General features: G+C 73.1%; 384 protein-coding genes, 1 tRNA gene, 14 pseudogenes and 1 riboswitch. Of the genes and pseudogenes, 213 read left to right on the top strand and 186 right to left on the bottom strand.

The features are described from left to right. Nucleotides 1-146: 146 nt before the first annotated feature. Nucleotides 147-977, bottom strand: a complete 831-nt coding sequence (locus ACFY7E_RS13585; protein ID WP_383446718.1) for a DUF1206 domain-containing protein — start codon at nucleotides 975-977, stop codon at nucleotides 147-149. 183 nt (nucleotides 978-1,160) lie between these two features. Here ACFY7E_RS13585 and ACFY7E_RS13580 point away from each other — a divergent pair, with 183 nt between their 5' ends. Together ACFY7E_RS13580 and ACFY7E_RS13575 are read left to right on the top strand one after the other, a co-directional pair. Then, nucleotides 1,161-1,970, top strand: a complete 810-nt coding sequence (locus tag ACFY7E_RS13580) for an alpha/beta fold hydrolase (protein WP_389484185.1) — start codon at nucleotides 1,161-1,163, stop codon at nucleotides 1,968-1,970. A 40-nt stretch (nucleotides 1,971-2,010) separates the two neighbouring features. Beyond that, nucleotides 2,011-3,003 carry a glutathione S-transferase family protein gene (locus ACFY7E_RS13575; RefSeq protein WP_389484183.1) on the top strand — a complete coding sequence of 331 codons (993 nt, stop codon included), beginning with the start codon at nucleotides 2,011-2,013 and terminating at the stop codon, nucleotides 3,001-3,003. 437 nt (nucleotides 3,004-3,440) lie between these two features. Here the strand turns inward: ACFY7E_RS13575 and ACFY7E_RS13570 are convergent, their stop codons facing one another. Next, a complete protein-coding gene (locus ACFY7E_RS13570; RefSeq protein WP_389484180.1) occupies nucleotides 3,441-4,661 on the bottom strand; it encodes a PP2C family protein-serine/threonine phosphatase in 1,221 nt (406 codons plus the stop codon). Nucleotides 4,662-4,910: 249 nt separating this feature from the next. Between ACFY7E_RS13570 and ACFY7E_RS13565 the strand changes: the two genes are divergently transcribed. From ACFY7E_RS13565 to ACFY7E_RS13540, 6 genes are all read left to right on the top strand, one after another. After that, nucleotides 4,911-5,432: a DUF6328 family protein gene (locus ACFY7E_RS13565; protein WP_389484178.1), complete on the top strand. Its 522-nt coding sequence runs from the start codon at nucleotides 4,911-4,913 to the stop codon at nucleotides 5,430-5,432. Nucleotides 5,433-5,560: 128 nt separating this feature from the next. Next, a complete protein-coding gene (locus ACFY7E_RS13560) occupies nucleotides 5,561-6,349 on the top strand; it encodes a PepSY domain-containing protein (RefSeq protein WP_389484175.1) in 789 nt (262 codons plus the stop codon). 223 nt (nucleotides 6,350-6,572) lie between these two features. After that, nucleotides 6,573-7,109, top strand: a complete 537-nt coding sequence (locus ACFY7E_RS13555) for an EF-hand domain-containing protein (RefSeq protein WP_389484173.1) — start codon at nucleotides 6,573-6,575, stop codon at nucleotides 7,107-7,109. After that, nucleotides 7,106-8,296 carry an isocitrate/isopropylmalate family dehydrogenase gene (locus tag ACFY7E_RS13550; RefSeq protein WP_389484171.1) on the top strand — a complete coding sequence of 397 codons (1,191 nt, stop codon included), beginning with the start codon at nucleotides 7,106-7,108 and terminating at the stop codon, nucleotides 8,294-8,296. Before ACFY7E_RS13555 ends, ACFY7E_RS13550 begins: the two co-directional genes overlap by 4 nt. Next, a complete protein-coding gene (locus ACFY7E_RS13545) occupies nucleotides 8,293-8,952 on the top strand; it encodes a cysteine hydrolase family protein (protein ID WP_389484168.1) in 660 nt (219 codons plus the stop codon). Before ACFY7E_RS13550 ends, ACFY7E_RS13545 begins: the two co-directional genes overlap by 4 nt. After that, nucleotides 8,919-9,836: an SAM-dependent methyltransferase gene (locus tag ACFY7E_RS13540; RefSeq protein WP_389484166.1), complete on the top strand. Its 918-nt coding sequence runs from the start codon at nucleotides 8,919-8,921 to the stop codon at nucleotides 9,834-9,836. Before ACFY7E_RS13545 ends, ACFY7E_RS13540 begins: the two co-directional genes overlap by 34 nt. A gap of 53 nt (nucleotides 9,837-9,889) precedes the next feature. On the opposite strand, the gene ACFY7E_RS13535 is transcribed toward ACFY7E_RS13540, so the two are convergent. The 8 genes from ACFY7E_RS13535 to ACFY7E_RS13500 all read right to left on the bottom strand — a co-directional run bounded on the left by ACFY7E_RS13535 (nucleotide 9,890) and on the right by ACFY7E_RS13500 (nucleotide 13,806). Then, nucleotides 9,890-10,324 carry a gas vesicle protein K gene (locus ACFY7E_RS13535; RefSeq protein ID WP_389484163.1) on the bottom strand — a complete coding sequence of 145 codons (435 nt, stop codon included), beginning with the start codon at nucleotides 10,322-10,324 and terminating at the stop codon, nucleotides 9,890-9,892. Further along, nucleotides 10,321-10,536, bottom strand: coding sequence for a gas vesicle protein (locus tag ACFY7E_RS13530; protein WP_383446902.1), 216 nt, complete (start codon nucleotides 10,534-10,536; stop codon nucleotides 10,321-10,323). The genes ACFY7E_RS13535 and ACFY7E_RS13530 overlap by 4 nt, the downstream gene beginning before the upstream one ends. Then, on the bottom strand, nucleotides 10,533-11,387 hold the full coding sequence (locus tag ACFY7E_RS13525) for a GvpL/GvpF family gas vesicle protein (RefSeq protein WP_389484161.1): 855 nt from the start codon (nucleotides 11,385-11,387) through the stop codon (nucleotides 10,533-10,535). The genes ACFY7E_RS13530 and ACFY7E_RS13525 overlap by 4 nt, the downstream gene beginning before the upstream one ends. Next, on the bottom strand, nucleotides 11,384-11,851 hold the full coding sequence (locus ACFY7E_RS13520; protein WP_389484160.1) for a gas vesicle protein: 468 nt from the start codon (nucleotides 11,849-11,851) through the stop codon (nucleotides 11,384-11,386). The genes ACFY7E_RS13525 and ACFY7E_RS13520 overlap by 4 nt, the downstream gene beginning before the upstream one ends. Before the next feature lie 18 nt (nucleotides 11,852-11,869). Continuing rightward, on the bottom strand, nucleotides 11,870-12,118 hold the full coding sequence (locus ACFY7E_RS13515) for a gas vesicle protein GvpG (RefSeq protein WP_389484158.1): 249 nt from the start codon (nucleotides 12,116-12,118) through the stop codon (nucleotides 11,870-11,872). Between the two features lie 103 nt (nucleotides 12,119-12,221). Further along, nucleotides 12,222-12,938 (bottom strand): GvpL/GvpF family gas vesicle protein, encoded by a 717-nt coding sequence (locus ACFY7E_RS13510; protein WP_389484156.1) that lies wholly within the window; start codon nucleotides 12,936-12,938, stop codon nucleotides 12,222-12,224. Between the two features lie 3 nt (nucleotides 12,939-12,941). Next, a complete protein-coding gene (locus tag ACFY7E_RS13505; RefSeq protein ID WP_383446915.1) occupies nucleotides 12,942-13,409 on the bottom strand; it encodes a gas vesicle structural protein GvpA in 468 nt (155 codons plus the stop codon). A 28-nt stretch (nucleotides 13,410-13,437) separates the two neighbouring features. After that, nucleotides 13,438-13,806, bottom strand: coding sequence for a gas vesicle protein (locus ACFY7E_RS13500; RefSeq protein WP_389484153.1), 369 nt, complete (start codon nucleotides 13,804-13,806; stop codon nucleotides 13,438-13,440). Between the two features lie 204 nt (nucleotides 13,807-14,010). On the opposite strand from ACFY7E_RS13500, the gene ACFY7E_RS13495 reads away from it, so the two are divergent. Next, nucleotides 14,011-14,949: a histone protein gene (locus ACFY7E_RS13495; protein WP_389484151.1), complete on the top strand. Its 939-nt coding sequence runs from the start codon at nucleotides 14,011-14,013 to the stop codon at nucleotides 14,947-14,949. A 3-nt stretch (nucleotides 14,950-14,952) separates the two neighbouring features. After that, nucleotides 14,953-16,077, top strand: a complete 1,125-nt coding sequence (locus tag ACFY7E_RS13490; RefSeq protein WP_389484148.1) for an SRPBCC family protein — start codon at nucleotides 14,953-14,955, stop codon at nucleotides 16,075-16,077. A 74-nt stretch (nucleotides 16,078-16,151) separates the two neighbouring features. Here ACFY7E_RS13490 and ACFY7E_RS13485 read toward each other — a convergent pair whose 3' ends face one another. Together ACFY7E_RS13485 and ACFY7E_RS13480 are read right to left on the bottom strand one after the other, a co-directional pair. Beyond that, nucleotides 16,152-17,363: a S8 family peptidase gene (locus ACFY7E_RS13485; protein ID WP_389484146.1), complete on the bottom strand. Its 1,212-nt coding sequence runs from the start codon at nucleotides 17,361-17,363 to the stop codon at nucleotides 16,152-16,154. A 328-nt stretch (nucleotides 17,364-17,691) separates the two neighbouring features. Continuing rightward, nucleotides 17,692-19,965, bottom strand: a complete 2,274-nt coding sequence (locus ACFY7E_RS13480) for a catalase (RefSeq protein WP_389484143.1) — start codon at nucleotides 19,963-19,965, stop codon at nucleotides 17,692-17,694. A gap of 132 nt (nucleotides 19,966-20,097) precedes the next feature. Between ACFY7E_RS13480 and ACFY7E_RS13475 the strand changes: the two are divergent. From ACFY7E_RS13475 to ACFY7E_RS13420, 12 genes and pseudogenes are all read left to right on the top strand, one after another. After that, nucleotides 20,098-20,817 (top strand): annotated as a pseudogene (locus ACFY7E_RS13475) (NUDIX domain-containing protein); the annotation flags it as partial. Nucleotides 20,818-21,045: 228 nt separating this feature from the next. Further along, nucleotides 21,046-21,216, top strand: coding sequence for a thiazolylpeptide-type bacteriocin (locus ACFY7E_RS13470; protein ID WP_389484242.1), 171 nt, complete (start codon nucleotides 21,046-21,048; stop codon nucleotides 21,214-21,216). A 465-nt stretch (nucleotides 21,217-21,681) separates the two neighbouring features. Then, nucleotides 21,682-23,634: a BTAD domain-containing putative transcriptional regulator gene (locus ACFY7E_RS13465; RefSeq protein ID WP_389484141.1), complete on the top strand. Its 1,953-nt coding sequence runs from the start codon at nucleotides 21,682-21,684 to the stop codon at nucleotides 23,632-23,634. Nucleotides 23,635-23,768: 134 nt separating this feature from the next. Beyond that, a complete protein-coding gene (locus tag ACFY7E_RS13460; RefSeq protein ID WP_389484138.1) occupies nucleotides 23,769-26,081 on the top strand; it encodes a TOMM precursor leader peptide-binding protein in 2,313 nt (770 codons plus the stop codon). Then, on the top strand, nucleotides 26,071-28,023 hold the full coding sequence (locus ACFY7E_RS13455) for a TOMM precursor leader peptide-binding protein (protein WP_389484136.1): 1,953 nt from the start codon (nucleotides 26,071-26,073) through the stop codon (nucleotides 28,021-28,023). The genes ACFY7E_RS13460 and ACFY7E_RS13455 overlap by 11 nt, the downstream gene beginning before the upstream one ends. 75 nt (nucleotides 28,024-28,098) lie before the next feature. Next, nucleotides 28,099-29,733, top strand: a complete 1,635-nt coding sequence (locus ACFY7E_RS13450; protein ID WP_389484134.1) for a nitroreductase family protein — start codon at nucleotides 28,099-28,101, stop codon at nucleotides 29,731-29,733. A 19-nt stretch (nucleotides 29,734-29,752) separates the two neighbouring features. Next, complete coding sequence (locus ACFY7E_RS13445) at nucleotides 29,753-32,590, top strand: lantibiotic dehydratase (protein ID WP_389484132.1); 2,838 nt, start codon at nucleotides 29,753-29,755, stop codon at nucleotides 32,588-32,590. Then, the gene (locus tag ACFY7E_RS13440) at nucleotides 32,578-33,711 is read left to right on the top strand and encodes a lantibiotic dehydratase C-terminal domain-containing protein (RefSeq protein WP_389484130.1); all 1,134 of its coding nucleotides are present in this window, start codon (nucleotides 32,578-32,580) and stop codon (nucleotides 33,709-33,711) included. The genes ACFY7E_RS13445 and ACFY7E_RS13440 overlap by 13 nt, the downstream gene beginning before the upstream one ends. Then, nucleotides 33,708-34,868 carry a metalloprotease gene (locus tag ACFY7E_RS13435; protein ID WP_389484127.1) on the top strand — a complete coding sequence of 387 codons (1,161 nt, stop codon included), beginning with the start codon at nucleotides 33,708-33,710 and terminating at the stop codon, nucleotides 34,866-34,868. Before ACFY7E_RS13440 ends, ACFY7E_RS13435 begins: the two co-directional genes overlap by 4 nt. A 66-nt stretch (nucleotides 34,869-34,934) precedes the next feature. After that, nucleotides 34,935-35,897, top strand: a complete 963-nt coding sequence (locus tag ACFY7E_RS13430; protein WP_389484124.1) for an ATP-binding cassette domain-containing protein — start codon at nucleotides 34,935-34,937, stop codon at nucleotides 35,895-35,897. Then, nucleotides 35,894-36,649 (top strand): ABC transporter permease, encoded by a 756-nt coding sequence (locus tag ACFY7E_RS13425; RefSeq protein ID WP_389484121.1) that lies wholly within the window; start codon nucleotides 35,894-35,896, stop codon nucleotides 36,647-36,649. Before ACFY7E_RS13430 ends, ACFY7E_RS13425 begins: the two co-directional genes overlap by 4 nt. Further along, entirely contained in the window at nucleotides 36,646-38,586 is a 1,941-nt protein-coding gene (locus ACFY7E_RS13420; protein WP_389484119.1) for a TOMM precursor leader peptide-binding protein, read from the top strand. Before ACFY7E_RS13425 ends, ACFY7E_RS13420 begins: the two co-directional genes overlap by 4 nt. A 314-nt stretch (nucleotides 38,587-38,900) precedes the next feature. Here the strand turns inward: ACFY7E_RS13420 and ACFY7E_RS13415 are convergent, their stop codons facing one another. Continuing rightward, the gene (locus ACFY7E_RS13415; protein ID WP_389484117.1) at nucleotides 38,901-40,010 is read right to left on the bottom strand and encodes a hypothetical protein; all 1,110 of its coding nucleotides are present in this window, start codon (nucleotides 40,008-40,010) and stop codon (nucleotides 38,901-38,903) included. A 197-nt stretch (nucleotides 40,011-40,207) separates the two neighbouring features. Here ACFY7E_RS13415 and ACFY7E_RS13410 point away from each other — a divergent pair, with 197 nt between their 5' ends. The 5 genes from ACFY7E_RS13410 (at nucleotide 40,208) to crcB (ending at nucleotide 44,215) form a co-directional block, all read left to right on the top strand. Continuing rightward, the gene (locus ACFY7E_RS13410) at nucleotides 40,208-40,624 is read left to right on the top strand and encodes a CBS domain-containing protein (RefSeq protein ID WP_389484114.1); all 417 of its coding nucleotides are present in this window, start codon (nucleotides 40,208-40,210) and stop codon (nucleotides 40,622-40,624) included. A 167-nt stretch (nucleotides 40,625-40,791) separates the two neighbouring features. Continuing rightward, the gene (locus ACFY7E_RS13405) at nucleotides 40,792-41,538 is read left to right on the top strand and encodes an SDR family oxidoreductase (RefSeq protein WP_389484111.1); all 747 of its coding nucleotides are present in this window, start codon (nucleotides 40,792-40,794) and stop codon (nucleotides 41,536-41,538) included. A gap of 300 nt (nucleotides 41,539-41,838) precedes the next feature. Then, nucleotides 41,839-42,990, top strand: coding sequence for a S1 family peptidase (locus ACFY7E_RS13400; RefSeq protein ID WP_389484108.1), 1,152 nt, complete (start codon nucleotides 41,839-41,841; stop codon nucleotides 42,988-42,990). A gap of 252 nt (nucleotides 42,991-43,242) precedes the next feature. Next, complete coding sequence (locus ACFY7E_RS13395; protein ID WP_389484106.1) at nucleotides 43,243-43,773, top strand: fluoride efflux transporter FluC; 531 nt, start codon at nucleotides 43,243-43,245, stop codon at nucleotides 43,771-43,773. A 64-nt stretch (nucleotides 43,774-43,837) separates the two neighbouring features. After that, nucleotides 43,838-44,215, top strand: a complete 378-nt coding sequence (crcB, locus tag ACFY7E_RS13390; protein ID WP_389484104.1) for a fluoride efflux transporter CrcB — start codon at nucleotides 43,838-43,840, stop codon at nucleotides 44,213-44,215. Nucleotides 44,216-44,267: 52 nt separating this feature from the next. Here the strand turns inward: crcB and ACFY7E_RS13385 are convergent, their stop codons facing one another. Further along, nucleotides 44,268-45,374, bottom strand: a complete 1,107-nt coding sequence (locus ACFY7E_RS13385) for a chitinase (RefSeq protein ID WP_389484102.1) — start codon at nucleotides 45,372-45,374, stop codon at nucleotides 44,268-44,270. 308 nt (nucleotides 45,375-45,682) lie between these two features. Here ACFY7E_RS13385 and ACFY7E_RS13380 point away from each other — a divergent pair, with 308 nt between their 5' ends. The 15 genes from ACFY7E_RS13380 (at nucleotide 45,683) to ACFY7E_RS13310 (ending at nucleotide 64,904) form a co-directional block, all read left to right on the top strand. Then, nucleotides 45,683-47,911 carry an alpha-N-acetylglucosaminidase gene (locus ACFY7E_RS13380; protein WP_389484100.1) on the top strand — a complete coding sequence of 743 codons (2,229 nt, stop codon included), beginning with the start codon at nucleotides 45,683-45,685 and terminating at the stop codon, nucleotides 47,909-47,911. A gap of 79 nt (nucleotides 47,912-47,990) precedes the next feature. After that, a complete protein-coding gene (locus tag ACFY7E_RS13375; protein ID WP_389484098.1) occupies nucleotides 47,991-50,096 on the top strand; it encodes a DUF4139 domain-containing protein in 2,106 nt (701 codons plus the stop codon). 8 nt (nucleotides 50,097-50,104) lie between these two features. Continuing rightward, nucleotides 50,105-51,667: a DUF4139 domain-containing protein gene (locus tag ACFY7E_RS13370; protein ID WP_389484096.1), complete on the top strand. Its 1,563-nt coding sequence runs from the start codon at nucleotides 50,105-50,107 to the stop codon at nucleotides 51,665-51,667. A 201-nt stretch (nucleotides 51,668-51,868) separates the two neighbouring features. Next, nucleotides 51,869-53,680, top strand: a complete 1,812-nt coding sequence (locus ACFY7E_RS13365; protein ID WP_389484094.1) for a SpoIIE family protein phosphatase — start codon at nucleotides 51,869-51,871, stop codon at nucleotides 53,678-53,680. A gap of 177 nt (nucleotides 53,681-53,857) precedes the next feature. After that, the gene (locus tag ACFY7E_RS13360) at nucleotides 53,858-55,000 is read left to right on the top strand and encodes a nitric oxide synthase oxygenase (protein ID WP_389484240.1); all 1,143 of its coding nucleotides are present in this window, start codon (nucleotides 53,858-53,860) and stop codon (nucleotides 54,998-55,000) included. A gap of 61 nt (nucleotides 55,001-55,061) precedes the next feature. Beyond that, a complete protein-coding gene (locus ACFY7E_RS13355; protein ID WP_389484091.1) occupies nucleotides 55,062-55,730 on the top strand; it encodes a hypothetical protein in 669 nt (222 codons plus the stop codon). A 214-nt stretch (nucleotides 55,731-55,944) separates the two neighbouring features. Further along, nucleotides 55,945-57,630, top strand: coding sequence for a sensor histidine kinase (locus tag ACFY7E_RS13350; protein ID WP_389484088.1), 1,686 nt, complete (start codon nucleotides 55,945-55,947; stop codon nucleotides 57,628-57,630). Beyond that, entirely contained in the window at nucleotides 57,631-58,032 is a 402-nt protein-coding gene (locus ACFY7E_RS13345; protein ID WP_030690508.1) for a roadblock/LC7 domain-containing protein, read from the top strand. It abuts the gene before it with no gap. Next, nucleotides 58,029-58,382 carry a DUF742 domain-containing protein gene (locus tag ACFY7E_RS13340; protein WP_125660232.1) on the top strand — a complete coding sequence of 118 codons (354 nt, stop codon included), beginning with the start codon at nucleotides 58,029-58,031 and terminating at the stop codon, nucleotides 58,380-58,382. Before ACFY7E_RS13345 ends, ACFY7E_RS13340 begins: the two co-directional genes overlap by 4 nt. Beyond that, nucleotides 58,363-58,986 (top strand): ATP/GTP-binding protein, encoded by a 624-nt coding sequence (locus ACFY7E_RS13335; protein ID WP_389484084.1) that lies wholly within the window; start codon nucleotides 58,363-58,365, stop codon nucleotides 58,984-58,986. The genes ACFY7E_RS13340 and ACFY7E_RS13335 overlap by 20 nt, the downstream gene beginning before the upstream one ends. Next, nucleotides 58,983-60,224 (top strand): cytochrome P450, encoded by a 1,242-nt coding sequence (locus tag ACFY7E_RS13330; RefSeq protein WP_389484082.1) that lies wholly within the window; start codon nucleotides 58,983-58,985, stop codon nucleotides 60,222-60,224. The genes ACFY7E_RS13335 and ACFY7E_RS13330 overlap by 4 nt, the downstream gene beginning before the upstream one ends. Beyond that, complete coding sequence (locus tag ACFY7E_RS13325; RefSeq protein WP_389484079.1) at nucleotides 60,221-61,465, top strand: cytochrome P450; 1,245 nt, start codon at nucleotides 60,221-60,223, stop codon at nucleotides 61,463-61,465. The genes ACFY7E_RS13330 and ACFY7E_RS13325 overlap by 4 nt, the downstream gene beginning before the upstream one ends. A gap of 229 nt (nucleotides 61,466-61,694) precedes the next feature. Next, on the top strand, nucleotides 61,695-62,777 hold the full coding sequence (locus ACFY7E_RS13320) for a sugar ABC transporter substrate-binding protein (protein ID WP_383440499.1): 1,083 nt from the start codon (nucleotides 61,695-61,697) through the stop codon (nucleotides 62,775-62,777). A 70-nt stretch (nucleotides 62,778-62,847) separates the two neighbouring features. After that, nucleotides 62,848-63,624: an ATP-binding cassette domain-containing protein gene (locus ACFY7E_RS13315; RefSeq protein ID WP_383440502.1), complete on the top strand. Its 777-nt coding sequence runs from the start codon at nucleotides 62,848-62,850 to the stop codon at nucleotides 63,622-63,624. Next, nucleotides 63,621-64,904: a sugar ABC transporter permease gene (locus tag ACFY7E_RS13310; RefSeq protein ID WP_389484076.1), complete on the top strand. Its 1,284-nt coding sequence runs from the start codon at nucleotides 63,621-63,623 to the stop codon at nucleotides 64,902-64,904. Before ACFY7E_RS13315 ends, ACFY7E_RS13310 begins: the two co-directional genes overlap by 4 nt. Nucleotides 64,905-64,954: 50 nt before the next feature. Here ACFY7E_RS13310 and ACFY7E_RS13305 read toward each other — a convergent pair whose 3' ends face one another. Continuing rightward, nucleotides 64,955-66,715 (bottom strand): BCCT family transporter, encoded by a 1,761-nt coding sequence (locus tag ACFY7E_RS13305; RefSeq protein WP_389484074.1) that lies wholly within the window; start codon nucleotides 66,713-66,715, stop codon nucleotides 64,955-64,957. Nucleotides 66,716-66,859: 144 nt separating this feature from the next. Then, nucleotides 66,860-67,234 carry a VOC family protein gene (locus ACFY7E_RS13300; RefSeq protein WP_389484072.1) on the bottom strand — a complete coding sequence of 125 codons (375 nt, stop codon included), beginning with the start codon at nucleotides 67,232-67,234 and terminating at the stop codon, nucleotides 66,860-66,862. Nucleotides 67,235-67,786: 552 nt separating this feature from the next. Between ACFY7E_RS13300 and ACFY7E_RS13295 the strand changes: the two genes are divergently transcribed. Next, entirely contained in the window at nucleotides 67,787-68,458 is a 672-nt protein-coding gene (locus ACFY7E_RS13295; protein WP_383440526.1) for a beta-glucanase, read from the top strand. Between the two features lie 162 nt (nucleotides 68,459-68,620). Next, nucleotides 68,621-69,352 (top strand): hypothetical protein, encoded by a 732-nt coding sequence (locus ACFY7E_RS13290; RefSeq protein ID WP_389484070.1) that lies wholly within the window; start codon nucleotides 68,621-68,623, stop codon nucleotides 69,350-69,352. Nucleotides 69,353-69,394: 42 nt separating this feature from the next. On the opposite strand, the gene ACFY7E_RS13285 is transcribed toward ACFY7E_RS13290, so the two are convergent. Next, complete coding sequence (locus ACFY7E_RS13285) at nucleotides 69,395-71,383, bottom strand: SpoIIE family protein phosphatase (RefSeq protein WP_389484068.1); 1,989 nt, start codon at nucleotides 71,381-71,383, stop codon at nucleotides 69,395-69,397. 385 nt (nucleotides 71,384-71,768) lie between these two features. On the opposite strand from ACFY7E_RS13285, the gene ACFY7E_RS13280 reads away from it, so the two are divergent. From ACFY7E_RS13280 to ACFY7E_RS13270, 3 genes are read left to right on the top strand one after another with little or no spacing between them, the layout of a single operon-like run. Continuing rightward, a complete protein-coding gene (locus ACFY7E_RS13280; protein WP_389484066.1) occupies nucleotides 71,769-72,821 on the top strand; it encodes an iron-siderophore ABC transporter substrate-binding protein in 1,053 nt (350 codons plus the stop codon). Between the two features lie 13 nt (nucleotides 72,822-72,834). After that, a complete protein-coding gene (locus ACFY7E_RS13275; RefSeq protein ID WP_383440521.1) occupies nucleotides 72,835-73,869 on the top strand; it encodes a FecCD family ABC transporter permease in 1,035 nt (344 codons plus the stop codon). Then, complete coding sequence (locus ACFY7E_RS13270) at nucleotides 73,866-74,957, top strand: FecCD family ABC transporter permease (RefSeq protein ID WP_389484063.1); 1,092 nt, start codon at nucleotides 73,866-73,868, stop codon at nucleotides 74,955-74,957. Before ACFY7E_RS13275 ends, ACFY7E_RS13270 begins: the two co-directional genes overlap by 4 nt. 58 nt (nucleotides 74,958-75,015) lie before the next feature. Here ACFY7E_RS13270 and ACFY7E_RS13265 read toward each other — a convergent pair whose 3' ends face one another. Continuing rightward, complete coding sequence (locus tag ACFY7E_RS13265; RefSeq protein WP_389484061.1) at nucleotides 75,016-75,585, bottom strand: histidine phosphatase family protein; 570 nt, start codon at nucleotides 75,583-75,585, stop codon at nucleotides 75,016-75,018. Nucleotides 75,586-75,709: 124 nt separating this feature from the next. Continuing rightward, nucleotides 75,710-75,872, top strand: a riboswitch (cobalamin riboswitch). Between the two features lie 39 nt (nucleotides 75,873-75,911). Here ACFY7E_RS13265 and ACFY7E_RS13260 point away from each other — a divergent pair. Both ACFY7E_RS13260 and ACFY7E_RS13255 read left to right on the top strand, forming a co-directional pair. Next, nucleotides 75,912-76,139 carry a CbtB-domain containing protein gene (locus tag ACFY7E_RS13260; RefSeq protein WP_041132733.1) on the top strand — a complete coding sequence of 76 codons (228 nt, stop codon included), beginning with the start codon at nucleotides 75,912-75,914 and terminating at the stop codon, nucleotides 76,137-76,139. A gap of 14 nt (nucleotides 76,140-76,153) precedes the next feature. Next, nucleotides 76,154-76,972, top strand: coding sequence for a CbtA family protein (locus tag ACFY7E_RS13255; protein ID WP_389484059.1), 819 nt, complete (start codon nucleotides 76,154-76,156; stop codon nucleotides 76,970-76,972). Between the two features lie 56 nt (nucleotides 76,973-77,028). Here ACFY7E_RS13255 and ACFY7E_RS13250 read toward each other — a convergent pair whose 3' ends face one another. The 3 genes from ACFY7E_RS13250 to ACFY7E_RS13240 form a co-directional block, all read right to left on the bottom strand. Continuing rightward, nucleotides 77,029-77,322 carry a hypothetical protein gene (locus tag ACFY7E_RS13250; RefSeq protein WP_389484057.1) on the bottom strand — a complete coding sequence of 98 codons (294 nt, stop codon included), beginning with the start codon at nucleotides 77,320-77,322 and terminating at the stop codon, nucleotides 77,029-77,031. An 18-nt stretch (nucleotides 77,323-77,340) separates the two neighbouring features. Continuing rightward, nucleotides 77,341-79,674: a hypothetical protein gene (locus ACFY7E_RS13245; RefSeq protein ID WP_389484055.1), complete on the bottom strand. Its 2,334-nt coding sequence runs from the start codon at nucleotides 79,672-79,674 to the stop codon at nucleotides 77,341-77,343. A gap of 3 nt (nucleotides 79,675-79,677) precedes the next feature. Continuing rightward, a tRNA-Pro gene (locus ACFY7E_RS13240) sits at nucleotides 79,678-79,749 on the bottom strand. A 231-nt stretch (nucleotides 79,750-79,980) separates the two neighbouring features. On the opposite strand from ACFY7E_RS13240, the gene ACFY7E_RS13235 reads away from it, so the two are divergent. Further along, nucleotides 79,981-81,006: a LacI family DNA-binding transcriptional regulator gene (locus ACFY7E_RS13235; protein ID WP_389484053.1), complete on the top strand. Its 1,026-nt coding sequence runs from the start codon at nucleotides 79,981-79,983 to the stop codon at nucleotides 81,004-81,006. 89 nt (nucleotides 81,007-81,095) lie between these two features. Here the strand turns inward: ACFY7E_RS13235 and ACFY7E_RS13230 are convergent, their stop codons facing one another. Then, nucleotides 81,096-83,873: a glycosyl hydrolase gene (locus ACFY7E_RS13230; RefSeq protein ID WP_389484051.1), complete on the bottom strand. Its 2,778-nt coding sequence runs from the start codon at nucleotides 83,871-83,873 to the stop codon at nucleotides 81,096-81,098. 394 nt (nucleotides 83,874-84,267) lie between these two features. Between ACFY7E_RS13230 and ACFY7E_RS13225 the strand changes: the two genes are divergently transcribed. The 4 genes from ACFY7E_RS13225 (at nucleotide 84,268) to ACFY7E_RS13210 (ending at nucleotide 89,023) form a co-directional block, all read left to right on the top strand. Then, nucleotides 84,268-85,572 carry an ABC transporter substrate-binding protein gene (locus ACFY7E_RS13225; protein WP_389484048.1) on the top strand — a complete coding sequence of 435 codons (1,305 nt, stop codon included), beginning with the start codon at nucleotides 84,268-84,270 and terminating at the stop codon, nucleotides 85,570-85,572. A gap of 87 nt (nucleotides 85,573-85,659) precedes the next feature. Further along, nucleotides 85,660-86,640 (top strand): carbohydrate ABC transporter permease, encoded by a 981-nt coding sequence (locus ACFY7E_RS13220; protein ID WP_389484046.1) that lies wholly within the window; start codon nucleotides 85,660-85,662, stop codon nucleotides 86,638-86,640. Beyond that, complete coding sequence (locus ACFY7E_RS13215) at nucleotides 86,637-87,557, top strand: carbohydrate ABC transporter permease (protein WP_389484044.1); 921 nt, start codon at nucleotides 86,637-86,639, stop codon at nucleotides 87,555-87,557. The genes ACFY7E_RS13220 and ACFY7E_RS13215 overlap by 4 nt, the downstream gene beginning before the upstream one ends. Nucleotides 87,558-87,619: 62 nt before the next feature. Then, nucleotides 87,620-89,023, top strand: a complete 1,404-nt coding sequence (locus ACFY7E_RS13210; RefSeq protein WP_389484042.1) for a GH1 family beta-glucosidase — start codon at nucleotides 87,620-87,622, stop codon at nucleotides 89,021-89,023. An 84-nt stretch (nucleotides 89,024-89,107) separates the two neighbouring features. Here ACFY7E_RS13210 and ACFY7E_RS13205 read toward each other — a convergent pair whose 3' ends face one another. Further along, nucleotides 89,108-90,478: a carbohydrate-binding protein gene (locus ACFY7E_RS13205; RefSeq protein WP_383434242.1), complete on the bottom strand. Its 1,371-nt coding sequence runs from the start codon at nucleotides 90,476-90,478 to the stop codon at nucleotides 89,108-89,110. A gap of 212 nt (nucleotides 90,479-90,690) precedes the next feature. Next, on the bottom strand, nucleotides 90,691-91,638 hold the full coding sequence (locus ACFY7E_RS13200) for a LysR family transcriptional regulator (protein WP_389484040.1): 948 nt from the start codon (nucleotides 91,636-91,638) through the stop codon (nucleotides 90,691-90,693). A gap of 154 nt (nucleotides 91,639-91,792) precedes the next feature. Between ACFY7E_RS13200 and ACFY7E_RS13195 the strand changes: the two genes are divergently transcribed. Beyond that, on the top strand, nucleotides 91,793-92,458 hold the full coding sequence (locus ACFY7E_RS13195; protein ID WP_389484038.1) for a GPP34 family phosphoprotein: 666 nt from the start codon (nucleotides 91,793-91,795) through the stop codon (nucleotides 92,456-92,458). Between the two features lie 64 nt (nucleotides 92,459-92,522). Here ACFY7E_RS13195 and ACFY7E_RS13190 read toward each other — a convergent pair whose 3' ends face one another. Next, nucleotides 92,523-93,713 carry an aromatic acid exporter family protein gene (locus ACFY7E_RS13190; protein ID WP_389484036.1) on the bottom strand — a complete coding sequence of 397 codons (1,191 nt, stop codon included), beginning with the start codon at nucleotides 93,711-93,713 and terminating at the stop codon, nucleotides 92,523-92,525. 171 nt (nucleotides 93,714-93,884) lie between these two features. Here ACFY7E_RS13190 and ACFY7E_RS13185 point away from each other — a divergent pair, with 171 nt between their 5' ends. Further along, the gene (locus ACFY7E_RS13185; RefSeq protein WP_389484034.1) at nucleotides 93,885-95,138 is read left to right on the top strand and encodes an amidohydrolase; all 1,254 of its coding nucleotides are present in this window, start codon (nucleotides 93,885-93,887) and stop codon (nucleotides 95,136-95,138) included. 41 nt (nucleotides 95,139-95,179) lie between these two features. Here the strand turns inward: ACFY7E_RS13185 and ACFY7E_RS13180 are convergent, their stop codons facing one another. Then, nucleotides 95,180-96,646, bottom strand: coding sequence for an aminotransferase class I/II-fold pyridoxal phosphate-dependent enzyme (locus tag ACFY7E_RS13180; protein ID WP_389484032.1), 1,467 nt, complete (start codon nucleotides 96,644-96,646; stop codon nucleotides 95,180-95,182). Nucleotides 96,647-96,917: 271 nt separating this feature from the next. Between ACFY7E_RS13180 and ACFY7E_RS13175 the strand changes: the two genes are divergently transcribed. The 3 genes from ACFY7E_RS13175 (at nucleotide 96,918) to ACFY7E_RS13165 (ending at nucleotide 102,091) form a co-directional block, all read left to right on the top strand. After that, on the top strand, nucleotides 96,918-98,702 hold the full coding sequence (locus ACFY7E_RS13175; protein WP_389484030.1) for an N-acetylglutaminylglutamine amidotransferase: 1,785 nt from the start codon (nucleotides 96,918-96,920) through the stop codon (nucleotides 98,700-98,702). Further along, nucleotides 98,675-100,882 carry a S9 family peptidase gene (locus ACFY7E_RS13170; RefSeq protein WP_389484027.1) on the top strand — a complete coding sequence of 736 codons (2,208 nt, stop codon included), beginning with the start codon at nucleotides 98,675-98,677 and terminating at the stop codon, nucleotides 100,880-100,882. Before ACFY7E_RS13175 ends, ACFY7E_RS13170 begins: the two co-directional genes overlap by 28 nt. A gap of 114 nt (nucleotides 100,883-100,996) precedes the next feature. Then, complete coding sequence (locus tag ACFY7E_RS13165; RefSeq protein ID WP_389484025.1) at nucleotides 100,997-102,091, top strand: glutamate--cysteine ligase; 1,095 nt, start codon at nucleotides 100,997-100,999, stop codon at nucleotides 102,089-102,091. A 37-nt stretch (nucleotides 102,092-102,128) separates the two neighbouring features. Here the strand turns inward: ACFY7E_RS13165 and ACFY7E_RS13160 are convergent, their stop codons facing one another. Both ACFY7E_RS13160 and ACFY7E_RS13155 read right to left on the bottom strand, forming a co-directional pair. Next, nucleotides 102,129-102,278: a hypothetical protein gene (locus ACFY7E_RS13160; protein WP_389484023.1), complete on the bottom strand. Its 150-nt coding sequence runs from the start codon at nucleotides 102,276-102,278 to the stop codon at nucleotides 102,129-102,131. A 57-nt stretch (nucleotides 102,279-102,335) separates the two neighbouring features. Then, nucleotides 102,336-103,820 carry an alpha/beta hydrolase gene (locus ACFY7E_RS13155; RefSeq protein WP_389484020.1) on the bottom strand — a complete coding sequence of 495 codons (1,485 nt, stop codon included), beginning with the start codon at nucleotides 103,818-103,820 and terminating at the stop codon, nucleotides 102,336-102,338. 213 nt (nucleotides 103,821-104,033) lie between these two features. On the opposite strand from ACFY7E_RS13155, the gene ACFY7E_RS13150 reads away from it, so the two are divergent. From ACFY7E_RS13150 to ACFY7E_RS13115, 8 genes are all read left to right on the top strand, one after another. Beyond that, complete coding sequence (locus ACFY7E_RS13150) at nucleotides 104,034-104,945, top strand: MerR family transcriptional regulator (RefSeq protein WP_389484018.1); 912 nt, start codon at nucleotides 104,034-104,036, stop codon at nucleotides 104,943-104,945. Between the two features lie 190 nt (nucleotides 104,946-105,135). Beyond that, a complete protein-coding gene (locus tag ACFY7E_RS13145; RefSeq protein WP_389484016.1) occupies nucleotides 105,136-105,903 on the top strand; it encodes a GntR family transcriptional regulator in 768 nt (255 codons plus the stop codon). Nucleotides 105,904-105,946: 43 nt separating this feature from the next. Next, the gene (locus tag ACFY7E_RS13140) at nucleotides 105,947-106,174 is read left to right on the top strand and encodes a ferredoxin family protein (protein ID WP_030313017.1); all 228 of its coding nucleotides are present in this window, start codon (nucleotides 105,947-105,949) and stop codon (nucleotides 106,172-106,174) included. Between the two features lie 14 nt (nucleotides 106,175-106,188). Continuing rightward, nucleotides 106,189-107,535: an ABC transporter substrate-binding protein gene (locus tag ACFY7E_RS13135; protein ID WP_389484014.1), complete on the top strand. Its 1,347-nt coding sequence runs from the start codon at nucleotides 106,189-106,191 to the stop codon at nucleotides 107,533-107,535. Between the two features lie 56 nt (nucleotides 107,536-107,591). Further along, nucleotides 107,592-108,458: an ABC transporter permease gene (locus ACFY7E_RS13130; RefSeq protein WP_389484238.1), complete on the top strand. Its 867-nt coding sequence runs from the start codon at nucleotides 107,592-107,594 to the stop codon at nucleotides 108,456-108,458. Next, the gene (locus ACFY7E_RS13125; RefSeq protein ID WP_389484011.1) at nucleotides 108,455-109,201 is read left to right on the top strand and encodes an ABC transporter ATP-binding protein; all 747 of its coding nucleotides are present in this window, start codon (nucleotides 108,455-108,457) and stop codon (nucleotides 109,199-109,201) included. Before ACFY7E_RS13130 ends, ACFY7E_RS13125 begins: the two co-directional genes overlap by 4 nt. A gap of 49 nt (nucleotides 109,202-109,250) precedes the next feature. After that, nucleotides 109,251-111,989, top strand: a complete 2,739-nt coding sequence (locus ACFY7E_RS13120; RefSeq protein ID WP_389484009.1) for a fumarate reductase/succinate dehydrogenase flavoprotein subunit — start codon at nucleotides 109,251-109,253, stop codon at nucleotides 111,987-111,989. A 186-nt stretch (nucleotides 111,990-112,175) separates the two neighbouring features. Beyond that, nucleotides 112,176-112,952 (top strand): VOC family protein, encoded by a 777-nt coding sequence (locus ACFY7E_RS13115; RefSeq protein ID WP_383434192.1) that lies wholly within the window; start codon nucleotides 112,176-112,178, stop codon nucleotides 112,950-112,952. A 221-nt stretch (nucleotides 112,953-113,173) separates the two neighbouring features. On the opposite strand, the gene ACFY7E_RS13110 is transcribed toward ACFY7E_RS13115, so the two are convergent. Then, nucleotides 113,174-114,655: an MFS transporter gene (locus ACFY7E_RS13110; protein ID WP_389484235.1), complete on the bottom strand. Its 1,482-nt coding sequence runs from the start codon at nucleotides 114,653-114,655 to the stop codon at nucleotides 113,174-113,176. 193 nt (nucleotides 114,656-114,848) lie between these two features. Here ACFY7E_RS13110 and ACFY7E_RS13105 point away from each other — a divergent pair, with 193 nt between their 5' ends. The 4 genes from ACFY7E_RS13105 (at nucleotide 114,849) to ACFY7E_RS13090 (ending at nucleotide 120,301) form a co-directional block, all read left to right on the top strand. Next, the gene (locus tag ACFY7E_RS13105) at nucleotides 114,849-115,304 is read left to right on the top strand and encodes a MarR family winged helix-turn-helix transcriptional regulator (RefSeq protein WP_383434255.1); all 456 of its coding nucleotides are present in this window, start codon (nucleotides 114,849-114,851) and stop codon (nucleotides 115,302-115,304) included. 303 nt (nucleotides 115,305-115,607) lie between these two features. Next, the gene (locus ACFY7E_RS13100; protein ID WP_389484006.1) at nucleotides 115,608-117,440 is read left to right on the top strand and encodes a S8 family serine peptidase; all 1,833 of its coding nucleotides are present in this window, start codon (nucleotides 115,608-115,610) and stop codon (nucleotides 117,438-117,440) included. A gap of 220 nt (nucleotides 117,441-117,660) precedes the next feature. Next, nucleotides 117,661-118,590 carry a diiron oxygenase gene (locus tag ACFY7E_RS13095; protein ID WP_389484004.1) on the top strand — a complete coding sequence of 310 codons (930 nt, stop codon included), beginning with the start codon at nucleotides 117,661-117,663 and terminating at the stop codon, nucleotides 118,588-118,590. A gap of 52 nt (nucleotides 118,591-118,642) precedes the next feature. Continuing rightward, the gene (locus tag ACFY7E_RS13090; protein WP_389484002.1) at nucleotides 118,643-120,301 is read left to right on the top strand and encodes an FAD-dependent oxidoreductase; all 1,659 of its coding nucleotides are present in this window, start codon (nucleotides 118,643-118,645) and stop codon (nucleotides 120,299-120,301) included. A 95-nt stretch (nucleotides 120,302-120,396) separates the two neighbouring features. Here ACFY7E_RS13090 and ACFY7E_RS13085 read toward each other — a convergent pair whose 3' ends face one another. Both ACFY7E_RS13085 and ACFY7E_RS13080 read right to left on the bottom strand, forming a co-directional pair. After that, on the bottom strand, nucleotides 120,397-120,975 hold the full coding sequence (locus ACFY7E_RS13085; protein WP_389484000.1) for a Type-2Aa cytolytic delta-endotoxin: 579 nt from the start codon (nucleotides 120,973-120,975) through the stop codon (nucleotides 120,397-120,399). Nucleotides 120,976-121,082: 107 nt separating this feature from the next. Beyond that, the gene (locus tag ACFY7E_RS13080) at nucleotides 121,083-121,913 is read right to left on the bottom strand and encodes a LysR family substrate-binding domain-containing protein (RefSeq protein ID WP_389483998.1); all 831 of its coding nucleotides are present in this window, start codon (nucleotides 121,911-121,913) and stop codon (nucleotides 121,083-121,085) included. Nucleotides 121,914-122,012: 99 nt separating this feature from the next. On the opposite strand from ACFY7E_RS13080, the gene ACFY7E_RS13075 reads away from it, so the two are divergent. From ACFY7E_RS13075 to ACFY7E_RS13065, 3 genes are all read left to right on the top strand, one after another. Next, entirely contained in the window at nucleotides 122,013-122,411 is a 399-nt protein-coding gene (locus tag ACFY7E_RS13075) for a DUF5997 family protein (protein ID WP_389483995.1), read from the top strand. 107 nt (nucleotides 122,412-122,518) lie between these two features. After that, complete coding sequence (locus ACFY7E_RS13070) at nucleotides 122,519-123,460, top strand: universal stress protein (protein WP_389483993.1); 942 nt, start codon at nucleotides 122,519-122,521, stop codon at nucleotides 123,458-123,460. A 24-nt stretch (nucleotides 123,461-123,484) separates the two neighbouring features. Next, complete coding sequence (locus ACFY7E_RS13065) at nucleotides 123,485-123,985, top strand: NUDIX hydrolase (protein WP_389483991.1); 501 nt, start codon at nucleotides 123,485-123,487, stop codon at nucleotides 123,983-123,985. Between the two features lie 32 nt (nucleotides 123,986-124,017). Here ACFY7E_RS13065 and ACFY7E_RS13060 read toward each other — a convergent pair. Next, nucleotides 124,018-124,711 (bottom strand): annotated as a pseudogene (locus ACFY7E_RS13060) (formylglycine-generating enzyme family protein). A gap of 103 nt (nucleotides 124,712-124,814) precedes the next feature. Between ACFY7E_RS13060 and ACFY7E_RS13055 the strand changes: the two are divergent. Further along, on the top strand, nucleotides 124,815-125,612 hold the full coding sequence (locus ACFY7E_RS13055) for a VOC family protein (RefSeq protein WP_389483989.1): 798 nt from the start codon (nucleotides 124,815-124,817) through the stop codon (nucleotides 125,610-125,612). Between the two features lie 19 nt (nucleotides 125,613-125,631). Here ACFY7E_RS13055 and ACFY7E_RS13050 read toward each other — a convergent pair whose 3' ends face one another. The 10 genes from ACFY7E_RS13050 to ACFY7E_RS13005 all read right to left on the bottom strand — a co-directional run bounded on the left by ACFY7E_RS13050 (nucleotide 125,632) and on the right by ACFY7E_RS13005 (nucleotide 135,194). Next, nucleotides 125,632-125,826 carry a hypothetical protein gene (locus tag ACFY7E_RS13050; protein WP_389483987.1) on the bottom strand — a complete coding sequence of 65 codons (195 nt, stop codon included), beginning with the start codon at nucleotides 125,824-125,826 and terminating at the stop codon, nucleotides 125,632-125,634. Between the two features lie 133 nt (nucleotides 125,827-125,959). Then, nucleotides 125,960-126,625, bottom strand: a complete 666-nt coding sequence (locus ACFY7E_RS13045; protein WP_389483985.1) for an ABC transporter ATP-binding protein — start codon at nucleotides 126,623-126,625, stop codon at nucleotides 125,960-125,962. Next, complete coding sequence (locus tag ACFY7E_RS13040; RefSeq protein WP_389484232.1) at nucleotides 126,618-127,646, bottom strand: ABC transporter ATP-binding protein; 1,029 nt, start codon at nucleotides 127,644-127,646, stop codon at nucleotides 126,618-126,620. The genes ACFY7E_RS13045 and ACFY7E_RS13040 overlap by 8 nt, the downstream gene beginning before the upstream one ends. Nucleotides 127,647-127,702: 56 nt before the next feature. Then, nucleotides 127,703-128,539 carry an ABC transporter permease gene (locus ACFY7E_RS13035; RefSeq protein ID WP_389483983.1) on the bottom strand — a complete coding sequence of 279 codons (837 nt, stop codon included), beginning with the start codon at nucleotides 128,537-128,539 and terminating at the stop codon, nucleotides 127,703-127,705. Further along, nucleotides 128,532-129,524 carry an ABC transporter permease gene (locus ACFY7E_RS13030; RefSeq protein ID WP_389483981.1) on the bottom strand — a complete coding sequence of 331 codons (993 nt, stop codon included), beginning with the start codon at nucleotides 129,522-129,524 and terminating at the stop codon, nucleotides 128,532-128,534. The genes ACFY7E_RS13035 and ACFY7E_RS13030 overlap by 8 nt, the downstream gene beginning before the upstream one ends. Then, nucleotides 129,521-131,137 carry an ABC transporter substrate-binding protein gene (locus ACFY7E_RS13025; RefSeq protein WP_389483979.1) on the bottom strand — a complete coding sequence of 539 codons (1,617 nt, stop codon included), beginning with the start codon at nucleotides 131,135-131,137 and terminating at the stop codon, nucleotides 129,521-129,523. Before ACFY7E_RS13025 ends, ACFY7E_RS13030 begins: the two co-directional genes overlap by 4 nt. Before the next feature lie 152 nt (nucleotides 131,138-131,289). Continuing rightward, the gene (locus ACFY7E_RS13020) at nucleotides 131,290-132,375 is read right to left on the bottom strand and encodes an acyl-CoA dehydrogenase family protein (RefSeq protein WP_389483977.1); all 1,086 of its coding nucleotides are present in this window, start codon (nucleotides 132,373-132,375) and stop codon (nucleotides 131,290-131,292) included. Next, entirely contained in the window at nucleotides 132,372-133,574 is a 1,203-nt protein-coding gene (locus tag ACFY7E_RS13015; RefSeq protein WP_389483975.1) for an acyl-CoA dehydrogenase family protein, read from the bottom strand. The genes ACFY7E_RS13020 and ACFY7E_RS13015 overlap by 4 nt, the downstream gene beginning before the upstream one ends. Beyond that, nucleotides 133,571-134,539, bottom strand: coding sequence for an NADPH:quinone oxidoreductase family protein (locus ACFY7E_RS13010; protein ID WP_389483973.1), 969 nt, complete (start codon nucleotides 134,537-134,539; stop codon nucleotides 133,571-133,573). The genes ACFY7E_RS13015 and ACFY7E_RS13010 overlap by 4 nt, the downstream gene beginning before the upstream one ends. A 67-nt stretch (nucleotides 134,540-134,606) precedes the next feature. Further along, complete coding sequence (locus tag ACFY7E_RS13005; RefSeq protein WP_389483971.1) at nucleotides 134,607-135,194, bottom strand: helix-turn-helix domain-containing protein; 588 nt, start codon at nucleotides 135,192-135,194, stop codon at nucleotides 134,607-134,609. A gap of 67 nt (nucleotides 135,195-135,261) precedes the next feature. Here ACFY7E_RS13005 and ACFY7E_RS13000 point away from each other — a divergent pair, with 67 nt between their 5' ends. Then, nucleotides 135,262-136,221 carry an NAD(P)/FAD-dependent oxidoreductase gene (locus ACFY7E_RS13000; protein WP_389483968.1) on the top strand — a complete coding sequence of 320 codons (960 nt, stop codon included), beginning with the start codon at nucleotides 135,262-135,264 and terminating at the stop codon, nucleotides 136,219-136,221. A 178-nt stretch (nucleotides 136,222-136,399) separates the two neighbouring features. On the opposite strand, the gene nadE is transcribed toward ACFY7E_RS13000, so the two are convergent. From nadE to sigJ, 4 genes are all read right to left on the bottom strand, one after another. Beyond that, nucleotides 136,400-137,230 carry an ammonia-dependent NAD(+) synthetase gene (gene nadE, locus ACFY7E_RS12995; protein ID WP_389483966.1) on the bottom strand — a complete coding sequence of 277 codons (831 nt, stop codon included), beginning with the start codon at nucleotides 137,228-137,230 and terminating at the stop codon, nucleotides 136,400-136,402. A gap of 333 nt (nucleotides 137,231-137,563) precedes the next feature. Further along, nucleotides 137,564-139,711 (bottom strand): ATP-binding protein, encoded by a 2,148-nt coding sequence (locus ACFY7E_RS12990; RefSeq protein ID WP_389483963.1) that lies wholly within the window; start codon nucleotides 139,709-139,711, stop codon nucleotides 137,564-137,566. A gap of 57 nt (nucleotides 139,712-139,768) precedes the next feature. Next, a complete protein-coding gene (locus ACFY7E_RS12985) occupies nucleotides 139,769-141,415 on the bottom strand; it encodes a molybdopterin-dependent oxidoreductase (RefSeq protein ID WP_389483961.1) in 1,647 nt (548 codons plus the stop codon). An 89-nt stretch (nucleotides 141,416-141,504) separates the two neighbouring features. Then, nucleotides 141,505-142,458, bottom strand: a complete 954-nt coding sequence (gene sigJ / locus ACFY7E_RS12980) for an RNA polymerase sigma factor SigJ (protein ID WP_389483959.1) — start codon at nucleotides 142,456-142,458, stop codon at nucleotides 141,505-141,507. A gap of 135 nt (nucleotides 142,459-142,593) precedes the next feature. Here sigJ and ACFY7E_RS12975 point away from each other — a divergent pair, with 135 nt between their 5' ends. Next, nucleotides 142,594-142,977, top strand: coding sequence for a hypothetical protein (locus ACFY7E_RS12975; RefSeq protein WP_389483957.1), 384 nt, complete (start codon nucleotides 142,594-142,596; stop codon nucleotides 142,975-142,977). Here ACFY7E_RS12975 and ACFY7E_RS12970 read toward each other — a convergent pair. From ACFY7E_RS12970 to ACFY7E_RS12960, 3 genes are read right to left on the bottom strand one after another with little or no spacing between them, the layout of a single operon-like run. Then, the gene (locus ACFY7E_RS12970; RefSeq protein WP_389483954.1) at nucleotides 142,974-143,933 is read right to left on the bottom strand and encodes an amino acid ABC transporter permease; all 960 of its coding nucleotides are present in this window, start codon (nucleotides 143,931-143,933) and stop codon (nucleotides 142,974-142,976) included. The genes ACFY7E_RS12975 and ACFY7E_RS12970 overlap by 4 nt on opposite strands. Then, nucleotides 143,930-144,595, bottom strand: coding sequence for an amino acid ABC transporter permease (locus tag ACFY7E_RS12965; protein ID WP_389483952.1), 666 nt, complete (start codon nucleotides 144,593-144,595; stop codon nucleotides 143,930-143,932). Before ACFY7E_RS12965 ends, ACFY7E_RS12970 begins: the two co-directional genes overlap by 4 nt. Before the next feature lie 10 nt (nucleotides 144,596-144,605). After that, entirely contained in the window at nucleotides 144,606-145,445 is an 840-nt protein-coding gene (locus tag ACFY7E_RS12960) for a glutamate ABC transporter substrate-binding protein (protein WP_389483950.1), read from the bottom strand. Nucleotides 145,446-145,706: 261 nt separating this feature from the next. Between ACFY7E_RS12960 and ACFY7E_RS12955 the strand changes: the two genes are divergently transcribed. The 5 genes from ACFY7E_RS12955 (at nucleotide 145,707) to ACFY7E_RS12935 (ending at nucleotide 149,920) form a co-directional block, all read left to right on the top strand. After that, the gene (locus tag ACFY7E_RS12955; RefSeq protein WP_383434111.1) at nucleotides 145,707-146,165 is read left to right on the top strand and encodes a Crp/Fnr family transcriptional regulator; all 459 of its coding nucleotides are present in this window, start codon (nucleotides 145,707-145,709) and stop codon (nucleotides 146,163-146,165) included. Nucleotides 146,166-146,269: 104 nt separating this feature from the next. Continuing rightward, a complete protein-coding gene (locus ACFY7E_RS12950; RefSeq protein WP_389483948.1) occupies nucleotides 146,270-147,643 on the top strand; it encodes a carboxyl transferase domain-containing protein in 1,374 nt (457 codons plus the stop codon). 82 nt (nucleotides 147,644-147,725) lie between these two features. Then, on the top strand, nucleotides 147,726-147,881 hold the full coding sequence (locus ACFY7E_RS12945) for a hydrophobic protein (protein ID WP_383434105.1): 156 nt from the start codon (nucleotides 147,726-147,728) through the stop codon (nucleotides 147,879-147,881). A gap of 309 nt (nucleotides 147,882-148,190) precedes the next feature. After that, a complete protein-coding gene (locus ACFY7E_RS12940; RefSeq protein ID WP_389483946.1) occupies nucleotides 148,191-149,108 on the top strand; it encodes a SigB/SigF/SigG family RNA polymerase sigma factor in 918 nt (305 codons plus the stop codon). A 221-nt stretch (nucleotides 149,109-149,329) separates the two neighbouring features. Beyond that, on the top strand, nucleotides 149,330-149,920 hold the full coding sequence (locus ACFY7E_RS12935; protein WP_389483944.1) for an isochorismatase family protein: 591 nt from the start codon (nucleotides 149,330-149,332) through the stop codon (nucleotides 149,918-149,920). 48 nt (nucleotides 149,921-149,968) lie between these two features. Here ACFY7E_RS12935 and ACFY7E_RS12930 read toward each other — a convergent pair whose 3' ends face one another. Together ACFY7E_RS12930 and ACFY7E_RS12925 are read right to left on the bottom strand one after the other, a co-directional pair. After that, nucleotides 149,969-151,168 (bottom strand): serine hydrolase domain-containing protein, encoded by a 1,200-nt coding sequence (locus ACFY7E_RS12930; RefSeq protein ID WP_389483942.1) that lies wholly within the window; start codon nucleotides 151,166-151,168, stop codon nucleotides 149,969-149,971. A 288-nt stretch (nucleotides 151,169-151,456) separates the two neighbouring features. Beyond that, on the bottom strand, nucleotides 151,457-151,816 hold the full coding sequence (locus ACFY7E_RS12925) for a hypothetical protein (RefSeq protein ID WP_389483940.1): 360 nt from the start codon (nucleotides 151,814-151,816) through the stop codon (nucleotides 151,457-151,459). Nucleotides 151,817-151,947: 131 nt separating this feature from the next. Here ACFY7E_RS12925 and ACFY7E_RS12920 point away from each other — a divergent pair, with 131 nt between their 5' ends. Continuing rightward, the gene (locus tag ACFY7E_RS12920) at nucleotides 151,948-153,648 is read left to right on the top strand and encodes an FAD-dependent monooxygenase (RefSeq protein ID WP_389483937.1); all 1,701 of its coding nucleotides are present in this window, start codon (nucleotides 151,948-151,950) and stop codon (nucleotides 153,646-153,648) included. 30 nt (nucleotides 153,649-153,678) lie between these two features. Here the strand turns inward: ACFY7E_RS12920 and ACFY7E_RS12915 are convergent, their stop codons facing one another. The 4 genes from ACFY7E_RS12915 to ACFY7E_RS12900 form a co-directional block, all read right to left on the bottom strand. Further along, nucleotides 153,679-155,328 carry a glycosyl hydrolase family 8 gene (locus ACFY7E_RS12915; protein ID WP_389483935.1) on the bottom strand — a complete coding sequence of 550 codons (1,650 nt, stop codon included), beginning with the start codon at nucleotides 155,326-155,328 and terminating at the stop codon, nucleotides 153,679-153,681. Between the two features lie 117 nt (nucleotides 155,329-155,445). Then, the gene (locus ACFY7E_RS12910; RefSeq protein ID WP_389483932.1) at nucleotides 155,446-156,093 is read right to left on the bottom strand and encodes a 4'-phosphopantetheinyl transferase family protein; all 648 of its coding nucleotides are present in this window, start codon (nucleotides 156,091-156,093) and stop codon (nucleotides 155,446-155,448) included. Between the two features lie 19 nt (nucleotides 156,094-156,112). Further along, nucleotides 156,113-156,343 carry an acyl carrier protein gene (locus ACFY7E_RS12905; protein ID WP_389483930.1) on the bottom strand — a complete coding sequence of 77 codons (231 nt, stop codon included), beginning with the start codon at nucleotides 156,341-156,343 and terminating at the stop codon, nucleotides 156,113-156,115. 89 nt (nucleotides 156,344-156,432) lie between these two features. Then, nucleotides 156,433-157,290: a hypothetical protein gene (locus tag ACFY7E_RS12900; RefSeq protein ID WP_389483927.1), complete on the bottom strand. Its 858-nt coding sequence runs from the start codon at nucleotides 157,288-157,290 to the stop codon at nucleotides 156,433-156,435. A 477-nt stretch (nucleotides 157,291-157,767) separates the two neighbouring features. Between ACFY7E_RS12900 and ACFY7E_RS12895 the strand changes: the two genes are divergently transcribed. The 7 genes from ACFY7E_RS12895 to ACFY7E_RS12865 all read left to right on the top strand — a co-directional run bounded on the left by ACFY7E_RS12895 (nucleotide 157,768) and on the right by ACFY7E_RS12865 (nucleotide 169,433). Continuing rightward, nucleotides 157,768-158,856, top strand: coding sequence for a phytanoyl-CoA dioxygenase family protein (locus tag ACFY7E_RS12895; RefSeq protein WP_389483925.1), 1,089 nt, complete (start codon nucleotides 157,768-157,770; stop codon nucleotides 158,854-158,856). Then, nucleotides 158,838-160,262, top strand: a complete 1,425-nt coding sequence (locus ACFY7E_RS12890) for a DUF6271 family protein (RefSeq protein WP_389483923.1) — start codon at nucleotides 158,838-158,840, stop codon at nucleotides 160,260-160,262. Before ACFY7E_RS12895 ends, ACFY7E_RS12890 begins: the two co-directional genes overlap by 19 nt. A 61-nt stretch (nucleotides 160,263-160,323) precedes the next feature. Beyond that, complete coding sequence (locus tag ACFY7E_RS12885) at nucleotides 160,324-162,057, top strand: condensation domain-containing protein (protein WP_389483921.1); 1,734 nt, start codon at nucleotides 160,324-160,326, stop codon at nucleotides 162,055-162,057. An 11-nt stretch (nucleotides 162,058-162,068) separates the two neighbouring features. Beyond that, the gene (locus ACFY7E_RS12880) at nucleotides 162,069-163,343 is read left to right on the top strand and encodes an MFS transporter (protein ID WP_389484230.1); all 1,275 of its coding nucleotides are present in this window, start codon (nucleotides 162,069-162,071) and stop codon (nucleotides 163,341-163,343) included. A 127-nt stretch (nucleotides 163,344-163,470) separates the two neighbouring features. Then, nucleotides 163,471-164,448, top strand: a complete 978-nt coding sequence (locus ACFY7E_RS12875) for a hypothetical protein (protein WP_389483919.1) — start codon at nucleotides 163,471-163,473, stop codon at nucleotides 164,446-164,448. 137 nt (nucleotides 164,449-164,585) lie between these two features. After that, a complete protein-coding gene (locus tag ACFY7E_RS12870; RefSeq protein WP_389483917.1) occupies nucleotides 164,586-166,448 on the top strand; it encodes an HSP90 family protein in 1,863 nt (620 codons plus the stop codon). After that, the gene (locus ACFY7E_RS12865) at nucleotides 166,449-169,433 is read left to right on the top strand and encodes a hypothetical protein (RefSeq protein ID WP_389483914.1); all 2,985 of its coding nucleotides are present in this window, start codon (nucleotides 166,449-166,451) and stop codon (nucleotides 169,431-169,433) included. A gap of 104 nt (nucleotides 169,434-169,537) precedes the next feature. Here the strand turns inward: ACFY7E_RS12865 and ACFY7E_RS12860 are convergent, their stop codons facing one another. Next, on the bottom strand, nucleotides 169,538-170,824 hold the full coding sequence (locus ACFY7E_RS12860) for a ricin-type beta-trefoil lectin domain protein (protein WP_389483912.1): 1,287 nt from the start codon (nucleotides 170,822-170,824) through the stop codon (nucleotides 169,538-169,540). A 213-nt stretch (nucleotides 170,825-171,037) separates the two neighbouring features. On the opposite strand from ACFY7E_RS12860, the gene tpx reads away from it, so the two are divergent. Continuing rightward, the gene (gene tpx / locus ACFY7E_RS12855; protein ID WP_389483909.1) at nucleotides 171,038-171,538 is read left to right on the top strand and encodes a thiol peroxidase; all 501 of its coding nucleotides are present in this window, start codon (nucleotides 171,038-171,040) and stop codon (nucleotides 171,536-171,538) included. A gap of 87 nt (nucleotides 171,539-171,625) precedes the next feature. Here the strand turns inward: tpx and ACFY7E_RS12850 are convergent, their stop codons facing one another. Then, a complete protein-coding gene (locus ACFY7E_RS12850) occupies nucleotides 171,626-172,042 on the bottom strand; it encodes a Fur family transcriptional regulator (protein ID WP_389483907.1) in 417 nt (138 codons plus the stop codon). Nucleotides 172,043-172,296: 254 nt separating this feature from the next. Here ACFY7E_RS12850 and katG point away from each other — a divergent pair, with 254 nt between their 5' ends. The 4 genes from katG (at nucleotide 172,297) to ACFY7E_RS12830 (ending at nucleotide 179,213) form a co-directional block, all read left to right on the top strand. Further along, on the top strand, nucleotides 172,297-174,549 hold the full coding sequence (gene katG, locus ACFY7E_RS12845; protein ID WP_389483905.1) for a catalase/peroxidase HPI: 2,253 nt from the start codon (nucleotides 172,297-172,299) through the stop codon (nucleotides 174,547-174,549). Between the two features lie 242 nt (nucleotides 174,550-174,791). Beyond that, the gene (locus ACFY7E_RS12840; protein ID WP_389483903.1) at nucleotides 174,792-177,608 is read left to right on the top strand and encodes a hypothetical protein; all 2,817 of its coding nucleotides are present in this window, start codon (nucleotides 174,792-174,794) and stop codon (nucleotides 177,606-177,608) included. A gap of 161 nt (nucleotides 177,609-177,769) precedes the next feature. Continuing rightward, a complete protein-coding gene (locus tag ACFY7E_RS12835; RefSeq protein ID WP_389483900.1) occupies nucleotides 177,770-178,180 on the top strand; it encodes an amphi-Trp domain-containing protein in 411 nt (136 codons plus the stop codon). 202 nt (nucleotides 178,181-178,382) lie between these two features. Next, the gene (locus tag ACFY7E_RS12830; protein ID WP_389483898.1) at nucleotides 178,383-179,213 is read left to right on the top strand and encodes a class II glutamine amidotransferase; all 831 of its coding nucleotides are present in this window, start codon (nucleotides 178,383-178,385) and stop codon (nucleotides 179,211-179,213) included. Between the two features lie 40 nt (nucleotides 179,214-179,253). Here the strand turns inward: ACFY7E_RS12830 and ACFY7E_RS12825 are convergent. From ACFY7E_RS12825 to ACFY7E_RS12780, 10 genes and pseudogenes are all read right to left on the bottom strand, one after another. After that, nucleotides 179,254-179,415 (bottom strand): annotated as a pseudogene (locus ACFY7E_RS12825) (pirin family protein); the annotation flags it as partial. A gap of 28 nt (nucleotides 179,416-179,443) precedes the next feature. After that, the gene (locus tag ACFY7E_RS12820) at nucleotides 179,444-179,626 is read right to left on the bottom strand and encodes a hypothetical protein (RefSeq protein WP_389483895.1); all 183 of its coding nucleotides are present in this window, start codon (nucleotides 179,624-179,626) and stop codon (nucleotides 179,444-179,446) included. A gap of 99 nt (nucleotides 179,627-179,725) precedes the next feature. Then, nucleotides 179,726-179,956 (bottom strand): transposase, encoded by a 231-nt coding sequence (locus ACFY7E_RS12815; protein WP_389484228.1) that lies wholly within the window; start codon nucleotides 179,954-179,956, stop codon nucleotides 179,726-179,728. A gap of 100 nt (nucleotides 179,957-180,056) precedes the next feature. Then, the gene (locus ACFY7E_RS12810) at nucleotides 180,057-180,995 is read right to left on the bottom strand and encodes an NAD-dependent epimerase/dehydratase family protein (RefSeq protein ID WP_389483892.1); all 939 of its coding nucleotides are present in this window, start codon (nucleotides 180,993-180,995) and stop codon (nucleotides 180,057-180,059) included. Between the two features lie 22 nt (nucleotides 180,996-181,017). Then, on the bottom strand, nucleotides 181,018-182,598 hold the full coding sequence (locus ACFY7E_RS12805) for a succinic semialdehyde dehydrogenase (protein ID WP_389483890.1): 1,581 nt from the start codon (nucleotides 182,596-182,598) through the stop codon (nucleotides 181,018-181,020). Between the two features lie 27 nt (nucleotides 182,599-182,625). Next, nucleotides 182,626-183,075, bottom strand: a complete 450-nt coding sequence (locus ACFY7E_RS12800; RefSeq protein ID WP_389483887.1) for an SRPBCC family protein — start codon at nucleotides 183,073-183,075, stop codon at nucleotides 182,626-182,628. 67 nt (nucleotides 183,076-183,142) lie between these two features. Beyond that, nucleotides 183,143-184,063, bottom strand: coding sequence for an acetoacetate decarboxylase family protein (locus ACFY7E_RS12795; RefSeq protein ID WP_389483885.1), 921 nt, complete (start codon nucleotides 184,061-184,063; stop codon nucleotides 183,143-183,145). Nucleotides 184,064-185,018: 955 nt separating this feature from the next. Beyond that, a pseudogene (locus ACFY7E_RS12790) lies at nucleotides 185,019-185,980 on the bottom strand (NAD(P)H-quinone oxidoreductase). 100 nt (nucleotides 185,981-186,080) lie between these two features. Continuing rightward, the gene (locus tag ACFY7E_RS12785; protein WP_389483883.1) at nucleotides 186,081-186,302 is read right to left on the bottom strand and encodes a TetR family transcriptional regulator; all 222 of its coding nucleotides are present in this window, start codon (nucleotides 186,300-186,302) and stop codon (nucleotides 186,081-186,083) included. Nucleotides 186,303-186,491: 189 nt separating this feature from the next. Then, a complete protein-coding gene (locus ACFY7E_RS12780) occupies nucleotides 186,492-187,979 on the bottom strand; it encodes a long-chain fatty acid--CoA ligase (RefSeq protein ID WP_389483880.1) in 1,488 nt (495 codons plus the stop codon). A gap of 147 nt (nucleotides 187,980-188,126) precedes the next feature. On the opposite strand from ACFY7E_RS12780, the gene ACFY7E_RS12775 reads away from it, so the two are divergent. Beyond that, nucleotides 188,127-189,314, top strand: coding sequence for a PucR family transcriptional regulator (locus tag ACFY7E_RS12775; protein WP_389484226.1), 1,188 nt, complete (start codon nucleotides 188,127-188,129; stop codon nucleotides 189,312-189,314). A 111-nt stretch (nucleotides 189,315-189,425) separates the two neighbouring features. On the opposite strand, the gene ACFY7E_RS12770 is transcribed toward ACFY7E_RS12775, so the two are convergent. Further along, complete coding sequence (locus tag ACFY7E_RS12770; RefSeq protein WP_389483878.1) at nucleotides 189,426-191,645, bottom strand: MMPL family transporter; 2,220 nt, start codon at nucleotides 191,643-191,645, stop codon at nucleotides 189,426-189,428. 154 nt (nucleotides 191,646-191,799) lie between these two features. Between ACFY7E_RS12770 and ACFY7E_RS12765 the strand changes: the two genes are divergently transcribed. Next, nucleotides 191,800-192,369: a TetR/AcrR family transcriptional regulator gene (locus ACFY7E_RS12765; RefSeq protein ID WP_389483876.1), complete on the top strand. Its 570-nt coding sequence runs from the start codon at nucleotides 191,800-191,802 to the stop codon at nucleotides 192,367-192,369. A gap of 41 nt (nucleotides 192,370-192,410) precedes the next feature. On the opposite strand, the gene ACFY7E_RS12760 is transcribed toward ACFY7E_RS12765, so the two are convergent. Both ACFY7E_RS12760 and ACFY7E_RS12755 read right to left on the bottom strand, forming a co-directional pair. Further along, nucleotides 192,411-192,653: a hypothetical protein gene (locus tag ACFY7E_RS12760; protein WP_389483873.1), complete on the bottom strand. Its 243-nt coding sequence runs from the start codon at nucleotides 192,651-192,653 to the stop codon at nucleotides 192,411-192,413. A gap of 38 nt (nucleotides 192,654-192,691) precedes the next feature. Then, the gene (locus tag ACFY7E_RS12755) at nucleotides 192,692-193,318 is read right to left on the bottom strand and encodes a TetR/AcrR family transcriptional regulator (RefSeq protein WP_389483870.1); all 627 of its coding nucleotides are present in this window, start codon (nucleotides 193,316-193,318) and stop codon (nucleotides 192,692-192,694) included. Between the two features lie 211 nt (nucleotides 193,319-193,529). Between ACFY7E_RS12755 and ACFY7E_RS12750 the strand changes: the two genes are divergently transcribed. The 5 genes from ACFY7E_RS12750 to ACFY7E_RS12730 all read left to right on the top strand — a co-directional run bounded on the left by ACFY7E_RS12750 (nucleotide 193,530) and on the right by ACFY7E_RS12730 (nucleotide 199,784). Further along, complete coding sequence (locus ACFY7E_RS12750; protein WP_389483867.1) at nucleotides 193,530-195,203, top strand: class I adenylate-forming enzyme family protein; 1,674 nt, start codon at nucleotides 193,530-193,532, stop codon at nucleotides 195,201-195,203. 4 nt (nucleotides 195,204-195,207) lie between these two features. Further along, a complete protein-coding gene (locus ACFY7E_RS12745) occupies nucleotides 195,208-195,990 on the top strand; it encodes an SDR family oxidoreductase (protein WP_389483864.1) in 783 nt (260 codons plus the stop codon). Nucleotides 195,991-196,037: 47 nt separating this feature from the next. Then, nucleotides 196,038-197,276: an acyl-CoA dehydrogenase family protein gene (locus ACFY7E_RS12740; RefSeq protein WP_389483861.1), complete on the top strand. Its 1,239-nt coding sequence runs from the start codon at nucleotides 196,038-196,040 to the stop codon at nucleotides 197,274-197,276. Continuing rightward, nucleotides 197,276-198,376 carry a phosphotransferase family protein gene (locus ACFY7E_RS12735; protein ID WP_389484224.1) on the top strand — a complete coding sequence of 367 codons (1,101 nt, stop codon included), beginning with the start codon at nucleotides 197,276-197,278 and terminating at the stop codon, nucleotides 198,374-198,376. Before ACFY7E_RS12740 ends, ACFY7E_RS12735 begins: the two co-directional genes overlap by 1 nt. Nucleotides 198,377-198,458: 82 nt before the next feature. Continuing rightward, entirely contained in the window at nucleotides 198,459-199,784 is a 1,326-nt protein-coding gene (locus tag ACFY7E_RS12730; RefSeq protein ID WP_389483858.1) for an MFS transporter, read from the top strand. Between the two features lie 6 nt (nucleotides 199,785-199,790). Here ACFY7E_RS12730 and ACFY7E_RS12725 read toward each other — a convergent pair whose 3' ends face one another. From ACFY7E_RS12725 to ACFY7E_RS12695, 7 genes are all read right to left on the bottom strand, one after another. Beyond that, nucleotides 199,791-200,075, bottom strand: a complete 285-nt coding sequence (locus tag ACFY7E_RS12725; protein WP_389483856.1) for a DUF6510 family protein — start codon at nucleotides 200,073-200,075, stop codon at nucleotides 199,791-199,793. Nucleotides 200,076-200,106: 31 nt separating this feature from the next. Further along, complete coding sequence (locus ACFY7E_RS12720; protein ID WP_389483853.1) at nucleotides 200,107-200,817, bottom strand: ferredoxin reductase; 711 nt, start codon at nucleotides 200,815-200,817, stop codon at nucleotides 200,107-200,109. Beyond that, entirely contained in the window at nucleotides 200,817-201,416 is a 600-nt protein-coding gene (locus ACFY7E_RS12715; RefSeq protein WP_389483851.1) for a sulfite oxidase-like oxidoreductase, read from the bottom strand. Before ACFY7E_RS12715 ends, ACFY7E_RS12720 begins: the two co-directional genes overlap by 1 nt. Nucleotides 201,417-201,420: 4 nt before the next feature. Further along, a complete protein-coding gene (locus ACFY7E_RS12710; protein ID WP_389483849.1) occupies nucleotides 201,421-201,588 on the bottom strand; it encodes a hypothetical protein in 168 nt (55 codons plus the stop codon). Between the two features lie 394 nt (nucleotides 201,589-201,982). After that, nucleotides 201,983-202,795: a saccharopine dehydrogenase NADP-binding domain-containing protein gene (locus ACFY7E_RS12705; RefSeq protein ID WP_389483847.1), complete on the bottom strand. Its 813-nt coding sequence runs from the start codon at nucleotides 202,793-202,795 to the stop codon at nucleotides 201,983-201,985. Beyond that, nucleotides 202,792-204,225 carry an aldehyde dehydrogenase family protein gene (locus tag ACFY7E_RS12700; protein WP_389483844.1) on the bottom strand — a complete coding sequence of 478 codons (1,434 nt, stop codon included), beginning with the start codon at nucleotides 204,223-204,225 and terminating at the stop codon, nucleotides 202,792-202,794. The genes ACFY7E_RS12705 and ACFY7E_RS12700 overlap by 4 nt, the downstream gene beginning before the upstream one ends. Nucleotides 204,226-204,299: 74 nt before the next feature. Next, on the bottom strand, nucleotides 204,300-205,013 hold the full coding sequence (locus ACFY7E_RS12695; protein ID WP_389483841.1) for a type 1 glutamine amidotransferase domain-containing protein: 714 nt from the start codon (nucleotides 205,011-205,013) through the stop codon (nucleotides 204,300-204,302). 207 nt (nucleotides 205,014-205,220) lie between these two features. Here ACFY7E_RS12695 and ACFY7E_RS12690 point away from each other — a divergent pair, with 207 nt between their 5' ends. The 5 genes from ACFY7E_RS12690 (at nucleotide 205,221) to ACFY7E_RS12670 (ending at nucleotide 211,373) form a co-directional block, all read left to right on the top strand. Continuing rightward, nucleotides 205,221-205,841 (top strand): TetR family transcriptional regulator, encoded by a 621-nt coding sequence (locus tag ACFY7E_RS12690; RefSeq protein ID WP_389483839.1) that lies wholly within the window; start codon nucleotides 205,221-205,223, stop codon nucleotides 205,839-205,841. A 243-nt stretch (nucleotides 205,842-206,084) separates the two neighbouring features. Further along, nucleotides 206,085-207,056 carry an alpha/beta hydrolase gene (locus ACFY7E_RS12685; protein ID WP_389483836.1) on the top strand — a complete coding sequence of 324 codons (972 nt, stop codon included), beginning with the start codon at nucleotides 206,085-206,087 and terminating at the stop codon, nucleotides 207,054-207,056. Between the two features lie 153 nt (nucleotides 207,057-207,209). Next, a complete protein-coding gene (locus ACFY7E_RS12680) occupies nucleotides 207,210-208,454 on the top strand; it encodes an NADH:flavin oxidoreductase/NADH oxidase family protein (protein ID WP_389483833.1) in 1,245 nt (414 codons plus the stop codon). Nucleotides 208,455-208,841: 387 nt separating this feature from the next. After that, the gene (locus ACFY7E_RS12675) at nucleotides 208,842-209,762 is read left to right on the top strand and encodes an acetoacetate decarboxylase family protein (RefSeq protein WP_389483830.1); all 921 of its coding nucleotides are present in this window, start codon (nucleotides 208,842-208,844) and stop codon (nucleotides 209,760-209,762) included. A gap of 15 nt (nucleotides 209,763-209,777) precedes the next feature. Then, entirely contained in the window at nucleotides 209,778-211,373 is a 1,596-nt protein-coding gene (locus tag ACFY7E_RS12670) for a succinic semialdehyde dehydrogenase (protein WP_389483828.1), read from the top strand. Between the two features lie 74 nt (nucleotides 211,374-211,447). Here ACFY7E_RS12670 and ACFY7E_RS12665 read toward each other — a convergent pair whose 3' ends face one another. Next, nucleotides 211,448-212,698 (bottom strand): NADH:flavin oxidoreductase/NADH oxidase family protein, encoded by a 1,251-nt coding sequence (locus ACFY7E_RS12665; RefSeq protein WP_389483826.1) that lies wholly within the window; start codon nucleotides 212,696-212,698, stop codon nucleotides 211,448-211,450. Between the two features lie 97 nt (nucleotides 212,699-212,795). Between ACFY7E_RS12665 and ACFY7E_RS12660 the strand changes: the two genes are divergently transcribed. Continuing rightward, nucleotides 212,796-213,401, top strand: coding sequence for a TetR/AcrR family transcriptional regulator (locus ACFY7E_RS12660; protein ID WP_389483824.1), 606 nt, complete (start codon nucleotides 212,796-212,798; stop codon nucleotides 213,399-213,401). A 44-nt stretch (nucleotides 213,402-213,445) separates the two neighbouring features. Here the strand turns inward: ACFY7E_RS12660 and ACFY7E_RS12655 are convergent, their stop codons facing one another. From ACFY7E_RS12655 to ACFY7E_RS12630, 6 genes are all read right to left on the bottom strand, one after another. Beyond that, nucleotides 213,446-214,093: a histidine phosphatase family protein gene (locus ACFY7E_RS12655; protein WP_389483821.1), complete on the bottom strand. Its 648-nt coding sequence runs from the start codon at nucleotides 214,091-214,093 to the stop codon at nucleotides 213,446-213,448. Between the two features lie 17 nt (nucleotides 214,094-214,110). Next, nucleotides 214,111-215,181, bottom strand: coding sequence for a phosphotransferase family protein (locus tag ACFY7E_RS12650; protein WP_389483819.1), 1,071 nt, complete (start codon nucleotides 215,179-215,181; stop codon nucleotides 214,111-214,113). 37 nt (nucleotides 215,182-215,218) lie between these two features. Beyond that, complete coding sequence (locus ACFY7E_RS12645) at nucleotides 215,219-216,034, bottom strand: SDR family NAD(P)-dependent oxidoreductase (protein ID WP_389483817.1); 816 nt, start codon at nucleotides 216,032-216,034, stop codon at nucleotides 215,219-215,221. After that, nucleotides 216,031-217,254, bottom strand: a complete 1,224-nt coding sequence (locus tag ACFY7E_RS12640; protein ID WP_389483815.1) for an acyl-CoA dehydrogenase family protein — start codon at nucleotides 217,252-217,254, stop codon at nucleotides 216,031-216,033. Before ACFY7E_RS12640 ends, ACFY7E_RS12645 begins: the two co-directional genes overlap by 4 nt. A gap of 1,042 nt (nucleotides 217,255-218,296) precedes the next feature. Then, a complete protein-coding gene (locus ACFY7E_RS12635; protein WP_389483813.1) occupies nucleotides 218,297-218,902 on the bottom strand; it encodes a TetR/AcrR family transcriptional regulator in 606 nt (201 codons plus the stop codon). A gap of 715 nt (nucleotides 218,903-219,617) precedes the next feature. Then, nucleotides 219,618-220,583 carry a pirin family protein gene (locus ACFY7E_RS12630; protein WP_389483811.1) on the bottom strand — a complete coding sequence of 322 codons (966 nt, stop codon included), beginning with the start codon at nucleotides 220,581-220,583 and terminating at the stop codon, nucleotides 219,618-219,620. 169 nt (nucleotides 220,584-220,752) lie between these two features. On the opposite strand from ACFY7E_RS12630, the gene ACFY7E_RS12625 reads away from it, so the two are divergent. The 3 genes from ACFY7E_RS12625 to ACFY7E_RS12615 all read left to right on the top strand — a co-directional run bounded on the left by ACFY7E_RS12625 (nucleotide 220,753) and on the right by ACFY7E_RS12615 (nucleotide 222,347). Beyond that, nucleotides 220,753-221,097 carry a tetratricopeptide repeat protein gene (locus ACFY7E_RS12625; RefSeq protein ID WP_383442478.1) on the top strand — a complete coding sequence of 115 codons (345 nt, stop codon included), beginning with the start codon at nucleotides 220,753-220,755 and terminating at the stop codon, nucleotides 221,095-221,097. 52 nt (nucleotides 221,098-221,149) lie between these two features. Further along, nucleotides 221,150-221,548 carry a DUF6153 family protein gene (locus ACFY7E_RS12620; protein WP_389483809.1) on the top strand — a complete coding sequence of 133 codons (399 nt, stop codon included), beginning with the start codon at nucleotides 221,150-221,152 and terminating at the stop codon, nucleotides 221,546-221,548. Nucleotides 221,549-221,660: 112 nt separating this feature from the next. Beyond that, the gene (locus ACFY7E_RS12615) at nucleotides 221,661-222,347 is read left to right on the top strand and encodes a DUF305 domain-containing protein (protein WP_389484222.1); all 687 of its coding nucleotides are present in this window, start codon (nucleotides 221,661-221,663) and stop codon (nucleotides 222,345-222,347) included. Between the two features lie 27 nt (nucleotides 222,348-222,374). Here the strand turns inward: ACFY7E_RS12615 and ACFY7E_RS12610 are convergent, their stop codons facing one another. The 3 genes from ACFY7E_RS12610 to ACFY7E_RS12600 form a co-directional block, all read right to left on the bottom strand. Then, a complete protein-coding gene (locus ACFY7E_RS12610; RefSeq protein WP_389484219.1) occupies nucleotides 222,375-223,979 on the bottom strand; it encodes a TROVE domain-containing protein in 1,605 nt (534 codons plus the stop codon). 290 nt (nucleotides 223,980-224,269) lie between these two features. Further along, nucleotides 224,270-225,961 (bottom strand): amidohydrolase, encoded by a 1,692-nt coding sequence (locus ACFY7E_RS12605; protein WP_389483806.1) that lies wholly within the window; start codon nucleotides 225,959-225,961, stop codon nucleotides 224,270-224,272. A 54-nt stretch (nucleotides 225,962-226,015) separates the two neighbouring features. Continuing rightward, nucleotides 226,016-227,422: a purine-cytosine permease family protein gene (locus tag ACFY7E_RS12600; protein WP_389483803.1), complete on the bottom strand. Its 1,407-nt coding sequence runs from the start codon at nucleotides 227,420-227,422 to the stop codon at nucleotides 226,016-226,018. 145 nt (nucleotides 227,423-227,567) lie between these two features. Between ACFY7E_RS12600 and ACFY7E_RS12595 the strand changes: the two genes are divergently transcribed. After that, nucleotides 227,568-228,176: a TetR/AcrR family transcriptional regulator gene (locus ACFY7E_RS12595; RefSeq protein ID WP_389483800.1), complete on the top strand. Its 609-nt coding sequence runs from the start codon at nucleotides 227,568-227,570 to the stop codon at nucleotides 228,174-228,176. Between the two features lie 46 nt (nucleotides 228,177-228,222). Here the strand turns inward: ACFY7E_RS12595 and ACFY7E_RS12590 are convergent, their stop codons facing one another. Continuing rightward, entirely contained in the window at nucleotides 228,223-229,662 is a 1,440-nt protein-coding gene (locus ACFY7E_RS12590; protein WP_389483797.1) for a dihydrolipoyl dehydrogenase family protein, read from the bottom strand. Between the two features lie 115 nt (nucleotides 229,663-229,777). Between ACFY7E_RS12590 and trxA the strand changes: the two genes are divergently transcribed. Further along, nucleotides 229,778-230,158, top strand: a complete 381-nt coding sequence (gene trxA / locus ACFY7E_RS12585) for a thioredoxin (protein WP_389483794.1) — start codon at nucleotides 229,778-229,780, stop codon at nucleotides 230,156-230,158. Nucleotides 230,159-230,243: 85 nt separating this feature from the next. Here the strand turns inward: trxA and ACFY7E_RS12580 are convergent, their stop codons facing one another. Both ACFY7E_RS12580 and ACFY7E_RS12575 read right to left on the bottom strand, forming a co-directional pair. After that, entirely contained in the window at nucleotides 230,244-231,431 is a 1,188-nt protein-coding gene (locus tag ACFY7E_RS12580) for a thiolase family protein (RefSeq protein WP_389483791.1), read from the bottom strand. Nucleotides 231,432-231,602: 171 nt separating this feature from the next. Further along, on the bottom strand, nucleotides 231,603-231,866 hold the full coding sequence (locus ACFY7E_RS12575) for a hypothetical protein (protein ID WP_389483788.1): 264 nt from the start codon (nucleotides 231,864-231,866) through the stop codon (nucleotides 231,603-231,605). Between the two features lie 142 nt (nucleotides 231,867-232,008). Between ACFY7E_RS12575 and ACFY7E_RS12570 the strand changes: the two genes are divergently transcribed. From ACFY7E_RS12570 to ACFY7E_RS12560, 3 genes are all read left to right on the top strand, one after another. Beyond that, nucleotides 232,009-232,716, top strand: coding sequence for an alpha/beta fold hydrolase (locus ACFY7E_RS12570; protein WP_389483786.1), 708 nt, complete (start codon nucleotides 232,009-232,011; stop codon nucleotides 232,714-232,716). Nucleotides 232,717-232,730: 14 nt separating this feature from the next. Beyond that, nucleotides 232,731-232,961 (top strand): hypothetical protein, encoded by a 231-nt coding sequence (locus ACFY7E_RS12565; RefSeq protein WP_389483783.1) that lies wholly within the window; start codon nucleotides 232,731-232,733, stop codon nucleotides 232,959-232,961. Between the two features lie 83 nt (nucleotides 232,962-233,044). Beyond that, nucleotides 233,045-234,505, top strand: coding sequence for an SPFH domain-containing protein (locus ACFY7E_RS12560; RefSeq protein ID WP_389483780.1), 1,461 nt, complete (start codon nucleotides 233,045-233,047; stop codon nucleotides 234,503-234,505). A gap of 302 nt (nucleotides 234,506-234,807) precedes the next feature. On the opposite strand, the gene ACFY7E_RS12555 is transcribed toward ACFY7E_RS12560, so the two are convergent. Beyond that, the gene (locus ACFY7E_RS12555; protein ID WP_389483777.1) at nucleotides 234,808-234,975 is read right to left on the bottom strand and encodes a hypothetical protein; all 168 of its coding nucleotides are present in this window, start codon (nucleotides 234,973-234,975) and stop codon (nucleotides 234,808-234,810) included. Nucleotides 234,976-235,052: 77 nt separating this feature from the next. Next, on the bottom strand, nucleotides 235,053-235,883 hold the full coding sequence (locus ACFY7E_RS12550; RefSeq protein WP_389483775.1) for a TIGR02452 family protein: 831 nt from the start codon (nucleotides 235,881-235,883) through the stop codon (nucleotides 235,053-235,055). A 287-nt stretch (nucleotides 235,884-236,170) separates the two neighbouring features. On the opposite strand from ACFY7E_RS12550, the gene egtA reads away from it, so the two are divergent. From egtA to egtD, 4 genes are read left to right on the top strand one after another with little or no spacing between them, the layout of a single operon-like run. After that, nucleotides 236,171-237,448, top strand: a complete 1,278-nt coding sequence (gene egtA / locus ACFY7E_RS12545) for an ergothioneine biosynthesis glutamate--cysteine ligase EgtA (RefSeq protein WP_389483772.1) — start codon at nucleotides 236,171-236,173, stop codon at nucleotides 237,446-237,448. Next, the gene (gene egtB, locus ACFY7E_RS12540; RefSeq protein ID WP_389483770.1) at nucleotides 237,445-238,809 is read left to right on the top strand and encodes an ergothioneine biosynthesis protein EgtB; all 1,365 of its coding nucleotides are present in this window, start codon (nucleotides 237,445-237,447) and stop codon (nucleotides 238,807-238,809) included. The genes egtA and egtB overlap by 4 nt, the downstream gene beginning before the upstream one ends. Then, on the top strand, nucleotides 238,809-239,561 hold the full coding sequence (gene egtC / locus ACFY7E_RS12535; RefSeq protein ID WP_389483767.1) for an ergothioneine biosynthesis protein EgtC: 753 nt from the start codon (nucleotides 238,809-238,811) through the stop codon (nucleotides 239,559-239,561). The genes egtB and egtC overlap by 1 nt, the downstream gene beginning before the upstream one ends. After that, nucleotides 239,558-240,523 (top strand): L-histidine N(alpha)-methyltransferase, encoded by a 966-nt coding sequence (gene egtD, locus ACFY7E_RS12530; RefSeq protein ID WP_389483765.1) that lies wholly within the window; start codon nucleotides 239,558-239,560, stop codon nucleotides 240,521-240,523. Before egtC ends, egtD begins: the two co-directional genes overlap by 4 nt. Here egtD and ACFY7E_RS12525 read toward each other — a convergent pair. The 3 genes from ACFY7E_RS12525 to ACFY7E_RS12515 all read right to left on the bottom strand — a co-directional run bounded on the left by ACFY7E_RS12525 (nucleotide 240,418) and on the right by ACFY7E_RS12515 (nucleotide 243,557). Next, entirely contained in the window at nucleotides 240,418-241,380 is a 963-nt protein-coding gene (locus ACFY7E_RS12525; protein ID WP_389483763.1) for a lysophospholipid acyltransferase family protein, read from the bottom strand. The two genes, egtD and ACFY7E_RS12525, sit on opposite strands and share 106 nt — an antisense overlap. Beyond that, nucleotides 241,377-242,171: a GNAT family N-acetyltransferase gene (locus tag ACFY7E_RS12520; protein ID WP_389483760.1), complete on the bottom strand. Its 795-nt coding sequence runs from the start codon at nucleotides 242,169-242,171 to the stop codon at nucleotides 241,377-241,379. Before ACFY7E_RS12520 ends, ACFY7E_RS12525 begins: the two co-directional genes overlap by 4 nt. 138 nt (nucleotides 242,172-242,309) lie before the next feature. Next, on the bottom strand, nucleotides 242,310-243,557 hold the full coding sequence (locus tag ACFY7E_RS12515; protein WP_383444823.1) for an extracellular solute-binding protein: 1,248 nt from the start codon (nucleotides 243,555-243,557) through the stop codon (nucleotides 242,310-242,312). A 277-nt stretch (nucleotides 243,558-243,834) separates the two neighbouring features. On the opposite strand from ACFY7E_RS12515, the gene ACFY7E_RS12510 reads away from it, so the two are divergent. Further along, nucleotides 243,835-244,050: a dodecin gene (locus ACFY7E_RS12510; protein WP_062759802.1), complete on the top strand. Its 216-nt coding sequence runs from the start codon at nucleotides 243,835-243,837 to the stop codon at nucleotides 244,048-244,050. A gap of 90 nt (nucleotides 244,051-244,140) precedes the next feature. On the opposite strand, the gene ACFY7E_RS12505 is transcribed toward ACFY7E_RS12510, so the two are convergent. Next, nucleotides 244,141-244,629: a hypothetical protein gene (locus tag ACFY7E_RS12505; RefSeq protein ID WP_389483756.1), complete on the bottom strand. Its 489-nt coding sequence runs from the start codon at nucleotides 244,627-244,629 to the stop codon at nucleotides 244,141-244,143. 92 nt (nucleotides 244,630-244,721) lie between these two features. Here ACFY7E_RS12505 and ACFY7E_RS12500 point away from each other — a divergent pair, with 92 nt between their 5' ends. After that, entirely contained in the window at nucleotides 244,722-245,762 is a 1,041-nt protein-coding gene (locus ACFY7E_RS12500; protein WP_389483753.1) for an MsnO8 family LLM class oxidoreductase, read from the top strand. A gap of 23 nt (nucleotides 245,763-245,785) precedes the next feature. Beyond that, nucleotides 245,786-248,170: an ATP-binding cassette domain-containing protein gene (locus tag ACFY7E_RS12495; protein WP_389483750.1), complete on the top strand. Its 2,385-nt coding sequence runs from the start codon at nucleotides 245,786-245,788 to the stop codon at nucleotides 248,168-248,170. 140 nt (nucleotides 248,171-248,310) lie between these two features. Here ACFY7E_RS12495 and ACFY7E_RS12490 read toward each other — a convergent pair whose 3' ends face one another. The 8 genes from ACFY7E_RS12490 to ACFY7E_RS12455 all read right to left on the bottom strand — a co-directional run bounded on the left by ACFY7E_RS12490 (nucleotide 248,311) and on the right by ACFY7E_RS12455 (nucleotide 256,094). Further along, nucleotides 248,311-248,484 carry a CsbD family protein gene (locus ACFY7E_RS12490; protein ID WP_389483747.1) on the bottom strand — a complete coding sequence of 58 codons (174 nt, stop codon included), beginning with the start codon at nucleotides 248,482-248,484 and terminating at the stop codon, nucleotides 248,311-248,313. Nucleotides 248,485-248,576: 92 nt separating this feature from the next. After that, nucleotides 248,577-249,164: a hypothetical protein gene (locus ACFY7E_RS12485; protein ID WP_389483744.1), complete on the bottom strand. Its 588-nt coding sequence runs from the start codon at nucleotides 249,162-249,164 to the stop codon at nucleotides 248,577-248,579. A 279-nt stretch (nucleotides 249,165-249,443) separates the two neighbouring features. Continuing rightward, a complete protein-coding gene (locus ACFY7E_RS12480; RefSeq protein ID WP_389483741.1) occupies nucleotides 249,444-250,934 on the bottom strand; it encodes an MFS transporter in 1,491 nt (496 codons plus the stop codon). Between the two features lie 198 nt (nucleotides 250,935-251,132). Beyond that, nucleotides 251,133-251,960, bottom strand: a complete 828-nt coding sequence (locus ACFY7E_RS12475; RefSeq protein ID WP_389483738.1) for a tyrosinase family protein — start codon at nucleotides 251,958-251,960, stop codon at nucleotides 251,133-251,135. 23 nt (nucleotides 251,961-251,983) lie between these two features. Further along, on the bottom strand, nucleotides 251,984-252,382 hold the full coding sequence (locus tag ACFY7E_RS12470) for a tyrosinase cofactor (protein WP_389483735.1): 399 nt from the start codon (nucleotides 252,380-252,382) through the stop codon (nucleotides 251,984-251,986). A 294-nt stretch (nucleotides 252,383-252,676) separates the two neighbouring features. Further along, entirely contained in the window at nucleotides 252,677-253,426 is a 750-nt protein-coding gene (locus tag ACFY7E_RS12465; RefSeq protein ID WP_389483732.1) for a succinate dehydrogenase/fumarate reductase iron-sulfur subunit, read from the bottom strand. Next, on the bottom strand, nucleotides 253,423-255,366 hold the full coding sequence (locus ACFY7E_RS12460) for a fumarate reductase/succinate dehydrogenase flavoprotein subunit (protein ID WP_389483729.1): 1,944 nt from the start codon (nucleotides 255,364-255,366) through the stop codon (nucleotides 253,423-253,425). Before ACFY7E_RS12460 ends, ACFY7E_RS12465 begins: the two co-directional genes overlap by 4 nt. 2 nt (nucleotides 255,367-255,368) lie before the next feature. After that, the gene (locus tag ACFY7E_RS12455; RefSeq protein ID WP_389483726.1) at nucleotides 255,369-256,094 is read right to left on the bottom strand and encodes a succinate dehydrogenase; all 726 of its coding nucleotides are present in this window, start codon (nucleotides 256,092-256,094) and stop codon (nucleotides 255,369-255,371) included. A gap of 96 nt (nucleotides 256,095-256,190) precedes the next feature. On the opposite strand from ACFY7E_RS12455, the gene ACFY7E_RS12450 reads away from it, so the two are divergent. Further along, nucleotides 256,191-257,096 carry a LysR family transcriptional regulator gene (locus tag ACFY7E_RS12450; protein WP_389483724.1) on the top strand — a complete coding sequence of 302 codons (906 nt, stop codon included), beginning with the start codon at nucleotides 256,191-256,193 and terminating at the stop codon, nucleotides 257,094-257,096. A 94-nt stretch (nucleotides 257,097-257,190) separates the two neighbouring features. Here ACFY7E_RS12450 and ACFY7E_RS12445 read toward each other — a convergent pair whose 3' ends face one another. Together ACFY7E_RS12445 and ACFY7E_RS12440 are read right to left on the bottom strand one after the other, a co-directional pair. Beyond that, a complete protein-coding gene (locus ACFY7E_RS12445) occupies nucleotides 257,191-259,356 on the bottom strand; it encodes a putative bifunctional diguanylate cyclase/phosphodiesterase (RefSeq protein ID WP_389483722.1) in 2,166 nt (721 codons plus the stop codon). Further along, a complete protein-coding gene (locus tag ACFY7E_RS12440) occupies nucleotides 259,353-260,165 on the bottom strand; it encodes an SAM-dependent methyltransferase (protein WP_389483720.1) in 813 nt (270 codons plus the stop codon). The genes ACFY7E_RS12445 and ACFY7E_RS12440 overlap by 4 nt, the downstream gene beginning before the upstream one ends. A 530-nt stretch (nucleotides 260,166-260,695) precedes the next feature. Here ACFY7E_RS12440 and ACFY7E_RS12435 point away from each other — a divergent pair. The 3 genes from ACFY7E_RS12435 to ACFY7E_RS12425 all read left to right on the top strand — a co-directional run bounded on the left by ACFY7E_RS12435 (nucleotide 260,696) and on the right by ACFY7E_RS12425 (nucleotide 263,043). Continuing rightward, nucleotides 260,696-261,454, top strand: coding sequence for a hypothetical protein (locus ACFY7E_RS12435; RefSeq protein WP_389483718.1), 759 nt, complete (start codon nucleotides 260,696-260,698; stop codon nucleotides 261,452-261,454). A gap of 91 nt (nucleotides 261,455-261,545) precedes the next feature. After that, nucleotides 261,546-262,310, top strand: a complete 765-nt coding sequence (locus ACFY7E_RS12430) for a hypothetical protein (RefSeq protein ID WP_389483716.1) — start codon at nucleotides 261,546-261,548, stop codon at nucleotides 262,308-262,310. A 166-nt stretch (nucleotides 262,311-262,476) separates the two neighbouring features. Further along, the gene (locus ACFY7E_RS12425) at nucleotides 262,477-263,043 is read left to right on the top strand and encodes a hypothetical protein (protein WP_389483714.1); all 567 of its coding nucleotides are present in this window, start codon (nucleotides 262,477-262,479) and stop codon (nucleotides 263,041-263,043) included. Between the two features lie 104 nt (nucleotides 263,044-263,147). On the opposite strand, the gene ACFY7E_RS12420 is transcribed toward ACFY7E_RS12425, so the two are convergent. After that, nucleotides 263,148-263,750 (bottom strand): hypothetical protein, encoded by a 603-nt coding sequence (locus tag ACFY7E_RS12420; RefSeq protein ID WP_389483712.1) that lies wholly within the window; start codon nucleotides 263,748-263,750, stop codon nucleotides 263,148-263,150. A gap of 390 nt (nucleotides 263,751-264,140) precedes the next feature. Between ACFY7E_RS12420 and ACFY7E_RS12415 the strand changes: the two genes are divergently transcribed. Further along, nucleotides 264,141-264,803 carry a class F sortase gene (locus ACFY7E_RS12415; protein ID WP_389483710.1) on the top strand — a complete coding sequence of 221 codons (663 nt, stop codon included), beginning with the start codon at nucleotides 264,141-264,143 and terminating at the stop codon, nucleotides 264,801-264,803. 66 nt (nucleotides 264,804-264,869) lie between these two features. Here the strand turns inward: ACFY7E_RS12415 and ACFY7E_RS12410 are convergent, their stop codons facing one another. Beyond that, nucleotides 264,870-265,760 (bottom strand): polysaccharide deacetylase family protein, encoded by an 891-nt coding sequence (locus tag ACFY7E_RS12410; protein WP_389483708.1) that lies wholly within the window; start codon nucleotides 265,758-265,760, stop codon nucleotides 264,870-264,872. Between the two features lie 105 nt (nucleotides 265,761-265,865). On the opposite strand from ACFY7E_RS12410, the gene ACFY7E_RS12405 reads away from it, so the two are divergent. Next, nucleotides 265,866-266,327 carry a universal stress protein gene (locus ACFY7E_RS12405; protein ID WP_389483706.1) on the top strand — a complete coding sequence of 154 codons (462 nt, stop codon included), beginning with the start codon at nucleotides 265,866-265,868 and terminating at the stop codon, nucleotides 266,325-266,327. A gap of 41 nt (nucleotides 266,328-266,368) precedes the next feature. Here the strand turns inward: ACFY7E_RS12405 and ACFY7E_RS12400 are convergent, their stop codons facing one another. Continuing rightward, entirely contained in the window at nucleotides 266,369-267,601 is a 1,233-nt protein-coding gene (locus tag ACFY7E_RS12400; protein ID WP_389483703.1) for a CapA family protein, read from the bottom strand. Nucleotides 267,602-267,860: 259 nt separating this feature from the next. Between ACFY7E_RS12400 and ACFY7E_RS12395 the strand changes: the two genes are divergently transcribed. Further along, entirely contained in the window at nucleotides 267,861-268,406 is a 546-nt protein-coding gene (locus ACFY7E_RS12395) for a sigma-70 family RNA polymerase sigma factor (RefSeq protein WP_389483701.1), read from the top strand. Between the two features lie 234 nt (nucleotides 268,407-268,640). Next, nucleotides 268,641-269,132, top strand: coding sequence for a hypothetical protein (locus ACFY7E_RS12390; protein ID WP_389483699.1), 492 nt, complete (start codon nucleotides 268,641-268,643; stop codon nucleotides 269,130-269,132). 20 nt (nucleotides 269,133-269,152) lie between these two features. On the opposite strand, the gene ACFY7E_RS12385 is transcribed toward ACFY7E_RS12390, so the two are convergent. From ACFY7E_RS12385 to ACFY7E_RS12355, 7 genes are all read right to left on the bottom strand, one after another. Next, nucleotides 269,153-270,361 (bottom strand): histidine kinase, encoded by a 1,209-nt coding sequence (locus ACFY7E_RS12385; protein ID WP_389483697.1) that lies wholly within the window; start codon nucleotides 270,359-270,361, stop codon nucleotides 269,153-269,155. After that, nucleotides 270,358-272,163 (bottom strand): cation acetate symporter, encoded by a 1,806-nt coding sequence (locus ACFY7E_RS12380; RefSeq protein WP_389483695.1) that lies wholly within the window; start codon nucleotides 272,161-272,163, stop codon nucleotides 270,358-270,360. The genes ACFY7E_RS12385 and ACFY7E_RS12380 overlap by 4 nt, the downstream gene beginning before the upstream one ends. Before the next feature lie 22 nt (nucleotides 272,164-272,185). Further along, nucleotides 272,186-272,572 carry a hypothetical protein gene (locus ACFY7E_RS12375; RefSeq protein WP_383435477.1) on the bottom strand — a complete coding sequence of 129 codons (387 nt, stop codon included), beginning with the start codon at nucleotides 272,570-272,572 and terminating at the stop codon, nucleotides 272,186-272,188. A gap of 149 nt (nucleotides 272,573-272,721) precedes the next feature. Then, nucleotides 272,722-273,474: a LytR/AlgR family response regulator transcription factor gene (locus ACFY7E_RS12370; RefSeq protein WP_389483693.1), complete on the bottom strand. Its 753-nt coding sequence runs from the start codon at nucleotides 273,472-273,474 to the stop codon at nucleotides 272,722-272,724. Between the two features lie 10 nt (nucleotides 273,475-273,484). After that, nucleotides 273,485-274,885 carry a wax ester/triacylglycerol synthase family O-acyltransferase gene (locus ACFY7E_RS12365; RefSeq protein WP_389483691.1) on the bottom strand — a complete coding sequence of 467 codons (1,401 nt, stop codon included), beginning with the start codon at nucleotides 274,883-274,885 and terminating at the stop codon, nucleotides 273,485-273,487. A 159-nt stretch (nucleotides 274,886-275,044) separates the two neighbouring features. Further along, nucleotides 275,045-277,039, bottom strand: coding sequence for a SpoIIE family protein phosphatase (locus ACFY7E_RS12360; protein WP_389484216.1), 1,995 nt, complete (start codon nucleotides 277,037-277,039; stop codon nucleotides 275,045-275,047). A gap of 188 nt (nucleotides 277,040-277,227) precedes the next feature. Continuing rightward, on the bottom strand, nucleotides 277,228-278,382 hold the full coding sequence (locus tag ACFY7E_RS12355; RefSeq protein WP_389483689.1) for a DUF6777 domain-containing protein: 1,155 nt from the start codon (nucleotides 278,380-278,382) through the stop codon (nucleotides 277,228-277,230). A gap of 344 nt (nucleotides 278,383-278,726) precedes the next feature. Here ACFY7E_RS12355 and ACFY7E_RS12350 point away from each other — a divergent pair, with 344 nt between their 5' ends. From ACFY7E_RS12350 to ACFY7E_RS12340, 3 genes are read left to right on the top strand one after another with little or no spacing between them, the layout of a single operon-like run. Next, nucleotides 278,727-279,605 (top strand): YndJ family protein, encoded by an 879-nt coding sequence (locus ACFY7E_RS12350; protein WP_389484214.1) that lies wholly within the window; start codon nucleotides 278,727-278,729, stop codon nucleotides 279,603-279,605. Further along, on the top strand, nucleotides 279,602-280,153 hold the full coding sequence (locus ACFY7E_RS12345; RefSeq protein WP_389483686.1) for a DUF1990 family protein: 552 nt from the start codon (nucleotides 279,602-279,604) through the stop codon (nucleotides 280,151-280,153). The genes ACFY7E_RS12350 and ACFY7E_RS12345 overlap by 4 nt, the downstream gene beginning before the upstream one ends. Nucleotides 280,154-280,175: 22 nt before the next feature. Next, a complete protein-coding gene (locus tag ACFY7E_RS12340) occupies nucleotides 280,176-281,600 on the top strand; it encodes a lipase maturation factor family protein (protein WP_389483684.1) in 1,425 nt (474 codons plus the stop codon). A gap of 73 nt (nucleotides 281,601-281,673) precedes the next feature. On the opposite strand, the gene ACFY7E_RS12335 is transcribed toward ACFY7E_RS12340, so the two are convergent. From ACFY7E_RS12335 to ACFY7E_RS12325, 3 genes are all read right to left on the bottom strand, one after another. Continuing rightward, nucleotides 281,674-281,844: a hypothetical protein gene (locus tag ACFY7E_RS12335; protein WP_389483682.1), complete on the bottom strand. Its 171-nt coding sequence runs from the start codon at nucleotides 281,842-281,844 to the stop codon at nucleotides 281,674-281,676. Nucleotides 281,845-282,144: 300 nt separating this feature from the next. Further along, on the bottom strand, nucleotides 282,145-283,620 hold the full coding sequence (locus ACFY7E_RS12330; RefSeq protein ID WP_389483679.1) for an SDR family NAD(P)-dependent oxidoreductase: 1,476 nt from the start codon (nucleotides 283,618-283,620) through the stop codon (nucleotides 282,145-282,147). A 94-nt stretch (nucleotides 283,621-283,714) separates the two neighbouring features. Further along, complete coding sequence (locus tag ACFY7E_RS12325; RefSeq protein ID WP_383435499.1) at nucleotides 283,715-284,428, bottom strand: (2Fe-2S)-binding protein; 714 nt, start codon at nucleotides 284,426-284,428, stop codon at nucleotides 283,715-283,717. A gap of 228 nt (nucleotides 284,429-284,656) precedes the next feature. On the opposite strand from ACFY7E_RS12325, the gene ACFY7E_RS12320 reads away from it, so the two are divergent. Continuing rightward, a complete protein-coding gene (locus tag ACFY7E_RS12320) occupies nucleotides 284,657-285,655 on the top strand; it encodes a DMT family transporter (RefSeq protein WP_389483675.1) in 999 nt (332 codons plus the stop codon). Here the strand turns inward: ACFY7E_RS12320 and ACFY7E_RS12315 are convergent. From ACFY7E_RS12315 to panD, 3 genes are all read right to left on the bottom strand, one after another. Beyond that, on the bottom strand, nucleotides 285,536-286,945 hold the full coding sequence (locus ACFY7E_RS12315; RefSeq protein WP_389483673.1) for a transglycosylase family protein: 1,410 nt from the start codon (nucleotides 286,943-286,945) through the stop codon (nucleotides 285,536-285,538). The two genes, ACFY7E_RS12320 and ACFY7E_RS12315, sit on opposite strands and share 120 nt — an antisense overlap. Before the next feature lie 406 nt (nucleotides 286,946-287,351). Continuing rightward, on the bottom strand, nucleotides 287,352-287,696 hold the full coding sequence (locus ACFY7E_RS12310) for a GNAT family N-acetyltransferase (RefSeq protein WP_389483670.1): 345 nt from the start codon (nucleotides 287,694-287,696) through the stop codon (nucleotides 287,352-287,354). A gap of 47 nt (nucleotides 287,697-287,743) precedes the next feature. Next, nucleotides 287,744-288,169 (bottom strand): aspartate 1-decarboxylase, encoded by a 426-nt coding sequence (gene panD, locus ACFY7E_RS12305; protein ID WP_389483668.1) that lies wholly within the window; start codon nucleotides 288,167-288,169, stop codon nucleotides 287,744-287,746. Nucleotides 288,170-288,836: 667 nt separating this feature from the next. Here panD and ACFY7E_RS12300 point away from each other — a divergent pair. The 11 genes and pseudogenes from ACFY7E_RS12300 to ACFY7E_RS12250 all read left to right on the top strand — a co-directional run bounded on the left by ACFY7E_RS12300 (nucleotide 288,837) and on the right by ACFY7E_RS12250 (nucleotide 303,385). Then, nucleotides 288,837-290,015 carry an ROK family transcriptional regulator gene (locus ACFY7E_RS12300; protein ID WP_389483666.1) on the top strand — a complete coding sequence of 393 codons (1,179 nt, stop codon included), beginning with the start codon at nucleotides 288,837-288,839 and terminating at the stop codon, nucleotides 290,013-290,015. Between the two features lie 563 nt (nucleotides 290,016-290,578). After that, entirely contained in the window at nucleotides 290,579-291,529 is a 951-nt protein-coding gene (locus tag ACFY7E_RS12295) for a TauD/TfdA dioxygenase family protein (protein WP_389483663.1), read from the top strand. Nucleotides 291,530-291,690: 161 nt separating this feature from the next. Then, nucleotides 291,691-292,743, top strand: coding sequence for an ABC transporter substrate-binding protein (locus ACFY7E_RS12290; protein WP_362220497.1), 1,053 nt, complete (start codon nucleotides 291,691-291,693; stop codon nucleotides 292,741-292,743). Nucleotide 292,744: 1 nt separating this feature from the next. Beyond that, the gene (locus ACFY7E_RS12285) at nucleotides 292,745-293,875 is read left to right on the top strand and encodes an LLM class flavin-dependent oxidoreductase (RefSeq protein WP_389483661.1); all 1,131 of its coding nucleotides are present in this window, start codon (nucleotides 292,745-292,747) and stop codon (nucleotides 293,873-293,875) included. Further along, a pseudogene (locus ACFY7E_RS12280) lies at nucleotides 293,872-294,374 on the top strand (flavin reductase family protein). Before ACFY7E_RS12285 ends, ACFY7E_RS12280 begins: the two are co-directional and overlap by 4 nt. Next, complete coding sequence (locus ACFY7E_RS12275; RefSeq protein WP_389483659.1) at nucleotides 294,371-295,306, top strand: ABC transporter permease; 936 nt, start codon at nucleotides 294,371-294,373, stop codon at nucleotides 295,304-295,306. The pseudogene ACFY7E_RS12280 and the gene ACFY7E_RS12275 overlap by 4 nt, the downstream one beginning before the upstream one ends. Next, nucleotides 295,282-296,070: an ABC transporter ATP-binding protein gene (locus tag ACFY7E_RS12270; RefSeq protein WP_389483657.1), complete on the top strand. Its 789-nt coding sequence runs from the start codon at nucleotides 295,282-295,284 to the stop codon at nucleotides 296,068-296,070. Before ACFY7E_RS12275 ends, ACFY7E_RS12270 begins: the two co-directional genes overlap by 25 nt. Continuing rightward, on the top strand, nucleotides 296,067-297,419 hold the full coding sequence (locus ACFY7E_RS12265) for an LLM class flavin-dependent oxidoreductase (RefSeq protein WP_389483655.1): 1,353 nt from the start codon (nucleotides 296,067-296,069) through the stop codon (nucleotides 297,417-297,419). The genes ACFY7E_RS12270 and ACFY7E_RS12265 overlap by 4 nt, the downstream gene beginning before the upstream one ends. Next, nucleotides 297,416-301,351, top strand: a complete 3,936-nt coding sequence (locus tag ACFY7E_RS12260; RefSeq protein ID WP_389483652.1) for an ABC transporter ATP-binding protein — start codon at nucleotides 297,416-297,418, stop codon at nucleotides 301,349-301,351. Before ACFY7E_RS12265 ends, ACFY7E_RS12260 begins: the two co-directional genes overlap by 4 nt. Further along, on the top strand, nucleotides 301,348-302,385 hold the full coding sequence (locus ACFY7E_RS12255; RefSeq protein ID WP_389483650.1) for an aldo/keto reductase: 1,038 nt from the start codon (nucleotides 301,348-301,350) through the stop codon (nucleotides 302,383-302,385). Before ACFY7E_RS12260 ends, ACFY7E_RS12255 begins: the two co-directional genes overlap by 4 nt. A 760-nt stretch (nucleotides 302,386-303,145) precedes the next feature. Continuing rightward, the gene (locus tag ACFY7E_RS12250; RefSeq protein ID WP_389483647.1) at nucleotides 303,146-303,385 is read left to right on the top strand and encodes a helix-turn-helix domain-containing protein; all 240 of its coding nucleotides are present in this window, start codon (nucleotides 303,146-303,148) and stop codon (nucleotides 303,383-303,385) included. 9 nt (nucleotides 303,386-303,394) lie between these two features. Here the strand turns inward: ACFY7E_RS12250 and ACFY7E_RS12245 are convergent. Together ACFY7E_RS12245 and ACFY7E_RS12240 are read right to left on the bottom strand one after the other, a co-directional pair. After that, nucleotides 303,395-304,197, bottom strand: a protein-coding gene (locus tag ACFY7E_RS12245; protein WP_389484211.1) for an IS5 family transposase whose coding sequence is annotated in 2 segments (ribosomal slippage) — nucleotides 303,395-303,858 and nucleotides 303,858-304,197 — 804 coding nt in all. Because the reading frame shifts where the segments join, the coding sequence is not laid out codon by codon here. Nucleotides 304,198-304,973: 776 nt separating this feature from the next. Next, a complete protein-coding gene (locus ACFY7E_RS12240; protein ID WP_389483644.1) occupies nucleotides 304,974-305,540 on the bottom strand; it encodes a TetR/AcrR family transcriptional regulator in 567 nt (188 codons plus the stop codon). A 146-nt stretch (nucleotides 305,541-305,686) separates the two neighbouring features. On the opposite strand from ACFY7E_RS12240, the gene ACFY7E_RS12235 reads away from it, so the two are divergent. After that, the gene (locus ACFY7E_RS12235) at nucleotides 305,687-306,460 is read left to right on the top strand and encodes an MBL fold metallo-hydrolase (RefSeq protein WP_389483642.1); all 774 of its coding nucleotides are present in this window, start codon (nucleotides 305,687-305,689) and stop codon (nucleotides 306,458-306,460) included. Nucleotides 306,461-306,778: 318 nt separating this feature from the next. Further along, nucleotides 306,779-307,087, top strand: a complete 309-nt coding sequence (locus ACFY7E_RS12230) for a hypothetical protein (RefSeq protein WP_389483640.1) — start codon at nucleotides 306,779-306,781, stop codon at nucleotides 307,085-307,087. Nucleotides 307,088-307,773: 686 nt separating this feature from the next. Here ACFY7E_RS12230 and ACFY7E_RS12225 read toward each other — a convergent pair. Both ACFY7E_RS12225 and ACFY7E_RS12220 read right to left on the bottom strand, forming a co-directional pair. Further along, a complete protein-coding gene (locus ACFY7E_RS12225; RefSeq protein WP_389484209.1) occupies nucleotides 307,774-308,196 on the bottom strand; it encodes a nuclear transport factor 2 family protein in 423 nt (140 codons plus the stop codon). A 24-nt stretch (nucleotides 308,197-308,220) separates the two neighbouring features. Next, nucleotides 308,221-308,649, bottom strand: a pseudogene (locus ACFY7E_RS12220) (DUF4158 domain-containing protein); the annotation flags it as partial. Nucleotides 308,650-308,997: 348 nt separating this feature from the next. Between ACFY7E_RS12220 and ACFY7E_RS12215 the strand changes: the two are divergent. Continuing rightward, entirely contained in the window at nucleotides 308,998-309,759 is a 762-nt protein-coding gene (locus ACFY7E_RS12215) for an SDR family oxidoreductase (protein WP_389483638.1), read from the top strand. 90 nt (nucleotides 309,760-309,849) lie between these two features. Here the strand turns inward: ACFY7E_RS12215 and ACFY7E_RS12210 are convergent, their stop codons facing one another. Then, on the bottom strand, nucleotides 309,850-310,407 hold the full coding sequence (locus tag ACFY7E_RS12210) for a TetR/AcrR family transcriptional regulator (protein ID WP_389483636.1): 558 nt from the start codon (nucleotides 310,405-310,407) through the stop codon (nucleotides 309,850-309,852). Nucleotides 310,408-310,429: 22 nt separating this feature from the next. Next, the gene (locus ACFY7E_RS12205; protein ID WP_389483634.1) at nucleotides 310,430-311,011 is read right to left on the bottom strand and encodes a sugar O-acetyltransferase; all 582 of its coding nucleotides are present in this window, start codon (nucleotides 311,009-311,011) and stop codon (nucleotides 310,430-310,432) included. Nucleotides 311,012-311,272: 261 nt separating this feature from the next. Between ACFY7E_RS12205 and ACFY7E_RS12200 the strand changes: the two genes are divergently transcribed. Both ACFY7E_RS12200 and ACFY7E_RS12195 read left to right on the top strand, forming a co-directional pair. Then, nucleotides 311,273-313,996, top strand: a complete 2,724-nt coding sequence (locus tag ACFY7E_RS12200) for an RICIN domain-containing protein (protein ID WP_389483632.1) — start codon at nucleotides 311,273-311,275, stop codon at nucleotides 313,994-313,996. Between the two features lie 184 nt (nucleotides 313,997-314,180). Next, a complete protein-coding gene (locus tag ACFY7E_RS12195; RefSeq protein WP_389484206.1) occupies nucleotides 314,181-316,457 on the top strand; it encodes an AbfB domain-containing protein in 2,277 nt (758 codons plus the stop codon). A gap of 110 nt (nucleotides 316,458-316,567) precedes the next feature. Here ACFY7E_RS12195 and ACFY7E_RS12190 read toward each other — a convergent pair. After that, nucleotides 316,568-317,092 (bottom strand): annotated as a pseudogene (locus ACFY7E_RS12190) (transposase); the annotation flags it as partial. Between the two features lie 41 nt (nucleotides 317,093-317,133). Here ACFY7E_RS12190 and ACFY7E_RS12185 point away from each other — a divergent pair. Beyond that, nucleotides 317,134-317,978, top strand: a pseudogene (locus tag ACFY7E_RS12185) (IS5 family transposase). 295 nt (nucleotides 317,979-318,273) lie between these two features. On the opposite strand, the gene ACFY7E_RS12180 reads toward ACFY7E_RS12185, so the two are convergent. Continuing rightward, on the bottom strand, nucleotides 318,274-318,771 hold the full coding sequence (locus ACFY7E_RS12180; protein WP_389483629.1) for a hypothetical protein: 498 nt from the start codon (nucleotides 318,769-318,771) through the stop codon (nucleotides 318,274-318,276). A gap of 235 nt (nucleotides 318,772-319,006) precedes the next feature. After that, a pseudogene (locus ACFY7E_RS12175) lies at nucleotides 319,007-319,478 on the bottom strand (winged helix-turn-helix domain-containing protein); the annotation flags it as partial. 268 nt (nucleotides 319,479-319,746) lie between these two features. Here ACFY7E_RS12175 and ACFY7E_RS12170 point away from each other — a divergent pair. Beyond that, nucleotides 319,747-320,563, top strand: a pseudogene (locus tag ACFY7E_RS12170) (IS5 family transposase). Nucleotides 320,564-321,334: 771 nt separating this feature from the next. Here ACFY7E_RS12170 and ACFY7E_RS12165 read toward each other — a convergent pair. Then, complete coding sequence (locus tag ACFY7E_RS12165; RefSeq protein ID WP_389483627.1) at nucleotides 321,335-322,312, bottom strand: helix-turn-helix domain-containing protein; 978 nt, start codon at nucleotides 322,310-322,312, stop codon at nucleotides 321,335-321,337. Nucleotides 322,313-323,208: 896 nt separating this feature from the next. On the opposite strand from ACFY7E_RS12165, the gene ACFY7E_RS12160 reads away from it, so the two are divergent. Both ACFY7E_RS12160 and ACFY7E_RS12155 read left to right on the top strand, forming a co-directional pair. Beyond that, nucleotides 323,209-323,613, top strand: a complete 405-nt coding sequence (locus ACFY7E_RS12160; protein WP_389483624.1) for a helix-turn-helix transcriptional regulator — start codon at nucleotides 323,209-323,211, stop codon at nucleotides 323,611-323,613. A gap of 66 nt (nucleotides 323,614-323,679) precedes the next feature. Beyond that, the gene (locus tag ACFY7E_RS12155; protein ID WP_389484203.1) at nucleotides 323,680-326,421 is read left to right on the top strand and encodes an ATP-binding protein; all 2,742 of its coding nucleotides are present in this window, start codon (nucleotides 323,680-323,682) and stop codon (nucleotides 326,419-326,421) included. An 82-nt stretch (nucleotides 326,422-326,503) separates the two neighbouring features. Here the strand turns inward: ACFY7E_RS12155 and ACFY7E_RS12150 are convergent, their stop codons facing one another. Then, nucleotides 326,504-327,550, bottom strand: a complete 1,047-nt coding sequence (locus ACFY7E_RS12150) for a helix-turn-helix transcriptional regulator (protein WP_389483622.1) — start codon at nucleotides 327,548-327,550, stop codon at nucleotides 326,504-326,506. Continuing rightward, entirely contained in the window at nucleotides 327,522-328,535 is a 1,014-nt protein-coding gene (locus ACFY7E_RS12145; protein ID WP_389483619.1) for a helix-turn-helix domain-containing protein, read from the bottom strand. Before ACFY7E_RS12145 ends, ACFY7E_RS12150 begins: the two co-directional genes overlap by 29 nt. A gap of 421 nt (nucleotides 328,536-328,956) precedes the next feature. On the opposite strand from ACFY7E_RS12145, the gene ACFY7E_RS12140 reads away from it, so the two are divergent. The 11 genes from ACFY7E_RS12140 (at nucleotide 328,957) to ACFY7E_RS12090 (ending at nucleotide 341,405) form a co-directional block, all read left to right on the top strand. Next, nucleotides 328,957-329,925 (top strand): alpha/beta hydrolase, encoded by a 969-nt coding sequence (locus ACFY7E_RS12140; RefSeq protein ID WP_389483616.1) that lies wholly within the window; start codon nucleotides 328,957-328,959, stop codon nucleotides 329,923-329,925. A gap of 168 nt (nucleotides 329,926-330,093) precedes the next feature. Continuing rightward, complete coding sequence (locus tag ACFY7E_RS12135) at nucleotides 330,094-331,062, top strand: alpha/beta hydrolase (protein ID WP_389483615.1); 969 nt, start codon at nucleotides 330,094-330,096, stop codon at nucleotides 331,060-331,062. A gap of 85 nt (nucleotides 331,063-331,147) precedes the next feature. Next, nucleotides 331,148-331,855, top strand: a complete 708-nt coding sequence (locus tag ACFY7E_RS12130; protein ID WP_389483612.1) for a GPR1/FUN34/YaaH family transporter — start codon at nucleotides 331,148-331,150, stop codon at nucleotides 331,853-331,855. An 82-nt stretch (nucleotides 331,856-331,937) separates the two neighbouring features. Next, complete coding sequence (locus ACFY7E_RS12125; RefSeq protein WP_389483609.1) at nucleotides 331,938-332,348, top strand: SsgA family sporulation/cell division regulator; 411 nt, start codon at nucleotides 331,938-331,940, stop codon at nucleotides 332,346-332,348. 51 nt (nucleotides 332,349-332,399) lie between these two features. Next, the gene (locus tag ACFY7E_RS12120; RefSeq protein ID WP_389483607.1) at nucleotides 332,400-334,298 is read left to right on the top strand and encodes an amidohydrolase; all 1,899 of its coding nucleotides are present in this window, start codon (nucleotides 332,400-332,402) and stop codon (nucleotides 334,296-334,298) included. A gap of 281 nt (nucleotides 334,299-334,579) precedes the next feature. Next, nucleotides 334,580-335,242 carry a hydrolase gene (locus ACFY7E_RS12115; RefSeq protein WP_389483605.1) on the top strand — a complete coding sequence of 221 codons (663 nt, stop codon included), beginning with the start codon at nucleotides 334,580-334,582 and terminating at the stop codon, nucleotides 335,240-335,242. A 37-nt stretch (nucleotides 335,243-335,279) separates the two neighbouring features. Next, nucleotides 335,280-335,822, top strand: a complete 543-nt coding sequence (locus ACFY7E_RS12110; RefSeq protein ID WP_389483602.1) for a DoxX family protein — start codon at nucleotides 335,280-335,282, stop codon at nucleotides 335,820-335,822. Next, complete coding sequence (locus ACFY7E_RS12105; RefSeq protein ID WP_389483600.1) at nucleotides 335,819-336,391, top strand: Dps family protein; 573 nt, start codon at nucleotides 335,819-335,821, stop codon at nucleotides 336,389-336,391. The genes ACFY7E_RS12110 and ACFY7E_RS12105 overlap by 4 nt, the downstream gene beginning before the upstream one ends. Nucleotides 336,392-336,555: 164 nt before the next feature. After that, on the top strand, nucleotides 336,556-337,401 hold the full coding sequence (locus ACFY7E_RS12100; RefSeq protein ID WP_389483597.1) for an alpha/beta fold hydrolase: 846 nt from the start codon (nucleotides 336,556-336,558) through the stop codon (nucleotides 337,399-337,401). Between the two features lie 29 nt (nucleotides 337,402-337,430). Then, nucleotides 337,431-338,330 carry an alpha/beta hydrolase gene (locus tag ACFY7E_RS12095; protein WP_389483594.1) on the top strand — a complete coding sequence of 300 codons (900 nt, stop codon included), beginning with the start codon at nucleotides 337,431-337,433 and terminating at the stop codon, nucleotides 338,328-338,330. Nucleotides 338,331-338,639: 309 nt separating this feature from the next. Continuing rightward, on the top strand, nucleotides 338,640-341,405 hold the full coding sequence (locus ACFY7E_RS12090; RefSeq protein WP_389483592.1) for an AAA family ATPase: 2,766 nt from the start codon (nucleotides 338,640-338,642) through the stop codon (nucleotides 341,403-341,405). Nucleotides 341,406-341,630: 225 nt separating this feature from the next. Here ACFY7E_RS12090 and ACFY7E_RS12085 read toward each other — a convergent pair whose 3' ends face one another. Beyond that, on the bottom strand, nucleotides 341,631-341,894 hold the full coding sequence (locus ACFY7E_RS12085) for a DUF5709 domain-containing protein (protein ID WP_389483590.1): 264 nt from the start codon (nucleotides 341,892-341,894) through the stop codon (nucleotides 341,631-341,633). A 321-nt stretch (nucleotides 341,895-342,215) separates the two neighbouring features. Beyond that, nucleotides 342,216-343,412: a PP2C family protein-serine/threonine phosphatase gene (locus ACFY7E_RS12080; RefSeq protein WP_389483588.1), complete on the bottom strand. Its 1,197-nt coding sequence runs from the start codon at nucleotides 343,410-343,412 to the stop codon at nucleotides 342,216-342,218. A 598-nt stretch (nucleotides 343,413-344,010) separates the two neighbouring features. Between ACFY7E_RS12080 and ACFY7E_RS12075 the strand changes: the two genes are divergently transcribed. Together ACFY7E_RS12075 and ACFY7E_RS12070 are read left to right on the top strand one after the other, a co-directional pair. Beyond that, a complete protein-coding gene (locus ACFY7E_RS12075) occupies nucleotides 344,011-344,475 on the top strand; it encodes a DUF4383 domain-containing protein (RefSeq protein WP_389483585.1) in 465 nt (154 codons plus the stop codon). A gap of 776 nt (nucleotides 344,476-345,251) precedes the next feature. Then, complete coding sequence (locus ACFY7E_RS12070; protein WP_389484200.1) at nucleotides 345,252-347,204, top strand: flavin monoamine oxidase family protein; 1,953 nt, start codon at nucleotides 345,252-345,254, stop codon at nucleotides 347,202-347,204. A gap of 66 nt (nucleotides 347,205-347,270) precedes the next feature. Here the strand turns inward: ACFY7E_RS12070 and ACFY7E_RS12065 are convergent, their stop codons facing one another. Together ACFY7E_RS12065 and ACFY7E_RS12060 are read right to left on the bottom strand one after the other, a co-directional pair. Next, the gene (locus tag ACFY7E_RS12065) at nucleotides 347,271-349,184 is read right to left on the bottom strand and encodes an NAD-binding lipoprotein (protein ID WP_389483583.1); all 1,914 of its coding nucleotides are present in this window, start codon (nucleotides 349,182-349,184) and stop codon (nucleotides 347,271-347,273) included. A gap of 307 nt (nucleotides 349,185-349,491) precedes the next feature. Continuing rightward, a complete protein-coding gene (locus tag ACFY7E_RS12060; RefSeq protein WP_389483581.1) occupies nucleotides 349,492-349,857 on the bottom strand; it encodes a helix-turn-helix transcriptional regulator in 366 nt (121 codons plus the stop codon). 105 nt (nucleotides 349,858-349,962) lie between these two features. On the opposite strand from ACFY7E_RS12060, the gene ACFY7E_RS12055 reads away from it, so the two are divergent. The 7 genes from ACFY7E_RS12055 to ACFY7E_RS12025 all read left to right on the top strand — a co-directional run bounded on the left by ACFY7E_RS12055 (nucleotide 349,963) and on the right by ACFY7E_RS12025 (nucleotide 355,748). Then, entirely contained in the window at nucleotides 349,963-350,388 is a 426-nt protein-coding gene (locus ACFY7E_RS12055; protein WP_389483579.1) for an STAS domain-containing protein, read from the top strand. A 283-nt stretch (nucleotides 350,389-350,671) separates the two neighbouring features. Continuing rightward, nucleotides 350,672-351,475: an alpha/beta fold hydrolase gene (locus tag ACFY7E_RS12050; protein WP_389483576.1), complete on the top strand. Its 804-nt coding sequence runs from the start codon at nucleotides 350,672-350,674 to the stop codon at nucleotides 351,473-351,475. Further along, a complete protein-coding gene (locus ACFY7E_RS12045) occupies nucleotides 351,475-352,779 on the top strand; it encodes a PP2C family protein-serine/threonine phosphatase (RefSeq protein ID WP_389484197.1) in 1,305 nt (434 codons plus the stop codon). The genes ACFY7E_RS12050 and ACFY7E_RS12045 overlap by 1 nt, the downstream gene beginning before the upstream one ends. Further along, nucleotides 352,776-353,114, top strand: coding sequence for an STAS domain-containing protein (locus tag ACFY7E_RS12040; protein WP_389483573.1), 339 nt, complete (start codon nucleotides 352,776-352,778; stop codon nucleotides 353,112-353,114). Before ACFY7E_RS12045 ends, ACFY7E_RS12040 begins: the two co-directional genes overlap by 4 nt. A 124-nt stretch (nucleotides 353,115-353,238) precedes the next feature. After that, on the top strand, nucleotides 353,239-353,451 hold the full coding sequence (locus ACFY7E_RS12035; RefSeq protein WP_389483570.1) for a hypothetical protein: 213 nt from the start codon (nucleotides 353,239-353,241) through the stop codon (nucleotides 353,449-353,451). Nucleotides 353,452-353,941: 490 nt separating this feature from the next. Further along, nucleotides 353,942-354,361: a molybdopterin-binding protein gene (locus ACFY7E_RS12030; protein WP_389483567.1), complete on the top strand. Its 420-nt coding sequence runs from the start codon at nucleotides 353,942-353,944 to the stop codon at nucleotides 354,359-354,361. Nucleotides 354,362-354,524: 163 nt separating this feature from the next. After that, nucleotides 354,525-355,748 (top strand): molybdopterin molybdotransferase MoeA, encoded by a 1,224-nt coding sequence (locus ACFY7E_RS12025; protein ID WP_389483564.1) that lies wholly within the window; start codon nucleotides 354,525-354,527, stop codon nucleotides 355,746-355,748. A gap of 15 nt (nucleotides 355,749-355,763) precedes the next feature. Here the strand turns inward: ACFY7E_RS12025 and ACFY7E_RS12020 are convergent, their stop codons facing one another. From ACFY7E_RS12020 to ACFY7E_RS11995, 6 genes and pseudogenes are all read right to left on the bottom strand, one after another. After that, nucleotides 355,764-355,922 (bottom strand): pyridoxine 5'-phosphate oxidase C-terminal domain-containing protein, encoded by a 159-nt coding sequence (locus ACFY7E_RS12020; RefSeq protein ID WP_389483561.1) that lies wholly within the window; start codon nucleotides 355,920-355,922, stop codon nucleotides 355,764-355,766. A gap of 31 nt (nucleotides 355,923-355,953) precedes the next feature. Then, nucleotides 355,954-356,340, bottom strand: coding sequence for a molybdopterin-binding protein (locus ACFY7E_RS12015; protein ID WP_389483558.1), 387 nt, complete (start codon nucleotides 356,338-356,340; stop codon nucleotides 355,954-355,956). A 176-nt stretch (nucleotides 356,341-356,516) separates the two neighbouring features. After that, entirely contained in the window at nucleotides 356,517-356,915 is a 399-nt protein-coding gene (locus tag ACFY7E_RS12010; RefSeq protein ID WP_389483555.1) for a molybdopterin-binding protein, read from the bottom strand. 746 nt (nucleotides 356,916-357,661) lie between these two features. Continuing rightward, nucleotides 357,662-358,012 carry a hypothetical protein gene (locus tag ACFY7E_RS12005; protein ID WP_389483553.1) on the bottom strand — a complete coding sequence of 117 codons (351 nt, stop codon included), beginning with the start codon at nucleotides 358,010-358,012 and terminating at the stop codon, nucleotides 357,662-357,664. A 488-nt stretch (nucleotides 358,013-358,500) separates the two neighbouring features. After that, nucleotides 358,501-358,974: pseudogene (locus ACFY7E_RS12000) on the bottom strand (response regulator transcription factor). After that, a pseudogene (locus ACFY7E_RS11995) lies at nucleotides 358,971-359,764 on the bottom strand (sensor histidine kinase). Before ACFY7E_RS11995 ends, ACFY7E_RS12000 begins: the two co-directional pseudogenes overlap by 4 nt. Before the next feature lie 450 nt (nucleotides 359,765-360,214). On the opposite strand from ACFY7E_RS11995, the gene ACFY7E_RS11990 reads away from it, so the two are divergent. Further along, nucleotides 360,215-360,316 (top strand): hypothetical protein, encoded by a 102-nt coding sequence (locus tag ACFY7E_RS11990; RefSeq protein WP_389484194.1) that lies wholly within the window; start codon nucleotides 360,215-360,217, stop codon nucleotides 360,314-360,316. Nucleotides 360,317-360,355: 39 nt separating this feature from the next. On the opposite strand, the gene ACFY7E_RS11985 is transcribed toward ACFY7E_RS11990, so the two are convergent. The 8 genes from ACFY7E_RS11985 to ACFY7E_RS11950 all read right to left on the bottom strand — a co-directional run bounded on the left by ACFY7E_RS11985 (nucleotide 360,356) and on the right by ACFY7E_RS11950 (nucleotide 372,804). Next, a complete protein-coding gene (locus ACFY7E_RS11985) occupies nucleotides 360,356-361,630 on the bottom strand; it encodes an APC family permease (RefSeq protein WP_389483551.1) in 1,275 nt (424 codons plus the stop codon). A gap of 213 nt (nucleotides 361,631-361,843) precedes the next feature. Continuing rightward, nucleotides 361,844-363,334: a SulP family inorganic anion transporter gene (locus ACFY7E_RS11980; RefSeq protein ID WP_389484192.1), complete on the bottom strand. Its 1,491-nt coding sequence runs from the start codon at nucleotides 363,332-363,334 to the stop codon at nucleotides 361,844-361,846. 256 nt (nucleotides 363,335-363,590) lie between these two features. Continuing rightward, nucleotides 363,591-365,825: a SpoIIE family protein phosphatase gene (locus tag ACFY7E_RS11975; protein WP_389483549.1), complete on the bottom strand. Its 2,235-nt coding sequence runs from the start codon at nucleotides 365,823-365,825 to the stop codon at nucleotides 363,591-363,593. After that, nucleotides 365,822-366,232: an STAS domain-containing protein gene (locus ACFY7E_RS11970; protein ID WP_389483547.1), complete on the bottom strand. Its 411-nt coding sequence runs from the start codon at nucleotides 366,230-366,232 to the stop codon at nucleotides 365,822-365,824. The genes ACFY7E_RS11975 and ACFY7E_RS11970 overlap by 4 nt, the downstream gene beginning before the upstream one ends. 275 nt (nucleotides 366,233-366,507) lie before the next feature. After that, entirely contained in the window at nucleotides 366,508-366,792 is a 285-nt protein-coding gene (locus tag ACFY7E_RS11965; protein ID WP_389483544.1) for an STAS domain-containing protein, read from the bottom strand. After that, entirely contained in the window at nucleotides 366,792-370,994 is a 4,203-nt protein-coding gene (locus ACFY7E_RS11960) for a SpoIIE family protein phosphatase (protein WP_389483541.1), read from the bottom strand. Before ACFY7E_RS11960 ends, ACFY7E_RS11965 begins: the two co-directional genes overlap by 1 nt. Nucleotides 370,995-371,266: 272 nt before the next feature. Then, on the bottom strand, nucleotides 371,267-372,178 hold the full coding sequence (gene opcA, locus ACFY7E_RS11955) for a glucose-6-phosphate dehydrogenase assembly protein OpcA (RefSeq protein WP_389483538.1): 912 nt from the start codon (nucleotides 372,176-372,178) through the stop codon (nucleotides 371,267-371,269). 80 nt (nucleotides 372,179-372,258) lie between these two features. Next, entirely contained in the window at nucleotides 372,259-372,804 is a 546-nt protein-coding gene (locus tag ACFY7E_RS11950) for a DoxX family protein (protein WP_389483536.1), read from the bottom strand. Between the two features lie 252 nt (nucleotides 372,805-373,056). On the opposite strand from ACFY7E_RS11950, the gene ACFY7E_RS11945 reads away from it, so the two are divergent. Both ACFY7E_RS11945 and ACFY7E_RS11940 read left to right on the top strand, forming a co-directional pair. Next, nucleotides 373,057-373,671, top strand: a complete 615-nt coding sequence (locus ACFY7E_RS11945; protein ID WP_389483534.1) for an HdeD family acid-resistance protein — start codon at nucleotides 373,057-373,059, stop codon at nucleotides 373,669-373,671. A gap of 146 nt (nucleotides 373,672-373,817) precedes the next feature. Next, entirely contained in the window at nucleotides 373,818-374,240 is a 423-nt protein-coding gene (locus ACFY7E_RS11940) for a DUF350 domain-containing protein (RefSeq protein WP_383435150.1), read from the top strand. Nucleotides 374,241-374,250: 10 nt separating this feature from the next. Here ACFY7E_RS11940 and ACFY7E_RS11935 read toward each other — a convergent pair whose 3' ends face one another. From ACFY7E_RS11935 to ACFY7E_RS11925, 3 genes are read right to left on the bottom strand one after another with little or no spacing between them, the layout of a single operon-like run. Further along, the gene (locus ACFY7E_RS11935; protein WP_389483531.1) at nucleotides 374,251-374,724 is read right to left on the bottom strand and encodes a hypothetical protein; all 474 of its coding nucleotides are present in this window, start codon (nucleotides 374,722-374,724) and stop codon (nucleotides 374,251-374,253) included. Next, entirely contained in the window at nucleotides 374,721-376,154 is a 1,434-nt protein-coding gene (locus tag ACFY7E_RS11930; protein WP_389483529.1) for a WGR domain-containing protein, read from the bottom strand. The genes ACFY7E_RS11935 and ACFY7E_RS11930 overlap by 4 nt, the downstream gene beginning before the upstream one ends. 10 nt (nucleotides 376,155-376,164) lie before the next feature. After that, entirely contained in the window at nucleotides 376,165-377,433 is a 1,269-nt protein-coding gene (locus ACFY7E_RS11925) for an ROK family protein (protein WP_389483527.1), read from the bottom strand. 268 nt (nucleotides 377,434-377,701) lie between these two features. Between ACFY7E_RS11925 and ACFY7E_RS11920 the strand changes: the two genes are divergently transcribed. After that, on the top strand, nucleotides 377,702-378,757 hold the full coding sequence (locus ACFY7E_RS11920; protein WP_389483525.1) for a hypothetical protein: 1,056 nt from the start codon (nucleotides 377,702-377,704) through the stop codon (nucleotides 378,755-378,757). A gap of 112 nt (nucleotides 378,758-378,869) precedes the next feature. Here the strand turns inward: ACFY7E_RS11920 and ACFY7E_RS11915 are convergent, their stop codons facing one another. Next, a complete protein-coding gene (locus ACFY7E_RS11915) occupies nucleotides 378,870-379,103 on the bottom strand; it encodes a hypothetical protein (RefSeq protein WP_389483522.1) in 234 nt (77 codons plus the stop codon). 102 nt (nucleotides 379,104-379,205) lie between these two features. Further along, on the bottom strand, nucleotides 379,206-380,690 hold the full coding sequence (gene xylB / locus ACFY7E_RS11910) for a xylulokinase (RefSeq protein WP_389483519.1): 1,485 nt from the start codon (nucleotides 380,688-380,690) through the stop codon (nucleotides 379,206-379,208). 167 nt (nucleotides 380,691-380,857) lie between these two features. Between xylB and xylA the strand changes: the two genes are divergently transcribed. The 5 genes from xylA to ACFY7E_RS11885 all read left to right on the top strand — a co-directional run bounded on the left by xylA (nucleotide 380,858) and on the right by ACFY7E_RS11885 (nucleotide 385,330). Next, the gene (xylA, locus tag ACFY7E_RS11905) at nucleotides 380,858-382,030 is read left to right on the top strand and encodes a xylose isomerase (RefSeq protein WP_389483516.1); all 1,173 of its coding nucleotides are present in this window, start codon (nucleotides 380,858-380,860) and stop codon (nucleotides 382,028-382,030) included. 105 nt (nucleotides 382,031-382,135) lie between these two features. After that, entirely contained in the window at nucleotides 382,136-382,861 is a 726-nt protein-coding gene (locus ACFY7E_RS11900) for a (Fe-S)-binding protein (protein WP_389483514.1), read from the top strand. Between the two features lie 47 nt (nucleotides 382,862-382,908). Continuing rightward, on the top strand, nucleotides 382,909-384,306 hold the full coding sequence (locus ACFY7E_RS11895) for a lactate utilization protein B (RefSeq protein WP_389484190.1): 1,398 nt from the start codon (nucleotides 382,909-382,911) through the stop codon (nucleotides 384,304-384,306). Further along, nucleotides 384,303-384,938, top strand: a complete 636-nt coding sequence (locus ACFY7E_RS11890) for a lactate utilization protein C (RefSeq protein ID WP_389483511.1) — start codon at nucleotides 384,303-384,305, stop codon at nucleotides 384,936-384,938. The genes ACFY7E_RS11895 and ACFY7E_RS11890 overlap by 4 nt, the downstream gene beginning before the upstream one ends. A gap of 134 nt (nucleotides 384,939-385,072) precedes the next feature. Then, nucleotides 385,073-385,330: a hypothetical protein gene (locus ACFY7E_RS11885; RefSeq protein ID WP_389483508.1), complete on the top strand. Its 258-nt coding sequence runs from the start codon at nucleotides 385,073-385,075 to the stop codon at nucleotides 385,328-385,330. Nucleotides 385,331-385,464: 134 nt separating this feature from the next. Here the strand turns inward: ACFY7E_RS11885 and ACFY7E_RS11880 are convergent, their stop codons facing one another. After that, the gene (locus tag ACFY7E_RS11880) at nucleotides 385,465-387,426 is read right to left on the bottom strand and encodes an acyl-CoA dehydrogenase (protein WP_389483506.1); all 1,962 of its coding nucleotides are present in this window, start codon (nucleotides 387,424-387,426) and stop codon (nucleotides 385,465-385,467) included. An 84-nt stretch (nucleotides 387,427-387,510) separates the two neighbouring features. After that, nucleotides 387,511-387,993, bottom strand: a complete 483-nt coding sequence (locus ACFY7E_RS11875; protein WP_389483503.1) for a DedA family protein — start codon at nucleotides 387,991-387,993, stop codon at nucleotides 387,511-387,513. Nucleotides 387,994-388,474: 481 nt separating this feature from the next. Here ACFY7E_RS11875 and ACFY7E_RS11870 point away from each other — a divergent pair, with 481 nt between their 5' ends. Then, entirely contained in the window at nucleotides 388,475-389,653 is a 1,179-nt protein-coding gene (locus ACFY7E_RS11870; RefSeq protein WP_389483500.1) for a glutamate--cysteine ligase, read from the top strand. 133 nt (nucleotides 389,654-389,786) lie between these two features. Here the strand turns inward: ACFY7E_RS11870 and ACFY7E_RS11865 are convergent, their stop codons facing one another. Beyond that, on the bottom strand, nucleotides 389,787-390,434 hold the full coding sequence (locus ACFY7E_RS11865) for a pyridoxamine 5'-phosphate oxidase family protein (RefSeq protein ID WP_389483499.1): 648 nt from the start codon (nucleotides 390,432-390,434) through the stop codon (nucleotides 389,787-389,789). A gap of 9 nt (nucleotides 390,435-390,443) precedes the next feature. Further along, nucleotides 390,444-390,980, bottom strand: coding sequence for an HPP family protein (locus ACFY7E_RS11860; RefSeq protein ID WP_389483496.1), 537 nt, complete (start codon nucleotides 390,978-390,980; stop codon nucleotides 390,444-390,446). A gap of 102 nt (nucleotides 390,981-391,082) precedes the next feature. Between ACFY7E_RS11860 and ACFY7E_RS11855 the strand changes: the two genes are divergently transcribed. After that, the gene (locus ACFY7E_RS11855; protein WP_389483494.1) at nucleotides 391,083-391,742 is read left to right on the top strand and encodes a CGNR zinc finger domain-containing protein; all 660 of its coding nucleotides are present in this window, start codon (nucleotides 391,083-391,085) and stop codon (nucleotides 391,740-391,742) included. A gap of 38 nt (nucleotides 391,743-391,780) precedes the next feature. Here ACFY7E_RS11855 and ACFY7E_RS11850 read toward each other — a convergent pair whose 3' ends face one another. Continuing rightward, entirely contained in the window at nucleotides 391,781-393,193 is a 1,413-nt protein-coding gene (locus ACFY7E_RS11850) for a vanadium-dependent haloperoxidase (protein WP_389483492.1), read from the bottom strand. A gap of 221 nt (nucleotides 393,194-393,414) precedes the next feature. Next, a complete protein-coding gene (locus tag ACFY7E_RS11845; RefSeq protein ID WP_389483490.1) occupies nucleotides 393,415-394,041 on the bottom strand; it encodes a CGNR zinc finger domain-containing protein in 627 nt (208 codons plus the stop codon). Between the two features lie 264 nt (nucleotides 394,042-394,305). Here ACFY7E_RS11845 and ACFY7E_RS11840 point away from each other — a divergent pair. The 7 genes and pseudogenes from ACFY7E_RS11840 to ACFY7E_RS11810 form a co-directional block, all read left to right on the top strand. After that, a pseudogene (locus ACFY7E_RS11840) lies at nucleotides 394,306-394,491 on the top strand (LysR family transcriptional regulator); the annotation flags it as partial. Between the two features lie 45 nt (nucleotides 394,492-394,536). Continuing rightward, nucleotides 394,537-395,223: a substrate-binding domain-containing protein gene (locus ACFY7E_RS11835; protein WP_389484188.1), complete on the top strand. Its 687-nt coding sequence runs from the start codon at nucleotides 394,537-394,539 to the stop codon at nucleotides 395,221-395,223. A gap of 264 nt (nucleotides 395,224-395,487) precedes the next feature. Beyond that, the gene (locus ACFY7E_RS11830) at nucleotides 395,488-395,904 is read left to right on the top strand and encodes a cupin domain-containing protein (RefSeq protein ID WP_383445931.1); all 417 of its coding nucleotides are present in this window, start codon (nucleotides 395,488-395,490) and stop codon (nucleotides 395,902-395,904) included. 140 nt (nucleotides 395,905-396,044) lie between these two features. Next, nucleotides 396,045-396,569 carry a cobalamin B12-binding domain-containing protein gene (locus ACFY7E_RS11825; RefSeq protein ID WP_383445934.1) on the top strand — a complete coding sequence of 175 codons (525 nt, stop codon included), beginning with the start codon at nucleotides 396,045-396,047 and terminating at the stop codon, nucleotides 396,567-396,569. Beyond that, nucleotides 396,566-397,858, top strand: a complete 1,293-nt coding sequence (locus tag ACFY7E_RS11820) for a methylaspartate mutase (protein WP_389483487.1) — start codon at nucleotides 396,566-396,568, stop codon at nucleotides 397,856-397,858. The genes ACFY7E_RS11825 and ACFY7E_RS11820 overlap by 4 nt, the downstream gene beginning before the upstream one ends. 138 nt (nucleotides 397,859-397,996) lie before the next feature. Continuing rightward, entirely contained in the window at nucleotides 397,997-400,024 is a 2,028-nt protein-coding gene (locus tag ACFY7E_RS11815) for an FAD/NAD(P)-binding protein (protein ID WP_389483484.1), read from the top strand. Continuing rightward, nucleotides 400,021-401,724, top strand: coding sequence for an AMP-binding protein (locus tag ACFY7E_RS11810; protein ID WP_389483481.1), 1,704 nt, complete (start codon nucleotides 400,021-400,023; stop codon nucleotides 401,722-401,724). The genes ACFY7E_RS11815 and ACFY7E_RS11810 overlap by 4 nt, the downstream gene beginning before the upstream one ends. A gap of 48 nt (nucleotides 401,725-401,772) precedes the next feature. Here ACFY7E_RS11810 and ACFY7E_RS11805 read toward each other — a convergent pair whose 3' ends face one another. After that, a complete protein-coding gene (locus ACFY7E_RS11805) occupies nucleotides 401,773-402,345 on the bottom strand; it encodes a CGNR zinc finger domain-containing protein (protein ID WP_389483479.1) in 573 nt (190 codons plus the stop codon). Between the two features lie 160 nt (nucleotides 402,346-402,505). Between ACFY7E_RS11805 and ACFY7E_RS11800 the strand changes: the two genes are divergently transcribed. From ACFY7E_RS11800 to ACFY7E_RS11785, 4 genes are all read left to right on the top strand, one after another. Next, nucleotides 402,506-402,961, top strand: a complete 456-nt coding sequence (locus ACFY7E_RS11800; protein ID WP_383445948.1) for a VOC family protein — start codon at nucleotides 402,506-402,508, stop codon at nucleotides 402,959-402,961. A gap of 94 nt (nucleotides 402,962-403,055) precedes the next feature. Beyond that, the gene (locus ACFY7E_RS11795; protein WP_389483477.1) at nucleotides 403,056-403,973 is read left to right on the top strand and encodes a pyridoxamine 5'-phosphate oxidase family protein; all 918 of its coding nucleotides are present in this window, start codon (nucleotides 403,056-403,058) and stop codon (nucleotides 403,971-403,973) included. Between the two features lie 55 nt (nucleotides 403,974-404,028). After that, nucleotides 404,029-404,226, top strand: coding sequence for a ferredoxin (locus tag ACFY7E_RS11790; protein ID WP_383445954.1), 198 nt, complete (start codon nucleotides 404,029-404,031; stop codon nucleotides 404,224-404,226). Beyond that, nucleotides 404,223-405,473 (top strand): NAD(P)/FAD-dependent oxidoreductase, encoded by a 1,251-nt coding sequence (locus tag ACFY7E_RS11785; RefSeq protein WP_389483474.1) that lies wholly within the window; start codon nucleotides 404,223-404,225, stop codon nucleotides 405,471-405,473. Before ACFY7E_RS11790 ends, ACFY7E_RS11785 begins: the two co-directional genes overlap by 4 nt. A gap of 268 nt (nucleotides 405,474-405,741) precedes the next feature. Here the strand turns inward: ACFY7E_RS11785 and ACFY7E_RS11780 are convergent, their stop codons facing one another. The 12 genes from ACFY7E_RS11780 to ACFY7E_RS11725 all read right to left on the bottom strand — a co-directional run bounded on the left by ACFY7E_RS11780 (nucleotide 405,742) and on the right by ACFY7E_RS11725 (nucleotide 419,882). Then, nucleotides 405,742-406,209: a cupin domain-containing protein gene (locus ACFY7E_RS11780; RefSeq protein ID WP_389483471.1), complete on the bottom strand. Its 468-nt coding sequence runs from the start codon at nucleotides 406,207-406,209 to the stop codon at nucleotides 405,742-405,744. A 155-nt stretch (nucleotides 406,210-406,364) separates the two neighbouring features. Continuing rightward, on the bottom strand, nucleotides 406,365-407,480 hold the full coding sequence (locus ACFY7E_RS11775; protein WP_389483469.1) for a prephenate dehydrogenase: 1,116 nt from the start codon (nucleotides 407,478-407,480) through the stop codon (nucleotides 406,365-406,367). Next, on the bottom strand, nucleotides 407,480-408,301 hold the full coding sequence (locus tag ACFY7E_RS11770) for a class II aldolase/adducin family protein (protein ID WP_383445624.1): 822 nt from the start codon (nucleotides 408,299-408,301) through the stop codon (nucleotides 407,480-407,482). Before ACFY7E_RS11770 ends, ACFY7E_RS11775 begins: the two co-directional genes overlap by 1 nt. Nucleotides 408,302-408,326: 25 nt before the next feature. Continuing rightward, entirely contained in the window at nucleotides 408,327-409,868 is a 1,542-nt protein-coding gene (locus ACFY7E_RS11765) for an FAD/NAD(P)-binding protein (RefSeq protein ID WP_389483467.1), read from the bottom strand. 3 nt (nucleotides 409,869-409,871) lie between these two features. Then, nucleotides 409,872-410,378, bottom strand: a complete 507-nt coding sequence (locus ACFY7E_RS11760) for a flavin reductase family protein (protein WP_389483465.1) — start codon at nucleotides 410,376-410,378, stop codon at nucleotides 409,872-409,874. A 260-nt stretch (nucleotides 410,379-410,638) separates the two neighbouring features. Continuing rightward, nucleotides 410,639-412,111 (bottom strand): MFS transporter, encoded by a 1,473-nt coding sequence (locus ACFY7E_RS11755; protein WP_389483463.1) that lies wholly within the window; start codon nucleotides 412,109-412,111, stop codon nucleotides 410,639-410,641. A gap of 58 nt (nucleotides 412,112-412,169) precedes the next feature. Continuing rightward, nucleotides 412,170-413,381, bottom strand: a complete 1,212-nt coding sequence (locus ACFY7E_RS11750; protein ID WP_389483461.1) for an acyl-CoA dehydrogenase family protein — start codon at nucleotides 413,379-413,381, stop codon at nucleotides 412,170-412,172. A 295-nt stretch (nucleotides 413,382-413,676) separates the two neighbouring features. Next, nucleotides 413,677-415,437 (bottom strand): AMP-binding protein, encoded by a 1,761-nt coding sequence (locus ACFY7E_RS11745; protein WP_389483459.1) that lies wholly within the window; start codon nucleotides 415,435-415,437, stop codon nucleotides 413,677-413,679. Beyond that, entirely contained in the window at nucleotides 415,434-416,189 is a 756-nt protein-coding gene (locus ACFY7E_RS11740) for a class I SAM-dependent methyltransferase (RefSeq protein WP_389483457.1), read from the bottom strand. The genes ACFY7E_RS11745 and ACFY7E_RS11740 overlap by 4 nt, the downstream gene beginning before the upstream one ends. A 71-nt stretch (nucleotides 416,190-416,260) precedes the next feature. Beyond that, complete coding sequence (locus ACFY7E_RS11735) at nucleotides 416,261-417,154, bottom strand: helix-turn-helix domain-containing protein (RefSeq protein WP_389483455.1); 894 nt, start codon at nucleotides 417,152-417,154, stop codon at nucleotides 416,261-416,263. 713 nt (nucleotides 417,155-417,867) lie between these two features. Next, nucleotides 417,868-418,545, bottom strand: a complete 678-nt coding sequence (locus tag ACFY7E_RS11730; RefSeq protein ID WP_389483453.1) for a response regulator — start codon at nucleotides 418,543-418,545, stop codon at nucleotides 417,868-417,870. Next, nucleotides 418,542-419,882, bottom strand: coding sequence for a sensor histidine kinase (locus ACFY7E_RS11725; protein ID WP_389483451.1), 1,341 nt, complete (start codon nucleotides 419,880-419,882; stop codon nucleotides 418,542-418,544). The genes ACFY7E_RS11730 and ACFY7E_RS11725 overlap by 4 nt, the downstream gene beginning before the upstream one ends. A 327-nt stretch (nucleotides 419,883-420,209) precedes the next feature. On the opposite strand from ACFY7E_RS11725, the gene ACFY7E_RS11720 reads away from it, so the two are divergent. The 6 genes from ACFY7E_RS11720 (at nucleotide 420,210) to ACFY7E_RS11695 (ending at nucleotide 426,670) form a co-directional block, all read left to right on the top strand. Further along, nucleotides 420,210-422,387 carry an MMPL family transporter gene (locus ACFY7E_RS11720; protein ID WP_389483449.1) on the top strand — a complete coding sequence of 726 codons (2,178 nt, stop codon included), beginning with the start codon at nucleotides 420,210-420,212 and terminating at the stop codon, nucleotides 422,385-422,387. A 210-nt stretch (nucleotides 422,388-422,597) separates the two neighbouring features. Further along, entirely contained in the window at nucleotides 422,598-422,753 is a 156-nt protein-coding gene (locus ACFY7E_RS11715) for a DUF6131 family protein (RefSeq protein WP_383434070.1), read from the top strand. 144 nt (nucleotides 422,754-422,897) lie between these two features. Beyond that, nucleotides 422,898-423,875, top strand: coding sequence for a GlxA family transcriptional regulator (locus ACFY7E_RS11710; RefSeq protein WP_389483447.1), 978 nt, complete (start codon nucleotides 422,898-422,900; stop codon nucleotides 423,873-423,875). A 70-nt stretch (nucleotides 423,876-423,945) separates the two neighbouring features. Beyond that, nucleotides 423,946-424,707, top strand: a complete 762-nt coding sequence (locus tag ACFY7E_RS11705) for an MBL fold metallo-hydrolase (RefSeq protein ID WP_389483445.1) — start codon at nucleotides 423,946-423,948, stop codon at nucleotides 424,705-424,707. A 137-nt stretch (nucleotides 424,708-424,844) separates the two neighbouring features. Next, nucleotides 424,845-425,720 carry an MEDS domain-containing protein gene (locus ACFY7E_RS11700; RefSeq protein WP_389483443.1) on the top strand — a complete coding sequence of 292 codons (876 nt, stop codon included), beginning with the start codon at nucleotides 424,845-424,847 and terminating at the stop codon, nucleotides 425,718-425,720. Then, on the top strand, nucleotides 425,717-426,670 hold the full coding sequence (locus ACFY7E_RS11695) for an anti-sigma factor RsbA family regulatory protein (RefSeq protein ID WP_389483441.1): 954 nt from the start codon (nucleotides 425,717-425,719) through the stop codon (nucleotides 426,668-426,670). Before ACFY7E_RS11700 ends, ACFY7E_RS11695 begins: the two co-directional genes overlap by 4 nt. Before the next feature lie 383 nt (nucleotides 426,671-427,053). Here the strand turns inward: ACFY7E_RS11695 and ACFY7E_RS11690 are convergent, their stop codons facing one another. After that, a complete protein-coding gene (locus ACFY7E_RS11690) occupies nucleotides 427,054-427,476 on the bottom strand; it encodes a secondary thiamine-phosphate synthase enzyme YjbQ (protein WP_389483439.1) in 423 nt (140 codons plus the stop codon). Nucleotides 427,477-428,350: 874 nt separating this feature from the next. On the opposite strand from ACFY7E_RS11690, the gene ACFY7E_RS11685 reads away from it, so the two are divergent. After that, nucleotides 428,351-430,096 carry a glycoside hydrolase family 6 protein gene (locus tag ACFY7E_RS11685; RefSeq protein WP_389483437.1) on the top strand — a complete coding sequence of 582 codons (1,746 nt, stop codon included), beginning with the start codon at nucleotides 428,351-428,353 and terminating at the stop codon, nucleotides 430,094-430,096. 59 nt (nucleotides 430,097-430,155) lie between these two features. On the opposite strand, the gene ACFY7E_RS11680 is transcribed toward ACFY7E_RS11685, so the two are convergent. Next, entirely contained in the window at nucleotides 430,156-431,211 is a 1,056-nt protein-coding gene (locus tag ACFY7E_RS11680; protein WP_389483435.1) for a LacI family DNA-binding transcriptional regulator, read from the bottom strand. Between the two features lie 368 nt (nucleotides 431,212-431,579). Between ACFY7E_RS11680 and ACFY7E_RS11675 the strand changes: the two genes are divergently transcribed. The 4 genes from ACFY7E_RS11675 (at nucleotide 431,580) to ACFY7E_RS11660 (ending at nucleotide 436,433) form a co-directional block, all read left to right on the top strand. Beyond that, a complete protein-coding gene (locus ACFY7E_RS11675) occupies nucleotides 431,580-432,914 on the top strand; it encodes an ABC transporter substrate-binding protein (protein WP_389483433.1) in 1,335 nt (444 codons plus the stop codon). Between the two features lie 91 nt (nucleotides 432,915-433,005). Then, nucleotides 433,006-434,010, top strand: coding sequence for a carbohydrate ABC transporter permease (locus ACFY7E_RS11670; RefSeq protein WP_383441861.1), 1,005 nt, complete (start codon nucleotides 433,006-433,008; stop codon nucleotides 434,008-434,010). 4 nt (nucleotides 434,011-434,014) lie between these two features. Next, nucleotides 434,015-434,926, top strand: coding sequence for a carbohydrate ABC transporter permease (locus tag ACFY7E_RS11665; protein ID WP_389483431.1), 912 nt, complete (start codon nucleotides 434,015-434,017; stop codon nucleotides 434,924-434,926). Between the two features lie 58 nt (nucleotides 434,927-434,984). Then, entirely contained in the window at nucleotides 434,985-436,433 is a 1,449-nt protein-coding gene (locus ACFY7E_RS11660; RefSeq protein WP_389483429.1) for a GH1 family beta-glucosidase, read from the top strand. 85 nt (nucleotides 436,434-436,518) lie between these two features. Here ACFY7E_RS11660 and ACFY7E_RS11655 read toward each other — a convergent pair whose 3' ends face one another. Together ACFY7E_RS11655 and ACFY7E_RS11650 are read right to left on the bottom strand one after the other, a co-directional pair. After that, on the bottom strand, nucleotides 436,519-436,989 hold the full coding sequence (locus ACFY7E_RS11655) for a hypothetical protein (RefSeq protein ID WP_383441867.1): 471 nt from the start codon (nucleotides 436,987-436,989) through the stop codon (nucleotides 436,519-436,521). A 165-nt stretch (nucleotides 436,990-437,154) separates the two neighbouring features. Further along, nucleotides 437,155-437,892, bottom strand: a complete 738-nt coding sequence (locus ACFY7E_RS11650; RefSeq protein ID WP_389483427.1) for a helix-turn-helix domain-containing protein — start codon at nucleotides 437,890-437,892, stop codon at nucleotides 437,155-437,157. Nucleotides 437,893-438,056: 164 nt separating this feature from the next. Here ACFY7E_RS11650 and ACFY7E_RS11645 point away from each other — a divergent pair, with 164 nt between their 5' ends. Continuing rightward, nucleotides 438,057-439,058, top strand: a complete 1,002-nt coding sequence (locus ACFY7E_RS11645) for a glycerophosphodiester phosphodiesterase (protein WP_389483425.1) — start codon at nucleotides 438,057-438,059, stop codon at nucleotides 439,056-439,058. A gap of 378 nt (nucleotides 439,059-439,436) precedes the next feature. Here ACFY7E_RS11645 and ACFY7E_RS11640 read toward each other — a convergent pair whose 3' ends face one another. Then, nucleotides 439,437-441,629: a SpoIIE family protein phosphatase gene (locus ACFY7E_RS11640; protein WP_389483423.1), complete on the bottom strand. Its 2,193-nt coding sequence runs from the start codon at nucleotides 441,627-441,629 to the stop codon at nucleotides 439,437-439,439. 522 nt (nucleotides 441,630-442,151) lie between these two features. Here ACFY7E_RS11640 and ACFY7E_RS11635 point away from each other — a divergent pair. Together ACFY7E_RS11635 and ACFY7E_RS11630 are read left to right on the top strand one after the other, a co-directional pair. Beyond that, the gene (locus ACFY7E_RS11635; protein WP_389483421.1) at nucleotides 442,152-442,775 is read left to right on the top strand and encodes a hypothetical protein; all 624 of its coding nucleotides are present in this window, start codon (nucleotides 442,152-442,154) and stop codon (nucleotides 442,773-442,775) included. Nucleotides 442,776-443,100: 325 nt separating this feature from the next. Further along, nucleotides 443,101-443,234 (top strand): annotated as a pseudogene (locus tag ACFY7E_RS11630) (IS5/IS1182 family transposase); the annotation flags it as partial. Between the two features lie 39 nt (nucleotides 443,235-443,273). Here the strand turns inward: ACFY7E_RS11630 and ACFY7E_RS11625 are convergent. The 4 genes from ACFY7E_RS11625 to ACFY7E_RS11610 form a co-directional block, all read right to left on the bottom strand. Continuing rightward, on the bottom strand, nucleotides 443,274-445,031 hold the full coding sequence (locus ACFY7E_RS11625; RefSeq protein ID WP_389483419.1) for a PP2C family protein-serine/threonine phosphatase: 1,758 nt from the start codon (nucleotides 445,029-445,031) through the stop codon (nucleotides 443,274-443,276). Next, a complete protein-coding gene (locus tag ACFY7E_RS11620; RefSeq protein WP_389483417.1) occupies nucleotides 445,028-445,684 on the bottom strand; it encodes a hypothetical protein in 657 nt (218 codons plus the stop codon). Before ACFY7E_RS11620 ends, ACFY7E_RS11625 begins: the two co-directional genes overlap by 4 nt. 428 nt (nucleotides 445,685-446,112) lie before the next feature. Continuing rightward, nucleotides 446,113-446,499 (bottom strand): STAS domain-containing protein, encoded by a 387-nt coding sequence (locus ACFY7E_RS11615; protein ID WP_389483415.1) that lies wholly within the window; start codon nucleotides 446,497-446,499, stop codon nucleotides 446,113-446,115. Continuing rightward, nucleotides 446,499-447,389 carry an STAS domain-containing protein gene (locus ACFY7E_RS11610; RefSeq protein WP_389483412.1) on the bottom strand — a complete coding sequence of 297 codons (891 nt, stop codon included), beginning with the start codon at nucleotides 447,387-447,389 and terminating at the stop codon, nucleotides 446,499-446,501. Before ACFY7E_RS11610 ends, ACFY7E_RS11615 begins: the two co-directional genes overlap by 1 nt. Nucleotides 447,390-447,685: 296 nt before the next feature. On the opposite strand from ACFY7E_RS11610, the gene ACFY7E_RS11605 reads away from it, so the two are divergent. Then, complete coding sequence (locus ACFY7E_RS11605; protein WP_389483410.1) at nucleotides 447,686-448,132, top strand: MarR family winged helix-turn-helix transcriptional regulator; 447 nt, start codon at nucleotides 447,686-447,688, stop codon at nucleotides 448,130-448,132. Nucleotides 448,133-448,394: 262 nt separating this feature from the next. Continuing rightward, the gene (locus tag ACFY7E_RS11600) at nucleotides 448,395-448,853 is read left to right on the top strand and encodes a MarR family transcriptional regulator (RefSeq protein WP_389483408.1); all 459 of its coding nucleotides are present in this window, start codon (nucleotides 448,395-448,397) and stop codon (nucleotides 448,851-448,853) included. A 294-nt stretch (nucleotides 448,854-449,147) separates the two neighbouring features. Here the strand turns inward: ACFY7E_RS11600 and ACFY7E_RS11595 are convergent, their stop codons facing one another. Next, nucleotides 449,148-449,657, bottom strand: a complete 510-nt coding sequence (locus tag ACFY7E_RS11595; protein ID WP_389483406.1) for a MarR family transcriptional regulator — start codon at nucleotides 449,655-449,657, stop codon at nucleotides 449,148-449,150. Nucleotides 449,658-449,801: the final 144 nt, after the last annotated feature.

Here is a 449,801-nt window from a genome sequence, read left to right as displayed (position 1 = left end):
CCGGGGCGGCGCCCCCCGGTTCCTCCCCCGCCCCCCCCCCTTCCCCCCCCGCCCCCCCCCGGGGGGGGGCCCCCCCCCCCCCCCCCGCGCGGGGGGGGCCCCCCCCGGGGCGGGGGGGGGCCACCCCTCAGTCGCGGGGCGACGGATCAGACGTCGCGCCACTTCGCCTGGCCGAAGGAGAAGATCCCGAAGAGGACGAGTCCGACGGCCACGGCGACCAGCAGCCACGGTCCGGCGGGGGTCTGCGCGAACGAGCGGATCGCGTCGTCCATGCCCTTGGCCTCGTCCGGGTCGAACTGGATCGCCGCCTTCAGGCCGAAGAAGCCGATCGCGGCGAAGACCAGCCCTCGTCCGACGCCTCCCACGATGCCGGTCACGTCCATGAAGCGCCGCTGGTTCGCGGACATCGTGGCCCATGTCAGATGCTTGCGGTACTTCCGCATCACGGCCCGGACGCCCATCCACAGGCCCGCGCCCAGGAAGCCCAGGGCCGCGGCGCCGACCAGCCACTGACCGGCCGGCAGGCCGAGGAGACGGCCGGTGATGTCGTGGCTCTGCCGGTCGGTCGCACCGGCGCCGCTGTCCCGGTTCCCCGCCGCGAAGGACAGGACGAAGAAGGCCGAGACGGCGTAGAAGACGCACCGGGCGCCGGACGTGATCCGCTTGGTCGGCTTGTCGCCCTTCGGGCCGGCGCTGCCGAACAGGGCCTCCGAAAGCCGCCACAGCGCCATGCCGACGAGTCCGATGCCGAGGGCCCAGAGGATCACGGCTCCGAACGGCGTTCCGGCGACCTGCGCGAGGGCGCCGCCCTTGTCGGCCTGTTCACCCGTGCCCGTGAGGCCGATGCGTACGGCCAGGACCCCGATGAGCAGGTACAGAGCCCCCCGCGCGACGAAGCCCGCACGGGCACCCGCTCGTACCACGTCCCCACGGGCCGCTCTTCTCGCGACGGCCGTGGTCGACCCCCCTGCGCTCATGCCCATTCACCCCTCTCGGATCGGAATGACCGGGTGCCCCGTCTTCTCCGTTCGAATCTCCATGGCGCGTTCGGGCACCGGCCGGTACGGCGCCCGGGGCGGTACGGGTCACCGTTTGCGGCCTTCCGGGGCCCGGCGGAGACTGGGCGGGACAGGGGGCCGATCCGGAGAGGGCGTGGACCGATGGGCGCGTACGCCGACCTCCCCGGGGTCAGGACCTGGTACGAGACCGAGGGCGAGGGCGACCCGCTGGTCCTGCTGCACGGCGGCTTCTGCACCAATGGGACGTGGGGCGCCCAGCGTCCCGACCTCGCCGGCGAGTACCGCCTCTTCCTGCCCGAGCGGCGCGCCCACGGGCACACCCCCGACGTGCCGGGACCGCTGTCGTATCAGGACATGGCCGATGACACGGTGGCGTTCCTGGAGCGGGTGGTCGGGGGCCCGGCGCACTTGGTCGGGTGGAGCGACGGCGGTGTCGTCGCGCTGCTCGTCGCCGCCGCCCGGCCCGATCTGGTCCGCGGGGTCGTGGCGATCGGGGCGAACTTCCGCCCCGGCCCCGAGTGCTTCGTCGATCCGTCGATGCTCGACGCGATGACGCCCGACAGCCCGGACATGGAGTTCTTCCGCGAGATGTACGCGGCGGTCACGCCGGACGGCGCGGACCACTGGCCGGTGGTGGCGGCCAAGGTGATCGACATGTGGCGGACCCAGCCGGTGCTCACCCCCGAGGACCTGGGGCGCGTGCGGGCGCCCACCCTGGTCGTGGTCGGCGACGACGACATGATGACGCTCGAACACACCGCCGCCCTCTACCGGGCGATCCCGGGGGCCCTGCTGGCCGTGGTGCCCGGGGCGTCCCACCTGGTGCCGCTGGAACAGCCGGCCCGGGTCAACCGGATGATCCTCGACCACCTGGCGCGGGACGCCGCCGTCGAGACGATGATGCCGGTCCTGCGCGCGGCGTCCGGGGCCCCGGGCGGTGCTTCCGGCTGATCCCGGGCGGAACCGTGCGCGGCGGGCTACGCTCGTGGCCATGGCTGGCGACGGTGGGTACGAACGCGACCGGAACTACATCACGACGCGGATCACGGCCGACGGCCGGGACGGCTATCCGGTGGAACCGAGGCGGTACCGGCTGGTCGTCGCGCGCGCGTGCCCGTGGGCGAACCGGGCCGCGATCGTCCGGCGCCTCATGGGCCTGGAGGACGCCCTGTCGATGGGCATCGCCGGGCCCGTGCACGACGAGCGCAGCTGGTCCTTCCACCTGGACCCGGACGGCAGGGACCCGGTCCTCGGGATCGAGCGGCTCCAGGAGGCCTTCTTCCGGCGGGATCCCGCGTACGCGCGCGGCATCACCGTGCCCGCGATCGTCGACGTCCCCACCGGCGCGGTCGTCACCAACGACTTCGCGCGGATGACGCTCGACCTGGGCAGCCAGTGGACGGCCCATCAGCGGGACGGCGCGCCGGAGCTGTACCCGGAGAAGTGGCGCGACGAGATCGACGACGTGGCCGAGAAGGTGTACCGGGACGTCAACAACGGTGTCTACAAGTGCGGTTTCGCGAGCGACCAAGAGGCGTACGACAAGGCGTACGGCAGACTGTGGGACCGGCTGGATTGGCTGGAGGAGCGGCTCGGCGACCGGCGCTATCTGGTCGGGGACACCATCACGGAGGCCGACGTCCGTCTCTTCACGACCCTCGTGCGGTTCGACGCCGTCTACCACGGCCACTTCAAGTGCAACCGGCGGAAGCTGACCGAACTCCCGGCGCTGTGGGGCTACGCGCGGGACCTGTTCCAGACGCCCGGTTTCGGCGACACCATCGACTTCGAGCAGATCAAGACGCACTACTACGTCGTCCACCGCGACATCAATCCGACCGGGATCGTTCCCCTGGGCCCGGACCCCCGCGGCTGGCTCTCGGCGCACGGACGGGAGGAGCTCGGCGGGCGTCCGTTCGGCGACGGCACGCCGCCCGGCCCGCCGCCCTCGTCCGAGCGGGTGCCGCCGCTCGGCCACGGCTGAGCCGGACGCGCCTCGTACACGCGTCGGCCCCCGCCCTGTTCACGGGCGGGGGCCGAGGTGCGGAACGCTCAGGTCAGCGGTTCCGGAGCGGGTCCCGGCGGGGGCAGCGGGCCCGGCTGCGGGAAGGGGTCCGGAGGCGGGGTCGGGGCCGGCGGGTCCGGCTCCGGCCGGGGCGGCGCGGGCGGAACGGGGTCCGGGCCGCCGGGCCCGGGAACCGGCCCGGGCAGCGGTCCCGGACCGGGAGCCGGGCCGGGCCCCGGCGGGGGCGTGGGGCTCGGAGGGACGGGATCGTTCGGGGGCGTGCTCATGAACCCTCCTGACGGTTCGACGCGATCTCGACGGTTCGTCGTGATCTCGTTGTCGAACCCGCGCCTACCCGCGTCCGGAGCGGTCACTCACCCCGGCACCCGGGGCCCGGTCGTGCCTCCGGCGGTCTCTCACCCCTCACGGCCGCTCGCCCCCGGATCCGGGGCGCGTCCCCCGCCGCGGCCGCTCGGGTGCCACTCGGTGAGCAGGATGGTGGCGTCGTCGCGCAGCTTGTGGCCCTGGTGCTGCCGCAGGCCCTGGACCAGGCGCCGGAGGGCCTCGGGGGCGGGGGCGCCGGCCGCCGTGGCGCGGATGACGGTGTCGGCCAGCCGTTCCTCGCCGTAGAAGTCGCCTCCGGGCGAGCGCGCCTCGGTGACGCCGTCGCTGTAGAGGAGGATCCGGTCGCCGGGCTGGAGCCGCTCGGTGTGCTCGGTGGGCGGCGACTCCTGGAGGAAACCCCAGCCGAGGGGCAGGTCGGGCTCCCGGTCGAGGACCTGCGGGAGGATCCTTCCGTGACGGATCAGCAGGGGCGGCGGATGGCCGCAGTTGATCCAGGTCAGCCGTCCGTCGGAGGTGTCCAGATGGGCCACGACGGCGGTCATGAGGCGGTCGGTGAACCAGGTGTCGAGGATCTGGTCGATCGAGGTGACGATGTCGCTCAGCGAGCCGCCGGAGCGGCGGGCCGCCCGGCAGGCGGCGAGGCCGGCCGCGCTGGCCCCGCCGGAGGCGAGGTCGTGGCCCATGGAGTCGATGACGGTCAGGTGCAGGCCGCTGTCGTCCAGGGTGTGGTCGAAGGTGTCGCCGCCGATGTCGTACGCGGGTTCGAGGACCGCCGAGGAGGTGACCTCCGACGTGCCGATGGTCCGCGGTGGCAGGAAGGCCCACAGCAGCTCGGCCTGCACCGTCATCGCCCGCGCGCGTTCCGTCTCGGCCAGCAGGTCGCTGTGGGAGGACTTCGAGACCACGAGCAGCGCGGCGACCCCGGCGAGCGCCTCGCCGCGCCCGAGCAGGGCGTCGTCCAGGTCGTGCGCCGTCACCATCAGGACGCCGATGCGTTCGACCCCGTCGATCATCGGCAGCCAGGCGGTGGCGCCGTCCCTCGACCGCTGCACCTGCTGCGTGCGGTAGGCCAGGCCAGCCAGCGAGGTGTCGACGTCGAGCGTCGGCTGGTCGACGGCGTCCGCCTGGGGCAGCGCGACGAGCCGGATCTGCTGGAGGTCGGTGACGTACATGGCCGTCCCCCGGAGCCCCATGCGACGGCCCGCGTCCTGGACGAGTCCCGCGAGCTCCCGCACGGACCGCAGGTGGGAGCGGGCCAGCAGATCGCCCAGGACATGCTCGTACGTCGACACACGACCTCCGCGGCTCTTCCCCGGCGTCTTGCGGCGGCGTGGAGCGGCCCGTCCTCCTCCCAGGTGCCCCTGGGGTGGAACCCAGGCTACGCAGGCCTTCCGGTGATCGCACCCTCCTCGCGGGTTCGTGTTCGCGGCCCCGGCCCGCGCCGGGCGCTCCCCACCGGGCCGGGACGGAGGACGGCGCGCACCCTGGGAAAAGGAACGCTCGCGGCGGATGGGATCCCGACCCGTGGGAAAGAGGACGCCATGGCTGAGGATGTGACGCCCGACCAGGGCGAACGAACCAGAAGAAACGAAACTCCCGAGGAACGCGCGGACCGGCGCTGGACCGAACTCATCCAGGAGATCAGGGTCGCCCAGACCGGTGTGCAGATCCTCCTGGGCTTCCTGCTCACCGTGGTGTTCACACCGCACTTCCAGAACCTGGAGCAGACCGACAAGACGATCTACATCGTCACCGTCGTGCTCGGTTCGCTGGCGACCGGCGCCCTGATAGGGCCCGTGGCCTTCCACCGCATCGTGTCGGGACGCCGCATCAAGCCCCAGGCGGTCGCCTGGGCGTCCCGGCTGATGTTCACCGGCCTCATCCTGCTCCTCGCCACGCTGACCTCGGCGCTCTTCCTGGTCCTGCGCGTGGCCACGCACGACGGCTACGTGCCGTGGCTGGTGTCCGGAGTCCTCGCCTGGTACCTGGTCTGCTGGTTCGGCCTGCCGCTGTGGGCGCGGATCCGCTACACGAACGGGGACGCCTCGCCGTCCGACCGGTGAGGCCGCGTCCGCGGCGGACGGGGGGGCGCCGGGCCGCTTCCCCCGTCCGGACCGGAGGAGGGCCGCGATCGGGTGGTTGCGCGGGCCGGTGCGTCACGGAGCGCAGGGCCCGGGTCAGGAATAGGCCCATGAGTACCTCTCCGCGACATCGACTGCGCGGCCCTGCCGTCGCCTGCCTCGCCGCGTCCTGCGCCCTTCTGCTCGCCGCCTGCGGCTCCGAGCAGAAGGAGACCACCACCACGTCCGGCCGCATCGCGCCGACCCCGACCGGGAGCACCGACGGCCCGACGGCCTCCGCCTCCCCCTCGGCATCCCCCTCTCCCTCCGCCTCGCCGCGGCTCACCGACGACCAGGCCGAGCGCCGGAAGCTCGTCCCGGCCACGAAGGTCACCTGGGACAAGGCCACGCAGACCGCCGTGGCCACCGTCCCCCAGGGCAAGCTGGTCGAGACGGAGCTCACCTGGGCGCCGCCGAACGCCACCGCGAGCGGGAGCACCTCCGCTTCTCCCGGCGCCTCCGCCTCCGCGTCTGCCTCCGCTTCCGCTTCCGCGAGCCCGTCGGCGAGCGCGGGCGCGCGGACCCCGGCGTGGCACACGAGCGTCGCCGCGTCGGACGGCACCCTCCACGACATCTGGGTCGACGGCGTCAGCGGCAAGGTCATCGGCGACGAACCGGACGCGGGCCAGGACGCCGAGGACAAGCAGGAGTTGGCCGACCGGTTGAAGCGGACCACCGTCACTCCGGAGCAGGCGGTCCAGACGGCCACCCAGGACGACAAGGGCACCGTCACGGCCGTGGAACTGGACGACGACTCCTGGTCGGTGGACGTCGTCGACACCGGGAACTGGAACAAGACGACGTACGAGGTCTCCACGACCGAGCGGCGGGTCCTCCGCAAGGAAGTCGACCGCGACTGACCCCTCTTTCCGGCCCTCTCCCTCCCCGCCCGTTCCGGTCCGCCGACCGGAACGGGCATCGCTTTCCAGCCTCCCGGCGTGTCATGCACCGCCCGGCGAATTGCCTCCGATCGTGTACGAGAGAGCGGTTTTGTACACCGAAAGCAGTTCGGCGCCCCGATAGTGGACCAGCGGCCGGGCGCGTGACCCGGCGTCATCCCCACCGAAAGCCGGGTGCATCCTCATGCCCACCACCGAGGCCACCGACCGTGTGCAGCTCGTGTTCTCGCTCTTCGACGCCGACGGGAACGGCTTCCTGGAGCCCGCCGACTTCGAGCTGATGGGGAAGCGGACCGTCACGGCGCTGCCGGCGGCCGACGAGAAGGCCGGGGCGAGGCTCCTCGCCGCCTTCCGCCGGTACGGGGAGACGCTCCTGGCCGAGCTGGACGCCGACGGCGACGGGCGGATCAGCCCCGAGGAGTTCACCGCCGTCGTGCTCGACCCGCAGCGGTTCGACGCCGCGGTCGACGAGTTCGCCGGGGCGCTGTCCGCGATGGGCGACGTGAACGGCGACGGCTTCGTCGCCCGTCCCGACTTCCTCGCCCTCATGACCGCCATCGGCTTCGACCGGCCCAACATCGAGGCGCTGTTCGAGGCCTTCGGCCCGGTGGACGGCGACCGCGTCCCGGTGGACGTCTGGGCCGACGGGATCCGTGACTACTACCGCCCGGAGAAGGCCGGCATCGCCGGCGACCGCCTCGTCCCCGGCGCCGCCCGATGACCGGGGAGACCGGACGGGAGCCCGCGGGGACCTCACCTCCGGGCGGTGTCCGGCCCGTGATCGGGCTGGCCGTGGGCCGTGGCACGGGCCCCGAGCTGGCGGACGTCTTCGAGCGCGTCCTGAGCACCCTCGCCTCGCGCCGCCCGGACAGCACGGGCGGCCCCGGCGGCATGGGCGATGCGGCCGGTACGGGCGGCACGGGTGTGGAGGTCGTCCGCTCGCCGCGCCTCTACCACTCCTACGTGTCGCTCCGCCGGGGCCACGACGTCGCCGCCGTGCAGCGGCTGACCGCCGAGGACGCCGACCACTACGAGGCGTGGTGCCGGGACCTGGCCGAGCGCGGCACCACGGCGGTCTTCCGCACCGCGATCAACGCCCAGTCGCTGTACCTCGTCCGGCAGCGGCTGCGCGCCGTGAAGGTCGACCTGCTGACGGACGGCGGACGGTCGCTGCTGCTGGTCCGCGACCAGGCCCAGGGCTTCTACACCGGCGAGAACACGCACACCGCGGGCGAGGTCACCCGAACCCTCACCTTCAGCCGTGAGGTCACCGGAGCGGTCGTCGAGCACGCCCTGGAGCGGGCCCGGCGCGCCTGGCCGGACGGGCGGATCGGCCGGATCGTCATGGCGTACAAGTTCCATCTGCTCGACGGGGCCTTCGACGCGTGGGTGGCCGACCTGTCCGAGCGGCTCGGGGTGCGGATCGAGGTGTTCCAGCCGGACACGGTCAACCGCAACCTGCTCGCCCACGGACTGCCCGACCGCACTCTGCTGATCGCCGGGAACGAGTGGGCCGACATCATGCACGTCGTCCTCCTCGACCGGTACGGCGCCGACCGGCAGGAGAACCGCTGCACGGAGAACGTCTGCCTCGACCCGGCGCTGCGGGGCCTGGTGGAGTACCAGACGATCCACGGCTCGGCCGACGACCTGGCGGGCCGGGACCAGGTCAACCCGGTCGCCACGGTCCGGGCCGCCGCGCTCGTCGCCGAGCACCACGCCGGGTGCCCCGGTGCCGTGGCGGCCGTGGAGGCCGCCCTCGCGGCCCTCGACGAGCGGGGCGTGCGCACCCCCGACCTCGGCGGCCGGCACTCCACGAGCGACGTGGTCGACGCTTTGGTCGACGCGCTCGGCGTCACCGGACCGGACACCGTGCCGTGTGATCCGGTCCTGGTGGGCGGCCCGTGACCACGACGGGACGCACGGCCCTGGTCGTGGTGGACCTGCAGAACGACTTCTGCGCGAGCCCCCTGGCCAGGGCCCGGTTCCGGGGCGCCCCCGCCGTGCTGGACGCCGTCGTCTCCTCGGCCGCCGGAGCGGCCGAGGAGGCCCGGCGCCGGGGCGTGGAGGTGGTCTTCGTCCGGTTCACCGGCGACCCCGACCGGCAGGGGGCGAGCTGGCGGCTGCGGGACCGGGCCCGGGGCAGGCCGCCGAAGTGTCTGGAGGGCACCTGGGGCGCGGAGTTCCACGGTGTCCTGCCCGCCGCCGGCGAGGCCGTCTTCACCAAGCGGGCCTGCTTCGACGCCTTCCTCGCGGCGGGCTTCGAGGAGCACCTGCGCGCCCGGGGCGTCGAGCACCTGGTGTTCGCGGGCCTGTTCGCGGACGTGTGCGTGGACTCCACCGCCCGGACCGCGTTCCAGAAGGGCTTCCACATCACCGTACTGGCGGACTGCACCACGGCCCTGCACCTGCCGTACGAGGGGGTCCTCGCGTTCATGCGCGTCCTCTACGGCGCCCGTACCCCCGCCTCGGACGACCCGTCCGCGTGGGACGCCCCCGCGGTGGGGCCGGAGGAGGAAGAGGAGGAGAAATGCGCGGCGCGGCCGGTCCGTCTCCGGGGGTGACGGCGGGCGTGGGCCGCACCGCCCTGCTGGTGGCCGCCGCCCGCGCCGTCGAGACCCACCGTCCCGACGCCCTCGCCCGCGATCCGTTCGCCGCCGCCTTCGTCCGCGCGGCGCCGGACGCCGCCGGCTGGCCGCTCCATCCCGACGAGGTCCCCGGCGGCGCCTCGGACCCGCTGTGGGGCAGGCTCGGCCGTTACTTCGGGCTGAGGACCCGCGTCCTGGACGACCACCTGCTGGCGTCCGCCCGGGCGGGGGTGCGCCAGGTGGTGCTGCTCGGCGCGGGGCTCGACTCCCGGGCCTTCCGGCTCGACTGGCCCGCCGGGACCGTCGTCCACGAGATCGACTCGGCCGACGTGCTGGCCTTCAAGCAGTCGGTGCTCGACGACACCGGGGCGGAACCCGTCGCCGAGCGCCGCCCGCGCGCCGCCGACCTGCGGCACGACTGGACGGAGGCCCTGTTCGGTTCCGGGGACGGCTCCGGTTCCGGATTCGGCCCGGCCGCCCCGACCGCCTGGCTCGCCGAGGGGCTGCTGCTCTACCTCCCCGCCGAGGCCGAGCGGCGGCTGATCGACGACGTGGACCGGCTCAGCGCCGCCGGAAGCACCCTGGCGTACGAGATCAAGGAGGTGACCGCCGAGTCACCGCGCGTGCGCGGCGGCCCCGTCTACACGTCGGCGCGCGAGCGGACCGGCATCGACCTGCCGGGCCTCTTCGCCGCGGGGCCGCGCCCCGACTCGGCCGGGACCCTCGCCGGCCGTGGCTGGCGGGTGGCCGTGCACCGCCCGTACGACTTCACCACGCTCCACGGCCGGGGCCCGCGCCCGGAACCCGACGACGCCCTGGCGGCCAACCGCTGGGTCTTCGCGACGGCCGACCGTTCCTGATCCGTCCGCTTCATCCGCTCCGCCGGGCGGGGCCCGGGCCGGAGCGGTGGCGCTCAGTCCTCCCGCGGCAGCAGGGGGCCGAGCGGGCCGAGGTCGAGGTTGAGGTCCTGGAGCGTGTAGCCGTGCTCGGCGCAGAGATCGGACAGGGCGTCGTGCAGGGCCATCAGGGTGGCCCCCAGCTCCTCCTCCTGGTCGTCGGTGAGGTCGCCCGCGTCGACGCGCCGCAGCGCCTGCCTCTCGATGAGCTGGCGCAGGAGTTCCACGACGGTGAGGACGAGCTTGAGGAGGTCCTCCTCGACCGACTCGTGGTCGGTCCGGAGCCGGCGCGCGGGGCGCGGGGGCTCGTCGGCCGGGGTGGGCGGGGCCTGGAGGAGGCGGAAGGCGTCGTTCAGCGCGGTGCCCACCCCGCTCAGGGGCGGCGGGGACTCCGGGGGCGGCCCGGGAAGGCCGCTCCGCTCCCCCGGTGCCGGATCCGTCTCGTCGTTCACGCCCGCTCCCGGTCCACCGGTGCCAGCGGGTCCGCCTCCGAGTCGACGGACACTATCAGGGCGCGGAGCGAGATGCGGACGAGGTCGATGTCCGCGATCGACAGCACGATGTCGCCGGAGAGGACCACTCCCCCGCTGAGCAGCCTGTCGAGCAGGTCGACCAGGGCGACCTGTCGGCCGGGCAGCGACTCGGTGGGCCGGGAGACGGTCATGGCACCCGCTCCTCCCCGGCGGTCCCGGGTTCGGGCGGCGGCGTGGCGAAGGAGTACGGGGCCCACGGCCCGGTCACCTCGGCGCGTACGCCGTCGAGGCCCTCCATCGCGGCGGCGAGCACCGTGCGGAACTCTTCGGCGCGGTCGTGCGGGACGAGATAGGCGTCGTTGAGGACGTTCTCCTCCGGACCCGCCAGGGCGCCGCGCTGGGCGGGGTGGCGCACGCGCTGCGTGCTGAACCGGGAGGCCAGTGCCTCGACGCGTTCGGCGGCCTCCTGGGCGTGCCGGTAGCGGACCTCCTGGGCGCTGTGCTGCGCCCGGCGGCGGCGCAGATAGGCCTTTCCGGGGCTGAGGGAGGCGTCGGCGGCGTCCTCCCGGGACTCCGGAGAGCCGGTGGGGTCGGCAGCAGGGCTGGTGGAGCCGGTGGGGTGGACGTACAGCTTGACGCCGAACTCGCTGCGGCCGCGGAGGAGCGCGATCCGCTCGGCGAAGGCGTGGTGCTGGGCGGCGAGGGCGCGGCGGGCGCGGTCGTCGTCCTGGTAGACGGTCGCCAGGCGCAGCGGAAGGACGGTGTCGTGGCGGGCGACGGTCTGGACGACCTCGTGGTGGGCGCGGGCGACGCCCTCCAGCCACTCCAGGTCCTCGAAGCGGGCCTTCAGGGTCCGCTCGTCGAACTCGTCCGGCGCGACCCGGCTGACGACGAACGCGACGGGGTCCGGTCCGGCCGCCGGGAGGGGCAGGAGGGACACGGGAGCGCCCGACACCCCCCGGAGGCCCTGGAGGGACGCGCGTACCTCCCGCGTGTCCGGAGCCGCGGCGTACACGTAGGTGAGGTCTCCGTCGGTGTTCATCTACCGCGCTTCCGTGGCGTCCCGCCCCTCGTGGCACGGCGAGGGGTCGCCCCGTCGTCCGGTCCCACGTCCTCGGAGACCTCGGCGTCCTCGTAGGCCTCCGGATCCGGCGGCTCTGCCGTTCCGAGCCTCTCGCGCCGCAGTGCCTCCAGCTCCGCGCGGAGTCTGCGGTTCTCCTCCGCCAGGGGGCCGCCGGTGTGCTTCGAGGAGAGCGAGGGGTCGTGCTCCCACCAGTCGATGCCCATCTCCTTCGCCTTGTCGACGGAGGCCACCAGGATCCGCAGTTTGATCGTCAGCAGCTCGATGTCGAGCAGGTTGATGCGGATGTCCCCGGCGATGACGATGCCCTTGTCGAGCACCCGCTCCAGGATGTCCGCGAGGTTGGCGGAGGAGCTCGGTCCGTACGGCACCGGCGCCGCCCGGGAGGGGGCGGATCCGAACCGGTCGGGCAGGGGGTCAGACACGGTGGCCTCGCTTCCGGGTCATCGCAGCCCCCGTCGGTGGGCGTCGATCTCGTCCAGCCGGTCGAGCAGCTCGTCCTCGCGCCGGTCGAAGGCCTCCTGGTCGATCTCTCCCCGTACGAGCCGGCTCTCCAGTTCCCGCAGCTCACGCCATACGGGGGCCGGGTCGTAGTACTCGTCCTCGGCCTGCTCCACGACCCGCTGGGCGACCCAGACGGCGCCGCGCACCGGGGCGACGGGAAGCATGAGCAGCTGTGTCAGCAGTCCCATCCTGTCTCTCCTTCTCCCTCCTCGCCCGTTCTCCGCCGTCGGATTCCGCCACCGGATTTCCGCCGTCGGATTTCCGCCGTCGGATTTCCGGCATCGGATTCCGCTACCGGACGAAGCTGTACGGCGGCAGGGGTCCGCTCAGCCGGAGCTCCACTCCCTCCCCGAGCTGCCGGACCAGGCCCGAGTGCGCCGAGAGGAGTTCCTCCCTCCGGTCGTCGGAGACCAGCAGCGAGAGGTTGAGGAAGTCGTCGCCGGACGCCGGCCGGGCGTTGTGCTCCTCGGCGTACGGGACGAGGGCGTCGGCCAGTCCGGCCGCGAGCGCGTCCTGCCGTTCCTGTACCTGCGCGGCGACCATCCGACCGAGGGTGAGCGGGAGCTGGGGATCCGGGTCCCCGGCGCGGATCCGCTCGTTGAGCTCCCGGGTCTCGGGGTTCTCCCGCATGATCTGCCGCAGGAGCTCCTCCTCGTCCTGCGAGGCCCTCACGTGGTACTCGGCGCGGCCGTCGAGCCGTTCCAGATTGGCGAGGTAGCCTTCGGCGTCCCTGCGGAGCGCCTGCTCGACCGTCGCCTCGTCGGCGGCGGTGTAGCCGAACTGGAGGGGCAGGACGGGGCCGCCCCCCATGAGGCGCTCCTGCACCTCCTGGTGGATCAGCAGGTCGCGCCGTTTGGGCCTGATCTCCTCGGAGACGTCGCTGACCACGGCGTACAGCGGCCCGCAGGCGAGGGCGCGCACCGGGGACGGCTCGGCGCCGACGCCGGTCATGTCCTCGACGGCGAGGGGGTGGTCCTCGCCCGTGATCGCGTAGACGTAGAGGGCCATCGGTCACTCCTTCTCCCGGCGCGCCGTGCGTCGGGCGGGAGGCCGCCGGCGTCGGGGCGCGGGCTCCTCCTCCGCCTCCTCCTCGTCCGGCTCCTCGTCGTCCCGGGACTTCCCGGTCAGGGTCTCGGTGACGGCGTCGACCGCCCCGCTGAGGGCTCCCTTGGACTTGCCGTGGGCTCCACCCTCCATCATGCCGCCGACGACCTCGGGAAGCTGTGCCGGGGCCTTGCGGCCGGATTCGAGGTCGAGCCTGTTGCAGGCCTCGGCGAAGCGCAGGTAGGTGTCCACGCTGGCCACCACGATCCGGGCGTCGATCTTGAGGATCTCGATGCCCACCAGCGAGACCCGGACGAAGACGTCGATCACCAGGCCCCGGTCCAGGATGAGCTCCAGGACGTCGTAGAGGGTGCCCGAGGAGCCTCCGCCCCTGCCGGCGGCGCTTCCGCCGCCGCCCTGCGGCACCATCGTCATGGTGCCTCCCTTCACGGCCGAACCGTTCTCAGAACGGCCGATCGATCATCCCGCGGCTGTAGCGGCGGGTGCGTTCGAAGGAGATCAGCGCGCCTTCCTCGTCGAGTGAGACCTTGTAACTGGCCAGCACGCTGGTCGTGTCGGGGATGCGCTCCAGCTCCACCACTTCCACCTGCGCCTCCCACCCCGAATCGGTGGGTTTGAGCGAGGAGACGGATTCGGGCGGTCGGCCGAGCAGCTTCGCCAGTTGCTCGGCGGCCGAGCTCATCGCCGAGCCGGCGTCGACGGCTTTCGCCCTGCGCGGCGCGGGTCTGCGCCGGGTGGGGGCCCGCTCCCGCTCTTCGTCGTCGGCGCGGGGGACGGCCCTCCGGGGGCGTTCCGAATCTGCTGAGGCCATGTGCACTTCCAGGAGACGTACGGCCAGTTATGGCTAGAATTTCACGATATAAGGGCAAATGCCACGTCCGGGAGAGCAGGCTCGCTTTCCACCGCCCGAGCGGGACGCCCTCCGCAGGCGCATGCACGGAGGCGCGACCCGGTACGGAGGGTTCCGTACGAGGTGGCGGCGAGGCCGCGAACGCCCGGTGAAGGGACAGAGGCCATGGATGACACGTCCAAGATCGCCCTGGCGGCCGCAGTGGCCGGGGGGTACGTGTTGGGACGGACGAAGAAGGGGCGGCTCGCGTTCACCGCGGCGACCTATCTGGCGGGGCGGCGCTTCGGCCTCGAACCGAGGCAGCTCATGACGGAAGGTCTGGGCAAGCTCAAGGACATACCGCAGGTCGCGGAGATGGGGGACCAGTTGAAGGGCGAGGCCCTGAACGCCGGTCGCCAGGCGCTCAAGGCGGCGGCCAACCGCAAGCTCACCGACCTCGCCGACTCGCTCCACGAGCGGACGCTGGCGCTCGGCAGCGGTGGCGACGGCGGTGACGGCGGTGACGGCGAGGAGGACGAGGAAGGGCGTTACGAGGACGAGGCCCAAGAGGGCTACGAGGACGAGGAGTCGGAGCCCGAGCAGTACGACGAGGACGAGGAGGACGAGGAAGAGGAAGAGGAGGAAGAGGAGGGCCAGGAACCGGACGAGGACGAGGAAGAGCAGGACGAGGAGGAACCGGAGGAGGACGAGGAACCCGAGGAATCGGAGGAGCCCGAAGAGCCGGAGGAAGAACCCGAGGAGGAGGAACCCGAGGAGCCGAAGCCGCCCCGGACCTCGCGTACGTCGTCCCGTGCGCGCAAGACCTCCCGGGCACGCGGCACGGCGGCCACGGCCGAGAAGTCCGCTCCCGCAAAGAAGACGGCGGCGAAGAAGACCGCCCCCGCCAGGAAGAGCGCCCCCGCGAAGAAGAGCGCGGCGGCCAAGAAGTCCGCGCCCGCGAAGAAGAGCGCTCCCGCCAAGAGGACGGCGGCACGCAAGGCGTCGGCCGAGAAGTCCGCTCCCGCCGGGAAGACCGCGGCGAAGAAGACCCCGGCACGCAAGCCGGCGGCGAAGAAGACCGCAGCGAAGAAGACGGCCGCGCGCAAGCCGTCGGCGCGGAGGTAGGTCATGGCATCCGAAAACCGCACCTCCGGCAAGGAGTCGGGTTCCGGGCTGGACCGGCTGTTCGGCGAACTCGGCGGCTACCTCTCCGCGCAGACCGGGCAACTGGCCGAGAAGGCCACGGACAAGCTCGGGGACGTCACCGGCAAGCTCCAGGACGTGGCCGACAACGGCGGCAGCCTCGCGGACATCGGCGGGCGCATGCTCCAGGGGGACTCCCCCGTCAAGGCGATGGTGGGCCATTCGGTCGGCGGCCTGAAGGACAAGGTCACCGACGCCGCGTCGAACCTGTTCGGCAAGGGGAAGGGCAAACGCAAGAGCGGCACCCAGAAGATCACCAGCATCGTCGAGACGGTCGACGTCGGTGCCCCGCTCCGGAGGGTGTACGACCACTGGTCCCAGTACGAGGACTTCAGCGGCTTCACGAAGGGCGTGCGCGACGTCTCCCAGGGCGACGAGACCACCAGTGACTGGAAGGTCAAGGTGGGTCCCTCCACCCGCAGTTGGAAGGCGACGGTCCAGGAGCAGGTGCCGGACGACCACATCATCTGGACCTCGGACGGCGCCAAGGGGTCGACCCGGGGCTGCGTCAGCTTCCACGAGCTGGGCCCGTCGCTCACCCGGGTCCTGGTCACGGTCGAGTACTACCCCTCCGGCTTCTTCGAGAAGACGGGCAACGTCTGGCGCGCCCAGGGCCGTCGGCTCCGCCTCGATCTGAAGCACTTCCGCCGTCACGTCACCCTCACCGACGACGAGCCCGAGGGCTGGCGCGGTGAGATCCGCGACGGCGAGGTGGTCCGCACGCACGAGGAGGCCATGGAGGAGGAGCAGGAAGAGGGCCGGGGAGACGAGGAACAGCAGGAGGCGGACGGATACGACGAGGAGGACGGAGGAGGGGGCCCCGAGGACGAGTACGAGGACGAGGACGGGGAGTACGGGCCCGAGGACGAAGAGGACGAGGGAGAAGACGGAGAAGGAGGAGAGGAGGGAGAAGAAGGGGACGAGGAGGAGTACGAGGACGAGGACCTCGGACCCGAGGAGGAGTACGACGAGGGCTACGAGGACGAGGACGAGGAAGGCGGCGAGGAGGAGGACGACGAGACCGCGGGTCGCGGGCGGCGCGGGCGCTGATCCCCGCCGCACCGGAACGGGTCCGCCGCACCCTCGTGGAAGAGGGTGCGGCGGACCCGTTCGTACGGTTCGGGCTACTCCACGATCTTCAGGAGCTTGTTGGCGGTGCCGGGAGAGGCGTTGCCGATCTTGTCGGCGGTCGCGCCGCCGGTCAGCGCCTCGGTGACCTGGGCCGGGGTGGCGTCGGGGTGGCCGGCGAGGTAGACGGCGGCGGCGCCGACGACGTGCGGGGTGGCCATGGACGTGCCGGAGATGGTCTTGGTCCCGGTGTCGCTGTCGTTCCAGGCGGAGGTGATGTCCGAGCCGGGGGCGTAGATGTCCACGACGGAGCCGAAGTTGGAGAAGCTGGACTGCTGGTCGTCCTTGGTGGAGGAGGCGACGGTGATCGCCTCGGGCACGCGGGACGGGGAGCCCTGGCCGGCGTCGGCGGACTCGTTGCCGGCGGCGACGCCGAAGGTGACGCCGGAGGCTATGGCCTTCCTGACCGCTTCGTCGAGGGCCGGGTCGGCGCTGCCGCCGAGGCTCATATTGGCGACGGACGGGCCCTTGTGGTTCTGGGTGACCCAGTCGATGCCGGCGATGACCTGCTCGGTGGTGCCCGAGCCGTTGTCGTCGAGGACGCGGACGGCCACGATCTTCGCCTTCTTGGCGACGCCGTGGGTGGTTCCGGCGATGGTGCCGGCGACGTGGGTGCCGTGGCCGTTGCCGTCCTGGGCGGTGTCGTCGTTGTCGATGGCGTCGAAGCCGTCGGAGGCGCGACCGCCGAAGTCGCCGTGGCTGACGCGGACGCCGGTGTCGATGACGTACGCGGTGACGCCCTCGCCCGCGGCGTCGGGGTAGGTGTACTTCCGGTCGCCGGCGGTGTCCGCCTGGTCGACCCGGTCCAGGCCCCAGGAAGGCGGGTTCTCCTGGGTCTCGTTGATGGTGAAGGTGCGGTTCTGGACGACCTTCGCGACGGCCGGGTCGGCGGCGAGGCGCTTGGCCTCGGTCTCGGTGAGGTCGTTGACGGAGAATCCGTTGACGCGGGAGTCGTAGCTGCGGCGCAGGGTGCCGCCGTACTCCTTCGCCAGCTCGGTCTTGCCGGCCTTGTCGGCCTTCTCGCCGAGCAGTACGACGTAGCTGCCCGCGACGGCGTTCTCGGCGCCGAGGCCGTAGACGGTCCCCTCGGCGGGAGCGGGGGCCGCGCCGGCGAACGGTCCGGCGGCGACGGTCACTCCGGCCGCCGCGGCGATCGCGGTCGCGACGGCGACGATCCTGAACTTGCGGGCACGCTTGTGAGTTGCCATGAAAGAAGGCTCTCCTCGTCAGGATTTGTGGGGGGTTGGGCCTCCGGAAGGAAACTCTCCGGCGGCTCGCTCGAAACCCTGACCGATTGACGAGTGCAAATCAACGGGCCTTCACAGAGCTATGACTTTCTCAACAAGGTTTCTTAAAAAGTGAAGGGACAAGTCACCCCAACTCGACCACCGATCTGGCAACTTGAGTGACGCCGGAGGGGCAGGGCGCCGTGGACCGGTCGCCGAGGGCCTGTCACCCGGGGTGGAGAAACCGCAAACAGGTGTGCCCGCCGTACGTGCGTACGGCGGGCACACCCGTGGTGTGGGACGAGGAGCGTCAGAGCGCGGTCGGGAACCGGTCCCAAACCCGGTGCTTGGCCAGGAGCGGGGTCAGGCCCGACAGGACCGCCTCGCCGCTGTCCGCGAGGACGACGCCCGGGGCGCCGGTGGGCACCGAGGCCGCCTCCAGGACGCTCTCCGCGCCCGCCCAGCCGCCGATGGCCTTGGCGTGCCGGAACGCCTCGGAGAGGAGCAGGGCCAGGCGCGGGTCGACGGCCGCCCCGCCCTGACCCGGTTCGCCCGCCTTGGCGTCGCGGGCCCCCTGGGCGTCGGCACCCGGGACAGGGGTGCCGGCGACGACGAGGGCGTCGAACTCGATCGAGCGCGCGGTGGCGAAGGTCCGCTGGACGGTGATCGGGTCGGCGTCGCCGCCGATCGTCCCGCCCGCGGGCGCGATGACCAGCGGGACCATGCCCGCGTCCAGGACCGCCTGGCGCAGGGTGCGCACGCCGTCGGCGTCGGCGGAACCGTCGGCGACGATGCCGATGATCCGTCCGTCGGCGGGCCACTCCCCGCCGATCTGCGAGAGCGCGGGGCTGGGCGGGGAGTCCGGCGCCGGCTCGGTGGCCGTCGGGACGGACATGCCGAGGCCGGTGGCGACCTGGGCGCACAGCTCGGAGTCGATGTTGGCCAGCGCCCGGAGCTGGCGCTCCTTGATGGCGTTGTCCCAGCACTTGCCGAGTTCGAAGGTGTAGGCCGCGATGATGTGCTCGCGCTCGACCGGGGTCATGCTCAGCCAGAAGAGGCGCACCTGGCTGAAGTGGTCGCCGTACGAGGCGGGCGCCTCGCGGACCTTGCGTCCGGCCGGGACCTCGACGGGGACCTCGACGAAGGCACCGGTGTCGGCGCCCGCGAAGAACGGGCAGCCGCCGTCCAGCGAGTTCGGCTTGTAGGGCGCGACGCCGGTGTGCACGGCCTGCTGGTGGAAGCCGTCGCGGAGCATGTCGTTGACGGGGGCGTGCGGCCGGTTGATCGGGATCTGGTTGAAGTTGGGTCCGGCCAGACGGGTGATCTGGGTGTCCAGGTAGGAGAAGAGGCGTCCGGCGAGCAGCGGGTCGTCGGTGACGTCGATGCCGGGTACCAGGTGGCCGACGTGGAAGGCGACCTGCTCGGTCTCGGCGAAGTAGTTGCTCGGGTTGCGGTTGAGGGTGAGCAGGCCGATCGGCTGGACCGGGGCGAGCTCCTCGGGGACGATCTTCGTGGAGTCGAGCAGGTCGATGCCCTCGAAGGTCTGGTCGGGGGTGTCGGGGAAGGTCTGGATGCCCAGCTCCCACTGCGGGTACGCGCCCGCCTCGATGGCGTCGGCGAGGTCCCGGCGGTGGAAGTCGGGGTCCACGCCGCCCGCGATCTGCGCCTCCTCCCAGACCAGCGAGTGCACGCCCAGCTTGGGCTTCCAGTGGAACTTCACCAGCGTCGTGGCGCCCTCGGCGTTGACGAGGCGGAAGGTGTGGACGCCGAACCCCTCCATCGTCCGGTAGGAGCGGGGGATGCCCCGGTCGGACATGTTCCACATGGCGTGGTGCTGGGCCTCGGTGTGGAGCGACACGAAGTCCCAGAAGGTGTCGTGGGCGCTCTGGGCCTGCGGGATCTCCCGGTCCGGGTGGGGCTTGCCCGCGTGGATGACGTCGGGGAACTTGATGGCGTCCTGGATGAAGAAGACCGGGATGTTGTTCCCGACGAGGTCGAAGACGCCCTCCTCGGTGTAGAACTTCGTCGCGAAGCCCCGGGTGTCGCGGACCGTGTCGGCCGAGCCGCGCGAGCCGAGCACGGTCGAGAACCGGACGAAGACCGGGGTCTCGGCGTCGGCGGCGAGGAAGGCCGCCTTCGTCACGCCCGTCGCCGTGCCGTACGACTGGAAGACGCCGTGCGCGCCGGCGCCGCGGGCGTGGACCACGCGCTCCGGGATCCGCTCGTGGTCGAAGTGCATGATCTTCTCGCGCAGGTGGTGGTCCTGGAGCAGGACCGGCCCGCGGGGGCCCGCCTTGAGCGAGTGGTCGGTGTCGTACAGCCGGGTGCCCTGCGCGGTGGTCAGGTACGAGCCGCTCTGCGCGACCCGGGCCTGGTCCGCGCCGGTCGGCTGGCCGGTGGGGCTGACCGTCTCCGGGCCGGTCTGGTCCGGCTTGGGCGGCAGCGGGCCGCGCGGTTCGGTGGGTTCCTCGACCGGTACGGGCTCCGGGGAGGGTGCCCCGGGGACGCCCTCGGCAGGGCCGGTCTCCCGGAAGGGCTCGGTCAGCTTCTCGACGGCTGCCTTGAGGGGGTTCTCGTGGGACATCGTCTCTCCGTGGTCGGGGGCAGGGGACTACGTAGCCATGACCGGTCACCGGGGCGCCGTAACGGATGCGCCGCCGATCTCCGCCCAACGGCACAGCACCGGCCGCGCCGGCGTACCGGAGGGGCCGCTTCGATGCGGCCCCTCCGGTACGCCGGACACGGGCGGACCCGTCGGGTGCGGGCGGCGGCCCCGGTGCCGTCACCTGCGGGGAAGGGGCCGTGGGTGACGGTTTCGTACGGGCGCCGCTCGCTCACCCGCCGCCTGCCCCTTCGTCCGCACCCCACACCTGCTTTTCCCGGCCCGTACTCGAAGTTCTCCGGCGGGGACATCGTTCTCCCGGTCGTGTGCACGGTGAGGGAGGGCCTTCGGGCCGTAGGGTTCGGCGCGTCCGGCACGAGCACCCGTCCGCCCGCCCGCGCAGTGCGCATCCCGTCCTCCCCGTCCCCGAACTCCGCGAGCTTCCGACGTGACGCCTTCCTCTCCGGGAGCGTGCCGCACGTCGTCGGGGTCCGTCTCCGGCTGGAACACGGCGGAAAGGTGCTGCCGGATCTTCGGCACCCCGACCCGGCGTACGCGGGGAACCCGTGGCACTTCCTCGCCGGGCACCGCGAGGCGGAGTCGGCGACCGCGGGTCTCGTCCGCGAGGCGTACGAGGAGGCCGGGCTCGTGACCGGCCCGGCCGGCCTCGACCTCGCGCACGTCGTCCACCCGCCGCACCGGCCCGGGGTTCCGCCACGCGTCCATCCGTTCTTCCGCGTCCACCGCCGGGAGGGCGTCCCGGAACTGCGCGAGCCCGACAGGTGCGCGGCCCAGCGGTGGTGGGACCCCGAGGACCTTCCCGACGACCTCGTCCCCCACGACCGCGCGGCGAGCGAGGGCGTCGGGGCCGGACGGCCGCGCGCGGGGACGGGGTGGCAGTGCCGAGGGGTCGTGCCGTGGTCGGCGGCGCGCCAGCGATTCGTCAGCGGTGTGCCAGCGGGAGACGTGTCCCGCGGTGAGCGGAGGGCGGTGGAATGGTTCCGTACCGGTACCCACGAGGTCACCGGACCGGCGATCCGCCCTGACTCACCGGGAGGCACCATGAGCAAGGACCTGAGCACCCTCGCGGACGACATCCTCGAGCTCGAGGCCGAGACCTTCGAGATCTCGGACTACTCGGACGCCAGCGAGGTCGTGCTGGCCGGTTGCACCAGCACCAGCTCCACCTCGACCTCCAGCTCCACCTGCAGCACCACCTCCTGCTCCGCCTGACCCGTCGTCGGGCTCGGAGCGCCCACCGGCCCGCGGCCGGTGCGGACCGCGCCCGGTCGGCGCCCCTCCTCGTGGAGGGGTGCCGGCCGGGCGTTCCGCATGCCGTCGCACCGCCCCCTCCGGGACGCGCGTGAATACCTCCGCAACACCCGGAAAACTTCTCACGGACGTCAAGTCGCTTACGGATAAGGCGAGTTCACCGGACGGGTGACGAGAACGCCTCCACCAGTGACGCTGTCGTCGCACGCTCAGCCCCAGTCTCCCCGCGTACCTCTCCGGCATTTCGCGGACCCCCTTGACCGTGCGATCTACGCAGGTAGACACTCACCACTGCCACACGGCCGAACCGCGCGTGAAGAGGGCTCCACGGGTGCTCCTTCCTGTCCGCGGCCGTGGGACGCGTCTTCCGGGAGCGCCGTGGCGGCCCGGTCCGGCAGGGGTTCAACCGTCAACGGAGGGAACTCGGTGCGCTTCCAGTTGCTCGGTCCGCTCAGCATCACCGACGGGCGTGACGTGGTGGTCCTCCCACCGGCCAAACCGACGTCGCTCCTCGCGGCGCTCCTGGTGCGCCCCGGCGAAGTGGTCCCGACGTCCCGTCTCCGGCAGGCGGTCTGGGGCGAGGAGCAGCCGGCGACGGCGAAGGCGGCCCTGCAGAGCTGTGTCCTGCGACTGCGCCGCCTCTTCGCCAAGTACGGCATAGAGGACCGGGCGGTGGTCGCGGTCGCCGGCGGTTACCTCCTCCCCGCCGACGGCGACACCCTCGACCTGCTGCACTTCCGCCGGCTGACCGCCGAGGCCAAGGGGGCCGGGGAGGCCGAACTCCCCCTGTTACGCAGGGCCCTCGACCTGTGGCGGGGCCCCCTCCTCACGAACGTCCCCTCCGAACTCCTGCACCGCGACGAGGTGCCCCGGCTGGTCGAGGAGCGGTTACGGGTCCTGGAACGCGTTTGCGAGATCCAGCTCGCCCGGGGTCGATGTCGCGACGTCCTGGTGGACCTGTGGGAGGCCACCCGGGCCCGCCCCCAGCACGAGGGGCTCGCCGCCCAGCTGATGCGGGCGCTCTACCGGGTGGGACGGCAGAACGAGGCACTGGCCGAGTACCGGCGGATCAGGGCCCACCTCCGGGACGAGCTGGGCGTCGATCCGGGCACGGAACTGCAAGAACTGGAACTGGCCATTCTGCGCGGCGACGAACCCCGGGGGCCTGTTTCGGACACCGCGGCACTCGCGCCCGCGTCGGCCCCGTCGTCCGCCCCGCCCCCGTTCTCGTCCCCCGCCCCGCTCCCGTCGCCCGCGCTCTCCTCACCCCCGTCGCCCGCGTCCCCGGCACCCGGATCCGCGCCGCTCACGCCTCACCGCCCACCCGACGGGCCGGGGGCCCCGGCCGGAGCCCGTTCCGCCGCGGGCGGCCGTCCGGGGCCGCGCCTGCCCCACGTCCCCGGTTTCACCGGCCGCACCCACGAGACCGCCGCCCTGGTGAGCCACCTCGGCGAGGGCGGGCGGAACGGCTCCGTCCCGGTGCTCGCGGTGGTCTCGGGCGGTCCGGGCATGGGCAAGACCGCACTGGCCCTGCACGCCGCGCACCTGGTGGCCGACCGGTACCCGGCGGGCGCCGTACTGCTGTCGCCGAGCGGACCCGACGGCACGCCCCGGCCCGTCGACGAGGCCGCCGCGGAGCTGCGCGCGCTCCTCCCCTCCGGCGCCCCGCCCGGCTCCTCCCTGGCCATCCTCGACGACGTCGTCCACCCGGACCAGGTACGGCGGTTCCTCGACTCGACCGGCTGCGGCGCCGTCGTCGTCACCAGCCGCATGGGTCTGGCCGCCCTGGTCGCCACCCACGGACCCGCGGTGTTCCAGCTCGGCGCCCTGTCGCCGCAGGAGTCCCGCGCGCTCCTGACCGCCGTCCTGGGACGGGAGCGGGTGGCGGCCGAGACCGGGTCCGTGCACGCCCTCACGGAGGCCTGCGGACGCGTACCGCTGGCCCTGCGGATCGTCGCGGCCCGGCTGCTCACCCGGCCGAGGACACGTCTGGCCGACCACACCGCGTGGCTGCTGCGGGACCTGCCCGCCCGACTCGCGCTCCCCGACGATCCCCGGATGTCCGTGCCGCTCGCCCTCGACGCGGCCCTGCGCCGCCTGCCCGCCGCGCTCGCCGACGCGCACCTGCGACTCGCGCGCCTCGAGGGAAGGATCACCGCGCCGGACGCGGCCGATGTCCTCTCCCTCTCCGAGGCGGACGCCGAGGAGGTGCTCGAACGGCTCCTCGACACCGGGCTCGTCGAGGAGGACCAGCCCGGAGCCCTCCGCATGAACCCGCTCTTCCGCGCCCACGCGCTGCACCGCTCCGCCCGCGCCGACGTCGTCCCCCGGTCCCTCGTCGCCACGGTCCGGCACGCGTTGCCGTCCGGGGCCACCTGACGCCCGGCGCCCCCCGTTCCCGCTCCGCCCCTGCCACGGGGAACGGCCGACCGGCCCGTGCTCCGCGACCCCGCAGTCCCGCCTTTCAGTTCCTCGCGGCCCACGAGGCCCCGACCCGGAGGTGCGTTCCCCGCATGCCCACGACGCCGTACGAGGAGACCGCCGGCACCCGGCCCAGGGTGCGCCGCGACGTGCTGTTCACCGAGACGCCCCAGGGCGTGATCTTCCACAACGCCGACGGCGGCTTCCGGCTCAGTTCCCCGTCCGCCTACCGCTTCGCCACCCTCCTCGTCCCCCATCTGGACGGCAGCCGGACGGTGGCCGAGATCTGCGAGGGCTTCGGGGAACCGCAGAAGGCGATGGTGGGCGGCCTGGTGAAGGCGCTGTACGCCCGTGGCTTCGCCCGGTCCGTACCGGATCCGGCCGAGGGGGACGCGTCCGTGGAACCGGCGGTCGCCGCCCGTTTCGCGCAGCAGATCGCGTACGTCGACCACTACGCCGACGGCGCCGAGGGCCGGTTCGCCGCCTTCCGGAACACCCGGGTCGCCGTGCTCGGAGACGGCCAGGCCGCCCGCTGGTGCGCGCTCTCCCTGATCCGCAACGGCTGCGCCTCCGTCGGCGTCGAGGCCGCCCTGGCCGAGGGGCCCGCCACGGCGGCGGAGTTCGGCGCGCTCCGGGCGGAGGCGGAGGAGCTCACCGCCGGAGGCAGCCCCGTGGAGGTGACCGTGCTGCCGGACGCCGGTTCCGGCGGGGCCGGCGGCTGGGAGGCGTACGCGGGGTACGACGTGGTGGTGGCCGCCGCCGGGCGCGACGCGTTCGGGACCTCGGTGGCCCTCCTCGAGAGGGGCGTTCCGGAGGGGCGCCTCCTGCTCCCCGCCTGGACGTTCGGCGGGCGGGTGGTGGTCGGACCGCTCGGCACGCCGGACTCCGAGGGCTGTGTGGCCTGCGCGGCCCTGCGGCTCGGCGCCACGGGGGACGCGGCGGTGGCGGCCGACCTGTGGAGCGGTCTCGCCCTGAACGGACGCGAGGGCCGGGAGCGTCACGGAACCACGCCGCGCGGACCACTCGCCGCGATGCTCGGGAACCTGCTCGGGTACGAGGTGTTCCGGCTGGTCACGGAGGCGCTGCCGTCCGAGACGCGGGGGCAGGTGCTGCTCCAGGACACGGCCTCCTTCGACGTACTGGCGGAGCGGCTGCTGCCCCATCCGCGCTGTCCGTTCTGCCGGACGCCGGCCGTCCCGGCCGGACCCGTCGACCTCGCGGAGGCCGCGGGGCGGCCCGCCTTCCGGCCGGTGGTCGCCACCGCTCCCGAGGACGGGGCGACCGAGGGGCCGCTCGCGGACCTCGGCCGGCGCTCGCTCGCGGTCCGGCCCTCCGTCGGGGTCTTCCGCCGGTACGCGGACGAACCGGTCGTCCAGACCCCGCTGAAGGTCGGCGCCGTGGAGGTCGGCCTCGGCGCGGCCGGGACTCGGACCGTCGTCGCCTTCGACGTCCAGCACACGGCGGGCGCCCGGCTGCGCGCCCTCGACGCCGCCGCCGTGGTGTACGCCGAACACGTCGTCCCCGCCGTCCTCGCCCCGTCCGGCCCGGGAACCGGCTCCCCCGCGGGCCACGGGAAGGCTCCGCACCGGGTGGATCCGGAGAAGCTGACCACGGTCACCGGTGCCGGCGGCGACCCGGTGGCCTCCTGGGCCCCGGCCACGTCGCTCCTGACCAAGGAGCCGGCCCTGGTGCCGGCCGGCGCCGTCCGCCCCTTCGGGCCCGACAACCAGGACCGCCGCTTCGAGCCGTCCCGTGCCGGAGCGGGCGCGGGGACCGGTCTGCCGGAGGCCGCGGCGGCCGGTCTGCTGTCCGCGCTCGCCCACGACGCGCTGCGGCGGTCCGTACGGGGAGCGGGGCGTACGGCGACGATCCCCCCGGCCGTGTTCGACGAGGTCCCCGAGACCCGCTTCCTGCTGCGTTCCGCCGGACACCTGGGCCTGGACGTCGAACTCCTCGACCTCGGGGAGGGGGAGCGCACGGGGGTGTCCGTCGTCCTCGCCAGGACCCGGCCGACGGGACCGGACGGGAAGGAGGAACGCCCGGGGCCGGGCGAACCGGGCCGCTGGGCCGTCGGTGCCGCCCTGGACCGGGCCGACGCGACCACCGACGCCCTGCGCGACCTGCTCGGCACGGCCCAGCTCGCCGCGGAGGGGGCGCTCGGCGCCGAGGGCACGCCCGACACCGGCGACCCGTTCCTCGCGGACCTCGATGCGGCCCTGGTCCCGGTGACGGCCGACGGCCCCGCGCCCACGTTCTCCGCCGTGACCTGGGGGGACGTCCTGGAACGCCTCGCCGCCGCCGGCCGGGACGCCCTCGTCGTGCCCACGCACGCCGCCGATCTGCCCGCCGCCGGCATCCGCACCGTCCGGGTCCTGCTCACCAGGGCGGCCGGCGATGACCGCTGACCTCGTCGGGGCCCGGGCCGACGGAGCCGGGGAGCCCCGGAGCGAGGCGTGCCGCCTCTTCGCCGAGGACCTCCGCCGCGCCCTGACGGAGCTGCCGTCGGCGCCCGACCGCCCGGTCCCGGACGTCATGGTCTCGGCGCTGGGCGTACGGGACGCCTTCCGGGTGCGGCGGGAGGACGCCGCCCCGCGCTCCACGCTCCCCGTCCACCTGTACGGCGGGCACGTCCTGGTCGGTCCCGGGCCCGTGGCGGACCGGCCCGGCTGCGGCGTCTGCCTGGAGCGCCGCTGGCAGAGCGTGCGGTCGGTGGGACTGCGGGAAGGCCTCGAACTGCGCGGCGGCACCCGGGAGGCGGGCTCCTGGCCCCACCGGACGCCGTTCGCCGCACGGGCCGTCGCCGCGCTGGTCGCCGGACTCACCGCCGCTCCCCCGGACGGCCGGGGTCCTTTCCCCGACGTGTGGCTCGTGGATCTGGAGCGGCTGACCGTACGGCACCATCCGCTGGTGCCGGATCCGGACTGTCCCGGCTGCGGCGTCCCGGAGCCGGTGACGGCGGAGTCGGCCGCCCTCGTGCTGCGGTCCGCGCCCCCGTACCGGCCGGGCGCCGGACGGGTGCGGCCGGTGGAGGCGTACGGCCTGCCGGTGGACGCGTTCGCCAACCCGCACTGGGGGGCGGTGGGTTCGTCGGTGGTGTGCGACGTCACCTCGCCGACCACCTCCGCCACCGTCGGCTGCTTCTCCAGCCGCTCCGGGGAGTACCTGCGGGAGACGTTCTGGGGCGGTCACGCCGACACGTACCGCGCCAGCACCCTGATCGGGGTGCTGGAAGGTCTGGAGCGCTTCGCGGGGATGCGGGCCCGGGGCCGCGCCGTCACCCCGACCGCGTCCCTGGACGAGCTGGGGCCGACCGCCGTCGACCCCCGGGAGACCGGCCTGTACGCGGAGGAGTTCCACCGGGCCAACCCGTGGGTGCCGCCCTTCGCCCCGGACCGTTCCGTCCCGTGGGTGTGGGGCTGGTCGCTGCGGGACGGGATGCCCCGCGCCGTGCCCGAGGTGCTCGCGTACTACCACAAGCCGGGGATCGAGCACCGGTTCGTCCAGGAGAGCTCCAACGGCTGCTCCTCCGGGGGGAGTCTGGAGGAGGCCGTGCTCGGCGGCCTGATGGAGGTCCTGGAGCGGGACGCCTTCCTGCTGGCCTGGCACGGCAGGCAGCCGCTCCCCGAGATCGACCCGGCGACCAGTAGCGACCCGCGCACCCGGGTCATGGTGGAGCGGATGGCCCTGTACGGGTACCGGGCCAGGTTCTTCGACACCCGGATCACCTTCCCGGTGCCCGTGGTCACCGGCGTGGCCGAGCGGTTCGACGGGGGTCCGGCCCGGATGTGCTTCGGGGCGGGAGCGTCCCTCGACCCGGAGGCGGCGCTCGCCGCGGCGCTGTGCGAGATCGCCACCGACTCGGTGCAGCTCCTCCAGCGGTTCGAACGGAACGAGGCCGGGTACCGGGCCATGGCCGAGGACTTCGGACGGATCACCAGCCTGCACGACCACCCGCTGGTGTACGCGGTGCCGGAGATGGGCCGCCACGCCGACTTCCTGCTCCGCGGAGCCGCGCCGCCCGGGCCCGTGTCCGTGTCCGACCTGCGTCCGCCCGGGTTCGACGCCCTCGGGACGGACGTGCGGGACGACCTGCTCGTGGCGGTGGAGGCCGTGACGTCCGCCGGGTTCGACGTGGTCGTCGTCGATCAGACCGCTCCCGAGCAGCGGGCCCTGGGGCTGCACACCGTGAAGGTGCTCGTGCCCGGTCTGCTGCCGCTCGACTTCGGCTGGACGCGGCAGCGCGCCCGGCACATGCCTCGCACGCGGACCGCGCTGCGCGAGGCGGGGCTGCGGCCGGACGACCTGACCGTGGCCGACCTCAACCCCGGCCCCCACCCCTTCCCGTGACGCCCCGCCGGGCAAGGCCATCCGACCGGGCGAGTGCGCCCGACGCCCCGGGAGACCGGGAGAAAGGGGGATCCCGTGGGATACGCCCATGAGTACGCGCACGCCGTGCTGCACCGCGGCCGGGTTCCGATGGAGCCCACCGACCACGTCGTGGACTGGGCCGACGGCCCACGCCGGGGCAAGTACTACCCGCGCGCCGACGCGTTCGCGCTGCCGGAGACCGAGGACCTGCCGGACGTGCCGATCGCGCCCGGTCTGCTGCCCGGCACCGGCGAGGAGCCCGCGCCCGGCGGCCACCCCGGGTTCGGCCTCCCGCTGCTGTCGGCGATGCTGAAGGACTCGTACGGGCTGATCGGCCGCCGTCTCGGGGTCCAGGCCAACACCGACCTGGCCGGGCTGCCCTACTACCACCACGCCAACTGGTCGCGCGGCACGGCGGGCGGCGGCGGGCTCTACCCGGTGGGCGTCCACTGGGCGTCCGGCCCCTCCGGCCCGCTCACCCCGGGCCTCCACTACTACGACGTCCACCGGCACGCCCTGCAACGGCTGCTGACCGGCGACGTCACGGGCCGGGTCCGCGAGGCGCTCGGCCCGGACGCGCCCGACGGGGCCCTCGACACCGACCAGTACCTGATCCTCGGCGTCAAGTACTGGCAGAACTCCTTCAAGTACAACAGCTTCTGCTTCCACGTGGTCTGCACCGACCTCGGCACCCTCGTGCAGACCTGGCGGATCTGGGCCGCCGCCCGGGGGCTGCGGCTCGCGCCCGCGCTGTGGTTCGACGAGCCCGCCCTGAACGGGCTGCTCGGGGTGCCGGGCGAGGAGGAGGCCGTGTTCGCGGTCGTGCCCCTGCGCTGGGACGCCCCCCGGGCGGGGGACGCCGAGGCCCCGCACACGGATCCGCGCCACCGGCCCGCCGTCCGGCACCGGGACGCCGAGCGCTCCCGTACCCTCCTCGTCTTCCCCCAGGTGCGCGCGATGCACCGGGCGACCCTGGAGGGCGCCGCCGCCCGGCCCGCCCCGGGCGCGCTGGCCGCCGCGGCCGCCCTCGCCGACCCGGCCGACCCGGCCGGCGCGGGGATGCGCGTCCCCCTGCCCGGACCGGACCTCCCGGACACCGGAGTGCGCCGGGCCCTGCGGGAGCGCCGTTCCAGCTTCGGGCGGTTCGACGCGCGCCGGGAGGTGTCCGCCGGGCACCTGTCGTCGGTCCTGGCGGCCTGCGCCGGGACCCGGCTGGCCGGTGACACCGATCCGTCCGGGGAGCACCGGCTCGCCCGGCTCCACGTCTTCGTCAACCACGTGGCGGGGATCGGGCCGGGCGCGTACGCGTACGACCCCGACCGGGGCGACCTGCGCGCGGTCGTCACGGGGCCGCAGGGCCCGTTCCTCCAGGAGAACTACTTCCTGGCCAATTACAACCTGGAGCAGGCCGGGGCGGTCCTGGTGCCCACCGTGCGGACCACCGCCGTCCTGGACGCCGTCGGCGACCGGGGCTACCGGCTCGCCGTCGCCACCGCCGGGGCCGTCGCCCAGAGCTTCTACCTGGCGGCCTCGGCCCTGGGTCTGGGCGCGGGCGTGGCGCTGGGCTTCGACAACGTCTCGTACGCCGAGCGGCTCGGGCTCACGGACGGCGACGAGGCCCCGCTGCTCATCATGGCCCTCGGTCACGAACGGCCCGGGCCCGCCGACTTCCGCCACGAGATCGCCTGAGGGCCCCGGAGGATTCCCCATGACACTGACAGAGTCCGGCGTCACGGACGTCCGTGACGGAGCGGCGGCCGACTGGGAGCCCGGCAGGCGCTTCGTGCTCCGCGTGGCCGGCCTCCCGGTCGAGACGGTCCACGGGCTGCGCTGCCCGGGCACGCGCCGCTGGGCCGACGCCGTGCTGGACGAGGAGGAGCGCCTCGCCGCCGAGGGGGCACTGCTCAGCGACCTCCTGCACGCCCTGGTCGGATCGACCGCCGCGCCCGCGGACGGTGACGGGGACGCCGGAGTGCGCCGCGCGCTCCTCGACCTGCGGCGGCGGATCTTCAACAACCGGCTTCCGGCCGACCCGGACGCCGCCGTGCGCCTGGTGGCGGGACTCGACCGGGAGGCCGGCGAGCGGACCGCGCGGTGGCTGCGGGACCGGGTGCGGCTCGCGGAGCTGACGGCCGAAGGAGCGGAGCTGCTCGACGGCGAACTCCGCCGGAGCCGGGGCGCTTTGCGCCGTGCGCTCGCCGAGGACCGGTTGCGCCACGGTCTGCTGCTCGCCTCGCCCGCTCTCGACGCGCGCCTCGACGCCTATCTGCGCGACACGAGTCCGCAGCCGGGCAGCCGGATGCGCAAGATCGAGCGTTCCGCGCTCACCTACCTCTACCGCACGGCCTGCAAGACCAGCCCCTTCAGCACCTTCACCGGCGTCGCGCTCGCCTCCTTCGCGGCCGCTCCGGCGGACGACGGCGCCGATCTGCGCGTCGGCGGGAAGTGGGTGAGCCGCGTACGGCTCAACGTCGTCGTGCTGACCCGGCTGACCGAGCTGATCACCGGCGACCCGGAGCGCCGCCGGGACCTGCCGGTGGTCCTCTCGCAGGGCTGGGAGCGGGACGCCGACCGCATCCGGTACGTGCGCCACGTGACGACGGCGGGCGACGACGGGGCCGCCGTCACCTTCGACGCGGTCCGCGACCGGCTGTTCTTCCTGCGCGGCGGCGGCACCCTGGACCGGCTCCTGGAGTGGCTCGGCGGCCGGGACGGGAAGGTGCGCCACCGCGATCTGGTGGACTGGCTGGACGGCGAGCACGGAGCCGGCCGCGAGGCGTGCGAACGGTACGCGTCGGCCCTCCTCGACGTCGGCATGGTGCAGGTGCCGGCGCTCCGCACGGACGTGCACGGCGGGGATCCGCTGCGCTCCTACCAGGACGCCCTGCGCTCCCTCGGCGTGCCGTGGGCCGACCGGCTCGCGGACCTCCTGGACGGCCCGGCCGACTGCCTCGCCCGCTACCCGGGGGCGGACACCGGCGAGCGGCGCGCCCTGCTGGGCACGCTGCGGAACCGGCTCCAGGAGATCCAGGCCGAGTCGGGGGCCGCCGAGCCGTCCCTGCCGCAGACGCTGGTGTACGAGGACGTCAGTGCGGGCGACGGTCTGGTCTGCGGGCCCGGCGTTCTGGGCGGGGAGACGGGCCGGGCGCTGCGGGCCGTCGAGGGGGTGCTGCCGCTGTTCGACCTGACGCTCCCCCAGCGGATCACCCTGCTCGGCTTCTTCGTCGCCCGGTACGGGCGCGGCGGCCGCTGCGACGACCTGCTCGGCCTGGTCCACGACTTCCACGAGGACTTCTTCGACCAGTACGTCTCCTTCACCTCCCGGCGGGTCCCCTTCGACGAGGGCGGGACGTACCGGCCGGAGGAGAACTGGCTCGGGCAGGAGGAGATGCGGACCCTCGACCGGGCCCGCCGCCGCTTCCACGACGGCATGCGCGTCCTGTGGGAGCGGGAGGTGGGCCCGGAGACGGAGGAGGTCGAGCTGCCGGGCGCCCTGCTCGCGGAGACGGCCGGCGAACTCTCGCCGCTCTCCGGGCGCTTCGTCCCGCAGAGCCACCACCTCCAGCTCTCCAGGCCCCCCGGGGGACGGCCGCTCGTCGTGCTCAACAAGTCGTACGGCGGCCTCGCCTTCCCCTTCAGCCGGTTCACCCACCTGTACGACGGTGCCGGGGCGGCGGGCTCCGGTCTCTCCGAGGCCCTGCGCGCGGAGACGGCGGCGCGGCGGCCTGAGGGGGCGGTTTTCGCGGAGGTCACCGGAGGACCGGTCAGCAGCAACCTGAACCTGCACGGACGGCTGACCTACCACCAGATCGTCTGTCCGGGCGAGACCAGCACCGTGCCCGAGGAGTTCCGGATCCACCTCGACGACCTGTACGTCGAGCACGACGAGACGGCCGGGCGGCTGGTGCTCCGCTCCCGGCGCCTCGGCCGTGAGGTCGTGCCGGTCTACCTCGGCTACCTCGTGCCGATCGCGCTCCCCGACATCCCCCGCACCCTGCTCCTGCTCTCCCCCAGCACCATGGCCCCCCTCGACGTGTGGGCGGGGGTGCCGGAGGGCGCGGCCGTGGACGGGGTCGCCCGCAGGCCCCGGATCCGGCACGGGGACGTGGTGGTCGGGCGGCGGAGCTGGACCGCGCCCGCGGAGGTCCTGCCGGTCCGCCGCCCGGGGACGGGCGAGGAGGAGCACTACCTGGACTGGCAGCGGTGGCGGCGGGCCCACGGCCTGCCCGACCGCTGCTTCGCCACGGTCTCCCGGGCGGACCGGGGGCCGGTCGGGGCCAAGCCTGCCCACGTCGACTTCGACAGCCCGCTGTCCCTGGCCGCGTTCGACGCGCTGGTGGAGCGGAAGCCCGGTGTCCGGGTGGCGTTCCAGGAGATGCTGCCCGCCGAGGACGGGCTCCACGTCACCTCGGAGCGCGGCCGGCACGTGGCCGAACTCGCGGTGGAGACCTTCACCACCCGCCGGGCCGCCGCACACCGTCCCGTTCCGCAGTCCCGCCCCGTCCCGTCGTCCGGCCCGGAGGTCGCCCCGTCATGCCCGAACTGACCGAGCCCGCGGCCTTCCGCCCCGCCCCGGAGGGGGCCGGCGCCTCCCCCTGGCTGGCGTTGCACGTCTTCTACGCCGCCAACCCCCGCCCCCTCCTGGTCGACTGCGTCCGCCCGCTGGTCGACGGGCTCACCGAGGACGGCCTGCTGGCCGGGCACTTCTTCATCACCTACTGGCTGGAGGGGCCGCACGTGCGGCTGCGGCTCCGCCCGAGCGCTCCCGGCGCCGAGGCCGAGGTGCGCCGGCGCGCCGAGGAGGCGATCCGGGGCTTCCTGAAGTCCCGCCCAGCCCTCTACGAGGTCGACTCGGGCTTCCTCAAGGACTTCTACAACTCGCTCTTCGACATCGAGTTCCCGGGCGAGGACCGCGCCCGGTACATGGGCCCGGACGGACGGATGAGCCTGCGGCCGAACAACTCCTTCTCGTACGAGGTGTACGCCCCCGAGTACGCCAAGTACGGCGGTCCCGCCGGGGTGGAGCTCGCCGAGTGGCACTTCCGGCACTCCAGCGACCTGGTCCTGGAGGCGTACCGGAGCATGAACCTGCACCTGCGGACGGTGCTGCTCGGGACGTCCGCCCAGCTCATGATGGTGATGGCGAGCTGCTTCCTCCCTGAGGAGGAACGGCTCGCGGACTACCTCGACTCCTACTACGCCTTCTGGCACCGGCTGTTCCCGGGGACGGGGTTCATCGGATCCACCGAGTACGAGCGCACGTACGAGCGGATGGCTCCCTCCCTCGGGGCCCGGTTCGCGCGGATCCGGGAGGCCGTGGTGGGCGGCGGACCGTCGGGGCTGCCGGTGTTCCTGCGCCGCTGGGCCGAGCACTGCCTGGAGCTGCGGGAGCGGGTGGTGGGCCTCACCGAGCGGGGCGACCTCGCCTTCCCCTCCTGGGAGGGGCCGGCCCGCGAGGACACCGGTCAGGAGCGAGCCGAGGATCCGGACGCGGCTCCCCTCGTACCCGTCACGCACGTGCCCGCGGTGCTGCCCCGGCTCCTCTCGCCGTACATGCACATGACGAACAACCGGCTGCACGTGACGATCCGGGACGAGGCGTACCTGTCGTTCGTCCTGGGCAGGGTCCTGCGGGAGCCCGGCCACGGGAAGCGGGACGTCTCTTGAGCGCCGTCGACCGGACGAACGACGATCCTTCCACCGAAGGCCGTTCCGCCGGGAGCCGGTCCGTCGCCGCCGCTCGCGCCTACCGGCCCGTGATGCGGCCGGGCGTGCTGATCGGTCCGCCGGTGCTGCGCGGCCCCCGGACCGTCCACCTCGTCAAGCACCCGGTGAGCGGCGCCGCGTTCGAGGTGGGGCCCAAGGAGCGTTTCGTCATGGGTCTGCTGGACGGCACGCGGGACGTGGACGACGTCGTGGCCGCGTACGCCGGACGTTTCCGGCTCCGCCTCCCCGAGGCGCAGTGGACCAGGCTGCTCGGGCTGCTCGGGGCCCGGGGACTGCTCGCCGGGGCGCCGGACCCGGCACCGCCCGAGCCGCCGCCCGCCCGCACCGGCACCTTCTGGAAGGGCAGCCGGCGGACGGTCGCGGACGCGCACGCGACCGCCGGGCGGCTCCACCGGCTGCTGTCGCCGCTGCTGAACCCCTGGGTCCAACTCCCCCTCGTGGTCGCGTACGCGGTGATGGCCGTCGCCGTCCTCGCGCGTCCGGCGGCCCTGCTCGACGGGCTCGCGGCCCTCCTCGCCCGTCCCCCGGTCCTGGTCCCGTTCGCCGTCCTCCTCTGGTTCAGCGTCTGCCTGCACGAGCTGGCGCACGGCGTCGCGGCCCGGCACTACGGCGGGGTGGTCACCGAGATCGGGCTGCGCTGGCGGTTCCCGGCGATGATGATGTACTGCACGGTCGACAACTACCCCTTCCTGCCCGGGCGTCGGGCGAAACTGGTGGTCGCGGCGGCCGGCGCCCACGTCAACCTGCTCCTCCTGCTGCCCGTCGGGCTCTGGTGGGCGCTCCTGGACGCGGCGGACCCGGCGCGGCCGCCGCTCACCGGGATGCTCTTCGCGGGGATCGTGCAGGCGCTGGGCAATCTGGTCCCGCTGCCGCCGCTCGACGGGTACCGGATCCTGAGCCACCTCCTGGGCACCACGCACCTCGCCCCGGAGACCCGTACCTATCTGGCGCTTCGCCGGCACGGGCGGGAGGCGGTCACCGCCTATCCGCCGCGTGCTCGCCGCCTCTACGCGTCCTACGCGGTCGCGTCGGCCGCCCTGGTGCTGCTCGCCGCCGGCGGCACCTGCGCGGTCGTCGTCCTGCTGCTGACGCGATGACCCGCCCTCGTCCACCGCACGCCCGCGTCTGCGGGAGACCACGCGATCCACGAATGAGGTATTCGGATGAGCTCCTCCCCCACCACCGGCCCCGCCGGGGCTCCCCCGGCCGTCGAGGTCACCGAGGTGACCAAGAGCTACGACGGCCGGAGGGCCGTCGACGGGGTGTCCCTGAGCATCCGGCGCGGTGAGTTCTTCGGGCTGCTCGGACCCAACGGGGCGGGCAAGTCCACCCTGGTGGAGATCATGGAAGGGCTGCGCAGGACCGACTCCGGCACGGTCTCGGTGTTCGGCGAGTCGCCCTGGCCGCGCAACACCGCGCTGCTGCCGCGCATGGGCGTGCAGACCCAGTCCTCGGCGTTCTTCGTGCGGCAGACCGTCCACGAGCACCTGCGGACCGTCGCCGCGCTGTTCGGGGCGGACCGCGCGGCCGTCGACGCCACCCTGGAGTCCGTGGGGCTCGGCGGGCGGCACGGCGTCCGGGTGGACGACCTCTCCGGCGGGCAGCGGCAGCGGCTCGCCATCGCCTCGGCGCTGGTCCACGACCCCGAGCTGATCTTCCTGGACGAGCCGACGGCCGCGCTCGACCCGGAGGGCCGGCGCGACCTGTGGGAGGTGCTGCGGGGCCTCAAGGCGGCGGGCCGGACCATCGTGTACACCACGCACCACCTGGACGAGGCGGAGGCGCTCTGCGACCGCGTCGGCATCCTGGTGGCCGGCCGGCTCGTCGTCACCGACGCGCCGCAGCACCTGATCGGCACCTTCGGCGCGAGCAGCCGGCTGCTCGTCCCGCTCGGACGGATCGACGAGGAGCGGGCCCGGTCCCTGCCCGGCGTGGACGGCGTCGCCGTGCAGGGCGGGCACCTCGTCCTGGAGACCCGCTCCACCGGCAGGGTGCTCTCCGCCCTCGACGCCGCGACGGGCCTCGACGGCGTGCAGACCCGTACGCCCAGCCTCGAGGACGTCTACCTCGAACTCACCGCCCGGCGGGACCCCCTCGCCCCGAACACCCAGGAGCAGCAGGCATGAGCGCCTACTCCGCGCTGACCGCGGCGGGCTACCGCGCGCAGGTCAGGGACAGGACGACGGTCTTCTTCACGTTCGCCTTCCCGCTCCTCTTCCTCGTCGTCTTCGGGCTCGTGTTCCGGGGGAAGGCCGTCGAGGAGAGCGGCTTCTCGTACCTGTCGTACACCGCCTCCGGGGTGCTGTCCTGGGGCGTCGCGAACGCCGCCGTGTTCGGCATCGCGTTCACGCTGATGCAGTGGCGCGCGGACGACATCCTGCGGATGATCCGGATGTCGCCCGCGCCGCTGTCCTCCGTCATCGGGTCCCGGTACGTCCTCGCGCTCGGCGTGGGGCTCGTGCAGTCGGTGCTGTTCGTGGGGGTGGCGATGCTCCCGGGGTTCGGACTCGTGCCCGCCTCGCGGTGGCCGCTGCTCGTCCCGGTCCTGGTCCTGGGCATCACGACCTTCCTGCTGCTCGGGGTGATCATCGGCAGCATCGCCGACACCCCGGAGTCGGTCGCCGGCATCGCCAACTTCCTGATCCTGCCCATGGCGTTCCTCTCCGGCTCCTTCTTCCCGCTGGACTCCATGCCGGAGTGGCTGCAGCACGTCTCCCGGGTCCTGCCGCTGCGCTACCTCAACGACGCGGTGTCGGCCGCCCTGACGGGCCGCGGCGGCCTCTCCGACATCGGGGTGGGGTGTGCGGGGCTCGTGGTGTTCGGCGTGCTCTTCGGGGCGGTCGCGGCGCGCTTCTTCCGCTGGACGAAGAGCTCATGACCGACGCCGTGCTCCCGCAGCCGCTGGCGGAGGCCCGTGACGCCCTCCAAGCCGTCCTGGACGGCCGGTTCGGCGCCGGCGCGCCCCGGGTCGTGCCCGTCGGGGCCGGGGGCGGCCGGGCCCCGGACCCGTGGGCCGCCGACCGGCCGTCGGCCCTGGTCCACCTGAGTGCGTCGGCGGTCCTGCTCGGGCCCTGGGGCGGTGACGGGAGTGCGACCGCCTGCGGCCACTGCCTGGCCCTGCGGTGGCAGCGGCTGCGCAGCCGGAGTGAGCGGGACGCGCTGGAGACCGGCGGCCCGGACGGGCCCCGGCCCGCCGCCGCCTGGCCGCCGCTCACCGGGCACGTCCACGACACGGTGGCCGCGCTGTGCGAGGCGCTGCTGCGCGGGCCGCGTCCGGCGCCGCCCGCCGCGCACCCGGCGGACCGCGCGCTGCCGCAGGTGACCCGGGTGGACCTGGCGACCCTGCTCGTCAGGACGTACCCGCTGCTCCCGGACCCGCTCTGCCCGGACTGCGGGCCGGAAGGGCGGGACCCGGCGGAGGACGGCGGCGCCCCGCCGCTCGCCCTCGTCCCGCGCCCCAAACCGGACCCGGACGGCTACCGGCTGCGGTCGGCCTTCTCGTACCCGCTCCCGGTCGACGCCCTGGCCAACCCGGTCTGCGGCGCGCTCGGGGCCGGGACCTGGACGGACGTCACCTCGTCCACGACCGCCCCGGTGGCCGGGAGCGCGTTCGTCCGGGGGTACGCGGGGCTTCACGACGTGACCTGGAGCGGACAGGAGAACTCCTTCGCCACCAGTCGGCGGCTGGCGTTCCTGGAGGGGCTGGAGCGGTACGCGGGCACACGCCGGCGCACCGGACGGGCACCGGTCGTCGCCCCGTACGACGCTCTGGGGGACGAGGCGGTCGACCCGGCGGCGTGCGGTCTGTACGCCCCGGAGACGTACCGGGACGACCCCATGGTCAGGCCCTTCGACCCGTCCCGGCCCATCCCCTGGGAGCGGGGCCGGTCGCTGCGGGACGGACGTCCCGTCCTGGTGCCGTCGCGGCTGGTCCACTACAGCGTCCCGACGGCCGACGACGACTTCGTCTTCGAGTGCTCCAACGGCTGTGCCATCGGCGGCTGCCTGGAGGAGGCGGTCCTGGGCGGCCTGCTCGAACTGGTGGAGCGGGACTCCTTCCTGAACGGCTGGTACGGGGCGGCCCGGCTGCCCCGGATCGACCTGGCGACGGTCGGCGGCCCCACGGCCGCCGCCATGGTGGAGCGGGCCGCGCTCCAGGGCTACGACGTGCACGCCTTCGACAACCGGATCGATCTCGCGATCCCCGCCGTCACGGTGGTCGGCGTGCGCCGGGACGGCGGTCCCGGCACGCTGTCCTTCGCGGCGGCGGCCTCGCTGGATCCGAGGGCGGCCGTCGAGGGCGCCCTGTCGGAGGTGCTGAGCTACATCCCGCACCTGGCGCGCCAGACGGCCGAACGCCGGGCCGAACTGGAAGCGATGGCGGACGACTTCTCCCTCGTACGCCACCTCAAGGACCATCCGCAGCTGTACGGGCTGCCCCGGATGGCGGCGTACGCGCGCGCGTACCTGGAGCACTCGGAGGCCCGCCCGTTCGGCGAGGTGTACGGGGAGTGGGAGAGCGGCGGCCGGCCCCGTACCGGGGACCTGCGGGACGACGTGTCCGTGGTCGTGGACGAGCTGGTCGAGGCCGGTCACGACGTGGTCGTCGTCGACCAGACCACGCCCGAGCAGGAGCGGGCGGGACTGCGGACGGTCGCCACGGTGGTGCCGGGGCTGCTGCCGATCGACTTCGGCTGGAACCGGCAACGGGCCCTGCTGATGCCGCGGCTGCGTACGGCGCTCCGTCGGGGCGGCCACCGTTCCCGCGACCTCACGGAGGCGGAACTCCTGCGGGCCCCGCACCCCTTCCCCTGACCCGGCCGCCGCTCCGGCCCCCGGCGCGGCGTCCGCCGGGGGCCGGGGCGCCCGTTGCTTCACGGTGGCGGTGCCGACCACCCGCGCTCACGGCCGTCCGGCCGCCCTTGGCCCACGTGTCGAGCTGCTCCTGACGGCTGTCGGTCGCTTCGGCTCGTCGGTGTCCGACGCCATCGCGACGTGCGTCGTGCAGAAGCGGGTGTTCGCGCCGGCGAGGAGCGGCGTGCGGAGCGTGTTCCGCTTCTCGACGGTGCCGTCGTCCGGCAGCTCGATCCGGTCGGCAGCCTCTCAGCGGGGCGGATGCCCGACAGGCTCTAGCGGCCCGTCCCGCGGGACCCGACCGTCGGGGTGGCGGGGGTGCGGGACAGCTTCACCGCCGTGCCCCGGGCGGTCTCGAAGGTCCTCATCGGGGCTCCGTCCTTGCGCCAGGGTTCGGCGCCGCACCACGGGCCGATGAGGCGGAACTGCTCCAGGGCGGGTCCGTACATCCTCGACCGGAGCATGTGGTACGCGAGGAGGTGGCGCAGGACGGGCAGGCGCTCGTCGTCGGGGGCGACCTCGGCGAACGAGGCCGCGATCCGCTTCAGGCGCCCCCTCACCAGGGGCGTGAAGGAGGCCGCGGCGGCCGGACGACCGGCCAGCTCCTCCAGGGCGTGCAGGTACATGCCGGTGAGCGGGCTGCCCTTCGGGGCCTTGCGGACCGCCTTACCGACGAAGCGCATCATCAGCCGGTCGCTGCCGAACCACTTGGCGCACCAGTACTGGAGGGCCTGCCAGTGCCCCTCGTAGTGGTGGGGCGCCCGGGCGACGAGGCCGTCCCAGAGCGGCCGGAACCGAGCACGGCCGTACTGGGCGCCCCGGGCGGCGGTGACCATGACGACCCAGGGGCCCGGGTTCGCGGGGTCGAGCAGCGCGGCCCGCTCCGCTTCCTCGATCGCGGCCGGGAGCAGGGCGCGGAAGCGGTTCATCCGGTCCGGCGAAACCTCGTGGGCGAAGCCGCTGCCCCGGATCCGCCAGGCCTCCTGGACCATGATCCGGGCACGGAGGGTCGCCGCGTCGCAGTTCCCGGGCTCGGCCGCGCGCCACGCGTCCAGCCAGGCGTCGTCCTCGCGGGCGACCTCCTGGAGGAGTTCGGTCCGGGCCCAGCGCTCGTCCCAGTCGTCGCCCGCCGCCCGGACGTAGGCCTCGGCGGCCCGCCAGTTCCCCTTCCACGCCGCGTCGGCGACGGCCTGCCTCTCCTGGATCCGGTGCGCCGGCGGGGGCGGGCCGGGGCGGCGCGAGTCGAGCTGTTCGCGGGGAGCCAGACCGTAGTCGGACGCCACGAAGTGCTTGTGGACCCAGCGATCGGCCCGGTCGGGAACGATGACACGGGAGTGGAGCACGCAGAGGAGCACGCCGACCACGACGGCGAGAAAGATCGTCACGGCCGGGATCATCTCCCCATCCGGTCACTCTCCGCAACGATCGAGGCCAAAGATGCGGCGGGGGTGGAGACGGCGCGCGGAAGGACCGGCGCCCCGCCCCCGGCCCCGTGTTTTCCTCCCGGGTCGTCGGGCAGGCGCGTTCGTGTCCGTAGTTCATTTCTGCACGTACGCCCACGGAACGGATGCAGGCGATGGCCATGACGACAGCACGCGAGATGATGACGCCGGACGCGACCTGCGTGAAGGCGAGCGAGACCGTGCGCGACGCCGCGCGGAAGATGGCCGAACTCGGAGTCGGCGCCCTGCCGATCTGCGGCGCCGACGAGAAGCTCAAGGGCATGCTGACGGACCGCGACATCGTCCTGAAGGTGGTGGCCGAGGGCATCGACCCGGCGGAGTGCCGGGTGAGCGATCTCGCCCAGGACGAGGTCGTCTACGTCCGGGCGGACGCCGAGGCCGACGAGGTCCTCGACGTCATGGGCGAACACCGGATCCGGCGCGTGCCCGTCATCGACAGTCACGTCCTCGTCGGCATCATCGCCCAGGCCGACGTGGCCCGCGCCCTGCCCGACCGCAAGGTCGGCGACCTGGTCGAGGCGGTCTCCGCCGACTGACCGGACGGCCTTCCGGCCCGAGTGGCCCGGCGACCCCCCGGAACGGGGCCGCCGGGCCGCTCCCTGCCGGAGCGCCGCCGCGGCGCCGGGGGCACTTCTCGCCGTAGCCTCCTTCGACGGGCGTTCCGCCGTGGAGCGCGCACCTTGCCGCGGAGGGAAGACGCACGATGACCACGATCCTGGTGACCGGGGGTACGGGAACGCTCGGGCGGCTCGTCGCCGAGCGGCTGCGCGCGGACGGCGCCGAGGTGCGGGTGCTGAGCCGCCACGCGCAGCCGTACGCGGTGGACCTGCGCGAGGGCACGGGACTGGACGCGGCCGTCGAGGGCGTGGACACGGTGGTGCACTGCGCGAGCACGCCGCGCGGGGGTGACGACCGGGCGGCGCGCCACCTGATCGATGCCTCGCGCCGGGTCGGCGTGCGGCACCTGGTCTTCGTCTCGATCGTCGGCGTCGACCGCGTGCCGCTCGGCTACTACCGGACCAAGCTCGCCGTCGAGAAGATGATCGAGGGGTCCGGGCTCGGGTGGACCGTGCTGCGGGCCACGCAGTTCCACGACCTGGTGGTGGAGGTCCTGCGCAACGCGGCCCGGCTGCCGGTCATGCCGCTGCCCGCCGGTGTCGCGGACCAGCCGATCGAGGTGGCGGAGGTCGCCGCGCGCCTCGCCGAACTCGCCACGGGGGAGCCCGCGGGCCGGGTGCCGGACATGGGCGGCCCCGAGGTGCTCCCGTTCACGGAGCTGGCCCGCATCTACCTGCGCGCGATCGGCCAGCACCGCCGTCTGCTGAACGTCCCCCTGACCGGAAAGGCCTACCGGGGGTTCCGGGCGGGTGGGCACCTGACGCCGGAGCGGGCCGTCGGCAGGGTGACGTTCGAGGAGTTCCTCGCGAAGCGCCTGCCCCCGCGCGCCTGACGCGCACGCCGACCGGCCCCGATCCACCGGGCTCCGGTCGTACGACTCCGAGGGAACGGGCCGCCGGACGACCGGCGGCCCGTTCGGCTGTCCGGCCGCCCGGGCGTCCGGCCGCCGACGGTCCGGCTGTCCGACGGTCCGGATGTCCGGATGTCCGGGGATGGCCACGCCGGACGTCACGAGCCGATTCCCTCTCATCGCGTTTTTGGTATGGACCTGCCAAGTCAATGCCGCTAGCGTAACGGCCGGCGCTCGTTGAGAGCGCTCTCAAGCGTTCGATCCCCCACACCAGGAGGCTTCGTGAAACGCACCACCCCCCTGGGTGCCGCCGTCGCGGCCCTGTTGCTGACGCTCGGTCTCGGCGCCGCCCACGCCGGAGCCGCGAACGCCGCCCCGCTCCCCGAGCCGCCCGCCTCCCCCTCCGCCTCGGCCGGGCTGCTCGACGCCCTGCGGCAGGACCTCGGCCTGACCCCGGCGCAGGCCGAGGAGCGGCTGCGCGCCGAGAAGGCCGCGACCGAGGTCGAGAAGGCCGCCCGGCAGACCGCCGGAGGCGCGTACGGAGGCTCGTGGTTCGACCCCTCCTCGGGGCGGCTCGTCGTCGCCCTCACCGACCGCGCCGAGGAGGCCGGGGTGCGGGCGCTCGGCGCCGACACCCGGGTGGTCCGCCACAGCGCCACCGCCCTCGACCGGGCCAAGGCCCGCCTCGACGGGCTCTCCGCGCCGAAGGGCGTGGCCGGCTGGCACGTCGACCCGAAGGCGAACAGCGTCGTCGTCACGGTCGTACGGGCCGAGCGGGACGCCCCCGCCGTGCGCGCCTTCGTCGAGAAGGCGCGGGCGAAGGGGCCCGTCACCGTCGCCGAGGCGGCCACCGCCCCCCGTACGTACGCGGCGGGAACCGTCGGCGGCGACCCGTACTACACCGGCAACGTGCGCTGTTCGATCGGCTTCTCCGTGCACGGCGGGTTCGTGACCGCCGGTCACTGCGGTCAGGCCGGGGCGGCGGTGCGCGGCTGGGACGGCTCCGCCATGGGCACCTTCCAGGGTTCCTCGTTCCCCGGCAACGACTACGCGTACGTGAGCATCCACAGCGGCTGGTGGACCGTGCCGGTCGTCCTCGGCTGGGGCGTCACGTCCGACCGGCTGGTGCGCGGCTCCGCCGAGGCGCCCGTGGGCGCGTCGATCTGCCGCTCGGGCTCCACGACGAAGTGGCACTGCGGGACCGTCCTCGCCAAGAACGAGACGGTCAACTACAGCCAGGGCGCCGTCCAGCAGATGACGAAGACCAGCGTCTGCGCGGAGGGCGGCGACTCCGGCGGCGCGTTCATCAGCGGCGACCAGGCCCAGGGCGTCACCTCCGGCGGCTGGGGCAACTGCTCCTCCGGCGGCGAGACGTGGTTCCAGCCCGTCAACGAGATCCTCGGCCGCTACGGCCTCACCCTGCACACCGCCTGACGGGGGCCGGTACGCGGCCGTTCCCGGCGGCCGCGCACCGGCGCTCCCGTACGCCGCCTCCACACGCCCCGATCCGGACGGCGGTGTTCCGGCGCCGCCCGTTATCCTGGGAGCACGGCCGTCCCCGGACCGTCGCGCGGCGGTGGGGCCCGCCGTACCCGAACCGCGGCACGCGTTGTCGCCAACGGTCCCTACCCGTGACCCGTCCCCGCCCGCATCCGCGCGAGCGGGAGACCACGCGCAGGGAGAGGCGTGCGTTCCGAAGAACCCCCGCGGGCCGAGGACCCCGAAGCGGTCGAACCGGACGAAGCGGCCGAGTCGGCCGAGCCGATCGACCCCGACGTCGGTCCTGCGGACGTTCGCGGGCTCCGGGAGCCGTGGCGTTCGCGCCACGGCGTCCTCGTGGTGATCGCGGCGGGCGGCTCGCTCGGCGCCCTGGCCCGTTTCGGGGCGTCGCTGCTGTGGTCCGCGCCCGCGGGCGCCTTCCCCTGGACGACACTGACGGTGAACGCCGTCGGCTGTCTGCTGATCGGCGTCCTCCTCGTCGCCGTCACCGAGGTCTTCACGGCCCACCCCCTCCTGCACCCGTTCCTCGGGACCGGGTTCCTGGGCGGGTTCACCACCTTCTCCACGTACTGCGTGGACATCGAACGCCTCGTCGACGCGGGTCGCCCCGCCATCGGACTCCTCTACCTCGCGGCGACCGTCGTGGCCGCGATGGCGGCGGTGGCCGTCGGCGCGTTCGGCACGCGTCGCCTCCTGTCGCACCGGAGCGCGTCATGACCTTCCGTACGAGAACGGCCGTCCGGCCGGCCTCGCGCCCCGACGGCGCCCGGGAGGAGCGGTGGTGAACGACTTCCTGCTGGTGGCCGCCGGCGGCGCCGTCGGCGCGCCCCTGCGCCATCTGACCGACCGCGCCGTCCAGGCCCGCCACGACACCGTCTTCCCGTGGGGCACCTTCACCGTGAACGTCGTGGGGTCCCTGATCCTCGGCCTGGTCACGGGCGCCGCGCTGTCCGGTGCGGCCGGGCACACCGTGCACCTGCTGCTCGGGACCGGGCTGTGCGGCGCGCTGACGACGTACTCGACGTTCTCCTACGAGACGCTGCGCCTCGCCGAGTCCGGCGCGCGGTTCTTCGCCGTGGTGAACGTCGTCGCCTCCGTGGTGGCCGGGCTCGGCGCCGTCTTCGTCGGTCTCTCCCTCGCCCGGGCCCTCTTCCCCTGAGCCGGCCGCCGGGGCCGGTGCGGGAGGAGGGTCCGGGTCCGGGGTCGGCGGACTAGCGGCCCTGGAGGGCCTTGACGTTGTCGCCGAAGGTCCAGCCCTTCGAGCCGTCCCAGTTGGCCGACCAGGTCATCAGGCCCTTGAGGGCGCCGTTGTAGTGCTTCCACGCCTGGGCCACGGTCGACGGGGCCATGTGGCCGCCGCCCGCGCCCGGCTGGGCGGGCAGGCCGGGGACCTGCTTGTCGTACGGGACCTTGATCGTGGTGCCCTGGATCACCAGGCCCTTGTTCAGGCAGTCGGTCTGCGCGACGAACCCGGCGACGGTGCCGGCGGAGTAGGAGTCGCCCGAGCAGCCGTACATGCTGCCGTTGTAGTACTGCATGTTGAGCCACCACAGGCGCCCGTTGTCGGCGTACTTCTTGATGACCGGCAGGTAGGCGCCCCAGATCGAGCCGTAGACCACGCTGCCGCCGGTGACGTACGCGGTCTCCGGGGCCATCGTCAGGCCGAAGCCGGCGGGCATGCGGGCGAGGACGCCGTCGATGATGCGGATCAGGTTGGCCTGGGAGGTGGAGAGGGTGGTGATGGAGCCGCTGCCGACCAGGCCGGTCTCGATGTCGATGTCGATGCCGTCGAAGTTGTACTTCTTGAGGATCGGGACGATCGTGTCGACGAACCGGTCGGCGACGGCGGTGGAGTTCAGGTCGATGCCCGCCGTGGCGCCGCCGATCGACATCAGGATGGTCGCCCCGGCCGCCTTGGCACGGCACATCTCGGCGGGGGTGGCGACGCGGACGGTGCTGTCCATGCCGTCCTCCCACAGCACCGTCCCGTCGGAACGGATCACGGGGAAGGCGGCGTTGATGACGTTGTAGCCGTGGGCGGCGAAGCGCGGGTCGTCGATGGGGGCCCAGCCGAAGGGCGGGTGGACGCCGTTGGCCGCGCCGTCCCAGTTCTCCCAGTACCCCTGGAGGACCTTTCCGGCGGGCTTCGGCTTGAGGGCGCAGGTGTCGGCGGTCTCTCCGGTTCCGGAGGCGGGGGCGGACACGGCGGTCCGCGCGGGCTTCGCGCCTTCGGCGGCGGCGGGCGCGGCGAGGGCGGCGGCCGCGAGCAGGGCGGTGAGACCCGCTCCGAGGACGCGGGTGATCCGGGGGCCTGGCATGCGTGCTCCTGGGGACGTGGGGGGGATGGTCCTGGGCATGGCGCGCGCTCCAGCAGACCGTAGGTTGGTCCAGACCATTCGTCAACCACCTTCGCGGGGAGGGAAGTTGTTCTCCGTCGCCGCCCGGGGCCTCCGCCCCGGAGGGAGGAACCGGCGTCGTGGCACCCCGGCCGGGCCCCGGTCGCGTACGCCCGCAAGGATGAGACGCCGCAGGTCCCCGTCCCGTCTGCGCCCTCCGGGAGGGAGGCCGTAGCAGAGTGGGCGGACGATCCGCCGGACTCTTTCGAGCAGGAAACCGAGGGAACCAGATGGGCCGTCGCCCGATGCTCCGCTGTCGTCACCTCCTCGTCCTCGTGGCGCTCGTCGCCGCGACGGCGGTCACGCCCGAGGCGCTGTCCCCCCGGGGCGGGACCGTCTCCGCCGCCGCGCCCGCCTTCGACACGGCGCCCGCGCGGGCGAGCCTGGAGCGCCTGCTGTCCTCGCGGGCCCGGCAGTTCTCCCTGGTCCCCGTCGAGAGGCCGGAGTCCGGCGACTGGTTCGCGGTCTCCGGCGAGGCGGGCCGGATCCAGGTGCGGGGCACCTCGCCGGCCACGCTGCTCGCCGGAGCGGGCTGGTACCTGGAGCGGGTCGCCGGGGTCGACATCGGCTGGCCCGGCGACAGCCTCGGCCGGCTGCCCGCCGTCCTCCCGGCGGTCCCCGGGACCCTCACCCGGTCGGCGAACGTCCCCCACCGCTACGCCCTGAACGACACCGACGAGGGGTACTCGGGCGCCTACCGGGACTTCGACGCGTACCGCCGCGACATCGACCTGATGGCGCTGCACGGCGTGAACGAGGTCTTCGTGCCGACGGGGGCCGAGTACCCGTACTACCGGGCGTTCCAGGAGTTCGGCTACGACGCCGCCGAGCTGCGGAGCTGGATCCCCGCCCCCGCCCACCAGGCCTGGTGGCTGCTGCAGAACATGTCGGGCTTCGGCGGCCCGGTCTCCGAGCAGCTCATCGAGGCCCGCGCGACGCTCGGCGGCCGGATCGCGCGGCAGCTGCGCTCGCTCGGTATGAGCCCCGTCCTCCCGGGCTACTTCGGCACCGTGCCGCCGGGGTTCGCCGCGCGGAACCCGGGGGCGGTCACCGTCCCGCAGGGCACGTGGGTCGGGTTCGACCGGCCCGACTGGCTGGACCCGACCGGCCCGGTCTTCGACCGCCTCGCCGCCGCCTACTACCGGGCCCAGCGGGAGCGGTTCGGCGACAGCGGCATGTTCAAGATGGACCTGCTGCACGAGGGTGGCACCCCGGGCCCGGTCGACGTCGCCGCGGCCGCCGGGGCCGTCCAGCGGGCCCTGGACACCGCGCGCCCCGGTGCCACCTGGGTCATGCTCGGCTGGCAGAAGAACCCGTCCGCCACGCTCCTGAGCGGGGTGGACCGCGACCGGGTCCTGATCGTCGACGGCCTCTCCGACCGCTACGACGGCCTCGACCGCGAGGCCGAGTGGGGCGGCACGCCCTACGCCTTCGGCTCGATCGCCAACTTCGGCGGCCACACCAGCATCGGCGCCAACACCGGCGTGTGGGGCGGTCGCTTCCACGCGTGGCTGACCAGGCCGGGCTCCGCGCTGCGCGGCATCGCCTACCTGCCGGAGGCCACCGGCGGGAACCCCGCCGGATTCGATCTGTTCACCGAACTCGCCTGGGAGCCGGGCCCCGTCGACCAGCGGGCCTGGTTCGCCGGTTACGCCGCCCGCCGCTACGGCGGGGCCGACGCGCACGCGGCCGCCGCCTGGGAGGAGCTGCGCACGGGCCCGTACGGCATGGCGCCGGGGACGTGGAGCGAGCCGCAGGACAGCCTCTTCACCGCGCGGCCGAGCCTCACGGCGACCAGGGCCGCACGCTGGAGCCCGGCCTCCTCCCGGTACGACGCCGCCACGGTGGAGCGGGCGCTGACGGAGCTGCTGCGGGTCGCGCCCGCGCTGCGGACCACCGACGCGTACCGCCACGACCTCGTGGACGTGGCGCGCCAGGCGCTCACCAACCGCGGCCGGGTGCTGCTGCCCCGGATCAGGGCCGCGTACGAGGCGAAGGACCTGGAGCGGTTCCGGACGCCGGTGCGCGAGTGGAACGCCGCCACGGAGCTGCTCGGGCGCCTCGTCGGCTCCGACCGGCGGTTCCTGCTCGGCCCGTGGCTGGAGGACGCCCGCTCCTGGGGCGCCGACCCGGCCGAACGCGACCGCCTGGAGTACGACGCCCGCTCGATCCTGACCACCTGGGGCGGCCGGGGACCGAGCGAGGCGGGGCTGCGCGACTACGCCAACCGCGAGTGGGACGGGCTCGTCCGGGACCTCTACGCGCCGCGCTGGGCCGCGTACTTCGCGAGCCTCGACACCACCCTGACGACCGGTGCGGCGCCCGTCGCCGTCGACTGGTTCGCGCGGGACGACGCCTGGGCCCGTGAACACCGGAGCTACCCGACGGCGCCGGCCGGCGACCCCTACGCGCTGGCGGAGGAGGTGCGGGCCGTCCTGGACGCGGCGTCCACGGCCTGAGGGACGGCTTCCGGCCCCGGAGCGCGGCCCGTCCGCGTAGGCTTCGGCCCGTACGACGGACGGGCAGGGGGCGAGGCGCATGTCGGAGGAGACGGCCCGGAGGTGGGCGTCGGTCCTCGATTCGGTCGTGGTGTACGCGCAGGGCGCGGTCTGCCGCCGCCTGGCCCGGGGCGCCGTGCCCCGGGACGGCCGGGTGCGGGTCGCGGGACTGCCCCGCACCCTGGACCCGGGCTCGCTGCGGGCCCGCGTCCTGGGCCCCGCCGGCGTCCGGGTCACCGAGGCCCGGGTGGAGGTCGCGTCCGCGCCGCTCGACGGAGGCGCGCCCGACGCGCTGCGGCGCGAGGTCGAGCGGCTGCGCGACGCGTACGCGGCGGCCGAGGGGCGCCGGGACCGGCAGCGGACCCTGATCGAGGAGGTCGAGGGACTGCACCCGGTGCCCCCGGCCCGCAAGCGCGAGGACCCGCACCGGCGCACCGCGGTCGACGCCTGGCTGGAACTCGCCGACTTCGTCGACGGGCGGCTGGCCCGGCTGCACGCACGCCTCGTCGGCCTGGAGGAGGAGCTGCGCCGCGCCGAGCACGCCCTCTCCGTCGCCGTCGACCGGCTCGCCCGGGCCTCCACCGACGCCCCCTCCGCGCACGTCGAGACCACCGTCTCCGCCGTCCTGACCCTCGACGGCGCGGCCGGCGGGGAGGCTCCGGCGGAAGTGGAGCTGGAGCTGGAGTACGGCGTGCCGGGCGCCGTCTGGGTGCCGGCCTACCGCCTCTCGCACCGCCGGGGCGACGACGGGGGGCGGCTGGTGCTGCGCGCCTCGGTCGCCCAGCGGACCGGCGAGGACTGGACCGGGGTGCGCCTCGCCCTGGCCACCGCCGACCTGCGGCGCCGCACCGATCTGCCGCGGCTGCGTTCCGTACGGATCGGGCGGCGGCAGACGGCCCCCGCGCCGTCCGGCTGGCGCGAGCCCCCGGCCGGTCTCGCCGACCTCTTCGCCGGGTACGAGGCGGCGGGGCCCCGGCCGGTTCCGGCCCCCGACTTCGGCGGGGCCGTGGCGGGCGTCGCGGCCGTGCCGGTCGCGGTCCCTCCGGTCCCGCCGCCCCCGGCGCCGCCGGCCTTCGCCGGACCGCCGCCCCTCACCGGAGCACCCCCGCCGCCCGGCGCCGTGTACGGCTTCTCCCCCGAGGCCCCCGGCGGGGCGCCCGGATCCGCGCCGCAGGGCTACGGCGGGGCACCGGCACCGCAGGCGTACGGCGGCGCGCCGAAGTCCGCGCCGCGGGCCGCCCGGCGCGCCATGGCGCCCGCGGTCCCCTCGGCTCCCGGCTCGGCCGCGCCCGTCCCGCCGCCGGCGCCCTCCGGCCCGCCGCGGCCGAGCGGCGACGAGCTGGACTACGCCTCCCTCGTCCTGGCCGGCCCCGACGACCGGGGGCCGCGCCGGGGACGTCTGTTCCCCGACGCCTCCTTCGACGCCGTGGCGAGCGAGTACCGCCGCCGCGCCGAGGGGGTGGCCGCGCTGCCGCTCCCCCGGCACGCCGTGCGCCCCCGCGAGTCTGCGGGGTCGTTCGACCACCGCTTCGACGCCGCCGCCCGCGCCGACGTCCCCTCGGACGGCACCTGGCACACCGTCACCGTCGGCGAGATCCCGGTCGGTCTGCGCACCGAGTACCTCTGCGTGCCGTCCGTGGAGGAGACCGTGTACACGACGCTCGTGGTCTCCAACGCCACCGGGCAGGCCCTCCTCGCCGGTCCGGTGGAGGTCACCGTCGACGACGAGTTCCTGCTGACGGCCGCGCTCCCGACGCTCGCCCCCGGCGGTGTCCGGAGGGTGGGCCTGGGCCCGGCCGAGGCGATCCGCGCGACCCGCCGCACGCACCTGCGGGAGTCGACCGCGGGCCTGCGCAACAACGTCACCGTGCTCGACCACCGGATCCACGTGGAGCTGGCGAACCGGCTCGCGGCGCCCGTCGTCGTGGAGGTGCGCGAGCGGGTGCCGGTCACCTCCGAACCGGACGTGCGGATCGAGGAGCGGGCCGGCTGGGCGGCGCCCGAGGACGGACCCGAGGAGCACGCGCCGGGCACCCGCGTCCGGCGGGTCGAACTCCCCGCCGGCGGCACCGCCGTCCTCGAGGGCGGCTACGAGATCCGCATCCCGGCCGGCAAGGCCCTGGTCGACGGCAACCGCAGGAGCTGACCCCCACCATGACCACGGAACCCCGTCCGATCGCCCTTCCCGTCACCGCCGTCACCTGCCTGGAGGACCGCGCCCACGTCGAGCGGACCGCCGACCTCGACCTGGCGGCCGGCGTCCAGCGGCTGCGCCTCGGCCCGATCGGCGCACTGGCCGTCGACCGCACCCTCCACACCGAGCTGGCCTCCGACCGCCCGGCGACCGTGCTCGGCGCGCGGATCGTCCGCACCTGGACCCCGCGCGGCCCGGTCCCCTCCCCCGGGGACGACTCCGCCCTCCGTCTGCGTGCGCACGCCCTCGAAGAGGAGCGCCGCACCGTGGAGCAGGAGCGCGACCGGCTGCGCGTCCGGCTCGACCTGCTGGGCCGGCTCGCCGCCGACCTGCTGCGGGAGATCCGCGAGGGCGTCGGCTCCGGGGAGAGCGAGGGGGAGCGCTGGTCCCGGGAACTGGACCGCGTGGACGCCGAGCGCGACGCGTACGCCGAACGGCTCCGTGCCGTCGAGGTCCGGCTGACCGACCTCGGCGCCGAGGAGGACGCGGCCCTGCGGGCCCTGGACGAGGCCGAGCAGGAGCCGCCCGAGCTCGTCGCCCACGTGGAGCTGACCGTGGAGGCCGCGGAGGCCGGTCCCGCCCGGCTGCGGCTCGGCCACCTCACCCCGTGCGCGCTGTGGCGGCCCGCCTACCGGGCCGTGCTCGACGGCGGCTCCCTCACCCTGGAGACCGAGGCCGTGGTCTGGCAGCGCACCGGCGAGGACTGGTCGGACGTCCGGCTGACGCTGTCGACGGCCCGCTCGGCGCTCGCCACCGAGCCGCCGCGCCTGGTCGAGGACCGGCTGACGCTCAGGGACCGCTCGGCCGCCGAGCGCCGCACGGTCGACGTCGAGGTGCGCGAGGAGCTGATCGGGGACCTCGGGCCGGCGCCGGTGCTCGGTCTGCCGGGGGTCGACGACGGCGGCGAGGCGCGCGTCCTGAACGCCCCCGCGCCGGTCTCCGTCCCGGGCGGCGGCCGCGCGCACCGGGTGCCGCTCTCCGCCTTCACGACGGACGCGGGCGACGAGTACGCCTGCGCCCCCGAGCTGTCCCCGCTGGTCACGCGGGTGGTGCGGTTCGACAACCGGTCCGGGCACGCGCTGCTCGCGGGGCCGGTGGACCTGGTGCGCGGTACCGGCTTCGTCGGGCGCGGCACGCTGGACTTCACCGCTCCCGGCGCCCCCGCGGAGCTCGCCTACGGCAGCCGCGACGACATCCGGGTCGTCCGGTACGCCGAGGAGGCGCACGACACCGCCGGGCTCACCCAGCGGAGCGTGACCACCCGTACGGTCCGGCTGCACCTGTCCCGCTTCTCCGCCCCCGGCGAGGACGGCGACCGGGTGGTGGTCCTGCGGGAGCGGATCCCCGTCTCCGAGGTCTCGGCGGTGGAGGTGCGCCTGCGCGAGGAGTCCTGCTCCCCCGTGCCGGCCTCGGTCGACGCGGAGGGCGTCGTCCGCTGGGACGTCTCCCTGCCCCCGGGCGGCCGCCGGACGGTCACCCTGGTGTACGAGGTGTCGGCGGCCGCCAGGGTCACGGGGCTCTGAGGGCGCGGGGTTTCCGGGGCGGGCGGCCCGCTCCGGCGGTCCCGCGCGCCGGTTCCGCGTCGCGGACGGTCGCCCCCGGGTGACTCCTCGTGGCCGTGGACGTACTTGTGCGTGTTGCTTCCGCATGCCTGATGCACTGTGGCCTCTTCCGGTGCAGACTGTGCAACAGATGGCGTCACTTCCTGTCTGGAGGCCGAAAGAGTGAACGGCGGGAGCGACAGGCGGCGCCTGACCAGCCGCGCCTCGGCCGGGAGCAATCCGTCGGCCCACCACCCGGCCGGCGCGGGTGCCAGGTTCCGCAGGAGCAGGGGGCTGCTGCCGCCCGACCGGTTCACCACCCGCAGTCAGCTGGCCTGGCTGAATTCCGCCACCTCCAGGATCGGTACGACCCTGGATCTGGAGCGCACCGCGCAGGAGCTGGCCGAGTTCACCGTGCCCCGGTTCGCCGACGGCGCCGCCGTGGACGTCCTGGAGAGCGTCCTGCGCGGCGAGGAGGGGGCGCGGTGGACCGGTGCGGGCGTCCCTCCGCTGCGGGCCACGGCGCTGTGCGCCATCGAGGAGCTCTCCTCCCTGGAGCCGACCCCGGTGGGCGAGACCTACGTCCAGTCGGAGGAGTGGCACGAGACGCTGCTGCACCGGTACTGCCTCCGGCAGGGCAAGCCGGTCCTGCTGAGCCGGATGCGGGGCGACGACTTCGTCCGGGTCGCGCCGACGGCGAGCGCGGCGGCGCAGATGCGGGCCGCCGGGGTGCACAGTTATCTGGCGGTGCCGCTGATCGCACGCGGACTGCTGCTCGGGAGCGCCGACTTCGTGCGCGGCCCCGGGACGCCGCCGTTCTCCTCCACCGACCTCGCGCTCGCGGAGCAGCTCGCCTCGAAGGCCGCCGTCTTCATCGACAACGCCCGGCTGTACGGGCGCGAGCGCGAGCACGTGGTCTCGTTGCAGCGCAGTCTGCTGCCGCGCGCGACCCCGGTGACGCCGGGGCTGCGGCTGCACTCGGAGTACGCGCCCTCGGCGGCCGGCCACGGGGTGGGCGGGGACTGGTACGACGTGATGGCGCTGCCGGGCGGGCGGACGGCCCTGGTGGTGGGGGACGTGATGGGGCACGGGCTGCCCGCCGCCGCCACGATGGGGCGGCTGCGGGCGGTCGCCCGCACGCTGATGACCCTGGACATGGCCCCCGAGCGGGTTCTGGCGCGGCTCGACCTGGCCACCCGCGACCTGGAGGACGAGCAGGTCGCCACGTGTCTGTGCGCGGTCTACGACCCGGCGGACTCCAGCTACACGCTGGCCAGCGCCGGGCACCTGCCGCCGCTGCTGCTCGACGGGCGGGGCGCGGCCGACTTCGTGGACGTGCCGGCCGGCGCGCCGCTGGGGGCGGGGGTGATCCCGTACGACCCGATCCGGCTGAAGGTCCCGGACGGCGGTCGTCTGGTGATGTACACGGACGGGCTCGTCAAGACCCGGACCGAGGACCTGGACGAGCAGCTGGCCCTGCTGCGGTCGGCCGCGCTCGGCCTCACCCCCGGGGCCCTGGAGGCGGGCGGTCTGGTGGAGCGCGCTCCGGCGGGGGCCGAGCGGTTCGACGAGGCGGTGCTCCTGGTCGCGACGGACTCCCCGTCCCCGCGCGGCGACCTGCGGGTGTGGGAGCTGCCGAAGGACGGGAGGGCGGCCTCCGCCGCACGGAAGCTGGTCACGGACCAGCTCTCCGCGTGGGGTCTCGCGGAACTCGCGGACGTCTGCGAGCTGGTGGTCTCCGAACTCGTGGGCAACGCGCTGCGGTACGGCAACGGGCCGGGCGAGCTGCGGCTGTGGCACGGCGAGCGGCTGGTCGTGGAGGTCTCGGACACGGGCCCCGACCTGCCGCAGATCCAGCACGCGGACCTCAGCGACGAGGGCGGGCGGGGGCTCCAGCTCATCAACATGCTCTGCCGCCGCTGGGGTTCCTGTCGGACCGTCACCGGCAAGGTGGTCTGGGCCGAGCAGAACGTGCCGGGCGCCCAGCAGTCGTAGCGGGGGCGGGGCACGGTACCAGCGCGGCGTCGTTCCCGTACGGAGTACGCGTACTCTCCACACGCGCGTGAACACATGGGGTAGTCATGGAGGCCGGGAGGGAACACCTTGGTCTTCAGTCTGCGTCGCCGACGGAAGTCGGCCCCCGTCGGCGTCCGTCCGTTCACGTCCGGCGTCATCCCCGGCCCCGAGGGGCCCCCGCGACCGCCGGAGGCGGCGCACGTCACCGACCGGCGGGAGGCGGAGAGCTTCGTCCGGCAGTTCCACCGGGAGGAGGGGCGGGCGGACGACGTGGAGCTCCGGGTCCGCGAGGTCCTCGCCGAGATCGACCGGACCGGCACGTACGCGCACACCCCGGACGAGCTGGCCTTCGGCGCCCGGGTCGCGTGGCGCAACGCGGCCCGCTGCATCGGCAGGCTCTACTGGCGCGGTCTCGTGGTGCGCGACCTGCGGCACGTCGCCTCGGCCGGCGGGGTGGCCGAGGCCTGCTTCGAGCATCTGCGCCTGGCCGGCAACGGCGGCCGGATCCGGCCGGTGATCTCGGTCTTCGCACCGGACCGGCCCGGCCGTCCCGGGCCCCGGATCGTCAACGACCAGCTGGTGGGCTACGCGGGACACCGCACCCCGGAGGGGCGCCGGGTCGGCGACCCGCGCGGGGCGGAGGCGACCGCGCTCGCCCGCGAGCTGGGGTGGAAGCGGTCCGACGACCCCTTCCAGGTGCTGCCGTTGATGGTGCGGGAGCGTCCGGACGCGCGGCCGGAGTGGTACGGGCTGCCGGACGGCTGCGTGACGGAGGTGCCGCTGCGGCATCCGGACCACCCGTGGTTCGCGGAGCTGGGACTCCGCTGGTACGCGGTGCCGGCGATCAGCGGCATGCCGCTGGAGATCGGCGGGGTGCGCTATCCGGCGGCGCCGTTCAACGGCTGGTACATGGGGGTGGAGATCGGCGCCCGGAACCTGGCCGACACCGACCGCTACGACCTGCTGCCGGTGGTCGCCGGCCGCCTGGGCCTCGACCGCTCGTCGGAGCGGACGCTGTGGCGGGACCGGGCTCTGGTCGAGCTGAACGTGGCGGTGCTGCACTCCTTCCGGGAGGCCGGGGTGACGATGGCGGACCACCACACCGAGTCCGGGCGCTTCCTCCGCCACATCGACCGGGAGGCCCGTCACGGCAGGCCGACCCCCGCCGACTGGAGCTGGATCGTCCCGCCCGTCTCCGGCTCGGCCACCCCGGTCTTCCACCGCTACTACGACCCGGTCGACGACTCCCTGCGTCCGGCGTTCGTCGCGCGCGAGCGGCAGGCCGGCGCCGGCCTTTGACCGGAGGGCCGGACCCCATGACTCCGCTTAAAGTGTGGCGACGGCGGGCCGAAGGGGAGACGTGGAACAGCGGGTGCGCGTGGACAAGGCGCGACGGGGCGGGTACGAGGTCCGGGTGGTGCGGTCGGACCCCGGGCCGGACGCGACGGGTCTGGCACTGCGTGACGACGGGTACCGGCTGTCGATGTACGCCGACCGGGAGGGCGCCGACCGGCTCGCCGCCCTGTGGGCCCTCGCGGCCAGGTCCTCCCGGTCGCTGGTCCACCTGCCGATCCGGGAGAACCCGGCGCCCCACGACGGTGCCGGTGACGCCGTGCCCGTCGCGCTCGACCTGGTGCTGGTCCACCACAGCCTGCGGTTCCCGACCTCGTCGTGGAAGGAGGTCCGGGCGCGGCTCGGCGCCGGCACGCCCCACACCGTGACCCTGCCGGACGACGACCTCCCGGACGGGGACGCCGTCGACCACGAGCGGCGGCACCACCGGACGTACCGCGACCACCTCGGTTTCGACATCGCCGCGCACACCCTGTTCGTCGTCGGCAGTTCCACCGCGTTCCGCGAAGAGGGGGCGGCGCTGCGGGACTTCGCCGACCGGGCCGCCTCCCACCGGCGGCGGTACCCGGCTTCCGCGCACTTCTGCGTGGAGGTCTCCCCCGGCCCGTGGGGACGGGGGCGGACGCGCCGGCACGTGCCCGGCTCTCTGCACATCGAGTACCACGACCGCTGGTGACCGGCGGCCTGAGCACCCGCCAGGGACCGGACGCGGACCGGTACTTCGGTGAACCCTGAGTAAATTCGATCACTCCTGATCGCATAAATGGGGCAGTTAACCCTTCACCTGGGTACCGATCCGATCAAGCCAGTTCCTAACTGATCAACAACGCCTCTATAGTGCCGTCGTTGCGACTCCCTTCCCCGCGTGCCCGTTCTCGAGAGTCTGGTTGATGTCGGCGCCGTCCACCCCCTTCCGCCCTGCCCTGCTCGCCTCGTTGCTGACAGCCGCCGCAGGTGGTGCGCTCGCCGCGGCGGCGACCGCCGCGGCGCCGGCCGGGGTCCGTCCCGCGCTCGCCTGGTTCGCCGTCTGCTGCGTCCTGCTGCTCGCCGCCTCGGCCTTCGCCGTCACCTGGTACGGGCGCACCTCGCGCACGCTGGGCCGCCGGGTCGAGACGCTCACCGCCGAACTCTCCTCCCGTGAGGCGTACGCCTCCGCGGCCGCCGCCTCCGCCGAGCGGGAGACCGCGGCCCTGAAGGAGCGGTACGCGGCGGACACCGCCGCCGCCGAGGCGGCCCGTGCGGCGCGGACCGGTGAACTGGTGCGCGCCCACGCGGCCGAGACGGCGGAGCTGACCCGGGCCCGGGCCGCCGACGTGGCGCGCCTGGAGGAGAGGCTGCGCCGCGCCGAGTCGGGACGGTCCGCCGCCATGGCCGCCGCCGCCAACGCGGCCGGGCGCATGCAGGCGCTCGCCACGAGCATGCTGGCCGACCTGCGGGAGATGGAGCACCGGCACGCCGACGAGGACGTCCTGACCGACCTCCTCCACCTCGACCACCGCACCGCCCAGGCGGGCCGGCTCGCCGACTCCGTCGCCGTGCTGACCGGAGCGCGGTCCGGCCGCCGCTGGGCCCGCCCGATCGTGATGGAGTCGATCCTGCGCGGCGCCATGGGCCGGATCGGCGGCTACCAGCGGGTGCGGCTGCACTCCAGCAGCGACGCGGCCGTGGCGGGCCACGCCGCCGAGGGTGTCATGCACGCCCTGGCCGAACTCATGGACAACGCCGCCAACTTCTCGCCGCCCACGGCCGAGGTGCACGTCTACGTGGAGGAGGTCCCCGCCGGCGTCATCATCGCGGTGGAGGACAGCGGCCTGGTGATGAGCGACGTCCAGCTGCGCCGCGCCGAGGCCGCCGTCAGCGCGGAGAACCAGGACCTGGCCGGTCTGTCCGGCACCCGGCTCGGCCTGGCCGTCGTCGGCCGGCTGGCGCGCAAGCACGGTCTGACCGTGTCGTTCCGCCCCTCGGCGCGCGGAGGCACCGGCGCCCTGCTGATGCTCCCCCAGGAACTGATCAGCCACGTGCCCGCGGAGACGCCGACCGCGCCCGCCGCCGTACTGCCCCCGGTGGCCGGCCGCGGTCTGTCCGCGCCCGCGCCCGACCGGGCACCGGCCGCGCCCGCGTCGCCCGCCCCCGCCGGGGCGCGGGCCGAGGAGCCCGAGGCCGTGCACGAGTCCGGCACCGCCGGGGACGCCACCGGTGAGGGCACCGGCGAGCACCCGCAGTTCGGCGAGAGCGGCCTGCCGCGCCGCCGTCGCGGCCGGGCGCTCGCCGCCGCCCACCCGGAGGGGCCCGACGCCGCCCCGAAGCCCCGCGCGGCGGCCCCGCGCAGCGGCGCGGCGGCCGGGGCGGCCTCCCGCTTCGGCTCCTTCCGCCGGGCGGTCCGCGACGCCGCCGACCGGCCCGACACGGCCGACACGGCCGACGCGGCCGACCGGCCCGCCGCCGGCACCGACACCTCCCCGGCGGCGAACGGCTCCCCCGCCGTCCCGCCCGCCCCGTCCGACCAGGCCGGCCGGGCGTCCACCCCCCGGACGTCACCGTCCTCGAACTCCCCGCACCCGGAAGGCACCCCGTAAATGACCGGCACCACCACCGACGAGAAGCTCAGCTGGCTCCTGGAGGGCCTGCTGGAACGCACCCCGGGCACCCGGCACGCCCTGGTGCTCTCCCGTGACGGCCTCAAGCTCTGCCGTACCCCCGAGCTCTCCGTCGACCAGGCGGACCAGCTCGCCGCGATCGCCGCCGGCATCCAGAGCCTGTCGCACGGTGCCTCCGTGGAGTTCGGAGACGGCACGGGCGGCGTCCGTTCCGCGATGGCCGAGTTCTACGGCGGCATCCTGTTCATCGTGGAGGCCGGCGAGGGCGCCCACCTCGCGCTCGTCGCCGACGAGGACGCCGACGCGGGGCTCGTCGGCCACAACATGTCCGAGCTGGTCGAGCAGCTGGGCGAGTACCTGGTCGCGAGGCCCCGGGGATGAGCCGGACCAGGCCGGGCAGGGACGACTCCCCCGACCGGCTCTACACCCTGACCGGCGGCCGCAGCCGTGCCGGGTCCGACGCCTTCGACCTGGTGACCCTCGTGGTCGCCGAGAGCGACCCGGCCCCCGGCATGCAGTCCGAGCACGCCGCGATCCTGCGCATGTGCCGCTTCCCCACGGCGGTGGTCGAGGTGGCGGCCGGACTCGGTCTGCCGGTGTCGATCACCCGGATCCTGCTGGCCGACCTCCACGACACCGGCCGGATCAGCGCACGGCACCCCCGCGCGTCGTACCGCCTTCCCGATCACGACATCCTGGAGCAGGTGCTCGTTGGACTCCGTAACCTCTGAACAGCGCCCGGCCCTGCACAGCACCGCCGACAACGGACTGAAGATCGTCGTCGTCGGCGGTTTCGGCGTCGGCAAGACCACCCTGGTGCGCTCGGTCAGCGAGATCCGTCCGCTGAACACCGAGGAGACCATGACGCAGGCGGGCGAGGACGTCGACGACACCGTCGGCGTCGCCGCGAAGACGGCCACCACCGTGGCCTTCGACTTCGGCCGGATCTCGCTGGACGCCCACAACATCCTCTACCTGTTCGGGGCGCCCGGCCAGGAGCGGTTCTGGTTCCTCTGGGACCGGCTGTTCTCCGGGACGCTCGGCGCGGTCGTGCTCGTCGACACGCGCCGGCTCGCCGACTCCTGGTACGCGATCGACCGCCTGGAGCACCACGGCACGCCGTTCGTCGTCGCCTGCAACGACTTCGGCGGCCCCGCCCACACCGCCGGGCAGATCCGCGAGGCCCTCGACCTCTCCGACGGGGTCCCGCTGGTCTTCTGCGACGCCCGGTCGCGCGAGTCCAGCAAGCGGGTCCTGATCACGCTCGTCGAGCACCTGCAGTCCGTCGTCGCCCAGGCCCCGACCCCGCAGCCCATTCCGGAGCCCGCCCCGTGACCTGCCCCGTGCCCCACTCCGAGCCCCGGCCCGTCCCGCTGGGCGGGCCCCGGTTCCAGACCGATCCCACCGAGCTGTACCGGCAGATGCGCCGCGAGCACGGGGCGGTCGCCCCGGTCGTCCTGGACGGGGACGTCCCCGCCTGGCTGGTCCTCGGCTACCGCGAACTGCACCAGGTCACCAGCGACCCGGTGCTCTTCTCGCGCGACTCCGACCTGTGGAACCAGTGGGACCGCATCCCGGCGGACTGGCCCCTGCTGCCCATGATCGGGCGCAAGCAGCCGTCCATCCTCTACACCGTCGGCGAGCGGCACCGCGAGCGCGCGGACGTCGTCTCGGGCGCGCTGGAGGCGATCGACCCGTTCGTCCTGAGGGCGCGCGCCGAGCGGTTCGCCGACGAGCTGATCGACGCGCTGTGCGGCAAGGGCTCCTGCGACATCATCGCCGAGTACGCGATGCTGCTGCCGGTCCGGGTCCTCGCCAGCGTCTACGGCTTCGCCGACGAGCAGGGCCCCGGGCTCGTCAAGGCCCTGAACGACATGATCAACGGCCAGGAGGGCGCCCTGGAGGGCCAGCGCCACCTGGGCGAGTCCATGGCCGGGCTGCTCGCCGCCAAGGCGGAGGCGCCGGGCGACGACGTCGCCTCGCGGATGCTGGCCAACACGGCCGGCTTCACGGTCGAGGAGGTCGCCCAGGACCTCATGGTGATGCTGGCCGCCGGCCACCAGCCCACCGCCGACTGGATCGGCAACTCGCTGCGCCTGATGCTCACCGACGACCGGTTCGCGGCCTCGCTGTCCGGCGGCCGGCACAGCGTCGGCGAGGCGATGAACGAGGTCCTGTGGGAGGACACCCCCACCCAGAACGTCGCCGGACGGTGGGCCTCGCGCGACACCCACCTCGGCGGGCGCCGGATCGGAGGCGGCGACCTGCTGCTGCTCGGTCTGGCCGCCGCCAACTCCGATCCGCACGTACGGGCCGACTCCGGCGCGCTCACCGGCGGCAACAACGCCTACCTGTCCTTCGGGCACGGCGAGCACCGCTGCCCGTTCCCCGCGCAGGAGGTCGCCGAGACCATCGCCCGGACGGGCATCGAGGTGCTGCTCGACCGGCTGCCGGACGTGGACCTCGCGGTGGCCCCGCGGGACCTCGCCCGCCGCCCCTCCCCCTGGCTGCGCGGCCTGACCGCGCTTCCCGTGACCTACACCCCGACCCCCGCCCTTGGAGCCCTCGGATGAGCTGCCCGTACGACCACACCGCCGCGTCCGGCACCGACGTCATCGAGCTGGACCCGTTCGTCACCGACCTCGACGGCGAGAGTGCCCGGCTGCGCGCCGCCGGTCCGCTCGCCCGGGTCGTCCTGCCGGGCGGGGTGCCCTGCTTCGCCGTCACCCACCACGCGGAGGCCCGGAAGCTGCTCACGGACCCGCGCCTGGTCAAGGACATCGATGTCTGGGGTGCCTGGCAGCGCGGTGAGATACCCCTGGACTGGCCGCTGATCGGGCTGGCCAACCCCGGGAAGTCGATGCTGACCGCGGACGGCGAGGAGCACCGGCGGCTGCGCGGTCTGGTCGCGCAGGCGCTGACCGCGCGCCGGGTGGAGCGGCTGCGCGCCGGCATCGAGGCCCTGACCGCGGAGATGCTGGACCGGCTCGCAGAGCGCCCGGCGGGCGAGGCGGTGGACCTGAAGGCGGAGTTCGCGTACCCGCTGCCGATGAACGTGGTCTGCGAGCTGATGGGCGTGGACCGGGCCGACCAGCCGCGGATGAAGGAGCTGTTCGACAAGTTCTTCTCGACGCAGACCCCGCCCGAGGAGGTGCCGCGGATGATGGCGGACCTGGGCGCCCTGTTCTCGGGGATCGTGGCGGGCAAGAAGGAGACGCCCGGCGACGACCTCACGAGCGCGCTGATCGAGGCGTCGGAGGACGGCGACCGGCTCACCACGGAGGAGATCACCAACACCCTCCAGCTGATGGTGGCCGCCGGGCACGAGACGACCATCAGCCTGATCGTGAACGCCGTGGTCGCCCTGAGCACCCATCCCGACCAGCGCGACCTGGTGCTCAAGGGCGAGGTGCCGTGGGAGAACGTGATCGAGGAGACCCTGCGCTGGTCGACGCCCACCTCGCACGTCCTGATCCGGTTCGCCACCGAGGACATCGAGGTAGGCGACCGGATCCTGCCCAAGGGCGAGGGCCTGATCGTGTCGTTCGGCGCGCTCGGCCGGGACGAGGCGCAGTTCGGGCCGACGGCGGGCGGCTTCGACGTGACCCGCACGCCGAACCGGCACATCTCCTTCGGCCACGGTCCGCACGTCTGCCCGGGTGCGGCGCTGTCCCGGCTGGAGGCGTCGGTGGCGCTGCCCGCGCTGTACGCGCGCTTCCCCGAGCTGCGCCTGGCGGTGCCGCGCGAGGAGCTGCGCAACAAGCCGGTCGTCACCCAGAACGACCTGTTCGAGCTGCCGGTCGTCCTGGCCTGACCGGTCCGGCGCACGCCCCGAGGGCCGTTCGGCGAACGGCCCTCTTCGCGTTCTCCGGCTCCCGGGTCCCGCCGATCCGGGCATCCGGGCGCCGGCGCTCACGCCGGGGTCGGTTCACCCGCTTGCCGGTCTCCTGGTTGCGACTAATGTCGGTATATAGGCCATGTGTGCCCCCGCGGACCCGCGCTCACGAGAGACGGGGAGCGGGGGCGTACGAAAGGAGCCTTCCATGAGCCGTACATTGCGGGGCGCGATCGCACTCGCCGGAGCCGCGGCCCTCTCCCTGGGCGCGGTGGCGACGACCGGAGCGGCGCAGCCGGCCGCGGCACAGGGCGAGGTCAGGATCGGTCTGCTGCTGCCGGAGAGCAAGACCACCCGGTACGAGAAGTTCGACCGGCCCTACATCGAGGCGAAGATCAAGGAGCTGGCGCCCGACGCGCAGATCGACTACTACAACGCCGCCGAGAGCGCCACCACCCAGCAGCAGCAGGTGAACACCGCGCTCGCCAAGGGCGACAAGGTCCTCATCCTGGACGCCGTGGACGCCAAGTCGATCCAGTCCTCCGTGCAGAAGGCCCGTGACGCGGGCGTCAAGGTCGTGGCGTACGACCGCCTCGCGCAGGGCCCGGTCGACGCGTACGTCTCGTACGACAACCGCAAGGTGGGCGAACTCCAGGGCCGGGCGCTCCTCGACGCGCTCGGCGACAAGGCGGGCAGCGGCGAGATCGTGATGCACAACGGGTCGCCGACGGACCCGAACGCCGCCGAGTTCAAGGCCGGCGCGCACGCGGTCCTGGACGGCAAGGTGAAGATCGGCAAGGAGTACGACACGCCGAACTGGGACCCGAACAACGCCAACCAGCAGATGTCCGGCGCGATCAGCTCGCTGGGCAAGGACCGGATCGTCGGGGTCTACTCGGCCAACGACGGGCTGGCCGCGGGCATCGCCACCGCCCTGAAGGCGGCGGGCATGAACGTGCCGCTGACCGGCCAGGACGCGCAGCTCGACGCCATCCAGCGGATCCTGCTCGGCACGCAGACCATCACGGTCGAGAAGCCGTACAAGCCGGAGGCGGACATCGCCGCCACCATGGCCGTCAACCTGGCGGAGGGCAAGCCGATCCCGTCCGACCTGACCCCCACCACCGTCACCAGCGGCAGTGGCCAGAAGGTCCCCGCCTCGCTGCTGACCCCGGTCGTGGTCGACAAGTCCAACATCAAGGACACCGTCGTCAAGGACGGGCTCTACACGGTCCAGGAGATCTGCACCCCGGCCTACGCGGCCGCCTGCGAGGAGACCGGTCTCCAGTAGGCGCGAGTCGTTCCGTACCGTTCGGGCGGGCGGGCGTCCCCCGGGCGGACGGACGGAGGAGGCGGTTCCCTTGCCGGAGTCACCCGTGCTCACCCTGCGGGGGGTCTCCAAGCGGTTCGGCGCGGTCCAGGCCCTGAAGGGCTTCGACCTGGAGGTCCACCCGGGCGAGGTCGTGGCGCTCGTCGGCGACAACGGTGCCGGCAAGTCCACCGCCGTCAAGGCGATCGCCGGGGTGAACCCGCCCGACGAGGGCGTCATCGCGTGGGAGGGGCGGCCGGTCTCCATCGCCCGGCCCCACGACGCCCAGAACCTCGGGATCGCGACCGTCTACCAGGACCTCGCCCTGTGTGACAACCTCGACGTGGTCGCCAACCTGTTCCTCGGCCGGGAGCTGCGCAGGTTCGGGATCCTCGACGAGGTCCGCATGGACCAGCGGGCGCGCGAGCTGCTCGACACCCTGTCGATCCGCATCCCGAGCGTCCGCATCCCCGTGGCGTCCCTCTCCGGCGGGCAGCGTCAGACGGTGGCGATCGCCCGTTCGCTGATCGGCGACCCGAAGGTCGTGATCCTGGACGAGCCCACCGCCGCCCTGGGCGTGGAGCAGACCGCCGAGGTCCTCGACCTGGTGGAGCGGCTGCGCGACCGGGGTCTCGGGACGATCCTGATCAGCCACAACATGGTGGACGTGATGGCGGTGGCCGACCGGATCGCGGTGATGCGCCTCGGCCGGAACAACGGCTTCTTCGACAGGCGCGCGACGACCACCGAGGAGATCATCTCCGCCATCACGGGGGCCACCGACAGCGCCGTCACCCGGCGCCGGGCCCGCAGGGGGGAGGAGTCGTGAAACGGGACCGTCTCTCCAAGGACGCCGACGGGGCCGCGCAGGAACCGGCCTCCGGCGCCGTGCCCGCCGTGGACACCCGGCTCCTCGTCCGCGAGGAGGGCGTCAGGGGGTACGTCGGGGAGTTCCGGCGCAAGCTGCGCAGCGGGGAGCTGGGGTCCCTGCCCGTCGTCCTCGCCGTGATCGTCATCTGGACGGTGTTCGGCAGTCTGGACAGCACGTTCCTCTCCGCCCAGAACCTCTCCGACCTCAGCCAGCAGATCGTCGGCACCGGCATGATCGCGGTCGGGATCGTGTTCGTGCTGCTGCTCGGCGAGATCGACCTGTCGGTCGGTTCCGTGAGCGGTCTGTGCGCCGCGATCTTCGCCGTGCTCAACGTCCTGCACGGCATGAACGAGTGGTCGGCGCTCCTGGTCGCCGTGGCGGGCGGTGCGGTCGTCGGGCTGATCCACGGGTTCTTCTTCGCCAAGGTGGGCGTGCCGGCCTTCGTCGTCACCCTGGCGGGCAACCTGGCCTGGAACGGGCTGATGCTCCAGGTGCTCGGCACGAGCGGCACGGTCAACATCCCGGCCGAGAGCATCGTCGCCGAGCTGTACTCGACCGTCTTCCACAGCCCGGTCGCCGCCTACGCGACCGCGGCCGTCGGCGTCGGGCTCTTCCTGGCGGCCTCGCTCCTGGACGCCCGGCGGCGGCGCGCGGCCGGGGTGCCGTCCCGGCCGGTCGCCGAGATCGTGCTGCGCACGCTCGTCGTCGCGGCGCTCGCGTTCGTCACCGCGTACATCCTCAACCGGTACCAGGGGCTGCCGCTGGCGCTCCTGATCTTCCTGGTCCTGCTGGTGGTCCTGGACTTCGTGCTGCGGCGCACCACGTACGGGCGGCGGATCTTCGCGGTGGGCGGCAACATCGAGGGCGCGCGCCGGGCGGGCATCAGCGTGCCGTTCGTCCGGATGACGGTCTTCTCGATCGCCGGGACCATGGCGGCGATCGGCGGTCTCTTCCTCGCCGGGCAGATCCAGTCCGCGAGCCAGACCTCCGGCGGCGGCAATCTGCTGATGAACGTGATCGCGGCGGCCGTCATCGGCGGTACGAGCCTGTTCGGCGGGCGCGGCTCGGTCTGGTCGGCGCTGCTCGGGGCCCTGGTGATCGGGTCGATCCAGTCGGGCATGAACATCATGGGCGTCAGCAACGCCGTCCAGTTCATGATCACGGGTTCGGTGCTGCTGGCGGCCGTGGTCGTCGACTCGCTGTCCCGCAGGAGCCAGAAGGCGGCGGGCCGCGCCTGACCGGCCGCCTCCCGGTCCTTTCCTCCCGGCTCCCGCTTCTCCGTCGGGGGTCAGGAGCCGGGACCGTCCTGGCCCGGCTCGCCGGGGCCGATCCGCAGCTCGAAGTCCCCGGAGTACTTCTCGTGGCCGGCGATCACCGCGAGTTCGACGGCCTCCTCCCCCATCTCGCCGCGGACGATGAGCGGATCCCTGCGCAGGTCCCGCATGAGCGCCACGCACATCCCGATCATGACGAGCACGAACGGCGCCGCCACCAGGATGGTGAGGTTCTGCAGGCCCGCGAGCGCGTCGCCCTCGCCGTCGCCGATGAGGAGCATGATCGCGGCGACCGCGCCGGTCACCACGCCCCAGAAGACGACCACGGGCCGGGTGGGTTCGAAGGAGCCGCGCTGCGAGAGCGTCCCCATGACGATGGAGGCGGCGTCCGCCCCGGACACGAAGAAGATCCCGACGAGGACCATCACGAGGAGGCTCATGGCGCCGGCGATCGGGAACTCCTTGAGGACGCCGAAGAGCTGTCCCTCGGGGGTGCTCTCCTCGGCCAGTTCGCCCCGCTCGCTGAGCCTCATCGCCGTTCCGCCGAAGATGGCGAACCAGATCAGGCTGACGGTGCTGGGGACCAGGATGACCCCGCCGACGAACTGCCGGATGGTCCGGCCCCGGCTGATGCGGGCGATGAACATGCCGACGAAGGGCGTCCAGGAGATCCACCAGGCCCAGTAGAAGACGGTCCAGCTGCCCAGCCAGTCGTGGATGTTCTCGCCGCTGGTCGCCTCGGTGCGCCCGGCCAGCTGCGGCAGGTCGCCGATGTAGGCGGCGATCGAGGTGGGCAGCAGGTCGAGCACGATGATGGTGGGGCCCGCCACGAAGACGAAGACGGCGAGGACCGCCGCGAGCACCATGTTGATGTTGGAGAGCCACTGGATGCCCTTCTCCACGCCGGAGACGGCGGAGAGGACGAAGGCCACGGTGAGGACCGCGATGATGGCGACGAGCAGTCCGGTGCCGGTCTTCTCCATCCAGTCCAGCTCCTCGAAGCCGCTGCCGATCTGGAGCGCGCCGAGGCCGAGGGAGGCGGCGGAGCCGAAGAGGGTGGCGAAGATGGCCAGGATGTCGATGACCCGGCCGGGACCGCCGTACGCCCGCTTCTCGCCCATCAGCGGGACGAAGACGGCGCTGATGGTCTGGCGGCGTCCGCGCCGGAAGCTGGAGTAGGCGATGGCGAGGCCGACGACGGCGTAGATCGCCCACGGGTGGAGCGTCCAGTGGAAGAGCGTGGTGGCCATGGCGGTCTGCATCCGCTCGGCCGAGTCGACGGGGTGGGTGCCGGGCGGCGGGGTGCCGTAGTGGGCGAGCGGTTCGCTCACGCCGTAGAACATCAGGCCGATGCCCATGCCGGCGCTGAACATCATGGCGATCCACGACACGGTCCGGAACTCGGGCCCCTCCTCCTCCCGGCCGAGGGTGATCCGGCCGTAGCGGCTGACGGCGAGCCACAGCGCGAAGACGACGAATCCGGAGGCGGCGAGCATGAACGCCCAGCCGCCGTCGCGGATCAGCCCTTCGAGGAGGGTGCTGGAGACGTCCTCCAGGCTCTCGGTGGCCGTGGCCCCCCAGACGACGAAGGCCAGGGTGAGGACGGCGGTGACCCCGAACACGATCCGGTCGGTACGGGCGTGGTGGCGGCGGTCGGAGCGGGTGAGGAGGGTCGGCAGCACCGGCAGTCCCCGGCTCCTGGCCCGTGCGGCGCCTTTCCGGCGGCCTTCCGGCCTCTCTTCTTCCTGCGACACGGGCGGCACCTTTCGCGGCATTACGGGACAAACATCACGATGTCTCCGTAAGGCAGTACCACAGGCTCGGCCCGTTCCGGCGGACCAACAGGCCCTCGCGCCTCCTCCGCCCCCGTGCGTCCGGACGGGGGCGGAGGTCACGGGTCCCGCCCGTGCCGGGCGGGGTTACAGGTACGGGCGGGTGATCAGCTCCATGGCGTGACCCGCGGGGTCCTTGAAGTAGACGCCGCGGCCGCCGTGTTCGGTGTTCGTCTCGCCGGGCCGCCGCATCTGCGGGTCGGCCCAGTGCTCGATCCCCTGCGCGCACAGGCGCCCGTACGCCCGCTCGAACAGTTCGTCGTCGACGAGGAACGCGTAGTGCTGCATCTGGATCTCCACCGGGGGCTCGGCGAACTGGATCAGGACGCCGTCGGGGAGCCGGACGTTGACGAACGGGCCCCAGGAGGGTGCTTCGGGGAGCTCCAGGAGCTCCCGGAAGAACCGTGCCGACTCGTGCCGGTCCTCGGCCGCGACGATGGTGTGGTTGAAGGTGACTGACATGGGGACGACCTCGCTCTTGTTCGACGGGAAAGGGACGCGCGGTGCTCGTGCACCGGGTGGTCCCCGCGTCGAACGGAGGGGGCGCGCTCTCCGCGCCCGCCGAGCCGTCAGTCGTCCACCGGGTCGCCCGTCCGTGTGTGGCGTATAGCCGGTCCGGTGTTCACGTCGCAGGACGTTACGTGATCGACACGGGTCGCAGCAAGGCTGTTCGAGGGGATCGGACAGACGCACCCACAGAGGCCTGGTAGGTGCGCCCGTCCTCCGCCACCCCGGCCGATGTCCCGCCGGGACGTTCGGAGCCCTTCCTCCCCACCTGCCGGGACGCGGTGAAACGCGACGGCGTGAAGTGACCACTTGTCGCCAACTCGTCACCCTCCGTGGTTGATGCTGGTGAGAGCGGGGCACATCGTCTCTGGGCCGATGGGCCCCGCACGAGAGGAGCGAGCCGTGCTGACCGATTTCTTCGACCGATTGCTGCGCCGCGGCGCGGGATCCGGTTCCGGCCCGGGGCAGGCCCCGGGCGCCGGGACGGAGACGGGCACGGGGGCGGGGGTGCCCGGTCAGGCGCGGCCTCTCCGGAACCTCGTCCTCGACGCCGACTTCTCCTCCGCCGAGCAGTGGGTCGCCGGCCGTTCCTGGGCCTATCCCCACGGCGGTCCGATCAACCCGGGCGACAACAAGCTCGACCACCTCACGGACGATCCCGCGTACAGCCGGAGCGGGGTCTTCCGGGCGACCCCCCGGCCCGACGGCCGCTGGACGGCGGGGCTGCTCACCACCGAGGGCAGCGCCGAGGGGTTCCTCGTGCGCACCGGCGACGTCCTGGAGGCCCGGGTGCGGCTGCCGGTGGAGATCGGCGCCTGGCCCGCGATCTGGACCTGGCGCGACGGCGGGCAGGAGATCGACGTCTTCGAGTACCACCCCGACAACCCGGACCTCCTCGAACTGTCGAACCGGGTCCGGGGGCGCCACCACTACTTCCGGGACCCGGCCGTCCGCCCGGGGGCGTGGATCGACTTCCGGGTCGAGTTCGGCGCGCGCTCGGTGGTGTGGTGGGTGAACGGCGCGCGGGCCTTCGACGACCGCCGCGGGGTGGGCCGTTCCTGGCGCGCCCACCTCATCGTGAACCTCTCGGTGTGCGCGGGCCGCTACCATCCGGCGCCCGAGGCCGGCACGGCGGAGATGTCGTACGAGGTGACGGAGCTGCGCGTGTACCGCGGCTGAACCGGGGCCGTGCGCTCCCCCCGGACGGAAGGGAGGCGCGGGGGCCGGTGCCGACGCGCGCGACGGTAGGGGAAACGTCCTCGGGGCAAAGGGTGTTGCGTAGGCTCGAACAGAGCATTCCGCGCACCCGCACCGCGCCGCCCGTACGACGAGGAGGACCCCATGACCACCGCCGAAGAGGGACGGCAGCGGCTCGACGCGGCCAGCGTGCTCAACGCGAAGAGGACGCTCCTCCAGCTCCTCGCCCGGGCCGGCGTCTGGTCCGGCGACGCGGAGGAGATGATCGGGTTCGTCGAGGCGGGCGCCCTGGCCCTCGCGTACGAGGAGATCGGCGGAGCCGGGCGGAGCGCCCCGGACGGGAAGGGCGGGGCCTACGCCGCCGGCTGGCTGGACGGTGCCCGTGCCGTGACCGACGAACTCGGCGGCGTCGCCGAACGGGCCCTGCGGCGGGCCCTCGCCGCCGACCCCACGGCCGAGTCCCCCGACGACCGCCCTCCCGTGGGACGCACGGAGATGGAGCGGACCAAGGTGGCGGTCACTCCGATCTACCTCTCGTTCACCGACGTCTCCGACCTCGACCCGGAGGTCACCGAGCAGGTGCTCGGCGCCGTCCTGCGCACGATGAGCTCCCGTCAGCGCTCCCGGTACGCGGGGCGGTTGGCGGAGTTCGCCACGACCCACCGGGAGCGGCTGGAGCGGCTGTACGCGGAGTACGGGCCGGGCAGCGCCATCGCGATCCACGGTCGCCACACCCTCGTCCACTCCCCCACCAGCGTCGCCGTCCTGGAGCGGCTCGCGGCGGCGCCCTCCGCCCTGTACGAGGAGTGGGACGCCGCCGAGCTGCCGCCCGCGTGGCTGGACGGTCTGACGAAGGCCTGGGGCGCACCGGCCTGACCCCCTTCCCGCCCGTCGCTCCCGCAGGCGCTTCGGTGGGCGTCAGCCGGCCGGTTCCGCGCGGAAGGCGATCATGGCGGTGTCGTCGCGGTGGTCGGAGAGGTCCTGGAGGAGGCGGAGCAGCCCGGGCAGGTCCTCGTCGCGGTGGAGCGCGGCCGCCCGCAGGAGGCGGTGCTGCCCGGTGTCGAGGGAGGTGCCGGGGGTCTCGATGAGCCCGTCGGTGTACTGCAGGAGGGTGTCGCCGGGGGCGAGGCCGTACGCGTGGGTGGTCCGGACGGAGTCGGGTGCCACGCCGAGCGGCGGGTCCTCGCCGCTGCCGTCGAGGAAGCGGGGCTCGCCCCGGGCGGGGATCAGCAGGGGCGGCGGATGTCCGGCGTTGGACCAGGTCATCCGCCAGGTGCCGTCGGGGCGCCGGCGCAGATGGGTGTGGACGACGGTGGTGAAGACGCCGACGTCGAGGCCGTCGGCGGCGTCGTCGAGCATGGCGAGGACGGCCCCGGGCGTGCAGTCGGGGCCCTTGTTCCAGGCGAGGCCGCGGAGCATGCTGCGCATCTGGCCCATGACGGTGGCGGCGCCGAGGTCGTGGCCGGCGACGTCCCCGATGTCGAGGACGAGGGTGCCGTCGGGGAGCGTGATGGCGTCGTACCAGTCGCCGCCGATCTCGTTGGCCGGGCTGGCCGGCTGGTAGCGGGCTGCCAGGCTCGCCCCCGGCACCGCGGGCGGGCGGGTGAGCTGGGCGCGCTGGAGGCGCAGCGCGGTGCGGCGGGCCTGCTGGAGGTCGAGGACCTTGCGGATGGGTCGCTGCGCGTGGTGCAGGACCTCGCGCAGCAGTTCGACGTCGGCGGGTTCGGGGGCGGGGGTGTCCCCGCTGGTGGCGGCGGTGGCGTAACCGAGGACGATGTCGTCGACGACCAGGGGGACGAGGGTCATGCTCGTGGCGCCGGACGCCGTGAGCCACCGCTCGGTGACCTCCGGCACCAGACCGGGCGGGACCCGGCCGTCCGGGGGCAGCCGGAAGGTCCTCGGCTCGCGGCTCTCCAGCACCTCCCGCATGACCGGGGTGACCGTGACGCTCTGCCCCATCGGCGCGGGCGCGGGCGGGAGTCCGGGACGGGTGGCGGAGGCGACCCGCCGGGCCGTGACCGTCGCGTGCTCCGGCAGCGGCCACTCCTCGTGGGAGAGGAGCAGGATCACACAGGCGTCGGCGAGGTCGGGGACGACCGAGTCCGCCACCGCGGCGAACGCGGCGTCCAGGCCGCCGCCCGACGTCTGCGCCACCCGGGCGAGGAGGTGTTCGCGCAGCTCCGTGTTCCAGGCGTCCTCGACGTCGACGGTGGCGGCGATCCACTCCTCGGCGTGTCCGTCACGCACGATGGGGACGCACCGCGTGGCCATGTGGCGGTAGGAGCCGTCGGCCGTCCGGAGCCGGAAGGTGTTCTGGTAGATCTCGGGAGGACGCCGGGCGAGCGCCCCGTGCCAGGCGTCGACGAGCGCCTCCCGGTCCCGGGGGTGGATGTGGGCGTACATGTCCTCCCCCTCCCGGTCCGGCAGGGGGACTCCGGTCAGCTTCTCCCAGCCGGGGACGATCTCCTCGACGCGGCCGTCGGCGCGCACCACCCACACCATCTGGGAGACGGCCGTCACCAGGGCCTCGAAGCGCTGGAGCGCGCGGGTCTCGGCGGTGGTCTCCAGGGTCACGACCAGGACCCCGTCGCCGACCGGGGTGGCGACGGGGGTGCAGGAGGAGACGAAGTGGCGGACCTCCTCCGGGCCGCCGGGGGCCGGCAGCAGGGAGTCGGTGAGCTGGCGGGGCCGTCCGGTGGCGAGGACGTCGTCGAGGACGGCCAGGAACCGGGCGGCGTCCGGCTCCGGGTAGGCCTCCCGGGCGGGCCTGCGGAGGGGGCGGGCGCCGAGCATCCTCTTGTACGCGGCGTTGACGTAGATCAGCAGGTGGTCGGGGCCCGCGAAAAGGGCGACCGCCGCCACGGTCGCGTCGAACAGCTTCGGGTCGAGTGCCCTCGCCGGGCTCATCGCCCGTCCGCCCCCGTCCGGGTCGGCGTGAGGTCCGGCCGCCCGCCGGTCCGCCGACGCTCAGGTGCGATCATCCTGTGAGCCTTTCGTCCTTCCGGCGCGGTCCCCTGCATCCTCCAGGGGACCGCGCCGCGGGGACCCGCGCCACCCGGGCGGCTCCCCCGTTCGGGTGGGCCCCAATGCCGCCCGCCTGCCCCTCCGGGCCCTCGTGCGGCCTTCTCGCGGCCCTGTTCCGAAGATCGGCACCCCTGGCGTTCGGGCCGGCGAACGCATAGGTTAGGCTCACCTAACAAGCGCTCGCGCCGATCGCCGCCCCCCTCCGACCACGTCCGAAGGGGCACGGCCGCGACGCCCGTACACCTCTGCCCGGAGACAAGGAACCGTCATGCCTTCTGTGTTCACCCCTCTTCGCCGCCGCGCCCTCGTGGCGGGGGCCGCCGCGCTCTCGCTCGGCCTCATGGTGACCGGGTGCGGCTCGGACGACAAAAAGGACGACGCGGCGGGTTCGGCGTCCAAGGCTCCGGCGGGCGCGTTCCCCGTCACCATCAAGAGCGCCCTCGGCGAGGCGGTCATCAAGGACGCGCCCAAGCGCGTCGTCACCCTCGGCCAGGGCTCCGCGGAGACCGCCATCGCCCTCGGCAACGTGCCGGTCGGCATCGAGGAGTACCCCTGGGGCAGTGACAAGACCGGCTACCTCCCCTGGATCCACGAGGCCGTGACGAAGTCCGGCGCCGAACTGCCCAAGCAGTTCAAGGGCGGCGAGGAGCTCGACATCGAGGCCATCACCGAGCTCGAGCCCGACGTCATCCTGGCCCCCTGGTCCGGCATCACGCAGAAGCAGTACGACATCCTCAAGGACATCGCGCCGACCGTCGCCTACCCCGACAAGGCGTGGAGCACCGACTGGGACCAGCAGATCGAGATCGTCTCCAAGGCGCTCGGCCGGCCGGAGAAGGCCAAGGAGCTGGAGGCGAAGATCGACAAGCAGCTCGCCGACGCGGCCGCCTCCCGCCCCAAGTACAAGAACGTCACGTTCTCGTACATCTACAACACCGGCCCCGGCACCCTCGGCGTCTTCAAGCCCGAGGAGCAGCGCGTCGCGATGGTCTCCAAGCTGGGCCTCGAGGTCGACCCGGTGGTGAACACCTTCAAGGAGACCGAGGGCACCGACTCCGCCCTGATCGGCCTGGAGAACGCCAACAAGCTCGCGAAGAGCGACATCGCCTTCACCTTCTACATGGACGAGAAGTCCCGCAAGACGGTCGAGGCCCAGCCGCTGTACGCGGCCATCCCCGCCGTGAAGAAGGGCGCGCTCGTCTACAGCCACGACACCCCCTTCGTCACCGCCTCCTCGATGATCAACCCGCTGACGGTGCCGTACAGCATCGAGCGCTACCTGCCGATGATCGACAAGGCCGTCGCCAAGGCCGGGAAGTGACAACGGATTCCGCGTGACCACACTCTCCCGGACCGTCCAGGGCCCCGCCGTCGCACGGCGGGGCCCTGCCCGGTACCTAGCAGCCGCCGTCCTGTGCCTGGTCCTGCTCGCCCTGGCCCTGCTCGCCAGCGTGATGTTCGGCAGCAAGCCGACGTCCCCCGCGGACGTCCTGCGGGTCGTCACCGGCGACGGCGACGACTACCTCCGCACCGTCGTCGAGAGCCGCTACCCGCGCACCGCCCTCGGGGTGCTCGCGGGCCTCTGCCTCGGGATCGCCGGCACCCTGATGCAGGGCATCACCCGCAACCCGCTCGCCGAGCCGGGTCTCCTCGGCATCAACGCGGGCGCGTCCGCGAGCATCGTCGCCGCCACCGCGTTCCTCGGCGCGTCCGGGCAGCGGGAGACGATCTGGTGGGCCCTCCTCGGCGCCCTGGTGACCGGCGTCCTCGTCCATCTCGTCGGCACGGCCGGCGGGGTCGGCAGCCCGGTGCGGCTCGTGCTGGCCGGCGCGGTGCTCTCCGCGGTCCTCGCCGCGTTCATCCAGGCCGTCGCGCTGTCCCGGCCGAAGGTCTTCGACACGTACCGCTACTGGGTGGTGGGTTCGCTCGGCGGGCGCGGTTTCGACGCCCTCTGGGCCGTGCTGCCGTTCGCCGCGGCCGGGCTCCTCCTCGCCGTCGTCCTCGCACCCGGCCTCAACGCCATGGCGATGGGCGACGACAAGGCCGCCTCGCTCGGCATCAGCCCCGCCCGCGTCAAGGGCGCCGGGCTGCTCGCCGCGACGCTGCTCAGCGCGGCGGCCACGGCGGCGGTGGGACCCATCGCCTTCGTCGGGCTCGCCGTCCCGCACCTGGTCCGGGTCCTGGTGGGCGCGGACTTCCGGATGCAGATCCTGTTCACCGCGCTCGCGGGCCCCACGCTGCTGCTCCTCGCGGACGTCGTCGGCCGGGTCCTGCTGCGTCCCGAGGAGCTGATGGTCGGCGTCGTCACCGCGTTCGTGGGCGCGCCGGCGCTGCTCTTCGCCGTCCGTCGTATGAGGGGAGCGGCATGAGGACCGCAGAACAGGCCGAGGCCGGGACCGGGAGCCCGGCCGTGGCGCCGTCGCGCCCCGCGGGCCGCGTCCTCGTGCGGGTCGGACCCCTGGTCGCGATCCCCGTGCGCCGCTCCTCCCTGGTCGCCGCCGCGCTGTCGGTGCTGCTGCTCCTGGGGGCGGCCGTGGCGACCCTCTCGACGGGCAGGCTGGGCATCGACCTCGCCGACCTGCCGTCGGCGCTCATGGGCGAGGCGACGGGCAAGAACGCCTTCGTCCTGAACCGGCTGCGCGGTCCCCGGCTCGTGGTGGCCGTCGCCACCGGCGCGGCCCTCGGCCTGTCCGGGGCCCTCTTCCAGTCGGTCACCCGCAATCCGCTGGGCAGCCCCGACGTGATCGGGCTCGGCGCCGGTTCGGGAGCGGGAGCCGCGGCCGCCGCGCTCTTCTTCCCCGACACCGTCCCGGTGTCCGTCGGCGCCCTGGTCGGCGCGGTCGCCGCCATGGGGCTCGTGTACGTCTCCACCGGGACCGGGTTCCGCAATCCGGGGCGCCTGGTCGTGGCGGGCATCGGCGTGGCCGCGATGTCGACGGCCCTGACCCAGTACGTGGTCTACGCCGTCGAGCGCGACAAGGCGAGCGCCCTGACCGCGTACATCAACGGCAGCCTCTCCGCCCGTTCCTGGGACGACGCGACGGTCATCTGGGTGGTGCTGCTCGTCTGCCTGCCGCTCGCGGCGCTCCTCGCGCGGCCTCTGAGCATCGGCGAGATGGGCGACGACCTCTCCACCGGTCTGGGCGTCCGCCCGGACCGGACCGCGACGGCGGCGGTCGCCCTGTCGATCGTCCTGTCCGCGGGCGCGGTCAGCGTGGCCGGCCCGATCGCCTTCATCTCCCTGACGGCGCCGCAGATCGCCAAGCGGGTCACCCGCAGCGGCGGCCCGCAGCTGGTCATGTCGACCCTGCTCGGCGCGCTGCTCCTGGTCCTCGCGGACCTCGCGGCCCAGCAGCTGCCGCTCTTCGACGACCTGCCGGTCGGTCTCTACACGATGGCCGTCGGAGGGGCGTACCTGGGCTATCTGCTGCTGAGGGAGTGGAAGCGGCCCGTCTAGCGGCGCGCGTACGGCGGGAGGGAGGGGGCCACCGGGTGGCCCCCTCCCTCCTTCCGTGTCAGCCGGTGAGCGGCTCGCCGGCGCGCAGGTTCCAGCGTCCGCCGCGTCCGCTGAGGTGAACGGCCGTCAGGGGGCGGACGTCCAGGCGCCAGGCGGTCGCGTCCGGCACGCCGAGGGCGTGGACCGTCGCGGCGCGGACGACGTCGGGCTCGACGACCGCCGTGACGCGTCCCGATCCCTCCAGGAGCGCGTCGAGCCAGGCCCCGACCCGGACGCGCAGGTCGCGGAGGGACTCCCCGCCGTGCGGCGCGGCCTCCGGGTCGGACAGCCAGACGGCGAGCGCGGCCTCCTCGGTGGCGGCGACCTCCCCGAGGGTCCTCCCCCGCCACCGGCCCATGGCGCAGCCGGCCAGCCCGGTCACCGGTTCGGCCCGCAGGCCGAGGGCCCGCGCGGTGCCGAGGCAGCGCGCGGACGGCGAGGCGTACGCGCGCACGGCGGGGTCCGGGGCGGTCGCGAGGGCCTCGGCACGGGCGAGTCCCGCCGGGTCGAGGGGGCCGTCGTCGTCGAACCGGACCTCGCGCAGCGCGTCGTTCACGGCGGGCGGGACGAGCGTCAGCCGGACTGTCATCGGGATCCTTCGCGGTCGGCGCCGGTACGGGGCGGCGGGTGGTCCCCCGTACCGTACGGGGCCGCCGGCGGACGGGAGTTCCGCCCGGAGGCGCACGGAAAGTGATCCGGGCCTCACGCTCTTAACAATGTTCACGTCACGCGGTACCGTCAGGCGACATTTGAACAGCGTGACGACGGCGATACGGAAGTCCGGTGGGAAACCGGCACGGTCGCGCCACTGTATGCCGAGGCTTCCCCTGGCGGGGGAGGCCGCGGTGAGTCAGACCCGTGGACCGTCGTCCTGCACCACCGTCTGGGACGCGAGTTCCCACAGGAGGTTTCATCATGGCCGAGGCCGTCGTCTCCGCTGCCGTTTCCACCCCTTCCGTCGCCGTACCGGCTCCGCTGCCCGTGCGGGCCGTGCTGCCCTGGGCCTTCTTCGTCGGCCTTCTCGCGCTGATCGCGCTGTACTTCGTGGGCGCGGAGCAGGGCGCCACGTCCCTCTTCGCGGGCTCCGACGTGCACGAGTGGGTGCACGACGGGCGCCACCTGCTCGGCTTCCCGTGCCACTGAGGGGCGACGCGCACATGCACGCCTCGACTGTGAGAACCCTGCTGATCCGCGGCATGCTCGCGGGTCTGATGGCCGGTCTGTTCGCCTTCGCCGTGGCCTACGTGGGCGGTGAGCCCTCCGTGAACGGCTCCATCGCCGTGGAGGAGGCCCAGGCCGCCCAGGAGGCGGCCCACGCCGGACACGGCGGCCACGGCGGCGCGGGAGCGGCCGCGGAGGAAGAGGAGGAGGTGGTGGTCAGCCGTCCCGTGCAGTCCACCCTCGGCCTGGCCACCGGCGTCCTGGTCTACGGGGTGGCGCTGGGCGGCATCGCCGCGCTCGCCTTCTCGTTCGCGCTCGGCCGCGTCGGCCGGTTCGGTCCGCGGGCCACCGCGGCGCTGACCGCCGCCGCCGCCTTCACCACCGTCTACCTGGTGCCGTTCCTGAAGTATCCGGCGACCCCGCCGGCCGTCGGCAACCCCGACACCATCGGGAAGCGCACCACCCTGTTCTTCCTGATGATCCTGCTCAGCGTGCTGCTCGGCGTCGTCGCGGTGATCGCCGGGCGCCGTCTGGCGCCGCGCCTGGGCAACTGGAACGCGAGCCTGGCGGCCGGCTTCGGCTTCGTCGTCGTGACGGGCATCGCCTTCGCGGTCCTGCCGGCGAACGACGACGCGGTCAAGGCGGGCTTCCCCGCCAAGCTGCTGTGGGAGTTCCGGCTGGCCTCGCTCGGCGTCCAGGCCGTGCTGTGGGTGGTGTTCGCCGTCGTCTTCGGACACCTCGCCCAGAAGGCCCTGGCCGCCCGGACGGCCGGCGCGGAGACCCCGGCCCGGGTCGGGGCCCCGGCCGCGGGCTGACCACCGGCGCGTACGACACCGCCCCGCGTGCCAGGAGCACGCGGGGCGGTGTCGTGTCACGCGCCGTCGTCGCCCCGCTCCGGGGGCGGGCACTCCGGTGGCGGGTCGCCCAGTTCCGGGTGGTCCGTGGCGTACCGGTCGCCGTGGATCACCTGCATCGCCCAGTGCCAGGGGTGCTCGTGGAAGACGAGCCGGCGGTACGGCTCGCTCTCCGGCTCGTACGGGTAGAACTCCAGGGCGTCCCGCTCGGCCTGCTCCGGCGTCCTGCCGCCGTAGCGGCGCATGACCCAGGCGTAGCAATGCCGCTCGCCGTGCAGTTGGTCGAGGTATTCCGCTTCGTCCGGTGTCACGTCGCCACCCTAGGCGGATCACGCCCGTGCGGGCCGGTCCCGGTTCCCGCACAGCCAGTGCTCGCCCGTCGTGGTCCACCCGGTCAGCCGCCGGGCGCGTCCGGCGTCCGCCGTGCCGTCGGCGGCGAAGGAGCCCCCGTCGGCGACCCTGCGGAGACCGGCCAGGGCCGGTGCCAGACGGGCGGCCACCGGGGCGGGGTGACGGGCGGTCTCCTCCGGCAGCCCGGCCAGCACCCCGGCCGCCGTCGCCCCGTCGCACAGCGACAGGTGGAACAGCATCTGCCGCCAGGCGTACGCCGCGTCCTTCACCGTGCCGAGCGGGCGCCGCTCGTGCCGGGCCCGGTCCGTCAGACGGCACACCGCGGCGAAGCAGCGGCGGGCGAGTTCCGCCCGGCCGGAGGCGGGCGTGACGCCGACGCGGTGGACCAGGACGGCGAGGTTGTGGGTGGTGAGGATCTGGGCCCGCTCGATCACCGCGCCGTTCTCCGCCACGCTCCCGAAGCCGCCGGAGGGGCGCCGGCCGGCCCGCTCGTGGCAGAGGGCGGCGAAGTCCGGCGCGTGCCGGGCGCCGCTGCCCCGGAGCGCCGGCCGCCGGGGACCCTGTTCGGTCAGGACGTGGACGGCCGCGTAGTCGATGCCGTAGTACCTCTCGTACAGCGAGCCTTCGAGCAGTTCCCCCGCCACGGCGGCCGCGGCCGCGAACTTGGGGCTGAAGGTGCTCGTGAAGATGTCGGCGGCCAGCTCCTCGACCAAGGGCGCGTCCAGACCGGTCCGGCGCGCGAGCACGGCGAGTTCGCGGACGGGCGGGTTGGGCAGCAGGGTGCCGGGGAAGCCGTTCACGGCGACCTCGGCGAGGTGCCGCAGCGTCGCGTGGGCGGAGTCGCGGACGCGCGCGTCGGAGCGGTGCTGCGCGGACACCGCGCGGACCCAGGGCAGTTCCTCGGGCCGGACCTGCCGCTCCAGGTCGAACAGCAGCAGCGAGCGGCGATTGCCGAACGCCCGGTGGTTCGCGGCCATGAGCGCGCGCAGCGGCGCGTCCGGGTGGGCCCGGGCCGTCTCGGCGGCGACGAGCTGGGGCACCAGCTCGGCCAGCACCTCGGCGGAGGGGATCACGCCGGACTCCACCAGGACGGGCAGGGGCGCGCTGCGCGCCCTCTCGACCACACGGCGGACCGCGGGCGGCACGGCCGTGCCCGCGGGCAGGCCGGAGCGCCGCTCCTCCGCCCCGGTGACCGGGACGAGGAGCGCGGCCGGGTCGGTGGCGCCGGCGTCCTGCGGAAGCACGGACATCCGGTCGGCGACGAGGTGGGCGAGGTCGTGGTGGGCGGGCAGCGCGGCCTGGGACGCCCGGGCGTCGCGCACCGCCGTGTGCCGCTCCGAGCCGGGCAGGCCCCGCTTGCGGACCATCGAGGCGGCGGCGTGCCGCAGGAGCCCGAGGCGCCGCGGGTCGGGCGGACGGCCGGCGACGGTCTCCTCCAGGGCCCCGCGCAGGATCCCGAGGTTGCCCCTGGGGTCGCGGTGGCCGCGGCAGCGGGTGTGCTCGCGGGCCAGGAGCCGGTAACGGTCGAGGAGGGCGGCGCCGCGCGCGTGCCACCCGTCGCCGGGTGCGCGGCCGAGGACCCGGTGGTCGGGTCCCGCCGTCTCCAGCCAGTGCCGGAGCAGGTCGTCGGCGAAGGGCCGCCAGACGCGGAGCGCCTCGCGCTGGGTCTCGACGGCGTCGTTCGGGCCCCGGCGGGCCAGGGCGGCCCCGGCCTGCGCGACGGTCCGGCGGTGTACGGCGTCGGTGGCGGGCGCCGGGATCGCGGACGGGCGCGGGGCGAACCGCAGCGTGGCCGCGAACGGGCTTATCTCCCGGACGAGTTCGAGGGCCGCGTCGGTCTCCCCCGCACGCACCAGCCAGGCCACCGTGAGCAGCGCGGCCTCCTCGGGGACGGTCACCTCGTAGCGGGTGCCGTCGAGCAGTGCCCACAGTTCGGCGAGGCCCTCCTCGGTGAGGTGGTGGGCGAAGAGGGCCTCCCGGTCCTCCGGCACCCCGGCCTTCCGCGCCGCCTCGGCCTCGTACGGCAGGAGGGGCCCGCCGGCCCGGGCGGCGCCCGTGGCGAAGCCGCCGCGCAGCACCTCCGGGGTGACCCAGGCGGGCAGGCCTCGGACGGGAGTGCGCGAGCCGACCCGCAGCGTGCCGGCGGCCATTCCGGCGAGCACCCGGCGCCGGCCGCGGACGCGTTCCTCGGCACGCGCGCGCGTGGCGGGGTCCGCGTGGGTGAGCGCGGTGACGAAGGCACGGGCCGGTCGGCCCTCGGCGTAGGAGGCGGACGGGATCGGCGGCGGCTGCTTGTCAGCGTGAGCGTCCATGAGCCGACGTGGCGGGTTCCGCCCCCGCGCCCTCCGGGTCCCGAGCCCGGCGCTCTGCTGCTGAGCCACACGTCGTGGGGCCCGGTCCACCGGACCGGCCCCGGGGCCCGGCGGTAGCGAGGGCGCGGGAAAGGGGGCAACGAGGTTTCCGGGAAGCGGTGTCCGCGGGGACACGTTCCTCTTGGGAGCGCTCTCAGAAGGTGGGGGCTACAGATACCCTGACCGGAGGAGAACGCGCGCCGTACCCGTGCGCGTCCCGTACGACCCGGTACACCGCCCAGCCGACGCAGTCGAGGAGCGCCCGCCTTGCCCGAGCAGACCACGGGGCCCCGCCCCACGCTGGAAGCGGTCGCCGCGCGCGCCGGCGTGTCCCGCGCCACGGCCTCCCGGGTCGTCAACGGGGGCGCGGGCGTGCGCGCCCCCCTGGTCGAGAAGGTGCGCAGGGCCGTCGAGGAGCTCGGCTACGTCCCCAACCACGCGGCCCGCACCCTGGTCACCCGGCGCAACGGCGCCGTGGCCGTGATCATCGCGGAGCCCGAGTTCCGGATCTTCTCCGACCCGTTCTTCGAGCAGCAGGTGCGCGGCATCAGCCGGGAACTGACGGCGCACGACTCCCAGTTGGTGCTGCTGTGGGTGGAGGGCCCGGGAGACCACGAGCGGATCGCCCGCTATCTCGGCGGGGGGCACGTCGACGGCGCGCTCGCGTTCTCGCTGCACAGCGACGACGCCCTGCCGGCCGTGATCGAGGGGGCCAGGATCCCGGTGGTCGTCGGCGGGCGGCCCGCCCCCGGCACCGATCCCGCCGTGCCCTTCGTCGACTGCGACAACCGGGGCGGCGCCCGGGAGGCGGTGCGGCACCTGGTGGGCCTCGGGCGCCGGACCGTCGCCCACGTCTCCGGCCCCGCCGACCAGACGTCGGCCGTCGACCGGCTGCACGGCTACCGGGACGTCCTCCCGGACGCCGGTCCGGAGCTGCTGTGCGCGGGCGACTTCACCGAGGAGAGCGGCGCGCGGGCCATGGCGGAGCTGCTCGACCGACGGCCGGACGTGGACGGGGTGTTCGTGGCCAACGACCTGATGGCGTCGGGCGCGCTGCGGACCCTGCGGGAGCGCGGGGTGCGGGTGCCGGAGGACGTGGCGGTCGTCGGCTTCGACGACATGGCCTCGGTGGTCGACAGGACCTCCCCCGCCCTGACCACCGTGCACCAGGACGTCGAGGGCATGGGCCGGCTGATGGTGAAGCTGCTGATGCGGCTGCTCGACGGGACCGGGCCCGAGATCCCCGGCTCCGTGGTCACCCCTACCTCGCTGGTCCGCCGCGCCTCCGCCTGACCGCGCGGGGGGGTTTCCCGTACGGGAAGGGGCGGCGGGCCCGGGTGCGTCACCCGGGCCCGCCGCCCCGTTTCCCCTCCCCTGCGGAATCAGTCGTACGGGATGACGACCACGGACCGGTCCGTGCCCGTCTGGAGCCGTGCGTCGCCGTTGCCGATCGCGCTCCAGACCTCCAGGCGCACCGTCCCGCCCCGCAGGTCGCCGAGCGTGCCGGTGGCCGACCTCAGGCCCCGGGACTGGGCGTACTCCTCCCAGCCCGTCACCGGGTCGGTCGCGAAGTACTGGTACGTCTCCGTGCGGTCGAAGGTGCCGTCGCCGGTGAGGTCGTAGCTGATCCGGGCCTGCTGGCCGAGGCCGACGGAGGTGCCGGCGTCCACCTGGAGCCGGAAGGCGGTCGAACCGCCCGTCCGGAGCGTGCCGTTGACGTTCTTGGCGACGTAGACGAGCGGCTTGTTCGGGGTGCCGTCGTAGTTGCCGCCCTGCGCCGAGGCGAGGGTGTCGCTGCCCGCCGTGGCGCCGGTGGCCGTGGTGAGCGTGCCACCGGTGCGGAGCTGGAAGGTGTTGCCGGTGCCCGGCTCCGGGTCGGGGTCGGGGCCGGGCCCCGCCGTGCCGTTGCCGGTGGCGGTGGAACGGGCCGGTACGGAGAGGGACTTGCCGTCGGAGAAGGTGACCGTGCGGGCGGTCGAGCCGTGGTTGTGGGCCGCGTAGGTGCGCGTGGTGCCCTTGGTGAAGACGGCGGAGGTGGGGATCGATCCGGTGACGGTGGCGTCGGGGGCGCCGAGCGTGTCGAGCGCGGTGATCCAGTGGTAGGTGTGGGCCCTGGACTCGCCGGCTTCCGGGGTGTATCCGGCGTTCCCGGCGTCCCACTTGGCCTTGGCGGCGCCGGGGTCGGCGAGGGACTGGAACTCCCAGAGGATGTCGCGCCATTCGACGGCGGGACCGCCGTTCTCGCGCTCCAGCTCGGCGATGTTGCGCCGGATCGCGTCCTTGTGTCCGGCGAGCTGGAGGGAGCTTCCGCTGGTGACGGGCAGGACGTTGATGCCGTGGATCTCCTCCGGGTTGGCGGTCCACCAGGTGGAGTAGGCGCCGCCGCTGCCCCAGACCATGCCGACGGTGTCGTGCTGGAAGGTGCCGGGGAAGACCTGCTGGTCGGCGTCGAACCAGTACTGGGCGACGGCCTCGGCCTCGGTGGTCAGGAGGTAGGTGCCGAGATCGCGCAGGGAGGCGTCGCCGGTGGCCGAGCCCCACAGGACGAGGGCGGCGCTGAGGTTGGTCGACTCGGAGGACGACTCCTGGTTGTTGCCGGCGGCGAAGCCCTGGTGGCCCGAGGCCCAGCTGTGTCCGGCGTAGACGTCGAAGCCGCGCAGGAAGGGGAAGGCGCTGTCGGTGCGGCTGGGGTTGGCGGTGTCGCGGACCAGGGTCTTGACCATGCCGCCCCAGGCGGAGTCGGCCGCCCAGTTCGGGTCGTACTGGGCGACGATCGCGGCGGCGTACACGTAGTAGCCGTAGTGGAAGTGGTGGTCGTTGAGCTCGGTGTCGCTGCCGTAGGAGGCCGGGTAGCCGGTGAGGGTCTTCCAGGTCCGGTCGTACGAGAACTCGGTGGCGCCGCCGGCCGTGAACCACTCCTGGAGGCGGCCCTTGAGCAGGCCGAGGAGCTTGTCGCGGATCGCGCCCTCGCCGATCTGGTCGGCGAGCGGCACGAGCTGGGCGAGCTTGCCGAGGGCCTTGCCGGTCCAGTACGTGTCGACGGCTCCGGAGAACGGGTCGGAGGAGTTCGCGACCTCGTTGAGGTAGCCGCGCAGACGGGCCGTGTCGACGCCGCTGCCGGGCAGGCCCGGGAGGGTGGCGGCGGCCTTCTGGGCGGTGGTGAAGGAGGCCGCCTCCCGGACCTTCATGGTGCCCCGGGGCGAGACGTAGGTGTACGGGGTCAGCGGGTCGGTGGTGTGCAGCCACTGGTGGCGGTAGAGCGCCTGGAGGGTGCCGCGCTCGGTGCCCTCCTTGGCCTCGGTGGTGAGGCTGTAGGCGGCGCGGACGGTCCCGGCGTCGTAGCTCCAGTTCACCGTGGAGCCGGTGACGAAGCTGTAGGCGTACTTGCGGTAGGTGGCGAGCGCGTCGGCGGAGGGCAGGACGGCGACGGAGAAGTAGTCCTTGCCTCCGAGTCCGGCGGTGATGGTGGAGCCGGAGACGTTCCAGTCGGTGCCGGTGGGCGAGAAGAGCGCGTAGTGGTGGCCCGCGACGGTGATGCCGAGGACGTTGCCCTGGTCGGAGAAGACCGTGGGGGCCTGGGCGGTGGTGATCCGGGCGTCGCCGCCGGTGCCCCTGGCGTACACGAAGGGCAGGCCGTGGCCGATGGTGGTGCGCAGGGTGCGGGCGCCGTCGGACCAGTAGGGGGTGACGGTCCAGTCGGACCAGGCGTCGGCCTTGGTGTCGGGCGAGTTGAGACCGGTCAGACCGAGGGTGAGGTCGCGCTTGTGGGCGAACTCGTACTGGCGCCCGTCGCCCACGATCGCGGGGCTGGTGGGGTAGCCGACCTCCAGGCCGCCGGCGACGGCCTGGTAGGTGAGCGGGTGGCCGTACATGGGGGTGGAGTACGGGTTGTCGCCGTAGCGCTGGAAGGCGAGGGAGGACCACCAGTCGTTGGTGGGGACGGGCTTGCCCTGGGCGGCGGCGGTGACCTTGGGGGTGACCGGGGCGCCGGTGTTGGTGGTGGGGCCCGAGGTACCGGCGGGGCGGGTGTCGGAGTAGCTTCCGGCACCCGCCGGGACGGTGGCCGCGGCCGCGGGGACGGCGGCGGGGCCGAGTCCCACGGCGGCGAGGGCGGAGACCAGGACCAGCGCTGTGGCGGGCCCGGTGCGGGGGGATGGCATGAAGGAGCACCTCATGTCGTCTGCGGCGGATGGAGCTCGGGACGGGGATGGAGCTCGGAACGGGGTGGAACTCGGAACGGGGATGCGGCTCGTGGAGGGGCGCGGGGCCCGGAGGAGGAACGCGGACGGGGGACGCGGGGCCGGGGAGGCTCGTGTTCGAAAGTCCGGAAGCACGGCCTCCAGAATGGCTGAGAGCGCTCTCAGAGTGACGGAAACGTAAAACCCTCGAAACGAGCGTGTCAAGAGGTTGAACACGGGCGGGAGTTGAGCTCCCCTCCCGTCCGTTACGCCTTCGAGCCTTGACGGATGCACCACCGCACGGGCACGCTCCCCACGCACGCTTGAGAGCGCTCTCAAACGCTCTCGCTCGTTCCGGAGCCAAGGGAGGCTTCCCATGCCCATCGCCCGAGCCGCCAAGAGAGCCGTCGTCCGCCTGGGTGCGGTCACGCTCGCCGGGGCCCTGCTCGCCGCCTGCGGCGGATCGACGGACGACTCGTCCTCGGACAGCGCGGGAGGGAAGGTCACGATCACCGTCGACCTCTTCGGTTCCTTCGGGTACAAGGAGGCCGGGCTCTACGCGGAGTACGAGAAGCTCCACCCGGGCGTCACCGTCGAGCAGACGGACACCGAGGACGAGGCCGACTACTGGAAGTCCCTCCAGACCCGGCTCGCCGGCGGCGCCGGCCTCGCCGACGTGCAGGGCATCGAGGTGGGCCGCATCGCCTCCGTCACCCAGCAGCAGGCCGACCGGTTCGAGGACCTGAAGAAGTACGGCGCCGACTCCCTGAAGGAGCAGTTCGCCCCCGCCAAGTGGGCCGCCGCCACCGGCAAGGGCGGCGAGGTCCTCGGCCTCGGCACGGACGTCGGCCCGGAGGCCATGTGCTACCGCGCCGACCTGTTCAAGCAGGCCGGGCTGCCCACCGACCGCGAGGAGCTCGCGAAGAAGTGGGCCACCTGGGACGGATACCTGGACCTCGGCAAGCAGTACAAGGCGAAGGCCCCCGCCAAGAGCGCCTGGCTCGACAGCATCGGCAGCCTCTACTCGATCATGATCGGCCAGGAGAAGGAGCGCTACTACGACGCCTCCGGGAAGCTGATCTGGGAGCAGAACCCCGCCCTGCGCTCCGCCTGGGACCACGCCGTCCGGGCCGCGGACGACGGTCTGAGCGCCAAGCTCGACCAGTGGTCCCCACAGTGGAACCAGGCCTTCTCCGCCGGCTCCTTCGCCACCATGCCGTGCCCCGCCTGGATGCTCGGCTACATCAAGGGCCAGACCGGCGAGGCCGGCAAGGGCAAGTGGGACGTCGCGAAGCTGCCCGGCGGCGCCGGCAACTGGGGCGGCTCCTACCTGGCCGTGCCGAAGGCCGCGAAGCACAAGAAGGAGGCGTACGAGCTAATCGAGTGGCTCACCGCGCCCGAGCAGCAGACCAAGCTCTTCCGGAAGCAGGGCAACTTCCCCTCCGCCACCGGGGCCATCGACAAGGTCGCCGACGCGAAGGACCCCTTCTTCTCGAACGCCCCCATCGGCAAGATCTTCGGTGACGCGGCGAAGGAGGCCCCCGTCCAGGTCCTCGGCGTCCACGACCAGAACATCGCCCAGCAGATCACCAACGCGCTGAGCGAGGTCGAGCGCAAGGGCACCGCCCCCGAGAAGGCCTGGTCGAACGCCAGGAAGGGCGTCGAGAACACCATCGGCTGACCCGTGCCGCCGGACGGACACCCCCGGAGAGGGGGTCCGTCCGGCGCCCCGCCTCCCCGCTCCGACCCTACACCGAAGGGCCGCACCGTGACCCTCACCGCACCCGAGACACCGGCCGGGCCCCGGCAGGCCGCGCCGAAGCCGGCCGCGCCGCCCCGGCGGCCCGGACCCGCCCGGCGGACCTGGCAGAAGGTCTCCCCGTACGCCTACCTCACCCCGTTCTTCACCCTGTTCGCCGCCTTCGGCCTCTTCCCGCTGATCTACACGGCCTTCGTCTCGCTGTACCGGGTGGAGCTCCAGACGCCCGGCGACATGGAGTGGCGCGGACTCGGCAACTACACCGCGCTCTTCGGTGACGAATACTTCTGGACCTCGCTGCGCAACACCTTCACCATCGGCGTGCTCTCCACCGTCCCGCAGCTGGTCATGGCGATCGGCCTGGCGCACCTGCTGAACTACCGGATGCGCGGCCGGACCTTCCTGCGCACGGCGGTCCTGCTGCCGTACGCCACCTCGGTCGCCGCCGCCACCCTCGTCTTCGCCCAGCTCTTCGGGCGGGACTTCGGCCTGATCAACTACGCGCTCGGGCTCGTCGGCGTCGACCCCGTCGACTGGCAGAACGGCACGGTCGCCTCGCAGATCGCCGTGTCGACGGTGGTCGTCTGGCGCTGGACCGGCTACAACGCGCTGATCTACCTGGCCGGCATGCAGTCGATCCCGGACGAGCTGTACGAGGCGGCCGCGATGGACGGGGCCTCGCGGTGGCGCCAGTTCTTCCACGTCACGCTGCCCGGACTGCGGCCCACCATCGTCTTCACCGTCATCGTCTCCACGATCGGCGCGACCCAGCTGTTCGGCGAGCCGCTGCTGCTCGAAGGGTCGATCTCGGGCGGCATCTCGCACCAGTACCAGACGCTCGGGCTGTACATGTACGAGCAGGGCTGGGGCTTCTTCCACCTGGGTCGGGCCGCGGCCATCGCCTGGGTGATGTTCCTGCTCATCGTGGTGCTGGTCGGGCTCAACGCCCTGATCGCGCGCCGCCGTTCCCGCAAGGAGGCCGGCCGATGACCGCGCCGATCGCCCCGGCGGCGCCCGCCGCTCCCCCGGTCGCTCCCCCCGCCCCGGAGCCCGGCCGGACGCCGCGCCGGGGGGCCTCCCGGGCGGGCCGCACCCTGCACGCGGGCCCCCTCGCCTACGGCATCCTGATCGTCGCCGTGCTGTTCTCGGCGTTCCCGTTCTACTGGACGATCGTCGCCGCGAGCCGCTCCAACGCCGACCTGGCGAAGGTCCCGCCGACCCTGCTCCCGGGACCGAACCTGATCAAGAACTTCGAGGCGGTCCTCGAAGAGGCCGACATCGGCAAGGCGCTGCTCAACTCGTTCATCGTCTCCGGCTCGATCACCCTCGGCACCGTCCTGTGCTGCACCCTGGCCGGCTTCGCCTTCGCCAAGCTGCGCTTCAAGGGGCGGGGCGCGCTGCTCGCGGTCACCGTCGGCACCATGATGATCCCGCCGCAACTGGGTGTGATCCCGCTGTTCATGCTGATCGCCGAACTGGGCTGGGTGAACCAGCTCCAGTCGGTGATCCTGCCGGGCCTGGTCTCCGCGTTCGGGGTGTTCTTCATGCGCCAGTACCTGGTGCAGTCGCTGCCCGACGAGCTGATCGAGGCGGCCCGCGTCGACGGCGCGTCCACGGCCAGGATCTTCTGGTCGATCGTCGTGCCGATCGCCCGGCCCGGCATGGCCGTGCTCGGCCTGCTGACCTTCATGGCCTCGTGGAACGACTTCTTCTGGCCCGTCGTCGCCCTGACCTCCTCCGAGCCCACCGTCCAGGTCGCCCTGCGCCAGCTCGGCGGCGGCTACGTCCACGACCAGTCCGTGATCATGGCGGGCACGCTGCTCGGCACCCTGCCGGTGCTGCTCGTCTTCGGCCTGCTCGGCCGGCAGATCGTCGGCGGCATCATGCAGGGCGCGGTCAAGGGCTGACCGTCCCCCTCCGCCTCTTCCCCCTCCCCACAGAACGTCTCACCCCAGGGAGTTCCCACCCCATGACCGCGCTCGACGCCCGCACCGAACCGACGACCACGCTCCGCTTCCCCGAGGGCTTCCGCTGGGGCACCGCCACGGCCGCCTACCAGATCGAGGGGGCGGCGGCCGAGGACGGCCGCACCCCGTCCATCTGGGACACCTTCAGCCGCACGCCGGGCAAGGTCCGCAACGGCGACACCGGCGACATCGCCGCCGACCACTACCACCGGGTGGACGAGGACGTCGCCCTGATGCGCCGGCTCGGCGTGACCGACTACCGCTTCTCGATCGCCTGGCCCCGGGTCCAGCCCACCGGGCGCGGGCCGGCCGTGCGCAAGGGCCTGGACTTCTACCGGCGCCTGGCCGACTCCCTCCTGGAGGCCGGGATCCGGCCCGTGGCGACGCTCTACCACTGGGACCTGCCGCAGGAGCTGGAGGACGCGGGCGGCTGGCCGCACCGGGAGACCGCGTACCGCTTCGCCGAGTACGCGGGCATCATGGCGGACGCGCTCGGGGACCGGGTGGCGACCTGGACCACGCTCAACGAGCCGTGGTGCGCCGCCTTCCTCGGCTACGGCAACGGCGTGCACGCGCCGGGCCGCACCGACGACCTGGCCGCGCTGCGCGCCGCCCACCACCTCAACCTGGCGCACGGCCTGGGGGCGCGGGCGCTGCGCGGCGCGCTGCCCGGGTCCGCCGAGGTCTCCCTGACCCTCAACCTGCACGCCGTACGGTCCCTCACGCAGGCTCCCGAGGACCTGGACGCGGCCCGTCGGATCGACGCCGTCGGCAACCGGATCTTCCTGGACCCGGTCTTCCACGGGCGGCTCCCGGAGGACCTGGTCCGCGACACCGCGTCGGTCACGGACTGGTCGTTCGTACGGGAGGGGGACCTGGCGACGGCGGCGGCGCCGATCGACTCGCTCGGCATCAACTACTACTCCCCGTCCGTCGTCGCGGCGGGCTCCTCGGAGTCGCCGTCGCCGTGGGCGGGCGCGGAGCGGCACGTGCGGTTCGTGCCGGCGCCGGGGCCGCGCACGGCCATGGACTGGCCGGTGGACGCGGACGGGCTGCACGAGCTGCTCGTCCGGCTGCGGGACGAACTGCCGGGCGTCCCGCTGGTGATCACGGAGAACGGGGCGGCGTACGACGACTACGCCGACCCGTCGGGGAACGTGAAGGACCCGGAGCGGGTGGCCTATCTGCACGCGCACCTGGCGGCGGTCCACCGGGCCCTGGAGGACGGGGCGGACGTGCGGGGCTACTTCCTGTGGTCGCTCCTGGACAACTTCGAGTGGGCGTACGGCTACGGCAAGCGGTTCGGCATCGTCCACGTGGACTTCGCGACGCAGCGGCGGACGCCGAAGGACAGCGCCCGCTGGTACGCGGAGGTGATCGCCCGGGGCGGCCTCGCGGAGGCGTGAGGGGCCCGGACACGCGAGGAGGGGGTGCCGCGGCACCCCCTCGGAGCCGTGGCACCCCCGGTCACCCCGAGGACGGACCGCGCGTCAGACGCGCTGCCACAGGGCCGGGACGTTGGACGGCTCCCAGCCGGTCTGGGCCTGGTGGCCCTGGAGGCAGCGGTAGGTGGCGCCGCCGTAGGTGACGGTGTCACCGGCCGCGTAGACCTTGCCGGCCGCCCACGTGCCGCCCGGCTCCGGCTCGGGGCCGGGACCGGGGCCGGGGCCCGGGTCGGTGGTGGTCTTCAGGGTCAGGCCGTAGTTCTGGAGGATCGGGTTCAGCGGCTGGAAGTAGGTCGTGCCGCCGCTGGAGCAGTTGCCGGAACCGCCCGAGGTCACGCCCTGGGCCTGGCTGCCGGAGATGTACGAGCCGCCGGAGTCGCCGGGCTCGGCGCAGACCGTGGTGCGGGTGACGCCGGAGATGGTGCCCTCCGGGTAGGTCACGCTGGTGTTGTGCTGCTGCACGGTGCCGCAGTGCCAGCCGGTGGTCGAGCCGGAGCGGCACACGGAGGAGCCGACGGGCTGGAGGACCGAGCCGGTCACCTGGACGTTGGCGCCGCCCGCGCCCTTCACGTACGGGGTGGCGGTCCAGTTGGAGTTGGCGGCGACCCAGGCCATGTCGTTGCCGGGGAAGACCGAGGCCTGGAAGCTGCCCTGGGCGACCTGGTTGAAGCCGCTGGTGGAGGTGCCGGCCCGGCCGCAGTGACCGGCCGTGGCGAAGCCCTGCGTGGTGCCCTTGGTGATCGGGAAGCCCACGGAGCAGCGCCCGCTGCCGTTCATGTAGTACGCGTCGCCGCCCCGGAGGTCGTACAGCGGGCGGGGCGCCTCGGCGGTGCGGACCACCTTCACCAGGTCGCGGGGGACGCCGGTGGCCGCGACGAGCCGCGCGCCGGCCCCGGCGCGCGCCTCCTCGACGACGAGGACGTTGGCGCGGACGTCGACGTACCGGACGGGCGCCTCGGCGGTGGCGGCCCGGTCCAGGGCCTCCTTGGCCCGCTCCAGGGCGGTCAGACCGTGCGTCACGACCTCGGCGCGCGCGCCCGCGGCGCGGATCGCGGCGGCGTCGGCGGCGCGGGTGGTGGCCACGGTCAGGGTGCCGGACTCGGCGCCGTCCACCCAGGCGCCGGCGAAGGCGCCGCCCAGGTCCAGGCGGAGTCCGGCGGCCCTGGCCCCGGCCTCGGCCTCGTTGGCGAGGCGGTTCTCGGCCTGGGCGCGGGTGAGGCCGAGGTCGCGCTGCATGGCGCGGAGGAGTTCGGGCTGCGCGGAGGCGGCGCCGAGGGCGTCGGCCGCCGTTCTGACGGTGGGGGCGCGGTCCTCGCCGTGCGGGGCCGCGGTGGCGGAACCGGCCTGGAGGCCGGCCAGTGCCAGGCCGGCGGCGGCCAGCACGGTACACGCCGTGCGGGCGTGTCGTCGGAGCATGGGGAGTCTCCTCGGTTGGCGGTGGGGATCTGCTGAAACCGTAGGGATCCCGGCGAGGAGACGGCAGTTGTCGGTCGGCCCCTGCCACGGCGTTATGGCCGGGGGCCGAAGGGGCGGCGGGGGCGGGGCGTTGTTCGGGGGCAGGGGGCGGGTGCGGGAGGACGGTCGGGTACGGGGAGGGCGGTCGGGTGTACGGGTAGGGCGGGCGCGCGTCAGCGCGGGGTGCCCTCGCGGGGTGCCGGGGCCGTCGTGCGGCCGGCGCTGCGGGACAGGGCCTCCTCGTGGGCGGCCCTGGTGTGGTTCAGGACGGCGGCGGCCCGGCCGGCGGCGCGGCCCTCGGGATGCCAGCCGAGCAGGTGCCGCCAGACCAGCGGCGCACCGGCGAGGGGCCGGGTCACGAGGCCGGGGGTGACGGGGAAGGTGGCCCGGCACAGGCCGACGGCCCGGCCGACCTGGACCAGGTGCACGCAGGAGGCGGTGTCCGTCTCGTACACGCAGGCCGGGGTGAAGCCGGCGCGTACGCAGGCGGCGGCGAAACAGTCGCCGAAACAGCCGTCGCCCGGCACGTCGGTCCAGGCCTCCGCCGCCAGTTCGGCCAGCTCGATCTCGGTGCGGGACGCCAGCGGGTGGTCGGCGGCCAGCATCACGTACACCGGGTCGCGGGCGACCTCCGTCCAGGCGAGCCGGCCCGCCTCGGGCGGTCCGCTCTCGCCGCAGACGCCGACGAGGGCGAAGTCGAGCCGGCCCGCGACCACACCACCGGCGATCTCGCGCTCCGACCACGAGGTGTACGTGGTCAGCGGCGTGCCGGGGTCGGTGCGGGCGATCCGGTCGACGAGGCCGCCGAGCAGCGGGCCGTGCGTGCCGCCGAGCCGGTAGCCCTCCGCCCCGTCCCGGGCGAACCGCACCGCCTCCTCCTGGAGTTCGCACACGGCGGGCAGCACCACGCGGGCGCGTTCCAGGACGAGGTCGCCGAGCGCCGTGGTCCGCACCCCCTCCCGGCCCCGCTCGAACAGCTCGCCGCCCAGAGCGCGTTCGATCCGTTTGAGCTGGGCGCTGAGGGCGGGTTGCGCGAGGCCGAGCGCGGTGGCGGCGCGGGTGAGACTCCCCGCGTCCGCGATGGCCCGGATCGTCTTGAGGTGCCTCAGCTCCAAGTCCATGGGGAGAGCTTGGCGTCCCGCGCCCGGGAGGTCCAGACCAGCGACGGGCCGTACGCGGCGGGAACCGGAGGGAGCGCCCGGCCGTCCTGGGATGCGGAAGGGCGTCCGACCGGAAGAACGGCCGCCGGGAGCGCACGACAACAGGAGGTACTGGGTGACGGTCACGCTCGCGGAGGAGATCATGCTGCTGTCGCTGGACGACGAGTCGGGGGCGGCGAAGGAGAGGCAGTCCGCCTCCTGGGCCGTCGCCGGCGGCATCCTGCTCGACCTCGTCCTGGCCGGGCGCGTGGCGGTCGACGGGGGACGCCTGCGGGTGGCGGACGAGACGCCGACCGGCGTTCCGCTCCTCGACGAACGGCTGCGGCGGATCGCCGAGTGGGCGGGCCGGAGGAGCCGGGCCCCGAAGGTCACCGAGTGGCTGACGAAGGACTCCCGGAAGGCCGTGGAGGCCACGATCGACAGTCTGCGCGGGCGGGGTCTCGTCCGCGCCGAACAGCACCGGGTCCTGGGGATCTTCCCCGTCACCCGCTACCCGGAGGCCGACGGTTCCGTGGAGCGCGAACTGCGGGACGGGCTGCGGTCCGTGGTCCTCGGCGGCGCCGAGCCCGACGCGCGCGCGGCGGGCCTCCTCGCCCTCGTGCACGGCGCGAAGCTGCACCGCCTCGCCTTCCCCGACGTGCCGCGCAAGGAGATCGCCCCGCGCCTGGAGGAGATCGCGGCCGGCCAGTGGGTGGCGGAGGACGTGCGCCGCGCGATCCGCGACATGCAGGCGGTGACGGCCGCTGTCACGGCGGCCACGGTGGTCACGACCGTGAGCTGAGCACCCGACACGGTCCCGGGCGTTCGCGGGCCGGGGGTCCGGCCGTCCGCGACCTCGTCACCGCTCAGCCGCGCGTGTCGGCGGCGAGGTCCGCCGTGTGCTTGATCTCCTCCAGGATCCGCGCCGCCTCCACAAGGACCGTGCCGTGCACGGGCCACTCCCCCTCCCCGCCCGGGCCGCCGGACCCGGCCTCGGTCGCCACCTCGGCGTAGCGGCGCTCGGCGTCCTCGACGCGGGCGCGGAGCCGGTCGGGGTCGTCCGGTCCCCGGGGCGGGGCGAAACCTTCGAGCGCCTCGGCGATGGCGTGCAGCAGTTCGGCGTAGGAGGCGGAGAAGTCCGCCGAGACGGACACCTCGAAGGCGCGGCGCGGCTCGGACGGCTCGGGGGTCCGGGGCTCGTACGTCAGGGCGCGGGCGATGGAGCGGACGTGCGTGCCGACGCGCTCGACCATGCCGATGGTCTCGTGGCAGCGCTGGAGCGAGGCGCGGGCGCTGTTCCAGGGGCGGCGGGGGTTGAGCCTGGTGTTCTCCTGCTCCCTCTCGAGCGCCGCGCGCGCGTCCTTCGCCCGTGCGGCCAGGTCCTCGCAGCGGCGCGGCCAGTCCTCCTCCCGTACGTCCTCGTCCCCGGACTTCCCGGCGGCGGTCCGGGCCAGGTCCCGCAGGAGGGTCCGCGCGCGGTCGGCCAGCTCCTCGACCCGGCGCCGTGCCGTGGCCGTGTGCGGCGAGGGGGCGACGGCGAAGTGGGCGGCGAGACCGCAGCAGACCCCGATGGCGGCGGACGCGACCAGGGGGCCGATGTAGTCGATCCGTCCGCCGCCGCCGGCGAACGCGAAGAGGGCCACCACCGGGATCTGGGCGCCCTGTCCTCCGAGGAGGTCGAGGCGGGCCACCAGCAGGGCGACGAACACCAGCACGCAGAGGGCCCAGGCGTGGACGCCGACGGTGCTGCCGAAACCCGCCGCCACCGCCGTGCCGATCGCCATGGCCCCCAGGTACTGGGCCGAGTGCCGCAGCGAGCGGTAGACCGTGGACTGGAGGGCGAGGAGCGCGGTGAACGGGGCGAACGCCGTGACGTTCGTGGGCAGCAGCCAGGAGGAGAGGCACCAGGCGACGGTCGCGGCGGCCGCGCCCTTGGCCTGGAGCAGCATCCCGTCGCGCGCCTCGCCGGGGCCCCGTACCGCCTCCTCCAGGGACGTGCGGGCGGTGCGCCACCGGTGCCGACACCAGTCGCCCACCCGGGTCTTCGTCTCGGACACGCCTCTCCCGTCCTCCGTCACCGCTCGTGTTCGCCGCGCCTACCCGACCCCGAGGGATGTACGTGTGCGTCTTCCGGCGTCCCGAGAAGAAGCGGCCGTTCCGGGCGTCGCGCGCGCCGGACGTGGAAGACGCGGGGGTGTCGGCGATCGTTCGCATCGGAGGAGGCCCCCGTGTCCCGCACCCCGGAAGCCCGTGTCCCGGAAAGCGTGTACGCCCGTGTCCGGGAGGAGGTGGCCGCGCGGGCGGACCGGCTCTGGGAGGTGGGCCTCGCGCTGCACCGCGAACCCGAGACGGCCTACGAGGAGCACGGGGCGTCCCGGCTGCTCGCGGACGAGCTCGAACGGGAGGGTTTCCGGGTGGAGCGCGGCGTGGCGGGGCTGCCGACCGCCTTCGTCGGACGGTCGGGAGGGGAGGGCCCGGCGGAGGGCGGGAGGCCGTGCGTCGCCCTGCTGATGGAGTACGACGCGCTGCCGCTGCTCGGTCACGCCTGCGGGCACAACCTGATCGCGGCGGCCGGCCTCGGCGCGGCGCTCGCCGCGCGGGCCGCGCTCGGCGAGGCCGGAACCGGGACCGGAACCGGAACCGGAACCGGGGGGACGCTGCTCGCCGTCGGGACCCCGGCGGAGGAGCGCGGCGGCGGGAAGGTGACGGAGGTGGAGGCGGGCCTGTTCGAGGGGGTGGACGCGGCCCTGATGTTCCACCCGGGCGTGTACGACTGGGCGCGGGCCCCGCTGACCGCCAGCGCGCAGATCCGGGTGGGGTTCCACGGGCGGGCCGCGCACCCGACGGGCAGCCCCACGGAGGGGATCGACGCCCTGGGGGCCCTGATCCAGCTGTTCAACGCGCTCGGCGTGCTGCACAAGCGCCTGCCGTCCGGGTCGCACGTCCAGGGGATCGTCACGGACGGGGGCCGGGCCACGAACATCGTCCCCGAGTACGCGGAGGGACTCTTCGGGCTGCGCGGCGGGACCACGGCGGCCCTGGAAGCGCTCGTGGAGGAGCTGCGCACGTGCGCCCGGGGCGTGGCGCTCGCCACCGGAACGACGGTGGAGGTGACGGACGTGGGCGGCCGGTACGAGCACTTCCGGGACAACGACGTGCTGTCCGGCCTCTTCGCCGGGCACCTGGAGCGGGCGGGGATCCGCCTTTCGGAGCCCGTGGCGGGCGTCTATCTGGGGTCGTCGGACATCGGGAACGTCAGTACGCGCGTGCCCGCGATCCATCCGTTCGTCGCGATCATGGGCGCGGACGGTTCGGACCACACGCCGGAGTTCGCGGAGGCGGCGGCCGGGCCCCGGGCGCGGCGGGTGGTGCTGGCGGCGGCCGAGGCGCTCGCCTGCACGGCGGTGGACGTCCTGCTGCGGGCGGACGTGCCGGAGCGGGCCTGGGACGGCTTCCGGGAGAAGGCGGCCGCGGGGCTGTGACGGGTCCTCGTCTCCCCCGGATCCCGGGGGAGACGGGACCGTCAGTCCTCGACGCTCACGCGTACGGTCCTGACCTCGGTGTCGGCCGCGTCCGGCACGACCATCCCGGCCTCGACGCCGCTGCGCAGGTACCGCAGGACCTCGGCGTTGAGCCGCTCGCCGGGCAGTGCGGCGGGGATGCCGGGCGGGTAGGGGGTGAGCATCTCGGCGGTGACCCGGCCGACGGCCTTCTCCCAGGGCACCTGCTCGACCCGCCCGAAGAAGGCGTCGCGCGGGAGCATGACCTGCTCCAGACGCAGGTCGGCCGGGTCGGCGACCTCCACCCGGGGCGCGGGGCGCAGTTCGTCGGCGTGCGCGGCGGCGTCGCGCAGGGCGTCGAGCAGGAGCTGGGCGCTGTGGATGTCGTCCGCATGGGTGAGCTGGGCGCTGGTGCGGCGGTGGTCGGACAGGTGCAGGTTGACGTGGTGGCGCTCGCGGATCCAGTCGGCGACGCGGTAGCCGGTGGTGCCGAGGCCGGTGATGTCGACGATGACCTGGAGGGGGTCGAGGTCGGCCGCGCGGCCGGGCCCGCAGAAGTCGTCGCGTCCGTGGACGCGCATGCCGGCGATGCCGTCGATCCGCGTCCGTACCGTCTTGGCCAGGGAGAGCGCGTCGTCGTAGAGGGCGTGGCCGTGCTGGGCCATCTGGCGGCGCCAGCCGTCGAGGGCCGCGTACACGAGGACGGAGGGGCTGGTGGTGCCCAGGAGGTCCTCGCGGTTCTTGAGGACCTCGGGCTGGATCAGGTCGCCCTGGAGGTGGAAGACCGAGCTCTGTTCGAGGCCGGAGCCCATCTTGTGCACGGAGGTGACGCACACGTCCGCGCCGGCGTCCATGGCCCAGGTCGGCAGGTCCGGGTGGAACGGCAGGTGGGCGCCCCACGCCTCGTCGACGATGAGCGGCACGCCGTGCTCGTGGCAGACGTCGGCGATGGCCGCCAGGTCGGAGCAGGTGCCGTACGGCGTCGGCGTCGTGACCAGGGCGCCCCGGGCGTCCGGGTGCTCGGCGAAGGCGGCGCGGAAGGATTCTGCGGACGGCGGGTGCGCGAGGTGGAGTTCGGCGTCCCACTGGGGGTCCACCCAGACCGGCACGATCCCGGCGAGCACGAGGCCGGACACCACGGACTTGTGCGCGTCCCGTCCCACGAGCAGCTTCTCGTGGGGCCCGGCGACGGAGAGCATGGCGGCCTTGACGGAGAGCGAGCTGCCGCAGGTCGAGAAGAAGGTGTGCTTCGCGCCGACGGCGTCCGCCATCAGCTCCTGCGCCTTCTCCAGGATCCCCTTGGAGGACGTGCGGTCGTCGAGACCGCTGGTGGCCAGCACGTCGGACCGGAAGACGGCGTCCCCGAGGACCGCGCGCACGCGGGCGTCCGCGCCGCGGCCCTGCTTGTGGCCGGGCGGGGTGAAGGGTGTCTGGTTCTCCGCGTGGTACGCGGCCAGGGCGTCGAGCACGGGTGCTTGTGAGTGGTCCATGCTGCTTCGACTTCCCCCGGGAAAAGGACAAAAACCCCAGGTGGCGGTGGACGGAGGGTGTACGCACCGTGACTCTTCGGAAGGCATGATCCCCGGCCCGCCGGGCAGTCGCGGTACGGAGCGGGTCGCCGCGCACCCCGTACCGAGGGGCGCACGCGCACCTGCTCCCTGTCTTCGAGGAGTCTGCAGTGAGTGATGCACATGAGGTCGAGGAGGGCTGCGAGGCCCCGGACGCGCCGGGGGCGGCGGGGGTTCGAGAAACGGGTGCGACATGTGCGGTCTGAGCGGTGAGATACGTTTCGACGACCGGCGGCCCGACGTGGCCGCGGTGGAGCGCATGACCGAGCGTCTGGCGGCCCGCGGCCCCGACGGTCAGGGCATCTGGTCGCAGGGCCCGGTGGCCCTGGGCCACCGCCGCCTCAAGATCATCGACCTGTCCGAGCGCGGTGCCCAGCCGATGGCGGACGCCGAGGCCCGGCTCACGGGCGTGTTCAACGGGTGCGTGTACAACTACCAGGAGCTCCGGCGGGAGCTGGAGACCCTGGGGCACCGGTTCTTCTCCACCTCGGACACCGAGGTGGTCCTCAAGGCGTACCACCAGTGGGGCGTCGACTGCGTCGACCGCTTCAAGGGCATGTTCGCCTTCGTCATCGTGGAGAACGACACGGGCAGGCTCGTGCTCGGCCGCGACCGGCTGGGCATCAAGCCGCTGTACCTGTCCCACTCCCCGGGCCGGCTGCGGTTCGCCTCCAGCCTGCCCGCGCTGCTCGCGGGCGGCGGCGTCGACACGTCCCTGGACCCCGTCGCCCTGCACCAGTACCTGAGCTGGCACGCCACGGTGGCGGCCCCGCGGACCGTCCTCAACGGAGTGCGCAAGCTGCCGCCCGCCACGGTGCGCGTGGTGGAGCCGGACGGCTCGTACCGCGACCGGGTCTACTGGCAGCCGTCGTACACCCGGCGTCCCGAGTACGCGGGCATGGACGCGGGCGACTGGCGCGACGCGGTCCTCGACTCGCTGCGGACGGCGGTGCGCCGCCGGATGGTCGCCGACGTGCCGGTCGGCGTGCTGCTCTCCGGCGGGCTCGACTCGTCCCTGATCGTCGGGCTCCTCGCCGAGGAGGGCCAGAAGGACCTGGCCACGTTCAGCGTCGGGTTCGAGGCGGAGGGCGGCGAGGAGGGCGACGAGTTCTACTACTCGGACCTGGTCGCGCGCCACTACGACACCGAGCACCACCAGCTCATGGTCCCCTCGGACCGGGTGTCGACCGCCCTGGACAGCGCGGTCCTCGCCATGAGCGAGCCCATGATCAGCCATGACGTGGTCGCGTTCCACCTCCTTTCGGAGCTGGTCTCCAAGGAGGTGAGCGTCGTCCAGAGCGGCCAGGGCGCCGACGAGGTGTTCGCCGGCTACCGCTGGTACCCGGACCTGGCCTCCGTGCCGCGCGAGCGGGAGCCGGAGCAGTACGCGGAGGTGTACTTCGACCGTCCGCACTCCGACTTCGCCAGGATCCTCCAGCCGCACCTGCTGACCGGCCGGGACGAGTCCGGCCTGTTCGTCCGGGAGCACATGGGCGTGCCGGGGGCCGAGACCGCGCTCGACGCGGCGCTGCGGCTCGACACCCACGTCATGCTCGTCGACGACCCGGTGAAACGGGTGGACAACATGACCATGGACTGGGGACTGGAGGCGAGAGTCCCGTTCCTGGACCACGAGCTGGTCGAGCTGGCGGCGGCCTGCCCGCCGGAGCTGAAGCTGGCCCAGGGCGGCAAGGGCGTGCTGAAGGACGCCGGCCGGAAGCTGCTGCCGCGCGAGGTCGTGGACCGGCCCAAGGGCTACTTCCCGGTGCCGGCCATCCGCCACATGGCGGGGCCCGTCCTCGAACGGGTGCGTCAGGCGCTGTCCGCGCCGGAAGCACGCGCACGGGGCGTCTTCCGGGACGAGTACGTCGCCGAACTGCTCTCCGCCCCCGACCACCACCGGACGAAGCGAGGAGCGAACGCCCTGTGGCACGTAGCGTTGCTGGAGATATGGCTGCAGACGCACGGGATCGACTGATCGGAGCGATGTCGGCGGCGCCCGTGCCGGTGCCGCTGGCCGACGCCGCCGGGACCCGCGACACGCCCCGGCCACTGGTCTCGCACGGCTGCTGGTACCCGTCCGTGGACCCCACGGGCGAATGGGTGGCGTTCATCTGCGACCGGACGGGCGTCCCCCAGCTCTGGACCGGGGCGGTGAACGGCGAGGAGATCCACCTCCTCGACGCGGACCCCGATCCGGTCACGGAGGTGGCCTGGTCCCCCGACGGACGGTGGATCGCCTACACGGTCGCCCCCGGGGGCGGCGAGCACACCCGCGTCCTGTGCGTACGACCGGACGGCACCGGCCGCCGGATCGTGGCGGGCGCGGACGCGGGCAGCTCCGCCTACCTGGGCTGCTGGACGCGCGACGGCTCGGCCGTGGCGGTCACGGTGGCCGAGCCGCCGCCCCCGGCGGGCCGCACGGCCCAGTGGGAGCAGACCTCCCCGGACCACGAGACCGTGTTCGCGGACCTGCCCGCGGGCTGGGCGGAGCGCGACGGCCCGGCCACGCTGCTGGGCGGTGCCGGGCGCGGGGACGTGGGATCGGACGGGGCCGGGCCCGGGCACGGCCCCGGCCTTGTCGGTCTCGGCCCCGTCGTCCCCGGTCTCGGTCCCGTCGTCCCCGGCCTCGGCCCCGTCGTCCCCGGTCTCGCCCCCGGCTCGGGGACGAGCGGCCTCGACGGCGAGGGCCCCGGTCTCGACGGCGGGGCGCCGGACCGGCTCACCGCCTATCTGGTCGATCCCTCCGGGCTCGCGTCCCCCGTGCTCGTCGCCGCCGAGTCGGGCGCCGCGACGCTGCGGGTGTGCGACGTCAGCCAGGACGGCCGGTTCGCCCTGGTGCGCCGGGGACCGCGCGGCCGGCGGGAGGCGGTGGTGGTGCGCACGGCCGATCTCACGACCGGGTCCGTCCTGCGGGTCGGCGACGGGGACCCGTGGATCGGACGGTTCGCGCGGGACGGACGCACGCTGTGGCTGCGCAGCGACCACGAGCGCCGGTTCGCGGCGCTCCTCGCGGCCTCCCTCGACGAGGACGGCGGGCGTCTCGGCCTGTCCGTGGTGGCCGAGCGCGAGGACAGCGACCTGGAGCTCCTCGCGTTCGCCGAGGACGGGCGCACGGCCGCGCTCGCGTGGAACGTGCGGGGCGCGAGCGAGCTGGAGACCCTGAGCCTGTCCACGGCGGCGCGGCCCCGGCGGGTGCCGCTGCCGCACGAGGTGGTCACCCGGATCACCCGGGCCGGACCGGCCGGGATGGTCCTCGCCGTGTCGGGTCCGCAGCGCCGTCCGGGCGTGTGGTGGGCCCCTCCCGGCGCCGGGGCGCTGTCGGCGCGGACGCCGTGGTCGTCACGGGACGAGGACGCCGTGCCCCCGGGCCGGCCGCCCGTACGGCCCGTACCGCTGCGGCCGGTGGCCCGCGACGGGCTGCACCTGGGCGGGTGGTACTACCGGGCGCCCGGCCGTGACGCCGGACGTCCGGCCCCCTGCGTGATCCATCTGCACGGCGGGCCGGAGGAGCAGGAACGACCGGTGTTCGATCCGCTGTACCACGAACTCCTCGGCCGGGGCCTCGACGTCTTCGCGCCCGACGTGCGCGGCTCGTCGGGCTGGGGCCGGCCGTTCGTGGACGCAGACCTCGGTACGGGGCGGTTCGCGGCGATCGACGACGTGGCCGACTGCGCGGCGCACGTGATCCTGGACGGCCTGGCCGATCCGACGCGCCTGGCGGTGATGGGGCGCTCGTACGGCGGCTATCTGACGATGGCGTCCCTCGTGTGGCACCCCGAGCTGTTCCGGACCGGGGTCGCGGTGTGCGGGATGTCGGACCTCGCGACGTTCTTCGCGGGGACGGAGCCCTGGATCGCCGAGTCGGCGGCGCACAAGTACGGCCATCCGGTGCGCGACCGGGAGCTGCTGCGCGCCCTGTCCCCCATGAGCCGGGTCGACGAGCTGCGCGTGCCGCTGCTCGCGGTGCACGGCGAGTACGACACGAACGTTCCGCCGGGCGAGTCCGAGCAGATGGTGCGGGCCGCGCGGGAGCGGGGGCTGCCGGCCGAGATGCTCACGCTGCGTGACGAGGGGCACGAGTTCCGGCGGGCGGACAACAGGCGGCTGTTCCGCCGGACCGCCGCCGACTGGATGCAGCGCCATCTGGGCCCGTGAGGGGACGCGCTTTCCCTCACCGTCCGCAGCCGGGTGGTATCACCCGCGTGACCTGCGGAAAAGCGGTGTCCTCCGGACCGATTCCCTCTGTCCGATCCGGGGTATTCGGGAGACATGATCACTATTGGGGTCGAGGAAGAGTACTTGCTGCTCGATCCGGACACATGCCTTCCGGTTCCGCTCGGTGACCAGGTGCGCGCGTCCGCCGGACTGCAGCCGCTCGTCGAGGGTTCCGAGGTCCAGTCGGAGCTGCTCCAGGCGCAGGTGGAGGTCGCCACCCCGGTGTGCACGGACCTGGAGGAGGTCGGCGGCCACCTGCTGCGCCTGCGGCACGCGCTCGGCATGGCGGCGGAGCGGAACGGCTGCCGACTCGCCGCCTGCGCGACGGCCCCCTACCGGGAGACGGCACCCGTGCCGGTCACCCGGAAGGCCCGCTACCTGGCGATGTCCACCCAGGCCCCGCAGCTCGTGGCCGAGCAGTTGGTCAACGGGATGCACGTGCACGCGGCCGTGCCGGACCGCGAGATGGGCGTCGCCGTCCTGAGCCGCATCCGGGTCTGGCTGCCGGTCCTGGTGGCCATGTCCGCGAACTCGCCCCTGTGGGACGGCGGCGACACCGGGTTCGCGAGCTGGCGCACGGTGATCTTCGGCCGGTGGCCGGTCAGCGGCCCGCCGCCCCGTTTCACCTCGCTCGCGGACCACGAGGACCGCGTCCAGGCCCTCCTCGACACCGGCATCATCACCGACACCGGTCAGCTGTACTGGCAGGCCCGCCTGTCCGACCGGTACCCGACGGTCGAGGTGCGCTGCGCCGACGTGCAGCTGCGCGCCGACGAGGCGGTCATGTTCGCCGGGATCGTCCGGGCCCTGGTCGCCACGGCGATCGGCGAGGAGAAGGCCGGGGCGCCGCTCCCCGACTGCTCTCCCGAACTCCTCCAGGCGTCCAACTGGCACGCGGCCCGGCACGGCCTGAGCGGCCTGCTCGTCGACCCGGAGGGGTGCTCGCGCCGGGCGGGCGACGTGCTGTGCTCACTGCTCGAACACATCACACCCGCCCTCGACGAGGCCGGCGACACCCGCGAGGTGTCCTCCCTGCTGCACCGACTGCTCCAGGAGGGCACCTCGGCCGACCGCCAGCGCCGCGCCCTGGCCGAGGGCGGCCTGCCGGCCCTGGTCGAACTGATCACCACGGAGACGGTCGCTCCCTGACCCGTCCACGCGCCGCCGGCCCACCGGCGGCGCACGGTCATGTCTTCCCCGCGAGCAACCGGGTCCGACGGCCGAGGACGCGGGCCACCCCGGCGACGAACTCCGGCCGCAGCGGCGGACCGTTCCCGTGCTCGACGCCCAGGTACGCGAAGGCGAAGCAGTCGTTCTCCCACTCCCACGCGGGCAAGGGGACCGTCCGCCGGCACGCCGGGCGGTGTAGGCCGACCGCGAGCGCGTACGGCCGTCACTCCCCCAGGCGCGAGAGCACCGCCGCCACCGCCCGCTCCACGGCCTCGGCCGACTCCTCGGTGGGGTCGAGCAGTTCGAAGCCGTGGCGGCCGTGGGGCACGTCGACGGTCTCGACGCGGGCGCCGCGCCTCCCGGCGGCGGTCAGGAACGCCTCGACCGTCGCCGCGATCGCCGGGTGCTCCCGTCCGGCCCGGGTCACGACCACCGGCGGCCCGTCCGCCGCGCCCACCGCGTCGGCCGGGCGGAAGCGGGGCTCCACCGCCTCCCAGCCGGGCAGTGGCGCGAGCATCGGGTAGGTGGCGGCCACGCACCGCAGCCACGGCGGGGGCGCGTCGAGCCAGTCCGCCGCGAGGAGCGCGCCGCCGGAGAAGAACCAGAGGGCGATCCGCTCCCCGTCGACGCGCGGGTCGGCGCGGACGAGTGCGACGGCCCCGGCGAGGTCCTCGGCGGCGAGGGCGTAGTCGGCGAGGCCGTGGAGCCGGTGGTCCAGGGTGGCGCCGACGGCGCCCGCGCCCGCCGCGAGGCGCCCGTATCCCAGGAGGAACGGCGTGTCGCGCGGGGTGGGCCGCTGGTCGGGGTCGACCGGGCCGCCGTGGACGAAGACGATCGCCGGCCGGGGTCCTGCGGCGTCCGGGAGGTGGAGGTCGACCCGGCCGTGGCGTTCGCGCGGGACCTCGGGGACGTCCCGTACGCCTTCCAGGAAGGGCCGGAGGTGCGTCGGCCGCCCGTCCGCGGGTGCGGTCACCCGGTGGCCCTCGCCCGCCGCCGCGCGGCGCAGGGTCTTCGCGAGTTCGGCGGGCGCGGAGAGCATCGGCCAGTGTCCGGTGGCGAGTTCGAGGAAGCGGAACCGGTCGTCGGCCAGTGCGCGGAACCGGGGCGGACCCGACTCCACCAGCATCTCGACCGTGGAGATGTCCGACCCGCCGGCCGTGCACAGGACGCCGGTGACCGGCAGGGCGGAGGCGGCTCCGGTCGGGCGGAGCGGTTCGGTGAGCGTGGCGGCCGGCTGGGGCACGGCGAGGCGCTCCAGGCGGGCGAGGGCCTCGGCGGGGATGCCTTCGAGGCCGCCCCAGCGGGACCGGGTCTCCCGCGTCGGCGGCGAGACCCGTCCGTCCGCGCCGACCCGGCCCCCGGGGTCGGGTACGGAGCGCGCGGCCGGCTCTCCGTCCTGCGGGAGGGGCGTGTCCAGGGCGACGATCCGGGTGACCCGCCCGGGCCGCCGGTCGGCCGCGCCGAGCACCGGGTGGAGGCCGTACCCGTGGCCCACGAGGACCACCTCGGTCTCCGTGAGGCCGTCGATCAGCCGTACCAGGTCCTCGACGTGCGTCTTCAGCCCGGTCCCGGCCCCTTCGCGCCGGCCGTCCATGCCGGTCAGGGTCACCGGGTGCGCCTCGTCGCCCGCCCTCCGGAGCCGGGCCGCCGTCTCCTCCCACACCCAACCGCCGGTGAAGCTGCCCGGTACCAGTACGAACGCCGTCATGAGCGTCTCCTCTCCTCTTCTGGATCTTTCGCGGCCGTGTCCGCCGCCCCGACGCTAGGACCTCCCCCTGCGGGAGGTTCAAGAGCCGCTTCCGGCGTCCTCGTCGGACAAGGACCCCGCCGTATCGCATGCGCATGCGCACCACGGACGGCGGGCCCGGCGTCAGAATGGGCGTGTCCGAGGACGGTCGGCCCTTTCCGGGAGGTGCGTGTCGTGGTGTCCGACGGCCTGTGGAGCATCGGGGAACTGGCCGCCGGGGCGGGCGTCACCGTCAAGACCGTGCGCTACTACTCCGACCGCGGCCTGCTGCCCGAGGCGGCCCGCAGCTCGGGCGGGCACCGCCGGTACGGGCCGGGGGCGCTCGACCGGCTCCTTCTGATCCGTTCCCTGCGCGCGCTCGACCTGCCGGTGCCCGAGGTGGAGAGGGTCCTCGACCGGGACGGGGTTCCGGCGGAGGTCCTCGCGGACCGGTTGCGGGACGTCGGCTCCCGGCTGGCCGCGCTGCGCTGGCAGGAGGCCGCCCTGCGGTCGCTCCAGGAGTGCCCCGACGGGGAGCGCGCGGACCGGGCCCGGCTGCTCGGCGCCGTGCCCGCGCCGCCCGGCACGGACGCCCTGGTCCGGTTCTGGCGCCGGATCCTGCCGGTGGGGCTCTCGGGCCGGACGGTGTCCCTGGTCCTGGACTCGGTGGTGCCGCAGCCCCCGGTGGAACCGAGCCCCGCGCGCGTACTGGACTTCGCCCGGCTGCACGCGCTCGCCTCCGGTCCGTTCCCCGGTGCCGCGTGCCGGAGCGCGCAGCCGCTGCCGGAGGGCGCGTACCGGCCGGACGTGCTGTACGAGGGCCTGGCCGAGGCGTACGCGCTGGCCGGGGCGGAGGAGCGGACCGGGCGGACCGGCGGGGCTCTGGACTGCTTCGTCTCGGCGTACGCCGCCGCGCAGGGCGTACGGGACACCCCGGACTTCCGGCGCGGTCTCGTCCCCGTGCTCGACCGGGGCGACAGCGTCCTGATCCGGCGCTACTGGAAGCTCGCCGCCAGCCTGTTCGGGCCGGGCGAGCCGGTCCTCGGCCTCCTCCACCACCGGCTCTCCGCCGCCCTCCGCCACGAGGTCGACGGGCACGCGGTCTGACGGACCCGGCCCCGGGCGCGCACCCCGATCCACATCGTGGGCCGCCGACCGTCCACGTGATGGGCGGCCGAGTGGCGGAACTCGTCGCCGCTTCCACGTACCCCCAGGTCAGAAGGGTGCGGAGGGGGCGTCAGGTGGCGCAATGTTGTGGCAACACCACCGGGGCCGGTCCCCCGCTACGTTCCGTGTCATGCCCGCCGAACCCGCTCCCGCCGCCCGCCCCGTCGCCGCCGCCCGCCGTCGGCGTCTCCGGGCGGACCGGGCGCGGCAGCTCGCCGACCTGCTGCGCCACCAGGTCCTGGCGGGCGGTTTCCCCGGCGGGGTCCTGCCCCTGGAGGACGTCCTCGCGGCCGACTACCGGGCCAGCCGCAACACCGTGCGGCAGGCCCTGGACCTGCTGCGCGGCGAGCAGCTGGTCGACCGGCAGCCGGGGGTCGGCACGGTGGTGGTCGGCGAGAAGTACCCGCACGGCCTGGACCGGCTCCAGGGTCTCGCCGAGACCCTGCACGAGCACGGCCGGGTCACCAACGAGGTGCGGACCGTGGGACCGGTCGGGGCGCCCGGCCCGGTGGCCCACCGGCTCGGGCTTCCCGAGCACTCCGACGTGCTGTGCATCGAGCGGCTGCGGCGCCTCAACGGGCTGCCGCTCTCCCTGGACCTGTCCTACCTGCCGATGGACGTCGGCGCCCGGCTCCTGGACTGCGACCTGGAGAACACGGACGTCTTCCGGCTCCTGGAGCAGCTCACCGGCTCTCCGCTCGGGCACGCGGAGATCACCCTGGAGGCCGTCAACGCCGACGCGCACTCCGCCGCCGTGCTCCAGGCCCCGCGCGGGGCGGCCGTCCTGATGCTGGAGCGGCTGACCTGTCTGCCCGACGGCCGGCCGGTGGACCTGGAGTTCATCCGCTTCCGCGGCGACCGCATCACCATGAGCGGGATCCTGCGCCGCTCCCTCTGAACCACGACGCCCCCCGAACGACACCCCTTCCCTGGAGACAGCCATGCCTCTGGTCCCCCAGCGCGCCGACGTGCCCGTGACCATCGACGAGTCGAAGTGCATCGACGGTTGCACGCTCTGCGTCGACATGTGTCCGCTCGACTCGCTCGCGATCCGCGAGGAGGACGGCAAGGCGTACATGCACGTCGACGAGTGCTGGTACTGCGGCCCGTGCGCGGCGCGCTGCCCCACCGGCGCGGTCACCGTCAACATGCCCTACCTGCTCCGGTGAAAGGCCGAACCCCCATGTCGACACGAAGACTCGCCCTTCCGCTCGCCCTGCTCCTGCTGCCGCTCGCCACCGCCTGCGGGTCCGGCGCCGACGACGGGGCCGGGGCGAAGTCGGTCACGGTGACCGTCGGTTACCAGTCGAAGACCATCAACACCGTGACCGCCGGCACCCTGTTGCGCTCCCTCGGCTACTTCGAGGAGGAGCTCGCGGCACAGGGCCGCGAGGACGGCGTCGCCTACCGGGTGAACTGGCAGGACTACGCGACCGGGGCCCCGATCACCGCGCAGATGACGGCCGGGAAGATCGACATCGGTTCGATGGGCGACTTCCCGCTGCTCCTCAACGCGGCGCGCGGCAAGCAGCTCAAGCAGCCGACGCGGCTGGTGTCGGTGACCGGCTACAACCTGCGCGGCGGCCTCAACACCGTCGTGACCGCGCCCGGTTCGCCGCTGCGGTCGCTGACGGACCTGAAGGGCCGCAAGGTGTCCACCAGCGTCGGGTCGGCCGCCGACGGCACCCTGGTCCGGGCGCTCCAACGGGCCGGTCTCGACCCGGAGAAGGACGTCCGGAAACTCAACCAGCAGCCGAGCGTGGGTGCTTCGGCCCTGACGGCGGGCGGTGTCGACGCGCTGTCCCAGTTCGTCGCCTGGCCGGGTCTGCTCGCCTTCCAGGGCCGGGCGACGGCGCTGTACGACGGGGCCGAGCTGAACCTGCCGACCTTCCACGGCGTCACCGTGCGGGAGAGGTTCGCGAAGGAGCGGCCGGCGGTGCTCGACGCGTTCCTGCGCGCGCAGCGGCGGGCCACGGACGAGCTGCGCGCCCGGCCGGTCGCGTCCGCCGAGTCGGTGGCGAAGGAGACCGGGCTGCCCGCCGAGGTGGTCTACCTCTACAACGGCGCCCGGGGCATCGCCACCTTCGACCCGGCGCTCCGGCCCGAACTGGTCGCCGCGCTCCGGGAGGACGTGCCGGTCCTGGCGGCGGCCGGCCTGGTGAAGGAGGTCGACGTGGACGCCTTCGTCGACCCGGCCCCGCTGAAGCGGGCGGTGCCTAGCGCCGCGTATCCGGAGGCGGCCGCGCCGAAGCCGGAGCTGTGGCTGAAGGGGCGGGGTGCGACCCGTACGCTCGACAGCCCCGGCGCCCTCCTGAAGGCGGTCGGGGAGGCCGGGGCGGACCGGGTGCGGGCCGCGTACGTGCCGGACGCGGTGACCGGGACGCCCTGGTTCGCCGACCGGGCGGTGTGGGTGCGGGACGGCGGCGAGTGGCGCGCCTTCGTGACCCGGGCGGGCGCGGAGCGGTACGCGGCCGGGCACGCCGGTGCCCGGATCGTCGGGTACGCGCAGGCCGTGGAGTCGGCGTCGTGAGCGCGGGACGGACCCGGTCCGCGCGCGCGGGCCGCCGCACGGCCCCGTCGCCCGCGGTGCGCCGGCTCGTCCGGATCGCCTCGCCGCTCGCCGCCCTCGGCCTGTGGCAGGTGCTGACCTCCCTGGACGTCAACCTGTGGCTGCGGTTCGAGCAGTTCCCCACGGTCGTGGAGGTCGCCTCCGCGTTCGCCGACCGGGTCGGCACCGAGGCGTACTGGCAGGACCTCGGCCACAGTCTGCGCCGGATCGCGGTCGGCTTCCTCCTGGCGGCCGTCCTGGGGGTGGCGGCCGGGACGGCCGTGGCCCGGTCCCGGTGGGCCGCCGACGTCCTGGGCCCGCTGGTGGAGGCGGTGCGGCCGATCCCGGCCATCGCCCTGGTCCCGGTCGCGATCCTGCTGCTGCCCACCAACGAGCAGGGCCTCGTCTTCATCACCTGCGCCGCCGCCCTCTTCCCGGTGCTGGTGTCGACCCGGCACGCGGTGCGGGCCCTGAGCCCGGTGTGGGAGGAGGCCGTGCTGACGATGGGCGGGGGCAGGGCCCGGGTGCTGTTCTCGGTGGTCCTGCCGGGTGCCCTGCCGGGGATCTTCGGCGGTCTGTCGGTGGGGATCGGCGTCTCGTGGATCTGTGTGATCTCGGCGGAGATGATCTCCGGCGAGTACGGGGTGGGTTACCGCACCTGGCAGGACTACACGGTCGTCGACTACCCGGGGGTCTTCGTCGGCATGGCCACCATCGGCGCGCTGGGGTGGCTCACCTCCACCGCCGTGGAGACGCTCGGCCGCCGGGTCACCTCCTGGCTGCCGCGCCCGGCCGAACGGGGCGGTGCCGGGCCCGCCCGCGCGGCGGTCTCCCCGGCTCCCGCCGCCCCCGCCCGTACGTCCTCCCGTTCCGTACCCCTGCCCGAGAAGGAGCCGGTGCCATGAGCACCACGAGAACCGCGCGCATCACGGGAGCGGAACTCGCCCTGCACGATGTCCGGTTGGGCCATTCGGACGGGTCCGCCGTGTCCGGTCCCGTGGAGCTGCGGATCGCGCCCGGCGAGCTCCTCGCCGTCGTCGGTCCCTCCGGCTGCGGCAAGACCACCCTGCTGCGCACGCTCGCCGGGCTGCTGCCGCCCCTGGAGGGGCGGGTCACGCAGGACGGGGAGGCGGTGCGCGGGCCCGGCGCCGACCGGGCGCTCGTCTTCCAGCACGACGCCCTGCTGCCGTGGCGGACGGTCCGCGCCAACGTGGAGCTGCCGCTCGCGATCCGCCGGGTCCCCCGGGCCGAGCGGCGCCGCGCGGCGCAGGAGTGGCTGGAGCGGGTCGGGCTCGGCGGACACGCCGCCCGACTGCCGCACCAGCTGTCCGGGGGGCAGCGGCAGCGGGTCCAGCTGGCCCGCGCCCTGGCGGGGCGGCCCCGCGCGGTCCTGATGGACGAGCCGTTCGGCGCGCTCGACGCGCACACCCGGGCCGGGATGCAGGACCTCCTGGTGGAGATCCTGCGCGGGACGGGCGCGACCGTCGTCTTCGTCACGCACGACGTGGACGAGGCGCTCCACCTCGGCGACCGGGTCGCCCTGTTCGCATCCGGCGAGGTCCTGGACGTGCCGCATCCGCGCGTACGGGACGCCCTGCACGCGCCCGCGACGGCCGCGCTGCGCCGTCGCGTCCTCGACTCCCTCTGACGCCCCCGCCGGGCCCCTCCCCACCCCTCCGCATTCCGAAAGGCACCCCGTGGACACCCCCCTGACCGTCCCCGACCCCGCCGACGCGACCGAACTCTCCTGCGACGTGCTCGTCGTCGGCGGCGGGACCGCCGGCACGATGGCCGCGCTGACCGCCGCCGAACGCGGGGCGAACGTGCTGCTCCTGGAGAAGGCGCACGTCCGGCACTCCGGCGCCCTCGCCATGGGGATGGACGGCGTCAACAACGCGGTCGTGCCGGGCCGGGCCGAACCGGACGACTACGTCGCCGAGATCACCCGCGCCAACGACGGCCTGGTCGACCAGTCCACCGTCCGGCAGACGGCGACCCGGGGCTTCGCGATGGTGCGGCGCCTGGAGTCGTACGGGGTGAAGTTCGAGAAGGACGAGCACGGCGAGTACGCGGTCCGGCAGGTGCACCGGTCCGGCTCGTACGTGCTGCCGATGCCGGAGGGCAAGGACGTCAAGAAGGTCCTCTACCGGCAGCTGCGGCGGCGCGAGATGCGGGAGCGGATCCGGATCGAGAACCGGGTGATGCCGGTCCGGGTGCTCACCCACCCCGACGACGGGCGGGCCGTCGGCGTCGCCGGGTTCCACACCCGCACGGGCGAGTTCGTCCTCGTACGGGCCGGGGCCGTGATCCTGGCGACGGGCGCCTGCGGGCGGCTCGGGCTGCCCGCGTCGGGCTATCTGTACGGCACGTACGAGAACCCGACGAACGCGGGCGACGGCTACGCCATGGCGTACCACGCGGGGGCGGCGCTCACCGGGATCGAGTGCTTCCAGGTCAACCCGCTGATCAAGGACTACAACGGTCCGGCGTGCGCCTACGTCGCCAACCCGTTCGGCGGGTACCAGGTGAACCGGCACGGCGAGCGGTTCGTGGAGTCGGACTACTGGTCGGGGCAGATGATGGTCGAGTTCGCGGCCGAACTCGCCTCGGACCGGGGGCCGGTGTACCTGAAGCTGAGCCATCTGCCCGAGGAGACCGTCGGCGCGGTCGAGTCGATCCTGCACACCACGGAGCGGCCCACCCGGGGCACGTTCCACGCGGGGCGCGGCCACGACTACCGGACGCACGACATCGAGATGCACATCTCCGAGATCGGCCTGTGCGGGGGCCATTCGGCCTCGGGGGTGCGGGTGGACGCGCACGCCCGGACGACCGTGCCCCGGCTGTACGCGGCCGGCGACCTGGCCTCCGTGCCGCACAACTACATGATCGGCGCGTTCGTCTTCGGGGACCTGGCGGGCGAGGACGCGGCGAAGCACACGGCGTACGAGGGGGAGCTCGACCGCCGACAGGTCCTGGACGCGCACGAGTTGATCTACCGGCCGCTGCGGAGCCCGGCCGGGCCGCCGCAGCCGCAGGTCGAGTACAAGCTGCGGCGGTTCGTCAACGACTACGTGGCGCCGCCGAAGACGGGCGCGAAACTCTCCCTGGCGGTGGAGGCGTTCGACCGGATGTCCGGGGAGATCGCCGGGATGGGGGCGCGCACGGCCCACGAGCTGATGCGGTGCGCGGAGGTGTCGTTCATCCGGGACTGCGCCGAGATGGCGGCGCGGGCCTCGCTGGCCCGGACGGAGTCGCGGTGGGGGCTCTACCACGAGCGGCTCGACCACCCGGAGCGGGACGACGCGGGCTGGCTGCACCATCTGGACCTGCGCAAGTCCCCCTCCGGGGCGATGGAGTTCACGGCGCGGCCGGTGGAGCCGTATCTGGTGCCGGTGCCGGAGTTCGCGCCGCCGGGCGGTCCCGAGCGGCACCTGGGCGAGGTGGAGCTCGTACCGGTGGCCACGGCGGGTCCCCGGGACGCGGCCCCGGCGGCGCGGCCGGCCGCGCCGTCGCGGGAACCGGTGGCGGAGGCTCCGACGGCGACGGCGGCCTCTCCCCGACTGCTCGAACTGCTCGGTCTCGTCGAGGACTCCCCCGGTCTGGACGTGCTCGCCCCGTATCTGGAGGACACCGATCCGGCGGTGCGGGCCGCCGCCGTCACCGCCCTCGGGGAGACCGCTCCGGCCGGGACGGGACCCGCGCTCGCGGCGCGGTTGCGGGACGGTTCGCCCCCGGTGCGGGCCGCCGCGGCGGCGGCCCTGCGCGAGCTGGTCGAGGTGCTGCCGGCGGAGCCGGTGCTCGGGGGCGGGCTGCGGGAGGCCCTCGGCGTGCCCGATCCGGCCGTGCGGGCCGCCGCGCTCGACGTGCTGCGGGCGCTGCGGCTCGGGGACGCCGCGCTGTACGCGACGGCGCTCGGCGACGCGGAGGTGGAGGTGCGGGTCGGGGCCGTCCGGGCCCTCGTCTCGGTGGACGCGGTCGCGGAGCTGGCGCGGGCGGCGGCCGACCCGGCGCGCGAGGTGCGGGTCGCGGTGGCCCGGGGTCTCGCGGCCGTGCGGGACCCCCGGCCCGGGCCGCTGGCGCCGCTGCTCGACGACGCCGATCCGCTGGTCGGGGGCGCGGCCCTCGCCGCCCTGGCCGGCACCGGCTGCCCGCCGGAGTACGCGGCACGGGCCGCGGCGGCGCTCGGTGCCCCCGCCTGGCAGGTGCGGGCCGGGGCGGCGACCGCGCTCCGGGCGGCCCCGTCCGCCCTCGCCGTACAGGCCCTGGCGCCGGTGCTCGCGGACGCGAACGCGGACGTGCGGAAGGCGGCCGTCCTCTCGCTCCTCGCCCACCGGGACGACCCGGCGGCCGGGGCCGCCCTGGCCGGGGCGGCCGACGATCCCGACGCGGACGTCCGCGCCTACGCGGCCCGGGCGGCGCACGCGGTCCGCTGATCCGCGCTCCCTCGTCCGGGCGGCGATCGGCGGCACGTGGGTGAACCCGCGCATGCGGAGCGGCGGAATGGGGAAGGGGCGCACGGCGCACTCCGGACGCGGGGGGCACCCTGGTACGAGGACGCGCTCTGGACGCAGGACGACGAGGAGGTGGCGCCGGTGGCGGGACCGACGACCGGGGATGCCATGGGAGCACCGTGCTGGCTGAACCTGTCCGCACGGGATCTCGGTACGGCGGAACGGTTCTACGGGGCCGTGCTGGGCTGGACGTTCCGGCGGGGAGCCCTCGGCGACGCGTACGCGGTGGGCGAGCGGGACGGGGTGCCGGTGGCCGGGATCGCGGCCGTGGCGGCGGAGATGCAGGTGCCGGTGGCCTGGACGGTGTTCTTCGCCGTCGACGACGCCGACGCGGCGGTCGGGCGGATCCGGGAGCGCGGCGGCACCGTCGGCGTGGGCCCGATGGCGTTCCCGCCCCGGGGCCGCGCGGCGCTCGCCACCGATCCGGAGGGCGCGGCGTTCGCGGTGTGGGAGGGGCGGCGGGTGTCGCGCTGGGAGATCGGCGAGCGGAAGGCGCCGGCCTGGGTGGAGCTGCACACCCGCAACGCGTTCGACGCGGCCGTGTTCTACGGCGGGGTGCTGAAGTGGGCGGACGGCAGTCCGAACTGCTGCGAGGTGTCCTACGAGGACGACCAGGTGGTCCTGCGGCACGACGGGGAGGCCGTCGCCCGGCTGAACAGCGGTCCCGTCGAGTCCGCCTCCCCCCGGCCGCAGTTGCGGCCGCGCTGGCTCGTCCGCTTCCGGGTGCCCGATCTGGAGGCGGCGGAGGCGGCCGCCCTGGAGCACGGCGGCTCGCTGGTGCCGGGCGGCGAGTGGGGCGGGGTGCGGCAGCCGGACGGCGGCGGGCGGCGCGCGGTGGTGCGGGACCCGGACGGGGCGCTGTTCACGCTGGAGGCGGAGGACTGAGGGGCCCGAGGAGACCTGAGGAGGCCTGAGGGCCCGAGGAGGCCTGAGAGGCGTACCCCCGGAATGCCCGTGAGGGCCCCGGCGACCGTGTGTTCCACGGCCGCCGGGGCCCTTCGGCGTCCGGCGGGCGCCTCTGCGACCGGCCGCCGGACGGGTGGGCGGCGCCGTCGCGGGATCCGTCCCCACGTGTCCCGTGACGCCGCCGCCCGGTCCGGGGCGGGTCAGGCGGGGGCCTCGGCCTCGGAGGAGGCCCGTACGGCGGCCCCGCCCTCCTCCGTACCCGCGCCCGTCGCGTCGGCGGGGCCGGCGGCGGCGAGCCGGGCCGGGACGAGGGCGGCGACGACCGAGGCCAGGAGGCCGACCCCGCAGCCGATGAGCATGGCGACGCGGAAGGCGTCCTCGGAGGGCAGCGCGTGGCCGCCGAGGGTGGTGGTCATCTGGGCGAGGACGACGCCGATGACGGCGGCGGAGACGGAGGTGCCGATGGAGCGCATGAGGGTGTTGAAGCTGTTGGCCGAGGCGGTCTCCTCCTGCGGCACCGCGCCCATGATGAGCGCCGGCATGGCGCCGTAGGCGAGTCCGACGCCCGTGTTGCAGACGAGGGTGACGACGAGCAGGCCCCAGGTGGAGTCCATCAGGGCGAGGGAGGAGCCGTAGCCGGCGGAGATGACGAGGGCGCCGACGGAGAGCGTGACCTTGGGGCCGCGGGCGGCGGAGAGCTTGGCGCCGAGCGGGGCCAGGATCATCATCATCAGGCCGGCCGGGGCCATCCACAGGCCCATGGCCATCATCGACTGGCCGAGGCCGTAGCCGGTGGCCTCGGGGAGCTGGAAGAGCTGGGGGACGACCAGGGACTGGGCGTACATGGCGAAGCCGACCAGGACCGAGGCGGCGTTGGTCATGAGGACGACGGGACGGGCGGTGACCCGCAGGTCGACGAGGGGGTCGGGGGTACGGAGCTCCCACGCGCCCCAGGCGAGCAGGACGACGACCGCGACGGCGAAGAGGCCGAGGGTGGTGGCGCTGCCCCAGCCCCAGCTCGCGCCCTTGGAGACGGCGAGCAGCAGGGCCACGAGGCCGGTGCCGAGGCCGAGGGCGCCGGGCAGGTCGAAGCGGCCGGGGGCGGCGGCGCGGCGGCCGGCGGGGACGAGGCGCCAGATCAGGGCGCCGACGAGGAGGCTGAGGCCGGCGGCGACCCAGAAGAGGACGCGCCAGTTGGCGTTCTCGGCGACGGCGGCGGAGAAGGGCAGGCCGAGGGCGCCGCCGACGCCCATGGAGGCGCTCATGAGGGCGATGGAGCCGCCCAGCCTCTCCGGCGGCAGGATGTCGCGGAGCAGGCTGATGCCGAGGGGGACGACGCCCATGCCGAGGCCCTGGAGGCCGCGTCCGACGATCATCGGGACGACGGAGGAGGCGAGCGCGCAGACGACCGAGCCGGCGACGAGCGGGACCACGGAGACGAGCAGGACCCGCCGCTTGCCCAGGGTGTCGCCGAGGCGGCCGGCGACGGGGGTGGCGACGGCGCCCGCGAGGAGGGTGGCGGTGATCACCCAGGAGGCGTTGGACGCGGTGGTGCCGAGCAGCCGGGGAAGGTCGCCGATGAGTGGCACCACCAGGGTCTGCATGAGTGCGGCCACGATGCCCGCGAGCGCGAGGACGCCGACGACGCCTCCGGGTCGGGCGTCGGGCTTGGAGCCGTCCACGTGTTCTCCCTGGGTCTTCACGATGATGCTTATGCATCATGCACATCAATTGCCGAACACACAAACTGTGCATGATGCACATCGCATCGCCGCAGGAGAGAATGCCTCCATGGAGGAACCCGTGGACAAGCCGGTGGACGAGCCCGTGGACAAGCCCGTGGACGAACTCGGGAACGAACCCGTGGACCGGCTCGTGGACAAGCCCACTCACCTGGTCGAGTTCGAGACCATGCTGCTCGGCCGGCACGCGCACCTGTACGCGCCCCGCTCCCGCGCGGGCGGCGGGCAGCTCGACCGCAGCGCGTACGTCCTGCTGAGCCGCGTCCGGATGCACGGGCCGATGTCCATCGGCCAGCTCAGCGAGGCCTTCGGCCTCGACGCCTCCACCCTCAACCGGCAGACCGCCGCGATGCTGCGCGCGGGGGTCGTGGAGCGCATCCCCGACCCGGACGGCGGGATCGCCCGCAAGTTCCGCATCACGGAGGAGGGCGAACGGCGCCTGGAGGCCGACCGCGCGGCGAACGTCGCGGGTCTGGAGCGCGTGATGGAGCACTGGTCCCCCGAGGACGTCTCCCGCTTCGCCGCCTTCCTGGAGCGCTTCAACCGCGACATCGAGCGCCTGGAGGGCCGCCCCTGGCCGCGCCCCTGAAGGGTGCGACGGCGCCGTTCGATCACGGAGCCGTACCCCGAGTCGCCGCAGGTCCGGACCTGGAAGGGACCGCCGGCACTTCGGAAGCGGAGGGCGCACACCGTCTTCCGCTTCCCTCTCCCACCGGACATCCGTCCAGGAAATCCCGCGTTTCCGGCGCCACAGGTCAACAGTACGTAACGCGAACAGGCTTCTCGGACAGAACACTTCCTTCCGGGGAGCGATTCTGGGATCTTGCGTCCACCCCACACATCACAGGGCCCGGTCGGTGCCACAGGCGCCACCGGGTCATCGGAGGACGCAATGTTTTCCCTCATATCCAGCCGGACGGCCGGCCGGTCGAGAACCTCGGCCACGGCCGTCGCGGCGCTCGGCACGATCGTGGCGCTCGCCGCCCCCGCCGGTCTCGCCCACGCAGCAACGTCGGACACCGCGCCCGTCGCGGCCCGTTCGGCGGGGGCGAGCACGGCCGGCACCACGAAGGCGGCGGCCCCGGCCGCCTGGGCCGCGGGCACCCGCGCGTACCTGGTGATCACGGCCCCCGGCGGCACCTCCGCCGTGACCGGCTCCGTGGCGACCAAGGGCGGTTCGGTCTTCGCGACCTACGACGCGATCGGCGTGATCGTGGCGCACTCGACGTCCACGACGTTCGCCTCCTCGATGCGTACGGTCACCGGCGTCCAGCAGGTCGGCGCGACCCGCACGTCCGACGTCCCGGCCGACGCCTACAGCCCGGCCCTCCCGGCCAACCCGTCGCAGTCGTCGACGACGCCGACGGAGTCCAACCGCTGGGACATGACGCAGATCAAGGCCGATCAGGCCTGGGCGGTCACCACCGGTTCCACGTCGGTGAAGGTCGGCGTCCTGGACACCGGCGTGGACGACCAGCACCAGGACATCGCGCCCAACTTCAACGCCGCCGACTCGGCCTCCTGCGCCTACGGCAAGGCGGACACGCGGGCGGGCGCCTGGCGGGACGTCGACACCCACGGCACGCACGTGGCGGGCACGATCGCGGCCGCCAAGAACGGCAAGGGCGTCATCGGCGTCGCGCCGGGCGTGAAGATCTCCTCGGTCCGCATCGCGGAGCCGGGCAGCACGCTGTTCTTCGCGGAGAACACGATCTGCGGCTTCATGTGGGCCGGTGACCACGGCTTCAAGGTCACCAACAACAGCTACTACACGGACCCGTGGCAGTTCAACTGCCCGGACAACCTGGACCAGGCCGCCATCATCGAGGGCGTCCGCCGGGCGCAGGAGTACGCCGAGGGCAAGGGATCGCTCCAGGTCGCCGCCGCCGGCAACTCCGACTACGACCTGGCGAACAAGACGACCGACTCCGAGAGCCCCAACGACTCGACGCCGGTCACCCGCACGATCACCAACGCCTGCATCGACATCCCGACCGAGCTGCCGGGCGTCGTGACCGTCGCCGCGCAGGGCAACGGCGGCGCCAAGGCCTCGTACTCGAACTTCGGCAACGGCGTCATCGACATCGCGGCCCCCGGCGGCGACGGCTCCTCCGGCGTCTACTCGACGCTCCCGGGCGGCAAGTACGGCAACCTGAGCGGCACGTCGATGGCCTCCCCGCACGTGGCCGGCGTCGCGGCGCTGATCGCGAGCGTCAACCCGTCCTTCACCCCGGCGCAGATCCGGGACCAGCTGGGCGTCCAGGCGACCGACAGGGCCTGCCCGTCGGACACCCGCTGCAAGGGCACCACGACCAAGAACGGCTTCTTCGGCGAGGGCGCGGTCGACGCACTGAAGGCCGTCGGCGGCTCGACCCCGCCGCCCGGGAAGTACTTCGAGAACCTGACGGACGTCACGGTCCCCGACAACACCACGGTGGAGAGCCCGATCACGGTCAGCGGCGTGACCGGCAACGCGCCGGCCACCCTCAAGGTGGGCGTGGACGTCAAGCACACCTACATCGGTGACCTGAAGGTCGACCTGGTGGCTCCGGACGGCAGCGTCTACACGCTGCACAACCGGACCGGCAGCGGTACGGACAACATCCTCCAGACCTACACCGTCAACGCCTCGTCCGAGGTGGCGAACGGGGTCTGGAAGCTGCGCGTGAACGACAACGCGACCCAGGACACCGGGAAGATCGACGCCTGGAACCTGACCTTCTGACACCGCGCGACCCCCCGACGGGGCCGGAGCCGCCACGGCTCCGGCCCCGTTCGCGTGCGTACGGCGGCGGTTCGCGCCGGCGTCGGAGGAGGTTTCGCGAACAAGTCCTTACCGGGGGGTAGGCCGGAGCGGGCACCTTGCTATACGTTCCGTCCAACAAGCTTGCTAGACGGAGTGTCTAACAAGCCTCCGAGTCGATCGCGACCCAAGGAGCCGCACCATGGCAAGCAGCACCGTTCGCCCGGGCAGCCACGACGAAGCCGAGGACGGGAACGTCTCGGACGCGGACGTCGCCGAACGGCTGCTCCGGTCCGCGGCCAAGCTCTCGTACGACCCCGCCGCCGAGGTCGACTGGGACACCCCCCTCGACAAGAACTTCCACGGCCAGAGCCCCGAGTGGAACAGCCTCTACGGCACGGCCTACTGGAACGAGATGACCGAGGAGCAGCGCAAGGAGCTGACCCGGCAGGAGGCCGCCTCGGTCGCCAGCACCGGCATCTGGTTCGAGATGATCCTCCAGCAGATGGTGCTGCGGGACATGTACGCGAAGGACCCCACCGACCCCCGGTTCCAGTGGGCCCTGACCGAGATCGCGGACGAGTGCCGCCACTCGATCATGTTCGGCCGCGGCTCCGCGAAGCTCGGCGCCCCCGCCTACCGGCCGCGTCGCGCGGTGCTCGAACTGGGCCGCGCCTTCAAGACGGTGGGCTTCGGCGAGGCCGCGTACGCCGCGATCCTCGTCGCCGAGGAGGTCCTCGACGTCATGCAGCGCGACTGGATGCGCGACGAGCGGGTCGCCCCCTTCGTCCGCACCATCAGCAACATCCACGTCGTCGAGGAGTCCCGGCACATGAAGTTCGCCCGGGACGAGACGCGCCGCCGCCTCGCGCGGGCGAGCACGGCCCGCCGCCACTTCCACGCCCTGGTCGTCGCCATCGCCTCGTACTACATCGTCACCAGCATGGTCAGCCCCGACGTGTACGCGCAGGCCGGACTCGACCCGGAGCGGGCGCGGCGCGAGGCCGCGGCCAACGAGCACTACAAGTCCCAGTTGCGCTCCAGCTGCGCCGGGCTCATGGAGTTCCTCGCCTCGGCCCGGCTGCTCACCCGGCCCGCGCTCCTCATCTACCGGCGCGCCAGCCTGATCTGAGCCGGACCCCGCCCCTCGCACCCGAACCCCGCACCCGAACCGAGTCGACGAGATGACCTACGCGATCACCCAGACCTGCTGCAACGACGCGACCTGCGTCGCCGTCTGCCCGGTCAACTGCATCCACCCGACGCCCGGGGAACCGGACTTCGGCACCACGGAGATGCTGTACATCGACCCCCGGGCCTGCATCGACTGCGGCGCCTGCGCCGACGCCTGCCCGGTCGACGCGATCTTCCCGGCCGACCGCCTCACCGGACGGCTGCGGGAGTACGAGGCGATCAACGCGGAGTACTACGCGGGCCGCGAGGAGCCGCCGGCCGTGGCCTCGCCCACCTTCCACACCTGGGACGAACCCTCCTTCCCGCGCTCGCTCCCGTCCGACTTCGCCCCGCTGCGGATCGCGGTCGTCGGCACGGGGCCGGCCGGCATGTACGCCGCCGAGGACCTGCTCCTGCACACCAACGCCGAGGTGACGCTGATCGACCGGCTGCCGGTGGCCGGCGGTCTCGTCCGCTACGGCGTGGCTCCCGACCACCCGGCGACCAAGGGCGTCGGGGAGACCTTCGCCCGCTTCCACGCCCACCCCCGCGTCCGGATGCGGCTCGGCCTGGAGATCGGAAAGGACGTCACCGCCGAGGAGTTGGCCGCCCACCACGACGCGGTGATCTACGCGGTGGGCGCGCCCTCCGACCGGCGGCTCGGCATCCCCGGCGAGGACCTGCCGGGCAGCGTCTCCGCGACCTCCGTCGTCTCCTGGTACAACGCGCACCCGGAGACCGGCGCGGACGCCGTCCCGCTCTCCGCCGGGCGGGTCGTCGTGGTCGGCAACGGCAACGTGGCGCTCGACGTGGCCCGCGTCCTCGTCATGGATCCGGCCGCCCTCGCCGGCACCGACATCGCCGACCACGCCCTCGCCGCCCTGAGCGGCGCCCGGGTCCGCGAGGTGGTGCTGCTCGGCCGCCGGGGCCCCGAGCACGCCGCCTATACGGCCTCCGAACTGCTCGCCCTCAAGCACCTCCCGGGCGTGGACCTGGTCGTCGACGACCGGGACCCGCGCACCGGCGCCGCGATCGACGCGGCAGCGGCCGGGGAGAAGGCGGCGCTGCTCCGGGACACGGCCCGGGAGGCGGTGGACTGGACGGAGCCGCCCGCGCCGGACCGGCGCCGGATCGTGCTGCGCTTCCACTCCGCTCCGGTCGAGGCGCTCGGGACCGACGCGGTGCGGGCGGTCCGGGTGACGGAGGACGGGGCGGAGTCCGGTACGGAGATCGGGGCGGGGCTGCTCGTCCGGGCCGTCGGCTACCGGGGCGTGCCGCTGCCGGGCCTTCCGTTCGACGAGGCCACCGGCACCGTGCCGCACGAGGCGGGCCGGATCGGCGGCATGGCGGGCGGTTATGTCGTCGGCTGGATCAAGCGCGGGCCCTCCGGCGGCATCGGGGCCAACCGGGCGTGCGCGGAGGAGACGGTCGGGACGCTGCTCGCGGACGCGGTCGCGGGCGCGCTGCCGAAGCCGACGGGCACGTCGGCGGAGTTCCGCAGGCTGGCCAGGAACCGCAGCGCAGGGCTCGTGGACGCGCGCGGTCTCGCGGCCATCGACCGGACCGAACGGGCGCGGGGCCGGGACGCGGGCCGTCCCCGGGTCAAGCTGGCGACGGTGCCGGAGCTGGTCGCGGCGGCGCGGAGCGGCCGACGGCGCCGGCCGGTCTGAGCGGCGGGGCCGAGCGACGGGGCGCCTTCCGGGGTGGTGCGGGGGTCCGGCCCGGGACGGCGGGCCGGCGGTGCGGTACGCGAACCGACGTGGCGTCAGGCCACGAGGTCCAGGGTCTGGCGGATCACGATCGCGTTCAGCCGCACCGCGAAGGGCACGACGTCCGTCAGGTCGAGCGCGACGGCCCGCGCCTTCGGCAGCTCGACGGTCACGTCCACGCAGAAGGCCAGGGCGTACATGTGCTCCCCGGTCTCCTCGTCCTGGAGGGCGAAGAACAGGTCCCGGTAGAAGCGGGTGCGCTCCCCGGACTCCTCGTAGAAGGAGAGTCCGGGCTGTCCCTCCTGTGCGGCGAGGTCCGTGAAGGACGCCACGAGCTCCCGCTCGACGGTGGTCCAGAAGCCGGCCTCCGCGCACTCGGGCGGGAGCGCCTGCCGGACGGCCTCCTTGAGGGAGAGGACCATGACCAGGGCGGGGGCGTACTCCTGGAGCCCCCAGCCCCTGACCATCCGCACCACGGTGCTGTCGGGGACGGCGGCGGCCGCCGCCCGTATCGCCTCGAAGTCGAAGTTGACGGTCGCCGGGGCGATCGCCTCCTGGAACACCCGGTCGATGGACCGGGCCTGGTCGAGGTGGGCCGGGCCCACTTCGACGACGGTCCTGAAACTGGCGGCCAAAGCTCCTCCTGCGGTGATCTCGGTGATCAGGAGGGGTCAGTATGCCGAGAGGCCCCGGGGGCGGGCGGGGAGTGTCCGGCGTGCGGACACCCCGGCCCGGCCGGGGCTCAGGACTTGCGGCGGGGCTTCCCGCCCCGGCCGCCGCGCGCGGAGCCGGAACCCCCGGCGCCCCGGCCGGAGGAGCCGCCGCCCCTGCGGGCCGCGGACTTGCCCGACGTACGGGAACCGGCCCCGGGCTTGCCGGACTTGACCGGCTTCTGCTCCTTCCGGCCCCTGCTCTCCTCGGCGCGGCGGCCCCGGGTGCTGTTCACCGTCCGGCCGCGCACGATGCCGATGAACTCCTCCACCAGGTCGGGGGCCTCGTCGGCGGCCGGCCACGACAGGGCGACGCGGGACTGCGGGACGCCGGTGAGCGTCCGGTAGGTGAGGTCCTTGCGGTGGTGCAGCCGGGCGAGGGACTGGGGGACGACGAGCAGGCCGATCCCGGCCGCGACGAGTTCGACCGCGTCGGCGGTGGTCGCGGGGCGCTCGAACGCCGGGCGGCCCGGCGGGCGCTCCCAGCCGAGGGTGTCGTCGAGGGGGTGCAGGACGAGCTCGTCGGCGAGGTCGTCCGCCGCCACCTCCTCGACCGCCGCGAACAGGTGGTCCCTGGGGACGACGACGACCGTCGTCTCCGTGTAGAGCGGGATCGCGCTGAGGTCGTCCCCGTCGACGGGGAGCCGGACGAGGCCCGCGTCCGCCGTGCCCTCCCGGAGCGCGCCGAACGCCTCGGCCGGGGTCACGGCGTGGAGGGTCAGCGGCACGTCGGGCAGGCGCTCGTTCCAGATCCGGACCCACTTCGAGGGGGTCACGCCCGGCACGTACGCGAGCCGGAACGAGGAGGAGTCCGCGGAGGGATCCGGGGAGGGGGCCGAGGGGGAAGCGTCCGAGCCTGTCACCCCGCCAGGTTACGGCAGCCGCCGCGGCCGGACCCCGCGCCCGCGTCGTCGCCGGTCGCCGTGGTCGGAGTCCGTCCACATGCTCGATACCCTGGTCGCATGACGTCGCACCAGAACACCCAGACGATGAAGCCCGCGACCGCGGCGAAGAAGCTGGGTGTGTACCTCGAGGCCACCCCCCCGGAGTTCCAGGAGGGTGTCGTCTCGCGCACCGAGCTGAACGAGCTCCAGGCCGACCCGCCCGCCTGGCTCCAGGAGCTCCGCAAGAACGGCCCGCACCCCCGCCCGGTGGTCGCGTCGAAGCTGGGCGTCTCCATCGCCGGCCTCGCGCGCGGCGGCATCACCGAGCCCCTCACCACGGAGCAGATCGACGCGCTCAAGCAGGAGTCTCCCGAGTGGCTCCAGAAGGAGCGGGCCACCCAGGCGGAGGTCCGCAAGGAGGCCGCCCGCATCAAGGAGCGCGACGAGGAGCGGGCGCGCCGCGCGCAGGAGGCCTGACCGCCTCCCCCCGCGCTCCCCTCCCCCGGCCCGGTCACGACCGGGCCGGACCGGTGTGGCGCGGGGGCCGGTGAGGGAGTCATCCCCTCATGCGTGATCATCCCCCCATGAGCGGCGCGAGCGCCGCGCACCGGCCGCCGGTCGTCGTCGGCGTCGACGGCTCCGAGCACGCTCGCGGAGCCCTGGAATGGGCCCTGAGCACCGCGGAGGGCACCGGTTCCCCGCTGGTCGTGGCCCATGTCCGCCCCGAGGAGCTCCAGCTCGGCGCCGCCCGCGTCGAGTCCCTGGGCGGGGCGCCGGAGCTTCCCGACACGGTGCTGAACGGCGTGGCGGCGGAGATGGAGCGACGCGGGTCCCGCGTCGCCGTGCGGTACGAGTCCCTCGACGGGTCCGTGACCGACGCCCTGGTGGCGGTCGCCCGGGGCGCCCGCCTCCTGGTGACCGGCTCCCGGGGCCGCGGCGGCCTCGCGAGCCTGCTGCTCGGCTCGACGAGCCGCGCCCTGGCCGCGAGCGCGCCCTGTCCGCTCGTCGTCGTCCCCCACGAGACCCGTACGACCGCCCTCGGGGACGGTCCCGGGGCGGGCCGGGTGCTCATGGGCCTGCACCCGGAGGAGTCCCCGGACGAGGTGCCGGCCTTCGCCTTCGAGGAGGCGCACCACCGGGGCGTCCCGCTGGAGGCCGTGACCGCGTTCCGGCCGCCCCCGCCGCAGGCCGCCCTGCTCGCCGTGCCGTCCCCGGCGCTCCAGGTGCCGCCCCCGCTGCCCCTCGCGGACGGCACGGAGGAACTCGTACGGGGAGCGGAGCGGGAGCAGGAGGAGCGCCTGCGGCCCTTCGCCGCGCGGTGGCCGGACGTGGAGCTGCGCGCGGTGGTGGTGCCCGGGGACGCGGCGGGGCGGCTCGTGGAGGGCTCGCGGGACGCGGGCCTGGTGGTCGTGGGGCGGCACCACCGGCACCGCCTGGGCTCGCTGCTCGTCGGCTCCGTCGCCCACGCGGTGCTGCACGGGGCCCACTGCCCGGTGGCGGTGGTGCCCCCGGCACCCGCCGGCTGAGCGGGGACTGGTAGAAGAAGTGCCATGACCACCTCCGAACACGCCGCCGCGGCCCTGCGCAACGTCCAGCCGCCGCCCGCCCACGCCTCCCTCGGGGCGGGTGTCGTCGTGACCGACGGCTCCGGCCGGGTCCTCCTCGGGCTCCACCGCTCCGGGGTGTGGGAGCTGCCGGGCGGCAAGGTCGAACCGGGCGAGTCCGTGGAGGACGCGGCGGTCCGCGAGCTGGCCGAGGAGACGGGGCTGGTCGCGGACGCGGCCGACGTGGAGGTCCTCGGGCTGCTCCTGGACTCGGTCACCTCCGACCGCATGACCCGGATGACCGTGGCCACGGCGGTGGGCGCCTTCCGGGGGACGCCGGCCGTGACCGAGCCCGACAAGATCGAGCGCTGGGAGTGGACGGACCCGGACCGGCTGCCGGAGGCGCTGTTCCTGCCCTCGGCCCAGGTGCTGCGGACGTGGCGGCCGGACCTGCCGATCCCCGACGGCCCGTTCCACCGGTACGCGATGGGCCGGCTGCCCGGCTGACGTCCGGCCCCGATCCGGCTGACCGGCCACGGTCAGCCGGGCAGGGTGCGGGCGACGCGGAAGCCGACGTCGTCGATGCGGAGGGTGGGGTGGCTGCGGCGGCGCACCGAGGCGCGGCAGCTCCAGTGCTCGTCGAACCAGCCGCCGCCGCGCAGCACCCGGTAGGTCCCGTAGACCTCGGGGTCGTACAGGTCCCAGCACCACTCCCGGACGTTGCCCAGCATGTCGTGGAGGCCCCAGGCGTTGGGACGGCGTCCGCGCACCTCGTGGAGGCGCTCGCCGGAGTTGCCCCGGTGCCAGGCGATGTCGTCGAGGGGGCCGTAGCGGGCCTCCGTGGTGCCGGCGCGGCAGGCGTGCTCCCACTCGGCCTCGGTGGGCAGCCGGTATCCGTCGGCGTCCCGGTCCCACGCGGTCCCCTCCGCGCCGTCCGCGCCGTCGGGGCCGTCCGCCGGGATCCGGTAGGCGGGGGTGGCCGTCGCGCGTGGAGAGGGCGTTGCAGAAGCGGACCGCGTCGCCCCAGGACACCCCCTCGACCGGCAGCCGGCCGCCGTGCGCGGTGCCCGGCCGCTCCCCCGTGACCCGCTCGTACAGCTCCGCCGTGACGGGGGCGTCGGCCAGGGCGTACGGGCCGACGCCGACCGTCCAGGCGCGCTCCGTGCGCCGGTCCGACAGGGTGACCCGCCCCCGCCGGACGGCGATCGTCCCGTCCCCCGCGATCGTCTCCATCCGCCCATGATCGCAGCCGTGCGGCGTCGGCGAGCGGGGTGCGGCGGCTCTGGCTAGCGTGGCTGGGAGGAAGCACGCCGTCGACCGGAAAAGAGTCACCGCCATGGCCGCACGAACCGAAGGCACGCCGGTCTGGACCGACGCGATGTTCACCGACGCCGAAGCCGCCAAGACGTTCTACGAGGACGTGCTCGGCTGGACCTTCGCCGAGGCCTCCACGGAGTTCGGCGACTACACGCAGGCCTACAGGAACGGGAAGGCGGTCGCGGCCGTCGTCCCGCCGATGCCGGGGCAGGACACCCCGCCGCAGTCGGCCTGGTGTCTCTACTTCTCCTCGCCGGACGCCGCCGCCACGGCGGAGCGGATCCGGACCGCGGGCGGCACCGTCCTGATGGAGCCGATGCGGATCGGGGACTCCGGGACGATGTGCCTCGCGCGGGACCCGGCGGGCGTCGTGTTCGGCGTCTGGCAGCCGGGCGAGCACCGGGGCTTCGAGCTGGAGGGCGAGACCGGCTCGTACGCCTGGGCGGAGGTGTTCACCCGGGAGCCGGAGAAGTCCGACGCCTTCTTCACGTCCGTCTTCGGCTACGGCTCGAAGCGGATGAAGGGCGAGAACGTCGACTACCGGGTCTTCGACCTGGGCAGCGACCCGGTTCTGGGGCGGATGACGATGTCGTCCGAGGACTTCCCGCCGGAGGTCCCGTCGTACATCCAGATCTACTTCGCCGTCGACAACTGCGACAAGGCCGTGGAGGCGGCGGAGCGGCTCTCCGGGCGGAGGGTCTTCGGGCCGATGGACAGCCCGTTCGGCCGGTTCGCGGCGATCCTGGACCCGCAGGGGGCCGCCTTCGCCGTGATCGACATGAGGACCACGGTGGGCGAGATGCCCGAGATGGAGTGAACCGCTTCGCGCCGGGAGGTCACGGCTTGAGGCTGGAGACCACGTCGGCGGTGGCGGCGACGCCCTCGTGGATGGTGGGCGCCATGCCGGTGCCGGCCAGGAAGAAGCCGAGCAGGGCGCAGACGATCGCGTGCGAGAGCTTCAGACCGCCGTTCCGCAGGAAGATCACGGCCAGGATCAGCAGGAGCAGCACCACAGAAATGGAAACGGCCATCGTCTTCACGTCCCTCCGACGCCGCATCGGAATTGCGGCTTTCGGCGGACAGTGTGGCGGAATGGGCGCTCCGTCCGGGCGTACGGCAGGGCGGCCATCCGGGTGAGATCCGGGCCGGGGCCCTCCTGAACGGTCACTTTCCGGCGGGCAGGCAGTCCCTCCACTCCACCGTGCGGTCGCACCAGCGGTCCAGGAGGACGCGGTCGTGGCCGACGGCGAGGAGGCCCGCGCCGGTCTCCGCGCGGTAGGCCTCGACGGCGGCGACCAGGGCGGCCGTGGTGGAGGCGTCGAGCATGGCGGTCATCTCGTCGCAGATCAGCCAGCGGGGCCGCAGGGTCAGGGCGCGGGCGAGGCAGGCGCGCTGGAGCTGGCCGTCGCTGACCTCGTGGGGGCGGCGGACGAGCAGGTCGGGGGTGAGGCCGACGGCCGGGGCCAGTTCGGCGAGGCGCACGGGTGCCTCGGCGCGGCGGCCGGTGGCGCGCAGCGGTTCGACGACGAGGTCGGCGAGGGTGAGCCGGGGGTCGGCGGCGGTGCGGGGCTGCTGGAAGACGACGCCGACGGCGGTGCGCAGCTCGCGCGGGGCGCGGTGGCGCCAGGCCCGTACCTCGGTGCCGTCCAGGACGAGCCGGCCCGCGTCGGGACGGTGGAGGAGGGCGGCGACCCGGGCGAGGGTGGACTTGCCGCAGCCGCTGGGGCCGAGGAGGCCGACGGACTCGCCGGGGGCGACGGTGAGGGAGGCGCCCCGGAAGACGGGGGTGCGGCGGTCGTAGCCGGCGGTGACGGCGTCGAGTTCAAGCACGGGGGTGCTCCGGGTGGTGGCAGGCCACCCCGGCCGTGGGCTCGGGGCGGGTGGCGCAGAGGTCGGTGGCGCGGGGGCAGCGCGGTGCGAAGGCGCAGCCCCCGGGCAGGTCGGTGAGTTCCGGGGGCATGCCGGGGATGGGGGTGAAGGCCCGGTCGGGGAGGGCGTCGAGCAGGCCCCGGGCGTAGGGGTGGCGGGGGCCGGTGGGTCCGAAGAAGCGGTGGGCGGGGGCGATCTCGACGATCCGGCCCGCGTACATGACGGCGACGCGGTCCGCGATCCGTTCGGCGGCGGCCAGGTCGTGGGTGATGAGGAGCAGGGCGCGGCCGTCGTCGGCGTGGCGGCGCAGTTCGTCGACGGTGCGGTCGACGAGGTCGCGGTCGAGGCCGGTGGTGGGCTCGTCGGCGAGCAGCAGCCGGGCGTCGCCGATGAGGGCGAGGGCGGTGGCGGCGCGCTGGGCGAGGCCGCCGGAGAGTTCGTGCGGGTACCGGTCGAGGTGGTCGGCGGGGAAGGCGGTCCGCTCGGCGGCGGCCTCGGCGGCCCCGCGCCGGGCACGGCGGGAGGCGCCGGTGAGGGCCCGTACGGTCTCTTCGAGCTGGGACCGCACGGTGCGGACGGGGGTGAGGTGGGCGGCGGGGCTCTGCGGTACGAGGCCGACGCGGCGGCCCCGTACGGTGCGGGCGAGGGTCTTCTCGCCGGCGGTGAGCAGGTCGACGGCGCCCCCGCCGTCCGTGGTCTCCCCGCCCGTGCCGGCCCGGCCGCCGGGGTTCGCGAGCAGGGCCGTGCCGGAGGTCTCGGCGTTGCCCGGGAGCAGGCCGAGGAGGGCGGAGGCGAGGACGGACTTGCCGCAGCCGCTCTCGCCGACGAGGGCGAGGCACTCCCCCGCCGCGAGGTCGAAGCCGGCGTCGCTGACGGCGTCGACGGTACGGCCGCCGCGCAGCCGGAAGCGGACGGTGAGGTCGCGGACGCTGAGGACGGCGTCCTCGGCCCGCTCGGCGGTGACGGCGTCGAGGGCGCGCAGGAGCTTGCTCTCCGGGGCGTCAGGGGCGTTCGGGACCTTCGGGGCGCGGGGCGCGTTCACAGCATCAGCTCCGATCGGCGGCGCGGGTTGAGCCGGTCGCGCCACACGCCCGCGAGTCCGGCGATGGCGAGGGTCGGCACGATGAGGAGGAGGCCGGGGTAGAGGGTGGGCCACCAGTACCCGGCGAGGAGGGAGGAGCGCGCGTTCTGCACCAGGTTGCCCAGGCTGGCCTGGTGGCTGGGCAGGCCGAGGCCGAGGAAGGAGAGCGCCGACTCGTGCCACATGGCGTGCGGGACCATCAGGACGGCGGCGAGCCCGGCCTGCGGCAGGACGGCGGGCAGCAGGTGCCGGACGGCGACGCGCCACCGTCCCGCGCCGCCCGAGACGGCGGCGTCCACGAAGGGCCGGGTGCGCAGCGAGAGGACCTCGGAGCGCACGATCCGGGCGGTGGAGAGCCAGTGGGTGACGGCGACCGAGACGATGACGGGCCAGACACCGGGCCGGAAGAGGGCGACGACGAAGATGCCGAGCAGCAGGTGCGGCACGGAGGAGAAGGTGTCCACGAGCCGCATGAGGGCGCGGTCGGCCCAGCCGCCGAGCGCGCCGGCGGCGGCGCCGACCGCGGTGCCGATGACGGTGGCGACGAGCGCGGCGACGAGTCCGACGAGGAGCGAGACCCGCAGGCCGTAGACGCAGCGCAGCAGCAGGTCGCGGCCGAGGTCGTCGGTGCCGAAGGGGTGGTCCCAGGACGGCGGCAGGAGCTTGCGGGAGAGGTCGACGGCCTGCTCGTCGAGCTGGACGAGCGGCGGCACGAGCAGTACGGCGAGGAGGACGACGCCGACGGTGACGGCGGAGGTCCACAACCGCAGGCGGTGGGTGCGCGGGTCAGCCATCGAAGCCCACCCTCGGGTCGGCCAGGCCGTACAGCAGGTCGGAGAGGAGGTTGCCGAGGAGGACCGCGGCGGTGGCGAGGACGGTGAGCGCGGCGAGCAGCGGGAAGTCCACGGAGGTGGCGGCCGTGACGGTGGCGGCGGCGATGCCGGGCCAGCTGAAGACGGTCTCCACGAGGAGGGCGCCGGTGATCAGCTCGGGGACGCGGGAGCCGACGAGGGTGAGCATGGGGAGCATTCCGGAGCGGAGGGCGTGGCCGGTGAGGACGGTCCGCTCGCTCAGGCCGCGGGCGCGGGCGCCGCGCACGGGGTCCTCGTCGAGGGCGTCGCCGACGCCCTGGCGGACGTACAGGAAGAACCACGGGAGCTGGGAGATCCCGAGGACGAGGGCGGGCAGCACGAGGTGGTGGGCGACCTGGTCGAAGGTGACGGTGTCGCTCGCGGTGTCGGTGAGCCCGCCGGCCGGCAGGACGCCCAGTTTCAGGGCGAAGAACCAGATGGCGAGGAGGCCGAGCCAGAAGGCGGGGGCGGCTTCCAGGGTGTACGCGACGGAGCTGACGGCCCGGTCGAGGAGGCCGCCGCGGCGGCGTCCGGCGAGGACGCCGAGGAGGGTGCCCAGCGCGATGGCCACGGCGAAGGCGGTGGCGGCGAGCAGGACGGACCAGCCGACGCGCTCGGTGACGACCTCGGCGACGGGCCGGCGCATGACGGCGGAGTCGCCGAAGTCGCCGGTGAGGGCGGCGGTGAGCCAGTCCCACCAGCGGGTGAGGAGGGGCCGGTCGACGCCGAGGTTGGCGCGGAGCTGGTCGAGGTTCTCCTGCGAGGCGGTGAGTCCGGCGGTGCCGGCGTAGGCCTTGACGGGGTCGAAGGGGGAGGCCTCGGCGACGGCGAAGACCGCGAGGGTGACGGCCAGGAGGACGGGGACGGCGGCCAGGGCGCGCCGTCCCGTCATCCGCGCCATGGCCCCCCAGGGGAGGCGGCGGTTCACTTCTGCGTCGCTCCGGCGCCCTTGGGCTTCCACGCCTCGACGTTCCACCAGGGACCGGCGGCGAGGCCGTGGTCGTGCGGCTCGGTCTGGGTGGACGGGCCGTCCCAGGAGTCGTTCACGACGTAGAGGTGGTCGATGTGGGTGAGGAAGGTGTAGCCGGGGTTCTTCACCAGTTCGCGCTGGACGGTGTCGTAGGCGGCGCGCCGCTGGGCGGGGTCGTTCGTGCGGCGGCCTTCCTCCAGGGCCTTGTCGACGGTCTTGTTGTCGTACCACGCCATGTTGTTGAAGCCGTCGCCGCCGAGGGAGGACTTCAGGAGGAGGTACTGGTCGAAGTCGGGGTCACCGGGCGAGCCGCCGCCGGCGAGGACGGCGTCGGTCTTCATCCGGGGCTCGATGACCTCCCAGGTGCCGGCCTGGGTCGTGATGTCGATGCCTGCCTTCTTGGCGTCGGAGGCGTAGGCGAGGGCGTGGTCCTGGCGGAGCTTGTCGCCGGAGAGGTACCAGAGCGGGAAGGCGGCGCGGACGCCGTTCCTGACGCGGACGCCGTCGGGGCCGGGCTTCCAGCCGGCCTCGTCGAGGATCTTCCGCGCCCCGGCGAGGTCGTGGCGGCGCTCGGTGCCCTTGGTGAACCAGGGGCTGTCGGTGGGGACGGGCCCGTAGGCGGGCTTTCCGGCGCCTTCGAGGATCTTGTCGACCATGGCCTCGCGGTCGACGGCGAGGTCGAGGGCGCGGCGGACGGCGGTGTCGCCGGTCACCGTGTTGTGGGTGGGGAGGGTGACCGTGCGGTAGTCGTAGGTCTTCGCCGTCCAGGTCTTCTTGGCCTTGTCGGTCTTGAAGCCGGCGGCGAGGTTGGGCGGCAGGATGGCGCCGTCGAGGTCGCCGGCGCGCAGCCGGGTGGCACGGACGTCGTCGTCCTTGATGATCGCCATGGTGAACTTCTTCACCCGCGGCGCGCCGTTCCAGTAGGTGGGGTTGGCCTTGAAGCTGAGCTTCTCGCCCTTGGACCAGCCGGTGAGGACGTACGGTCCGGTGCCGATCGGCTTCGTGGTGAAGGCGCCGGTGTTGACGTCCTGCTGCGCGGCGACGTGTTCGGGGGCGATGGCGTGGACGGTGCGCTCGGCGAAGGGCGCGTAGGGGTACTTGAGCCGGAAGACGACGGTGTCGTCGCCGACCGCCTCGACGCTCTTGAGTGCGTCGAGTTCGGTGCGGGAGGGGTTGTTGGTCTTCGGGTCGAGGATCGTGCGGTACGTGAAGACGACGTCCTTCGCGGTGAAGGGGACGCCGTCGCTGAAGGTCACGCCGTCGCGGAGGTCGTACGTGTAGGTGAGGCCGTCGGCGCTGACGCGGGGCAGTGCGCGGGCGAGGGCCGGCTTCAGCCTCATGTCGGCGTCGAAGGCGAGGAGGCCGTCGAATATCTTCGAGTTGCCGTCCTTGCCGTAGCCGAGGAGGGGGCTGAGGCTCTCGGGCTCGTAGGCGATGCCGACGACCGCGGAATCCTTGGACCCGCCGGCGCCGCCGGCGGTGGAGCCGGGGTTCGAGCAGGCCGCGGCGGTGAGGGCGAGGGAGCCCGCCAGTACCGTGGCCGCGGCGTTGCGGATGGATCGGGCGGTCATCGTGTCCGTACCCCTTTTGAAGATCAACTGTTTTTGCCAACGAGTTGCAATTAAACAGTATGTATAAGGGGTACGGACACGGGGCCCCTTACAGGGGGCGGAGGGGCGCCTCGGGGCGCCGGGAGGTCCGCCTACCGGAGGCCGGGGGTCCCCTACCGGGGCGCCGGGAGGTCCGCCAGGGCCGCGATCACGTCCTGGTGGCGGCCCGCCGAGCCGAACGCGATCTGATCGGCCTTCGCCCGCTTCAGGGCCAGGTGCGCGGGGTGCTCCCAGGTCATGCCGATCCCGCCGTGCAACTGGACGCACTCCTCGGCGGCGCGGACCGCGACCCCGGAGCAGTACGCCTGGGCGACGGCCACGGTGAGCGGGGCGTCCGGGGCCCCCTTGGCGAGGGCGTCGGCGGCGGCGCGGGCCGCCGCCCTGGCCCCGACGACGTCCAGCCAGAGCCGGGCCATGCGGTGCTTGAGCGCCTGGAAGGAGCCGACGGGCCGGTTGAACTGGTGGCGTTCGCGGGTGTACCGGACGGTGTCCTCCAGGCACCGTTCCGCGAGGCCGAGCTGTTCGGAGGCGAGCAGTCCGGCGCCCGCGAGGAGGCCGCGCCGGACGGCCGCGCGGGCGGCCTCGGGTCCGGCGAGCCGGGTGCCGGTGCCGGGTTCCGTGGTGACCCGGGCGAGCGGGCGGGTGAGGTCGAGCGGGGTCCGCGGCTCGACCGTCGCTTCACCGGCCGGTACGGCGTACAGGCCGTCGGCGCGCGGGACGAGGAGGACGTCGGCGGCGGTGGCGTCGGCGACGGCCGCCGTGGAAGGGGCGAGCGGCGGGTCCGCGTCCGGTGCGGTCGACAGGGGCACGGCGAGGACCGCGACCGTGCCGCCGCCCGCGACGGCGGCGAGGAGTTCGGCCGCCGGGGCGCTCTCCCCCGCGAGGGCGAGCAGGGTCTCGGTGGCCACCACCGCGCCGGTGAGGTACGGCAGCGGGGTGACCGCGCGGCCCAGCTCCTCCAGGACGACGGCGGCCTCGCGGTGGCTCGCGCCCTGGCCGCCGAGCCTCTCGGGGACGAGGAGTCCGGCGGCGCCGATGTCGGTCGCGAGGGACTTCCAGAGGCCGGGGACGTACGGGGTGTCCGTCTCGATCCGGTCGAGGAGGACCGTGTGTCCCGCCCGGTCGGCGAGCAGGGCGCGGACCGCCGCCCGCAGGTCGTCCTCGGTCTCGGAGTAGAGCAGGTCGGGCTGGTCCGTCATCGCGCGAGGTCCTTCCAGGCGACGTCCTTGTCGTTGCGGGGCTCGGAGGGCAGGCCGAGGACCCGCTCGGCGACGATGTTGAGGAGCACCTCGCTGGTGCCGCCCTCGATCGAGTTGCCCTTGGAGCGCAGGTAGCGGTAGCCGGCGTCGCGGCCGGTGAAGTCGACCAGCTCGGGGCGGGTCATGGCCCACTCCCCGTACAGCAGGCCCTCGTCACCGAGGAGTTCGACCTCCAGGCCGCTGATGGCCTGGTTGAGCCGGGCGAAGCCGAGCTTCACGGCGCTGCCCTCGGGGCCGGGCTCGCCGGCGACGAGCTGCTGGCGGAGGCGTTCGCCGGTGAGCCGCGCGACCTCGGCGTCGACCCAGAGGTCGAGGAGGCGCCGGTGCAGCGCGTGGGTGCGCAGCTCGGGGCGCTCGCGCCAGGTGGCGGCGGCCTTCCCGATCATGCCGCCCTCGCGGGGGATCCGGGCTCCGCCGATGGAGACCCGCTCGTTCATCAGGGTCGTCCGGGCGACCCGCCAGCCGTCGCCGGCCTCGCCGAGGCGGTGGGCGTCGGGGATGCGGACGCCGGTGAGGAAGACCTCGTTGAACTCGGCCTCGCCGGTGAGCTGGCGCAGCGGCCTGACCTCCACCCCGGGGGCGGTCATGTCGCAGACGAAGTAGGTGATGCCCCGGTGCTTGGGGGCGTCCGGGTCGGTGCGGGCGATGAGGATGGCCCAGCGGGCGAGGTGGGCGCTGGAGGTCCACACCTTCTGCCCGTCGACCACCCACGTGTCGCCGTCCCGGACGGCCCGGGTGCCGAGGGCGGCGAGGTCGGAGCCGGCGCCGGGCTCGCTGAAGAGCTGGCACCACACCTCCTCGCCGACCCACAGCGGCTTCAGGAAGCGGCGCTTGACCTCGTCGGAGCCGTACGCGAGGAGGGTGGGGGCGGCCATGCCGAGGCCGATGCCGATCCGGCGAGGGTCGTTGTCGGGGGCGCCGGCGGCGGCGAGTTCGGCGTCGACGACCGGCTGGAGGGCGCGGGGCGCGTCGAGTCCGCCGAGGCCGGTGGGGTAGTGGACCCAGGCGAGTCCGGCGTCGAAGCGGGCGCGCAGGAAGTCGGTGCGGTCGGTGGCGGCCGGCGGGTGCGCGTCGAGGAACTGCCGGGTGAGCGCCCGGAGTTCGTCGGCGCCGGGGGCGGTCGGGTGCGGGCCGGTCATGCGCGGACCCCTTCCGGGAGGACGACCAGGCGGCCGGTGGTGGTGCCGTCGGCGACGCGCCGGACGGCGTCGGCCGCGCCCGCGAAGGGGACGCGTTCCGCGACGAGCGGCTTGATCAGGCCCTTGGCGGCGTAGGCGGTGAGGGCCTCGTGGCAGCGGGTGATGGAAGCGGGGTCCTTCGCCGCGTACAGGCCCCAGTGGAGGCCGAGGACCGAGTAGTTCTTCACCAGGGCGTGGTTGAGGGCGGGGGCGGGGACGGTGCCGCTCGCGAAGCCGACGACCACGATCCGGCCCTCGAAGGCGACGCACTTCGCGGACTGCCGGTAGGCCTCGCCGCCGACCGGGTCGTAGATCACGTCGGCGCCCCGGCCGCCGGTCGCGGCCTTGGCGGCGGCGACGACGTCCTCGGAGCGCCGGTCGATCACCAGGTCGCAGCCGAGGGCGCGGGCGACGGCGGCCTTCTCGGGGCCGCCGACGACGCCGATGACGGTGGCGCCGGCCGCCTTGCCGAGCTGGACGGCCGCGCTGCCGACGCCGCCGGCCGCCGCGTGGACGAGGAGGGTCTCGCCCTCCTTCAGGGCGGCGCGGCGGTGCAGGCCGAACCAGCCGGTCTGGTAGCCGATGTGGAGCGCGGCGGCCTCGGCGTCGTCGAGCGCCTCGGGGGCCGGGAGCAGTCCGGCGGCGTCGGCGAGGGCGTGATCGGCGAAGCCGCCGTGCGGGAGGGCGGTGGTGGCGATGACCCTGCGGCCGTCCTCGGTCTCGGCACAGACCTCCACGCCGGGGGTGAAGGGCAGCGGGGGGCGCACCTGGTAGTGGCCGCGGCAGAGCAGCGCGTCGGGGAAGTTGACGTTCGCGGCGCGGACCCTCAGGAGGACCTGGCCCTCACCGGGGACGGGCGGTTCCACCTCTTCGCGGCGCATCACCGCGTCCGGTTCGCCGTTCTCGTACACACGCCATGCCTGCATCCGGAAGCCTCCTCCGTACCGAGCGGTCGGTTGCATACTAAGCGGTCGCTTGCAGCGAGGGAACCGGTCAGCCGGGCTTCCCGGGCCGGGCCCTGACGTGCATGCGCTCCCCCTGCGGCCCGAACAGGCTCAGGAACTCCACCGGGCCGTCGGCGGTCGGCCCGAACCAGTGCGGGACGCGCGTGTCGAACTCGGCCGCCTCCCCCGCCGTCAGGACGACCTCGCGTCCGCCGAGGTGGAGCCGGAGGCGGCCCGCGAGCACGTACAGCCACTCGTACCCCTCGTGCACCCGGGGCTCCGGGACCTCGTACGGCTTCTCCTGGATCACCTTGTACGCCTGGAGGCCGCCGGGCTGGCGGGTCAGCGGGTACATCGTGCGCCCGTGCCGCACGATCGGCTTGGCCTTGACCCGGGGGTCGCCCACGGGCGGCGCGCCGACCAGCTCGTCGAGCGGGACCTGGTGGGCGCGGGCGAGCGGCAGGAGCAGTTCGAGGCTGGGCCTGCGCTGCCCGGATTCGAGCCGGGAGAGGGTGCTCACGGAGATGCCGGTGGCGGCGGAGAGCTCGGCCAGGGTCGCCCCCCGGTCGCGGCGGACGCGGCGGAGACGGGGGCCGACCTCGTTCAGGACGGCGTCGATGCGATCGTCTTCGGTCATGGACCCAGTGTTGCAGGAACGGCAACATTGTTTGCGGCTTCGGCGGGACCGGAGCAGTCTCGTCCCCATGAACGCACACATGGAGCGGTACGCGTACGAGGTGGTGGTCGTCGGCGGCGGCGCGGCCGGGCTCAGCGCGGCCCTGGTCCTGGGCAGGTCGCGGCGGCGGACCCTGGTGGTCGACGCGGGCGAGCCCCGCAACGCCCCCACGTCCCACATGCAGGGCGTCCTCTCCCGGGACGGCATGAGTCCCGCCGCGTACCTGGCGGCGGGCCGGGAGGAGATCGCCGCGTACGGGGTGGAGTGGCGGGCCGGCCGGGTGACGGGCGCGGTGCCGGACGGGCGGGGCGGCTTCACCGTGTCGCTCGCGGACGGCACGGCGGTCGGGGCGCGGCGGCTCGTGGTGACGACCGGGCTCGTGGACGAGCTGCCGGAGATCGACGGGGTGGCGGAGCGGTGGGGCCGGGACGTGCTGCACTGCCCGTACTGCCACGGCTGGGAGGTCCGCGACCGGCCGTTCGGGGTGATCGCCCACCCGGCGATGCCGGCCCACCAGGCGCTGATGGTCTCCCACTGGTCCTCGGACGTGACCCTCTTCCTGCACACCGCCGCCGGGCTCTCCGGGCGGGAGGCGGCGCTGCTCGACGCGGCGGGGGTGGAGGTCGTGACCGGCGAGGTCGCCGGGCTCGCGGTGGAGGACGACCGGCTGACCGGGGTCCGGCTCGCCGACGGGCGGTTCGTGCCGCGCGAGGTGGTCTTCGTCGGGGCGACGCGCCTCGCGGCCCGGGACGGGGTGCTGCGGCAGTTGGGCGCGGAGAGGGACGAGACACCGTTCGGGGAGTTCGTCGCGGTGGACGGGACGGGCCGGACCAGCGTGCCCGGGGTGTGGGCCGCGGGGAACGTGACCGGCCCTCAGGAGCAGGTGGTCAACGCGGTGGGCCTGGGGTACCGGGCGGGCGTCGCGATCAACACCGAGCTGCTGCTCGGCGACCTGGAGGCGGCGGTGGACGACGGGGCGCCCGCCTGAGAAGGCCCTCGCCGGCGCGGTCGGCGATCTCCGCGCCGTTGTGGGTTGGTCGTGTCCGGGTCCGCTCCTGGCGGGGGGAGCGTGGGACGAGGCGCCGCCCAGCGGGTCGGGAACGGGTCGGGAACAGATCGAGGGCGGCGGCGGTCCCCCGGCCGCGCCGCCCTCCCCTTACGACCGGTCAGGGGGCGATCGGGAGCTGTCGCTTGTGCTCGGTGAGCCCGTAGCGGCGGACGATCGCGTCGAAGGACGCCTGGGGGACCGGCTTGCCCTCCAGGAAGTCGTCGATCTCCTCGTACGTGACGCCGAGCGCCTCCTCGTCGGGCTTGCCCGGGTCGAGGGTCTCCAGGTCGGCCGTCGGGACCTTCCGCACGAGGGCGTCCGGGGCGCCCAGCTCGGCGGCGATCGCGCGGACGCGCCGCTTGGTCAGGCCGGTCAGCGGGACGACGTCGGCGGCGCCGTCGCCGAACTTGGTGAAGAAGCCGGAGACGGCCTCGGCCGCCTGGTCGGTGCCGACGACGAGGCCGTTGTGGGCTCCGGCGACCGCGTACTGGGCGATCATCCGCTGCCGGGCCTTGATGTTGCCCTGGACGAAGTCCCGGTGGTGGGCGTCGCGGAAGACCACGTCGGCGGCGACGCAGGCCTCCAGGGCCGCGTCGCTGGCCGCCTTCACGTCCACGGTGAGGACCTTGTCGGGGCGGATGAAGTCGAGGGCGGCCTGCGCGTCCTTCTCGTCGGCCTGGACGCCGTAGGGCAGGCGCATCGCGTAGAAGACGGCGTCGTGGCCGGCGTCGCGGGCGCGCTCCACGGCGAGCTGGCAGAGCCGGCCCGCGGTGGTGGAGTCGATGCCGCCGCTGATGCCGAGCACGAGGGCGCGCAGCCCGTTGGAGGTGAGCTGCCCGGTGAGGAAGGCCACCCGGCGCTCGATCTCCGTCGCCGGGTCGAAGGTTCCGGACACCTGGAGGTCCCGGGCGATCTGCTGCTGGAGGGCGGTGGACGCCGGGTCGTTCACGTGGGGTCTCCTCGTCGGGGGTCGGTCGCCGTACGGCTCGTCGCACGCGTGCCGCGTACGGCTCTGTTCAAGGGCCGACTCTACGCACCGGAGCACCGCGCCGTCGCCCCGCGCCGTTCCGCGTCGCCCTGGTCGGCCCCGGTGTGTTCCGGCAGGTCGGACGGGTGCACGCGGTCGCGGCGACGACGCCGGCGGCCGTCGGTGTCGTGTGCCGGTCCCGTGTCGCGGATGTCCCGGTCCGCCGGGTTCAAACGCGCCGACCGGGTTCGCGCGTGACCGTCGAGGGCGTACGCGGCCGTCGGGGCCCGCACGCGTCGGCCGGGTCCACCCGTGTCAGCCGTGTCCGGGGCCGCGCAGGGCGCGGTCGAGGCCGTCCTGCGGGAGGCCGGTGAGGGCGCGGACGAAGATCTCCTCGTAGGCGGGTTCGCCGATCGACGCGCGGACGGTGTCCGTGTACTTCTCGTGCAGGGCCCGCAGGCCGGGCAGGCCGCGCCGGGGCTGGCCGGTGGCGCGCCAGTACGCCTCCCCGGTGCCGGAGACGTCCGCGGCGCGCTCGCCCTCGCCGGCCGCCGCGAGGGCGGTGGCCAGGACGTCGAGGCCGAGGGCGACGCCGAGGCTCGCGCCCAGGTGGCGGGTGCCTTCGAGCATGGCGCGGGCGTGGCCGGAGGCGGCGGCCGGGTCGCCCTCCAGGAGGCCGGTGAGGGCGAGCTGGTACTCCAGGGCGGTGCGGGTCCAGTGCTCGTCCAGCTCCTCGCACAGGGCGCGCAGCCGGAGCGCCCGCTCCCTGGCCTCCGCGAGCCGGCCCAGGCCGGTGAGGGCGAAGACCCGTACGAGGTGGCAGCGGAGCCGGGCGGCGGAGTCGGCGGGTCCGCCGCGGGCGGCGTCGAGGACGTGGCCCACGACGACGTGCGCGGCCGTCGGCCGGCCGGTGGTGAGGGCGAGGAGGCCGGCGAGGGCGGCGGCGTCGAGGGTGAGGTCGCCGGGCCGGTCCCGTCCGGCGGCCTCCCCGTGCTCCGTACGCCCGGTGCCGTCGACGGGATCGACGGGATCGACGGGGCCGGCGTACTCGGCGTACTCGGCGTGCCGGGCCTCGCGGGCGCAGCGTTCGCTGACGTCCTGGGCGGGGCCGAACTCGCCCTGGAGCACGAGGGTGACGCCGAGGGCCCACAGGGCGCGGGCCCGGACGCGGCCGCGGGCCTCGCTGAGGAGCAGGGCCTGTTCGAGGCCGTCGCGGGCCTCGCGGAGGCGGCCCCGGCAGGACCAGGCGAAGGCGACGGAGCCGACGAGGTCGAGGGCCGCGTCGGGGTCGGTGCGCAGGAGCCGGTCCAGGGCGGTGCGCAGGTCGGTGTGGTGGGCGTCGACGGTCCGGTACCAGCGGAGCTGGCGGGCGCCGTGCCACTCGGTCTCGGCCCGGCGGGCCAGGCCCCGGAAGTGGGCGGCGTGCCGGTCGGCGACGGTTCCGGTCTCGCCGGTGCGGTCCAGCCAGGTCGCCCCGTACTCGCGGATCGTGTCGAGCATCCGGTGGCGTCCGGCGGCGTCGGGCGGGCGGACCACGGAGGAGCGGACGAGTCCGTCGAGCGCCTCCGGCAGGGTCGCGTGGTCCAGCGGGCCGCCGATGCAGACGGCGGTCGCGGACGCGAGGTCGAAGGGGCCGCGGAAGACGGAGAGGCGGGCCCAGAGGAGGCGTTCGAGCGGGGTGCTCAGCTCGTGGCTCCAGCCGATGGCGGCGCGCAGGGTCTGGTGGCGGCCGGGCCAGACGCGCTCGGTGTGGGCGAGCAGGTCGAAGCGGGCGCCGGGCACGGCGTCGAGGCGGGAGCCGAGCTGGTCGCGCACGGCTTCGGCGCCCTGGAGGCGGATCTGCGCGGCGGCGAGTTCGAGGGCGAGCGGGATGCCCTCCAGGCGTACGCAGATCTCCCCGACGGGTCCGGCGGCGGGGAAGTCTTCCCCGGCGGCGCGGCGGAGCAGGGCCAGGGCGTCCGGTCCGGCGGGCGGCAGCGGGTCGAGGGCGACGGTCTCCTCCCCCGCGACGCCGAGGGGGCGGCGGCCGGTGGCGAGGACGGTGAGGCCGGGGGCGGCGGCGAGGAGTTCGGTGACGAGCCGGGCGCAGGGTTCGGTCAGGTGCTCGCAGGAGTCCAGGACGAGCAGCAGCCGGTCGGCGGCGAGCCTGCGGCAGAGACCGGTGGCGGCCATGCCGGGGGTGTGGTCGGCGAGGTCCACGGAGTCGGCGACGAGCGGGACGAGCAGCCGCTCGCCGTCGAGCTGGCCGAGGTCGGTCCACCAGGCCCCGTCCGGGTACCGTCCGGCGGCGCGGTGTGCGGCACGCAACGCGAGCCGGGTCTTCCCGACTCCCCCGACGCCGGTCACGGTGACGAGGCGGTGCTCCGCCAACGCGGCGGATACGCGCTCCAGTTCCGTGCGGCGCCCCACGAAACCGGGGTTCTCGTCCGGCAGATGTCCACGCACGGAAGCAGTGTCCCTCATATGTCCCCCGAACGGATGGGCGCGGCCGCTTCGTTACGCAGCTACGACCACCGGCGCCTATTCTCCGCCCTCGACCGTCACCACGACCGAGTGCCATCCCTGGGCGCCGTCGGGCATCGTGGCGGTGCGCCGCTCGGGCTGGGTGGCGCCGGTGCCGTCGGTGGCGCGGACGGTGAGGGTGTGGCGGCCGGGGGCCGCCTCCCAGGGGTACGTCCACTGGCGCCAGGTGTCGCGGGTGTCCTCGGCGGCGAGGCGGGCCTCCCGCCAGGGGCCGTCGTCGATCCGCACCTCGACCCGGCGGATGCCCCGGTGCTGGGCCCAGGCGACTCCGGCGACCATGACGGTGCCGGCGGCCGGGCGGCCGAAGGGACGGGGGGTGTCGATGCGGGACTGGGTCTTGACGGGGGCCTCGGCGGCCCAGCCGCGCGGGACCCAGTAGGCGTCGTACGCGTCGAAGGTGGTGAGCTCGATCGACTCGATCCACTTGCAGGCGGAGACGTAGCCGAAGAGGCCGGGGACGACCATGCGGACGGGGAAGCCGTGCTCGAAGGGCAGGGGTTCGCCGTTCATCCCGAAGGCGAGGAGGGCGTCGCGGCCGTCCATGACGTCCTCGACGGGGGTGCCGATGGTCATGCCGTCGACGGAGCGGGCCACCAGCTGGTCGGCGGGTCCGCCCTCGGAGGGCGGGCGGACACCGGCCTCGCGCAGCAGGTCGGCGAGGGGGACGCCGAGCCAGCGGGCGTTTCCGACGTACGGGCCGCCGACCTCGTTGGAGACGCAGGCCAGGGTGATGTCCCGCTCGACCGTCCGCCGGGCCATGAGGTCCCGCAGGGTGAGGGTGAGCTCCTCGCGGACGCCCGTGCCGTGGAGGCGCAGGCGCCAGCGGTTCGCGTCGACCTTGGGGACGACGAGGGCGGTGTCGACCCGGTAGAAGTCCCGGTTGGGGGTGACGAAGGGGCTGATGCCGGGGACGGCGAGCCGGGCTCCGGCGGGGACGGGCGGTGCCGGGAAGGCCGGCCGGGGCAGTCGCACGGCCGCCCGTGAGGCGGCGGCGTTCTCCTCGGCGGGCGAACCGACGGCCCTGCCGAGGGCGGCGGCGCCGGTCGCGGCGAGACCGGTGGAGGCGGCGACGACGAGGAAGCTCCTGCGGTCCGCGCGGGCTGCGGCGGCCCCGGCCCCGGCTCCGGCTCCGGCTCCGGTACCGGCCTCGCTCCCGGTCCCGGGCCGGGTGGCCAGGAGACGGCCGACGAGGACGTACAGGAGGAGCGTGCCCAGGGCCGCCCCGACGAGGGAGGGCACGGCGTCGAGGGCGGAGTCCGAGTCGGGGCGGGTGACGGCGGCGATCGCTCCGAGGACGCCGAAGGCACCGACCGCCGCCGAGCCGAGCGCGCGGCGGCGCAGGGCGAGCAGCCCGATCCCGACGGCGAGCAGGGCGAGGACGAGCAGGATGCCGAGCTGGAGGACGGCCTTGTCGTTCTCGCCGAAGGTGCGGATCGCCCAGTCCTTGAGGCCCGCCGGGGTCCGGTCGACGAAGGCGCCGCCGACGGCCACGACGGGGCTCGCCTCGGGGCGCACCCGGGAGGCGACGAGGTCGGCGACGGCCAGGGAGACGTACGCGGCGACGAGACCGCCCAGCGCGGCGAGCAGACGGTCGGTGCGGGTGGCTTCTCGGACGGGCCGGTGTGTGTCCCTGGTGGCGTTCATGATGAGTACTTCGCCACGGAACGCCTCCCGGACGGGTGCTTTCGGGGTGTCCTCGGGGTTCCTTCACCCTCAGGAGGGAGCCGGGCCCGTCAGCCGTGACGGGGCGGACCCTGGGGCGCGTCGGGGAAGTCCCTTGCCCACGGGCGGAGTTTCTCGGGGTTGCGGACCACCCAGATCCGGGCGACGCGTCCGTCCTCGACGTCGAACGCGGCCACGGTCGCGACGACGCCGTCGCGCCGGGCCACCAGACCGGGCGCGCCGTTGACCGAGCGTTCCAGGAGTTCGAGCCCCGGCGCCCGGTCCGCGATGGCGACCATGTACCGGGCGATGCGCGCGCCGCCCTCGACCGGGCGCAGGACGGTGCCGACCATGCCGCCGCCGTCGGCGGTCATCACTGCGGCCGGGTCGAGGAGGCCGACGAGGGCCGCGATGTCCTTGGTCTCCCACGCCTCCTTGACGTGTCGGACCACGTCGGCCCGGCCGGTCGCCGGCACCGGGCCGTGCGCGGTGTCCACCCGCCGCCGGGCGGAGGCCGCCAGCTGCTTGCAGGCCGCGGGGGTCCGGCCGAGGACTCCGGCGATCTCGGCGAACGGGTACCGGAAGACGTCGTGCAGGACGAACGCCACCCGCTCGGCGGGCGTCATCGACTCCAGGACGACGAGGAAGGCCATGGTCACCGACTCGTCCAGGACGATTCGGTCGGCGGGGTCCGCGGGGCCGGCGGAGGCGCCCGTACGGTCCCACTCGGCGCGGTCGGGCAGCGGCTCGGGGAGCCAGGCGCCGACGTAGCGTTCGCGGCGGGCCCGCGCCGAGCCGAGCAGGTCCAGGCAGATGCGGCCGGTCACCGTCGTCAGCCAGGCCCCCGGGGACAGGATCTCCTCCCGCCGGCTCCGCGGGAGTCCGTACCAGCGCGCGTAGGCGTCCTGTACGGCGTCCTCGGCCTCGGTCACCGAGCCGAGCAGCCGGTAGGCGACGTTGATCAGCCGTCCCCGCTCACGGTCCGTGCCGTCCGTGCCGGTCCCGACAGCCCCGACGGTCCCCATGGCTTCGGCCGCCCCCTCGTCGTGCCTTCGCGGGCCCCGCCTTACCTTTCGGAGGCCTGCCTCGTCGAACGGGTGAGACCTTATCGATCCACTGCCCGGAGGCGGGAAGCCCGGGGCGGAAAAGGGGACTGTGACATGGCCACTGAGATGACGGCGGCGAAGGCGACGGCGGACGTGCGGCACGGTTCCTCGTTCCTGAGGACCGCGATCGTCCTGCAGACCCTGACCCTCTTCCTCCAGGCGGTCTCGGCCGGGCTGCTGCTGACCTCGTCCTACGGGGAGACGCTGCACGGCGTCGGAGCCCGGGTGATGTACGGGGCGTCGATGCTGTACGTGCTCGCGGCGGTGCCGGCGTGGAAGCCGGGCGGCGGCCCGCTCCGGCCCGTGTGGCACGCGTCGGGCTTCCTCGTCCTCGCCTCGGTCCAGGTGGTGGTCGGCATCGCGCACGTCCCGGCGGTCCACGTCCCGCTGGGCGTCCTGATGTTCGGCCTGAGCGTGCTGGCCCTCGCCCGGCGCTAGGGGGTGTCTCGCCGATCAGGGGTCCCATGGCGGTCGCGGTGTTCGCCCGGGGCGGCCAGGTCCTCCACAGTGTCCGCCCCCACGACCGCGCCCGTGGTCCTCCTGCCGCGTCGCAGGCGGCCTTCGAGGCGGGAGGCGAAGGTGGTGAGGGCGAAGTTGAGGGTCACGAAGATCACGGCGACGACGGTGAAGCAGGCGATCGTGTTGGCCCCGTAGTTGGCGCTCATCGGGCGGACCGAGGCGAGGAGTTCGGAGAAGCCGAGCATCGCGCCGCCGAGCGCGGTGTCCTTGACGACGACGACGAGCTGGCTGACCAGGGCGGGCAGCATGGCGGTGACCGACTGCGGCAGCAGGACGTACGTCATGGTCTGGCCCTTGCGCATGCCGAGGGCCCTGGCCGCGTCGGTCTGGCCGGCGGGGAGGGAGAGGATGCCGGCGCGGACGACCTCCGCGAGGACGGAGGCGTTGTAGAGGACGAGGCCGGTGACGACGGCGTACAGGGGGCGGGTGTCCGGGCTGATGTCGGTGAACTCGGAGTAGGCGGCGTTCGCGAAGAGCATCAGGATGAGGACGGGGATCGCCCGGAAGAACTCGACGACGGTGCCGGCCGCGCCGCGCACGGCGCGATGGTCGGAGAGGCGGGAGACGCCGAGGAGGGTGCCGAGGGGCAGGGCGATCACCATGGAGAGCGCGGCGGCGACCACGGTGTTCCTCAGGGCGGGCAGGACGTACGTCTCCCAGACGCGGGCGTCCGTGAAGAAGGGGGCCCACTTGGACCACGCGAGCTGGTCCTTGGCGGCGAGGCCCGCGATCACCCACCACGCCACGGCGGCGAGCGCGGCCAGGAAGAGCAGGGTCCACAGGAGGTTGCGCCGCCGGGCGCGGGGGCCGGGCACGTCGTAGAGGACGGTGGGGGCGCTCTTCGCGGCACCGGTCTCCTTCCGCCCGGTCCTCACCGCCTCACCGCCACCTTCTTGGCCAGTCGGCCGAGGAGCAGGCCGGTGGGCAGGGTGAGGCAGAGGAAGCCGACGGCGAAGACCGCCGAGACGAGGATGAGCTGGGCCTCGTTCTCGATCATCTCGCGCATGAGGAGGGCGGCTTCGGCGACGCCGATGGCGGCGGCCACGGTGGTGTTCTTGGTGAGGGCGATGAGGACGTTGGCGAGGGGGCCGACGACGGAGCGGAAGGCCTGCGGGAGCACGACGAGGCGCAGGACCTGGGGGAAGTTCAGACCGATGGCACGGGCGGCCTCGACCTGTCCGAGGGGGACGGTGTTGATGCCGGAGCGGACCGCCTCGCAGACGAACGCGCTGGTGTAGGCGGTGAGTCCGAGGACGGCGAGGCGGAAGTTGATCGTGGTGAACCGTTCGGCGCCCATGCCGACGCCGAGCGTCTGGAAGAGGCCGAGCGAGGTGAAGACGATGATGACGGTGAGGGGGATGTTGCGGACGACGTTGACGTAGACGGTGCCGAAGCCCCGCATGAGGGGGACGGGGCTCACCCGCATGGCGGCGAGCAGCGTCCCCCAGACCAGGGAGCCGATCGCGGAGTAGACGGTGAGCTGCACCGTCACCCCGAAGGCTCCGAGGAGGTCGTACCCCTGGAGGAAGTCGAACACGGCGGTCCGCTCACTTCACGACGACGCCGATCTCCGGCGCGGGTTCGTTCCGGTATCCGGCCGGGCCGAAGTTCTTCTTCACCGCCGCGTCCCAGGAGCCGTCGGCGACCATCTTCTCCAGGGCCGTGTTGATCCTCTCCTTGAGGTCGCTGCCCTTCTGGACGCCGATGCCGTAGTTCTCGTTGCTCATCTTGAAGCCGCCGAGCTTGAACTCGTCCTCGAACTGGCTCTGCGAGGCGTATCCGGCGAGGATCGAGTCGTCGGTGGTGACGGCGTCGATGACGCCGTTCTCCAGGCCGGTCAGGCACTCGGAGTAGCCGCCGTACTCCTGGAGCTGGGCGTCGGGGGCGAGTTTCGTCTTGACGTTCTGCGCGGAGGTGGAGCCGGTGACCGAGCAGAGCTTCTTGTCGTTCAGGTCGGACGGCTGCTTGACGGAGTCGTCGTCGGCGCGGAGCAGGACGTCCTGGTGGGCGAGGAGGTAGGGGCCGGCGAAGTCGACCTTCTGCGCCCGTTCGTCGTTGATCGAGTACGAGGCCGCGACGAAGTCCACGTCGCCGCGCTGGAGCAGCGTCTCGCGGTCGGCGCTCTTGGCCTCCTTCCACACGATGTCGGAGGGGTCGTGGCCCAGCTCCTTGGCCACGTAGGTCGCCACGTCGACGTCGAAGCCGGTGTACGTGCCGTCGGGGGTCTTCAGGCCGATGCCGGGCTGGTCGAACTTGATGCCGACGGTGATCTCGTCCTCCCCGTGGTCGCGGGGGACGCCGGCGTTCGCGAACCCCGTGGAGGTGAGGGAGAGGACGACGGCCGCGGCGGCGGCCGTGAGGGACCTGCCGGTCCTGAGCGGGTTCATGAGGATCACCCCAGGGGTCTTTCGGCCGGGCCTCGGCCCGGTGCTCGCTGTCGTCCCCCCTGCTTGCCGGGTCCCTCCTCACGTTCATGCTCCGCCCTCCGTCCGGCCCGCGCACGCCGGACGGGGGGCCTGCCGGCGGCGGGGGCGCACGGAGGGTGAGGGGGCCGTCCGGCCGGCGTGACGGACGGCCCGATCCTGCGCGCGCGGCGGCTCCTTGGCCGACACTGGGGGTGGGAGTCGAGTGTCCGAGGAGGGTCCGCCATGAGCAGTTCCACGCCCAAGGTCAGCACGTTGCCCCCGGAGCACCGGGAACGCCTGATGGCCTTCGCCGAGGACGTGCGCTTCGAGTCCGGCCACCGCCTCTTCGAGGAGCAGCAGCACGCCGATCGCTTCTGGATCGTGAAGACGGGCGCGGTGACGCTCGACGCGCGGGTGCCGGGACGCGCGGCGCCCGTGATCGAGACCCTGCGCCACGGCGAACTGGTCGGCCTCTCCTGGATGTTCCCGCCGTACCTGTGCCAGTCGGGCGCGGAGGCGATGACACCGGTGCGGGCGTACGAGTTCAACGCCCCGGCCGTCCGGTCGATGTGCCGCTCCGATCCCGAGTTCGGCGCCTCGGTCCTGTTCTGGCTGGGTTCGGTCCTGGCGCACCGCCTCCAGGTGACCCGGGTCCGGCTCCTGGACCTGTACGCCCCGCACGGGAGCGGGATCATGGCCTGAGGCCGCCCCGGGACGGCGCCGGGCCGGGCGGTACGGTGGGGGCGCACCGCTGATCCATCCGTACGCGTTCCCCGTACGCACCGGCGACCGGCTGTGAGGCCCGCATGACCGACCCGACGACGGCACGCGGGGTGATCGCCCTCGTGACCGACGAGTTCACCGAACTGCCCTTCGACGAGGGTCCGCTGTCCGGTGACGGGCCGATCGGCTGGCCCGGGTACTCCGCCGCGCACGCCCGGGCCGCCGCCCGTACGGGCGAGACCGAGTCGGTGGTCTGCGGGACGGGTGTGGTAGGTGGGGTGCCGGTGGTCCTGATCTCCTTCGAGTTCCGCTTCCTCGGCGGTTCCCTCGGGGAGCGGACGGGGGCGCGGGCCGCCGCCGCCCACGCCCTGGCCCGGGCGCGGCGGCTGCCCGTGGTGGTCCTGCCGGCCACCGGCGGCAGCCGGATGCACGAGGGCATGCGGGCCCTCCTCCAGCTCCAGCTCCTGGCCCGCGAGTCGGAGCTGACCCGGGCCGCCGGGCTGCCGCAGGTCGCGGTCCTGCGGGACCCGACGACCGGGGGCGGCTGGGCGACGCTCGGCGCGGGCTCCGACGTCGTCCTGGCCCTGCCCGGCGCGCAGGTCGCCTTCGCCGGTTCCCGGGTGCGGCCGCCGGACGCGGACCCGGCCGCGTACACCGCCGAGGCGCAGCTCGCGCACGGCCACGTCGACGCGATCGTGCCGCCGGACGCGCTGCGCGCCGTCCTCGGGCGCTGGCTGTCCCTGCTCACCCGCCCGGCGAAGGGCCCGGTCCCGCCGCCGTACGCGCTCGGGGATCCCGGCGCGGCGCCCGCGGCGAGCGGCCGGGAGGCCGTGGCGCGGGCCCAGCACCCGGACCGGCCCCGGGCCGGCGCGTACCTCGACGCCCACTTCACCCTTCGCGAGGAGATCTCCGGCGACCGCTGCGGCGGCGTCGACCCGGGCGTGCGGTGCGGCTTCGGGCGGCTCCCCGACGGGCGTACCGTCGCCTACGCCGCGCAGTGCGGCACCGCGACCCGCCCGGCCGGTTTCCGCACGGCCGCGCGGCTCGTGCGCCTCGCCGGCCGTCTCGGGACGCCGGTGCTCACCCTGATCGACACCCCGGGCGCCGCCAACGACGCGGAGGCCGAGCGCGCGGGGGCGGGCAGCGCGATCGCGGACCTGTTCGCCGCCGTCGCCGCCGCGCGCACCCCGCTGACCTCCCTGCTCGTCGGCGAGGGCGGTTCGGGCGGGGCGCTCGCGCTCGCCGCCCCGGGGAACACCTGGGTCACCCCGGACGCGTACTTCTCCGTCATCGCGCCCGAGGCGGCCGCGGCCATCCTCAAGCGCCCGCCGGAGGAGGCCGGGGCGACGGCCGACCAGCTCCGGCTGCGGCCTCGGGACCTCGTCGAACTCGGGATCGCCCGTGGCGTGGTGGAGGTCCGGCCCGGGTCCTCGGGAGACTCCCCCGGCGGCGCATGAGCACGGAGGGAGCGGGCAGGGGCGGTGCGGCGGGTCTCCGTGCGGACCGCGCCGGACGACGCCGTACGACGGAGGTGACGTCATGGTCCCCCTGCTCCTCGTCCTCCTGGTGATCCTGGTCCTGTTCGGCGCGGGCTTCGCGCTCGACGTGCTCTGGTACATCGCCATCGCCCTGCTGGTGCTGTGGGTGCTCGGCTTCTTCGTGCGGAGCGGCAGCGGCCGCTGGTACCGCTGGTGAGGCCTTGGTGAGGCCTTTGGTGGAGAGTCCGGCGGGCCCGTGCCGAGGTCGCTGGTGAGCCCGTGGTGAAGCCGCCGGCGAGTCCCCGGTGAGGCTTCTGGCGAGCCGGAACGCCGACGGCTCCGTGCCGTGTCCCGGAGGGCGATCGTCCTGCTCGCGGTCTCGGCCTCCCCGCCGGAGGCTCCTCGGCAAATCGTGCCGAATCCACAGTTACGGGTCATCCTGATTCAAGACGCTTGACCGGTGGACCCGCGCCGTCGCCCTGCTCATGGGGCCGGGGCGGGTCCCGAGCACCGTCGAAGGAGTCCCATGTCCTCCCCCCGCGTTCGCTCCGTCACCCTCGGCGAAGACCCCGGGGCCGCCGGGAATCCGGGGGCTTCGATGCGCCGGACGGCACTGGACGGACTGCCCGAGCTGGCCCGCCCCACCTCCGTCTCCACCGACGACGCCCAGGCCCTCTCCGCAGCACTCCTGACCCGCCTGACCGAGCTGGAGGAAGGCACACCCGAGCACGCCTACGTCCGCAACACCCTGGTCGAGCTCAACCTCAGCCTCGTCAAGTTCGCCGCCCGCCGCTTCCGCAACCGCGCCGAACCCACCGAGGACATCGTCCAGGTCGGCACCATCGGACTGATCAAAGCCATCAACCGCTTCGACCCCGAACGCGCCGTCGACTTCTCCGCCTTCGCCCTGCCCACCATCGTCGGCGAGATGAAACGCTTCTTCCGCGACACCAGCTGGGCCGTCCGCGTCCCCCGCCGCCTCCAGGAACTACGCATCGACCTCGCCAAAACCGCCGACCACCTCGAACAACACCTCGGCCGCCGCCCCACCCGCACCGAACTCGCCCACCACCTCCACCTCACCGAAGAAGAGATCGCCGAAGGACAGCTCGCCGCCCACGGCTACGCCACCCGCTCCCTCGACACCCCGGCAGGGGACGACGAGGAGACCTCCGGTGCCGCTCCCCGGCACCTGGCGACCGCCGAGCCCGCCTACGAGCTGATCGAGTCCCTGACCGCGCTCCGGCCCCTGCTCGACCGGCTCGACGCACGGGACCGGCACATCCTGTCGCTGCGGTTCGGGGAGGAGCTCACCCAGGCCGAGATCGGCCGGCGCATCGGCCTCTCCCAGATGCAGGTCTCGCGGCTGCTCACCCGCATCCTCGGCGAACTCAGAGCCGCTCTGCTCGAGGACGGTTCGGCGCCCGGCCCGGCGGCCGGCTGATCTCCGGCCACACCGCCTCCATCCGCTCCTCAGTCGCGGACGGACGGCGCCGTGCGGCCTCCGGAGCGGACGGCGGAGGACGGCGCCCCGGCGCCCCTCCCCACGAGATCGCGTTTTCATGATCCCGATCGGGTGAACGGCGGGCGCGTGCCCCTCCCGGCGCACCCCGGGAGCGGGACGATGCCGGGGACTCTTCCCACCCCCGAGGAAAGGCCGCTCCCGTGCGCCGTGCCCTGATCGTCGTCGATGTACAGAAGGACTTCTGCGAGGGCGGCGACGTCCCCGTGAACGGTGCGACCGGCCTGGCGGTCGCCCTGGCCGACCTGGTCCGGGGCGCCGGCGACCGGTACGCGCACGTCGTCGCCACCCGTGACCACCACATCGACCCGGGCGACCACTTCTCGGACGAGCCCGACTTCGAGGACTCCTTCCCGGTGCACTGCGTCGCCGGTACCGAGGGCGCCGAGTTCCACCCGGACTTCGCGGCCGCCGTCGCCTCCGGGGCCGTGGACGAGGTCTTCCTCAAGGGCGCCCACTCCGCCTCGAAGAGCGGCTTCGAGGGGGCGACCGCGAGCGGCACGCCGCTGGGTGACTGGCTGCGCGCCCGTGGGGTAGACGGCGTCGACGTCGTCGGGATCGGTACGGACCACTGTGTGAAGGCGACCGCCTTCGGCGGGGTCCGGGAGGGCTTCGACGTGCGCGTCCTCCTCGACCACACGGTCGGCGTCGCCGCCGACAGCACCGACCGCGCGCTCGACGGGCTGCGCGCGGCGGGCGTCGAACTGAGCGGGCGGCCGGTGGTCCTCGTCTGACCCGCGGGCCCGTCCGACCCGCGGGCCCGTCCGACCGGCGGGACACCCCTAGCTCGGCTGGACCGCTCCGGCGTAGACGTTGTCCGGGGTGACGATCTCGGTGATCGCCCGCGCGAGCAGCGTGGACGGCTCCTGTCCCCGGCTCGTGGCGTCCGTGTTGATCATGACGACCAGGGTGGCCTTCCGTGCGGGCAGGTACACGGTCACGGTCTCGTACCCCGGCAGCGAGCCGTTGTGCCCGATCCAGCCGTTGGTCTCGAAGATCCCGAGGCCGTAGCTGGTGCCGGGGAAACCGGTGGGCAGCGTCCTGAGCCGCTGTGCCTGGGTGGCGGGGCTGAGCAGCTCGCCGGTGGCGAGGACCCCGGCCCAGCGGCGCAGGTCGTGCAGGTTCGAGATCATCGCCCCGGCCGCCCAGGCCCAGCTGGGGTTCCGGTCGGTGGCGTCCGCGATCCCACCACTCAGCGTCTGGTCGGTGTAGCCGCGCGGGTGCGGCCGGGGAAACTCGTCGCCCTTCGGGAAGAGCGTGTTCCGCAGGTGCGCCGGGCGGAGCACCCGCCGGTGGACGAAGTCGGCGAGCCGCGTGCCGCTGACCTTCTCGATCACCAGGCCGAGCAGGACGAGGTTGGAGTTGGAGTACTGGAACCGCTCCCCCGGCTCGGAGGTGTTGGCGTGCCGGTAGCCGTACGCGAGCAGCTCGTACGGGGTGAAGACGCGCTGCGGGTCGCTCAGCAGGTCGCGGGTGAAGTCGGGGTCGGAGGTGTACGGGAAGAGGCCGCTGCGCATCTCGGCGAGGTGGCGCAGGGTGATCCGGTCCCCGTTGGGCACGCCGGCGATGTGGGCGGAGATCGGGTCGTCGAGGCGGATCCGGCCGTCGTCCACGAGTTCGAGCAGCGCCGTGACCGTGAAGGTCTTGGTCTCGCTGCCGATCCGGACGTAGGAGTCGGCGCGCATCGGCGCTCCGGTGGCGGTGTTCGCGACGCCGGTCGCGCGGACGTAGCTCCCCCGGCCCGGCATCCACAGGCCGACGACGACGCCCGGGATGCCCGCCCCCGTGCGGACGTTCTCGATCGCCTCGTCGAGACGGGCGGTCAGCTCGGGGCCGAGGCCGTCCGGCGGGCAGTCCTCCCCGCCGTGCCGGTCGGCGGTCGCGGCGTGGGCGGGCGCGGCGGGGGCCGTCGCCGTCGGGGCGAGGACGGAGGCCGCGAGCAGGGTCGCGGCGAGCAGTCTGCGGGAGCGGATACGTCGCATGGCGGGGACGCCTCTTCTTCCAGGTCACGGCCTCGGAGCCGTGGACTCGGAGGCACGGCTCGGAGTCGCGGGCTCGGAGGTACGGGGCAGGCCCGGAGTCGCGGACCCGGGTGCGGGGGCTCGGAGGTACGGGGCAGGCCCGGAGTCGCGGACCCGGGTGCGCGGGCTCGGAGTCGCGGACTCGGGCCACGGGCTCGGAGGCAACATCACCACCGGGATCCGAGACGGAGGCTCGCCGGGCCGGTGCGCCCCCGGTGATTCCACTCGTTCGGACCGGACGGGCGGCCGTCAGAGGCCGGGGCCGTACCCCGGGTCGGGGGCCTGCCGCGGATGCCACCCGGCCGCGAGGCCCCAGAGGCCCAGGCCCACCACGGCCGCGCAGACGAGGACCGCCGCCCACGGGCGCAGCCACCGCGTGGCCGCCGCCCAGGTCAGGGGCGGGACGACGAGTCCGGCGAAGAGGATGAGCGGCAGGTCCACGAGGATCACGCCCCAGTCCCGGGCGTGCGCCTCGAAACCGCCGTCGATGCTGTACGCGGCCCGGGACAGCGCGAAGGCGCCCGTGACGGCGGCGCCGAGGACGGCGAGCAGACAGCCGACGGCGCTCTCCAACCGGTCGCGGGATTCCTCCGTGGGCTTCTCGCTCATGCCAGGGAGGGACGCGGGGTGCCTCCGCCCGGTTCCGTACGTCCCGGTTCCGTACGCCCCGCCGTCCCGGTTCCGTACGTCCCACCGCTCGCCCTCCGGGGCGGGGCGGGCGACCATGGAGGGCGGGGCCCGTGGGGGACGAGGCAGCGCTGGAGGTACCCGTGGCGCACCACCGCACCACCACCGACGTCCTGGTCGTCGGCGCGGGCCCGGTCGGCCTGAGCGCGGCCGCCGAACTGCGCCGGCACGGGGTGCACTGCCGGATCGTGGACCGGCTGCCGGCCCGGCTGCCGTACGCGAAGGCGGTCGGGATCCAGCCGCGCACCCTGGAGCTGTGGGACCGCATGGGACTGGTCCGCGACGTCCTGGAGGCCGCTGTCCCGATACGGGGGCAGCTCGTCCACGTCGACGGCGAGGAGCGGGCCCGGATCGATCTGGAGATGCCGCCCGAGGTGCCCTACGGCTTCGCCGCGCTCCCCCAGTACGAGACCGAGCGCCTCCTGGAGGAGTACCTGGCCCGGCTGGGGACGGTCGTGGAGCGCGGCACCGAACTGGTGTCGTTCGACCGGGACCGGGACGGGGTCACCGCGCGGCTGCGCACCGCGTCCGGCTCCGACGAGGAGCTGCGGGTCCCGTACCTGGTCGGCTGCGACGGGGCGCACAGCGTCGTGCGGAAGGGGCTGGGGCTGTCGTTCGAGGGCGGCGCGTTCCCGGAGGAGTACATGCTCGGGGACGTCGAGGCCGACTGGGACCTGCCGCACGGCTACGGCGTGCGGTCGAGCCGCCGGTCCGCCGACGGCTCCGCCGACGACGTGCTCATCTGCGTCCCGCTGCCGGGCGCGAACCGCTACCGGATGTCGATGCGGGTCCCGCCCGAACTGTCCACCCGGGGAAGCGCCGCGCCGGACGGCGTCGCCCACGGCGTGCAGGCCGGGCGGACGCCGGAGCTCTCCGACCTCCAGGCCGTCGTCGACCGGCTCGCGCCCCGGCCCGCGCGGCTCTCCCGGCTGCGCTGGGCCTCGGTCTTCCGCATCAGCCACCGGATCGTGGACCGCTACGGCGAGGGCCGGGTCCTCGTCGCGGGCGACGCGGCCCACATCCATCCGCCCACCGGCGCCCAGGGCATGAACACCGGGGTGCAGGACGCCTGCAACCTGGCCTGGAAGCTCGCCCTCGTGGTCCGGGGCGGGGCGGGCCCCGGACTGCTCGACACGTACGACGCCGAGCGGCGTCCGGTCGGCGAGGAGGTGGTGGGCCGGACGGTGCGGCACGCCGTCCACGGCATCGAGGCCGACCCCGACGACCGGCGGACCCTGCTGCTCCGCGAGGCCCAGCTTCTCGTCGGCTACCGGGGCGGCCCGCTCGCCGGCGCTCCGTACGGCCCGGCCGGCGCGCCGCAGCCCGGCGACCGGGCCCCGGACTGCGGTGGTCTGACCACCCCGGTCGCCGCGTTCCCGCTGCGGCTGCTCGACGTGCTGCGCGGCCGGGCGGGGCACGTGGTGCTGCTGTACGGCTCCGACGCCGCCGAACTGTCCGGCGCGGCGGAGGCGGCGCGGACGGCCGGCGGGCTGCCGGCCGTGGTGGTCCTGCCGGCGGCCGGGAGCGACCGGCCCGACCCCACGGCCGCGCCCGTGCCCGCGCCCGCCGCCTCCGTGCCCACGTCCTCTTCCGTTCCCGTGTACCGGGACGCCGCCGGGGAGTTCGCGCGGCTCTACCTCCCCGACGGCGCCACCGGTCTCGTCGTCCGCCCGGACGGGCAGCTCGGTGCCCGGTTCCCCCTCGGCGGTGCCGCGGCCGCCCTGAGCGCGTACCTCAGGGCCCTGTCCGTGTGACCGCGGCCGTGCGGGCGGCCGTGCGGGGGTCTACGGGACCCAGTGGTTGCCCGAGGCCGTGATCATCACCTGGAGCTGGATGCTGGCCGAGAAGTAACCGCCGGTGTCGACGGGGGTGTTGAGCATCTTGTTCCACAGGGCGTCCAGCCAGGCCTGGCTGCCCGGGTCGGTCATCGCCGCCACCGCGAACGGGGCGAAGAAGGCGGCCTCGGCGCCCGAGGAGATCTGGGTGCCGTTGAGCTTGTAGCCGGTGCCGATCCTGTTCGGGTCGCCGCCGGTCTTCGTCTTGATCCAGGCGTTGAGCTTCCGCGCGGCCGCGAGGGACGCGGCGTCCCCGCTGGTCACCGCGTCGTCGGCGATGCGCCAGGGCGTACGGCAGGCGTTCCACCAGTAGGCGCCGTCGTTCGGGTCCTCCAGGACCTCGCCCGGGGCGGGCCTGGGGGTGGTGTTCGTGTCGACGACGAAGTCGGGCAGGAGGCCGGTGCCGGGGGCGTACGTGGACTGGAGGCGGGTGATCTGGTTCTGGTGGGCGGTGCGCACGGCGTCCCAGGTGGTGTCGCCGGAGGCGGTGCGGAAGGCGCGGAAGTGGTCGGCCATCCAGTCCGAGGTGCGGGAGATGTAGTAGTGCTCGCCGCCGGGACCGCTCCAGTCGCCCAGTTTCAGGAGCTTGGTCGTCGGGTTGAGTTCGTCCTTCTTGATCGCGGCGATGTGCTTGAGCGCGAGGTCCTTGTAGTCGTACGTGCCGGTGCTGCCCCACTGTTTGTCGGCGAGGAGCAGGCCGTAGGCCACGTCCATGTCGCCGTCGGTGGCGCCGTCGCCGCCGGAGACGCTCCTGCACTGGGCGTCCTGTTCGGCGGCGAGCAGGTTCGGGTTGACGGAGGACGGGTGGTCGATCTTCCATTTGACGAGGCCGTCGAAGATCTTCCTGGCGTCCGGGTCGGCGCCCGCCATGGTGGCGGTGACGACCATGCCGTACCCCTGCGCCTCGGCGACGTACGGGTGGTCGGCGTCGGGCGAGTGGACCTGGTACCAGCCGTTGCCGCAGTTCTGCCGGACGAAGGCGGCCTTCCACTTGTTGTAGTACTCGACGACCTTCTGGTCGAGGGCGGCCTGCGCGCCGGAGGGCTTGAGGACGCCGGCGGCGTACGGCTCGAGGTGGCTGCCGAAGGGGACCGCGGGGCCGCCGCCCCCGCCGCCTCCGGTGGACGGCGTGCCGAAGACCTCGAACTCCCAGAGGGAGTAGCCGTACGGGGTGCCCCGGCCGGTTCCGTACATGCGGACGTACCGGCCGCTGCCGGAGACCGTCAGGTCGTCGACCGCCCCGTCGCCGGCGCCGGTGGAGTGGAGGTCGGTCCAGGTCGTCCCGTCGGCCGAGGCCTGGACGCGGTACGTCTTCGCGTACGCGTCCTCCCAGTGGAGCCTCACCCGGGAGATCGTGTGGTTCGTCCCGAGGTCGACGCGGATCCACTGCGGGTCGATCCCTTCGAGGCTCGCCCAGCGGGTGGCCGTGTCGCCGTCCACCGCGAGCCCGGGGCCGAAGGCCGGGGTCTCGACGGACGAGGCGGTGACCGGTTTTCCGGCGGACACCGGGCCGTCGGCGGCCTGCGCCTGCGGCATCACTGTCAGGGGCAACGCCAGCAGGCCCGCGAGTCCGAGGAGCGGGGTACTTCGTCGACGCATGACAACTCCCTTTCCCTCCGAGGAGGATGGTTAGGAAATGTTCCTAACCATTGGCGGAGGGTAGAGAGGGCCGCACGTCCGCGCAAGACCTCGCGCGGGCGGGGGCACGCGGGAAGGTCAGGGACCGAGGGGCCCCGCGCCTCCGGGGCGGAGGAGTTCCTCCGGAGGGGAGAAGGCCGCGACCTGGGCCTCGGCGGCGACCGCCGCGACGGCTCCCCGCTCCCGGTCGGTCCGTTCGAGGAGCCGGAGGCCGGGCCCGCCGCCCGCCTTGAACAGGGCCTCGCCCCGTACCCACAGCCGGAGCAGTGCCGGTCCGGAGTCCGGACGGGCGGCGGCCTCCCGCAGGTCGGCCTCGGGCAGGAGCCGCCGCAGGACGGACGGGGGGCCGGGGCGGCGCGTCGCGGGCTCCACGTCCACGCCGACCGGGCCGGGGCCGACGGCGGCCGCGACGAGGCCGTCGGCGTGGCTCACGCTGACGCCGAGACCGGGCCGGCCGTCCAGGTAGGGGCGCCCGTGGCCGGGCCGGCCGCACTCGGCGCAGTACTGCCGCGGGCCCGACGCGCCGAGGGGCAGCCCGGTGAACCGGGCCGCGCACAGCCGGACGAGGAGGCGGGCCGCCAGTACGTCGTCGCGGCGGGCGGGCACCCGTACCCGGTCGAGGCGCCGCCGTTCCCACGGCGCGAGCAGCCCCTCGTGCAGCTCGGGGCGGGCCAGGACCTCGCCGGTGGCCGCCACCACGGCGAGGACCGCCCGGCCCGCGTTCATCGGCGGGGATCCGGGGGGTTCACCCGGCGGCGCCGAGGAAGCGCTCCCGGACGCGGCCGAGCGTGCGGAAGTCGTCGATGGTGACCTCCTGGAGGTCGATGGAGCGGCCGGAGAGCTCCTCCAGGAGGTCGACGAACTCCAGGAAGTCCATGGAGTCGATGAGACGGGCCTCGATGAGGTCCTCGTCGAGGTCGATCGGTCCGTCGAGGCCGGGGTTCTTCTCGTGCAGCCACTCGGCGATGCGTTCCATGGGGTGGGGTCGCTCCTCACTGTGCGCTGTGCGTCGTGCGTCGTGCGGGATGTGCGTAAGGGGGTACGTACGGGCCCGGGGCCGGGAGTTCAGGCGCCGGCCTCGCGCAGGCGGTCGAGTGCCCGCCCGGGGGTGCCGTGGGCGAGGAGCATCGCGTGGACCCAGCGCTCCACGCCGAAGGCGACGCAGGCGCTGTACGCCGGCCCCTCGGAGCCCGCGCGGATGTCCAGGCGCTCGCCGAAGAAGTTGCGGTGCCGGTTCACGGAGGCGATCGCCGTGCCGTCGGGGGCGCTGAACTCGTGCTTGACCGGGTCGAGGGCCATGAGCCGGGCCCGGGAGCCGCCCTTGTCGTAGAAGGGGTCGTCGGCGACGGCCCGGGTGAGGTCGAGACCCAGGCGTCCGGCCACGTCCAGGACGAACTCGGCTCCCCGTCCCAAGTGTTCGAGGGCCCCCTCCTTGGTGCCGAGGTAGAGGACCTCGCGCATGTGGAAGCCCCACAGGCGCCGCAGGCCGTCGAAGTGGGTCTCGTTGCGGAAGCAGCGGCCGGTCGCGGAGAGCCGCAGGCCGTCCTCGCCGACGTCCCGGCCCTCCAGGGAGAGCAGCAGTCCGTAACAGGTGGCGGACGGCAGCAGATAACCGGTCGGCCGGAGCGGGAGCCCGCCCGGGGCCTCCCCGGCCGCCAGCCCGTCGAGCGCGTCGGGCGCGAACCGGCCGGCGGAGACGCCGAGGTGGGGGAAGTTGCGGAAGAAGTCGAGGCGGGCGAGGCCCTCCGCCGAGAGCAGGGGCGGTCCCACCACCTCGGGAGCGGCGAGCCGGACGGCCAGGCCGGTGAGCAGCTCGTCCAGGCCGCGCAGCAGCGCGGTGTGGTCCGGGTCCAGGGTGATCAGGCCCGGCCCCGGACTCCTCAGACCGCCGTCGGGCAGGACCGTGGTGCCGGGTGTGCTCATGGAGAACCGCTCCCTACGGGGTGGGCGAACAGGCAAGGGCGTCGGCGGGGACGGGCGGGGCGGACGCGCCGCGGCCCGGTCTCCGGCCGTGAACGGCCTCGCGGGCGGCCGGCTCCGGTCGCGGCACGGCGGAAGACCGGCTGGCACCCCGTCAGGGACGGGACCGCACAGGGGGACAGTAGGCCAGTTCCCGAACTGTTGTCTAGACCAAAGTAGCCGCGCTGACAACGTTCTCCCCGAACCCTGAACGACTCAACTGGGCGTATTGAGATGGCACTTGCCACCCGCTAAGGTCTAAACCAATTCCGCCGCACGGCGTGGTGCCCGTCCAGCGCCACGGCACGTCCGGCCGTCCGTGCCGTCCACCGCCACCCCTCGGCCGGGGGGTCACCGCGTGCTGCCCGCCGACCGGGGAGAAGCGCTTCCCGCCCGGGCCCCCGGACCTCCTCCCCCGAACCCCCGCACCTGGAGGGACCCATGACGACCCCCGCTCCGCACCGTCCCCCGCGCCGCCCCCACCTCTACCGGGCGGCCTCGGACCTGCCGTACTTCAGCGCGGACGGCGAGTCCTACCTCGCGCAGACCACCCTGCGGGAGCTGAGGAAGTCGCGGCCGCTGCGGGTGCTGTCCGAGGAGGACTTCGCCCACTGGCAGACGTACGGGTACGTGATCGTGCGGGAGGCGGTCCCGGCGGAGGCGGCCCGGCGACTGCTCGACTTCGCCTGGGAGTTCCAGGGGCTCGACCCGGAGCGGCCGGAGAGCTGGTACGAGGACCGGCCCTTCCGCTCCCAGCTGGACCGGCAGCTGCACGTCTACGGCTTCGTGGAGGCGTACCACCACCAACTCCTGTGGGACGGCCGTCAGTCGCAGCGGGTGTACGACGCCTTCGTGGACGTGTGGGACTGCGAGGAGCTGTGGGTCACCCAGGACCGGCTCAACCTCAACCCGCCCAACGTCAAGAACCGCGACCGCGCCCTGATCGAGCCCACCGACCGGGGGTTCGACATCGAGCTGCACTGGGACATCGACACCACGCTCGGCGTGCCGCCGCAGCGGGTGCAGGGGATCATCGCGCTCAACGACACCCGCCCCGAGTCCGGCGGTTTCCAGTGCTGCCCGGAGCTGTTCCGGCGGTTCGAGGAGTGGAAGGTCGGGCAGCCCGCCGGCCGCGACCCGCTCCGGCCCGCCGTGGACCGGGACGAACACCCCGTCGTCCGCCCCGACCTGCGCCCCGGCGACCTGCTGATCTGGAACGGGCTCCTCGCCCACGGGGTGGCCCGCAACACCTCGGAGAATCAGGTGCGGGCCGTCCAGTACCTGTCGATGATGCCGGCCCTGGAGGAGCACGAGCGGCTGCGGAGGTCCCGGGTCGACTCCTGGCGCCACCTGCGCACCCCGCGCTGGAACCGCACCCTCGTCGGCGACCCCGTCCGGCACGAGTCCGAGCGCTACCCCACGGCCGTCCTGAACCAGCTGGGCGAACGGCTGCTCGGGCTCACCTCCTGGAAGGACCGCGAAGGGCGCGGAAGCAGGGACGGGGAGCCGTCGTGCGCCGCGTCTGCCTGACCCTGCCCACCCACCGGGCCTGCGCCGCGACCGTACGGGCGGTCGCGGAGGAGGCGGCTTACGGCGCCCGGCACTTCGACGTCGAGGTGCACCTGCTGGTCCTGGACTCCTCCGGGGCCGCGGACCTCGCCGCCCACCGGGAGGCGGTGGCAGCGCTGCCGCCGGAGCCCGGGGTGGTCGTCCACCACTTCGACGAGGACGAGCAGCGGGACTTCCTGCGCGGGGCGGTCGCCCGGTCCGGGGTCGCCGAACCGGACCGGGTCCTCGACCTGATGCTGCCGTCCGGGGTCTCCTACGGGGCCTGCACCAACCGGGCCTTCCTGATCGCGGAGGCCCTGGGCTGCTCCTCGGTGCACCGCAGGGACTCCGACAGCCGCTACCAGCACCTGGACGGGAAGCCCGTCTTCCCGCTCCACCACGAGCTGACGGCGATCGGCCGGCGGGCCTCCGACGTGGCGGGGCTCGTGACACGGAGCCGGCTCGACCCGGCGCTCGCCGACCGGCCGGTGGCCATGGTCGGCGGTTCGTTCGTCGGCGAGATGTCCGTGGACGTGGCGGAGATCCGGGCCCTCGACCCCCTCGTCCACGACGACCTCATCGGCCTCTCCCTCCCGGACGGGTATCCGGAGATCTGGCGGCGGAACCTCGTCGACGAGGCGTTCCGGGGCGCCGGGACCACCGCGTTCACCGGCGACCTCACCACGCTCACCACCGTCGGCCCCACGCGCGTGGACATGTGCAACATCGCCTTCGCGCGCGGGGTCTACGGCCGGGTGCCGCTGCCGCCCGCCACCGACACCATCGGCAGCGACTACTTCCTCGTCCACCTGGTGCACGGCGCCCGGCTGCCCGGCGTCCTGCACAACCGGCACATCGTCAACTTCCACACGCCGGAACGCCGTTCGGACGCGGGCTTCCTCGCGTACCAGCTGCGGCTGGCGAAGTTCCTGCTCGCCGTCCCGTACCTCCACGGCGTGTACGCGGGGACGGCGGCGGCCGGTGACGGGCTGCTCGACGCCGACGGGCTCGTCCGCGCCTCCGTCGTCGCCGCGGCGATCAGGGACGGGGCGGGCCCCGGACCGGCGGAGAACGCCGAGCGGTTCGACGTGATCGAGCGCTCCTACCGCAAGCTCGGCGGCCGGTACGCGGCCGCCGCCGACGTCCTCGCCGCCCGCCGCGAGCGCCTCCTCGACGAGGCGCGGCGGGACATGGCGGACTTCGCCCTCCTCGTGGACGCGTGGGGGCCGCTGGTCCGCGCGAGCGAGGGGCGTCCGCCGTCCCCGGCGCACGAGGGCCGCGCTCCGGACTCGACGCGCGAGAACCGTTCCCCGTCTCCCGCGTACGGGAACCGCTCCCCCTCCTCCGCGCGCGAGAAGCGCCCCCCGTCCCCGAAAGGCACCGCATGAGCCGCCGTCCACGGTCCCTCCCCCAGTGGCCCCTCCCCCGGTCCGGGGCGGTGGCCGCCCCGTGACCGCGCACGAGCGGGACCTCCCGCGTCCGTCGAAGACGCGCACCGTCACCGTCGCCTACACGGGCGGCGAGGAGCGCCGGGGCCCGGTCACGATGGGCCAGGCCAACATGATCCGGTGCATGCTGCGGGACGAACCCGAGCACATCAACATCCACGACGTGTGGCCGGTGCCCGCCGGGACCCGGACGGACGCGGTGATCGACGCCCTGCGCGCCCTGGTCGTACGGCACGAGGCGCTGCGCACCACGTTCCCCCGGGACGAGGGAGCCCCGGGGGACGCCGTGCCCCGTGAGCAGACCGTGGCGGCCGAGGGGGAGTTCACGGTCACCGTCCTCGACCACGACGCGCTCCCCCCGGGCGCCGAACGGTACGCCGACGCCGTGGCCCGCCGGTCACGGGTCGAACGCTTCGTACTGGAAAGGGACTTCGGGCTGCGGATCTCCCTCGTCGTCCTGGCCGGCGCGCCGGTCTTCGTCGCCCTGGCGGCGAGCCACGCCGTGACCGACGTCAGCGCCCTCGGCGTCCTGCGGGAGGACTGGCTGGCCCTCCTGACCGGCGCGCCCCTGCCGCCGCAGACGGCCTTCACGCCGCTGGACCTCGCCGCCGAGGAGGCCGCCCCGGCGGGGCTGCGGAAGGCGGCGGCGTCCCTGCGGTACTGGGAGCGGATCATCCGCACCGGCCCCCAGGCCATGTTCGACGGGCCGGGCGCCGAGGGCACCGAGGTCGAGACGCCGGAGGTGACGCTCCGGTCCCTGCGGGGCGCGCGGGCCCTCGCCCGGGTGGCCGGGCGCACCGGCGCGCTGCCGTCGACGGTGCTGCTCACGGCCTGGTGCGCGCTCGTCGCCCACCGGACCGGCCAGAGCGTCTGCGTCGCCGCCGTCCCGACCTCCAACCGGTTCCACGACCGGCTCGTCCGCTCGGTGAACACCGTGTCGCAGGACGCGCTGCTCGCCCTGGACGTGCGGGTGCCGTCCTTCGACGCGCTGCTCGCCAAGGCGTGGGGGGCGGCGCTCGACGCCTACCGGCACAGCCGGTTCGACGCGGTCGCCCTGTGGGAGACGATCGACCGGACCGCCTTCGAGCGCGGCAGCCGGTTCGCGCGGGACGTGGTCTTCAACGACGTGAGCGCCCTGTCGGGGACCGGCGGAGCGGAGCCGGACGGGCCGGAACTCGAACTGGGTCGCGGCCCGGTCCAGGTGCTTCCGACCCGGCTGCTCGCCTTCGTGCACGAGACGGAGCCGCTGCTGCGGATCGGCCTGTGGGCCGACCCCGCGCTGTTCGCGCCGGGCGGGGCGGAGGGCTTCCTGACCGGTCTCGTACGGCTCCTGGAGGCCGCCGCCGAGGGGGACGTGCCGCTCGCCTCCCTGACCGGCGTGACGGGGGTGCGTCCGGTGGAGCGCGGCCCCGGCTGGATCCGGGTGGACGGCTGCTGGGTCTCGCCGCCGGCCGTCGCGGACGCCCTGTGCGACGCCCTCGGAGGCGTACCCGTGCACGTCGCGGCGGACGGGGCGGGCCTCACCGCGTTCGTCGCCTCCGGCGGCACGCCCCTGCCCCCCGCGCGGGCCCACGCCGCGCTGATGCGCGTCCTCCCGGGCCGTCCCGGGGTCCTCGCCCCCCGCCGGTACGTGATCGTCCAGGATCCGCCCGAGGAGGCGGACCGGACGGACGCGTGGCTCCGGCAGCACCTCCTCACCGAAGGGAACGGCCGGACTCCGGCGGAACCGACATGACGACGAACGACGTGACGACGGACGACGCGCCCGTGGAGCGGGAGCCCGGCTCCCCGCCCAGCCCGTGGCGTTCGGGCCGCTTCCGGCTCTTCTTCACGGCCCGCAGCACCTCGCTGCTCGCCGACGGCATGCTGATGGTCTCGCTGACCACGGCCGTGCTCGGCGCGGGCTACGGGGCGAGCGGCGTGGGGTACGCGCTGGCCGCCTGGATGGCGCCGATCGTCCTCCTGGTGCTCTTCGGCGGCGTCCTCGCCGACCGGTTCACCCCGCAGGTGATGATGGTCGGCGCGGACGTGGTCCGCATGGTGGCCATGATCGCGCTCGCGGGGCTCCTCGCCCTCGGGGACGTACGGCTGTGGCACGTCATGGCACTGCTCGCGGTCAGCGGCGCGGCGACCGCGATGTTCCAGCCCGGTCTGGCGAGCCTGGTGCCGCGGGTCGCCGAGGACATCCAGCGGGCCAACGCGCTGCTGCGGATATCGGAGTCGATCTGCACCCTGCTCGGCCCCGGTCTCGCCGGTCTCCTCGTGGCGTACTGGGACGTGGCCGGCTCCTTCCTGGTGATCGCGGCGTTCTACGCGTGCAGTGCCCTGGGACTCGCGCCGCTGCGGAAGCTCGGCACGACCCCGGACGGGGCCGGCGAGCCGATCTGGCAGCGGCTCGCCACGGGCTGGCACGAGTTCCGGTCCCGGTCCTGGCTGTGGGGCGTCATCGCCGTGTGGGCCGTCTACGGCCTGTTCGTCTTCGGCCCGGCCCTGCCGCTGGGCGCCGCGCTCCTCACCGAACAGCACGGCGCCGACGGGTACGGCTGGATCGCCTCCGCCGACGGCGCCGGGACGATCGTCGGCGGGCTGCTCGGGATGCGGGTGCGGCCCCGGCGGCCGCTCGTCGCGGGCGCGTGCGCCATGTTCTTCTTCTCCCTCAACCCCCTGGCGCCCGCCCTGGGCTGGTCGTTCGCGCTCACGGCCGTCACGGGCGTCCTGGCGGGCTGCGGGTTCGCCTTCTGGGGCGTCATGTGGGCGACCAGCGTGCAGACCCACGTCCCGCTGGCCGTCCTGAGCCGCGTCTCGGCCTACGACGTCGCCGGTTCCATCATGGTCATCCCGGTCGGCCGGGCCCTGGCCGGTCCCGCGGCCGAGTCCGTGGGTGCCGACCGCGTGCTGCTCTTCTCGTCCGTCATGGGCCTGGTGTGCCTCGCGGTCATGCTCGCCGTGCCCGCCGTCCGGGCGCTGCGCCGGGCGCCGGAGAAGCTCTCCGGGACGGACCGCGCGGTCGCGGACGGCTGAGCGGCGGAGTCCCCGGACCGCCTCCGGGGAAACGGGTGTGCGATTGTCGTACCCGCGTGATAGTCACTACCTCCACGGGGCGGGTGATCACCGACCGCTCCGTTCGTACGGAACAAGGGGTGGGGACATGGCGTTGCTCCGTGGCTGGGGGCTCACTCTGGGGAAGAGGGCGGACCGGCCCGCCGCGCGGCTGGAGAAGGACTCGGACGATCCCGAGGTGACCCGCCTGAAGGCGGCCGCCGCCGGGGCGGACTGGGCCACCGTGCGGGAGGTGCTCGAAGCGCGTCCCGAGAGCGAGGGCCGGACGGAGCTCCTGTGGACCGTCTGCGACACCGCCGGGGTCGAGAAGTGGATCACCGGTGTGGCCGGGGCCGAGCCGGAGGCGGCGCTGCCCCGCCTCGTGGCGGGCCTCCGCCACGTCAGCTGGGGCTGGGAGGCCCGGACCTCGGCCCGCGCCGAGAACGTCTCGCGAGAGCAGTTCGAGGTCTTCCACGAGCGGCTGCGCACGGCCGAGCGGTGGCTGTACGAGGCGGCCGAGCTCGAACCGGCCTCGGCCGCGCCCTGGTACTGCCTCCAGATCAGCGGGCGCGGTCTGGAGGTCGGGCCGGAGATCGCGCGGCGCCGGTTCGAGGCGACGGTGCGGCGCGCCCCGCACCATCTGGAGGCGCACCAGCAGCAGTTGCAGCAGGTCTGCCACAAGTGGGGCGGTTCGCACGAGGAGATGCACGCCTTCGCGCGCGCCTCCATGCTGGACGCCCCGGGCGGCACGCTCCTCGGCCAGCTCGTCGCGGTCGCGCACCTGGAGGAGTGGCTCTCCCTCGACTCCGGTCCCGACGCCGCCTACATCCGCCGGCCCGAGGTGGCCGCGTCCCTGAACGAGGCCGCGGACCACTCCTACCGGCACCCGGACTTCGTCCACCGGAGCGGCTGGGTCCAGGTGCTCAACAGCTTCGCCATGGCCTTCTCGCTCGCCGGGGACCGCGAGGCCGCCCGGGAGTGCTTCCGGGCCACCGAGGGACGGGTCAGCGAGTTCCCCTGGTCCTACCTGAACGGCTCCGACCCCGTCGCGGCCTACCGCGAGCGGCGCTCGGCGGCCGGCCGCTGAACCGCCGGGGCGGCCGGGTTCCGTACCGGCGCCGTCCGCGCCGGACCGGCGTCCGGTCCCGCCGCCCCGCACCCTCCCCACCTCTCCTTCCCCTCCCGCCCGCCGTCACGGGCGCGTTCACCGAAAGACTTCACCGGGTGTCCCCTTCCGAGTCAGCGCACACCTTCCAGGTCGACCTGCGCGGTCTGGTCGACCTGCTCTCCCACCACCTCTACTCCAGCCCCCGCGTCTATCTGCGCGAGCTGCTCCAGAACGCCGTGGACGCCATCACGGCCCGGCAGGCGCTCGACCCCGGCGCGCCCGGCGCCATCACCGTCCGCACCGGTGACGTCCTCACCGTCACGGACACCGGCGTCGGTCTGACCGAGGCCGACGTCCACCGGTTCCTCGCCACCATCGGGCGCAGCTCCAAGCGGACCGCCGACGGAGCCCTGGACGGCGCCGGACTCGACGCCGCCCGCGGGGAGTTCATCGGCCAGTTCGGCATCGGCCTGCTCGCCTGCTTCGTCGTGGCCGACGAGATCACGGTGGTCAGCCGGTCCGCGTCGGACCCGTCGGCGCCCGCCGTCGAGTGGCGCGGCCACTCCGACGGCCGCTACACCCTCCGCGCCCTGCCCGCCTCCGAGGCGCCCGAACCGGGCACCACCGTCCGGCTCGTGCCGCGCGCCGACAACGCCGAGTGGACGAGCCCGGGGCAGGTGGTCCAGCTGGCCCGGCACTACGGCGGGCTTCTGCGGCACGAGGTCACCGTCGTCGACTCCCGGGGCCAGACGCACCGCATCAACGAGGCACCGCCGTGGGAGCGGAGCCACCGGTCCCCGCTGGCCCGCCGCGAGGCCCTCACCGCGTACTGCCGCGACCTGTTCGACTTCACCCCGCTCGACAGCATCGAGCTCGACCTGCCGGCGGCCGGTCTGCGCGGGGTCGCGTACGTGCTGCCGACGGCCGTCAGCCCGGCGCAGCGCGCGGGGCACCGGGTGCACCTCAAGGGCATGCTGCTCACCGACAAGGCACCCGAACTCCTCCCGGAGTGGGCGTTCTTCGTGCGCTGTGTGGTCGACACGACCAGCCTGCGGCCCACCGCGTCGCGCGAGTCGCTGTACGAGGACGGCACGCTGTCCGCCGTGCGGGACGCCCTCGGCGACCGGATCCGCGACTGGCTCACCGGGCTCGCCGCCAGCGACCCGGCGCTCCTGCACCGCTTCATCGACACCCACCACCTGGCGGTCAAGGCGCTCGCCCGGTACGACGACGAGCTGCTGCGGGTCGTGCTGCCGTGGCTGCCGTTCGAGACCACCGACGGCAACGTGACCCTGGAGGAGTTCGTACGGACGCACCCGACGGTCCTGGTCACCCGGAGCGTCGAGGAGTTCCGCCAGGTCGCCCCCATCGCGGCGGCGGCCGGCCTGGGCGTCGTCAACGGCGGCTACACCTACGACCGCGACCTGGTGCACCGGCTGCCCGAGATCCGGCCCGGCACGTCCGTCACGGACCTCGACCCGGCCACGGTCACCGCGCACCTGGACGCCGTGGACCCGACCGCCGAGCTGCGGGCGGCGGCCTTCCTCGCGGTCGCCCGGGAGACGATCGGCGTCCACGACTGCGACGTCGTCCTGCGCGACTTCCAGCCGGTCACCGCGCCCGCCCTGCTCCTCGACAACCGGGAGGCGCGCCACGAGCGGACGCGGGCGGGCCTGGCCGCCGACAGCGACGGGCTGTGGGCCGACATCCTCGGCTCGCTGCGCCAGGAGACCCCGCGCGCGCAGCTCGTCCTGAACCACCTCAACCCGCTGGTCCGCCAGGCGATCACGATCAGCGAGCGCGGGCTCGCCGTGACGACCGCCGAGGCCCTCTACGGCCAGGCGCTGCTGCTCAGCCGCCGTCCGCTGCGGGCGAGCGAGAGCGCCCTGCTCAACCGGGCCTTCATCGGCCTGCTGACCCACGCCATGCACCGTCCGGACGCGGCGGCACCCGGCTCCGAGCCCCGGAAGGAACTGTAGATGCTGGACACGCCCGAGGCCGTCGTCGAGGCGCTGCGCGAGAACCACGACCGTCCCCACGGCACGCAGCGGACCGTCACGGCGGAGGAGCTCGTCGAGGCCGCCGAGGTCTTCGACGAGCCCGACGCGCTCGTCACGGCCCTCCTGGAGCTGATGACGGCGTACGAGTTCACCGGCGAGCAGCGCAAGTCCCCGGTGGTCTTCGCCCGGCTGCTCAAGCTGTGGGACACCGCTCCGAAGTCCTTCAGCCAGTGGGAGGCCCACCAGGTCTTCTGGCGCTTCAAGTGGGTGACGACGTCCCTGCTCCAGGTGCCGGAGGTGCCCCTCGCCACCGTGCGGGGCTGGATCGACACGATGCGGGAGCGGTACGAGGAGGCCGGGCACGGCATGCAGCCGGTGGCGGCGATGCGCCACCACGTGGCCGCCCACACCGGCACGGGCGTCGACGACGCCCACGACCTGTGGGTCACCCGGCCCCGTACCGAACTGAGCGACTGCGAGGCCTGCGAGACCCGGCACCGCGCCTGGCACCGGGTGACGGCGGGCGACGACGCCGGGGCCCTCGACACCTGGGGGCCCGTCCTGGCGGGCGAGCAGGGCTGCTCCGAGGAGCCGCAGATGAGCCAGGCGCGCGCCCTGCTGCCGCTGCTGCGCCTGGGCCGCGCGGACGAGGCCCGCTCCCACCACCTCACCGGCTACCGGCGGGTCCGGGGCAGCACCGGCATGCAGCACGAGGTCGGCCTGCACCTGGAGTTCTGCGCGCTCTCGCGCAACGAGGGCCGGGGCCTGGAGGTCCTCGCGGAGAACCGTCCGCTGTTCGGGGCGACCGGCGCGCCCCTCGACCGCCTCGGCTTCCTGACCGGCGTGGAGGTGCTGCTCGCCCGGCTCGTGGAGGACGGGCACGGGGAGACGCCCGTCGCCGGGCCGCCCGGACGGAACTGGACCGCGGACGGGCTCCTCGCCCACGTCCGTGCCGAGGCGGACCGGCTCGCCGCCGCCTTCGACGCGCGCAACGGCACCACGGCCGTCGGGGACCGGCGCCGGGAGCGCCTCGCCCGGCGTCCGCTGCTCGACGAGCCGCTGCCGCTCGGGCTGCGGACGGCCGCCGCGCCCCGCACCGCCGCGGGCGCGGTCCCGGCGGTCCCGGCCGCCGCGGGTCCCGGGGCGCCCGGGGTCCCCGAGGACTTCGTCGCCCTCGTGGCCGAGGCGCGGCGCCTGAACCACCTCGGCCACCCCGGGGACACCCGGCTCTGGACCCGGATCGCCGAGCGGCTCGCGGACGGCTCGGCCGCGCACGACGACCGGCTCGGCCCGGAGGAGCTGCTGCGGGCCGAGCTGGCCGAGGAGCGCGCGTACCGGCTGAGGCAGAAGGACGAGAACGCGGAGAGCGGCGCCGAGCTGGAGACGGCCGCCGGGCTCTACGAGGAGCTCGGGATGGAGTGGCGGGCCCTCGCCGCCCGGGCCCGCGCCCTCGCGTGGACGACCGGCGAGGACGACGCCGACGCCGAGCGCGACGAGGCGGTCCGGGTCCGTCTCGACCGGATGCTGGGCGAGGCGGAGCGTCTGAAGGACGAGGCCCCGCTGACCGGCGAGAAGCCGGGGGACGCCGAGGCCGCGGCCGGTGTCGACGTGGCGGCGGACCGCGTGCTCGCCCACCTCACCGTGCTGTACGCCGACGCCTACACCGCCTATCAGGAGGCGATGCGGCGGGAGCCGGAGGAGTCCGGCTCCGCCCCGGAGCGGTTCCGGGAGGCCGTGGGGAGGCTGCGCGCCGAGGCGGAGCGTCTGGGCGTGCCCCACCAGGTGGCCAACGCGCGCCAGTTCGTCGCGGACGAGGCCGGGCGCCGGGGCGACGTCGCCCTCGCCGAGTCGGAGCTGCGCGCGGCCCTCGTGGACGTCGAGGCCTCGGACCGGCCCTGGCGGGGTTCGCGTCCGCGCGCCCTGCTCGCCCAGATCATGCTGTCCCGGCAGGAACCGGCGGAGGCGGTGGAGCTGCTGCACCGGGCGCTCGCGGACGCGGTGCGGTACGACGACGCGGACTTCACGATGGCTCCGACGTACTCCCTGCTCGGGCACGCGTCCTCGCACCTCGGGGACCACGCCGGGGCCGTGCGCCACCTCTCCGAGGCGGCCGCGCTGTTCGACCGGGGCGGGGAGCACGAGGACGCCGCCGGCGTACGGCTCCAACTGGCGGACGTCCTGGCGGAGTCGGGGCGGCAGGCGGACGCCGTGGCGGTCCTGGAGTCGCTGCTCTCCGAGGAGTCGGCCGCCGCGCTGGACGAGCGGATGGTGGCCCAGATCCGGCTGTCCCTGGCGCGCGGGCTGCGGGAGCTGGAGGAGTACCTGCCGTCGGCGGAGGAGTTCCTGCGGCTCGCGGGCACGGTCGCCGGGTGGGAGGACGACGCCCCGATCCGGACACTGGTGACGGCGGACACGGCGATCGCGCTGGCCCTGGCCGACCGGTGGGAGGCGGCGGACGCCGCGTACGAGCGCGCGTTCGCCGCGCACGCCGAGGCGCCGAATCCGCCCCTGATCGTACGGATGGCGCGCGAGTTCGCCCGTCTGACGGCGGCGGCCCGGGGGGCCGAGGGGGTCGAGGACGCGCTCGCGCACCTGGCGCGGGCCGACGCGGTCCTGGACGGCGTGCCGGAGGACGCCGAGGGCTTCGCCGTCTGGTACGAGCGCGGTGAGGTGCACTACCGCAGGTCCCACGTCCTGACGGAGGCGGAGCGTTTCGAGGAGGCCCTGGCCGAGGCGGAGGCGGCGATCGCCGTCCACGAGGGGGGCGGGGAGCACGGCGAGCTGCCGAGGGCCGAGGCGGTGCGGTTCGCCGCCCTGGTCGAGGGGAACGGCCTCGGCCGGACGGACGAGGCGATCGCGCGGCTGACGACGGCGGCGGCGCGCTGCCGGCGGGCGGGCCACCCCGAGGCCGCGCAGGTCCTCGACGCGCTGCGGCAGGACTACCTGTCGAGGCCCCGGGGCTGACCGCCCGGGGCCGTGGGCCGGGTGGCCGCGGACGACCACCCGGCCCCGGGGCTGTCGGGACCGCCGGACCGGGGCCTGCCCGACCCCGATCCGCCGGACAGGTCCTACGGGGTCACGGTCCACTTCTGGTTGGCGGCGCCCGTGCAGGTCCAGATCTGGAGCCGGGTGCCGTTGGCCGAGCTGTTTCCGGTGGCGTCCACGCACTTGTTCGCACGCGGGTTCACCACGTCCCGGGCGGCGTTGGCGACCCAGCGCTGGGCCTCCGTGCCGTTGCAGTCCCACAGTTGGAGGGGCGTTCCGTCGGCGGTGCCGGCGGAGGTGACGTCGAGGCACTTGCCGAGCGCGCGGATGGTGCCGTCCGTGCCGACGGTCCACCGCTGGGCGGCGGTCCCGTTGCAGTCGTAGAGCTGGACGGGGGTGCCGTTCGCGGTGTTGGCGCCGGCCACGTCGACGCACTTGCCGCCGATCCCGGTGATCGGTCCGCCGCCGGCGGGGGCGTCGGAGGTGGTGACGCGGACGTGGTCGACGACGAGCTGCCCGGGGAAGGGCGTCGAGCCGTCCGGGTCGCCGGGCCAGTAGCCGCCGACCGCGAGGTTGAGGATCAGGAAGAAGGGCTTGTCGAAGACCCAGGTCCGGCCGCCGAGGTCGGCGGGCGTACGGGTCTGGTAGACGGTGCCGTCCACGGACCAGGTGATCCGGCCGGGCGACCAGTCGACGGCGAAGGTGTGGAAGGCGTCGGCGAAGGCCTGTCCGCCGGGCAGGGTGTACCCGGCGCCGATGCCGCCGGAGCCCGAGTAGCCGGGGCCGTGCAGGGTGCCGTGGACGGTGGAGGGCTCGAAGCCGACGTTCTCCATGATGTCGATCTCGCCCGAGTTGGGCCAGCCGACCTGTCCGAGGTCGTTGCCGAGCATCCAGAACGCGGGCCACATGCCCTGGCCGCGCGGCACCTTCATGCGGGCCTCGACGTGCCCGTACTGGGCGGTGAACTTCCCGGCGGTGTTGAGCCGCGCCGAGGTGTACTCGCACCGCCCGTACCAGCACTGGTAGTTGCCCGGGTTCTCCTTGCGGGCGGTGATGACCAGGTGGCCCTGGCCGTCGAGCGCGGCGTTGCGGTTGCCGGCCGTGTAGTACTGCCGCTCGTGGTTGCTGACGTTGTCGCCGGTCTCGATCTGCCACTTGCCGCCGTCCACGGCGTTGCCCGCGGGGCCGTCGAAGTCGTCGGAGAAGGTGACGGCGGCCGCGTCGGCGGCGGGGACGGCCGCCCCGGCGAGGGCGGCTCCCCCGGTGGGGCCGGCCGAGGCCGCCGGGCCGAGCGCCGTGACGGCGAGGGCCAGGGCGAGGGCGGACAGGGCGGAGGACAGCGTGCGCCGTCGCGTGCGGGAGGAGGTCATGGCTCTCTCTTCCGTCGGGTGTGGGGGGGACGGCACCACGGCGGCACACCGCGGATACATGTCACGTACATGACATGCTCATGGGTGAACCACTTCGCCGCCCACCTGATTTAAGAAGTGAAGGAAGGGGGCGTCAAGAGGTGTGACCGTGCGGGCGGTCCGGACTCCGTACGATTCCCTTCGTCGTCACCCTTACGTCTCAAGGAGATCCCCATGGCCCAGGTCACGCTGAAGGGCAGCCCGGTGCAGGTCAACGGCGACCTGCCGGTCCCCGGCAGCCAGGCTCCCGACTTCACGCTCGTCGCCGAGGGTCTCGCCGACAAGTCGCTCAAGGACTTCGCCGGCGCGCGCAAGATCCTCAACATCTTCCCGAGCGTCGACACCCCGACGTGCGCCTCCTCCGTTCGCGCCTTCAACAAGAAGGCCGGCGAGCTGGAGAACACCGTGGTGCTCTGCATCTCCGCCGACCTGCCCTTCGCGCAGGCGCGCTTCTGCGGCGCCGAGGGCCTGGAGAACGTCAAGAACCTCTCGACGCTCCGGGGCCGCGAGTTCCACAACGCCTACGGCGTGGAGATCGCGGACGGGCCGCTGGCCGGTCTGACCGCCCGCGCGGTCGTCGTCCTCGACGAGAACGACAAGGTCCTGCACGCGCAGCTCGTGGACGAGATCGCGGACGAGCCCGGCTACGACGAGGCGCTCGCCGTCCTGAAGTAGGCACCCGCGGCGGCTCGCGGGCCGCGACCGCCACCTCGGAGGGGGCCGTCACCGACACCCGGTGGCGGCCCCCTTCCGCGTACGCGCTCATCCCCCCGAGCAGTCCGGGCACAGCCCCCGGTACGTCACGTCGGCCTTCTCCACGGCGAAGCCGAAGCGTTCCTCCGGCGGGAGGACCTCCAGCGGGTCCCCCGTCGCGTGGACGTCCCGGATGAGCCCGCATCCCGAGCAGACCAGGTGCTGGTGCTCCCGGCGCGCGTTCGGGTCGTAGCGCTTGGCCCGTCCGTCCGTGGAGAGTTCCACGACCTCCCCCAGGGCGACGAGCTCGCCGAGGGTGTTGTAGACCGTCGCCCGCGCGATCTCCGGCAGCCGCTCGACGGCGCGCGCGTGCACCTCGTCCGCCGTGAGGTGCACGTGGTCGCCGGCCAGGACCTCCGCGACCACGCGCCGCTGGGACGTCATCCGCCAGCCACGGGAGCGCAGCCGTTCCAGCAGGTCGCTCATGTCGGTTCACCTCTTCGACTTCGGCGCGGGGCCCGCGGTGACCGGTGTGCGGCCGGTGCTCCTCGGACAGAATTTGGCATTGTTCTTGACTTGGACAAGGTCCATCGTAGGATCGGTTCCGTTGATGGCCAAGGGACAGGAAGACTTCAGTGCGGCGGGAGTCCGAGACGCGACGCCTCTCCGGGCCCTGCCCGGCCGCTCTGCCGATCGCACTTCCCGAGCACTGTTTGTCCGCCAGGTCCGGAAGGATTCCGATGTCTGAGAACCGCGTGCCCGAGAACGAGGCCCCCGAGAACCACGACGCGATCGTCGTGGACGCGAAGCTGGACGAAGCCGGGGGCGGCTGCCCGGTCGCGCACGGCCGCGCCGCCCACCCGACCGAGGGCGGCGGCAACAACCAGTGGTGGCCGAACCGGCTGAACCTGAAGATCCTGGCCAAGAACCCCGCCGTGGCCAACCCGCTGGGCGAGGACTTCGACTACGCCGAGGCGTTCGGGAACCTCGACCTGGCGGCCGTGAAGCGGGACATAGCCGAGGTCCTCACGACCTCCCAGGACTGGTGGCCGGCCGACTTCGGCCACTACGGCCCCCTCATGGTCCGGATGGCGTGGCACAGCGCGGGCACGTACCGCATCAGCGACGGCCGCGGTGGCGCCGGCGCCGGCCAGCAGCGCTTCGCGCCGCTCAACAGCTGGCCGGACAACGTCAACCTGGACAAGGCCCGCCGCCTGCTGTGGCCGGTCAAGAAGAAGTACGGCCAGAACCTCTCCTGGGCCGACCTCCTGATCCTCACCGGCAACGTGGCCCTGGAGACGATGGGCTTCGAGACCTTCGGCTTCGCCGGCGGCCGCGCGGACGTGTGGGAGCCCGACGAGGACGTCTACTGGGGCCCCGAGACCGCCTGGCTGGACGACAAGCGCTACAGCGGCGACCGCGAGCTGGAGGAGCCCCTCGGCGCGGTCCAGATGGGCCTCATCTACGTCAACCCCGAGGGCCCGAACGGCAACCCGGACCCGATCGCGGCGGCCCGCGACATCCGGGAGACCTTCCGCCGGATGGCGATGAACGACGAGGAGACCGTCGCGCTCATCGCCGGCGGCCACACCTTCGGCAAGGCGCACGGCGCCGGCCCGTCGGAGAGCGTCGGCGACGACCCCGAGGCCGCGCCGATCGAGTCCCAGGGCTTCGGCTGGGCCAACTCCCACGGCACCGGCAAGGGCGGCGACACGATCACCAGCGGTCTGGAGGTCACCTGGACCACCACTCCCGCGCAGTGGGGCCACGACTTCTTCAAGCACCTCTTCGAGTACGACTACGAGCTCACCAAGAGCCCGGCCGGTGCGCACCAGTGGGTGGCGAAGGACGCCGAGGCGATCATCCCCGACGCCCACGACCCGTCGAAGAAGCACCTCCCGACGATGCTCACCACCGACCTGTCGCTGCGCTTCGACCCGGCGTACGAGCAGATCTCGCGGCGCTTCTACGAGAACCCGGAGCAGTTCGCGGACGCCTTCGCCCGCGCCTGGTACAAGCTGACGCACCGTGACCTGGGCCCGGTCGCCCGCTACCTCGGCCCGGAGGTCCCCTCCGAGGTGCTGCTGTGGCAGGACCCGCTGCCGGAGCGCGAGGGCGAGCTCCTGGACGCGGCGGACGTCGCCTCCCTCAAGGAGCGGATCCTCGCCTCGGACCTGACCGTCGCGCAGCTGGTCTCCGCGGCCTGGGCCGCGGCCTCCTCCTTCCGCGGCAGCGACAAGCGCGGCGGCGCCAACGGCGGCCGCATCCGCCTGGAGCCGCAGCGCGGCTGGGAGGTCAACGAGCCGGAGGAGCTGGCGCAGGTCCTCCGCGTCCTCGAGGGCGTCAAGGCCTCCTTCGACGCCGAGGGCGGCAAGAGCGTCTCGATCGCCGACCTGGTGGTGCTCGCGGGTTCCGCGGCCGTCGAGAAGGCCGCCGAGGACGCGGGCGTCGACGTCGAGGTGCCGTTCGCGCCGGGCCGGGTGGACGCGAGCCAGGAGCAGACGGACGTCGAGTCCTTCGCCGCCCTGGAGCCGAAGGCCGACGGCTTCCGCAACTACCTCGGCAAGGGAAGCCGGCTCCCGGCCGAGTTCCTGCTGGTCGACCGGGCCAACCTGCTGAACCTGAGCGCCCCCGAACTGACCGTCCTCGTCGGCGGCCTGCGCGTCCTGGGCGCGAACCACCAGGGCTCGAAGCACGGCGTCCTGACCACGGCCCCGGGCACCCTGACGAACGACTTCTTCGTCAACCTGCTCGACATGGACACCATCTGGCGGCCGGTGGCCGGTGACGCGGACCTCTTCGAGGCCCACGACGCCGCGACGGGCACGGTCCGGTGGACCGGCACCCGCGCCGACCTCGTCTTCGGCTCCAACAGCGAACTGCGCGCGGTGGCCGAGGTCTACGCGAGCGACGACGCGAAGGAGAAGTTCGTGAAGGACTTCGTCTCCGCGTGGAGCAAGGTGATGGACCTGGACCGGTTCGACCTCGTCTGACCCTCCCTCGATCCGCGGCCGGACGGCCTCGCCCGTCGTCCGGCCCGGCACCCCGGCCCGGGTGGTTCCCCCGCCACCCGGGCCGGTCCTGTGCCCGGCCCCGGCGCCCGCGCACGGGGCCGCACGGGCACCCCCGCCACCTCCGGCACCGTCCTCCGGGGCGAAAGGGGGCACCGGGGGGGCCGAGCGGCCGACGCCACCGGCGGTGCCCCCACACGGGAACGAACGTGAGGATGACCGTCTTGATACGTGGCATACGCGGCGTGACCGCCGCCGCGGCCTTACTCGCGCTGGCCGCGGCGGCGCCCGGCACGGCGCACGCGCGGCCGGCGTCGCCCGGGGCACCGGCGGCGGCCCAGGGGGCCCGGCAGGGGAACGCCGAACTCCCCCCGGGCTGGCGGATCACCGGGACCGGCGCGCACGGACAGCTCGTGTGGACGTCGCCCGATCCCGTCCCCATGGGCGACGCCCGGGTGGAGTTCCACGCAGGCGACCGGCTGCTCGGCCGCCCGGTGGCCGAGCCCGACGGGCACACCTTCCGGCTGCCCCTCGGGGGCGCCCGGCTCGACGGGGGCGACCGGCTGCGGGTGACGGCCGGCGGCAAGCGGCTGGACGCCGCCCCCTCCGCCCGCCCGAGCCCCCTCGCACCGCCCACCGGACCGGAGGCCCCGCCCCAGCCCGCCGCGCCGGAGGTCCCGCTCCCGGCGAACCCGGTCGATCCGGGAACGCCCGGCCCCTACCGCACCGTCGGCGGCGAGTACGTCCTGCCGTCCGTGTCGCTGCCCGACTTCCCCGTGCCCGTCGAGATGCGCGCCGTCGTGGTGGGCCCGGCCGGCGCGCCGGGGAGGCGGCCGGTGGTCCTCTTCCTGCACGGCCGGCACGCCACCTGCCACACGCCCGGGACCGAGGAGGCGACGGGCGAGTGGCCCTGCCCGGCGGGCACCCGGGAGATACCGAGCCACCGGGGCTACCTGAACGCCCAGAAGCTCCTGGCCTCCCAGGGCTACGTGACGGTCTCCGTCTCCGCCAACGGCGTCAACGGGCAGGACCACAGCATCGACGACGCGGGTGCGCAGGCCCGCTCCTCCCTGGTCCGGCTGCACCTGGCCCGCTGGGCCGACTGGGCCGCGAACCGGTCGGCCGCGCCGGCCGCCGTGCGGAGGACCGCGCCCGCGGACCTCTCGCGCGTGCTGCTCGTCGGCCACTCCCGCGGGGGCGAGGGCGTCAACCGGGCGGCCCTCGACAGCCTCTACCCGCCGCCCGCCGACCGGGACGGCCACCGGGGGCCCGTACGGTGGAAGATCCGCGGCAACGTCCTGATCGGGCCCACGATCTTCGGCCAGAACCCGGCCCCCGACGTGCCGTCCACGACGATCCTGCCGGGCTGCGACGGGGACGTGAGCGACCTCCAGGGCCAGATCTACCTCGACGGCACCCGGGGCACCGGCCGGGGCACGGCCCTGCACAGCTCGGTCTACATGGTCGGGGCCAACCACAACTTCTTCAACAGCGAGTGGACCCCGGGACAGGCCCAGGCCCCGGCGTTCGACGACTTCTGGTCCGGTGAGGAGCCCGACCCGGTCTGCTCCCCCGGCGCGGCGACCCGGCTGACCGCCGGGCAGCAGCAGCGGGCGGGCGCCGCCTACATCGCCGCGTCGGCCCGGCTCTTCGTCGGAGGGGACGACCGGGTCCGGCCGCTGCTCGACGGCACCGGCCGCCGCGCGCCCTCGGCGGGCCCGGCCCGGATCCTCACCCACGCCGTCGGCGGGCACCGCACCCCGGCCCTCCTGCCGGACTCCTCGACGACGGTCACCGGCCCGGGCCGGCTGTGCGCCCAGGTCGACTCCGACGCCGAACGCGCCTGTCTGACCCCCGGGGTGGAAGGCGTCTCCCCGCACTTCGCGATCTGGGAGGCCTACCCCGAGCCGGGCCGCGACGCCGTCGCGCTGCGGTGGGACGCCCCCGGGAAGCCGGTCTCGGTACGCCCGTCCCGGCCGGTCTCCCTGGCCGGCTCCGAGGCCCTGGCCCTGCGCCTGGCCGTCCCGCCCAACAGCGCGGGCACCCGGTTCGACGTCACCGTGACCGATACGTCGGGCCGCCGCGCGCACCTGGGCCGCACCCGCGTCGACGGCCTGCCCGGCAGCGACCGGACCGCGTCCGTGTGGGCGCGCGAGGCCCGCGTCCCGCTGTCCGCCGCGCGCCGGGCCGGCCTGGACCTGAGGCGGATCGCGGCGCTCGAACTGTCCCCGAGCGGCGGTCCGGGCCGTGCGTGGCTCGTGGACGCGTGGGGCTGGCGCCCCGGCACCCCGGTGGTGCGGCCGGCCGCGCTGCCGCGCGTCGACATCGGCCGTCTGACGGTCGACGAGGGCGACTCCGGGGTGCGCACCCACCGCGTCCCGGTGCGGGTCTCCGGGCAGGGCAGCGGGCAGGTCCGGCTCTTCGTGCCCCGGCCCGACGGCGAAGGGGTCACCTCCCGCCTGGTGACGGTGCGCCCCGGGCGCCAGGACATCGACATACCGGTCGAGGTCCGGGGCAACACCCGCTTCGGCTACGACACGGCGCACGACGCGTTCGTGAAGGCGGTGCGCGGGGCCGTGGTCGGCGCCCACCGGGGCGGGGTGACCGCCCGGAACGACGACCCCCTGCCCGTGGTGACCGTGACGCCGGTCGCCGCCGACGTGACGGAGGGCGAGGCCCTGACCTGGCGGGGGACGCTGTCCGCCGCCGCGGACACCGACCTCGTGGGCACGGTCGGTCTGCTGCCGGTGACCGGCGGCGACGAGCTGTCCACCGCCGACGTCGATCCGGCATGGCTGACGCAGGAGATCGGCGAGGTCCCCGACCCGGCCGTGCCACTGTCCGAGGCGGTCCCGGGCGGCCTGACCCTGTGGTTCTTCGTGCCCGCCGGGGAGACGGACGTCGAGCTGAGCGTGCCCACCGTCGCGGACGGCGTCACGGAACCGGCGGAGTCGCTGAGGGCCGTCCTGTCGGTCCTCGACGGCTCCTGGGAGCCGGTCCCGGGCCCGGAGCTCACCGGAAGGGTGCGGGACACGGCGTAACCCCCGGACCGGCGCTCCGGGGTGCGGCGGGCACCGCCACGGCGCACGCTGGGAACGAGACGCGGCCGGCTCCGGAACGACGGCGGGTCATCGGGCGACCGTGTCCGACATCCCTGTCCTCCGGCGCCGGTCACTTCCAGCACCCGAACCGGAGACAGACGATGAAAGACCTCACCTTCGAACAGAAGCGCTCCGTGTCGCGCGTCGAAGCCGCGGAACAGCTCATGGAACTCGCGACGGCCCTGAGGGACGGCGGGGAGATCGAGTGGAACATCGGCCACGGCACGCTGAGCCTGCGCGTCCCCGACGAGCTCCACAGCGAGGTCGAGGTCGAGATCGGGGAGGGCAGGATCGAGCTGGAGATCGAGCTGGAGTGGCCGACCACGCGTCTGCGCCCGGCACCGCCGAAGCCCCCGGCGGGGGCGGAGGAGAAACCGGCGGGGGCGGAGGACGGGGAGGGCAGGGCGAGGAAGGCGGGACAGCGCAAGGGCGCCCCCGCCAAGCCCAAGCGCGCCGGCACCGGCGGCGGCACCCGCGGGGCCGCCGCGAAACGCTCCGCCGCGACGTCCTGACCCCGGCGCACAGGCGCGCGCACGGCCCCCGGTGACCCGGGGCCGGACCGGCTCGTCCGGACAGAGGGACAGACGGACGGACGAGCGCCGGGACGGACGAACTCCGGGACGGAGCCGGACGAGGGGCCGAGAAGGGGAGGGTGCCGGGCCGGACCTTCCCGGCGCCGCTCCCGGAGCACGGCAGGGACCCAGGTGATGACGCATGTGTCGATGGCTCGCGTACTCGGGCACGCCCGTACTGCTCGACACCATCCTGTACAGGCCCGCGCACTCCCTGATCGACCAGAGCCTGCACTCCAAGCTCGGCGTGGAGACGACCAACGGCGACGGGTTCGGCGTCGGCTGGTACACGGACGGCGCCGACTCCCCGGCGCTCTTCCGGGAGATCGGCCCCGCCTGGAGCAACCGCAACCTGCGGGAGCTGGCGGACCACGTCCGCTCGCCGCTGTTCTTCGCCCACATCCGGGCGTCGACCGGGACGGCGGTGCAGCAGTCGAACTGCCACCCCTTCCGGCACGGCCGCTGGATGTTCATGCACAACGGCGCCATCGCGGAGTTCCACCTCGTGCGCCGCGACCTCACCCTGCTCGTCGACCCGGAGCTGTACGCGGACATCGAGGGGACGACGGACTCCGAGGTGATGTTCTACCTGGCCCTCACCTTCGGCCTCGACCGGGACCCGCCGACGGCCGTCGCCCGGATGGCGGGGGCGGTGGAGCGCGCCGGCCGCGAGCGCGGCGTGGAGTTCCCCCTCCAGATGACGCTCGCCGTCACCGACGGCGAACGCCTCTGGGCCTTCCGCTACTCCAGCGAGCGCGCCTCCCGGTCCCTGTTCTACAGCAGCCGGGTGGACGCGCTGCGCAGACTGCACCCCGACATGGCGTTCCTGCGGGACGCCTCGGAGAAGACCCGCCTCGTCGTGTCCGAGCCCCTGGGCGACCTGCCCGGCGCCTGGAACGAAGTGCCGGAGGGCACCTACGGCGTGGTCCAGCCGGAGGGCGACGAACTGCGCCCCTTCGCCCCGGCGGCGTGACCTGCCCGCCCCTGTCACGAACGGGGCGGGCGCCACCGGTTCAACGGACGCCGCCCCGGGGCTCGAGCGGCGTCACGGGGAGCCCGGGCGCGGGCAACCGGTCGCCGTCGTACCCCTTCACCTCGCCGAAGCGGCCCCCCGCCATCCAGTCCTCGCGCGCCTGCCGGATCTCCTCGTCCGTACGGCCGACGAAGTTCCACCACCACTTCATCGGTCGAAGTTTCCGCAGGTCAGAAGCTTCCCAGTCCGTTGAAGTCAGCAAAAGTCAGCATCGGCACACCTTCGAGAAGACTGACCCGTCTGTTGATCCGAACCCGGATGGAGGAGGCGACGGCCAGAACGTAGCCGGTCTCGCGGGTCTCCGGGCCGGCACGAAGCTGCGGGTCCTGCCCGTACGCCTCGTGGCCGGTCACCCACGGTGCTCCCCACCCCGGCGTCCAGTCTCGACCGGTGGCACAGGCGAGAAAGACACCGATCTGGCCGTTCTCGATGCGCCCGGCGGCGCCGGTGTATTACCGCTGCACGCCCGTTGAGGCCCGCCCCTTCTTCATGAAGCCGGTCTCGTCGACGATCGGTACGCCGCCATCGCCACCGAGGTGGTCGACGGCGTAAGCACCGACTTCGTCGCGGACGGAATCGGCGTTCCAGCGGGCGCTTCGCAGCAGACGTGGCATGGGTGCGGGACGTGTGTGACCAGCTTGTTCGGCCGGCCGCCGGCAGTTCTCGTGCTCGACGCCGGACAGCAGCCCGAGCAGGTGCCCGCGGGCGGTCGGTCGGTCGCGGTTCCACCCGTCAGAACCGGCCCGCGATCCGGGCCATGGTCCGGTCGAACAACACCCGCCACTACGAAGTCACACTGGAGTACCGGCCGAGGATCTCGCCGACGCCCTCGCGATACGAGGTGACGTCGAAGTCGGGAAAACGCGCCGTGAACTTCGAGGTGTCGAAGATGTTGTCACCGCGATAGCGCGGCAGCAGCTCCTTGACCTCTCCGAGCGGTCCGACGAAGCGGCCGCCGAGGGTGAAGACGGCCAGGGGGAGCACGGTGTAGCGGATCCGGCGGCCGGTGATCTCTTCGGCCACGTGGACCAGTTCGGCGTAGGTGAGGCGGTGGGGATCGATGGGCAGGTGCCAGGTCTGGCCGTAGGCATCGGGGGTGTTGCCGATCAGGGCCATGGCGCGGCTGGCGTCCGGTGTCCAGATGAGGGACCGGACGGTCTTCGCGCTGACGGGGACGAACGGCCGCTTGCCCGCCTTGATCCGGTCGAAGACGAGCGAGTTGGTCAGGCTCTTGGTCTTTCCCGGGCCGTAGAACTCCGGCGCCCGGCAGATGACGGCGTCGACCTTCCCCGCGCTCATCGCGTCCAGCAGCGTCGTCGCGATCTGCGCGCGCACCCGGCCCTTGCGGCCGTTCGGCTCGAAGCGGGTCGACTCGGTCTGCGGGGTGGTCGTGCCCGGGTACATGTACGTGTTGTCGAAGAACACGAGCTTGGTTCCGTGCTTCGCGCAGGCGTCGATGACGTTGCACATCATGGCGGGGAACTGTCGCTCCCACAGCCCCGAGTCCATGGGCAGGCCCACGGTGAGGTAGGCGACCTCGCTGCCCCGGACGGCCCGGTCCGTCGCCTCGGGGTCGGTCAGGTCGGCCTTGACGAGTTGGTCGGTGTCGTGGATCTTCTTGGGGTTGCGGCTGACCAGCCGGATGTCGCGCGTGAAGCCGCAGTACAGCTCCCGGGTGAGTTCTTCACCGATCGGCCCGTTGGCGCCCAGAACCGTGTGCATGGGATGTATCACTCTTTCTTGTCTACTTGACGCCCGGAAGGCGCTTGAGGATCTTCAGGCCCGCGGAAACGAGGCGGGCGTAGCGTGCGGGGTCGATCCCGTCGGGCACTCCGACCGGGATCAGCCGCTCGACGGCGATGGTCTGGGACTCGGTGTACTTCAGGATGCCGTGCTCGCCGTGGCGGCGACCCAGACCGGAGGCCTTCATTCCGCCCATGGGCGCGTCGACCGAGCCCCACGCCGCGGCGTAGGCGTCGTTGACGTTGACGGTGCCGGCCTGGAGGCGGGACGCGACGCGTCGCCCGCGGCGCTCGTCACGGGTCCACACGCTGAAGTTCAGCCCGTACTCGCTGTCGTTGGCCCTGGCGACGGCCTCGTTCTCGTCCGCCACGCGGTACACGGAGACGAGAGGTCCGAAGGTCTCGTGGGCGTACACCTCCATCGTGTCGTCGACGTCGGTGAGGATCGTCGGCTCGAAGAAGAAGGGGCCGAGGTCCGGGCGGTGCCCGCCTCCGGTCAGGACCGTGGCTCCCTTGGACCTCGCGTCCTCGACGTGCCGGATCACGGTCTCCAACTGCTTCTGGGAGACCAGCGACCCCATGTCGCCCGAGTAGTCGACGGCCGCCGACAGTTTCATCGCCTCGGTCGCCGCGACGAGCTTGCGGGTGAACTCGTCCCAGAGCGTGTCCGGGACGTAGACGCGCTCCATGGAGATGCACAACTGCCCGGTGTTCGAGAAGCAGGCGCGCACCGTTCCGGAGACCGCCTGGTCGACGTCCGCGTCGTCGAGGACGATCAGGGCGTTCTTGCCGCCGAGCTCCATCGAGCAGTCGATCAGGTTCTCGCCGGCCTGCGCGGCCACCTTGCGTCCGACGGCGGTGGAACCGGTGAACATGAGGAAGTCGGAGTTCTCGACGATGGACAGGCCGAGTTCGGCGCCGGAGCCCGTGACGGCCTGGACCAGTCCGGGCTGCATGCCCGCCTCTTCGAGCAGTTCGACGGCCCACAGCGCGGAGAACGGGGTCTGCGCGTCGGGCTTGGCCAGGACCGCGTTTCCCGCGACGATCGCCGGGAGCGCGTCGCTGATGCCCAGGGTCAGGGGGTAGTTCCACGGCGAGATGACTCCGACCAGGCCCTTGGGGTGGTGCAGTTCCCAGGCCTTCGTCAGTCCCGGCTGGACGCCCTGCCGCTTCTTGGGGCGCAGGTACTCGTGCGCGGTGTTCGCGTAGTACCGCGCGTTGAGGGTGACGTCCATGATCTCCTCGAACGCGTGCCGACGCGCCTTGCCGTTCTCGAGCTGGATCAGGTCCAGGACCTCGTCCTGGCGGGCGAGGACGAGATCGTGGAAGCGACGCAGCACGGCAGCGCGTTCCCGGACCGGACGGGCCGCCCATGCCTTCTGGACCCTTCGGGCGCGCACGGCGGCCGCCGCGACGTCCTCGGGGGTTGCGTGGGGCACGGTTCCGAGCACCTCGCCGGTCATGGCGTTGGTGACGTCCTGGGTGGACGCGGGGTTCGCGACCCGCACGCGGCGGGCCAGGGCCTCCAGGCGAGGGGAGTCGATGCGCGGCGTGATGCGGTGGGGGGTGGGGGTCGTGGTCATGGACTCGTCCTTTCGTGGATCGAGGAGTCACCGAGGGGCCGACCTGTCGATGTGCTCCTTCAGGCGCGCCGTCGTGCGCCCGTTCTCCCGCCGGACCAACGCCGTCACGAGCGGCCCGACCGGGCGCAGCCGCCCGGCGACGCCGATGCGGCCCGTGCGGGTGAGCGTGCACCCTCCGGCCGCCGGTTCGACGCGGTGGACGACGTCGATGACGAGCGCGTCGTCGTCGGTCGTCTGGCGGAAGGCGACGAGACGGCCGGGGGACGCGTCGGTGACCGTCCCGCGGACTTTTCCCAGGGGGGTGTGGTCGACGTACGTGTCGCCGATCGACGCTGCTGTCGTCCGTCCCGGCGTCGTTCCCCGGTAGCTCGCGGACCGGGGCAGCCAGTCACCGTGACTTCGCAGGTCGCGTAGGCAGGCGTAAGCCTGTTCCGGTGCCGCTTCGGTGGTGGTGCTGATCGTGCTTCGGCGTGTCATGTGTTCTCCTCGCCCCGCCCGCAGTGTGGCGTGCGGTACCTGCGCCGCGGGACGATGGCACAGACGGTCAGCCGATCGAGATGACCGTGGGCATGTGCAGGGCGAGCTGTCCGTGGGTCATGACGTCCAGGCGCAGGTTGCCCACCGGTCGCAGGGAACGGATGTCGTCCGACAGACGCCCCTCGCCGAACGTGAGCTCGATGTCGCGGGGGAACATCTGCGTACCTGACGACAGGGCGTTCGTCTGACTGAACGTCGTGCGCCAGCCGCCGCCGAAGTGGGTGTAGGAGTTCAGGGACGACACCGCGGTCCCGCTGCCGTGCTTCGCCTGCCGGGGCGTCGGCGTCCTGAGCTCGAGGTCGGTTCCGCCGGCGTCGTTGGTGATCCGGCCGAAGGTCGTGCGGTCGTCGATCGAGACGTCGATCTCGGTCACCCATTTCGGGAAGCCGTACCCGTCGTGGCCGCGCACCTGGGCGATGTCGGTGTTCACCGGCAACGAGAGGACGTACGAATCGAGGTGGTCGTTCTTCAGCGCCGCCAGGAGGTCGACGGCGCCGAGAGGACCGTGCCGGGCCGGCTTGACGGCGATGCCGACGGCGGCTTCGGTGTAGAAGTCGATGTCGCACACGTCGTAGCGGAAGAGCATGACGGACACCAGACCGAACCCGGGGGCGATCTGCAGCGGCTCGAGCTCGCGCGGGAGCCGCCGCCGGATGGCGTGCGTGGGGGCGATCATCGTCAACCGGGCGTTCGACATCGCGTAGTAGAAGTTCGGGGTGAAGGTCGGCCCGATCCTCGACTGCACCTCCACCTTGGGTTGGCTCCTGAAGAAGTCGACGCCCGCCACGCGGGGGTCCTTCGCCACCTCGTCGAGGTCGACCTGCATCCGGCAGCGGTCGAACAGACCACCCGACGGAACGCGCACCGTGCGCTCGCCCAGGGCGACCTCCACCGTGTCCCGGGGCTTTTCGGCCTGCGGGTCGTCCATGGCTGTTGCTCCCGTCCTCGTCCTCGATGTCCTTGGTCCCGGCGACTGCACGACAACCGTACACCCAAATGTTTACACCGCTCACTTCTGTGCGGATCGTCACTTTCCGGCCCGGGGCTCCGACCGCCCTCGCAGATCCATCATTGCCGCAGCGGTCGGCGTCCGCATCGCGGACCGGACCGTGCGGTCGGCCGGTGACGGTCACCCGCGAGGCCCCTCTCCCTGCTTGACGGGGCCCGCTCGGCCTCGGCGGCGACCAGATGCCGCTCGGTGACGTCGACGAACTCGACGTGCTGGTCTTCTGCACCGGATTCAAGGCCACCGAGCCCCCTACGCGACACTGGTCCACGACGGGGAGGGCGTCTTCCTCGCGGATCGCCGGGCGCGGGGCATGGAGGCGTTCGCCTCGACCACGGTCTCCGGATTCCCCGATCCGTTCATCGTCAACGGCCCCGACACCGGACTCGGCCGCAACTCCCTCGCCCACGTCTTCGAGGCCCAGATCGACTACGTCCTGGGGGCCCTCGCACGGAGCGAGGCCCACGGCGACCGCATCCTCGACGTGTCCGCCGAAGCCCAGGCCCGGTACGTGGAAGAACTCCAGGAACGCAGCGAGGGCACGGTCCGGCTCGGCGACGGCTGCAAGAGCTGGTACGTCGACCCGCGCAGCGACCGTCCGACCCTGATCCGGCCGGAGTTCGCGCACGAGTTCCGGCACCGGAACGGCTCTTTCGACCCGGCTCCGTACCTCGCGGCCGAAATCGCCGTCGCGGTGCAGGCGCGTCCGACACGTCAACGACACCACCGGCGAACGGGCGGTCGGTCTCCGGACCGGCCACCCCGGTCGTGCCGCGCCGCCGGTGGGCCGTGCCTCGGTGGGAGTGTGCGTCGAGCGCGGCTTCGTCGGTGCCGCCGGACGCCGTGTGCACCGTACGGGCCGTGCGGACGCCCTCGGCTATGCGTTGTTGACGAGGAGGATCTTGCCGAGGTGGCCGCCCGCCTCCAGCAGGCGGTGCCCCTCCGCGGCGTCCGCCATCGGTACGGTCCGGTCGATGACCAGCTTCACCGTCCCGTCCTCGATCATCGGCCACACGTTCTTCTGCACCTCGGCCACGACCTCGGCCTTGTACTCCTTCGAGCGCGTCCGCAGCGTCGTGCCGTGCACCGACGCCCGCTTGAAGACGATCTCCGCCAGGTCGAGCTGCCCCTCCAGGCCCTTCTGCAGGCCGATCACCACCAGCCGACCGTCCGCCGCCAGGGACCGCACGTTGCGTTCCAGGTAGTCACCGCCCACGACATCGAGGATGACGTCGTACGGGCCGTGCTCGGCGAAGTCCTCGGTCCGGTAGTGATCGCCACGTCCGCGCCCAGCTCCCGCGCCCGGGCCGCTTTCTCGGCTCCGCCGACCGTCGTCACCACGCGGGCTCCCAGGGCCTTGGCGATCTGGATCGCCATCGTTCCCACTCCGCCGGCGCCACCGTGCACCAAGAGGGTCTCCCCCGCCTTCAGACCCGCGGTCATGACGATGTTCGACCAGACCGTCGCCGTCACCTCCGGCAGGCCCGCCGCCTCCGTCAGTCCGACGCCCTTCGGAAGGGTGAGCAGCTGCCCCGCCGGCACGGCGACCTTCTGCGCGTAGCCACCGCCCGTCAGCAGGGCGCAGACCTCGTCACCCACCTGCCAGCCGGTCACACCCTCACCGACCTCACTGATCCGGCCGGAGACCTCCAGCCCCGGGTACGGCGACCAGCCCGGCTGCAGGGGATACAGCCCCCACCGCTGCATGACGTCCGCGCGGTTCAGGGCACTGGCCACCACGTCGACGACCACTTCACCCGCGGCGGGTGTCGGGTCCTCGGCCTCGACCCACCGCAGAACCTCAGGACCACCGTGCTCCGTGATCGACACAGCCTTCATGACAACTCCGTTCACAAACCAGGATGAAGGGTTCCGCCACCGGGGAAGGTACGGCGGCCCCAGCCCACCGAGAACCCAATGTGTATGCCACTTACATTACTCAAGAAAAGTAAGCACGGCAAACATTGAAGTACTGGGACAGGCTTCCCGGGGAGGTGCCGGCACGACGCGCGATGGCGTTCGTGCCGACCGCCTGGACTCCCGCGTCCGCGAGGAGTTCTTCTGCGGCACGCACGATCCGGGAGATCCGCTGTTCGCCTCTCGCTCGACGCTTGCGCCGGTAGTGGACGGACGCGCCGACTGCTGGACCGTCGAGGGACATGGCCGTCCCGTCTCCCCCCCACCGTCCGCCCCACACCCCGAGGGCTCGTTACCGGACCTCACGCATGGGAGTGGCAGGAGAGGCCGCCCGGGTTCCCGCCGGACGTCTCCCGCACACCCGTCAGGACGACGGCGGATGCACGGGAGCGACCGCCCTCCCAGGACGGCGGTTTCGGACGGGGTGCGGTCGTCACTCCGCCGGCAGGACGATCTCCCTCTTGAGGATCTTGCCGCTGGGTCCCAGCGGCAGCCCGTCCACGAGCCGGACCGTGCGCGGGTACTTGTAGGCCGCCACCCGCTCCTTGACGTACTCCCGCAGCTCCTCGGGGGTGGCCCGCGCGCCGGGGCGGAGCACGACCGCGGCCGCGACCTCCTCGCCCAGTTCGGCATGCGGGACGCCCACCACCGCGGCCAGGGCGACGGCGGGGTGCTCGTGGAGGACCTCCTCGATCTCGCGCGGGTAGACGTTGTAGCCGCCGCGGATGATCATGTCCTTCTTGCGGTCCACGATGTACAGGTAGCCGTCCTCGTCCGCCCGGGCCAGGTCGCCGCTGCGCAGCCAGCCGTCGGGAACGGCGGCGGCCGTCTCCTCGGGACGGTTCCAGTAGCCCTTCATCACGTTGGGCCCCCGGACGGCCAGCTCGCCGATCTCGCCAGGGACCACGTCCTGTCCCTCGTCGTCCAGGAGCCGCACCTCCACGTCCCGGATGGGGGTGCCGATGGAGCCTGCCTTGCGCGGGCGGTCGGGGTGGTTGAAGGTGACGACCGGGCTGGTCTCGGACATGCCGAAGCCCTCCAGGACCGGACATCCGAAGCGCCGCTCGAAGCCGTGGAGGATCTCCACCGGCAGCGAGGCGCCGCCGGAGATGCACATCCGCAGCGTCGAGACGTCGGCCTCGGACGGGTGCTGGAGCAGCGCCGCGTACATGGTCGGGACGCCCTCGAAGACGGTGGCCCGCTCGCGGGCGACGGCGTCCAGGACGGCCCCCGGTTCGAACCGGGGGATCAGGACGAGGGAGGCGCCGCTGCGGACGGCCGCGCTCATGGTGCAGATCTGCCCGAAGATGTGGAACAGCGGCAGGCAGCCCACCACCACGTCCTCGGGCGTCATCCGCTGGACCTCGATGCTGTTGACCTCGGTGTTGTGCCGCAGTCCCGCATGGGTGAGGACGGCGCCCTTGGGGCGGCCGGTGGTGCCGGAGGTGTACAGCAGGACGGCCATGTCCTCGCCGTCCGTGTCGGCGACCTCGGGCAGCGGCTCGTGCCCGGCCAGCGCCGCGGCGAACGCGGCGGGTTCGACGGCGGTGTGCCGCACTCCCGCGACGGCGGCCCCTTTCGCGCCCTCGCCCGGCGCCCGGTGCCATTCGAAGAGGCGCACCGCGCCGGAATCGGCGAGGTGGAACTCGGTCTCCCTGGTCTTCAGGAGCGGGTTCATCGGGACGACGACCGCTCCGGCGCGCAGGACTCCGTAGTACAGGACGACGAACTCGGGGACGTTGGGCAGCATCAGGGCGACCCGGTCGCCCGGCCGTACGCCCTCGGACCTGAGCAGGGCGGCGGCGCGGGCGCTGTGCTCGTCCAGCTCCGCGTAGGTGATCACCCGCTCCCCCAGGCGCAGCGCGGGGTGTCCGGGCTGCCGCCGCGCCGTCTCCTCGAGGAACTTCGCCAGATTGGCCATGACCCGCCTCCGTTACACGGAACCATCGAAATGTTTACGTCGCAGACATCTTGCAGCCCGTAATGAGGTCCGCCCTATGGCCGGTGGGACAGGGGTCAGGTGCGCGAATTGTTCCTAGGAACAAATTCGGTTGATTATGCTGGGGTGATGAATCTTTCGGGTGTGGTGACGGCGCTTTACGCGAGGCTCCCCGAACTGGCCGAGAAGACGGCTCTGCGCATCCGTTCGGAGGTCGACGCCTACCGGGACGAGACGCTGATCGCTCTGGATTCTCTGCGGGACTCCTGCTCCGCCAACGCCGATCTCCTCCTGAAGCACCTCGGTCACGAAGGTGATCCCGAGGCGGGGGCGGCGCGTGAGACCGGGCGGGCCCGGGCGGAGCAGGGCGTCCCCCTGGCCGACACGTTGCGGGCCTACCGCATCGGATCGGAGCTGCTGTGGACCGAGATCCTCGCGGAGGCGCGCACCCGCCCCGAGGTCTCGGACGATCTGCTGGTGTCGGAGTCCGCGCGTTTCTGGGCGCTGTTCGGCCTGTACGTGGAAGCGGTGGCGGTGACCTACCGGGAGACCGCCGCCGAGCTGACCTCGCGGGGTCAGGCCAGGCGGTCCGCCCTGGTGGAGGCGCTGTTCACCGGCGTCATCGCCGACGGCACGCTGTGGGAGGCCGCCCGGGAGCTGGGCCTGCCGGAGCAGGGGCCGTTCGCGGTCGCCGTCGCGCAGGCCGCCGCGCCGGGCGAGGAGCCGCTCGCGGGTGTGGAGGCGGCACTGCGGAGGGCGGACGCCCCTTCCGCCTGGAGGTTGCTGCCGGATCAGCAGCTCGCTTTGATCGCGTTGCCTTCGGAGGAGTCGGAGAACGCCTGCCTGCGCATCCTGCGACGGAGCCGTGCCCGCGTGGGGTTCAGCCCGTTTTTCGACTCGCTGCGGGACGCTCCGCAGGCTCTGCGCTTCGCTCGCCTGGCCCTGTCCGGACTGCCGGGCACCGTATCCGGGGTGGCGCGGTTCGACGACAACCCTCTGGCGATGCTCGTCGCCGCGGCGCCGGGTGAGGCCGCCCATCTGGTGGAGGTGACTCTCCGGCCGGTGCTCGACCTGCCGACCGCGGAACGCTCTCGTCTCCTACGGACTCTGGAGCACTGGTTCGCCTCCGGAGGGTCGGCCGACTCGGCGGCCCGGAGTCTGTTCGTCCACCCCAATACCGTTCGTTACCGGCTTCGCCGCATCGAGGAGCTGACGGGCCGACTCCTTTCCGATCCGCGGGCGACGGCGGAAATCGGCGCCGCACTCCTGACCGTCGGCGGTCCTGGGGGCTTCGGCGGTCGTCTCCGTGGCTCGTGAAGCACGAGAACACCCTGCGCCTTCTCGTTCCGGAGAAGGCGCAGGGTGGGATCTGAGGCCGTCACGCCCCCCACGAGCGTGAAGCGGCCTGGGAGTTCGGGACGGTTCTCCTCAGACGCGGCCGGCCGTCTCTCGGCGCGGTGTCTTCTTCTCGACGTACGGGGCCGTGGCCGGAGCCGCGGCGGGCAGGCGCGCGCCTTCGATGTCGACGTCCGGGAGCAGCCGGTCGAGCCAACGGGGCATGCTCCAGGCACGTCGTCCGAGCAGGGCCATGGCGGCGGGCACGAGCGTCATGCGGACGACGAAGGCGTCGATGAACACGCCGAAGGCGAGCGAGAAGCCGATGGCCTTGACGATGGGGTCCTCGTTGAAGACGAAGCCTCCGAAGACGGCGACCATGATCAGTGCCGCGGCCACGATGACCCTCGCACTGCTGGAGACGCCCTGGGCGATGGCCTCGGCCGCGTTCTTGCTGTGCTCGTAGTGCTCACGTATCCGGCTGACGAGGAACACCTCGTAGTCCATGGCGAGACCGAAGAGCACACCGGTGAGCAGGATCGGGAGGAAGCTGGTGACCGGCCCGACGGCCGCCACGTCGAGCAGGCCGTTCAGGTGGCCCTCCTGGAACACCCAGACCGAGGCGCCCAGGCTCGCGCCGACCGAGAGGAGGAAGCCGAGCGCCGCCTTGAGCGGCACCAGGACCGAGCGGAAGGCGATGGCCAGCAGGACCAGCGCGAGGAGGACGATGACGCCGATGAACAAGGGCAGCGCGTCGCCGAGCTTGGCGGCGACGTCGATGGCCATGGCCGTCTGCCCGGTGATGTAGAGGGTCCCGCCCGCGGCGGTGACCTCGGACGCCTTGTCGCGCATGCGGTGGACCAGGTCGGTGGTGGCTTCCGCGTCAGGGCTCGACTTCGGCATCACGGCCATGACCACGACGCCGCCGGAGGGGCCGGCCACCGGCGGCGAGACGGCGGCGACGTTCTTGTCGGCGGCCAGCGCGCCGCGCAGATGCGCCACGGCGCTCTGCCGCTGATCCCGCGGAATGCCTTCGGTGTCCACCACGGTGATGAGGGTGGCGTTGAAGCCGGGGCCGAAGCCCTCGGTGAGCAGGTCGTAGCTCTTGTGCTGGGTACTGGCCTCGGGCTGGGAGGCGTAGCTGGGCAGTCCGAGGCGCAGGTCCTTGGCCGGCAGGGCGAGGGCCAGCAGGCCCAGGACGCCGGCGACCAGGACGACGGCCGGCGTACGCGTGACGCCGCGGGCCCATGCCGGCCCCCAGGAACCGGGGGCCCGGTTCTCGCGCCCGCCCTTCCGTCGCGGTCGGCGCGGACGCATCCGCTCGCCGAACACGCCGAGTACGGCCGGGAGCAGGCTGACGGCGACCAGGACGGCGACGAGGACGGTCACGGCGCCGGCCAGGCCCATGATCGTGAGGAACGGTATGCCGGTGACGGCAAGGGCGGCGAGCGCGATGACGACCGTGGCTCCGGCGAAGACGACCGCACTGCCGGCCGTGGCGGTGGCGCGTGCGATCGACTCCTCCCAGTCGGTGTCGGGGTCGGCGAGCTGCTCGCGGTGCCGGGAGATGACGAACAGCGCGTAGTCGATGCCGACCGCCAGGCCGATCATCAGGGCCAGCACGGTCGCGGTGCCCGTCATCTCCACGAAGCGGGAGACGAACATGGTGCCGAGCACGCCGACGGCGACGCCCAGGAGCGCGGTCAGCAGGGGCAGTCCGGCCGCGACGACGGAGCCGAGCGCGACGGCGAGGACCACGAAGGCGACGACGACGCCGACCAGTTCGGCCGGACCCCCCGCCTCGGTCTGCGGGAGCATGGCGGAACCGCCCAGCTCCACCTGCATCCCGGCGTCACGAAGGGGCTCGACAACGATGGCGAGTTCCTCCTTGGCCTCCTCCGTCACTTCGGGGGCTTCGTCCCTGAACCGCACGTCGGCGTAGGCGATGGTCCGGTCGGACGACACCGCACCGGCCTCGATCGGCCGGGAGACATCGATGACGCCCTCCACGGTCGCCGCCTCGCGCAGGACGCCGTCGAGCGCCTTCCGTTGCGCCGGGTCCGTGACGGTCTTCCCCTCGGGGGCGGCGACCACGATGCGCACGACGCCACCGGCGGCGGGAGGGAACCTCTCCTTGAGGAGGTCCTGCGCCTCCTGCGCCTCGACGCCGGGAATGGTGAACTGCGTGGACGTCTTTCCGTGCAGGGTCGCCCCCAGGCCGCCGACGACGGCGAGCAGGAGTATCCAGGTCGCGATCACCCAGCGGCGGTGGCGAACCATCCAGCGCGCCCAGGCGTACAGGCGTGAGGCCATCGAAGCATTCCTAACCGGTCGAGACCCTGAGCAAGGGGAAATCAGGAGGCAGAAGCGTGGTGGAGGGGTCAGGGCAGGCGCTTCCACCACTTGGTGCACAGTAATGCATTTTTGCATTGGACTGTAAATTAGCTACCGATGGTAAGATTCCCGCATGACGGGTGACAGCCTCAGGGAACGCAGCAAGGCACGGCGCAGGGAAGCGATCCTCACGGCGGCGTACGAGTTGTTCGCCGAGCGGGGCTTCGACGCCACGAGCATCGCCGACATCGCCGAGGCCGCCGAGGTCTCGCCGCGTACGGTCACGCTGTACTTCCCGACCAAGCTCGAACTGGCGATGGAGCACTTCAACGTGTTCGTCGAGCGGCTCGCCGCGGCCCTGCACGCCAGGCCCGCGGGACAGGGAATCCTCGACACCGTGGAGCAGTGGCTGCGCGAACAGGCGGGCTCCCGCGACAAGCTCGACGAGCTCTACGACCAGATGCTCCAGGCGAACCCCCAACTCAAGGGGCTTTGCAGGGGCCGTCTGACCGACGTCGTGCAGGACGGCGCCCGGCTCCTCGCCGAGGAACAGGGCTGGCGCCCGGACGCCTTCGCCCCGCGCGTCCTGGCGGCCACGGTGGCGAGCGTGATCAGTGAGCTGACGCACCAGTCCGAGCCGGGTGACCTGGAGACCGCGATGACCTTCATCCGCGCCGCGGCCGCCACCCTGCAGCCCGGCTGATCCGGCGCCCGGCCCGCTCCTTCCCCGGGACGCGCCGGTGTTCAGTCGGCCCAGGGGAGGCCCCGGACCGTACGCAGGATCCACGTCTCGCGGTCGCGGACCGCCTCGGCGGCGTCCACGAACGATCGGATGAACTCGACGTCGGTGGTGCCCCCGGTCAAACCGGCCGAGGGGTCGGTGAAGCCGTACTCGTGGAGTTCGACCCGGGCGTCGAAGCAGCGCCGGGTGAACCCGGCCAGGATGTGCGTGGTCGGTTCGAGCGCGGCACCGACGATGAAGCCCACCCTCAGGGTGGTCCGCTCCCCCTGCCCCGCCCGGTCCGTCAGAGCCGGGCGGCCGTCGGCGCGCCCACTGTCATGCGTGTCATCACGCGGTGGCGCTCGGCGAGTTCCTGCGGGGAGTGCTCGCCCCCGGCCCGGTACCACTGTGAGACGCCCGTGCACATGGTGACGATCGCCCTGGCGGTCTCGCGCGGGTACGGGGTCGTGAACTCCCCCCGCGTGACGCCGTCCTCGATGACGTGGTCCATCAGCCGCTGTTGGCGGTCGCGGGCGGCGATGTAGGTGGTGCGGGCCTCCCCGATGAGGCTGCGGATCTCGCTGTAGGCGATGAAGGCGAGGTCGCGCTGGTGGGCGTGGAAGAGCACCAGGCACTCCACGAGCAGGTCCAGCCTCCGCGGGACGTCGTCGCCGGCCTCCTCCAGGGCCGCGGTGCTGCGCCGCCACAGGTCCTCCATGGCGTGGGAGACGATCGCGACGAGCAGTGCCTGCTTCGAGGCGTAGTGGTAGTACAGCCCCGGTACGGAGAGTTCCGCGCGGGAGGCCACCGTCCTGATGGTGGTCCCGTGGTAGCCGTGCTCCATGAAGCAGGCGAGCGCGGTCCGGAGGATGGGCGGCAGTCCGCTGCCCGAGTAGGCCCTCCACGCCACCCCGGCATCGGTCTCGGTCACGGCACTCCCCTCGCCCGGATCTTGTCGCGTCGGCACGTCAGTATGCAGCGTCGCCCGGTCGGCGGCGACGGCAGACCCCTTGACACCGCGCTTCCGCCACCACAATCCTTCACCGAGCGAGCGCTCGGTAACCCCACTTTCGCACATCATGGACCGAGCGAGCGCTCGGTAATCATCGGCCCGCGCACGGCGCGGGCAGGAGGGACGAGAAATGACGGTTCCCGAAGATCCCACGGCGGGTTCCCCGCTCCCCGCCGGTGTCCCGGCGGAGACGGAGGTCGTCCACGACTCCCTCGTGGCCGCCTGGAGGGACCGCATGGCGAAGAATCCTGACGCCACGGCGCTGCGCTACTTCGACGGAGCCCTGTCCGTACGGGAGGTCGACTCCGCGTCGGACGCCCTGGCCGCCGCCTTCGAGGCGCGCGGGACCGGACGCGGTGACCGCGTCGGGGTCTACCTGCAGAACGTCCCGCAGTACGCACTGGTGATGCTGGCCCTGTGGAAGCTGGGCGCCACGGTGCTGGGGCTCAATCCGATGTACCGGCGGCAGGAGCTGCGCCGGATCGTCGACGACGCCGGGGCGGTGGGGATCGTCTGCGCGGACACCGACGTCGAGGAGACGCTCGGCACCCTGGCGGGGAGCACGGTCCGGTGGCTGGTCAGCACCTCGGCACTCGACTACCAGACCCGTGACGACGCCCGGGTCTTCACGACGACCGAACATCCCGCCCCCGCGCCGGACGGCGACCTCGTCACGCTGATCGGGAAATTCGCCGGCCGCCGGCCCTCCCCGGCGCGACCGACCCGTGACGACCTCGCGTTCCTGACGTACACCTCGGGCACGACGGGGCCGCCGAAGGGTGCCATGAACACCCACGGCAACGTCCTGAGCGTGGTGGCGACCTGCGCGTCGTGGACGGGCCTGAGCGACGGGGACGTCGTGTTCGCCATGGCCCCGCTGTTCCACATCACCGGCGCGGTGGCCAACGCGACGCTCTCCCTGCTCACCGACACCACGCTCGTCCTGACGGGCAGGTTCCACCCCGAGGTCGCCCTGGAGGCCTTCGCCGAGCACGGGGTGACCTTCACGATCGGCTCCATCACCGCGTACAGCGCGATCCACGAGCTGCCGCACGCCGGACCGGAGCACTTCGCGTCGGTGAAGGCCCTGTACTCCGGGGGCGCGCCGATCCCGCCGGCGACCGTCGAGCGGTTCCGGGAGCGGTTCGGCATCTACCTCCACAACGGCTACGGGATGACCGAGACGACGTCCGCCGTCATCGCCGTACCGCCGGGTGAGCGGGCACCGGTCCATCCGCCGAGCGGAACGCTGTCCGTCGGGATGCCGTTGCCGGGCCTCACGGCACGGGTGGTGGACCTCCACGGCCGACCGGTGCCGTCCGGGGAGCAGGGCGAGCTGGAGCTGAGCGGGCCGCAGGTGGTGCCCGGGTACTGGGAGAACCCCGAGGCCACCGAACGGACGATGCCCGGCGGCCGGCTCCGCACCGGCGACGTCGCCGTGATCGACGAGGAGGGCTGGGTCTACCTCGTGGACCGGCTCAAGGACCAGATCAACGTGTCCGGTTACAAGGTCTGGCCGCGTGAGGTCGAGGACGCGCTGTACGAGCACCCCTCGGTCCTGGAGGCCGCCGTCATCGGGGAACCGGACGAGTACCGCGGCGAGGTCGTCGTCGCCTACGTGTCCCTCAAGACGGGCGCGGACGCCACCCGGGACGAGCTGATCGCGTTCGCCCGCGACCGCCTGGCCGCCTACAAGTGCCCCCGACGGATCCACTTCGTCGCCGACCTGCCCAAGACCCAGAGCGGCAAGATCCGGCGCGCCGAACTCCGCGGCACCGGTACCGCCTCCCCTTCGAAGGGCTGACCCAGTGAGCAGCAACCACACCGCCCGGGGCCGTTTCCGGGGCCGTACCGCCGTCGTGACCGGCGCCAGCCGGGGCATCGGACTGGCCGTCGCCGAACTGCTCGTGTCCGAGGGAGCACGGATCTGTCTCACCGCGCGCAAGGCCGGTCCGCTAGAAGAGGCCGCGGCCGCGCTCCCTCCGGGCAGTGTCGTCACCGTCGCCGGCCGGGCGGACGACCCCGAGCACCGGCGCGAGGTCTTCGACACCGTCGCCCGCGAGTTCGGCGGGCTCGACGTCCTCGTGAACAACGCCGGCATCAACCCGGCCTACGGGCCCCTCACCGAACTGGACCTCGACGTCGCCCGCAAGGTGCTCGAAGTCAACGTCCTCGCCACCCTCGCCTGGGTCCAGGACGCGGCGGCCCACCCGGAGCTGGACTTCGCCGAACGCAGCGGGAGCGTCGTCAACCTCTCCTCCGTGACCGGGGAGACCCCGTCACCCGGCATCGGCCTCTACGGGGTGAGCAAGGCCGCGGTGTCCCATCTGACCAGGACGCTGGCCGTCGAGCTCGGTCCGGCGATCCGCGTCAACGCCGTGGCGCCGGCCGTGGTGAAGACGCGGTTCGCCGAGGCCCTCTACGAGGGCAAGGAGGACGAGGTCGCCGGGGGCTACCCCATGAAACGGCTCGGCCTCCCCGCCGACATCGCCTCCGCCGTGGCGTACCTGGCCTCGGACCAGGCCTCCTGGGTCACCGGCCACGTCCTCACCGTCGACGGCGGCCTGACGGCCGCCGGCGGCACCGCGTGAAAACCGCACCCGAGTCCGCACCCGAACCCGAACCCGAAAGGACCGTCATGCCCTTCAGTGATCTCCCTCCCGAGGTGGAGGAGCTGCGGCAGCGCACGCGCCGGTTCGTACGCGAGATCGTCGTCGACGAGGAGCCCGCGCCGGGCGGACGCCTCGACCGGGTCACGCGCGACCGCCTGCAGGCGGCGGCGAAGGAGGCCGGTGTCTTCGCGCCGCACGTGCCGAAGGAGTACGGCGGGCAGGGCCTGTCCCTACGCCACTGGTCGCCGGTCCTCCAGGAGGCCGGGTACTCGCCGATCGGCCCCTCCGCGCTCAACTGCATGGCCCCCGACGAGGGCAACATGCACATGCTCCACCTCATCGCGACCGAGGAGCAGAAGGAGCGGTACCTCGCGCCGCTGGCCGCGGGGGACGTCCGGTCCTGCTTCGGCATGACCGAGCCCCACCCGGGAGCGGGCTCCGACCCGGCCGCGCTGCGGACCCGGGCCGTGCGCGCCGGCGGCGGCTGGGTACTCGACGGCCACAAGCGCTTCACCAGCGGCGCCGTCGGTGCCGCGTTCTGCATCGTCATGGCGCGCACTCCGGCCGTCGACGGCTCCCCGGAGGGAGCCACCATGTTCCTGGTCGACATGGACAACCCCGGCATCCGGGTCGGCGAGCCGATCCACACCGTCGACCGCGCCATCGACGGCGGACACCCCCATCTGTACATCGAGGACTGTTTCGTCCCCGACGACGCGGTCCTCGGCGAGGTCGGACTCGGCTTCCGGTACGCGCAGGTACGGCTCGGCCCCGCGCGGCTCACGCACTGCATGCGGTGGCTGGGCCTTGCCCGGCGGGCTCACGACATCGCCCTCGACCGGGCCGGGACGAGGGAGCTGTTCGGCGGTCCGATCGACTCGCTCGGCCCGGCCCAGCACCTGATCGCCGAGTCCGTGATCGACATCGAGACCTCCGACGCGATCATCACGAAGACCGCCGCGCTGCTGCACGGCGACCCGAAGGTGGGCTCGGCGATGTCCTCGGTCGCGAAGGTGCACTGCTCGGAGGCGATCTTCCGGGTGATCGACCGCGCGATCCAGATCTGCGGCGGGGACGGGGTCTCCGACGGGCTCCCGCTGGCGCAGTATCTCAACGAGGTCCGCCCGTTCCGCATCTACGACGGTCCCAACGAGACCCACAGGTGGGCCATCGCCCGCCGGGCCTCGGCCGCCCGGAGCGCCGCGGTCCGGGCCGGCGAGTCGTACCAGGGTGACGCGGTCACGGGTCGGGACGGGGGCGCGTGATGCACACCGTCCCCGACGGGGTGGAGGTCGTCGGGAGCCGGGAAGCGGCCCGGCACCTCGAAAGCCCTCCCCTGCTGGTGGTCGACGCGGTCACCGGCTTCCTCGACGCGCACGGCGTCGGGCGCGGTCCGCTCGCGTGGCGGCGCATCGGCGACGGCCACTCCAACATCACCTATCTGATCGAGCGCGGCGGCGACCGCGTCGTCCTCCGGCGTGGTCCGCGGCCGCCGCTGCCGAAGTCGACGCACGACATGGTGCGCGAGGCCCGCATCCAGAAGGTCCTCCACGGGCACGGGACACCCGTCCCGGAGATCCTCGCCGTCTGCGAGGACGAAGCCCTCCTCGGCGTGCCGTTCTACCTCATGGGCCACCTCGACGGGACGGTCGTCACCGACGCGATCCCGGCCCACCTATCCCCTCTCGAGCAGCGGGGCGCGACCAGCGAGGCGATCGTCGACACCCTCGTCGCCCTGCACGGCATCGACGTGTCCGGAGGGGAGCTCGCCTCCCTGGGCTCGCCCGAGGGCTACCTCCGCCGCCAGGTCGACCGCTTCAGCGGGCTGTGGGAGGTCAACGCCTCGCGCACCCTGCCCGCGGTGGAACGCATCGCGGACTGGCTGGCCCGCAACCTGCCGACGAGCCAGGCGGCCTCGGTGGTGCACGGCGACTACCGCCCGGGAAACCTCATGTTCGCTTCCGAGGCGCCGGCCAGGATCCTCGGGATCCTGGACTGGGAGATGGCCACGCTCGGTGACCCGCTCGCGGACCTGGGGTATCTGACCGCCACCTGGTCCGAGGCGGGCACGCCCTCCACTCCCCTGGAGCTGACACCGGTGACCCGGGCGCCCGGCTACCTCACCCGGCGCCGGCTGGCGGACCGCTACCGGTCCGGCACCGGCCTCGACCTCACCGCGCTCCCCTGGTACCAGACCCTCGCGCTGTGGAAGGCGGCGATCTTCTGCGAGGCGATCTACACCCGCTGGCAGCGCGGCGAACGCCCGCACGACACGGACTTCGGCCCGTCGCTGGAAACGGGTGTCCCCCGGCTGCTGGCCACGGCGGCCCAGTACGCCGGTCTGATCTCGACTCCCCGCGCCTGACGCTCGACGGCGTTCCGGCACCACCCCACCCCTCGGTACCGGACGTCACTCCGCCCTGCCCGAGCACAGTGAAGGAGCAGCCATGAGCAACTCGAAGACGGACCCCGGGGCAGCGACCGGGGAAAGAGACCGCCCCGCGCCCACCCTGCGGTCGAGGCGCAGGTCCCTCTTCGCCAGCACGGTCGGCAACGTCCTGGAGTGGTACGAGTGGAGCGCCTACGCGGTGTTCGCACCCTTCATCGCCACCGTCATGTTCAACCCGTCCGACCGGGTGTCGGCGTTGCTGTCGACCCTGGCCGTCTTCGCGGTCGGCTTCCTGATGCGCCCGCTGGGCGGCATCGTCTTCGGGCGGATCGCCGATCGGCGGGGCCGCAAGTTCGTGCTGGTCACCACCATGCTGATGATGGCCGGGGGCAGCCTCGTCATCGGCCTCATGCCCGCCTACGCCTCGATCGGGGCCTGGGCCTCGCTGATCCTCCTGCTCGCCCGCATGGCGCAGGGGTTCGCCCACGGCGGCGAGTCCGCGACGGCCAACACCTACGTCGCGGAGATCGCGCCGAACGAGAGCCGTGGGCTGTGGGGAAGCATCGTGTTCGTCGCGATCTTCGGCGGTTCGGCCCTCGCGTACTCGGTGGGCGGGGCGGTGACGTCCGTGCTGTCCGACGGCGCCGTTGCCGAATGGGGCTGGCGCGTCCCCTTCGTCCTCGGCGCCCTCCTCGCCCTCGCGGCCCTGTGGCTGCGCCGCAGCATGGACGAGAGCGAGGTGTTCGCGGAGGGCAGGGCCGGGGACGAGGCGGGCACCGGAGTCCGGCCGCTGTCCCGGGGGCAAGTGGTCCGTGCCGTTCTGCTCGTCATCACGATGACCTCGGGGATCACCGCCGCCCACTACACCTGGACGTCGTACGTGTCCACGTACGCCATCACCCGGATGGGCATGGACGCCGGCGTGGCCTACTGGTGCTCCGTCGCGGCGCAGTGCATCGCCCTGGTCACCCTCCCGATGTGGGGACGCCTCTCCGACAGGGTCGGGCGTCGTCCGATGATGATCGCGTTCGCGGTGCTGATGATCGTCCTGCAGATCCCCCTGACCGAGCTGATCGGCTCGGAGGGCTGGACGCTCCTGGTGGCGTCCTCGGTCGCGCTCGCGGTCGTGGCCGTCCCCGGGGCACTCCTGTCGGCCACGATGGCGGAGAACTTCCCGACGCGGGTACGGACCCAGGGCATCGGGTTCGCGTACTCCGTCTCCGTCGCCGTCTTCGGGGGCACCGCGCCGTATCTGAACCAGCTCTTCGTCGAGTGGGGCGCGGCCAGGCTCTCCAGCTTCTACATCATGCTGCTGTGCTCCTTCACGGGTCTCGCGTGCTACCTCATGCGGGAGACCAGGGGGATCCACCTGAAGGACGCCTGACGCGGCTCACGGCGCGGCGGGGGGCAGGGTGAAGCGGAAGGCACCCGCTCCGCCGCCCAGTTGGAGCCAGAGGTACCCGGGCTGGGTGACGACGCGCAGGGCGACGGCGGCGCAGCCGGGGCAGCGGGCGGTCAGGCCGGGCTCGGGGCCGTAGACGTGCAGTTGGGCCACGGTGGCGGGCAGGCGGCAGGAGGGGCAGAGCCGCCACGCCGTGGTCGGGTCGACGGCGAAGACCTCCCCGAGCGGACCGGCCAGGGCATTGCCGTCGAGGTACAGGGGGTGCTCGTTCATGGAAGGCTCCTCACCGTGCGGCGCGGGGGTGTCAGCCGAAGCGTTCGGTACGGATGCGGTCGGGCGCGTGTCCGGCGGCCAGGAGCAGGGCGCCGGCGTGCTCGACGAACCCGGTGGGACCGCAGACGTAGCAGCGGGCGTCCGCCGGGGACGTCAGGACCGGCAGGTCGCGTTCCGTCATGCGCCCCGGGGGGCGTTCGGAGCCGTCCGGCGCGGTACGGGTGTAGAGGCGCCGTACGCCAACAGTGCCGCCGGCGCTTCCGGCGGCTTCGAGTTCCGCGGCGTACCAGACGTCGTCCGGGTCACGTACGGAGTAGAGGAGGGCACAGGAGTCGTCCGAATCCGACGCGAGCCGGGCCCGGAGCATCGCCATCAGCGGCACGATGCCGGAACCCCCGGCGACCAGGAGGAGCGGGCCGGGGTCCTCCGGCGTCCACACGAACCAACCGCCGAGGGGTCCTTCGACCTCCACTTCGGCGCCCACGGGGAGGTCGTCGGCGAGGTACGGGGAGACCTCGCCCCCGAACGCCGCCTGGATGCCCAGTTCGATCACGTCGGCGTCGGCGGGGGCGGCGAGCGAGTAACTCCGCACGGCCCGGTAGCCGTTGTCGGCGGTCAGCCGTACGTCGACGTGCTGGCCCGGCAGGTGTCCCGGCCATCGAGGGACCTCGAACTTCAGGGTGCGGCCGGTCGCGGTCTGCTTCGTCCGCTCCATGAGGCGGGCCCGTCGCCACCCGTGCATCAGTCACTCCAGTGGCGCTGCTCGCGCCAGGGGTCGCCGTAGTCGTGGTAGCCGGCGGACTCCCAGAATCCGGGTTCGTTCTCCGGTGTGAGAACGAGGCCCTTGACCCACTTGGCCGACTTCCAGAAGTACAGGTGGGGGATCACGAGCCGGGCCGGGCCGCCGTGGTCCGGGGAGAGCGCGTAGCCGTCGAAGGAGTGCGCCAGCCAGGCCTTGCCGTCGGTGACGTCCTCCAGCGGGAGGTTGGTGGTGTAGCCGTCGAAGGACTCGGCGACGACGAAGTCGGCGGTGGTCTCGACCTCGTCGAGGAAGGCGTCGAGGGGGACGCCGCGCCAACGGGTGTCGAACTTCGACCAGCGGGTCACGCAGTGGATGTCGACGGTGGGCTCCTCCTGCGGAAGCGCCATCATCTCCTCCCACGTCCACGTGTGGCTCTCCCCGGTCTCGCCGGTCACGGTGAACGACCACCGGTCGGTGGGGACGTGCGGGGTGGGGCCGGCCGACAGGACGGGGAACGACTCCGTCGGGTACTGCCCCGGCGGCAGCCGGGACACGAGGTCGTGGGCCTTGCCGTGGAACCCCGGTGACAGGTCGCCCATGGGTTCACTCCTCCCGCTCGAAGTCGGCTTTCGCCCGTTCCTCGTCGCGGTCGGCCTGGCCCGCGGCGTATAGTTCGCGCACGAACGTGCGGGCGTCCTCGGGAGGGATGCCGGTGCCGAACCGGAGCAGGCGGTCCGTCCAGAGGGCGAGAGGGTCGCCGGATTCGTTCATGGGGACCTCCCCGTGGGAGTGGAGGGGTGCGACTGCCTGCCGGTGACAGGCCCGACGGGGCGGTCGTCCCTGGGGCCGCTCCTCGTCCTCCCTCCCATGGTCCCCGCCCGTCGTGCGGGTGCAACCCGGCACCCGGAGGTCCTGCGGTACGTCCGGCGGTCGGACCGGGACCGGCGGTCAGGCCGGGGCGAGTCCGAGTTCGGCGCAACCGTGGCGGAGCACGTCGAGCCCGAAGGCGGTGACGGGGCCGACGCCGGGGGTCCCTCCAGGTGGACCTCCGCGAGCGGGGTCCGACCCCGGGCTCCCCCGGAGACGACGGCGACGACGTGGGAGGGGATCCGCGCGCGCAGGGCGGCGTCGGGACCGCCCGGCGGGCCCGCCAGCAGGGGGCGGGTCAGCACGTCGGTGATCCGGTCGCCCGCCGGGAGGCGTGCGGCGGCGTTGCGAGGGCCGAGTACAAGGAGAGGAGACGGCTGAGTTCGGGGAACCAGCCGTTGTAGACCGTGACGGCGTCGAGGGACGGGAACTCTCGGGCAGGAAGAGGACTTCGGTGCCGGAGACGAGGAACGCGGACCTGCGGCGGCCCCCGCACGGTGAAGCGGTGGACGCGGGAGGCGGTGCGTTCGTCGACGAGCCGGTGCCGGTACCAGCGCGCCGAGGGCAGGATCAGGCCGTCGCGCATGGTGGTGCGCGTGCCCTGACTGATGCCGCGTCGGATGGGACCGTCGGCGAAGTAGCCGATGTCGACGGCCCGCGCGGCCGGTCCCGCCTTCCGGAGGGCGAGGGCGGCGGTGAGGAAGCCCGGCACGTAGTCGTATCCGAAGGCGGGCAGCATCACCGCGCCGGTCTCGCGGGCGCGGTGATGGTGCCGGGCGTGCAGGGTGCGGACGAATCCGACTTCGCCGCTGGAGTCGAGGTAGTGGGCTCCCTCGTCGGCGGCGGCCTGCGCGACGGGGAGGCCGAAGCGTTCGAAGGGGCCGACGGTGGTGATCAGCACGTCGCCGCGGCGCAGGTGCTTCCTCAGGTCGTCGGGGGTGGCGGCGTCGACGACCAGGTGGTCGAGGCCGCCGGAGCGTTCGGCGAGGGCCGCCAGTGCGGCGGGGTCGCGGCCGGCCACCGTCGGCCTGACGCCCCTGCGGAGCAGGGCGTCGAGGACGAGGTCCCCGGTGTAGCCGGTGGCGCCGAGCAGGATGATGCGGCCGGTCATCGCTTCCTTCCCAGGAGCGGATGGGTCCGGGACACGGTCTTGGCGATGAGCGCGAAGGACCGGGAGGTGTGGGGCGCGTAGACGAGGCGGAGGGTGTCGGGCCACGTGGGCTTGGAGAGGACCGGCTTGTGGTGGCTGAAGGTGTCGAAGGACGTCCTGCCGTGGTAGGCGCCCGTGCCGGATTCGCCGACGCCGCCGAACGGCAGGTTGGGCACGCCGAGGTGGATCATCGGGGCGTTGCGGACGAGCCCTCCGGACGAGGTCTCCTCCAGGAGGGTCCGCCAGGCCTTCTTGTCGCGGGTGAACGCGTACAGGGAGAGGGGCTTGTCCCGGGCGTTGATGAAGTCGACGGCCTCGTGGACGTCCCGTACGGTCAGGACGGGGAGGATCGGGCCGAAGATCTCCTCCGACATGGCGGGGGCACCGGGCGGCACGTCGGTCAGGACGGTGGGGGCGATGTAGCGTTCCCCGGCGTCGTGGTCGCCTCCGGTGAGGAGGTCGCCCTCCGCCATGAGGCCGGTCAGGCGCCGGAAGTGCCGGTCGTTGACGATGCGCCCGTAGTCGGAGCTGGTACGGGGGTCGTGTCCGAACATCTGCCGGACGGCGCCCGGCAGCGCGGCCAGCAGCGGGTCGCGGGCGGCGCGGGTGACGAGGACGTAGTCGGGAGCGACGCAGGTCTGCCCCGCGTTGGTGAACTTGCCCCAGGCGAGTCGACGCGCGGTGACGGCCATGTCGGCGGTCTCGTCGACGAAGACGGGTGACTTGCCGCCGAGTTCGAGGGTGACGGGGGTCAGGTTCTTCGCCGCCGCGGCGGCCACGACGCGGCCGACGGTGCCGTTGCCCGTGTAGAAGATGTGGTCGAAGCGCTGTGCGAGCAGCAGGGTCGTCTCCTCGACCGCTCCTCCGACGACGGCGACGGCTTCCAGGCAGCGGGGCAGGAGGTCGGCGAGCAGGGCGCTGGTGGCGGGGGCCAGTTCACTGGGTTTGACGACGGCCGCGTTGCCGGCGGCCAGCACGCCGACCAGCGGGTTCAGCGTGAGCGTCAGCGGATAGTTCCAGGGCGCGACGATCAGGCAGACGCCGAGGGGTTCGGGGTGGACGCGGGCCGTCGCCGGTTTGATGTTCATCGGTACGGCGACCCGTCGGGGCCGCATCCAGCGGTCGAGGTGGCGCAGGGCGTGCTCGATCTCGGCCAGGACGCCGCCGATCTCGGTGAGGTGCGACTCGGTGCGGCCCTTGCGCAGGTCGTCGTAGAGGGCCTCCTCGATGGCCGGGGTGTGGTCCTTGAGGAGGCGCCGCAGGGCGTGGAGCTGGCGTCGGCGCCAGGCCGCCGGCCGGGTGACGCCGGCGTCGAAGGCGGCCCGGAGCCGTACGACGGTCTCCGGTATGTCCTGGTCCCGCTGGGCCGTGAACACGGTGGTGCCGGTCATGGGCGCGAGCCTTCCGGGCGGTGGGGCGGGGTGGTGTGCGTATGGGGCCGTGGGGGCGGTATGCGTACCGGGCTTCAGCGCGCCGCGGTGGCGTTCACGTCGGCGACGATGCGTTCGGCGAGGCGTTCGGAGGACGGTGGGTTCTGCCCGGTGTACAGGTTGCGGTCGACCACCACGTACGGCCTGAGCGGGAGGCGGGCCTTGGAGTACTCCGCTCCGCTCTCCCGCAGCCGGTCCTCGAGGAGCCAGATCGCCTTGCGGCCGAAGCTGTTGAACTTCTCCTCCAGGTTCGAGAGGCCCGTCATCCGGTAGCCGGTGAACGGCCACGACCCGTCCTCGTTCTCCGCCGCGAACGCCGCCGCCGGCGCGTGGCACAGCAGCGCCAGCGGCTTGCCCGACGCGAGGACCCGGGTCAGCAGCGCGCCGGAGACCGGGTCGACCGACAGGTCCTCCATCGGGCCGTGCCCGCCCGGGTAGAACACCACGTCGAAGTCGTCCGGGTCGATGTCGTCCAGTGACCGGGGGCTGTTCAGCTCGTCCTGGATCGAGTCCAGGTACGCGGCCACCTCACGCAGCTTCGAAGGCCACCCGGCCGTCTTCGACATGCTCAGCCGGTCGAGCGTCGGGACCTTCCCGCCCGGGGTGGCGAGGGTGATGTCCCACCCCTCCCGGGAGAAGATCTTGTGCGGCATCGCCAGCTCCTCGCCCCAGAAGCCCGACGGATGTACTTCCCCGTCCCGCAACGTCCAGCGATCGGCCGCGGACACAACGAACAACACCCTGGTCACCACGGACCCTCCTCCTGCCGAGACGGTCCCGCCGCCGAAGCGGTGGACACGCATCTGCCGATATACGGCGCAGACGGCCTTGAATCATCATCCGCCCCAGGAGGGGCACGGGCGACCGGCGCCCGCTCAAGGCCTCGCACCTCACGAATGACACAGTACGCCAGTTCTGGCACAGACTGCCAAGTCTGGCACTGTTAGCCTTTCCGCATGAGGGAGAACACCGCACCCGGCCTGCGCATGAAGACCCGCCGGGCCGTCACCGAAGCCCTGGCCGACACCGCTCTCGACCTCTTCGACAGCAGGGGTTTCGACCAGGTCACCGTGGCCGACGTCGTCGCGGCGGCGGGCATCTCCCAGCGCAGCTTCTTCCGCTACTTCAGCAACAAGGAGGACGTCGTCTTCGGCGACCGCATCCCCTCCGCCGAGGAGGTGCGGGACGAACTCCTCCGACACATCGACGACGCCCCCGCCTGGGACGCGCTGCGCGCCACCTTCCGTACGGCGGCGCTCCAGATGGACGCCGACGAGGGGCGCTGGAAGCGGGCGACCCGCGTCATCTGCCACACGCCCGGCCTGCGCGCGCGCTACTTGGAGAAGCACCTGGCCTGGACCGACGCCCTCACACCCGAGATCGCGTCCCGGATCGGGGGCGACGGTCCGAACGGTTCCGGCGGTCCCGACGCGGAGCTCAGGGCCCATACGATGATCAACACCGCGCTGGGCTGCTTCGACGTCGCCCTCGTGCGCTGGGCCGACGGCGGCACGGACCTCTCCCTCGCCGCCCTCGTCGACGACGTGTTCGGGTTCGTACGGTTCCCCCACGCCTGACCGGCCCCTTCCCCGGGGCACCGCACCCCGGGTCCGCACGGTCCGCGACGCTGCCCGCCCGCCCCGCGGAAGGCGAGCGGGCAGCGTCGCGAAGAGAGTCTGCGTCGGGGCCGGAGGCCGGGTTGCGGAGGGCAAAAGGGGCGCGAACGATGGAGGCGGGCGCGACGCCCGGGGCGGGGCCACAGCCGCGGCCGGCGAGGCCGTGCGAACAGGGCACTCGTGTGCCCGTGACATGGAGCGGACATGACCGATCTTCCTCCTCCGATCACTCCCCATCTCGAACCGGCGGCGAAGGAGCTGTGCGAGGCGACCGATCCCCATCCGCGGATCTACGAGGTCCCCCCGGAGAAGGGCCGCGACATCCTGCTCGGCCTGCAGAGCGACGAGAGCGTGCCCCGCCCCGAGGTCGACGAGGAGTGGGTCGACGTGGACGCGGGCGAGTGGGGCACGGTCCGCACCCGCATCATCCGGCCCGCCGGGTCCACCAGCCCGCTGCCGGTGGCCTTCTACATCCACGGCGCCGGCTGGGTCTTCGGCGACGACAAGACCCACGACCGCCTCTTCCGCGAACTGGCCGTCGGAGCGGGCGCCGCGGGTGTCTTCCCCGTCTACGACCGCGCACCCGAGGCGAAGTACCCCACCCAGGTCGAGCAGAACTACGCCGTGGGGCAGTGGGTCCTGGAGCACGGCGCCGAACACGGCCTGGACACCTCCCGGATCGCCGTCACCGGCGAGTCCGTCGGCGGCTGCATGTCGGCGGTGTTCGCGCTGATGAACAAGGAGCGCGGCGGGATCGACCTCAAGGCGCAGGTCCTGCTCTACCCGGTGACGAACGCCGACTTCGACACCCCCTCCTACCTCCAGTTCGCCGAGGGCTACTACCTCACCCGCGACGGCATGAAGTGGTTCTGGGACCAGTACTCCGAGCCGGGACAGCGCACGGAGGTGTACGCCTCCCCGCTCCAGGCTTCTCTGGACCGGCTCAAGGGCCTGCCCACCACCCTGGTCATCACCGACGAGGCCGACGTCCTGCGCGACGAGGGCGAGCAGTACGCCAACAAACTCCGCGAGGCCGGCGTCGACGTGACCTCCGTGCGCGTGGCCGGCATGGTCCACGACTTCCTCCTCCTCGACAGCCTCCGCGACACCCGCGCCGCGAACGTCGCCCGCAAACTGGCCGTCGACTTCCTCACCCGCGCACTTCACGACAGCTGAACCCGCACCCCCGACACGGGCCCGGACCATCGTCCGGGCCCGTCGTCCGTCTGCGACGCAGCACACATCCCTCGATGTTTACGTTGATTACATCCATGCGTTAATGTGAGTGGTGCACACATCGAAAACGTTCACGAGGGAAGAGAGAACGGAATGACCGGCGAACTGTTCGCACCACTGCCCCTGCGCTCCGGGCGGGTGCTGAAGAACCGGATCGGGAAGGCGGCGATGGAGGAGAACATGGCCGGGACCGGCCAGCTCCCCGACGAGCGCATCCTCACGCTGTACCGGCGCTGGGCCGCCGGCGGTGCCGGGCTGCTGATCACCGGCAACGTCATGGTCCACGCCGAGGCGCTGACCGCCCCCGCCGGCGTCGTGCTCGACGAGTACTCGCCCCTCAAGCCCTTCGTGGAATGGGCGAAGGCCGGGAAGTCCGGCGGGGGCGTGATGTGGATGCAGATCAACCACCCCGGCCGCCAGGTGGCCTCCGGCATGCCCGGCGTGGTGTGGGGCCCGTCCGACGTCGGCGTCAGCCTGGGCAGGCACAGCAGCCGCTTCGGCCGCCCGACGGCCATGACCCCGCGGCAGATCGACGACACGGTGACGAGGTTCGCCGTCACGGCCCAGCGTGCGGAGAAGGCCGGTTTCGACGGCGTCGAGGTCCACGCCGCCCATGGCTACCTCCTGTCCCAGTTCCTCTCCCCGCTGGTCAACAAGCGCACCGACCAGTGGGGCGGGTCCCTGGAGAACCGGGCCCGGATGCTCCTCGACGTCGTCCGCGCCGTCCGGGCCGCCGTCCCGCCGTCCTTCGCGGTCGCGGTCAAGCTCAACTCCGCCGACTTCCAGCGCGGCGGCTTCGACGCCGACGACGCCCGCCGGGTCATCGCCATGCTCGAACCCCTCGGCGTCGACCTGGTCGAGCTCTCCGGCGGCAGCTACGAGAGCCCCGCCATGACCGGCCGCTCCACCGACACCCGCACCCAGGCACGCGAGGCGTACTTCCTCGACCTGGCCAAGGAGCTGGCCGCCACCAGCCCGCTGCCCCTGATGCTCACCGGCGGCATCACCCGGCGCGCGACCGCGCGGAAGGTCCTCGACAGCGGCGTGGCGGTCGTCGGCATGGGCACCGCCCTCGCCGTCACCCCCGACCTGCCCGACCGCTGGCGCCAGGACCGCGAGGCCGACCGGCAGATGCGGCCGGTGACCTGGTCCGACAAGGCCCTCGCCTCCGCCGCGAGCATGGCCCAGGTCCGCCACCAGATGCGCCGCCTCGCCCGGGGCGGCCACCCCAGGCCCGGCACCCACCCCGCGATCGCCCTGATCTCCGAACAGCGCAGGCAGCGCAAGGCCCTGCGCGACTACCGCACCTGGCTGGCCAAGCCCCGGAGCAAGGCCTGACCGATCCACCCGGAACCCGGCCGCTCGAAACCGGCCCGTTCGAAGCCGGCCCACCCGGAATCGGCCCATCCGAAGCCAACCCAGGATGTCGGCAGCCGCACGGACGAGGGCGGGCCGGGCGGCGTCCACGGCACACCGGCCTCCCCCGCTCCCGTGCCGCCCCCTCCCCCGACGGAGGCCCCGCCCGGAGCCGTCGCCACTCTGTGGTCCAGCATCCTCTTCACCGCACACCGTCGCCTGGGAAAGGGCGGATGAGCACCTCGCCCGCCCCCCTCGAATTCGCCCTTGAATTCGTTGCGATCTCGCACCCCCCACAGTGTTGACCCTGCAAACATTGAACTCTACAGTCATGTATACGCTGCACACATCAGAGTGAGGAACTCCCCCATGTCTTCGACTCAGAAGGACACCGTCAAGGTCGACCTGGGAGGCCGTGAGGTCACCGTGCCCCAGGACGGCCTGTACGACCGCTACCGGATGAACCCCGACCTGGACGCGATCGCCCGCGACCCGCGCGTCAGCGGGGTGGACTTCTTCCGGCAGCTGCCGAAGATCAAGGTCGACTCGCCGATCGGTCCCACGCTGACCCCGAACTTCTACTACGCGATGTCGTCCGCCCGGCTGACGATGCTCGCGCCCACCCGTGCGATCCGCGCCCGGCTGCCCGAGGAGCTCTCCCCGCTGGAGGTCGCGCCCGGCCTCGGGCTGGTGTCGGTGATGTTCTTCCGCTACGACGTGTGCGACATCGACTTCTACACCGAGGCCGCCGTCGGCATCGCCGTCAAGCCCGCCCGGCACGGCAAACTCGGCTTCTTCGACCTCGTCTCCGGCCTGAAGAACGAGCACCTGCACTCCTACGTCCTGTCCCTGCCGGTGAACTCGCAGATCGCACAGGTCCGGGGCCACGACGGCTACGGCTTCCCCAAGTGGGTCACCGACCTCGACGTCTCCATCGACCACCACCGCACCACCGCGCGCGTGGCCAACGACTCCGGCGGCGTCGACCTGGCGCTCCTGGCGGACACCCCGGCCCAGAAGGCCCACCCGAGCGGTGAGCGGGTCGGCTCGCTCACCTCGTACACGACGATCGACGGCGCCTGGCACTCCACGCTGAACCAGACCAACGTCCTGAACGCCGGCACGACGCGCAGCGCCAAGGGCATCACCCTCCAGCTCGGACAGGGCCGCATGTCCGACGACCTTCGCTCGCTCCAGCCGAAGCGGACCGTGCAGTTCGACGTCATGACCGAGGGTCAGGCCGCCCTGCACATGCCGGTCCCCACCTCGATCCAGAGCCGCAGCAAGTAACAGAGGAGTCCCGCCATGGCCATCGCATCCGCCGCCCCGACGACCACCCGCGGTCCGAGCCTTCCCGCGACCGTCACCCCCTCCTTCCTCCAGCGCCTGACCGCCCGGGTCTCGGCCGCGCCGAACGCCGCGCGCGTCACCACCACCGCCCCCTACACCGGTGTCCCGCTGGCCGACCTCCCCGTCTCCACCCCCGAGGACGTCGAGGACGCGTTCGTCCGCGCCCGCACCGCGCAGAAGGCCTGGGCCGCCACCCCGATCGCGGAGCGCAAGAAGGTCCTGCTGCGCTACCACGACCTCGTCCTGGCCCGTCAGGACCAGGCCCTCGACCTGATGCAGGCCGAGAACGGCAAGACACGCCGCGACGCCTTCCTGGAGGTCGTCGACATCGGCATCGTCTCGCGCTACTACGCGCGCAACGCCGCCAAGTACCTCAATCCCAAGCGGCGGCGCGGCGCGATCCCGCTGCTCACCCACACCACCGAGCTGCGCCACCCCAAGGGCGTCGTCACCGTCGTCTCGCCGTGGAACTACCCGCTGAGCATGGCCGCCAGTGACACCATCGCCGCCCTCATGGCCGGCAACGCCGTCGTGCAGAAGCCCGACACCCAGACCGCGCTGACCGCGCTGTGGTCGATGGACCTGATGTACGAGGCGGGTTTGCCCGAGGGCGTGTGGCAGATGGTGATCGGCCGGGGCAGCTCCATCGGCGGCGCGCTGATGGACAACGCCGACTACATGATGTTCACCGGCTCCACCGCCACCGGACGCCAGATCGCGAGCGACGCAGGCCGGCGCCTGATCGGCGCCTCCCTCGAACTCGGCGGCAAGAACCCGATGATCGTCCTGGAGGACGCCGACATCGAGAAGGCCGCCGACGGCGCCGTGGCCGCCTGCTTCCCCTCCGCCGGACAGCTCTGCATCTCCGTCGAGCGCCTGTACGTGGCCGAGTCGATCCGCGACGAGTTCGTCGCCGCGTTCGTCGCCCGCACCGAGAAGCTCAAGATCGGCGCCGCGTACGACTACAGCGTCGACGTCGGCAGCCTCACCACCCCCGCCCAGCTCAAGACGGTCACCGAGCACGTCGAGGACGCCGTGGCCAAGGGCGCCACCGTCCTGGCCGGCGGCAAGGCCCGCCCCGACCTCGGCCCCCTCTTCTACGAGCCGACCGTCCTCACCGACGTCACCCCCGACATGACGCTGCACTCCCACGAGACCTTCGGGCCCGTCGTCTCCGTCTACGCCTTCCGCGACGTCGACGACGCGGTCACGCAGGCGAACGCCACGGCCTACGGCCTCAACGCCAGCGTCTGGTCCCGCGACGGGGCCCGGGGCCGGGCCGTCGCCGCCCGCGTCCACGCCGGGACCGTCAACGTCAACGAGGCCTTCGCCGCCGCCTGGGGCAGCGTCGACGCCCCCATGGGCGGCATGGGCGATTCCGGCCTCGGCCGCCGCCACGGCGCCGACGGCATCCTCAAGTACACCGAACCCCAGACCGTCGCCCACCAGCGTGTCCAGGGCTTCTACCCGCCCTCGGGTATCAGCCCCGAGACCTGGGCCTCGCTCCTCACCAACGCGCTCAAGATCATGAAGGCGGCCGGTTTCCGCTGAACGCTCGGCACCGAACGACACCGTCCGGCGCGACGCCGGGACGCCACCCGGGCGTCCGGGCCGCGCCGGACGGTTCACTTCGTCCCGGCCCTTCGCGTCGCGGCCAGCCAGGCGCGGTAGTCGCGCAGGGCGCGGCGCTGTTTGCGGCGCTCGGAGATCAGGGCGAGCGTCGGGCTGGCGCCGGGGCTCGTCCCGCGTCCTCGGGCGAGGCGGCGCATCTGGTGGCGCACCCTGGCCATGCTCGCGGCGGCGGCGAGCGCCTTGTCCGACCAGGTCACCGGCTCCATCATGCGGTCCGCCTCGCGGTGGTCCCGCCAGCGCAGGGGGAGGTCCGGGGTGAGGGTGATGGCGGTGCCCATGCCGACGACCGCCACCCCGTTGTAGAGCACCCGCTCGGCGGTGACGCGGCGGGTGATGCCGCCGGTGAGCATCAAAGGGATCGGGCTGGTCCGCACGAGGTCCTTGGCCAGGTCGAGGAAGTACGCCTCGCGTGCCTGGGTGCGGGTGTCGGCGGGACGGCCGGTCATGGCGGGGCTCTCGTAGCTGCCGCCGGAGAGCTCGACCAGGTCGACGCCGAGGGGTTCGAGCATGGCGATGACCCGGCGGGCGTCGTCGGCGTCGAAGCCGCCGCGCTGGAAGTCGGCGGAGTTGAGCTTGACCGCGACCGCGAAGGACGGAGAGACAGCGCTGCGGATGGCGTAGACGACATCGAGCAGCATCCGGGCCCGGTTCTCCAGGGACCCGCCCCACTGGTCGGTCCGCTTGTTGACCAGCGGGGAGAGGAACTGCGAGAGGAGGTAACCGTGCGCGGCGTGGATCTCGACGCCGTCGAAGCCGGCCTTCTCGGCCCGGTGGGCCGTGACGGCGAACCTCGTCACCGTGTCGTCGATCTGCCGCGGGGTCATGGCCGTCGGCTTGCCGAAGCGGCTGCTGTGCCTGCCCAGGCTGACGCCGACGTCGGACGGGCCCCACACGACACCGGGCATGCCGGAGGCCACCTGGCGGCCGGGGTGGTTGATCTGCATCCACATCACGCCCCCGCCGGACTTCCCGGCCTTCGCCCATTCCACGAAGGGCTTGAGGGGCGAGTACTCGTCGAGCACGACGCCGGCGGGGGCGGTCAGCGCCTCGGCGTGGACCATGACGTTGCCGGTGATCAGCAGTCCGGCGCCGCCGGCGGCCCAGCGCCGGTACAGCGTGAGGATGCGCTCGTCGGGGAGCTGGCCGGTCCCGGCCATGTTCTCCTCCATCGCCGCCTTCCCGATCCGGTTCTTCAGCACCCGCCCGGAGCGGAGCAGCAGCGGAGAGAACAGCTCGTCGGTCATCCCGGTTCCTTCTTCCTTTTCGATCATTTAGGATGTATGCACCATTTACATTTGACGGACGAGCAAGCAGTGGACACAGGGAGAGTGAGTGTGACCCATGTCACAGAACAGCACGTACCATCACGGTGATCTGCGTGCCGCCTGCCTGCGGGCGGCACGGGAACTCCTCGAGGAGGACGGCAGCGCGGGCCTCTCGCTGCGCGCGGTCGCGCGCCGCGCCGGAGTCTCGGCGACCGCCCCCTACCGTCACTACGCGGACCGCGAGGCACTCGTGTCCGCGGTGGCCGCCGAGGGCTACCGCGAACTCGCCGAGCACCTGGCGGCAGCCCATCCCGCTCCGTCGACACCGGACGACCTGGCCGCCGTGGCCGTGGTCTACGTCCGGTTCGCCCTGGAGCATCCGGCCCTGTTCCGGGCGATGTTCGCCGAGCCCTGCGACCCCACCAGCGAGGAGCGGGTCGCCGCGACCGCCGCCATCTCCGAGTACGTCCACGGCATCGTCCGCGACGCCTTCCCCGGCGTCGACGACACCGACGCCCTGGCGACCACGGTGTGGGCCCTCGTCCACGGCCTGGCCTTCCTGCACCTCGACGGCAAGCTCGACACCTCCACTCCCGAGGCCGTCGCCGACCGGGTCCGCGCCTCCGTGTTCGCCCTGTTCGCCGTCTCCCCGGCCCTGCGGGAGACGACCCCGGCAGGCTGACGCGCGACCGCGGGAGCGCTCCGTGCGGGCACGGTCCGGCGGCTTCACCGGTAGGTGACCAGTCGGCGTCGGTCACCGGCGAGGTGCGCGTGCTCGTTGAAGGTCAGGAGGGTGGTCCCGGATCCGCCCACCGCCAGGGTGGTGACGGAGGCGTTGACCGTGACGCGGTTGAGCGCGACCACTCCTTCGTCCGGCAGCGCCAGCAGCGCGCCGCACACGGCGGCGAGCGGACCTGCCGAGGTGAACACGACGGCGTCGCGTCCTCGGCCGAGCGCGGCCGGCAGCTCGGCCAGCGCGGCGCGAGCGCCCTCGGCGAACACGGGCCAGACCTCGCCCCCGGCGGGGTCGGGATCCTTCATCCATGCCGCCAGGGCGTGGTCGAGCAGATCCTGCACGGACCGCTCCCCGATGGGCGGCGGTGCATAGCGGTCCAGCAGGGCGAGGTGGTCGTACTCGTTCCAGCGCGCGTCCTGGTGGAGGGCTCCTCGGAATCCGGCCGCCTCGGCGGCGATGCGGGCCGTGTCGCGCTGGCGGGTCAGGGTTCCGGCGACGAGGTGCGGGTCGCGCAGGCCTCGGCGGGCGAGTTCCCGGCCGACGGCGGCAGCCTGGGCGCGACCGGAGCCGGACAGGACGTCGTAGTCCTTCGCCTCGGAAGAGGCCTGGCCGTGACGGACGAGACAGATGAGGGGCATGACGGTACTCCGGCCTGTCAGCCGCCGCGGGCGCGGCGGATGGTGGTGCGGCAGCGGTGGTCGAGGTAGTGGACGGCCGGCCAGAGGTTGCGGAAGGCCGGATTACGGGTCTGCTCGTGGTGGTAGCGGTGGTAGATCTGCTGGGCGATCACCGCGAGCCGGAAGAGGCCGAAGACCTCGTAGAGGGGCCAGTCGTCGGTGGACAGGCCTGTCCGGTCGCGGTACCGCTCGACGATCTCGGTCCGGGTGAGCATGCCCGGCAGACGGCTGGGCCGGCGGCGCATCGCCCGGGCCGCGCGACCGTCGTCGGCCTGCACCCAGTACGCGAGGGCGCTGCCGAGGTCCATCAGCGGGTCGCCCAGGGTGGCCAGTTCCCAGTCGAGCACTCCGGTGACCCGCAGACTCTTCTCGTCGAGGACGAAGTCGTCCAGGCGCCAGTCGTTGTGGACGACGCGGAGAGCGGCATCGTCGGGCCGGTGCTCGGCGAGCCAGGCCGTCACGCGTCGGAAGCTCGGTGTGTTCCAGGTGCGGGCCCGCTCGTAGCGGCGAGTCCAGCCCTCCACCTGCCGGCGAACGTACCCCGCTCCCCTGCCGAGGTCGGCGAGACCGGCCGCCGCGGGGTCGATCCGGTGCGGATCGGCGAGCGTGTCGACGAAGGTCTCCGACAGTGCCCGCGCCCTGCCGGGCGACAGGTCCATGCCGCGTGGCGGCCTGCCGCGCAGGACGACTCCGGGCACCTTGTCCATGACGTAGAAGTCGGTGCCGATGACGGATGGATCCCGACACAGCGCCCGGACCTCGGGGACGAGCGGGAAGACGGGCTTCAGCGCCTCCTGGACGCGGTACTCACGGGCCACGTCGTGCGCGGAGCCGGCCTTCCCGCCCGCCGGCGGACGGCGCAGGATCAGCTCCCTCCCGAGATGCGGGCAGCTCAGCAGGTACGTGAGGTTCGACGCGCCGCCCGTGAACTGGACGACGTCGGGGGCGGGGCTCGAAAGGCCCTCCACGTGCCGTTCCAGCCAGGCATGTACGCCTTCGACGTCGAAGGCGTCCTCCGCGCGGACCGCGCTCCGGTCGGTGTCGTTCATCGGTCCGCTCCGGTGACCGTCGGCTTTCCCCTCGGGCTCATGCCGCCCTCCTTCGCTTCTGCGGGTGCCGGGATTCGAGCTCTGCGGACGTGCGCCGCCACTTCTTCGCGGCTCGCGCGTCCGCCACGCGCGGGAACAGCCGCTTGAGGCACAGGGCGCGCCGGTCCGTGGGGCGGGTGAGGACGAGGAAGTGCCCCTTGTCGACCGCGTGGGCGATTCGCCCGGCCACCTGCTCCGCAGTATGGAGGCTCTGTCTGACCTCCCGGTCGGCGATTTCGGCCAGCTCGGGGTCGGGGCTGTGCAGCTCCGCCCTGAGGCCGGTGCGGAAGGGGCCGGGGCAGGCGACGGTGGCACGGATACCGAAAGGAGCCAGCTCCTGCCGGATGGTCTCGGACAGGGAGATGACGGCGGCCTTCGAGGCGTTGTACGAGGTTGCGCCAGGCATGTTGAGCAGTCCGGCCGAGGAGGCGATGTTGACGATGTGACCGCCGCCCTGCTGTTTGAAGAGCGGCACGAAGGTCCGGCAGCCCTGGGCGACGCCTTTGAGATTGATGTCGAGAATCCAGTCCCAGTCGTCGTTCCGGAGGTCTTCGACGCGTCCGGCGGCTGCCACTCCTGCGTTGTTGACCAAGACGTCCAGGCCGCCCCAATGGCTCTCGCACCAGCGCAGGGCGCGCTGCCGGTCGTCGTGGAGTCGGACGTCGAGCCGGAGGAACGAGACCGCGCCGGGAAGCGGTTCGCCGGGCCGGTCGCGGTCCGCGGCCAGGACGCGGTCTCCGGCGGCGGCGTAGCGCTCCACGAGGGCACGGCCCAGGCCGGAGGCTCCGCCGGTGATGAGGACGCGCCTGCTCATGCCGCCTCCCGAATGCGGTACCGGCCGAGTTCGGCCCGGGCCACGACGCCGAGATGCACCTCGTCGGGGCCGTCGGCCAGGCGCAGCGCGCGGGCGGCGGCCATGGCGGAAGCGAGCGGGAAGTCGTCGGGCAGGCCCGCACCGCCGTGGAGCTGGATCGCCATGTCGATCACCTCGCAGGCCATCGCGGGAACGGCCGCCTCGACCTGGGACGACTCGCCGACGGCGACGGCCGGACCCGCGGTGTCCAGGAGCCATGCGGCGTGGAGGACTTGGAGCCGTGCCTGGCCGATCGCGATCCTGGCCCTGGCGATGCGCTCGCGATTGCCTCCCAGGTCGCTGAGCGGCTTGCCGAAGGCGGTGGGGGACACCGCTCGCCGACAAGCCAGTTCCAGCGCGTTCTCGGCGAGCCCGATCAGCCGCATGCAGTGGTGGATGCGACCGGGTCCGAGCCTGCCCCGGGCGATCTCGAAGCCTCGCCCGGGGCCGGCGATGACCGCGTCGAGCGGGAGTCGGACGTCGGAGAAGGTCGCTTCGCCGTGACCGTAGGGCTCGTCGAGATAGCCGTACACCGGCAGCATTCGCTCCACTCGTACGCCCGGGGTGTCGAGCGGCACCAGGACCACGGAGTGCCGGGCGTGACGCGGGGCGTCAGGTTCGGTCAGCCCCATGAAGACGGCGAACCGGCAGTCCGGGTGCCCGATGCCGGTGCTCCACCACTTGCGGCCGTTGAGGACGATCGTGTCCCCGTCGACAACGGCGGTGGCCGCCGTGTTGGCCGCGTCGGAGGAGGCGACGTCCGGCTCGGTCATGCAGAAGACCGAACGGATCTCGCCGCGCAGCAGCGGCTCCATCCATCGCCGGCGCTGCTCGTCGCTTCCGTGGTGGAGCAGAACCTCGGCGTTCCCGGCGTCGGGTGCGTTGCAGTTGAAGACCTCCGGTGCGATCAGCGAGCGGCCCACGAGTTCGGCGAGGGGCGCGTACTCGACATGGGTCAGACCGGCACCGTGCGTGCTGTCGGGAAGGAACAGGTTCCACAACCCAATGGTCTCGGCCCTGGCCTTCAACTCGTCGACCACCGAAGGGATGGACGCCCAGCGGTCCTCCTGGTCCCGCAGCGCGACAAGGTACTCCCGCTCGCGCGGCAGGACGTGCGACCCCATGAATCCGCTGACGCGGTCGATGTACTCGCGCGTCTTGGGCGAGCGTCCGGAGTCCATGCACTTCCATCCTGTCGAGCACTGCTCAGTAAGAGAGCCAATGTGTGGACCGAGCCCGCCGCCCGGCCCAGGCAGGCGCGCGATCGACAGCAGAACCGATGGTCACCCCCCTGCCCCGGTCGGGCGACAAGCGTGGTGAGCGCGGATTCTCGCGGCTTGAAGCGCCTGGCCGGTCAGGGTACGGCGGTCGCTTTCAAGGACCCGCAACGCCGGTTCATGACATCTGGTGAATGGATTGCGCGGCGGTCATGCGGAGGCCGGCGCCGGTCGGCCGCGTCAGGGCGCTCTCCGGCCCCAGTCACATACCGACCGGTACGGATCTCTCGGTCATGGCCGCAGACCCTAGCTTGTTGAGCGATGCTCGACAAGCCACCGAGCACCGCTCGACCGGATCCAAGACCCGCCTCGTGCGGCAGATCCGCACGCGTCACTCAATGTTGACGCCGCTCACTCCGGTGGGTAATGTACACGACGCACACATCAAGTGCGCCAATGATCCGTCCCCGCCGAGTTCGCCCTCGACCACCGAACCGTCCCTCCGACACGAAGCGCCCCTCGCACGCTCTCGCCTCCGAACGACTTGTGGGCTCCGGCTCGAAGCACGCGACCAACCCGCCTCGCGCCACCCTGGACGGAGACGTCGAGACCGCAGACAGCGGTAGAGAAAGACCCCGGTCGCGCTTCTCCACCACCGCGAGACGTCACCGGCGACGGCGGCGTGCGCGCCCCGCCGGAACGGCCAGGCGTACACCAGACCGCGCACGACGACCTCCGCCGGGCGCGCGTCACACGACAGGGCGAACGTCACCCCCTGCCGAACGGCCCGGCGGCCGGAGAATTCCCACCGAACTCAGACGGGCCCGGTACGCCAGCCTGACCTCATACCGCAAAGACGGGACGCCGGCACCCACACCGACAGGGTTCACCATCGGGGATGACGAGCTGTACGCAGGAACCCGGATCGGCAGGACCGAACGAGCGACACAGCGGGCCAAGGCCCCGCGCTTCGAAAGAACAGCCCCGCGTGTCCGTCCGACCGGGGTCAAGAACCGGCCAGCGGCGCACCGTTCCGCTCCATGATCTGTTCCAGGCCGCTCACGAGCAGGTCGACGAGGTCGTCCTTGGTGATGACCTCGACGGTGGAACTGATGGCCATCTCCTCCGCCATGGCCAGCCAGCCGCGCGCGACCAACCGGTGCAACGGCGTGGGAGCGGGGACCCCCGCAGCCTGCAGTACCCGGTCGGCCAGGATGCGGCGGTTCTCTTCGAAGACCTTGAGCACCAGCTCGTCCCCGCCGGCAGCCGCCCGCACCACGGCCACGTAGTTGTCCTTGCGCCGCTGCATGAACGACACGAAACCATCGACGATACGGCGCACCCGTTCCGCGTGGGTCCCCCCTTCGGGGGCGGTCGCGTGCAGAAGCAGCCGACGGTTCCCCGCCTGGACGACGGCGACGTAGTAGTCCCGTTTGGTCGGGAAGTAGTGGAAGAGCAGCCCTCGGGAGATTCCCGCCTCGGCAGCCACCTCATCGATGGACATCTCGTGGATGGGCCTGGTGGTGAGCAGGCGAAGACCGATGTCGATCAGTTGGGCCCTGCGCTCCTCCGGCTTCAGCCGTACACGGCTGAGCGCGGGCTTGGTGGTCATGCGCACGGAGATTAACTGGCCGAGCACGGCTCGACAAACCGACGCGGCAGCGGCGCGGACACCCTCACGGAGCTTCCATGGCGTGACTTCCCGTCGACGCGCGACGACAAATCCCGACACCAGCCTTTCCCGGCAAGAAGCTTGCCTTCCGCACTCCCCCACACGGGCCGTCGGCGCCTGAAAGGAGGCAGAGACGTGCCTTACTACGAGGTCAACGTTCCCATGCGAAGCATCACCGGAGACAGCGGAGTCCACGTCTTCACCGGAACGGCCACGAATTCCGGTGCCGCCATCCGCATCGCACAGCAGACGTACCACGCCGCGCAGGAAGCACAACGGGTGGGCCAGAAGATACCCGGCAAGCGCCCCGACGGGTGGGTGCCCGCGGCTACCGCTCGGACTGGAAACTCAACTGGCGCGCCGCGACGGCCTTCAGTGACTCCGTCCGGGCCCAGCGCTCGACATCCGGGCGGCAGACGGTGACCAGCACCACCTGACCACCTGACCACCTGACCACCAGTCAGGAAAGTCGGCAAAAGGTCGGCATCGATCCGATCGAACCCTGACACACAAGCCCGAACATGAGACTCGGCGCGCTTCCCCTCACTGCCCGACAGACTCCCGAAGCCGAGCACAAGACAGGATGCGGAGCAAGGGTCCCAGCACGATGACCATCAGCGGAATCACAGCCCATCCGAGTATGGGTTTCCGCAGTTCAGCGCACTCGTCCGCGCGGCTTCAGCGGGGTGGTGGGCAGGGCCGGGGCGGGCAGCCGCGCACCGTCGTAGCCGTGCACCTCGCCGAAGCGCGAGCCCTTCTCCCAATCGTTTCGCGCCTGTGCGATCTCCTCACCGGATCGGCCGACGAAGTTCCACCACATGACGATCTCCTCGGCGAAGGGCTCGCCGCCTAGGAGCATCAGGCCCGCGTCCGAGAGGGCGTGGAGGGGGAGTTCGGTGCGGCCGCAGCCGAGGTAGAGCATCGAGCCGGGCAGGACGGGCACGCCGTCGACGCGGGCCTCGCCGGACATGGTGAGGACGGCGTACTCGAAGTCGGGTTCCAGCGGGAGGTTCACCTCGGCGCCGGCCGTGAGGGCGAGGTCCGCGCCGACGATCGGGGTGTACGCGGTGCCCGGCGAGGCGGCGCCGTCGAGGGAGCCCAGGATCACCGTGGCCGTGAGGCCGGGGGCGGTGGCGCGGGGCAGGTCGGCGTGGTGCTCGAAGTGGGGGTCCACGTGGCGGTGGGCGTCGGGGAGGGCGACCCAGAGCTGGGCGCCGTGCAGGAAGCGGGCGTGCGGCCGGGGGCTCTCCTCGGAGTGGGAGATGGCCCGGCCGGAGGTCATCAGGCCCAGCTCGCGCGGGCGGATGGTCTGCAGGCTGCCGGTGGAGTCGCGGTGCAGCACCTCGCCCTCGTGGAGCCAGCTGACGGTCTGGAGTCCCGTGTGGGGATGGGGCGGGACCTGCATGCCGGGCTCGTCGGTGATGTCGTCGGGGCCGTAGTGGTCGACGAAGACCCAGGCGCCGACCATCCGGCGGCCCAGGTTCGGGAGCAGCCGGCGGACCTCGGTCGATTCTCCGAGCCGGACGTGGCGGGGGCTGAGGAGTTCCCGTACCGGTTCGGCGACGACGAAGCCGCGTCCGCCGCAGACGGTCGGCGTGGCCTGGCGTTCGAGATTGCTCATGGCGTCCAACCTATGCGCGTGCGGAGGGCGCGGGGCGTGACGCTCCGGCGGGGGTGCGAGAAGTCGGGGAGGCACCGGAAAGACATAGTGGAATGTTCAACCATTTCGGGTTGTTGATCCGGTCGGCCGCCCCACCGGGCGGACCCGGAGCTCCGGAAAGGAAGAGCGAGTGAGCGACACGTACTACGAGTTCGGCACGGCCGGGGAGCGCTGGGACCGGGCGCGGCTGTTCTTCGACGCGAAGGAGTACGGGACCGCCGTCCGCATCCTGCGCGGCCTCGTCGCCGAGCACCCGGAGCAGACGGCCCAGCGGCTCCTCCTGGCCCGTGCGTACTACCACTCCGCCCGGCTCTCCCTGGCCGAGACCGAGCTGCGCGCGATCCTGGAACGTGACCCGGTCGAGCACTACGCCCGGCTGATGCTCGGCCGCACACTGGAGCGGCAGGGGCGCGCGGAGGAGGCCGCACCGCATCTTCGGATGGCCGCCGCGATGACGGGCGACACCGTGTCCTGACGCGTTCCTGATACCCCCGCACGGTATATTCGGCGGCCGGGAGGTCCTGGCTGTGCGCACACATCGAGCGGAACGCCGTCGACGGGCGGGAGGTGCCCCGGCGCACCTCCTGCTCGTCGTCGTGCTCGCGCTCGGCGTGTTCCTGATGCACACCCTGGGCCACCCCGAGGGCTCCGGCGGCGGCACGCACACGACCGCCGCCGCCCCCGCCCCTCAGCACGACGGCGGGAACTCCGGCGCCGGGCACGATCCCGGTCCGGCCACGGACATGAGCACCCTGTGCGTGGCCGTCCTCGGCGTCTGGCTGCTGGCGCGGCTCGTCCTGGCCGTGCTGGGACGCGGCCCCGAGCGGCTCGTCCCCTTCCCGGCGCGCCTCGCGTACGTACGGGCTCCGCACGCCCCGCCCCGCCGTCCTCCCGACCCCGCCCGGCTGTCCGTCCTGCGGATATAGGCCGGCCGTCCCGCCCCACGGGTGCTCCACGTCGCCCGTGAGCCCCTTCGGCCTGCCCTTTTTCCGACCGTACGAGTCCGTACGAACAGCACACGAGGTATCCCCCATGCACATGCGTGCCTTCACGAACCGCGCCACCCGGACGGCCGCCCTCGTCGGCGCCGTCGCCGCGACCGGGCTCCTGCTCACCGCCTGCGGCGCGGACGACACCGCCCCGCGGGCGTCCGCCTCCCCGTCCGCCACCGCCTCCCCGTCCGCCACCGCCTCCCCGTCCGCCGCCGCGCCCGGGTCCGCCGCCTCGCAGGCGCCCGCTCCGGGGCCCTTCAACGACGCGGACGTCATGTTCGCGCAGATGATGATCCCCCACCACGAGCAGGCCCTGGAGATGACGGAGCTCGCCGACGGGCGGGCCGAGGACGCCGACGTCAAGAAGCTGGTCGCCGCGATCGAGGGGGCCCAGGAACCGGAGATCCGGAAGATGCGGGCCTGGCTCAAGGGCTGGGACCGGCCCGAGTCCGCCGACCACGAAAGCGGCCACGGCGGCGGCCACGGCTCCGGTCACGGCATGGCCGGGATGATGTCCGAGCAGGACATGAAGGACCTGGCGGCCGTAAAGGGCGAGAAGTTCGACCGCGCCTTCGCCGAGCTGATGATCGCCCACCACGAAGGCGCGGTCGCCATGGCGCAGGACGAGCGGAAGAACGGCGTCAACCCCACGGCCAGGAAGCTCGCCGACGACGTCGTACGGACCCAGTCCGCCGAGGTCGCCGAGCTGCGGAGGATCCTCGGCCGGATCTGACCGTCCCCCGCGCCGTCCCCGGGCCGGTCACGCCGGTCCGGGGACGGTCCACGGCCATGTGCCGTGGCGGCCGGCCTCGATGAGGCCGACCGTCCGGAACGCGGCGTCCGTGAGGCCGCCGAAGGTGTGCCGGTGCGGGCCCGCGGCGCCGTGGGCGGACCGGTATCCCGCCAGGTTCCAGGTGTAGACCGGGACCTCGGCGGGGACCGACTCGGCCGGGTCGCCGGGATCGTGGTACGCGGTCTGCTCGTCGGTGACGATCAGGACGCGGTCGTGTCCCCGGTAGTGGGCGCGCACCGCCTTGGTGGTGTAGGTGCCCCCGAGGCGGTGGAACCGCTCCACGATCCCGAGCACCGGCTCGTCCGGCGCGAACGGCACCCCCCGGCTGTTCCAGCCGAACTCCACGAGGTCCGCCCGTTCGGCGCGCAGGGCGAGCGCGGCGCCGAAGACGGCGGCCGCGTCCGCCCGGGTCAGCTTCGACCGCTCGGAGACGGTGTCCCAGAACATGGAGTCGGACCGGTCCACCAGGACCAGCGTCCGGCCGGGCAGGGCCGGTACGTTCGCCAGGGAGTGGCCCAGGGCCCGTTCGAGCGCGGACGCCCAGCGCTCCGACGGCGCGTGCCGGCGGGCGGCCAGGTAGCGGAGGGGGAACTGCCGGGAGCGGGCGACCTCGGCGGGGTCGGAGAGGCGTGCGGCGACCTTGGCCGCGGTCTCGTCCGGGACGCCCGCCTCGTCGAGGTTCCGCAGGTTCCGCAGGAGCGCCATCGGTCCCATGGAGGGGATCAAGGCCTCCCAGACGGCGGCGTCCAGGGGCCCGTGGAGCCAGCCGGCCACGGCCTCCCAGGTCATGCCCGCGGCCGCCAGGCGCGCGGCGCCGTCCGGCCCGGTCACCACGGCCCGCCGCTCCCCCACCGGCAGCTCCGTCAGCTCCCGGTGCGCGGTGAGCAGCCGGTCGGAGGCCGGCGGGAGGGCCCGCTCCGGGTGGTGGCGGCGGTCCAGGGCGTACCGGAAGAGGGCGCCCTGCCAGGGCTTCCCGGGGTCGGGGGCGGCGTGCGTCAGGTTGAGGACGTCGCCGAAGCGGAACTCCCCGGACGCGGTGTCGTACTTGAGGAGGGAGCGGGACGAGTACAGCCGCCGTACGGCGTCGGCGACGCCCCGCTTCACGGGCTGCGGCACGTTCCGTCCGTACGCCGTCGTCCAGTGGGCGAGCAGTTCCCCGGGCTCGTCGGCGCGCCGGAGCACGGAGTCGATCACGGACCGGTTGGACGGGCCGCCGGTCGCCCCGGCCAGGAGCCGGGCCCGTACGTACGCGGCGGCGCCCACCAGGGACGCCGAGCGCATGTTGCCCTCGTCGCGGAGCCGGCGCAGCAGGCCGGCCGTCCAGACGGGGTCCTCGACGGCGAGTTCGCCCACGAGCCGCGCGTACCGGTCGTCGCGTTCCTCGGCGCTCTCGTAGAAGGTCCGCTGGGAGACGAAGGTGCCGACGGCCAGCAGGAAGAGTTCCTCCCGGGGCTCCCGGGTGAAGGCCGGGCCGCCCTCGTGGGTGCGGGGGCCCGTGGGAAGGAGCGCGTGGTGCTCGGCCGATCGGGGCATGGCGCGGGCGGCCGCCGAGACGTGCGGGGCCACGAGCATCTCGGGCCAGACCTTGGACACGTGCCGGAAATGACGACGAGGCAGTGAATCCCCCAGGATCCGAGGAAGAAGGAGCGCCCCGGACCGAAGGGCCGCCGGGGCGGAGGGCGGCCGCGCTTCCCGAGATCGAAGGAGGCGGCGGCGTCACTTGGGTGTCGGAAGGAAGTAGCCGCAGCCGAGCGCACCGGGAGCGCGGACGCACCGACACCGTAGACGGCCCGCCGGATCGTGTGCCGGCGATTAAACGCGAAGCGATCGAACGGCGGGCCGTCTCCCCGGGGCACCCCCGGTCACTCTCCCGTGCGGCGCTCCACGACCACCTCGCCGCCCACCACGACCGTCTCCGCGACGGTGCCCGGGATGTCCTCGGGGGCGATGCGGAGGATGTCGCGGGAGAGGACGACGAAGTCGGCCAGCTTGCCCACGGTCAGGGAACCGCGCTCGTGCTCCAGGAAGTTGGCGTACGCCGAGCCCATCGTGTAGCCCTCGACGGCGGTGGCGACGTCGATCGTCTCGCCGGCCGTCCAGGCCTCGCCGCCGCCGGGCGGGCGGCGGGTGACGGCGGCGTGGATGCCGACCATGGGGTCCATCTCGGCGACGTTCCAGTCGCTGGAGAGGGCGAGGACCGCGCCGGCCGCGTGCAGGCTGCGCAGCGGCCAGGCCTTGTGCCAGCGGTCGGGGCCGACGTTCTCGGCCCAGTCCTGGCCGGGGCCCGCGATGTCGGGGGCGGCGTGCCGGGGCTGCATGCAGGCGACGACGCCGAGTTCGGCGAAGCGCGGGGTGTCGTCGGGGTCGAGGCACTCGACGTGGACGACCTGGTGGCGCGCGTCGCGCGGTCCGTTGGCGGCGCGGGCGCGGGCGACGGCGTCGAGGACGGTGCGGATGCCCCGGTCGCCGGTGGCGTGGACGAAGCACTGGAAGCCGCGCGCGTCGAGGCGGGTGAGCAGCTCGGCGAACTCCTCCGGCGGGTAGAAGGTGTCGCCGCGGTGGTGGGAGCAGCCCGCGTACGGCTCCAGGAGGGCGGCGGTGCGGGGCTCCACGACGTCGTCGATGTACAGCTTGAGCGGGCCGACCCGCAGCCGGTCGTCGTCGTGTTCGGCGGCCGCCGCCGCGAAGGCGTCGAGGTCCGCCTCGGTGGTGCCGCGCGGGTGGAAGAGGGCGGCGACGATCCGGGAGCGCAGCCGGCCCTCGGCGCGGGCGCGCTCGAAGAGGGCGAGGTCGTCGAGGGAGTTCTGCGGTTCGACGACGGTGGTGATGCCGAAGCCGATGGCGTCGTCGAGGCTCTTGGCGAGCCGTCCGTACTGGCGGTCGGGCGAGGCCCAGGGCAGGCCGAGGTCGCGCAGGGCGCGGTGGCCGTCGCGGGAGAGGCCCTTGATCGCGAAGTCCTTGACGAATCCGGTGGGTTCGCCGGTCGCCGGGTCGGTGACGGCCCGTCCGAAGGGCAGGTCCGTGTGGTCTCGGTCGACGCCGAGCCGCTTGAGGGCGGCGGTGTTCAGCCAGGCGGTGTGCACGTCGTAGCTGAGGACGAGGGCGGGGGTGTCGCCGGTGGCCGGGTCGAGGTCGGCGGCGGTGGGCATGCGGCCGCCGGGCACGGCCGAGTAGTCGAAGGCCTCGGCCTCGATCCACTCGGCGTCCGGGTGGGCCGCGTGCCAGGTGCGGATCCGCTCGTGGATCGCGTCGAGGGTGCGGGCTCCGGCGAGTTGGACGCAGGCGTCGTCGGAGCCGAGGCGGACGTGGTTGTGGGCGTCGACGAAGCCGGGCAGGACGAGCCGTCCGCCGGCGTCGAGGATCCGGGTGCCGGGCCCGGTCCAGGTGACGGCCCCGTCGTCGGAGCCGACCCAGACGATGCGCCCGTCGCGGACGGCGAGGGCCTGGGCCTCGGGGAGGTCCGGGTCGACGGTGTGGATCCGGGCGCCGGTGAGGACGAGGTCGGCGGGGGCGGTCTCCCGTGCGGGGGCGGGCGTGGGAGTGGTGCTGTTCATGCGGGGTGGCTCCATGACGTACGGGAGGGGTGGGGGTGCGGTTCCCGGGATGGCTCAGGGGCGGTGCGGGGTGACGCGTCCTCGGGTGAGGAGCACGTACACCAGGGCGGAGACGGCCGCGCCGAGCAGGGTGAGGTCCGCACCGCCGAGCGGGGCGACGAGGGGGCCCGTCCACAGCTCGGAGTCGCAGGTGAGCGCGGAGAAGACGAGGCCGGCGAGGAGGGCGGTGAGGCCGGCCGGGTGCCAGCCGGAGCGGTACCAGTAGGGGCCGCCGGTGTCCGCGTGCAGGCCGGCGGAGTCGTAGGCGCAGCGGCGCAGCACCATGTCGGCGAGGAAGACCCCGCCCCAGGGGGCGAAGACGATGATCAGGAGGGAGAGGAAGGAGAGGAGCGAGGTGGTGAAGTCGGTGAGGAAGAGGGCGCCGAGGGAGCCGGCCGCGGTGACGGCGGCGCTGATGACGATCGCGCGGGCCCGGCTCCAGGGGATGCCGAGGACCTGGAGGTTCAGGCTCGACGAGTAGAGCGTGATGATCGAGTTGGTGACGGAGCCGCCGAGGACCAGGGCGAGGAAGAGCGGCTGGAACCAGCCGGGGAGCAGGCTCTCGGTGCCCGCGACGGCGTCGGTCATGTCGGTCTGCGTCGCGGCGGCGACGCCGGCGACGCCCAGGGCGACGGAGGAGAGGAACCCGCCGAGGGCGCCACTGCGGGTGACGGCCTTGAGGGAGGTCGCGCGGGGCAGGTAGCGGGTGTAGTCGGCGGGCATCGGGAGGTACGAGAAGGGGCCCGCGAGCATGACGACGAGGGCGAGGCTCCAGCCGGCGGCGCCGGGCGCGGCGGCGGGGGCGGAGGTGTCGGCGCCGGGCAGGACGAGGACGACCAGGACGGCGAAGCCGACGGCGAGGACGTACGCCATCCAGCGCTCGGCGAACTGGACGGTGGCGTGCCCCCAGAGGGCGACGGCGAAGGTCAGCGCGAGGGTGACGGCGAGGGCCAGGGCGCGGGGGGCGTGGCCGCCGTTCCAGCCGAGGTCGGCGAGGAAGGCTTCGAGGGCGAGGGTGCCCACCACCGTGTTCACGACGGTGTAGCCGATGCTGACGATCCAGTTGAGGAGTCCGGCGGGCCAGTTGCCGCGGCGGCCGAAGGCGGCGCGGGAGATGACGAGGGTGGCGGTGCCGGTGCGCACGCCGCTGAGGCTGGCCGCGCCGATGGCGAGGAAGGAGAGGCCGCCGAGCACGACGACGGCGGTGGCCTGCCAGAAGGAGAGCCCGAAGGCGACGGCGAGGGCGCCGTTGATGACGTAGGTGAAGGTGAGGTTGGAGCCGAACCAGAGCCAGAAGACGTCCTTGGCGCTGCCGTGCCGTTCGGCGTCGGGTATGGGGTCGATCCCGTGTTCCTCGACCTGGAACACCTCGTCGCGGCCCGTGGTCCCCGTGGTCACGGGCGCCGTCTCGTGTCCGAGCACACCGCACTCCTGTCTTGAATGCCGTTCTAAGTTTTAGAACGGCATTCAAGATGTGCGAAAGGTTCCGGCCACGTCAAGACCCTGTCCGATTACGGTTAGGGTCGGTGCCGTACACGACGGAGACGGCGGGAGGGGGACGGCGGCGGTGGCAGGCACGGCACGACGGCGGGACGGACACGTCACCCAGGAGCGGATGCTGGAGGAGGCCATGGCGGCGATCGCCGAGGACGGCCTCGCCTCCCTCACGATGTCGGCGCTCGCGGAGCGGCTCGGCACGAGCGGCGGCCACATCCTGTACTACTTCGGCAGCAAGGACCTGCTGCTGCTGGCCGCCCTGCGGTGGAGCGAGGCGGCGCTCGCCGAGGAGCGCCGGGCGCTGCTCGGCCGGCGGGTCGCGGCCGAGCGCAAACTGGACCTCTTCCTGCGGCTCTACCTGCCGCGCGGGCCCCGCGACCCGCGCTGGACGCTGTGGATCGAGCTGTGGGCCCGCGCGGCCGGGAACGACGCGCTGCGCGAGGCGCAGGTCGAGCTGGACCGGGGCTGGCAGGAGGACCTGGAGGCGCTGCTCGCGACGGGCGTGGCGCGGGGGCGCTTCGCCCCGTTGGACACCGCCGCCCGCGCCTCCGAACTCCTCGCCCTGCTCGACGGGTTGAGCACCCGGGTGGTCCTGGGGCAGGAGGCGGAGGGCGCCCTGGAGGTGGCCCGCTCGGCGGCGCGGGCCCTGGTCCCCCGGCACGCGCCCGGCGACGGCTGACCGGGCCCCGCCCTCCGGCGGGGCCGGGCCCGGCCCGGGCGGGGCCTCACCCCCGATAGGCCTCCAGGAGCCGCAGCCACGCCTCGCTCAGGGTCGGGTACGAGGGGACGGCGTGCCACAGGCGGGCGATCGGGACCTCGCCGACGACCGCGACCGTCGCCGAGTGGAGGAGTTCGCCGATCCCCGGGCCGACGAAGGAGGCACCGACGACGACCTCCCGCTCCAGGTCCACGACCATCCGGGCGTGGCCGCGGTAGCCCGGCGCGTAGAGGCCGGCCCCGGCGACCCCGCCCAGGTCGAGGTCCACGGCCCGGACCCGCAGCCCGGCCCGCTCGGCCTCCGCGAGCGTCAGGCCGACGGCGGCCGCCTCGGGATCCGTGAAGACCACCTGCGGCACGGCGGCGTGGTCGGCCGTGGCCGCGTGCGCGCCCCAGGCCCCGGCGTCCGGGAGTTCCTCCCCCTCGGCGCGGGCGGCGATGGCGGCGCCCGCGATCCGGGCCTGGTACTTGCCCTGGTGGGTCAGGAGCGCGCGGCGGTTGACGTCCCCGACGGCGTAGAGCCAGTCGGTGCCGGTGACCCGGAGGCTGTCGTCGACCTCCAGCCAGGAGCCGGGCTCCAGGCCGACCGTGTCCAGGCCGACGTCCTCGGTGCGCGGGGCCCGGCCGGTCGCGAAGAGCACCTCGTCGCCCTCGACGTGGTCGCCGCCCTCCAGGACCACGGTGACCGGGCCGGTGCCCCCGTCCCGTACCACCGCGGTGACCGTCGCGTCGCGGATGTCCGCGCCGCGCTCCCGGAGGGCCTCGGCCACGTGCTCGCCGACGAAGGGCTCCATGCGGGGCAGCAGGCCCCCGCCCCGTACGAGCATCGTCACCTTCGAGCCGAGGGCCTGCCAGGCGGTGGCCATCTCCGCGCCCACCACTCCCCCGCCCACCACGACGAGCCGCTCGGGCACGTGCTGCGAGGAGGTGGCCTCGCGGCTGGTCCAGGGCCGCGCGCCGGACAGTCCGGGCAGTTCGGGCAGGACGGCGCGGCTGCCGGTGCAGATCGCGACCGCGTGCCGGGCGGTGAGCAGGTGGCGCTCGCCCTCGGGGCTCACGACCTCGACCCGGCGCGGCCCGGCGAGGCGGCCGTGGCCCCGCAGGACCCGGGTGCCGGTCGAGTCCAGCCAGTCCAGCTGGCCGTCGTCCTTCCAGTCGCCGACGACCTCGTTCCGGTGGGCGAGGACCGCCGCCGCGTCCAGGGGGCCGTCGGCCGCCTCGCGCAGCCCGGGGAGCGCGCGGGCGTCGGAGCGGGCGATCCCGGGGCGGAGCAGCGCCTTGCTGGGCATGCAGGCCCAGTACGAGCACTCGCCGCCGATCAGTTCGCTCTCGACGATCGCGGCGCTCAGGCCGGCCGCCCGCACCCGGTCGACGACGTTCTCGCCGACCGGTCCCGCGCCCAGTACCACCACGTCGTAGACCTGCTCGTTCTCCACCGCATGTGTCATGATCCCAGTCTGCGGGCAGGGGCCCGGAATAGTGCGGCTCGATACGCCGTTGTGCCCGGCGAGTCCCCCGGGGACCGTGAGGACACCACCAGGAGACCCCCGAAAGGCAGGCAGCATGAGCACCGTAGAGCTCACCAAGGACAACTTCGACGAGATCGTGGGCGACAACGAGTTCGTCCTGATCGATTTCTGGGCTTCCTGGTGCGGTCCCTGCCGTCAGTTCGGCCCGGTCTTCGAGGCGGCCTCCGAGCGGCACGAGGACCTCGTCTTCGCCAAGGTGGACACCGAGGCGCAGCAGGAGCTGGCGGCGGCGTTCGAGATCCAGTCGATCCCGACCCTGATGATCGTGCGCGACAAGGTGGCCGTGTTCGCGCAGCCGGGCGCGCTGCCGGAGGCCGCCCTGGAGGACCTCATCGGCCAGGCGCGGAAGCTGGACATGGACGAGGTCCGCAAGTCCGTCGCGGACGCGCAGGCGCAGGGGAACGCGCAGCAGTAGCAGTAGCCGGTCCGCGGGGACCGCGCGGTCACGAGAGGGGTACGGGAGGTTCTCCCGTACCCCTCTTCGGCGCGTCCGCGCGGGGTCAGCGCTCCAGGACCAGCGCGAGGCCCTGGCCGACGCCGATGCAGAGCGCGGCGAGGCCCGTGCCCGAGCCGGCGGCCGCGAGCTGGTGCGCCACGGATCCGGCCAGGCGGGCGCCGGACGCGCCGAGGGGGTGGCCGATCGCGACGGCTCCGCCGCGCGGGTTGACGATCTCCGGGTCGAGTTCCGGCCACTCGGCGAGGCAGCCGAGCGCCTGCGCCGCGAAGGCCTCGTTGAGCTCGAAGGTCCGCAGGTCGGCGAAGGAGCGCCCCGCCCTGTCCAGGGCCCGGCGGACCGCCTCGACGGGGCCGAGGCCGAAGAGCTGCGGCTCGATGCCGGTGACGGCGGAGGTGCGGATGCGGGCGAGCGGCTCGCGGCCGGTCTCGCGCAGCCCTTCCTCGTCGACGAGGAGCAGGGCGGCCGCGCCGTCGTTGAGCGGGGAGGAGTTGCCCGCCGTGACGGTGCCGCCCTTGGGGCGGAAGGAGGGCTTGAGCCGGGCGAGGGCCTCCGTGGAGGTGTTGTCCCGGATCGACTCGTCGCGGGTCAGGTCGGCGTCCGGGTACGGCACGACCTCGTCGTCGTACAGGCCTTTGGCCCAGGCCTCGGCGGCCTTGCGGTGGCTGGCGAGGGCGAAGGCGTCCTGCCGCTCGCGGGTGATGCCGTGCCGGTCGGCGATCAGCTCGGCGCCCTCGCCGAGGGGGACCGTCCACCCGGCGGGCATCCGGGGGTTCGTCATGCGCCAGCCGAGCGTCGTGGAGTGGAGCTGCTGGTGGCCGGCGGGGAAGGCCCGCTCGGGCTTCTGGAGGACCCAGGGCGCGCGGGACATCGACTCGACGCCGCCGGCGATCACCACGGAGGCGTCTCCGAGCGCGACGGCGCGGGCCGCCTGGATCACGGCCTCCAGGCCGGAGCCGCAGAGGCGGTTGACGGTGACGCCGGGGACGGTGACGGGCAGCCCGGCGAGCAGGACGGCCATCCGCGCCACGTCGCGGTTGTCCTCGCCCGCGCCGTTGGCGTCGCCGAAGTAGACGTCGTCGACGCGGGCCGGGTCGAGCGCGGGCGAGCGGTCGACGAGCGCCCGCACGACATGGGCCGCGAGGTCGTCGGGGCGCACGGAGGAGAGGGCTCCCCCGAACTTCCCGATCGGGGTGCGGACGGCGTCGACGATGTAGACGTCGCGGATGCTCATCGGTTCTCTCCCACGTGACCTTCGGAACGACTCTGTTCACCTGTTCGACCGGTGGAACCGTTTTCGTCCCACCGGGCGCGCAGAGTCTCTGCCCGGAGGGCCGCCCTGTCAACGGGCCGTTCCGGGATGTACGGGGGCGGTCCGGGGCACTCACGCGGGAGGAGGGCCGGGTCAGGGGGCGGGGCGGACCAGGGGCGTGAGGGCGTAGTCGAGTTCCCGGCCGTCGACGAGCAGCGCCTCGACCGTGCCCGTCTCGGGGTCGATGTCGGCCCTGAGGCCGTGCCCCTCGTAGACCGGGTAGCCGGACGCGCCGTGGTGCCCGGTGGCCTCCACGACGGCCGTGCGGACGGCGCTGTCCGCGACGGAGGCGCCGTGGCGGTCCTCGACGTGCTCGGGCACCAGCAGGATCTCGAATCGCTTCGGAACGGTGTTCATGTGTCGACGCTAAGCGTTCGGCCGGACTCGCGCCGGACGACCCGCGAGGACGGCGGCTCCTCTCCGCGGCCGTACTGTGGGGTCGGTACCGAAGGCGTCGGCGGGGCGCTCCGGGCGCGAGAAGAGGCGGAGGGGCGGCACCGTGCGTCTGCACACCACCACGTGGGGATCCGGGGACCGGACGGCCCTGCTCGTCCACGGCATCATGGCCGACCACCGCACCTGGCGCCGGGTCGGGCCCGCGCTCGCGGAGCGCGGGTACCGGGTGGTCGCGGTGGACCTGCGGGGACACGGGGCGAGCGGGCGGGGCGCGGGCCCGGAGGAGTACCGGCCGGAGGACTACGCCGACGACCTCGTGGAGACCGTGCCGGACGGCGTCGAACTGGCCGTCGGCCACTCGCTCGGGGCGCTCGTGCTCGCCCGGGCGGTGGAGCGGCTCGCGCCGGCCCGCGCGGTGTACTCCGACCCGGCCTGGCACCTGAGGCCGGGCCCCGCCGGCTTCCGTCCCGAACTCTTCGTCCGGGGAAAGGAGTTGACCCGGGAGATGATCCGGGGGCTCAACCCCGCCTGGGCGGAGGAGGACATCGACGACGAGATGGCGGCGGTACGGGTGTGGGACGAGCGGACGGCGTACGGCCTGACGCCGTTCGTGGGCGCCGACCTGTGGCCGGCCCGTCCCGTCGTCCCCTCGCTCGTCGCCCTCGCCGACCCGAGCCTGCTCGTCCCGCCCGGGAGCGCCCGGATGCTGGTGGAGCGCGGATTCGAGGTCCGTACGGTGGCGAAGGCCGGACACACCGTCCACCGGGACGACTTCGACGGGTTCATGTCCGCCCTGCACGGCTGGATCTGACGTACCGTTCGGTCATGGACGACGCGTCGATGGAGACCTCGATGGTGGGACTGCCCGGCCGGGTGACCGGCACCGTCGGACCCGGCCTCGTCGGCGAGGTGATCGTCCGCATCCGGGGCGGCGCCGAGCACTTCCTCGCCCATCCGGCCTCGCCGAAGGAGCGGATCGAGATCGGAACGGTCGTGACCGTCATGGAACATCTCCCTCCGCGTACCGTCTACGTCACAGCCGCCTACGGCGGTTGACCGAAGCGTTGAGCCGCGTCCGTCGCAGGCGCACACTCCCCTTCACCGGGTCCGCTCGGCTCCGGTGAAGGGGGACCTTGCCCATGGGCATCGGGATCATCGCGGGCGCCGCCGTCGGCGCCCTCGCCGTTCTGATCGCTGTCTTCAAGATGATGTGGCGCGTCGCCGAACCCAACGAGGCTCTGATCATCTCCGGTTCCAACCACAAGAACGAGGGCCTCGGCGAGGGCATGGGGTTCCGCATCGTCACCGGGCGCGGCACCCTCGTGCTGCCCGGGGTGCAGGCGGTGCGCAAGCTCTCGCTCGACCTCAACGAGACGCAGCTGTCCGTCGAGTGCGTCACCCACCAGGGCATTCCGCTCAAGGTGCGCGGCGTGGTGATCTTCAAGGTGGGTGACGACTTCGTGTCGATCGCCAACGCCGCCCGCCGCTTCCTCGACCAGCAGAAGCTGATGAGCGAGCGGGTGCACATCGTCTTCGCCGGTCATCTCCGCGCCATCGTGGGCGGGTTGACCGTGGAGGACATGATCCGTGACCGGGAGAAGCTGACCGGGCAGGCGCGGTCGGCCTGCGGCACGGAGATGGAGAAGCTCGGGCTGATCGTCGACTCGCTCCAGATCCACGAGATCGAGGACCCGACCGGGTACATCAAGAACCTGGCCGCCCCGCACGCCGCCGCCGTCCAGCGGGACGCGCGGATCGCGCAGGCGGAGGCGAACCGGCGGGCGACCGAGGCGGAGCAGCAGGCCGCGGCGCGCATGTCGGAGGCGACGCGGGACAGCGAGATCCTCCAGGCGGGCTACCAGGCCGAGCGGGACCAGGCCTCGGCCCGGGCCCGGCAGGCCGGTCCGCTGGCCGAGGCGGCCTCGCGCCAGGAGGTCGTGGTGCAGGAGACGCGCGTCGCCGAGCTGGAGGGACACCGCAAGGAGCAGCAGCTCCAGGCGGAGGTCCGCAAACCGGCCGACGCGATGGCGTACGAGACCCGGACGCTGGCGGAGGCCGAGCGCGACGCCCGGATCTCGGCCGCCGAGGCCGAGGCGAAGGAGACCGAGCTGGCGAGCGCGGCCAAGGCCACGGCGACCCGGCTCACGGGCGAGGCGGAGGCGGCGGCCCAGCACGCGAAGGGGCTCGCGGTCGCCGAGGCCACGCGTGCGAAGGGCCTCGCGGAGGCGGAGGCGATCAAGGCGCGGGCGGCGGCGCTCGCGGAGAACCAGGAGGCCGTGGTCGCCCAGCAACTGGCCGAGAAGTGGCCGGAGATCGTCTCGGCGGGCGCGTCCGCCTTCGGGAACGTGGACCAGATGGTGCTCCTGAACGGCGCCGACGGCATGGCGGACGTGTTCGCCAAGGCCCTGACCATGGGCGGCACCGGGCTCGGCCTGGCCCGGCAACTGCTGGCCACGATGGGCCCGGCGGCGCGGGAGGAGCTGGGCGGGACGGTGCCGCCGGCACCCCGGGCGGCGCGGGACGTGTCGGAGAGGGCTCCGGAGGGCGTGTCGGAGCGGGTGGAGATCACGGTGCACGACGAGGAGGGGCGGGGCCGGTAGGAACCGGATGCGGGGCGGGCCCGTGCCTCCGCGGGCGGTCCGGGGTCGATGTCCCCAGTACGGGCCGGGCCCGGTGTTCCGGGTACGGGCCGGGGCCGGTGTTCCGGGTACGGGCCGGGACCGTGTCCGAGCCGGAGGTCTCGGGCGCCCGTCCCCACCCACGCCCCCGTACACGGATCGGGCCCGGCGCCGTAATGGCGTCGGGCCCTTCGGTTCCGTCGCGGCCGTGACGTCGGCCGTGGTCTCCGGTCGTGGCCGGGACCGGTCCGGTCGTGGCGGGGGCCGTCGCGACCGGACCCGTGTCAGTTGTGGCCGAACCTGTGCTCCTTGCGGTGGCCGTGTTCCACCGCCGGGATCGGCACCTCCCTCGCGGTGTTCCGGGAGGACTTCTCCTTCGCGGCCGCGTCGGTGCGGTGCTCATGGCCACCGGTGCGGGCCCCCTTGTTCACACGGGTCTGTTTCTTGCCCACGATCGTGCCTCCCGTGACGGGTTTCGGACGTCGGTCCGTATCCCTTCAGCGTGGCACGCGGACATCGGGGCCGCACATCAGGCCGTACGGCCCAGGACCCGGTCGAAAGCGGCGAGCGTCGGTGTGCCGGAGGCGCGGTCCAGGACGGCGAAGACGACCTCCTCGAAGTGGCCGGCGAACCGGCCGTCTCCCGTCAGCTGCGCCTTGAACGCGCCGGCGACCTGCTCCGGGTCGTTGCGGAAGACCCCGCAGCCCCAGGCGCCGAGGACGAGCCGGCGGTATCCGGCCGCGGCGGCCGTCTCCAGGACCCGTTCGGCGCGGGAGGCGAGGACCCCGGGGAGCAGGCCGCCGCGTTCGGGCGTGGTGCGCCGGACGACGCCCGCGTTGGGGGCGGGCGAGGTGAGGAAGCCGACGGTGAAGGGCTCGGCGAGCAGGTCGCCCCGGTCGTCGCGGAAGACCGGCACCCGGGGCGAGTGGACGACCCGGTCGGAGTAGAGGACGTCCCGGTCGGCGCGGTGGTGCTCGTAGTACTCGGGGACGCGCAGCAGGGTGGCGTACAGGGCGGAGCAGCGGCAGAGCGCCTCCTCCTGGGCCTGGGCGCCGTTGAGGTAGCCGCCGCCGGGGTTGCGGGCGGAGGCGAAGTTCAGGACGGCCACCGGGCGGGCGGGGTCGGCCGCGGTCATCCGGCGGGCGGCGGCCAGGCTGCTCTCGCCGGTGACCTCCAGGACGGGCGTGCGGTCGGTGTCGGGGGTGACGGCGACGGGGTCGGGGCCGTGGAGCCGGGTCCCGGCCAGGGCGGCGGCCAGGTCGTCGGCGACGGAGACGGTCCGGCCGTCCCGGGTGCGGTAGTGACCCGCGGCGACGATCTCCTCGGTCTGCCGCGCGATCTCGCGCAGTCGTGTGCTCATGGACGCCAGAATGATCGTTTTCCCTCGTCGTGGACAACGGATTTTCGCCGGCCCGTGACCACGGTGAATGTTTCCGTGACGACGGGGAAATCCGGACGGACGGAGGCACGGGGAGCGCGTACGGCCCGTCCGGGGCGCTCTTGCACGCCGCCCGGTGGTGGCTTTAGGTGGAACCAGTGGCGCTCCGGGGGATCCGTCCCCGGAGCCTGTTCACGGCGCGTCCGGGATCGCGCCCGCGGGACGGACCGTCCCGCGGCCGGTCCCCCGGAGGACCAGGAGGTGCACGGATGTCGCCGAGCGGCATACGGCGTGGCGGCCCCCCTCTCACCGAGGCGGAGGCGGAGGAACTGCTGCGATGTATCTGCTTCAAGACCGGCCCGCCCCGCACCGTGGGGGTGGAGCTGGAATGGCTGGTGCACGAGTTGCGCGACCCCCGGCTGCCCGTGCGGCCGCGGCGGCTCGCGGCGGCGGTCGACACCGTGCGGGCCCTGCCCCTGGTGTCGGCCCTGACGTTCGAACCCGGCGGTCAGCTGGAGCTCAGCTCGCAACCCGCCGGATCGCTCATGGAGTGCCTCGACTCGGTCGCCGCCGATCTGCGGGCGGTGCGGGGCGCACTCGGGCCGCTCGGCCTCGCCCTCAGCGGTTACGGGGTGGACCCCTGGCAGGCGCCGCGCGGCCGGGTGCTCCACGAGCCGCGGTACGACGCCATGGAGGCCGCGCTCGACCGGACGGGACCGGCCGGGCGGGCGATGATGTGCGAGTCGGCCTCGGTGCAGATCTGCCTCGACGCCGGGGTCGACGGGCCGGGCCCGCTGAACTACCGGCGGCGGTGGCGGCTCGCCCACCTCCTGGGCGCGGTCCTCGTGGCCGCCTTCGCGAACTCCCCGGTGCACGGCGGGCGCCGCACCGGCTGGCGTTCGACCCGGCAGGCCCTGTGGGCGGAGCTCGACCCCCTGCGGACGCTCGCGCCGCGGCGGGCGCCCGCGCCCCCGCCGGACGGGGACCCGCGGGCCGAGTGGGCGGCGTACGTCCTGGACACCCCGGTGCTGTGCGTGCGGACCGACGAGGGGCCGTGGGCGGTGCCGGAGGGGCTGACCTTCCGGGAGTGGCTGCGCACGGGACTGCCCCGTCCGGCCGACGCCGACGACCTGCGCTACCACATGACGACCCTCTTCCCGCCGGTGCGGCCGCGTGGCCATCTGGAGTTCCGGATGGTCGACGCGCAGCCGGGGCGGGACGGCTGGATGGTGCCGGCGGCCGTGACGACGGCGGTGTTCGACGACCCGGAGGCGGCGGAGACCGTGTACCGGGCGGTGAAGCCGCTCGCGGAGCGGGCCGGCGACGATCCCCCGCCGCGCAATCCGCTGTGGGTGGCGGCGGCCCGTGACGGCCTGGCCGATCCCGATCTGCACGCCGCCGCGCGGACGGTGTTCTCCGCCGCCCTGGAGGCGCTGCCCCGGATCGGGGCGAGCGAGGAGGTGCGGCGGGCGGTCGCCGCCTTCCGGGAGCGGTACGTGGTCCCCGGGAGGTCCCCGGCCGACACCCCCGAGACGGTGACGTCATGACCGGGAAGACCCGGAGCGGCGGGAACGCCGGGACCACGGGCACGGCAGGAGCGGGGGCCGGGGCCGAGGCGCTGCGCGAGCGGGCCCTGGCCGCCCTCGCCGGGGCGCGGGACCGCACCCTGCGCCTCACCTCCTGTGTGGAGGAGGACGACCTCACCGCCCAGCACTCCCCGCTGATGTCGCCGCTCGTCTGGGACCTGGCGCACATCGGCAACCAGGAGGAGCAGTGGCTGTGGCGGGGCGTCGCGGGGCACGACGCGCTGCGGCCCGAGATCGACTCCCTCTACGACGCCTTCGAGCACCCGCGCGCCGAGCGCCCGTCGCTGCCGCTGCTCGCGCCGGCCGAGGCCCGCGCCTACGCGGCGGACGTACGGCTCCGGGTCCTCGACGTGCTGGAGCGGGCGCCCATGGAGGGGCGGCCGCTGGTGGACGCGGGCTTCGTCTTCGGCATGGTCGCCCAGCACGAACAGCAGCACGACGAGACGATGCTGATCACCCATCAGCTGCGCAAGGGACCGCCCGTCCTGACGGCTCCCCCGCCGCCGGACCGCCGGCCCGGCCTGCTGCCGGCCGAAGTGCTCGTCCCCGGCGGCCCGTTCACCATGGGGACCTCGGACGAGCCGTGGGCGCTCGACAACGAGCGGCCGGCGCACCGGCGGGACGTCGCCGCCTTCCACATCGACACCGTGCCGGTCACCAACGGCGCCTACCTGGCCTTCGTCGCGGAAGGCGGCTACACGGACCGGCGCTGGTGGCGGCCCGAGGGGTGGGCGCAGATCAGGGAGCACGGCATCGGGGCGCCGCTGTTCTGGCGCCGGGACGGCGGGCAGTGGCTGCGCCGCCGGTTCGGGGTGACCGCGCCCGTACCGGAGGAGGAGCCGGTCCTGCACGTGAGCTGGTACGAGGCGGACGCCTACGCGCGCTGGGCGGGGCGCCGGCTCCCGACGGAGACCGAGTGGGAGAAGGCGGCCCGGTTCGACCCGGCCACCGGCCGCTCCCGCCGCTACCCGTGGGGCGACGCGGACCCGGGCCCCGAGCACGCGAACCTCGGGCAGCGGCACCTGGGCCCGGCGGCGGCCGGGAGCTACCCGGAGGGCGCCTCGCCGCTGGGCGTACGGCAGTTGATCGGGGACGTGTGGGAGTGGACGGCGAGCGACTTCCTGCCGTACCCGGGCTTCACGGCCTTCCCGTACAAGGAGTACTCGGAGGTGTTCTTCGGCCCGGAGCACAAGGTGCTGCGGGGCGGTTCGTTCGCCGTGGACCCGGTCGCCTGCCGGGGGACCTTCCGCAACTGGGACCTGCCCGTGCGGCGCCAGATCTTCTCCGGCTTCCGCACCGCCCGCTCCGCGGAGCCCGACTGATGTGCCGCCACCTCGCCTACGTGGGCGGCCCGGTGGCGCTCGGGGAGCTGGTCGTGCGGCCGGAGCACGGCCTGCTGCGCCAGTCCTGGGAACCCCGTACGCAGGCCAGCGGCGTGGTGAACGCCGACGGGTTCGGGGTGGGCTGGTACGCCGAGGGGGACCCGGTGCCCGCGCGCTACCGGCGCGCCGGGCCGATCTGGGGCGACCTCCCCTTCGCGGACCTCGCGCGGGTGGTGCGCTCGGGGGCGCTGCTCGCGGCGGTCCGGAGCGCCACGCTGCCCGGGACCGACGGGGAGGCGGCGGCGGCGCCGTTCGCCTCCGGGCCCTGGCTGTTCAGCCACAACGGCGCGGTCACGGGCTGGCCGGACACCCTGGCCCCGCTCGCCTCGGCGCTGTCCGCCGGGGAGCTGCTGCGCCTGGAGGCGCGTACCGACTCGGCCCTGGTGTGGGCGCTCGTCCTGCACCGGCTGCGGGCCGGGGACGCGCCGGGGGACGCGCTCGCCGCCACCGTGCGGGAGGTCGCGGAGGCGGCCCCCGGCTCCCGGCTGAACCTGCTGCTCACCGACGGCGACCGGATCGCCGCGACCGCCTGGGGGGACAGCCTCTGGTACCTGACGGGCCCCGGCCGGACGGTCGTGGCCTCCGAACCCTACGACGCCGATCCCCGCTGGCGGGAGGTGCCCGAGCGCACGCTCGTGACCGCCGACCGCGCCGGCGTCGCCCTCACCCCGCTCAAGGAGCCGCCCGCGTGAGCCCGTACCAGCTGACCCGCACCCTCGACCCGGACGCCGCCGGCGCCGATCTGCGCGCCGACGTCGTCCACGGTCTGACCCGCTCCCCCAAGGAGCTGCCGCCCAAGTGGTTCTACGACGCCCGGGGCAGCGAGCTGTTCGAGGAGATCACCCGGCTGCCCGAGTACTACCCGACGCGGGCGGAGCGGGAGATCCTGGCCGCGCGGGCGCCGGAGATCGCCGCGGAGACGGGGGCGAGGACCCTGGTGGAGCTGGGCTCCGGGTCCTCCGAGAAGACCCGCTTCCTGATCGACGCGCTGCTGCCCGGTCTGGAGGACTACGTGCCCGTGGACGTGAGCGAGTCGGCGCTGACCGGGGCGGCGGAGGCGCTGCTCGCGGAGCGGCCGGAGCTGCGGGTGCACGCCCTGGTCGCGGACTTCACCCGGGGCCTCGCGCTGCCCGGGACGCCGGGGCCGCGCCTGGTGGCCTTCCTCGGCGGCACCATCGGCAACCTGCTGCCCGGCGAGCGGCGGACCTTCCTTCGTTCGGTCCGCTCGATGCTCGCGCCGGGCGACTCCCTGCTGCTCGGCACGGACCTGGTGAAGGACGAGGCGACGCTGGTGGCCGCCTACGACGACGCGGCCGGGGTGACCGGGCGGTTCAACAAGAACGTGCTGTCCGTGATCGACCGCGAGCTGGGCGCGGACGCCGATCCGGAGGACTTCGAGCACGTGGCGGTGTGGGACGCCGAGCGGGAGTGGATCGAGATGCGGCTGCGCGCCCGCCGCGCGCTCACCGTGAAGATCCCGGAGCTGGACCTCGTGGTGCCGTTCGCGGCGGGCGAGGAGCTGCGCACGGAGGTGTCGGCGAAGTTCCGTCAGGAGGGCGTACGGGAGGAGCTGGCGGCGGCGGGCCTCGGCCTGGCCCGCTGGTGGACGGACGACGGGGACAGGTTCGCGCTGTCGCTGGCGACGGCGCGCTGAGGGACGATCCGCGGAGAGCCGGTCCGCCGGTCCGGGCGGGCCACCGCCCGTTCGGCGGCGGCCGCCAGGGCGCGCCGGTCCGGGTACCGGCCGCTCGGCAGGGGGTCCGCGAGGCGCACCTCGGCGGTGAGCCGCCGGGTGGTGACGACCCGCCACAGGGAGGCGCCGAGCGGGTCGTCCCCGACGTACGCGGCGGTGTCGTGGGGCCGGTAGTCGATCCGTACGGGCTGCACGGCGCAGCCGGCGTCCAGGGCGGCCTGGAAGGCGGCGGGCCGGAACCTCCCCCGTTCCCGGCCGCACCAGGTGGAGCCCTCGGGGAAGACGGCCACCCGGCCTCCGCCCGCGAGGATCCCGCTCATCACGCGCACGGTGCCGGGCAGGGCCCTGAGCCGGTCCCGGTCGATGAAGAGGGTGCCGCCGAGCGCGGCGAGGACCCCGAGGACCGGCCAGCGGCGGACCTCCGCCTTGGCGACCGCGCGGGCGGGCAGCACGGCCGCCAGGAGGGGGACGTCCAGCCAGGAGACGTGGTTGGCGACGACGAGGAGCGGACCGGTGGCGACGGGGTTCCCCCCGTACCGGACGCGGACGCCGAAGGCGCGGACCACCGTCCGCGTCCAGAGGCGGACGAGGGCGAACCGGGCGGCGGGCGGGAGGAGGGCGGCGGCCGGGGCGAGCAGGACGCCGAGGAGGACGCCGCCGGTGCCGGCGACGAGCCGGACCACGGCCCGTGGGAGGCCGGCCCGAAGCTCGGGGTCGGAGTCGGGGCCGGGTCCGGTGGCGTCCGGGTGGGCGGTGCAGCGGCCCGGGGTGCAGGGCGCCGTGGGGAACCACGGCGGGAGGGCCGTGGTCCCGTTCACCGCGCCGGGGCGAGCGACAGGAAGTGGTTGAGGTAGCGCGGGTTGGTGCGGCGCAGCGAGAGCAGGACGTAGAGGTCGGCGACGCCGAAGTCGGGGTCGTGCGCGGGGGCGCCGCAGACCCAGGCGCCGAGCCTGAGGTAGCCGCGCAGCAGCGGGGGCAGCTCGGCGCGGCCCTCGGGGCGGGCGACGTCCTCGGAGTTCCACAGGCGGTGCGGGGTGACCCAGTACTCCTCCGGGGCGAGGTGCTTGGCCCGGACGGTGTCCCAGGTGGCGGCGGCGAGGGTGCCGCCGTCGGCGAGCGGGACCGAGCAGCACCCGGCGAGCCAGTTGTGGCCGGTCTCGGCCATGTAGCGGGCGAGTCCGGCCCAGATGAGGGCGATGACGGCGCCGTTGCGGTGGGCGGGGTGGACGCAGGAGCGGCCGACCTCCACCAGGTCGTGGCGGACGGGGGCGAGCCGGGTGAGGTCGAACTCGCCCTCGGAGTAGAGGCGTCCGGCGACGGCGGCCCGCTCGGGCGGCAGGAGCCGGTAGGTGCCGACGACCTCGCCGGTGGTCTCCTCCCGTACGAGGAGGTGGTCGCAGTACGCGTCGAAGGCGTCGCTGTCGAGGCCGGGCTCGGGCCCGTCGAGCCGGGCCCCCATCTCGCCGGCGAAGACCTGGTGGCGCAGTCGCTGGGCGGCCCGCACGTCCTCCTGGTGACGGGCGAGGCCGACGGCGTACCGGGGGGCGGGCCGCTCGTCCCGGGCCCGGGGCTGTGCGGGGACGGCGAAGGTGTGCGTCGGTGCGGACATGGCGGGCGCCTCCGGCGTACGGAAGGGAAGGGGCGGGGCCGGGGCCGCTCGCGCGGTGGCCCGGCTCCTTACTTCTTCCGTGACCGGCTGGATTCGACGTGACCGTCCGGGGGCTCGCGGGTGTGCGAACGCTGAATGCTATTCGGCGAGGGTCTCGGTGATCGCCTCCGAGGCCTTGCGGGCCGCCTTCAGCGGGTCCTCGCCCCGGAGGACGGCCGTCATGTAGGGCTTGACGGGGTTGTCCGCCTCGACGTTCGCCCACTGCGGGGAGTTCGGGGTGGCCCGGCCGCGCGCGGCGCCCCGGGCCATGGCGGCGGTGGCCTCCTGGCCGGCGACGACGGAGGCGAGGCTCTTCTTGTTGGGCACGTAACCCATGGCGCGGGCGAGTTCGGTCTGCCACTTCTCGCCGGCCATCGCCTTGACGACCTCGATGGCGGCGCCGCGCCGGGGGGCGTTCTCCGGGATGATGAGGTCGGAGCCGCCGGTGAAGACGGCGCAGGGCCGGCCGGCCTCCTTGCCGGGTATCGGGAAGTAGCCGAGCTTGCCCTCGAGTCCCGGGTTGGTCTTGAGGATCGCGGCGACGGCGCTGGGGGTGGCGATGAGCTGGGCCACGTCGCCCTTGGCGAAGACGTCGGCCTGCGGCGGGTTCTGCTCGTCGGCGTTCTTGGGGCCGGAGCCGAGGGACTGGAGTTCCTTGTAGAAGGCCATGCCGCGCCGGGCCTCCGGACTGTCGAGGGCGCCCGTCCACTCGCCGCCCCTGTCGACGGCCAGTTCGCCGCCCTCGTCCCAGATGAAGCCGGAGAGGGTGTACCAGTCCTGTCCCGCGAGGTAGATGCCCTGGGAGCCGCTCTTGTTGAGCTTCTCGGTGTCGGCGAGCCACTGGGCACGGGTGGCCGGCGGCTTGTCGATCCCGGCGTTCCGGAACAGCTCCTTGTTGTAGATGACGATCCGGTTGGCGGCGTACCAGGGGATGCCGTACTGGGCGCCGGAGATGTTGCCGGGCTCGGCGAGGCCGGGCAGCCAGTCCTCGCTGCCGAGGTCGCGGACCGACTCCAGGGTGAGGTCGAACACCTTCTCGGTGTCGGCGTACTGGGCGACCTGGGTGTTGCCGACCTCGATGACGTCGGGTCCGCCGGGGCCCTCGATCGCCTCGGTGACCTTCTTGCCGATGCCGGTCCAGTCCTGGATGGTGAACTGGAGTTCGATCCCGTCGTGCTCCTCCTCGTACGCCTTCTTGAAGCGTTCGACGAAGTCCTCGCTGGCGCTGTCCCGCATCAGCCAGATGTTGACGGTCTTCGCGCCCTCGTCGCCCGGCAGCATCCCGCAGCCCGAGAGGGCGAGCGCGGTGGCGGCTGCCAGGGGACAGACGAGACGTCGGTTCTTCACGTGGGTCACCTTCTGCGGTTCAGCACAGGGTCGTGCGGATGGGGGCTGACCCGGCATGGGGGGACCGAACGGGGTGTTCGCGCGGGTATGTGGCCTGGATTCTGGTCTGGACCAACGGGATGGTCAAGTCCTTGACCATCCCGTTCCGCCCCCCGGAAGGACGATCTGTTCCGTTACCACCGGTAATTCCCCGTGGCCCGTGGGGAGGTCGTCGTGTCGCGCCCCGGCGCGGCCTGGGGCACGGTGGAGGGAACGCACCGAGAGGAGTCCGTCCCCCATGTCGAACCACACCTACCGCGTCACCGAGATCGTCGGCACCTCCACCGAGGGAGTCGACCAGGCCATCCGCAACGGCATCGAACGCGCCTCGCAGACCCTGAGGGGCCTCGACTGGTTCGAGGTGACGCAGGTGCGCGGCCACCTCGTCGACGGCACGATCGAGCACTACCAGGTCGGCCTGAAGGTCGGCTTCCGCCTGGAGGACGAGACCTGAGCCTCCGGGCCTCGAATCCGGGGACTCGAGCCCCCGGGGCCTGAGCCCTCGGGGCCCGGATCCACGGGACCCGGGCTCCGCGGGGCGCCCTCAGGTCCGGCCCTCCTCCTCCTGCGCCTCCCTCAGCGCCTCGGAGGGGGTCGCCCAGCGGGCCCGTACGACGGTGAAGCCGGCCGCCTCCGCCGCGTCGCAGACCTGCGGGTCGTCGTCGACCAGCATCCTCACCGGGCGGTCGGCGGCGAGCCGGCGCAGGATCTCCACCTTGGTCACCCGGGCCGGCCGGAAGTCGCGGTCGCGCCGCATGTGGACGGGGCCCGCGGGAAGCCCCTGCTCCGCCAGCCAGTCCACGGTCGCCCGACGGCACCGCTCCGGCCGCCCGGTGAGGTAGACGACCTCGCACTCCCCGGCCGCCTCGCGGCACAGTGCGACACCCTCCCCCAACGGCGGATCGTCGGGCGCCGCCGCGAAGAACGCGCTCCAGTCCTTGGGCCTCCGCTCCAGGAAGTGCTGGCGGTGCGCGGTCGCGGCGAGGGTGTTGTCGAGGTCGAAGACGGCGAGGGGTCTGTTGTCCTGGGTCACCGGGCCAGGGTAGGAGGCGCGGTCTCCCCCCGGGGCGGGGCACCCGGCGGAACGGTCGGGAATCCCTCGCGCCCCGCGGTGTTGAACCCTCCGTGAGCAGCTTTCCCGACGGCATCCGGTTCTCCGTCCTCGACCGCTCCCGCACCCGGGAGGGCGAGACCCCCGCGCGGGCACTGCGCGAGACCGTACGTCTCGCCCGGGAGGTGGAGGCCCTCGGCTACCACCGCTTCTGGGTGTCGGAGCACCACGGCGTGCCCGGGGTGGCGGGCTCGGCGCCCACTGTCCTCGCCGCGGCCGTCGCCGCCGCGACCTCCGTCGTCCGCGTCGGCACGGGCGGGGTGATGCTCCCGAACCACCGGCCGCTGGTCGTGGCCGAGCAGTTCGGCGTCCTGGAGTCCCTCTTCCCCGGCCGGATCGACATGGGCGTCGGCCGTTCGGTGGGCTTCACCGACGGCGTCCGCCGGGCCCTGGGCCGGGGCAGGGACGAAGCCGACCGGTTCGGGGAACAGCTCTCCGAGCTCCTCGGCTGGTTCACCGGCGAGCAGACGGCCCACCCCCACGTGCGCGCCCGCCCCGCCGAGGGTCTGCGGGTCCCGCCCTTCCTGCTCGCGACGGGCGAGGGTGCGGCGATCGCGGCGGCGGCCGGACTGCCGCTGGTCGTCGGCGACCTGCGCGGCCGGGACCGGCTGCTCGCCGCCGTCGACGCGTACCGGACCGGCTTCCGCCCGTCGCGATGGGCGGCCGATCCGTATGTGGTCGTCGCCGGTACGGTCGCGGTGGCCGCCACCGAGGAGGAGGCCGCGCGGCTGCTCGTCCCGGAGGCCTGGGCGATGGCGTACGCGCGCACCCGGGGCGTCTTCCCGCCGCTCGACGCGCCGGAACGGATCGAGGCACTGGCGATGGCCGGGAAGCAGCGCGGCTTCTACGAGGAGGGGCTGCGGGGACACGTGCACGGCACGGAGGAGCAGGTCGCCGAGGCACTGGAACGGGCGGTGGAGGAGACCGGGGCCCAGGAGGTCCTGGTGACCACGAGCACGTACGACCGAAAGGCCCTGAGCGCGTCGTACCGGGGACTGGCGCGGGCGGTGGGGCTGGAGCCCCGCGCCCTCCGGGATCCCGGCCGGAGCAAATGACGGATAGTGGCTAAAATCGGCCCATGCACGACAGCCCCCACGATCCGTACGTCCGCGTCCGCGGCGCCCGCGAGCACAACCTCGCCGGGGTCGACGTCGACATCCCCCGCGACGCGCTCGTCGTCTTCACCGGGGTCTCCGGCTCCGGCAAGTCGTCGCTCGCCTTCGGCACGGTCTACGCCGAGGCGCAGCGCCGCTACTTCGAGTCGGTGGCGCCGTACGCGCGGCGGCTGATCCACCAGGTGGGGGCGCCCTCGGTCGGCGAGATCACCGGACTGCCGCCGGCGGTCTCCCTGGAGCAGCGCCGGTCGTCCCCGAACGCCCGCTCGTCCGTCGGCACGGTCACCACCCTCTCCAACTCGCTGCGGATGCTGTTCTCCCGCGCCGGCCGCTACCCGGAGGGGGCCGAACGGCTCGACTCCGACGCCTTCTCCCCCAACACGGCCGCCGGAGCGTGCCCTTCGTGCCACGGGCTCGGGCGGATCCACGAGACCGACGAGGAACTCCTCGTACCCGACCCGGGACTGTCGATCCGTCAGGGAGCCGTCGCCGCCTGGCCGGGTGCGTGGCAGGGGAAGAACCTGCGGGACGTCCTCGACGCCCTGGGGTACGACGTGGACCGGCCGTGGCGGGAGCTGGACGCGAAGGACCGGGAGTGGATCCTGTTCACGGACGAGCAGCCGGTCGTCACGGTCCATCCGGTACGGGAGGCGGGGCGGATCCAGCGCCCGTACCAGGGCACGTACACGAGCGCCCGGCGGCTCGTCCTGCGGACCTTCTCCGACTCGAAGAGCCCGGCCCTGCGGGCGAAGGCGGAACGCTTCCTCACCAGCGCGCCCTGCCCGGTGTGCGGCGGCGGACGGCTGCGGCCCGAGGCGCTCGCGGTCACCTTCGCGGGCCGGACCGTCGCGGAGCTGGCCGGGCAGCCGCTCACCGCCCTGGCCGGGATCCTCTCCACGGCGGCGGCCGGGACGGACGCGACGGAGACCGCGCGGGTGCTCATCGAGGACCTCGTCGCCCGGATCGGTACGGTGACCGAACTCGGCCTCGGCTACCTGAGCCTGGACCGCGCCACCCCCACCCTCTCCAACGGCGAGCTCCAGCGGCTGCGGCTCGCCACCCAGCTGCGCTCGGGGCTCTTCGGCGTGGTGTACGTCCTCGACGAACCGTCGGCGGGCCTGCACCCGGCCGACACCGAGGCCCTGCTCGTGGTCCTCGACCGGCTGAAGGCCGCGGGCAACTCGGTCTTCGTCGTCGAGCACCACCTGGACGTCGTCCGGCACGCCGACTGGCTGGTGGACGTCGGCCCGGGGGCCGGGGTGCACGGCGGGCGGGTGCTGCACAGCGGACCGCCGCGCGAACTGGCGGGCGTGGGGGAGTCCGTGACGCGCCGGTTCCTCTTCGACCGGGAACCCGCGCCCGCGCGGGCCGTGCGCGAGCCGACCGGACGGCTGCGGACGGGGCCGGTCACCCGGCACAACCTGCGGGGCGTGGAAGCGGCCTTCCCTCTCGGGGTGTTCACCGCCGTCACGGGCGTCTCCGGCTCCGGCAAGTCCACCCTCGTGGACGCGCTCGTGGACGCGCTCACCGACCGGAAGGAGGGCGCCGGGCGCCTGGTGACGGTGGACCAGCGGCCCATCGGCCGCACCCCGCGCTCCAACCTCGCAACGTACACGGGCCTGTTCGACGTCGTCCGCAAGCTGTTCGCGGAGACCGGGGAGGCGAAGGCGCACGGGTACAGGGCGGGGCGCTTCTCCTTCAACGTGCCCGGCGGGCGCTGCGAGACCTGCCAGGGCGAGGGGTTCGTCTCGGTCGAGCTGCTCTTCCTGCCCAGTACGTACGCGCCCTGCCCCGACTGCCACGGGGCCCGCTACAACCCCGAGACCCTCCGGGTGCGGCTGCGCGGCCTCACCGTCGCCGAGGTCCTGGACCTGACCGTGGAGTCGGCCGCCGCCTTCTTCGAGGACGTCCCGGCCGCCGCCCGGAGCCTGCGCACCCTCCTCGACGTGGGCCTCGGGTACCTGCGGCTCGGGCAGCCCGCCACGGAGCTCTCCGGCGGGGAGGCCCAGCGGATCAAACTCGCCTCGGAGCTCCAGCGGCCGCACCGCTCCCCCACCCTGTACGTGCTGGACGAGCCGACCACCGGCCTGCACCCGGCCGACGTGGAGGTCCTGATGCGCCAGCTCCACGGACTGGTGGACGCGGGCCACTCGGTGGTCGTCGTGGAGCACGACATGGACGTGGTCGCCACCGCCGACTGGGTGATCGACCTCGGCCCGGACGGCGGCGACCGGGGCGGGCGGATCGTGGCCGAGGGCCCTCCCGACCGGGTGGCGGGGACGGCGGACAGCCGCACCGCGCCGTATCTGGCCCGGGCCCTCTCCGACCGGTCCCCGCGCCGCCCCTGAGACCGGGCGGCCCGGCCCGTCCGCGCGCCGCCGGGGCCTTGCGGACACGGCAGGGCCCCGACCCGGGGGACAGGTCGGGGCCCGGTCCTGCGCGGCGCTCGGCCGCACGTACCTGGTGCCTGGCGCTCAGTGCCCAGTGCCTAGTGCCGGAAGGCGTCCTTGACGTCTTCCTTGCCCTGGCGGGCGTCACCCTTGGCCTGGTCGGCGCGGCCCTTGGCGGCCATGCGCTCATTGCCGACGGCGCGGCCGGCGGCCTCCTCGGCCTTGCCCTTGACCTGCTCCACGTGCGCCTTGCTCTTCTCCGTGCCCGACATCGTGACCTCCTCGTGCCGTACGGACAGTTCGTGACGCCCTTCTGCTCCCGAACCCCACCCGTAAACCCCCGCCCCGCGCACGCGGCCGCTCCTCAGCCCCCGGCCGGCGGATCGATCTGGTGGTCGTGGAACACCTTGACGAGGGCCTTCATCAGGGAGAGCTGCCGGTCGCAGTCGTGGATCACGTCTCCGGCCGACTCGAAGACGAGTTCCTGCGTGTTGGCCGGCTGTCCCCCCTTGCGGGCGAAGTCGGCGCTCAGGCGGCCGGTGCCCGGATCGTCGGGGCAGCTGGTGTGGAACGCGGCCTCCTGGCCGAACTCGGGCAGCGCGCCGAAGCCGGACGCCGTCAGGGGCTTGCCCATGACGGCGTCCTTCGGCCTGGCGTAGACGTCGAGGCGGACGCCGAGCGGGTGGCGTGCCGCAGGCTCGTACCGGCAGTGCCATCCGCCGTCCCGCCACGCCTGGTGGCGCATCAGCTGGAACGCCGGCCGTCCGAGGACCGGTTCCAGGACGGCGGCGTCCGGGCACCCCGTCGAGCTGTCCGCCCCGGCCGTCGGCGCCGGTGCCTCCGGCCGCCCCTCGGCGTCGGGGCCGGGCGCGGGCGCCGGAGAGGCGCAGGCCGCCGATCCCGCGAGGATCAGCGCGGCGATCAAGGTCCGGCGGACGGGGACGTGACGCATCGACGGCTCGCTTTCCGTGGAGGGTCCGGAGGAGGTCGGGAACCGGTCCGGTGCCGGGACTCTAGTCGGTGCCGGTACCGACCGGCGGCCGAACGGCGGGATCGCGCGACGGGTGCGGGCCGGGCCCCGCCGGCCCCGCCCGCGGGCCCTGTGGAACGGTGGCGGTCCCGGGGAAGGGGGCGCGGCGTCCGCCGTGCCCCCGGCGCTCGCGGTCGGTTCGCGTTCACCGGCCCGTACGGGGTGTACGGGGCCGCCCCGGGCGCGTCGGGCGGTCCGTCTTCAGCGGCGCGCGGCGGTCCCGTCGTCCGAGGTCGCCTCCTCCCGCGCCGCCGTGCGCCGTCCCGCCACCACGTCCGCGACGGCGACGGCGAGCGCGGCCACGACGAAGGCGATCGAGACGAGGAGGCCGTGGTCGTAGGCGGTGGCCCAGCCGTCCTGGCCGACCTGGCCGAAGAAGACGGAGCCGACCGCGGCGATGCCGACCGCCGAGCCGACCCGCTGGCCGGTCTGGAGGGTGCCGCCGGCGCTGCCCGCCCGGCGCACCGGCACCTCGGAGAGGGTGAGGGTCTGGTTCGGGGCGATCACCAGGCCGCTGCCGAGCCCCGCGAGGAGCAGCGGGGCGAGCATGGCCCAGCCCACGCCCCTGCCGGGCACCTGGTGCACGGCGAACGCCGTCCCGGCGAGGCCGAGCGCCACCATGACCAGGCCGGCCACCACGAGCGGCCGGCCGAAGCGGTTCACGAGCCGGCCGCCGATCCCGGCCGCGATCCCCGACCCCAGGGCGAAGGGGGTGATGGTGAGCCCGGCCTGGAGCGCGCTGTAGTGCAGTCCGCTCTGGAGGTAGAGCGTGCTGACGAAGAAGATCGAGGTGAAGCCCGCGAAGTAGAGCAGGATGAGGAGCGAGCCGAGCCAGTAGGAGCGGACGCGGAAGAGCTCCAGTTCGACGAGGGGCTCGTTGCCCGAGCGGGCGCAGCGGCGCTCCCAGGCCACGAAGACCGCGAGCAGGGCGGCGGCGACGGGGACGAGGAGGTACTTGCCGTTCCCGGGCCACTGCTGGGACTGGACGAAGGGCAGCAGCAGGGCGAGGACCGCGGCGCCGAGGAGGACCACGCCGACCGGGTCGAGGCGGCCGAGCCGTACCGGCTTGGCGTCCGGCGTGTCGGGCAGCAGCCGCCGGGCGAGGAACAGGCACACGATCCCGATCGGGAGGTTGACGTAGAAGACCCAGCGCCAGCCCTCCTCGGGGCCCGCCGCCTGGATCAGCAGTCCGCCGAGGAGGGGGCCGACGGCGGTGGAGACGCCGACGACGGTGCCGAACATCCCGAAGGCCCTGCCGCGCTCGGCGCCCTGGAACATCTGCTGGATGAGCGCGGAGATCTGGGGGGAGACGAGGCCGCCCGCCACGCCCTGCGCCAGTCGCGAGATCACCAGCCACGTGCTCGTCTGGGCCGCCCCGCAGGAGGCCGAGGCGAGCGTGAAGAGCGCGAGGCCGACGATGAAGACGCTGCGCCGGCCGCGCGCGTCGCCGAGGCGTCCGGCCGGGATGAGGAAGAGGCCGAAGGCGAGCGCGTATCCGGAGAGCACCCACTGGAGGTCCGATTCGGGGGTGTCGAGGCCGGTGCGGATGGAGGGCAGCGCGACGTTCACGATCGACACGTCGAGGAGGGTCATGAACCCCGCCACGAGGCAGACGCCGAGTGCCTTCCACCGGTTCGGGTCCGGTTCCCCCCGCCCCCGGTGCGGGGCCTGTGCCGACTCTTGCCGGGTCACGTGTCCTCCTGGTTCCCTCGGGTACGGCCCGGTGGAGGGCGCGCGACACGGGCCGTGTGCGCCTCCCGGGCTGCGAAGGTCCGGGTACCCGGCGCGCGGCTTCCCGATTCCTCCTTTTTGCCTCGATCATCCGTTGATGTGGGCAAATGCCCGGGTGCCCGTGCGGGGCACCCGGGCCGGGAGGCGGTCCGGGGTCCGTCAGGCCGCCGTGTCGAAGGTGTAGTGGGGGGTGTGGTCCAGCATGTCCGCCGGGGTCACGTCGTTCCACGGGCGCATGGTGTCGTGGAGGTCCACGACGTTCCGGGTGCCCGCGGCCGGCAGGTACGCCGAGCCGGGGTGGCGGGCCCGCCAGTCGGCCCACAGCTTGTCGACGAAGGCGTGGTGCAGCCAGAAGACGGGGTCGTTGGGCGAGACCCCGGTGGCCATCTGGCCGCCGACCCAGACGTGGACGCGGTTGTGGAGGTTCACCCCGCGCCAGCCCTCCAGGTGGTTGCGGAAGCCGTCGGAGGCGCTGTTCCAGGGAGCGGTGTCGTAGGTCTCCATGGCGAGGACGGAGTCCACCTCGGCGCGGGTGGGGAGCTGTCGGCCGCCGGCGCCGAGGTCGCGCCGGAGGAAGTCGCGTCCGTCGACGCGGACGGTGATCGGCCAGCGGTCGCCGGACCGGGCGAAGGGGCCGTCGGTGACCTGCCCGTCGCGGGCGCGGCCGGTGCCGCCGAGGAAGTCGGGCGCCCACAGCGGGGAGCGGGGGGTGCGGTCGGCGGTCCAGTCCCAGTAGGGCAGGGTGACGGTGGCGTCGACGGACTTCAGGGCCTCCTCGAACTCCAGGAGGAAGCGCCGGTGCCAGGGCAGGAAGGACGGCGAGCGGTGGCCGACGCGGTCGCCGTCGTCGGTGTCGCCCATGATGAAGGCGTTGTGCGTGGTGACGAAGGCGTCGTACCGCCCGGAGCGCTTGAGCTCCAGGAGGGCGTCGACGAAGCGGCGCTTCTCGTCGACGGTGAGGGTGGCCTGGTTCTTGCGTACGGTCATGGTGGTGCGTGCTCCTGGACGGGTCAGCGGAGGGTTCGGCCGAGGGCGAGGGGGACGAGCGGGGCGCCGCGGAGTTCGCGGACGGCCGCGCGGGCCAGTTCCCTGGGCGTGGCGACGGGCTCGTAGTGGTGGATCACGCTGATCCAGGTGCCGTCGGCGTTCCGCATGACGTGCAGTTCCCGGCCGTCGACGGTGACGGTGTAGCCGCCTCCGTGGTGTCCCCCGTGGTGGTCGCCGCCGTGCGCGGGCCCGCCCCGGATGCGGCGGCCCTGGTAGACCTCGTCGAAGGAGGCCGGGTCGGAGCCGGCCGCCGGGGCGGCGGCGCGGGAGGCGGCGGCCGGGCCCGCCTGGGCGAGGACCGTGACGGCGCCCGCGGCGCCTGCCGCGACGCCGAGCGCCCGGCGGCGGGTGATGCTGGACATGAGAAACCCCCAAGTGGTCTGTGCGACCGGGGGTTTGGTCATATGCCCCCGGCAGGGGTCATCAGTACCCGGGGGTGTCGGCGCCGCGGAAATCGCCGGGGGGTGGTTGGCCGCGAAGTGGTCAACTTGCCAAGGAAAGTGCAGTTTTGAACGGAGTTGATCTTTCTGTTCCGGCACGCGAAAGCACCCCGGAGCGAAGATCTTACGGAGAAGATGATCATTCCGTGAACGATCTTTCGCGCCGGGGTGCGGCGTGTGGCGGAGCCCACGCCCTCCGATTGTCCGGATCCGGCCTCAGCCGCGGCCCGCCTTGCGCCGCGCCCGCAGCCACTCGCGGTTCATCGCCGAGATCGACGGCAGCGGGATCCCCTTCGGGCAGGCCGTCGCGCACTCGCCGGCCAGGGTGCAGCCGCCGAAGCCCTCCGCGTCCATCTGGGCGACCATGTCGAGGACCCGGGTCTCGCGTTCCGGGGAGCCCTGCGGCAGGACGTTGAGGTGGTTGACCTTGGCCGAGGTGAAGAGCATGGCCGAACCGTTGGGGCAGGCCGCCACGCACGCGCCGCAGCCGATGCACTCGGCGTGCTCGAAGGCGAAGTCCGCGTCGGGCTTGGGGACGGGGGTGGCGTGGGCCTCGGGGGCCGCGCCCGTGGGGGCGGTGATGTAGCCGCCGGCCTGGATGACCCGGTCGAAGGCGGAGCGGTCGACCACCAGGTCCTTGACCACCGGGAAGGCGGAGGCGCGCCAGGGCTCGACGTCGATGGTGTCGCCGTCGCGGAAGGAGCGCATGTGGAGCTGGCAGGTCGTGGTGCGCTCGGGGCCGTGGGCGTCGCCGTTGATGACGAGGCTGCACGCGCCGCAGATGCCCTCGCGGCAGTCGTGGTCGAAGGCGACGGGGTCCTCGCCGCGCACGATGAGTTCCTCGTTGAGGGTGTCGAGCATCTCCAGGAACGACATGTCCGGGGAGATGCCGTCCACCTCGTAGGTGGCCATGGCGCCGTCGTCGTCGGCGTTCCGCTGGCGCCAGACGCGCAGGTTGAGCTTCATGCGTAGCTCCGCTGGGTGGGGTGGACGTACTCGAAGGTCAGTTCCTCCTTGTGGAGGACGGGTGCGGCGCCGTCGTTGAACTCCCAGGCCGCCGCGTAGGCGAACTCCTCGTCCCGGCGGGCCGCCTCGCCGTCGGGGGTCTGGGACTCCTCGCGGAAGTGGCCGCCGCAGGACTCGGCGCGGTGGAGGGCGTCGAGGCACATCAGCTCGGCGAGCTCCAGGTAGTCGACGATCCGGTTGGCCTTCTCCAGGGACTGGTTGAACTCCTCGCCGGTGCCGGGGACCTTGATCCGGCGCCAGAACTCCTCGCGGATCCCGGGGATGCGGGCGAGGGCCTCGCGGAGCCCCTCCTCGGTGCGGGCCATGCCGCAGTGCTCCCACATGAGTTCGCCGAGTTCGCGGTGGAAGGAGTCGGGGGTGCGGTCGCCGTCCACGGAGAGCAGCAGGTTCAGCCTGTCCCCGGTCTCGGCGAGCACCTCGCGGACCGCCGGGTGGTCGTCGGTGACCGGTTCGGCGTGCGGGTGGCGGGCGAGGTAGTCGTTGATGGTGGCGGGCAGGACGAAGTAGCCGTCGGCCAGGCCCTGCATGAGGGCGGAGGCGCCGAGCCGGTTGGCCCCGTGGTCGGAGAAGTTGGCCTCGCCGATGGCGAAGAGGCCGGGGACGGTGGTCCGGAGGTCGTAGTCGACCCAGAGCCCGCCCATCGTGTAGTGCACGGCGGGGTAGATCCGCATGGGGACCTCGTACGGGTTCTCGGCGGTGATCCGCTCGTACATGTCGAAGAGGTTGCCGTACTTCTCCTCGACGGTCTTGCGGCCCATGCGGCCGATGGCGTCGGCGAAGTCGAGGTAGACGCCCTGGCCGCCGGGGCCGACGCCGCGGCCCTCGTCGCAGACGTTCTTGGCGGCGCGGGAGGCGATGTCGCGGGGGACGAGGTTGCCGAAGGAGGGGTAGATCCGCTCCAGGTAGTAGTCGCGCTCGTCCTCGGGGATCTCGGCGGCGGGGCGGGTGTCGCCCTTGGCCTTCGGGACCCAGATGCGTCCGTCGTTGCGCAGCGACTCGCTCATCAGGGTCAGCTTCGACTGGTGGTCGCCGGTGCGCGGGATGCAGGTGGGGTGGATCTGGGTGAAGCAGGGGTTGGCGAAGTACGCGCCGCGCCGGTGGGCGCGCCAGACGGCGGTGGCGTTGGAGTTCATCGCGTTCGTCGACAGGTAGAAGACGTTCCCGTAGCCACCGGTGGCCAGGACGACGGCGTCGGCGTAGTGGGTGGAGATCTCCCCGGTGATCAGGTCGCGGGCGACGATGCCCCGGGCCCGCCCGTCGACGACGATCAGGTCGAGCATCTCCGTACGGGCGTGCATCTCGACGTGTCCGGCGGCGATCTGCCGGGACAGCGCCTGGTAGGCGCCGAGGAGGAGCTGCTGTCCGGTCTGGCCGCGGGCGTAGAAGGTGCGGGAGACCTGGACGCCGCCGAAGGAGCGGGTGTCGAGGAGGCCGCCGTACTCGCGGGCGAAGGGGACGCCCTGGGCGACGCACTGGTCGATGATCTCGACGGAGATCTGGGCGAGGCGGTGGACGTTGGACTCGCGGGCCCGGAAGTCGCCGCCCTTGACGGTGTCGTAGAAGAGGCGGTGCACCGAGTCGCCGTCGTTGCGGTAGTTCTTGGCGGCGTTGATCCCGCCCTGGGCGGCGATGGAGTGGGCGCGGCGCGGGGAGTCCTGGAAGCAGAACTGGACGACCTGGTAGCCCTGTTCGGCCAGGGTGGCGCCGGCGGAGCCGCCGGCCAGGCCGGTGCCGACGACGATGATCCGGTGCTTGCGGCGGTTGGCGGGGTTGACCAGCTTCGCCTCGAAGCGGCGGGTGTCCCAGCGCTCGGCGACGGGCCCGGCGGGGGCCTGGGTGTCGGCGATCGGCTCGCCGACGGTGTAATCCACAAAGCTCATGGTCAGCTCACCACTCCGGTCATGACGGCGACGGGGACGGAGACGAAGCCCGCGGTCAGGGCGAGCGCGAGGCCGTTGGCGAGGCCCCGGAGGAGGCGCTCGCGGCGGGCGGTGCCGACGCCCAGGGTCTGGGCGGCGCTCCAGAAGCCGTGGCGGACGTGGAGGCCGACGGCGAGCATGGCGACGATGTAGACGACGTTGCCGTACCAGGTGGAGAAGGTGTCGACGACGTTCTGGTAGGGCCTGCCCTCCTCGAAGCCGCCGGTGTGGACGGTGCCGGTGGTCAGGTCGAGGACGTGCCAGACGATGAACAGGGCGAGGATGATCCCGCCCCAGCGCATGGTGCGGGTGGCGTACGAGGCCCGCCTGCGGCGGTGCGCGTAACCGACGGGGCGCGCCTTGATGTCGCGCCGGCTGAGCTGGTACGCGGAGACGGCGTGGGCGACGACGGCGGCCAGGAGCACGACCCGGACGATCCAGAGGGCCCACTCGTGGTGCAGGAGCGGGGCGCCCAGGACGCGCAGCCAGTGCGCGTACCCGTTGAACTCCTCGGGGCCGAAGAAGACCTTGAGGTTGCCGATCACGTGGGCGACGAGGTAGCCGAGCATGATCAGTCCGCTGACGGCCATGACCGTCTTCTTGCCGAGCGTCGAGGAGAGGAATCCGCGTGACGGTGCGGGGGACGGCGGGCGGTCCGCCGTCCTGTTCCCCGTGGGTGCCAGAGCCATGCCGTCGAGGCTAGGGCCGAAGGGCCCGAGAGGTCCAAGACATGGTTCGGCTGATCTCGATAGGCCCTTCCTATCTTCTTCGCCTAGGCTGTGACCATGCAGTTCCAGCAGCTCCTCTACTTCGTGGCCGTGGCCGAGACCCGCCACTTCACCCGGGCCGCCGAGCGCGTCCACGTCTCGCAGCCCTCGCTCTCCCAGCAGATCAAGGCCCTGGAGCAGGAGCTGGGCGCGGAGCTGTTCAGCCGGGCCCGGGGGAACATCACGCTCACCGACGCCGGGGAGGCCCTGCTGCCGCTGGCCCGCCGGATCCTCGCCGACACGGAGACGGCCCGGCTGGAGGTGCAGGAGCTGGCCCAGCTCAAGCGGGGCCGGGTGCGGCTCGGCGCGACCCCGAGCCTGTGCACGGGACTCCTGCCGGACGTGCTGCGGGCCTTCCACGACCTGCACCCGGGGATCGAGCTCCTGATCCAGGAGAGCGGCTCGCACGACCTCGTGCGGGAGCTGGCGCGCGGGGCGCTCGACCTGGCCCTCGTGGTGCTGCCGCTGCCGACCCCCTCACCCGCCCTGACCACGGTCGAGCTGCTCCGGGAGGACCTGGTGGTGGTCTCCGCCGCCTCGGAGCCGGCGCCCCGGCGCCCGGTCCGGATCACGGACCTGCGCGACCAGCCGCTCGTGATGTTCCGGCACGGCTACGACCTGCGGGAGCTGACGGTGGCGGCCTGCCGGGCGGAGGGGTTCGAGCCCGCGTTCACCGTCGAGGGCGGGGAGCTGGACGCGGTGCTCGGTTTCGTACGGGCCGGGCTCGGCCTCGCGGTGGTCCCGGCGATGGTCGCCGCGCGGGCCGGCCGCGACCTGCGGGTGACGGCCCTCGCCCGGCCGGGGCTCCGCCGCACCATCGCGCTGGCCCACCGCAGCGACGTGGCGCCGCCGAGGGCCGCACGGGAGCTCCAGCGGGTCCTGCTGGCCTCCCGGAAGGCACGGGCGGGAGGCACGTCCGTCTGAACGGGGGCCGTCACGCCGCCTCCGTCAGCACCGTCCCCGTCACACCGCCCTCGTCACGCCGCCCCGTCGCACCGCCTCCATCACACCGTCCTCGTCACACCGCGTCCGCCAGGAGCAGCGAGTGGATGCGGTCCGGGGCGCCGGGGCGGGCGTAGTACCAGCCCTGCGCCGTGTCGCAGCCGAGGTCCCGGAGCCGGCGCGCCTGCGCGCCCGTCTCCACGCCCTCGACGGTGACCGCGAGCTCCAGGCTGTGGGCGAGCGAGACGATCCCCTCGACGATCTTCAGGTCGACCGGGTCCACCGGGTGCTGCTGCATGCCCCGGGTGAAGGAGCGGTCCAGCTTGAGGACGCTCACCGGGAGCCGCCGCAGGTTGGCCAGGTTCGAGTAGCCGGTGCCGAAGTCGTCGAGCGCGATGTCGACGCCCATCTCGGCGAGCTGCCGCAGCGGCTTCAGGAGGCCCTCGTCGGCGCCGATCAGGGCCGACTCGGTCACCTCCAGGCAGAGCGCGCCCGGTTCGAGCCCGGACCGCTCCAGGACGTCGACGGTGTCGGCGACCAGGCGCGGGTGGTGGAGCTGCGTCGGGGAGAGGTTGACGTTGATGCGGAGCGGGCCGCCGTCGGCGTGCCGGGTCTGCCAGAAGCGGGCCTGGCGCACGGCCTCCTGGAGCACCCAGCGGCCGAGCGGCACGATCAGGCCGGTGTCCTCGGCGAGCGGGATGAAGCGGTCGGGGCCGAGCACCCCGTGCTGCGGGTGGCACCAGCGGACGAGCGCCTCCGCGCCGTGCACGCTGCCGTCGCCGAGGTGGACGAGCGGCTGGTACTCGATGAAGAACTCGCCGCGGTCCAGGGCGGCCGGCAGGGCCGTGGTGAGCCCGTGGCGGGTGATGGCGCGGGCGTCGGCCTCGGGGTCGGCGAGCTCGAAGCGGTTGCCGCCCGCCGACTTGGCCCGGTACATGGTGATGTCGGCGCTCCGCAGCACCTCGGCCGGGGTCCGCTCCCCCGCCGGCCCCTCGACGACGCCGAGGCTGCCGCGCACGGTCAGTTCGCGGCCGTCGATGCGGAGCGGGGTGGCGAGGGCGGCGAGGATGCGGTCGGCGAGGTCGGTGACGTCCCGCTCGCCGCCGGAGCCGGTGGTGAGGGCGACGAACTCGTCCCCGCCGAGCCGGGCCACCATCTCGTTGGCCCCGGTGACACAGCTCTGCAGCCGGTCCGCGACCTCGACCAGGAGCCGGTCGCCGGTGGAGTGGCCGAGGCTGTCGTTGATGACCTTGAAGCCGTCGAGGTCGAGGTAGCAGAGGCCGAAGCGGGCGTTGTCGCCGGGGGCGAGCGCCTTCTCCAGGCGCTCGAAGAACAGGGTCCGGTTGGGCAGTCCGGTGAGGGCGTCGTGGGTGGCCTCGTAGCGCAGGCGCAGGTGGAGCAGGCGCCGCTCGGTGGTGTCCTCCAGGAGGGCCAGCTGGTACTGGGGGCGCCCGTCGGCGTCCCGGAGGAGCGAGACGGTGAGGTTGGTCCACAGAACCGTTCCGTCGCCCCGGTAGTACGGCTTCTCGACCCGGTAGTGCTCCCGCTCGCCGCGGACCAGCTCCTCGTACAGCCTCCAGACGTGCGGGCCGTCCTCCGGGTGGACCCACTCGCTGACCTTGCGGCCGCGCAGCAGGCCCTCCATCCCGCCGAACATGCGGGTGAGGGTCTCGTTGACCTCCAGGAGGTTGCCGTCGAGGTCGGCGATGCCGATGCCGATGGCCGCTCCGTCGAAGACCGCGCGGAAGCGGCTCTCGGTGGCGTGCAGGGCGATCTCGGCGGCGGTGCGGGCGGCGAGCGCGGAGCGGGCGATGGCCTCCTGCTCGGCGAGGGTCCGCTCGCGCAGGGCCTGGGCGTAGCCGACGGCCATGGCGTGCTGGAGCCGGGCGCAGCGGGCCCGGAGTTCCTCGGCGGGCAGGTCCGACTCCGTACCGCAGTAGAGCACCAGGTACGAGTCGACGACGCCGAGGCTGCGGCCGAGCGCGTCCGGGTCGGTGCAGTGGGCGGTGATCAGGGCCGCGCCGGCGCGCTGGGCCGGGGCCGTGTCGAAGGGCCGGGCGTGCAGGGCGTCGTACAGGGTGCGGGCCGGCGGCAGCAGGTGCCCCTCGAACTCGGCCCGGGTGAGCGACGTGGCGGTCACCGGGAAGATCGCGCGGCTCCAGATGGTGACGAACCGCCTGAGTCTGTCCTCCGGGCCGTCGGCCTCGGCGCCGGAACCGGCCGGCTGGGACGGGACCTTCACGCCTTGCGCCCCACCCCGGCGAGGCCGGAGAAGGTGTGGGGGTCCTCCTCCTCGACCGGGCTCTCCGGACGCCAGAGGGGCAGCGGGACGAGACCGGGCTCGAGCAGCTCGGTGCCCTCGAAGAATCGGGTGATCTCGGCGCCCGACCGCATCACCAGGGGGTTGCGGATGTTCCGGTAGACCCCGACGGTGCCGCCGGCCCGCTCCTCCATCGACGGGATGCCCTCGTACGACGCGTGGGTGAGGATCATGAGGCTGCCGGGCGCGAGGGCGTCGATCAGCTCGGCGACGGCCTCGTACGGGCGGTCGTGGTCCTCCAGGAAGTGGAGCACGGCGACGAGGAGGAGGGCCACCGGCCGTTCCGTGTCGAGGAGTCGGGTCACCTCGGGGCTGTGCAGGATGTCGGCCGGCTTGCGCAGGTCGGCGGAGACGACGGCGGTGTCCTCGACGCCCTCCAGGACGGCGCGGCTGTGGGCGACGGCGACCGGGTCGTGGTCGACGTAGACGACCCGCGCGGCCGGGTCGGCGGCGCGGGCGATCTCGTGCACGTTGCCGAAGGTGGGTATGCCGGAGCCGATGTCCAGGAACTGGGTGACGTCGTTGTCAACGGCGTGGCGGACGGCGCGCCGCATGAACGCCCGGTTCGCCTGCATGATCTTGGGCAGGCCGGGCATGAACTCCATGGCCTTGCGGGCCGCTTCCCGGTCGACTTCGAAGTTGTGCGAGCCGCCCAGGTAGAAGTCGTACATTCGGGACACGCTCGGCACCGAAATGTCGATACCCGGCGGAGCCCAGGCGGGACGCTCCATCAATGTCTCCAACAAGTCGCCGTGGGATACGGCCATGTGTTCGCGGCCGGTGTTCGAGGTGAGGCTACTGATCGCCCGCCGAGAGGGCGAGTGGAAACGGAAATTCGCGGTCCGTTCTTGGTCACACGCCATTGGCACGTGCGTGCGGAACGCCGAGTTCACGCCTTCGGACCGTGCATATTCACGTGCAGGTGATCGTGCGTCGGTTCCGTCCACGGCTCCGCGCGCGCCCGGCCGGAGCCCCGAGCCCCTTTCCCTGCTGGGGTGTTGCCGCGATCGGGACCCTGCCGCCGGTGCAGGATGCCCCGTCGGCCGCGCTGTTCGACAGGGCGACAACCGGACAGATCTTCTGACGACGGCCGGAACGGTTCCCGTCGGGAATCGGAGTGCGCGGCGATACCCGGGCATTGCACCGAATCCGCCTACTGTCCGATAGAACGTCAAGTCCACGCCTCCGGAGAACCCCTCCATCCGGCGAATCCGCCGTGTTTCCGCCCCGGCGCGCGCCACTCGCGAACAAGCTCGACGGCGTGTCTCTGTACGGATCACTCCTCGCGCGGCCACTGGCGGCCCTGGCACTGGTGTGGCTGGTCGCCGCCCCCGCGCCCGTCTCCGCCGACGCCTGCGCCCACGCCGTGACCGGTCCCGGCGGTACGCACACCGCGGTGGCGTCCGCCGGGTCGGACGGGTGCCACCACCACCATCCGCCGCACCCGCACCCGCACCCGCACCCGCACCCGCACCCGCACCCGCACCCGCACGAACCAAGCCCGACGCCCCCGCCGACGCCCCCTCCGACACCCACGCCGCCGCCCGAGTGCCCGTCACCGACGCCCCGGCCCACCCCCACTCCCACCCCCACGCCGCCGCCCACCACGTCCGCGCCGCCCCGGCCCACCCCGGAGCCGCCGCCTCCGCCCCTGCCGAAGCCGCCGCCGGCTCCCGTGCCGCCTCCTCCCCCCGTCCGCACGACGCCGCCCCCGCCTCCCGTACGGACGCCGGTCCCGCCCGTACCGAAGCCGCCGCGCGCCACCCCGCCGGTGCCGCGTCCCGCGCCGCCCGTCACCGGGGCACCGGAACCCGAGCCGGAGCCCGGGCCGACGTCCGCCGCCGCTCCCCCGCCCCCGCCCTCCGCGCGGCCCGCGCCGCCCGCTCCCGTCGCGCTCCCCCACTACCGTCCGGCCACCCGGCCGCAGCCGAAGAGCCGCACGTCCGTGCTGACCACGACGCTGGTGATCATCGCCCCGGCGGTCCTCGCGACCGCGATCCTGCGCTCCCGCTCCCGCTGACCCCGACCGGCTCCACACCTTCAGTCGGTCCACCCCGTCACGACCGATCCCACCGATCCCACCGATCCCACTGATCCCACCGGAGGAATCCGTGTCCGAATGGCTCGTCCTCTCCCTCGCGATGGCGGCGGCCTGCGCCGTCGTGCTCACCATCGTGGTCATCAACCACCGCCGGATTCCCGAGGACGACGACCCGAGCGAGACGCCGGACGTCATCGAGTACATGACGATGATGATCGGCGTGATCTACGCCATCGTCCTCGGCCTGGCCATCGCCGGCGTCTGGGAGGCGCGGGGGGCCGCCCAGGAGACCGTGCGGCAGGAGGCCCAGGCGCTGCACGAGATCTCGGCGCGCGCCGAGGTGTACCCGCAGGAGGTCCGCGCCCGCATCCGCGCCGACGTCGACGCGTACGTCTCCTACGTGCTCGACGACGAGTGGGAGCACATGTCCGAGACCGGGGAGCTGAGCGACGAGGGCACCGCGCTCCTGGAGAAGGTGCGGCGGAGCGTCACCGACCACCGGCCGGCGAACGACTTCGAGGGGCAGGCGTACCAGCCGCTGGTGGACCAGGTGGCCGCCGCCGACGACGCCCGGAACGCGCGCGGGCAGAACGCGGGCGAGACCATGCCCGGGGTGGTGTGGTTCGGTCTGATCGTCGGCGCCCTGGTGACGGTCGGCCTGATCTTCACGCTCCAGATCCGCAGGACCGGGCGGGAGCTGCTGCTCGCCGGCCTCTTCAGCGTGCTCATCGCCTTCCTGCTGTTCCTGATCTGGGACTTCGACGCGCCGTTCGGCCGGGGCATGTCGGCCAACGCCACGCCGTTCACCGACCTGTTCCCGGGGCTCTCCCGGTGAGGAGCGCCACCCGGGTGGGCCGTGCGGGGGACCCGCGTGACCCGTTCGCACCTCTGGGATCGCGGCCGGGGCGAAGCGCTCCTAGCGTTTCGGGCATCGAGGTGCACGCAGGCCCTTCGCGGGAACCCCCTTCCGCGGCTGCCCCTCGGGACCCGGAGGATTCACCATGCGCGCGATACGTGCCGCATCCACCGCCCTGTCGGGGGTGGCCGCCTTCGCCCTGGCCGCCCCCTTCGCCGTCGCTACGGAAGGTGCCCCGGCACCCCGGCCGCAGGCGCGGGGTGCCAAGGCCCCGGGCGATTTCGTCGTTTCGCCCTCGGTCGTCTCCCCCGGCGGCCGGGTGACGCTGAGCGCCCCCGGCTGCGCCAGCACCGCGACGGCCGCGGCCGGCGTCTTCGACACCGCCGTCATCGCCCCGGGCGCGACGGCGACCGCCACCGTGGACCTGGACGTGCGGCCCGGCAGCGTCTACACGGTCGCGTTCAACTGCACGGGCGGCGTCCAGGACACCGTCGACCTCACGATCGCCGGCGGTGCCACGGCCACCGCCACCCCGACGATCCGCTCCACGATCCTCACCACCCCGCGGGGTGTGCAGGGCGGTCTCGGCGGCTCGGTGGACGACGGGGTCGGCCCCGTCGAGCTGGCCGCGGGAGGGGCGCTCGTCCTGGCCGCCGCGGGCGGCGTCTTCTACGTGGTGCGCCGCCGCGCCGCCGAGTCCCGGCGCCACTGAGGTGCGGCGGACCGCGCGGGCGTCCGAGAACGCCCGTCGCCCCCGGGTCCTGGTCAGGACCCGGGGGCGACGGGCACGGCGGGCCGGCCGGGAGGTTCGGCCGGTCAGATCCCCGCGCCGGTCACACGGCGACGGCGGGCGATGAAGAGACCGCCGCCGAGCGCGGCCGCGGCGACGAGGCTGCCGCCGACGGCCATCTCGGTGGAGCTGGGGGCCAGCGAGCCGCCGAGGCCGCCCTCGGCGCCGCGGCCCGGGAGGACCCGGAACGACTGCGTGGCCACGGAGTTGCCGCCGTTGCAGCGGACGGCCAGGTTGTAGTTGCCCGGGGTGGCGTGGTTGTAGACGCGGGCGACGGCGGTGGAGACGCCGTTGTTGTTGCCCGAGAGGGTGGTCTGCGGGAAGGCGTTGGACGTGACCGTGCCGCCGCGGTTGCAGCCCCGCGCGGTGATCGTGAGCGTCGAACCGGGGTGGACGTCGTAGGGGTTGACGGTGACGTCGGTCGGACCGCCGTTCCCGCCGCCGTTCCCGCCGCCGTTCCCGCCGCCGTTCCCACCCCCGTTCCCCCCGCTGTTACCGCCGCTGTTACCGCCGCTGTTACCGCCGCTGAGGACGGTGCCCGGACCGTGGGTGGCGGCGGCGAGGGGGGCCGCGAGCCCGACCGCCGCGATCGCGGTGGCGGTCACCGCCAGAGTGCGTGCAGCACGCATGGTTGAACCTCCAGTGGAAGACGCCCCAAAGCGGTGCTCCGGGAGTTTCGACGAGTACGCCCTCCATGACGAACCATCACCATTCGGGACGGACCACGCATGTCGGCACTGGTCCACTCCGGTGAGGCGACACGCCGGGGCGAAGGGCGCCGGGCGTGCCGTACGCGCAGGTCAGAGCCTTCCGAGGTGCTTATCTGACGATTACTCGGATGGGTCAGCCCGGTGTCACCCGCCTGTCGGTCGCCCCTCACCCGCCCGGCGGTCCGCCCGCCGTTTCCCGGGGATCCTCCCGGCGCCCGTCCGGGGGCGGCGCCCACCCGTTCGGACCGCCCGGCGCGACGGGCCGCCGGACCGCCCTTACCGTTCTGACGACGCCACGAAGGGAGAACCATGCCCCCGAAGGACTTCCGCGTCTCCGAGCGCAGGAGACTCCAACCCTGGGGTGTCCTGGCCCTCGCCATGCTGTCCGGGCTCGCGATGATGCGCAACGGGGTGGACGCCGTCTCCGGGCCGCCGCAGCCCGCCGCGGCCGCCCGTCCGGTGGCGCCCCCGACCGCCCCGGTGGTCCCCTCCGCGGCCGCGGGGCTGGAGCCGCTGCCCTTCGCCCCGGCCTCCCGGATCAAGATCCCGGCGATCCGGGTCGCGGCCCCGATCATGGACGTGGGCCTGGACGCGGACGGCTGGGTGGCGGCGCCCCCGCCCCAGGACGCCAATCTCGCCGGCTGGTACCAGAACGGCATCTCCCCCGGCCAGCGGGGCACTTCGGTCGTCGTCGGCCACGTCGACAACACGCAGGGGCCGGCGGTCTTCTACGGCCTGGGCTCCCTGGAGAGGGGCCAGCACATCGAGGTCGAGCGGTACGACGGCCGGGTCGCGGTCTTCGAGATCTACGGCGTCGAGGTGTACGCGAAGGACGACTTCCCCGGCGTGCGGGTCTACGCCGACACGGGTCAGCCGGAGCTGCGCGTCATCACCTGCGGCGGCGGGTACACGCGCGCGCGGGGCTACGACGGGAACGTCGTCGTCTACGCCCGGATGGTCGGCTCCCGCTGATCCCCCGGAGACGCGGAGGGGCCCCGGCGGCCGTGGCGCCGGGGCCCCTCCGTCACGCCCGGGGAGTCAGCGCCGGGGAACGGTGACGCGGTAACCGGCGTCGAGGAGTTCGGGCAGGTACCGGCGGAGCGCGGTCACGCTCTGGGAACGGTCGCCGCCCGCGTCGTGGTTGAGGACGACGACGCCGGGGGCCGCGCCGTCGAGGACGCGGCGGACGATGGAGTCGGCGCCGGGCTCCGTCCAGTCCAGGGTGTCGACGGTCCAGGCCAGCGGCTCCATGCCGAGTTCGGCGCCGATCTCGAAGGAGTGCCGGTTCCAGGCCCCGTAGGGCGCGCGGTACCAGAGCGGAGCCGTGCCGAGGACCCGTTCGACGACCTCGCTGGTGGAGCCCAGTTCGTCGCGGATGCGGGAGGGCCGCAGCTTGGGGATCAGGGGGTGGGACCAGGAGTGGTTGCCGACGACGTGCCCCTCGGCGGCCATCCGCCGCAGCAGGTCCTGGTTCTCGACGGCCATCTCGCCGCAGACGAAGAACATCGCCCGGCAGTCGTGGCGGCGCAGGGCGTCGAGGATGCCGGGGGTGTAGCGGGGGTCGGGCCCGTCGTCGAAGGTCAGCACCATCGAGCGGCCGGCCCCGGCCACGCTGAGGAAGGGCCGCTGCCGCACGGGCGGCAGCGCGCGCCGGTACGCCGGGGGCGCGTAGGCGGTCATCGGCCGGAGGCGGTACGCGTTCGGGTTCGGCCGGGCGGCCTTCGCCCCCGGACCGGCGGCCGGGCCCGCGGCTCCCGGCTCGGCTCCGGTCCCCGGGCCGGCCCCGGCTCCCGGGGTGCGCCGGGGTGCGGAAGCGGCGCCGGCGGCCCGGTCGGGCGCGGCGAGCCGGTCCGCGGCGAGGACTCCGACGGTGGCGGTGGCGCCGAGCGCGGCGGCGAGGCGCAGCACCGCTCGACGCCCGCTGGGCATCTGATCCTTTTTCATGACCAATGGTTCGTACGGATGAGGGTCCGCGCAGCTCAGCGACACCGGCCGCCCGTCCGAAAGCACCCGTTGAGCGGATAACCTCGAAAGGTGACCGAACAGCAGGCCCACCGGTTCGAACGCGGCACCGACGGCCCGAAAGTGATCATGGCCGGGGTGGACGGGTCCGCCTCCTCCCTGCGCGCCGCGGCGTACGCGGCGGGGCTGGCCCGGCGGCAGAACGCCCTGCTGGCGCTCGTGTACGTGCAGCCGCTGCTCCCGGCGGGCGCCGCGCTCGGCGCGCCGGTGGCGGGCGTGACGGAGGAGATCGCCGAGACCCTGGCCGAGGAGATCCGCGCGTCGGCGGAGAGGGTGAAGGACCTGTGGCGGGTGCGGTGGGAGTTCCGCACCTTCCGGGGCGACGCCTATACGGGTCTGGTGCGGGCGGCGGAGGAACTGACGGCGGACGCCGTGGTGGTGGGCGCCTCGGAGTCGGCGGGCCACCGGTTCGTCGGCTCGGTGGCCGTCCGCCTGGTGAAGGCGGGCCGCTGGCCGGTCACCGTGGTCCCCTGACCGGCGCCCCTCCCCCCGGTGCCTGATCCGCCGGACAGGCCCTACCGGCCCATCACGAGGCCGTCCTCGCCGGCGCCCCGGCTGAGCACCACCCGCCGGATCGTGTCGCGGATCCCGGCCCGGCGCGGGTCCCCGGCGGCGTCGGCGCCGAGGTTGACCACCCGGCCGCGTCCGGTGTCGAACCACTGGGGGACGAACTCGGCCCGGGTGACCTCCCAGCGTCCGCCGGGGGTCCGGGGCGGGGCGAAGGTGAAGCGGCCGATGCTGCCCTGGTTGCCGCGCGGGTCGAAGGCGCCCCGGTGGTCGACCATGTCGCCGGCGATCTGGTCGCCCATCCCGTAGATCACCCAGGTGCCGTTGACCTTCTCGTAGGCCTGCGGGACGTGGGCGTGGGTGCCGATGATCAGGTCGATGTCCGGGCGGGTGCCGGTCCGCGAGGCGGTCAGGGCCCGGCCGAGGGAGAGCTGCCGCTCGTCCGGCTCGGTCTGCCACTCGGTGCCCCAGTGGACGCTGACCACGACCACGTCGGCGCCGGCGGCGCGGGCCGCGCGCGCGTCGGCGATCACCCGCCGCTCGTCGAGCAGACCGACCGCCCAGGGCCGTCCCTCCGGGAGGGGGTGGCCGTTGGTGTCGTAGGTGTAGGCGAGCTGGGCGACGGTGGCGCCGCCCGCCTTCATCAGGGCGGGCCGGGCCGCCTCCTCGGCCGTACGGGCCGATCCGGCGTGGCGGACGCCCGCCGCGTCGAGGACGTCGAGGGTCCGGGCGAGGCCGGCGGCCCCGTCGTCGAGGGTGTGGTTGGAGGCGGTGGAGCAGGAGTCGTACCCGGTCGCCCTCAGCGCGGCGGCGACCTCGGGCGGCGACTTGAAGGCGGGGTAGCCGGTGTAGGGCCCGCCCTTCCTCCCGTACACGGTCTCCATGTGGCAGATGGCCAGGTCGGCGCCGGAGACGACGGACTTCACGCCGGAGAGCATGGGGCGGAAGTCGTGGCCGTCGCCGGCGGAGTCCTCGGCCGCCCTGCGGATGACGGAGTCGTGCGGGAGGACGTCCCCGGAGGCCACGAGGGTGAACCCGGCGGGCGCGGAGGCCGCGCCGGCGGCGGCGGAGGGGGCGGTGGGGCGTCCGGCGGTGCCCGGGACGCCGGTCCCCGAGGCGGCGGTGCTCGCGACCGGACCGCTTCCGCCGCTCCCGCCGCCCTCGCCGGTGCAGCCGGTCGCCGTCGCGAGCAGGACGGCGGCGAGCACCGCCGTCCCCGCGGGTCTGGTGCGTGAGGTCATGTGCGGCACTCCACCCGGATCGTATGACGAGCATCTGTTCCGACGAACAGATCTCGCGGGGAAGCCGCAGTCAAGGGTCGAGGCCGCACGACGCCATGAACCCCGCTGAAACGGACGCAACGGCTCCGCGCGACCGTTCGCCGTACCATTCGCCGCTCGGTGCGACCGTTCGTCGCAGACCGCTGTCCGTTCCCTGTCCCCCGCCGTCCGGATGCGTTCGTATACGGGCCGACGACGAGCCGCGGGAGAGGTGGGCAGCATGACGACGGCGACGACCGACGAACGGACCCTGGAGGAGTTGCAGCGGGACCACGGCTCCGCGCTGCTCTCCTTCCTGCTCGGCCTCACCCACGGGGACCGGCAGCGGGCCGAGGACCTCGCGCAGGAGACCCTGGTACGGGCCTGGCAGCACCCCGAGGCCTTCGACGGCCCCTACGACTCCATGCGCCCCTGGCTCTTCACCGTGGCCCGCCGCCTCGCCATCGACGCGCGCCGCTCGCGTCTGGCCCGGCCCGCCGAGGTCGGCGACGGCGTCCTCGCCGTGACGCCCGACCCCGCCGACGCCACCGCCTCAGCCGAGGCCGCGCTCGACGTGCGGGAGGCCGTCCGGGGCCTGAGCCCCGAGCACCGGGCGGTGCTCGTCCGGCTCTACTTCCACGGCCTCACCGTCAACGAGGCCGCCGTGGAGCTCGGCATCCCCGCCGGGACCGTCAAGTCCCGTTCCCACTACGCCCTGCGGCAGCTCGGCCGGTCGCTGCCCGGCTACCGGCCGCGCCGGAGACTCGCCGCGTCGTCGGGGCGTTGAGGGCGGTGCCGTCGCCTCCGCCGTCCCCCGCGTCGCCCCCGGCGACCGGAATCCCACTCGTACCGATCCGGCCGGAGAACGTATCCGAAACCACTCGGGCGAGTTGAGCAAAGCGGGACCCGCGGGCGGCCCGTACGGAGGAGGCTCTCCCCCGGGCCCCGTCGTCCGGGTCCCTCGTACGGCACCTCATACGGCCCCTCACACGTGGTCACGTCCGGGAGAAGGTGGGAAGCGTTGCTGCCCGAGAGCACGAACGGCGCCGGCGGCACGAGCGGCGGCGGCCTCGCCGTCCCGATGGCCTGGCTGTGCGCCGAGTACCTGGCCGACGAGGTGCTGCGGGCCGCCTCGCTCGTGGCGCCCGGCTCGCTGGAGTACCGGGCGGGCCTCCAGGCCCTGGCCCTCACCGTCCACCTCGCGGAGGACCCGGACCGGCCGCCCGCCGGCCGGATCGACGAGTGGCTGTGGCACACGGCGTACGACCGCCCCTGGCCGCCCTGGGTCGAGGAGCGGCTCGCCGAGCGGCGGGCGGCCGGCGGCGACGGACCCGACCTGGCGCTCGCGCACACGGCGTGGCGGCGGCTGCGGGACACCTGGATCCGCGCCGCCGACCTCGACGGACGGGGGGACCTCGATCCGGAGTGCCCGGTCGACGAGGCCGAGCAGATCTGGCTGCCCGCCTGGAAGCTGGGCCTGCCGCTCGCGCACCTCTCGCTCCACCTGAGCTGACCGGGGCGTCCGGCCGGTGCTCACAGGGGTGAACGGTGCACTCCGGGGCGGTACTTGGGGATCCGTACCGTCACCTTCATCCCGGCGCCGACCCCCGTCTCGATGACGAGGCCGTACTCCGTCCCGTACACCTGGCGCAGCCGCTCGTCCACGTTGGAGAGGCCGATGCCGGAGCCCGCCGGGTGCTCCCCGCGCAGGACGGCGCGCAGCACCTCCGGGTCCATGCCGATGCCGTCGTCCTCGACGGTCACCACGGCCTCGGCGCCCGCGTCCCGGGCGGCGATGACGACTCGGCAGCCCTTCTCCCGGTCCTGGAGGCCGTGCTTGACCGCGTTCTCCACCAGCGGCTGGAGACAGAGGAACGGCAGGGTCACCGGCAGCACCTCGGGGGCGATCCGGAGGGTCACCTTCAGCCGGTCGCCGAAGCGCGCACCGGCCAGGGCCAGGTACTGCTCGATGGAGCGCAGTTCGTCGGCGAGCTGGGCGAACTCGCCGTGCCTGCGGAAGGAGTAGCGGGTGAAGTCCGCGAACTCCAGGAGGAGTTCCCTGGCCCGCTCGGGGTCGGTGCGGACGAACGAGGCGATGGCGGCGAGGGAGTTGAAGATGAAGTGCGGGGAGATCTGGGCGCGCAGGGCCATGATCTCGGCCTCCACGATCCGGGTGCGCGAGCGGTCGAGCTCGGCCAGCTCCAGCTGGACGGAGACCCAGCGGGCCACCTCGGTCGCGGCCCGCACGAGGACGGCCGACTCCCGCGAGCCGTAGGCGACGAGCGCGCCGAGGACCCCGTCCTCGCCGGTGAGCGGGGCGATCACCGCCCAGCGCAGGGGGCACGCCGGGTCGGCGCAGCCGGAGTCGGCGGAGCGGCTGCGGCCGGTCTCCAGGGTCTCGGCGGCCTGCGCGGGGACGTGCGCGCGGTGGTGGTCCTCGCCTGGTCCGTCCCAGGCGAGGACCGCGCCCCGGTCGGTGAGGCAGAGCGCCTCGGTGCCGAGCAGCGAGCGGAGCGTGCGGGCGGCCCTGCGGGCGGTCTCCTCGGTGAGTCCGGCGCGCAGCGGGGGCGCGGCGAGCGAGGCGGTGTGCAGGGTGTGGAAGGTGGCCCGCTCGACGGGCGTGCCGAGGTCGGGGTCGGTGTCGCGGCCCCCGCGCCGGGCGGCGAGGCGGCCGAGGACGAAGCCGGCGACGAGCAGCACGACCCCGGCGGCGGCCGCGGCGGCGAGGGCGACGCCGCTCACCGGCGGGCTCCCGGCCGGGTGTCCGGGCGGTCTCCCGGACGGGCCTCGGGGCGGAAACCCGGTCGGACGTCCGGGCGGCCCTCCTGGGCGGGGACAGCCCCGGATATCTCCTCCGGGAGGTGGAGCCGGGCGAGGAGGGCCGGAGTGCCGGGCGGGACCCGGCGGGGGGTGGCGAGCGAGACCAGGACCATGGTGAGGAAGCCGAGCGGGACCGACCAGACGGCGGGCCAGGCCATCAGAGTGTGCGGCCAGCCGCCGGGGGCGAGTCCGGCGCGGGTCGCCATGACGGCGGCGAGGGCGGAGCCGCCGCCGAGCAGGAGGCCGGCCATCGCGCCGGGCGGGGTGAGCTTCCGCCACCAGATGCCGAGGACGAGCAGCGGGCAGAAGGAGGAGGCGGAGACCGCGAAGGCGAGGCCGACGGCGTCGGCGACCGGCACCTTGGAGGCGACCACCCCGACGCCGAGCGGGACGGCGGTGGCGAGCAGGGTCGCGAGCCGGAAGTGCCGGACGCCCCGGGAGGGCAGCACGTCCTGGGTGAGGACCCCGGCGACGGACATGGTGAGCCCGGAGGCGGTGGAGAGGAAGGCGGCGAAGGCGCCGCCCGCGAGGAGCGCCCCGAGCAGGTCGCCGGGGAGGCCGCCGAGGATCCGGTCGGGCAGGACGAGGACGGCGGCGTCGGCGGAGCCGGTGAGGGCGAGTTCGGGGGCGTAGATCCGGCCGAGGAAGCCGTAGAGCGGCGGCAGGAGGTAGAAGGCGCCGACGAGGCCGAGGACGACGAGGGTGGTGCGGCGGGCGGCGCGGCCGTGCGGGCTGGTGTAGAAGCGGACGGCGACGTGCGGCAGGCCCATGGTGCCGAGGAAGGTCGCGAGGATCAGTCCGTACGTGGCGTACAGCTGGTGTCCGTCGCGACCGCCGGCCAGCGGCTGGGACCAGCCGAGGGGGTCGGTGCCGCCGGCCATCCGCTCGGGGAGGACCGCGCCCGGCTCGAAGGCGAGCGTGGTGCCGCCGAGGACGTGGTGGGTGCCGGGGCCGAGGGTGAGGGTCCGTCCGGTGTGCGGGACGGAGTCGACGCGGCCGGTGACGGTGACGGTCAGCGGGGCGTCGAGCCCGATCCGTACCGTGTCGGCGACCCGGACGACGGTGTGGCCGCGCAGCACGGCGGGGGCGTCGAAGCGGGCGCGGGGCGCCCCGTCCCCGTACCAGGCGGCGAGCAGGAAGAGGACGGGGACGAGCAGGGCGGTCAGCTTCAGCCAGTACTGGAAGGCCTGGACGAAGGTGATGCTGCGCATGCCGCCCGCCGCGACGGTGCCGGTGACGACGAGCGCGACGAGCAGGCCGCCGACCCAGTCGGGGGCGCCGGTGAGGATCTCCAGGGTGAGCCCGGCACCCTGGAGCTGCGGCAGCAGGTACAACCAGCCGATGCCGACGACGAAGAGGCTGGCGAGCCGCCGGGCCCGCCGGGACTCGAGGCGGGCCTCGGCGAAGTCGGAGAGGGTGTACGCGCCGGAGCGGCGCAGCGGGGCGGCGACGAGGACGAGCAGGACGAGGTACCCGGCGGTGTAGCCGACCGGGTACCAGAGCATGGCGGGGCCCTGGACGAGGACGAGTCCGGCGATGCCGAGGAAGGAGGCGGCGGAGAGGTACTCACCGCTGATGGCGGCGGCGTTGAGGCCCGGCCGGACGGTCCGCGAGGCGACGTAGAAGTCGGAGGTGGTACGGGAGATCCGCAGGCCGAGGGCGCCGATGAGGACGGTGGCGAGGACGACGGCGGTGACGGCGACGACCGCGTGGGTCTGGTTCACGCGGGCGTCCGTGCGGAGGGGCTCATCGCTCGACGAGGCCGGTGAAGTCGCGTTCGTTGCGCTCGGCGCGGCGGACGTACCAGTGGGCGACGGCCCAGACGACCGGGTACACGCCGACGCCGAGGGCGATCCAGACCAGGGCCTCGGGGGCGGGCAGCGCGAGGACGAGCGGGAGGGGGCCGACGAGCAGGGCGAGCGCGCCGAGGGCGGTGAGGGCGGCGCGGAGCTGGCTGCGCATCAGGGAGCGGACGTAGGTGTGCCCGAGGGTGGTCTGTTCGTCGATCTCGGAGCGGGCCGGGTGGTGGGCGGGGCGCCGTCCGGCGGGGGCGGGGACGGTCCCGGCGCCGTGGGCGGAGGCGTGGGTGACGGTCTCGCGCCGGGGTCTGCGCGGCGGGTGGTGCTCGGACATCGGCGTCCGCTCCGGCATCTCTGGGCTTCGGGTGGTGCGGGCGGTGCGGCCCGGGACGCGTGGAGTCTACGCAGCGGGGTCGGGGGGCGGTAGACCTGCGGCGACGGAGGTGCCGAGGTGCGGGGGTGCGGAAGTAGGGGGGTACGGGGTCAGCCGCCGGCCCGGTGCATCAGGAGGTCCCGCAGCTGGCGGGCGTGGCGGCGGCTGACGGCGAGGTCGGTGTCGCCGACCCGTACCGAGGTGGCGCCGCCGTCGAGCCGCAGTTCGTCGATCCGGGCGAGGGCCACGAGGTGGCTGCGGTGGATGCGGACGAAACCCCGGTCCGCCCAGCGCTCCTCCAGGGCGGAGAGCGGAATGCGGACGAGGTGGCTGCCCCGGTCGGTGTGGAGGCGGGCGTAGTCGCCGTGGGCCTCCACGTAGGCGATGTCGTCGACGGGGACGAAGCGGGTGACGCCGCCGAGTTCGACGGGGATCTGTTCGGGCGCGGCGGCGGGCGCGGGCGCGGTGGTGGCGTGGACCAGTTCGTGGACGCGGCGGACGGCTTCGGCGAGGCGCTCGCGGCGCACCGGCTTGAGGACGTAGTCGACGGCCTTCAGGTCGAAGGCCTGGAGGGCGAAGCCCTCGTGCGCGGTGACGAAGACGACGAGCGGGGGGCGGGCGAAGCCGGCGAGCAGCCGGGCGACGTCGAGGCCGGTGAGGCCGGGCATGTGGATGTCGAGGAAGACGACGTCGACGGCGTCCTCGCCGTCGGGCCCCGACTCCAGGGCGCGGCCGATCCTGCGCAGCGCCGCGGTCGCGTCGCCCGCGCCCTCGGCGGTGCGGACGCGCGGGTCGGCGCGCAGCAGGTAGAGCAGCTCCCCGAGGGCGGGCTCCTCGTCGTCGACGGCCAGTGCGCGCAGCATGCGGCGGAGTCTAGGCGGTGTCCGGCGGGGACGGTCGCGCCCCGGGGGCGTCGGTCTCCGGCGGGTCGAGGAGGTCGAGTTCGGCGGTGAGGGCGGCGGTGAGGGCGTCGAGGTCGGGGACGGCCGCGCCGTCGGCGACGAGGCCGATGTGGACCCGGCCGCCGTAGGGGGACATGGCGACGGCGAGGGACTGGCCCCGGGCGAGCGGGGCCATGGGGAAGAGGGCGCGCAGCGGGGCGCCGCCGAGGGAGAGCGCGGAGCGGGGCAGCGGCACCTGGGTGACCAGGAGGTCGAAGAGGAGACGGGCGGCGCCGGAGGCGAGGGGGGCGCCGAAGCGGTGGGCGAGCGGGTGCAACTGGTCGGCGAGGAGGGCGACGGCTCCGGCGCCCCGGAAGGGGCCCGCCGCCTTGTTGCGGTCCATGGCGTGCCGGACGGCGGCGAGGCGGGCGGCCGGGTCGGGTTCGGTGACGGGCAGGTCGAGGAGGTAGCCGGAGAGGCTGTTGCCGGGGCCGGGCGGGGCTCCGGGGCGGCGGCGCGAGACGGGGACGAGGGCCCGGGGGTCGGCGCCGGGCAGCGGCAGGCCGCGCCCGTCGAACCAGCGGCGCAGGGCTCCGGCGACGACGGCCAGGAGGACGTCGTTGGCGGTGCCGCCGGTGGCGCGGCGGACGCGGTGGACCCGGTCGAGGGAGAGGGTCGCGGTGGCGATCCGGCGGGTGCCGCTGGAGTGGGCGGCGAGGGCCGCGGTGGGGCGTCCGTCGAGGCGGCTGGCGCGGACGACGGAGGCGCCGACCTCGACGGCCCGGCCGAGGTCGCCGAGGCGGTCCCGGGCGATGCCGAGGAGACGTCCGGGACCGGGGAGCCCGGTGAGCCCGGGAAGCGGCGGGCGCGGGGGAACGGGGCGGGCGCGGCGCGCGGGGCGGTGGCCGGCGGCGATCTCGTCGAAGATCCCGGCGCCGATGGCGACGGCCCGCATGCCGTCGGCGAGGGCGTGGTGGAGCTTGACGAGGACGGCGAAGGAGCCGTCGGGGGCGCCGCTGAGCAGGTACATCTCCCAGGGCGGCAGGCCCCGTTCGACGGGGCGCTCCATGAGTTCGGCGGCCAGGCGGGCGGTCTCGGCGGGGAAGTCGGCGCCGGGGAGGGTGATCTCGCGGACGTGGCGGCGGACGTCGAAGTCGGGGTCGGCGCTCCAGGCGGCGCCGCCGACGGGGATCAGGACGTCGCGGACGCGCATCCGGAGCCGGGGGACGGCGGCGGCGCGGCGGGCGAGCAGCTCCAGCACGTCGGCCGGTTCGCCGCCGGGCGGCGCGGGCACGGGACCGAAGTGGGCGAGGGCACCGAGGTGCAGGGGGTGGGTGGCGGATTCCAGGTGCCAGAAGGCCAGGTCCAGCGGAGCCAGGAGCTCGGTGGTCACGGGTGTCCTCACGTCCTGCGACGTCCTGCGACGTCCTGCGCGGAGAGATGGAAGACCGCAGTCAATCGCGCACCGACAGTTACGGTCAAGTGCGGTCAGTTAACGCTCCGTAAAGACTCTCGGTCGTCTGCTCCCGCAAGACGCCTCCGGAAGGCCTTCTCAGGTCTCGGGGGCGACGCTCTCCACGACGAACTCGCACCACACGCACTTGCCGCCGCCCCGCGACTCCACGCCCCACGCGTCGGAGAGCTGGTCCACCAGGAGCAGCCCCCGGCCGGACACGCCCGCCTCCCCGGCCTCGCGGCGCCGGGGCAGGGCGCTGGACCGGTCCTCGACCTCCACCCGCAGCCGCCGCGTGGGCCCCGGGAGGACCCGCAGGGTCACGATCGCCCCGCCGTCGGTGTGCATCAGGGCGTTGGTCATCAGCTCGTCGGCGACCAGCTCGATCTCGTCCGCGCGCTCCCCCGCGCCCCAGGCGCGGACGGCGGCCCTGATCATGTGGCGGGCCGAGCGGAGCGCCTCCGGATCGCTCTGGGCCACGTGCTGCTGGAACCGGCCGGCGCCGGGGGCGGCGTACGTGCCGTGGCGGCGCAGCAGCAGGATCGCGACGTCGTCCTCGCCGCCCCGCTCGGCGACGACGTCGCACAGGTGGTCGGCGAGTTCCTGGAGGTCGGCGGGGCCGCGCCGGACGAGGGAGGAGAGCCACTGGAGTCCCTCGTCGAGGTCGGCGCCCGGCTTCTCCACCAGGCCGTCGGTGTAGAGCAGCAGGGTCTGCCCGGGGTCCAGTTCGAGGGTGGTGACCGGGTAGTCGAGGCGGCCGAACTCCGCGGAGAGTCCGAGCGGCAGGCCGCCTTCGACCGGCAGCCTGCGGCACCGGCCGTCGGACTCCCTGATCAGCGGGTCGACGTGGCCGGCGCGGACCAGCTGGACGACCCCGGTGCGGAGGTCGACCTCGGCGTACGTGCAGGTGGCGAAGCGTTCGGTGTCGAGTTCGTGCAGGAAGACGGAGGCCCGCGCCATCACCGTGGCCGGGGTGTGACCCTCGGCGGCGTAGGCCCGCAGCACGATCCGGAGCTGGCCCATGACGGCCGCGGCGTGGGTGTCGTGGCCCTGGACGTCGCCGATGACGGCGCCGACCCGCCCGCCGGGCAGGGCGATGACGTCGTACCAGTCGCCGCCGATGTCCCGGCCGAGCCGCGCCGAGCGGTAGCGGACGGCGGTCTGGGCGCCGGGCACCTCCGGGATCCGGCGCGGGAGCATGGCCTGCTGGAGCCCCTCGGCGAGGTCGTGCTCCTGCTCGTACAGCATGGCCCGCTGGAGGCTCTGGGCGATGCTGCTGCCGAGGGCCACGAGCAGGGTCCGCTCGTCCTCGCTGAAGCCGTTCCGGTCGCTGTAGAGCAGTCCGAGCGCGCCGATCGGGCGGGCCTGGGCGATGAGCGGGAGGTAGGCGGCGGCGGTGACGCCGAGACCGCTGATGTGCGGCCAGAGCACCGGATAGGAGTCGGAGAAGTCGCCCGGCGAGTCGATGAACCGGGGGCGCAGGGTGCGGATCACCTCGCTCATCGGGTACGGCTCGTCCACCCGGGTGAAGCGGGTGCCGGGCACGAAGGCGCCCTCGGGGCCCTCGGCGACCAGGCGGATGCGGCCCGCCTCCAGGAGGCCCATGACGAGGCTGGCGGCGCCGAAGTGTTCGAGGGCGTGCGAGTCGTTGAGGAGGTCGATGACGTCCTTCACCGTACGGGCGTGGGCGAGGGCGGCCGTGGTGCCCTCGACGACGCCGGCGCGCTTGCGGCGCCCCTCGTCGAGGCCGAGCCGGGCGGCGGACTCGGTGAGTTCGTGGGTGGCGTCGCGCAGGACGCCGATGATGCGCACGGGGCGGCCGGTGTCGTCGCGGTGGACGATCCCCTGGGTGTGGGTCCACTGGTGGGCGCCGTCGCGGCGGCGGATGCGGAAGTACGCGCCGTACTGGTCGCTGCCGTCCTTGAGCGCCTGCGCCACCAGGGCGTCGAGGCGGCTTCCCTCGTCCGGCAGGACCCGTGCGGCCAGGGACTCGGGGCGTCCCCCGTACTCCTCGCGGTCCAGGTCGAAGACGGCGAGGGCGGCGTCGTCCATCTCCATGGTCCCGGCGAGCAGGTCCCAGTCGAAGCCGCCCATCCGGAAGGCGGAGCCGTACGCGGAGAGGATCGAGATCCCTTCCGGCGACCCCTCCGGCGCGCGGCGGACCGGGCCGTCCGCCTCCCCGGCCCCGTCGCCCGCGCTGCCCCCGTTGCCCGCGCTCATGGGGCCACGCTAGGCGCAGCCCCGCCCGTACGCACCACGAAGATCCGTCCCACTCCTCGGATTCACCCCTCGAACGCCTCGAAGATGTCGGGCCCGTCCGGCACCGTCCCGGACGGGAAGAGCTCCTCGGGCGGCAGCTCCCCGTCCGGCGGGACGGGCGGCTCCTCGAACGGGTCGGGGAGGGGCTCGGTGTACGGGTCGGGGGCCGGTTCCGTGGACGGGTCGGGCGCCTCGGGGGCGGGCTCCGTCGGGGCGTCGGGGGACGACGGCACGTCCTCCGGCGGGGCGGGGCGGTCGGGGGTGCTGGGGGCGGGGGTGGCCGGGCCGGAGCCGTCCGGGTCGGGCGTGCCGGCGCCGTCCAGGGTGCACGCGTCCGGATCGCAGGACGGTTCCACGGCGGGCTTCCGGTCCTCCTCGCCGTCGCTGCCCGTCCGGCGCTCGATCCAGGTGCGGTCGGTGGCGTTCACGATGACCAGGCTGGCGACGACGGCGCCGGTCGGGCGGACGACGACCACGTGGTCGGGGTCGAAGGCGTCCCAGGGGACGCCCACGTAGACGCCGCCCCGGTCCGGGGCGGGGGCGCGGAGCGGGTTGCCTCCCGCACAGCGCACGCGCGGGGAGCCGTACTGGTCGACGAGGACGGCCGTACCGCTCTGGAGGACGGCCTGGTGGGCCTCGGCCCGGCCGCCGCGGTAGCCGTGGCCGGTGACCCGGGCGTCCACGCGCAGGGTTACGGGGGTGAGGCCGCGCAGCCAGTCGGCGACGCCGGCCTCGGGGATGCCGGAGGCCTCGGCGAAGGCCCGTGCCTTCTTGGCGTCCCCGGCGAGGAGGGAGACCTGGCGTTCGACGTCGCAGCTGCCGACGGCACGGGTGCCGCCGTAGAGGCCGGGCGTGGCGCCGTCGACCTCGCGGGCCCGCTGCCCCTCGGGGGGCCCGGGCGGGTCGGAGGGGCGGGCGGTGTTGCGGACGGTGGAGGCGGTGAAGGGGTCGGGGCCCGGGACGGCGGCCGCCCGGAGGAGGACGTCCTGGGCGGGGGCCGCGACGGGCCGCCCCGCGCTCCCGGCCCCGGTCCCGCCGGAGGAACACCCGGCGAGCAGCAGCACGGAGGCGAACGCGACCCCGGCGAGGCGCGCGCCGTCGCGGGGTGCCGTCGCGTCTTCGCGGGATGCGGTCGCGCCATCGCGGAGTGCCGTCGCGCCGTCGCGAGGAGCAGCCACGCCCTTGCGGGATGCGGTCGTACCCTCGCGGGGTGCCGTCGCACCGTCGCGGGGTGCGGTCGCGTCCTCGGGAGGTGCGGTCGCGCCGTCGCGGGGAGCGGTGGGGGTTCGCCGCGTCCGGCGAAGGGGTGAGCGCACCTGGTACTCCCGACTTTCTCTCCCCCGGGCCCGGGGCCCGGTTCCGGCCAGTCCCTCATGTCTGTCGCAGTGCGCGGGCGTCCGCAAGCGGAGGGGGACCGACCGGGTCATCCCACCGGAGAGACGCACTTGAACACGTTCAAGAAAAGTCCTACTCTCAAGATGTCGCTTGAACGCGTTCAAACGGGGGTGGTGACATGACCGCGCTGTCGGTCCTGGTGGCCCCGGTCGTGATGATCGGGATGTTCTGGGTGGTCCCGACGGGGCTCGCGCTCCTCGACGGCCCGAGGCCCCCCGGCCTGGACCGGCTCCGGCGCGTCTGGCCGCTGCTCGCCGTCCCCGGCGCCCTCTCCCTCTGGCTGCCCCGCTCCGGTCTCTCGGCCGGCCTCGCCGCCGTCTACGCCCTCGCCACCCTGGTGCTCGCGTGCGGGGCACCGGCCCGGCTGATGCTGACCCGCTCGCTCCGGCCGCGGGAGGTCGCCGTCCTCACCGCCCTGACAGCGCCCTCGGTCGCGGGCCTCGCGCTCGTCGCGGAACGGGCCGCCTACCCGCTCCTCGGCTTCGACCTCGACCTCCTCGCGCTCACCGTCCCGCACTTCCACTTCGCGGGCTTCGCCGCCGCCCTGGTCGCCGGCCTCGTCTGCCGCGCCTCCGAGGACGGGCCCACCGCCCGCTTCGCCGCGCTCAGCGTCCCCGCCGGCACCCTGCTCGTCCTGATCGGCTACTTCGTCGACGACTGGGCCGAACTGGCCGGTGCCCTCGTCCTGACCGCCGGCATGGCCGCGGTCGCCGTCCTGACCCTGCGCGAGCGCCGCGACCTCGCGGCCGACGGGCCCACCCGCGCCCTGCTCGCCGTCTCCGCCCTGGTCCTCGTCGTCACCATGCTGCTCGCCCTCGACTGGGCGCTCGGCGAGGCCACCGGCTTCCCGCACCTCGACCTGACCTGGATGGCCGCGACCCACGGCCTGGGCAACGCCCTCGGCTTCGCCGTCTGCGCCCTGCTCGCCCGCCGCCGCCTGCGGGCCCGCGACCCGGCCGACGGCTCCACCATCCCCGCCCGTCCCCGAACGGAGACCCCGGCATGACCCGCCTCCTGAAGGACCTCTCCCGGCCCGACCGCCACCGCCCGGGCCCGACCTACCGCGAGGTCGGCGCCACCCGCACCCCCGAAGCGCTCCCCGAGGGCTACCACCACCTGCGGTACGGCGCGGTCGTCGGCCACGGCCGGGCCGCCTTCGCGGCGGCGGGCGGCGCCGTCACCTCCTGGCGGATGCACCGCGGCTCCGGCGCGCGCCTCCTGGCCGACGCCGACCGCGCGGGACCCGGCGTCCGCGTGGAGGTGTCGGCGGGCATCGGACGCTTCCGGCTCGCCGTCCCCTGCGCGGTGATCTGGACGGCGTACGAGAAGGACCGCACCGGCTTCGCGTACGGCACCCTCGCCGGGCATCCGGAGTGCGGCGAGGAGTCCTTCGTCGTGACGCTCGAACCCGACGGCGCCGTCCGGTTCACGGTCACCGCCTTCAGCCGCCCGGCCGTCTGGTACACCCGGCTGGCCGGTCCCCTGGTCCCGCTCCTCCAGCGCGCGTACGCCCGCCGACTCGCCCGGACCCTGCGGCGTCTCGTCAGGACCTGACCCCGGGCCGATACTGGGGACGATGGAGTGGTTCACGGCACCCGACCTCTGGCTGAGCCGGATCGTCTTCCAGCGCGGCCTGGCCGGCCTGTACTTCGTGGCGTTCCTGTCGGCCGCCCTCCAGTTCCGGGCGCTGATCGGGGAGCGCGGCATGCTCCCGGTCCCGGAGTACGTGCGCCGGACCCGGCCGCGCCACACGCCCTCGCTCTTCCACTGGCGCTACTCCGACCGCCTGTTCGCGGCGGTCTCCTGGACGGGCGCCGCCCTGGCGCTCGCCCTGGTGGCGGGCGCCGGGGACGCCGTGCCGCTGCCGGTCTCGATGCTCCTGTGGCTGGTGCTCTGGGCGCTCTACCTGTCGATCGTGAACGTGGGCCAGACCTGGTACGCCTTCGGCTGGGAGTCGCTGCTCCTGGAGACCGGGTTCCTGGCGGTCTTCCTCGGCAACGACGACACGGCCGCGCCCCTCCTGGTGCTCCTGCTGCTGCGCTGGCTGCTCTTCCGGGTCGAGTTCGGGGCCGGGCTCATCAAGATCCGCGGCGACCGCTGCTGGCGTGACCTGACCTGCCTCTGCCACCACCACGAGACCCAGCCGATGCCCGGCCCGCTGAGCTGGTTCTTCCACCACCTCCCCCGCCCGCTGCACAAGGCGGAGGCGGCGGCCAACCACGTCGTCCAGCTCGTCGTGCCGTTCTTCCTCTTCGCTCCGCAGCCGGTGGCCACGGTGGCGGCCGGCCTGATGGTGGTCACCCAGCTGTGGCTGGTGCTCTCGGGCAACTTCGCCTGGCTGAACTGGATCACCGTCGTGCTCGCCCTCTCCGCCGTGGACGCCTCTCCGCTCACCGGCGACCGCCCCCTGCCGGACCCGCCGCTCTGGTACGTCGTCCTGGTCGTCGCGGTGACCGCCCTCGTCCTGGTCCGCAGCTACCCCCCGGTGCGCAACCTGCTCTCCAGGAATCAGGCGATGAACCGCTCGTACGACCCGTTCCACCTGGTCAACAGCTACGGCGCGTTCGGCACGGTCGGCCGGGTCCGGGACGAGATCGTGGTCGAGGGCACCGACGACCCGGCGCCGCACGAGGGCACCGTCTGGCGCGAGTACGGCTTCCGGGGCAAGCCGGGCGACCCGCGCCGGCTGCCGCGGCAGTTCGCCCCGTACCACCTGCGGCTCGACTGGCTGATGTGGTTCGCGGCCCTCTCCCCCGGGTACGCGCGCGCGTGGTTCGGGCCCTTCGTGGAGCGGCTGCTCGACGGCGACCGGGACACCCTGCGGCTGCTGGCCCACAACCCGTTCCCGGACGCGCCGCCGGTCCACGTCCGCGCCCGGCTGTACCGCTACCGCTACACGACCTGGCGCGAGCTGCGCGCGACCGGGGCGTGGTGGCACCGGACGCCGCTGCGGGAGTACCTGCCGCCGACCCGGCTGCGGAAGTCCGCGGGCGGTCCCTGAGACGCCGGGACGTGCCGGTGCCCCGGCCGTGAGTACGGCCGGGGCACCGGGGGGATCACTTCGGGGCGTCGGCTCAGTCGATGCCCGGCAGGATGTGGGGCTCGGCGAGGTCGTCCTCGTAGCCCGCGAGCCGGATCGGGGCCGAGCGGGCCCAGACCTCCAGGCTTCCCAGCTCGCCCTTCCGGCGTGGCCGCTCGGTGGGTTCGGTCGGTCGCGTTTCCTGCTTGGTCAGTTCGGGTGTCACCGCGCACTCCTTAGTGTCGCGCTACCTGTGGGACAAGTGCCGTGCGGTCGCGGTGGCGCCGTTCGTCGGGCGGGACCGCGGCCTCGGTGGCAGGCCGGTCCCGGGCCGGCCGTGAGGAAGGTGTGTCTCCTCGGTGGCCGACCAGTGGACATCAGACTAACCAAATGAGCGCGCATGCGCTCTACCGGGCTCGGAAGTGTGACGCGTTCGGGTGAAACAAGCCGAAAGAGCGCCCCACCTGGCCGATGGGGCGCTCTTGCCGGAACGGGGTGCCGGGCTACCGGCGGGGGGAGTCCGCGCCTACCAGTTGCCGGGGGCGTAGTCCTTGAGGAACACGCCGTACAGGTCCTCGCCCGCCTCGCCGCGCACGACCGGGTCGTAGACCCGGGCCGCGCCGTCGACCAGGTCGAGCGGGGCGTGGAAGCCCTCCTCCGCGAGGCGCAGCTTGTCGAAGTGCGGACGCTCGTCGGTGATCCAGCCGGTGTCGACGGAGGTCATGAGGATGCCGTCGGTCTGGAACATCTCCTGGGCGCTGGTCCGCGTCACCATGTTCATCGCGGCCTTCGCCGCGTTGGTGTTCGGGTGCCCGGCGCCCTTGTATCCGCGGCCGAAGACGCCCTCCATCGCGGAGACGTTCACGACGTAGGAGCGCCCGCTGGCCGCCCTGCGCGCGGCCTCGGCCATCACCGGCCGCAACTTGCTGATCAGTATGAACGGCGCCGTGTAGTTGCACAGCTGCGTCTCCAGGAGCTCCACCGGGGAGATCTGGTCGATGCTCTGCACCCAGGTGTTGCTCTCGACGACGTCCGGCAGGAGGCCGCCCGCGTCGATGGCGGTGCCGTCGAGGTGGCGGGCGATGCTGGCGTTGCCGGCGACCAGGGCGAGGTCCGCGACCTTCTGGGCCTCCAGACCGCTCGTGCCGAGGGGCAGCGCGGCCAGGCCGTCCACCGCGCCCGAGTTGAAGGCGCCGATGACGTCGTGGGCGGGCAGCTCGCCGGCGGGCAGCGGGGCGCTCTCGCCCTCGACCAGGGCGGCGTACGCGGAGGGCAGCCGGCGCACGGTCTGGGTCGCGTTGTTGATGAGGATGTCCAGCGGACCGGCCTCGGTCACCCGGTCGGCGAGGGCCACGGCCTGGGCCGGGTCGCGCAGGTCGATGCCGACGACCTCCAGGCGGTGCATCCAGTCCGCGGAGTCCTCCATGGCCTTGAAGCGGCGGATGGCGTCCTTGGGGAAGCGGGTGGTGATCGTGGTGTGGGCGCCGTCGCGCAGCAGCCGCAGCGCGATGTACATGCCGATCTTGGCCCGGCCGCCGGTGAGCAGCGCGCGCTTGCCCGCGAGGTCGGCACGGGCCTCCCGCTTGGCCCGGTTCTCGGCGGCGCAGTCCTGGCAGAGCTGGTGGTAGAAGTAGTCGACCTCGACGAACCGCGTCTTGCAGACGTAGCAGGAGCGGGGGCGCTGGAGGATGCCCGCGATCCGGCCCTCCCCGGTGACGGAGGTGGGCAGGATGCCCTCGGTCTCGTCGTCGATGCGCTGCGCGGAGCCGGTGGCCGTGGCCTCGGTGACCGCCTTGTCGTTGGCGGTCTTGGCGGCCCGGCGCTCCTGGCGGCGGCGCTGCTTCACGGTCCGGTAGATGCCGGCGGTGGCGCGTCGGACGCGGATCGCGTCCGGGTGGTCTATCTCCAGCTTGTCGAGCTCGTCGAGGACACCGAGGCAGACGGCCAGGCGCTCGGGGTCGATGCCCGGCCCGTGGTCCTGGATTTCTTCGGTCACCGTCATGGCCTTCGGGTTCCTCGTTCGCTCGTGCGTCGCCGCTCTCGGGGTGTCGCCGCTGTCGGGCTCTCGCCGTCGTCGGGCCTTCGAAAGGGCGAGTTTACGGAGCGGGGGGCCGCGCCTCCAAACCCGTTCGGGGGGCGTGGTCGAAGACACAGTCGCCGCACAGTCCGCCGCCGGGACAGCGGTAGTAAAGGCAGCAGCTGGCGCGGCGCAGCCGGGGGCCGCGGACCGTGCCGGCGAGGTCGGGGTGGTCGAGGAGCTCGGCGACCAGGGCGGCGGCCCGGTCGGCCGCGTCGGGCCTGCCGTGGGCGCGGGCCCAGCGGGTCAGTTCGCGCAGGGCGCCGGCGAGGGCGGAGCCGGCGTTGCCCCAGAGCAGCCGGGTCGCTGTCCGGCCGTCGCGGCGCAGGGCCGCGTGGAGCGGGACGAGGTGGGCCTCCTGGACGACCGCGCGGAGGTGGGCGGCGGTGGCGGGACGGGTCGCGGAGCCGGCCCACCACAGGTCGTCGGGTGAGGTCAGGGCCCCGTCCCAGTACAGCTCGGCGGGATCGAGGTCCGGGAAGCGGCCGTACAGGGCGGCGGGGCCGAGGGTGGTGGACCAGAGCCGGGCCGCGAGTCCCAGGTGGGCGACGGAGGCGCCGACGCGCCGCTCGGGGGTTCCGAGCCGGGCGGTGACCCGGTCCACGCGCGCGGTGAGGGGGCCGTCCTCCCCCGCGTGGATCCGGGCGAGCGGCACGTGGGCTCCGCCGGTCCCGGGCGGGGTGGTCCGCAGGGCGAAGAACCCGCCCACCGATCCGCTCTCGACGAGATCCATCCGCCCCCACGCTCCCGCTTCGCACCGTCGTCCGCCCCGGGCCCGGTCGCGGGCCGGCGCCCACGGTAGCGCCCCGGCGCGGGCCGGAGGACCGCTTCGTACCGGTTCGGGTCGCGGGGGCGTACACCCCGGGGCGTACGGGCGGGCTCCGTACCGCGGGAGGGGTACGGGAGAAGGGGTCCTCCGGTACGACGACGCGAACGGCGCGGGAGGAGGATCGTGGAAGGCATGAGTCCACTCGCGCTGTCCGTCGTCCTGGCCCTGGTCTCCGCGGTGGCCTACGCGGCCGCGGCGATCGTCCAGGAGCGGGTCGCGGCCTCCGCCGCCGGCCCGCGCTACGCGCCGCTGCGCCGTCCGGCCTGGTGGGGAGCGGTGCTGCTCAACGGCGTCGGGGCGGCCCTGCACGTCGCCGCCCTCGCGTACGGGCCGCTCAGCCTGGTCCAGCCGCTGGGCGCGCTCACGATCGTGTTCGCGCTGCCCATGGCGGCCCTCTTCGCCGGCCGGGGGACCGGGCGGCGGGCCCGGCACGGCGCCCTCATGGCCACGGCGGGGCTCGCGGGCCTGCTGAGCCTCACGACCGGCGCCGACGCGCGGTCCCTGGGCGACGGGCAGCGGTGGCTGCTCACGGGCGCCGCCTTCGGCGCGGTGGGCCTGCTCTTCGCGTGCGCGCACCTGGCGGGCCGGCCGGCGCTGCGCGGTGTCCTCCTGGCGACGGCGGCGGGCGTCTCCTTCGGCGCCGCTTCGGTGTTCACCAAGGCGGTGGCCGGGGAGTGGACGGCTCGGGCTCCGCTGACCGAGTGGACGGCGCTCCTGGTGCTCTCGGCGTTCGCCGTGGGCGGGCTGCTGCTGTCCCAGGCCTCCTACCGGGGCGCGGGGCTCGCCGCCCCGCTCGCCACCCTCACGGTGGTCAACCCGGTGGTCGCCGCCGCGGTGGGCGTGACGCTGTTCGGCGAGGGCTTCCGCTACGGCGCGGCGGGCGCCGTGGCCGCGCTGATCTGCGGCGCGGTCGCCGCAGGCGGTCTGGTGGAGCTCACGCTCGACCGGATGGCGCCCGCGCCGGAGGCGCCGCCCCCTCCCCGCGCGGGGGCGGGGAAGGGGCCGAGGGAGTCAGACGGAGACCCCGCGCGCCCTGAGATAGGCCAGGGGGTCGATGTCGGAGCCGTAACCGGGGCCCGTGCGGATCTCGAAGTGGAGGTGCGGTCCCGAGCTGTTGCCGGTCGACCCTGAGCGGCCGATGCGCTGCCCGGCGCCCACCCGCTGGCCCTCGCGGACGGTGAGGGCGGAGAGGTGCGCGTACTGGCTGTAGCGGCCGTCGTCGTGGCGGAGGACGATCTGGTAGCCGTACGCGCCCGCCCAGCCGGCCGAGACGACCCGGCCGCCGGCCACGGCCTTGACCGAGGTGCCGGTGGGGACGGGGAAGTCGACGCCCGTGTGGTAGCCGCTGGACCAGGAGGAACCGGGCTTGCCGTAGCGGGTGCCGATGCTCCCGGAGACGGGGGCCGAGTAGTGGACCTCCGGCGCGGCGGCCGGACGCGGCTTGGTGGCGGCGGGGCGGGAAGCGGGCTTGGCTGCCGGCCTGGTGACGGTTTTGACGACCGGCTTGGCGGCGGGCTTGGCGGCCGGCCTGACCGTCGGCTTGACGGCGGGCCGGGGGGCGGTCCCGGGGGACGCCGCCGTCGGCGGGGCGGTCTTCGCGGGGGCGGGGGCGGGTGCCTTCCCGGCCTTCCCGGCCGTGTCCACCCTCCCGGCCTGTCCGGCGGTCTTCCCCGCCTGTCCGGCGGTCTTCCCCGTCTGCCCGGCCCGGTCCGGCTGTGCGGGCCTCTTCGGCGGGGCGGCGATGCGCAGGGTGAGGCGCTGGCCGGGGATGATGAGGTCGGGGTCGTCGCCGACGACGGGCCGGTTCGTCTCGTACAGCCGCTGCCAGCCGCCCCGGACGTTCTCATCGCGGGCGATCCGCGACAGGGAGTCGCCGGGCGTCACCGTGTACATCTCGCGCACGGTGGGCACGGTGGTCGGGCTCGCGCTCCGGGCCGGACGTTCCGACAAGGCGCGCTGTCCGGGCAGGGAGGCGGTGCGCACCTGGTTCCCGCCGGACGGCTTCGCCGCGGCGGCCCGGGTGGTGGCCTCGGGCGCCCCACCGCCCCGGGCGAGACCGGCGCGGGGGCCGCAGGACGGCCAGGCGCCGGGGCCCTGTCCCTTGAGGACGCGCTCGGCGATCAGGATCTGCTGGTCCCGGGAGGCGAGGTCGGCGCGCGGCGCGTAGTGCGTGCCGCCGTACTCCTCCCAGGTGGACTGGGTGAACTGGAGGCCGCCGAAGTAGCCGTTCCCCGTGTTGATCTGCCAGTTGGAGGAGGATTCGCAGGCGGCGACCTTCTCCCAGACGTTCAGCGAGGCCGCTTGCACCGTGCCCGCGCCGATCAGCGGCAGCGCCATGCCGGCGCCTCCCGCCGTGATGGTGAGCGAGGCGCGGTTGACGCGGCTCGGCTGGTGACGGCGGTGACGTCCGCGTACGGCCATGGGCCCCCCTTGGAACACTGCGACAGCCGACAAGTTAGGGGTGGCGCACGCTCCGTGACAAGGACTTCACACGATCCCGCCCCTCTTCTGTCACCTCCGCGCGGGCACGGGCCCTCCGCCGGCGGGGCCCGGCTGGGGCTGGGGCTCGGGTTCCGGGACGGGCCCGCCGGGCTGCGGGGCCGGGCCGGGAGCGGGATCCGGCGGGGCCGGGACCGGGCCCGGCGAGGGTACGGGGTTGGGTGCGGGCACGGGGGGCGGGATGGGCGACGGGGGCAGCGGGTCAGGGGCGGGGTGGGTCATCACGGGCCTCTCGCTCGTCGGGTTCGTCGCTTCCCAGAGTGACCCGGGGCCGCTTCCGGCGCCCGCCGGACCGCCCCTACGGGTCAGCCCTCGGTCCCGTAGGGGGTCACCACAGGCTCGGGGTGGCCCTGAGCTGCTCCTTCGCCGCGCGGACCGCCTCGTCCGGCGGCGCGGGCGCCTCGTCCGGATGGCGTTCGGCCCACTTCGCGGCGTACGAGCAGAGCGGTACGACGGGCACGCCCTCGCGGGCGGCGGTGGCGTACAGCTCGCGCACGAGCGCCCCGGCGATGCCCTTCCCCTCGTGCTCCTCCTCGACGACGGTGTGCACCGCCACCAGGGCGTGGGGCTCGGCGTCGAGGGCGAAGTAGACGACGACACCGACGGGAACGTCCTCCTCGAACGCCTCCAGACGTCCGTTCGCCCGATCGTCACGGATCCGTGGATCGGCCATGGGGTGCCGTCCTTCCTCGGTTCGGCCCGGACCGACGGGGCCCGTGCTCAGCCGTGGGCGGGCACGGCGTGCGGGGGGCGCACCGTGTCGCTGCCGGGGACGGGCGCGGACGCGTCGGCCCCCAGCTCCACGATGCGGTTGTCCCCGTCGACGTGCACGACGCGCGGCACGAAGCCCCGCGCCTCGGCGTCGTCGACCTGCGCGTAGCTGATGAGGATCACCAGGTCACCGGGGTGCACGAGGTGCGCGGCGGCACCGTTGATGCCGATGACACCGGAACCCCGCTCCCCCTCGATGACGTACGTCTCCAGACGGGCACCGTTGTCGATGTCGACGATGTGCACCAACTCACCGGGAAGCAGGTCGGCCGCCTCCATCAACTCCACGTCGACGGTGACCGAACCGACGTAGTGCAGGTCGGCCTGGGTGACGGTGGCGCGGTGGATCTTGGACTTGAACAGAGTACGCAGCACTTTGGACTCCTCGAAGACGGCTCCCTGCCTGCTTTACGCAGGTCAAGGGCGGTCTCGACTTTACACCGACATCCCCGCCCGATGTTTGTGAGGAACATCGCCCCGGTCAGGCTGGACGGCTTCCCGTCTGGGCTTTCACGCCGCCACCGACGCCTGTACAGGCAACGCTCCGGGAACGTCTGGCGACTCATGCTGACCGAACGCTGACTTACCTGATGGGCCATCAAACACGCGGGAGACCCCCTCTGCACACGGACGGCGTGCGCCCACGCACCACCGACCCGTCGGGCACCGACATCGCTCTGATTCATGGAGCACGATTCCTTCGGCCGTCAGCCGGTCGAACACTTCGGAAGCCGGATCGCTGCCTGACGCCCGCCCGAGGCCCCTCGGCAGCATAGAACTCGCGAGCGAGGCGGGGCCAAGGCGTCGACGCCGGCCATCGTCGGGAAGGTGAAGGACGCCATCACGGCCTGAGGTTGAGCGAAGCCGCCGGGGGCGCTTCGCAGAACCGTCATTGCGCCTTAACGCCGGATCGTTGACCGGTCCCCTCGGGCTTGCGAGCATCGGGGCATCAGGTCGTCGAGCTGTCCCCCGCCTCCGTCGGCCCTCGGTTGCCGGGGCCGCCGTGCCACCGTACGACCGACTCCCGGACCGAGGAATCCCGATGCGACCAGCGCTCATCGCGACGCCGGGCGGTAAGCCCGCCGCCGACCAGCCCGACGCCGCCGTCCTGCGGGCCATCCTGCGCGGAGGCCCGCTGGCCCGCACCGCGATCATCCGGGAGACGGGCCTGAGCGCGGCCGTCGTGTCACGGCACGCAGCCGAACTGCTCGCGATGGGACTGGTCTGTGAGCCGCCCGAGCCGCACCGGCCGCCTCGGCCGGGACGCCCCCGCATCCCACTGGACATCGAGACCGCGCACCACGTCGCGGCGGGCGTGCACATCGCCGTCCCGCGGCTCACGTTCTCGCTCACCGACCTGCGCGGCAACGTCATCGCGTACGAGCACGTGCCCCGGCAGCCCCAGCACGGGGCGGCCCTCCAGGACCTCGCCGCACGACTGCCCGGCTTCCTGCGCAGACACCTCGGCGGGCGCTCCGTCCTCGGCCTCGGCGTGGCCACCGGCGGCTGGGTCGATCCCGACGCCGGGGTCCTGGTCGAGAACTCCGCGCTCGGCTGGCGCGACATCCCGCTGCGGCGCTCGCTGCAGCGCACGGTGGGACTGCCGGTCCATGTGGAAGGTCACGCCCGGGCGCTGGCCCAGGCCGAGCTGCTGTTCGGCGCCAACCGCGGCGGCGACCTGGTGCACCTGTTCGTCGGCAACGCCGTGGACGCGGCGATCGCCACCGGCGGCGTCCTGCTGCAGGGCCGGCGGTACGGCGCCGGCGGCATCGCCCACCTGCCCGTCCCGGGATCGGCAGAGCCGTGCCCCTGCGGCCGCACCGGTTGCCTCCAGGTCACCGTCTCCGACCGTGCCGTCGCGCGGCGCGCCGTCGCCGAGGGCGTCATCCCGCACCCCGATCTGCAGTTGCTCGTGCGTGCCGCCCGCGCGGGCGACGTCCGGGCGCTCGACCTGATCCGCACCCGCCTGCGGCTGATCGCGCACGCGGTGCGGCCGCTGCTCGACCTGATCCGCCCGGACGACCTGGTGCTGACCGAGTTCGCCACCCTCCGTCTGCCCCGGCTGCTCGACGAGCTGACCCGCGAGCTGGCGAGCGGCGGCGACCAGGTGCGGACCGGCTCCTTCGGCGCGGACACCCTCGCGGTGGCGGCGACCGCGCCGGTGCTCGCGGCTGTCTACCAGGACCCGTTGGGGCTGCGTACCAGCGGCGGCGCCCGATGAGCCGGGTGGGGCGGGGCGGGTTTCTTCCGCGCCGCCAGAAAATATTGTCCGCACCGGCACGGGAGCAGCACACTCTTCTCATGGACGCACAGCAGAGGGCCACGATCCGGGCAGCCGCAGGCCGGCACCCCGTGAACGCCTTCCGCGCGCACCACTTCGCCGGACTGGGCTGTCGCGCCCACTGACCGGCTCTCCGCCGGCGCGCACCGCCGCGCCGGGGCACTGGGCACCGCCCCCGGCGTACGACTCCGCCGAACTCCGTGCTGGCTCAGGCAGGTTCACCGGCTGAAGCACGGCCGGAGCACAGCTGAACACCGGCTGGAGCACTGGCTGGGGCACCAGCACGGCTGAGCACCGCCTGGAGCTCTGGCTGAAGTACCGGCTGCAGCACCGGCGCCGGCCCCTCTTTCCCGGCCTCGCCGCGTACCTGACACCTGCCGGGCGCCCTTCACATCCGTGAGCCCGCGCCCGGCAGGTGATCCCGCGTACCCCGACACCGTCCCGGTGCGCCCGGTCGCCTTCCTCACCCGTCCTCGTTCGTCATGCCCGAAAGGACTCGCCCCATGAGCACGCTCACCGTCCGTCCCGTCGCCGGTCACATCGGCGCCGACCTCGACGGCGTGGACCTCGCCGGCCCGCTGGCCGTCGAGACGGTCGACGAGATCAAGCAGGCCCTCCACCGTCACAAGGTCGTCTTCTTCCGGGGGCAGCGGCTCGACCACGCCTCGCAGATCGCCTTCGCCCGCCACTTCGGCGAGCTCACCTACGCCCATCCGCACGACGACGCCCCGCCGGAGGGCCACCCGGAGATCTTCACCATCGACCCGCGCCGCTTCGAGGAGCGCTACGGGAAGAACTTCCGGGCGGAGTACCGCAAGCGCCAGTACAGCTACTTCGACGGCTGGCACACCGACGTCACCGCCGCGGTGAACCCGCCCGCCGGGTCCGTCCTGCGCGCCGAGACGGTCCCGGAGTTCGGCGGCGACACGCAGTGGACCAACCTCGTCGCCGCGTACGAGGGGCTGTCCGCCCCCGTCAGGGCGTTCGTGGACACGCTGCGCGCCGAGCACCGGTACGGCGGCGACCGGCCGGTCGGCGAGGACGGCGCGTACGCCCGCCGGATCAACGACAACCTGCTCGTGTCCGTACACCCCGTGGTGCGGGTGCACCCGGAGACCGGGGAGCGCGCGCTGTTCGTCAACCCGGGGTTCACCAGCCACATCGTGGGCGTCACCGCCGCGGAGAGCCGACGGATCCTGGACCTGCTGTACGCCGAGATCACCCGGCCCGAGTACACGGTGCGCTTCCGCTGGGAGCCGGGGCACGTGGCGTTCTGGGACAACCGGGCCACCGCGCACCTCGCCCCGCGCGATCTGGAGCACCTCGACGTCGAGCGCCGGCTGCACCGGGTCACCCTGATCGGCGAGGTCCCCGTCGGACCGGACGGACACCCGTCCGAGTCGGTCGCCGGGCGCCCGTTCACCGCCGATCACCGGGTCGCCGACGCCTCCTGACACCCCCGGGGGCCGCCGACGCCCGTGCCGCCGCTTGCCGCCGCCGACGCCGGTGGCCCCGCCGCCCCCTCGCTCCGCCCTTCGGTCCACCCCGCCGGCCCTCCGCCGGCCTCCTCCCCCGGCCCCTCCCCCGCCGGCACGTGAAAGGCCCCCGTATCGCCATGTCCCTGCACACCTCAAGACCCCTGGACCGCCGGGGATTCCTCGCCCTGGGCAGCGGCGCGCTGCTGGCACTCGCGGGCTGCGCTTCCCCCGACCAGGCCGGCTCCACGCAGCTCGGCGCGCTGCCGACCGTCGCACCCGACAAGAAGACCACCCTCAGGATCGGAACGGCCACGACGCAGGCGCAGCTCGTCGCGGAACCCTCGCTCGGCCCGCTGCCGTTCTCCGTCGAGTGGGTCCGGCTCAACGGCGGCCCCGAGACCATCCAGGGTTTCCGGGCGGGCGCGGTCGACCTGGCGAGCAACGCCGGGATGCCGCCGATACAGGCGCACGACATCGGCTTCGACGCCAAGATCGTCGCCATCGCGCACAACACCGCGGTCACCTACATCCCCACCACCCGGCCGGGCAGCGACATCCGGACGGCGAAGGACGTCGTCGGCAAGCGGATCGCCTTCTCCCAGGGCCAGGCGCAGGGCGTCACGATCCTCAAGTGGCTGAACGAGAACGGCATCTCCCACAAGGACGTGACCCTGGTGCCGCTGCCCAGCGCCCAGTTCCTGACCGCGCTCCAGGGCGACCAGGTCGACCTCGCCCCGCTGACCGAGCCGTCGCTGACGAAGTACCTGAAGCAGTACGCGAAGGACGGCGCGCGCACCCTGCCCACCGACGTCCAGGACCTCCTGAGCCTGCTGTGGGCGCCCACGTCGGTGCTCGCCGACGAACGCAAGGCGGCGGCGATCCGGGCGTTCATCCCGATCTGGGTCCGGGGCAACAACTGGTCCTGGGAGAACCCCGAGCAGTGGATCGAGTCGTACTACGTCAAGGATCAGGGCGTCAGCCGCGAGGACGGCGAACGGATCGTCAAGGCCCGCAGCAAGCCGCTGTACCCCACGAACTGGGACTCCTCCATCGCCTGGGAGCAGTCGATCGCCGATCTCATGTCCGGCGCCGGCTTCGTGAAGAAGTTCGACGTCAGCGTGCTGTTCGACCGGCGGTTCGAGAAGGTCGCGGCGGAGGCCGCGCCCGCCGCGTACCGAGGGCGGGCCTGAGATGGGCGAACACCTCTGGTACATCCCGAACACCGTCGAGCCCGGGCATCGCGGCGACGACACCGTCGAGGGCTGGGGCACGCTGGACCACTCCACGGAGCTGGCCCGCGCCGTCGAGGACCACGGCTGGGCCGGGGCGCTCCTCGGCACCGGCTGGGGCCGTCCGGACACCTTCACCGTCGCGGCCTCCCTCGCCGCCCGTACGACGACGTTCAAGCCGCTCATCGCCATCCGGCCCGGCTACTGGCACCCGGCGAACTTCGCCTCCGCCGCGGCCACCCTCGACCGGCTCAGCGAAGGCAGGGTCCTGGTCAACATCGTCAGCGGCCTCGACGACGCCGCGTCCTACGGCGACGGCGAGTTCGACCCCGGCCGCCGCTACGAGCGCACCCTGGAGTTCCTCCGGCTGGTGCGCCGCTTGTGGAACGACGAGGAGGTGACGTTCCGGGGAGAGCACTACCGGGTGAAGAACTCCACGGTCCGGCCGCGTCCCTGGCGCGCCGAGGAGGGCCGGCACCCCCGGCTGTACTTCGGCGGCGCGAGCCCGGCCGCCGAGCGGGTCGCCGCGCAGGAGGCCGACGTCCAGCTGTTCTGGGGTGAGCCGCTGGACGGCGTGGCCGAACGCATCGACCGGCTGCGGACGCTGTCCGACAAGGTCGGGCGCGGACACCGGCCGCTGGAGTTCGGGCTGCGCGTGACGACCCTCGTACGGGACACCACCGAAGACGCGTGGCGCGCGGCGGAGGAGAAGGTCGGCCGCATGGCGCGGCAGGATCCGCGCGCCCGGGAGGCGTTCCGGCGCGGCACTGCCGCCGGCCAGCGACGGCTGCTCGACCTGGCGGACCGGGGCGACGTCCTGGACAGCTGCCTCTACACGGCCCCCGGCCGCTACGGAGGCGGCGGCGCCGGTACGACCTGGCTGGTCGGCTCCGCGCGGGAGGTCGCCGACGCGCTGCACCGCTACCGCGAGCTCGGCGTGACCCACTTCGTGCTGTCGGACACCCCGTACCGGCAGGAGATCGCCCGCGTCGGCGACGCCCTGCTCCCGCTCCTGACGGAGCCGGCCGCGTCCCCCGCCGGCTCAGCCCCGCGGCGGCTGTCCGCCGCCCACTCCTCGGAGGCCCCCGCATGACCGCCGTCCTGCACGACACCACCTCCCTGCGCGCCGCGTACGGCGCGTTCCCCACCGGCGTCACGGGGATCGCCGCCCTGGTCGACGGCGAGCCGGTCGGGCTGGCCGCCAGATCGTTCACGACCGTGTCCCTCGCGCCACCGCTGGTCTCCGTCTGCGTGGCGCACACCTCCGGCACCTGGCCGGTGCTGCGCCGCGCCGGCCGTCTGGGCGTCAGCGTGCTCGGCGCGGACCAGGGGGCGCTGTGCCGGCGGCTCGCCGGTCCGGCCGGCGAGCGTTTCGCGGGGCCTCGTGGCAGGCGGACGAGGACGGCGCGGTGCTGCTGGACGGCGCCGCCGCCTGGTTCACCAGCTCGGTCGACGACGAGATCCGGGCCGGTGACCACGACATCGTCGTCCTGCGCGTCCACGACCTGCGCCTCGACCGGGACGTGGACCCCCTCGTCTTCCACGCCAGTTCGTTCCGCTCCCTCCTCCCCCGACCTCAGGAGCCCCGATGAACTTCGATCTGACCTCCCGAACGGGCGGTGGCACGGCCACCGTGACCGCCGGGCCGGAGAAGGCACCGCCGTCCTCGGCGCCCCCGGCCGCCACACCGCCGGCGGACGCGACGACACCGGGCACGGCGGCGGCCGCCGGTCTGGTGCCGGCGATCCAGCGCCGCCTCGGGCGCGGCAAGTCGATCCCGTTCGGCCGGCTCCTCGGCCCGCTGCTGCTCGTCCTCGCCTGGTGGGGTGCCTCGGCAGCCGGCTGGCTGGACCCGCGCAAGCTGTCGTCGCCCGCCTCGGTCGTGACCTCCGCCCAGGAGCTGTGGGTGAGCGGGCGTCTGCAGGAGAGCGTGCAGGCCTCGCTGTCGCGTGCCCTGCTCGGTCTGCTCATCGGCGTCGCGGTCGGCCTGGTGCTCGCGCTGGCGTCCGGGCTCTCCCGCATCGGTGACGCGGTCGTGGACGGCACGCTGCAGGTCAAGCGCTCGATCCCCAACCTCGCGCTGCTTCCGCTGCTGATCCTGTGGCTGGGCATCGGCGAGACGATGAAGGTGGTCGTCATCGCGCTCGGTGTGACCGTCGGCATCTACATCAACACCCACGCCGCGCTGGTCTCCATCGACGCCCGCTACGTCGAACTCGCCGAGGCACAGCGGCTGTCACGCTGGCTGTTCCTGCGCAAGGTCGTGCTGCCGGCCGCGCTCCCGGGCTTCTTCACGGGGCTGCGGCTGGCGGTGACCGCGGCCTGGCTCGGTCTGATCGTGGTCGAGCAGATCAACGCCACGTCGGGCATCGGCTACATGATGTTCCAGGCCCAGCAGTACGCCCAGTCCGGGATCATCCTCGTCGGTCTGGTGCTGTACGGCACCTTCGGCTTCGCCTCCGACGCCCTTGTCCGCCTGGTGGAGGGGAGGGTGCTGTCGTGGCGACGTACGATCACCGCCTGAGCGACGGCGGCCCGGTCGCCGAGGGGGTGGACTCCGCCGCCGTCCGCGTCAACGGCCTCACCCGGTCCTTCGGTGACCGCCAGGTGCTCCGGAACGTCGATCTGACCCTCGCCCGCGGCGAGTTCACGGCGCTCCTCGGACGCAGCGGCTCGGGCAAGAGCACCCTGCTGCGCGCGGTGGCGGGACTGGACCACACCACCGTCGGCACGGGCGAGATCCTGGTGCCGCGGCGGGTCTCGCTGGTCTTCCAGGACTCGCGGCTGCTGCCGTGGCTGAGGATCCTCGACAACGTGGTGCTCGGTCTGTCCGGCGACGACGCCAAGGAGCGCGGCCGTGCCGCCCTCGACGAGGTCAGCCTGGGCGGCCGGGCGTCGGCCTGGCCGCACGAGCTGTCCGGCGGCGAGCAGCAGCGGGCCGCGCTGGCCCGATCGCTGGTGAGCGAGCCCGAACTGCTGCTCGCCGACGAGCCGTTCGGCTCCCTCGACGCGCTGACCCGTATCCGGATGCACCGGCTGCTGCGCCGACTGTACGAGCGGCACCGGCCGGCCGTGCTGCTGGTGACCCACGACGTGGACGAGGCGGTGACCCTCGCCGACCGGGTGCTGGTCCTCGACGACGGCGACTTCGTCCTGGACCTGCGCATCGACCTGCCGACCGAACGCGACCCGGGCGACGCGCTGTTCCAGCGGCACCGCACCACCCTGCTGGGCGCGCTGGGCGCCCTCCCCGACGACCGTACGAAGGACACGAGGGAACCGTCATGAGCAAGCGCGCCGAGAAGCTCCGTCTGAACGCCTTCCTGATGGGCGTCGGCCACCACGAGGCCGCCTGGCGGCTGCCGGAGTCGGACCCGTACGCCTCCTGGGACGTCGAGCACTACCGCAACCTCGCTCGGATCGCCGAACGGGGCAGACTGGACTCGCTGTTCCTCGCCGACAGCCCGGGGCTGATGGGCGATCCCGCCCGCCGGCCCGGCGGGCGGCTCGAACCGACGGTGCTGCTGACGGCGCTCGCCGGGGTGACCGAGCACATCGGTCTGATCGCGACCGCCTCGACGTCGTACAACGAGCCGTACAACCTGGCCCGCCGGTTCGCCTCCCTCGACCACGTGTCCGGCGGGCGGGCCGGATGGAACATCGTCACGACCGCGGGAGCGGACGCGGCCCGCAACTTCGGACTGGACGACACACCCCTGCACAAGGAGCGGTACGAGCGCGCCGACGAGTTCCTCGAGGTGTCCACCAGGCTGTGGGACAGCTGGGCGGACGACGCGATCGTGGCCGACAAGGACGCCGGCGTCCACGCCGACTCCGCGAAGGTCCGCGGGATCGATCACGCCGGGCGGTTCTTCCGGGTCGCCGGACCGCTGAACGTGCCCCGCTCGCCGCAGGGTCACCCGCTGCTCGTGCAGGCCGGTTCGTCGGAGAACGGCAAGGCGTTCGCGGCGCGGTGGGCGGAGGCGGTCTTCACCGCGCAGCAGACCCTCGGAGAGGCACAGGCGTTCTACGCCGACCTGAAGAAGCGGGCCGTGGCGCACGGCCGCGATCCGGGGGCCATCAAGATCCTGCCCGGGATCGTGCCGGTCATCGGTGACAGCGAGGCGGAGGCGGAGGAGCTGGACCGCGAGCTGGACCGGCTGATCAGCCCGGAGTTCGCCAAGCGGCAGCTCGCCCGGCTGTTCCGCATCGACCCGGACGCGCTGGACCTGGACGGGCCGCTGCCGGACGACCTGCCGTCCGAGGACGAGATCGAAGGGTCCAAGAGCCGGTACACGCTGATCGTGGAGCTGGCCCGGAGGGAGAGGTTGACCGTACGTCAGCTGATCGGCCGGCTCGGCGGCGGCCGGGGGCACCGCACGTTCACCGGCACGCCGGTGCAGGTGGCCGACGCCATCGAGGAGTGGTTCGACGGTGACGCCGCGGACGGGTTCAACATCATGCCGCCGGTCCTGCCGTCCGGTCTGGAGGCCTTCGTCGACAAGGTGGTGCCGATCCTCCAGGAGCGCGGCAGGTTCCGCACCGAGTACACCGGCAGTACGCTGCGCGACCACTACGGACTGCCCCGCCCCGCGGACTCGCTCGCGACCCCGCAGGCCCTCGGGGCGTCCGCGTGACGGTCGCACCTTGTCGCACCGCGGACCGTACGTCCCCGGCGCCACCCGGGCCGGCCGGCGCGGGCTGGGTGCGCCGGCTGGTCCGGTACTGCCTGGCCCACCGCTCCGACCTGGCCTGGGCGTACGGCGCCGCGCTCGTCGCCGCGGTGGCCACGGCCGTACTGCCGCTGGTCCTGCGCCATGTCGTGGACGGGGTGGCGTCCCCCTCGGCCGCGCTGACCCCCTGGGTGGTGCTGCTGCTCGGTCTCGGCGCGCTGCGGTTCGGGGCGAGCTTCCTGCGCCGGTACTGCTCCGGCCGGGTGTCCCTCGGAGTGCAGTACGCGCTGCGCAACGACACCTTCGCCGCGCTGCTGCGGCTCGGCGGCCGCCAGCAGGACGAGCTGCACACCGGCCAGGTCGTCAGCCGGGCCGTCTCCGACGTGACGCTCGTCCAGATGCTGCTGCAGTTCCTGCCGAACATGTTCGGCAACGCGCTGATGTTCGCCCTGTCGGTGACGCTGATGTTCGCGCTGACGCCGCTGCTGACCCTGGTCGCCCTCGTCGTCGGCCCGGTGCTGTGGCTGATCGCGTACCGCAGCCGCCGCCACCTGTTCCCCGCCAACTGGCACGCGCAGCAGGAGGCGGCCGAGGTCGCGTCGACCGTGGAGGCTGCGGTCGCGGGCGTCCGCGTGGTCAAGGGCTTCGGACAGGAGGAGCGTGAACTGGCGGAGCTGGAGCGGCGGTCGCGCGGGCTGTTCTCCTCGCGGTTCCGGGTCGCCCGGCTCACCAGCAGGTACAACCCGGCGCTCCAGGCCGTGCCGGCCCTCGGGCAGGTCGCCGTGCTCGCGCTGGGCGGCTGGCTGGCGCTGCACGGCAGCATCTCCCTGGGCACCTTCGTCGCGTTCAACGCCTATCTCGGCTCGTTCGTGACGCCCGTGCGCCAGGTGGCCATGCTGCTCACCGTCTGGCCGCAGGCACGCGCCGGGGTGGAGAGGGTGCTCGACATCGTCGACACGGCTCCCGAGATCACCGACGCCCCGGACGCCGTCGCCGTGCCGGACGGGGCGCCGGCCCTGGAGTGGGACGGTGTGGTGTTCGGCCATGACGCCACGGCCGCCCCGCTGCTCGACGGGTTCACCCTGAGGGTGGAACCCGGGGAGACGCTGGCCCTGGTCGGTGCGGCCGGGTCGGGCAAGTCCACGGCGGCGGCGCTGCTGCCCCGGTTCTTCGACCCGGCCGCCGGGACGGTACGGGTCGGCGGCGTCGACGTCCGCGGACTGCGGCTCGCCGAACTGCGTGCCCGGATCGGCTTCGTCTTCGAGGAGCCGCATCTGCTGTCCGGCACCATCGCGGCGAACATCGCCTACGGGCGTCCCGACGCCGGGCCGGCGGAGATCCGCCGCGCGGCGCGGCTGGCGCAGGCCGACGCGTTCGTCAGCGCCCTGCCGGACGGCTACGACACCGTGATCGGCGAGCAGGGCCTCACCCTGTCCGGCGGGCAGCGCCAGCGCATCGCCCTGGCCCGGGCGATCCTGCCCGACCCTGCCGTCCTGGTGCTGGACGACGCGACCTCCGCCATCGACGCACAGGTCGAGGCGGCCATCCACGCCGGTCTGCACCAAGTGGCGCGGCAGCGGACCACGTTGGTCATCGCCCACCGGGCGTCCACCCTCGAACTGGCCGACCGGGTCGCCGTCCTGGACCGCGGCCGGGTCGTCGACATCGGCACGCCCGACGAACTCCGGGAGCGCAGCGCGCTGTACCGGTCGCTGCTGTCTCCCGATGAGCAGCCCGGCGAACTCGGCGTGGACGAGGCGTCGGCCGCGGAGCCGCCGCGGCCGCGCGGTGTCACCGAGGAGCTGTGGCGCCCCGCCCCGAACGCCCCGTCGGCCGGCCCGGACGTCGGGGCGCGGGTCGCCGCCGCCTACGCGCAGGCCGCCGCGACGTCCGGGCCGGGCCGCGCGGGGCCGGGCGGAGGGCTGCTCGGTGGCGCCCCGGCCGGTGAGGAACTCCGGGAGCGGCTGGCGGCGTTGCCGCGCGTGGACGTGGATCCGAAGGTCTCGCCCGAGCAGGCCCGCGCCTGGGACCCGGACTTCGGACTGCGCACGCTCGTACGGCCCTTCCGGCTGCCGCTGCTCGGCGGTCTCGCACTGGTCGGCGCGGACGCACTCGCGCAGCTCGCCGTACCGGTCCTGGTGCGGCACGGCGTCGACAGCGGCGTCAGCCGGTCCGCACCGGCGGTGCTGCTGGCGACCTCGGCCGTCGCTGCGGTGGTCGTGCTGCTCGGCTGGCTGGTGAACGTCGCCCAGGTGCGGGTGACCGGCCGCACCGGCGAGCGTCTGCTGCACACGCTGCGGGTGCGGACGTACGCCCAGTTGCAGCGGCTCGGTCTGGACTACTACGAGCGCGAGCAGGGCGGCCGGATCATGACCCGGATGACCACGGACGTGGACGCGCTGTCGGCGTTCCTGCAGACGGGTCTGGTGACCTTCGTGGTCTCTCTGCTGACGATGCTCGGTGTGCTCGTCGCCCTGCTCGTCATCGACGCGGAGCTGGCCGTCACCCTGCTCCTCGCCCTGCCGGTCCTCGTCGCCGCCACGGCGGTGTTCCGGGCGCGATCGCTGCCCGCCTACCTCGATGCGCGGGAGCGGGTCAGCGCGGTCAACGCCTCCCTCCAGGAGAACGTGCCCCTGATCCGGGTCACCCAGGCCTTCGGCCGCGAGGAGCGCAACGCCCGCGACTTCGCCCGCCTGGCCTGGGCGTTCCGCGACTCCAGGCTGCGGGCGCAGCGGCTGATGGCGACGTTCTTCCCGTTCGTCGAGTTCCTCGGCACGGCGGCGACCGCCATGGCCCTGGTGATCGGCGCCGGGCAGGTGCGCGACGGCCGGCTCACCGCCGGTGTCCTGATCGCATTCCTGCTCTACGTCGAGCTGTTCTTCTCACCGATCCAGCAGCTGTCCCAGGCGTTCGACGGCTACCAGCAGGCGGTCGTGGGCCTGGGCAGGCTGCGCACGCTGATGCGCGAGCCGGTCGGCACACCGGTCGCCGAGCGCCCGGTGCCGGTACGCGAGCTGCGCGGCGAGATCGAATTCGACCGGGTGTCGTTCGGCTACCGGGACGGCGGGCGTGAGGTACTCCACGAGGTCAGCCTGCGGGTCGCCGCCGGGGAGACGGTGGCCCTGGTCGGGACGACCGGCGCGGGCAAGTCGACGATCGTCAAGCTCGTCGCCCGCTTCTACGACCCGACCGCCGGGACCGTACGGATCGACGGCACCGACCTGCGCGCCCTGGATCCGGCGGGGTACCGGCGCCGGCTCGGGGTCGTCCCGCAGGAGACGTACCTGCTGGGCACGACCGTGCGGGACGCGATCGCGTACGGCCGTCCCGACGCCACCGACGCGGAGGTGGAGGCCGCGGCGCGGGCGGTCGGCGCGCACGCGATGGTGGCCGGGCTGCCGCACGGCTATCTGACCGCGGTCGGCGAGCGCGGCCGGGGCCTGTCCGCGGGCCAGCGGCAGCTGCTGGCGCTGGCCCGGGCCGAACTCGTCGACCCGGACGTCCTGTTGCTCGACGAGGCCACCGCCTCGCTCGACCTGGCCGGCGAACGCCGGGTGGCCGCGGCGACGGCGGCGCTCACCCGGAGGCGCACCACGCTCGTCGTGGCGCACCGGCTGACCACCGCCGCCCGCGCGGACCGGGTGGTCGTGCTGCGGGACGGCACGGTCGCCGAGGCCGGTACGCATCACGAACTGCTCGCGGCGCACGGCCCGTACCGGAGTCTGTGGGACACGTTCCGCGCCGCCGGCGGGGCGGCGAGCGTCGACCAGGTCGCTGCATCCGGGACGGCACCCGGACGACGGCCCGTCTCCACGGCCCCGGCCGCCCCCACACCCATTCCCACAGCCGCCCCCGCACCCATCCCCGCGGCTGTCCCCACGGAAGGAACGTCATGACCATCCCGTACCGGCCCTTCGGCCGCACCGGCGTGCAGGTGAGCGCGCTCGCCCTCGGCGCGATGAACTTCGGCGCCCGGGGCAACCCGGACCACGAGGACGGGGTCCGCATCATCCACCGCGCCCTGGACGCCGGGATCAACATCGTCGACACGGCGGACGTGTACTCGCAGGGCGAGTCGGAGGTGATCGTCGGCAAGGCCCTCGCCGGGCGCCGGGACGACGTCTTCCTGGCCACCAAGTTCCACGGCCGCATGGGGGACGACGTCAACCGGTTCGGCAACTCGCGCCGCTGGATCCACCGTGCCGTCGAGGACAGCCTGCGGCGTCTCGGCACCGACCACATCGACCTCTACCAGGTGCACCGGCCGGAGGAGGACACGGACTTCGACGAGACGCTCGGTGCACTGACCGATCTGGTCCGCCAGGGCAAGGTCCGCTACCTCGGCACGTCCACGTTCCCTCCGTCGTCGATCGTCGAGGGGCAGTGGACCGCGGAGAGGCGGGGCCGTGAGCGCGTGGTGGCCGAGCAGCCGCCGTACTCGGTCCTGGCCCGCGGCGTGGAGGCAGAGGTGCTGCCGGTGGCCCAGCGGTACGGCTTGGCGGTGATCCCCTGGAGCCCGTTGGCCGGCGGCTGGCTGACCGGCCGCTACCGGGCGGGCGGGCCGCAGCCGGAGTCGAGCCGGGCGGCCCGCCAGCCGGGCCGCTTCGAGATCGGCGGCGCGGAGAACGCGGCCAAGCTGGAGGCGGTCGAGGCGCTCGCGGTCCTGGCCGAGCAGTCGGGCCTCACCCTGATCGAACTGGCCCTCGGCTTCGTCCTCGCCCACCCGGCGGTCACCGCCCCGATCATCGGCCCGCGCACCCTGGAGCAGCTGGAGTCCCAGCTCGGCGCGGCCGACAGGCCTCTGCCGGCGGACGTCCTGGACGAGATCGACAAGATCGTTCCCCCGGGCACCACCCTGTCGTCCCAGGACGCGGGCTACACCCCGCCGTCCCTGCGCGAGCCGACGGTCCGCCGCCGCCCGCTCGGCTGACGGGGGCGGTTCAGGGCGGGCCCGGCCCGCCGACGGCTCAGCGAAGCCGATCCGGGGGTCGTGGCGATCGCCGCGGCCCCCGGGAGCGATGAACCATGCACAGGCGCTGCGCAGAGGGCGGAGGGTCAGCAAGCGGAGACAGGGCTGCGACGCATGCTGACCATTCGCTGACCCGAGGGGCCCCTATCATGCCCCTGACCTGCACAGACGTCCAAATGCTAGATCTTGGACTTGAATATCGTTCGTATCATCGAGGCACTCCTGGACATAGGCTCCCTGCCTGCGTTTTTGCAGGTCAAGGGCTGTTTCCACACCCTACAACGAGTCGCAGGTCCGGGCAGCATTCCCCAGGTTTTTCAGCACTGATGCTGGCCACTTGCCGACTTTCCTGACGCATCATCAGGCAATGCCGGGAGCTTCACCCGCCCCTCGGACCTACCACGACGACTTCACAAGCCTACGCAGTTATCGCCCACGAGCCTCCGTGATCACCGTCACCCCGACGGATCGGCGACGACTCCCGATCCCTGCATCCGCCAGGGCCCCGCCACCGCAGGAACCCTCGAAACGACGCGGCGACCCAGCAGTGAATCCCGGCCCGGCAAAGCCGACGATCCTCATGACCATGGCCGCAGCCCGCCCGGCGGCTCTTGGCAGTGACGCAGGGGCGGCCATCAAGAATCTCCGGAATCCGGCCAGAGCAGAGCGCGACCCGGCCCTGCGATCAGCCTCAGAGCAGCCCCGAGGAGCCGTCTCACCCATGGAACCGCAGCAGCACCTCTCCGAGAACGGCCGACCGCGCAGGCGCCAGCCCGTCGAGCCCGTCCTTATGGAGACTTCCGAGGTCGCCACGATGCTCAGCATGTCCACGAGCTGGGTCTACAGGGAAGCGTCGAAACTGGGCTTGAAAGGCTACAAACTCGGCCGAGGCAAGAACGCCAAGGTCCTGTACAAGAGGACCGAGGTCTTCAAATGGCTGGAGCAACAGAAGATCCATTAACTGATCGTTTCAGAATGAGATTCGTAGGCGTCGCAAGCAGATGATGCTGCAAGCGAGTTGGAGCAGGCCGAGGTGAAGATCTGCGCGTATTTCGTAGCGGATCCGCAGTCGTTTGAACTGGTGGAGCCAGGCGAAGGTCCGCTCGACCACCCAGCGGGTCTTGCCCAGCCCCGAGCCGTGCGGGACGCCTCGGCGGGCGATCTTCGGGGTGATGCCGCGAGTCCGGAGGATGCGCCGGTATTCGTCGTAGCCGCGGTCGGCGAACAGCCGGCCCGGCCGGTGTCTCGGTCGCCCGCGAAGTCCGCGGATGCGGGGGATCGCGTCCAGCAGCGGCGTCAGCTGAGTGACATCGTGCCTGTTTCCGCCGGTCAGGGTGACAGCGAGGGGTGTGCCGTGGCGGTCGACGATCAGGTGGTGCTTGCTGCCCGGCCGCGCGCGGTCGACCGGCGAAGGTCCGGTGTGAGCCCCCCTTTCAGGGCCCGGACGTGCGAGCCGTCGATCGCGGCCTCGTCCATGTCCAGCAGACCTGCCTTGCGCAGCTCGGCCAGGAGTACTTCGTGCAGGCAGGGCCAGACGCCGACCTCGGTCCAGTCCCGCAGCCGCCGCCAGGCCGTCACCCCGCTGCAGCCGGTCCGCTCGGCCGGAACGTCCCTCCAGCTCACGTTCTTGCGCAGCACATACACGATGCCCCGCAGAGCCGCACGATCGTCCGCCGGCAGACGCCCCGGATACCGATGACGCCGCGGCGGCCGGGGTGGAAGCAGCGGAGCGATACGTTCCCACAGGCCATCAGGCACAAGATCATCCGACACCCGCACCACTCCGCCGCCACCAGACCCGATCGCCAAGCCCTCACACCGAACTCATTCCGAAACGATCAGTAAAGGACCCGGCGGCGCGCAAGTCGACGGACGGCCGGTCCGCGCTCAACGAGGCGAACACCCTCCTGGATGCCGTCGCCGTCTATCAGGGGCCTGCCTGAACGTCACCGAGCACCCCGCGACCGGTCCGCGGACGTCCTAGAACCCGGGACCGAGAGCACAGCTTTGAAGCCGACGCCGGCATACGGTTCGGGCACGCTGGCGCCGTTGCGGTCGACACCCCGGGATCCGTCGCGATGCCGACGGGTAGGCCCGGATGACCGATTGTGGCTGTTGCGGCGGCCACAGCGGCCGGGATCTCGCGGGCCTCCGAGCAGTCGGCTACCCCCGCGGGTAACCCGGACTGCCCAAGCGGCGTTGATTCGGGTGTGACTACGACGATGCGGCGCATGCCCGTCATCGGCGTACAGCGCGGCGGGAGCGAAACGCTCTTCCGCCCCGCGCTGGAGTCGATCTTCACCGAGCTCGCTGTCCGGTGGGAAAGCGACGGTCGGGTCGCACCTGGTCGGCCGGATGAGGAGTGGACGATTCTCGCCCGCCGCTCCCCCCGGTCCGGCCCCCGACCGCGCGGTGCGGGCGCGGTCCCTATCGCCCTTCGCACCGCACCCCTGAGGAACCCGCCGGCGCCGTATGGCGCAGTGCCTCCTGGGCTGCCGGACCGGCAGTAGCGTGGTTGGGCCCCACCGGTCCGGCAGCCCACCGTCTGCTCAGTCGGTGTCCAGGAGGGCTGAGGCAAGCATGCCGCCGAGCCAGTTCTCGTAGGTGTCGGCAGCCCAGCCGCGGCCTGTGGTGAGCTGGGTGAACAGATGGGGCCCGGTCAGAGCCCACCAGGAGTCCGCCAGGAGGGCGGTGTCGGTGTCGGCGGGCAGGACGCTTGCGTCGGCAAGGTGGGTGACGAAGGCGGTCACGCCCGTCATCCGTTCTTCCTCGCTGAGGACGAGGACCTGTCCGACGTCGGGGCCGGCCTGGGCAAGGAGTGTGAACAGGGCGGCGAGCCGTTCGTGGACACCGCGGACGAACGCGGCGTACAGACGGAGTTTGGCGCGTGCGTCGCGTGTTTCCAGGACTTCCTGGAGCTGGGGTCGCTCGGCCATGGTCAGGGGTTCGTCGTCTCCGGCCAGGGTGACGTCCCACAGTGCCTTGACCAGTCCCGGCTTGCCGCCGAAGGCCTTGTAGACGGTCTCGGGCGAGACGCCGGCGCGTTCGGCGACCGCGCGGATGGTGGTGGCCTGGTAGCCGTCGCGGAAGAGCAGTTCCCGACACGCCTGAAGCACTGCGGTGCGGTTGCGGCGCGCGGCCTGCTGTCGGCGTCCTGAGTCGTACGGCCGTCGTGGAGCACCACTGGGCATCCCGTTCGCCTCCCCAATCCATTACAGTCAACTGTATCGAAAGCGCGTCTGTCCCGACACCGGAGGAACGCATGTCCCGCCCCCGCCCCGACCGGCGCGTCGCCCCCGGCGTGGACCGCCTCGGCGACGACGTCGTCAACTTCTACCTGGTCGAGGAGCCCGACGGCCTGGTCCTCGTCGACGCCGGACTACCGGCCCACCTGAAACAGCTGCGCGAGCACCTGGCCGGCTCCGGCCGCTCCCTGACCGACATCCGCGCCGTCCTCCTGACCCACGGACATCCCGACCACACCGGCCTGGCCCACGCCCTCCAGCAGGCGGGCGCCGACATCTGGGTCCACCAGAACGACGCCGCGATCCTGCGCGACGGCCCGCGCAGCGCCCTGCGCCACGCCAAGCCGGAACGCTCCGCGCTGCCCTACCTCCTGCGCCGGCCCACCGCGATCACCACCCCGCTCCACCTCGCCCGCAAGGGAGCCTTCACCGCCCCCGCCACCCCTGGCGTGCGCGTCTTCGACACCGACCGGCGGCTCGACGAGGTCCCCGGAGCGCCGCAGGCCGTCCCGCTGCCCGGCCACACCCCGGGCAGCACCGGCTACCTCTTCCCCGAACGCGGACTGCTCTTCACCGGCGACGCCCTGGTCACCCACGACGGCCTGACCGGACACACCGGCCCCACCCTGGTCTGCCGCGGCTTCACCCACGACAGCCACACCGCCCTGGCCTCCCTCGACCGACTGGACAAGCTGACCGGCGCGACCCTCCTGCTGCCCGGCCACGGCCGGCCCCTCACCGGCGACCCCCGCACCGCCACCCGCCGGGCCCGACAGACCGGCCCCCGCTGAACAGCGACGGCGGCGTCCCGCGAGGAAACCCGGTCCGTGAACGGAGCCACCCAGCCGACGGCCAACCGCTCAGCCTTCAGCGAGAAGCGCTCAACCTTCACTGCGACAGGTCAGGACGGACGTGGACCGTGATAGCGGACGGGTATACGGCGACGCCGGCCGGGGAGCCGCCGAAGAGCCGGAACGGGGTCTCGCCGGGGACATCGACTGGGGCGTGGACGGGGGCTGACCGCCCGCTCCGCCGGGACGGTGGCAGGCCGGCTCGCAGTCAGGAGCGGCCGGTGTGCCACGTTGGGGATGCTCGGCGGGGTCGCGCTCGTGAAGCCGACACCGTCCCGCCGGGCACCGGCCCCCGATCAGTACAGCAAGGCCGCCGCCGTGGACAGCACGGTCCTCGAGGACCAGGACGTCGCGTACGAGGTGGAGCTCCGCTTCCGTCCGGACGGGCCGGCCGTCCTCGGCGTCTGGTCCAAGCCCGAGACCGCCGACCAGAAGTTCGTCGAGCGGCTCGGGGCCTACAGCCGGCCCGGCACCGTCCTTGCTCTCACCGCCACCGCCGACGGCACGACGCAGCCGGTGAAGAGCTGGACCTACGAGGGCGGTCTGCGGGTGGCCGAGGTGGCCTGACCCTCGTACGGGCCGGGCCGCACACGCAACTCGGCTTCGCGCCGGCCCGGCCCCCGTTCCACTCTTGGACAGTGTGGGGCCGGTCAGGCCGACCGCGTCGACGGCCGCCCGGGGGACCTCGGTGGGCGGCTTGCCCTTCCCGATCCGGTCGGCCACCGGCGCGATGGCGTCGTACATGCGCCGGGAGAGCGGCTCGGTGGAGGAGTTCACGGCCGGTCCGCCGCTGATGTCCCGCTCCAGGGTCTTGAGGTAGTCCGCGAGCTGCGCGCCGATGAGGGTGATCTCGACCGGGTTGCGCTGCCCGGCCTCGCCGTCGACCCTGCGGGGCTTGGCGTCCTCGTGCGAGCCGGTGACGGAGGACGAACCCGGCTTGGTGCGGCCCTGTAGGTCTTTCGTGCAGGTGTTCTTCAAGGCGGCGACGTCGGCGGCCTTGTTCAGCCGCTTTTCGTGCCCGGCGGGCGGTTCGTCCGCGCAGCCGGTCGCAGGGGCCAGGACGGCGGTCAAGACGGCCGAGGCCGCCGTGCGGCGCAGGGTGATTCGGTGAGGGTGTCGTGTGGTCACCGGCTGATCATCGGGACCCGGCCGGGGCCCGGCGGAGGTGTGGTACCGCCCGTCTGCCGCGAGGTCGTCCGTTCCCCGCTGCACTTCTCATCCGCCGCAGGGCCGATTGTCCCCCGCGACGGACGTCACCTCGCGGCCCGCTCCCCCAGCCAGGTGAAGGCGGACTCCTTGATGTCGCGCTCCAGATCGCTGTCCTTGGTCGCGAAGACCCGGTCCACCGGGAAGCCGCTGGCCTCCAGCAGGTAGGCGAGGGCCGCGTACTCCCGCGGACACCGGCCGGCCTTCTCCGCGTCGATGTCGACGATCCCGGCGGGGAAGGTGAAGGTGCCGAAGTCGTAGACGCTCTTGCGGTCGCTGATGCGCCACACTCCGTCCCGCTTCTCCAGCCGGTCGACGAACCGGTTGTGGACGTTGCAGCCGAGGCGGAGGTCGACGTTCTCACCGATGACGACGGCGTTGGTCTCACTGACGGCACGGGCACCGTAGGCGGAGAAGGTCACCACGGGCGCGGTGATCGGGTGCTTGGTCCGGAAGGCAGAGGCCCCCATGCGGGCGGAGGCGTCCACGCGCACCGGTCCCTCGGCGTGCGTCCGCGCCCGCCCGTACGGGAAGCTGCGGAACTCCCGGCCCCACTTCCGGTCGGTGAAGTCCCGGTACGTGAACCGCCTCTGGATCTCGTCCGCGTGCTCGTACACCGTCGAGCGCCGCTCGGCGTACCGCTTCACGCACGAGGCGTCCAGGATACCGAGCTGCCCGGCCAGGTACTCCACGACCTCCCACGGCACCGCGAGCGGGTCCTCACCCGGGAACCGGCCCACGTAGCGGACCGTGCAGATCCGCACCGCCATACCCGGCCGGTGCGCGTCCGTACGACGCAGCGCGATCAGATCACGGTCGTCATCGTCCAGGAAGAGAAACCGCTCCGGCTCCGGGCGCGTGGGTACCTCGGTGAACGTCCCGTACGCCTCGGCCCGCTCATCAGTCAGAAACTCCACCGGCACGATCGGACCGTAGCCAGCGCCCCGGCCCGCCCGACGATCTTTCCCCGAACCCCAGCGGAAGCCGTACGCCGTGCGCTAGCCGACCATGATCGTTCTATCGGGATTTCCTGTACGCCGACCACTCACACCCGGTGTTCGCCTTTGGTCTGCGCTGCGGGCCGAGCACCTCGACGAAAGGAAAATAGGCGTTCGGCGCCTGGCTCCGCTCACGACCCGACCGATCAGAGAGCAGTCGGCGCACGCTTGCGCGAGGGCACGGAGACGCCAAGCGGCGACGGAAGTCAAATTTGTCTAGACGCGCAGGGCTCACTAGTTTCCGCAGTACGTCCGCTGATTCAGGGAGTACCCATGAAGAACTCAGAGCGCCCAACCGCCCTTGTCACCGGTGGAAGTCGGGGCATCGGCGCCGCTACGTCACAGCGCCTTGCCGCCGCGGGCTACCGGGTGGCGGTGAACTACTACTCCAACCGCGGCGCGGCCGATGACGTGGTCGCGAAGATCGAAGCCGATGGAGGCAGCGCTTTCGCCGTACAGGGAGACGTCCGCGACACCACTCAGGCCGCCCGGCTGATCCGGCAGGCCGCGCCCGACGGCCGCCTGGGCGCCCTGGTGTGCAATGCGGCGGCGGCCACCTTTGTCCCCACACCTGTGGGTTCACTGTCCTGGCCCGACTTTCACGCGAAGGTGACAGACGAGCTGGCCGGTGTTTACACGCTGTCTCAGCACGCCCTGTCCCTGATGGCGGAGCAGCGGCACGGCAGTATCGTCTTCGTCTCCAGCACGGTGGCCGACGGCCCGCCCTCTCCCGGGATGGCGGCGCACGGAACGGCCAAAGCCGCTTTGAACACCTTCGCGCGATTCCTGGCGTGCGAGGCCGGGCCGGTGGGCGTGCGCGTGAACGTCGTCGCACCCGGCTTCGTGCGTACCGATGCCAGTGCCCACATGCCGCAGGCCCTTCAGCAGCAGCTCGCGGACCGGGCTCCGCTACGACGCGTCGCCGAAGCGGATGACGTGGCGAGGGCCATCGCGATGCTGGTCGGTGAGGACGCCCGGTTCGTGACGGGCGCCGTGGTGCCGGTTGACGGCGGGGCGACCGTGTCCCGTATGTGAGTGTCCGGTCGGCCGGCATCCGTCGCAGCCGGTGAGGCCCTGGCCGGCACCTCGGCCAGGTGGGTGCCGGCCAGGGGTCTTGGGGGCGCGTCAGGAGGACGCGCTGCGGCCGCGGGTGATGCGGGAGATCGCTTCGTCGGTCAGGGCCCGGTCGTGGGGCTCGACTTCCAGGGCCCGGTGGATGGACAGGCCCTCGATCAGCGCGTCGAGCTGGCGGGTCGTCGCCGGGTCGAAGTGCCATTCCAGGGCGACGCGGCTGCGGCGCATCCACTCCCGGGTCAGCTCGCGGTAGGCGGGCCGGCGGGCGGCGAGCGTGTACAGCTCGTGGGTCAGGACGAGTTCGCGTTGGTTGCCGCTCGACAGGCGGTGGACCAGATCGGCGACCGCTGTCCGGGCCTCGTCAGCGGTGGAGGCGGCGCCGAGGCGCTCCTCGAAGACAGCGACGATGCCGCTGGAGAACCGGGTGAAGGCTTCTCGCAGCAGCTCGTCCATGCCGCCGAAGTGATACGTCATCGAGCCGAGCGGCACACCGGCGCGGGCGGCGACCTTGCGGTGCGAGGTTCCGGCGACCCCCTCCTCCGCGATCAGGTCGAGCGCGGCGGCGATGATGCGTTCCCGCCGTTCGGGGTCGTGCTGTCCGGTCGCCACTGCTTTTTCCTTCTGCGTAGAACTACTGGATCGAGCGGATCACCCGGGCCGGGTTGCCGACCGCGACCACGTTGGCGGGTACGTCCTTGGTGACCACGGCTCCGGCGCCGATGACGCTGTTGTCCCCGATGGTCACTCCGGCCAGCACGATCGCGCCGCCGCCCAGCCAGACATTGTCGCCGATCGTGATCGGCCTGGCAGCCTCCAGTTTGTCCCGGCGCGGCTCCGGCTCCACCGGGTGGGTGGGGGTGAGCAGTTGGACGTTCGGTCCGATCTGGCAGTCGCGGCCGATGGTGATGGGAGCCACGTCCAGGGCGGTGAGGTTGTAGTTGATGAACGTGTCCTCGCCGACCGTGATGTACGAGCCGTAGTCCACGAACAGCGGCGGCCTGATGTGCACACCGGCGCCCAGACCACCGAGGAGTTCGGCCACGACGGGCTGCGCGGCGTCGGGGTCCTCGGTGTAGACCGCCAGGTACCGGGCGGCGAGGCGCACGGCCCGCCGCTGGGCCGCCACGATGTCGGGATCGTCGGCGATGTAGAGGTCCCCCGCCAGCATCCGCTCGCGGTTCGTCCGGGGGTCTCCTGCGAAGTGATCCGTCATGAGTACGATCGTACACTTGGAGAGTGCGGTCGTCCGCCTCCCCTTGCTTCGCGACGGAGGCGGGTTCGCCCTGGCGCTCGGTGAAGTTGTGCGCGGGGCATGGACACGCCGGAAAGAGCGTGCTGTCATTCCGCAAGGCACCTCTTTCTAACGTTGTAATACGGGTCCGTCTCGACTTCGGACCCGGCGTCTCCGCACCGTGGCCCTGCAATCGCGCACCCCTTGCACGGATCAGATCGCCCCTCCCCCACGGAGAACCCCATGCCCCTGAACCGTCGCCGGTTCGTCCAGACAGCTGCACTGACGGTGGTCGGTGCCACCAGCTTCAGCCAAGTCCTGACCCGGCACGCCAGCGCCGCGAGCGCCCGTCTCTCGCCGGCACCTGGAGGTCGGTACCATCCCAATTCGGCACCACTCAGGCCGTCTGCCCTGCTCAGGCTCCCTGCCCCCGCTGTCACACCCCGCGGTTGGCTGGCTGGTCAGCTCGGACTGCAACTCGACGGCCTGTGCGGTCGTCTCGACGAGATCTCACACTTCCTCGACTTCGACACCTCCGGCTGGGTGCACCCCGCCCGTTCCGGATGGGAGGAGGTCCCCTATTGGCTCCGCGGATACGTCGACCTCGCGGTCGTCACTCGGGACGCTGAGGCGCTGGCCACCTCACGCCGCTGGATGGACGCCGTCCTGACCACCCAGCGGGCGGACGGGTTCTTCGGACCCGAGCCGCTACGGACCTCGTTGGGAGGCGGTCCCGACTTCTGGCCTTTCCTGCCGCTCCTCCAGGCGCTGCGCTCTTGGCAGGAGTACACCCAGGACAGCAGAATCGTTCCCTTCCTGACCCGCTTCCTGCGTTTCATGAACGCTCAGGGCCCCTCCGCCTTCAACCAGAGCTGGGTCTCCCTTCGCTGGGGCGACGGGCTCGACACCGCCGTCTGGCTCTACAACCGGACCGGGGACGCCTTCCTCCTCGACCTGATGGACAAGATCCACACCCACGGAGCCGACTGGACCGGCCCCCTGCCCAACCTGCACAACGTCAACATCGCCCAGGGCTTTCGCGAGCCCGCTCAGTTCGCGCTGCGCTCGGGAGCGCCGGCCGACACCCAGGCCGCGTACACGACCTACGAGTCCGTCATGCGCCGGTACGGACAGTTCCCCGGAGGCGGCTTCGCCGGGGACGAGAACATCCGCGAGGGTCACACCGACCCCCGACAGGGCTTCGAGACGTGCGGTGTCGTCGAGTTCATGGCGAGCCACGAACTCCTGACCAGGCTGACCGGCGATCCGGTGTGGGCCGACCGCTGCGAGGAACTGGCGTTCAACTCTCTTCCTCCTTCACTCGATCCGCAGGGCAAGGGCGTCCACTACGTCACCAGCGCCAACAGCGTCGATCTGGACAACGCACCGAAGACACTCGGGCAGTTCCAGAACGGCTTCGCCATGCAGTCCTACCGGCCCGGCGTCGACCAGTACCGCTGTTGCCCCCACAACTACGGCATGGGATGGCCCTGGTTCACTCAGGAACTGTGGGCCGCCACCCCCGACAACGGTTTGTGCGCCACGATGTACGCCCCCAGCTCGGTCACCGCCGAGGTCGCCGACGGCATCGCCGTCACCGTCCGGGAGGACACCGACTACCCCTTCGGCGACAACGTCGCGTTCACCGTGACCACGCCCAGACCCGTGGCCTTCCCGCTCGTGCTGCGCATCCCCAGCTGGTGCGACAACCCCACGCTGACCGTGGCGGGCCAGACCGTCAGCGCCCCTTCGGGGCCGGCGTTCACCTCCATACGACGCACCTGGTCCTCCGGTGACATCGTGACGCTACGGCTGCCACAGCGCATCGCCGTGCGCACCTGGACGGCCAACGGCGGCTCGGTCACGATCGACCGGGGCCCGCTCAGCTACGCGCTGCGCATCGGCGAGGAGTACGTACGCACCGGCGGGAGCGACGCCTTCCCCGAGTACGACGTGCACGCCACCACCCCCTGGAACTACGGCCTCGCCCTGAACCCCGGTGACCTCACCGCGGGGCTCTCCTTCTCCTCGACCGACGGCCCCCCGTCCGCCAACCCGTTCACGCACGCCACCCCGTACCGCATCACCGCGCCCGCCCGCCGGATCACGGAGTGGCAGGCCGACAGCCAGCACGTCGTCACTCCGCTCCAGCAAAGTCCGGCGCGCTCCGACGCACCGGTGGAGACCGTCACGCTGGTGCCGCTCGGCGCGGCACGGCTGCGGGTCTCCGCCCTCCCGCTCGCCTCGCCGACCGGACTTCCCTGGACCGTGCCGGGAGCGGCCTTCCGGATCGCCAACCGGGCCAGTGGGAAGGTGCTCGGCGTGGACGGCATGTCCCAGGCCGACAGCGCACAGGTGGTGCAGTTCGGCGACACGGGCACCGCCGACCATCTGTGGCGGCTGGTGGACAACGGTGACGGCTGGCACCGGGTCCGCAACGTCCATTCCGGCAAGGTGCTCGGCATCGACCGGATGTCCCAGGCCGATGACGCCCGGGTGGTGCAGTTCGCCGACAACGGCACCGCCGACCACCTGTGGCAGGTCGTCGACGACGGCAGCGGCTACTTCCGGCTGCGCAACCGCAACAGCGGCAAGGTACTAGCGGTGCTCGGCGGTTCCGAGGCGGACAGCGCGCCGGTCGTACAGTACGCGGACAACGGCGCGGCCGGACACCTCTGGCGGTGGCTCCCGGACGGTGAACTGCGTCTGGAGAACAGGCACTCGGGCAAGGTCCTCGCCGTGGCAGGCATGTCGACACAGGACAGCGCCCAGGTCGTGCAGTTCGCCGACAACGGCACCGCCGACCACCTGTGGACGTTCCTGCCCGACGCCGACGGGTGGTACCGCGTCCGCAACCGGCACAGCGGCAAGGTCCTGGGCGTCGACCGCATGTCCCAGGCCGACAGCGCGAACGTCGTGCAGTACGCCGACAACGGCACCGCCGACCACCAATGGCGCCTGCGCTGACACCCGCACGCCCGTGGGACCGGGGCGGCCGCGATCTGTACGCCTGCTCCCCACCCGTCGCGTGCCCGTATCCGCTCTCCCCGCTCTCCCCCTCGACCGAGGAGCCCCGATGCACCTTCCGTCAACGTCACCTCACCGATCAAGGTGGACCCTGGCCACAGCCTGGCTGAGCGCTCTCGTCCTGATGTGCTTCGGCCTGTCGGCCACGGCCGGCACCGCGCAGGCCGCACCCGTCGCCGCCTGGACCCCCAAACCCGCGCCCATGACGACGCCGTGGACCAACCAGGTGTCCGTCGACAGCCCCCTGCCCGAGTACCCGCGCCCCCAGCTGACCCGGCCCGACTGGGCCAACCTCAACGGCATCTGGGACTTCGCGGTCACCGGAGCGGACGCCGGACAGCCGGCGACCTTCCCCGACCGGATCCGGGTACCCTTCCCCGCCGAATCCGCCCTCTCCGGAATTCAGCGCAAGATCACCCAGAACGACAAGCTCTGGTACAAGCGGACCTTCACCGTCCCGTCCGGCTGGAACGGCCGCCGCGTGCAGCTCAACTTCGGCGCCAGTGACTGGCGTACGACGGTGTGGGTCAACGGGCAGCAGGCCGGGGCCGCCCACAGCGGCGGCTTCGACTCGTTCCGCTACGACATCACGCCGTTCCTCAACGGCGGCACCAACACCGTCGTGGTCTCGGTGTACGACCCCACAGAGACCGGCAACCAGGCCGTCGGCAAGCAGCGGATCCGCGAGGTCACCCCCCAGCCCGGCGGCGGAATCTTCTACACGGCGGCCTCCGGCATCTGGCAGACGGTGTGGCTGGAGCCCACCGCTTCCGCCCACGTCGAACGGCTCGACATGGTGCCCAGCCTCTCCGACAGCACGCTGAAGGTCATCGTGCGCGGCTCCGGGACCAGCGGTCACACCGCGCGCGTGACGGTGACCTCGGGCGGTAGCCCCGTGGCCACGGTGACCGGCCCGGTGGGTGGCCAGATCTCGGTGCCCGTCCCCAACCCCCGTCTGTGGTCCCCCGAGGATCCCTTCCTGTACGACGTGAAGGCCGAGCTGCTCTCCGGTTCCGCCACCGTCGACTCGGTCGGCAGCTACGCCGGCATGCGCTCCGTCTCCGTCGGCAAGGTCAACGGGGTCCAGCGCATTCTGCTCAACGGCAAGTTCGTCTTCCAGACCGGCACCCTCGACCAGGGCTACTGGCCGGACGGCATCTACACCGCACCGACCGACGCGGCCCTGAAGTACGACCTCCAGGCCCACAAGGACCTCGGCTTCAACATGGTCCGCAAGCACATCAAGGTGGAGCCGCAGCGCTGGTTCCACTGGGCCGACAAGCTCGGTCTGCTCGTCTGGCAGGACATGCCGTCCATGGACAACACCCCCTCCGACAGCGCGTCGCGCACGCAGTGGGAAGCGGAGTACGACCGCGTCATCGACCAGCACCGCAGCTCACCGTCCCTGGTGATGTGGGTCAACCAGAACGAGGGCTGGGGCCAGTACGACCAGGCCCGCATCGCCGACGAGGTCAAGGCGTACGATCCCTCCCGCCTGGTCGACAACATGAGCGGCGTCAACTGCTGCGGCTCCGTCGACGGCGGCAACGGCGACGTGATCGACAACCACATCTACGTCGGTCCCGGCACCACCACGCCGACCGCCACCCGCGCCGCCGTCCTCGGCGAGTTCGGCGGTCTGGGGCTGCGGACAGCCGGGCACGAGTGGTACCCGGGCGGCGGCTTCAGCTACGAGGACCAGCCGAACGCCACCGCCCTGAACAACCGGTTCGTCGGCCTGCTCGACTCCCTCCGGGAGAACCAGATGCCCTCAGGCCTCTCGGCATCCGTCTACACCGAGATCACCGACGTCGAGAACGAGGTCAACGGCCTGCTCACCTACGACCGACAGGTCGTCAAGGTCGACGCGGCCCGCGTCAAGACAGCCAACCTCGCCCTCATCAACGCCTCGCGCAACCCCCCGCCTCCCATCACTCTTCCCGTCGACCAGAACAAGTCCCTCCGGGTGACCACCCCCGGTCACACCACCAAGTACCTGCGCCACCAGGAGGGCCTGGCCTTCACCGCCGTCGTCGACGCGAACAGCAGCGGTCTGCTCAAGAACGACGCCACTTGGAAGATCGTCCCCGGCCTGGCCGGCACCGGCTGCTACTCCTTCGAGTCGCGGAACTACCCCGGTCAGTACCTGCGCCACCGGGACTTCCGCGTCTACAAGGAAGCGGGTGACGGCTCGGTGCTCTTCAAGGCGGACGCCACCTTCTGCACCGTGCAGGGCACCGGGGGCGTACGGCTCTCGGCCTGGAACTTCCCCGGCCAGTACCTCCGCCACATCAACAGCGAGGTGTGGCTGGCGACCCCCGGCGGGACGCACCCCTGGGACAACCCGGCCAGCTTCACGGAGGACACGACCTGGGCCGTAGAGACGCCATGGGCGCCCTGACGACCACCCTTGGCTGATCGTCGGCACTGCTCAGCGCTCCAGGTGCGGCTCGCCTGGACGCTGAGCACAGGTACGCTCCAATCTCTGCAAACCCGCGGTAGCCCTATGGATCAGAAACTCACGGGGTTCTCGTCCAGGACGTAGCGGACGTGCGGGCCGCCGAAGTAGCCGCTGACGATGTGCGGCTGACGCTGGCGCCTGTGGAAGAACCTGCGCGTTTCGGCGGCGGGTTCGGCCTGGTTCCCGGCCCGGTGGGTGTGAGGCAGGCTGCGTTTGAGGTCGGCGTTGACCAGCTCGTCCGGGTTCGGCTCGGGTGAGTACGAGGGCAGGAAGTGCAGCTCGATCTCGTCCTGGCGGCCGGCAAGCCAGGCCCAAACGGTCTTCGAACAGTGGGCCGAGTACCGGTTGACGATCGGGTGGATCTTCCGGTCGAAGTGCCCGACGAGCCGGGCTGGGAAGCGGCACATGACCGTCGCATGAAACGACCCGGTGAAGACCGTGAAGTGCATCCGGCCACGCGTGCTGATCGCGGACACCGCGTTCACGGAGAACCGGTTCCCGGTCCGACGGACGACGGGAGTCGTGCCTCTGACGCCCCAGATTCGTCCGGTGACCCAGTCCGAGCGGATGCCGACCTAGGCGGTTTCGTTTAGATCAGTTGGTCGTTGGTTCGGATGTGCCGTTGACTGATGCGCAGTGGGAGCGGATCGAACCGTTGCTTCCGGACCGGACGCCCAAGCGGGGTGGCCGTTGGCGGGACCATCGTGAGGTGATCGACGCGATCGCCTACAAGTTTCAGACGGGTACGCAGTGGGTTCACCTGCCGGAGAAATACGGCAACTGGCGAGGTGTCTACAACCGGCTGCGGATGTGGGCCGTCGATGGCACGTGGGAGCGGGTCTTCACCGCCCTGGTGGCCCAAGCCGACGCGGACAAGGATCTCAACTGGGCAGTGTCGGTCGATTCCACGATCGTGCGGGCCCACCAGCACGCGGCCGGGGCCCGCAAAAGGGGGCCCCGGCCGGCGAACCGGACGACCATGCCATCGGCCGTTCCCGCGGCGGCCTGACCACGAAGATCCACCTCGCCGCAGACGACCGCTGCAGGCCACTGGCCTTCCACCTCACCGCCGGACAAGCCGGTGATGCACCCGCCTTCACCGAAGTCATGGCCCGCCTGCGTGTTCCCCGTCGGCGAGGACGGCCCCGGACCAGACCGGATGTGGTCCTGGCCGACAAGGCGTACTCCTCTCGAGCGATCCGCGAGCACCTGTGAAAACGCGGTATCCGGGCGGTGATTCCCGTCCCCGCCGACCAGCGCGGACACCGGCTACGTCGAGGCAGCCTCGGCGGCAGACCACCGGCCTTCGATCGCGAGACCTACAAGCAGCGCAACACCGTCGAACGGTGCATCAACCGCTTGAAGCAGTGGCGCGGTCTCGCCACCCGCTACGAGAAGACCGCCACCATCTACCTGGCCGGACTCCACATCGCGGGCATCTTCCTCTGGTCCGCCCGGTGATCCCTCAGCGAGTACCGGTGCCCCGAGGCGGGCTGGAGTTGAACCTGGCGGCGGCGCTCGTGGAGAGCCGCCGCCAGGGTGTATTCATTCTGCGAGGAACTGCTTCACGAGCTCCCTGCGCGGCTGATCGTTCCCCAGGTCGCGTGCTGGCGAAGCCTCTCAGGAGAGGTTCCAGCTCCTGGGCGGCACGGCACAACCAGCACAGGCGGACGCCGGACCGCGCGGCTCCCTCAAGCGCCTGTGCCAGGCCAATGCAGGCACAGCGATCGGGCGACTGAACACACCATCACGCGAATCAGTGAGTGGAGTCGAAGACGTTGAAGCGCGCTGGCTCTGCATCTTCCACGAACCGCAGCCTGTTTCCGTTGACGATCGTCAGGGGGCGGCTGCTGTCCGGCTTGTTGTGCTGCCAGATCTCGTAGTAGTCGCCCTTGTCGATGAACGTGACGGGGTCGGCCTTGCTGGAGACCGTTACGACCCAGCCGGCGCTTGAATCGATCCACTTGCCCTTGTCGCACTCGGAGGTGACCTGGAGGTAGCCGCCCCAGTTGCCGTCCTTCTCCCAGCCGTCGACGACCTTGACCCAGGCGGCGGGCAGAATCTCCGAGATCGGGTCTCCCTTGATCTTGTCGCCCTTGTAGTCCTTTCGGATGTTGCCGTTGGAGTCCTTGGCCCACACCTCTGGGATCGGCTCGTTGACGACCAGGCGATTGCCGTCGATGCGGACCGTGGTCTCAGTCCACTTCTCAGGTCCGGTGTGGATCAGGAAGTCTTTCGTGCGAAGCCGCCCCATGGGTGCCCTCCTCTGTGATCGTGATCAAAAGCACCCCGGGCCTTCCCACCCTGGTCAGCGTTAAGCCATCCGATCCCACGTCAACCCATTGGGAGCAACTGGATCTAGCCGGCGCATAACCCTTCCCCGCCTACCCTGAGCCATTCGTCGGCGGAGTCCTTGAACCCTTAGCGCCACGCGGCATAAGGCGCATACCTTCCGGACCACCGGCAACTGATCCAAACGAAACTGCCTAGTCGCCGAAGAGAACCCCGCTGTTCTCCGCCTTCACCCTGCCCGGATCGCCGGCCATGTCTCCTCGTGCCATACGCGGACCGCTTCCGCGTCCTGCCCGACCGCCCGTTCGTCCGGACGCTGGAAGGCCGGCCTCCAGCGCTTGAGATACTTGCCCCCTCGGGCTCGGTGAAGCGGACCCGGTACAGCTTGAAGATCAGCCGGCCTATCTGCCCCCGCGTCCACAGCTGACCCGGAAGCCCCGGGTCGGAGGGGATGCGGTCGAGGACGGCCTGCCGGACGGCGGCCTGCTCGGCCTCGGACAGGACCTGGTGCTCGCCCACGCGGCGGCCTTGCGGGCGGGACAGCAGTGCGTCCCGGCCACCGGCCTGCCACCTCGCCCACCAGTTGTACACGGCCCTGACCGACACCTTGAACAGCGCAGCGATCTCTGCCCGTTCCCGGCCTTCCAGCGGCGCGGACACCGCCAGCAACCGCACAGCCTCCTGCGCGTCCGGCGACCGGGCCCGCGTGTCCCCCACCGGATCACTCACGGACGGTCAACGAGCCTGAACCCAAAGCGTTTCGGAACAATGAGCCTCTTTCGTCCTGGGGTTCCAAGAGTGAAGATACAGAACATCACCGCAGGTCGGAGGTGCTCAAGTCATCTTGGCGAGCCGAGAACGAAAGAGTCTTGACAAGAGGTCCTAACAGAAATTTTTGATCATGTGACTGTCGGTTCGGTTGCTCGTTGGTCCGTTCGTGGCGAAGAGGAACTCCCGACCGTGGATCGTCTCGGACGAACTGTGTTCGCTGATCGAGCCGTTGTTGCCTGTGCCGGGACCGAAGCTGGTGTCGGGGCGGCCGCGGGTGCCCGACCGGCAGGCTCTGTGCGGGATCCTGTTCGTGCTCCACACCGGCATCCAGTGGGAGACCTGCCCCAGGAGCTCGGTTTCGGCTCCGGCATGACGTGCTGGCGACGGCTTGCCGCCTGGAACGAGGCCGGCGTGTGGAACCAGCTGCACCTGGTCCTGCTCAAGAAGCTGAGGTCCGCCAAGCAGCTCGACTGGTCTCGGGCGGTGATCGACTCCAGCCACGTCAGGGCCGTTCGACGGGGCCCGAAAGCGGGCCCAGCCCGGTCGACCGAGCACGGTCGGCCAGCAAGCACCACGTCCTCGTCGACGGACAGGGCATCCCGCTCGCCGTGTCGCCGACCGGCGGAAACCGCAACGACGTCACCCATCTGATACCCCTGCTCGCGAAGGTCCCGGCTGTCGCCGGCCTGATCGGCCGGCCGAGACGACGGCCGGACATGCTGCTGACCGACCGGGGCTACGACCACGACAAGTACCGCCGCCTCCTCCGGGCCCGGGGCGTCAAACCGGTGATCGCCCGGCGCGGTGTCCCGCACGGTTCGGGCCTCGGAGTGCATCGGTGGGTCGTCGAGCGGACCATCGTCTGGCTTCACGGCTTCCGGCGTCTGCGCGTCCGCTGGGAACGACGCGACGACATCCACGAAGCCTTCCTCGGCCTCGCCACCTGCCTCATCACCCACCGACACGTCCAACGCCTTTGTTAGGACCTCTAAGACGGCTCCCTGCCTGCTTTGTGCAGGTCAAGGGCGGTCCCGACTGTACACCGGCATGCGCCGAACGATGTTTGTGAGGAACATCGCTCCGATCAGCCGATACGTCCTCCGACCTGGTCTTTCACGCTCTCACCGACGCCCGCTCAGGCAATCCCGCAGGGCCGCCCGATCACTCGTGCACCACCGGCCTGTCTGGCACGGCATCACCCTCGTGACCCTCGTCGTCGCGCCCATGGACCTCGTGCCCGTCCTGCTGGTCCCTGCGCGACCGATGCCTGATCTGCGACGAACCCGCCCGTGGCGAGGAAGCGGCGTGTCCGATTTTCACCATGCCTCGGGCCCATGGAGGAGAGAGGCAACGCAAGAACTCCGTCACGGTGGGCCGCCCTGGGAGAGTGGCATGCAGTACGCCCCGGACGACGGGGCCGGCCCGGCCGTCAGCGGGCTCCTGGCGCGAGGGTTCGATGCCGGGTAGCCGGCCGCCAAGGCGATTGTCATCGCAAGGCAGGGCCGGGGTGACCGATGTACGAGTCCCGTGATGCCTGGCGCTCGACCTCAGCGTGGTCAGCGGACCGATGACGCCGACGAGGGTGATGGTCCGGACGCGGCCGCCCTCTTGGCCGGGCGGATTTCCCGGGCAGTGACAGTAACGCCGAGGAGCCCGGGCGGGAACGAGAAAAGGCAGACGGGCGGGCTGCCATGACTTGCGGCGGACGTGGCGGTCCGGCCGTGCGACGTGATCACCCCTCCGGTGCGCATTCGCTAACGGACGTCCGGCCGCATGGAGGGGCGCATCTCCCGCCAGGTCTGGGGGGAGACGCCGTACGCGGCCTTGAACGCGCGGCTGAAGTGCGAAGCCGACTTGAAGCCCCAGCGGTATGCCAGCGCGGCGATGGTGTCGGCGCTGGGCGGGACGCGGGACAGTTCGCGGCGGCAGGCGTCCAGGCGGTGGGTGCGGACCCACTCGCCGAAGACGACGTCATGGCGGGCCAGAATGGCGTACAGGTAGCGCACGGAGATGTGGTGCGCGCCCGCCACGGAGGCGGGGGTCAGGTCGGGGTCGGCGAGACGGGTTCGCATGTGGTCGAGGATGCGCACTCCCAGCGTTTCGTGGAGCGGTCCCGTCGCCAGGTCGGCCCGGTCCGCCTCCGCCGCGATCGACGCGCGGATCAGCTCCATGGTGGGCGCCGCGAGGAGGTGTCTCGCGGCGCCGTCGTGCAGCTGAGGGCTCGCGGCCAGCTGCGACAGATATCCGGCGGTGAGTCCCGACACGGTGCCGTGGCTGCCCAGAGTGCGGGCGACCGCCTGGTCGATCGCCCTGTCGGGCAGGGCGATGTCGCGCACGGGAACCCGGAAGAAATGGAGATCCACGCCGTGGTCGAACAGGAGCGTGTACGGATGCCGGGTGTCGTAGAGGGCTATCTCTCCGGGTCTCAGGACGGCTGACCTGCCGCCCTGGACGACGGTGCTCTCACCGGATACCTGCAGGCTGATGAAGAGCGCGGGCTCGTCGTCTGCCCTGGCCAGTCTCGGAGTGCGGTGCACGGTGGCCGGGTTGGCCTGGACGGAGGTCACCTGGAGGGACCCCATCTCCGCGATGGCCACGTCGGCGAAGACCTGCTCGGGACGGCGGGGCAGGTCGATCTCGACCGGGACGACGTGTTCCCTGATCGTCTGACGGAGTGCGTCCGCCCGGTCTGCGAGTGGCACGCCCGAAGTCGCCCAGGTCGTCGTGGTCATGCCCGTCCTCTTCTCCGTACTGCTCCGGCGGGCAGACTACGCGCGGGAGCACGGCGGGCACGAGCGGGTCCGACGATTCGTCATGCCCGAGCAAGGGTTGTGCACGGTCGGGACAGGCCGCTCCGCTCCGTAGGCCCCGAAGGCGACCTATCCTGCGGGCAGGGACGTGGCCCGCGCATTCCGCGAACCGACGGAGGGGGAAGGGCATGCCTGCGGAGGGTGGACTCCTGACGACCGGCGTGGTGATGGCGCTGCCCCTGGGCGTGCTGGACGCCGATTGGCCGGGGAGGGGCGACCGGTCGGGGGACGAGGTGCGCGGCGGAGTCGGCACGACGTCCTCAGTGCGGGGGACAGCGGCCCGGTGCCAACGGGCGAGAATCGCGTGGCCCGGATCCCTGCGGACGTTTCTCGGCCGTCCCGTGCGTCGGTGACGTCGAGACGGCGCTGCTCCTCGACCGCGTGCCGGGCGAACGGCCCGCCCGATGGCCGCTTGATGGACGCGTAAGGACTATGCACAGTGTGCGTGCCCGGTGCACGGGGAACCTCCACCGGACGCACGACAGGGGAGGCGTGCGGAGTGGATCTGCTGGACACGAACGAGCACGCCGAGGAGGATCTGCGTGTCGAGGTCTTCCGCGAGGCCTTGCTCAGCTCCTGGATGCCTTCCCTGGTCACCCTTGAGGACGACGCCCGGCGGGTACAGGCCCGTATGTCCCGGTGGCAGTTCGGCTCCCTCATGCTGTTCACCAGCAGGCCGACGGGCCGGCGGGTGGCCCGTCACAGCCGTTGCCTGATGGTGGAAGGGCTTCCCATGGTCTCGCCGGCGCCTCCAGGCCGCGGGGACGGGCGGGTTCGGACAGTCCGGCCGACAGGGTTTGGTGCGCCCCGGCGCGCTGATGCTCAACGACATGACCATTCCGCACGGGTTCGCCCGGTCCGGATCGGGAGCCGCGTACGCCCTGCAGCTGACCTACGACGTTCTCGGCCTTCCGCCGGACGTCGTGCGGCGCGGGGCGGAACGGCTTCCCTCCACACCCATGTACGACATGGTGCGCGCCCATCTGCTGAGGCTTCACGCCGACGCCGACGTACTCAGCACGGACCCGGGTGCCGGGGCCCTGGGGAGCGGTGCCGTCGAACGCGTCGCGCGTGCCTGGGGCTTCTCGACCCCGAGCCACTTCTCACGGCGTTTCAAAGCCGCGTACGGCGTGACACCGAGGCAGTGGCGTGCCTCCCGCTCTCTTGAACCCCGGGAGCCGCCCGCCTCCTTGCTGGTGGAAGGGCGGAAAGGGGACGGGTGATACGCCCGGTCAGGCGCGTCGCGGATTCGTGGGTGTGGGGAGTGGGGGCTCGGCTTGGGCGGTGGTGTGGTGAGGGGCGGCGGTGTACCGGGGGGCGGTGCGTCCGGCTCGGACGGTGACGCCCTCCTGGGCAGGGAAAGGGAGACAGGGCTTCTGACGGACGCCCTGGACACCGTTCTCGCAGGGCGAGGAGGCTCCGCGCTCGTGCTGCGGGGGGAACCGGGCATCGGCAAGACGGCCCTGCTGTCCTGGGCCAAGGAAACGGGTGGACGACGCGGTCTGCTCGTCGTGGAGGCGGCGGGCTCCGTGGGTGAGTCCGAGCTGGCCTTCGGCGCCTTCCACCAGGTGTTCTGGTCCCTGTTCCGGAACGCGACGGCCCTTCCGGTGCAGCAGCAGGCGGCTCTCGAGTGCGCACTGGGGGTCCGGGAGGGACCGGCACCGGGCGGGGACTTCCTCGGCGCGTCGGTCGTGAACCTGCTGGTCGAGGTGGCACGGGAACGGCCTCTGCTGGTCGTGCTGGACGACATGCACTGGATGGACGAGTCAAGTGCGGCGGTCTTCGCCTTTCTGCATCGCAGGGTGAGCGAGCTGCCCGTCGTCATCGTCGGTGCGGCGCGCGAGGAGGATGCCGGCACGCAATGGGGCGCGGTGGAGATCCGCGTCGGCGCTCTCACGTCGGCGGACGCCGAGGCCCTCCTGCGGCGCCGCAGGCCCGGCCTGCCCGCGGCCGTGGTCGGTTCCGTACTGGCCGAGGCCGCGGGCAACCCCTTGGCGCTGCTGGAACTTCCGGTGACCGGGCATCCCGGTCTCGGTTCCGGTCCCTTCGTCCTCCCTGTGGCGGAGACGCCCGCCCACAGGTTGGAGGGCCTCTTCCGCGACCGCGTCCAGTCGCTCTCCGAGGAAGCCGTTCACGTGCTGCTCCTGGCTGCCCTCGGTGGTCGTGCGACCACCCGGGATGTGGAGAACTGGATGGCCGGCCGCTTCGGGGTGAGCGCCGGAGCGGTGGTGTCCGCCATCGAGGCGAGCGGGCTGGCACGCATGGACGCGGCGGGAGCGCTGGTCTTCCGTCACCCCCTGGTACGCAGTGCGGTGCTCTCCTTCTCCTCCCCCGGGCAACAGAGAGCGGCCCGTCGGATCCTCGCCGGTGGCCTCGCGGAGGACGATCCTCGGCGACTGGCCCACGAGGCACTGGCGGCGGTCCTGCCGGATGCCCCGCTCGCCGGCAGGCTGGAGAGTGCGGCACGGCGGATCGCCGTCCGCGGCGGTGACGCCGAGGGCGCGGTGCTCATGGACCGTGCGGCGGCCCTGAGCCCCGATCTCGATTCGTACACCCGGCGGTTGATGTGGGCGGCCGTCCTGGCAGCACGAGGGGGACGCCTCTCCCATACCGCGGCGCTGGTGGAGGAGCTCAAGCGGCGGCCGATCCCGGCCGGCCTCGGCCCGCTCTTCGCCTACGCGGTGGTGTACGTCGACCAGAGCCACCGCGTCGATTTCGGCTCCTCCTTCATCCTGCTGCCCCAGGCCCTGGACGAGCTCGCGGCGGTCGGGGGCGAGGCCTTCGAGGGGCTGACGGAACAGATCTACTTCAAGCTTCTGCTCGCCAGCGTCTACACCGGCGATGCCCGGGGGTGGCGTGGTCTGGAGGAACATGCGGACCGAGTGTCGCCGCTGGCACGGCTGAGCCGTGCCGCCTGGTCCGATCCGGCCCGTACCGCTCACGGGGTGGTTCAGGCGCTGAACCGGCTGGTCGAGGAGATGAGCAGCCGGAGGGAGGCGTCGGCCGCGTGGCTGCTGCTCTGGACCGCCTCGGCCGTCGACATGGCCGACGAGAGGCTCTGGCGGCGCTTCACCGGTCAGCACGCCTACGCCACTCAGGGGTCGATCGCGAAGGCCAGGTTCTACCAGGACTACCTCCGTGGGCGGTGGGACAGTGCCGAGGCATGCCTGCGCGAGGCGGAGACAGCCGAGCTGCTGGGCTATCACTGCAACGCCCTGCTGTTCCGGCACTACCACGCCCACTTCCTGGCCGGCCGGGGCGACGAGGACGGGTTGCGGGAGGCGGAGGCGCTCATCGGGCCGGTGGCCGAAGACGCGGGCCTGCGATTCGTCACCGACCATCTCCTGCACCTCAGGGGGCTCGCGGCCCTGGCACACGGCCGGTACGAGGAGGCGTACCTGCTGATCGAGCGGCTCATGCGGCCCGGTGAACTACCGCGGGACCTGCCCTGGTTCCACCTGCCCTTCTTCGACCTCGTGGTGGCGGCGGTGCACACGGGCCGCCGGGCCGAGGCCACGGCGCACGTCGAGGCGGGACGAGCCGCGCGGATGGAGGCGCTCTCCGGCCATCACGCCTTCCTCCTCGCGGCAGCCGCCGCGGTGGTGGCACCCGATGAGGACGCGGATGCCCGCTACCGTGCCGCGTACGAGGTTCCTGGAGCGGACGGGTGGACGTTCGCGTTGGCCCGGCTGCGGCTGGAGCACGGTTCCTGGCTGCGCCGACGACGACGGGCCGAGGCACGCGATCTGATCCGTCTCGCCCACGCCGAATTCGGACGGCTGGGTGCCGGGCCGTGGGTGGAACGGTGCGAGGAGGAACTGACCGCTGCGGATCCGACCGGGGAGGGGGGCACGCTGACGGGACAGGAGCGGCGTATCGCCCAACTGGTCGCGAAGGGGCTGACCAACAAGGAGATCGGCCAGGCGCTGAGGCTGTCTCCTCGCACCGTGGCGGCACACCTGTACAAGATCTTCCCCAAACTCGGCGTGGCCTCACGGGCCGCGATCGCACAGGCCTTGGCCGAGGACTGAAGCGAGCTCTTGGGCGGAGTCCTTCCCTCTGTCCAAGAGCGCGGCGGTGACCGCGAAGGGACCGGGAGCACGGACAAGCTGGTCAGGCACCCTTCGGAAGGGTGCCATCCGCTTCGCCCGCCGGTCGCGATCCCGACGGCGACGCCGCGTTGACGAAGCCCGTGTGTCCGCGCGTCTCCCTCCACGCGCGCGGCGACATCCCGTACGCGGACCGGAACGTCCTGCTGAAGTGGGCGGCCGTGGCGAAGCCCCAGCGCTGTGCGATGGAGCTCACCAGCACCTGTCTCCCGTCGCTTCGGCCCAGTTCCCGCCGGCACTCCTCCAGACGGCGGTGTTGCACCCACCGGCTGAGGGTGCCGTTCTGCTGCTCGAACAGCTTGTGGAGACGGCGTACGGACATGAAATGCGCTGCCGCCACGGTGCTCGGGCACAGGTCGGGCTCCACGAGCCTGGCGTTCGTCCAGCGCCGTATCTCCTCGACCGGCCCGTGCCCGTCGGACGGCACTCGGTGAGGTCCGGACGTTCGCTCCGCGATCTCTTCGACGAGGCATCCGGTCAGGTCCGCCAGTAGGTTTCCCCACCGCGTCGCCGAGCCGTCGCTCTGTCTGCCCGTTCCGGCCGAGATGGCGTCCTGGACGGCCAGGGCGAGAAGCAGGGGACGCAGCAGCGCGGCTGTGCCGGTCGTGGCGTCATGGGTGCGTCCGACCGTTCCGGCGAGGGCGTCGTCGCCGCACGGCACGAGTTTGCGGGAGACGCGGAGCACGACCAGTTCGCATTCCTGGGCCGACAGCGTCGTGAGGTGCCGGTGGGAGGCGGCCAGGAACAGGCGACCGGTGTCGAGCCTGCGGTGCGGTTCCGAAGCGAGGAGCAAGGAGCCACTGCGCGGGGTGCAGAGGATGAGCTCGTCGAGACCGGGACCGCCGTGCGGCGGCGCCGGTGTGCCGTCCGGCCGGACGCCGCGGACGATGTCGAGCCGCACGTGGGGGAAGGGGTCCTCGGTGCCCTGCCGGCGGGTTTCCGCCGGCTCATGGCCGTGTTCCGGGAGGCTTTCCTGGTCCTCGTCGGGAGAGAAGCCGGTCTGCACGTTCTGGACCTCGCTGTCAGGGAGCGCGACGTGGCGGCGCTCCACGTGACTCTCCTCCCCGACCGCGGTCCTGACGTAGGTCATCCGACTCGCCGGTGAGGGCGTGCGTCGAACGCCCGGCAGAGCCCGCCCCCGAGAGGAGGGAAAGCCTCCACCGGCGGGGCGACACACCGAGTACCTGTTTGAAGGCGCGGCTGAAGTGGGTGGCGTCCTGGAAACCCCAGCGTCGTGCCACGACGGAGATCGTCGGGCTGGCGCGTTCCCTGCGCGCGAGTTCCTTTCCGCACTCCTCGATGCGGCGTCGCTGGATGAGCCGTCCGACGGTCGTCCCCTCGCCTTCGAAGAGGCGGTGCAGGTAGCGCACCGAGATGTGATGGGCATCGGCGATCCGCTCCGGTGCCAGGTCCGCGTCGCCCAGGTGCCGGTCGATGTACGTACGGACCTCCTGGAGCAGACGTGCCCGGGCGCCGTCCCGTGTCCCCGCCACGTCCGAGGCCTCCCCCAGTGCCGCGTCTCCGAGGAGGACGACCCACTCGACCGCGCAGCCGGCCAGTCTGTCGCGGGCGCCGGGGGGCATCTGCCGGGCGACGCGTGCCAGTCCTTCCAGGAACGGTATGCCCAGAGAGGCATGCTGTTCCTCACGCCGGATCGTGACTGCGGTGAGCTGCCGCAGACGGCTGACGGGAAGGCCCAGGACCGGATCGGGCAGCGAGAGCAGCACCATGCGGAAATCCTCGCGCTGCTCGAGCGAGAAGGGTCTGCGTGGATCGACGAAGGCCGCGTTCCCCGGCTCCACCGTGGTGCTCCGTCCGTCTTGGGTGAGGATCGCGGTGCCTGACTGCTGCACGATGACGGCGACTCTCTCGCTGGGGCCCGTGGAGATCAGACGGGGGGTCCGCTGCACCCTCATCGGCCCGGCCTCGACCTCCAGCAGGGACAGGTAGCCGAGGTGGAGGGGAACGGCTGCCGGGAGCCGGGCGGGAGGTGCTCCGACCAGGATCCGGACGGGGGCGACGAGAGGGGCGAACACCTCCTCCCACGGCCGTGCGCGATCGTCCTCCGTCCGAGGGGCCGGTCCGTCCGCCCCCATCCCTGTGTGTGGAAAGGTCTGCCCCATGCGGGCTCCTCGTCTCGCCTCGCCCGGGGACCGGGCGCGTTGTCGCCTTGGACGACGTGACGGGCCACGTCTCCTCGTCGCATGTTGTCGGGGAGCAGGGGAGTCGACGTAGGTCATCTGACGCGCTCGGTGCGGTGGGGCTCCCACCTGGATCCCTCCGGGACAACAGGTGTGCGCGCAGAGGCATGTTCTGTTCATGCGCACGGGGCACGGGGCCGATGTCGGCGCCTAGGGTGGGGGCTGGAGCCCGGGTGGGCGGCCTGGCGTGGGCTGCTCCGGATCTCACCAACGTAGGGCCGTCCCCTGGGGACGTGCCCTGGCTCAGGAGTCTGTCGTGGAACATGTCGCCGGTCCGCCACCCGTTCTCGAACCGTTGGCCCGGGCCTTCGTCGAGGAGCACGCGTGCCTGGAGACGAACGGCGGTACGGATCCGGTGGCGGGGGATGTGCCCGCCGCGCTGAGCGGAGTGGCGGACCGCGCCGCGGACATCGAGGAGGAGTGGCTGGCCCTCCCCGGGTGCGACGGTGACCGGATCCGGGTGCGGATCCTGCGTCCGACCGGAAGCGACGGACCGCTGCCCGTCGTCCTCTATCTGCACGGCATCGGATGGAGCAACACCAGCGCCACCACGCACCAGAGGCTGTTGGAGGACCTCGTACTGGGCTCGGACGCGGCTGTCGTCGTCCCGGAGTACGACAGGCCCCCGGCCGCCCGGTACCCGGCGGCCGTCGAGCAGAGCTACACCGTGGCACGCTGGATCACCGAGCACGGTGGCGACTGGCAGCTCGACGGGTGCCGCATCGCGGTGGTCGGAGTCTCCACGGGTGCCAATCTCGCCGCCGCGCTCACCCTCATCGCCAAGGAGCGGGGAGGGGTGAACCTCGTGTACCAGGTGCTGGTGTGCCCCGTGACCGACGCGTCCGGCAGCACCCCGTCGTATCGGAGCTTCGCGCAGGGCTACTTCCTGAGCAGCACCGCCATGCACAGCTACTGGAGCGCCTACGTGTCCGACGCCGCCCGGCGCACGGAGATCACCGCCTCCCCCCTGCAGGCCACGAGGGACGAGCTGCGGTGTCTGCCTCCCGCGCTGGTCATCACCGCCGAGGCCGACATCGTGCGCGACGAGGGCGAGGCGTACGCGGCCAAGCTGAGGACGGCCGGCGTCTCGGTGGTCTCCCTCCGGTACCACGGGACGATCCACGCCTTCATCCTCTTCGACGTTCTGAGGGAGAGCGACGCGGCGCGGGCCGCCCGGATCCAGACGGTGGACGTCCTCCACACCGTCCTCCACGCGGTGCGCTGAGAGGCCTCACGGTCGGGGACCGCGAGCAGCGATCGGGGATGTGCGCCCTCGGGCAAGGGCTGTGCACGGCACGCCGGCCCCTGACGGTGGGACGGACATAACGTCACGGCGTGCCGTCCCGCGACGGTGCGACTCGACGCATTCCTCCTTCACCGAACGGGTCCCGTCATGACCGTGTTTCCCCCTGTCACCCCTGTGCTGGAGCCGGCTGCCGCCGCCTTCGCCGAGGCCACCGCCCAGCCGCCGTTCCTCTTCCAGATCCCTCCCGCCGAGGGCCGCAAGGCCGTCGACGAGGTCCAGTCCGGGCCCGTGGAGAAGCCGGACGTCGACGAGGAGTGGATCACCGTCGACGTGCCGGCGGGCGGCTCGGTCCGCGCCAGGATCGTGCGCCCGGCCGGTTCCGGGGGCGACTTGCCGGTCATCCTCTACGTCCATGGCGCGGGCTGGGTGTTCGGCAACGCGCACACCCATGACCGGCTCGTGCGGGAGCTGGCCGTCGGAGCGGGCGCGGCAGTCGTCTTCCCGGAGTACGACCTGTCCCCGGAGCACCGTTACCCGGTGGCCGTGGAGCAGAACTGGGCCGTCGCCCGCTGGATCGTGACCGATGGCGCGGTGAAGGGCCTGGACGGCACCCGCATCGCGGTCGCCGGCGACTCGGTCGGCGGCAACATGAGTGCCGCGCTGACGCTGATGGCCAAGGAGCGGGGCGGCGTCCCGCTGCTCCAGCAGGTCCTGTTCTACCCCGTGACCGACGCGTCGTTCGACACCGCCTCCTACCACCAGTTCGCCGAGGGGTATTTCCTGCGGCGCGACGGCATGCAGTGGTTCTGGGACCAGTACACCCTCGACGAGCGGCAGCGCGCCGAGATCACGGCCTCCCCGCTGCGCGCCACCACCGAGCAGCTCACCGGGCTGCCGCCCGCCCTGGTCGTCACCGCCGAGGCGGACGTCCTGCGCGACGAGGGCGAGGCGTACGCGAACAAGCTGCGTGCCGCCGGCGTGCCGGTGACCGCCGTGCGCTACCAGGGCATCATCCACGACTTCGTGATGCTCGACGCGCTGCGGGAGACCCGGGCGGCGAAGTCGGCCGTCGCGCTGGCCGTGGAGACGCTGCGACTCGCCCTCGCGAGGAGCTGAGCGGTCGTTCGTCGGGGGAGGGACGTCCGCGTCCTTCCCCGGGCGCGCGTCCGTCCGATTCCCCTTCGAGCGAGCAGGCAGCCTCATGAGCACTCCAGACAGCGTCCCGCCCGTCACCGGCGGGCGGCGTCACGAACCCGATCTCCGGAGCATGACCCGGATCAACCTCCGCCCCATCGCCTCCCCGATGCCGCTCGGCTTCTACGCCGTGGCCATCGCCTCCGTCATCGTCGGCTGCTTCCAGCTCGGTGTCTTCGACGGGACCGCGCACCGGGCGGTCGGCTTCACCGTCCTTCCGGCCTTCGTCCTCCAGCTGGTGGTGGGGTTGCTCGCCTTCGGTGCCAGAGACGTGGTCGCGGCGACCCTGATGGCCTGCTTCTCCGGCACCTGGCTGGCCACCTTCCTCGTCCTGGCCTTCGAGCCGCCGGAGGGCGCGGACGTACTGGGCGTCCTCTACCTCGCCTTCACCGTCTTCGCCGGTCTCATGGCGAGTGTCGCGAAGGCCAAGCGCGCCTTGTGGCTCGTGTTGTGCGTGGCAGTGCCCCGGTTCGCCGCGGCGGGCGTCGCCAACCTCTCCGGCGTCGCCTGGGCAGGGACCGTATCCGGCGTGCTCGGTCTCGTGCTGGCCGTCGTCGCCGTGTACGCGGCGTTCGCGCTCATGCTGGAGGACATGCGGGGCCACCAGGTCCTGCCGATCGGCCGCAGCGGCCCCGCCCACCACGCCGTCGAAGGCGATCTCTCCGTTCAGCTGCGCGACGTCGAACGCGCGGCCGGGGTCCGCCGAACCCTTTGAGCCCCAGCGTCGGGCCACCTCGTCGGTCCCGGCCCATGAGACGGGCGCCGTACCCCGCAGAATTCCTTACCGAGGAGTGTCCGTGCAGCCCATCGAGCACGTCGTCACGGCCGAGGTGTCGGCACCGGACCACTCCGGCGGCCGGCTGGTCGTGCACATCCGGCACCGGCCCGACGACCCCTTGGCCGTCCGGCTCGACTTCGCCCCGGTCGACGGTCCCGGGCAGTCGGCCGCCACCTGGGTCTTCGCCAGGTCGCTTCTGTCCGAGGGCGTCACCGCACCCGTCGGTCTCGGCGACGTCCGGGTACGACCGGGGGCCCCGTACGAGACCGACGTCGAACTGTGCTCCGGTCACGGCCGGTGCCTCGTGCGATTCCGCACCGCGGCCCTGCGCTCCTTCCTGGCCCGCACCGAGTCCTGGCCCCCGCAGGTCTCGGCCCGGGTCCGGACCGAACTCGACCGGACGCTGGACGACATCCTGCGGTGCCCGTGAGCGGCCCTCGGCCCTTCCCCTCTCATCCCTGACGAAAGCGAGGACCAGGACATGACCACGATGCCGGTCAGCGGTGTCACCCCCTTTCCGGGACTCAAGGACGGCGACGCCGCCGAACTCGTCGTCCGCAACGCCAGAATCCATACGGGCGACCCGGAACATCCGGCCGCGACGGCCCTCGCGGTGCGTGCCGGGAGGATCACCGCCATCGGCGACGAGGCCGACGTGGCCCGGCACGTCGGGCCGCGGACACGCGTGGTCGACGCCCTGGGGCGCAGGATCATCCCCGGCCTGAACGACTCGCACCTGCATGTGATCCGAGGCGGCCTCAACTACGTGCTGGAGCTGCGCTGGGAGGGCGTCCCCTCGCTCCGCCAGGCCCTGGCCATGCTGCGGGAACAGGCCGGCCGCACTCCGAAGGGCCAGTGGATACGGGTGGTCGGCGGCTGGACGCCCGACCAGTTCGCCGAACGGCGGATGCCGACGGTGGCGGAGCTGACCGCCGCCGCCCCCGACACCCCGGTCTTCGTCCTGCACCTTTACCAGTCCGCCCTGCTGAACCGGGCTGCCGTGCGTGCCGCCGGTTTCACCCGTGACACCCCCGACCCCCGGGGCGGGCAGATCGTACGGGGGCGGGACGGCGAGCCGACCGGCGTCCTGCTCGCCGCGCCCAGCGCGCTGATCCTCTACTCGACCCTGGCCGCGGCGCCCGCGCTGGACGAGGAGCAGAAGAAGACGTCCACCCGGCACTTCTTGCGGGAGCTCAACCGGTTCGGGCTCACCTCCGCCGTGGACGCGGCCGGCGGCTTCCAGAACTTCCCGGACAACTACCGGACCGTGACCGAGCTGGCCCGGGACGGGGAGCTGACCCTGCGGATCGCCTACCACCTCTTCCCTCAGACCGCCGGGCAGGAACTGGACGACCTGCGCCGATGGATCGAGACCGTACGTCCCGACGAAGGCGACGAGTGGCTCCGCCTCAACGGTGCCGGGGAGAACCTGACGTGGGCAGCCGCGGACTTCGAGAACTTCTCCGAGCCGCGCCCGGAACTCGCCGCCGGGTACGAGGCCGAGTTCGAGAAGGCCGTCCGCCTGCTCATGGAGAACGGCTGGGGCTTCCGGCTGCACGCGACCTACGACGAGACGATCCGCCGCGACCTCGCCGTCTTCGAGAGGCTGGCCGCCGAGGGCCTCTTCCCTGCGGGCAACCGGTGGCTCTTCGACCACGCCGAGACGGTGTCGCCGAGGAGCCTGGAACGGATCGCGGCGCTCGGGGGGTCGGTCGGCGTGCAGAACCGCATGTCCTTCCAGGGCCGGGCGTTCGTCGAGCGGTACGGCGCCGAAGCGGCCGAACGGACCCCGCCCGTGACGGAGATGCTGGAGGCCGGCCTGCCGGTGGCGGCGGGCACGGACGCCACCCGGGTCTCGTCGTACAACCCGTGGGTGGCTCTCCACTGGCTCGTCACCGGACGGACCGTGGGCGACCTCTGCCTGTATCCGCCGGACCGGCTGGTGTCACGGGAGAAGGCGCTGGAGATGTACACAGCGGGGGGCGCCCGGATCACGGGCGAGAGCGAGGCGAAGGGCGCCCTGCGGGCCGGCTGCTTCGCCGACTTCGCGATCCTGTCCCGGGACTACTTCTCCGTCCATCACGACGACATCCCCCACATCGAGTCGGTCCTCACCGTCGTGGGCGGCCGGCTCGTCTACGCGGCCGGGGAATACGAGGGCCTGGATGAGGCGGTTCCGCCGCTGAGCCCCTCCTGGAGCCCCGTGGCCCACTTCGGCGGCTACCAGGTCACCATGCCCCCGAGCTTGACCGGGGCGCGTCAGGCCGATCGGCTGGCCGAGGCGGTCGCGGCCTCGGAGCAACACCGCCAGTGGCGGATCGCCCGTGGCTTCACCCCGGAGAGCGGCCCGCGGGTGTTCGATCCCTGCTACGTCCTCTGACGCCCCGCCGCCGACGCCGCCGAAGGCCCCTGTCCCGATGGATCCCCGTCGGGCCAGGGGTCTTCGGCGCGGGCGGTCCGAGGCGGCGCCACCCGTGCAGCGTGGGAACAGTCCTGGCCACCCACAGCCAACCGGGGCCGTTGCGGCGTACGTAATGTCGGAGACGAACAAGCCTACGGAGAACGGCAGTTGTCCGCGAAGACGGGACCGTCTTCCACGGCGCTGCTCTTCGTTCGCCTTCTCCTCCCTCTCTTTCCCCTCCTTCCGTGAAAGGACCCGTCATGGTCGACTTCGACACCGTCCAGGCCGCCCCCGGCCCCGACCTGCTGACGCCCGAAAACGCGATGATGCTCTTCGTGGACCACCAGCCGCAGATGTTCTTCGGCGCGGCCAGCTCGGACCGGGCCGGAGTGATCAACGCGACCGTCGGCCTGGCCAAGGCCGCCACCGTCTTCGACGTCCCCGTCGTGCTCTCCACCGTGGCCGCCGAGTCGTTCTCCGGGCCGCTCCTGCCGCAGCTGCGCGACGTCTTCCCGAAGCACGAGGTGGTGGACCGCACCACGATGAACGCCTGGGAGGACCCCGCTCTGGTCGACGCCGTCAAGGCCACCGGTCGCAGCAAGATCATCCTGTCCGGTCTGTGGACCGAGGTGTGCCTGGTCCTTCCCGCGCTCTCCGCCCTTTCCCAGGGCTACGAGGTCTACGTCGTCGCCGACGCCTCCGCCGGTGTCACGCCGGAAGCCCACGAGCACGCGATGCAGCGCATGACCGCCGCGGGCGCCGTACCCGTCACCTGGCTGCAGGTGCTCCTGGAGCTCCAGCGCGACTGGGCCCGCGGTGAGACCTACGCCCAGACCCTGGACGTGGTGAAGGAGCACGGTGGCGCCTACGGCATGGGCGTCGTCTACGCCCAGTCCATGATCGACCCCCACGCCGCCGGCTGATCCGCCGTCCCACGCACCCGAACCCAGGAGCACCACGATGGACACCGGTCTGCTGATCCTGCGGCTCCTCACCGGGCTGCTCGTCGCCGGGCACGGCGTGCAGAAGGTGAGTTTCCGGCTCGGCGGCAGAGGACTGGCCGGCGGCACGGCGGAGTTCCGGGGGGACGGCTTCCGCGGCGGGGTCCTGACGGCCCTCGCCGCGGGAGGCACCCAGATCGGAGCGGGCCTGCTGCTCGCCGCCGGCGCCCTCACCCCCCTGGCGGCCGCGGGCGTCGTCGGCGTGATGACCGTGGCCCTGACCGTGAAGCTGCCGCACGGACTGTGGGTGCAGAACGACGGCTACGAGTACCCCCTCTTCCTCATGGCCGTCCCCTCCGCGCTCGTACTCACCGGCCCCGGCCGCTGGTCCGTGGACGCGGTCCTGCGCCTGACGCCCTGGCCGGCCTGGTGGCTCCTGGCCACCACGGTCGGCGGGGTGGGCAGCGGACTCGCGGTCCGCGCCCTGCTGCACCGCCCCGTGCCGGCGAAGGCCGGCGCGGGGGCCGCCACCCGCCCCTCGGACATCCGGAGTGAACCGTGACAGCTCCACCCGCCGTCGACACCCGGCCGCTGCCGCACCGGCGCGGGCCGGAGATCCAGGCCTTCGACAGCGTGAACCACCTGCCCCTCGGCCTCACGCACGAGACCAGGACGTACTCCTGCCGCCGGCTCAACCAGCTCCTGGCCGACACGCAGATGCTCTACGCCCTGTACAAGAAGCACCACTGGCTGATGCGGGGCCCCACCTTCCACCAGCTGCACCTGCTGCTCGACCGGCACGCGGAGCAGCAGCTGACGATCGTCGACCTCCTCGCCGAACGCGTCCAGACCCTCGGGGGCGTCGCGGTGGGAGATCCCCGGCACGCGGCGGAGCTGACGCGCGTGCCTCGCCCTCCCGACGGCGTGGAGGAGGTTCCCGCCATGCTGTCGCGGCTTCTGCAGGCGCACGAGACGATCCTCCTCGACGCACGGGACGCCGCACGGGGCGTCGCCGAACTCGGCGACGCCGGCAGTGAGGACCTCATCGTGTCCGAGGTCGTCCGCGGCGGCGAGACCCAAGTCTGGTTCCTCGCCGAGCACTTGGTCGACACCCCCCTGACCCGCGTCTGAGGACGCGGTGTCCCGGGGGCCGCAAGGCCGGCCACGCCGCCCTCCGGCGCACACACGCGAAGACCCGCACACCCCCACCTCGCCCGGCCGTGTACGGACCGGCCCCGGCACGGAACCGGCTTCAGCCCGACCGAATCGCACACACGCAGAGGGAGTCCCCACGCATGACCCTCCACCCATCCGTATCCCGGCGCACGGCCCTCACGGCCGGCGCCGCGGCAGCCTCGACGATCGCGCTCGCGCCCGCCGCCACCGCGGCCGAGCGGCTGACTCCCGCTTCCGGTCACATCCCGTCCGAACAGCCCACGATCGTCCTGGTCCACGGCGCGTTCGCCGACGGGTCCAGCTGGTCTCCCGTCATCGAACGGCTCCAGGACCGCGGTCACAAGGTGATCGCCCCCGCGAATCCTCTGCGCGGACTGCGCCACGACGCCGCGCACATCGCCGCCGTCCTGGCAACCGTGGAAGGCCCCGTGGTGCTGGCCGGCCACTCCTACGGCGGAGCCGTGATCACCGAGGCGGCCGCGAACGCGCCGGGCGTCAAGGCGCTCGTCTACATCGCCGCGTTCATGCCCGATGCCGGCGAAGTGCTCGGCGAGCTGTCGGCCCGCTTCCCCGGCTCACAGCTCGCACCGGCACTGGCACAGGTGCCTTCCCCCGCACCCGACGGCACCCCCGGCCTCGACCTGTACATCAGGACCGAGGAGTTCCACCGGGTCTTCGCCCAGGACGTCCCGCGCCGCACCGCGCGCACCCTCGCCGCCGTCCAGCGTCCCCTGACCGCCACCGCCTTCGGAGACCGGGTGACGGCGGCGGCGTGGCACGACCTGCCCTCCTGGGTCCTGGTCTCCACCCAGGACCGTGGCATACCGCCGGAGCTCCAGCGCTTCCAAGCCCGACGCGCGGGCTCGCGCACCGTCGAGGTCCGCAGCTCGCACCTTCCCCTCCACAGTGCCCCCGGCTCCGTGGCCTCGCTGATCCGCGCCGCCTCAGACGCCGTCCGGCACTGACCGCCCCCTTCGCCTCCAAGGACGGTTCCGTGTCCCTTCCCTCCGTTCCCTCCGACAGCTCCTACGCCCGTGACCTGGCACAGGTCGAACGGGCGAACGCCGACGGCCGCGTCCCGGTCGTCTTCGTCCACGGCCTCTGGCTGCTGCCCACCAGCTGGGAGCGCTGGGCCGCCGTGTTCGACGAGGCCGGGTTCGTACCGGTCCTGCCAGGCTGGCCCGACGACCCCGAGACCGTCGGCGAGGCCAACGCCCACCCCGAGGTCTTCGCGGGCAAGAGCGTCGGTCAGGTGGCCGACCACTTCTCCGGCCTCATCCGGAAACTCGACCGCACACCGGTGGTGATCGGGCACTCCTTCGGCGGCCTGATCACCCAGATCGTCGCCGGCCGCGGTCTCTCCCGGGTCTCGGTGGCCATCGACCCGGCTCCCTTCCGAGGCGTGCTCCCCCTGCCGCTCTCCTCCCTCCGGGCGGCGAGCGTCGTCCTGGGCAACCCGGCCAACTACCACCGCGCCGTCCCTCTCACCTACGAACAGTTCCGATACGCGTTCGCCAACGCCGTCAGCGAGGAAGAGGCACGGCACCTGTACGAGACCTTCGCCGTCCCCGCCCCGGGCGAACCCCTCTTCCAGGCCGCGGCGGCGAACGTCAACCCGTGGACGGAGGTTCGGGTGGACACGCTGAACCCCGACCGGGGGCCGCTCCTCGTGATCTCCGGCGAGAAGGACCACACCGTGCCGTGGGCCATCGCCCACGCCTCCTACAAGAGACAGGCGAGGAACGAGGAAGCGGTCACGAACATCGTGGAGATGCCCGGTCGGGGTCATGCCCTGACCATCGACAGCGGATGGCGCGAGGTGGCCGACGCCGCCCTCGCCTTCGTCCGGCGCCACACCGGACCCGACACGGCGGACACTCCCCCAGCCGGCTGACTCTCCCCCACTCCCTCACGGGAACCGGACGATCCGTGCGTGCCTGCGGCGGCCTGCGGCGATTCCGCAGTGCCGCCGCGAGCCGGTCGTGACGGCAGGTTCTTGCCACAGCCGTTCCTGCACGCGGGCGGCACGCCGTACGGACATGCGGTTCTGTCCTGTGCCCGCACAGCTCCTGCCTCTCTGTGCACAGCCTCTGACCAGCGGAGATTCGCCCCCTATCATGGCGTTCCGGTGCAGGGGGCCAGTACGGAAGCGGGTATGCGCCCCGCTGCCCCCCGCGATGTCCGACGGGGGAGTTGCGAGGCGATGTCCGACCACACGACGGAACCAGCGAGCCCGTCAGGTGACGGGCCGGTGGGACGGGAGGGCTTGTGGGCGGCCCTGCGGGAGGCGATGGTCTCGGCTCCGGAAGGAGGGCGGGCCCTGTGGCTGTGCGGCGAAGCCGGAATAGGGAAGACCACCCTCCTGGACAGCGCCGCGGCCTTCGCCGCGGAACGCGGTATGCGGGTGCTGCGGGCGACAGGGACCCAGGCGGAGTCCCAGATCGCGTTCGCCGGCCTGTACCAGCTGATCGAACCCCTGATGCCCTTTGCGCGACTGCTGCCCTCCGTACAGCGTGAAGCCCTCCGAAAGGTGGCGGGCATCACGGACGGCGACCCGCCGAGCCCGCTGGTCCTCTCCTCCTCCGTACTCGGCCTGCTCGCATCAGTGGCGGAGGAGCGGCCCCTGTTGCTCCTCGTGGACGACCTGCAGTGGATCGACACGTCCAGCGTCGGCGTCCTGTCGTTCGTCCTGCGCAGAGCACGGCAGTCGAGCCTCGTCGTCGTCTGCGCCGCGCGCACCGGTCATGCCCACTCCGTGGCGGACGGCGCCCACGTGCTGCGTCTCGGCCCGCTGACCGAGGCGGACGCCTTCCGCGTGCTGCGGGCACGCTGCCCGGAACTGTCCCCACGGACCCGCCGACGAGTGGTGGAGGACGCGGCCGGCCATCCACTGGCCCTGGTGGAACTCGCGACACTTTACGGCGCCGGCGGGGCGCCCCGGCCGTCCTCGGTCCCGCTGAGTGAACGCCTGGACCGCGTCTTCGGCGACCGGGTGCGCCTGCTGACCCCCGCCGCTCACCAGATCCTGCTGGTCACGGCCCTGGCAGGCTCCGCCGCACGATCACGTGCCGTCGTGCTGGCGGCCGCGCGGCACTGTGGTGCGGAGATCACCGCGCAGGACTGGGACACGGTGCTGTCCAGCGGCCTGGTTCAGGAGGACGGCGCCCTGGGCGCACTCACGTTCAGGCATCCTCTGATCCGCCAGGCGTTGATCGACAACACCGCGCCCGCGGACGTGATGCTCGCCCATGGCGCCATTGCCCGTGTCCTCCCGGTGGACGATCACCACCGCGTCATCCACCTGGCCGAGTCGATGGCAGGGCCCGACGACGCCATCGCCTCCGCCCTCGATGAAGCCGCTCATCGCACCATGCGTCGCGGCGGCGATCCCGAAGCCGCCACCATGCTGGCCCGCGCCGCACAACTGGGCACCGATCCGGCGGAGCGCAACCGTCGACGGACCGAGGCCGCTGCCGCCGCCACCCGTGGAGGGTTGATGGACCTGGCGGCCGAACTGATCGACAGTGTCGACCCGGACGGTCTGGATCCCCTCCACGAGGTCCTCCACATCCACACTCTGTCGTACGTCCGGCAGAACCTCAGCGGCGACTTCCGGACGCCTCTGGCGCTGTACCCGCGAGCCCTCGAAGCACTGGCGACCCTGCCTGATGAGCACTGGTCGGAAAAGCTCCGGGAAGGGCTCCTGTTCCAGGTCACCTTCCTGGCCCCCTATGCTGGAGCGCCCGAGCTCTGGCAGTGCGCCGCGGCCGAACTCGACAGGGCCTCGGAACTCACCCGCCTCTGCGCCGACCTGTGGCGCGACCCGGCCCGCACGGCCCTGCACGGAGCCGACCGCCTCACCCGGACGATCGAACAGCTGCCGTCCGGCACCGAGGACGAGGTGGCCTGGCACCTGCTCTGGAGCACCGTAGCCGTCGAGTCCTTCGGCGAATTCGAAGGGTTGTGGGGTCGGATCTCCGAACGGGCGTCCTTCATCACCTCGGCGTTCATGGACATGTGCCGGATCTCCGACGGCGTCGTCCGTGGCCGCTGGGACCAGTGCCTGACCCTCGCGGAACGCGGCAGAGCGTCGTCGGAGACGCACGGCATCCTGCTCAACAGTCTCTCCTTCCAGACACTCGCGGTGTGGGTCCACGGCGGGCGTTGCGACGAGGACGCACTCACCACTGTCGAACGCTCCCTGGGCCCCTGGGCCGACGGCCGCGCGCCTCGCTTCGTGCGACACCAGATCACCGGGGCACGCGCCTGGAGCGCGCTCGGCCGAGGAGACTTCGAGTCTGCCTACGCCCTCGCCAGTTCGATCACGCCCGCGGGCACCTTTCCTCAGGATGCGGTGCAGTTCCAACGCACCTTTCTCACCCTGGTCGAGGCCGCGGTCCACACCGGTCGACGCGATCATGCCCTGCTCCATGTCCAGGCCGGCCGCGCGGCGGGGATCGGCACCATTTCCCCGTACCACGCGTTCGTCCTGGCTGCCGCGCAAGCACTCGTGGCCGATGACCGACAGTTCGGCGAAGCCTGCGCCGAGGCCTACGCCGTTTCGGGTAGTGAGCGATGGCCCTTCGAACTGGCCCGCATCAGGCTGGCGCACGGCGTCCGGCTCCGCCGACGGCGTGACCATCAAGGGGCGGTGGAACAGCTACTCGCCGCGCAAACGCTGTTCGCACGCCTCGGCACCGAGCCCTGGACCCGCCGGGTGACCGAGGAACTGCGAGCTGCGGGGCACACCACCCCGACCCACCTGTCGGGCGCACCTGGAGCCAACGCGCTGACAGCCCACCAACGCCGGATCGCGGAGCTCGCGGCGAAAGGATGGACGAACAAGGACATCGGCTCGGCCCTGCAGATGTCCCCCCGCACGGTCGGCGGACACCTCTACAGGATCTATCCGAAGCTCGGAGTGAGATCGCGGGCGGGTCTCGACGACGCCCTCCGCCGAAGTCGCTGACGCCATCACTCTCCTGTCCCCCACCAAAAAAGTGGAGGGGTAGAGCCGGGACCCGGGCCGCACGAGGAACTCCGGGCCGGAAACACGAGTGCGACTGCTCTGCCTCCAGCAGACGAACTGCCCCGTCATTCCTCGGAGATGGAGCGCGCGAGGGGACCGAACCGGCGCGGACGACACGGAGGAACTCCGTTCGGAGCGGTCAGGCGTCGGGGCGTCGGCGTCCGGTCAGACGCCCGGGGCCGTTTCCTCGTCCTCGATGATGTGCACGGCCGCTTCCTCGGCGTTCGCCCTACCTCCGTCGACGCCTTCGTCCCGGGCGACCGGTTTCTTGGTGGTGTCGGTGCGGAGACCCTCGTCCGGCGCGCTCAGCCGCCCGGCGCGGTCGGCGCCCACCTCGGTGTCGGACGCGGCCTCGACGCCGGTCAGGGGTTCTCCGTCAAGGGTGCCGGTCCGCTGGTAACCCTCTCGGGCGCTTGCCTTGCCGGGCACGACGCGCTCCTGGGCCCGGCGCTCCGAACCGGAGTGGGCTCCCGGCTCCTCGCCGCTCCGGGCGCGCCCGTCGTCGTTCCGCCGCTCGGCGTCCGGTGTCCGCTCGTTCGTCCCACTGCCGTCCTGTCTCGATCGTGCCTTCGGGTGCCTGCCCGTAGGGGATCGGACGAAACAGCCTCGGGCACCCGCCCGTCGCCACCTCCACCGCGGGCGCAACAGGCCCGGGGGAAAGAAGGCGCCCATGCGCGCCGAGGTCGTTCCGTTCTGCCGGTCACTTCCGGGAGCGGTCGTCCCGTGACCGTGACCGGTGGGGACGAAGACCTACGTGTCGGCGCCGGCGCGGGCGTGCCGTCTTCCGGCGCCGGGGCCGTGCCAGTCCAGGCAGACGACGGTGGCGTCGTCCTGGAGGTGGCCGCCCGCGGCGTCGGTGACCGCGGCGGTCAGGGCCCGGACGACCTCGCGGGGGTGCTCGCCCGCAGTGGCGCGGATCAGGCCGGGCAGGTCGACGCCCGCGGTCCGGCGTTCCTGGGCGCCGTCGGTGTAGAGCACGAGACGGTCGCCGGGTCTCAGGTCGAGGTCCTGCACCCGGTAGGGGGTGGGTCCGACGACGCCGAAGGGCAGATTGACTGCCAGGGGGACTTCCTCGACCCGGTCCTCGCGCAGGCGCAGCGGCCACAGGTGACCGGCGTTGACGAGCCGGGCGCCGCTGCCGTCCAGGGCGATGCGCAGCAGCTGGCCGGTGGCGAACGCGCGCCGGCCGTGGTCGAGCATGGCCTGGTGGGCCTGCCGGGCCTGTTCGGCCAGATCCGCTCCGGCGCGGCGCGCGCCGCGGGAGGCGTTGACCAGGAGGGTGGCGATGAGGGCGGCGTCGACGTCGTGACCCATGGCGTCGGTGATCGACAGGTGCAGGACGTCGTGGTCGAGGGTGTAGTCGTAGGTGTCGCCGGAGACGGTGTCGGCGGGGGCCAGGGCGCAGGCGAGGGAGAATTCGGCCGCCTCCATGGAGGGCGCGGAGGGCAGGAGCTGGCGCTGGATCTCGGCGCCGAGGCTGACCGCGGTGGTGCGCTGCCCCCAGTGGTACAGATCGGTGAAACGGCGGTCGGTGACGATGATGTACGCCAGTGCGTGCGCGGCCTGTTCCACCTGTTCCAGTACCTCTTCGGTGGCCTCGGGCAGGAACAGCTCCAGCACACCGATCGTGTCGCCCCGGTTGGTGACCGGGGCGAGGATCCGCTGCCCCTCACCGTCGTCTTCGATCCGCAGCAGCTTCTGCGAGCGCAGGACCTCGTCGTAGAAGCTGCCGTCCAGCGGAATCTGTTCGGCGTCGCGCTCCTGCCGCGTGGACATCTCCTCGGTGACCCGCACCACCTTGCGGCCTGCGACGTCGACGAACAGGAAGGACGCGTAACGCGCGTCGAAGCGTTCCCGCAGATCACGCGCCACCACGTCCAGGGAGGCCACCGGCGCGGCGTTCTCCGCCGCGGCCAGCACCTCGGCCAAACCGATCCGGTCAGTCATGCCCGCCTCCCAGCGTCCCTGGTTCCTCCGTGTTTCTCTGCCCCGAAAAACCCTCCGTTCTCACCCCCACCGCCCTCCCGACCGGGCCGGACGGGACCGGGCACCGGACCATGGGCTTCCGGCTCCGGAGGGAGCGGGGCCGGTCGGGCGAGCGGCTCCCGCGTCCGGTTCGTGGCACGGTCGGAGACATGGACGAGGCGCTGGAGCCCAAGCTTCGTACGACCCTGACGCAGGGCGATCAGGGGCACCAGTACCGGCCGGTGCCGGGAGAGCGGCGCTCGGCGGCCTCGCTTCCGGCGTCCCGGGAGGACGGCGGGGTCCGGCCCTCGGCCGCCGGCCGTGCCCGAGATCGGGACGGGCCCCTCGGGACGGCGAGACCGGGACTTCCTCGCCGGACTGCCGCCTCCGGTCGTGGACGTCCTCGAGGACCCGGCGGCCCGCGACCCGCCCGACGGTGGTGCGACACCGGTCGCAGTCGGGGCGGAAAGGACTCGCACGGGTCACTGCGGCATGTTCGCCACAACCAGGGGCACCCGCAGGAAGCCATGGCGGACCGGGCAGCCGGGACGGCCTTCGCTCCTGAACGAAAAGAGATGCCGTGACGACGCACACCCCTTCCTCCCGCAACGCCAGAACGCCCGTCCAGAAGGCGGCCCTGGCTGTCGGAGCGGTCTTCCTCCTCGTCGGCGTCCTCGGCTTCGTCCCGGGCGTCACCACGCACTACGACACCATGGAGTTCGCCGCCCACCACTCCGAGGCCAAGCTCCTGGGCGTCTTCCAGGTGTCCGTCCTGCACAACATCGTCCACCTCCTCTTCGGCGTCGCGGGCCTCGCACTGGCCCGCAGCGTCGGCACCGCCCGCAACTACCTCGTCGTCGGCGGCGCCGTCTACCTGGTGCTGTGGCTGTACGGCATGCTCGTCGACCACGACAGCGCCGCCAACTTCGTCCCCGTCAACACGGCCGACAACTGGCTGCACTTCTTCCTCGGCATCGGCATGATCGCCCTCGGCTTCCTCCTCGGCCGCAACACCGCCGCCGGCCACGCCCGACCGGCCAGGTAGCCGACTCCGCCCGTGTGCACGCGCCGGGCGGCATCCCGTTCCGCTTCCCGTGCGACCGACGACGGGAGACGACGAACGACTTCCTGCCCCATGGTCCGCGGTTCGCACGGCTCCCCTTCCCCCGAGGACGGGTTCCCGGCGAAGGACGGACACGGGCCGCGGGGCCGGACAGGAACACCCCTGTCCGGCCCCGCGGTCGTCGGGACGGTCGGAGGCGGAAGCGAAACGATCGTCCCGCGTGCTCTTCCCGGGCACCTTCCCGGGCACCACCGTCGTCCGGACGCGTCGGCACCGGCCGGACCGGAACCGGTCGGCTGGTGGTCGTGGTCAACCGGATGCCCGCGGGCGCGTACGAGAGCGGCCCCCGCTCCGCCCGCCGGACCGCTTCGGCGAGATCCGGAGGTACGGGTGCGCGCCCCGCTCCCGATGACCGCGGCAACGAACTCCCGGCTCGTCTGCGCCGTCCCGTCCCGTCGGGAGCCGCCTCGTCCCCCACACGTCTCGCGGGACGTGACCGCGCGACCTGCGGGACCCGTCGTCGCCGGAAGTCCGCTCGGCGGGCAGTCGGCACGTCTCGCGCCCCCGACCAGCACGGACTCGAGGCCGGAAAGGGCTCCGGGGTTCTCGCCGAGCACCACGACCGTTCCGTCGTCCCGGGCTGTACGAACCCCGTTCGTCAGCCACGGCCCGTCCGTACCGCACGTCCGGGTGATAGTTGCCCTCCCCCACGGCTTTTGGGCATCGGAGCGGAACGGGACCGCGAGAGTTGCCCCGTGATCACCAACTCGCTCTCCGACCCCGACCCCGCCGACGGGGCCGAGCCCGCCCGTCGGCCTTCCCGCCGTACCGTCATCGCCGGCGCGGCCGCGGGAGCCGGCGCACTCGCGGTCACCGCGACCGGCGCCGAAGCCTCGCGGGCACCCGCCCGACCGGCCTCCCCCTCCGACTGGGACACCTGCCTGACCGTCGCCCGGGCCGTCCTGGTGCGGGACGACGACGACCTGCCCCTCGTGCCGCGCTACGCCGACATCCTCCTGAGGACCGGTCTGCCCCGGCCCCGTGGGACGGCGGTCCGCCCCGGCCGCAAGGTGTTGATCGTCGGCGCCGGGCCCGCCGGGCTCATCGCCGCCCATCTGCTGCGGCAGGCCGGGCACCGGGTCACCGTCATCGAGGCCAATGGCAACCGGGTGGGCGGCCGGATCAAGACCTTCCGCACCGGAGGCCACGAGAAGGCCGCCGCGCCCTTCGCCGACCCGAAGCAGTACGCCGAGGCCGGCGCCATGCGCATCCCCGGCAGTCACCCGCTCGTCACCGGCCTGATGGAGGACCTCGGCCTCGAGCGCCGTCCCTTCCACCTCGTCGACGTCGACGCGGCCGGCCGCCCCGCGTACCGCACCTGGATCTTCGTCAACGGCGTCCGCGTCCGCCGTGCCGACTACGCACGTGGCCCGCAGGCCGTCAACCGTTCCTTCGGCGTCCCGACGGCCTACGAGTCCGTCCCCGCCGCACAGATCGTGCGCAACGCCTTCGCGCCCGTGCGCGAGGAGATCGAGGGCAAGAAGGACAGGGAACTCGTCGAGGGCTGGGCCCGCGTCATCCAGCGTTACGGCCACATGTCCATGTTCCGGTACCTGACGGAGGAGGCGGGACTCGACGAGCGGACCATCGACCTGATCGGCACCGTCGAGAACCTCACCTCCCGTCTCCACCTCGCCTTCGTGCACAGCTTCATCGGGGCTTCGCTCATCAGTCCCGACACCGCCTTCTTCGAGCTGCCCGGCGGTACCGCCACTCTGGTCGACGCCCTCTACGAGCGGGTCGAGGACCTCGTGCGGCTGGACCGCCGCGCCACACGGATCGAGCACGGCGACGGCGGGGTCACCATCGACACCGTCTCCGAGGGCCGCGGCCCCGGCCCCGTACAGCGCGAGACCTTCACCGGGGACGCCGCGATCATCACCGTCCCCTTCTCCGGACTGCGCCACATCCCGGTCGTCCCCGCCCTTTCCTACGGCAAGCGACGCGCGGTCACCGAACTCCACTACGACGCCGCCACCAAGGTGCTGCTGGAGTTCAGCCGCCGCTGGTGGGAGTTCGACGAAGCCGACTGGAAACGGGAGCTGGAAGCGGTGCGGCCCGGTCTGTACCGGAAGTACCAGCTCGGGCAGACGCCCGCGGACGGCAGCCTGCTCGGCGCGCACCCCTCCGTCCCCCGGGGGCACGTCTCCGACTCCCAGCGCGTCCACTACGCCGCCACGCGCCTGGTCTCCCGCGACCAGCCCGAGGCGGCCGGGGTCATCGGCGGCGGCTCGGCCACCGACAACCCCAACCGCTTCGTGTTCCAGCCCTCCCACCCCGTCGAGGGCAGCCCGGGCGGGGTGCTCCTCGCCTCCTACAGCTGGTCCGACGACGCCCTGAAGTGGGACTCGTTCGACGACGAGGAGCGCTACCCGCGCGCCCTCGCCGGGGTCCAGGACGTGTTCGGGCAACGGATCGAGGTCTTCTACACCGGCGTCGGACGCACCCAGTCCTGGATGCGCGACCCCTACGCCTACGGCGAGGCGTCCGTGCTGCTGCCCGGCCAGCACACCGAGCTCTTCCCCCATGTCCGCCGGGCCGAGGGGAACCTGCACTTCGCCGGGTGCCACACCTCCGTCAAGCCCGCGTGGATCGAGGGAGCGGTCGAATCCGCGGTACGCACCGCGCTGGAGGTCCACTCGGCACGATGAGCGGCCGTGGAACCGGGCACGGCGTGCCCGGTTCCACGTCGCACGGGCCGCACCGGCCGACCGGGGTCAGCTTTCGGCGAGCACGATCAGCCAGTCGCCCTGGACGAACCGGACCGGGCGCCCCTTGTCGGGATTGACCCGCATGCCGTAGTCGGGGCCCGTGCCGGCCGACGCGCGCTGCCGGTATCCGACGGCGCATTCCCCACGCCGACGCGCCGACTCGACGGCGGTGGCGAAGGCGACCTCCCGGTCGAGCCGGACGTAGTCCCCGATCGGTCTCAGGTGGAACTCGCTCCCCTCGGCGGTGAGCAGCTCCTCGAAGACCGCGGCGAGGTAGTCGCTCTCCGAGATCTGTGTCATGAGGAGGCTGATCAGCCTGCCGCTCACGATGAAATCGGCACCGGCCCGGGCGGGCGCGAGCAGCCGGTTGCCGTCGTCGGAGATCTCCGTGGTGAGGGCGAGTTCCCGGGACGCGGCGTCCCCGATCGCCCTCAGGTGCAGCAGCGTGACCAGCGTGCGGTCGTCCGTCTCCGATTCCGTCTCCATGACCCGCCCCTGGTGCGCGGGCAGGCCCGTGTCACCGATGACGATCACGCCGTCGTAGAACGGCACGTCCAGTCCGGCCAGTACCTGCGGATCGGTGATGTCCCCACTCCGGAAGGTGACTTCGAGGTGGTCCCTCGCCGGAGCGGCCCGGAGGGCCTCGCGCATGGTGGCGTCGTCGCCCCGCGCCACGACGTCCAGGACGGTTCCGGAGTTCACGTACTGGTCGAGCTGTTCCACGATGAGGGGTGCCCGCCGGTTCCAGCCGAGCAGGAGAAGACGTTCGGCGGCGGGCCTCCCGGGGGCGGCGGGGACGATGGCGTCCTCGTCCACACAGGAGGAGGCGTCGCCCGGTACGGCCGTGTCGTCGTCCCGGGTGATGACGATGACCCGGTCGTCCGCCTGGATCGTCGAACCGGGTCCGGGATTGAGGACGACGGCGCCGTCCGCCCGTAACAGGCCCACTACGGACGACGTGGTGAACGCCAGCAGGGCCTCTCCGAAAGTGCGTCCGGCCAGATTCCCGGCGGCAGTGGTGTAGAACTCGTCACCCTCGAAGTCCAGCAGTTCCTGGTACAGGAGTGAGAGGCCCGGCTGGAGCGCGGTCTGGACGAGAAGCCTGGCGACGATGTGGTCGACGCACAGGACGTGTCCGCGCGGACCGGCGGCCAGTCGGGCGGTGAGCTGGTTGCGGGCGTCACGGACGGCGGCGACCACCACCGCCTTCCCGTTGTCGGAGACGGCCGCGCCGAGGGCGAGCAGCGTCTTCACCACGTGTGCGTCGCCGGTCTCGCCGTCGGGAGGCAGGACGAGCACGGACTTGGCGGTCTGCGGACTGACCCTGGACAGGACCGGGGGATCGGTGGTGTGGCCGGTGCGGCAGATGACCCGGGTCGTGCCGAGGTCCGTGACGCGGGTGGTGATCCCCTGCTCCATCTCCACCTTGTCCTTGGGGGCGAGGACGGCGACGGACGCCCGTCGCCGGTTGGCGTTGGCGCAGACCAGCTCTCTGATGACGGGGAAGATCTGGTCGGACCAGCCCAGGACGACGGTGTGTCCGGTTTCCAGGACGGTGGAGTGCCCGAGGCGGAGCGACCTGATGCGCCGGTCGATGCCCGTGGTGATCAGGCTGACCAGCGTCGACACGAACAGCAGGGCCACCAGGGCGAGCGACACGGACGCCAGCACGTAGACGGGAGAGCCGACCGCCCCACCGATCTTGAGCGTCTGGCCGACGCTGACCCACACCGCCTGGAGCCGGCCGGACAGGGTGGTCGGAGCCTTCCGGTCGGCCCAGACCAGGACCATGCTCGCCGGGACCACCACAGCCAGACAGGCCGACGCCAGCCACCCGATGAGCACGGTGGTCCCTCCCGCCACCAGGTTGTCGAACCGGTACCGAAGGCGCTGGTGGAGGGTTGTGCGCTGCTGCGCCACGCGAACTCCTGGAGATGGAACGTGCCGACCGGGCGGCTACCGGCCGCCCACGCGCCCACCCTAGGGATCACACGACGGTCCTCGATCCGAAGCCGGTTTCTCTCACTCAGAGGTATGAACCCGGGGCAGAGCAACCGCGGAAAGTCCGGAAGACACCCGGGGCGCCGCGAAGTCGGCCGGAGTCCACGGGTGACCCGAGGGAAGCCCCTCTTGAGGCCCGGAAGACCGCAACCCACTCCTCCGGAGCGGCGTGGAGACAACGGACGGGCTGAAGCCCGGTGGGCCGCGGCCGGCTTCCGGTCTCCCTCTAGCCGGCGCGAGGGGCTTCGGCCGGTTGCGGCGACCGCGCCTCCTCCGTCACTCCGGTACGGTGCGCCTCGTCCTGGACGAGCAGGGAGAGCAGGGAGGCCACGGTCAGGCCCGCCTCGGCGGGGTGGCGGAGCACCTTGTCCGATTCGATGCGGTACGTGTTGGTGCGCCCGTCACGGGTGTGGGAGAGGTAACCGTCCTGTTCGAGGTCGGAGATGATCCGCTGGACGGCGCGCTCCGTGAGCCGGCAGTGGGCGGCGATGTCGCGGATCCGGGCGTTCGGATCGTCGGCGATGGCCGCCAGTACGCGCGCGTGGTTGGTGACGAACGTCCAGCCTCTGTGGGACTCGGGCACTCCAATCATGTACGGCATTCTAGGGACCGTCATTGCCGGACACCTAATGCATGACATACTTTTCGCGTAACAGGTGGCATGACTCTGCGCGGGAACCACGGGAAGGGGCCGACGATGTCTCCGGACGGGGCCGTCACGACGAGACGCGCGGCCGGTGCCGCCGACGACGGGCGGGAAGCGACCGGGCAGCCCGGCGAACGACTCCCGGATCAAGCCGCGGCGACGCGGTACGAGGCACACGGCGCCGGGGTCGTCGTCGCGCGCGGCTCCTACGACATGCAGACCGTCGCCCCCCTGGCCACAGCCCTGGGCACAGCGGCGGAGGAGTACCGGAAGGTGGTTCTGGACGTCTCAGGCGTCACGTTCGCGGACTCGTCCTTCCTGAACCTGCTGATCCTCACCCACCGGACGACCGACCTGCGCCTGGCCGGCCCGACACCGCAGGTGAAGCGGCTCCTGGAGATCACCGGGGTCGACACCGTCCTGACGGTGCGGCCGACAGTGGAGGACGCCGCCCGCCAGGACGCGTGTCGAACGTAGCGCCGTCTGCCCGGAGGGCAGGCCCGGCGGAGGACGCCGCGGTCCCGCGGCTGCGTCGTGTCAGGCTCTCCTCGTCGCCCCCGCCGGGTCCGGTCCTCCGCCGGTCTCGTGGCCGAGGGTCGAATCGAAGATCACGGCGGTGGTCCGGTTCCGCCCCCGAACGGTGAGCTTTCCGGCCGGGACGGCGACCCGGGGTGCGCGGGAGTCATGGAAGTGGTGCGGGGAGTTGTGGGGGTTCCACGGCGGTGCGGGGGAATCGGACGCCGCCTGAGAGGGTGGGGACATGGACATCGAACGCAGGAACAACGTCACCGTCACCGGGAACCCGCGCGGACGGACGGTGGTGCTGGCCCACGGGTTCGGTTGCGACCAGAACATGTGGCGGCTGACCGTGCCCGCCCTGGCGAGGGACCACCGGGTCGTCCTGTTCGACTACGTGGGTTCGGGACGTTCGGACCCGTCCGCGTTCTCCGAGAGCCGCTACTCCTCCCTGGAGGGCTACGCCCGTGACGTGGTGGAGGTGTGCGAGGCGCTCGACCTGCGCGACGCGGTGTTCGTGGGCCATTCGGTCAGCGCGATGACCGGCGTGCTCGCGGCGGACGCGGCGCCGGAGCGCATCGGCGCGCTGGTGATGGTCGCGCCGTCCCCGCGGTACGTCGACGACGAGGGGTACCGGGGCGGATTCAGCCGCGAGGACATCGACGAGCTGCTCGCGTCCCTCGAGTCGAACTACCTCGGCTGGTCGTCGGCGATGGCGCCGGTGATCATGGGCAATCCGGAGCGGCCCGAACTCGGCGAGGAGCTGACGGACAGCTTCTGCACCACGGACCCGGACATGGCACGCGTCTTCGCCCGGACCACGTTCCTTTCGGACTCGCGCGACGACCTGAAGAAGGTGACGGTGCCGACCCTGGTCCTGGAGTGCTCCCGGGACGTCATCGCGCCCCGGGAGGTCGGCGCCTTCGTCCACCGGGCGATCCCCGGCTCGACCCTGGTCGCCCTCGACGCCACCGGACACTGCCCCCACCTGTCCGCGCCCGAGGCCACCAACGAGGCGATCACCGGCTTCCTGGCGGGCCTGCGATGATGTGCCGCACCGGACAGGAGTCCGGCCCGCACGACGCGGACCACGAGAACGGCGAGGAAGGATCGACCGCGGCGTTCGCCGCGCTGCTGGAGGACAGCGTCGAGGAGTTGTACGAGAACGCCCCCTGCGGATACCTGTCCACCTTGATGGACGGCACCGTCGCGAAGGTCAACGCCACCCTGTTGGACTGGCTCGGCCTGGAACGGGGGGCGGTGGTGGGCCGGATGCGGTTCACCGACCTGCTCACCGTGGGCGGCAGGCTCTACCACGAGACGCACTTCGCGCCCCTGCTCAGGATGCGGGGGGAGATCGGCGGCATCGCCCTGGAGATGAAGCGGGCCGACGGCGGGCGGGTGCCGGTGCTGGTCTCCTCCGTCGTCAAACACGGCGACGGCGGCGACCCCCTGCTCATCCGCACCACCGTCTTCGACGCCCGCGACCGCCGCGCCTACGAGGAAGAGCTCCTGCTGGCCCGGAAGGCCGCCGAACAAGCCCGTCGGCAGGCAGAGGCCGATCGTGCCCGGCTTCAGGACGCCCTCGCCGTCCTCCAGCAGTCACTGCTGCCCGACGCCCTGCCCGCGATCCCCGGCCTGGAGACGGCCGCCCACTACCGCACCGCCTCCCCGGACCGGCTGGGCGGCGACTTCTACGACGTCTTCCCCCTCGACGGGAAACGCTGGGCCTTCTTCCTCGGCGACGTGTGCGGCAAGGGACCCGAAGCGGCCGCGGTCACCTCGCTGACCCGCTACACCCTGCGCGCCGCGGCCCTGCACGACCCCGATCCCACCGCCGTCCTGACCACCCTCAACAAAGTCCTCCACGAGCGCTACACCGCCGGGGACCCGCGCTACTGCACCGTCGTCTTCGGCGTCGTCGAACCCGACGAGGAGACCGGACGGGCGGACGTCCGCCTGGCCTCGGGCGGCCATCCCCCGGCCCTGGTCCTGCGTGCCGACGGCCGCGCCGACCACCTCCCCACTCCCGGGGGCCTCCTCGTCGGCATCCTGCCCACCGCGCCCTTCGCCGTCGCCACCACCACCCTGGCTCCCGGCGACACGCTCCTGCTCCACACCGACGGCCTCACCGAAGCCCGCACCGGCGAAGACCGCACCACCCTCTACGGCGACGAAGCGCTCCTCGCCTTCGCCGCCGACCACGCCGGAGAACCCCCGGGCGCCGTCGTCAAGGCGCTGACCGGCCTGCTGGACGGTTTCGGCGACGGCCTGGACGACGACACCGCACTGCTCGCCCTCGGTGTCCCCACCCATCCGGCACCCGGGTCGGCGACGAAGAACAGGACATGAGAGCACTGGAGATCACCACTCAAGACGCCCTGACCGGTCCCGTCCTGGAGGTCCTCGGCGCACTCGACTACGACACCGCCCCCGAACTGCGCGACCTGATCGCCGCCGTCCCCCTCCGACCGGGACAGCGCCTCGTGATCGACCTGGCCGGCCTGGAGTTCTGCGACTCCAGCGGCCTCACCGCCCTGATCGTCGCCCGCAACCACGCGCACGCCGTCCGGGCCGAGATCGCGCTCGCCGCCGTCCCCGACCACACCCTCCGCCTCATGAACACCACCGGTCTCGACCGGATCTTCCCTCTCCTTCCCGACCGCGAAGCCGCCACCCGGCCCTGATCCGCGGTCGCGGCACACGTCCGGCGGCACCCGAACAGCGAGCACGCCGAGCGGTCCCTCCGGTCGTTCCACCCGCCGGGTCTCCGACGCCGGACCGTGTCGGTTCGGGGGCGGACTTCACGGCATGCCGTGCGGACCGCACGACGTGCGGGGCGCCGGCCCGGTCGAACTCGGAGAACAACCGCTCTCTCCCACGGGCGACGAGTCGGCCCGGTACGTCCCGGTCACCGGGTCCGCCCTGCACACGATGACGTACGGCGCCCACCTCGACCTGGCCACGGGAATGCTCGGCACGTGGACGGACGCACAGGACGGATGGCGTCCCCTCGGCTCCTGACCAGGACCCTGCCCACAAGGCGTCCCAGTCCCGGGGTCACGGTGTCCGGACGCACTTGATCACATCGGTGAGCGGTGATCCAGCCGTCGGCGGTGTTCGCCGTTCCCGGTGGTGTGGGTCCCGACGGGTCCATCGCCCGATCCCCACTGCACGATTGACGTCCATTCCTCGCAGTCGCGACGAGCTTTACGGGCAGTGACTTGCAGCTGAAAGCAACAGCGGGTTCGAATAACGGCAGTTGCCTCGCGGAAGCCCACCCATCGAGCCGTGAAGAGGGTCAGTGAGATGAGATGTCAGCAGGTCGGAGCAGGGGCGTCGGAAGGAGGCACGGTTTTCACTCGTTTATTGAACGAGCAAGCTCAATGGGCCTGTTCGGCTGGTGAATGAGACGTGGTTCGTCTCGCGGATTTCTCGTTCAGGTAGCGTCGAAGAAGACGAAGCAGGTCACAGAAGTGACATCTGCGCTTTCCGGCTCTGTGAGGCGTGTTCCATGACCCTGTCCATCCGTAACCAGCTCCCCGGCACCGTCACCGCCGTCACCACCGGCGAGGCCATGGCCTCGGTGAAGGTGCGCCTGGCCGGCGGCCAGGGCATCACCGCCGCGATCACCGCGGACGCCGTGAAGGACCTGGGTCTGGCCGAGGGCACCGCCGTCAAGGCGCTGGTGAAGTCCACCGAGGTCGCCCTGGCGACCGGCCCGGTCGAGGGCCTGTCCATCCGCAATCAGCTCGCGGGCTCCGTCACGGAGGTCGCGACCGGTGCCGCCATGGGCTCGGTCAGGATCTCCGTCGAGGGCGGCGAGCTGACCGCCGCGATCACCAAGGACGCCGTCGAGGACCTCGGCCTGGCCGCCGGTGCCTCCGTCGTGGCGCTGATCAAGGCCACGGAGATCTCCCTCTCCGCCGTCTGATCGGCTCTTCCGGCGAGGATCGTGCTCCCGCGCGGAACACGATCCTCGCGAGTCCGGGGAAGGCAGGACTCACCGTCGACGCGCTCGGCCCGTGAGGCGATCGGCGCGCCGGAGACACGAGGCCGGCCGCAGGACGAAACACCGGCGGCGGATCGTGAAGGCCATGCCTTCCCCGACCGCTTCCCCAGTGACCGCACCGCCGCCGCCCCGCGCGGAAACACCGTCGCGTCAGCGAGCAGTCGCGTGGGAGGAGGCCCGCTCGCGCGCGCACCGCGCCGCGCGCCCCGCTCTCCCGTATCGCGTGCCCGTCCGCGACGCGGCAGGGCTCACCCTCGCCGGCGACCTCCTCGCCCTCAGCCCCCACCCGGCCTTCGACACCGCGGCCATGGACGGGTACGCCGTGTCCGGCCCCCCGCCGTGGAGCATCCGCGGAACAGCGCGTGCGGGTACGGCGTGGCAGGGGGTCCTCGGTCCCGGCGAGTGCGTCCGCATCTCCACGGGCGCCCTCGTCCCGCCCGGCGCGTACGCGGTCGTGCCCCTCGAAGTCGCCACGAGCGCCGGCGGCCAGGTGTTCGGCGCCGCTCCTTCGGAGGGCGGCCACATCCGGCGTACCGGCGAGGACGCGGCAGCCGGCGACTGCCTGGCCCCGGCCGGAACGCGTGTCGGACCGGCGCTCGTGGGACTGGCCGCCGCCGCGGGCCACGACACCGTGCCGGTGCGGCCCCGGCCCCGCGTCGCCGTACTGGTCACCGGCGACGAACTGGACCGCTCGGGCGTCCCGGGCCCCGGCCGGGTCCGCGACGCGCTCGGCCCTCTGCTTCCCTCCCTCGTCGCCGAACTCGGCGGTGGGACGACGGCGGTGCGCCACGTGCCCGACCATCCGTACGGCGGTCTGGCCCGTGAGATCGACGCGCACGGCGAGGCCGACGTCCTCCTGGTCACCGGCTCCACCTCGGTCGGCACCACCGACCAACTGCGGCACCTCCTCGCGGACGGTGGGGCCCGGATGATCGTCGACACGGTCGCCTGCCGGCCCGGGCATCCCATGCTGCTCGCCGAACTCCCCTCACACCGTTGGGTGGTGGGGCTGCCGGGCAACCCGTACGCGGCTCTGGTCGCGGCCCGGACCCTCCTCGGTCCCCTCCTCGCCGGCCTGTCCGGCCGCGCGCTCCCCCGCCTTCCCCGTGTCCCCGTGCACGGCAGGGCCGAGGTCGCACCCGGCCGCACCTGCCTGGTACCCGTCTCCTGGTCCGACGACGGATGCCGGATCGCCGCGGGGCACCGCGCCGCGTTCCTGCGCGGTGCCGCCGTCGGGGACGCCCTGGCCGCGATCGGTCCCGACTGGACGGACGGGAGTCCCACACCGGTGCTGCTGCCCCGCGTGTGAGACCGCGGGCGGGGTTCAGGACCAGAGTTGTCGCCGCTGCCAGCCACCGGGCTCCCGTTCGTACCGGAGGCGGACGTGGACGCGGCTCAGGGCCGCCTGCCAGAACTCCACCGTGTCCGGGACGACGGTGTACAGCGTCCAGGCGGGATCGACGAGGCCCGGGGCGGCCTCCACCCGGGCCAGGCTCTCCCGCAGGGCGCGGTGGTCAGGTGCGGTCGATGTGCACGCTGGTCGACTTCACGCGGGCGGTGGCCTGCATGCCGACTTCCAGTCCCAGCTCCTCCACGGCCTCCCGGGTCAGGAGGGAGACGAGCCGGTGCGGCCCCGCCTGGATCTCGACCTGGGCCGCGACGTCGCCGAGCTTGATCGCCGTGACGATGCCCGGGAACGCGTTGCGCGCCGACGTGTACGACGCGTCCTCGTCGTCGTGCGCGATCTCCACGGAGAACGCCGCGAGCGACTTCCCGTCGATGACGCGGCGCCCGCCCTCGTCGCGGCGGGTGGCGACCCGGCCCGCATCCGCCCAGCGGCGCGCGGTGTCCGGGCTGACGCCCAACAGACGCGCGGCCTGTCCGATGGTGTAGGACTGCATATGCGACACCGTAGGCAGCTTCTGATCTCACCTGCAACAAAGCTGTGGGACTCTCCATCGCGGATGCGAGATCTTTCGGAGGAATCGACAAGATCGTTTCCTGATGACCTCGTCACCCGAGCGGAAGAGACCCCGCGATGCGGTGCCGTCCCATCCGGCTCCCGGCCGGGAGTGGCTCAAGACAAGTCGATGTGTACGCTGGTCGACTTCACCCGGGCCGTCACCATGACCCCGATGTCGAGCGCGAGTTCCTCGACGGCCTCACGGGTCACCAGGGACACCAACCGGTGCGGCCCCGCCTGCACCTCCACCTGCGCGGCCACGTCGTCGACCCGTACCCCGGTCACGATCCCCACGAAGGAGTTCCGCACCGAGGTCGCCACGGCGTCCTCGGGAACGGCGTGCAGCCCGGTCCCCCGCTCCCGGGCGAAACGGGCCAGGGCCGAACCGTCGATCACCCGCCGACCGGAGCCGTCGCGCTCCATGCTCAGCTTGCCGCCGTCCGCCCACCGACGGACGGTCTCCGAACTCACTCCGAGCAGCCGAGCGGCCTGCCCAATGCTGTACGACGCCACACCGGCACTGTAGGCCACACCCGCGTCTCCGCTTCACCGTGAGTTACCGGTGCATGCGGCCCTCCACGATGACCTGGCCCGAGCCACGGGCACCACCGCTGTCGGCGTCTCCCGCCCGGCGGCGTCCACATCCGCGGCCCGGCTGCGTGGCTGCGTGGCTGCGTGGCTGCGTGGCTGCGTGGCTGCGTGGGACAGGCTCCCGAACCTGAACGCTCCACGGTCATCGCCGCATGTCCGGTCCTCGTACGGCCGACCAGGGTGGGCGGCCGCTGTCGGCCGAGCGCTGGATGATCAACCGGTGACGCCGCGCAGACGGACGCCGTCAGGTTCGGCCGCGTGCTCAGGGCTCCCCCTTCGCGCCGGTCGACCATTCCTCGTGCCCAGGGCCCGCTCCAGCGCGCCACGGGCCGGTTCGGGTGGCCGCCCGGGCGCCGACGGGCCCGACAGCGAACGGCACGGGCATGGGCTGACAGCCAGAACGCACGATGACGACGTGGAACCGGGTGGACACGTGGAGTTGCGGGCCCTGCACCCGCTGGAAGGCTCGTGCGGTCTGTCCGAAGGACAGGTCGCCGAGGTGTTCGGCGTGAAGGTCGCGACGGTGCGTTCCGGGGAGTCCGGCCGCACGCGCCCGCCGGTGACCGGAGGGCCGCGTACGCCGCCCTCCTGGAAGGGCTCGCGCGCTCTGAACTCCCGGCGGGCTTCCCGGTCCGCCGCACCCATGGACACTGCGGCGCTCCCACGCCTCAGATCCCGCCGGTGACGGTGACGCTCACGTCGGCCCGGGGCGTGCTCCCGGACAGGAGTGCGTCGAGGCGTTCCTCCACCGCGTGGCGCGCGGCGCGGGCGACGTCCAGGGTGCGGTCGGCGTGGAGGGCGACGAGGCGGACCTCGACGTGCCAGGGGCCGCCGTCGCCCCCGCGGACGCGCACCCCGGCGGAGGAGGTGCCGACGGGTCGTCCGCCCGTTCCGGACGCGGTCGGCGCGGCCCCCAGGAGGTTCGTGAGGCGCGGCCTCGGGAAGGCCACCCCGGGAACCTCCAGGATGGTGCGGGTGAGCTCCTCGGTGAGCGCGGAGCGGTCGATGCGCTGGATCATCGGGGCTTTTCCTCCTGGATGCCGGCCGGTGTGATGTCGTCGAGGAGTGTGACGGGCACGCCGCGTTCACGGTCGGCCGTCTCATGGACCGCTCGGCGGATCCGGCGGGCGGCGCCGGGAAGGTGCCGGTCCGCCGGCGCGTGGGTCTCCGGCCGGACTTCGACCGCCGTCCCGGGCGCAGCTCCGGGCGCACGACGTGGCAGACGCGCGGCGCGCCGTGTCGGGGACGGCGCGTGCTGCCGGACCCGTGCGGCGAAGGCCTCTTCGTCGCCCTCTGCCGCACGGGTGACGAGGCGGTCCCCGGCGCCGGAGGCACCGGGTGGCGCGTTGTCCGTACTGGCACCCGTCACTGGGCGGCTCCTCTCCTGGTCCCTCTCGCGGTGGGACACCCGCGAGCCGGAGTCGTCGCGGACTGCTTCGGAGCCGGAGTGCGTTCGGATGTCCCTCTTCCGGGGGGCGGCGGGGCAGGCGGTGGCGGCGCCCGGGCGTCAGAGGGTGCGCGGAACCACCAGGCCGGATTCGCGGGGAGGACCACGAGCTGGGCGCGGTCGCGGGCGTGGAGCTCGGCCATGGCCCGGTTGATGGGGGTCTTGGCGGTCGACGGGCTGATGACCATGCGGTCGGCGATCTCGTCGGAGGACGCCCTTGACGAGGAAGCCGGCGGCGCCGGCGCGCAGCGCGTCGAAGACGTGCTCGTCCATGCCGTAGTTGGTCAGCATGACGACGTGTACGCCGACCGGGGCCGGGTCCGCGGCGATGCGGCGGGTCGCTCCGATGCCGTCCATGACGGGCATGTGGATGTCGACGAGCGCGACGTCGGGCAGGTGCAGCCCGGCGAGTTCCCGGGCCTCGCGGCCGTCGGCGGCCTCCGCCACCACCTCGATGTCGTCTTCGAGGTCGAGCAGCGCGCGGAAGCCGCTGCGGACGAGCGGCTGGTCGTCGACCGGCAGGACCCGGATCACGGGGCTCCGTTCACGGGGAGTTCGGCCCGGACGGTGAAACCGCCCGCGTCGCGCGGTCCGGTGCGCAGGCGGCCGCCCAGGGCCGTGACGCGTTCGCGCATGCCGAGCAGTCCGAGGCCGGGCGTCGGCGCGGGGTGCGGACGCCCCTCGGCCGTCAGCATCGTCTCCAGGCCGGTCGTCCGGAACCGCCCCACCGGGTGTGGAATGCGGTCCAGGCCGGGCGGCGGGGCCATGTCGTCGTCGCGCAGCGCCTCGAGGGTGGCGCGCGGTTCCCGGCTCGCCTCCCGGCCGGCCCCTGGATCGCCAGCAGGACCTCCGGCACCTGCTCGCCCGGGCGCCGGACCACGTGGACGGCGACCTCGGACTGCACCTTGACGACCGAGATCTGGTGGGTGAGCGTGTCGTGCAACTCCCGGGCGATGCGCAGCCGTTCCCCGTCCGCCCGGTGCCGGGCGGTTTCCTCCCGGGTGCGCTCGGCCTCGTCCGCCCGCCGCTCGGCCTGTCGCACCGCCTCCCCGGTGGCGAGGACGGCGATCAGCCAGGCGATCTCGAGGGTGCTTCGGGCCTGTGCCACGGCCTCGCGCGCGGAACCGTCGTGGAGGACAGCCGACAGGCCCGCGGAGGCGGCCAGTGCCAGGCCCCCGGCCACCAGCAGCGCGGAGCCGAGGAGTTCGCGGGTCCCGGTCGGGTGCGGCCCGGGCAGCCCGGTGCCCGGCAGCAGCGTCGCCACGCCCACGGCGGTCACCCGGTCGACGACCACGGCCGGGGCAGCGAACCGTCGTTTGTCCATGGGGGCACCGTAGCCGGGTGCGGCGGCGGGCGGATCCGGCTCACGGACGAGCGGCCGGCTACACGGGCGCGATATAGCCGGGCCGTCTGCCGCGTTCGCGGTATGCGGAGTCCGCGGCGGCGGCAGCGGGAAGTGTCCGCGCCCGCCGGACGACGGGCCGGAGGGACGGCCCGCATGCTCGGGGCATATCGAACCCCGCGTTCGGCGACGGCGGGGAAAGCGGAAGGAGAGTGGCATGGGCGTTTCAGCGGTGCTGATGGCGGCCGCCGAGGGCGGGATCATCGGCGACGGGCGGACGGGGCCAACCTGGCCCTCGCAGCCGGGGGGTTGAGGTTGGTCATCGGCTGGCTGGCCCGAGTCCGGGCCGGGAACGGCAGCGGCAGCGGCAGCGGCAGCGGCAGCGGGAACGGGAACGGGAACGGTACCGGCAACGGACTCGTCGGCGCCGTCGTGGCCGTCCCGCTGGGGCTGGGCTCCGTACTCCTCGGCCGCCGTGCGACGAACCGGCACCGGCGGGCCGGCCGACAGTCGTATGACCGACCGGCCGCATGACCGACCGGCCGGTCGCATGACCGGTCGGCCGTCACCGGGTCACGGCGTGCGGGCGGCCACCGCGCGCCGTACCCCGTACACGGCGGCCCCGAGGGCCAGGACCGCGGCGCCCCCGACCACCGAGGACGCCGGGAGCGCGAAGGCCAGGACGAGGCAGCCGGCCAGTCCGACGACGGGGACGATCCGCGCCGGTCGGCCCTCGGCCACGGTGAGGGTCCACGCGGAGGCGTTGGCGACGGCGTAGTACACGAGGACGCCGAAGGAGGAGAATCCGATCGCCCCGCGTACGTCGGCCGTCGCCGCGACCACCGCCACCACGGCCCCGACGGCGAGTTCGGCGCGGTGCGGCACCCGGAACCTCGGGTGCACCGCGGCCAGGGCGTGCGGCAGGTGCCGGTCGCGGGCCATGGCCAGCGTGGTGCGGGAGACCCCGAGGATCAGGGCGAGCAGGGAGCCGAGCGCGGCGACGGCCGCGCCGACGCGGACGAGCGGGACGAGCCAGTCGGCGCCCGCGGCCCGCGCGGCGTCCGCCAGCGGCGCGGTCGCCCCGGCCAGCCCGTCCGGGCCCAGCACCGTCAGGACCGAGACCGCGACGAGGACGTAGACGACCAGGGCGATGCCCAGCGCGATCGGGATCGCCCGCGGGATCGTACGGGCCGGGTCGCGGACCTCCTCGCCGAGGGTGGCGATGCGCGCGTACCCGGCGAAGGCGAAGAACAGCAGCCCCGCCGCCTGGAGCACCCCGCCGAAGGTCGCGTCGGAGCCGACGTCCAGCCGGGCCGCGTCCGCCGCGCCGGAGGTGAGGGAGGCGACCACCACGGCGGCGAGGACCGCCAGGACGAGGGCCACGATCGCGCGGGTCAGCAGGGCGGACCTCTGCACACCGGCGTAGTTCACCGCCGTGAGCGCCACCACGGCGGCGACCGCGACCGCGTGCGCCTGGCCGGGCCACACGTACGAGCCGACCGTGAGCGCCATCGCCGCGCAGGAGGCCGTCTTGCCGACGACGAACGCCCAGCCGGCCAGGTGGCCCCAGAACTCGCCGAGCCGTTCGCGGCCGTAGACGTAGGTGCCGCCGGATGCCGGGTAGCGGGCGGCGAGCCGGGCGGAGGAGGTCGCGTTGCAGTAGGCGACGACGGCGGCGAGCGCGAGACCGATCAGCAGCCCGGAGCCGGCCGCGCGGGCGGCCGGGGCCAGGGAGGCGAAGATCCCGGCGCCGATCATCGACCCCAGACCGATCACGACGGCGTCGGGCACGCCGAGCGTCCGCCGCAACGCCTCCGGGGCGCTTCCGGCGGCCGGTGACTTGTCCATGGGCGCACTCCCCAGCGATACGAGGCCGCGTGCTTCACGGGCTCTGACACCGGCAGACGGTATACGAGCCGCTGCCGCGCGTTCCCGGGGCCGGCGACGCCCTCGCGCGGGCCGTTCCGGGCGCCTGTGGCGGGCGTCCGGTGCGGTCGGTCCCCCGGCGTCCGGGCCGGCGGGAATCCGGGTGTCCTCGCCGTGCGTGCGGGGTGCCGGGGGTCAGTGGCCGCCGGCGAGTTCGCCGGTGAGCCTGCCGTGGAGGTCGGCGCTGAGGTCGTTCAGGCCGGTGATCTCCACCGTCTTGCCGCGCTGCCCGTACTTGGTCTCGATCGCGTCGAGGGCGGCGACGGAGGAGGCGTCCCAGATGTGGGCGGCGGACAGGTCGACGACGATCTCGTCGGGGTCGGCTGCGTAGTCGAACTGGCCGACGAGGTCGTTGGAGGAGGCGAAGAACAGCTCGCCGGTGACGGTGTACCGGACGCTCGCGCCGTTCGGGGCGACGAGCCGGGTGACCTCGGCGAGGTGGGCGACGCGCCTGGCGAAGACGACCATGGCGGTGACGGAGCCGACGACGACGCCGATGGCGAGGTTGTGGGTGGCGACGACCGCGGCGACGGTGACGATCATGACGCCGATCTCACCGGCGGGCATCCGCCTGAGGGTCTTCGGGGCGACGGAGTGCCAGTCGAAGGTCGCGAACGACACCATGACCATGACGGCGACGAGGGCGGCCATGGGGACGTCGGAGACGACCGGGCCGAAGACGACGCACAGCACCATCAGGAACGCGCCCGCGAGGAACGTGGACAGCCGGGTGCGGGCGCCGGAGACCTTCACGTTGATCATCGTCTGGCCGATCATGGCACAGCCGCCCATGCCGCCGAAGAAGCCGGTGACGATGTTGGCGACGCCCTGGCCGATGGACTCGCGGGTCTTGTTCGAGTGGGTGTCGGTGATGTCGTCGACGAGCTTGGCGGTCATCAGCGACTCCATCAGGCCGACGAGCGCCATCGCGAAGGCGTACGGCGCGATCGTCGTCAGGGTGTCGAGGGTGAACGGCACGTCCGGCAGGCCCGGTACCGGCAGGGAGGACGGCAGGGCGCCCTTGTCGCCGACGGTGGGCACCGCGATTCCGGCGGCGACGGTGATGACGGCCAGGACGACGATGGAGACCAGCGGGGCGGGGACCACGGTGGTGATCCTCGGGAAGAACACCAGCAGCGCCAGCCCGCCGGCGACCAGCGGGTAGACGGCCCACGGGACGTCGCGCACCTCGGGGATCTGGGTCATGAAGATCAGGATGGCCAGCGCGTTGACGAAGCCGACCATCACGCTGCGCGGGATGAACCGCATCAGCTTCGCCACGCCGACCGCGCCCAGGGCCACCTGGAAGACGCCGGCCAGGATGACGGCGGCGATCAGGTGGCCCGGGCCGTGCTCGCGGTTGAGCGGCGCGATGACGAGGGCGACGGCGCCGGTGGCGGCGGAGATCATCGCGCGGCGGCCGCCGACGACGGAGATGACCACGGCCATGGTGAAGGAGGCGAACAGGCCGATGGCCGGGTCGACCCCGGCGATGATCGAGAACGAGATCGCCTCGGGGATCAGCGCCAGGGCGACGACCAGACCGGCCAGGATCTCGGTGCGCCAGACCTTCGGGTCGTTCAGCCAGTCGGGCTTGAGGCCGCGCAGCCGCGCGGCGGGGGTCACAGCAGCGGAGGACAAGAGGATGCGTACCTGTCGTACTCGGGCACACCCCTTACCGGGGGCCGGGCGTGCGGGAAGAACGCGCGGGGGCCGGGACGGCGCCCCACGGACGGCCCGCGGAACGGGCCGGAAGTCGTGGAAAGGGGGAGGCGGGGCGGCGGCGCGTACGGGCGGCCGCTCACATCGGGGGGGGCGAAGGACTTCGCCGTCCCCCGGGCGCCCCTGGAGCGGAACGCGTCGGTCGGGACCGGCGTCCGCGTCACTCCCGGGGGCGGGTGGCGGTCAGGACGAGGGCGGCCTGGTCGTCGTCGATGCCGTGGTCACCGGTGAAGGCGCGCACGGCCCGGGTGAGGGTCTCGACGACGTGACGGGGCCCGGTCCGGGCCGGGACGCCGGCCAGGGCCGCGGCGAGGCGGTGCTCGCCGAACTGTTCCCCGTCGGCGTCGCGGGCCTCGGTGATGCCGTCGGTGTACAGCAGCAGGCTCTCGTCCGGCCGCAGGCGGAGGCGGTGCGTGGTGAGGTGGGTCTCGGGTCCGATGCCCAGCAGGGCGCCGGGCACGTCGACGGCGCGGACGGTTCCCCGGGCGTCCAGGTGGAGGGGCATGGTGTGGCCGGCGCGGACGAGTTCGACGTCCAGGCCCTGGTCGGTGGGGGTGAGCCGGCCGTAGACGAGGGTGACGAAGCCGGTGCCGTGTCCGGCGGGCCGGTTGATCAGGGCCTGGTTGACCGCTCCGACGACGGCCTCGGGGTCGGGCAGGAGGGGAGCCACGGCGCGAGCGGTGTGACGGACCAGGGCGGTGGTGGTGGCGGCGATGGCGCCGCGTCCGCAGACGTCGCCGAGCAGGAACGCCCACCGGTCCCCCTCCAGGGGGAAGACGTCGTAGAAGTCGCCGCCGATGTCGAGTCCCTCGCCGGCGGGATGGTAGTAGGTGGCCACCTCGGCCCCGGGCACCCGGGGCAGGTCGGGCAGGAGGAGCCCGGCCTGGAGGTCGCGGGCGAGAGCGGCGCGGTGGGTGTACTGGCGGGCGTTGCGCACGGCCAGTGCGGCGCGCCGGGTGAGTTCTTCGGCCAGGGCCACGGTGTGCCCGTCGAAGGCGTGCTCGCCGGTGGACAGCAGGGTCACGGTGCCGAACGCCCTGCCCCGGTCGAGGAGGGGGAGGCACACGTAACCGGTGACGCCCAGCTCCTGCCAGGGGCCGGGCCCGGAGGGGGTGCGGCGGGCCACCTCGGTCACACCGGAGGCCAGGACGCGGGCGACGGCGTCGTCGACGGCGTCGTAGACGGGGATGTGCGAGGCGAGGAGGTCCCGCTGGCGCCCGGTGGGGGCGGCGGTGGCGACGCGGCGCACCCGGCCGCCCTCGACGACGTCGACCGCGCCCAGCGGTGCCAGTCTCGGCACGCAGGACGTGGCCAGGCGGTTCAGCGTCTGGGGGGCGTCCAGGTCGGAGGACAGGACGGTGCTGGCGTTCAGGAGGAAGGCCAGGGCGTCACGGGCGGCCTGCTCGCGGGCCTCGGCCGCCCGGCGCGCCTGTTCGGCCCGGTGGCGCTCGATGGCCAGGGCGGCGGTGCCGGCGAAGACCCGGGCGAGGGCGAGGTCGGCCTCCCCCGGGGTCCGCGGGGTGCGGTGGTACATCGCGAAGGTGCCCAGGAGCGAGCCGTCGCGGGCCAGGATCGGAGTGGACCAGCAGGCGGCCACGCCCGCCTTGTCGGCCAGGTCGCGGAAGTCGTCCCAGAACGGGTCGGTGGCGATGTCGGTGACGATCACCGGCCGGCGGCGGTGGGCGGCGGTGCCGCAGGAGCCCACGCCCTCGCCCGTGGCGATGCCGTCGATGGCCCGGTTGTAGAAGTCGGGCAGGCTGGGGGCCGCGCCGTGGCGCAGGTGTCCTCCGTCGGCGTCGGCGAGCAGGACCGACACCAGTACCTCTTCGGGGGCGAGGTCCTCGATGGCGCGGGCCATGCCCTCCAGGACCTCGGGCAGGGGGGCCTGGCGGGCGATCTGTTCGAGGAGCGCCCGGTGCTCGGCCGTCAGCCGCTGCGCGTGCTGGACCTGGGTGGTCTCCACCCCGATCACCCGTACGCCCGTGACGTTGCCGCCGGCGTCCAGGCGGGGTTCGTAGGTGAAGTCGAAGAACGCCTCGCGGGCGTCCGCGCCCTCGCCGAGCAGTACGCGGGCGTTCCGGCCGACGTGGGTCGTTCCGGTGCGGTAGACCCGGTCGAGGATTGCGAGGAAGCCCTGGGCGGCCAGTTCCGGCATGAGCTGCCCCAGCGGCACGCCGGTACGGGTGCGTTCCGGACCGCCGATCGCGGCGAAGAAGGCCGGGTTCGCCGCCTCCAGCATGTGCGCCGGCCCGGCCAGGGAGGCGAACACGGCCATCGACTGTCCGAACAGGGCCCGCAGATCGCCCTCCGCGCCGTCGTCGGCGGCGGCGCGCGCCGCCGGCACCGACGACGCCCGGGCCGGCGGGGGCGCCTGCTGTCCCGACGCTCCCGTCATCCGCTGTGTTCCCCGCCGTGCAGCGCCGGGTCGTCGGTGCTCGCGACGAGCGTGCCGCGTTCGGCCTCGTGCGCGGCCAGGGCCTCGTCGACGTCGTCGTACAGGGAGAAGATCTGGTTCAGTCCCGTTAGGGTGAACAGGCGGTCCAGGAAGGCGGGCACCGACGCCAGGCGCAGGACCCGGCTCTGCGCGGACAGCTGGTTGTACAGCTTCAGCAGGGCGGTGATGCCGGTGGAGTCGCAGTACGTGAGGTGGGAGCAGTCGATCACCACCGCGCCCGTCTCACCTCCCGGGCCCAGTTCCTTGTCGCCGGCCTCGTACAGCTGCACCGCGCTGTGGAAGTCGAGGTCCCCTCGCAGCGCGAACACCACTCCTCGCGCGTCCCGTCCGACGTCTACCGCGAACACCCTCAGTTCCCTCCGCATACGGTTCCCAGCGGGAACCCATGGTAAAAGACCAGGTGAATATTACTTTCACCTCGGTTTGCCCGGAACACTCTCACCTCGACCGGCCCGGAGTGCCGCTTCCCGGGTGGTGGGCCGTGGCGCTCGTCACCGCCGGGTTCCTTCCGGGATTCCTTCCCGAGTTCCTTCCAAACCGAAGCGGACCCCTACCCCCGTGTCGGCGCGCCACACCGGGGCCGCCCCGGTCGGAGACGGGAGCGCCTCCCGCCTCCGGGGGCTCACCGGTGGTGCGTGGTGAGGCCGGCCAGGCCGGAGATGCTCAGGACCGGGGCCAGGAGCGGACCGGCGACGAGTTCGAGGCGGTCGGCGTGCGAGAAGAGGACGCTCAGGCCGGCGCTGTCGAGGTACTCGACGTCGGTCAGGTCGAGGACGAGCGGGCCGGGGGTGCCGTCGAGCGCGGCGGCCAGGCTGTGCGTGTTGCTCATGTCGATCTCGCCGACCGCGGTCAGCACAGCCGTGCCGTCCGGTCTGCGACCGGGCGTGAGGGTCAGTGGTGTGGTCATCAGGCGATCCTTGTGTGCATGTCGACGGTGGTCCCGGCGGGGCCCTGGGTGACGGTGACCTGTTGCATCAGGGCCCGCATCAGGGCCATGCCGCGGCCGCGATGGGCGTTGCGCTCGGGTTGGGGGACCTTCCAGCGCCCGGTGTCCGCGATGGTCAGGCGCAGGTTGTCGACGGACGCCTCGGCGCGGAAGTAGACGTCGTCGCCGGGGGCGTCGCGGTGTCCGTGCTCGATGGCGTTGGCACAGGCCTCGCCTGCCGCCACGAGGATGTTCTGCACGGTGCCCGGCGGCAGGTCGCACTGGTCGAGCCAGCCGCGCAGGGCCGTGCGGACGGGGGCGAGCTGTCCCGATTCCGCGGGGAAGGTCATCTCCAGCGGGGCCGGGTGGCGGTAGAGCAGCAGGGCGACGTCGTCGTCGTAGCCGCCGGCGGGGGCCAGCCGGGACATGACGTCGGTGGCGAGGTCGTCGATCGCGGTGTTCCGGCCCTCCTGGAGCGCTTCGCCCGCCTGGTCGATGCCCGCGCTGAGCGGCCGGCGGCGGCGTTCGACGAGTCCGTCGGTGTACAGCAGCAGGGTGGAGCGGGCGGAGAGGGTGCAGCTGCCCTCGGGGCGCGGGGTGCCGGGACGGACGGCCAGGGGCAGGGAGCGTCCGTCCTCGAGGAGCCGGGTGGTGCCGTCGGGGCGGACGAGGATGCCCGGGGGGTGTCCGGCGCTGGAGTAGGTGAGTTCTCCGGTCGCGGCGTCGAGGACCCCGCAGAAGACGGTGGTGCACACCGCGCCGGGAACGCCCGCGGCGAACCGGTCCAGGGCCATGAGCGCCTGGGCCGGACCGGCGTCCTGCAGCAGCAGGGCGCGGCAGGCGCTGCGCAACTGGCCCATGACGCTGGCGGCCTCCAGGCCGCGGCCGACGCAGTCGCCGACGACGATGCCGATGCGTCCGTCGGGCAGGGTGACGGTGTCGTACCAGTCGCCGCCGACCTCCAGGGGCCGGGTGGCCGGCTCGTAGCGGACGGCGAAGCCGTCGGGCAGCCGGGACGGGCCGAGGATGGCGCGCTGCAGGGCGATGGCGGTCTCGCGCTGCTGGTCGATCTGGTGCGCGCGGGCCAGGCCCTGGGCCAGGCGTCCGGCCAGGAGGGACAGCAGCAGCTGGTCCTCGCCGGTGAAGGGGCGCTGTTCCTCCAGGTCGATCCGGAGGACGAGCGGACCGTCGGGGTGCTCCAGGAGGACGGCGGCCCCGCTCCGGTCGGTGACGGGGGTGAGCTCCGGCTGCCGGCGCAGGTCCTCGAGCGCCCGGCGGCGCCCGGCGGACAGTCCCGGCCAGGTGAGGGCGGGGTCGGTGGCGGTGAGGAGGGGTTCGTCGCCGGGGCCGAAGACCGCGGCCGCGACGTATCGGGCCTGCCACACCCCCTTCAGCTCCTCCAGGGCGCCGGCCGTGGCGTCGGCGAGGCTGGTGGCCTGGGAGAGACGGGCGCCCAGGGCGGCCAGGGCGCTCTCGCGCTGGACGGCGTAGTGCTCGGCGGTCACGTCGCGGAATGTTCCGACGATCACGGTGCGGCCGGTGTCGGGGTCCTGGACCTGGTTGAAGGTGGCGGTCACCCACAGGCGGTGTCCGTCGCGGTGGGTGACGGGGATGGTGTAGCTGCCCCGCTCCCGGCCGGTCAGCGTGGCGAAGGCCTCGGCCACCTGGCGGTGGGCCTCGGGGTGGGCGGCGGCGTCCGGCCACCAGGGGTGGACCGGCCGGTAGGGCAGGTCCTCGGGGCCGTAGCCGAGGATGGAGGTGAAGGAGGCGTTGATCTCGATGACCGCGCCCTCCTCGTCGCAGACGAAGAAAGCCTCCTGGAGCGAGTCGATCAGGGCGGTGCGCCACCGGGCGTGGTGGTTGCGCAGCCGGGCCAGCTTCACGTTGGCCTCGACCCGGGCGAGGAGTTCGGCCGCCGCGAACGGCTTGACGAGGTAGTCGTCCGCGCCCGCCCGCAGGCCCTCGATGGACGCCTCCTGTCCCGCGCGGGCGGACAGCAGCAGGACCGGCACCGAGGCGGTGCGCGGGTCGACGCGCAGCGCCCGGACCAGGTCCAGGCCGTTCAGGCGGGGCATCATGACGTCGCTGACCACCACGTCGGGAGCCTCGGCGCGGACGGCGTCGAGGGCCTGCCGACCGTCGTCGACCGCGTGGACCCGGTAGCCGGCGCCGCGCAACAGCCGGGCGAGGTACTCGCGCATGTCGGCGTTGTCGTCGGCGATCAGCACCCGTGCGGAGGCCGTCGGACGGGCCGTCCGTACGTCGTCGCCGGTCTCCGAGGTGTCCGGCGCGTCCTCGAACGCGGGGTCGGTCGCCGTGGTCCGTTCGCCCGGCAGCCAGCGCAGGGCTTCCTGGACGAAGGGGTCGGCGGTGGCGGGGTACGTGCCGGCGCCCGTCTCCGGGCCGGTGGCGTGGGCGTCCGTCTCCGGCCGGACGGCGCCGGCGGGCAGGTGGGCGGAGCCGAAGGGGAGACGGATGGTGAAGCGGGTGCCCTCCCCCTCGGTGGAGTCGGCGGTGATGGTGCCGCCGTGCAGGCCGACCAGCTCCTTCACCAGGGCCAGGCCGATGCCGCTGCCCTCGCCGGAGCGGGAGCGGGCGTTCTCGATGCGGTGGAACCGCTCGAACAGCCGGGGCATCTCCTCGGTCGCCACGCCGATCCCGGTGTCCGCGACCGTCACCACGGCCTCGCCGTCCTCCGCGCGCACGCCCACGTGGATCGCGCCGTCGAAGGTGAACTTCAGCGCGTTGCTGAGCAGGTTGAGGACGACCTTCTCCCACATGCCGCGGTCGACGTACACCGGTTCGGGCAGCGGTGCGCAGTCGACCCGGAAGTCCAGGCCGGCCCTGTCGACGGCGGAGCGGAACACACTGGCCAGGTCGCCGGTGACCGCGGCCAGGTCGACCGGTTCGTAGCCGGCCCGCATCCGGCCCGCCTCGATGCGGGAGAAGTCGAGGAGCGTGTTGACCAGCTTGCCCAGCCGCAGTCCGTTGCGGTGGATGGCCTGGAGTTCCTCCCGTACGTGCGGCTCCGCGTCGGCGAGCCGCTGCCGCAGTTCCTGGAGCGGTCCCATGATCAGGGTCAGGGGGGTGCGGAACTCGTGGCTGATGTTGGAGAAGAACGTCGTCTTGGCCCGGTCGAGTTCGGCGAGTTCCTCGGCCCGGCGCTGCTGCGCCTGGTAGCCGCGGGCGCTGGTGACTCCGGTGGCCAGGTGTCCGGCGACCAGTTCCACGAAGCCCCGGTAGCCCTCGTCCAGGGCGCGGTAGCGGTTCAGGCCGGCCACCATGAACCCGTACGGCGCGGCGCCCTGCTGGAGCAGGGGGACGACCAGCGCCTGCGCGGGCGCCTCCTGCCACGCTCCGGAGGGCAGGTCCGTGAACGGCTCGCCGTCCAGGGGCACGAGCAGGGACTCCCCGCGGGCCGGGACGTCCGTCGGCCACGCGGACGTGGAGTCCGCGGGAAGGATCTCCGCCGCCGCCGGGTGGCCGGCCGGGATGCCGACGGCCGAGGCGAGGCGGGCGGTGCCGTCGTCGTGGAAGAGGTAGGTCAGGGCGAACGGCAGGTCGTGCGGGTTGCGGCCGAGTTGCCCGCCGGCGAAGTCGAGCACTTCCGGCTCGGTGCGGATGACGCTCGGGTCGGAGCCCAGATCGCGCAGGGTCGCCATGCGGCGTTCGCCGATGACCCGCTCCGTCTCCTCGCTGACCACGCACAGCATGCCGACCACGGTGCCGTCGTCGTCGCGCAGCGGGCTGTAGGAGAAGGTGTGGTAGCTCTCCTCGGTGTAGCCGGAGCGCTCGACGAACAGCAGCAGCGCCTCGTCCCAGGTCGCCTCGCCGCCGGTCAGGACGGTGTCGATGCGCGGACCGATGTCGCTCCAGATCTCGGACCACACCTCGCGGGCGGGACGGCCCAGCGCCCAGGGGTACTTCTGGCCCAGGGTGTCGCGCCGGTAGGCGGCGTTGCAGAAGAACGTCAGCTCCGGCCCCCACGCCATCCACATGGCGAACTTCGACGACAGCAGGATGCTCACGGCGGTCCGCAGGCTCTGCGGCCAGTCCTGCGGCGGTCCCAGCGGCGTCGCCGACCAGTCCACCCGGGCGAGGTCCTCACCGATCTCCTTGTCGGCGGCGAACACCCCGGTCGCAGCTGTCGACGGCGTGGGCCCACCGGCCTCCGAGCGCGTCACGGACCACCCTTTCGTTCACCTCGGCCCCGGTGCGGGGCACCGGCCGCGGACCGCTTCCACGGACGCCGTCGAGGACCGGAGGCGACGGATCCGGGGTCCGAGGAGACCGCCGGAGTGTTTCCGTACCGCCCGGTGATCCACCGGCGTATTCCGTAGGATAAGACAATCGCGCGGGTGGTGGCCGCGGTGGTCGACGGGGGTCGGGAGGCCGGACGGCGGCGACCGGGCCCGTAGTGGCCCCGTCGCGCCGGCCCCGTTTCACACGGGCCGGGTCAGGCGCGGCCGCGCAGGGCGGCCTCGTAGGCCTCGTCGGGGTCGAGCCGGCGCAGTTCCTCGGCGATCAGTTCGGCGGTGGGGCGGACCTTGAGGGCGAGGACCCGGTGGGGCTGGCCGGGGATGGAGAGGCGGGCCACGGGGCCGTCGGGCCGGTCGATGAGGATCTCGCCGTCCGGGGTGCCCATGCGGACGGCGGTGATCACGGGGCCGTCGGTGACGACCCGGTCGACGGGGACGCCGAGCCGGGCCTCGAACCAGCGGGCGAGGAGTTCGGCGCTGGGGTTCTCCGCCTCGCTCTCGACGGCGGCGGAGGTCACGGTGAGCGGCGCCTGGTCGAGCGCGGCGGCCAGCATCGAGCGCCAGGGGGTGAGCCGCGTCCAGGCGAGGTCCGTGTCGCCGGGGGCGTACGAGGCGGCGCGGACCTCCAGGACGGTGAGCGGGTCCTCCACCGCGTACGCGTCGGTGATGCGGCGCTGGGCGAGCGAGCCGAGCGGGTCCTCGGAGGGGACCTCGGGTGCGTCGACGGGCCACCAGACCACGACGGGCGCGTCCGGCAGGAGCAGGGGCAGGACCACGGACTCGGCGCGGGCGCAGAGTTCGCCGTGGAGCCGGAGCACGACCGTCTCGCCCGAGCCGGCGTCGCTGCCGAGCCGGACCTCGGCGTCGAGCCGGGTCTCGTGCCGCTCGCGGGGGGCGCGCGCGTGGCGCTTGATGACCACGAGGATGCGGGAGGGGTGTTCCCGGGAGGCCTCGTTGGCCGCCTTGACGGCGTCGTAGGCGTTCTCCTCGTCGGTCACGACGACGAGGGTGAGCACGGCGCCGACGGCGGGGGTGCCGACGTCCCTGCGGCCCTTCAGGATCGTCTTGTTGATCTCGCTGGAGCTGGTGTCCGTCAGGTCGATCTTCATGTCGCGGCGCCCGTCCCTTCCTCTCCGGCGAGCCTAACCCTCCCGCGCGGCGAACGCGTCCGGGCGCCCGACGGCTCCCGTCAGGACTGCTCGGGAGCCGGTTCGGAGTCCGGTTCGGGGGACGCCTGGTCCTGGGCGCGGCGGCCGACGACCGCGGCGGCGGCGAGCGCGGTGCCGAGGAAGGCGACGGCCACCACCCAGCGCCGGTCGAGGACGTGTCCGGTGAGGTGGTCCAGGGAGTAGCGCCCGGCGCCGGTGACGCCGATCGCGGCGGCGGTGAAGCCGAGGAAGGCGGGGTACTCGTAACCGCCGCCCTGGGCGAAGAAGCCGGCCGGGGCGTGCACCGAGACGGCGCCCGTCATGGCTCCGGCCGCGGCGGCCCCGGCGGCCGGGGTGGCGAGGCCGAGGGCGAGGAGGGCGCCGCCGCCCGCCTCGCCGAGACCGGCGGCGATCGCGCTCTGCCGGCCCGGCGAGAAGCCCATCGCCTCCATCGCTTTGCCGGTGCCCTCGACGCCTCCGCCGCCGAACCAGCCGAAGAGTTTCTGCGTGCCGTGCGCGGCGAGCACGGCGCCGGTGCCGACCCTCAGCACGAGCAGTCCGAGATCGCGTCGGTTGGGGTGGGCCATGGGGTGCTCCAGGTGCGGGAGGGGGACGCGTACGCCGCCCACTGTCGTCGCCCTCCGGGACGTCTGCCCTCCGAGCCCCGGATCCGTACTCCGTACGAGTCACCTTTTGCGGCTTTTGTCCGCCGTTGTTTTAGTGGGAGGCCCGTCGCCGTCCCGGGACCGTCACGAGTCGTGTCCCCGGAAGCGGTCCGAGGGGGGCCGGTACGCACGACCGCCGGGACCGCACCCCCACGAAAGGACGGACCCCGTCCCATGACACGGACTCACGACCGATCCCATGAACGCCGCCGGGACCGGGAGGCCCCGGCCGGGCCCCTCGGCGTGCTGGCCGGCGCCGCCTGGCAGGCCCTGCTCCTCGCCGGCTTCGTGGCGCTGGTCCTCGGCGTCCTCGTCCTGGTCTGGCCGAGTGCCTCGCTGGTCGTGGCCGGCGTGCTCTTCGGCCTGTACCTGCTGTTCAGCGGTGTGATGCAGCTGGTCGCCGCCTTCGGCACCCATGTGAGCACCGCGCTGCGGGTCATGGCCTTCATCAGCGGCGCCCTCTCGATCCTGCTCGGTCTGCTCTGCTTCCGGGGCGCGACGCAGTCGATCCTGCTGCTCGCGCTCTGGATCGGCATCGGCTGGCTCTTCCGGGGCATCACGCAGACCGTGGCGGCGGCCTCCGACCCGGCGGTGCCGGCCCGGGGGTGGCAGGTCTTCCTCGGCGTCGTCAGCGCGCTGGCCGGGGTGGTGCTGATCGTGTCCCCGCTGGAGTCGGCGGCGGTGCTCACGCTCCTCGGCGGCATCTGGCTCGTCGCCGTCGGCACCGTCGAGATCGTCACGGCCCTCCAGGTGCGCTCGCGCGCCGGGAAGCTGCCGTCGGGAGTCTGACGGGGCCCCACGGGCCCGTTCCACCCGCTTCCGCCGTCCGTCCGGTCTCCGGGCGGACGGCGGACGTCTTTGACGCGTGCGCTACATTTTGCCGGTCCTTGACCACCGATCCCCCGTGATCGCGAACCCTTCGGAGCCGGCATCCCATGAGCGACATCGTCAACGGTCTCGGCCGGACCAGCGCCTACGGCGCCCTCGGCGTGGTCCTGCTGATCCTCGGCATCGTGCTCGTGGACCTGCTGACCCCCGGCAAGCTCGGGCGGCAGATCTGGGAGGACCGCAACCGCAACGCCGCGATCCTGCTGAGCTCGGCGCTCCTCGGCATCGGCGGCATCGTCTTCACCTCGATCTGGACGACGTACGACGACTTCGGCAAGGGCCTCGTCTCGACCGCCGCGTTCGGTCTGCTCGGCCTGGTGCTGATGGCGGTGGCCTTCCTCGTCGTCGACCTGGTCACGCCGGGGAAGCTGGGCGCCACCCTGGTCGACCCCGAGCCGCACCCGGCGGTGTGGGTGACCGCCTCCTGCAACATCGCGGTCTCGGCGATCGTCTCGGCCTCGATCGCCTGATCCCCGGGGCTCAGTCCCCCATCGGCTCCACCTCCAGGAAGCGGCGTCCGCGCGGCCCCTTGTAGAGCAGGGCGTCCCAGCCGAGCCGGGCCAGGACGGGGACGCACGCGCCGAGCGCCTCCGCCTCCTCCCGCGCGGCGCCGGCGCCCGGCGGCCCCGGCCACTCCACCACGGCCGTGCCGGGCCGCTCCCCCGCCCGGACCCGGTAGCCGGTGGAGGTCCGCGCCCCGGCGGCGTCCACGGACGAGGGCGTGATCCCGCCGGCCTCCAGGACCAGGGCCACCGCCCGGACCGGCTGCCGGCGCTCCCAGTCGGCGGGCACGGCCTGCGGGTCGCCGCCCCGGGTCAGCCGTCTGATCCCGAGCAGCCCGTCGAGGGCCGCGCGGACCTCACGGGAGCGCTGCTCGGCGTCGGCCGGGAGCGGTCCGTCGCCCGTGGCCGCCTCGAAGACGCCGCCCCCGTCCCCGTCTCCCCGTACCGTCACCGCAGCCGCCGGATGTCGCCGCGGACCCGGTAGAAGCCGCCCGCGGCGGGGTGCAGGGCGTCGACCACGTACCGCGTGCCGGGCTCGCGGATCGCGCGCGGGAACTGCACGTTCCACGAGGAGTCGTAGCCCCCCGAGACGACCCGCACCCGGGTCCGGCCCGATTCGTTCACGCACTCCACGACCACCGCGCCGGCCGGGGCGTCGCTGACGACGGTCACGGCCGTGGCGGTCGTGGCGGGCTCGTACACCGGCAGCGCGGCGGCGAGCTTGACGTCCCGGGCGACCGGGACCGTGCCCCCCTGGGCGGCCGTGATCGCCGCCTCGCTCGCGTCCACGCAGACCAGCGAGCCGTCGGTGGTCACCAGGTAGAGCCGCTCGTCCCGGTACTGCATGGAGAGCGCCGAGCCGCCGCCCGTGCCGAGCTTCCACAGCCGGGTGCCGTCCTCCGCGAAGCAGTAGACGGAGGAGGACGAGTCGCCCGCGAAGACGAACCGGCCGCCGGGCGAGGTGGCGCAGGAGTACACCGCGCTGTCGCAGGAGTACACCGCCTCCACCCGCCCGTCCTTCTTCGCGAGCCGCTGCACCTTCCTGCGGCCCGTGCCCGCGTAGACCGCGGTGTCCTCCTGCCAGCCGAAGAGGACCGCGCCGTCGGTGGCCGTGTGCCACAGCTCGCCGCCGCCGTCCGGCGCGTGGGCCGCGACGCCGCGCGTGTCCCCGTAGTAGACGGCGTCGCCGTCGGCGCGGACCATCCAGGCGTGCTCGCCCCGGCCGCCGCGCGCCCACTGGTGCTCGTCCTCGTGGTCGATGACGGTGAGCCGGCCGGAGCGGTCGGCGACGTGCAGGACGCCCTCGTGGATGTCGAGCCAGAAGATGTCGACGTCGGTGGCGATGTCGTACGCGGCGAAGGGGAGCTTGGACGACAGGTCGTACACCTTGCCGTCGTCGCAGCCGGCGTAGATCCAGAAGTCGTCGGCGACCAGGCACTTGACGCCGTCCGGCAGGCTGAAGCGGGCCTGGACCTCGCCGGTGCGGTCGAGCGTGAAGACGTCCCCCGCCTGGTTGCCGACCCAGCAGCGCTCCTCGTCCACGTGGATGCCGAAGGCGGCCGAGCCCGTCCGGAAGCGCCAGAGGACCGGGGCGACGGCCCGCGCGGTGGAGGGCGCCGAGGTCACCGCGCGGCGCGTCACCGGGCGGGCGGCGCGCGCTCCGCGCACCGCGGGCGCGTAGCCCTTGCGGACCTTCTCCCCTATCTTCTTCGCGGCGGCGGCCCGGGCCTTCTCCGCGGTCGGGAACGCGGAGCGCTGCGTCTGCCCGTCCGTGCCGATCCGGCCGTAGCGGACCGACACCGCGAGGTCCTCGACGGTCACTTCGTAGAACTTGTGGGCACCGCCGCCGTCCTGCGACAGCTCCAGGTAAGTCGTCGTCATGGGAGGAACGTTAGGGGCGGCCACTGACAACGCCCCGCGGCGAGGACGGGGGGCGTCGTCGGCTCCTCCGGCCGGCCGCCGCCGTGGCGTGGGCCAGCGGGTCGGCCAGGACGTCGCGGAGGACGAGGGCCGCCGCGCCCCGGGCCGCGTCGGTGGCGGCGGAGGCCGGGCGCAGGCGGCCCGCGTCCGGGGTCCAGAGGCCGGAGACGACGCGGCCGGCGAGCTCCTCCGTCAGGGCGGGCGCCAGCCAGGGCATCAGGCGCGGGTAGATGCCGCCCAGGACGACGGCCTCGGGGTCCAGGAGGTTCACGGCCCCCGACAGGGCGCGTCCGAGCATGCGGCCCGCCTCCGCGAGGGCGGTGAGGGCGCGCGGTTCCCCGGCTCCGGCGCGGCGCGCCAGGTCGGGGACGCCGGTCGCCCCGGCCGCGGCGAGGAGGGCCGCCTGTCCCGCGTACTGCTCCAGGCAGCCGCGCGAGCCGCAGCGGCAGCGGGGGCCTTCGGCGTCGACGACCGTGTGCCCGATCTCGCCGGCGAATCCGTGCGCGCCGCGCAGGAGTTCGCCGTGGACGACGATCGCGCCGCCGACGCCGATCTCCCCCGTCAGGTGCAGGAAGGTGCGCACCTCTCCGAGGGAGCCGAACCACAGCTCGGCGAGGGCAGCCGAGTTCGCCTCGTTGTCGGAGGCGACGGGGAGGCCGGCGGTGGCGGGGCGCAGGGCGGTGAGGGCCTCGGCGAAGAGGTGTTCGGCGGGGACCTCGTTCCAGCCGAGGTTGGGGGCCTGCCGGACGGTCCCGCCGGAGACGAGGCCGGGCAGGGCGAGCCCGGCCCCCGCCGGGAGGAGCCCGAGTCCGGCCGCCTCGTCCAGGGCTCCGGCCGCGATGCGGGCGGCCCGGGCCAGGACCTCGCCGGCGCCGGCCTCGCGGTTGTCGAGGTGCTCGGTGCGCCGGACGCGGTCGGTGCCGGTCAGGTCGGCGACGCAGGCGGTGACGTAGTCGACGTTGATCTCGACGCCGAGTCCGGCGGGGCCGGTGTCGGCCGGCTTCAGGACGGTGCCCGGCCGTCCCGCCTGCCCGCTGAAGGTCTTGCCCGACTCGACGAGCAGGCCGAGGCCGAGGAGCTGCTCGACGAGGGAGGAGACGGCGGGCCGGGTGAGTCCGACGCGGGCCGCGACGGCGGCCCGGGTGGTCTCGCCCGCCTCGTGGACGGTCCGCAGGACGAGGCTCAGGTTGTGCCGGCGCACTCCCGACTTGTCGGCCTTGGGTTCCGTGGGCTGGTTCATGGTGAGCGAGAGCCTAGTCGTCCGTTTCGTTCGCACGGCAACGGCGTCCGGGGTGGTGGCGTCCGGTGCCGGGGCCCGGTGTCCGAACCGTTCCTCGTCGGGCTCCGGCCGCGGCACTTCCGCACGACCGCCGCGACCGGACGTGCGACCTGCGACCTGCGAGGGCCGCCGGGCGCCCCGTACGGGAGGAGGAGCGGGCCTCGTCCTCCCCTCTCCACCGCCCCGCGGAGATCGGCCCGTTGTCAGTGCCCCCTCCTGCATGGGCGCCATGAAGATCACCAAGCGGGTACTCGCGGAGGCCTGGCAGCGGACGGCCGCGCGGCACGCCCTGCTCGACGGGGTGGGGCTGCCGCCGGTGGCGCGCTCGGAGGACGAGCCGGACGAGTGGGCCGAGGGGACGCGGGGCGAACCGGCCGAACAGGCGAAGGACGGCGATCTGTGCCTGCTGGTCGGGGAGGACGGCACGGTACGCGGCCGCTACGGCCTCCACCAGGAGGTGTTCGTCACCCGCGACCTCGACGAGGCCGTCTTTCTGATCGCCGAGGCCGCGGTGCGGCGGCGCGGCGGCGGGCTCACGGAGGTGGCCGAGGCGCTGGAGCGGATCGATCCGGCGTGGGGCAGGCGGTTCCGCGGTGGCGAGCCGGACGGCACGGGGGCGGTCGAGCCGTGCGGGCGCGACCCCCTGGAGGGGTTCGCCCGGACAGCCGGGTCCTGGCGGGAGCAGGACCCGTACACGACGCTCGCCTTCTTCCGCGCGGCGCCCGGGCGGACCGTCGACGCCGAGCGGCTGGCGCTGCTGTACGGGGCCGATCCCGCGCAGGTCGCGGCCGGTACGCGTCTGAAGGACCTGAAGGCCGTGGACGACGGCCGGGTCCACTGGGACCGCCAGTGGGAGAGCTGCTGCTTCGGGCAGGCGGGCGGGTGGACGTTTCTGCTGCACCACGACACGCCCCCGGGGGCCTTAGCCGACAAGGAGGCGTACGCGGCGCTCGGGATCGAGGAGAGCGTGCGGCTGAGCGCCACCTCCGCGAAGGCGATCTACAGCTTCGACTACCTGCGGGGCGATCGCCGCGTCGACGACGGCGACCCGTGCGTGCTGGAGCCGATCTGGTACGAGCGCGGCCACGCCCCATATCTGCGGGGAGGCGAGCTGGACTTCCTCAACCGGGCCCTACGCCGTGCCGAGCTGGACCACCCCGAGCTGACCAGCAGGTTCGAGCTGTACTTCCACGCCCTGGAGGAGTCCCTCGGCCTGCGTCTGCCCCGCCGGGACTTCGCGGAGGGGGAGGTGCGGGCCGCGTACTGGGCCGGGGAAGGACGGTGAGCGGTGCGGGGTACCGCGCCGGGCGGCGCGGTACCGTCCGTGACGTGCCGGCCGGGCTCCGGGGGCCGTCCCGCCGATCGTGCCGGGTCCGCGCCGTCCGGCGGGAGACTCCCTAGTACCGGTTGCCGTTCCGGCGGTGGTACGCGTCGCTGCTGGTCGGCATGGAGTCGTGGACGGAGCGGGCGTTGAAGGAGACCCGGTCGGCCTGGGCCTGCCGTCGGGCCTCTTCCTCCTGGAGCAGGCCCTCGACCGTGTCCGGTCGGCCTCCGCCCCGGCGGTGCACGACGACGAACGCCAGTGCCCCGACACCGATGATGACCCCGAACAGGACGAGCAGAGCGGTCATGTGTCCCTCCCCCGTGGTTACCGGCAGGGTAACCCGGAGGTCATGACCGGGCCAGGGTCCGGCGGCGAAGTGGATCAAGTCCGTTCCGCTTCCTCGCCTCCGTCAGTTCAGCAGGGTGGGCGTCGCGGCCGCCAGGACCCCGGCGATGCGGTCCCAGCTCTCCCCGTCGTGGGGCAGCGGGGGCAGGACCTCCCCCGCTCCCGTGCCCCACGCGGCGGCCAGGGCGACGGGGTCGGAGCCGGTGGCGGCGCCCGCCGCGAGGGCGGCCGCGCCGAGGGCGACGAGTTCGCCGGCGGCGGGGACGACCAGGGGTCGGCCGGAGAGCCTGCGGACCGTGTCGGTCCAGACCCGGCCGCGCGCGCCGCCCCCGATCAGGCGCAGCGGCCGGTCCCGTACGTCCGGCGCGGCCGGGTCGAGACCGCAGGCGGCGAGGAGTCCGTCGAGGGCGCGGAGGACGGTGAAGGCGGCGCCCTCGTAGGCGGCGCCGAGGACCGACCGGGGGTCCGTGCCGTGCCGGAGGCCGGTGACGAGTCCGGCGGCGTGCGGGAGGTCGGGGGTGCGTTCGCCGTCGAGGTACGGCAGGACGACGACGCCGCCGCCGGGCAGGGCGTCCTCCCGGTCCAGGCCGAGGAGTTCGGCGAACCGGTCGACGGCGAGGGTGCAGTTGAGCGTGCAGCCGAGCGGGAGGTACGTGCCGTCGCCGTCGGTGGCGGCGAAGCCGGCGAGCCCCGGGGCGGTGGGGCGGACGCGGGTCGCGGCGAAGACCGTGCCGGAGGTGCCGAGGCTGACGACGGGGTGGTCGAGCAGGCCCGCGCCGCCGAGGCCGAGCCCGACGGCGGCGGCCATGTTGTCGCCGGTCCCGGCGGCGACGGCGACCGTGCGGGGCAGCCCGAGGGCCTCGGCAGCCGCCGGAGTGAGGGTGCCGACGCGGGTGGCGCCGGTGGGGGCGAGGGCGGGCAGCAGGGCCGGGTCGAGGCCGACGAGGTCGAGGACCTCCGGGTCGTAGGCGCCGGTCGCGGTCCCGTACCAGCAGGTTCCCGAGGCGTCCCCGGGGTCGGTCACGGCGGTCCCCGAGAGGCGTTCGGTGAGGTGGTCGTGCGGGAGGCGGACGGCGGTGACGGCGTCGGCCCGCTCGGGTTCGCGCTCGCGCAGCCACTGCCACTTGGCGGCGGTCATGGAGGCGACGGGGACGGACCCCGTCCGGGCCGTCCAGGCCTCCGGTCCGCCGAGGCGGGCGGCGAGGGCTGCGGCCTGGGGCGCGGAGCGGGTGTCGTTCCAGAGCAGCGCGGGCCGCAGGGGCCGCCCGCCGGGGCCGAGGACGACGAGGCCGTGCTGCTGGCCCGCGACCGCGATGCCGGTGACGGACGCGGCGGGAACGCCCGCGTCCCGTACGGCCGAGCGGACGGCGGCGACGAGCGCCGTCCACCACTCCCCCGGGTCGCTCTCGCGCGCCCCGGCGGTCCCGGTGACGGTGTGCGGGGCGCGGCCGACGGCGAGGAGCTCGCCGGTGTCGGCGTCGACGGCGGCGGCCTTGGCGGACTGCGTGGAGCTGTCCACGCCGATCACGACGGAGCGGCTCGCGGGCACGCCCTCACCTCGTCTCGGTCTCGTCTCTCGACGGCGGTCTTCCGGAAGTCCGTCTCGGGTCGTTCCGGGCGCGGGTCTGGCGCGCCGGCCCCCCGTCCCGTATTAGTTATCTCAGAAAACAAATCCGGTGGCCAGCCCCCGGACGGCGTACGAGAGAAGGACACACCATGCCGGAGCGCTTCTCCCCCACCCCCGCGGACCGCTTCACCTTCGGTCTCTGGACCGTCGGCTGGCAGGGCCGCGACCCCTTCGGCGAGGCCACGCGCCCCGCCCTCGACCCCGTGGAGACCGTCGAGCGGCTCGCCGCCCTCGGCGCGTACGGCGTCACCTTCCACGACGACGACCTGATCCCCTTCGGCACGCCGGAGACCGAGCGCGACGCACTCGTGAAGCGCTTCCGGGCCGCCCTGGACCGCACGGGGCTCGCCGTGCCGATGGCCACCACGAACCTCTTCGCCCACCCCGTCTTCAAGGACGGCGCGTTCACCGCCAACGACCGGGACGTGCGCCGCTTCGCCCTGCGCAAGACCCTCCGCAACATCGACCTCGCCGTCGAACTCGGCGCGACCGTCTACGTGGCGTGGGGCGGCCGGGAGGGCGCCGAGTCCGGCGCGGCGAAGGACGTGCGGGTCGCGCTCGACCGGATGAAGGAGGCCTTCGACCTGCTCGGCCAGTACGTCACCGAGCAGGGCTACGACCTGCGCTTCGCGATCGAGCCCAAGCCGAACGAGCCGCGCGGCGACATCCTCCTCCCCACCGTCGGGCACGCCCTCGCCTTCATCGAGCGCCTGGAGCGCCCGGAGCTCGTCGGCGTGAACCCGGAGACCGGGCACGAGCAGATGGCCGGCCTCAACTTCCCGCACGGCATCGCGCAGGCGCTGTGGGCGGGCAAGCTGTTCCACATCGACCTCAACGGACAGTCGGGCATCAAGTACGACCAGGACTTCCGGTTCGGGGCGGGCGACCTGCGCCAGGCGTTCTGGCTGGTGGACCTCCTGGAGACGGCCGGGTACGAGGGTCCGCGCCACTTCGACTTCAAGCCGGTGCGCACGGACGGCGCCGACGGGGTGTGGGAGTCCGCGAGGAACTGCATGCGCAACTACCTGATCCTGAAGGAGCGTTCGGCCGCCTTCCGCGCCGATCCGGACGTCGTGGCCGCGCTGGCCGCCTCCCGGCTGCCCGAACTCGCCGTCCCCACGGCCGCCGACGGCCTCGCCGGGCTGCTCGCCGACCCCACGGCGTACGAGACGTTCGACGCGGACGCGGCGGCGGCGCGTTCGATGGCCTTCGAGCACCTCGACCAGCTGGCCCTGGAGCACCTCCTCGGGGTACGCCGATAGGCGCGCGGTGTCGGCCGGGCGCGCGGCGGCGCCCTGTGCCGGGCCGAGGATGCCAGACTACGGACCGCGTCAGACCCCGCGCCGAACCGTCCCCGAGGAACCGTGATGCGTGTCGCCCTCTTCGTCACCTGCGTCAACGACGCCGTCTTCCCCTCGACGGGCGTGGCCACGGTCCGGCTGCTCGAACGGCTCGGCGTGGAGGTCGACTTCCCGGCCGCGCAGACCTGCTGCGGGCAGCCGCAGTTCAACACCGGCTACCGCGAGGAGACCGTTCCCCTCGTACGGCGCACGGTGCGGGCCTTCGAGGGGTACGACCACGTCGTCGTCCCGTCCGGTTCGTGCGCGGCCATGGTCCGCCACCACTACGGCCCGTTCGGCGCGCGGGTGCCGGGGGCGGCGGACCTGGCGCCGCGCGTGTACGAGCTGACGGAGTTCCTGGTGGACGTGCTCCGCGTGACGGACGTGGGCGCGTACTTCCCGCACCGGGTGACGTACCACCCCTCCTGCCACGGCCTGCGCCTGCTGGGGCTCGGGGAGCGGCCCCGGCGGCTCCTGGAGGCGGTGGAGGGACTGGACCTGGTGGAGCTGCCGGGCGCGGAGGAGTGCTGCGGCTTCGGCGGCACCTTCGCCGTGAAGAACCCCGACGTCTCGGCGGCCATGGGCGCCGACAAGATCGCGAACGCCCTGTCCACGGGCGCGGGGGTGCTGTGCGGCGCGGACAACTCCTGTCTGCTGCACCTGGGCGGCATGCTGAGCAGACGGGGGGCGCCGCTGCGCGCGCTGCACCTGGCGGAGATCCTGGCGAGTACGGAAGAGGAGCCCTGGCGGTGAGCGACGAGAGGACCCGTACGCCGGAGCCCGATCCGGTCTTCGTCGGCATGCCGGCCTTCCCGGAGGCCGCGCGGCGGGCGGTCGGCGACACGACCCTGCGGGCCAACCTCCGGCACGCCACCCGCACGATCCGGGACAAGCGGGCGCGGGCGGTGGCCGAGCTGGACGACTGGGCGGCGCTGCGCGAGGCGGGGAAGCGGATCAAGGACGAGACGCTCCGTCATCTGGACACGTACCTGGTCCGGTTGGAGGAGGCGGTGACGGCGGCGGGCGGGACCGTGCACTGGGCACAGGACGCGGCCGAGGCGAACCGGATCGTGACCGGTCTCGTGCGGGCCACCGGGGAGAGCGAGGTCGTCAAGGTCAAGTCGATGGCCACGCAGGAGATCGGGCTCAACGAGCACCTGGAGGCCGAGGGGATCGCCGCGTACGAGACGGACCTGGCGGAGCTGATCGTGCAGCTCGGCGAGGACCGGCCCTCGCACATCCTGGTCCCGGCCATCCACCGCAACCGGGGCGAGATCCGCGACATCTTCCGCGAGAAGATGGCGAGTTGGGGGCGACCGGCGCCGGAGGGGCTGAGCGATTCCCCGGCCGAGCTGGCGGAGGCGGCACGGCTGCACCTGCGGGAGAAGTTCCTGCGCGCCAAGGTCGGGATCTCGGGGGCGAACTTCATGGTCGCCGAGACCGGCACCCTGGTCGTGGTGGAGTCCGAGGGCAACGGCCGCATGTGCCTGACCCTGCCCGAGACCCTGATCTCGGTCGTCGGCGTCGAGAAGGTGGTGCCGACCTGGCGGGACCTGGAGGTCTTCCTCCAGACCCTGCCCCGCTCCTCCACGGCCGAGCGGATGAACCCGTACACCTCGATGTGGACCGGCACCACCGACGGCGACGGCCCCTCGGCCTTCCACCTCGTCCTGCTCGACAACGGGCGCACCGCCGCCCTCGCCGACGAGGTGGGACGCCAGGCCCTGCGCTGCATCCGCTGCTCGGCCTGCCTGAACGTCTGCCCGGTGTACGAGCGGGCCGGCGGCCACGCGTACGGCTCGGTCCACCCCGGGCCCATCGGCGCGATCCTCACCCCCCAACTGCGCGGCACGGCGAGCGGGATCGACGCCTCCCTGCCCTACGCCTCCTCGTTGTGCGGCGCCTGCTACGAGGTCTGCCCGGTCGCCATCGACATCCCCGAGGTCCTCGTGCACCTGCGGGGAAAGGTCGCGGAACAGGGCGGCCACCGCCTGGAGAAGGCCGTGATCAAGGCCTCCGCCTGGGTGCTGGACCACCCGGAGGCGCTGGCCGCCGGTGAGCGCCTCGCCTCCCGCACCCGAGGACTCCACCCCCGTCGGGCGCCGGGGCCGGGCGCCCGGCAGTGGAGCGAGAGCCGCGACCTGCCGGAGATGCCCGCCGAACCGTTCCGCGACTGGTGGAGGAAGAACCGCACATGACCGACTCACGCGCGCGCGTCCTCGCCCGGATCCGCGCCGCCGTCGCGGACGCGCCCGAGCCGCCCGCCGTCGCCCGCGACTACCGGACCGGCCACACCGCCGAGGACCCGGCGGCCCTCGTCGACCTGCTCCACGAGAACCTCGTCGACTACCGGGCGCACGTCCACCGCACCGGTCCGGACGGCCTGGCCGGGCTGATCGCCCGGCTCCTGGCGGAGCGCGGCGCCCGCGGCGTCGTCGTGCCGCCCGGACTGCCCGCCGACTGGCTCGACGCCACGGAGGCCGTCCGGCGGACCGACGAACCCCGGCTGTCCCCGTACGAACTGGACGGCGTCGACGCCGTGGTGACGGGGTGCGCGGTGGCGGTCGCCGAGACCGGCACGATCGTCCTCGACGGCGGCCCGGGGCAGGGGCGGCGCGCCCTCACCCTCGTTCCCGATCTGCACCTGTGCGTGGTCCGGGTCCCGGACCAGGTCGTCGCCTCGGTCCCCCGGGCGCTCCCCCGGCTCGACCCGGCGCGCCCGCTGACCTGGATCTCGGGCCCGTCGGCGACGAGCGACATCGAACTCGACCGCGTCGAGGGCGTCCACGGGCCCCGGACCCTGGAGGTGATCCTGGTGGCGGACCGCTGACGGGTCCGGACCCGTCCGCACTTCCCTTCTCTTCTTCAAGTCACCGTGTCGGCAAGGAACTTCGGGGTAGCCGGGTGGTGGGCCGGTCCGCCTCCGGATCAGCTCTCAAGGTGATCGTCCCGAAGGAGTGGAACATGACGACGCAGTACGGCAACCATCCCACCGGCCAGCAGACGCGCGGGGCGAACGGCAACGTGCTGAGCATCATCGCGATCGTGCTGGGCGTGGTCGCGATCATCTTCTTCCCGATCGTGTTCGGTGTGATCGGCCTGGTCCTCGCCGTCATCGCCAAGTTCGTCCGGCACGAGCGGCTCTCCACCGTCGCCCTCGTGGTCAGCGCCGCGGGCCTGGTCCTGGGCATGGTCCTCGGCGCCGTGGTCGCGAGCGCGTGACCCGGTGACCCGATAGGCCGAGGACTCCGCACCGGAACCGTCCCGGCCGGTGGCCGTACCCCCGCACGCGTGGGGTACGGCCACCGGCCGGGGCGGTTCCGCGTCCGTGCGGCCCGGCGGCCGGCCGCGCCGGGTCAGCCCAGCAGGTCGGGCGCGCGCAGCACCTCGGGCGGGACGCCCCAGGCGTCGACCAGGTCGGCCGCGAGGGGGCGGACCTTGCGGCAGAGGTCGTTCACCTCGCGGGTGATCGCCTTGGAGCGCTGGACGGTCAGCCGGCCGTGCTCCATGAACCAGGCCCGGTCCGCCTCGATCGTCGAGAGGGCGAACAGGTCGCACAGCAGGCCGAGCGCCACCTTGTTGCCGCCCTCCGGCAGTGTCCGCACCTTCTCGACGAACGCTTCGAGGACCAGCCGTTCGACGTGCGCGTGGGCGAGCGCGATGACGTGGTCCTGCACCTGCGAGAAGACGGCGCCGGGGTCGCGCTTCTGGTCGATCCCGCGCTTGAGCCGCCGGGCCACGCCGGCGAGCATGTGCTCCTCGCGGTAGCGGACCATGGCGAGCTGGTACTCCGGGTCGAGCAGCCCGGCCTCCCGGTCCCACTCGTCCCCGCCCGGCAGCAGGTCGCGGACCCGTTCGAGCAGCTTGTGGGCCGAGGTCCGCTCCATGACCGTCTCGACGGCGAGGCCGGTGACGTAGCGGACCGTGCCGAGCTGGTCGAGGTCCTCGAACTCGCTGGCGTGATCGGTGAGCAGGCCCTTGGCCACGAGCTGGAGGAGGACGTGGTTGTCGCCCTCGAAGGTGGTGAAGACGTCGCTGTCGCCCTTGAGGGCGGCGAACCGGTTGACCGCGAGGTAGCCGGCGCCGCCGCACGCCTCGCGGCACTCCTGGACGGTCCGGGTGGCGTGCCAGGTGCCGAGCGCCTTGGTGCCCGCGGCCCGCGATTCGAGCCGGCGCCTGGCCGGCGGGTCGTCCTCGGTGCCGGAGAAGACCTCGTGGAGCTGTGCGCGGACGACGTCCTGCGCGAAGTGCAGCGCGTACGTGCGCGCGACGAGGGGGAGCAGACGGCGCTGGTGGAGCCCGTAGTCGAGGAGGAGCTGCTCCTCCGCTCCCGGGTTCGCCTCGAACTGCCTGCGCCGTACGGCGTACTTCACGGCGATCGTCAGGGCGACCTTGGCGACGTTGACCCCGGCGCCGCCGACGCTGACCCGGCCCTGGACCAGGGTGCCGAGCATGGTGAAGAAGCGCCGGTTCGGGTTCTCGATCGGGCTCGTGTAGACGCCTTCGGGGGTGACGTCGGCGAACCGGTTGAGCAGCGCCTCGCGCGGCACCCGCACGCCGTCGAACCGGATGCGGCCGTTGTCCACGCCGTTGAGGCCCATCTTGCGCCCGTCGTCCTCGATCCGGACGCCGGGCACGACCCGGCCGCCGGACCGGAGGGGCACGACGAACGCGTGCACGCCCTCGGACGTGCCGTCCACCTCCAACTGGGCGAAGACGACCGCGAGTTCGCCGTGGCGGGCGGCGTTGCCGATGTAGTCCTTGCGCGCTCCGTCGTCGGGGGTGGTGAGGACGAACTCCCGGCTCGCGGCGTCGTACCTGGCGACGGTGCCGAGCGCCTGGACGTTGGAGCCGTGGCCGGTCTCGGTCATCGCGAAGCACCCCATCAGGCGCCCGGTGATCAGGTCCGGCAGATGGGCGGCGTGGTGGCGCTCGGTGCCCAGGTGCAGGATCGCGCCGCCGAAGAGGCCGAACTGCACGCCGGTCTTCACCAGTACCGACAGGTCGCCGAAGGCCAGCGTCTCGAACGCGGCGATCGAGGCCCCGACGTCACCGCCCCCGCCGTACTCGCCCGGGAAGCCCATGCCGGTCTGTCCCGTCGCGGCCATCGCGACCACGATCTCGCGCACCCGCTCGCGGAACGCGTCGACGCCGAGTTCGTCGGCCTCCTCCAGGACGGAGGCGTGCGTCACCAGATTGGTCCGGACGAGGTCGCGGATTCCGGCGTACTCGCCGTCGAGGACCTCGGCCAGTGCCGGGACGTCGATCTCGGGCTGTACGTAGCGGCTCGGGGAAGTGGTTGCGTCGCTGGTGGCCATGCACCTTCGCTACCCCGCCCCGGGGCGGCCAAGCGGGGCAGGAGGCGGAGGTCCCGCTCCCCCCTGCTCGCGCGCCGCGGGGGCTCAGGCCTCCTCGGCCGTGGCCTCGCGGGGCGACCGGGCGGCCCTGCGCCTGCGGTACGCCACCGTGCCGCAGACCGCGAGGAGGAGGACGGCGACCGCGGCCACCCCGAGCGCCGTCCGCTCGGCGAACAGCCTCGCCAGGATCTCGAACGCCCCGAGGCCGACGGTCGCGTAGACCAGCGCCCAGGCCGCCCCTCCCACGAACAGCGCGGGGAGGTAGCGCGGCAGGGGCATGCGCATGCTGCCCGCGAGGAAGTTGGCGGCGGTCTGGAAACCGACGGTCAGGAAGGAGACGGCGACCACCGGAGCGCCCCACCGCTGGATCGCCCGTTCCGCGCGCAGGAACTTGGCCGATGAGATCCGCCCGGCGAACCTGCTGCGCCGGGCGCCGGCGGCGGTGAGCCACCCGACGGCGAACGTCCCCCCGGCGCGCAGCAGGACGATGACGTACAGCGCGGCGGCCGTGAGCGCGACCTCACGCATGGTGCCCCGCCCCGGGACGGACGTCCCGCGCCGCCCGCTCCGAAGGGGCCGCCCCGGCGGGTCCTCGGCGGGCACACGCCCGGTCTCCGTCTCTCACCTGGGATCCGCCCCTGCCCGCTTCCGTCTCCTGCGCCTCCGCCGTGGCGGCTCCGGAGTCCCGGCCCGGCGCCGAGCCGGGTCCGTCCGGCACGGCCAGGTTAACCGAACGGCCGTACAGCGCGGGTACACGGCCCGGACGCCGGGACGGGACCCGCGCTCCGGGTGCCCCGCGCGACCGCCGGGAGACGCGCGGCCCGAGCGCCCCGTCCCCGGTTCCACACTCCCTCCCACCAGGCACGGAGAGCCACGGGAAGGGACGGAAAGCGACGGGAAAGTCGGGGGCATGGTTCACGTCCGGCCGGGCAGCCGCAGGACACACCGGGCCGCCGCCACATGGGCGGGGCCCGCGCAGCACAGGACCACTCGACCACAAGGAGTCGCCGTGACCGTTCGGATCGGGGTCGAGGAAGAGTTTCATGTGATCGACGCCGAAAGCGGGGAGCTGACGCCGCGGGCCGACTCCGTACTCCGCCGGCTGACCCGGCACGGCGACGTCTTCACCGAAGAGCTTTCGCGGTCCGTCGTGGAGTCCAACAGCGAGGTGCACTCCTCCCTCGACACCCTCTTCGCGGACCTGTCCGCGTCCCGCGGCCTGCTCGACCGGGCCGCCTCCGCCCAGGGACTGGCGATCGCCGCGGCGGGCACCGCGCCGCTGGCCCGGCTGGGCACGATCCCGCCGGCGTCCGACCCGCGCTACCTGCGCATGACCGGCGAGTACCGCCGGCTCGCGGACGAGCAGCTGATCTGCGGCGCGCACGTCCACGTCGACGTGCCCGACAAGGACACCGCCGTACGCGCGATGTGCGCCGTCGCCCCCTGGCTGCCGACCCTGCTGGCGCTCTCGGCGAGTTCGCCCTACTGGCTCGGCAGCGACACCGGCTACGCCAGCTGGCGCACCATGGTCTGGCAGCGCTGGCCCACCGCCGGCCCGCCCGGGTGCTTCTCCGGCGCGGCGGAGTACGACCGGGCGGTGGAGGAGCTGATCGGCTCGGGAGTCATCAGCGACCCCGGCATGATCTACTACGACGTCCGTCCCTCGGCGCACCTGCGGACGCTGGAGCTGCGCGTCTGCGACGCCTCCCCGCGCGTCGAGACGGTGGTGCTGATCGCCGCCCTCTTCCGCGCCCTCGTGGTGGAGGCGTGCGAGCGGATCGGCCTCACCGGTGACGTCGCGTGCGACGGGCGGCACGAGTGGCTGCGGGCCGCGACCTGGCGTGCGGCCCGGTCGGGCCTGGAGGGCGACCTGGTCGACCCCTCCACCCGCCTCGCCGCACCGGCTCCGGAGGTCGTGCGCGGCATGCTCCGGCGGTTGCGCCCGACCCTCGAGGAGTACGGGGACTGGGACACCGTGCGGTCCCTCGCGGAGGAGGCCCTGGCGCACGGCAGCGCCGCGCACCGCCTGCGCGAGAGGGCCGTGGAGGAGGACCTCCTGGCGGGGGTGGACCGCATCCTGGCGGAGACCCGGGGGGAGTACCGGACGGTGGCGGGCGCCCGTGCCCGCCGACGCCCCGCCGTACGCCCGGACCTGCGGACGGACCGTACGGCGGCGAGCGCGTCGTGAACCGCGCGTGCGGCGGCCGCGCCCGGTAGCCGAGGGGAAGCGGTCCGGCGCGGACCGGTGACGGGGGCCGAGGTGGTCACGACCGTACCCGGGCGAGCCAGGCTCGCCCGGGTACGGTCTTCCGTGGCGCGTTTCAGGCCGGGCGGTCGTCGACCCGTTCGGAGGTCCGCGCGGCGTTCTTCAGCTGCGCGTTCTCCCGCTCGAGGTCGGCCATGCGCTGTTGCATGGGGCGCAGGGCCTCCTCCAGCTCGGCGGCGGTGTAGCGGGGTTCGATGTGCTGGGGGCAGTTCCAGTCGTAGGCCTCGACGGTGATCAGGACGATCCGCTCGACCGCGGCGCGGTAGTCGCCGGGCACCGGCGGACCGGCGGCCTCGGGCCATTCCGACGCCTCGGCCGTGCGGGCACGGCCGAGGATCTTCAGCCGGGTCCTGGACGGGTAGTCCATCAGCAGCAGCGCCACCCTGCTGTCGGAGTCGAGGTTCCCCGTGGTGATGTACTGCTTGTTCCCCCGGTAGTCGGCGAAGGCGAGCGTCTTGTCGTCGAGGGGGCGCAGGAAGCCGGGCGGCCCGCCCCGGTGCTGGACGTAGGGCCAGCCCGTGGAGCTGGTGCTCGCCAGGTAGAAACTGGTCCGGGTGGCGGCGAAGACCGCCTCGTCCTCGGTCAGCCGGTCGGCTTCGGCCGGTCCCGAGGTCATGTGCGCGTAGTTCCGGCGGCTTCCGTTCTGCTCCTGGTGGAGCCGGGCTTCCGGAGTGAAGAGGAGCTGTCCGTATCGGCTGGTCATGGGAGCGGCCTACCACCAGTACGCGGGGTAGCGGGCGGTCTTGCCGCTGCGGCCGGCGATGATGCCCACGCCGACCAGGACCAGGGTGGCCAGCAGCAGGAGCAGCAGGAAGAGGAGCGTCGGCGGCTGGGTCAGGACCACGATGACGGCGGTGGCGGCGGCCGGCGAGTGCGGGGCGCGGATCAGGGCCATCGCGCCGATGGACAGGCCTCCGGCGACCGCGGCGGTCCAGTACGAGTCGCCGCCGACCGCCAGGGAGGCGAAGCCGACCAGGGCGGAGACGAGCTGGCCGCCGATGACGCTGCGGGGCTGGGCCAGGGGGAGCGCGGGCGCGGCGAAGACCAGCGCGGCGCTCGCGGCCAGCGGCGGGATGAGCACGGTCTGGTCGAGGACCGTGCCGATGACGACCAGGAGGATCAGGGCCGTCACACCGCCCAGGGTGGCGACCGAGATGGCGGATTTCGCGGCGCGGGCGGGAGCCTTGCCGGCCAGCGCGGTGGCGAAGCGCCGCGAGGGGGCGAGCTCGGTGACCGGGGTTTCGGACATGGCGGGACCTTCCTCAGAGCTAAGTTAACGGTTGGAGCTTATCCTCATGCATTAGCTCCGTGGGGGAAGTCGGGAAGAGTCGAGGGAAGGCAAAATGGTGCGATGGGCGAGGACAGGAACCGGGAACGGCACAGCACGGCGGTGGAACACCTGCCGCTGTCGGGCGAACCCCTGCCGCTGGACCTGGTGAACACCACGTACATCAGGGGCGGGCTGCGCGGGCAGTTCCTCGACGCGCTCGTCACCCCCGACGACCTCGACGTGTGGCTCGCCGCGCACCGGGAGGCCTTCAGTCCCGGGCTCGGGCCGGCCCTCGCGCGCGCGGCGCCGTCGGAGGCGGCCGACGTGCTGGCCTTCGTGGAGCTCCGGCAGGCGCTGCGCGGAGTGACCCACGCGCTGACCTCGCGGCTCGTTCCGGACCCGGACCACATCGCCGTGGTGAACGCCGCGGCCCGCTCGGCCGCCCGGTGGTCGGAGCTGGGACCGGGCCCGTCCCTGGTCGCGGTGCCGCGATGGCTGGAGGACGATCCCCGCCGGGTCGCGCGGGGAGAGGTGGCGACGGCCGCCGTGGCGCTCTTCTCCGGGGAGTCGGCCGGACGCATCCGGGCGTGTGAGGCGCCGGGGTGCATCCTGTACTTCGTCAAGGTCCACGCGCGTCGCGCCTGGTGTACGGCGGGCTGCGGAAACCGGGTGCGGGTCGCCCGGCACAGCCGCCGCGCGCGCGGCGAGGACGGCTCCGAGCCGAAGGGCCGGCCCGGGTGACGAGCACCCGGGCCGGCCCCGTGTGACGGGAGGGAGGATCAGCCCAGCAGGGTGGCGGCCACCTGGTCGGAGACCTTGTAGCCCAGGGTGAGGGCGGCCTGGTTGTCCCACTCGAAGTGGACACCGATGTACTTGCGGCTGTCGGCCTTCTCCTTGGCGGCGCCGCTCAGGCTGGTGAAGGAGCGCTTGACGCCCTGGGCCAGCGGGTCGTCCGTGCCACCGGTCCAGGACAGGTTGTCGGTGCCGAAGTAGTGGCGCACGATGCCGGCCCAGGCGCTGGCGACACCGGAGTGACCGGAGACGTAGGTCGGGAAGTTCGGGCTGAAGCTGTTGCCCGCGAGGTCCTGCTCCTCAGGCTGCCACGTGGGGTCGGCGACGATGCCCGGGTTGGGAACCTCGTTGGCGCGCTGGATCGCGTCGGCCGGACGCCACACGTCCCAGTCGGTCAGGTACTTGGAGTCCCAGATGGCTATCGCGGCGTCCGCGAGGGCGACCGAGGTGGCGGCGAAGAGCTTGGCGCTCTCGTAGGAGGTGCCGAACGGCCGGTACTTGCGGAAGATCACGGCCGTGTGGTCGTACTGCTGGCCGACCGGCTTGTAGGTGCCGTCCAGGTCGTTGGCCCAGTAGTGCGCGATCTGGGTCTGCTCGGCGGTGCGCGCGGTGGAGTTCTTGCCGCCGATCCGCTTGATCTCGTTGACCTGGTCGGCGTACTGCGGGCTCTTCAGCAGTTCCTGGGCGGAGGAGAAGCCGCCGATGTTGCCGGGGCGGAACTGCGAACCGGACGTGAGGGCGAAGGGCTTGACCTTGCCCCAGTTGGGGGCGCCCGCGGGCTTGCCCACGGCGGGCTGCCAGTGGCCGGGGGCGGTGGTCACCACGTAGGGGGTGGTGTCGGCGGAGCCGTCGTTGGCCCGGTCGGCGATGATCGCCTGGGCGGTCTTGATGCCCAGGAGACGGCCGCGCTCGCGCTGGGTGGAGCTCGCGTTGTTCGGCATCGCGAGCGCCGTCTGCAGCTTGGCGTCGAGGCTGGCGACCGGGTAGGCCGGGAAGGCGTCCTTGAGGGCGGTGTAGGCCGCGTAGTCGATCGCGGTGTTCAGCGCGGCGTACTGGCCGGCCGCCGAGGCGTCCTTGATCAGGTACGGCTTGCCGATGGTGCGGATGGAGTTGACAGCGTCGTAGATCGCCAGGTCCATCATCGCCCCGCCCCGGCTGAGGGGGCCGGGGGTGCCGCCCTTGTGCCGGAACAGGTCCATGAGCGCGTTGTTCCAGTACAGGACGTGGTCGTTGGTGCCACGCGCGTTGTTGAGGGCCTGGGTCTCGGCGGCGGACTCCCCGCCGTCGACCGGCTCGACGGCGGTGGCCTGGGAGGGGGCGAGGGTGGCGAGGGAGGCGAGGGCCACGCCGGCCACGGCGTAGCGGATCGAGGTCCTGCCCTGACGTGCTGTGCGGAACATGAGGTCATCCCTGTCTGTTGGCGCCCTGGCGGTCCTGAAGCGGGTGATGTGCCACGGCGATCACTTCTCGCCACGAAACGTATGGCGCCGAGAAGGCCCTCAACCGGTGGGTTCCCAGATGCCAGCTATCGGGAAGTCCGATGCGCCCGGTTCGGACCACAGGTTCACCGGATGACCATATGGAGCTAACGGGGCCGGTTCTCCCGGACGTTAGGCTGGGCTCATGTGCGGGCCGCCTCTGATCTGGCCTGACGACGGGCGTAGTGACGGGCCACCCGGGCCCGGTTGCCGCATCCGGTCGAACACCACGCGCGGCGGGAGCGCGCGTGGTCGAAGAAGAAGACGCATCCCGGTGCCTCGCACGCCCGCAGCTCCACCCCCGAACCGCCCGAGAGCAGTTCGATCAGGGCGTGCGCGATCTCGACCTGCACCCTCACGAGGGGCGGTGCGGTACAGACGTCCTGGGCGGAGGGCGGGGCGCCGTCGGTCCACAGCAGCTGCGGCCAGGGGCGGCCCACGCTGGACACCCGGTTGACCAGTGCCACGTCCCAGGGGTGCGGCGGACACTGGTGGACCCGGGAGTCGAGCAGACCGCGGGTGGCCTGGCGGAGTGCCGCGAACTGTTCGATGTCGGCGGAGGTGATGGCGTGCAGGGCGTGGCCGGAAAGGGGGGTGGCGATGCGGTCGCCGCAGGCCGTCAGCCACCAGGCCAGCTGCTCGGGCGTGCCGATGCCGTTGCGCAGCTCCCCGCGGACCGGAAGGACCGTGTTGGCGAACTCCAGCGGCAGGGGCTCTCCGTGGATCGGAGGCGCGCCGGCGGGTGCCGGGGCGTGGGTTTCGAGGGACATGCCACTCCTCATGGGGATGGGGACCGGGCGTCGGGGACGGGGGCGGGGAGAGGGGGACTTGTGACTGGAACACGCGCGTGCTTAGATCTTCGAACTAACGTGTGTACGCTGTCTGGATCGTTAGTATGTCAGTGGCCTGGTGGGGGGGCTCCAGGAGGAGCCGAACTGTCGAGGACCGACGACCCTTCGGGGTTCGGCCGGCACACCTCAGAAAGCCGCAGCCGCGCGCACCCAGTTTTATACTAGATATGTTTTGGGGGAAACGTGTCGTTAGATATTGCCCTTTACCAACTCAGAACTTTTCGTGAAGTGGCGCGCCTCGGCAGCTTCACGAAGGCCGCTCGCAGTCTCGGATACGCACAATCGAGCGTGACCTCTCATATCCGCTCCCTGGAATCCCGGGTCGGCATGCAACTGGTGCATCGCCTTCCGCACGGCGTCCGTCTGACGCATTCAGGGGAAATTTTCCAGAAGTACACGCAGAGAATCTTCCACGTGGTCGACGAGATGGCCACCGCCCTCAATCCGTCGGGCGAGACGGAGGGGCGCGCCACGGTCGGCGCCTCCACGCTCCTGCTGGAGTCCCGGATCGGTCCGCTGATACGCGACTGCCGCTACCGGTACCCGAAGGTCCAGGTATCGCCGCGCCAGCTGGCGATCAGCCGGGCCCAGGAAGCGGTGCGCAGCGGCGAGGTCGACCTCGCCCTGGTCCACGGGGAATGCGCTCCCGACGAACTGTCCGGCACGGGCATCGTGGTCGAGCAGCTCCCCGACCTCGAGGTGGTGCCCGTCGGTTCGGCGACGCTCCTCGAATCCCCCGGCTTCCCCTCGGCCCTCGCCTCCCCGCGCGTACTCGCCGTCGACCCCGACTGCGAGTCCCATCACGTGCTGGTCGCGGCGCTGCGACGGGACCACGGCGTCGAGCCGACCGTCATCGAGGCGGGCTCCGTGAGCGGCGCTCGCGAACTCGCCCGCGCCGGCTACGGCATCGCGATGCTGCCCACGGAGGCGGTCGGGCCGTCGGAGGAGGGCAGCGGCCTCGTGGTGCTGCCCGGACTCCCCCACATGCGGCTGAACGTACGGGCCCTGTGGGCGGGGGCGGAATCCACCAGGTCGGCGGTGACCGCGGTCTGCCACGTGGCGGCACGCGTGGGACGCGAGGAGGCCGGCGTGACGGTCTGACCCGCACGCCGCGGGGCCGGTCCGTTTCTTCGGCACGAGGCGGGCGGGGTGGAACACGGATTATTTCCGTGTTCCACCCCGCCCGCCTTTTTCTGTTCTCACCGCCGGCCCGGACGGCCGACCCCCATCGGAAAAACAAATACCCGTCATCGGTTCTTTCGAAGAACTGTTTGGAATGGAGCCGCATAGTATTTGTCGTGGCAAATGAAGATGTCACCGGCGGGTCGGCAGGTCTCGGCACACCGGCAGAGGAGAGGCAAATCTGTGTCCGACATCACTTATATCCCGAACGCGTTTCGCAGCGGTTTCGACCTCGACGGGCTGGAGTGGGTTCCGTGGTCCGAGCCCGGTCGGATCGGTGTGGAGCACCACGTCCTGTGGGCGCCCGACGCGGCCACGGACGAGGACTCGGTCGGTCTGCTGCTGCGCTTCCCCGCGGGCGCGCACGGCGACTTCCACGAGCACCTCGGCTACGAGCTGATGCTGGTCCTCGACGGCGTCCTGGACCACAGCGACGGCATCTCGTACGTCAAGGGTGACCTCGTCGTCGAGGGCCCCGGCACCGAGCACCAGATGTCCAGCCGTACCGGATGCACCGTCCTCGCCATCCGCACCAGGCCCGCCGCCGCCCGCACCCCGCAGAAGCCGGTGCGCCCCGTCGGCGTCACCGCGGCCCCCTGACCGGCGGCGGGGTGGTCCTCATGCCCTGACCGGCCACCCCGCCCGCCCTCCCCTCTCACCTCACCTCGACGGAAACGCATCGATCGGCGTTCCGTCCTTTCCGCCGTGCCGTCACCCGCGTCGAACCGAAAGAGTCCGCCTTGTCCACCCACCGCGTACAGCCACTGCAGAGCCGCTGGCAGGATGCGCCGGCACCCGACACCCGGGGCAGCGAGATCAGCACGGAGATCCGGGGCCACCGGGTCCTCGTCTCCAGCGTCTCCTCCGACTCCCACACCTGGAACCTCGTCTTCCTCCAGCTCCTGCTGGAGGAGATGGGGCACGAGGTGACGAACATCGGCTCGTGTGTGCCCGACGAACTGCTCATCGAAGAGTGCCGGCGCGTCCGGCCCGACCTCGTCGTCATCAGCAGCGTCAACGGACACGGGGCGCTCGACGGCGCCCGCGCCGTACGCCGGCTGCGCGGCGAGCCGGACCTGCGGGACCTGCGCGTCGTCATCGGCGGCAAGCTGGGGGTCACCGGGTCCGAGGCGGGCACCTACGGGCCGGGGCTGCTGGCCGCCGGCTTCGACGCGGTCTTCGAGGACGCGGCCGGGGTCAACGACTTCCGCGACTACCTGGAGCAGACCGCCAGGCCCGCCGTGACCGCTTCGGGTGCCCGATGAACGCCCCGGTGGCGCTGGGCTCGTTCGCGTCCGCGGTCACCGCGGCGCGCCACGCCGGAGAGCTCCTCGTACAGCCCCGCATGGGCTTCGCCGACATACCCCGCATGCGTGAGGGGCTGCACGCCGTCAAACGCGCCCGGGCCCGTACCGTCGGGACGCTCACCATCGACAGCTACACCCGCGTCGGCGACGACGAGTCCGCCCGGCTCGCGCTGGCCGAGGGAACCGACCTGAACGGCTACCCGATCACGGCCCACGGCGCGGACACCACCCGTGAGCTCGTCTCCGGGGTGGTGGGCGGGGACTTCGCGGTCCAGGTGCGGCACGGCTCGGCCAATCCGCTCGGCATCATCCGCGCCCTGCTCGACGCCGGACTCGACGCCACCGAGGGCGGTCCGGTCTCCTACTGCCTGCCGTACAGCAGGACTCCCCTCCCCACCTCGGTCGACGCCTGGGCGCGCAGCTGCGAGCTGCTGGCCTCGCGCCCCGGCACGCACCTGGAGAGCTTCGGCGGCTGCATGCTCGGCCAGCTCTGCCCGCCGGCGCTGCTCGTCGCCCTGTCCGTGCTGGAGGGCGTCTTCTTCCGGCAGCACGGGCTGCGCAGCGTCTCGCTCAGCTACGCCCAGCAGACCCACCACGACCAGGACGTGGAGGCCCTGACGGCGCTGCGCACCCTGGCCGGGGAGTACCTCGCCGGGCTCGACTGGCACGTCGTGCTCTACACCTACATGGGCGTCTTCCCGCGCACCACCGGCGGCGCGCTCGGACTGCTGCGCGACAGTGCCCGGCTGGCCGCGCGCACCGGGACCGAGCGCATGATCGTGAAGACGCCGGCCGAGGCGCACCGGATTCCGACCATCCAGGACAACATCCACGCCCTGGAGGAGGCCTCGCTGGCCGCGGCCGCGCACCGGGGCGAAATCGCCGTGCCGGACGGGGAGTTCGGCGTGCTGGCCGATGCCCGCGCGCTGGTCGAGGCGGTGCTGGAGCTCCATTCGGACGCCGGCCGCGCGCTGACCGAGGCGTTCCGCCGCGGCATCCTCGACGTCCCCTACTGCCTCCACGCCGACAACGCCCAGCGCTCGCGGAGCTACATCGACGGGCGCGGCTCCCTGCAGTGGCACGCCACCGGGTCCATGCCGGTGCGGGCGGTGCCCGCGCCGGACCGCGACCGGCTCAGGGCCGCCGACCTGCTCGGCATGCTGTCGCACACCCAGGAGGCCTTCGACCGGGCCGCGCTGACGAGCGACGGCGAACGCCCCAGGGGCACGGCGGCGCTGTCCGGCTGACCCCCAGCGGGCGGTGACCGTCTCCGGACCGCCCCGTCGGGCCCGCGCCCCGCTTCCGGTGTCCGCGCGTGCCCCCCTCCACCACTCCCACGCCCTCCTTCTTCTCCGGGCGTTCCTCCCACTGCTTAGGAAGCTCCTGTGTCCGCACAGACATCCGATACGCGTCCCCTCGTCATCGCCGTCGTCGGCAGCGGCCCGCGCGGCATCTCGGTCCTGGAGCGGCTCGCCGTCCGGGCGACCGCGGAGGCGAAAGCCGCCGAGGCCACGGCCGGCCGGCCGCCCCGGCCCCTGCGCGTCCACCTGATCGACGCCACCGAGGTCGGTGCCGGCCGGGTGTGGCGCACCGACCAGGACGACTGGTTCACCATGAACACGGTCATCAGCCAGGTGACCATGTACTCCGGAGACCCCGACGGCGGCCCGGCCCGGCCCGGCGCGGGCCCGTCGCTGGGACAGTGGATCGCCGAGCAGACCGCACCGGGCGAGGAGCCGCTGGGGCCCGACGACTACGCCTCCCGGGTCACCTACGGCCACTACCTCGCCGCCGTGTACCGGACCATCGCCGACGCCCTCCCGGACCACGTCGAACTCGCCCCCGTGACCGGCCGGGTCACCGACCTGCGTCCCGGCGACGGCGGCGGCTACCTGCTCACCCTCGACACGGCCCCGCACCTGCTGGAGGCCGACCGGGTCGTCCTGGCCACCGGCCACCCGTTCAACGCCCCGGACGACTTCGAGCGCGACATGCTCGACTTCACCGCCCGCACCCCCGGCACCCGTTACCTGTGCGGCGACTCGGCGGCCGACATGCCGCTGGGCGAGGAGAACATACCGGCCGGCAGCGCGGTGGGGATCAGGGGCATCGGGCTCTCCTTCTACGACGTGATGCTGTCGCTGACCGTGGGCCGCGGCGGCGTCTTCCGGACCCGGGAGAACGGCACCCTGGAGTACCGGCCCAGCGGCCGCGAGCCCCGCATCGTCGTCGGGTCGCGCAGCGGGCTGCCCATCCCGGCGCGGGGACGCAACCAGAAGGAGCCGTCCTACAGCCACAAGGCGCTGTTCCTGACGCGCGACGTGTTGCTGGCGGCCCGGGCGCGGCGCAGTGCCGAGGGCGGCACCGGGCAGCTCGACTTCGCCGAGGACGTCCTGCCGCTGCTGCTCCAGGAGATCCAGCACGTCTACTACCTCACGCACGTGCGCATCGCCCGGGGCCCCGAGGCCGCGGAGGAGTTCGCCGAGCAGCACGCCCGGGCGCTGCGCGCCGGGGAGGACACGGGCCCGCTGCTCGTGGAGTCGGGTCTCGCCCACGTGCCGCCCGTCGACCTCGACGCGCTCGCCCGCCCGTTCGGCGAGGACCGCTTCGAGTCGTCGGAGGAGTTCCGCCGGCAGCTGCTGAAGGTGATGGACGAGGACCTCGCGGCCGCCGCGCTCGGCACGGTGGACGGGCCGCTCAAGTCGGCCCTGGACGTGCTGCGGGACATCCGCAACATGGTCCGCGAGGCGGTCGACTTCGGCGGTCTGCTGCCCGAGTCGCACACCGAGTTCTTCCACCGCCGCTTCCTGCCGGTCAACGCCCTGCTGTCGGCAGGGCCGCCGATGTACCGGGTCGAGCAGCTGCGGACGCTGATCCAGCAGGGCGTGGTCGAGGTGACCGGCCCCGGCAGCCGCTTCGGGGCCGACGAGTCGGCCGGCGCCTTCCGCGTGGAGTCGCCGCAGGTCAAGGGTTCGGCGCGGCTGGTCCACACGCTGATCGACGCCCGCATTCCCACGCCCGACCTGCGGCGCGACACCTCTCCGCTGACCCGCCGCCTCCTGGAGGAGGGGATGATCCGGGAGTACGTGATCGAGGGTCCGGGCGGCAGCAGGCACGTCACCGGCGGCCTGGAGGTGACCGGCAGCCCCTTCCACGTGGTGGACGCCACGGGCGCGGCGCAGCCCGATCTGTACGCCCTCGGCATCCCCACCGAGCACACCCGCTGGTTCACCCAGGTCGGCAGCAGCCGGCCCGGCGTCGCCACGCTCTTCTACCGTGACGCCGACGCGATCGCGGCGGACGTCCTGCGTCCCCTGCCCGCGCCGGTGCCCGCCGCCGCTTCCGTCCCCGCCCAGGCACGTGCCGAGGAGCTGCCCGGCATGGCGGCCGCCCGTCCCGGGGGTGCGGCGTGACGCGCCCTTCGGCGACGGAGGAGTTCCGGGCGGCCAGGGACGTGCTGCTGCTGCACCGCGAGGACCTGGCCAAGGCGGTGGCGGAGTTCCGCTGGCCGCGCCCGGAGGAGTTCAACTGGGCGCTGGACTGGTTCGACACGCTGGCGGCCGGGCCGGACCGGGCCGCGCTGCGCCTCGTCGGTGAGGGTTCCGCGGACACCGACCGGGTGCTGACCTTCGGGGACCTGACCCGGCGCTCGAACCAGGTCGCGAACTGGCTGCGGTCCCTCGGGGTGCGCCGCGGGGACCCGCTGCTGCTGATGCTGGGGAACCGGGCGGAGGTGTGGGAGACGATGCTCGCCGCCGTCAAGCTGGGCGCGGTCGTCATCCCGACGTACACGACGGCGACCGCCAGGGAGCTCGCGGACCGGCTGGAGCGGGGCAGGGCGCGGTTCGTCGTGTCCGAGGCGGGACTGACCGGGCGGTTCGACGAGGTGGAGGGGGACGGGCCCCGGGGCTGGACGGGCATCAGCGTGGGCGGCGAGGCGGCGGGATGGCTGCCGTACACGCGGTCCCTGGAGGCGGCCGCCGACTTCACCGCGGACGGGCCGACCCGTGCGGACGACCCGCTGTTCCGGTACTTCACCTCGGGGACGACCTCCAGGCCGAAGATGGTGGAGCACACCCACGTCAGTTACCCCGTGGGGCACCTGTCCGGGATGTACTGGAACGGCGTCAGGCCGGGCGACGTGCACCTGAACATCTCCGCCCCCGGCTGGGCCAAGCACTCCTGGAGCTCCTTCTTCGTCCCCTGGAACGCGGAGGCGACGGTCGTCGCCGTCGACGCCGCGCGCAGCACCCCGGCGGACGTCCTCGACATCCTGCGCACGCGCGGAGTGTCGACGTTCTGCGCCCCTCCGACCGTGTGGCGCGGCATGGCGGCGCACGGTCTGGGGCCCAGGCCGGCCCTGCTGCGCGAAGCCGTCGCGGCGGGCGAGGCGCTGGAGCCCTCCCTGATCGAACTAGTCCGCGCGCAGTGGGGTCTGGACCTGCGCGACGGGTACGGACAGACGGAGACCACGGGGCAGATCGGCAATCCCCCCGGCCGCACCCCCCTCGGGGGCAGCATGGGCTTCGCGCTTCCCGGCTACCGGGCCGTCCTGCTCGATCCGGAGACCGGCGAGGAGGTCCCCGACGGCTCCGTGGGAGAGATCTGCCTGGACCTGACGGACCCTCCGCTGGGCCTGATGCGCGGATACGTGGACGACGCGGAGCGTACGGCGAAGGCCCTGGCCGGCGGTTACTACCACACCGGTGATCTGGCGGTCCGCGCCACGGACGGCTCCTTCACGTATCTGTCGCGCGCCGACGACATGTTCAAGTCGTTCGACCACCGGATCTCGCCCCGCGAGCTGGAGGACGTGCTGCTGCGGGACGCGGCGGTGGTGGACGCGGCGGTCGTCCCGGTCCCCCACCCGGTCGGCCTGTGGGCGCCCAAGGCCTTCGTGGTGCCCGCTCCCGGCCACCCGGCGGGCCCGGACACCGCGGAGCGGGTGCTGGCGCGGGTCCGCGCCGAGCTGCCGCCCGAGAAGTGGGTCCGGGTGCTGGAGTTCACGCCCTCCCTGCCCCGCACCACCTCGGGCAAGGTCCGCCGGGCCGAGCTGAGGGAGCGGGGCGCGGGCGACGTGGAGTTCCACGTCGACCCGCCGCCCGCGGACTGACGGTCCCCGCGGGGTCGTGCCGTACGGAAGAAGGTCTGGCCCTGGCGGTCAGGCCTTCTTTCGGCGTGCGTAGTGGCGCTGTGCCTTCACCCGGTTCCCGCAGCCGGCCATCGAGCACCAACGACGCGTGCCGTTCTTGGACACGTCGTAGAAGTGCAGGACGCACTCGGGGTTGCCGCACGGCCGGATCCGCTCCGGCCGTTCCGCGAGCAGCCGCAGGTAGTCCTCGGCCGCCCGCCACCCGGGCAGCCAGGAGGGGTTGCGCACTTCGACGAAGGTGTCGGGTCCGTCGGAGCGCAGCAGGTGCCCCCTGCGGCCGTGCGCGAGTACGGCGTTGAGGGCCTCGACCGCGTCGGGATCGGGGTTCCGGGGGTTCACGACCGCCCTGTCGAGGGCCGCGCGCGCCCGGAGCAGCCGCTCCAGGGTGTCGTGGTCCGCCGTGGCCGGCGGGTCACCGAGCGCCTGGCGCACCAGGGGGGCGGCGAGCCAGGTCGCCAGTCCGTCGAGCGAGTCCAGCAGGTCGTGGTAGCCGGCGGCGTCGATCCAGCGCGTGTTGAGCAGGTCGATGCCGAGCGGCTCGTCGGTCAGAGGGCGGGGGTCGGCCCCCGGAGTCGGTGGCACGGTGCGACGTCCTTCCTTCGTGGTATGGGCTGGTTCACCCTCCCACCATAACTGCTCATCCGTTGATCAACGGTTGACACTCTTGGTTTCTAACCCCTAAAGTTCTTTTCAGTGGTTGCGAGACGAACTCGCGACGATGAGTGAAGGCATGTGATGGACCATGGCTAAGGCGAAGACCCTGCAGACCGGTCACGTGGGAGTGAACGTCACCGACCTCGACCGTTCCCTCGCCTTCTACCGCGCCGTCTTCGACTTCGAGGTGGTGGCGGAGGGCAAGGAGGACGACCGTCGCTGGGCGTTCCTCGGCCGGGACAACCGGATGCTGGTGGCGCTGTGGCAGCAGAGCACGGGCTCGTTCCCCACCGACCGGCCGGGCCTGCACCACCTGTCGTTCCAGGTGGAGAACGTGGACGAGGTGAAGGCCACCGAGCAGGTGCTGCGCGAGCTGGGCGCCGAGTTCAACTACGACGGCGTCGTCCCCCACGGCGAGAACGGCACGTCCGGCGGCATCTTCTTCACCGACCCCGACGGCATCCGGCTGGAGATCTACGCGCCCACGGGCGCCGACCCGGCCGACGCCCCGACCCCCGGCGCCCCCACCTGCGGCTTCTTCTAGGAAGCCCCGCGTCTGTCCGGGCGCCGGAGACCGGGACAGGCCCGGCGCCCGGACAGACCGTCGAACGAAACCGCACGCTCGGAAAGGACATGTCGTGGCCACCTATCACAGCGGCGAGATCGCGGTGCAGGAGCGCGCCGGCCTCGCCCGGCAGGCGGACTTCTCCCTCGGTGGCATCGGAGAGAGCATTCCGTCCGTGGCGAAGGACTTCCTCGCCGAGCAGCCGCTGATCGTACTGGGCGGCACCGACCCGGAAGGCCGCCTCTGGGCCACCCAGCTGACGGGCGAGCCGGGATTCCTCAAGGTTCCCGACCCCCGCACCCTGGTGGTCGAGGCCCTGCCCCTGCCGGCCGATCCGCTGGCCGGGGTCCTGACCGGCGGTTCGGGCGCCCGGATCGGGATGATCGCCATCGAGCCGGCCACCCGGCGCCGGATGCGCATCAACGGGCGGGCCCACCGGCAGGGCGACGGCCTGCGCGTCGATCTCGACCAGGTGATCGCCAACTGCCCCAAGTACCTCCAGAAGAGGGACCACAGCAGGATCGGTCCGGGCGAGGGCGGGGCCCCGGCCCCCGTCGCCACCGACGGCACGGAACTGAGTCCGGCCCAGCAGCGCGCGGTGCGCGCGGCCGACACCTTCTTCGTCGCCACCGCCTCCGACCGCGGCGACGCGGACGCCTCCCACCGCGGCGGCAACCCCGGCTTCGTCCAGGTCCTCTCCCCCACGCTGCTGCGCTGGCCCGACTACGTCGGCAACGCCATGTTCCTGACCCTGGGCAACCTGCTGCTCAACTCGTCGGCGGGCCTCCTCGTCCCGGACTGGGAGACGGGCACCACCCTCCATCTGTCCGGCGCCGCGCGCACCGTGTGGGACGCCGAGGAGATCGCCAAGGTGCCCGGCGCGCAGCGCCTGGTCGAGTTCTCCGTCGAAGCCGTACGGGAGATCACCGCCGCCTCGCCGCTGCGGTGGAGCAGCCCCGGTTACTCGCGCTTCAACCCCGCGGTCGCCTGACCCACGGGCGCACCGCACGCACCGACGACCATCACGGCACCCCTACGGAGCGACCATGCAGATCACCGTGGACATGAACCTGTGCGAGAGCCACGGGCAGTGCGTCTTCGCGGCGCCGGAGATCTTCTCCTTCGACGACGACGACTACCTCGTGTACGAGGCCGCCCCGTCCGACGCGCTGCTCGACAAGGCCGAGAAGGCCGCGGCCGTCTGCCCCGTGCGCGCCATCACCGTCCTGCCGGCCGCCTCGTGACCACCGGCGACCAGCACGGGCTGGTGATCGTCGGCGCCTCGCTCGCCGGACTGCGGGCCGCGCAGACCCTGCGCGAGCGGGGTTTCACCGGCACCGTGACCCTCGTGGGCGACGAACCGCACATGCCCTACGACCGGCCGCCGCTGTCGAAGCGCGTCCTGACCGACGCCGACCGGCCGCCCGGGGTCGAACTGCCCGTACCGGACGGGCTGGAGGCCCGCTGGCTGCTCGGGCGGGCGGCGGTGGGGCTGGACCCCGCCGCGAGGACCGTCACCCTCTCCGACGGCACGCGGCTGCCCTACGACGGGCTGCTCATCGCCACCGGATCGGCCGCCCGCGGCTGGCCGGCCACCCAGCCTCCGCCGCCGGCCGGCGTCGTCACCCTGCGCGGCCGGGACGACGCGCTGGCCCTGCGGGCCGGACTGGACTCGGCGGAGCGGCTCGTGGTCATCGGCGCCGGCTTCCTCGGCGGTGAGATCGCCGCGGGCGCGCGGGAGCGCGGACTGGACGTCACGCTCGTCGAGGCGGCGGCCCAGCCCCTCGAACGGGCCATCGGCACCACCGCGGGCACCTATGTCGCCGCCCTCCACCGCCAGGCCGGCATCGACCTGAGGACCGGCACCTCGGTCGAGGGCTTCGTCGCCGGGCCCGACGGGCGCCTCACCGGCGTCCGCCTCTCCGACGGCACCGCGGTCACGGCCGATCTGGCGGTCCTGGCGCTCGGCGGGGTGCCCGCGACCGGCTGGCTGGCCGGCTCCGGCGTCGCCCACGACGGCGGCGTCCACTGCGACCCCTGCCTGCGCGTCCTGCGCGCCGACGGTTCGGTCGTGCCCGGTGTGGTGGCGGCCGGCGACGTGGCGCGCGTACCCCAGCCGCTGGCCGACGGCGAGCCCCTGGCGCTCGGCCACTGGACCAACGCCGTCGAGCAGGGCGCGGCCGCCGCCGACACGCTCCTCGCCGAGCGGGGACACGGAGGGACGCCCACGCCGTTCACGGCCGTGCCGTCCTTCTGGTCGGACCTGCACGGCGCGAAGATCCGCTCGGTGGGCCTGCCGTCCGCCGCGGACGAGGCGCGGATCGTGGAGTACGACCTGCCCGGCCGGCGGCTGGAGGTCGGCTACCACCGCGCGGGCCGGCTGGTCGGGGCGCTGACCGTCGGACGGACGGGCCGGCTCGCGTCGTACCGCCGTGCGCTGGAGGAGAGTCTGGCCCCCGCGACGGCGGCGGAAGCCCCGGCCGCCGTCTGAGAACCGGCCGCCGCCCGAAGGCCGACGGCCGTCCGAAAGCCGAGCGGAGCGGACCGTATCGACATCCCCCGGGTACGGTCCCGCTCCGCTCATTTTCTCTTTTTCCACCGTGATCCACCGCCCCTTCGGGGGCTTTTTCATTTCCCGGGACGATGGCGCCCGGGGGCCCGGCGGCCGACGTCCGGAAAGCAGGGCGGGAAAAGACCGGAAAACAAAAAAAGCTCCGCCGCGTCCTTGTCGGACGCGGCGGAACCGGTGGTGAGGGAGATCAGTTGAAGTTGCAGTACTTGGGGGCCTCGCGCTCGTAGCGCAGCGGGGTGCCCTTGGGCTTGAGGTAGGTGAGGTGGAGCTCCACCGGCTCGGTGCCCTCGTTCACGCCGTTCAGCGGGACGTTGCCCTGCTTGATGAAGGAGCTGCCCGCGGGGAAGACCTCCTCGGTGCAGTCGGCGTTCTTGCGGACGATCGTCCCCTTCTGCACGGTGAGAACCACCAGGCCGGGGTGGACGTGCCAGCCGGTGTCGCCGCCGGGCTGGATGGTCAGCGTCTGCTCCACGACGTCCGTGACGTCTCTCACCCGGAGGTCGTGCGGCGTGCCGAACCGGCCCTCGGCGGTGGTGACCGCGGTCAGGTCGTGGGCCGGGCTGGCCGTGGCGACGGACGCGACGCCGGCCAGGGCGACCGCGGCGGCGGCGGTCGCCAGAATCCCACTACGGCGCGACAGAGCAATCTTCTTCATTCTCGTCCCCTTCTTGGGCATCCGCCGAACGGACGCCGGTGATCAATTCTTGCAGCTGCAGAAAGAATTCTAGAAATGGAATGGGGTCACCCACAAGAGTTGACCCCATTCGCCTGTCCGATGGGGCAATTCGGGAATCGAATACCGGGCGTGATTCAGGGGCGGCGCAGAAGGGACCGGCCGGTGTCCGGCTGGACGCTCCACCCCTGGTCGGCGAGTTGCTGTGCCGTGGTCAGGACCGCCGCCTGATCGACCAGGAGCTCGACACGGCCGCTGCGGTCGCCGGGCGAGTGGTCGATCGACACCTCCTCCACGTTGACGCCGCTGCCCGCGACGGTCGCCAGCAGCCGGGCCAGCTCGCCCGGCCGGTCGCCGATGAGGACGCGCACCGGTGCGGTGTGCGAGGGCTTCCGCCCGTGCTTGCTGGGCACCTGCGCCCGTCCCCTGCCGCCGCGGCGGAGCAGGTCGACGAGGTGGGCGGCGCCGTCCGTCCCTCCGACGGTGCCGTCGGCGGTGGCGAGGGCGCGCAGGGCGGCCACGGCGAGGAGGAGGTCGTCGGCGAGGCCGGCCAGCACGTCGGCCACGGCCGGGGCGTTGTGCGCCAGGATGTCGGCCCACAGCTCCGGGTCGCCGCCCGCGATACGGGTGACGTCGCGCAGTCCCTGGCCGGCGAGACGTGCCGCGTCGTGCGGCATGTGCTCGAGTCGCGCCGCCATCAGGGCGGCGACCGCGTGGGGGGCGTGGGAGACCAGCGCGACCGCGCGGTCGTGGGACTCGCTGTCCATGACGACCGGGATCGCCCCGCACAGGGCCACCACCTCCAGCGCGCGGTTCAGGGTGGCCGTGGTGGTGGCCGGGGTCGGCGTCAGGACCCAGCTCCGCCCTTCGAAGAGCGAGGCGGACGCGGCGAGCGGGCCGGACAGCTCCCGGCCCGCCATGGGGTGGCCGCCGATGAAGTTCACCGGATCGGCCAGGGACCGGACGTCGCGCACCGGTCGTCCCTTGACGCTGGCCACATCGGTGTAGACGTGGGCCAGGGCCCGTGTCTGCTGGGCGGCGAGCACGTCGCCGACCGTGCTGGGCGGCACCGCCAGTACGGCGATGTCGACGGTCTCCGTGGGGGCGTCCACCGTGCCGGCGCCGAGCGCGGCGGCCGTGCGGACCGCCGACTCGTCGATGTCGAGGAGGTGGACGGCGACGCCGCTGCGGCTGAGGGCGAGCGCGATCGACGTACCGATGAGGCCGGTGCCCACGACCGCCGCCGTGTGCATCACGACTCCTCGAGCAGGTCGGGCTGTTCGGCGACGATCTCGTCCCACAGCAGCTGGAAGCTGAACCGGCCGAGCTGCTCGTCCCCGAAGCCCAGCCCCGCGGCCACCGCCTGCTCGTGCGTCAGCGTCTCGGGAGTGCCGGCCGCCCGGGCGAGCAGCTGGACCTGGGCGCAGCTGTCGTAGGTGAAGAACCAGTGCACGGCCTCCTCCAGCGAGCCGCCGACCGTGATCAGTCCGTGGTGGCGGAGCAGGATGGCGCGGTTGTCGCCCAGCTCGCGGGCGATGTCCTCGCCCTGTTCCAGGGAGACGGAGGGCCCTTCGTACGCTCCGTACAGCACCTGCCGTCCGTAGAAGGCGGCGGATTCCTGGTCGATGGGCTCCAGCAGCCGGCCCAGCGCGCCCAGGGCGCGGGAGTGCGCGGTGTGGCCGTGGGCGGCGGCCGTCGCTCCGGGGTGGAGTTCGTGGATCCGGGAGTGGATGACGAACGCGCTGGGGTTGACCCGGTGCCGGCCCTCGACGACCCGGCCGGTGGAGTCCACGCAGATCAGGTCGGCCACCTTGACGTGCTTGAAGGACACGCCGAAGGGGTTGACCCAGAACCGGTCGTGGTGCTCGGGGTCCCGGACCGAGATGTGGCCGGAGATGCCTTCGCCGAACCCGTACTTGCCGAACAGGCGCAGGGCCGCGGCGAGGCGCTGCTTGCGGTGGCGGCGGGCCTCGTCCATGGTGGCGAACTCGGCGTCGCCGGGGATGGGCAGGCCGGTCGCGGTGTCCGCGAGGAACGCGGCGCGGGACGTGGTCGTGTCGCTGATCGTGGTCATGACGACTCCGTTTCTCCGTGCTCGGTCATGGCTGGGCGGGCAGCAGCGCGCCCTGGGGCCGGGCGGTGTTCCCGGTCTCGGCGTGCCGCAGGATGGCGTCGACGATGTCCACGCTCCGGTCGACCAGGGACGGGACTCCGAAGGTGAAGAACAGCGTCCCGGCGGCGATGGTGCCGAGCCCGTACAGGCGGGGGTCCGGTACGCCGTCGGTGACGAACCGGCTCGTCGCCCTCTCCACGTGCAGCCCGCCGTGCGGGTGCGGGCTCACGGCGCGGTCGCCCGTGAGGGCGGTCACCAGGGACAGGGCCCGTACGGGGATGCGGTCCCCGGTGGCGCCGACCGCGTTGACCACGGTCTGCGCGTGGAGGACCGTCCCGTCCGTGACGACGGCGTCGAAGCCGCCTCCGGGGTGCTGTTCGACCGTGCGCAGACCCGCGCGGATCTCCAGCCGGCCCGCGTCGACGAGGGCGAGCAGCCGGGCCGCGCTGTCCGGCGGCATGGGGCAGCACAGGCTCATGACGGTGCGGTAGTGGGAGCGCAGGATCCGTGTCCGGTCCCGCTCCCCCAGCAGCGGCCACACGTCGGGGCCGATGTCGGGGACCGCGCGCTGGAGGACGCGCAGTCCCGGGTCGGGCGAGTCGACGGCGGCGAACTGGCGCCGCAGGCGTTCGACCGGGGCCTCCCTGTCGAGGCCGGTGATCTCCTCGTACAGCACGTCGAGGTCCGCGCCGGCCTCCCGGGCCTCTCGTCCGACGATCTCCACCAGCTCCCGCAGGGCGATCCGCGGCTTCCGGCGGCCGAGTTCCCTCATGCGCTCCGGGGTGAGGTGGCGCGGCTCGAAGGGGAGGGGCCGCTGCCGTACACCGGGCAGGGCGCCCCGCCGGGACAGCAGGCTGATGGGCCCCCGGTGCTCCTGCGCCACGAGGGAGAGCACGGTGTCGACCGCCGTCAGGCCGCTGCCGATGACGGCCACGTGGTCGTCCGGGTCCACGGCCGGGAGCACCTGTGCGACGGGGTAGGGATCGGCGATGAAGCCCGGTGCGCCGGTGAGCCCGTACACGTCCTTGGGGCCGTCGCCGCCCACGCAGAGCACGACGTAGTCGAAGGCGTCGGCGTCGCCGTGCTCCGTGCCCAGCAGCACCTGGCCGGCGGTCCGTCGCGCCGTGGTGACGGCGGCGCCGATGATGTCGACGCGCCAGCCCCGTCGGCGCAGTTCGGCCAGGGCCGCGTAGGCCGTCTGCTCCAGGTACTCGCCGTAGACGGTGCGCGGGGCGAACCGCACTCCGGAGAAGGCGTCGGGGGCGTGGCCGCCGCCGATGAGGCGCTCCCGGCCGTCCAGCCAGCGCTCGAAGTGGCCGGGGTCACCGGCGCGCACCGACATGTCGTCGGCCGTCGCGTTGACCTTGATGCACTCGCTGTCGACCTGATAGGCGCGCCCCCGCCAGAGGCGGGGCGACGGCTCGAAAACCGTCACGGTTCCCGGTCCGCCTTTCGCCTGGGCCAGTGCGTCTATCAGGCAGACCGCGGACGCGCCGCCACCGATCACACCGATCGATATTCCAGCCATGGGTCACCTGTCACCGGTCGTCGGGGCGGCGATCCGGTGAAAACCGCCGTGCAGGAAAATGAGCGGCGAGAAGGAATTGGGCGCCGAATTGCGGGCCGAATTCCGTACGCCGAGGTCGACGACCTCGCCGATGACGAGGTCGTGGTCGCCGGCCGCCACGTGGTTCCGGTAGCGGCACTCCAGCCAGGCCCCGGAGTCGAGCAGCAGGGCGCCGGTGGACGGGCCCGGTTCGGCGGGGAGGCCGTCCAGCGCCCGCCTGCGCTCCTCCTCGGGACGGGCGAAGATCCTGGCCAGGTCCTCCGAGTCGGCGTCCAGTACGGAGACGGCCCACAGCCGGGAGGCCATCAGGTCGGCGAGGAAGCCGGATCCGCGGCGCAGGCTCAGTGACACCAGGGGCGGTTCCAGCGAGAGGGAGGTCAACGAGTTGACGGTGAGCGCGTTGTGCCGGCGCCCGTCCGGCAGGTCGACGAAGGTGCTCACCACGCACACGCCGGTGGCGAATCGGCGCATGACGGAACGCAGGTCTTTCTCCGCCGTGGTTGTTGCCGTAGGTGTTGCGGATATCTCGCCCGTCATGATTTCCCTCCGGTTCATGGGCTGATATCGGCAACACTACAAATGACTCCGGTGCGGGATTTGCTGTGGTGCGCACAGGATATGGCCGTTCCACGCCCGGATCTCCGGACGATTCGAGCGGAACGAAAAAGGGGCCCTGTTCCACTCCTGGTGGGAGGAGTGGAACAGGGCCCCGGTGCCGGGAGGGCCGGCCGCTACCGCAGGGCCGCCTTGCGGCGCGAGGAGGCGCGCAGCGCCGCGACCAGGGTGAGCAGCAGGGTCACCACCGAGAAGCCGGTGACCACCCACAGGCCGTCGTGGTAGCCGGAGAGCGGGACGGTGCTCTGGTCGCCTCCGGCGTGGTCGGCGGCCATCGTGGCGGTCACCACGGCGAGCACGACGGCCGCGCCGACCTGGTAGCCGGTCTGCAGCACACCGGCCGCCAGGCCCTGTTCGGCGTCGTCCACACCCGTGGTGGCCTGCACGTTGGCGGCGGGGAAGGAGAAGGGGAACGCCACTCCGATGAGCAGGATGCTCGGCAGGATCACCCACAGGTACGAGGACGTCTCGTCGATCCGCAGGAAGAGCAGGTAGGAGGCGGTGTAGGCGACGAAGCCCATGAAGATCATCCACTGGACGCCGAACCGGCCGATGAGCTTGCCGGCGCGCGGTGCGATGGTGGCGATGAGCAGGCCGATGGGCAGGAACGCCAGGGCCATCTCCATCGGCGACCAGCCGCGCAGGGACTGCAGGTACAGGCCTCCGATGAACTGGAAGCTCATGTAGGTGCCGAGGATGGAGGCGGCGACCAGGCTCGCGCCCACCAGGGCGCGGTTGCGCAGCAGCCCGAGGCGGAGCAGGGGCTGCGCCGTGCGGCGCTCGATGACCACGAAGAGCGCCAGGAGGACCAGCGCGGCACCGAAGACCAGCAGGGTGCGCGGTGCGAGCCAGCCCGCGTTGGGCGCCTCGACGATGCTGTAGACGAGGAGCAGCATCGCGGCGGTCACGGTGACGGCGCCGGCGATGTCGAAGGAGCGCTCGGCGCGGTCCGTCCTGACGTCGCGCGGCACCAGCACGAGGGCGCCGGCGAGGGCGAGGACCGCCACGGCGACCGGGAGCAGGAAGGTCCAGCGCCAGCTGATCTCGGTGAGGGCGCCTCCGACGATGACGCCGGTGGAGTAGCCCACGGCGCCGCACGCGGTGTAGATGCCGACGGCCCTGTTGCGCTGGGCCCCGGCCGGGAAGGTGGTGACGATGATGGAGAGGCTGGCCGGCGCGGTGAACGCCGCGCCGATGCCCATCACGAACCGCGCCGCGATCACCACGATGCCCTCGTCGGTCAGGCCGCCGACGAGCGAGCCCAGGGCGAAGACGGCCACGCCGACGAGGAACATGCGCCGCCGGCCCAGGAGGTCGGCCATGCGCCCGCCGAGCAGCAGGAAGCCGCCGAATCCGAGGACGTAGGCGCTCACCACCCACTGCACGGACGCCGTGGACATCCCGAGTTCCGCCTGGATCGGCGGGACGGCGATGCCGACCATGATGTTGTCGAGCGCGTCGAGGAAGAACGCGGCGCAGACGCTCACCAGCAGGCCCCACTGGCGAAATCCCCAGGAGGTGACGGCCGTGGGGTCTTCCTTCTGGTCCGGGGCCGTCGTCTCGACTTGCACTTCTCCGGAAGCTGCCATGAACTGTCCTGATTCCTAGGTGGGTTGGGTGGCTCGACGCGACGCCGGGGTGGTGGGTTCAGCCCTTGAGCCCCAGAGGGAAGGGTGCGTGGGGAGTCCCGCCGAGAAGGTGGGCGCCCGCGGACTGGACGATCTGTTCCTGGGCGAGGATGTGCTGGCACATGGTGTGGAGGTCGCGCATCCAGCGGTCCAGCGGCGAGCTCCGGTAGATGGAGGCGGTGCCGACCAGGTCGGACAGACGCGAGACGACGGTGCGCGCGGTGCGGAAGGCGTTGACCCGCGCGAGCGCGGAGGAGACCTGCTGGTCCGGGGTGGGCGGGGTGCCGGACTCCAGCCGGTCCCACAGGTCCCGGAGCGTGCCGTAGACCGCGTAGCGCGCCGCGGCGAGCTGCATCTCGGACTCCCCGATGGCCGTCTGCACCCGGTAGGTCTGCGCCCAGGGCTCGCCGGTGGCCTTCTCGGTCCGGCCGGCGGCGAGTTCCCGGACGTGGTCGAGGGCCGCGCGGGCGATGCCGAGGGGGACGCCCGACACGTTGCCCAGGAAGGCGTCGGGAGCGGACAGCGGGCCCGTGCCGCGCGGGGTGGTGAAGTCGAACGAGCGCTTCTCCGGCACGAACAGATCGGTCACCTCGTAGTCCCGGCTGCCGCTGCCGGCCAGGCCGGTGGTGTGCCAGGTGTCGATGGTCCCGACCTCCTCCTGGCGGAACAGCATCAGCCGCCAGTTCACCGGCGCGCCGTGCGCACCCGGCTCGGGCTTGCCGTCGCTGTGCACGACGCAGCCGCCGACGACCCAGTCGGCGTGGGTGACGCCGCTGCCGAACGGCCAGCGTCCGGTGACCCGGTAGCCCCCCGGTACGCGGTCGGCGCGGCCGACGGGGAAGATCAGGCCGGCGGTGATGGCGTCGGGCCGGGTGAGCATCTCCTCGACGAGCGACTCGTCGAGGTAACCCGCGTATATCCAGGTGTCCATGCCGATCATGGCGCACCAGCCGGCCGCGGCGTCGCCGTACGAGAGCGCCTCGATGACCTCGGCCTGCTGGGCGAAGGTGAGTTCGGGGCCGCCCCAGGCGCGCGGCATGCCGATGCGGAAGACGCCGGTGCCGCGCAGCAGTTCCACCACGTCCTGGGGCAGGTGCCGGGTGTTGGCGATCTCCTCGGAGCGTTCCCGCAGCAGCGGGGCGGCCGCGCGGGCGCGGTCCAGGATCGTCTGCGGGGTGAGGGGCCCTTCCTCACGCGTGGTGACGGGGGCCGCGGTTTCGGTGGTCGTCATGGCAAGCTCCTCGGGCGTGCTGGTGTGTTCGTCTCGGGGATCCGGGCGGATCGACCGTGGCCGATCGGACGCGGAACGGGGAGGCGGACGGTGCTTTCGCGTCCTCGTTCCGCGCGCCCTCACGCTAGGGACACGGACCGCTGTGCTGTCGCTCGATCGCGCACGTGATCTGGTACGTACGCACATGGCGCGGCACGGTCCGGCGCACGCGGTCGAGCCCTGAAGAGCTAACCTGCGTGTCTGACTGTAGGGGTTAGAAAGCACATCCTGCAACCACTGAAGTGGCCATGAGCGGTTACAGAGGGTTCTCCTGGACGGCCTTCGCGCGCGCCGACTCGAACCGCTCCCGCAGCCCGGCTCGGCGCAGTTTGCCGATCCCGGTCTTCGGAACGTCCTCCTTGAGGACCGGGACCACGTGGTGCACCTCGACACCGATCGTCTCGGCCACCCGGTCGCGGATCCTGCGGCAGGCCTCGGACACCCCGGGACCGCCGCGCTGGTGGAAGAAGACCGCGAGTTCCTCGCTCCGCCCGTCCCGCCCCGTCACGACGGACGCCACGGTGTAGGACGGTGCGACGAAGTCGAGATCCTCGACCCGGGCCTCGATCTCGTGGCCGTGGCAGGCGATCCCGCCCAGCTCGATCACGTCGTCGGCCCGTCCGGTGACCGTCAGGAGGCCGTTCTCGACGTACGCCAGGTCACCGGAGCGGAACCAGCCGTCGGCCGTGAAGGAGCGCCGGTTCTGTTCGGTGTTGCGGTAGTAGCCGGCCGTCACGCTGGCCCCCGTCACCTGGAGGTGACCGGTGACGCCGACGGGCAGGGGCGCGTCGCGTTCGTCGACCACGCGCACGGACGTTCCCGGCTGGGGCCGCCCCACGGGGACGTACCGGTCGTCGCCCGTGCCGCTCGACCCGAACTCGCAGTCGGCCACGCCGGCGGAGGTCTCCGACATCCCCCAGCCCGGGTACATCACGTCCCCCGCGAGTCCGAAGGGGGCCAGCAGTTCGAGGAAGCGGCGGACCGCACCGCCGCGGATCGCCTCCCCGCCGTTCATGACGTAGCGCAGGCGACCGAGGTCGAGGGACAGCCCCCGCAGCCGGTCCGCCTGATCGTTGATGAGGCCGAAGGCGAAGTTGGGGGCCCAGGTGGTGTCCACGCGGTGCCGGTCCATGAGGGTGAGCCACCGCAGCGGGTCCTCCAGGACCCACTCCAGCCGGCCGTGGACCTGGTGGCAGCCCAGATAGGTGTCCCGCGCGTGGAACATGATCAACCCGCCCACGTGGTCCAGCGGCATCCAGTTGAAGCTGCGCGTCGTGGCGTCCAGCCGGTTCGTCCGGACCGTGGCCGCGGTGCGGCTGAGCACGTTGCGGTGGCTGAGCACCACGGCCTTGGGCACCCCGGTGCTGCCGGAGGTGAGCAGCAGGACCGCGGTGTCGTCCGGGTCGGCGCGGTGGTGGTGCGGGTCGGTTGGGTGGTGGTGCGGGTCGGTTGGGTGGTCCGGGTCGGTCGAGTGCTGCGGGCCGGTCGAGTGGTGCGGATCGGCCCGGTGGGAGAGCAGAGAGCTCGCGTCACCGAGCCACGCGGACGCCCACCCCGGGTCCGCCGCCACCTCGGGTGCGATCGGCTGTCCCGTGCCGGTGACGACCTTCGGCCTGCCGTAGCCCTCCCAGACCCGCCGCAACAGCCGGGGAGCCTCCGCCCGTTGGTCCGCGGTGGCGCCCGCGCCCACGGGCATCGGTACGAGACCGCCCAGCACGCAGGCCCAGAAGGCCGTCAGCAGCTCCAGGTCGTCGGCCGCCTGGAGGATCACCGTCTCGCCCGGCGAGGCACCGGCCGCGCGCATCCCGCCCAGGAGGCGCGAGGCGTCCTCCAGCAGCCGGCGGTACGTCCGCGACCGCTCCGTGCCGTCCCGCCCGACCAGGACCAGGCCGCCGTCCGGGCCGGGCGACGCCGCCGCGCGCACCAGGGCCTCGCCGAGCGTCCGCACCTCCGGTTCGACCGCCGGGCCGCCGTCCAGCCGGGCGACGTCCCGGCGCGTGGTGTCCGTGCCCGTCATGCCACACCCTCCCCGGTCCGGGACGCCACGATCACCAGCGGGCCGCGCCCGTGACCGGGAGCCGGCTCCTTGCGGAAGCCGCCGTACTCGGCGGTCACCGTCAGACCGGCGTCCGCCAGGAGCTCGCGCACCTCCGGCCCGGTGAGGACGGACTGGTCGAAGAAGTTGTCGTACAGGGAGACCCGTCCGTCCGCGTCGCGCACCAGCAGCGTCTCCTCGTTGCGCCAGATCGCCGCGTGCGGGTTGAGCGACTGGCGGACCAGCCGGGTGATCAGCACTCCGTCGCCGCGGTGATGGGCCACCGTGTGCTGCTGGTAGCTCTCCACGAAGTTGAGCAGGTGCCCGAACTCCAGAACCACGTGGCCGCCCGGCAGCAGCCGGTCCGCCGCGTTCCGCAGCGTCCGCCGCAGTTGCTCGCGCGGCAGGTAGTTCAGCGTCATGAAGAGGCTGTAGACGAGGTGGAACCGCTCCTGGGAGGTGAAGTCCTCGGCGCGCCCGTGCACGTAGGCGACGCCTTCGCCGCCCGCCCGCTCGGCGTAGTCGACGAAGGAGGCGCTCTGGTCGACCCCCACGCAGGACAGCCCCCGCGCGCCGAGTTCCCGCAGGTTGGTGCCGGTGCCGCAGCCGAGGTCGAGCACCCGGCCGCCGTCCGGCACGTACGAGGCGAGGAAATCCGTCTCGGCGGTGAGATCGCGGAAATCTCGCCGCATCATCTCGTAGTAGCCACCAGGAAATTCAAAACTGGACAACATGCCACCTTCCTTCTCGGACCCGACCGAGGAGCCCGACCGAAGAGCTCGACCGAGGGCCTCGGCCGAGGAGATCAACCGAAGAGCTCAACCGATTCCCTCCGCTTCCGGTACTCCCTGGGGCTCACCCCGTACCGGTCCCGGAAAAGACGACTGAAATGGGATGCCTCATGGAACCCCGATCTCTCTCCGATCAGCGCGATGGAGAGATGATCGAGTCCCGGATCGTTCAATTCGGAACGACAACGGGCCAGCCTTTCGTCCCTGATCCACCGCGCCGGGCTGGTGCCGCGCTCGTGGAATATCTTCTGGAGATAGCGGAGCGACACCTTGTGGAACCGGGCCACCGACATCGGGCTGAGGTCGGGGTCGGCCAGCCGGGCGCGGATGTGGGCCTGGATCGTGATCATCAGGGCGTTCCTGCCGACGTCCGGGTCGGAGGCGACCGAGCGGATGCGTTCCGCGAACAGGGCCGCGGCCAGGCCCGCCACGCTGCCGCCCAGGAGGTCGATGGAGGTCTCGACCTCCTCGCCGTACCGCTCCAGGCCCACGAGCAGGTCCGACATCAGCGCGCCCAGCCCCTGGGACCCGTACCACGCCTTGGCGGTGATCAGCTCGGCCTCTTTGGTGGTGAGGCCGATCAGCCGGTGCGGCAGCAGGAGCGTCACCATGCGGAAGGGTCCCGGTATGACGATCCGGTAGGGGCGGGAGCTGTCGTAACAGACGATCCGGGTGCCGGAGGCCACCGACTCCCGGCCGTCCTGGAAGACCCGCACCTCACCGGAGAGCGGCCGGCACACCCTCACGTACGGTTCGGCCGGGCGCCCGGCCGGACGGCCGGTTCCGATCCACTCGCACGGGCCCCCCTCGACCACGGAGACCTGCACCTGCCCGAACCGCCTGCACAGCGTGGTCCCTTCGAACTCCTCACCACGGCTCCGGATGATCCGCGTACGTCCCCGTGCCATGCCCATCGCCCCAGGACGGGCGATGTCCTGGCGGACACGCGGCATATCAAGACGCTGCATCGACCCCCCTCGAAGGCTGAGGACTCCGGGGATGCCTGCCATCCGCCGGCCCGTCGAGATAGGAACATGCCGACAGGTCGCTTTTCCATACTGATCGGAACCTCCGATGGCGTGTTTGCGCGCCGTCCAGAAGCCGTGCGCGATTCGTCAACCACCGGCCGTAAGACCGCGCTACTCTCACTTCGCGCGACGCCCCGCCATTTACCCGGCGCGGCCCTTCATCCGTTCATTCGATTTCCGAACGGGCCACGAAAGGAGATGCGTCATCCCTTTCCCTCCGGGAAATTCCGTACGGCGGACGCACAGGCCGGATCGCTTTCCGGACGGGCGGCCTTTCGGAGTCGCCGGCGGCAGGACGCCGGAAAGGCCGGAAGGCCGCCTCGGCCGGTGATCCGCCGGCCCCCTCCCCCGGGCGGGAAGGACACGGCGGACGGAGGGAAGCGCGGAGGGGCGGGCGCGAACGGGCCCGGATCACCATGCCGGGACGGAGTGGCGGGACCACCACACCGTCCCGGTGGTACGGGGCGACCCGACACGGCCGCCGGGCACCGTGACCCGGTCGGGGCGGGGGGCCGGCCGGACGCGCGGCACCGCGCCGCGGCCGCAGGCGTTCGCCGTCGCGCGCGTACCGGTCCTCGTCCCGGTCCGGTGGCTCACGGCTCCCGTCGTGCCCTCACCAGGCCCGTCTCGTACGCGGCGATGACCGCCTGGGCCCGGTCGCGCACCCGCAGCTTGGCGAAGAGGGCGGTGATGTGGTTCTTCACGGTGGAGGCGCTCACGCCGAGCCGGTCGGCTATCTCCGTGTTGTCCGAGCCGACGGCGATCAGCCGCCACACCTCCCGCTCCCGCGGCGTGAGGCCCTCGGCCCCGGACGGCACCGGGGGCTCCGTCCGGTGGTCCGGGGCCGTGACGTGCCGGGAGATGAGCCGGGTCAGGAGCCTCGGGGCGAGGATCGCCTCGCCGTCGCGGACCACGCGCAGGGCGGCGACGAGGTCCTCGGGCGAGATGTCCTTGGGCAGGAAGCCGCACGCCCCGGCCCTCAGGGCACCCACGACGTGTTCGTCCATGTCGAAGGTGCTCAGGGCCAGGACCCGGCAGCCGGGCAGCTCGGCGGTGAGCCGTTCGGTGGCCGCGATGCCGTCCAGGACCGGCATGCGGATGTCCATGACGACCACGTCGGGACGGTGCTCGTGGGCGAGGCGGACCGCCTCTGCGCCGTCCGCGGCCTCGGCCACGACCTGGAAACCGGGTTCGGGGGCGAGCATCAGGGCGAGGCCCCGTCGGACGAGCGACTGGTCGTCGGCGATGAGGACCTTCACGGTCGCGCTCACGCGTACGTCTCCCGACGGTCGGTGGGCAGGGGCAGCCGGGCCCGGACGGCGAACCCCCCGCCCTCCGGCCCGGTCCGCAGGGTGCCGCCGTGGAGGGCGACCCGTTCGCGCATCCCCACGAGTCCGTGGCCCGAGCCGCGTGCGACGGGACGGCCGGGACGCGGACCGTCGTCGGTGACGGCGACCCGCACCTCGTGGACGGCGAAGGTGAGCCGCACGTCGACGTGCGCGCCGTCACCCGCGTGCCTGCGGGCGTTGGTGAGGGCCTCCTGGACGATGCGGAAGACGGTGAGCGCGACACCGGGCGGAAGCGACCGGGGGTCGCCGTCGGTGGTGAGGGTGGTGGGAAGGCCCGCCCGGCGGCTGTCCCCGACGATGCGGTCGAGGTCGCCGATGCCGGGCTGCGGTGCGGTCGTCTCGCCCTCGTCGCTCTCGTCGCCGGCCCGTAGGACGTCGAGCAGGTGGCGCATCTCGCGCAGGGCGGTGCGGCCGGAGCCCTCCAGGGTGACGAGTGCCTCGCGGGCCGTCTCCGGGGACCGGTCGAGGTTGGCCCGGGCGCCTCCGGCGAGCAGCTGCATCGTGGTCAGGTGGTGGGCGACGATGTCGTGCAGTTCCCGGGCGATGCGGCGCCGTTCGTCGGAGACGGCCCGTTCGGCGAGCAGTCGCCGCTGGGCCTCGGCGTTGCGCTGCCGGCGGCCGACCACGACGGCGGCGCCGGCCACGAACAGCGCGGACACGACGTTGGGGACGAACTCCATCGGGGAGGGCGCGGGCAGTCCCGGGTGGACGAACTGGAGCACCACGACGCAGCCGGCGACGGCCGCCGCGCCGACCGCGGCCCTGTGGTGGCGTACGGCGGTGTAGAGGGCGACGACGGTGGCCGCCCCGTAGTGCAGGCCCACGGAGCTGAACCAGTTGAGCGACAGGTTCGCCGCGAGGACGCACACGAGGACGCGCAGGGGAGCGCGGCGGCGCGCCAGCAGGAACAGCGAGGCGGCGACCACGACCAGGCACCCGGCCACCGGCACGTGGCCGCGGTCCATCTGGCTGGTGACGGTGAAGCCCACGAGATCGACGGCCGCGGCGCCGACGGCGACGAGGCCGTCGTGCCGGCTCCACAGCCGCAGCCCTCCGCGCCGCTTCCCCGGTCCGGCCTCACCGACCAGCCTCCCGGTCACGTCAGGAAGCGCCCCGGCCCCGCCGACGGACGTCCCGGCCGCGTCGCCCGGAAGCCCGGCACCGGACGCGCCGGACTCACTGGGCACAGCGGGCGCACTGGCCGCGCCCGCCCCGTCCCGGACCCGGCCGGGGCGCGTCTCGTCCGCACGCCGTCCCATCTCCGCCTCCCCCCGCATGCCCACGCTCTCCCCGGGGCCGCCGCGACGGCCCGACGACCCGCGGTTCGTCCGCCGAGTGTCCCATGGTGCCGGTGCGCCGGGGCCGTGGCGTCGGGACCGGGAGGGAGTCGGAGGTGGGAGCGGGCTCCCAGTGGCCGGGCGACGCGGGCCCGTGCTCCCAGCGGGTTTCTCGTCCCCGGCTCCGAGGTGCGGGCCGCGGGCCGCTGATGTGCTGGACGCGTGCCGGGACGACCCGGCACGGGGCGCCGCCCGGACGTCCACGGTCCCGCGGCTCCCCTCACCCGTACCCCTTCCCGGAGGACTCCCGTGATCCGTGCCCTGACCGGTTTCTCGACCCGCAGACCGTGGCGGGTCATCGCCGTGTGGGCGGTGGTCGGCATCTTCGTGACGCTCATGGGGCAGGCTCTCGTCTTCCGCGTGACGCACACCGACAGCGCGGGCTTCCTCCCCCCGGAGTACGACGCGGCCGCGGCACTACGCATCGCCCGGGAGGAGTTCGGCGCGGAGCCCGACGCCGACGCGGTGACGGTGCTGGTGGCACGGCGCGACGGCAGGCCGCTGGAGGAGGCGGACGAGAAGCGCGTGGAGGCCGTGGCGCGTGAACTGAGCGCCACGCGCGTGGAGATGCCGTGGACGGACGAACAGATACGGGGGCTCTCCGAGGACTACTCCCAGGTCCCTCGCGTGGCACCGGTGACGACCGCCCCCGACCGGTCGTTCGCGCTGCTCGGCGCACGGCTGCTCGGCAACTCCACCGACCCCGGCATGCACTCCGTGTACCGGGCCTTCCACGACCGCGCCCGGCAGGAGTTCGGCGCGGCCGGGTTGCGCACGGGGTTCACCGGGGGCCTGGCGGACGTGGTGGACCGCACCGACGCGGAGAGGACCACGCAGACGGTGGTCGGCCTCGTGATGGTCGGACTGATCGTGCTGATCAACGTGCTGGTGTTCCGCAGCGTCCTGGCCGCGTTCGTCCCGTTGTTCGCGGTGTCCGTGGTGAGCGGGGCCGCCGCCGGCACGGTCGTGGGAGCGGCCCTCCTGACCGGTTTCGAACTGGACCCGGGCACCCCGAGCATGATCGGCACCGTGCTGATCGGGATCGGTGTGGACTACTTCCTCTTCCTGCTGTTCCGCTTCCGCGAGGAGCTGCGGCGGCGCCCGGAGGAACACCACCGCCTGGTGGCCGCGGACGTGGCCGGACGGGTGGGCACCGCGGTGACCTCGGCGGCGCTGACGATCGTGGCGGCCTTCGCGACGCTCGGCACGGCGACGTTCGGGCAGTTCCGGGTGCTCGGCCCCTCGGTGGCGGTGTCGGTGCTCGTGATGCTGGTGGCGAGCCTGACCCTGATGCCGGCGCTGCTGGCGGTGACCGGCCGGAGGATGTTCTGGCCCTCGCGGAGCCTCTCGAAGGCCGAGCGGACCGGTCCGGCGGCCCGCACCGGCGAGCTGGTGGCGCGCCGTCCGCTGCTGGTGCTCGTGGCGTCGGTCGCCCTCCTCGGCGCGCTCGCGGCCGGCGTGACGGGCGTCCGCATGGACTTCGGTACCGGTGGCTCGGCGCGCGGGACGGCGGCCGCCGCGACGGCGCGGGAGATCGCCGGCGCCCTGCCACCGGGGGTGTCCGACCCGACGACGGTGTACGTCACCGCCGTCGACGGGCGGACCCTGGACCCCGCCGGCCTCGACGCCCTGCGCCGGGCGCTGTCCGGGGTGGCCGGGGTGGGCCAGGTGGCCGCCCCCGTGTTCGGCACCGACCGCACCGCAGCCCGGCTGGACGCCCACCTGACGGTGGACGCCCGTTCCCAGCGGGCCCGGGACCTCGTGGCGGGCCCGGTGCGCCGGGCCGTACGGGAGGCGACGCCGGCCGGAACGACCGCGCACGTGGGCGGTACCGCGGCCGTGTTCGCCGATGTGGCGACCGCGGTCGACCGGGACCTGCGGACGGTGTTCCCGGTGGCCGCGGCACTGATCGCGCTGATCCTGGTGGTGCTGCTGCGCAGCCTGGCGGCCCCGGTGGTGCTGATGCTCTCGGTCGGGCTGTGCTTCGCGGCGACGTTCGGCGCCTCCGCCCTGGTCTTCCAGCACATCGGCGGCGAGCCGGGGGTGAACTTCGTCCTGCCGCTGGTGCTGTTCCTGTTCGTCGTGGCGCTGGGCACCGACTACAACATCCTCGTCAGCGACCGCCTGCGCGAGGAGATGGCCCGCGGAGGTCCGGTCCGTACCGCCGTGGCCCGCGCGGTACGGCACACGGCGCCGGCCGTCGCCACGGCCGGCGCGGTCCTCGCGGCCTCCTTCGGCAGCCTCGCGGTGAACGCGGACCCCTCCACCCGCCAGCTGGGCTTCGCCACGGCCCTGGGCATCCTCCTGTCCGCCCTCGTCCTGTCGCTCCTGCTCGTCCCGTCGGCCGCCGCGCTGCTGGGGCGGGGGATGTGGTGGCCGGTGCGTGCGGCACGGGACCGGAAGGACACTGCCCGACCGGCGGACTGACCGACGGCCGGGCGGTACGCCGGGCGCCCGGGGCCTGTCCTGCGGATCAGGGCCCGGGACCGGGACCGCGACGCCCGGCACGCCCCCTCGTCGTCCGCGACTCCACCGGCGCCACCTCCCGGTCGTCCGCGACGACGAGCCGCCCAGCAGGCCGCCGCCACGAGTTGTGCCTAACCTGAGAGGAAGAAGCACGTGAGACCGGAGGCCATCATGATCGTTCTCGGGGTCATCCTGCTCGTCATCGGATTCGTGGCCGGTATCTCCATCCTGTGGACCATCGGGATCATCCTCGTCGTCATCGGCGTCGTCCTGTGGGTGCTCGGTGCCGCCGGTCACGCGGTCGGTGGACGTCGTCACTACTGGTAGGAGGACCGGCCGGCAGGGGCGTCCTTCCCTTCGACGCGGCCTCGCCGCCGATACCGGCGCCAGAGCTCCTCCGGGCACCGTCGTGTCCGGATCTGACAGAACATGGTCATTGCGGCCCTCGGGACGGGGCGGAATGATCGGCGCATGCTCCCACCGCACAGAGTCGTCGTCGCGGCCTTCCCCGGCGTCGAACTGCTCAACGTCACGGGCCCGGCCGAGGTGTTCTCGATGGCCACCCGGGTCGCCGGCTCCGGCCGGCCCGGCTACACGGTCCGTGTCGCGACGGCCGGGGGCGAGCCAGTGGCCACCTCCGGCGGGATCCGGCTGATGGCCGACCTGACGCTGGACGAGGTGGACGGCGACGTGGACACCCTGCTCGTGTCGGGTGCCGTCCGCGTGCGCGACCACGAGGTGGAGCCGGTGCTCGACCGCGGGATCGTCGAGTGGCTCCGCGAGGTGGCCCCCGGAACCCCCCGGCTCGGTTCCGTCTGCTCGGGCGCGCACCTGCTGGCGGCGGCGGGACTCCTGGACGGCCGCTCCGTCACGACCCACTGGCGGACGGCCGCGCGGCTGGCCGCCGATCATCCGCTCGTCACCGTCGACCCGGACCCGATCTTCATCCGGGAGGGCCGGCTGTGGACCTGTGCCGGCATCGCGTCGGGAATGGACATGGCACTGGCCATGGTCACCGAGGACCACGGGCCCGAACTCGCGCTCGCCACCGCCCGGACGATGGTCATGTACGTCAAACGGGCGGGCGGACAGAGCCAGTTCAGCGTCCCGCTCACGCCCCCCGCGGCGCCCGGCGACCGGCTGGACGACCTGCGCGTGTGGATCGGCGAGCACCTCACCGAGGACCTGTCCGCCGAGGCCCTGGCGACCCGGCTGCACCTGAGCGCGCGTCACTTCTCGCGGCTGTTCCGGCGGCGTACCGGCACCACCCCGGCCGCCTACGTCGAGTCCGCCCGCCTGGAGGCCGCCCGCCGGCTGCTCCAGGACAGCACCCACGGCCTGCCCGAGATCGCCGCCCTCAGCGGCCTCGGCTCCGTGGAGAGCCTGCACCGTTCCTTCCGGCGCCGTCTCGGCACCACCCCCGCCGAGTACCGGCGCCGTTTCCGCTGAGCCCCCGCCCACTCCCCCAGCCGCCCGCGGACCACCGCGCGGCGGAAGACAGTCGTGCCCGAGGAGAACCGTGTCCCGCACCAAGGTCGTCCCCATCCCGGTCATGGACCGCCACACCGTCAACGCGTACCTGCTGCTGGGCCGCCGGCCCGTCATCGTGGACGCGGGAACGCCCGGCAGCGGCCGGAAGATCTACGAGCAGGTCCGCGCCCACGGCGTGGACCCCGCCGACGTGTCGCTGATCGTCATCACGCACGGTCACATCGACCACTTCGGCTCCGCAGCCGAACTGCACCGCCTGACCGGGGCGCCCATAGCGGGACACGTCGCCGATCTCGGCCCCTTCCGCACCGGCCGGGCCCGCGAGCCGTATCTGCCCACCGGGCCGATGGGCCGCCTCATGGCCGGGCACAGGAGCCTGCACCTCGAGGTCCCCCCGTTCGAACCCGACGTGATCGTGACCGGCGAGACCGACCTGGAGGACTTCGGGATCTCGGCGCGCATCATGCCCACCCCCGGACACACCGCCGGATCGATCTCCGTCCTCACCGACCGGGGAGACCTCGTCGCCGGCGACCTGATCGCCAACTCCTTCTTCGGTCTCGTGCGGGGCCGCCCCGCCAATCCTCCCTTCCACGACGATCCGCTGGGCAACCTCGCCAGCCTGCGCAGGATGCTCGCCCTGAACCCCACCGGCCTCCACGTCGGCCACGGCACCCCGCTGGAACCCGACCGGGTCCGGCGCTGGGCCGACCGGGAGCACCGGCGGCTGTCCCGGCTCCAAGCGGCGGGACGGCTCCCCGTCCGTACGGAGAACGGCGTGCCCCGGTAGGGGGATCGCACCCGGGGGCCGGTCGTCGGAGCCGTCGCCCGGCAGAACCGGGTGCCGACAGCACGCACCACGGCCGGTAAAGTGCTGATACGACACGGTGTACCATTCGGCCGCACCAGCAGAGGCGGAGGGGGACCATGCACGGCGCATCCACCACCGCGGGCCCGCGGACGGCGGCGGACAAGCACGCGAGCGTGGTGTTCTCCACCGACGCCGAGTGGACCGACCACCTGGTCTCCTTCGTCCGCGCGGGACTGCGGCACGGCGAACAGGTGCAGTACTTCGCGGACGGCACGGCGCCCGAGCTCGTGACGCGCGCGCTCATCCGGCACGGCGTCGACGCCGTCTCCGCCGTGCGGCGCGGCCAGCTTGTGGTGACGACCGCGGCCGAGACCTATCTGGCGAGGCCGTGTTTCGACCCCGACGCGATGGTCGGGCTGTGGCACGAGGCCGTCGCGTCGGCCGAGGCGCACGGATACACGGGACTGCGGGCCATCGGCGAGATGTCCTGGGGAGCCCGCGACGTGGCGGGCGCCGAGCGCCTGCTCGAGTACGAGCTGCGCATCCACCACGAGGTCTTCGACCCCCTCCCCCTGACGGCGTGGTGTTTCTACGACCGGCGCCTGCTGCCCCAGGACGTACTCGACGTGCTGGTGGGAGCACACCTGACGCGGCGGGGCACTCCCGACCCGTCCCCCCGCACGCCCGCCCTGCGGGTCGCTCCCCTGGCCGACCGCCCCGGCCTGCGGCTGGAGGGGACGGCCGGGTACGAGAGCCGTCGTGTCACCGCCTCCGCGGCCGCCGCCGTGTCCGGTTCCCCGGCGGAACGGATGACCTTGGACCTCACGCGTCTCGATCACCTCGACGTCGCGGCACTGGCCGACATCGCCCGTGCGGCGGTACGAAGGCCGAGCCCGGCGCCGGTCCGGATCGTCGGAGCGCCGCCCTCGCTGACCCGCATGCTGGAACTCTTCCCCGAACTGAACCGAGGTCTGGAGGTGGCCGGCCGGTGACGACGTTCACACGGCCGCCGTCCGACCCGGACCACATCACGGCCTTCGAGCACCCCGCCCTCTTCTACACCACGCGGGAGGACTACCTGAGCGGCGTCGGCGGAGCCGTCCGTGCCGCCGCCGACCAGGGCCGTCCGGTCCTGGTCGGCGTGCCCGGCGAGCGCCTGGACCTGCTCCGGGACGCCCTGGGAACCGATCGGCCGGACATCGTCTGGACCGACATGCGACAGGCAGGCCGCAACCCCGGGCGGATCCTGTCGATGCTCCAGGACTTCGCCGCCCGCGGAGCCACCGGGCGTCCGTTCATCGTGGGCGAGCCGATCTGGGTGGGGCGCACCCCCGCGGAGGCCGGGGAGGCCACCCGTCACGAGGCGCTGATCAACCTCGCCTTCGCCCGTCTCGAAGCGACCATCCTGTGTCCCTACGAGACCGCGCTGCCCGAGCAGGTGCTGGCCCAGGCTCGCCGGACCCACCCCGTCCTCGTGGGCTCCGACGGCCACCGGCCCAGTCCCGCGCACGCGGACCCGCACGAGGTCTGCCGGGACTGCGACACCCCGCTGCCCGAACCCCGAGACCCCGTCGTCCTGCACTTCGGCGAGCGGGAACTCCCCGACGCGCGGGACGCCGCGGGGCGCTGGGCCGAAGCGGGGGGCATGTCGCCGCACCGTCGCACCGACTGGGTACTGGCCGTCAGCGAGGCGGTCACCAACTCGGTGCGTCACGGCGGCGGAAAGGGCACTCTGCGGCTGTGGCGCGCGGAGAACACCCTGGTCGCCGAAGTCCGTGACCACGGCCGCATGACCGACCCCCTCATCGGCCGGCGCCGCCCCGACCCCTCCGCCGCCACGGGCGGCCGGGGCGTGTGGATGATCCACCAGCTCTGCGACCTGGTGGAGACGCGCGCCTTCCCCTCCGGTCTGGTCGTACGCCTGCACATGACGGTCGACTGACCACGGCCGCCGGGGCTCCCCCAGCCGGACCACGCAGGGCGACGCCGCGCTCACGATCGAGTCGGCCGGCACCACGCAGCCACGCCCGTGGACCGTGGCCGTGCCCTCGTACCCGGTGCCGTCCTCGGCGGCCACCCAGGAGAGGTACGGCTCGTCCCGATGCGTACGGTCCTGGCGGGCCCTGAAGCGAACCCTCGGGGAAGACTTCCTTCCGGGCCTCGCCGAGCCGAGCCCGGCGAGGCCCAGCCCTCAGACATGCGGTTCCCCGGCCGGTGCGGAGAACAGGGAAGCGGCCGGTTCGTCGTCGTGGCGCGTCAAGGGACCTCTCAGAAAGCGGAATCGCTTCACGTGCCGGGCGGTCCCGTGATCCCGGCCGCTCTGGATCATCCCAGGAAGCTCAGCCGCACCTGACGGTTCGGGTTGTCCTTGTTCGTGTCCACCAGGCACACCGACTGCCAAGTCCCCAGGACCAGTTCGCCGTCGACGACCGGGAGGGTCGCGTGCGGGGGGACGAGGGCCGGCAGGACGTGGTCGCGGCCGTGGCCCCGGCTTCCGTGGCGGTGCTGCCAGCGTTCGTCGGCGGGGAGGAGGTGGTGGAGGGCCGAGAGGAGGTCGTCGTCGCTGCCCGCACCCGTTTCGATCAGGGCGATCCCGGTGGTCGCGTGGGGCGCGAAGACGTTGAGGAGTCCGCTCCGGCCCTGCGCCACCTCCGCCAGGAAGGACGCGCACTCCCGGGTCAGGTCGCGGACCGTCTCCGACGATCCGGTGGTGACGTCCAGGGTGCGGGTTTCGAATCCGTGGCTCATGGCTCCATGGTGGCCGACCGGGCCGTTCCCTCAAACTCTCCACGCGGGTGGGCGGATTAGGACGGGGGTGGCCGCGTACGCGCCCCGGGGCGGTTCCCGGTCGTACGGGCGGTCGTCCGGCGATTCGGGTCCCGATCCCGAGGGGGCCGCGCGACGGGCGGGTCGGGGCGCGCCCGTCGCCTTGTTCTTTCTCGTGGTCCGGTGCGGTGGTGCGGCAGGAGACACGGCATGCGGGTGGTTCTCCTCGCGGCTCGGAGGGGGAGGGCGGGTGCGAAGAGCGGAACGTGCCCGGAGACAAGACTTGAACCAGTGGGAGCGCTCCCACTGTGCAGCCGGGGCGCGATGGCGTCAAGGTGCGCGAGGAGTTGAAGACGGACGGCGAGGAATTTGCTCAACTCCTCTTTTGCTTGGCGCCTGTTGGCGCTACGGTCTGCCCGACCAGTGGGAGCGGTTCCATCCAGTCGGCACACCGTCAGAGGGGTGTGCCCTCACGGTGAGGACTCGCTCATGCGACAGCCCGTGCGCTTCTCACGCTCTTTGCGCTCCTCGCCCCTCCCCTGTCCGTTCACGCCACGCGGGCGGAGGGGCTTCGCCCGCGTGGCGGACATCGCGTACTCCGACGGCCTGCGCCGGTGACTCGCGTACGTCCCCGGGAGCCCGGCGGAGCAGCCTTCCGCCGTCCCGGGCCGGCCCCATGACGCCCGGAGCCCCGGGGTCGCCGTTCCGGGTCCGTCCCGGGTCCGTCCCGGTCCGTTCGTACGGCGGCACACCCGCCGCGTCCGGTACCGGGCCGCGCGGCCGTCCGCGCGCCCGCACCCCGATCCGCCCCTCCGCCCCTCCACGACACGACACGACACGAAAGGAACTCCCCCGCATGAGCCGCACCCGTCGCACCAGTCGCACCGCCCTCCTGGCGGCGCTCGGTCTCGTCACCGCCACCGGCGCCACCGCCACCGCCCTCGGCGCGGCCACCGCCGGCGCCGCCGCCCCCGGCTGCAAGGTCGACTACCGGATCACCAACCAGTGGAGCACCGGCTTCGGCGCCGACGTGACCGTCACCAACACCGGTGATCCGGTGACCTCATGGACCGTCGAGTGGGTCTACGCCGGGAACCAGCAGATCACCCAGGGCTGGAACGCCACCCTCACCCAGTCCGGCTCCGCCGTCACCGCCAGGAGCCTGTCCTACAACGGGGCGCTGGCCAACGGAGGTTCGACCTCCTTCGGCTTCAACGGCTCGTACAGCGGCACGAACGCGGTGCCGGCGGCCTTCAAGCTCAACGGGGTCACCTGCAACACGACCACCACCCCGCCCACGGACCCGCCCACCACTCCCCCGACGACCCCGCCCACCACGCCGCCGCCCGGCTCCAAGGCCGACAACCCCTACGCAGGCGCCAAGGTGTACGTGAACCCCGAGTGGTCCGCGAAGGCCGCGGCCGAGCCGGGCGGCACCAAGGTGTCCAACCAGCCCACCGGCGTCTGGCTGGACCGGATCGCCGCGATCAACGGCTCCGCGACCTCCATGGGCCTGCGCGCCCACCTCGACGAGGCCCTGAGGCAGAAGGGCTCCGGCGAGCTCGTCGTCCAGCTGGTGATCTACAACCTGCCCGGCCGGGACTGCGCGGCGCTCGCCTCCAACGGCGAACTGGGCCCGACGGAGATCGGGCGCTACAAGACCGAGTACATCGATCCCGTCGCCGCGATCCTCGCCGACCCGAAGTACGCGGGCCTGCGGATCGTCACCACCATCGAGGTCGACTCGCTGCCCAACCTGGTCACCAACGTCAGCGGACGCCCGACCGCCACCCCGAACTGCGACGTCATGAAGGCCAACGGCAACTACATCACCGGCGTCGGCTACGCGCTCGGGAAGCTGGGCCCGCTCGCCAACGTCTACAACTACGTGGACGCCGGGCACCACGGCTGGCTGGGCTGGGACGACAACCTCGGCCCCTCCGCCGAACTCTTCAAGCAGGCCGCCACCGCACAGGGCTCCACGGTCGCGAACGTGCACGGCTTCATCGTCAACACCGCCAACTACAGCGCCCTGAAGGAGGACCACTTCAGGATCGAGGACAACGTGAACGGCGTCTCCGTGCGCCAGTCGAAGTGGGTCGACTGGAACCGGTACACCGACGAGCTGTCGTACGCACAAGGTCTGCGCGCCAAGCTGGTGTCGATCGGCTTCGACGCCAACCTCGGCATGCTGATCGACACCTCCCGCAACGGCTGGGGCGGCGCCGCCCGGCCCACCGCCGCGGGTCCGACGACCAGCGTCGACACGTACGTGAACGGCGGGCGCTACGACCGGCGCATCCACCTCGGCAACTGGTGCAACCAGGCCGGCGCGGGGCTCGGCGAGCGGCCGCAGGCGGCACCCGCCGCGGGCATCGACGCGTACGTCTGGATGAAGCCCCCGGGCGAGTCCGACGGCGCCAGCCAGGAGATCCCGAACGACGAGGGCAAGGGCTTCGACCGGATGTGCGACCCGACGTACACGGGCAACGCCCGCAACGGGAACAGCATGTCGGGCGCGCTGCCGGGCGCTCCGATCTCGGGCCGGTGGTTCTCCGCCCAGTTCCAGGAGCTCCTGAAGAACGCCCACCCGGCGCTGTAGTACCCCGTACGGGAGCCCCCGCGGTCCGGCCCCGGGCCCGCGGGGGCTCCCCCGTCGCCTCAGGAGGACTCCCGTACCACCAGCTCCGTCGGCAGTACGCGCCGGTGGAGCCCCTCCCCCTGCGTCCGGCCCTTCCCTTCCGACCGGTCCTCCCCCTCCGTGATCTCCCGTATCAGCATCCGCGCCATCGTGCGGCCCATCTCCTCGATCGGCTGTCGCACGCTGGTCAGCGGCGGGTCCATCAGCCGTGCCACCGGCGAGTCGTCGACCCCGACGAGGGCGACGTCCTCGGGCACCCGGCGGCCCGCCTCCCGCAGGGCCCCGCGCGCGCCGGCCGCCATCACGTCGGAGGCGGCGAAGACCGCGTCCAGGTCGGGTCTGCGGTCGAGCAGCAGCCGCACGGCCCGCCGGCCGCCCTCCTCGGTGAAGTCGCCCGCCGAGACCAGCTCCTCGTCGGGCGCGAGTCCGGCCTCCGTGAGGCCGGCCCGGTAGCCGCCGAGCCGGGCGCGTGCCACGTACATGTCGAGCGGTCCGGTGACGGTCGCGATCCTGCTCCGGCCGCGCCCCACCAGGTGGGCGACGGCCGCCCGACCCGCCCCGATGTTGTCGGAGTCCACGTACGGCACGGGTTCGGCCTCCGTGCGGCGCCCGTTCATGACGACCGGCAGGCCCAGTTCCCCGATCCGCTCGGGCAGGGGGTCGTCGCCGTGGACGGAGGCGAGCAGCACCCCGTCGACGCGCTGGGCCGCGAGGTACTGCTCGAAGCGCTGCCGCTCCTGTTCGGTGCGGACCAGGGTGAGCAGCAACTGTTTGTCGGATGCCGCGAGTTCGGCGCTGACGCCGCGGATGAGGTCGAGGAAGTACGGCTCCGCGAAGAGCCGGGCCTCGGCCTCGGGGATGACGAGCGCGATCGCGTCGGTGCGGCTGCCCGCCAGGGCGCGGGCGGCCTGGTTGGGCACGTAGCCGAGCTCCGCGACGGCCCTGGCGACGGCCGTCCTGGTCCGTTCGCTGACCCGGGGGGAGCCGTTGATGACCCGGGAGACCGTGCCCCGGCCGACCCCGGCCCTGGCCGCTACCTGTTCCAGGGTGGGTCTGCCGCTCTGCCGTCCGTTCACGACTTCGGTGGCTCCCCTCGGAGGACGACGTGCTGTTCGCGAGGCCCCCACGGGGTGGGAGCGCTCCCACATTAGATCATCCGGCCCCCTCCACACCATGAGATGCGTTCAGGAGATGACGGGACGGGCGGCCGGGCCGGGGCGACCGGAGGGCGCGAAACCCCCGGAAAACCTTCCCGTAACGAATCCGCGTTCATCTCTTGACACCCGCACCCGGCAGGCAGCAACCTTCCGGCAACGACGTGGGAGCGCTCCCATAAGAGGGGCGCACACCCCGGGACGGGTCCGGGCCGGCCGCCGCCGAGCCGCGATCAGCCGGCCGGACCCCTTGGCGCACAACGAGCACCACCTTGGACGAGGAGAGTGGAATGCGCACTTCCAGCAGCAGACGCGGGCGCCGCACGGCGATCACGGCGGTCGCCGCCGTCATGGCCGGCACGACCCTGCTCACCGGCTGCGGCAGCGACGGTGACGACGGCGCCAAGAGCGGCGGCACGATCACGCTGCGGGTCGGGACCTTCGGTTCCTTCGGCTACGACGACAAGACCGGCGCCAAGCTCTACGCCGAGTACGAGAAGACCCACCCCGGCATCAAGATCGAGGAGTCGAACGTCGCCGACGGGCAGAAGTACTGGGACACGCTGAAGCTGCGCCTCTCCCGCAACAGCGGTCTCGCGGACGTCCAGGCGATCGAGGTCGGCTACATCGCCGAGGCGACCGGCCCCACCATGGCGGACAAGTGGGTCGACCTGGGCAAGGAGGGCGGCGCGAAGCTCGACGCCTTCCTCGACTGGAAGGTCAAGCAGGCGACCACCGCCGACGGCAGCGTGATCGGCCTCGGCACCGACATCGGCCCCATGGCCGTCTGCTACAACAAGGACCTCTTCGCCAAGGCCAAGCTGCCCACCGACCGCGACGCCGTCGCGAAGCTGTGGGCCGGCGACTGGTCCAAGTTCCTGGAGACCGGGCGTACTTACCAGAAGAACGCGCCCGCCGGCACCGCCTTCCACGACTCGGCGAGCGGCCTCTTCAACGCGGTCGTCTCCAGCGACCCGGTGCAGTACGCCGACACGAACGGCAAGCTCGACTGGGAGAACAGCCCCGGCGTGAAGAAGGCCTGGGACACCGCCGTCGCGGCGGCGCAGGGCGGACTCACCGCCAAGCTGCGCCAGTTCGACGAGAAGGGCACCTGGAACGCGGCCTTCAAGAACGCGAAGTTCGCCACCGTCGCCTGCCCGAGCTGGATGACCGGCATCATCAAGGACCAGGCCGGACCGGCCAACCAGGGCAAGTGGGACATCGCAGCGCCGCCGGTGGCCGGCAACTGGGGCGGGGCCTTCCTCGCCGTGCCGAAGTCCGGGAAGCACGTCAAGGAGGCGGCCGAGCTCGCCGCCTGGCTGACCGCCCCGGAGCAGCACGCCAAGGTGTTCGCGGTCAACGGCAACATCCCCTCGTCCAAGGACACGCTCACCTCGGTCGCCGTCCAGGAGGCGAAGCTGCCGTACTTCGGCGACACGCCGGTCGGCAAGATCTTCTCCAGCGCCGCGGCCCGGATCACGCCCGCCAGCATCAGCCGCTACGACGGCCAGGTGAAGACCTTCCTCACCGACAACGGCATCCTCGACATCGAGCAGCGCGGCACCGACCCGGCCAAGGCCTGGGAGAACGTCAAGAAGCTGGTCGACGACAAGATCGACCAGTAGCGGGGGCCGCGTGCCGGTCCGCCGCCGCCTGCCGGGCGGCGGACCGGCACCGTCCGCACCAGCGCACGCATCGACCTGGAAGGACGCCTCCGTGGCCACCTCCGTCCGGGCGAGGTCCGACGGCTCCCCGCCGCCCGCCGACCCGCCCTCCTCCCCCGGCCCGCGCGGCCGCCGCCCCGCCCCCGGCGGCCGGCGCAGCACCCTCTACCGCTGGGACCTGAAGGCGACCCCGTACGTCTTCGTCGCCCCCTTCTTCCTCACCTTCGCCGCCTTCGGCCTCTTCCCGCTGATCTACACCGGCTGGCTCTCCCTGCACCGGGTGGAACTCGGCGGCGGGGCCGAGTGGAAGGGTTTCGAGAACTACACCGACCTCGCGACCAGCGAGTTCTTCTGGAACGCGCTCCTCAACACCTTCACCATCGGGGTCGTCTCGACCGTCCCCCAGCTGCTCATGGCCCTGGGCCTGGCGCACCTGCTGAACTACAAGCTGCGGGGCCGCGGCTTCTTCCGGGTCGCGATCCTCGCCCCGTACGCCACCTCGATCGCGGCGGCGACCCTGGTCTTCGCCCAGCTCTTCAACACCGACTACGGGATGATCAACAGCCTCCTGGAGTGGACCGGCATCGGCCCGGTCGACTGGGAGTCGTCCAAGTGGCCCGCGCAGATCGCCATCTCGACGATCGTGACCTGGCGCTGGACCGGCTACAACGCGCTGATCTACCTGGCCGCCATGCAGGCCGTGCCGCAGGACCTGTACGAGGCGGCGTCCCTGGACGGGGCCTCGCGCTGGCGCCAGTTCCTCAGCGTCACCATCCCCTCCATCCGGCCCACCATCCTCTTCACCATCATCGTCTCCACCATCGGCGCCACCCAGCTCTTCGGCGAGCCGATGCTCTACGGCGGCAGCGTCGGCATCAGCGGCGGCAGCGGCAACCAGTTCCAGACGCTGAGCCTGCTGATGTACGAGAAGGGGTGGGTCACCGGCGCCCTCGGCCAGGCCTCGGCCATCGCCTGGGTGATGCTGCTGCTCCTGCTGATCGTCGGCGGCGTCCAGGCGCTCGTCTCCCGCCACAACCGCAAGAAGCTGGGGGGCTGACCTCATGGCCCGCACACTCGACACGCCCCGCCCGGCGACCCCGGCGACCGGACGTCCCGCGCCCGGCCGGCGCTTCCGGCAGTCGGCCGGCCGGCAGCACCACGCCGGACCGCTGACGTACGTCCTGCTCGCCCTCGCCGCGGCGGTCTCGCTCTTCCCGCTGTACTGGAACGTGGTCGCCGCCTCGCACACCGGCGAACGGGTCGTGGCGGCCCCGGCGCCGCTGCTGCCCGGCTCCCGCCTCCTGGACAACCTCACCTTCGCCTGGAACCAGGTCGACATGGGCGAGGCCCTGATCAACACGACGATCGTGGCGAGCCTGGTGGCCGTGTCCACCGTCCTCTTCTCCACGCTCGCCGGCTTCGCCTTCGCCAAACTCCCCTTCCGGGGGCGGACGATGCTGCTCTCGCTCGTGGTCGCCACGATGACGATCCCGCCACAGCTCAGCGTCATCCCGCTCTACCAGATCGTCACGGACCTCGGCTGGGTCGACCAGCTCCAGTCGGTCGTCCTGCCCTCGCTCGTCGCCGCCTTCGGCGTGTTCTTCATGCGCCAGTTCCTCGTCGAGGCGCTGCCCGTGGAACTGGTGGAGGCGGCCCGGATGGACGGCGCGCACAGCCTCCGGGTGATCTGGCACGTGGTCTTCCCGGTGGCCCGGCCCGCGATGGCGGTGCTCGGCATGCTGGTCTTCGTCCAGTCGTGGAACGACTTCTTCTGGCCCTTCATCGCGCTCACCCCGGACGGCAACCCCACCCTCCAGGTGGCGCTCGCCGGACTCGGCGCGGGCAACCACAGCGTGGACCACGCCATCGTGCTGACCGGTGCCCTGATCTCCACCGTGCCGCTGCTGCTCGTCTTCGCCTTCCTCGGCAAGCACATCGTGGGCGGCATCACGGCCGGCGCCGTCAAGAGCTGACCGGCCCCCTTCCCCGCACAACGTACCGATCCCGCACCAGCGTTGGGAGCTCCCTCCTATGACCGCGTCCGAAACCCGGCCGCTCACCGCCACCCGTTCGTTCCCGCCCGGCTTCCTCTGGGGCGCGGCCACCGCCGCGTACCAGATCGAGGGAGCGGCGGCGGAGGACGGCCGCACCCCGTCCATCTGGGACACCTTCTCGCACACCCCGGGCAGGGTCTTCGAGGGCCACACCGGCGACGTGGCCGTGGACCACTACCACCGGTTCCGCGAGGACGTCGCCCTGATGTCCGAACTCGGCCTGAACGCCTACCGGTTCTCCGTCTCCTGGTCCCGGGTGCAGCCCACCGGGCGGGGCCCGGCCGTCCAGAAGGGCCTGGACTTCTACCGGGCGCTCGTGGACGAGCTGCTGGCCGCCGGGATCGAGCCGGCCCTGACGCTCTACCACTGGGACCTGCCGCAGGAACTGGAGGACGCGGGGGGCTGGCCCGAGCGGGCGACGGCCGAACGGTTCGCCGAGTACGCGGGGATCGTCGCGAACGCCGTCGGCGACCGGGTCTCCCGGTGGACCACGCTCAACGAGCCCTGGTGCAGCGCCTTCCTGGGGTACGGCTCCGGGGTGCACGCGCCGGGCCGCACCGACCCGGTGGCCGCCCTGCGCGCGGCCCACCACCTCAACCTGGGACACGGGCTCGCGGTCCAGGCGCTGCGGGCCGCGCTGCCGGCGGGCCGTCCGCAGCAGCTCTCCGTCTCGCTCAACCTGCACGAGGTGCGGCCGCTGACCGGTTCCGCCGGGGATCTGGACGCGGCCCGCCGGATCGACGCCGTCGGCAACCGGGTCTGGCTGGGCCCGATGCTGGAGGGCGCCTACCCCGAGGACCTGCTCGCCGACACCGCGCACCTCACCGACTGGTCCTTCGTGCGGGACGGGGACACGGCGACGGCGAAGCAGCCGCTGGACCTGCTGGCGATCAACTACTACGCGCCGACCCTGGTGTCGGAGGTCGCGGAGGGCGCCGAGAAGCCGCAGGACGACGGGCACGGCGACAGCGAGCACTCCCCGTGGCCGGGGGCGGACCGGGTCGCCTTCCACCGGGCGCCGGGCGAGCGGACGGCGATGGGCTGGCCGGTCGACGCGGGCGCGCTGTACGACCTGCTGAAGCGGGTGTCCGCCGCGTACCCCGGCCTTCCGCTGGTGATCAGCGAGAACGGGGCGGCGTACGAGGACGTGGTGGGGCCGGACGGTTCGGTGCACGACCCGGAGCGCGCCGCGTACGTGCACGCGCACCTGGAGGCGGTGCACCGGGCGCTCACGGACGGGGTGGACGTGCGCGGCTACTTCCTCTGGTCGCTGCTGGACAACTTCGAGTGGGCGTACGGCTACGCGAAGCGGTTCGGAGCGGTCCGGGTCGACTACGACACCCTGGAGCGGACGCCGAAGTCGAGCGCCCGCTGGTACGCGCGGGTGGCTCGGTCGGGCGAGCTGACGGCCCCGGACGCGGGCTGACGGTCCCCGGCCGGGGGCCGGGCGGAGACGCGCGGAGGGCCGTGCCGGATCACCGGCACGGCCCTCGGGCCTTCCTGACGACAGGTCAGATGTCGATCACCCGGTAGCCGATGACGTACACGCCGCCGGAGCCCTCGACGGTGCGCCACTGGGTCTCGGCGCCGACCTCGGAACCGGTGACCAGGGTGGCGCCGAGCTTGTCGTCGCCGCTGGTCGAGTCGTAGTCCCACAGGGTGAGGGTGCGGGCCTGCTGCTTGCCCAGGATCAGGGCCGCGCTGCTGTTGCCGTCGGCCATGGAGCGGACGTAACCGGTGCCCATGGTCTGGTACTTGAGGCTGCCGCCGGGCCAGACCTTGACGGCGTTGCCGTTGGCGTCGGTGACCTTGAGGTAGGCCTCGTCGTGGTCGCCCTCACTGTTCTTCTGGCAGTGCAGCTCGACGAGTTCGATCCTCACGTAGTCGATCGGCTCGGCGTGCGCGGTGCCGGCGAAGGCGCCGAGGCTGCCGAGTCCGAGCAGGGCGGTGGCGGCCAGTCGGACGACTCGGTTCTTGCGCATGTGGTGTCCCCCCGTACATCGGGTCACTGGTGTGACGCGGAGTCGGGCCGCCCCCGTGGCGGTCCGGTGTGCCGTTTCCCCCGGCACGACTCCACTGTGCCCGGCTTCCCCGGCCGGGTTCTACGCGCGTTCCACTGGCCGGAACGGAGCCGCGGGAAGACTTCCTCAAGGGACGAGGACGGTCGGCGGGAACGGCCTTCGCCTGCGGCCGCCGGCGAGCGCGCGGGTGATCGCGGCGCCGGTCCCGGCGACGGCGTGGGCGAGCGCGTCGAGCCGGCGGCCCGCAGGGACCAGGGCGGCGAGCGCGGCGACGGTGCGCCCGTCCGGGGCGCGGACCGGCAGCGAGGCGCAGCACACCCCTTCCATCACGTCCTCCCGGTCGAGGACGGCGCCGTTCGTCAGGGGTGCGCGCAGGGCCCGGCCGGCGGCGGTGTCGAGCCGGAACGCGAGGCCGTTCCGTACGGGGAGGAGGGGCTCCAGGTCCCCCGGCACCGAGCCGACCGTGAGCGCCGTCTCCTCGCGCAGCACGACGAGGACCACGCTCGCGCCGGTGGCGGCCCGCAGGCGCTGGAGCGGCAGCCGGGCGGCGTGGCGGAGGCCGGGGTGCGGCTCCCAGGCCTGGCCGAGGCGGTAGAGCTGCGGGCCGACCCGGTAGCGGTTCCCGGCCCGTTCGACGGCGCCGACGCCGACCAGCTGGTCGAGCAGCCGGTGGACGGTGCCCTTGGGCACGCCGCAGGCGAGCGCCAGTTCGGTCACCCCGGCCTCGTCACCGTTCCGGCGGAGGGCGTCGAGCAGGGCGAACGCCCCTTCGAGCACACCCCGGCCGCGCGGGGCGCCCTCCCGCGCCTCCGGTGTCGCGGTCGTCCCGGTGCCGGCCGTTCTCGCTTCCGTACCCGTGTCCATGAGTCCCCCTCACGTCGTACGCCCGGCCGTTGTCCCCCGACGGCACGGCTCCGGGCGCGTCTTCCACCATGCCGCAGACCGGACGTTCCGGCGAAGGGGTTCGGACCGCGCGTCGTGGCGCGAACACGCCGTTGTCGGACACGTCCCCCCTAGGGTGGGCGCTCATGAAAGACGCTCTTCCGCCCGTTCCCCGGTCGCGTCGCCGCCGGACCACCGGATTCACCGCCGGGGCCGTCGCCGTGGCGGCGTTCGCGACCGTGTTCGTGACCGCTCCGTCCAGGCCGTCCACTCCCTCCAAGCCGTCCACTCCGTCCCGGCCGTCCCCCTCGTCTCCGTCTCCCTCGTCCCCGGCGTCCGAGCCGTCCGCCCCCCGCCCCCTCGACCAGGACGCCAAGGCCCCGGGGAACCGCTGGATCCGCTCCGCCGGGGCCCCGTTGACGGTGTTCGCCCACCGGGGGGCCTCCTCCGCCGCGCCCGAGAACACGCTGGTCTCCGACGAGGTCGCCCGCCGGGGCGGGGCCCAGTGGATCGAGAACGACGTCCAGCCGAGCGAGGACGGCGTGCCGTACGTCCTGCACGACGCGACCGTCGACCGGACGACCGACGGCACGGGCCCGATCCGGTCCCTGACCTCCGCTCAGCTGGACGCCCTGGACGCGGGTTCCTGGTTCGCCCCGGCCTACGCCGGCACCCGCGTCCCGACCCTGGCCGCCCAGCTGGCGGACCTCCGGGAGCGCGGCGGCGGCATGCTCCTGGAGATCAAGGGCCGGCACAGCCGCGCCGAGGTGGACCGGATCGTGCGGGAGGTCCGGGAGCAGGACATGACGGGCCGGGTCTTCGTCCAGAGCTTCGACGTCCCCTCCCTGCGGTACGCGCACGAGCTGGCACCCGAACTCCCGCTCGGGCTGCTGCGCGACACCCTGGACGCCGATCCGGTCGCGCTCGCGGAGGAGCTGGACCTCACCGCGTACAACGTCTCGCACGTCGCCCTGGCCCAGCGGCCGGAGGTGGTCGGCGCGCTGCACGCGGCGGGCGTGGCGGTGAACGTCTGGACGGTCGACACCCCCGTCCGCTGGAAGGCCATGGACGACCTCGGCGTGGACGGGATCATCACCAACCGGCCGACGGAACTGGGCGGCTGGACCGCCGGCCGGAGCGCGGGGTAGGGCGCGGACGGGCACTGGGTGGTACTGGCACCGTCGCTACCGAGGGGGACGAAGGCGGGGTGGCCGCCCGTCCGGCCTCGGCGGCGGTCGATTGACCTCGAGTGGCCCGACCCGCGCGCGGAGACGCTCCTGCACCACCCGTACGCCGTGCTCCGGTCCGGGCGGGCGGGGTTGGTGGAGCAGGAGCGTCTCCCAAGGTGGCCGGTGAAGCCCGAAGTTGATCGCCGTCGGCGTGTAGACCGACGACGAGACGGTGTCCACTGGCCACGGCATGGATCCCGCACGTCGCGGGAGGCGCTCGAGGTCGCTGTGCGGGCCCTTCCGTACACCTTGATCCAGACCGGGAGCCGGGGATCCCGCACGAAGCCGGAGGTGATTTCAGGTGATTCGAAGCACCATGATCGCAAAATCGTCGTCGAGCGGGCTGTCCGTATAATTGATGACCGCTTCTTCAAGAATACCGAGCACTTCCGCAGAGCTCTCGTCGGTGAGGTTTTCCATGACGCGGCGAATACCGGATTCGGCGAACATGGAAGTTCCCGAACGCCGTTCTGTCACTCCATCGGTGTAAAGAACGAGGAGATCGCCCGAGCGTATTTCATGCATGGTCGTCTGCAGTGGTGGCGTGTCGAAGATTCCGAGAAGAGCACCCGGCCGCCCCAGTGCAATGATTTCCCCGTCGGCCCGTCGGAGGAAGGGCGGAGGATGACCTCCGAGAGCGAGACTGAGCCGTGCGGGCTCATTGGAGAAGTCGATCACCCCGTAAGCCGCGGTACAGAAGCGAGATGCTCCCTGCTCGGCGAGAATAGCTGCGTTCACTGCCCGCAGGACGTACTCCGGGTCGTGACTGACTCGTGCTGCCGCCCTGGCGGTATGCCGGACCAAGCCGGTCAGTGCCGCTGCTTGCGGACCCTTACCGCATACGTCACCGATGGCAAAAGACCATGCCCGCGATCCGAGAGGGGCGATGTCGTAGAAATCGCCTCCCACCAGTGTTCCTTCGGCGCCGGCGTGGTAGCAGACCGCGAGGTCGACGCCGGGCACGCGAGGAAGGTTCGCGGGCAGCAGGCTTCGCTGCAAGATGTCGGCCACATCCTGCTGAGCGGTATAACGGCGCGAGTTGACGACAGCTTGCGCAGCGCGCTGGGCCAGGTCCTCCGCAAAAGGAATGTCACGCTCGGTGAATGTTTTCCTCCCGGTGGCCGACTGGATCAGCACCATGGCTCCGATGACCCTGTCGTCATGAGTCATGGGTACGGCCAGCCATGACGCGGCGGGCAGGAGACGGTGCAGAGCGGTACGGTGCTCAGCGCTGCGTGAAAGGCGGTCCAGTGCTCCGGACACGTTGGTGATCAACTCATGACGGCCGGTACGGACGACGGCTCCGACGCCCCCCTCCGCGTCCCGCTGCGGCGGGAAGGACTCCAGCAGCGCACTCAGTTCCCTCTGTTGCCGCGGATCGCGGTGGCGCAGCATGGCCAGCTTCGGCCGGCCTTCACGGTCGAGGAGGTGAATGACGCACGCGTCCGCAATACGGGGAACGACCGCTTCGGCAAGACTGCGAAAGTTTGCACGGGTGTCGAGAGAGGACGGCAAGGCACGACCCAGATCGGCCAAGACCTGCAACTGTGCTTGCGCGGCGTCTGCCGATGCGCGCAGACGAACGCGTTCGAGGGCCAGGGCGCAGTGATCGGCGAGAGCGGTCAGGAAAGCTCGTTCGGAGGGATCGAAGGGGTGCTGGACAGCGAAGTGAAAACTGACTGCCCCCAGGAGAGAACCATCCGCCGCGAGTGGGAGGACGGCAGACGATCGGTGCCGCTCTTGGAAAAGGGGGGCGGCTTCGGGAAACACCCGGTCGCGTTCGGCCGACGTGGAGAAGAACAGGGCCTTCCCTGTGCGAGCGGTGTGCGCCATGGGGTAGGGCGCCGAAATACTGAAGGGCGCGGGTGGACGGAGGCCTTCCTGGGCGTCATGGATGTGCTGGACGGTGTAGGTGTTGCTGTCCGGTTCGTTCAGTACAGCTGCCCCGGTCGTCGCACCCACCGCGGGCATGATCTGAGCGGTGAGCGTACCGAGGACTTCCTCGAAGCTGGTCGCACCGGCCAAGCTCGTGACAATGGCGGCAAGGACTTCGGCCCTCCGTACCCGAGCGCTGTTGTCCCGCAGTACCCAAAGAAGGCGATCGGTCCCGATCCTCACTGCTTGGTACTCGTAGTCGGCGGCCCGGTAGGTCGACTCCTCGGTCCAGGCGAGAGGCCCCTGCTCGCCGACACCGCTGTCCAGTACGCGCATGCAAGCCGCAAAGGTCCCGTTCTTCACCATGAGGGGCCAGACTTCACTGCAGAGTCCGCCGATGGCCGTGTCCGGTTCGGGATGCGCCGAGCGAGCGGCTACGTTCATGTATTCCAGCCGCATGTCGATGGCGCGACCGGAGGTGTCACGCAGGGCGGTGCAAACGGTGACAGCATCCGGTATCTGCTCCAGGGCCTCGAACACGGCATCGGCCTCGAAAGGCACCTCGTTCCTCTGCAGGCGCGGCTGAAGACCGAACCCTGGACCTGGAATGCTCATCGCAGGCACTTCCTCACTCCTGGAACCCCCGCAACGTGCCGGCCACGATGCATGTGAAACGCGTTGAGAGTATCCCCTCCCTGCGCAAGCAGAACAGGGAACCCGGCCTCATATATTACTAAATTATATCCACCCTCATACCAGATCTTTGCTTTTTCAGGCATCCATGGATGACAGTGACAGTATTCACGAATCGGACGCCCCTTGCGGCTTCGCTACGAAGCGTCGCCGCGATCGACAGTACTCGAACCCGCAAAGGACCCCGAAAGGGTCGACGCCGCCATCGGCCCTTGATTCCCTAATCAATCATTCATGTCCATAAGGAACAAGACGGCCTTTTGGTCTTTCTGCTTATATATCGGGCATCATCCGGCTCGAGTGCCCGCGCAACGCACAGGTCAAGCGTTGGTGTCGGATCGTCTCGTTGACCAGACGAGGTTGCGGATGCGGACGCCAGTGGGGAATGGCTGTCGGACGGCAAGCATTTTTTCGCGCAGGAGTCGGACCGGAGGGGCCTAGATCATGGCTTCTTCCCCGGGCAGGCACCGCACCGGAGTCGGCAGCGTGCTGTGGGCTGCCGAGATTCCCTACCCGGTGATGGTGCTGGACGGGGCCGGATACGTGGTGGAACTCAATGACGCCGCCTCCTCTTTGCTGCCGGACGTCCGTACCGCTCGTCCTCTGTCGTCGCCGGACTGGCTCACGGGCGCACACCACGGCACTCCCATAGGTGCGGCCGGCGGCATGGTGGGAGAGAACTTCTTCTCGGCGCACCCCTCGTCGTTCGTGAGCGGGGACACGGCGTGGTGGCTGGTGGAAGAGACCGCCTACCGGACGGCGGTGGAAGAGCTGACTGCCGAGCGGGAGCGTGCCGGGTTTCTCGCCGAGGCCTCCAGCGCGCTGTCGGCGTCGCTGAACCTCCAGCGGTGCATGGAGGTCACCGCACGCCTGGCCGCCGAGCACTTGGCCGATGCCGCGCTGGTCATCGCGCCGACGGGGGCAGGAAACTGCCGGTGGGTGGTCGCCTGCCACTCGGGCCGCCCGTCGCACAGCACCGCCCCCGGCGCGATGCAGGATGCGCCCGGACTCGCGGAGGCTTTGCGGGGCTTTCCCCCGTGCCCTCCCGGTGGATGGACCCCGCCGTGACGCCGCACTGGTTGATCCCGGAAGGATTCGGAGAGGTCGGCTCGCTGGCGATCACGCCGTTGCCGGGCCACGGAATGCCGGCCGGAGCACTGGTGTTGCCGCGCCGGGACGCGCAGTCGGCCGCGGGGTTCATGGAGGAGGCCTGCTTGAACGTGTTCCATGTGGCCTGCCGAGGAGCCCGCACCGTGTGGCCTACGGCTGCCGCCGGTCTCCGGCCCGTCGGAGCCGACCGCACACCGGCCTTCCCCGAACGAAGTGCCGCCCGGATCCGGGCCGAGTCGCGCCGCGTCATCCTCGATGGACCCGGCTCCCGCGGCGACCTGGACCGCTGGTGCGCGGCGACCCGCCGGTCCGGTCCCGCCGCGGACCTCGCCGGCGACAGCCGGCCACGCTCCACGCGGACACCGGACGTATCGGCGCACGATGCCCTGGCTGGGCGGCTGCCGCCGCCTGCACCGGTGTCATCGTTCTACGGATGGGTCGAGGTCCTGACGGGGGTCACACCGTTCTTCTCGAAATCCCGCACGGAACGGAGGAAGTATCTCCGAGTGCCGGGCGCGGCGGGTCGGCATGACACAGAAGGAGGCATATGTCGTCGTCTCCGGGGTTGTCGTGCAGGAGATCGGCCAGCAGCGTTTCCGCGTCCTGCTCGGCAGTGCTGTCGGCCCGGGCGTCCAGGCCGGCCAGGGCAGTGGCGAGCCGCTGGATGCCGGGATCGACGCCCTGGGTCCGGCGTTCGACCAGTCCGTCGGTGTAGAGCAGCAGAGTGGAGCCGGGCGCGAGGGTGAGCCGGTGGTCGCGGACGATCTGCTCCATGGGCAGGCCGAGGAGGGCCCCTCCCCGGTCGTCCAGGATCTGCACGGCGCCGTCCGGGGTACGCAGGAGCGGGGGCAGATGGCCGGCGGTCGCCCAGGTGACCTCGTGGCCGGCCGGTTGGTGCTGGGTGATCAGGGCGGTGGCGTAGAGGCCTGGTTGCTGGCTGCGCATGAGGTTGTGCAGGAGGGTCAGCAAGGCGCCCGGAGAGTGGCCCTGGAGCGCATAGGCGCGCAGGGCGTGGCGGAGCTGGCCCATGAGGACGGCCGCGTCCAGGCCGTGGCCGGTGACGTCGCCGATGACGGTGGTCAGGGTGCCGTCGGGCTGGAGGAAGGCGTCGTACCAGTCGCCGCCGATGTTCATTCCTTCGCTGGCGGGAAGGTAGCGAGCAGCCATGCGCAGGCCGGGGACGGTGGGCAGGTCGGTGAGCATGGCGCGCTGCAGGATCGCTGCGGTGTTGCGTTCGTGCTCGTAGCTCCGGGCGTTGTCCAGTGCGGTGGCGGCGCGGCGGGCCAGTTCGGTGAGCATGACGATGTCGTCGGGGGTGAAATGCTCCGCGGCGGGGGTCAGGGCCAGGACCCCCAGTGGGGCCAGTCCTGTGGTGAGGGGAAGGGCCAGCAGGGACGGACCGGTTGCGCCGGGGAGGGTTGCGGGGCGGTCTGCCCGGGCGTGGTGGACGCGGCCGGTGCGAGCGGTGAGGGCGGCGGGATGGTCGGCCGGAAGCTGCGAGGCGTCCGGGGTGTCTCCGGTCGATGCGATGAGCGTTCGCCGCTCGTCGAGGAGCCAGATACGAGCCGTGGCGGCGTATTCGGGTACGAGCATGCCGGTCAGGTCCTGCAGGACTTTCTCGTGGTTCAGGGTTCGTGTGAGCGTGGCGCTGGCCGTGGAGAGGAACGTCAGGCGTCTGCGTGCGGTCTCTGCCAGTTCACGTGCGGCCTGTTCGGCGCTCAGCAGCTCGGTCTGGGCGTGGTTGGCGGCGTCCAGCTCGGCGTGCAGGACCAGTACACCCTGGTTGGTGGTTTCCAGCTCTATGCGGTGCCGGTCCAGGAGGTCGACCAGGGCGCGGGTGTCGCTGTCGTTGTCCGCGAGCATCTGGACGAGATCATCACGGTCCTTCTCGGAGGGCTCGCGAAGGACGGGGGTGCCTGACCGGTGTGTCTGCTCGGTTGTGGCCGGTGCTGGAACCACGTGGCGGGTGGACTTGCCCACGGTGGTCCGGATCGTGGGCAGCCCGGTCGTGGGATCGGTGTGGACGGAGGCCTTGAGGTGGGGGGCCGTTCCGTCCGCGAGTGCTGTTCTGAGCTGGTCGAAGACGTCGGCGACCAGAAGCAGCCGTTTTTCGAAAGGAATCGCAGCGTCCTTGGCGAGGGCGAGGAGGCGCTGACGTGCCTGTAGGGCGTCTGCGGGTGTGGTGATCGTCAGGCTGAGGCGGGAGGTGCTCATCGCTGTTCTCTCGGGTCCGGGGAACCGGCGGCGGCTACGGCGAGGGTGGTGTCGTCGCGGACGGGGTTGGCGGGGCTGAGCGTGTCGCGGAGGACGACGGCCGCGGTCATTGCCGGGGCCGGCCGGTCGAGGGCGGAGTCCTCGGGGTATCGCCGGCGGCTGGGCAGGCCGTCACTGTGCAGGACCAGTACGGCGTCCTGAGTCCGGGGCGGCTTCTGGGAGACCGCCGGGCGGGAGTGCTGGTGAAGGCCTGCGACGCCCGGACGGGAGACAAGGGACTCCCGCCTCCCCTTCGTACGCGGTCGTGCGCCGATGTCCCCGGTGTCGGCGAAGGTCGACAGCTGGACGCCGGTGTCCACGTGGGCGCCGGCGACGGCTGCTCCACGACTGCCCCGGAGAACTTCTTCCACGATGTGGGAAAGGCTGTGCGGAGGCAGCTCGGGGTGGTACGGGGTGCGGACGGCGTCGGCGGCCGCCTCGCCGTGGCCGGGGCCGTCGGCCGGTACGAGTGTGATTCCTGAGGCTGCGGAGTGCCGGCTCGTTGCGTCTCCGCTGGCGGCGGCCGCCCCCAGCGGGATGTGCGGCCCGCCCGCGCCGACCGGGTGTCGTGTGGGGAACCGGCCCGAGCGCTCCGGGGCCGGAATCTGCACCACGCGCGTGCATGGGGCCGGACGCGCAGCCGGATGCGGGACGGTTCTGATCAGCACCTGGCCGCCACCTACGTGTTCGAGCACATCGGTGGCCGGTTCGGTCGCCACCGGCGCCGCTGATGCGCAGCGCAGCGGGTCCGGGCCGGCCTCGGCCGCCGCCCGCGCATCGTGGATGCGGGTGATGTCGCACGGGAAGAGGTCCCCCACTCGGGTCGCTGTCCCGGCATCGCCCTCGTGGAGGACTTCCTCTGTCGCCACGCAGCCTCCGCCACCGTGTACCAGGGTGTTACGGGCCGGCTCACCGGCGGCGGTCACCGGCTTGGTCCGCCGGTCCGGGCCGAAGTCTGCGCCGAGCGGCGTCCTGCGTACCGCCTGCCGCGTCACCGCGCATTCCACGTCGGAGGCGACCGGGACACGCCGGGGTACCGGGTTCACGGCTTCTCCATGGATGGCCTCGCGCCCGCGCCGAGCCGAGCGAGAGCCGCTTCGGTGTTCAGTGCCGTCCTCAGCCCGGACAAGGTCATGCCGAGTTCGACCAGCGTCATGGCGATGGCGGGACGCAGACCTGCCACGACCGTCTCGGCGGCCAGCAGCTTGACCGCCGCAGCCGTGTCGGCGAGGACCCGGCAGATGAAGGTGTCCACGACCCACATGGCCGACACGTCGATGACCACGCCGCGGATCCCTCCGCGCGCCACCATCGCCGACAGATCGCGCTGCGTCCGCACGGCGAGTTCGTCGGTCAGGTCCGTGGGAAAGGTGACCAGCAGTACCTCTCCGAGGCGTACCGGCGTGATGCTGTCGGGAACCGTGTCCATCAACGGCCTCGCGCAGACGCAGGTCGCAGTGGCGTGAAGGAACCGCCCAGATGGTCCGGGGCCGGGGAAAGAGCGTCGACCGGTGTGGCCCGGGTGGTCACCACACCAAGATCGTTATCGAGCCGGGCGACGGTCTGCGCGATCACCGGGCGGATGCCGGGGATGACGCACGCGGCTCCCATGAGCCGCCCCGCTACGACTGTTCTCGTCAAGCACCGCGCCACCAGGGTACCTACTGCAGGCACGCCAGTGATGTGCGAAACGGCACGGGAGGCCCGCTGCTCGAGGATCACTCGCAGCAGGATCTCCGTCACGACCCGGTCGCGCGCACTGTCGAGTGTGCCGATCAGAGGGACAGCCACGGCGCGGTCCCGGAATTCGATCACCGATGTGGCCGTTTCCAGCGTCTGCCGGCACTGGCGCACGATCACTTCCCGGCCTTCCGTGAGCGTGGCCTCCGTCACCACCGGCCGCAGCGTGTCCGGCAACTCGGTGAGTGCCGGCACTTGTGTCGGATCCCCCTCGCGGTTCTCTCCGTGCGGTTCTCGTGCGAGCACCTGGCGTGCGGCTTGCTTCAGCGCGGTGACCTCGTCGGCCACCCGCCCGGCCCACCGGCCCGTCTTCCGCCCGGACGCCGGCATCCGGCCGAGCCGTTCCCGTACGGTGTCGAAGCCGGGAGCTTCCAGATCCTCGATCCGGCCCGAAGCGGCTGCCTGGACCAAGACGTCCACGATGTTCCGGCATGTCTCCACGGCCTTGTCGCGGTCGACCGTGAACACCGTCCGGAGCAGCGGCAGCTCCGCCCATCGCTGCACCGCCTGCTCTCTGCGGCGCTTCGGGAACGCGGCTGCGTTCCCGATCGCTTCGGCCTTCGGCGTTTCGACCGCCATACGTGGTTGCTTCCTTCCTGGGGTTCTGAAGCACCCCGGCAGCCGCAGGGACCGGTAGATGATGACCAGACGGCAATAGTTGCCATGCGGCAACAATAAGCGAGCCTCGCCAGAGTGGTACACCCCGCCCGGGTCGATCTTTACGAGACTCCCCCATAACCCACTCAATGCTCGTATGAACTGCCAAACATCAACAAAACAGCACTTGAGGAGGGTTGGTTGCCTCGGGTGACCGGGGGAAGGCGGCGGGAGACCCCGCACGAAAGGAGGGCGCGATGTCGGGCGCCCCTGAGGCGATGGACACTGTCGAGGCGGCCGAGCGGGTCGCCGAAGCCATGATCGAATTGTGGCGGCGGGCGCACCTCGAGATCGCACCGGAGGTCTCCGATCAGCAGATGCGCACTCTGCTCGCGCTCGAGAAAGGGGCCTGCGGCCCCACTCTCCTCGCCAGGACCCTCCGGGTCAGTCTGTCGTCGACAACCCGGCTGTGCGACAGGCTCGACCAGCGCGGCCTGATCCAACGCACCGCCAGCGGTCGGCACGTCACCGTCTGCCTGACGCCCGACGGCGAAAGACTCCTCCACGCCACGAGGGAGCACCGGCGGTGCCTGCTGGCGCGGGCCCTCACCGATACGGGCGCCGACCAGGCAATCCTCCAGGACACCCTGGGTCAGCTGTGCGCACTGCTCGCCCACTTGTCCGACCCTCCGCAATCGGCGCCCATCCATGTCGACACGCCATAGACTTTCCTGTTCAGCCCCATGACGCCTGCTGACACGGCAGCCAGTTGGGCGAAGAATTCCTCTCGCAGTCACTTCCCGCAGAAGAAGCTGATAGAAAAGCAAAGCGAATTGCCCGGTATGCCGCTTTGCCTTGACTTGGATGCCGTCGACCATCGGCGACAGGAGCGCCGCCGACCGTCATGATGGCCGTGTTACTTCTCAGCAGGCACGAAGGGGCCCGTTCAGGGGATATGGAAGGGAAGCCTCCAACTGTACGCCCGCCATGAATGACGACCCGGACGACGCCGTCGACCCCTCGGCCGACGAAGCGGCCACGACCGCCGAGGTGCTGAGGTTGTGGGAAGCCCTGGAACTCGGCCAGGAGCCCGCAAGCCTCGCCTACCGCGTGCTGACCCTGCTGGAGCGCTTCGGCCGGACGTCTCCGGGGGAAGTGGCCCATCTCCTCGCCGTCTCGAGTACTTCGATGAGCCGCCTGACCGCGCAACTGACACAGGACGGGCTGGTGGTCAGCACTCCGGCACCGGGCGACGGACGGAGCAAAGTCATCAGCGTGACGCCGGCCGGCAAGCTGCTGCTCGACGAGCTGCGCGCTGAACGACTGACCGCGCTGGTGCTCTTCCTGCCGTCGGCCAGTGCCGACAGCGAGGCCGCAAGAGACGGGGTCGCCAGCCTGCGCGACGTCTTGAGGAGGCGGCTGCAAGACCGCCGCGAAGCCGACTGATCCCTTCCCGCCCGGGGGTCCGTACGGCACGGTCGGACCACCGCGCCGTCCCGACCGGAGGCATGAGACCACTGGCACCCAGAGCCGATCCCCCCGGAGGAGAGGGCGAGCTCCCTTCTCATCGAGTCCCCGGCGGTGTGCGATGCGAACCCGCCTCGGACCTGTAGTTGTCCTCAGACAATACTTTCCATTTGACAAGTATCTCCTGGAGGCAGGAATCTGTGGCAGCAGCACGAGCCGGAGACCCGGCCTCAGGAAGGTGGAATCGTGCACCTATCGGCGCATCTGTCGGCCTCAGGCCGACTCCGGCGCGATGGCCTCCGGCCTGTCACGACCAGGCGCGACGCCATCGGTCAGGGCGCGAATTCCGACCAGACCCCGCATCAACATGGTCCGCTCCGCCGCAGTCATCCTGCCCAGCAGTTCGCGCAGGACCTCCTCGCGGCGGGCCCGAAGGGATTCGAGATAGCTCGCGCCCCTGCGTGACAGGCGCAGCTCCAGCTCGCGGCGGTCGGACGGGTTGTGGGTCCGGTCGATGAAGCCCACCGCGTGCAGGCGGTCGCACATCCGGCTGACCGAAGGCGGCATGGAGTCGAGCTTCCCGGCCAGGGTGCGCAGGTTCACCACTCCCTCGCGCTCCAGCACGTACAGCACACGCACCTGGGACGACGACAATGGAGCCGTCGAGACCGCTTCCCCCTGATGCCACAGGACCTCAAGCAGCTCAAGGACATCACGCGCAATACTGGCGGCGGATCTTCCAGTGCTGTCCTGTCGCAGTGCTTCCTCCGGTCGCCGAGACATGAGAGGAGCTTCCTTTCGCATGCGTTTTAAACCTAGGCGGTAACCGAATAATGGACAGATTCGTCGCGATCGAGCGCGCCCTGCGCTCTGCCACGCCCGACGCCCTCCTCCGTTCCCTGGAGGAAGGGCTGGTCGCGCACTACG

Origin of the sequence: Streptomyces sp. NPDC012825 (assembly GCF_042900925.1) — a bacterium.
Lineage (GTDB): Bacteria > Actinomycetota > Actinomycetes > Streptomycetales > Streptomycetaceae > Streptomyces.
Note: the sequence above shows the minus strand (reverse complement) of the source record. Positions and strands in the feature narration are given on the sequence as shown.

Coding starts and splice junctions, on each gene's coding strand:
- ACFY7E_RS13585 (WP_383446718.1), bottom strand. CDS start 977: ATGAGCGCAGGGGGGTCGACCACGGCCGTCGCGAGAAGAGCGGCCCGT.
- ACFY7E_RS13580 (WP_389484185.1), top strand. CDS start 1,161: ATGGGCGCGTACGCCGACCTCCCCGGGGTCAGGACCTGGTACGAGACC.
- ACFY7E_RS13575 (WP_389484183.1), top strand. CDS start 2,011: ATGGCTGGCGACGGTGGGTACGAACGCGACCGGAACTACATCACGACG.
- ACFY7E_RS13565 (WP_389484178.1), top strand. CDS start 4,911: ATGGCTGAGGATGTGACGCCCGACCAGGGCGAACGAACCAGAAGAAAC.
- ACFY7E_RS13560 (WP_389484175.1), top strand. CDS start 5,561: ATGAGTACCTCTCCGCGACATCGACTGCGCGGCCCTGCCGTCGCCTGC.
- ACFY7E_RS13555 (WP_389484173.1), top strand. CDS start 6,573: ATGCCCACCACCGAGGCCACCGACCGTGTGCAGCTCGTGTTCTCGCTC.
- ACFY7E_RS13550 (WP_389484171.1), top strand. CDS start 7,106: ATGACCGGGGAGACCGGACGGGAGCCCGCGGGGACCTCACCTCCGGGC.
- ACFY7E_RS13540 (WP_389484166.1), top strand. CDS start 8,919: ATGCGCGGCGCGGCCGGTCCGTCTCCGGGGGTGACGGCGGGCGTGGGC.
- ACFY7E_RS13530 (WP_383446902.1), bottom strand. CDS start 10,536: ATGACCGTCTCCCGGCCCACCGAGTCGCTGCCCGGCCGACAGGTCGCC.
- ACFY7E_RS13525 (WP_389484161.1), bottom strand. CDS start 11,387: ATGAACACCGACGGAGACCTCACCTACGTGTACGCCGCGGCTCCGGAC.
- ACFY7E_RS13515 (WP_389484158.1), bottom strand. CDS start 12,118: ATGGGACTGCTGACACAGCTGCTCATGCTTCCCGTCGCCCCGGTGCGC.
- ACFY7E_RS13510 (WP_389484156.1), bottom strand. CDS start 12,938: ATGGCCCTCTACGTCTACGCGATCACGGGCGAGGACCACCCCCTCGCC.
- ACFY7E_RS13505 (WP_383446915.1), bottom strand. CDS start 13,409: ATGACGATGGTGCCGCAGGGCGGCGGCGGAAGCGCCGCCGGCAGGGGC.
- ACFY7E_RS13500 (WP_389484153.1), bottom strand. CDS start 13,806: ATGGCCTCAGCAGATTCGGAACGCCCCCGGAGGGCCGTCCCCCGCGCC.
- ACFY7E_RS13495 (WP_389484151.1), top strand. CDS start 14,011: ATGGATGACACGTCCAAGATCGCCCTGGCGGCCGCAGTGGCCGGGGGG.
- ACFY7E_RS13490 (WP_389484148.1), top strand. CDS start 14,953: ATGGCATCCGAAAACCGCACCTCCGGCAAGGAGTCGGGTTCCGGGCTG.
- ACFY7E_RS13485 (WP_389484146.1), bottom strand. CDS start 17,363: ATGGCAACTCACAAGCGTGCCCGCAAGTTCAGGATCGTCGCCGTCGCG.
- ACFY7E_RS13480 (WP_389484143.1), bottom strand. CDS start 19,965: ATGTCCCACGAGAACCCCCTCAAGGCAGCCGTCGAGAAGCTGACCGAG.
- ACFY7E_RS13470 (WP_389484242.1), top strand. CDS start 21,046: ATGAGCAAGGACCTGAGCACCCTCGCGGACGACATCCTCGAGCTCGAG.
- ACFY7E_RS13460 (WP_389484138.1), top strand. CDS start 23,769: ATGCCCACGACGCCGTACGAGGAGACCGCCGGCACCCGGCCCAGGGTG.
- ACFY7E_RS13455 (WP_389484136.1), top strand. CDS start 26,071: ATGACCGCTGACCTCGTCGGGGCCCGGGCCGACGGAGCCGGGGAGCCC.
- ACFY7E_RS13445 (WP_389484132.1), top strand. CDS start 29,753: ATGACACTGACAGAGTCCGGCGTCACGGACGTCCGTGACGGAGCGGCG.
- ACFY7E_RS13440 (WP_389484130.1), top strand. CDS start 32,578: ATGCCCGAACTGACCGAGCCCGCGGCCTTCCGCCCCGCCCCGGAGGGG.
- ACFY7E_RS13430 (WP_389484124.1), top strand. CDS start 34,935: ATGAGCTCCTCCCCCACCACCGGCCCCGCCGGGGCTCCCCCGGCCGTC.
- ACFY7E_RS13425 (WP_389484121.1), top strand. CDS start 35,894: ATGAGCGCCTACTCCGCGCTGACCGCGGCGGGCTACCGCGCGCAGGTC.
- ACFY7E_RS13420 (WP_389484119.1), top strand. CDS start 36,646: ATGACCGACGCCGTGCTCCCGCAGCCGCTGGCGGAGGCCCGTGACGCC.
- ACFY7E_RS13410 (WP_389484114.1), top strand. CDS start 40,208: ATGACGACAGCACGCGAGATGATGACGCCGGACGCGACCTGCGTGAAG.
- ACFY7E_RS13405 (WP_389484111.1), top strand. CDS start 40,792: ATGACCACGATCCTGGTGACCGGGGGTACGGGAACGCTCGGGCGGCTC.
- ACFY7E_RS13385 (WP_389484102.1), bottom strand. CDS start 45,374: ATGCCAGGCCCCCGGATCACCCGCGTCCTCGGAGCGGGTCTCACCGCC.
- ACFY7E_RS13380 (WP_389484100.1), top strand. CDS start 45,683: ATGGGCCGTCGCCCGATGCTCCGCTGTCGTCACCTCCTCGTCCTCGTG.
- ACFY7E_RS13375 (WP_389484098.1), top strand. CDS start 47,991: ATGTCGGAGGAGACGGCCCGGAGGTGGGCGTCGGTCCTCGATTCGGTC.
- ACFY7E_RS13370 (WP_389484096.1), top strand. CDS start 50,105: ATGACCACGGAACCCCGTCCGATCGCCCTTCCCGTCACCGCCGTCACC.
- ACFY7E_RS13350 (WP_389484088.1), top strand. CDS start 55,945: ATGTCGGCGCCGTCCACCCCCTTCCGCCCTGCCCTGCTCGCCTCGTTG.
- ACFY7E_RS13345 (WP_030690508.1), top strand. CDS start 57,631: ATGACCGGCACCACCACCGACGAGAAGCTCAGCTGGCTCCTGGAGGGC.
- ACFY7E_RS13340 (WP_125660232.1), top strand. CDS start 58,029: ATGAGCCGGACCAGGCCGGGCAGGGACGACTCCCCCGACCGGCTCTAC.
- ACFY7E_RS13325 (WP_389484079.1), top strand. CDS start 60,221: ATGAGCTGCCCGTACGACCACACCGCCGCGTCCGGCACCGACGTCATC.
- ACFY7E_RS13320 (WP_383440499.1), top strand. CDS start 61,695: ATGAGCCGTACATTGCGGGGCGCGATCGCACTCGCCGGAGCCGCGGCC.
- ACFY7E_RS13305 (WP_389484074.1), bottom strand. CDS start 66,715: ATGCCGCGAAAGGTGCCGCCCGTGTCGCAGGAAGAAGAGAGGCCGGAA.
- ACFY7E_RS13300 (WP_389484072.1), bottom strand. CDS start 67,234: ATGTCAGTCACCTTCAACCACACCATCGTCGCGGCCGAGGACCGGCAC.
- ACFY7E_RS13290 (WP_389484070.1), top strand. CDS start 68,621: ATGACCACCGCCGAAGAGGGACGGCAGCGGCTCGACGCGGCCAGCGTG.
- ACFY7E_RS13285 (WP_389484068.1), bottom strand. CDS start 71,383: ATGAGCCCGGCGAGGGCACTCGACCCGAAGCTGTTCGACGCGACCGTG.
- ACFY7E_RS13280 (WP_389484066.1), top strand. CDS start 71,769: ATGCCTTCTGTGTTCACCCCTCTTCGCCGCCGCGCCCTCGTGGCGGGG.
- ACFY7E_RS13270 (WP_389484063.1), top strand. CDS start 73,866: ATGAGGACCGCAGAACAGGCCGAGGCCGGGACCGGGAGCCCGGCCGTG.
- ACFY7E_RS13265 (WP_389484061.1), bottom strand. CDS start 75,585: ATGACAGTCCGGCTGACGCTCGTCCCGCCCGCCGTGAACGACGCGCTG.
- ACFY7E_RS13260 (WP_041132733.1), top strand. CDS start 75,912: ATGGCCGAGGCCGTCGTCTCCGCTGCCGTTTCCACCCCTTCCGTCGCC.
- ACFY7E_RS13255 (WP_389484059.1), top strand. CDS start 76,154: ATGCACGCCTCGACTGTGAGAACCCTGCTGATCCGCGGCATGCTCGCG.
- ACFY7E_RS13245 (WP_389484055.1), bottom strand. CDS start 79,674: ATGGACGCTCACGCTGACAAGCAGCCGCCGCCGATCCCGTCCGCCTCC.
- ACFY7E_RS13230 (WP_389484051.1), bottom strand. CDS start 83,873: ATGCCATCCCCCCGCACCGGGCCCGCCACAGCGCTGGTCCTGGTCTCC.
- ACFY7E_RS13225 (WP_389484048.1), top strand. CDS start 84,268: ATGCCCATCGCCCGAGCCGCCAAGAGAGCCGTCGTCCGCCTGGGTGCG.
- ACFY7E_RS13215 (WP_389484044.1), top strand. CDS start 86,637: ATGACCGCGCCGATCGCCCCGGCGGCGCCCGCCGCTCCCCCGGTCGCT.
- ACFY7E_RS13210 (WP_389484042.1), top strand. CDS start 87,620: ATGACCGCGCTCGACGCCCGCACCGAACCGACGACCACGCTCCGCTTC.
- ACFY7E_RS13205 (WP_383434242.1), bottom strand. CDS start 90,478: ATGCTCCGACGACACGCCCGCACGGCGTGTACCGTGCTGGCCGCCGCC.
- ACFY7E_RS13200 (WP_389484040.1), bottom strand. CDS start 91,638: ATGGACTTGGAGCTGAGGCACCTCAAGACGATCCGGGCCATCGCGGAC.
- ACFY7E_RS13180 (WP_389484032.1), bottom strand. CDS start 96,646: ATGGACCACTCACAAGCACCCGTGCTCGACGCCCTGGCCGCGTACCAC.
- ACFY7E_RS13175 (WP_389484030.1), top strand. CDS start 96,918: ATGTGCGGTCTGAGCGGTGAGATACGTTTCGACGACCGGCGGCCCGAC.
- ACFY7E_RS13170 (WP_389484027.1), top strand. CDS start 98,675: ATGGCTGCAGACGCACGGGATCGACTGATCGGAGCGATGTCGGCGGCG.
- ACFY7E_RS13165 (WP_389484025.1), top strand. CDS start 100,997: ATGATCACTATTGGGGTCGAGGAAGAGTACTTGCTGCTCGATCCGGAC.
- ACFY7E_RS13155 (WP_389484020.1), bottom strand. CDS start 103,820: ATGACGGCGTTCGTACTGGTACCGGGCAGCTTCACCGGCGGTTGGGTG.
- ACFY7E_RS13145 (WP_389484016.1), top strand. CDS start 105,136: ATGCCCGCCGAACCCGCTCCCGCCGCCCGCCCCGTCGCCGCCGCCCGC.
- ACFY7E_RS13140 (WP_030313017.1), top strand. CDS start 105,947: ATGCCTCTGGTCCCCCAGCGCGCCGACGTGCCCGTGACCATCGACGAG.
- ACFY7E_RS13135 (WP_389484014.1), top strand. CDS start 106,189: ATGTCGACACGAAGACTCGCCCTTCCGCTCGCCCTGCTCCTGCTGCCG.
- ACFY7E_RS13125 (WP_389484011.1), top strand. CDS start 108,455: ATGAGCACCACGAGAACCGCGCGCATCACGGGAGCGGAACTCGCCCTG.
- ACFY7E_RS13115 (WP_383434192.1), top strand. CDS start 112,176: ATGGGAGCACCGTGCTGGCTGAACCTGTCCGCACGGGATCTCGGTACG.
- ACFY7E_RS13100 (WP_389484006.1), top strand. CDS start 115,608: ATGTTTTCCCTCATATCCAGCCGGACGGCCGGCCGGTCGAGAACCTCG.
- ACFY7E_RS13095 (WP_389484004.1), top strand. CDS start 117,661: ATGGCAAGCAGCACCGTTCGCCCGGGCAGCCACGACGAAGCCGAGGAC.
- ACFY7E_RS13090 (WP_389484002.1), top strand. CDS start 118,643: ATGACCTACGCGATCACCCAGACCTGCTGCAACGACGCGACCTGCGTC.
- ACFY7E_RS13075 (WP_389483995.1), top strand. CDS start 122,013: ATGACGTCGCACCAGAACACCCAGACGATGAAGCCCGCGACCGCGGCG.
- ACFY7E_RS13070 (WP_389483993.1), top strand. CDS start 122,519: ATGAGCGGCGCGAGCGCCGCGCACCGGCCGCCGGTCGTCGTCGGCGTC.
- ACFY7E_RS13065 (WP_389483991.1), top strand. CDS start 123,485: ATGACCACCTCCGAACACGCCGCCGCGGCCCTGCGCAACGTCCAGCCG.
- ACFY7E_RS13055 (WP_389483989.1), top strand. CDS start 124,815: ATGGCCGCACGAACCGAAGGCACGCCGGTCTGGACCGACGCGATGTTC.
- ACFY7E_RS13050 (WP_389483987.1), bottom strand. CDS start 125,826: ATGGCCGTTTCCATTTCTGTGGTGCTGCTCCTGCTGATCCTGGCCGTG.
- ACFY7E_RS13035 (WP_389483983.1), bottom strand. CDS start 128,539: ATGGCTGACCCGCGCACCCACCGCCTGCGGTTGTGGACCTCCGCCGTC.
- ACFY7E_RS13025 (WP_389483979.1), bottom strand. CDS start 131,137: ATGACCGCCCGATCCATCCGCAACGCCGCGGCCACGGTACTGGCGGGC.
- ACFY7E_RS13020 (WP_389483977.1), bottom strand. CDS start 132,375: ATGACGGACCAGCCCGACCTGCTCTACTCCGAGACCGAGGACGACCTG.
- ACFY7E_RS13015 (WP_389483975.1), bottom strand. CDS start 133,574: ATGACCGGCCCGCACCCGACCGCCCCCGGCGCCGACGAACTCCGGGCG.
- ACFY7E_RS13010 (WP_389483973.1), bottom strand. CDS start 134,539: ATGCAGGCATGGCGTGTGTACGAGAACGGCGAACCGGACGCGGTGATG.
- ACFY7E_RS13005 (WP_389483971.1), bottom strand. CDS start 135,194: ATGACCGAAGACGATCGCATCGACGCCGTCCTGAACGAGGTCGGCCCC.
- ACFY7E_RS13000 (WP_389483968.1), top strand. CDS start 135,262: ATGAACGCACACATGGAGCGGTACGCGTACGAGGTGGTGGTCGTCGGC.
- ACFY7E_RS12990 (WP_389483963.1), bottom strand. CDS start 139,711: ATGAGGGACACTGCTTCCGTGCGTGGACATCTGCCGGACGAGAACCCC.
- ACFY7E_RS12985 (WP_389483961.1), bottom strand. CDS start 141,415: ATGAACGCCACCAGGGACACACACCGGCCCGTCCGAGAAGCCACCCGC.
- sigJ (WP_389483959.1), bottom strand. CDS start 142,458: ATGGGGACCGTCGGGGCTGTCGGGACCGGCACGGACGGCACGGACCGT.
- ACFY7E_RS12975 (WP_389483957.1), top strand. CDS start 142,594: ATGGCCACTGAGATGACGGCGGCGAAGGCGACGGCGGACGTGCGGCAC.
- ACFY7E_RS12960 (WP_389483950.1), bottom strand. CDS start 145,445: ATGAACCCGCTCAGGACCGGCAGGTCCCTCACGGCCGCCGCCGCGGCC.
- ACFY7E_RS12955 (WP_383434111.1), top strand. CDS start 145,707: ATGAGCAGTTCCACGCCCAAGGTCAGCACGTTGCCCCCGGAGCACCGG.
- ACFY7E_RS12950 (WP_389483948.1), top strand. CDS start 146,270: ATGACCGACCCGACGACGGCACGCGGGGTGATCGCCCTCGTGACCGAC.
- ACFY7E_RS12945 (WP_383434105.1), top strand. CDS start 147,726: ATGGTCCCCCTGCTCCTCGTCCTCCTGGTGATCCTGGTCCTGTTCGGC.
- ACFY7E_RS12940 (WP_389483946.1), top strand. CDS start 148,191: ATGTCCTCCCCCCGCGTTCGCTCCGTCACCCTCGGCGAAGACCCCGGG.
- ACFY7E_RS12930 (WP_389483942.1), bottom strand. CDS start 151,168: ATGCGACGTATCCGCTCCCGCAGACTGCTCGCCGCGACCCTGCTCGCG.
- ACFY7E_RS12925 (WP_389483940.1), bottom strand. CDS start 151,816: ATGAGCGAGAAGCCCACGGAGGAATCCCGCGACCGGTTGGAGAGCGCC.
- ACFY7E_RS12915 (WP_389483935.1), bottom strand. CDS start 155,328: ATGCGTCGACGAAGTACCCCGCTCCTCGGACTCGCGGGCCTGCTGGCG.
- ACFY7E_RS12910 (WP_389483932.1), bottom strand. CDS start 156,093: ATGAACGCGGGCCGGGCGGTCCTCGCCGTGGTGGCGGCCACCGGCGAG.
- ACFY7E_RS12905 (WP_389483930.1), bottom strand. CDS start 156,343: ATGGAACGCATCGCCGAGTGGCTGCACGAGAAGAACCCCGGCCTCGAC.
- ACFY7E_RS12900 (WP_389483927.1), bottom strand. CDS start 157,290: ATGAGCACACCCGGCACCACGGTCCTGCCCGACGGCGGTCTGAGGAGT.
- ACFY7E_RS12895 (WP_389483925.1), top strand. CDS start 157,768: ATGACGACCCCCGCTCCGCACCGTCCCCCGCGCCGCCCCCACCTCTAC.
- ACFY7E_RS12875 (WP_389483919.1), top strand. CDS start 163,471: ATGGCGTTGCTCCGTGGCTGGGGGCTCACTCTGGGGAAGAGGGCGGAC.
- ACFY7E_RS12865 (WP_389483914.1), top strand. CDS start 166,449: ATGCTGGACACGCCCGAGGCCGTCGTCGAGGCGCTGCGCGAGAACCAC.
- ACFY7E_RS12860 (WP_389483912.1), bottom strand. CDS start 170,824: ATGACCTCCTCCCGCACGCGACGGCGCACGCTGTCCTCCGCCCTGTCC.
- tpx (WP_389483909.1), top strand. CDS start 171,038: ATGGCCCAGGTCACGCTGAAGGGCAGCCCGGTGCAGGTCAACGGCGAC.
- ACFY7E_RS12850 (WP_389483907.1), bottom strand. CDS start 172,042: ATGAGCGACCTGCTGGAACGGCTGCGCTCCCGTGGCTGGCGGATGACG.
- katG (WP_389483905.1), top strand. CDS start 172,297: ATGTCTGAGAACCGCGTGCCCGAGAACGAGGCCCCCGAGAACCACGAC.
- ACFY7E_RS12835 (WP_389483900.1), top strand. CDS start 177,770: ATGAAAGACCTCACCTTCGAACAGAAGCGCTCCGTGTCGCGCGTCGAA.
- ACFY7E_RS12830 (WP_389483898.1), top strand. CDS start 178,383: ATGTGTCGATGGCTCGCGTACTCGGGCACGCCCGTACTGCTCGACACC.
- ACFY7E_RS12810 (WP_389483892.1), bottom strand. CDS start 180,995: ATGCACACGGTTCTGGGCGCCAACGGGCCGATCGGTGAAGAACTCACC.
- ACFY7E_RS12805 (WP_389483890.1), bottom strand. CDS start 182,598: ATGACCACGACCCCCACCCCCCACCGCATCACGCCGCGCATCGACTCC.
- ACFY7E_RS12800 (WP_389483887.1), bottom strand. CDS start 183,075: ATGACACGCCGAAGCACGATCAGCACCACCACCGAAGCGGCACCGGAA.
- ACFY7E_RS12795 (WP_389483885.1), bottom strand. CDS start 184,063: ATGGACGACCCGCAGGCCGAAAAGCCCCGGGACACGGTGGAGGTCGCC.
- ACFY7E_RS12785 (WP_389483883.1), bottom strand. CDS start 186,302: ATGTCCCTCGACGGTCCAGCAGTCGGCGCGTCCGTCCACTACCGGCGC.
- ACFY7E_RS12780 (WP_389483880.1), bottom strand. CDS start 187,979: ATGGCCAATCTGGCGAAGTTCCTCGAGGAGACGGCGCGGCGGCAGCCC.
- ACFY7E_RS12775 (WP_389484226.1), top strand. CDS start 188,127: ATGAATCTTTCGGGTGTGGTGACGGCGCTTTACGCGAGGCTCCCCGAA.
- ACFY7E_RS12770 (WP_389483878.1), bottom strand. CDS start 191,645: ATGGCCTCACGCCTGTACGCCTGGGCGCGCTGGATGGTTCGCCACCGC.
- ACFY7E_RS12765 (WP_389483876.1), top strand. CDS start 191,800: ATGACGGGTGACAGCCTCAGGGAACGCAGCAAGGCACGGCGCAGGGAA.
- ACFY7E_RS12750 (WP_389483867.1), top strand. CDS start 193,530: ATGACGGTTCCCGAAGATCCCACGGCGGGTTCCCCGCTCCCCGCCGGT.
- ACFY7E_RS12740 (WP_389483861.1), top strand. CDS start 196,038: ATGCCCTTCAGTGATCTCCCTCCCGAGGTGGAGGAGCTGCGGCAGCGC.
- ACFY7E_RS12735 (WP_389484224.1), top strand. CDS start 197,276: ATGCACACCGTCCCCGACGGGGTGGAGGTCGTCGGGAGCCGGGAAGCG.
- ACFY7E_RS12730 (WP_389483858.1), top strand. CDS start 198,459: ATGAGCAACTCGAAGACGGACCCCGGGGCAGCGACCGGGGAAAGAGAC.
- ACFY7E_RS12725 (WP_389483856.1), bottom strand. CDS start 200,075: ATGAACGAGCACCCCCTGTACCTCGACGGCAATGCCCTGGCCGGTCCG.
- ACFY7E_RS12720 (WP_389483853.1), bottom strand. CDS start 200,817: ATGCACGGGTGGCGACGGGCCCGCCTCATGGAGCGGACGAAGCAGACC.
- ACFY7E_RS12715 (WP_389483851.1), bottom strand. CDS start 201,416: ATGGGCGACCTGTCACCGGGGTTCCACGGCAAGGCCCACGACCTCGTG.
- ACFY7E_RS12710 (WP_389483849.1), bottom strand. CDS start 201,588: ATGAACGAATCCGGCGACCCTCTCGCCCTCTGGACGGACCGCCTGCTC.
- ACFY7E_RS12705 (WP_389483847.1), bottom strand. CDS start 202,795: ATGACCGGCCGCATCATCCTGCTCGGCGCCACCGGCTACACCGGGGAC.
- ACFY7E_RS12700 (WP_389483844.1), bottom strand. CDS start 204,225: ATGACCGGCACCACCGTGTTCACGGCCCAGCGGGACCAGGACATACCG.
- ACFY7E_RS12690 (WP_389483839.1), top strand. CDS start 205,221: ATGAGGGAGAACACCGCACCCGGCCTGCGCATGAAGACCCGCCGGGCC.
- ACFY7E_RS12685 (WP_389483836.1), top strand. CDS start 206,085: ATGACCGATCTTCCTCCTCCGATCACTCCCCATCTCGAACCGGCGGCG.
- ACFY7E_RS12680 (WP_389483833.1), top strand. CDS start 207,210: ATGACCGGCGAACTGTTCGCACCACTGCCCCTGCGCTCCGGGCGGGTG.
- ACFY7E_RS12675 (WP_389483830.1), top strand. CDS start 208,842: ATGTCTTCGACTCAGAAGGACACCGTCAAGGTCGACCTGGGAGGCCGT.
- ACFY7E_RS12670 (WP_389483828.1), top strand. CDS start 209,778: ATGGCCATCGCATCCGCCGCCCCGACGACCACCCGCGGTCCGAGCCTT.
- ACFY7E_RS12665 (WP_389483826.1), bottom strand. CDS start 212,698: ATGACCGACGAGCTGTTCTCTCCGCTGCTGCTCCGCTCCGGGCGGGTG.
- ACFY7E_RS12660 (WP_389483824.1), top strand. CDS start 212,796: ATGTCACAGAACAGCACGTACCATCACGGTGATCTGCGTGCCGCCTGC.
- ACFY7E_RS12655 (WP_389483821.1), bottom strand. CDS start 214,093: ATGCCCCTCATCTGTCTCGTCCGTCACGGCCAGGCCTCTTCCGAGGCG.
- ACFY7E_RS12650 (WP_389483819.1), bottom strand. CDS start 215,181: ATGAACGACACCGACCGGAGCGCGGTCCGCGCGGAGGACGCCTTCGAC.
- ACFY7E_RS12645 (WP_389483817.1), bottom strand. CDS start 216,034: ATGAGCAGGCGCGTCCTCATCACCGGCGGAGCCTCCGGCCTGGGCCGT.
- ACFY7E_RS12640 (WP_389483815.1), bottom strand. CDS start 217,254: ATGGACTCCGGACGCTCGCCCAAGACGCGCGAGTACATCGACCGCGTC.
- ACFY7E_RS12635 (WP_389483813.1), bottom strand. CDS start 218,902: ATGACCACCAAGCCCGCGCTCAGCCGTGTACGGCTGAAGCCGGAGGAG.
- ACFY7E_RS12630 (WP_389483811.1), bottom strand. CDS start 220,583: ATGAGCAATCTCGAACGCCAGGCCACGCCGACCGTCTGCGGCGGACGC.
- ACFY7E_RS12615 (WP_389484222.1), top strand. CDS start 221,661: ATGCGTGCCTTCACGAACCGCGCCACCCGGACGGCCGCCCTCGTCGGC.
- ACFY7E_RS12610 (WP_389484219.1), bottom strand. CDS start 223,979: ATGCTCGTGGCCCCGCACGTCTCGGCGGCCGCCCGCGCCATGCCCCGA.
- ACFY7E_RS12605 (WP_389483806.1), bottom strand. CDS start 225,961: ATGAACAGCACCACTCCCACGCCCGCCCCCGCACGGGAGACCGCCCCC.
- ACFY7E_RS12590 (WP_389483797.1), bottom strand. CDS start 229,662: ATGACACATGCGGTGGAGAACGAGCAGGTCTACGACGTGGTGGTACTG.
- trxA (WP_389483794.1), top strand. CDS start 229,778: ATGAGCACCGTAGAGCTCACCAAGGACAACTTCGACGAGATCGTGGGC.
- ACFY7E_RS12580 (WP_389483791.1), bottom strand. CDS start 231,431: ATGAGCATCCGCGACGTCTACATCGTCGACGCCGTCCGCACCCCGATC.
- ACFY7E_RS12575 (WP_389483788.1), bottom strand. CDS start 231,866: ATGAACACCGTTCCGAAGCGATTCGAGATCCTGCTGGTGCCCGAGCAC.
- ACFY7E_RS12565 (WP_389483783.1), top strand. CDS start 232,731: ATGGACGACGCGTCGATGGAGACCTCGATGGTGGGACTGCCCGGCCGG.
- ACFY7E_RS12560 (WP_389483780.1), top strand. CDS start 233,045: ATGGGCATCGGGATCATCGCGGGCGCCGCCGTCGGCGCCCTCGCCGTT.
- ACFY7E_RS12550 (WP_389483775.1), bottom strand. CDS start 235,883: ATGAGCACACGACTGCGCGAGATCGCGCGGCAGACCGAGGAGATCGTC.
- egtA (WP_389483772.1), top strand. CDS start 236,171: ATGTCGCCGAGCGGCATACGGCGTGGCGGCCCCCCTCTCACCGAGGCG.
- egtB (WP_389483770.1), top strand. CDS start 237,445: ATGACCGGGAAGACCCGGAGCGGCGGGAACGCCGGGACCACGGGCACG.
- egtC (WP_389483767.1), top strand. CDS start 238,809: ATGTGCCGCCACCTCGCCTACGTGGGCGGCCCGGTGGCGCTCGGGGAG.
- ACFY7E_RS12520 (WP_389483760.1), bottom strand. CDS start 242,171: ATGTCCGCACCGACGCACACCTTCGCCGTCCCCGCACAGCCCCGGGCC.
- ACFY7E_RS12510 (WP_062759802.1), top strand. CDS start 243,835: ATGTCGAACCACACCTACCGCGTCACCGAGATCGTCGGCACCTCCACC.
- ACFY7E_RS12495 (WP_389483750.1), top strand. CDS start 245,786: ATGCACGACAGCCCCCACGATCCGTACGTCCGCGTCCGCGGCGCCCGC.
- ACFY7E_RS12490 (WP_389483747.1), bottom strand. CDS start 248,484: ATGTCGGGCACGGAGAAGAGCAAGGCGCACGTGGAGCAGGTCAAGGGC.
- ACFY7E_RS12485 (WP_389483744.1), bottom strand. CDS start 249,164: ATGCGTCACGTCCCCGTCCGCCGGACCTTGATCGCCGCGCTGATCCTC.
- ACFY7E_RS12475 (WP_389483738.1), bottom strand. CDS start 251,960: ATGACCGTACGCAAGAACCAGGCCACCCTCACCGTCGACGAGAAGCGC.
- ACFY7E_RS12470 (WP_389483735.1), bottom strand. CDS start 252,382: ATGTCCAGCATCACCCGCCGCCGGGCGCTCGGCGTCGCGGCAGGCGCC.
- ACFY7E_RS12465 (WP_389483732.1), bottom strand. CDS start 253,426: ATGAAGCTCAACCTGCGCGTCTGGCGCCAGCGGAACGCCGACGACGAC.
- ACFY7E_RS12460 (WP_389483729.1), bottom strand. CDS start 255,366: ATGAGCTTTGTGGATTACACCGTCGGCGAGCCGATCGCCGACACCCAG.
- ACFY7E_RS12455 (WP_389483726.1), bottom strand. CDS start 256,094: ATGGCTCTGGCACCCACGGGGAACAGGACGGCGGACCGCCCGCCGTCC.
- ACFY7E_RS12450 (WP_389483724.1), top strand. CDS start 256,191: ATGCAGTTCCAGCAGCTCCTCTACTTCGTGGCCGTGGCCGAGACCCGC.
- ACFY7E_RS12440 (WP_389483720.1), bottom strand. CDS start 260,165: ATGGAGCGTCCCGCCTGGGCTCCGCCGGGTATCGACATTTCGGTGCCG.
- ACFY7E_RS12425 (WP_389483714.1), top strand. CDS start 262,477: ATGCGCGCGATACGTGCCGCATCCACCGCCCTGTCGGGGGTGGCCGCC.
- ACFY7E_RS12420 (WP_389483712.1), bottom strand. CDS start 263,750: ATGCGTGCTGCACGCACTCTGGCGGTGACCGCCACCGCGATCGCGGCG.
- ACFY7E_RS12415 (WP_389483710.1), top strand. CDS start 264,141: ATGCCCCCGAAGGACTTCCGCGTCTCCGAGCGCAGGAGACTCCAACCC.
- ACFY7E_RS12410 (WP_389483708.1), bottom strand. CDS start 265,760: ATGCCCAGCGGGCGTCGAGCGGTGCTGCGCCTCGCCGCCGCGCTCGGC.
- ACFY7E_RS12400 (WP_389483703.1), bottom strand. CDS start 267,601: ATGACCTCACGCACCAGACCCGCGGGGACGGCGGTGCTCGCCGCCGTC.
- ACFY7E_RS12395 (WP_389483701.1), top strand. CDS start 267,861: ATGACGACGGCGACGACCGACGAACGGACCCTGGAGGAGTTGCAGCGG.
- ACFY7E_RS12375 (WP_383435477.1), bottom strand. CDS start 272,572: ATGTCCGAGCACCACCCGCCGCGCAGACCCCGGCGCGAGACCGTCACC.
- ACFY7E_RS12370 (WP_389483693.1), bottom strand. CDS start 273,474: ATGCTGCGCGCACTGGCCGTCGACGACGAGGAGCCCGCCCTCGGGGAG.
- ACFY7E_RS12360 (WP_389484216.1), bottom strand. CDS start 277,039: ATGGGCGGCTTCGACTGGGACCTGCTCGCCGGGACCATGGAGATGGAC.
- ACFY7E_RS12345 (WP_389483686.1), top strand. CDS start 279,602: ATGACCCGCCTCCTGAAGGACCTCTCCCGGCCCGACCGCCACCGCCCG.
- ACFY7E_RS12340 (WP_389483684.1), top strand. CDS start 280,176: ATGGAGTGGTTCACGGCACCCGACCTCTGGCTGAGCCGGATCGTCTTC.
- ACFY7E_RS12330 (WP_389483679.1), bottom strand. CDS start 283,620: ATGACGGTGACCGAAGAAATCCAGGACCACGGGCCGGGCATCGACCCC.
- ACFY7E_RS12325 (WP_383435499.1), bottom strand. CDS start 284,428: ATGGATCTCGTCGAGAGCGGATCGGTGGGCGGGTTCTTCGCCCTGCGG.
- ACFY7E_RS12320 (WP_389483675.1), top strand. CDS start 284,657: ATGAGTCCACTCGCGCTGTCCGTCGTCCTGGCCCTGGTCTCCGCGGTG.
- ACFY7E_RS12315 (WP_389483673.1), bottom strand. CDS start 286,945: ATGGCCGTACGCGGACGTCACCGCCGTCACCAGCCGAGCCGCGTCAAC.
- ACFY7E_RS12310 (WP_389483670.1), bottom strand. CDS start 287,696: ATGGCCGATCCACGGATCCGTGACGATCGGGCGAACGGACGTCTGGAG.
- ACFY7E_RS12300 (WP_389483666.1), top strand. CDS start 288,837: ATGCGACCAGCGCTCATCGCGACGCCGGGCGGTAAGCCCGCCGCCGAC.
- ACFY7E_RS12295 (WP_389483663.1), top strand. CDS start 290,579: ATGAGCACGCTCACCGTCCGTCCCGTCGCCGGTCACATCGGCGCCGAC.
- ACFY7E_RS12290 (WP_362220497.1), top strand. CDS start 291,691: ATGTCCCTGCACACCTCAAGACCCCTGGACCGCCGGGGATTCCTCGCC.
- ACFY7E_RS12285 (WP_389483661.1), top strand. CDS start 292,745: ATGGGCGAACACCTCTGGTACATCCCGAACACCGTCGAGCCCGGGCAT.
- ACFY7E_RS12275 (WP_389483659.1), top strand. CDS start 294,371: ATGAACTTCGATCTGACCTCCCGAACGGGCGGTGGCACGGCCACCGTG.
- ACFY7E_RS12265 (WP_389483655.1), top strand. CDS start 296,067: ATGAGCAAGCGCGCCGAGAAGCTCCGTCTGAACGCCTTCCTGATGGGC.
- ACFY7E_RS12255 (WP_389483650.1), top strand. CDS start 301,348: ATGACCATCCCGTACCGGCCCTTCGGCCGCACCGGCGTGCAGGTGAGC.
- ACFY7E_RS12250 (WP_389483647.1), top strand. CDS start 303,146: ATGGAACCGCAGCAGCACCTCTCCGAGAACGGCCGACCGCGCAGGCGC.
- ACFY7E_RS12235 (WP_389483642.1), top strand. CDS start 305,687: ATGTCCCGCCCCCGCCCCGACCGGCGCGTCGCCCCCGGCGTGGACCGC.
- ACFY7E_RS12225 (WP_389484209.1), bottom strand. CDS start 308,196: ATGGGGGCCTCTGCCTTCCGGACCAAGCACCCGATCACCGCGCCCGTG.
- ACFY7E_RS12215 (WP_389483638.1), top strand. CDS start 308,998: ATGAAGAACTCAGAGCGCCCAACCGCCCTTGTCACCGGTGGAAGTCGG.
- ACFY7E_RS12205 (WP_389483634.1), bottom strand. CDS start 311,011: ATGACGGATCACTTCGCAGGAGACCCCCGGACGAACCGCGAGCGGATG.
- ACFY7E_RS12200 (WP_389483632.1), top strand. CDS start 311,273: ATGCCCCTGAACCGTCGCCGGTTCGTCCAGACAGCTGCACTGACGGTG.
- ACFY7E_RS12195 (WP_389484206.1), top strand. CDS start 314,181: ATGTGCTTCGGCCTGTCGGCCACGGCCGGCACCGCGCAGGCCGCACCC.
- ACFY7E_RS12180 (WP_389483629.1), bottom strand. CDS start 318,771: ATGGGGCGGCTTCGCACGAAAGACTTCCTGATCCACACCGGACCTGAG.
- ACFY7E_RS12165 (WP_389483627.1), bottom strand. CDS start 322,312: ATGACCACGACGACCTGGGCGACTTCGGGCGTGCCACTCGCAGACCGG.
- ACFY7E_RS12160 (WP_389483624.1), top strand. CDS start 323,209: ATGCTCAACGACATGACCATTCCGCACGGGTTCGCCCGGTCCGGATCG.
- ACFY7E_RS12135 (WP_389483615.1), top strand. CDS start 330,094: ATGACCGTGTTTCCCCCTGTCACCCCTGTGCTGGAGCCGGCTGCCGCC.
- ACFY7E_RS12130 (WP_389483612.1), top strand. CDS start 331,148: ATGAGCACTCCAGACAGCGTCCCGCCCGTCACCGGCGGGCGGCGTCAC.
- ACFY7E_RS12120 (WP_389483607.1), top strand. CDS start 332,400: ATGACCACGATGCCGGTCAGCGGTGTCACCCCCTTTCCGGGACTCAAG.
- ACFY7E_RS12115 (WP_389483605.1), top strand. CDS start 334,580: ATGGTCGACTTCGACACCGTCCAGGCCGCCCCCGGCCCCGACCTGCTG.
- ACFY7E_RS12110 (WP_389483602.1), top strand. CDS start 335,280: ATGGACACCGGTCTGCTGATCCTGCGGCTCCTCACCGGGCTGCTCGTC.
- ACFY7E_RS12100 (WP_389483597.1), top strand. CDS start 336,556: ATGACCCTCCACCCATCCGTATCCCGGCGCACGGCCCTCACGGCCGGC.
- ACFY7E_RS12090 (WP_389483592.1), top strand. CDS start 338,640: ATGTCCGACCACACGACGGAACCAGCGAGCCCGTCAGGTGACGGGCCG.
- ACFY7E_RS12080 (WP_389483588.1), bottom strand. CDS start 343,412: ATGACTGACCGGATCGGTTTGGCCGAGGTGCTGGCCGCGGCGGAGAAC.
- ACFY7E_RS12060 (WP_389483581.1), bottom strand. CDS start 349,857: ATGATTGGAGTGCCCGAGTCCCACAGAGGCTGGACGTTCGTCACCAAC.
- ACFY7E_RS12055 (WP_389483579.1), top strand. CDS start 349,963: ATGTCTCCGGACGGGGCCGTCACGACGAGACGCGCGGCCGGTGCCGCC.
- ACFY7E_RS12050 (WP_389483576.1), top strand. CDS start 350,672: ATGGACATCGAACGCAGGAACAACGTCACCGTCACCGGGAACCCGCGC.
- ACFY7E_RS12045 (WP_389484197.1), top strand. CDS start 351,475: ATGTGCCGCACCGGACAGGAGTCCGGCCCGCACGACGCGGACCACGAG.
- ACFY7E_RS12040 (WP_389483573.1), top strand. CDS start 352,776: ATGAGAGCACTGGAGATCACCACTCAAGACGCCCTGACCGGTCCCGTC.
- ACFY7E_RS12035 (WP_389483570.1), top strand. CDS start 353,239: ATGCCGTGCGGACCGCACGACGTGCGGGGCGCCGGCCCGGTCGAACTC.
- ACFY7E_RS12030 (WP_389483567.1), top strand. CDS start 353,942: ATGACCCTGTCCATCCGTAACCAGCTCCCCGGCACCGTCACCGCCGTC.
- ACFY7E_RS12025 (WP_389483564.1), top strand. CDS start 354,525: ATGCCTTCCCCGACCGCTTCCCCAGTGACCGCACCGCCGCCGCCCCGC.
- ACFY7E_RS12015 (WP_389483558.1), bottom strand. CDS start 356,340: ATGCAGTCCTACACCATCGGACAGGCCGCGCGTCTGTTGGGCGTCAGC.
- ACFY7E_RS12005 (WP_389483553.1), bottom strand. CDS start 358,012: ATGATCCAGCGCATCGACCGCTCCGCGCTCACCGAGGAGCTCACCCGC.
- ACFY7E_RS11985 (WP_389483551.1), bottom strand. CDS start 361,630: ATGGACAAGTCACCGGCCGCCGGAAGCGCCCCGGAGGCGTTGCGGCGG.
- ACFY7E_RS11975 (WP_389483549.1), bottom strand. CDS start 365,825: ATGACGGGAGCGTCGGGACAGCAGGCGCCCCCGCCGGCCCGGGCGTCG.
- ACFY7E_RS11965 (WP_389483544.1), bottom strand. CDS start 366,792: ATGACCACACCACTGACCCTCACGCCCGGTCGCAGACCGGACGGCACG.
- opcA (WP_389483538.1), bottom strand. CDS start 372,178: ATGAAGATCGACCTGACGGACACCAGCTCCAGCGAGATCAACAAGACG.
- ACFY7E_RS11950 (WP_389483536.1), bottom strand. CDS start 372,804: ATGGCCCACCCCAACCGACGCGATCTCGGACTGCTCGTGCTGAGGGTC.
- ACFY7E_RS11945 (WP_389483534.1), top strand. CDS start 373,057: ATGACACGGACTCACGACCGATCCCATGAACGCCGCCGGGACCGGGAG.
- ACFY7E_RS11940 (WP_383435150.1), top strand. CDS start 373,818: ATGAGCGACATCGTCAACGGTCTCGGCCGGACCAGCGCCTACGGCGCC.
- ACFY7E_RS11930 (WP_389483529.1), bottom strand. CDS start 376,154: ATGACGACGACTTACCTGGAGCTGTCGCAGGACGGCGGCGGTGCCCAC.
- ACFY7E_RS11925 (WP_389483527.1), bottom strand. CDS start 377,433: ATGAACCAGCCCACGGAACCCAAGGCCGACAAGTCGGGAGTGCGCCGG.
- ACFY7E_RS11920 (WP_389483525.1), top strand. CDS start 377,702: ATGAAGATCACCAAGCGGGTACTCGCGGAGGCCTGGCAGCGGACGGCC.
- ACFY7E_RS11915 (WP_389483522.1), bottom strand. CDS start 379,103: ATGACCGCTCTGCTCGTCCTGTTCGGGGTCATCATCGGTGTCGGGGCA.
- xylA (WP_389483516.1), top strand. CDS start 380,858: ATGCCGGAGCGCTTCTCCCCCACCCCCGCGGACCGCTTCACCTTCGGT.
- ACFY7E_RS11900 (WP_389483514.1), top strand. CDS start 382,136: ATGCGTGTCGCCCTCTTCGTCACCTGCGTCAACGACGCCGTCTTCCCC.
- ACFY7E_RS11895 (WP_389484190.1), top strand. CDS start 382,909: ATGCCGGCCTTCCCGGAGGCCGCGCGGCGGGCGGTCGGCGACACGACC.
- ACFY7E_RS11890 (WP_389483511.1), top strand. CDS start 384,303: ATGACCGACTCACGCGCGCGCGTCCTCGCCCGGATCCGCGCCGCCGTC.
- ACFY7E_RS11885 (WP_389483508.1), top strand. CDS start 385,073: ATGACGACGCAGTACGGCAACCATCCCACCGGCCAGCAGACGCGCGGG.
- ACFY7E_RS11880 (WP_389483506.1), bottom strand. CDS start 387,426: ATGGCCACCAGCGACGCAACCACTTCCCCGAGCCGCTACGTACAGCCC.
- ACFY7E_RS11875 (WP_389483503.1), bottom strand. CDS start 387,993: ATGCGTGAGGTCGCGCTCACGGCCGCCGCGCTGTACGTCATCGTCCTG.
- ACFY7E_RS11865 (WP_389483499.1), bottom strand. CDS start 390,434: ATGACCAGCCGATACGGACAGCTCCTCTTCACTCCGGAAGCCCGGCTC.
- ACFY7E_RS11860 (WP_389483496.1), bottom strand. CDS start 390,980: ATGTCCGAAACCCCGGTCACCGAGCTCGCCCCCTCGCGGCGCTTCGCC.
- ACFY7E_RS11855 (WP_389483494.1), top strand. CDS start 391,083: ATGGGCGAGGACAGGAACCGGGAACGGCACAGCACGGCGGTGGAACAC.
- ACFY7E_RS11850 (WP_389483492.1), bottom strand. CDS start 393,193: ATGTTCCGCACAGCACGTCAGGGCAGGACCTCGATCCGCTACGCCGTG.
- ACFY7E_RS11845 (WP_389483490.1), bottom strand. CDS start 394,041: ATGTCCCTCGAAACCCACGCCCCGGCACCCGCCGGCGCGCCTCCGATC.
- ACFY7E_RS11820 (WP_389483487.1), top strand. CDS start 396,566: ATGAACGCCCCGGTGGCGCTGGGCTCGTTCGCGTCCGCGGTCACCGCG.
- ACFY7E_RS11800 (WP_383445948.1), top strand. CDS start 402,506: ATGGCTAAGGCGAAGACCCTGCAGACCGGTCACGTGGGAGTGAACGTC.
- ACFY7E_RS11790 (WP_383445954.1), top strand. CDS start 404,029: ATGCAGATCACCGTGGACATGAACCTGTGCGAGAGCCACGGGCAGTGC.
- ACFY7E_RS11780 (WP_389483471.1), bottom strand. CDS start 406,209: ATGAAGAAGATTGCTCTGTCGCGCCGTAGTGGGATTCTGGCGACCGCC.
- ACFY7E_RS11775 (WP_389483469.1), bottom strand. CDS start 407,480: ATGCACACGGCGGCGGTCGTGGGCACCGGCCTCATCGGTACGTCGATC.
- ACFY7E_RS11770 (WP_383445624.1), bottom strand. CDS start 408,301: ATGACCACGATCAGCGACACGACCACGTCCCGCGCCGCGTTCCTCGCG.
- ACFY7E_RS11765 (WP_389483467.1), bottom strand. CDS start 409,868: ATGGCTGGAATATCGATCGGTGTGATCGGTGGCGGCGCGTCCGCGGTC.
- ACFY7E_RS11760 (WP_389483465.1), bottom strand. CDS start 410,378: ATGCGCCGATTCGCCACCGGCGTGTGCGTGGTGAGCACCTTCGTCGAC.
- ACFY7E_RS11755 (WP_389483463.1), bottom strand. CDS start 412,111: ATGGCAGCTTCCGGAGAAGTGCAAGTCGAGACGACGGCCCCGGACCAG.
- ACFY7E_RS11750 (WP_389483461.1), bottom strand. CDS start 413,381: ATGACGACCACCGAAACCGCGGCCCCCGTCACCACGCGTGAGGAAGGG.
- ACFY7E_RS11745 (WP_389483459.1), bottom strand. CDS start 415,437: ATGACGGGCACGGACACCACGCGCCGGGACGTCGCCCGGCTGGACGGC.
- ACFY7E_RS11740 (WP_389483457.1), bottom strand. CDS start 416,189: ATGTTGTCCAGTTTTGAATTTCCTGGTGGCTACTACGAGATGATGCGG.
- ACFY7E_RS11735 (WP_389483455.1), bottom strand. CDS start 417,154: ATGGCACGGGGACGTACGCGGATCATCCGGAGCCGTGGTGAGGAGTTC.
- ACFY7E_RS11725 (WP_389483451.1), bottom strand. CDS start 419,882: ATGGGACGGCGTGCGGACGAGACGCGCCCCGGCCGGGTCCGGGACGGG.
- ACFY7E_RS11715 (WP_383434070.1), top strand. CDS start 422,598: ATGATCGTTCTCGGGGTCATCCTGCTCGTCATCGGATTCGTGGCCGGT.
- ACFY7E_RS11710 (WP_389483447.1), top strand. CDS start 422,898: ATGCTCCCACCGCACAGAGTCGTCGTCGCGGCCTTCCCCGGCGTCGAA.
- ACFY7E_RS11700 (WP_389483443.1), top strand. CDS start 424,845: ATGCACGGCGCATCCACCACCGCGGGCCCGCGGACGGCGGCGGACAAG.
- ACFY7E_RS11690 (WP_389483439.1), bottom strand. CDS start 427,476: ATGAGCCACGGATTCGAAACCCGCACCCTGGACGTCACCACCGGATCG.
- ACFY7E_RS11685 (WP_389483437.1), top strand. CDS start 428,351: ATGAGCCGCACCCGTCGCACCAGTCGCACCGCCCTCCTGGCGGCGCTC.
- ACFY7E_RS11675 (WP_389483433.1), top strand. CDS start 431,580: ATGCGCACTTCCAGCAGCAGACGCGGGCGCCGCACGGCGATCACGGCG.
- ACFY7E_RS11665 (WP_389483431.1), top strand. CDS start 434,015: ATGGCCCGCACACTCGACACGCCCCGCCCGGCGACCCCGGCGACCGGA.
- ACFY7E_RS11660 (WP_389483429.1), top strand. CDS start 434,985: ATGACCGCGTCCGAAACCCGGCCGCTCACCGCCACCCGTTCGTTCCCG.
- ACFY7E_RS11655 (WP_383441867.1), bottom strand. CDS start 436,989: ATGCGCAAGAACCGAGTCGTCCGACTGGCCGCCACCGCCCTGCTCGGA.
- ACFY7E_RS11650 (WP_389483427.1), bottom strand. CDS start 437,892: ATGGACACGGGTACGGAAGCGAGAACGGCCGGCACCGGGACGACCGCG.
- ACFY7E_RS11645 (WP_389483425.1), top strand. CDS start 438,057: ATGAAAGACGCTCTTCCGCCCGTTCCCCGGTCGCGTCGCCGCCGGACC.
- ACFY7E_RS11640 (WP_389483423.1), bottom strand. CDS start 441,629: ATGAGCATTCCAGGTCCAGGGTTCGGTCTTCAGCCGCGCCTGCAGAGG.
- ACFY7E_RS11635 (WP_389483421.1), top strand. CDS start 442,152: ATGGCTTCTTCCCCGGGCAGGCACCGCACCGGAGTCGGCAGCGTGCTG.
- ACFY7E_RS11625 (WP_389483419.1), bottom strand. CDS start 445,031: ATGAGCACCTCCCGCCTCAGCCTGACGATCACCACACCCGCAGACGCC.
- ACFY7E_RS11615 (WP_389483415.1), bottom strand. CDS start 446,499: ATGGACACGGTTCCCGACAGCATCACGCCGGTACGCCTCGGAGAGGTA.
- ACFY7E_RS11610 (WP_389483412.1), bottom strand. CDS start 447,389: ATGGCGGTCGAAACGCCGAAGGCCGAAGCGATCGGGAACGCAGCCGCG.
- ACFY7E_RS11605 (WP_389483410.1), top strand. CDS start 447,686: ATGGACACTGTCGAGGCGGCCGAGCGGGTCGCCGAAGCCATGATCGAA.
- ACFY7E_RS11600 (WP_389483408.1), top strand. CDS start 448,395: ATGAATGACGACCCGGACGACGCCGTCGACCCCTCGGCCGACGAAGCG.
- ACFY7E_RS11595 (WP_389483406.1), bottom strand. CDS start 449,657: ATGTCTCGGCGACCGGAGGAAGCACTGCGACAGGACAGCACTGGAAGA.